Source organism: Gemmatirosa kalamazoonensis, from assembly GCF_000522985.1.
GTDB classification, from domain to species: domain Bacteria; phylum Gemmatimonadota; class Gemmatimonadetes; order Gemmatimonadales; family Gemmatimonadaceae; genus Gemmatirosa; species Gemmatirosa kalamazoonensis.
The window spans coordinates 1603287-2062980 of record NZ_CP007128.1 but is presented as its reverse complement, the minus strand read 5'-3'; the positions used below and the strand labels follow the sequence as shown (position 1 = coordinate 2062980).

390 protein-coding genes, 1 tRNA gene and 6 pseudogenes (2 of these 397 only partly in view) are annotated in these 459694 nt (G+C 73.0%); 203 read left to right on the top strand and 194 right to left on the bottom strand.

Features of this window, described 5'->3' with window-relative positions; translation table 11 throughout:
• Positions 1 to 151: the final stretch of a TonB-dependent receptor gene (locus tag J421_RS08955; RefSeq protein WP_025410839.1), read on the top strand. 2429 nt of this gene lie to the left of the window's left edge; only the last 151 of its 2580 coding nucleotides appear in the window; the start codon falls outside the window, past its left edge; its stop codon occupies positions 149 to 151.
• A gap of 97 nt (positions 152 to 248) precedes the next feature.
• On the opposite strand, the gene J421_RS08950 is transcribed toward J421_RS08955, so the two are convergent.
• Positions 249 to 884 carry an NADPH-dependent F420 reductase gene (locus J421_RS08950; protein WP_025410838.1) on the bottom strand — a complete coding sequence of 212 codons (636 nt, stop codon included), beginning with the start codon at positions 882 to 884 and terminating at the stop codon, positions 249 to 251.
• A gap of 172 nt (positions 885 to 1056) precedes the next feature.
• Here J421_RS08950 and J421_RS32690 point away from each other — a divergent pair, with 172 nt between their 5' ends.
• Positions 1057 to 1548 carry a QcrA and Rieske domain-containing protein gene (locus tag J421_RS32690; protein WP_025410837.1) on the top strand — a complete coding sequence of 164 codons (492 nt, stop codon included), beginning with the start codon at positions 1057 to 1059 and terminating at the stop codon, positions 1546 to 1548.
• A gap of 18 nt (positions 1549 to 1566) precedes the next feature.
• Here J421_RS32690 and J421_RS08940 read toward each other — a convergent pair whose 3' ends face one another.
• The 3 genes from J421_RS08940 to J421_RS08930 form a co-directional block, all read right to left on the bottom strand.
• Positions 1567 to 2106 carry a MarR family winged helix-turn-helix transcriptional regulator gene (locus tag J421_RS08940; RefSeq protein ID WP_025410836.1) on the bottom strand — a complete coding sequence of 180 codons (540 nt, stop codon included), beginning with the start codon at positions 2104 to 2106 and terminating at the stop codon, positions 1567 to 1569.
• 144 nt (positions 2107 to 2250) lie between these two features.
• Positions 2251 to 3090: a formate/nitrite transporter family protein gene (locus J421_RS08935; protein ID WP_201773127.1), complete on the bottom strand. Its 840-nt coding sequence runs from the start codon at positions 3088 to 3090 to the stop codon at positions 2251 to 2253.
• 81 nt (positions 3091 to 3171) lie between these two features.
• Entirely contained in the window at positions 3172 to 3441 is a 270-nt protein-coding gene (locus J421_RS08930) for a hypothetical protein (RefSeq protein WP_025410834.1), read from the bottom strand.
• A 200-nt stretch (positions 3442 to 3641) separates the two neighbouring features.
• On the opposite strand from J421_RS08930, the gene J421_RS08925 reads away from it, so the two are divergent.
• From J421_RS08925 to J421_RS08880, 10 genes are all read left to right on the top strand, one after another.
• Positions 3642 to 5477 (top strand): methanol/ethanol family PQQ-dependent dehydrogenase, encoded by a 1836-nt coding sequence (locus J421_RS08925; protein WP_104022429.1) that lies wholly within the window; start codon positions 3642 to 3644, stop codon positions 5475 to 5477.
• A 100-nt stretch (positions 5478 to 5577) separates the two neighbouring features.
• A complete protein-coding gene (locus tag J421_RS08920; protein ID WP_201773126.1) occupies positions 5578 to 6147 on the top strand; it encodes a c-type cytochrome in 570 nt (189 codons plus the stop codon).
• On the top strand, positions 6144 to 7211 hold the full coding sequence (coxB, locus tag J421_RS08915) for a cytochrome c oxidase subunit II (RefSeq protein ID WP_104022427.1): 1068 nt from the start codon (positions 6144 to 6146) through the stop codon (positions 7209 to 7211). Before J421_RS08920 ends, coxB begins: the two co-directional genes overlap by 4 nt.
• Positions 7208 to 9238 (top strand): cytochrome c oxidase subunit I, encoded by a 2031-nt coding sequence (ctaD, locus tag J421_RS08910; protein WP_025410830.1) that lies wholly within the window; start codon positions 7208 to 7210, stop codon positions 9236 to 9238. Before coxB ends, ctaD begins: the two co-directional genes overlap by 4 nt.
• Complete coding sequence (locus J421_RS08905) at positions 9235 to 9888, top strand: cytochrome c oxidase subunit 3 (protein WP_025410829.1); 654 nt, start codon at positions 9235 to 9237, stop codon at positions 9886 to 9888. The genes ctaD and J421_RS08905 overlap by 4 nt, the downstream gene beginning before the upstream one ends.
• Complete coding sequence (locus tag J421_RS08900; RefSeq protein ID WP_025410828.1) at positions 9885 to 10295, top strand: hypothetical protein; 411 nt, start codon at positions 9885 to 9887, stop codon at positions 10293 to 10295. The genes J421_RS08905 and J421_RS08900 overlap by 4 nt, the downstream gene beginning before the upstream one ends.
• A 26-nt stretch (positions 10296 to 10321) precedes the next feature.
• Positions 10322 to 10681 (top strand): c-type cytochrome, encoded by a 360-nt coding sequence (locus tag J421_RS08895; RefSeq protein WP_201773125.1) that lies wholly within the window; start codon positions 10322 to 10324, stop codon positions 10679 to 10681.
• A complete protein-coding gene (locus tag J421_RS08890; RefSeq protein ID WP_148306225.1) occupies positions 10678 to 11748 on the top strand; it encodes an SMP-30/gluconolactonase/LRE family protein in 1071 nt (356 codons plus the stop codon). The genes J421_RS08895 and J421_RS08890 overlap by 4 nt, the downstream gene beginning before the upstream one ends.
• Before the next feature lie 251 nt (positions 11749 to 11999).
• Positions 12000 to 12332 carry a PadR family transcriptional regulator gene (locus J421_RS08885; RefSeq protein WP_025410825.1) on the top strand — a complete coding sequence of 111 codons (333 nt, stop codon included), beginning with the start codon at positions 12000 to 12002 and terminating at the stop codon, positions 12330 to 12332.
• A 25-nt stretch (positions 12333 to 12357) separates the two neighbouring features.
• Positions 12358 to 15003: an ABC transporter permease gene (locus J421_RS08880; protein WP_025410824.1), complete on the top strand. Its 2646-nt coding sequence runs from the start codon at positions 12358 to 12360 to the stop codon at positions 15001 to 15003.
• Between the two features lie 6 nt (positions 15004 to 15009).
• Here J421_RS08880 and J421_RS08875 read toward each other — a convergent pair whose 3' ends face one another.
• A complete protein-coding gene (locus tag J421_RS08875) occupies positions 15010 to 16083 on the bottom strand; it encodes a helix-turn-helix transcriptional regulator (protein WP_025410823.1) in 1074 nt (357 codons plus the stop codon).
• Positions 16084 to 16271: 188 nt separating this feature from the next.
• On the opposite strand from J421_RS08875, the gene J421_RS08870 reads away from it, so the two are divergent.
• From J421_RS08870 to J421_RS08825, 10 genes are all read left to right on the top strand, one after another.
• Positions 16272 to 17096 carry a cupredoxin domain-containing protein gene (locus J421_RS08870; protein WP_025410822.1) on the top strand — a complete coding sequence of 275 codons (825 nt, stop codon included), beginning with the start codon at positions 16272 to 16274 and terminating at the stop codon, positions 17094 to 17096.
• On the top strand, positions 17096 to 17968 hold the full coding sequence (locus tag J421_RS08865; RefSeq protein ID WP_025410821.1) for a DUF5602 domain-containing protein: 873 nt from the start codon (positions 17096 to 17098) through the stop codon (positions 17966 to 17968). Before J421_RS08870 ends, J421_RS08865 begins: the two co-directional genes overlap by 1 nt.
• Before the next feature lie 97 nt (positions 17969 to 18065).
• Complete coding sequence (locus J421_RS08860) at positions 18066 to 18701, top strand: TetR/AcrR family transcriptional regulator (RefSeq protein ID WP_025410820.1); 636 nt, start codon at positions 18066 to 18068, stop codon at positions 18699 to 18701.
• A 164-nt stretch (positions 18702 to 18865) separates the two neighbouring features.
• Entirely contained in the window at positions 18866 to 20068 is a 1203-nt protein-coding gene (locus J421_RS08855; RefSeq protein ID WP_025410819.1) for a TolC family protein, read from the top strand.
• On the top strand, positions 20068 to 21048 hold the full coding sequence (locus J421_RS08850) for an HlyD family secretion protein (RefSeq protein ID WP_025410818.1): 981 nt from the start codon (positions 20068 to 20070) through the stop codon (positions 21046 to 21048). The genes J421_RS08855 and J421_RS08850 overlap by 1 nt, the downstream gene beginning before the upstream one ends.
• Positions 21045 to 21980, top strand: coding sequence for an ABC transporter ATP-binding protein (locus tag J421_RS08845; protein ID WP_025410817.1), 936 nt, complete (start codon positions 21045 to 21047; stop codon positions 21978 to 21980). The genes J421_RS08850 and J421_RS08845 overlap by 4 nt, the downstream gene beginning before the upstream one ends.
• The gene (locus J421_RS08840; protein ID WP_025410816.1) at positions 21977 to 22717 is read left to right on the top strand and encodes an ABC transporter ATP-binding protein; all 741 of its coding nucleotides are present in this window, start codon (positions 21977 to 21979) and stop codon (positions 22715 to 22717) included. The genes J421_RS08845 and J421_RS08840 overlap by 4 nt, the downstream gene beginning before the upstream one ends.
• A 178-nt stretch (positions 22718 to 22895) precedes the next feature.
• A complete protein-coding gene (locus J421_RS08835; protein ID WP_025410815.1) occupies positions 22896 to 24017 on the top strand; it encodes an ABC transporter permease in 1122 nt (373 codons plus the stop codon).
• Between the two features lies 1 nt (position 24018).
• Entirely contained in the window at positions 24019 to 25158 is a 1140-nt protein-coding gene (locus J421_RS08830; protein WP_158508707.1) for an ABC transporter permease, read from the top strand.
• A 135-nt stretch (positions 25159 to 25293) separates the two neighbouring features.
• The gene (locus J421_RS08825) at positions 25294 to 27063 is read left to right on the top strand and encodes a PAS domain-containing sensor histidine kinase (RefSeq protein WP_025410813.1); all 1770 of its coding nucleotides are present in this window, start codon (positions 25294 to 25296) and stop codon (positions 27061 to 27063) included.
• Between the two features lie 74 nt (positions 27064 to 27137).
• Here the strand turns inward: J421_RS08825 and cls are convergent, their stop codons facing one another.
• Positions 27138 to 28613 carry a cardiolipin synthase gene (gene cls / locus J421_RS08820; protein WP_025410812.1) on the bottom strand — a complete coding sequence of 492 codons (1476 nt, stop codon included), beginning with the start codon at positions 28611 to 28613 and terminating at the stop codon, positions 27138 to 27140.
• A gap of 64 nt (positions 28614 to 28677) precedes the next feature.
• On the opposite strand from cls, the gene J421_RS08815 reads away from it, so the two are divergent.
• Positions 28678 to 29412 (top strand): neutral zinc metallopeptidase, encoded by a 735-nt coding sequence (locus J421_RS08815; RefSeq protein ID WP_025410811.1) that lies wholly within the window; start codon positions 28678 to 28680, stop codon positions 29410 to 29412.
• Between the two features lie 51 nt (positions 29413 to 29463).
• On the opposite strand, the gene J421_RS08810 is transcribed toward J421_RS08815, so the two are convergent.
• The 4 genes and pseudogenes from J421_RS08810 to J421_RS08800 form a co-directional block, all read right to left on the bottom strand.
• On the bottom strand, positions 29464 to 30555 hold the full coding sequence (locus J421_RS08810) for a DASS family sodium-coupled anion symporter (RefSeq protein ID WP_158508705.1): 1092 nt from the start codon (positions 30553 to 30555) through the stop codon (positions 29464 to 29466).
• 50 nt (positions 30556 to 30605) lie between these two features.
• Positions 30606 to 30830 (bottom strand): annotated as a pseudogene (locus J421_RS34335) (anion permease); the annotation flags it as partial.
• 29 nt (positions 30831 to 30859) lie between these two features.
• Positions 30860 to 32731 carry a CocE/NonD family hydrolase gene (locus J421_RS08805; RefSeq protein WP_025410810.1) on the bottom strand — a complete coding sequence of 624 codons (1872 nt, stop codon included), beginning with the start codon at positions 32729 to 32731 and terminating at the stop codon, positions 30860 to 30862.
• A gap of 33 nt (positions 32732 to 32764) precedes the next feature.
• Entirely contained in the window at positions 32765 to 33256 is a 492-nt protein-coding gene (locus J421_RS08800; protein WP_148306224.1) for a hypothetical protein, read from the bottom strand.
• A gap of 473 nt (positions 33257 to 33729) precedes the next feature.
• Here J421_RS08800 and J421_RS08795 point away from each other — a divergent pair, with 473 nt between their 5' ends.
• Positions 33730 to 34575: a trypsin-like serine protease gene (locus tag J421_RS08795; protein WP_025410808.1), complete on the top strand. Its 846-nt coding sequence runs from the start codon at positions 33730 to 33732 to the stop codon at positions 34573 to 34575.
• 60 nt (positions 34576 to 34635) lie between these two features.
• On the opposite strand, the gene J421_RS08790 is transcribed toward J421_RS08795, so the two are convergent.
• The 3 genes from J421_RS08790 to J421_RS08780 form a co-directional block, all read right to left on the bottom strand.
• Complete coding sequence (locus J421_RS08790; protein ID WP_025410807.1) at positions 34636 to 35439, bottom strand: ABC transporter permease; 804 nt, start codon at positions 35437 to 35439, stop codon at positions 34636 to 34638.
• A complete protein-coding gene (locus J421_RS08785) occupies positions 35439 to 36173 on the bottom strand; it encodes an ABC transporter ATP-binding protein (RefSeq protein WP_025410806.1) in 735 nt (244 codons plus the stop codon). Before J421_RS08785 ends, J421_RS08790 begins: the two co-directional genes overlap by 1 nt.
• Positions 36174 to 36265: 92 nt before the next feature.
• The gene (locus J421_RS08780) at positions 36266 to 36787 is read right to left on the bottom strand and encodes a YbhB/YbcL family Raf kinase inhibitor-like protein (protein ID WP_025410805.1); all 522 of its coding nucleotides are present in this window, start codon (positions 36785 to 36787) and stop codon (positions 36266 to 36268) included.
• A gap of 37 nt (positions 36788 to 36824) precedes the next feature.
• On the opposite strand from J421_RS08780, the gene J421_RS08775 reads away from it, so the two are divergent.
• A complete protein-coding gene (locus tag J421_RS08775; RefSeq protein WP_025410804.1) occupies positions 36825 to 38048 on the top strand; it encodes an MFS transporter in 1224 nt (407 codons plus the stop codon).
• A gap of 88 nt (positions 38049 to 38136) precedes the next feature.
• On the opposite strand, the gene J421_RS08770 is transcribed toward J421_RS08775, so the two are convergent.
• The gene (locus tag J421_RS08770; RefSeq protein ID WP_025410803.1) at positions 38137 to 39282 is read right to left on the bottom strand and encodes a metallophosphoesterase family protein; all 1146 of its coding nucleotides are present in this window, start codon (positions 39280 to 39282) and stop codon (positions 38137 to 38139) included.
• A 222-nt stretch (positions 39283 to 39504) separates the two neighbouring features.
• On the opposite strand from J421_RS08770, the gene J421_RS08765 reads away from it, so the two are divergent.
• The 4 genes from J421_RS08765 to J421_RS08755 all read left to right on the top strand — a co-directional run bounded on the left by J421_RS08765 (position 39505) and on the right by J421_RS08755 (position 45485).
• Positions 39505 to 40305, top strand: a complete 801-nt coding sequence (locus tag J421_RS08765) for an SDR family NAD(P)-dependent oxidoreductase (protein ID WP_025410802.1) — start codon at positions 39505 to 39507, stop codon at positions 40303 to 40305.
• A gap of 127 nt (positions 40306 to 40432) precedes the next feature.
• A complete protein-coding gene (locus tag J421_RS08760; protein WP_025410801.1) occupies positions 40433 to 43642 on the top strand; it encodes a serine/threonine-protein kinase in 3210 nt (1069 codons plus the stop codon).
• 24 nt (positions 43643 to 43666) lie between these two features.
• Positions 43667 to 43792, top strand: a complete 126-nt coding sequence (locus J421_RS34330) for a hypothetical protein (protein ID WP_260525846.1) — start codon at positions 43667 to 43669, stop codon at positions 43790 to 43792.
• Positions 43793 to 43802: 10 nt separating this feature from the next.
• Complete coding sequence (locus J421_RS08755; protein WP_025410800.1) at positions 43803 to 45485, top strand: sodium:solute symporter family protein; 1683 nt, start codon at positions 43803 to 43805, stop codon at positions 45483 to 45485.
• An 80-nt stretch (positions 45486 to 45565) separates the two neighbouring features.
• On the opposite strand, the gene J421_RS08750 is transcribed toward J421_RS08755, so the two are convergent.
• Positions 45566 to 46384 carry an aldo/keto reductase gene (locus J421_RS08750; RefSeq protein ID WP_025410799.1) on the bottom strand — a complete coding sequence of 273 codons (819 nt, stop codon included), beginning with the start codon at positions 46382 to 46384 and terminating at the stop codon, positions 45566 to 45568.
• Between the two features lie 88 nt (positions 46385 to 46472).
• On the opposite strand from J421_RS08750, the gene J421_RS08745 reads away from it, so the two are divergent.
• The 3 genes from J421_RS08745 (at position 46473) to J421_RS08735 (ending at position 50140) form a co-directional block, all read left to right on the top strand.
• Entirely contained in the window at positions 46473 to 48035 is a 1563-nt protein-coding gene (locus J421_RS08745; protein WP_025410798.1) for a M20/M25/M40 family metallo-hydrolase, read from the top strand.
• Between the two features lie 148 nt (positions 48036 to 48183).
• Positions 48184 to 48798, top strand: a complete 615-nt coding sequence (locus J421_RS08740) for a hypothetical protein (protein ID WP_025410797.1) — start codon at positions 48184 to 48186, stop codon at positions 48796 to 48798.
• 64 nt (positions 48799 to 48862) lie between these two features.
• Positions 48863 to 50140 carry a threonine/serine exporter family protein gene (locus J421_RS08735; protein WP_025410796.1) on the top strand — a complete coding sequence of 426 codons (1278 nt, stop codon included), beginning with the start codon at positions 48863 to 48865 and terminating at the stop codon, positions 50138 to 50140.
• A gap of 3 nt (positions 50141 to 50143) precedes the next feature.
• On the opposite strand, the gene J421_RS08730 is transcribed toward J421_RS08735, so the two are convergent.
• Positions 50144 to 53806 (bottom strand): CRTAC1 family protein, encoded by a 3663-nt coding sequence (locus J421_RS08730; RefSeq protein ID WP_025410795.1) that lies wholly within the window; start codon positions 53804 to 53806, stop codon positions 50144 to 50146.
• Positions 53807 to 54095: 289 nt separating this feature from the next.
• Here J421_RS08730 and J421_RS08725 point away from each other — a divergent pair, with 289 nt between their 5' ends.
• From J421_RS08725 to J421_RS08715, 3 genes are read left to right on the top strand one after another with little or no spacing between them, the layout of a single operon-like run.
• A complete protein-coding gene (locus J421_RS08725; protein ID WP_158508703.1) occupies positions 54096 to 56024 on the top strand; it encodes a carboxypeptidase regulatory-like domain-containing protein in 1929 nt (642 codons plus the stop codon).
• Positions 56024 to 57370, top strand: coding sequence for a carboxypeptidase regulatory-like domain-containing protein (locus tag J421_RS08720; RefSeq protein WP_025410793.1), 1347 nt, complete (start codon positions 56024 to 56026; stop codon positions 57368 to 57370). Before J421_RS08725 ends, J421_RS08720 begins: the two co-directional genes overlap by 1 nt.
• Positions 57367 to 58773, top strand: a complete 1407-nt coding sequence (locus J421_RS08715; RefSeq protein ID WP_025410792.1) for a glycosyltransferase family 9 protein — start codon at positions 57367 to 57369, stop codon at positions 58771 to 58773. Before J421_RS08720 ends, J421_RS08715 begins: the two co-directional genes overlap by 4 nt.
• Here the strand turns inward: J421_RS08715 and J421_RS08710 are convergent.
• The 9 genes from J421_RS08710 to J421_RS08670 form a co-directional block, all read right to left on the bottom strand.
• Positions 58770 to 59315: a hypothetical protein gene (locus J421_RS08710; RefSeq protein ID WP_025410791.1), complete on the bottom strand. Its 546-nt coding sequence runs from the start codon at positions 59313 to 59315 to the stop codon at positions 58770 to 58772. The genes J421_RS08715 and J421_RS08710 overlap by 4 nt on opposite strands.
• Before the next feature lie 23 nt (positions 59316 to 59338).
• Positions 59339 to 60463, bottom strand: coding sequence for a hypothetical protein (locus J421_RS08705; protein WP_025410790.1), 1125 nt, complete (start codon positions 60461 to 60463; stop codon positions 59339 to 59341).
• A complete protein-coding gene (locus J421_RS08700) occupies positions 60460 to 60939 on the bottom strand; it encodes a hypothetical protein (RefSeq protein ID WP_148306223.1) in 480 nt (159 codons plus the stop codon). Before J421_RS08700 ends, J421_RS08705 begins: the two co-directional genes overlap by 4 nt.
• A 114-nt stretch (positions 60940 to 61053) precedes the next feature.
• On the bottom strand, positions 61054 to 61920 hold the full coding sequence (locus J421_RS08695; protein WP_025410788.1) for a DUF4397 domain-containing protein: 867 nt from the start codon (positions 61918 to 61920) through the stop codon (positions 61054 to 61056).
• 39 nt (positions 61921 to 61959) lie between these two features.
• Positions 61960 to 62433, bottom strand: coding sequence for a hypothetical protein (locus J421_RS08690; protein ID WP_025410787.1), 474 nt, complete (start codon positions 62431 to 62433; stop codon positions 61960 to 61962).
• 3 nt (positions 62434 to 62436) lie between these two features.
• Positions 62437 to 64098, bottom strand: coding sequence for a RagB/SusD family nutrient uptake outer membrane protein (locus J421_RS08685; protein ID WP_025410786.1), 1662 nt, complete (start codon positions 64096 to 64098; stop codon positions 62437 to 62439).
• 13 nt (positions 64099 to 64111) lie between these two features.
• Complete coding sequence (locus J421_RS08680) at positions 64112 to 67528, bottom strand: SusC/RagA family TonB-linked outer membrane protein (RefSeq protein ID WP_104022418.1); 3417 nt, start codon at positions 67526 to 67528, stop codon at positions 64112 to 64114.
• Between the two features lie 611 nt (positions 67529 to 68139).
• Positions 68140 to 70137 (bottom strand): acyltransferase family protein, encoded by a 1998-nt coding sequence (locus J421_RS08675; RefSeq protein WP_025410784.1) that lies wholly within the window; start codon positions 70135 to 70137, stop codon positions 68140 to 68142.
• A 59-nt stretch (positions 70138 to 70196) separates the two neighbouring features.
• Positions 70197 to 70772 carry a hypothetical protein gene (locus J421_RS08670; RefSeq protein WP_025410783.1) on the bottom strand — a complete coding sequence of 192 codons (576 nt, stop codon included), beginning with the start codon at positions 70770 to 70772 and terminating at the stop codon, positions 70197 to 70199.
• A 249-nt stretch (positions 70773 to 71021) separates the two neighbouring features.
• On the opposite strand from J421_RS08670, the gene J421_RS08665 reads away from it, so the two are divergent.
• From J421_RS08665 to J421_RS08650, 4 genes are read left to right on the top strand one after another with little or no spacing between them, the layout of a single operon-like run.
• The gene (locus tag J421_RS08665; protein WP_104022417.1) at positions 71022 to 72578 is read left to right on the top strand and encodes a TonB-dependent receptor; all 1557 of its coding nucleotides are present in this window, start codon (positions 71022 to 71024) and stop codon (positions 72576 to 72578) included.
• Positions 72575 to 73660, top strand: coding sequence for a TonB-dependent receptor domain-containing protein (locus tag J421_RS08660; RefSeq protein WP_104022416.1), 1086 nt, complete (start codon positions 72575 to 72577; stop codon positions 73658 to 73660). Before J421_RS08665 ends, J421_RS08660 begins: the two co-directional genes overlap by 4 nt.
• Positions 73661 to 73704: 44 nt before the next feature.
• Positions 73705 to 74868, top strand: a complete 1164-nt coding sequence (locus tag J421_RS08655) for an FAD-dependent oxidoreductase (protein WP_025410782.1) — start codon at positions 73705 to 73707, stop codon at positions 74866 to 74868.
• 43 nt (positions 74869 to 74911) lie between these two features.
• Positions 74912 to 76126 (top strand): PQQ-dependent sugar dehydrogenase, encoded by a 1215-nt coding sequence (locus tag J421_RS08650; protein ID WP_025410781.1) that lies wholly within the window; start codon positions 74912 to 74914, stop codon positions 76124 to 76126.
• 172 nt (positions 76127 to 76298) lie between these two features.
• Here J421_RS08650 and J421_RS08645 read toward each other — a convergent pair whose 3' ends face one another.
• The 3 genes from J421_RS08645 to J421_RS08635 are packed head-to-tail and all read right to left on the bottom strand — an operon-like array spanning position 76299 to position 79128.
• Positions 76299 to 76787 (bottom strand): hypothetical protein, encoded by a 489-nt coding sequence (locus J421_RS08645; RefSeq protein WP_025410780.1) that lies wholly within the window; start codon positions 76785 to 76787, stop codon positions 76299 to 76301.
• The gene (locus J421_RS08640; RefSeq protein WP_025410779.1) at positions 76784 to 77866 is read right to left on the bottom strand and encodes an amidohydrolase family protein; all 1083 of its coding nucleotides are present in this window, start codon (positions 77864 to 77866) and stop codon (positions 76784 to 76786) included. Before J421_RS08640 ends, J421_RS08645 begins: the two co-directional genes overlap by 4 nt.
• Before the next feature lie 8 nt (positions 77867 to 77874).
• Positions 77875 to 79128 (bottom strand): acyltransferase family protein, encoded by a 1254-nt coding sequence (locus J421_RS08635; RefSeq protein WP_025410778.1) that lies wholly within the window; start codon positions 79126 to 79128, stop codon positions 77875 to 77877.
• A gap of 113 nt (positions 79129 to 79241) precedes the next feature.
• Between J421_RS08635 and J421_RS08630 the strand changes: the two genes are divergently transcribed.
• The 4 genes from J421_RS08630 (at position 79242) to J421_RS08615 (ending at position 86419) form a co-directional block, all read left to right on the top strand.
• Entirely contained in the window at positions 79242 to 80138 is an 897-nt protein-coding gene (locus tag J421_RS08630) for an ABC transporter ATP-binding protein (protein ID WP_025410777.1), read from the top strand.
• Positions 80135 to 83743 (top strand): ABC transporter permease/M1 family aminopeptidase, encoded by a 3609-nt coding sequence (locus J421_RS08625; RefSeq protein ID WP_025410776.1) that lies wholly within the window; start codon positions 80135 to 80137, stop codon positions 83741 to 83743. Before J421_RS08630 ends, J421_RS08625 begins: the two co-directional genes overlap by 4 nt.
• 166 nt (positions 83744 to 83909) lie before the next feature.
• Complete coding sequence (locus J421_RS08620) at positions 83910 to 85832, top strand: sensor histidine kinase (protein WP_236646308.1); 1923 nt, start codon at positions 83910 to 83912, stop codon at positions 85830 to 85832.
• A gap of 11 nt (positions 85833 to 85843) precedes the next feature.
• Positions 85844 to 86419 carry an ECF-type sigma factor gene (locus J421_RS08615; protein ID WP_025410774.1) on the top strand — a complete coding sequence of 192 codons (576 nt, stop codon included), beginning with the start codon at positions 85844 to 85846 and terminating at the stop codon, positions 86417 to 86419.
• On the opposite strand, the gene J421_RS08610 is transcribed toward J421_RS08615, so the two are convergent.
• Positions 86416 to 89070: a protein kinase domain-containing protein gene (locus J421_RS08610; RefSeq protein WP_025410773.1), complete on the bottom strand. Its 2655-nt coding sequence runs from the start codon at positions 89068 to 89070 to the stop codon at positions 86416 to 86418. The two genes, J421_RS08615 and J421_RS08610, sit on opposite strands and share 4 nt — an antisense overlap.
• Before the next feature lie 157 nt (positions 89071 to 89227).
• Between J421_RS08610 and J421_RS08605 the strand changes: the two genes are divergently transcribed.
• The 4 genes from J421_RS08605 (at position 89228) to J421_RS08590 (ending at position 95254) form a co-directional block, all read left to right on the top strand.
• Positions 89228 to 90457: a vanadium-dependent haloperoxidase gene (locus J421_RS08605; protein ID WP_025410772.1), complete on the top strand. Its 1230-nt coding sequence runs from the start codon at positions 89228 to 89230 to the stop codon at positions 90455 to 90457.
• Between the two features lie 141 nt (positions 90458 to 90598).
• Positions 90599 to 92167: a DUF4153 domain-containing protein gene (locus J421_RS08600; protein WP_025410771.1), complete on the top strand. Its 1569-nt coding sequence runs from the start codon at positions 90599 to 90601 to the stop codon at positions 92165 to 92167.
• Complete coding sequence (locus tag J421_RS08595; protein ID WP_148306222.1) at positions 92164 to 92646, top strand: hypothetical protein; 483 nt, start codon at positions 92164 to 92166, stop codon at positions 92644 to 92646. Before J421_RS08600 ends, J421_RS08595 begins: the two co-directional genes overlap by 4 nt.
• A 157-nt stretch (positions 92647 to 92803) precedes the next feature.
• Positions 92804 to 95254: a PAS domain-containing protein gene (locus J421_RS08590; protein ID WP_158508701.1), complete on the top strand. Its 2451-nt coding sequence runs from the start codon at positions 92804 to 92806 to the stop codon at positions 95252 to 95254.
• Between the two features lie 24 nt (positions 95255 to 95278).
• Here the strand turns inward: J421_RS08590 and J421_RS08585 are convergent.
• Both J421_RS08585 and J421_RS08580 read right to left on the bottom strand, forming a co-directional pair.
• Positions 95279 to 95446, bottom strand: a pseudogene (locus tag J421_RS08585) (aldo/keto reductase); the annotation flags it as partial.
• A 138-nt stretch (positions 95447 to 95584) separates the two neighbouring features.
• Complete coding sequence (locus tag J421_RS08580; RefSeq protein WP_025410768.1) at positions 95585 to 96577, bottom strand: aldo/keto reductase; 993 nt, start codon at positions 96575 to 96577, stop codon at positions 95585 to 95587.
• A 115-nt stretch (positions 96578 to 96692) separates the two neighbouring features.
• On the opposite strand from J421_RS08580, the pseudogene J421_RS08575 reads away from it, so the two are divergent.
• Positions 96693 to 97618: pseudogene (locus J421_RS08575) on the top strand (LysR substrate-binding domain-containing protein).
• A 332-nt stretch (positions 97619 to 97950) separates the two neighbouring features.
• Here the strand turns inward: J421_RS08575 and J421_RS08570 are convergent.
• The 3 genes from J421_RS08570 to ettA all read right to left on the bottom strand — a co-directional run bounded on the left by J421_RS08570 (position 97951) and on the right by ettA (position 102768).
• A complete protein-coding gene (locus tag J421_RS08570; protein WP_025410767.1) occupies positions 97951 to 100632 on the bottom strand; it encodes an ABC transporter permease in 2682 nt (893 codons plus the stop codon).
• Positions 100629 to 100976, bottom strand: a complete 348-nt coding sequence (locus J421_RS08565; protein ID WP_201773123.1) for a PadR family transcriptional regulator — start codon at positions 100974 to 100976, stop codon at positions 100629 to 100631. The genes J421_RS08570 and J421_RS08565 overlap by 4 nt, the downstream gene beginning before the upstream one ends.
• Positions 100977 to 101097: 121 nt before the next feature.
• A complete protein-coding gene (ettA, locus tag J421_RS08560; protein ID WP_025410765.1) occupies positions 101098 to 102768 on the bottom strand; it encodes an energy-dependent translational throttle protein EttA in 1671 nt (556 codons plus the stop codon).
• A gap of 320 nt (positions 102769 to 103088) precedes the next feature.
• Here ettA and J421_RS08555 point away from each other — a divergent pair, with 320 nt between their 5' ends.
• From J421_RS08555 to J421_RS08545, 3 genes are read left to right on the top strand one after another with little or no spacing between them, the layout of a single operon-like run.
• A complete protein-coding gene (locus tag J421_RS08555; protein ID WP_025410764.1) occupies positions 103089 to 105542 on the top strand; it encodes a KAP family P-loop NTPase fold protein in 2454 nt (817 codons plus the stop codon).
• 9 nt (positions 105543 to 105551) lie between these two features.
• On the top strand, positions 105552 to 106283 hold the full coding sequence (locus J421_RS08550; protein WP_025410763.1) for a cytochrome c biogenesis protein CcdA: 732 nt from the start codon (positions 105552 to 105554) through the stop codon (positions 106281 to 106283).
• Positions 106284 to 106312: 29 nt separating this feature from the next.
• Positions 106313 to 106804 (top strand): TlpA family protein disulfide reductase, encoded by a 492-nt coding sequence (locus J421_RS08545; RefSeq protein WP_025410762.1) that lies wholly within the window; start codon positions 106313 to 106315, stop codon positions 106802 to 106804.
• A 5-nt stretch (positions 106805 to 106809) separates the two neighbouring features.
• Here the strand turns inward: J421_RS08545 and J421_RS08540 are convergent, their stop codons facing one another.
• A complete protein-coding gene (locus J421_RS08540) occupies positions 106810 to 107076 on the bottom strand; it encodes a hypothetical protein (protein WP_025410761.1) in 267 nt (88 codons plus the stop codon).
• A 234-nt stretch (positions 107077 to 107310) separates the two neighbouring features.
• On the opposite strand from J421_RS08540, the gene J421_RS08535 reads away from it, so the two are divergent.
• Entirely contained in the window at positions 107311 to 108276 is a 966-nt protein-coding gene (locus J421_RS08535) for a PEP-CTERM sorting domain-containing protein (protein ID WP_148306221.1), read from the top strand.
• Positions 108277 to 108293: 17 nt separating this feature from the next.
• Here the strand turns inward: J421_RS08535 and J421_RS08530 are convergent, their stop codons facing one another.
• Positions 108294 to 109490, bottom strand: coding sequence for a TonB family protein (locus J421_RS08530; protein ID WP_158508699.1), 1197 nt, complete (start codon positions 109488 to 109490; stop codon positions 108294 to 108296).
• Between the two features lie 128 nt (positions 109491 to 109618).
• On the opposite strand from J421_RS08530, the gene J421_RS08525 reads away from it, so the two are divergent.
• Together J421_RS08525 and J421_RS08520 are read left to right on the top strand one after the other, a co-directional pair.
• On the top strand, positions 109619 to 110821 hold the full coding sequence (locus tag J421_RS08525; RefSeq protein WP_158508697.1) for a mannose-1-phosphate guanylyltransferase: 1203 nt from the start codon (positions 109619 to 109621) through the stop codon (positions 110819 to 110821).
• 67 nt (positions 110822 to 110888) lie between these two features.
• Positions 110889 to 112283, top strand: coding sequence for a carboxypeptidase-like regulatory domain-containing protein (locus J421_RS08520; RefSeq protein ID WP_104022408.1), 1395 nt, complete (start codon positions 110889 to 110891; stop codon positions 112281 to 112283).
• 11 nt (positions 112284 to 112294) lie between these two features.
• On the opposite strand, the gene J421_RS08515 is transcribed toward J421_RS08520, so the two are convergent.
• Positions 112295 to 113059 carry an enoyl-CoA hydratase/isomerase family protein gene (locus tag J421_RS08515; protein ID WP_025410756.1) on the bottom strand — a complete coding sequence of 255 codons (765 nt, stop codon included), beginning with the start codon at positions 113057 to 113059 and terminating at the stop codon, positions 112295 to 112297.
• A gap of 183 nt (positions 113060 to 113242) precedes the next feature.
• Here J421_RS08515 and J421_RS08510 point away from each other — a divergent pair, with 183 nt between their 5' ends.
• On the top strand, positions 113243 to 113758 hold the full coding sequence (locus tag J421_RS08510) for a hypothetical protein (RefSeq protein ID WP_025410755.1): 516 nt from the start codon (positions 113243 to 113245) through the stop codon (positions 113756 to 113758).
• A gap of 195 nt (positions 113759 to 113953) precedes the next feature.
• The gene (locus tag J421_RS08505; RefSeq protein WP_148306220.1) at positions 113954 to 114589 is read left to right on the top strand and encodes an outer membrane protein; all 636 of its coding nucleotides are present in this window, start codon (positions 113954 to 113956) and stop codon (positions 114587 to 114589) included.
• A 69-nt stretch (positions 114590 to 114658) separates the two neighbouring features.
• On the opposite strand, the gene J421_RS08500 is transcribed toward J421_RS08505, so the two are convergent.
• From J421_RS08500 to J421_RS08480, 4 genes and pseudogenes are all read right to left on the bottom strand, one after another.
• A complete protein-coding gene (locus J421_RS08500; protein ID WP_025410753.1) occupies positions 114659 to 115192 on the bottom strand; it encodes a 2'-5' RNA ligase family protein in 534 nt (177 codons plus the stop codon).
• Positions 115193 to 115210: 18 nt separating this feature from the next.
• Positions 115211 to 117117, bottom strand: a pseudogene (locus J421_RS34590) (DEAD/DEAH box helicase).
• A 170-nt stretch (positions 117118 to 117287) separates the two neighbouring features.
• The gene (locus J421_RS08485) at positions 117288 to 118103 is read right to left on the bottom strand and encodes a phosphatase PAP2 family protein (RefSeq protein ID WP_025410752.1); all 816 of its coding nucleotides are present in this window, start codon (positions 118101 to 118103) and stop codon (positions 117288 to 117290) included.
• 119 nt (positions 118104 to 118222) lie between these two features.
• A complete protein-coding gene (locus J421_RS08480) occupies positions 118223 to 119290 on the bottom strand; it encodes a trypsin-like serine protease (RefSeq protein ID WP_025410751.1) in 1068 nt (355 codons plus the stop codon).
• A gap of 209 nt (positions 119291 to 119499) precedes the next feature.
• On the opposite strand from J421_RS08480, the gene J421_RS08475 reads away from it, so the two are divergent.
• A complete protein-coding gene (locus tag J421_RS08475) occupies positions 119500 to 119892 on the top strand; it encodes a protease complex subunit PrcB family protein (RefSeq protein ID WP_025410750.1) in 393 nt (130 codons plus the stop codon).
• A gap of 4 nt (positions 119893 to 119896) precedes the next feature.
• Here the strand turns inward: J421_RS08475 and J421_RS08470 are convergent, their stop codons facing one another.
• Positions 119897 to 121615, bottom strand: a complete 1719-nt coding sequence (locus J421_RS08470; RefSeq protein ID WP_025410749.1) for an N-acyl-D-amino-acid deacylase family protein — start codon at positions 121613 to 121615, stop codon at positions 119897 to 119899.
• Between the two features lie 158 nt (positions 121616 to 121773).
• Here J421_RS08470 and J421_RS08465 point away from each other — a divergent pair.
• The 3 genes from J421_RS08465 to J421_RS08455 all read left to right on the top strand — a co-directional run bounded on the left by J421_RS08465 (position 121774) and on the right by J421_RS08455 (position 124499).
• Positions 121774 to 121846: transfer RNA gene (locus J421_RS08465), tRNA-Asn, on the top strand.
• Positions 121847 to 122017: 171 nt separating this feature from the next.
• A complete protein-coding gene (locus J421_RS08460; protein ID WP_025410748.1) occupies positions 122018 to 123484 on the top strand; it encodes an MBOAT family O-acyltransferase in 1467 nt (488 codons plus the stop codon).
• 1 nt (position 123485) lies between these two features.
• A complete protein-coding gene (locus J421_RS08455) occupies positions 123486 to 124499 on the top strand; it encodes a hypothetical protein (protein WP_025410747.1) in 1014 nt (337 codons plus the stop codon).
• An 84-nt stretch (positions 124500 to 124583) separates the two neighbouring features.
• Here J421_RS08455 and J421_RS08450 read toward each other — a convergent pair whose 3' ends face one another.
• The gene (locus J421_RS08450; protein ID WP_104022405.1) at positions 124584 to 127418 is read right to left on the bottom strand and encodes a M14 family metallopeptidase; all 2835 of its coding nucleotides are present in this window, start codon (positions 127416 to 127418) and stop codon (positions 124584 to 124586) included.
• Between the two features lie 175 nt (positions 127419 to 127593).
• Between J421_RS08450 and J421_RS08445 the strand changes: the two genes are divergently transcribed.
• The 3 genes from J421_RS08445 (at position 127594) to J421_RS08435 (ending at position 131517) form a co-directional block, all read left to right on the top strand.
• A complete protein-coding gene (locus J421_RS08445; RefSeq protein WP_158508695.1) occupies positions 127594 to 128169 on the top strand; it encodes a PEP-CTERM sorting domain-containing protein in 576 nt (191 codons plus the stop codon).
• A 140-nt stretch (positions 128170 to 128309) separates the two neighbouring features.
• The gene (locus J421_RS08440) at positions 128310 to 129041 is read left to right on the top strand and encodes a M48 family metallopeptidase (protein WP_025410744.1); all 732 of its coding nucleotides are present in this window, start codon (positions 128310 to 128312) and stop codon (positions 129039 to 129041) included.
• A 136-nt stretch (positions 129042 to 129177) separates the two neighbouring features.
• Positions 129178 to 131517 carry a M14 family metallopeptidase gene (locus J421_RS08435; RefSeq protein WP_025410743.1) on the top strand — a complete coding sequence of 780 codons (2340 nt, stop codon included), beginning with the start codon at positions 129178 to 129180 and terminating at the stop codon, positions 131515 to 131517.
• A 154-nt stretch (positions 131518 to 131671) separates the two neighbouring features.
• On the opposite strand, the gene J421_RS08430 is transcribed toward J421_RS08435, so the two are convergent.
• Positions 131672 to 133240, bottom strand: coding sequence for a hypothetical protein (locus J421_RS08430; RefSeq protein ID WP_025410742.1), 1569 nt, complete (start codon positions 133238 to 133240; stop codon positions 131672 to 131674).
• A 137-nt stretch (positions 133241 to 133377) separates the two neighbouring features.
• Here J421_RS08430 and J421_RS08425 point away from each other — a divergent pair, with 137 nt between their 5' ends.
• Positions 133378 to 133581 carry a hypothetical protein gene (locus J421_RS08425; RefSeq protein WP_025410741.1) on the top strand — a complete coding sequence of 68 codons (204 nt, stop codon included), beginning with the start codon at positions 133378 to 133380 and terminating at the stop codon, positions 133579 to 133581.
• A 116-nt stretch (positions 133582 to 133697) separates the two neighbouring features.
• Positions 133698 to 134621, top strand: a complete 924-nt coding sequence (locus tag J421_RS08420) for a phospholipase C/P1 nuclease family protein (protein ID WP_025410740.1) — start codon at positions 133698 to 133700, stop codon at positions 134619 to 134621.
• 244 nt (positions 134622 to 134865) lie between these two features.
• On the opposite strand, the gene J421_RS08415 is transcribed toward J421_RS08420, so the two are convergent.
• Positions 134866 to 137337 carry an AAA family ATPase gene (locus J421_RS08415; RefSeq protein WP_236646305.1) on the bottom strand — a complete coding sequence of 824 codons (2472 nt, stop codon included), beginning with the start codon at positions 137335 to 137337 and terminating at the stop codon, positions 134866 to 134868.
• A 258-nt stretch (positions 137338 to 137595) separates the two neighbouring features.
• Here J421_RS08415 and J421_RS33880 point away from each other — a divergent pair, with 258 nt between their 5' ends.
• Positions 137596 to 137943 (top strand): hypothetical protein, encoded by a 348-nt coding sequence (locus tag J421_RS33880; protein ID WP_236646291.1) that lies wholly within the window; start codon positions 137596 to 137598, stop codon positions 137941 to 137943.
• Between the two features lie 444 nt (positions 137944 to 138387).
• On the top strand, positions 138388 to 139890 hold the full coding sequence (locus J421_RS08410; RefSeq protein WP_148306217.1) for a Kelch repeat-containing protein: 1503 nt from the start codon (positions 138388 to 138390) through the stop codon (positions 139888 to 139890).
• Between the two features lie 44 nt (positions 139891 to 139934).
• Here the strand turns inward: J421_RS08410 and J421_RS08405 are convergent, their stop codons facing one another.
• The 7 genes from J421_RS08405 to J421_RS08375 form a co-directional block, all read right to left on the bottom strand.
• Positions 139935 to 141107, bottom strand: a complete 1173-nt coding sequence (locus tag J421_RS08405) for an acetyltransferase domain-containing protein (protein ID WP_025410737.1) — start codon at positions 141105 to 141107, stop codon at positions 139935 to 139937.
• Positions 141108 to 141290: 183 nt separating this feature from the next.
• Positions 141291 to 144398, bottom strand: a complete 3108-nt coding sequence (locus J421_RS08400; RefSeq protein ID WP_104022403.1) for a cytochrome P450 — start codon at positions 144396 to 144398, stop codon at positions 141291 to 141293.
• The gene (locus tag J421_RS32685) at positions 144395 to 145969 is read right to left on the bottom strand and encodes a Dyp-type peroxidase (protein WP_025410734.1); all 1575 of its coding nucleotides are present in this window, start codon (positions 145967 to 145969) and stop codon (positions 144395 to 144397) included. Before J421_RS32685 ends, J421_RS08400 begins: the two co-directional genes overlap by 4 nt.
• A 48-nt stretch (positions 145970 to 146017) precedes the next feature.
• The gene (locus tag J421_RS08390) at positions 146018 to 146554 is read right to left on the bottom strand and encodes a hypothetical protein (protein ID WP_025410733.1); all 537 of its coding nucleotides are present in this window, start codon (positions 146552 to 146554) and stop codon (positions 146018 to 146020) included.
• 96 nt (positions 146555 to 146650) lie between these two features.
• Positions 146651 to 147718 (bottom strand): patatin-like phospholipase family protein, encoded by a 1068-nt coding sequence (locus J421_RS08385; RefSeq protein WP_025410732.1) that lies wholly within the window; start codon positions 147716 to 147718, stop codon positions 146651 to 146653.
• 28 nt (positions 147719 to 147746) lie between these two features.
• Complete coding sequence (locus J421_RS08380) at positions 147747 to 150056, bottom strand: protein kinase domain-containing protein (protein WP_025410731.1); 2310 nt, start codon at positions 150054 to 150056, stop codon at positions 147747 to 147749.
• Between the two features lie 132 nt (positions 150057 to 150188).
• Positions 150189 to 150815, bottom strand: a complete 627-nt coding sequence (locus J421_RS08375; protein WP_025410730.1) for a PEP-CTERM sorting domain-containing protein — start codon at positions 150813 to 150815, stop codon at positions 150189 to 150191.
• A 124-nt stretch (positions 150816 to 150939) separates the two neighbouring features.
• Between J421_RS08375 and J421_RS34325 the strand changes: the two genes are divergently transcribed.
• From J421_RS34325 to J421_RS08350, 5 genes are all read left to right on the top strand, one after another.
• Entirely contained in the window at positions 150940 to 153822 is a 2883-nt protein-coding gene (locus J421_RS34325; RefSeq protein ID WP_025410729.1) for a BTAD domain-containing putative transcriptional regulator, read from the top strand.
• 311 nt (positions 153823 to 154133) lie between these two features.
• Positions 154134 to 155738 carry a phosphoglycerate dehydrogenase gene (serA, locus tag J421_RS08365; RefSeq protein ID WP_025410728.1) on the top strand — a complete coding sequence of 535 codons (1605 nt, stop codon included), beginning with the start codon at positions 154134 to 154136 and terminating at the stop codon, positions 155736 to 155738.
• Positions 155739 to 155918: 180 nt separating this feature from the next.
• The gene (locus tag J421_RS08360) at positions 155919 to 157316 is read left to right on the top strand and encodes an FAD-binding oxidoreductase (RefSeq protein ID WP_025410727.1); all 1398 of its coding nucleotides are present in this window, start codon (positions 155919 to 155921) and stop codon (positions 157314 to 157316) included.
• Positions 157313 to 157972 carry an HAD-IB family phosphatase gene (locus tag J421_RS08355; protein WP_025410726.1) on the top strand — a complete coding sequence of 220 codons (660 nt, stop codon included), beginning with the start codon at positions 157313 to 157315 and terminating at the stop codon, positions 157970 to 157972. The genes J421_RS08360 and J421_RS08355 overlap by 4 nt, the downstream gene beginning before the upstream one ends.
• The gene (locus J421_RS08350; RefSeq protein ID WP_025410725.1) at positions 157969 to 159096 is read left to right on the top strand and encodes a pyridoxal-phosphate-dependent aminotransferase family protein; all 1128 of its coding nucleotides are present in this window, start codon (positions 157969 to 157971) and stop codon (positions 159094 to 159096) included. The genes J421_RS08355 and J421_RS08350 overlap by 4 nt, the downstream gene beginning before the upstream one ends.
• 95 nt (positions 159097 to 159191) lie before the next feature.
• On the opposite strand, the gene J421_RS08345 is transcribed toward J421_RS08350, so the two are convergent.
• The 7 genes from J421_RS08345 to J421_RS08315 form a co-directional block, all read right to left on the bottom strand.
• The gene (locus J421_RS08345) at positions 159192 to 160547 is read right to left on the bottom strand and encodes a ThuA domain-containing protein (protein ID WP_025410724.1); all 1356 of its coding nucleotides are present in this window, start codon (positions 160545 to 160547) and stop codon (positions 159192 to 159194) included.
• A gap of 10 nt (positions 160548 to 160557) precedes the next feature.
• Positions 160558 to 161652: an esterase gene (locus J421_RS08340; protein WP_025410723.1), complete on the bottom strand. Its 1095-nt coding sequence runs from the start codon at positions 161650 to 161652 to the stop codon at positions 160558 to 160560.
• Entirely contained in the window at positions 161643 to 162275 is a 633-nt protein-coding gene (locus J421_RS08335; protein WP_025410722.1) for a Uma2 family endonuclease, read from the bottom strand. The genes J421_RS08340 and J421_RS08335 overlap by 10 nt, the downstream gene beginning before the upstream one ends.
• A 70-nt stretch (positions 162276 to 162345) precedes the next feature.
• Entirely contained in the window at positions 162346 to 164598 is a 2253-nt protein-coding gene (locus J421_RS08330) for a glycoside hydrolase family 3 N-terminal domain-containing protein (RefSeq protein WP_025410721.1), read from the bottom strand.
• Between the two features lie 150 nt (positions 164599 to 164748).
• A complete protein-coding gene (locus tag J421_RS08325) occupies positions 164749 to 166242 on the bottom strand; it encodes a glucoamylase family protein (RefSeq protein WP_025410720.1) in 1494 nt (497 codons plus the stop codon).
• Positions 166242 to 169178 carry a TonB-dependent receptor gene (locus J421_RS08320; protein ID WP_025410719.1) on the bottom strand — a complete coding sequence of 979 codons (2937 nt, stop codon included), beginning with the start codon at positions 169176 to 169178 and terminating at the stop codon, positions 166242 to 166244. The genes J421_RS08325 and J421_RS08320 overlap by 1 nt, the downstream gene beginning before the upstream one ends.
• A 106-nt stretch (positions 169179 to 169284) precedes the next feature.
• Positions 169285 to 171309 carry an Ig-like domain-containing protein gene (locus tag J421_RS08315; RefSeq protein ID WP_025410718.1) on the bottom strand — a complete coding sequence of 675 codons (2025 nt, stop codon included), beginning with the start codon at positions 171307 to 171309 and terminating at the stop codon, positions 169285 to 169287.
• Between the two features lie 343 nt (positions 171310 to 171652).
• Between J421_RS08315 and J421_RS32040 the strand changes: the two genes are divergently transcribed.
• The 6 genes from J421_RS32040 to J421_RS08290 all read left to right on the top strand — a co-directional run bounded on the left by J421_RS32040 (position 171653) and on the right by J421_RS08290 (position 180296).
• Positions 171653 to 172309, top strand: coding sequence for a DUF4382 domain-containing protein (locus tag J421_RS32040; protein WP_158508694.1), 657 nt, complete (start codon positions 171653 to 171655; stop codon positions 172307 to 172309).
• Positions 172310 to 172401: 92 nt separating this feature from the next.
• Positions 172402 to 173292 carry an enoyl-[acyl-carrier-protein] reductase gene (locus tag J421_RS08310; RefSeq protein WP_104022397.1) on the top strand — a complete coding sequence of 297 codons (891 nt, stop codon included), beginning with the start codon at positions 172402 to 172404 and terminating at the stop codon, positions 173290 to 173292.
• A gap of 324 nt (positions 173293 to 173616) precedes the next feature.
• Entirely contained in the window at positions 173617 to 173946 is a 330-nt protein-coding gene (locus J421_RS08305; RefSeq protein ID WP_025410716.1) for a PadR family transcriptional regulator, read from the top strand.
• Between the two features lie 21 nt (positions 173947 to 173967).
• The gene (locus tag J421_RS08300) at positions 173968 to 176649 is read left to right on the top strand and encodes an ABC transporter permease (RefSeq protein ID WP_025410715.1); all 2682 of its coding nucleotides are present in this window, start codon (positions 173968 to 173970) and stop codon (positions 176647 to 176649) included.
• A gap of 201 nt (positions 176650 to 176850) precedes the next feature.
• Complete coding sequence (locus tag J421_RS08295; protein ID WP_104022396.1) at positions 176851 to 179994, top strand: serine/threonine-protein kinase; 3144 nt, start codon at positions 176851 to 176853, stop codon at positions 179992 to 179994.
• Positions 179943 to 180296 carry a hypothetical protein gene (locus J421_RS08290; protein WP_025410713.1) on the top strand — a complete coding sequence of 118 codons (354 nt, stop codon included), beginning with the start codon at positions 179943 to 179945 and terminating at the stop codon, positions 180294 to 180296. Before J421_RS08295 ends, J421_RS08290 begins: the two co-directional genes overlap by 52 nt.
• A 32-nt stretch (positions 180297 to 180328) precedes the next feature.
• Here J421_RS08290 and J421_RS08285 read toward each other — a convergent pair whose 3' ends face one another.
• Positions 180329 to 181621 (bottom strand): hypothetical protein, encoded by a 1293-nt coding sequence (locus J421_RS08285; RefSeq protein ID WP_025410712.1) that lies wholly within the window; start codon positions 181619 to 181621, stop codon positions 180329 to 180331.
• Between the two features lie 184 nt (positions 181622 to 181805).
• On the bottom strand, positions 181806 to 183017 hold the full coding sequence (locus tag J421_RS08280; RefSeq protein WP_025410711.1) for a P1 family peptidase: 1212 nt from the start codon (positions 183015 to 183017) through the stop codon (positions 181806 to 181808).
• Positions 183018 to 183141: 124 nt separating this feature from the next.
• Here J421_RS08280 and J421_RS08275 point away from each other — a divergent pair, with 124 nt between their 5' ends.
• Positions 183142 to 184086: a hypothetical protein gene (locus J421_RS08275; protein ID WP_025410710.1), complete on the top strand. Its 945-nt coding sequence runs from the start codon at positions 183142 to 183144 to the stop codon at positions 184084 to 184086.
• Positions 184087 to 184221: 135 nt separating this feature from the next.
• Here J421_RS08275 and J421_RS08270 read toward each other — a convergent pair whose 3' ends face one another.
• From J421_RS08270 to J421_RS08260, 4 genes are all read right to left on the bottom strand, one after another.
• Complete coding sequence (locus tag J421_RS08270) at positions 184222 to 185811, bottom strand: MATE family efflux transporter (RefSeq protein ID WP_025410709.1); 1590 nt, start codon at positions 185809 to 185811, stop codon at positions 184222 to 184224.
• 103 nt (positions 185812 to 185914) lie between these two features.
• Positions 185915 to 186046 carry a hypothetical protein gene (locus J421_RS34320; protein WP_260525845.1) on the bottom strand — a complete coding sequence of 44 codons (132 nt, stop codon included), beginning with the start codon at positions 186044 to 186046 and terminating at the stop codon, positions 185915 to 185917.
• 77 nt (positions 186047 to 186123) lie between these two features.
• On the bottom strand, positions 186124 to 187785 hold the full coding sequence (locus J421_RS08265; protein WP_025410708.1) for an acyl-CoA dehydrogenase family protein: 1662 nt from the start codon (positions 187783 to 187785) through the stop codon (positions 186124 to 186126).
• 23 nt (positions 187786 to 187808) lie between these two features.
• The gene (locus tag J421_RS08260; RefSeq protein ID WP_025410707.1) at positions 187809 to 188114 is read right to left on the bottom strand and encodes a hypothetical protein; all 306 of its coding nucleotides are present in this window, start codon (positions 188112 to 188114) and stop codon (positions 187809 to 187811) included.
• Between the two features lie 71 nt (positions 188115 to 188185).
• On the opposite strand from J421_RS08260, the gene J421_RS08255 reads away from it, so the two are divergent.
• From J421_RS08255 to J421_RS08245, 3 genes are all read left to right on the top strand, one after another.
• Positions 188186 to 189559, top strand: a complete 1374-nt coding sequence (locus J421_RS08255) for a sensor histidine kinase (RefSeq protein WP_148306214.1) — start codon at positions 188186 to 188188, stop codon at positions 189557 to 189559.
• Between the two features lie 138 nt (positions 189560 to 189697).
• Positions 189698 to 190153, top strand: coding sequence for an ester cyclase (locus tag J421_RS08250; protein ID WP_025410705.1), 456 nt, complete (start codon positions 189698 to 189700; stop codon positions 190151 to 190153).
• A gap of 153 nt (positions 190154 to 190306) precedes the next feature.
• Positions 190307 to 191251 carry a PEP-CTERM sorting domain-containing protein gene (locus J421_RS08245; RefSeq protein WP_104022395.1) on the top strand — a complete coding sequence of 315 codons (945 nt, stop codon included), beginning with the start codon at positions 190307 to 190309 and terminating at the stop codon, positions 191249 to 191251.
• Here the strand turns inward: J421_RS08245 and J421_RS08240 are convergent.
• The 4 genes from J421_RS08240 to J421_RS08225 are packed head-to-tail and all read right to left on the bottom strand — an operon-like array spanning position 191236 to position 195084.
• On the bottom strand, positions 191236 to 192492 hold the full coding sequence (locus tag J421_RS08240) for an amidohydrolase family protein (protein WP_158508692.1): 1257 nt from the start codon (positions 192490 to 192492) through the stop codon (positions 191236 to 191238). The two genes, J421_RS08245 and J421_RS08240, sit on opposite strands and share 16 nt — an antisense overlap.
• Positions 192489 to 193436: an alpha/beta hydrolase family protein gene (locus J421_RS08235; protein WP_025410702.1), complete on the bottom strand. Its 948-nt coding sequence runs from the start codon at positions 193434 to 193436 to the stop codon at positions 192489 to 192491. The genes J421_RS08240 and J421_RS08235 overlap by 4 nt, the downstream gene beginning before the upstream one ends.
• Entirely contained in the window at positions 193433 to 194641 is a 1209-nt protein-coding gene (locus tag J421_RS08230; RefSeq protein WP_025410701.1) for an AI-2E family transporter, read from the bottom strand. The genes J421_RS08235 and J421_RS08230 overlap by 4 nt, the downstream gene beginning before the upstream one ends.
• Positions 194638 to 195084: a carboxypeptidase regulatory-like domain-containing protein gene (locus J421_RS08225; RefSeq protein ID WP_025410700.1), complete on the bottom strand. Its 447-nt coding sequence runs from the start codon at positions 195082 to 195084 to the stop codon at positions 194638 to 194640. The genes J421_RS08230 and J421_RS08225 overlap by 4 nt, the downstream gene beginning before the upstream one ends.
• A 159-nt stretch (positions 195085 to 195243) precedes the next feature.
• Between J421_RS08225 and J421_RS34765 the strand changes: the two genes are divergently transcribed.
• Genes J421_RS34765 through J421_RS08210 form a run of 3 tightly spaced genes read left to right on the top strand, consistent with a single transcriptional unit; the run spans position 195244 to position 199561 of the window.
• Entirely contained in the window at positions 195244 to 196248 is a 1005-nt protein-coding gene (locus J421_RS34765; RefSeq protein ID WP_025410699.1) for a 2Fe-2S iron-sulfur cluster-binding protein, read from the top strand.
• Between the two features lie 41 nt (positions 196249 to 196289).
• Entirely contained in the window at positions 196290 to 197279 is a 990-nt protein-coding gene (locus J421_RS08215) for an FAD binding domain-containing protein (RefSeq protein ID WP_025410698.1), read from the top strand.
• Positions 197276 to 199561 carry a xanthine dehydrogenase family protein molybdopterin-binding subunit gene (locus tag J421_RS08210; protein ID WP_025410697.1) on the top strand — a complete coding sequence of 762 codons (2286 nt, stop codon included), beginning with the start codon at positions 197276 to 197278 and terminating at the stop codon, positions 199559 to 199561. The genes J421_RS08215 and J421_RS08210 overlap by 4 nt, the downstream gene beginning before the upstream one ends.
• Positions 199562 to 199656: 95 nt before the next feature.
• Here the strand turns inward: J421_RS08210 and J421_RS08205 are convergent, their stop codons facing one another.
• Together J421_RS08205 and J421_RS08200 are read right to left on the bottom strand one after the other, a co-directional pair.
• Entirely contained in the window at positions 199657 to 200022 is a 366-nt protein-coding gene (locus tag J421_RS08205) for a rhodanese-like domain-containing protein (RefSeq protein WP_025410696.1), read from the bottom strand.
• A gap of 94 nt (positions 200023 to 200116) precedes the next feature.
• Positions 200117 to 201526, bottom strand: coding sequence for a protein kinase domain-containing protein (locus tag J421_RS08200; protein WP_025410695.1), 1410 nt, complete (start codon positions 201524 to 201526; stop codon positions 200117 to 200119).
• Between the two features lie 144 nt (positions 201527 to 201670).
• On the opposite strand from J421_RS08200, the gene J421_RS08195 reads away from it, so the two are divergent.
• The gene (locus J421_RS08195; protein ID WP_025410694.1) at positions 201671 to 202186 is read left to right on the top strand and encodes a YIP1 family protein; all 516 of its coding nucleotides are present in this window, start codon (positions 201671 to 201673) and stop codon (positions 202184 to 202186) included.
• Between the two features lie 230 nt (positions 202187 to 202416).
• Entirely contained in the window at positions 202417 to 203235 is an 819-nt protein-coding gene (locus J421_RS08190; RefSeq protein ID WP_158508690.1) for a murein L,D-transpeptidase catalytic domain-containing protein, read from the top strand.
• Between the two features lie 104 nt (positions 203236 to 203339).
• Here the strand turns inward: J421_RS08190 and J421_RS08185 are convergent, their stop codons facing one another.
• The 5 genes from J421_RS08185 to J421_RS08165 form a co-directional block, all read right to left on the bottom strand.
• Positions 203340 to 206678 (bottom strand): WD40/YVTN/BNR-like repeat-containing protein, encoded by a 3339-nt coding sequence (locus J421_RS08185; protein ID WP_025410693.1) that lies wholly within the window; start codon positions 206676 to 206678, stop codon positions 203340 to 203342.
• A 253-nt stretch (positions 206679 to 206931) separates the two neighbouring features.
• Positions 206932 to 207321 carry a type II toxin-antitoxin system VapC family toxin gene (locus J421_RS08180; RefSeq protein WP_025410692.1) on the bottom strand — a complete coding sequence of 130 codons (390 nt, stop codon included), beginning with the start codon at positions 207319 to 207321 and terminating at the stop codon, positions 206932 to 206934.
• On the bottom strand, positions 207318 to 207665 hold the full coding sequence (locus J421_RS08175) for a type II toxin-antitoxin system Phd/YefM family antitoxin (protein WP_104022392.1): 348 nt from the start codon (positions 207663 to 207665) through the stop codon (positions 207318 to 207320). Before J421_RS08175 ends, J421_RS08180 begins: the two co-directional genes overlap by 4 nt.
• Before the next feature lie 54 nt (positions 207666 to 207719).
• Positions 207720 to 209321: an RNA polymerase sigma factor gene (locus tag J421_RS08170; protein ID WP_025410690.1), complete on the bottom strand. Its 1602-nt coding sequence runs from the start codon at positions 209319 to 209321 to the stop codon at positions 207720 to 207722.
• A gap of 214 nt (positions 209322 to 209535) precedes the next feature.
• A complete protein-coding gene (locus J421_RS08165) occupies positions 209536 to 210312 on the bottom strand; it encodes an alpha/beta hydrolase (RefSeq protein ID WP_025410689.1) in 777 nt (258 codons plus the stop codon).
• On the opposite strand from J421_RS08165, the gene J421_RS08160 reads away from it, so the two are divergent.
• Positions 210311 to 210919, top strand: a complete 609-nt coding sequence (locus tag J421_RS08160) for an arsinothricin resistance N-acetyltransferase ArsN1 family B (RefSeq protein ID WP_201773121.1) — start codon at positions 210311 to 210313, stop codon at positions 210917 to 210919. The two genes, J421_RS08165 and J421_RS08160, sit on opposite strands and share 2 nt — an antisense overlap.
• Here the strand turns inward: J421_RS08160 and J421_RS08155 are convergent.
• Positions 210909 to 211172 carry a DUF4242 domain-containing protein gene (locus tag J421_RS08155; protein ID WP_025410687.1) on the bottom strand — a complete coding sequence of 88 codons (264 nt, stop codon included), beginning with the start codon at positions 211170 to 211172 and terminating at the stop codon, positions 210909 to 210911. The genes J421_RS08160 and J421_RS08155 overlap by 11 nt on opposite strands.
• A 146-nt stretch (positions 211173 to 211318) precedes the next feature.
• On the opposite strand from J421_RS08155, the gene J421_RS08150 reads away from it, so the two are divergent.
• Positions 211319 to 211714, top strand: a complete 396-nt coding sequence (locus J421_RS08150; RefSeq protein ID WP_025410686.1) for a DUF3224 domain-containing protein — start codon at positions 211319 to 211321, stop codon at positions 211712 to 211714.
• A 175-nt stretch (positions 211715 to 211889) separates the two neighbouring features.
• On the opposite strand, the gene J421_RS34315 is transcribed toward J421_RS08150, so the two are convergent.
• Positions 211890 to 212015: a hypothetical protein gene (locus tag J421_RS34315; RefSeq protein ID WP_260525844.1), complete on the bottom strand. Its 126-nt coding sequence runs from the start codon at positions 212013 to 212015 to the stop codon at positions 211890 to 211892.
• 3 nt (positions 212016 to 212018) lie between these two features.
• On the opposite strand from J421_RS34315, the gene J421_RS08145 reads away from it, so the two are divergent.
• The 3 genes from J421_RS08145 to J421_RS08135 are packed head-to-tail and all read left to right on the top strand — an operon-like array spanning position 212019 to position 213749.
• Entirely contained in the window at positions 212019 to 212456 is a 438-nt protein-coding gene (locus J421_RS08145) for a hypothetical protein (RefSeq protein ID WP_025410685.1), read from the top strand.
• Positions 212453 to 213526 carry a winged helix DNA-binding domain-containing protein gene (locus J421_RS08140; RefSeq protein WP_025410684.1) on the top strand — a complete coding sequence of 358 codons (1074 nt, stop codon included), beginning with the start codon at positions 212453 to 212455 and terminating at the stop codon, positions 213524 to 213526. The genes J421_RS08145 and J421_RS08140 overlap by 4 nt, the downstream gene beginning before the upstream one ends.
• Before the next feature lie 28 nt (positions 213527 to 213554).
• Entirely contained in the window at positions 213555 to 213749 is a 195-nt protein-coding gene (locus tag J421_RS08135) for a hypothetical protein (protein ID WP_025410683.1), read from the top strand.
• 392 nt (positions 213750 to 214141) lie between these two features.
• Here J421_RS08135 and J421_RS08125 read toward each other — a convergent pair whose 3' ends face one another.
• Complete coding sequence (locus J421_RS08125) at positions 214142 to 214807, bottom strand: phosphatase PAP2 family protein (RefSeq protein WP_025410682.1); 666 nt, start codon at positions 214805 to 214807, stop codon at positions 214142 to 214144.
• A gap of 18 nt (positions 214808 to 214825) precedes the next feature.
• Complete coding sequence (locus J421_RS34310) at positions 214826 to 215224, bottom strand: SemiSWEET family sugar transporter (RefSeq protein ID WP_104023061.1); 399 nt, start codon at positions 215222 to 215224, stop codon at positions 214826 to 214828.
• Here J421_RS34310 and J421_RS33575 point away from each other — a divergent pair.
• From J421_RS33575 to tsaA, 4 genes are all read left to right on the top strand, one after another.
• The gene (locus J421_RS33575) at positions 215223 to 215753 is read left to right on the top strand and encodes a hypothetical protein (RefSeq protein WP_104022389.1); all 531 of its coding nucleotides are present in this window, start codon (positions 215223 to 215225) and stop codon (positions 215751 to 215753) included. The two genes, J421_RS34310 and J421_RS33575, sit on opposite strands and share 2 nt — an antisense overlap.
• On the top strand, positions 215750 to 218329 hold the full coding sequence (locus J421_RS08110) for a M14 family zinc carboxypeptidase (protein WP_104022388.1): 2580 nt from the start codon (positions 215750 to 215752) through the stop codon (positions 218327 to 218329). The genes J421_RS33575 and J421_RS08110 overlap by 4 nt, the downstream gene beginning before the upstream one ends.
• Positions 218330 to 218470: 141 nt before the next feature.
• Complete coding sequence (locus J421_RS08105) at positions 218471 to 218896, top strand: hypothetical protein (RefSeq protein WP_025410680.1); 426 nt, start codon at positions 218471 to 218473, stop codon at positions 218894 to 218896.
• A 1-nt stretch (position 218897) separates the two neighbouring features.
• Positions 218898 to 219365 (top strand): tRNA (N6-threonylcarbamoyladenosine(37)-N6)-methyltransferase TrmO, encoded by a 468-nt coding sequence (gene tsaA / locus J421_RS08100; protein ID WP_025410679.1) that lies wholly within the window; start codon positions 218898 to 218900, stop codon positions 219363 to 219365.
• Here the strand turns inward: tsaA and J421_RS08095 are convergent.
• Together J421_RS08095 and J421_RS08090 are read right to left on the bottom strand one after the other, a co-directional pair.
• A complete protein-coding gene (locus J421_RS08095; protein ID WP_025410678.1) occupies positions 219340 to 220683 on the bottom strand; it encodes an MFS transporter in 1344 nt (447 codons plus the stop codon). The two genes, tsaA and J421_RS08095, sit on opposite strands and share 26 nt — an antisense overlap.
• 46 nt (positions 220684 to 220729) lie before the next feature.
• Positions 220730 to 225007 (bottom strand): non-ribosomal peptide synthetase, encoded by a 4278-nt coding sequence (locus J421_RS08090; protein ID WP_148306211.1) that lies wholly within the window; start codon positions 225005 to 225007, stop codon positions 220730 to 220732.
• Positions 225008 to 225329: 322 nt separating this feature from the next.
• On the opposite strand from J421_RS08090, the gene J421_RS08085 reads away from it, so the two are divergent.
• The 5 genes from J421_RS08085 to J421_RS08065 all read left to right on the top strand — a co-directional run bounded on the left by J421_RS08085 (position 225330) and on the right by J421_RS08065 (position 230240).
• A complete protein-coding gene (locus tag J421_RS08085) occupies positions 225330 to 226670 on the top strand; it encodes a Gfo/Idh/MocA family protein (protein ID WP_201773119.1) in 1341 nt (446 codons plus the stop codon).
• Between the two features lie 153 nt (positions 226671 to 226823).
• Positions 226824 to 227222, top strand: a complete 399-nt coding sequence (locus J421_RS08080; protein ID WP_025410675.1) for a DUF3574 domain-containing protein — start codon at positions 226824 to 226826, stop codon at positions 227220 to 227222.
• Between the two features lie 86 nt (positions 227223 to 227308).
• Positions 227309 to 228388: a M14 family metallopeptidase gene (locus J421_RS08075; protein WP_025410674.1), complete on the top strand. Its 1080-nt coding sequence runs from the start codon at positions 227309 to 227311 to the stop codon at positions 228386 to 228388.
• Positions 228385 to 228885: a DUF6328 family protein gene (locus J421_RS08070; RefSeq protein WP_148306210.1), complete on the top strand. Its 501-nt coding sequence runs from the start codon at positions 228385 to 228387 to the stop codon at positions 228883 to 228885. The genes J421_RS08075 and J421_RS08070 overlap by 4 nt, the downstream gene beginning before the upstream one ends.
• The gene (locus J421_RS08065; RefSeq protein ID WP_025410672.1) at positions 228882 to 230240 is read left to right on the top strand and encodes an alpha-L-fucosidase; all 1359 of its coding nucleotides are present in this window, start codon (positions 228882 to 228884) and stop codon (positions 230238 to 230240) included. The genes J421_RS08070 and J421_RS08065 overlap by 4 nt, the downstream gene beginning before the upstream one ends.
• Positions 230241 to 230486: 246 nt before the next feature.
• On the opposite strand, the gene J421_RS08060 is transcribed toward J421_RS08065, so the two are convergent.
• Positions 230487 to 231101 (bottom strand): hypothetical protein, encoded by a 615-nt coding sequence (locus J421_RS08060; RefSeq protein WP_025410671.1) that lies wholly within the window; start codon positions 231099 to 231101, stop codon positions 230487 to 230489.
• Between the two features lie 112 nt (positions 231102 to 231213).
• On the opposite strand from J421_RS08060, the gene J421_RS08055 reads away from it, so the two are divergent.
• From J421_RS08055 to J421_RS08035, 5 genes are all read left to right on the top strand, one after another.
• Positions 231214 to 232602: a serine hydrolase domain-containing protein gene (locus tag J421_RS08055; protein WP_158508688.1), complete on the top strand. Its 1389-nt coding sequence runs from the start codon at positions 231214 to 231216 to the stop codon at positions 232600 to 232602.
• 196 nt (positions 232603 to 232798) lie between these two features.
• Positions 232799 to 234118 (top strand): PQQ-dependent sugar dehydrogenase, encoded by a 1320-nt coding sequence (locus J421_RS08050; RefSeq protein WP_025410669.1) that lies wholly within the window; start codon positions 232799 to 232801, stop codon positions 234116 to 234118.
• 97 nt (positions 234119 to 234215) lie between these two features.
• Complete coding sequence (locus tag J421_RS08045) at positions 234216 to 236126, top strand: ATP-binding cassette domain-containing protein (protein ID WP_025410668.1); 1911 nt, start codon at positions 234216 to 234218, stop codon at positions 236124 to 236126.
• Positions 236127 to 236310: 184 nt separating this feature from the next.
• Entirely contained in the window at positions 236311 to 236682 is a 372-nt protein-coding gene (locus J421_RS08040; protein ID WP_025410667.1) for a four helix bundle protein, read from the top strand.
• Between the two features lie 175 nt (positions 236683 to 236857).
• Entirely contained in the window at positions 236858 to 237376 is a 519-nt protein-coding gene (locus J421_RS08035; RefSeq protein ID WP_025410666.1) for a DinB family protein, read from the top strand.
• Positions 237377 to 237383: 7 nt separating this feature from the next.
• Here J421_RS08035 and J421_RS08030 read toward each other — a convergent pair whose 3' ends face one another.
• From J421_RS08030 to J421_RS08010, 5 genes are all read right to left on the bottom strand, one after another.
• Positions 237384 to 237740 carry a hypothetical protein gene (locus J421_RS08030; protein ID WP_025410665.1) on the bottom strand — a complete coding sequence of 119 codons (357 nt, stop codon included), beginning with the start codon at positions 237738 to 237740 and terminating at the stop codon, positions 237384 to 237386.
• Complete coding sequence (locus tag J421_RS08025; protein WP_025410664.1) at positions 237740 to 238111, bottom strand: hypothetical protein; 372 nt, start codon at positions 238109 to 238111, stop codon at positions 237740 to 237742. The genes J421_RS08030 and J421_RS08025 overlap by 1 nt, the downstream gene beginning before the upstream one ends.
• A 1-nt stretch (position 238112) precedes the next feature.
• Positions 238113 to 239330: an Nramp family divalent metal transporter gene (locus tag J421_RS08020; RefSeq protein WP_025410663.1), complete on the bottom strand. Its 1218-nt coding sequence runs from the start codon at positions 239328 to 239330 to the stop codon at positions 238113 to 238115.
• Complete coding sequence (locus J421_RS08015; RefSeq protein WP_148306209.1) at positions 239327 to 239623, bottom strand: hypothetical protein; 297 nt, start codon at positions 239621 to 239623, stop codon at positions 239327 to 239329. Before J421_RS08015 ends, J421_RS08020 begins: the two co-directional genes overlap by 4 nt.
• A gap of 205 nt (positions 239624 to 239828) precedes the next feature.
• On the bottom strand, positions 239829 to 241619 hold the full coding sequence (locus tag J421_RS08010) for a sugar-binding domain-containing protein (protein WP_025410661.1): 1791 nt from the start codon (positions 241617 to 241619) through the stop codon (positions 239829 to 239831).
• Positions 241620 to 241832: 213 nt separating this feature from the next.
• Here J421_RS08010 and J421_RS08005 point away from each other — a divergent pair, with 213 nt between their 5' ends.
• The 5 genes from J421_RS08005 to J421_RS07985 all read left to right on the top strand — a co-directional run bounded on the left by J421_RS08005 (position 241833) and on the right by J421_RS07985 (position 246221).
• On the top strand, positions 241833 to 242594 hold the full coding sequence (locus J421_RS08005) for a PEP-CTERM sorting domain-containing protein (RefSeq protein ID WP_025410660.1): 762 nt from the start codon (positions 241833 to 241835) through the stop codon (positions 242592 to 242594).
• A 142-nt stretch (positions 242595 to 242736) separates the two neighbouring features.
• Positions 242737 to 243408: a hypothetical protein gene (locus tag J421_RS08000; protein WP_025410659.1), complete on the top strand. Its 672-nt coding sequence runs from the start codon at positions 242737 to 242739 to the stop codon at positions 243406 to 243408.
• 39 nt (positions 243409 to 243447) lie between these two features.
• Positions 243448 to 244419: an aldo/keto reductase gene (locus J421_RS07995; RefSeq protein WP_025410658.1), complete on the top strand. Its 972-nt coding sequence runs from the start codon at positions 243448 to 243450 to the stop codon at positions 244417 to 244419.
• Positions 244420 to 244608: 189 nt separating this feature from the next.
• The gene (locus J421_RS07990) at positions 244609 to 245082 is read left to right on the top strand and encodes an NUDIX hydrolase (protein WP_025410657.1); all 474 of its coding nucleotides are present in this window, start codon (positions 244609 to 244611) and stop codon (positions 245080 to 245082) included.
• A 77-nt stretch (positions 245083 to 245159) separates the two neighbouring features.
• Positions 245160 to 246221: a lysylphosphatidylglycerol synthase domain-containing protein gene (locus J421_RS07985; protein ID WP_025410656.1), complete on the top strand. Its 1062-nt coding sequence runs from the start codon at positions 245160 to 245162 to the stop codon at positions 246219 to 246221.
• A gap of 185 nt (positions 246222 to 246406) precedes the next feature.
• Here the strand turns inward: J421_RS07985 and J421_RS07980 are convergent, their stop codons facing one another.
• Entirely contained in the window at positions 246407 to 246619 is a 213-nt protein-coding gene (locus J421_RS07980; protein ID WP_025410655.1) for a hypothetical protein, read from the bottom strand.
• Between the two features lie 75 nt (positions 246620 to 246694).
• Between J421_RS07980 and J421_RS07975 the strand changes: the two genes are divergently transcribed.
• Together J421_RS07975 and J421_RS07970 are read left to right on the top strand one after the other, a co-directional pair.
• Positions 246695 to 247414, top strand: coding sequence for a hypothetical protein (locus J421_RS07975; RefSeq protein WP_148306208.1), 720 nt, complete (start codon positions 246695 to 246697; stop codon positions 247412 to 247414).
• A gap of 10 nt (positions 247415 to 247424) precedes the next feature.
• On the top strand, positions 247425 to 247754 hold the full coding sequence (locus tag J421_RS07970) for a TfoX/Sxy family protein (protein WP_025410653.1): 330 nt from the start codon (positions 247425 to 247427) through the stop codon (positions 247752 to 247754).
• A 110-nt stretch (positions 247755 to 247864) separates the two neighbouring features.
• On the opposite strand, the gene J421_RS07965 is transcribed toward J421_RS07970, so the two are convergent.
• The 3 genes from J421_RS07965 to metK form a co-directional block, all read right to left on the bottom strand.
• Positions 247865 to 249088, bottom strand: coding sequence for a S8 family peptidase (locus J421_RS07965; RefSeq protein WP_104022382.1), 1224 nt, complete (start codon positions 249086 to 249088; stop codon positions 247865 to 247867).
• A 269-nt stretch (positions 249089 to 249357) separates the two neighbouring features.
• A complete protein-coding gene (locus J421_RS07960; RefSeq protein ID WP_025410650.1) occupies positions 249358 to 249759 on the bottom strand; it encodes a hypothetical protein in 402 nt (133 codons plus the stop codon).
• Between the two features lie 252 nt (positions 249760 to 250011).
• Positions 250012 to 251157, bottom strand: a complete 1146-nt coding sequence (gene metK, locus J421_RS07955) for a methionine adenosyltransferase (RefSeq protein ID WP_025410649.1) — start codon at positions 251155 to 251157, stop codon at positions 250012 to 250014.
• A gap of 297 nt (positions 251158 to 251454) precedes the next feature.
• On the opposite strand from metK, the gene queD reads away from it, so the two are divergent.
• Positions 251455 to 251814, top strand: a complete 360-nt coding sequence (gene queD, locus J421_RS07950) for a 6-carboxytetrahydropterin synthase QueD (RefSeq protein ID WP_025410648.1) — start codon at positions 251455 to 251457, stop codon at positions 251812 to 251814.
• A 262-nt stretch (positions 251815 to 252076) separates the two neighbouring features.
• On the opposite strand, the gene J421_RS33870 is transcribed toward queD, so the two are convergent.
• From J421_RS33870 to J421_RS07935, 3 genes and pseudogenes are all read right to left on the bottom strand, one after another.
• Positions 252077 to 252547 (bottom strand): NAD(P)-dependent oxidoreductase, encoded by a 471-nt coding sequence (locus tag J421_RS33870; protein WP_425485837.1) that lies wholly within the window; start codon positions 252545 to 252547, stop codon positions 252077 to 252079.
• Positions 252489 to 252698 (bottom strand): annotated as a pseudogene (locus tag J421_RS34760) (NAD(P)H-binding protein); the annotation flags it as partial. The gene J421_RS33870 and the pseudogene J421_RS34760, both read right to left, overlap by 59 nt.
• A gap of 145 nt (positions 252699 to 252843) precedes the next feature.
• Positions 252844 to 253725 carry a GGDEF domain-containing protein gene (locus tag J421_RS07935; protein WP_025410645.1) on the bottom strand — a complete coding sequence of 294 codons (882 nt, stop codon included), beginning with the start codon at positions 253723 to 253725 and terminating at the stop codon, positions 252844 to 252846.
• A gap of 112 nt (positions 253726 to 253837) precedes the next feature.
• Here J421_RS07935 and J421_RS07930 point away from each other — a divergent pair, with 112 nt between their 5' ends.
• The 9 genes from J421_RS07930 to J421_RS07890 all read left to right on the top strand — a co-directional run bounded on the left by J421_RS07930 (position 253838) and on the right by J421_RS07890 (position 263860).
• Complete coding sequence (locus J421_RS07930; RefSeq protein ID WP_025410644.1) at positions 253838 to 254167, top strand: hypothetical protein; 330 nt, start codon at positions 253838 to 253840, stop codon at positions 254165 to 254167.
• An 8-nt stretch (positions 254168 to 254175) separates the two neighbouring features.
• Positions 254176 to 254430, top strand: coding sequence for a hypothetical protein (locus J421_RS07925; RefSeq protein ID WP_025410643.1), 255 nt, complete (start codon positions 254176 to 254178; stop codon positions 254428 to 254430).
• Positions 254431 to 254613: 183 nt separating this feature from the next.
• Entirely contained in the window at positions 254614 to 257187 is a 2574-nt protein-coding gene (locus J421_RS07920; protein WP_025410642.1) for an aspartate kinase, read from the top strand.
• A 198-nt stretch (positions 257188 to 257385) separates the two neighbouring features.
• On the top strand, positions 257386 to 258693 hold the full coding sequence (thrC, locus tag J421_RS07915) for a threonine synthase (protein WP_025410641.1): 1308 nt from the start codon (positions 257386 to 257388) through the stop codon (positions 258691 to 258693).
• Positions 258690 to 259598 carry a homoserine kinase gene (gene thrB, locus J421_RS07910; RefSeq protein ID WP_025410640.1) on the top strand — a complete coding sequence of 303 codons (909 nt, stop codon included), beginning with the start codon at positions 258690 to 258692 and terminating at the stop codon, positions 259596 to 259598. The genes thrC and thrB overlap by 4 nt, the downstream gene beginning before the upstream one ends.
• A 9-nt stretch (positions 259599 to 259607) precedes the next feature.
• Entirely contained in the window at positions 259608 to 260573 is a 966-nt protein-coding gene (locus J421_RS07905; protein WP_025410639.1) for a 2-hydroxyacid dehydrogenase, read from the top strand.
• Positions 260570 to 261280 carry a response regulator transcription factor gene (locus tag J421_RS07900; RefSeq protein WP_025410638.1) on the top strand — a complete coding sequence of 237 codons (711 nt, stop codon included), beginning with the start codon at positions 260570 to 260572 and terminating at the stop codon, positions 261278 to 261280. The genes J421_RS07905 and J421_RS07900 overlap by 4 nt, the downstream gene beginning before the upstream one ends.
• Entirely contained in the window at positions 261280 to 262842 is a 1563-nt protein-coding gene (locus J421_RS07895; RefSeq protein WP_025410637.1) for a sensor histidine kinase, read from the top strand. The genes J421_RS07900 and J421_RS07895 overlap by 1 nt, the downstream gene beginning before the upstream one ends.
• Before the next feature lie 154 nt (positions 262843 to 262996).
• The gene (locus J421_RS07890; RefSeq protein ID WP_158508686.1) at positions 262997 to 263860 is read left to right on the top strand and encodes an Ig-like domain-containing protein; all 864 of its coding nucleotides are present in this window, start codon (positions 262997 to 262999) and stop codon (positions 263858 to 263860) included.
• A 217-nt stretch (positions 263861 to 264077) separates the two neighbouring features.
• Here J421_RS07890 and J421_RS07885 read toward each other — a convergent pair whose 3' ends face one another.
• From J421_RS07885 to J421_RS07865, 5 genes are all read right to left on the bottom strand, one after another.
• Positions 264078 to 265142, bottom strand: coding sequence for a hypothetical protein (locus J421_RS07885; RefSeq protein WP_025410635.1), 1065 nt, complete (start codon positions 265140 to 265142; stop codon positions 264078 to 264080).
• Positions 265139 to 266233, bottom strand: a complete 1095-nt coding sequence (locus J421_RS07880; protein WP_025410634.1) for a hypothetical protein — start codon at positions 266231 to 266233, stop codon at positions 265139 to 265141. Before J421_RS07880 ends, J421_RS07885 begins: the two co-directional genes overlap by 4 nt.
• 23 nt (positions 266234 to 266256) lie before the next feature.
• Positions 266257 to 267471, bottom strand: coding sequence for a phosphodiester glycosidase family protein (locus J421_RS07875; protein ID WP_025410633.1), 1215 nt, complete (start codon positions 267469 to 267471; stop codon positions 266257 to 266259).
• Between the two features lie 74 nt (positions 267472 to 267545).
• The gene (locus tag J421_RS07870) at positions 267546 to 267935 is read right to left on the bottom strand and encodes a DUF4345 domain-containing protein (RefSeq protein WP_025410632.1); all 390 of its coding nucleotides are present in this window, start codon (positions 267933 to 267935) and stop codon (positions 267546 to 267548) included.
• A gap of 33 nt (positions 267936 to 267968) precedes the next feature.
• Positions 267969 to 268937: an InlB B-repeat-containing protein gene (locus tag J421_RS07865; protein ID WP_025410631.1), complete on the bottom strand. Its 969-nt coding sequence runs from the start codon at positions 268935 to 268937 to the stop codon at positions 267969 to 267971.
• 105 nt (positions 268938 to 269042) lie between these two features.
• On the opposite strand from J421_RS07865, the gene J421_RS07860 reads away from it, so the two are divergent.
• Together J421_RS07860 and J421_RS07855 are read left to right on the top strand one after the other, a co-directional pair.
• A complete protein-coding gene (locus J421_RS07860; RefSeq protein WP_025410630.1) occupies positions 269043 to 271856 on the top strand; it encodes a TonB-dependent receptor in 2814 nt (937 codons plus the stop codon).
• 213 nt (positions 271857 to 272069) lie between these two features.
• Positions 272070 to 274427, top strand: coding sequence for a penicillin acylase family protein (locus tag J421_RS07855; RefSeq protein WP_025410629.1), 2358 nt, complete (start codon positions 272070 to 272072; stop codon positions 274425 to 274427).
• 119 nt (positions 274428 to 274546) lie between these two features.
• Here J421_RS07855 and J421_RS07850 read toward each other — a convergent pair whose 3' ends face one another.
• Entirely contained in the window at positions 274547 to 274924 is a 378-nt protein-coding gene (locus J421_RS07850) for a surface-adhesin E family protein (protein ID WP_025410628.1), read from the bottom strand.
• A 103-nt stretch (positions 274925 to 275027) separates the two neighbouring features.
• Positions 275028 to 276248 carry an exo-beta-N-acetylmuramidase NamZ family protein gene (locus J421_RS07845; RefSeq protein WP_025410627.1) on the bottom strand — a complete coding sequence of 407 codons (1221 nt, stop codon included), beginning with the start codon at positions 276246 to 276248 and terminating at the stop codon, positions 275028 to 275030.
• A gap of 90 nt (positions 276249 to 276338) precedes the next feature.
• On the opposite strand from J421_RS07845, the gene J421_RS07840 reads away from it, so the two are divergent.
• The gene (locus J421_RS07840; protein ID WP_025410626.1) at positions 276339 to 277400 is read left to right on the top strand and encodes a WD40/YVTN/BNR-like repeat-containing protein; all 1062 of its coding nucleotides are present in this window, start codon (positions 276339 to 276341) and stop codon (positions 277398 to 277400) included.
• Between the two features lie 182 nt (positions 277401 to 277582).
• Complete coding sequence (locus J421_RS07835) at positions 277583 to 278437, top strand: hypothetical protein (RefSeq protein WP_025410625.1); 855 nt, start codon at positions 277583 to 277585, stop codon at positions 278435 to 278437.
• Positions 278438 to 278523: 86 nt separating this feature from the next.
• On the opposite strand, the gene J421_RS07830 is transcribed toward J421_RS07835, so the two are convergent.
• From J421_RS07830 to mug, 7 genes are all read right to left on the bottom strand, one after another.
• Complete coding sequence (locus J421_RS07830; protein ID WP_025410624.1) at positions 278524 to 283239, bottom strand: diguanylate cyclase; 4716 nt, start codon at positions 283237 to 283239, stop codon at positions 278524 to 278526.
• Between the two features lie 199 nt (positions 283240 to 283438).
• A complete protein-coding gene (locus J421_RS07825; RefSeq protein ID WP_025410623.1) occupies positions 283439 to 284065 on the bottom strand; it encodes a hypothetical protein in 627 nt (208 codons plus the stop codon).
• Positions 284066 to 284120: 55 nt separating this feature from the next.
• Complete coding sequence (locus tag J421_RS07820; protein WP_025410622.1) at positions 284121 to 284762, bottom strand: hypothetical protein; 642 nt, start codon at positions 284760 to 284762, stop codon at positions 284121 to 284123.
• A gap of 179 nt (positions 284763 to 284941) precedes the next feature.
• A complete protein-coding gene (locus tag J421_RS07815) occupies positions 284942 to 285568 on the bottom strand; it encodes a hypothetical protein (protein ID WP_025410621.1) in 627 nt (208 codons plus the stop codon).
• A 58-nt stretch (positions 285569 to 285626) separates the two neighbouring features.
• On the bottom strand, positions 285627 to 286244 hold the full coding sequence (locus J421_RS07810) for a hypothetical protein (RefSeq protein WP_025410620.1): 618 nt from the start codon (positions 286242 to 286244) through the stop codon (positions 285627 to 285629).
• A gap of 145 nt (positions 286245 to 286389) precedes the next feature.
• The gene (gene mscL / locus J421_RS07805) at positions 286390 to 286851 is read right to left on the bottom strand and encodes a large-conductance mechanosensitive channel protein MscL (protein ID WP_025410619.1); all 462 of its coding nucleotides are present in this window, start codon (positions 286849 to 286851) and stop codon (positions 286390 to 286392) included.
• A gap of 17 nt (positions 286852 to 286868) precedes the next feature.
• Entirely contained in the window at positions 286869 to 287375 is a 507-nt protein-coding gene (gene mug, locus J421_RS07800) for a G/U mismatch-specific DNA glycosylase (RefSeq protein ID WP_025410618.1), read from the bottom strand.
• 188 nt (positions 287376 to 287563) lie between these two features.
• On the opposite strand from mug, the gene J421_RS07795 reads away from it, so the two are divergent.
• From J421_RS07795 to J421_RS07765, 7 genes are all read left to right on the top strand, one after another.
• Positions 287564 to 287878 (top strand): hypothetical protein, encoded by a 315-nt coding sequence (locus J421_RS07795; RefSeq protein ID WP_025410617.1) that lies wholly within the window; start codon positions 287564 to 287566, stop codon positions 287876 to 287878.
• Between the two features lie 61 nt (positions 287879 to 287939).
• Complete coding sequence (locus J421_RS07790) at positions 287940 to 288641, top strand: hypothetical protein (protein WP_025410616.1); 702 nt, start codon at positions 287940 to 287942, stop codon at positions 288639 to 288641.
• Positions 288638 to 289834, top strand: a complete 1197-nt coding sequence (locus tag J421_RS07785; RefSeq protein WP_025410615.1) for a sensor histidine kinase — start codon at positions 288638 to 288640, stop codon at positions 289832 to 289834. The genes J421_RS07790 and J421_RS07785 overlap by 4 nt, the downstream gene beginning before the upstream one ends.
• 125 nt (positions 289835 to 289959) lie before the next feature.
• Entirely contained in the window at positions 289960 to 290493 is a 534-nt protein-coding gene (locus J421_RS07780; RefSeq protein WP_025410614.1) for a YfiT family bacillithiol transferase, read from the top strand.
• Between the two features lie 326 nt (positions 290494 to 290819).
• Positions 290820 to 291245, top strand: coding sequence for a hypothetical protein (locus J421_RS07775; protein ID WP_025410613.1), 426 nt, complete (start codon positions 290820 to 290822; stop codon positions 291243 to 291245).
• Between the two features lie 55 nt (positions 291246 to 291300).
• Positions 291301 to 291762 (top strand): GNAT family N-acetyltransferase, encoded by a 462-nt coding sequence (locus J421_RS07770; RefSeq protein ID WP_236646290.1) that lies wholly within the window; start codon positions 291301 to 291303, stop codon positions 291760 to 291762.
• Positions 291759 to 292460: a 3-keto-disaccharide hydrolase gene (locus J421_RS07765; RefSeq protein ID WP_104022379.1), complete on the top strand. Its 702-nt coding sequence runs from the start codon at positions 291759 to 291761 to the stop codon at positions 292458 to 292460. Before J421_RS07770 ends, J421_RS07765 begins: the two co-directional genes overlap by 4 nt.
• Before the next feature lie 24 nt (positions 292461 to 292484).
• Here J421_RS07765 and J421_RS07760 read toward each other — a convergent pair whose 3' ends face one another.
• A complete protein-coding gene (locus J421_RS07760) occupies positions 292485 to 293198 on the bottom strand; it encodes a CAAX prenyl protease-related protein (protein ID WP_025410610.1) in 714 nt (237 codons plus the stop codon).
• A gap of 129 nt (positions 293199 to 293327) precedes the next feature.
• On the opposite strand from J421_RS07760, the gene J421_RS07755 reads away from it, so the two are divergent.
• The gene (locus tag J421_RS07755) at positions 293328 to 294359 is read left to right on the top strand and encodes a hypothetical protein (protein WP_148306207.1); all 1032 of its coding nucleotides are present in this window, start codon (positions 293328 to 293330) and stop codon (positions 294357 to 294359) included.
• Positions 294360 to 294444: 85 nt separating this feature from the next.
• Here the strand turns inward: J421_RS07755 and J421_RS07750 are convergent, their stop codons facing one another.
• Positions 294445 to 295785, bottom strand: coding sequence for an amidohydrolase (locus J421_RS07750; RefSeq protein WP_025410608.1), 1341 nt, complete (start codon positions 295783 to 295785; stop codon positions 294445 to 294447).
• A 192-nt stretch (positions 295786 to 295977) separates the two neighbouring features.
• Here J421_RS07750 and J421_RS32680 point away from each other — a divergent pair, with 192 nt between their 5' ends.
• Genes J421_RS32680 through J421_RS07740 form a run of 3 tightly spaced genes read left to right on the top strand, consistent with a single transcriptional unit; the run spans position 295978 to position 297208 of the window.
• On the top strand, positions 295978 to 296259 hold the full coding sequence (locus J421_RS32680) for a hypothetical protein (protein ID WP_025410607.1): 282 nt from the start codon (positions 295978 to 295980) through the stop codon (positions 296257 to 296259).
• Positions 296253 to 296711 (top strand): deaminase, encoded by a 459-nt coding sequence (locus J421_RS32675; RefSeq protein WP_025410606.1) that lies wholly within the window; start codon positions 296253 to 296255, stop codon positions 296709 to 296711. The genes J421_RS32680 and J421_RS32675 overlap by 7 nt, the downstream gene beginning before the upstream one ends.
• Positions 296708 to 297208: a DinB family protein gene (locus J421_RS07740; protein WP_025410605.1), complete on the top strand. Its 501-nt coding sequence runs from the start codon at positions 296708 to 296710 to the stop codon at positions 297206 to 297208. The genes J421_RS32675 and J421_RS07740 overlap by 4 nt, the downstream gene beginning before the upstream one ends.
• 13 nt (positions 297209 to 297221) lie before the next feature.
• Here the strand turns inward: J421_RS07740 and J421_RS07735 are convergent, their stop codons facing one another.
• Positions 297222 to 298091 carry an oxygenase MpaB family protein gene (locus J421_RS07735; protein ID WP_025410604.1) on the bottom strand — a complete coding sequence of 290 codons (870 nt, stop codon included), beginning with the start codon at positions 298089 to 298091 and terminating at the stop codon, positions 297222 to 297224.
• A 117-nt stretch (positions 298092 to 298208) separates the two neighbouring features.
• Between J421_RS07735 and J421_RS07730 the strand changes: the two genes are divergently transcribed.
• The gene (locus J421_RS07730; RefSeq protein WP_025410603.1) at positions 298209 to 298532 is read left to right on the top strand and encodes a hypothetical protein; all 324 of its coding nucleotides are present in this window, start codon (positions 298209 to 298211) and stop codon (positions 298530 to 298532) included.
• A gap of 10 nt (positions 298533 to 298542) precedes the next feature.
• Here J421_RS07730 and J421_RS32670 read toward each other — a convergent pair whose 3' ends face one another.
• From J421_RS32670 to J421_RS07695, 8 genes are all read right to left on the bottom strand, one after another.
• Positions 298543 to 298683, bottom strand: coding sequence for a hypothetical protein (locus J421_RS32670; RefSeq protein ID WP_158508684.1), 141 nt, complete (start codon positions 298681 to 298683; stop codon positions 298543 to 298545).
• A gap of 58 nt (positions 298684 to 298741) precedes the next feature.
• Positions 298742 to 299014: a hypothetical protein gene (locus J421_RS07725; protein ID WP_025410602.1), complete on the bottom strand. Its 273-nt coding sequence runs from the start codon at positions 299012 to 299014 to the stop codon at positions 298742 to 298744.
• Positions 299015 to 299078: 64 nt separating this feature from the next.
• A complete protein-coding gene (locus J421_RS07720; protein ID WP_104022377.1) occupies positions 299079 to 301073 on the bottom strand; it encodes an alpha-L-arabinofuranosidase C-terminal domain-containing protein in 1995 nt (664 codons plus the stop codon).
• A gap of 1 nt (position 301074) precedes the next feature.
• On the bottom strand, positions 301075 to 302484 hold the full coding sequence (locus tag J421_RS07715) for a M20/M25/M40 family metallo-hydrolase (RefSeq protein WP_025410600.1): 1410 nt from the start codon (positions 302482 to 302484) through the stop codon (positions 301075 to 301077).
• Between the two features lie 324 nt (positions 302485 to 302808).
• On the bottom strand, positions 302809 to 303531 hold the full coding sequence (locus tag J421_RS07710) for a 2OG-Fe(II) oxygenase (RefSeq protein ID WP_025410599.1): 723 nt from the start codon (positions 303529 to 303531) through the stop codon (positions 302809 to 302811).
• A 1-nt stretch (position 303532) separates the two neighbouring features.
• Positions 303533 to 304411, bottom strand: a complete 879-nt coding sequence (locus tag J421_RS07705) for a DNA-3-methyladenine glycosylase family protein (protein ID WP_025410598.1) — start codon at positions 304409 to 304411, stop codon at positions 303533 to 303535.
• Between the two features lie 153 nt (positions 304412 to 304564).
• Positions 304565 to 305674, bottom strand: coding sequence for a bifunctional DNA-binding transcriptional regulator/O6-methylguanine-DNA methyltransferase Ada (gene ada / locus J421_RS07700; protein WP_201773117.1), 1110 nt, complete (start codon positions 305672 to 305674; stop codon positions 304565 to 304567).
• Positions 305675 to 305895: 221 nt separating this feature from the next.
• Positions 305896 to 308568 carry a BTAD domain-containing putative transcriptional regulator gene (locus J421_RS07695; RefSeq protein WP_025410596.1) on the bottom strand — a complete coding sequence of 891 codons (2673 nt, stop codon included), beginning with the start codon at positions 308566 to 308568 and terminating at the stop codon, positions 305896 to 305898.
• 115 nt (positions 308569 to 308683) lie between these two features.
• Between J421_RS07695 and J421_RS07690 the strand changes: the two genes are divergently transcribed.
• The 3 genes from J421_RS07690 to J421_RS07680 all read left to right on the top strand — a co-directional run bounded on the left by J421_RS07690 (position 308684) and on the right by J421_RS07680 (position 310698).
• Positions 308684 to 309931 carry a hypothetical protein gene (locus J421_RS07690; RefSeq protein ID WP_025410595.1) on the top strand — a complete coding sequence of 416 codons (1248 nt, stop codon included), beginning with the start codon at positions 308684 to 308686 and terminating at the stop codon, positions 309929 to 309931.
• A 56-nt stretch (positions 309932 to 309987) separates the two neighbouring features.
• Entirely contained in the window at positions 309988 to 310374 is a 387-nt protein-coding gene (locus J421_RS32030; RefSeq protein WP_148306206.1) for a hypothetical protein, read from the top strand.
• 63 nt (positions 310375 to 310437) lie between these two features.
• On the top strand, positions 310438 to 310698 hold the full coding sequence (locus tag J421_RS07680) for a hypothetical protein (RefSeq protein WP_025410593.1): 261 nt from the start codon (positions 310438 to 310440) through the stop codon (positions 310696 to 310698).
• A gap of 103 nt (positions 310699 to 310801) precedes the next feature.
• Here J421_RS07680 and J421_RS07675 read toward each other — a convergent pair whose 3' ends face one another.
• The 3 genes from J421_RS07675 to J421_RS07665 form a co-directional block, all read right to left on the bottom strand.
• Entirely contained in the window at positions 310802 to 311683 is an 882-nt protein-coding gene (locus tag J421_RS07675) for an NAD(P)-dependent oxidoreductase (protein WP_025410592.1), read from the bottom strand.
• A 280-nt stretch (positions 311684 to 311963) separates the two neighbouring features.
• The gene (locus J421_RS07670) at positions 311964 to 315242 is read right to left on the bottom strand and encodes a S41 family peptidase (protein WP_025410591.1); all 3279 of its coding nucleotides are present in this window, start codon (positions 315240 to 315242) and stop codon (positions 311964 to 311966) included.
• Between the two features lie 244 nt (positions 315243 to 315486).
• On the bottom strand, positions 315487 to 318558 hold the full coding sequence (locus J421_RS07665; protein WP_025410590.1) for a BTAD domain-containing putative transcriptional regulator: 3072 nt from the start codon (positions 318556 to 318558) through the stop codon (positions 315487 to 315489).
• A gap of 71 nt (positions 318559 to 318629) precedes the next feature.
• Between J421_RS07665 and J421_RS07660 the strand changes: the two genes are divergently transcribed.
• Together J421_RS07660 and J421_RS07655 are read left to right on the top strand one after the other, a co-directional pair.
• Positions 318630 to 319496 (top strand): PEP-CTERM sorting domain-containing protein, encoded by an 867-nt coding sequence (locus J421_RS07660; protein WP_148306205.1) that lies wholly within the window; start codon positions 318630 to 318632, stop codon positions 319494 to 319496.
• Positions 319497 to 319545: 49 nt separating this feature from the next.
• The gene (locus tag J421_RS07655) at positions 319546 to 320211 is read left to right on the top strand and encodes a hypothetical protein (RefSeq protein ID WP_025410588.1); all 666 of its coding nucleotides are present in this window, start codon (positions 319546 to 319548) and stop codon (positions 320209 to 320211) included.
• A 122-nt stretch (positions 320212 to 320333) separates the two neighbouring features.
• Here the strand turns inward: J421_RS07655 and J421_RS07650 are convergent, their stop codons facing one another.
• The 3 genes from J421_RS07650 to J421_RS07640 form a co-directional block, all read right to left on the bottom strand.
• Positions 320334 to 321623, bottom strand: a complete 1290-nt coding sequence (locus tag J421_RS07650) for a pyridoxal phosphate-dependent aminotransferase (protein WP_104022375.1) — start codon at positions 321621 to 321623, stop codon at positions 320334 to 320336.
• Between the two features lie 86 nt (positions 321624 to 321709).
• Positions 321710 to 322228 (bottom strand): hypothetical protein, encoded by a 519-nt coding sequence (locus J421_RS07645; RefSeq protein ID WP_025410586.1) that lies wholly within the window; start codon positions 322226 to 322228, stop codon positions 321710 to 321712.
• A 32-nt stretch (positions 322229 to 322260) separates the two neighbouring features.
• Positions 322261 to 322755, bottom strand: a complete 495-nt coding sequence (locus J421_RS07640) for a hypothetical protein (protein WP_025410585.1) — start codon at positions 322753 to 322755, stop codon at positions 322261 to 322263.
• A gap of 219 nt (positions 322756 to 322974) precedes the next feature.
• Between J421_RS07640 and tkt the strand changes: the two genes are divergently transcribed.
• Positions 322975 to 325014, top strand: coding sequence for a transketolase (tkt, locus tag J421_RS07635; RefSeq protein WP_025410584.1), 2040 nt, complete (start codon positions 322975 to 322977; stop codon positions 325012 to 325014).
• Positions 325015 to 325081: 67 nt separating this feature from the next.
• On the opposite strand, the gene J421_RS07630 is transcribed toward tkt, so the two are convergent.
• Positions 325082 to 326098, bottom strand: coding sequence for a class I SAM-dependent methyltransferase (locus J421_RS07630; protein WP_148306204.1), 1017 nt, complete (start codon positions 326096 to 326098; stop codon positions 325082 to 325084).
• Between the two features lie 116 nt (positions 326099 to 326214).
• The gene (locus J421_RS07625; protein ID WP_158508682.1) at positions 326215 to 327357 is read right to left on the bottom strand and encodes a fatty acid desaturase; all 1143 of its coding nucleotides are present in this window, start codon (positions 327355 to 327357) and stop codon (positions 326215 to 326217) included.
• Positions 327358 to 327470: 113 nt separating this feature from the next.
• Between J421_RS07625 and J421_RS07620 the strand changes: the two genes are divergently transcribed.
• The 3 genes from J421_RS07620 to J421_RS07610 are packed head-to-tail and all read left to right on the top strand — an operon-like array spanning position 327471 to position 330452.
• Positions 327471 to 328391 carry a sigma-70 family RNA polymerase sigma factor gene (locus J421_RS07620; protein ID WP_025410581.1) on the top strand — a complete coding sequence of 307 codons (921 nt, stop codon included), beginning with the start codon at positions 327471 to 327473 and terminating at the stop codon, positions 328389 to 328391.
• Positions 328388 to 329359 (top strand): hypothetical protein, encoded by a 972-nt coding sequence (locus J421_RS07615; RefSeq protein WP_025410580.1) that lies wholly within the window; start codon positions 328388 to 328390, stop codon positions 329357 to 329359. The genes J421_RS07620 and J421_RS07615 overlap by 4 nt, the downstream gene beginning before the upstream one ends.
• Before the next feature lie 4 nt (positions 329360 to 329363).
• Positions 329364 to 330452 (top strand): ComEC/Rec2 family competence protein, encoded by a 1089-nt coding sequence (locus tag J421_RS07610; protein ID WP_025410579.1) that lies wholly within the window; start codon positions 329364 to 329366, stop codon positions 330450 to 330452.
• A 156-nt stretch (positions 330453 to 330608) separates the two neighbouring features.
• Here J421_RS07610 and J421_RS07605 read toward each other — a convergent pair whose 3' ends face one another.
• From J421_RS07605 to J421_RS07590, 4 genes are read right to left on the bottom strand one after another with little or no spacing between them, the layout of a single operon-like run.
• On the bottom strand, positions 330609 to 330896 hold the full coding sequence (locus tag J421_RS07605) for a DUF3006 family protein (RefSeq protein WP_025410578.1): 288 nt from the start codon (positions 330894 to 330896) through the stop codon (positions 330609 to 330611).
• Entirely contained in the window at positions 330893 to 331324 is a 432-nt protein-coding gene (locus tag J421_RS07600) for an FKBP-type peptidyl-prolyl cis-trans isomerase (RefSeq protein ID WP_025410577.1), read from the bottom strand. Before J421_RS07600 ends, J421_RS07605 begins: the two co-directional genes overlap by 4 nt.
• A 32-nt stretch (positions 331325 to 331356) precedes the next feature.
• Positions 331357 to 334152 (bottom strand): hypothetical protein, encoded by a 2796-nt coding sequence (locus J421_RS07595; RefSeq protein WP_025410576.1) that lies wholly within the window; start codon positions 334150 to 334152, stop codon positions 331357 to 331359.
• Positions 334145 to 335788 carry a long-chain fatty acid--CoA ligase gene (locus J421_RS07590; RefSeq protein WP_025410575.1) on the bottom strand — a complete coding sequence of 548 codons (1644 nt, stop codon included), beginning with the start codon at positions 335786 to 335788 and terminating at the stop codon, positions 334145 to 334147. The genes J421_RS07595 and J421_RS07590 overlap by 8 nt, the downstream gene beginning before the upstream one ends.
• Before the next feature lie 98 nt (positions 335789 to 335886).
• Here J421_RS07590 and J421_RS07585 point away from each other — a divergent pair, with 98 nt between their 5' ends.
• The 3 genes from J421_RS07585 (at position 335887) to J421_RS07575 (ending at position 338952) form a co-directional block, all read left to right on the top strand.
• Complete coding sequence (locus tag J421_RS07585) at positions 335887 to 336648, top strand: YciE/YciF ferroxidase family protein (RefSeq protein WP_148306203.1); 762 nt, start codon at positions 335887 to 335889, stop codon at positions 336646 to 336648.
• 78 nt (positions 336649 to 336726) lie between these two features.
• Positions 336727 to 337476 carry a cobalamin-binding protein gene (locus tag J421_RS07580; RefSeq protein WP_025410573.1) on the top strand — a complete coding sequence of 250 codons (750 nt, stop codon included), beginning with the start codon at positions 336727 to 336729 and terminating at the stop codon, positions 337474 to 337476.
• A gap of 201 nt (positions 337477 to 337677) precedes the next feature.
• Positions 337678 to 338952 carry a GGDEF domain-containing protein gene (locus J421_RS07575; protein ID WP_025410572.1) on the top strand — a complete coding sequence of 425 codons (1275 nt, stop codon included), beginning with the start codon at positions 337678 to 337680 and terminating at the stop codon, positions 338950 to 338952.
• A gap of 3 nt (positions 338953 to 338955) precedes the next feature.
• Here J421_RS07575 and J421_RS07570 read toward each other — a convergent pair whose 3' ends face one another.
• Positions 338956 to 339603 carry a Uma2 family endonuclease gene (locus J421_RS07570; RefSeq protein ID WP_025410571.1) on the bottom strand — a complete coding sequence of 216 codons (648 nt, stop codon included), beginning with the start codon at positions 339601 to 339603 and terminating at the stop codon, positions 338956 to 338958.
• 96 nt (positions 339604 to 339699) lie between these two features.
• On the opposite strand from J421_RS07570, the gene J421_RS07565 reads away from it, so the two are divergent.
• Both J421_RS07565 and J421_RS07560 read left to right on the top strand, forming a co-directional pair.
• Complete coding sequence (locus tag J421_RS07565) at positions 339700 to 340959, top strand: GIY-YIG nuclease family protein (RefSeq protein WP_025410570.1); 1260 nt, start codon at positions 339700 to 339702, stop codon at positions 340957 to 340959.
• Positions 340960 to 341069: 110 nt separating this feature from the next.
• Complete coding sequence (locus J421_RS07560; RefSeq protein ID WP_025410569.1) at positions 341070 to 342236, top strand: DUF2911 domain-containing protein; 1167 nt, start codon at positions 341070 to 341072, stop codon at positions 342234 to 342236.
• Positions 342237 to 342343: 107 nt separating this feature from the next.
• On the opposite strand, the gene J421_RS07555 is transcribed toward J421_RS07560, so the two are convergent.
• The gene (locus J421_RS07555) at positions 342344 to 343993 is read right to left on the bottom strand and encodes a M20/M25/M40 family metallo-hydrolase (RefSeq protein ID WP_025410568.1); all 1650 of its coding nucleotides are present in this window, start codon (positions 343991 to 343993) and stop codon (positions 342344 to 342346) included.
• 159 nt (positions 343994 to 344152) lie between these two features.
• Here J421_RS07555 and J421_RS07550 point away from each other — a divergent pair, with 159 nt between their 5' ends.
• Both J421_RS07550 and J421_RS07545 read left to right on the top strand, forming a co-directional pair.
• Entirely contained in the window at positions 344153 to 345634 is a 1482-nt protein-coding gene (locus J421_RS07550) for a hypothetical protein (RefSeq protein ID WP_025410567.1), read from the top strand.
• Positions 345635 to 345723: 89 nt separating this feature from the next.
• Entirely contained in the window at positions 345724 to 345969 is a 246-nt protein-coding gene (locus J421_RS07545) for a putative signal transducing protein (protein WP_025410566.1), read from the top strand.
• Between the two features lie 52 nt (positions 345970 to 346021).
• Here J421_RS07545 and J421_RS07540 read toward each other — a convergent pair whose 3' ends face one another.
• The 5 genes from J421_RS07540 to J421_RS07520 form a co-directional block, all read right to left on the bottom strand.
• Positions 346022 to 346837, bottom strand: coding sequence for an outer membrane lipoprotein-sorting protein (locus J421_RS07540; RefSeq protein WP_148306202.1), 816 nt, complete (start codon positions 346835 to 346837; stop codon positions 346022 to 346024).
• Positions 346838 to 346871: 34 nt separating this feature from the next.
• A complete protein-coding gene (locus tag J421_RS07535; protein ID WP_025410564.1) occupies positions 346872 to 348146 on the bottom strand; it encodes an MFS transporter in 1275 nt (424 codons plus the stop codon).
• 133 nt (positions 348147 to 348279) lie between these two features.
• Positions 348280 to 348627 carry a hypothetical protein gene (locus tag J421_RS07530; RefSeq protein WP_025410563.1) on the bottom strand — a complete coding sequence of 116 codons (348 nt, stop codon included), beginning with the start codon at positions 348625 to 348627 and terminating at the stop codon, positions 348280 to 348282.
• Between the two features lie 382 nt (positions 348628 to 349009).
• The gene (locus J421_RS07525; protein ID WP_025410562.1) at positions 349010 to 350644 is read right to left on the bottom strand and encodes an amidase; all 1635 of its coding nucleotides are present in this window, start codon (positions 350642 to 350644) and stop codon (positions 349010 to 349012) included.
• Between the two features lie 2 nt (positions 350645 to 350646).
• Entirely contained in the window at positions 350647 to 351180 is a 534-nt protein-coding gene (locus J421_RS07520) for a GNAT family N-acetyltransferase (RefSeq protein WP_104022372.1), read from the bottom strand.
• 152 nt (positions 351181 to 351332) lie between these two features.
• Between J421_RS07520 and J421_RS07515 the strand changes: the two genes are divergently transcribed.
• Complete coding sequence (locus tag J421_RS07515) at positions 351333 to 351836, top strand: hypothetical protein (RefSeq protein WP_025410560.1); 504 nt, start codon at positions 351333 to 351335, stop codon at positions 351834 to 351836.
• A 3-nt stretch (positions 351837 to 351839) separates the two neighbouring features.
• A complete protein-coding gene (locus J421_RS07510; protein WP_025410559.1) occupies positions 351840 to 352523 on the top strand; it encodes a DUF4397 domain-containing protein in 684 nt (227 codons plus the stop codon).
• 7 nt (positions 352524 to 352530) lie between these two features.
• Here the strand turns inward: J421_RS07510 and J421_RS07505 are convergent, their stop codons facing one another.
• A complete protein-coding gene (locus tag J421_RS07505; protein ID WP_025410558.1) occupies positions 352531 to 352941 on the bottom strand; it encodes a DUF6188 family protein in 411 nt (136 codons plus the stop codon).
• Positions 352942 to 353052: 111 nt separating this feature from the next.
• Here J421_RS07505 and J421_RS32665 point away from each other — a divergent pair, with 111 nt between their 5' ends.
• On the top strand, positions 353053 to 353226 hold the full coding sequence (locus J421_RS32665) for a hypothetical protein (protein ID WP_158508680.1): 174 nt from the start codon (positions 353053 to 353055) through the stop codon (positions 353224 to 353226).
• A gap of 3 nt (positions 353227 to 353229) precedes the next feature.
• Here the strand turns inward: J421_RS32665 and J421_RS07500 are convergent, their stop codons facing one another.
• The 3 genes from J421_RS07500 to J421_RS07490 are packed head-to-tail and all read right to left on the bottom strand — an operon-like array spanning position 353230 to position 356963.
• Complete coding sequence (locus J421_RS07500) at positions 353230 to 353436, bottom strand: hypothetical protein (RefSeq protein ID WP_025410557.1); 207 nt, start codon at positions 353434 to 353436, stop codon at positions 353230 to 353232.
• Positions 353437 to 353484: 48 nt separating this feature from the next.
• Complete coding sequence (locus tag J421_RS07495) at positions 353485 to 354000, bottom strand: DinB family protein (RefSeq protein ID WP_025410556.1); 516 nt, start codon at positions 353998 to 354000, stop codon at positions 353485 to 353487.
• Complete coding sequence (locus J421_RS07490; protein ID WP_025410555.1) at positions 353997 to 356963, bottom strand: WD40/YVTN/BNR-like repeat-containing protein; 2967 nt, start codon at positions 356961 to 356963, stop codon at positions 353997 to 353999. The genes J421_RS07495 and J421_RS07490 overlap by 4 nt, the downstream gene beginning before the upstream one ends.
• A 240-nt stretch (positions 356964 to 357203) precedes the next feature.
• On the opposite strand from J421_RS07490, the gene J421_RS07485 reads away from it, so the two are divergent.
• Entirely contained in the window at positions 357204 to 357821 is a 618-nt protein-coding gene (locus J421_RS07485) for a hypothetical protein (RefSeq protein WP_025410554.1), read from the top strand.
• A gap of 115 nt (positions 357822 to 357936) precedes the next feature.
• Here J421_RS07485 and J421_RS07480 read toward each other — a convergent pair whose 3' ends face one another.
• Entirely contained in the window at positions 357937 to 359034 is a 1098-nt protein-coding gene (locus tag J421_RS07480) for an MFS transporter (RefSeq protein WP_260525850.1), read from the bottom strand.
• Positions 359035 to 359081: 47 nt separating this feature from the next.
• Positions 359082 to 359891, bottom strand: coding sequence for a CsgG/HfaB family protein (locus tag J421_RS07475; protein WP_158508679.1), 810 nt, complete (start codon positions 359889 to 359891; stop codon positions 359082 to 359084).
• A 205-nt stretch (positions 359892 to 360096) separates the two neighbouring features.
• On the opposite strand from J421_RS07475, the gene J421_RS07470 reads away from it, so the two are divergent.
• A complete protein-coding gene (locus tag J421_RS07470; protein ID WP_025410552.1) occupies positions 360097 to 360303 on the top strand; it encodes a hypothetical protein in 207 nt (68 codons plus the stop codon).
• A 71-nt stretch (positions 360304 to 360374) separates the two neighbouring features.
• Here the strand turns inward: J421_RS07470 and sigJ are convergent, their stop codons facing one another.
• Complete coding sequence (gene sigJ, locus J421_RS07465) at positions 360375 to 361238, bottom strand: RNA polymerase sigma factor SigJ (RefSeq protein WP_025410551.1); 864 nt, start codon at positions 361236 to 361238, stop codon at positions 360375 to 360377.
• Between the two features lie 192 nt (positions 361239 to 361430).
• Between sigJ and J421_RS07460 the strand changes: the two genes are divergently transcribed.
• Positions 361431 to 361904, top strand: coding sequence for a carboxymuconolactone decarboxylase family protein (locus tag J421_RS07460; RefSeq protein ID WP_025410550.1), 474 nt, complete (start codon positions 361431 to 361433; stop codon positions 361902 to 361904).
• On the top strand, positions 361901 to 362830 hold the full coding sequence (locus J421_RS07455) for an NAD-dependent epimerase/dehydratase family protein (RefSeq protein ID WP_025410549.1): 930 nt from the start codon (positions 361901 to 361903) through the stop codon (positions 362828 to 362830). The genes J421_RS07460 and J421_RS07455 overlap by 4 nt, the downstream gene beginning before the upstream one ends.
• Positions 362831 to 362973: 143 nt before the next feature.
• Here J421_RS07455 and J421_RS07450 read toward each other — a convergent pair whose 3' ends face one another.
• The 3 genes from J421_RS07450 to J421_RS07440 all read right to left on the bottom strand — a co-directional run bounded on the left by J421_RS07450 (position 362974) and on the right by J421_RS07440 (position 366178).
• Positions 362974 to 365043 carry an Ig-like domain-containing protein gene (locus tag J421_RS07450; RefSeq protein WP_025410548.1) on the bottom strand — a complete coding sequence of 690 codons (2070 nt, stop codon included), beginning with the start codon at positions 365041 to 365043 and terminating at the stop codon, positions 362974 to 362976.
• 95 nt (positions 365044 to 365138) lie between these two features.
• Positions 365139 to 365657, bottom strand: a complete 519-nt coding sequence (locus tag J421_RS07445; RefSeq protein WP_148306201.1) for a hypothetical protein — start codon at positions 365655 to 365657, stop codon at positions 365139 to 365141.
• Positions 365654 to 366178 (bottom strand): hypothetical protein, encoded by a 525-nt coding sequence (locus tag J421_RS07440; protein ID WP_025410546.1) that lies wholly within the window; start codon positions 366176 to 366178, stop codon positions 365654 to 365656. The genes J421_RS07445 and J421_RS07440 overlap by 4 nt, the downstream gene beginning before the upstream one ends.
• Positions 366179 to 366280: 102 nt before the next feature.
• Here J421_RS07440 and J421_RS07435 point away from each other — a divergent pair, with 102 nt between their 5' ends.
• From J421_RS07435 to J421_RS07405, 7 genes are all read left to right on the top strand, one after another.
• Entirely contained in the window at positions 366281 to 368071 is a 1791-nt protein-coding gene (locus J421_RS07435) for an FAD-dependent oxidoreductase (protein ID WP_025410545.1), read from the top strand.
• Complete coding sequence (locus J421_RS07430; RefSeq protein WP_025410544.1) at positions 368068 to 369957, top strand: 2-oxoacid:acceptor oxidoreductase subunit alpha; 1890 nt, start codon at positions 368068 to 368070, stop codon at positions 369955 to 369957. The genes J421_RS07435 and J421_RS07430 overlap by 4 nt, the downstream gene beginning before the upstream one ends.
• Positions 369954 to 371009: a 2-oxoacid:ferredoxin oxidoreductase subunit beta gene (locus J421_RS07425; protein WP_025410543.1), complete on the top strand. Its 1056-nt coding sequence runs from the start codon at positions 369954 to 369956 to the stop codon at positions 371007 to 371009. Before J421_RS07430 ends, J421_RS07425 begins: the two co-directional genes overlap by 4 nt.
• A 73-nt stretch (positions 371010 to 371082) precedes the next feature.
• Positions 371083 to 371799 carry a polysaccharide deacetylase family protein gene (locus J421_RS07420; protein ID WP_025410542.1) on the top strand — a complete coding sequence of 239 codons (717 nt, stop codon included), beginning with the start codon at positions 371083 to 371085 and terminating at the stop codon, positions 371797 to 371799.
• A complete protein-coding gene (locus J421_RS07415; protein WP_158508678.1) occupies positions 371796 to 372485 on the top strand; it encodes a class I SAM-dependent methyltransferase in 690 nt (229 codons plus the stop codon). The genes J421_RS07420 and J421_RS07415 overlap by 4 nt, the downstream gene beginning before the upstream one ends.
• 12 nt (positions 372486 to 372497) lie before the next feature.
• The gene (locus J421_RS07410; RefSeq protein WP_104022367.1) at positions 372498 to 374072 is read left to right on the top strand and encodes a sensor histidine kinase; all 1575 of its coding nucleotides are present in this window, start codon (positions 372498 to 372500) and stop codon (positions 374070 to 374072) included.
• Between the two features lie 210 nt (positions 374073 to 374282).
• Entirely contained in the window at positions 374283 to 374948 is a 666-nt protein-coding gene (locus J421_RS07405; RefSeq protein WP_025410539.1) for a response regulator transcription factor, read from the top strand.
• 185 nt (positions 374949 to 375133) lie between these two features.
• On the opposite strand, the gene J421_RS07400 is transcribed toward J421_RS07405, so the two are convergent.
• Entirely contained in the window at positions 375134 to 377818 is a 2685-nt protein-coding gene (locus J421_RS07400) for an ABC transporter permease (protein WP_025410538.1), read from the bottom strand.
• 136 nt (positions 377819 to 377954) lie between these two features.
• On the bottom strand, positions 377955 to 379733 hold the full coding sequence (locus J421_RS07395) for a M28 family peptidase (RefSeq protein ID WP_025410537.1): 1779 nt from the start codon (positions 379731 to 379733) through the stop codon (positions 377955 to 377957).
• A 79-nt stretch (positions 379734 to 379812) separates the two neighbouring features.
• Here J421_RS07395 and J421_RS07390 point away from each other — a divergent pair, with 79 nt between their 5' ends.
• The 5 genes from J421_RS07390 to J421_RS34305 all read left to right on the top strand — a co-directional run bounded on the left by J421_RS07390 (position 379813) and on the right by J421_RS34305 (position 384851).
• The gene (locus J421_RS07390) at positions 379813 to 380586 is read left to right on the top strand and encodes a hypothetical protein (protein WP_148306200.1); all 774 of its coding nucleotides are present in this window, start codon (positions 379813 to 379815) and stop codon (positions 380584 to 380586) included.
• Complete coding sequence (locus tag J421_RS07385) at positions 380576 to 381556, top strand: site-2 protease family protein (protein WP_025410535.1); 981 nt, start codon at positions 380576 to 380578, stop codon at positions 381554 to 381556. The genes J421_RS07390 and J421_RS07385 overlap by 11 nt, the downstream gene beginning before the upstream one ends.
• Positions 381557 to 381628: 72 nt before the next feature.
• Positions 381629 to 382354, top strand: a complete 726-nt coding sequence (locus J421_RS07380; RefSeq protein WP_025410534.1) for an ABC transporter ATP-binding protein — start codon at positions 381629 to 381631, stop codon at positions 382352 to 382354.
• Positions 382354 to 384702, top strand: coding sequence for an ABC transporter permease (locus J421_RS07375; RefSeq protein ID WP_025410533.1), 2349 nt, complete (start codon positions 382354 to 382356; stop codon positions 384700 to 384702). Before J421_RS07380 ends, J421_RS07375 begins: the two co-directional genes overlap by 1 nt.
• Before the next feature lie 26 nt (positions 384703 to 384728).
• Entirely contained in the window at positions 384729 to 384851 is a 123-nt protein-coding gene (locus J421_RS34305; RefSeq protein ID WP_260525842.1) for a hypothetical protein, read from the top strand.
• Positions 384852 to 385235: 384 nt separating this feature from the next.
• Here J421_RS34305 and J421_RS07370 read toward each other — a convergent pair whose 3' ends face one another.
• The 5 genes from J421_RS07370 to J421_RS07350 all read right to left on the bottom strand — a co-directional run bounded on the left by J421_RS07370 (position 385236) and on the right by J421_RS07350 (position 390331).
• Positions 385236 to 386885: a hypothetical protein gene (locus J421_RS07370; RefSeq protein WP_025410532.1), complete on the bottom strand. Its 1650-nt coding sequence runs from the start codon at positions 386883 to 386885 to the stop codon at positions 385236 to 385238.
• 120 nt (positions 386886 to 387005) lie between these two features.
• The gene (locus J421_RS07365) at positions 387006 to 387992 is read right to left on the bottom strand and encodes an amidohydrolase family protein (RefSeq protein WP_025410531.1); all 987 of its coding nucleotides are present in this window, start codon (positions 387990 to 387992) and stop codon (positions 387006 to 387008) included.
• A 33-nt stretch (positions 387993 to 388025) separates the two neighbouring features.
• Positions 388026 to 389387, bottom strand: coding sequence for an APC family permease (locus J421_RS07360; protein WP_025410530.1), 1362 nt, complete (start codon positions 389385 to 389387; stop codon positions 388026 to 388028).
• Positions 389388 to 389398: 11 nt separating this feature from the next.
• Positions 389399 to 389908 carry a cupin domain-containing protein gene (locus J421_RS07355; RefSeq protein WP_025410529.1) on the bottom strand — a complete coding sequence of 170 codons (510 nt, stop codon included), beginning with the start codon at positions 389906 to 389908 and terminating at the stop codon, positions 389399 to 389401.
• 21 nt (positions 389909 to 389929) lie between these two features.
• The gene (locus tag J421_RS07350) at positions 389930 to 390331 is read right to left on the bottom strand and encodes an ACT domain-containing protein (protein ID WP_104022364.1); all 402 of its coding nucleotides are present in this window, start codon (positions 390329 to 390331) and stop codon (positions 389930 to 389932) included.
• Positions 390332 to 390419: 88 nt separating this feature from the next.
• On the opposite strand from J421_RS07350, the gene J421_RS07345 reads away from it, so the two are divergent.
• Positions 390420 to 390731 carry a hypothetical protein gene (locus tag J421_RS07345; RefSeq protein ID WP_025410527.1) on the top strand — a complete coding sequence of 104 codons (312 nt, stop codon included), beginning with the start codon at positions 390420 to 390422 and terminating at the stop codon, positions 390729 to 390731.
• A gap of 89 nt (positions 390732 to 390820) precedes the next feature.
• Positions 390821 to 391123 carry a hypothetical protein gene (locus tag J421_RS07340; RefSeq protein ID WP_025410526.1) on the top strand — a complete coding sequence of 101 codons (303 nt, stop codon included), beginning with the start codon at positions 390821 to 390823 and terminating at the stop codon, positions 391121 to 391123.
• A 14-nt stretch (positions 391124 to 391137) separates the two neighbouring features.
• Here the strand turns inward: J421_RS07340 and J421_RS07335 are convergent, their stop codons facing one another.
• Positions 391138 to 391884: a pseudouridine synthase gene (locus J421_RS07335; protein ID WP_025410525.1), complete on the bottom strand. Its 747-nt coding sequence runs from the start codon at positions 391882 to 391884 to the stop codon at positions 391138 to 391140.
• Between the two features lie 167 nt (positions 391885 to 392051).
• Here J421_RS07335 and J421_RS07330 point away from each other — a divergent pair, with 167 nt between their 5' ends.
• Entirely contained in the window at positions 392052 to 393314 is a 1263-nt protein-coding gene (locus tag J421_RS07330) for a FecR domain-containing protein (protein WP_148306199.1), read from the top strand.
• Here J421_RS07330 and J421_RS07325 read toward each other — a convergent pair.
• Complete coding sequence (locus J421_RS07325) at positions 393298 to 394425, bottom strand: hypothetical protein (RefSeq protein WP_025410523.1); 1128 nt, start codon at positions 394423 to 394425, stop codon at positions 393298 to 393300. The two genes, J421_RS07330 and J421_RS07325, sit on opposite strands and share 17 nt — an antisense overlap.
• A 91-nt stretch (positions 394426 to 394516) precedes the next feature.
• On the opposite strand from J421_RS07325, the gene J421_RS07320 reads away from it, so the two are divergent.
• Complete coding sequence (locus tag J421_RS07320) at positions 394517 to 395227, top strand: hypothetical protein (protein ID WP_025410522.1); 711 nt, start codon at positions 394517 to 394519, stop codon at positions 395225 to 395227.
• Between the two features lie 101 nt (positions 395228 to 395328).
• Here J421_RS07320 and J421_RS07315 read toward each other — a convergent pair whose 3' ends face one another.
• Entirely contained in the window at positions 395329 to 395736 is a 408-nt protein-coding gene (locus J421_RS07315; protein WP_025410521.1) for a DUF6941 family protein, read from the bottom strand.
• A 364-nt stretch (positions 395737 to 396100) separates the two neighbouring features.
• Here J421_RS07315 and can point away from each other — a divergent pair, with 364 nt between their 5' ends.
• The gene (gene can / locus J421_RS07310) at positions 396101 to 396748 is read left to right on the top strand and encodes a carbonate dehydratase (RefSeq protein ID WP_025410520.1); all 648 of its coding nucleotides are present in this window, start codon (positions 396101 to 396103) and stop codon (positions 396746 to 396748) included.
• Here the strand turns inward: can and pepE are convergent.
• From pepE to J421_RS07280, 6 genes are all read right to left on the bottom strand, one after another.
• Entirely contained in the window at positions 396745 to 397515 is a 771-nt protein-coding gene (pepE, locus tag J421_RS07305; RefSeq protein WP_025410519.1) for a dipeptidase PepE, read from the bottom strand. The two genes, can and pepE, sit on opposite strands and share 4 nt — an antisense overlap.
• Positions 397516 to 397618: 103 nt before the next feature.
• Entirely contained in the window at positions 397619 to 400174 is a 2556-nt protein-coding gene (locus J421_RS07300; protein WP_158508677.1) for a DUF5916 domain-containing protein, read from the bottom strand.
• A gap of 127 nt (positions 400175 to 400301) precedes the next feature.
• Positions 400302 to 401444 (bottom strand): hypothetical protein, encoded by a 1143-nt coding sequence (locus J421_RS07295; protein ID WP_148306198.1) that lies wholly within the window; start codon positions 401442 to 401444, stop codon positions 400302 to 400304.
• Between the two features lie 94 nt (positions 401445 to 401538).
• A complete protein-coding gene (locus J421_RS07290; RefSeq protein ID WP_025410516.1) occupies positions 401539 to 404175 on the bottom strand; it encodes a M56 family metallopeptidase in 2637 nt (878 codons plus the stop codon).
• A 2-nt stretch (positions 404176 to 404177) separates the two neighbouring features.
• Positions 404178 to 404570 (bottom strand): BlaI/MecI/CopY family transcriptional regulator, encoded by a 393-nt coding sequence (locus tag J421_RS07285; RefSeq protein WP_025410515.1) that lies wholly within the window; start codon positions 404568 to 404570, stop codon positions 404178 to 404180.
• 76 nt (positions 404571 to 404646) lie between these two features.
• Positions 404647 to 404961, bottom strand: a complete 315-nt coding sequence (locus tag J421_RS07280) for a helix-turn-helix domain-containing protein (protein WP_025410514.1) — start codon at positions 404959 to 404961, stop codon at positions 404647 to 404649.
• A 118-nt stretch (positions 404962 to 405079) separates the two neighbouring features.
• Between J421_RS07280 and J421_RS07275 the strand changes: the two genes are divergently transcribed.
• Positions 405080 to 405466 (top strand): VOC family protein, encoded by a 387-nt coding sequence (locus J421_RS07275; RefSeq protein WP_104022361.1) that lies wholly within the window; start codon positions 405080 to 405082, stop codon positions 405464 to 405466.
• Positions 405467 to 405578: 112 nt separating this feature from the next.
• Here the strand turns inward: J421_RS07275 and J421_RS07270 are convergent, their stop codons facing one another.
• Positions 405579 to 407495, bottom strand: a complete 1917-nt coding sequence (locus J421_RS07270) for an ABC transporter ATP-binding protein (protein WP_025410512.1) — start codon at positions 407493 to 407495, stop codon at positions 405579 to 405581.
• 209 nt (positions 407496 to 407704) lie between these two features.
• Between J421_RS07270 and J421_RS07265 the strand changes: the two genes are divergently transcribed.
• The 4 genes from J421_RS07265 to J421_RS07250 all read left to right on the top strand — a co-directional run bounded on the left by J421_RS07265 (position 407705) and on the right by J421_RS07250 (position 411170).
• Positions 407705 to 408619 carry a S1C family serine protease gene (locus J421_RS07265; protein ID WP_025410511.1) on the top strand — a complete coding sequence of 305 codons (915 nt, stop codon included), beginning with the start codon at positions 407705 to 407707 and terminating at the stop codon, positions 408617 to 408619.
• A gap of 4 nt (positions 408620 to 408623) precedes the next feature.
• Positions 408624 to 409553: a S1C family serine protease gene (locus tag J421_RS07260; RefSeq protein ID WP_025410510.1), complete on the top strand. Its 930-nt coding sequence runs from the start codon at positions 408624 to 408626 to the stop codon at positions 409551 to 409553.
• A gap of 105 nt (positions 409554 to 409658) precedes the next feature.
• Positions 409659 to 410354: a response regulator transcription factor gene (locus J421_RS07255; RefSeq protein WP_025410509.1), complete on the top strand. Its 696-nt coding sequence runs from the start codon at positions 409659 to 409661 to the stop codon at positions 410352 to 410354.
• Between the two features lie 141 nt (positions 410355 to 410495).
• Positions 410496 to 411170 carry a peptidylprolyl isomerase gene (locus tag J421_RS07250; RefSeq protein WP_025410508.1) on the top strand — a complete coding sequence of 225 codons (675 nt, stop codon included), beginning with the start codon at positions 410496 to 410498 and terminating at the stop codon, positions 411168 to 411170.
• 74 nt (positions 411171 to 411244) lie between these two features.
• Here the strand turns inward: J421_RS07250 and J421_RS07245 are convergent, their stop codons facing one another.
• Entirely contained in the window at positions 411245 to 411724 is a 480-nt protein-coding gene (locus J421_RS07245; protein ID WP_025410507.1) for a hypothetical protein, read from the bottom strand.
• 114 nt (positions 411725 to 411838) lie between these two features.
• Positions 411839 to 413512: an ABC1 kinase family protein gene (locus J421_RS07240; RefSeq protein WP_025410506.1), complete on the bottom strand. Its 1674-nt coding sequence runs from the start codon at positions 413510 to 413512 to the stop codon at positions 411839 to 411841.
• Between the two features lie 135 nt (positions 413513 to 413647).
• Here J421_RS07240 and J421_RS07235 point away from each other — a divergent pair, with 135 nt between their 5' ends.
• The 3 genes from J421_RS07235 to J421_RS32025 all read left to right on the top strand — a co-directional run bounded on the left by J421_RS07235 (position 413648) and on the right by J421_RS32025 (position 416913).
• Complete coding sequence (locus J421_RS07235) at positions 413648 to 414406, top strand: hypothetical protein (RefSeq protein ID WP_025410505.1); 759 nt, start codon at positions 413648 to 413650, stop codon at positions 414404 to 414406.
• A gap of 150 nt (positions 414407 to 414556) precedes the next feature.
• Positions 414557 to 416632, top strand: coding sequence for a copper amine oxidase (locus tag J421_RS07230; protein WP_158508676.1), 2076 nt, complete (start codon positions 414557 to 414559; stop codon positions 416630 to 416632).
• A 110-nt stretch (positions 416633 to 416742) separates the two neighbouring features.
• Complete coding sequence (locus J421_RS32025) at positions 416743 to 416913, top strand: PEP-CTERM sorting domain-containing protein (protein WP_158508675.1); 171 nt, start codon at positions 416743 to 416745, stop codon at positions 416911 to 416913.
• 79 nt (positions 416914 to 416992) lie between these two features.
• Here the strand turns inward: J421_RS32025 and J421_RS07225 are convergent, their stop codons facing one another.
• The 5 genes from J421_RS07225 to J421_RS32660 all read right to left on the bottom strand — a co-directional run bounded on the left by J421_RS07225 (position 416993) and on the right by J421_RS32660 (position 423403).
• A complete protein-coding gene (locus J421_RS07225) occupies positions 416993 to 418630 on the bottom strand; it encodes a peptide chain release factor 3 (RefSeq protein WP_025410504.1) in 1638 nt (545 codons plus the stop codon).
• Positions 418631 to 418727: 97 nt separating this feature from the next.
• Positions 418728 to 419015 carry a hypothetical protein gene (locus J421_RS07220; protein WP_148306196.1) on the bottom strand — a complete coding sequence of 96 codons (288 nt, stop codon included), beginning with the start codon at positions 419013 to 419015 and terminating at the stop codon, positions 418728 to 418730.
• A 208-nt stretch (positions 419016 to 419223) separates the two neighbouring features.
• On the bottom strand, positions 419224 to 421743 hold the full coding sequence (locus tag J421_RS07215; protein ID WP_025410502.1) for a CHAT domain-containing protein: 2520 nt from the start codon (positions 421741 to 421743) through the stop codon (positions 419224 to 419226).
• 23 nt (positions 421744 to 421766) lie between these two features.
• Entirely contained in the window at positions 421767 to 422627 is an 861-nt protein-coding gene (locus J421_RS07210; protein WP_148306195.1) for a hypothetical protein, read from the bottom strand.
• Between the two features lie 5 nt (positions 422628 to 422632).
• Positions 422633 to 423403, bottom strand: coding sequence for an RNA polymerase sigma factor (locus J421_RS32660; RefSeq protein WP_158508674.1), 771 nt, complete (start codon positions 423401 to 423403; stop codon positions 422633 to 422635).
• A gap of 147 nt (positions 423404 to 423550) precedes the next feature.
• Here J421_RS32660 and J421_RS07200 point away from each other — a divergent pair, with 147 nt between their 5' ends.
• From J421_RS07200 to J421_RS07190, 3 genes are all read left to right on the top strand, one after another.
• Positions 423551 to 424324, top strand: a complete 774-nt coding sequence (locus J421_RS07200) for a PEP-CTERM sorting domain-containing protein (RefSeq protein WP_025410499.1) — start codon at positions 423551 to 423553, stop codon at positions 424322 to 424324.
• A 141-nt stretch (positions 424325 to 424465) separates the two neighbouring features.
• Positions 424466 to 425674, top strand: coding sequence for a S8 family peptidase (locus J421_RS07195; protein ID WP_025410498.1), 1209 nt, complete (start codon positions 424466 to 424468; stop codon positions 425672 to 425674).
• 151 nt (positions 425675 to 425825) lie between these two features.
• Complete coding sequence (locus J421_RS07190) at positions 425826 to 426431, top strand: MT-A70 family methyltransferase (RefSeq protein ID WP_025410497.1); 606 nt, start codon at positions 425826 to 425828, stop codon at positions 426429 to 426431.
• A 37-nt stretch (positions 426432 to 426468) separates the two neighbouring features.
• On the opposite strand, the gene J421_RS07185 is transcribed toward J421_RS07190, so the two are convergent.
• The 10 genes from J421_RS07185 to J421_RS32650 all read right to left on the bottom strand — a co-directional run bounded on the left by J421_RS07185 (position 426469) and on the right by J421_RS32650 (position 435969).
• Positions 426469 to 427332: a DUF3667 domain-containing protein gene (locus J421_RS07185; protein WP_104022359.1), complete on the bottom strand. Its 864-nt coding sequence runs from the start codon at positions 427330 to 427332 to the stop codon at positions 426469 to 426471.
• Between the two features lie 58 nt (positions 427333 to 427390).
• The gene (locus tag J421_RS07180) at positions 427391 to 429481 is read right to left on the bottom strand and encodes a serine/threonine-protein kinase (RefSeq protein ID WP_025410495.1); all 2091 of its coding nucleotides are present in this window, start codon (positions 429479 to 429481) and stop codon (positions 427391 to 427393) included.
• Between the two features lie 104 nt (positions 429482 to 429585).
• Entirely contained in the window at positions 429586 to 430290 is a 705-nt protein-coding gene (locus J421_RS32655; RefSeq protein WP_158508673.1) for a carboxypeptidase regulatory-like domain-containing protein, read from the bottom strand.
• A 34-nt stretch (positions 430291 to 430324) separates the two neighbouring features.
• Entirely contained in the window at positions 430325 to 431704 is a 1380-nt protein-coding gene (locus J421_RS07175; RefSeq protein ID WP_148306194.1) for a hypothetical protein, read from the bottom strand.
• A gap of 44 nt (positions 431705 to 431748) precedes the next feature.
• On the bottom strand, positions 431749 to 432636 hold the full coding sequence (locus J421_RS07170) for a zf-HC2 domain-containing protein (protein WP_025410492.1): 888 nt from the start codon (positions 432634 to 432636) through the stop codon (positions 431749 to 431751).
• Complete coding sequence (locus J421_RS07165; RefSeq protein WP_025410491.1) at positions 432633 to 433274, bottom strand: sigma-70 family RNA polymerase sigma factor; 642 nt, start codon at positions 433272 to 433274, stop codon at positions 432633 to 432635. The genes J421_RS07170 and J421_RS07165 overlap by 4 nt, the downstream gene beginning before the upstream one ends.
• 118 nt (positions 433275 to 433392) lie before the next feature.
• Complete coding sequence (locus tag J421_RS07160; RefSeq protein WP_025410490.1) at positions 433393 to 433983, bottom strand: TlpA family protein disulfide reductase; 591 nt, start codon at positions 433981 to 433983, stop codon at positions 433393 to 433395.
• Between the two features lie 163 nt (positions 433984 to 434146).
• Positions 434147 to 434887 carry a histidine phosphatase family protein gene (locus J421_RS07155; protein ID WP_025410489.1) on the bottom strand — a complete coding sequence of 247 codons (741 nt, stop codon included), beginning with the start codon at positions 434885 to 434887 and terminating at the stop codon, positions 434147 to 434149.
• Positions 434888 to 434896: 9 nt separating this feature from the next.
• Positions 434897 to 435733 carry a serine/threonine-protein kinase gene (locus J421_RS07150; RefSeq protein ID WP_025410488.1) on the bottom strand — a complete coding sequence of 279 codons (837 nt, stop codon included), beginning with the start codon at positions 435731 to 435733 and terminating at the stop codon, positions 434897 to 434899.
• Between the two features lie 53 nt (positions 435734 to 435786).
• Positions 435787 to 435969 (bottom strand): hypothetical protein, encoded by a 183-nt coding sequence (locus tag J421_RS32650; protein WP_025410487.1) that lies wholly within the window; start codon positions 435967 to 435969, stop codon positions 435787 to 435789.
• Positions 435970 to 436075: 106 nt separating this feature from the next.
• On the opposite strand from J421_RS32650, the gene J421_RS07145 reads away from it, so the two are divergent.
• From J421_RS07145 to J421_RS07135, 3 genes are all read left to right on the top strand, one after another.
• Positions 436076 to 436483, top strand: coding sequence for a hypothetical protein (locus J421_RS07145; protein WP_025410486.1), 408 nt, complete (start codon positions 436076 to 436078; stop codon positions 436481 to 436483).
• 110 nt (positions 436484 to 436593) lie between these two features.
• Positions 436594 to 438168, top strand: coding sequence for an alkaline phosphatase family protein (locus J421_RS07140; protein ID WP_025410485.1), 1575 nt, complete (start codon positions 436594 to 436596; stop codon positions 438166 to 438168).
• A gap of 4 nt (positions 438169 to 438172) precedes the next feature.
• On the top strand, positions 438173 to 438799 hold the full coding sequence (locus tag J421_RS07135; RefSeq protein ID WP_025410484.1) for a Smr/MutS family protein: 627 nt from the start codon (positions 438173 to 438175) through the stop codon (positions 438797 to 438799).
• Between the two features lie 12 nt (positions 438800 to 438811).
• Here the strand turns inward: J421_RS07135 and J421_RS07130 are convergent, their stop codons facing one another.
• Entirely contained in the window at positions 438812 to 439327 is a 516-nt protein-coding gene (locus tag J421_RS07130) for a hypothetical protein (RefSeq protein ID WP_025410483.1), read from the bottom strand.
• A gap of 101 nt (positions 439328 to 439428) precedes the next feature.
• On the opposite strand from J421_RS07130, the gene J421_RS07125 reads away from it, so the two are divergent.
• The 4 genes and pseudogenes from J421_RS07125 to J421_RS34755 all read left to right on the top strand — a co-directional run bounded on the left by J421_RS07125 (position 439429) and on the right by J421_RS34755 (position 442695).
• On the top strand, positions 439429 to 440205 hold the full coding sequence (locus tag J421_RS07125) for a prolipoprotein diacylglyceryl transferase (protein WP_104022356.1): 777 nt from the start codon (positions 439429 to 439431) through the stop codon (positions 440203 to 440205).
• Positions 440202 to 440558: a hypothetical protein gene (locus tag J421_RS32645; RefSeq protein ID WP_158508672.1), complete on the top strand. Its 357-nt coding sequence runs from the start codon at positions 440202 to 440204 to the stop codon at positions 440556 to 440558. The genes J421_RS07125 and J421_RS32645 overlap by 4 nt, the downstream gene beginning before the upstream one ends.
• A gap of 192 nt (positions 440559 to 440750) precedes the next feature.
• A pseudogene (locus J421_RS07115) lies at positions 440751 to 442441 on the top strand (radical SAM protein).
• A complete protein-coding gene (locus tag J421_RS34755; protein ID WP_025410481.1) occupies positions 442438 to 442695 on the top strand; it encodes a hypothetical protein in 258 nt (85 codons plus the stop codon). The pseudogene J421_RS07115 and the gene J421_RS34755 overlap by 4 nt, the downstream one beginning before the upstream one ends.
• A 25-nt stretch (positions 442696 to 442720) precedes the next feature.
• Here the strand turns inward: J421_RS34755 and J421_RS07105 are convergent, their stop codons facing one another.
• Positions 442721 to 444340 (bottom strand): nucleoside hydrolase-like domain-containing protein, encoded by a 1620-nt coding sequence (locus J421_RS07105; protein ID WP_025410480.1) that lies wholly within the window; start codon positions 444338 to 444340, stop codon positions 442721 to 442723.
• Between the two features lie 429 nt (positions 444341 to 444769).
• Between J421_RS07105 and J421_RS07100 the strand changes: the two genes are divergently transcribed.
• On the top strand, positions 444770 to 445237 hold the full coding sequence (locus J421_RS07100; RefSeq protein WP_025410479.1) for a DUF3592 domain-containing protein: 468 nt from the start codon (positions 444770 to 444772) through the stop codon (positions 445235 to 445237).
• 6 nt (positions 445238 to 445243) lie between these two features.
• Here the strand turns inward: J421_RS07100 and J421_RS32640 are convergent, their stop codons facing one another.
• From J421_RS32640 to J421_RS07070, 5 genes are all read right to left on the bottom strand, one after another.
• Positions 445244 to 446029: a L,D-transpeptidase gene (locus J421_RS32640; protein WP_025410478.1), complete on the bottom strand. Its 786-nt coding sequence runs from the start codon at positions 446027 to 446029 to the stop codon at positions 445244 to 445246.
• Positions 446030 to 446090: 61 nt separating this feature from the next.
• The gene (locus J421_RS07085; RefSeq protein ID WP_025410477.1) at positions 446091 to 447392 is read right to left on the bottom strand and encodes a HEAT repeat domain-containing protein; all 1302 of its coding nucleotides are present in this window, start codon (positions 447390 to 447392) and stop codon (positions 446091 to 446093) included.
• Entirely contained in the window at positions 447389 to 448852 is a 1464-nt protein-coding gene (locus J421_RS07080; RefSeq protein WP_025410476.1) for a HEAT repeat domain-containing protein, read from the bottom strand. The genes J421_RS07085 and J421_RS07080 overlap by 4 nt, the downstream gene beginning before the upstream one ends.
• Positions 448853 to 448863: 11 nt before the next feature.
• Entirely contained in the window at positions 448864 to 449544 is a 681-nt protein-coding gene (locus J421_RS07075; protein ID WP_025410475.1) for a hypothetical protein, read from the bottom strand.
• Positions 449541 to 450086 (bottom strand): RNA polymerase sigma factor, encoded by a 546-nt coding sequence (locus J421_RS07070; protein WP_025410474.1) that lies wholly within the window; start codon positions 450084 to 450086, stop codon positions 449541 to 449543. The genes J421_RS07075 and J421_RS07070 overlap by 4 nt, the downstream gene beginning before the upstream one ends.
• A gap of 264 nt (positions 450087 to 450350) precedes the next feature.
• On the opposite strand from J421_RS07070, the gene J421_RS07060 reads away from it, so the two are divergent.
• The 5 genes from J421_RS07060 (at position 450351) to J421_RS07040 (ending at position 457128) form a co-directional block, all read left to right on the top strand.
• Positions 450351 to 451592 carry an ABC transporter permease gene (locus tag J421_RS07060; protein WP_025410473.1) on the top strand — a complete coding sequence of 414 codons (1242 nt, stop codon included), beginning with the start codon at positions 450351 to 450353 and terminating at the stop codon, positions 451590 to 451592.
• Between the two features lie 80 nt (positions 451593 to 451672).
• Positions 451673 to 452929 carry an ABC transporter permease gene (locus J421_RS07055; protein ID WP_104022351.1) on the top strand — a complete coding sequence of 419 codons (1257 nt, stop codon included), beginning with the start codon at positions 451673 to 451675 and terminating at the stop codon, positions 452927 to 452929.
• A 93-nt stretch (positions 452930 to 453022) separates the two neighbouring features.
• Positions 453023 to 454294 (top strand): glucose-1-phosphate adenylyltransferase, encoded by a 1272-nt coding sequence (locus tag J421_RS07050; RefSeq protein WP_025410471.1) that lies wholly within the window; start codon positions 453023 to 453025, stop codon positions 454292 to 454294.
• A 95-nt stretch (positions 454295 to 454389) separates the two neighbouring features.
• A complete protein-coding gene (gene glgA, locus J421_RS07045) occupies positions 454390 to 455610 on the top strand; it encodes a glycogen synthase (RefSeq protein ID WP_025410470.1) in 1221 nt (406 codons plus the stop codon).
• Between the two features lie 60 nt (positions 455611 to 455670).
• Positions 455671 to 457128 carry a flavin monoamine oxidase family protein gene (locus J421_RS07040; protein WP_025410469.1) on the top strand — a complete coding sequence of 486 codons (1458 nt, stop codon included), beginning with the start codon at positions 455671 to 455673 and terminating at the stop codon, positions 457126 to 457128.
• A 229-nt stretch (positions 457129 to 457357) separates the two neighbouring features.
• Here the strand turns inward: J421_RS07040 and J421_RS07035 are convergent, their stop codons facing one another.
• From J421_RS07035 to J421_RS07020, 4 genes are all read right to left on the bottom strand, one after another.
• Complete coding sequence (locus J421_RS07035) at positions 457358 to 458569, bottom strand: M20 family metallo-hydrolase (RefSeq protein ID WP_025410468.1); 1212 nt, start codon at positions 458567 to 458569, stop codon at positions 457358 to 457360.
• 108 nt (positions 458570 to 458677) lie between these two features.
• Complete coding sequence (locus J421_RS07030) at positions 458678 to 459118, bottom strand: hypothetical protein (RefSeq protein WP_025410467.1); 441 nt, start codon at positions 459116 to 459118, stop codon at positions 458678 to 458680.
• 2 nt (positions 459119 to 459120) lie between these two features.
• Entirely contained in the window at positions 459121 to 459486 is a 366-nt protein-coding gene (locus J421_RS07025) for a hypothetical protein (RefSeq protein WP_025410466.1), read from the bottom strand.
• A protein-coding gene (locus J421_RS07020; RefSeq protein WP_025410465.1) for an RNA polymerase sigma factor crosses the window boundary here: on the bottom strand, positions 459483 to 459694 show its 3' end. It continues 286 nt past the right edge of the window; 212 of the gene's 498 nt are visible here — the last part of the coding sequence; the start codon falls outside the window, past its right edge; it ends in the stop codon at positions 459483 to 459485. The genes J421_RS07025 and J421_RS07020 overlap by 4 nt, the downstream gene beginning before the upstream one ends.

Genomic DNA, 459694 nt, shown 5'->3' with positions numbered 1-459694 from the left:
CCTGCGCGCGAGCGTCGCTCGCGACGTCGTGGCCGGCTTCGGCATCGTCCTCGCCGGCGACAACCTGCTCGACCGCCAGCGCGGCGAGCCGGACGACGCGACCGTGCTGCCGGGGCGGACTTTGTCGTTAGGCGTGCGGGCGAGGTTCTGACGGGACTCGGGACTCGGGACTCGGGACTCGGGACTCGGGACTCGGGACTCGTTAGGCACCGAGTCCCGAGTCCCGAGTCCCGAGTCCCGAGTCCCGATCACCGCCGCACGAGCCGGAACGCGATGTCGCGTCCGAGGCCGCCGAACGCGAGCGAGATCCAGAGCATGGCGAGGTGCTCCAGCTCGCGGCTGCGCGCGAGCGGGCCGGCGTCCACGGCGTCGAAGCCGAGCGCGGCGACGAGCAGGCGCACGGCGGACTTCGCCTCGGGGTCGTCGCCGGCGTAGAACATCACCGTCGGCTCGCCGCCGTACACCGGGTCGGCCATGTTGCTGAAGCCCGTCGTGTTGAACGCCTTCACGACGCGCGCGCGCGGGGCGAGCGCCTGCACGCGCTCCGCGCCCGACTCGCACGCGGGCCCGACGTCGAGCGTGAGCCCCGGGCCGAGCGGGTTCGTGGCGTCGACGAGCACCACGCCGTCGAGCGCGGGGCCGAGCTCGCGCAGCGCGTCGGGCACGGCATCCCACGGCGTGGCGAGCACCACGACGTCGGCGCCGCGCGCCGCCTCCTCGGGCGTGACGACCGACGCGCCGGCCGGGAGCGCATCGCCGCCCTTCACCGCGTCCGCGCCGCGCGACGGATCGCGCACGCCGAACGCCACCTCGTGCCCGCGCTGCGCCCACCGTCGTCCCAGCGTGCCGCCGACGTTCCCCGCTCCGATCACCGCGATGCGCATGGCGCCCCCCGCCCAGAACCGTTAGGCGCCCGGCGCGTGCCGCCGGGTCGCGCCGGCAGCATGTACGGGAACCCCCGCGGCGTCAAGCGCGCCTAACGTGAGGGTCTCGGCCGGTTGACGTGTCGTTACGACAGCGCCCCACTCGCGACCTTCCTCACACGACGTGCTCTCCATGCCGCATCACGCCGCCTCGCCCGACGCCGACCGCTGCGCCGCCGCCTGCCCCCTCGCCAGCGCGGCCGGCGCCGTCGGCGCCCTCGATCGCCGCACGTTCCTCTCGCAGTCGCTGCTCGCCGCCGCGGCGGCGGCGCTCGCGGCGTGCGGCGCGGCGGGCGACACGCTCACGGCGCCGGCGAGCGTGAACTCGTCGATCGACGTCGCGAGCTACCCGGCGCTCGCGAGCACGGGCGGCATCGCGGTGGTGTCGCTGAGCGGCACGCGGCTGGCCATCGTGCGCACCGGCACGTCGTCGTTCGCGGCGCTGTCGCTCGTCTGCCCGCACGAGGGGGGCAGCATCAACCAGAACGGCACCGGCTTCCTGTGCTCGAAGCACGGCGCGCGGTTCACCGCCTCGGGCACGTGGACGGGCGGCGAGCGCACGACGAACATGCGCTCGTATCCGGCGACCTACGACGCGACGACGGGCACGCTCACGATCGGCTGAGAGGGCGGGAGAGCCGCGTCAGTCGGCGGCGCCCTCGGCGTCCGCGTGGGTCGCGTCGTGGGACGCCCCGTCCTCCTCGAACAGCATCACCGACGGCTCGTCCGACAGGCCCATCGACCGGACGAGCCGCGTGAGGCTCACGGCGAGGCGCTGGAGCTGCCGGTCGTCGAGCGTCTCGAGCGCCATCAGCACGCGGCGCGTGGGCGGATGCGGGGCGTGCTCGAGCGTCCCCCGCCCGCTCTCGGTCGGCAGGATCTCGACCCGGCGGCGGTCGACGTCGGAGCGGCGGCGCTCGACGAGGCCGCGCGAGGCGAGCCGGTCCACGACCGCGGCGACCGAGGTACGGTCGGTGAGCGTGCGCTGGGCGAGCTCGCTGAGCGAAGCGCCGGGCGCCGCGGCCACCTGCTCGAGAACGAAGAGCTGTGCGGCGCTCAGCCCGGTGCTCTTCTCGACTCCGCTGTTCGCGAGGCGGAGCGCACGGACGATGCGGCGGAGCGCGTCCAGCGTCGCCGCGGAGGCGGCGGCACGGCCGCGCGGACGCCCGGAGGGGTCACGCATGACAGACGGTCGGGAGATACGGTCGGTGTGCGGCGATGGACCATCGACGTCGACTGCCGACCGCCGCGCGCGGACCTAACGTACGCCGCATCGACGACACCCGACACCCCGGCGCGAACCAGCGGCTCCCGACCCGCCGGCCCGTCACCCGCCCCCGCCCTCGCCCGCCTTCACCTGCCCGTGGTTCAGTAGAGCCACCAGAGTAACGCCGCCGAGCACGTTGCCCAGCAGTGTCGGCACAAAGAAATGTATATAGTCGCCCCACGACGCCTGCGCGCCGAGCACGAGGTAAAACACGTCGACCGAGCCGGCGATGCTGTGCGCGAAGTGCGCGAGCGCGATGAGATAGGTCGGCACGACGATCGCCGCGAGGCGCGCCGACTCGGCGCCGGGAAGCAGCCAGACCATGAGCGCGACGAGCCACCCGGCGTAGATCGCGCGGAGAAAGATGACGGCGGCGCGCGGCGCGACGACCTCGTGCGCCATGGCGCGGAGCTCCGCGTGGACGTCCGCGCCGACGAGCTCCGTGTGGCCGAGCACCCAGGCGAACAGCGCGCCGCCGAGCAGGTTCGCGACGAGCACGATGCCCCACAGGCGGAGCACGTTAGGCAGCTTCGTGACGTCGCGCAGCAGCGGCAGCACGGGGGTCAGCGTGTTCTCGGTGAACAGCTGCTGCCGCCCCATGACGACGAAGATGAAGCCGACGGTGTAGCCGAGCACCGCGACGGCGTGGCGCCACGGGGCGGGCGGGATGGCCGCCTGGAGCAACGCCTGGGCGAGGAACGAGAAGCCCATCGCGAGCCCGGCGGCGAGCCCCGACCAGAACAGCGCCGCCGAGGGCCGCTGGAGCTCCTCCTCCCCCTCGAGCCGGATGGCCTCGTAGACCACGTCGGGGCTCGCCGACTGCCGCTCCATCGCCTCCGACTGCTGCTCGTCGTCTTCCGACGCTCCCGACTGTTGGGACTCCTCGTTCTTCCCGGCCACGTCGTCCTCGCTTGGCGGTGTCGCGCCGCTGCTCGGCATGCTGCGGGCCGCGGCGCGCAGGCTGCGCTCACGCTCGTCGTCTCAGCGATCGCCGGACCAGTCGGTGAGCGCGGCGACGGCGGTGTATGTGCCCGCCAGCGTACCGAACAGGCGACGCGCGGGCGCTGGAAAGCCGAGCGCGAGCGGCGCGGCGGCGACGGCGGCGGAGGTGGTGTAGTCGATCACGCCGTGCGCGAGCGGAGTGATGGGCTTCTTCATCGTGAGCGTCTCGGTGATGAGGGATGCACAGGGATGCGCGCGGAGCGAAAGAGGCGTTCCACCGGATTCGCGGGTGCGCGAGTCGTCGCGCATTAGTGCTGACCGGAACGGTTCCTGCTATTGCATCGGGCCCGATGCAGTGATGCAGTAGCGGGTCGGCACGCGGACTCGTGGGCGGGGTGGCACGGGACTCTCGGGAGTCGCCGCGTGTGGAACGTCATCACGAGGAACTCCGCATGGAACGTCTCCAGAGGCGCGCTGCGCTCCGACACGCACGCACGCTTCGTCGCCTTATGATTGGGATCACACTAGTCAGTGTGATCCCGGCCGCCTGCACGCGCGAGCGGGAACGCGCGCTCACGACGCGGGAGGCGAAGGTCCCCGCACTGCCGCCGGCGAGCGGCCCGCGCGCGAGCGTCACGCTCGAAGCCGACGACGGCCAGTGGACGCGGCCGTCGAAGACGTACGACGGCATCCGCTTCAGCGGGCTCGATCAGATCAACACGACGAACGTGAAGCAGCTGCGGCCCGCGTGGACGTTCTCGACGAGCGTGCTGCGCGGCCACGAGGAGGCGCCGCTCATCGTGAACAACACGATGTACCTGGTGACGCCGTTCCCGAACATCCTGTACGCGCTCGACCTCACGCAGCCGGGCGCGCCGGTGAAGTGGCAGTACGAGCCGAAGCCGGAGAGCGCGGCGCAGGGCGTGGCGTGCTGCGACGTGGTGAACCGCGGCCCGGCGTACGACAACGGCCGCATCTACTACAACACGCTCGACAACCACGTCGTGGCGGTCGACGCGAACACGGGCAAGGAAGTGTGGAAGACGCGCGTCGGCGACATCAACATGGGCGAGACCATGACGATGGCGCCGCTCGTCGTGAAGGGGAAAGTCCTCGTCGGCAACTCGGGCGGCGAGATGGGCGTGCGTGGGTGGCTCAAGGCGCTCGACGCGGGGAGCGGCAAGGTGCTGTGGACCGCGTACACGACGGGGCCCGACGCGGACGTGCTGATCGGGCCGCGCTTCAAGCCGTTCTACGCCGATCACAAGGGCAAGGACCTCGGCGTGTCGACGTGGCCGGGGACGACGTGGAAGATCGGCGGCGGCAGCGTGTGGGGCTGGCTGACGTACGACCCGGCGGCGAACCTCGTGTACTACGGCGCGGCGAACCCGGGCCCGTGGAACCCGGGGCAGCGGCCGGGCGACAACAAGTGGACGTCGACGATCTTCGCGCGCGACCCGGACACGGGCGAGGCGGTGTGGGCGTATCAGATGAGCCCCCACGACCTGCACGACTACGACGGCGTGAACGAGAGCCTGCTCATCGACGTGCCGTGGAAGGGGACCGTTAGGCACGCGCTGCTGCACCCGGATCGCAACGGCTACGTCTATCTCATGGACCGGCTGACGGGCGAGGTGCTCTCCGCCGAGCCGTTCGTGCACATCACGACGACGAAGGGCGTCGACCTGAAGTCGGGGCGGCTGCAGTACATCGAGGGGATGGACGCGGGGATCGGCAAGGTGACGCGCGACATGTGCCCCGCGCCGCCGGGCGGCAAGGACTGGCAGCCGTCGTCGTTCTCGCCGCGCACGGGGCTCGCCTACATCCCGCACCAGAACCTCTGCTACGACGCCGAGGGGCTCGAGGCGAACTACATCGCCGGGACGCCGTACGTCGGCATGAACGTGAAGATGAAGGCGGGGCCCGGCGATCCGGCGAACCACCGCGGCGAGCTGACGGCGTGGGACCCGGTGAACATGCGCCCGGCGTGGAAGATCACCGAGAGCTTCCCGGTGTGGAGCGGCACGCTGGTCACCGCGGGCGACGTCGTGTTCTACGGCACGATGGACGGGTGGTTCAAGGCGGTGGACGCGCGCAACGGCCAGCAGCTCTGGCAGTTCAAGGTGAGCTCGGGGATCATCGGCCAGCCGGTCGCGTACCGCGGACCGGACGGCAAGCAGTACGTCGCCGTCGTCGCCGGCGTCGGCGGGTGGTCGGGCGCGATCGTCGCCGGGGGACTCGACGCGCGGGACTCGACGGCGGCGCTGGGCTTCGTGGCCGCGATGGCCGACCTGCCGCAGAAGACGACCAAGGGAGGGACGCTCTATGTGTTCAGCCTTCCGTGAGGGCAGGAGGGCACGAGGGCACGAGGGCAGGAGAATCGCTCGTGCCCTCCTGCCCTCCTGCGCTCTTGCCCTCCTGTTAGGCACCGCCTGCGACCGCGAGGTGCGCCGCTTCCGCGAGTCGCCGCCGAGCGCGCAGCCGGCGGGTCTCGTGCGCGTGAGCACGCTGCAGCCGGGCCCCGTCCTCGACTCGGCGCACCTCGGCAACATCTATCAGGAGAACGCGTACGCGGTGACGCAGGGGCAGCGGCTGTTCGGCTGGTACAACTGCGCCGGCTGCCATGCGAACGGCGGCGGCGGCATGGGGCCGGCGCTCACCGACGACCAGTGGATCTACGGCAGCGCGCCGGAGCAGATCTACCAGACGATCGCCGAGGGGCGGCCTAACGGGATGCCGTCGTGGGGCGGGCGCATCCCGACGCCGCAGATCTGGATGATCGTCGCGTACGTGCGGTCGCTCTCCGGGCTCACGCCGTCGTGGTCGCGCAGCGCGCGGCAGGACCACCTGATGAACACGCCGGGCTCGCAGTCGCTGCAGCACGCGGAGACGCCGAAGATGTCGACGCCGGGGAGCGGCGCCGAGATGCCGACGACGTCGCCGCAGGCGTCGAAGCCGATGGCACCGGCGGCCGCGAGCACCACGCCCGGAACCACGAAGCCGGCCCGGCCATGAGCGGAACCTCCCAGGGTAGGAGGGCAGGAGCGCACGAGGAGAGGAGAGGGTCTGCTCGTGCCCTGCTGCGCTCGTGCCCTCCTGCCCTGCTGTTAGGCGCGTGCCGCGGCGCGACGTACCAGTCGGTGCTCGAGCCGAAGGGGCCGCAGTCGGCGCGCGTGCACGACCTGTGGCGGTTCGCCCTGATCGTCGCGACGGTGGTGTTCGTGCTCACGGTCCTCGCGACGCTGTGGGCGGCGTGGGCCGGCGCACGGCGGCGGCGTGCCGGACTGCCGCCGGACCTCGTGGACGAGCGCGGGATGACGCGCGGCGTGACCATCGCCACGGTGGCGACGGTCGCCATCCTGATGACGTTCCTCGTCTATGACCTGTCGGTGGGGCGCACGACCACCCGCGCCCCGAGCCGCAACGCGCTGACGATCGAGGTGACCGGACACCAGTGGTGGTGGGAGGTGACGTACGCCGACCCGTCGCCGCGCGGCCGGTTCACGACGGCGAACGAGATTCACATCCCGGTGGGACGGCCGGTGGTGTTCGTGCTGAACGCGTCGGACGTGATCCACTCGTTCTGGGTGCCGAACCTGTCGGGCAAGCGGGATCTCATCCCCGGGCGCACGACGTCGCTGTGGTTCCAGGCCGACACGCCGGGCGTGTACCGCGGGCAGTGCGCGGAGTTCTGCGGCTACCAGCACGCGAAGATGGCGCTGTTCGTCGTCGCCGAGCCGCCGGCGCAGTACGCGGCGTGGGCGCAGGCGGCGATGTCGCAGGCGCCGCCGCCGAGCGACCCGGCAGCGGTGCGCGGCCAGCAGGTGTTCATGAAGAGCTCCTGCGCGCTGTGCCACAACATCGAGGGGACGCCCGCCGGGTCGCACGCCGGCCCGGACCTCACGCACCTCGCGAGCCGCCGCACGATCGCCGCGGGAACGCTGCGCAACACGCGCGGCAACCTCGCGGGGTGGATCGTCGACCCGCAGCGGATCAAGCCGGGGGCGAACATGCCGCCGAACCAGCTCTCGCCCTCGGATCTCGAGGCGCTGTTGACCTATCTCCAGTCGCTCCGATGACGACCGTCGCAATTCCCGACCTTCCGGAACGACGCGGGCGCGACGAGGCCGAGGAGCGGGCCGAGCTCGCGATCACGTGGCGGCCGCGCCCCGGCCTCTGGGGGTGGCTCACGGCCGTCGACCACAAGTCGATCGCGAAGCGCTACGTCGCGACGTGCCTGCTGTGGTTCCTGCTCGCCGGCGTGAACGCGGCGCTGATGCGGCTGCAGCTGTCGCGGCCGGAGAACCATCTGTTAGGCCCCGACACGTACAACCAGGTCTTCACGGTCCACGGCTCGGCGATGATGTTCCTGTTCGCCGTGCCGATCATGACGGCGATGGCGCTCTACCTCGTGCCGCTCATGGTCGGCACGCGCGACCTCGCGTATCCGCGGCTGAACCAGTTCGGCTACTACACGTTCCTCATCGGCGGGCTGCTCCTGTTCGCGTCGTTCTACCTGAACATGGGGCCCGACGCGGGGTGGTTCATGTACACGCCGCTGTCCGGGCCGCAGCAGTCGCCGGGGCACCGCGTCGACGTGTGGGCGCAGATGGTGACGTTCACCGAGATCGCGGGGCTCGTCGCGGCGGTCGAGGTCATCGTCACCGTGTTCAAGCTGCGCGCGCCGGGGATGTCGCTGAACCGCATCCCACTCTACGTGTGGTCGGCGCTCGTCATCTCGTTCATGATCGTGTTCGCGATGCCGAGCGTGGCGATCGCGAGCACGCTGATGCTGGCGATGGACCGGCTGGTGGCGACGCAGTTCTTCAACCACGCCGAGGGGGGCGACCCGCTGCTCTGGCAGCACATGTTCTGGTTCTTCGCCCACCCCGAGGTCTACATCATGTTCATCCCGGGGCTCGGGTTCGTCTCGTCGATCGTGGAGACGTTCACGGGGCGGAAGATCTTCGGCTACCCGGTGATGGTGCTGTCGCTGTTCCTCACCGGCTTCGTCGCGTTCGGGCTGTGGGTGCACCACATGTTCGCGACGTCGATCCCGCAGCTCGGGCAGACGTTCTTCACCGCGGCGAGCGTGCTGATCGCGGTGCCGAGCGGGGTGCAGATCTTCTGCTGGATCGCGACGATCTGGTCGGGGCGGCCGCGATTCACGACGGCGATGATGTTCGCGCTCGGCTTCATCGTCGTGTTCACGATCGGCGGGCTGACGGGCGTGATGGTCGCCTCGGTGCCGTTCGACCTGCAGGTGCACGACACGTACTTCGTCGTCGCGCACTTCCACTACGTCATCATCGGCGGCGTGCTGTTCCCGCTGTTCGGCGCGTTCTACTACTGGTTCCCGAAGATGTTCGGCCGGCTGATGGACGAGCGGCTCGGGAAGTGGCAGTTCTGGCTGTTCTTCATCGGCGTGAACGTGACGTTCTTCCCGATGCACCTGCTGGGGCTCGACGGGATGCCGCGCCGCGTCTACACGTACCTGCCGGAGACGGGGTGGGGCGATCTCAACATGCTCGCCACGGTGGGGTCGTGGATCATCGCGGCGAGCGTGATCGTGTTCCTCGTGAACGTGCTGAAGAGCGTCCGCGGCGGCGCGATCGCGGGGGCGAACCCGTGGGGCGCGGCGTCGCTCGAGTGGGCGACCGAGTCGCCGCCGCCGCCGTGGAACTTCACGCGCCTGCCGGCCGTGGAGAGCCGCACGCCGCTGTGGTCGGCCGAGACGCACGCGGAGCTGCCGGTAGTGACGGGGCTGCGCACCGACCGGCGCGAGTTCCTCGTGACGAGCGCGCTCGACGCGGTGCCGGAGAGCCGGCACGAGCTCCCCGAGGAGTCGATCTGGCCGCTCGTCATGGCGGTAGGGATCGGCGTGACGTTCATCGGCGCCATCTTCCGGTTCTACATGTACGGCGTCGGGTTCGCGTGGTGCATGGCGGCGTTCGCCGGCTGGGCGTGGCCGCGCGGCACGAAGCCGGAGGACGAGCTGGAGTCGAAGAAGCACCGGCGCACCGTCGTCGCCGAGCCTAACGCGCCGGCCGTGACGCCCGTGGCGCTGCGGACGGAGGGGCTGCGGACGGAGGGAGGGACGCGATGAGCGAGACCGCGCCGCTGCCGCCGGAGGAGCGCGTGCTGGTGCCCCGCACGCGGCCGTTCCTCGACGTCGCCGACCTGCCGGACCTCGCGTTCGGGTCGCGCGACATCATGTGGTGGGGGACGCTCGGCTTCGTCGTGATCGAGGGGTTCACGCTGGCGCTGTGCCTGATGGTGTACCTCTACCTGTGGAAGAACTTCAACGAATGGCCGCCCGCCGGCACGGAGCGCCCGACGCTGCTGTGGCCGAGCGTGCAGCTCGTGCTCATGCTCGTGAGCCTGCCGGTGATCCGGCGGCTACAGCGCGCGGCGCGCGCGTTCGACCTCGACGCGACGCGCATGTATCTGGCGATCGCGTCGGCGTTCATCGTCGCGTTCGCCGGGCTGCGGTGGCTCGAGCTGCGCGCGCTGCATGCGAAATGGAGCATGAACGCGTACGCGTCGGCGCAGTGGCTCGTGGTCGGCTCGCACGGGACGCTGATCGCGGTGGAGCTGATCGAGATCGTCGGCATGGCCGGGATCTTCTGGTTCTCGACGGTGGAGAAGAAGCACTGCTCGGACGCGGCGGACGTGGGGTTCTACTGGTACTTCCTCGTGCTGTCGTGGATCCCGTGCTACGTGCTGAACTACCTCGGCCCGTGGGTGATGTCGTGAGCCCCGACCTGCGGACCCCGAGCGGAGCGGAAGGGCGGCTCGCGCACCCGCGCGAGTCGCGCGAGGCGCCGTCGACCGCCGCGCAGGCGGTGGGGCTGCTGCTCGCGCCGGCGGTGTTCTTCGCGCACCTGCAGGGCGCGTACGTGCTCGTGCCGCGCGCGTGCCGCTACCACGCGGACGTGTGGCTGCACGTCGTCGGCATCGCGTCGGTGCTCGCGGCGGCGTACGGCGCGTGGGTGGCGTGGCGCGTGTGGGACGACACCGGCCGCCACGCGACGACGGAGACGGGCGGCCCACTCCCGCGCGCCCGCTTCCTCGGCCTCACGGGGCTCGGCGTCGCCGCGCTGCTCACGCTGATCCTGCTCTGGCAGTGGCTCGCGGCGTTCTTCATCAACCCGTGCCAATGACTGTGCGCTGCGTATTGCGTGGCTGCGTGGCTGCGTCGGCCCTGCTGCTCGCGGCCTGCGAGCTGCCTAACGCCGAAGCGCGGCGCGAGGCGGCGGCGCTGACCGGCGGCGACCCGTCGTACGGACCGCCGCTGATGCGGAAGTACGGGTGCCAGGCGTGCCACACGATTCCCGGCGTGGCCGGCGCGGACGGGCTGGTGGGCCCGCCGCTCTCGGGGATCGCGAGCCGCAGCTACATCGGCGGCGTGCTGCCGAACACGCCGGAGAACATGATGAAGTGGATCATGAACCCGAAGGGCGTGGACTCGCTGACGGCGATGCCGAACACCGGCGTGACCGACTCGGACGTGCGGCACATCGCCGCCTACCTCTACACGCTCCGATGATGCGCCTTCGTCGCTCACAGCGAGCGTCGAGCGTGGAGCGTGGAGCGTGGAGCGCCTCCGCTGCCACGCTCCACGCTCTCCGCTCCACGCTCGGCCTTCTGGTGCTCGTGGCGTGCAACGCGCGCCAGTCGCCGGTGCGCGACGCGTACGCGGACACCGTGGCGACCGGTGCGGACTCGGTGGTGGTCGGCATCTCGTCGTCCGAGGCGAGCTTCGTGGCGAACCTCACCGGGTTCCAGGATCCGGAGTCGGTGCGCTACGACGCGGAGCAGGACGTGTACTTCGTGTCGAACATGACCGGCAACGGGTCGGACAAGGATGGCAACGGGTACATCACGCGCGTCGCGGCGGAGAGCCCGTACGGGGCGGCGCTGTTCGCGGTCGGCGGCAAGGATGGCGTGACGCTGAACGCGCCGAAGGGGATGGCGATCCACGGCGACACGCTGTGGGCGTGCGACATCGACGTGCTGCGCGGCTTCGACCGCCACACCGGTCGGCCGATCGCGACGGTCGACTTCGCGCCGGTGCACGCGGTGCTGCTGAACGACATCGCGGTGGGGCCGGACGGGCACCTGCGGGTGAGCGACACGGGGATCGAGATGACCTTGATGGGCGTCATCCACACGGGCCCCGACCGCATCTTCGACGTCGGGCCGGGGGGCGCGATCACGGAGGTGGCGAACGACCTGCGCCTGCGCCAGCCTAACGGCGTGACGTGGGACTCCTCGGCCGGCCGGTGGGTGACGGTGTCGTTCGACCCGTTCGTTGGCGAGGTGGCGACGATGCCGCGCACCGGCGCGACGCGGCAGGTGATCCACAGCTCGGTGCTCGGCAACTTCGACGGCGTCGAGGCGATGCCGGGGGGCGCGATCCTGTACACGAGCTGGAAGGACTCCAGCGTGCACGTGCTGCGCGGGCGCGACGACCGGCAGCTCGTGCGCGAGGTGCCCGAGCCGGCGGACATCGGCGTCGACACGCGGCGCTGGCGGCTCGCGATCCCGCTCTCGACGCTCGGACGCGTGCAGCTCTGGAAGCTCGACGCGGCGGTGGTGGGCCAGCGGCACTGAGCGCGTCGCGGGGCGGCAGGGCTCCACGTACGTGGTCTGGTAGGACTGAAGAAGGACTAAAGGAGGACTGAAGAAGGACCAACACTTCTTGTTGGTGTTCTCCTTCTTCAGTCCCTCTTCAGTCCTTCTTCAGTCCTACGACAACACGTACGTGGAGTCCGGGTGGGCGCGGCCACCGCTCGTCACGGGATACCTTGACAATCGACAACAGCCGCCGGCACTCTATTGTCGAATGACAAGGTATGAGGCCCATGCCCACCGCGAAGCCCGACCTGCTGCACGGCACGCTCGACCTGCTCATCCTCCGCGCGCTCGCCCTCGGCGCGCTCCACGGATGGGCGGTGTCGAAGCGCATCCAGGAGATGTCGCGCGACGTGCTGCGCGTGAATCAGGGATCGCTCTACCCCGCCCTGTACCGCCTCGAGGACCGCGGGTGGATCACCGGGGACGACGGCACCTCGCCCGAGGGACGGCGCATCAAGCTGTACCGCCTGACGGCCGCCGGCCGGCGCCAGCTCACGCAGGAGGTCGCGGCGTGGCGGCTGTTCTCCGGCGCCGTGGAGAACGTGCTCGGCACCACCTGAGACGCGCTGGAGCGCGGAGGCTCGCATGCAGTGGCTGCGGCGGTGGATGCGCCGAGCGCGCGTGGTGCTCGCGCGCGAGGCGTTCGAGCGGCGCATTGACGACGAGATGCGCCACCACATCGAGTGCGAGACGGCCGAACGCGTCAGGCAGGGACTGTCGCCCGATGCGGCGCGCGCCGCGGCGCTGCGCGACTTCGGGCGCGTGGAGCGGTTCAAGGAGGAGGCGCGCGCCGCGCGCGGGCTGCGGCTCCTCGAGAGCGCGCTCGTCGACGCGCGGTGGGCGACGCGCGTGCTGCGCCGCGCCCCGCTGCTCACGACGGCGACCGCGCTCACGTTCGCGTTAGGCATCGGCGCGGCCACCGCGATCTTCAGCGTCGTGTACGGCGTGCTGCTGCGCCCCCTGCCGTACCGCCACCCCGCGCAGCTGGTGATGGTGTGGGAGCGCGACGCGGCGCGCCGCGGCGGCACGAACGTCGTCTCGGTGAGGAACTTCGAGGCGTGGCGCGTCCGGTCACGCTCGTTCGAGGCCCTCGCGGCGCTCGTGCCGAAGCCGGTCACGCTCCCGGCGTACGACGGCGGCGCCGCGGAGCACGTGCTCGGCGCGGAGGTGTCGGCGGAGTACTTCGCGCTGCTCGGCGCGACGCCGGCGGTGGGACGCGTGTTCGGGCCCCGCGACGTCGCCGCGGGCGCGAGCGACGTGATCGTGCTCAGCGACGCGCTCTGGCGCACGCGCTTCGGCGGCGACCGCGGCATCATCGGCCACGCCGTGCGGATCGAGGACCGCGATTACACGATCGCCGGCGTGATGCCGCCCGGCTTCCAGCCCCCGCGTGTGGGGTGGCTGCAGGAGCAGGCGTTCTGGGTGCCGCTGGTGCCGACGCCGCAGCAGCGCTCGTGGGGCCGGTTCCTGCTCGTGCTCGGGCGATTGCGGCCGGCCGTCACCGCGGCGCAGGCGGCGACGGAGATGGCGGCGGTGAGCGCGCGGCTCGCGCGCGAGGAGCCCGACGACCGCGGCTGGACGGCGACGGTGGTGCCGCTGGCCGAGCAGATGACGGGCGACGTGCGCACGGCGCTCGTCGTGCTGCTCGGCACCGTGGCGCTGCTCGCGGCGATGGCGGTGACGAACGTGGCGATGCTCACGCTCGCGCGCATGCGGCGGCACCGCCACGAGCTCGCGATGCGGCGCGCGTTGGGCGCGTCGCGCGCGCGGCTGATGCGGCAGCTCCTCACGCAGAGCATGCTGCTCGGGGCCGCGGGCGCGGTGGCCGGCGTCGGCGTCGCGCTCGCCGGCGTGCGGCTGCTGGTGCGACTCCTGCCGCCCGACCTGCCCCGCGCGGCCGACATCCGCGTCGACGCGCCGGTGCTGCTGTTCGGGCTCGCGGCGGCCGTCGCGGCGACGCTCGTGTTCGGGTGCGTTGGCGCGCTCGGCGGCTCGGCGGGCGGCACGGCGACACACATCGCGTCGTCGATGCGCGAGCGCACGACGGCGCGCCGCCGGCGCAGCGCCGGACCGCTCGTGGTGACGGAGGTGGCGCTCGGCCTCGTGCTCGCCGCGCTCGCGGCGCTGATGACGCGCAGCTTCGTCGCCCTGCGGCACGTGGACCTCGGGTTCCGCGCCGAGCACGTCGTCACCGCGCGCGTCGCGCTGAGCGGCGAGCGGTACGCGTCGCCGGCGCGGCAGCGCGCGTTCTACGCCGAGCTGCTCGGGCGGGTGCGCGCGCTCCCGGGCGTGCGGGCGGCGGGGCTGACGAACACGCGGCCGTTAGGCGGCCTCGGTCCCGCGACGACGGTGTCCGATGCCGCGCGTCCCAGGTCGCCGGACGCGCCCGTCGCCGACGTGCGGTTCGTGGACCGCGAGTACTTCGCCGCGCTGCGCATCCCGGTCGTCGGCGGCGTGCCGTTCGACGCGCGTGAGCGCCCGGACGGCGTGCCGCGCGTGGTCGTGAACGAGGCGCTGACACGGACGCTGTGGCCCGGCGCGCGTGCGGTCGGCCGGCGCGTGCGTCTGGCGATGTTCGACGGCATCGAGGCCGAGGTGGTCGGCGTCGTGGGCGACGTGCGCCTCATGGATCCGCACGCCTCGCCCCGTCCGACGGCGTATCTCTCGGCGGAGCGGTTCCCCGACGGCACGCGCGACCTCGTGGTGCGCGTGGACGGTGCGCCGGCGACCGCGCTCGCCTCGCTGCGCGCGACGCTCGCCGCGCTGGACCCGACGCTGCCGCTGTACGCGGCGCGCACGCTCGACGAGCTCGTGGACGACGCGGTGGCGCGCGACCGCTTCACGACGCTGCTGCTCGGCGCGTTCGCGACGCTGGCGCTGCTGCTCGCGGCGGTCGGGATCTTCGGCGTGCTGTCGTCGGACGTCGCGGACCGACGGGCCGAGCTGGGCATCCGCTTCGCGCTCGGCGCGCGTCGGTCGGCGGTGCTGCTCGACGTGGTACGGCGGGCGGTGGCGCGCGCGGCGTTGGGCGTCGCGCTCGGCACCGCGGCGGCGCTCGTGCTCGCGCGGTCGATGACGGCGCTGCTGTTCGGCGTCGGCGCGGCGGACGCGGTGTCGTTCGTGACCGTCGGCGCGCTGCTGCTCGCGGTCGCGGCGGCGGCCGCGCTGCTGCCGGCACTGCACGCGGCGCGGGTGTCGCCGGTCACGGCGATGCGGCACGGGCCGGACTGACGCTCGTCAGGCCGACTGCCCCAGCAGTGGGTGGTACCCGTCGAAGAACAGCTTCGCGATCAGCGCCTTGCGCCCGTGCACGCCGATCTTGCCGCACGCCCGGTCGATGTGCTCGAGCACCGTGTGCGGCGAGAGGCCCAACGCGGCGGCGATCTCCTTCGTCGACTCCCCGCGCGCGACCGCCGCGGCGATCTCGCGCTCGCGGGTCGAGAGGCCGTAGAGCCGGGTGAGCAGCGTCGCCACCTCGCGCGGCACGGCCGGCCGCACGACGACGACGATCGCGCACTCGCCGTACGCGTCCGGCTCGGCGAGCGACGCACGCAGCACGTACCACCGGCCGGACCGCCCGCGCAACCGCACGTGCGCGTCGGCCGCCACGTCCGCGCGCACGGCGCGCAGCCGCACGACGAGCGCGTGGACGGCGAGCGGCAGCCCGTCCGGCATGTCGAGGCCGACGTCCGCGAGATCGTCGAGCCACGCCGCGGCGAGTGGCGTGCGCGTGGTGGGCCGGTCGCGCGCGTCGAGCACGAGGATGCCGGGCGCGTGGTCCGCGTCGTCGATTGCCCCGCCCCGCGCCGCGGCGAGGCCATGGTCCACGCGCGCGGCCGCCTGCAGGCCGCGGGTGACGTGTGGGATCAGGCGACGTAGCAGGGCGCGCTCGGCGTCGCGCGGCGGCGGGGCGTCGTCCGCGCGCATCATGCACCAGGTGCCCACCAGTCGTCCCTCGGCGGTGAGCGACACCTGGAGCTGCTCGTCGAAGCCGTGCGCCGCGAGCACGTCGCGCGTCGGAGGCGACAGGTCGAGCATCGAGAACACGGCGACACCGGTGCGCGGCACGTCCATCGTTAGGCACGCACAGTGGTACGGGTACAGCCGCTCGACGTATGCCCGCGCCAGGTCGCTGGTCACGCCGTCGGCGACGGTGTGCGTCATCAGGCCCGTGTCCGGGTCGCACGTGCTGAACGCGTACTTGTCGTACGGCACGGCCGGCGCGACGCGCGCGGCGACCTCGCGACGCAGCGTCACCGAGTCGAACCCGGCGTAGCACGCGCGTCGCACGCTTCGATAGACGGCTTCCATGGACGTCTCCCGTTCGCGGCCGGTCCCCAGAACTGGGGACGGCGGGGCGGGACGCGGTCGGCGATCGTGCGCGGTGAGGAGCTCGCGCCGGGACCGCGCCCCTCATCGCACCCTGATCACCGTGCACGCGACGCACAAGTGGTCGGGCGGGCCCGGTGTCTTAACGTCCTGCGCAGGAGGCATACTCGATGTGGTCGTTCCAGCTCGTCGCCACGCTCGCGGGTGCGGCGCTGCTCGCACCCGGCGCCGTCCGCCGGCCGACGCACGCGCCGCCGACCGTGAACGTGGAGGCGACCGACTATGGCTTCTCGATGCCCGCGACGCTGCCGGCGGGCCCGACGACGTTTCGCCTGGTGAACCGCGGCCGCGAGGCGCATCACCTCATGCTCGTCCGCCTCGCGCCCGGCCACTCGGCCGCGGACTACGTGCATGCGCTGAAGCAGGGCGGACCGCCGCCGTCGTGGGCCGCGGCGGCCGGCGGGCCTAACGCGGTCGATCCCGGCGGTACGTCGCTCGAGACGACGGTACGGCTGGACGCGGGGCGCTACGCGGCGGTGTGCGTGATCCCCGGCCCTGACGGCGTGCCGCACGCGATGAAGGGGATGTACCACGACCTCGTCGTCACGCCGGCCGCGACGGCAGTGGCGCGCGCCGCGGCGCCGGCGGACACGGTGACGCTGTACGACTACGGCTTCCGCACGTCGCGCGCGCCGAGGGCCGGCGTGGAGCGCGTACTGGTGCGCAACGCCGGCACGCAGGCGCACGAGCTGGCGATTGCCCGGCTGCTGCCGGGGAAGACGGCCGGCGACGTGGCGAAGTGGGCCGAGAAGATGGCGGGCCCGCCGCCGGCGCACTTCGTGGGCGGCGTGAGCCCGCTCGCGGCGCACGGCGAGAACGAGCTCACGCTGGCGCTGACGCCGGGGCGGTACGCCCTGCTCTGCTTCGTGCCCGACGCGGCCGACGGCAAGCCGCACGTGGCGCACGGGATGATGCACGAGCTGGAGGTGAGGTGATGCGCGCCACGTCCCGCCTCCCATGCCTAACGGCAGCGGCCGCGCTCCTCGCGCTCGCCGCCGCGTGCTCGTCCGACTCGGCGACGGCGCCCGATCCGTACCGCGCGGCGGACTCCACGCTCGACCGCGCGGGGTACGCCCGGCCCGGCGTGCACGTGCAGCTCGGCGCGCCGCAGCCGCTCGGCCACGGCACGGTGCGCACCTACGTGGCGCTCGACGCGCAGAACGGCAACGCGCCGTTCGAGATCGGGGTCGCGCTGAGCGCCGACGCGCTCGATGGGCTGCCGAGCGACGGCGCGATGCAGATGGTGCTGCTCCCGCTGCCCGAGCACGCACCGGCGCCGTACCAGTTCGCGGAGGTCGACTGGAACCCGCAGGGGCATCCGCCGCCGGGCGTGTACACGGTGCCGCACTTCGACTTCCATTTCTACACCGTACCGCAGGCGGCGCGCGACGCGATCCTGCCGAGCGATCCGCAGTTCGCGGCGAAGGCGAACGACCTGCCCACCGGCGACGTCGTGCCGCCGTTCTACGTGGTGCCGGGCGTGCCGGCCGAGCAGGCGGTGCCGATGATGGGCGTGCACTGGTTCGACACGCGCTCGCCGGAGCTGCAGGGGATGCTCGGCCATCCCGAGGCGTATCACCCGTTCACGAAGACGTTCATCTACGGCTCGTGGAACGGCGCATTCACGTTCCTCGAGCCGATGGTGACGCGCGAGTACCTGCTGACGCACCCGGACGACGTGGCGTCGATCTCGGTGCCGCAGCGGTACGCGCAGCCGGGCGACTATCCGACCGCGTATCGCGTGACGTACGACCCGCAGGTGCGGGAGTATCTCGTGGGTCTCACGTCGCTCGTCGCGCGGCAGTGAGTCGCTAGCCGCCAGCGGTAAGGGCCGCCCGTCGGATCCGCCCTTGCGCGGCCGGCGGGCGCGTCGCATGTTGGAGTTAACCAGATAGTCAAACCAGGTGGCTAACCCGCGCGACCGCGACACCGAGCAGCGCATCCTCGATGCGGCCCACGCGGTGTTCCTCCGCCGCGGCACCGCCGGCGCGCGCACGCAGGAGATCGCCGACGAGGCCGGGGTCAACAAGGCGCTGCTCCACTACTACTTCCGCTCCAAGGACCGCCTGGCCGAGGCGGTGTTCGCGCGCATCATGCGCGGCCTCTTCCCGCCGCTCATCGCGCTGCTCGGCTCCGACATGGAGATCGAGGAGAAGGTCCGCCGGTTCGTCGCGTTCGAGCTCGACGCGCTCGCGAAGAACCCGTACGTGCCGGCGTACCTCATCGCCGAGATGAACCAGCACCCGGACCGCGTGCCGCAGCTCGTGAAGTCGCTCACCGGGCTGGAGCTCGGCGGCGTCGTGCCGAAGGTCCGCGCGACGCTGCAGAAGCAGATCGACGCGCGGGTGGCCGCGCGCACGCTGCGTCCGATCGCGGCCGAGCAGTTCGTGGTGAACCTGATCTCGCTGTGCATCTTCCCGTTCGCGGCGCGGCCGCTGCTGTGCGCCGCGCTGCAGCTCGACGCCGCGGGGTTCCGGCGCCTGATCGAGGAGCGCAAGACCGCGCTCCCCGCCTTCTTCCTCGACGCGCTGCGGCCATGAGACGGCCTTCGCTGAACCGCGGAGGACGCACAGGACGCAGAGGACACCAACGGGATTGGTTCTCCTCTGCGTTCTCTGCGTCCTCTGCGGTTTCATTGTTTTGCCTGTCGTTAGGCGCTCCCCTCGCCGCCCAGCCGGCGGACACGCTTCGCCTTCCGGTCGTGATGCGGGCCGCCCTCGCCGCCGACCCGCGGCGGCGGCAGATCGACATCGCGGCGGAGCAGTCGGCGCTGCGGCTGCGCAACCTCGACGCGGAGCGGCTGCCGCAGCTCGCCGCCGCCGGGCAGGCGCAGTACCAGTCCGACGTGCCGCGCGTGCCACTCGCGCTGCCGAACGTCCGCGTTCCGTCGCCGCCGCACGACACGTATGACGCGCACGCGGAGGCCCAGCTCTCGCTCCTCGATCCCACGCGCGCCGCGCGGCGTGGCGCGGAGCGCGCGCAGCTCGCGGAGACGCAGGCCGGCGTGCGGGCGTCGCTGTTCGCGCTGCGGCAGGAGGTGGTGGAGTCGTTCTTCGCCGCGGCCGCCCTCGACGCCCGCCATGCGACGCTCGCCGCGACGCTCGTCGAGCTGGAGGCGCGGCTGCGCGACGCAGTCGTCCGCGTGCGCGGCGGCGCGGCGCTGCCGAGCGACACGGCGTCGATCGCGGCCACGCTGCTGCAGCGGCGGCAGGATCTCCTGCAGGCCGATGCCGACCGGCGCGCCGCGCTCGCCCGGCTGGCCGAGCTCACCGACGCAGCGCCCGACACGAATGCGCCGCTCGCCCTCCCCGACCTCGCCGCGGCGGCGGCGCGGGCGCGTGCGTCGCTCGACTCGGTGCGCGCGCGACCCGAGTACGCGCAGCTCGAGGCGACGCGCGAGCGGCTCGCGCGACAGGCGGAGCTGCAGACGGCGCGCGAGCGGCCGCAGATCTCGGCGTTCGCGCGCGCCGGCTACGGCCGTCCGGGGCTCAATCCGCTCGCCACCGCGTTCGACACGTACTGGCTCGGCGGCGTGCAGCTCCGGTGGACGCCATGGACGTGGGGCACGGCGGCGCGCGAGCGCGAGGCGATCACGCTCCAGCGCGAGGTGGTCGACGCGAACGAGGCCGCGCTCACGCGTCAGCTGCGCCGCGCCGTGGAGGGCGACCTCGCGACGATCGACCGGGTCGCCGCCACCATGGCGCTCGACGACGGCATCGTCGCGCTGCGCGAGGGCGTCGAGCGCGAGACGCGCGCTCGGCTCGGCGAGGGGGTGGTGACGGCCGCGGAGTACGCGAGCCGCGAGGCGGAGCTGCTCGCCGCCCGGCTCGCGCGCGACGAGCACCGCGTCGCGCTGGCCGCGGCACGGGCGCGCTTCCTCACGACACTCGGGTTGGAGATCCCCTGATGCCTAACGCCGACTACACCGCTGCGTGGCTGCGTGGCTGCGTGAGCGCGCGCGACGCAGCCACGCAGCTACGCAGCCACGCAGCGGGGGTACTCCTCAGGATCGCGCTCGTGAGCGTGGCCGCCTGCGCCCCGAAGGACCAGCCCGACGCCTACGGCACCATGGAGGCCCCCGCCGTCGTCGTCGGCGCGGAAGTCGGCGGGCGGCTCATCGCGTTCGCGCCGGTGGAAGGCGACCGACTCCCCGCCGGCGCGACCGCGGCCGTGGTCGACACGACGCCGCTCGTGCTGCAGCTCCGACAGATCGCCGCCCAGCGTGCCGGCGGCGAGGCGCGCACGAGCGAGGTCACGAAGCAGATCGGGGTGCTGCAGGTGCAGCGCGAGATCGCGCGACGCGCCTACGAGCGGACGCGCCGGCTCTACGATCAGCAGGCGGCCACCGCGCAGCAGCTCGACCAGACGGAGCGCGACTACCGCGTGCTCGGCGAGCAGATCGCCGCCGCGCGGTCGCAGCACACCACCGCCGGCCAGGACGTCGCGTCGACCGACGCGCGCGCGGCGATGCTGCGCGACCAGATCCGCCGCAGTCGCGTCGCCAACCCGGTGAACGGCACCGTGCTCGCCACGTACGCGAAGGCCGGCGAGGTGGTGCAGCCGGGCCAGCCGCTGTACCGCGTCGCGAGCCTCGACACGATGGAGCTGCGCGCCTACGTCGCCGAGTCGCAGCTCGCGCAGGTGCGACTCGGCCGCAGCGCGACGGTGACCGTGGACGCGGCCGGCGGCGCGCGTCGAGCGCTGAGCGGCACCGTGTCGTGGGTCGCGTCGGAGGCCGAGTTCACGCCGACGCCGATCCAGACGCGCGACGAGCGTACGAGCCTCGTGTACGCCGTGAAGATCCGCGTGCCGAACGCCGACGGCGCGCTGAAGATCGGGATGCCCGCCGACGTGCGCTTCGTGCCGCTCGCGACCGCCGCGCGATGAGCGCCGCCGTCGAGGCCGAGCGGGTGACGAAGCGCTTCGGCGACACCGTGGCGGTGAACGCGATGAGCTTCACCGTCGCCGAGGGGGAGCTGTTCGGCTTCATCGGTCCCGACGGCGCCGGCAAGACGACGCTGTTCCGCATCCTGGCGACGCTGCTCGTCCCCGACGACGGCGCGGCGCGCGTGCTCGGCCGCGACGTCGTGCGGGAGCTGTGGACGCTGCGGCGCGAGGTGGGATACATGCCCGGGCGCTTCTCGCTCTACCCCGACCTCAGCGTCGACGAGAACGTGCGCTTCTTCGCGTCGGTGTTCGGCACGACGATGGAAGCGGAGCGCGAGGGGATCGCCCCCATCTACGACCAGCTCGCCCCGTTCCGCGACCGTCGCGCCGCCGCGCTCTCCGGCGGCATGAAGCAGAAGCTCGCGCTCTGCTGCGCGCTCGTGCACCGTCCGCGCATCCTCTTCCTCGACGAGCCGACGACGGGCGTGGACGCGGTGTCGCGGCGCGAGCTGTGGGATCTGTTAGGCACGCTGAAGGCGACGGGGCTCACGATCGTCGTGTCGACGCCCTACATGGACGAGGCGGACCGCTGCGACCGCGTGGCGCTCGTGCAGCGCGGCGTGCTGCTCGCCGTGGACACCCCCGCCGCCGTGACGGCGGCGTACGACCGGCCGCTGCTCGCCGTGCGCGCGGCCGACCGCTTCGCCGCGCTCGCCGCGGCGCGTGCCTACCCGCACGCGCAGGCGGTGTATCCGTTCGGCGAGACGCTGCACGTGGCCGACGCGCGGCGCGACGCGGCGCGGGAGCCGCTGGCGCGGGAGCTCGCCGAGTTCCTGCGGGCGCGCGGCATCGCCGACGCGCGCGTCGAGGCGACAGCGCCGACGATCGAGGACGCGTTCATCGCGCGCATGACCGAGGAGGCGGCGGCATGACGGCCCCGGCGATCGAGGCACGCGGTCTCACGCGGACGTTCGGCGCGTTCACGGCGGTGGATCACATCACGTTCGACGTGTGGCCCGGCGAGGTGTTCGGCTTCCTCGGTGCGAACGGGGCCGGCAAGACGACCGCGATCCGCATGCTCACCGGACTGCTCGCGCCAAGCGGCGGCGAGGCGCGCGTGGCCGGGTTCGACGTGTACACCGAGAGCGAGGCGATCAAGCGCGCCATCGGCTACATGAGCCAGCGCTTCTCGCTGTACGACGACCTCACCGTCGGCGAGAACGTGCAGCTCTACGGCGGCATCTACGACCTCACCGACGCCGAGATCCGCGACCGTGCCGCGGCGATGCTCGAGCGGCTCGGCCTCACCGCACACCGGCGCGCCCGCGTGCGCGACATCCCGCTCGGCTGGAAGCAGAAGCTCGCGTTCTCCGTGGCGCTGCTGCACCGGCCACGCGTCGTCTTCCTCGACGAGCCCACGAGCGGCGTCGACCCGATCGTGCGGCGGCAGTTCTGGGAGATGATCTACGAGGCGGCGCACGCGGGGACGACGGTGTTCGTCACCACGCACTACATGGACGAGGCGGAGTACTGCGATCGGATCTCGATCATGGTCGCGGGGCGCATCGAGGCGTGCGGCGCGCCGGCGGACCTCAAGCGGGAGTTCGGCGTGGAGTCGGTGGACGAGCTGTTCGTGCGGCTGGCGCGCCCCGCGGAGGCGACAGGATGAACTGGATGACGGCGGCCGTTCGTTTTGACAGGATGAGCAGCATGGACAGGATAAGCAGCGACACCAGCAACATTTCTGGTGTTGTCGGGCCTGAAGGTCATCCTGTCCGTCCTGTTCATCCTGTCCGAAAGGACGGCACCCGCGTCCTGCCCATCGTGTCCTTGGATCCTGTCTGCGCATGACCGCGCTCACCGGCCTGCTCCGCAAGGAGGTGTACCACGTGCTGCGCGACCGGCGCACGCTCGCGGTGCTCGTGCTGCTGCCGGTCGTGCAGGTGATCCTGTTCGGCTACTCGATCCGCACCGACGTGAACGACGTGCGGCTCGCCGTCGTCGACCCGGCGCCGGACGTGGCGACGCTGGCGCTGCGCAGCGAGCTGCAGGGAACGCCGTCGCTGCGCGTGGTGCGCACGTTCGGCGCGCTCGACGACGACGGGATCGACTCGCTGTTCCAGCGCGGCGCGGCGCAGGTGGTCGTGTCGTTCGAGCCGAGGCTGGCCGAGCGCCAGGCGCGCGGGCTGGCGGCGCGCGTGCTCGTCGTCGCCGATGCCGCGGAGCCGAACGGCGGCAGCGCGCGGCTCGGCTACGTCGTCGCGGTGCTGCGCGGCGCGATGTCGACGCGACCGTCCGCGGGAGCCGGGCCCGCGCCGCTGCGTATCGTGCCCGAGGTGCGCATGCGCTTCAACCCGACGCGCGAGAGCGCGAACCTGTTCGTGCCCGGGCTCATGGCGATGGTGCTCACGATCACGTCGGCGCTCATGACCGCGCTGTCGCTGACGCGCGAGAAGGAGTCGGGCACGATGGAGGCGCTGCTCGTGTCGCCGCTGCGGCCGTGGCAGATCGTCGTCGGCAAGGTCGCGCCGTATCTGGCGATCGGGTTCGCGAGCGTGCTGCTCGTGCTGCTGGAGGCACGGCTCGTCTTCCACGTGCCGGTGCGCGGCTCCGTCGCGCTGCTGCTCGCGGAGGGGCTGCTGTTCATCCTCGTGTCGCTCGCGCTCGGGATCCTCGTCTCGGCGCGCACCTCGTCGCAGCGTGTGGCGATGATGATCGCGCTCGTCGGGACGATGCTGCCGACGATGATGCTCTCCGGCTTCGTCTTCCCGATCGAGAGCATGCCGCGCGCGCTGCAGATCGTGACGAACATCGTGCCCGCGAAGTGGTTCGTGCTGGTGGCGCGCGGCATCATGCTGAAGGGTGTCGGGCTCGGGTACCTGTGGCGCGAGACGCTCGTCCTGCTCGGGATGGCGGTGGTGCTGCTGGCCGCGAGCGCGCGATCGTTCCGCGTACGGCTGGAGGGTTGACGTGCGCCGCTCCCTTCGCCGAGCCCTGTTCCTCGCCCGCGCGGAAGTCCTGCACATCGTGCGCGACCGCGCGACCGTGGCGCAGATCCTCGTCATGCCGCTCGTGCAGCTCCTCGTGCTGTCGAACGTCGCGACGTTCGCGGTGCGGGCGACGCCGACGTACGTCGTGGACCACGACCACACGTCGGTGTCGCGCGGGCTCGTCACGCGGCTGACGGCGTCCGGGCTGTTCCACGTCGTCGGCGCGTCGGCGTCGCCGGACTCCGCGGAGCGTGCGCTGCTCGCCGGACGCGCGACGGCGGTGGTGACGGTGCCGCGCGGCTTCGAGGAGACGCTCGTGCGCGAGCGCAGCGCCGCGGTGGGTCTGGAGATGAACGCCGAGAAGGGATCGGCCGCGGGGATCGTGCAGACGTACGCGGCGCAGATCGTGGAGGCGTACGCCGCGGAGCTCGACGCGGCGCGTCGGCCGATCCCCGCGGGCCCCGCGCGCGGCGCCGGCCGGCTCGAGCTGCGGCAGCGCGCGTGGTACAACCCGACGCTCGACTACCGGCACTACATGGTGCCGGGCATCCTCGTCGCGCTCGTCACGATGATCGCGACGCTGCTCGCCGCGCAGAACATCGCGCGGGAGAAGGAGGCGGGCACGCTGGAGCAGCTCAACGCGACGCCGATCACGCGGGCCGAGTTCGTGGCGGGCAAGCTGCTGCCGCTGTGGGCGCTCGCGCTGCTCGACCTGTCGTTGGGCCTCGCGGTCGGGCGGCTCGCCTTCGGCGTGCCGATACGCGGCAGCCTGCTGCTGCTGTTCGGCGCGGCGTGCGTGTATCTCGTCGTCGCGCTGGCGATCGGGCTCTGGATCTCGACGCTCGTCGAGACCCAGCAGCAGGCGATGTTCGTGACGTTCTTCGTGCTCATGGTCTACCTGCTCATGAGCGGCCTGTTCACCCCGATCGACAGCATGCCGCGGTGGGTGCAGATCGTGTCGCTGCTCAACCCGGTGCGGCACTTCGTGTCGATCTCGCGCGCCGTGCTCGTGAAGGGCGCCGGGCTCGGCGCGATCCTGGAGCCGCTCGGCGCGCTCGCTGTCTACGCGGCGGCGATGGTGACGATCGCGGTGCGACAGTACTCCAAGCGCGCGGCGTAGGACGAGGGCAGGAGGGCAGGAGGGCGCGCGCGAATCGCGCGAGGGCAGGAGAGTCCGAAGCTCTCCTGCCCTTCTGCCCTCCTGCCCTCCTGCCCTCTCCGTTCGCTGGCAAAGAACTTGACCAGCCCAACGCCCATGCCCGCCCCGCCCACCGCGCCGCTCGACACGCCGGACCCCGACCCATCCGGGAGCGACGCCGGCGCGACCGCGCGCGACCGGTTCGACGCGGTGAGCCGCGCCTCGCCGGTCGGGATCTTTCACGCCGATCTGAACGGAACCGTCACATACGTGAACCCGCGCCTGCAGGCGATCGCGGGGCTCGGCGAGGACGACCTGCGCGGACGGCGGTGGCTCCGCTTCGTGCACCCGGACGACGTGCCGACCCTGCTGCGCGGATGGACCGCGGCGAACGCGGCGCGCCGCGAGTACGAGCACGAGTTCCGCGCGCTGCTCCCCGACGGGCGCGTCCGCTGGCTGCACGGGCGCTCCGCCGTCGTCTGCGACGCCGCGGGGACGCCGGTGCAGACCGTCGGCACGGTGGAGGACGTGACGGCACGGCACGTGGCGGTGGAGAAGATGCGCGGGCTCCTCGCGATCTCCGAGGCGCTCGCCCGCGCGTTAGGCGCCGGGGACGTCGTGCGCGCGGTGGCGGAGCACGCGGTGCCCGTGGTCGGTGCGCGGTCGGCGATCGTCATGCTGCTGAGCGAGGACGCCGAGGCGCTGGAGCTCGTCGGCGAGGAGGGCACGGGCGCCGAGTCCGCGGACTGGCGGCGCGTGCCGCTCACGATGCACGTGCCCGCGGCCGACGCCATGCGCGACGGCGGGCCGGTCACGCTCGCCTCGCCCGACGAGATGGCGGCACGCTACCCGCACGTCGCGCACGTGTGGCAGGCGCTCGGCGCGCGCGCGCTGGCGACGTTCGCGCTCGAGGCGGAGGGACGGCGGTTCGGCGCGATCGCGTTCCGCTTCCCGCACCCGCGCGTGTTCCGCGACTCGGAGCTCGCGTTCCTGCGCGCGGTGGTGAACCAGTGCGCGGTGTCGCTGGAGCGCGCGCGGCTGTTCGACGAGGCCCGCGCGGCGCGCGAGGCGGCGTTCGAGGCGAGCCGCGCGAAGAGCGAGTTCCTCGCCCGCATGAGCCATGAGCTGCGCACGCCACTGAACGCGATCGCCGGCCACCTGCAGCTCATCGAGATGGGACTCCACGGTCCCGTCACGACCGCGCAGCACGACGCGCTCGCCCGCGTCGGCCGCGCACAGCGGCACCTGCTGGGGCTCATCAACGACGTGCTGAACTTCACGCGGCTGGAGTCGGGGCGCGTCGAGTACCAGCTCACGCCGCTCCGCGTCTCCGATGTGCTGCTCGACGTCCAGCCGATGGTGGAGCCGCAGCTCGCCGCGAAGCGGCTCGCGTTCGACGTGCAGCTCCCGGAAGACGACGGATCGCCGCCACTGCTCGTGTGGGGCGACCGCGAGAAGCTCGTGCAGGTGCTCCTCAACCTGCTCACGAACGCGGCGAAGTTCACGCCCGAGGGCGGGAGCGTCGCGCTACGCCTCGGCCCGAGCGACGGCGCGCCCGACCGGGCGACGATCACGGTGCGCGACACCGGCGTCGGGGTGCCGCGCGACCGGCTCGAGGCGATCTTCGACCCGTTCGTGCAGGTGAACGCGTCGCTCACGCGCGAGCATCAGGGCTCGGGGCTCGGCCTCGCGATCAGCCGCGACCTCGCGCGCGGCATGGGCGGCGACATCACCGTCGAGAGCGCGTTAGGCAGCGGCTCGACGTTCACCGTGCACCTGCGCCGCTCCGTCCTCGACGACGGCACGACCACCGACCGCCGCAGCCACAGCACGCGCCGGCACGGGCACGAGCGGCGAAGCGGCGTGGACCGGCGGCAGCAGGACTAGGGCAGGAGGGCAGGAGGGCAGGAGGGCAGGAGCTTTCGCCTCTCGTGCCCTCCTGCCCTCCTGCCCTCCTGCCCTCACTGCAGGGACGCCGTGAGGCGCGCCAGGTTGTCGAACAGCTGCGCGGCGAGCGGGCGGCGGCGCCACGTGTTGAGCTCCACGCGTGTGCTCTCCCGCAGGTACGACTCCTCGACGCGGCGCAGCCCCTCCACCACCTCGGCGTCGTAGCAGAGCAGCGTCACCTCGAGGTTCAGCGTGAGCGAGCGCATGTCGAGGTTGCTGGAGCCGATCACCGCGATGTCGTCGTCGATGCCGATGTGCTTCGCATGGAGGAGCTTCGGCGCGCGGTACTGGTAGACCTTCACGCCCGCGACGAGCAGCTCCTCGTAGAACGAAAGCTTCGCGTGATGCACGAAGAACTGGTCGGCGACCTCGGACGAGAACAGCGTCACGTCCACGCCGCGCTGGGCGGCGGTGGTGATCGCCATCATGAGCGACTCGTCGGGGACGAAGTACGGGCACGCGATCGTCACGCGGCGGCGCGCGGCGTGGATCAGCGCGACGAACACGCGCAGGTTGTTGAACGTCTCGTAGGCCGAGCCGCTCGGCAGCACCTGGCAGAGCGCGCGCCCCGTCATCGGCGGCGTCACGTCCGCGTCCGGATCGCCGTCGGGGTCGAGCATCACGCCCGTCTCGGCGAACCAGTCGGCGACGAACGCGGCGTTCAGCTCGAGCACCACCGGCCCGCTCACGAACGCCACGAGCTCCACGTAGCGCACGCCGAGCCGCCGGTTGCGCCGCACGAGGTAGCTCTCGTCGATGACGTTCATCGAGCCCGTGAAGCCCATGGCGCCGTCGACGACGAGGATCTTGCGGTGGTTGCGCAGGTCGGGGCGGTTCCACTCGTTGCTGAACGGGCGCAGCGGCAGCATGAGGTGCCACGCGATCCCCGACGCGGTGAGCCGCCGCCGCAGCGCGCGATGCCCCGGCCACTTCCGCGCGCCGACGTGGTCGAACAGCACGCGCACCGCGACTCCGCGCCGGTGCGCCCGCTCGAGCGCGGCGACGAACGGCTCGGTCGTCGCGTCGAGCGTCATGATGTAGAACTCGACGTGCACGAAGCGCCGCGCCGAGTCGATCGCGGCGACCATCTGCGCGAGCGCGCCGCCGTAGTCCGGGAGCAGCGTCACCGTGTTGCCGGCGCACGCGGGGAGCCCGCCTAACCGCTCGGCCAGACGCACGATCGGCTCGTGGCGCGCGGACACCGGGGGATCGAAGATCCGCTCCGCGGTCTCGTCGCGGCGCGCCATCTCGCGCGCGATCACGCCGTCGATGGTGCGCTGCTGCGCGCGCCGGCGCCGCGAGAGCTTCGGGCTGCCGATGAGCCAGAACAGCACGAGCCCGACGTACGGCACGAGCAGCACGAGCATCAGCCACGCGGTCGCGGAGCCGGGCCGCCGGTTGCGCGGCACGACGAACAGCGCGGCGACGATGATCAGCCACTCGAGCGCGTAGGCGATCGTCGCGATGACCGTCCAGGGGGTCTGCGTCACGCGCGGTAATCTGTCCGGAAACCCGGCGGCGCGGAGGGGGTACCAATGAGCGGAGGAGACGACCATGACCCGACTCGATTTCCAGCGTTGGGCGCTCACGCTCGGCGCCCTGCTCGTGCCGGCGCTGACCCAGGCCGCGCCGGTCGCCCCGGCCCCCCGCGACGCCACCGGCATCACCGCCGCCGACGTCGCGGCGTCGAACGCGAAGGTGAGCGCGGCGTTCGGCGATCTCGTGACGACGTGGGGCAGCGCGTTCGCCGACATCGGTGCCCGCTTCGCGCAGCCGGACCTCGTGCGCTACCGCGGCGCCGTGCGCACGGCGTGCGGCGTGATGCGCGGCGGCAACGCGGGCTACTGCATTCGCGACAACACCGTGTACTACGATGACGTCTTCGTCGCGTCGCAGGCGAAGGCCGCTGCGCAGCGCCTCGGCACCGACGGCGACATGGCCGCGGTCGGCGTCATCGCGCACGAGATGGGGCACGCGGTCGCGATGCAGCTCGGCCACATGTGGCGCACGTCGTACCGCAACGAGGCGGTCGCCGACTGTCTCGCCGGCGCGTTCGCGCGCTCGGCCGACCAGCGCGGCCTGCTCGAGCGGGGCGACGTGGACGAGGCCTTCTACGGCATGGCCTCGGCCGGCGATCCCACACCGCAGCTCACCGGCGACGACCGCGTCGATCGCGTGATCCTCGTGCGCGCGGCCGCGATGGGCCATGGGACCGAGGAGCAGCGCGTGGGCAACTTCCGCCAGGGGCTGCAGGGGGGAGCGGGAGCGTGTCTGGCGGAGTTCCGATGAAGCGGCGCTGATGCGTGGGCGCTGGTGAAGCGGCGCTGGAACGGCGGCTCTTCACCACCACCCGAGCACCTTCCACCACGCCATCCCGACCCCGAGCCAGATCCCGAGGTTCAGCACCGACACCAGGAACCCCACCTTCCACCACGTCCCCTGCGACAGGTACCCGGCGCCGAAGAACACCGGCGCCGAGCCGGTGCCGTAGTGCGTTAGGCAGGCGTCGAGGTTGGAGAAGTACGCCAGCACGAGCGCGGCGACGAGTGGCGGAGCGCCGACGAGCACCGCGGCGGCGATGAAGCTCGGGTAGAGCGCCGTCACGTGCGCGGTCATGCTCGCGAAGCCGTAGTGCAGGTACAGGTATGCCACGGCGAGCAGCGGGAACGCCGCGAGCCACGGCCAGCCGGCGAGCCCCGCGAAGAACGCCGCCGACAGCACCTTGATCACGCCGGCCTCGTTCAGCGCGTCGGCCATCATGAGCAGCGGCGCGAACCAGATCAGCGCGTCCCACGCGCGCCGCTCCGAGAGCAGGTCGTCCCACGTCAGGACACCGGCGAGGAGCAGCACGCAGACGCCGGTGAGCGCGACCACGGTGTTGTGCAGCCCGTGCAGTGGCGACGTGACCCAGCCGGTCATCACGCCGAGCATCACGATCACGAGCCACCGCTCCGCGCCGCGCACGGGGCCGAGCGCCGCGAGCTCGTCGCGCGCGTGCGCGCGCACCAGCCCGATGTCGGCGATCGTCGGCGTCACGACGCGGCGGATGAGCCGAGGCACGAGCGTGAGCGTGAGCAGCCCCGGCACGATCGAGCCCGCGAGCCAGCGCCCCCACGTCAGCTCCACGTGCGCGCCCTTCGCCGCGAACTCGGCGATGAGCGGGTTCGCCGCCATGCCGGTGAGGAACATCCCCGACGCGGTGTACGTCGCGTGGAAGCTCACGAGCACGAGGAACGCGCCGAGTCGATCCGCCGTCGGGCCCGGCTCCGACCCTGCCGCCTGCGCCACGCTCCGCGTCACCGGGAACATGATGCCGCCCCCGCGCGCCGTGTCGGACGGCACGAACGGCGCGAGCACCACATCCGCCGCGGCGAGCGAGTAGCCGAGCGTGAGCGGGCTGCGGCCGAAGCGGTGGATGAAGTAGTACGCCACGCGCTGCCCGAAGCGCGTGATCGTGACCGCGCGCGCGCGAACAGGAACGCGGCGAACACGAGCCACACCGTGAGGTTCGAGAACCCGGCGAGCACCCGCGCCGGCGGCAGCGTGCGCGTCAGCGCGAGCAGCGTCATCGCGGCGATCGCGCTCACGCCCATCGGCACCGGGTGCGCCACGAGCGCCACGATCGTCGCCACGAAGATCGCGAGCAGGTGCCGCTGCGGATCCGTCAGGCCGAGCATGGGCAGAAACCACAGAGCGATTCCGGGCACCAGCACGATCGCCCACCGTGCGGGCGTCGTCACGGCCGCGCCGGCGCGAGCGGGAGCACGACGTGCGACGGCCGCGCCGCGTCGTGCCAGATCGTGTTGTCCGCCGACTGCACGCGGCGGCTCCGGCCTAACGGCTCGCCGGTGTTCGGGTTCGCGTCGAAGCGCGGGAAGTTGGAGCTCGAGACGTCGATGCGGATGCGGTGTCCCTTCTTGAACACGTTCGCCGTCGGGAACGGCGCGATCGTGAACGGATACACGGTGCCCGGCACGAGCAGCACCGCGTGGTCGCGCGTCGCGCGGTAGCGGCCGCGCATGATCGCGTCCGTGAGGTTGAGATCGAACCCGCCCGGCCAGTCGTCGCTCGGCGGGTACACGTCCACCAGCTTCGCCGTGAAGTCGGTGTCCGTCGCGTTCGTCGACGCGTACAGCGTCACCGTGATCGGGCCGATCACCGTCACGTCCTCGGCGAGCGGCTCGGTCTGGAACACGACGACGTCCGCGCGCGAATTCAGCGGGCGCCAGGGCGCCGTCGACGGCGGGAAGCGAGGATCCTCGCGCTGGTCGTAGCCGCCGTCCTTCAGGCGCGCTGACACCCCGCCGCCGATCGTCGGCACCGGGTGGCGCGGGTCGTAGGTGTACGTCGTGAACGCGCGCGCCTCGCGCGGCCGCGCCGTGGAGAGCGAGCCGTCGGCGTGGAAGTAGTACGGCACGAGCCGCGTCCCCGGGATCGGCCACGCGGTCGCGTCGCGCCAGTAGCCGCCGTGGAACAGCCGCCCGTCGGCGTCCTTGTGCCCGTCGCCCGTGCCCATGACGAACAGGCGCACCGGCGCCTCGCGCTCCACGCCGTTAGGCACGCCCTTCAGCCAGTGGTCGAACCAGCGCAGGTGGAAGTCGCCGTCGAAGTCCGTGATGGCAGCGGCCGGGCCGAACGACACGTCGCCGGCGTACGGCCGCGTGTTGCCGTGGTGCGTCCACGGGCCGACCAGCACGCGCTGCGGCGACTTCTTCGCCTTCGACAGACCGAGGAAGTTCTCGAACGTGCCGGCGAGGAAGATGTCGTACCAGCCGCCGACCTGCAGCATCGGCACGTCGGAGGTCTCGGCGTAGTGCTCCGACCAGTTCACCATCGGGTCCTTCCAGAACGCGTCGTAGTCGGCGTGCTCGAAGAAGTCGAGGTACCACCCCTCGTACTCCGGCGCGACGGAGAGCGCGTTGAGGCCGCGCCGCATCGGCTGCACGGCGTACCAGTCCTCCACCTTCTCGCGCTCGAGCAGCTTCTTCACGGCGGCGTTCGGCGCGTCGGCGGCGAGCTGGCTCCACGCCCACGTGATCTGCCGTCCCATCTCGTACGCGCCGCGATAGCGGACCCCATGGTCCCAGCCGTTCGACAGGCCGCCCATGTTGACGACCATCGTCTTCAGGGCCGGCGGGTGGAGCTGCGCGGCGCCGGCCTGCGTGTGCGCGGCGAACGACGTCCCCCACGTGCCCACCGAGCCGTTCGACCACGGCTGCCGCGCGAGCCACTCGATGGTGTCGTAGCCGTCGGTCGCGTCGGCCGGCTGCACCTTCGAGAACTTTCCCTCGCTGCGGTACCGGCCGCGCACGTCCTGCACGGCGACGACGTAGCCGTGGCGCGCGAAGTAGCGCGCGTCGTCGGCGAGCGTGCCCTTGTCGTACGGCGTGCGGTTCAGCAGCACCGGCAGCCGCTCGTCCACCGCCACGCCGCCGTGCGCGGGGCGGTACACGTCGGTCGCCATGCGCGCGCCGTCGCGCGTCGGGATCATGAGGTCGTGCGCGGCGAGCACGACGTCGTACGGCTGCGCGCCGGCGCGCGCCGCTGCCAGCAGCGACAGCGCCGCCGCGTGCCTAACGAATCGGTGGAGGAGCGGGGGTCTGGTCACGGCGACGATTCTGCGCCGCGACCACCGGCCCGGCTAGGCCGCCGACTCCGACGCGGACGCGGAGAGCGCCCGCCGCAGCGCCTCGTCGTGGGCGGCGCCCGCCCACGCGTAGGCCGCGTCGAGCGCGTCGCGCAGCTGCGCGAACCCCGGATGTCCCACGCCGTCGAGCCCCGCCTGCCGCGCGAGCGCGCCGAGCGACGCGGCGACCACCACGAGGCGCGTGCGGAGCCGCGTGCTGCGCAGCCGCGTCCCCGGCCGCAGGTGCGGCGCGTGCAGATCCCGCACGAGCTCCTCGGCCAGCACGAACCCGCGCTGCCACTCGTCGGCCTGCGCGGTGGTGAGGCCCGCGCGCACGAGGCTGGCGCGCGGCACCCCTTCCTCGAGCACCGCATCGAGCGCAGTGAGCAGCGCGGTGTACACCGCCCGGGCGCCGCGGCGCGGCGCGGCGCGACGGGCTGGAGCGGTCGGCGGCTGCGAGGCATGTCGCGCGGCCCGGGGTGCGGCCGGCGACTTCGAGGTCGTCATGTCGGCTCGTCCGCGCACGTCGCGTACCGGACGCGAGCGCCGCCCGCGGGCACATGGCATGCTGCGTGAACGTGGTCCATACCCCCCTTAGTGTCCCCGGAGGACTGGACCGATGGACCGTGATCCCGAGCTCGACCATCACGACCGAGAGCGCGCTCTCGACCACCGGCTCGATCGTCTCGCTCCGAGCCGGAAGGAGAGCTGGCCCAAGGACGACCGTCGCTCGAGCTCGCGGCTTGCCGACGGCGGTCACATGACCGCCGCGGAGCGTGAGAGCCGCTGGCCGATCGGGTGAATTCTATCGAGTGAACGACGAACCGCCCCCGCGTCGAGCACGGCGCGGGGGCGGTTCGCGTCTCGGGACTGTTAGGCTCGGGCCGTCCTTCCGCGGCGGCGCGCCGAGCCGTATGCTCGCCGTCCGGTTCGGCACATCCCCCGCGTCGAGCCGCTCACCGCGTTCCGAGGTTCCTCCGATGCCGTTGGCCCGATCGCTCGCCCTCCTCTCCGCCGCGTCCGTCGCGCTCGCGGCGTGCGCCGACGCTCCCACCGCCGCCCGATCGCTCGCGCCGCGCGGCGGCCAGCGCATCGTGAACGGCACGCCCACCGGCAGCGGCTCCTACGCCAGCGTCGGCGCGCTCCTGTTCGACATCGACGGTAACGGGAAGCTGAACGGCGACGACGAGTTCTGCACGGGCAGCCTCATCACGCCCACGGTGTTCCTCACCGCCGCGCACTGCGTGGTCACGTCGTACACGCCGCCCGGCTCGCAGTTCTACGTCTCGTTCGCGCCGGATCTCTACGCGAAGGGCATCAAGGTGATCGCCGCCACGAGCTACGTGCGCGATCCGCTGTACGGCCACGATCAGGCGAACCTGCACGACCTCGCGCTCGTCTTCCTGCCCGCCGGATCCACGAAGGGGCTCACGCCGCTGCAGCTCCCGCCCGCGGGCTACCTCGATCAGCTGGCGGCGCAGGGCGCGCTGTCGAAGACGCTGTTCGTGAACGTCGGCTACGGCGTCACCGCGACGCTCACCGGCATCCCCGGCTTCCCGTACGACGGCGTGCGCAAGTCGTCGAAGTCGGAGTTCATGGGGCTGCAGCCGACATGGCTCGGCCTCCTCATGAACTCCAACGCCACGGGACTCGGCGGCGACTGCTACGGCGACTCCGGCGGCCCGAAGTTCCTCGACGGCAACCCGAACATGATCCTCGCCACGGTCACGACCGGCGACTACAACTGCCGCGCGACGACGTGGGACTGGCGGCTGGACACGCCGGAGGCGCGGGGGTTCCTCGGGCAGTATCTCACGCTGCCGTGACGGCGTAGCTGCGTGGCTGCGTGGCTGCGTGAGCGGTTACGCAGCCACGCAGCCACGCACCTACGACACGCTCTCCGCCGAGTACCGCGCGATGAGTCCCGTCCGCACGGCGAGCCGGTGGACCCACGCGAAGAACAGCCACGCGAGCACGAGGTCGAGCAGCGCGAGCGCGGCACCGGTGCCTAACGTGAGCGCGCTCGGCGGCCGCCCCGCGAGCAGCGAGCGCATCCCCTCGAACACGTACGACGCCGGCAGCGCCCGGCCCACCGCCTGCATCCACGCGGGAAGCGTGGCGAGCGGATAGAACACGCCCACGAACGGCGACACGATCGCCGGGATCGGCCACACGAACCACTCGGCCGACGGCCCGAGCCGCAGCACGATCGCCGCCCCCAGCACGCCGAGCGCGATGCCGAACACGAACAGCACGAGCACGAACGGCACCGCGAGCACGCCGTAGCGCGCGAGCGACATCCCGAACGCGGCCCACGCCACGACGAGCATCACGACGAGCCCGATCGCGCTCGTGAGGACGCTCGTGAGCACGAGTCCCCCCACGTACTCGCCGATCGACAGCGGCGTCGCGAACACGTTCAGGAAGTTGCGCGACCACACGTCCTCGAGGAACGTCGTCGTCACGCCCTGCATCGCGCGCGTGAGGAAGTCCCACAGCAGCACCGCGCCGAGCAGCATCGGCACGAACGCCGGGCCGTTCGGCGCCACGACGTCCAGGTAGCGCGTGATGAAGCCCCAGAGCACGATGTCGAGCGTCGCCCACGCGAACAGCGGGATCACGCGCGACGGGCTGCCGCGGTACAGGTAGAGCTGCCGCAGCACGATCGCCGCGGCGCGCGAGAGGCGCATCACGCCACCTCCAGCGACAGCGGCTCGCGCGCCACGGCGATGAACAGCTCCTCGAGCGACGCGCGCCCGTGCTCCGCCGGCAGCGTGCGCGGGTCCCCCTCGAGCAGGATCTTCCCCTTCGACAGGAACAGCACGCGGTCGCAGACCTCCTCGACCTCGTACATGTTGTGCGACGTCCACAGCACGCCGCCGCCGTCGCGGCGCGTGAAGTCGCGGATGCGCGCGCGGATGTCGCGCGCCGTCGCCGGGTCGAGCGACGCGGTGGGCTCGTCGAGCAGCAGGAGGCGCGGGCGGTTCAGCATCGCCTTCGCGAGCGCGACCCGCGTCTGCTCGCCGGACGACAGCACGCCGCAGCGCGTGTCGGCGAAGCGCACGAGGTCGAACTCGTCGAGCAGCTCGGCGATCCGCCGGCCTAACGACGCCACGCCGTAGATCAGGCCGAACACGCGCAGGTTCTGCCGCACGGTGAGGTTGCCGGGCAGCGGCGCGTAGACCGCGGCGAAGTTCGTGCGCTCCAGCGCGCGCGAGTGCTGCCGCGCGAGGTCGATCCCCTCCACGCGCACGGTGCCCGACGTCGGCTCCAGCACGCCGAGCACCATGTTGATCGTCGTCGTCTTCCCCGCCCCGTTGGGCCCGAGCAGCGCGACGATCTCGCCGTGCCGCACGACGAACGAGACGTGGTCCACGGCGGCCGTGCGGTGGTACGTCTTGCACAACGCTTCGACGGCGAGCACGGGCGCGGCGCTCTCACGCGGAGCCGCGGAGGACGCGGAGGGACTGCTCTGCTCCGTGTCCTGCGCGGCTCCGCGTGAGCCTCGAGTGGCCGTCACCGGCCGTAGCGCCCCGTGAGCGTCCCCTGGGCGAGCACGTGGCCGCGCATGTTGAACACGAGCGCCGCGCCGCCCACGTTCGCGTCGATCCCCTCGATCGCCGGCACGTCGAGCGCGTAGACGGTGAAGACGTAGCGGTGCGGCCCGTCGCCCGGCGGCGGACACGGACCGCCGTAGCCGCTCTTGCCGTAGTCGTTGCGGCCGCTCGTGCTCCCCGACGGCGAGGGCTCGCCCGCCGGCACGCTCGTCACCGACGCGGGGACGTTGAACAGCAGCCAGTGCCAGAAGCCGGAGCCGGTCGGCGCGTCGGGATCGAAGCACGTCACGGCGAAGCTCTTCGTCTCCGCCGGCGCGCCGCTCCACGCGAGCTGCGGCGATCGGTTGTCGCCGCCGCACCCGTCGAACGCGCACTCCCGCGGGATCGTCTCCCCGTCGCGGAACGTCTCGCTCGTCACGGTGAGCGACGCGCCGCCGCGCGGTGGATCGGGAATGCGGATCTCTCCGGTCTTGTACGCCATGTCTCCTCCGAGCGTGTTGGTCGAGCAGATTACGCGGATGTCGACGAGCACCGAGGCGCGCATCGTCCGTGGGACGCCCGCCTTCCGCCGCACGAACCTGGCCATGTTCGCCGCCGGGTTCTCGACGTTCGCGCTCGTGTACTGCGTGCAGCCGCTCATGCCGGAGCTCGCCCGCACGTTCCGCGTGAGCGCCGCGACGAGCGCGCTCGCGCTCTCCGTCACGACCGGCGTGCTCGCCGCCGCGCTGCTCGTCGTCGGCGCGCTCGCCGAGTCGTGGGGACGCAAGCCGATCATGGCGGGAGCGCTCATGGCCGCGGCGCTTCTCACGCTGCTCACCGCCGTGGTGCCGAGCTGGCACGCGCTGCTCGCGCTGCGCGCCGTGGAGGGGCTCGCGTTCGCCGGGCTCCCGGCGCTGGCCATGGCGTACCTCGGCGAGGAGATCGATCCGGGCTCGATCGGGCTCGCGATGGGCCTCTACATCGGCGGCTCCGCGCTCGGCGGCATGTCGGGGCGACTGCTCACGTCGGCGCTCGCCGACGTCGCGACGTGGCGCGAGGCGGTCGCCGCGGTCGGCGTGCTCGGCGTCGTCGCCGCGATCGTGTTCGCGCGCAGCCTCCCACCGTCGCGCCACTTCGTCGCGCGGCCGGCCGTGCTGCGCTCGATGCTCGCGGCGTACGGCGACCACCTGCGCGACGCGCGGCTCGTGCGGCTGTTCGCCGAGGCGTTCCTGCTCATGGGGAGCTTCGTCACGTCGTACAACTACCTCGCGTTCCGGCTGCTCGCGCCGCCGTACGCGCTGCGACAGAGCGCCGTCGGCGCGATCTTCCTCGTCTACCTCGTCGGCATCGGCAGCTCGACGTGGGTGGGCGCCATGGCCGGACGACTCGGCCGGCCGGCCGCGCTGCGCTCGAGCATCGCGCTCATGTTAGGCGGCGTCGCGCTCACGGCGGCCCGCCCGCTCGCCGCGGTGATCGCGGGCGTGGTGGTGCTCACGTTCGGCTTCTTCGGCGCGCACTCGACGGCGAGCAGCTGGGTGGGGCTGCAGGCGCGCGGCGCGAAGGCACAGGCGTCGTCGCTGTACCTCTTCTTCTACTACGCCGGCGCGAGCATCGCCGGCTGGGTGGGCGGTCTGTGCTGGTCCACGTGGGGCTGGACCGGCGTCGCCGCCTTCGTCGGCGCCCTGCTGTGCCTCGCGCTCGGCACGGCGTTCGACCTTCGAGGCAGCGGCGCTGAAGCGGCGGCGCTGGTGGGACGGCGCTGAAACGGCGGCGCTGATAACGCGCGGTATCAGCGCCGCCGTTTCAGCGGCAACGCATCAGCGCCGCCCCATCAGCGCCGCCTCACCGCCTTCAAGGCACATCGCCTAACGTCTGCCGCGCGCTGCGGTACGGGCGGAAGTTGCTGCCCCAGTCCACGCCGATCACGTCGAGCCACAGCCGCTCGCCGTCCACGTGCACGACGATGTAGTGGTACGCGTTGTCGCCCGGGTCCAGTCCCGGGCGCGCGAGGTGCTCGACCCGCACCGAGTCGGCGGCCGCCGCGGCGACGTACGCGCGCAGGTCCGGCTCGCCCTGATAGCCGTAGAGCGGTGCGCCCCCGCCGCCGCTCACGAGCTGGTCGATGCGCCGCGCGCGGCCGGTGGAGTCGCGGTAGCGCTCCACCCAATGCTCGAACAGGTGCTCGTGTCCCGTCACGAGGAGCTGCACGTCGTACTTCCGGAACAGCGGCATGTACTTCGCGCGGAGCGCCGCCGTCGGACGCTCCACCGTCGCGCCGCCGTGCGGGCCCGACGAGAACGCCGGGTGATGGAAGAACGCGACGACGTGCCGGTAGCGCCGGCGGTCGAGGCCCACGAGCTGCGAGCGCACCCACGCGAGCTGCGTCGAATCGTCGGCGATGTTCGAGTCGAACGCGAGCACGAACGTGTTGCCGTAGCCGAACGCGTACGCGGGGTATCCCGTTAGGCGGCGCGTCGCGCCGTCGGGCGGGATGAGCTGCGACATCGCGCGCAGGTAGTTCGCGAGCCCCGCCTGTCGTCCGGGGTTCGCGAGGTCGGCGGCCGACGTCACGTCGTGGTTGCCCGGCGCGAGGAAGTACGGTACGCCGCCCTGCGTCGTGAGCCGGTTGATGAGACCGACGAAGCTCACGTTCCACTGCGCCGGATCGCGGCCGTTCACGACCGCGTCGCCGCTCTGCAGGATGAAGCGCACCGGATCGGGGCCGGCGCGCATCCGGTCGATGGTCCGCAGCATCGACTCGACCACGAGCGAGTGCTCGTACTGCACGTCGGCGCCGTCGCGGCGGCCGCGCGTGTCTCCGTAGACGATGAAGGAGAAGCGCGTGACCCCCGCGCTCGCGCCCTCGCTCGGCAGCGGCTCGCGCGGGCGGGTGATGGCGTGCACGCTGTCGACGGCCGGCGGCTGCGCGGCGGCCCCGGCGGCGGTGAGCGACAGGACGAGGAGGGACCGGACGGTGAGGCGCGGGATGGCGGGCATGGGAGTCGGTGCGTTCGTAGGATCCTCGGTGCGTCGGAATGGTACCGCGGCGCCATCGGCGTATAGCACCTTGGGCGAAGGGGGGGGAGCCCCCCCTGGTACCTAGGCGCCGCAGCTGGATTTCCCCGCGTCGCGGGCGTGCGGGCGCCGGTCTTGCCCCTGGAGTCGCCCCGACCCGCGGCCCGCTCCGCGCATCCAGGCACCCGTGCACGCGACTCACACATGGCACAGCAACAGACCGGCCCGCATCCTCTCGCCGTCGTCACCGGCGCCTCCAGCGGCATCGGCCTCGAGCTCGCGCGGGTCTTCGCCGAGCATGGGTACGATCTCGTCATCTGCGCCGAGGACGACGGGATCACCGGCGCGGCGGTGGAGCTGCGCGCGACCGGCGCCCGCGTCGACGCGGTGCGCGCCGACCTCGCCACCGCCTACGGCGTGGACCGCCTCTACGACCGCGTGCGGCAGATCGGCGCCGTCGATGCGCTCGCGATCAACGCCGGCGTCGGCGTCGGCGGCGCGTTCGTCGACAATGACCTCGCCGAGGAGCTCCGGCTCATCGACCTCAACGTCGTCTCGGTCGTGCGGCTCGCGAAGTACATGGTGAAGGACATGGTCGCGCGCGGCGAGGGCCGCATCCTGTTCACGTCGTCCATCGCTGCCGAGATGCCGGCGCCGTTCCTCGCCGTGTACGGGGCCTCGAAGGCGTTCGTGCAGTCGTTCGCCGAGGCGCTGCGCAACGAGGTGAAGGACACGAACGTGGTCATCACCGCGCTGCAGCCCGGGCCGACCGACACGAACTTCTTCGAGCGCGCGCACATGATGGACACGAAGGCCGCTACGGGGAGCAAGTCGGACCCGGCCACCGTCGCGCGCGCCGCGTTCGACGCGCTCATGAAGGGCAAGGACCACGTCGTCGTCGGCGCGAAGAACAAGGTGCAGAGCACGCTCGCGCAGGTGCTGCCGGAGACGGTGACGGCGGAGATGCACCGCAAGCAGACGGAGCCCGGCTCGGCGGATCGTTAGGCGGGCGGCGCACCGCGGCGGCGGCGCCGCGCACGGGCCTTCCCGGCCCCGCCGCGCCGCCGTATCGTGGTCGCATGGGCCACCCCAGCGTCCACCGCCGGCTGAGCACCGACCGCCCCGGCGGCGCATGACCGACGCGCTGCGGCAGGCGTTGCAGTCGTCGTTAGGCACCGGGTTCCTCATCGAGCGAGAGCTCGGCGGCGGCGGGATGTCGCGCGTGTTCGTGGCCCACGACGACACGCTCGGTCGCCGCGTGGTCGTGAAGGTGCTCTCGCCGGAGCTGTCGGCCGCGCTGTCGGGCGCGCTGTCGGTCGAGCGGTTCGAGCGAGAGATCCGCACGGCCGCGCGGCTGCAGCACCCGCACGTGGTCGCGGTCCTCACCGCCGGCGCGACCGCCGAGGGACTCCCCTACTTCACGATGCCGTTCGTCGAGGGGGAGAGCCTCCGCCATCGCCTCGTCCGCGAGGGGCGCCTGCCGGTGGACGACGCGGTCGCCGTGCTGCGCGACGTGGCGAAGGCGCTCGCCTACGCGCACGAGCGCGGCGTCGTGCACCGCGACGTCAAGCCGGACAACGTGCTGCTCTCCGGCGGCGCCGCGGTCGTCACCGACTTCGGCATCGCGAAGGCGCTCTCCGCGGCGGCAGGCAACGGCGCCGCGCAGCCGTCGTCGAGATCCGACGCGCTCACGCAGCTCGGCGTCGCGTTGGGCACCCCGGCGTACATGGCGCCGGAGCAGGCCGCGGGCGATCCCGACGTGGACCACCGCGCGGACCTCTACGCGCTCGGCTGCGTGGCGTTCGAGCTGCTCGCCGGCCGACCGCCGTTCGGCGATCGACCGCCGCGCCGCGCGCTCGCGGCCCACCTGACCGAGCCGGCGCCCGACGTGCGCGGTCCGCGCCCGGACACCCCGCCGGCGCTCGCCGACCTCGTCGCGCGACTGCTCGCGAAGGACGCGGCGGCGCGCCCGCAGTCCGCGGCCGACGTGCTCCGCGCGCTCGACCGCGTCACGCCGGGCGGAGCCGCATCGGACCCGATGCCGTTAGGCACGGCGCTCCGGCGCGCGCTCGCCGTCTACGCCGCGGCGTTCGTCGTCGTCGCGGCGCTCGCCCGGACCGTTGTCGCCACCACCGGCGTGCCGGACTGGGTCTTCCCCGGCGCGCTGCTGCTCGCCGCGCTCGGCCTCCCGGCGCTCCTCGCGACGGCGTACGTGCAGCACGCCGCGCGCCGCGCGCCCGTCTCGACGCCGTCGACGCTCGCGGCCATCGCCGTTCGCGCGGGGCCGCACGTGAGCTGGCGGCGCACGGCGCGGTGGAGCGCGTCGCTGCTCGGCGTGTTCGCCGCGGTGGTCGGCGGCGTCATGGCGCTCCGCGCGATGGGCGTGGGGCCCGCGCGTTCGCTGCTCGCCGCGGGCGCGATCGAGGCCCGCGCCCCGATCGTCGTCACCGACTTCACCGCCGTGGGAGACACGTCGTTAGGCCCGGTGCTCGCCGAGGCGGTGCGGTCGGACCTCGAGCAGTCGAACGCCGTGAGGCTGCTCGGCCCCGACGAGCTGGCCGACGCGCTGCGCCGCATGCAGCGCCCGCCGGGCACGCGCGTCGACCTCGCGCTCGCGCGCGAGCTGGCGCAGCGCGAGGGCTTCGGCGCGATCGTCGACGGCGCGGCGAAGCAGCTCGGCACGACCTACCTGCTCACGCTGCGCCTCGTCAGCGCCGACAGCGGCCGCGAGCTCGCCGCCTACCACGAGACGGCGAGCGACGCCGCGCAGCTGATCCCGACGCTCGGCCGCATGACGCGCCGCCTGCGCGGGCGCATGGGCGAGTCGCTGAAGGCGGTGCGCGAGAGCCAGCCGCTGGAGCAGGCGACGACGACGTCGCTGCCGGCGCTGCGCAAGTACACCGAGGCGATCCGCGAGCGCGGCCGCAATCAGACCGGACGCGCCGTCACCCTGCTGCGCGAGGCGATCGCCCTGGACACGGGGTTCGTCTCGGCGTACGCGCGGCTCGGCGCCTACATCACGTCGGTCAACAGCGACGTCGCGCAGGCCGAGTGGGCGGTGTCGCAGGCGTTCGCCCGGCGCGACCGGCTCCCGGAGGCGGAACGACTGCTCGTGGAGCAGTACTACTACGGGGGCGGCCCGCCCCGCGTCCGCGACGCCGCCAGGGTGCTCCGCGCCGCCGAGGAGGGGCTCGCCCTGCGGCCGCACGACTGGTACGCGGTGCAGTCGGTCGCGATGGCCGCCGCGAACGTCGGCGACCTGCGGCGGGCCGACTCGCTCCTGCGTCGCGCGATCGAGCTGCAGGGGAGCACGCCGAGCCTCGTCGCGTACGGCAACCTGGCGAACGTGATGATCGCGGAGCGCCGGGCGCCGTCGGCGGTCGACTCGATCTACCGCGTGATCATCGCGCGCTTCCCCGACCCGGCGGTCTCGGCCCCCGTCCGCGTCTCCCTCGCGTATCTGCGCGGCGACTATGCCGGCGCCTCCGACGCCGCGCGCGCGCAGTGCGCGGCGCGCATCACCGAGCCGCGCGACCGCGAGTCGTGCGCGGGGTCGACGGCGGCCGAGTACGAGCTCGCGCTGGGGCACGTGCGCGAGTTCGAGCGGGGGCTCGGCCTCGCGTCGACGCGCGCGCGCAACGTGCGCCCACTCGCGGCGATCGTGCAGGCGGCCCGCCTCGGCGCCGCGCGCGCCTGGGTGCTCGGCGACCGCGCCGGCGCGGCCCGCCTCCTCGACTCCGCGCTCGTCGTGAACCCGCTCGACAGTCTCCCCGAGGCGAACCGTCCGTACCCGGCGCTCGCCTGGGCGTACGCGGCCACCGGCCGAGCCGACCGCGCCGCGACGTTCCTCGCCGCGGCCGAACGGCGCTGGGCCGGCGCGACCGACGCGGCGATCGTACGCGACCGCGCGATGGTGCGCGCGGTCGTCGCGTTAGGCGCGGGCCGGGCGCGCGAGGCCATTCCCGCCCTCGCCGCCGCGGCGGCCTCGCCGTGCGGCGCCGCGTGCCGCGGCGGCGCGCCGTTCGGGTTCGGGCAGAACCCGCACGCGCTGCTCGCCTACGCGTACGACCTCGCCGGACGGCCCGACTCGGCGCTCGCGAGCTACGAGCGGTTCATCGAGGTGAGCCACGTCACGGCCGCGGGCTTCAACCTGTTCGCCGCCGGAAGCTGGAAGCGTATCGGCGAGCTGGCGGAGGCGACCGGCGACGTCCCGAAGGCGATCGCCGCCTACGAGCGGTTCGTCACGCTCTGGAAGGATGCCGACCCCGAGCTCCAGCCGAAGGTGCGCGAGGTGCGCGACCGGCTGGCGCGGCTGCGCGCGCGGGAAGCCCGGCGGCGGTGAGCGTACCGCGCGTACATTGACGGCATGACCGATCCCACTCCGGATCCGGGTGCCCGCGCCCGGTTCCGCCAGAACCTCGTGCGCGTGATGACCGTGCAGGTCGTCGCGCTCGTCCTCCTCTGGCTGCTCCAGCAGCGCTACACCCCGTGAGCCGCGCGTCATGCACCCTTTGAACTGGGCGGTCGTGATCGGCTGGCTCGCGTACGTCGCGATCGACGGGCTGCGCCGCGCGCGCGGCACGAAGCACCTCGAGGGATATCTGCTCGCGAGCCGCAGCCTCCCGTGGTGGGCGGTCGGCCTCTCCGTCATGGCGACGCAGCTCTCCGCCATCACGATGATCGGCACGACCGGACAGGGCGCGGTCGACGGCATGCGCTTCGTGCAGTTCTACTTCGGGCTGCCGGTCGCGATGGTGATCCTCGGCGTCACGCTCGTGCCGTTCCTGCACGGCGCGAAGGTGTACACGGCGTACGAGTACCTCGAGCGGCGCTTCGACGCGAAGACGCGCGCGCTCACCGCGTTCCTGTTCCTGCTGTCGCGCGGCATGTCGTGCGGGACGATCCTCGCCGCGCCCGCGGTGGTGTTCTCCGCCGTGTTCGGCTGGCCGCTCGGCTGGTGCGTGGCGTTCATGGGCGTGCCGACGGTGCTCTACACGGTGCTCGGCGGCGTGCAGGCGGTGACGTGGGCCGACGTGAAGCAGATGGCGCTCGTCACCGTGGCGATCGTCGCGGTGGTCACGACGCTGCTCGTCCGCATCCCCGTCTCGCCGAGCGCCGCGCTGCACATCGCCGGTGCGGCGGGACGACTGCAGGCGTTCGACTTCACGCCCAGCCTCACGAACACGTACACGTTCTGGTCGGGGATCATCGGCGGCACGTTCCTCATGCTGTCGTACTTCGGCACCGACCAGAGCCAGGTGCAGCGCTACCTCACGGCGCGCTCGGTCGGCGAGGCGCGCAACTCGCTCCTCATCAGCGCGTACTGGAAGATCCCGCTGCAGGCGATGATCCTGCTCATCGGCGTGCTGGTGTTCGTGTTCTATCAGTTCGAGCCGTCGCCGATGCTGTTCAATCCCGCGCACGCGCACCGCGCGCAGCAGGCCGCGCCCGCGGCGTACGGCGCGCTGCAGGCGCGCTACGATGCCGCGCTCGGGGCGCGCCGAGCCGCCGCCGACGCGCTCGCGCGTGCCGACGACGCGGGCGACCGGGCCGCGAACGCGGCGGCGGTAGCGGCGTTCCGCATGCAGGACTCCGCGGTCGCGTCGGTGCGCGCGCAGGCGCTCGCGCTCGTCGACAGCACGGTGCACGAGCCGTCCAAGGACGTGAACTACATCATCCCGCGCTTCGTGCTCGAGCAGCTGCCGCTGGGCCTCGCGGGGCTGTTCATCGCCGGCGTGATGGCGGCGGCGATGTCGGCGATCGCCGCGGAGCTGAACTCGCTCGCCACCGCGACGGTGATCGACTTCTACCGCCGCTGGGTGCGCCCGGAGGCGCCGGACGCGCACTTCCTGAACGTATCGAAGGCCGCGACGGCGTTCTGGGGGCTGTTCGCCTGCGGCGTCGCGACGTTCGCGGCGACGTTAGGCTCGCTCATCGAGGTCGTGAACCGCTTCGGCTCGTTCTTCTACGGCTCCATCCTCGGCGTCTTCCTGCTCGCCATGATCCGTCAGGCGTCGGCGGCGGGCGCGTTCGTGGGACTCATCGCTGGCATGAGCGCCGTCGCCGCGGTGAACTTCGGCGCGCCGAAGGTCAGCTTCCTCTGGCACAACGTCATCGGCGCGGTCGTCGTGGTGATCGTGGGGATGGTCGTCACGCTGGTCACGGGGACTAGGCGAACGGCATGAAACGCATCATCTCCATGGCGTTACCATCAGTCCCATCCAGCGCTCGATGGAAATGATGGTAACGCGATGGAAATGATGCGTCACCCGAACGTGGCCGGATCCAGCCCCATCCGCCCGTCCCGTCGGTCGAGCCCCTCGATGCGCCGCATGTCGTCTTCGCCGAGCCGGAAGTCGAGCGACGCGAAGTTCTCGCGCAGCCGCTTCGCATGCACGCTCTTCGGGATCACGACGAGCCCCGAGTCGAGGTGCCAGCGGATCACGACCTGCGCCGGCGTGCGGCCGTGCCTGCGCGCGATCTCACCGACGGTCGGGTCGCGCAGCACCCCGCCCTGGCCTAACGGGCTCCACGACTCGGTGGCGATGCCGCGCTGCTCGTGGAACGCACGCAGCGCGCGCTGCTGGAAGCGCGGGTGCAGCTCCACCTGGTTCACCGCCGGCACGACGCCCGTCGCGTCGATGATGCGCTCCAGATGGTCGACGTTGAAGTTCGACACGCCGACCGAGCGCGCGCGCCCGCTCTCGCGCAGCCGCACGAGCGAGCGCCACGCCTCGACGTACCGGTTCTGCCCCGGCGCGGGCCAGTGGATGAGATACAGGTCCACGTAGTCGAGCCCGAGCCGCCGCAGGCTCTCGTCGAACGCGCGCTCGGCGTCGTCGTGCCGGTCCTGCCACAGCTTCGTCGTCACGAACAGCTCGTCGCGCGGCACGCCGCCCTCGCGCACCGCGCGTCCGACGCCCTCCTCGTTGTGGTACAGCGCCGCAGTGTCGATGGAGCGGTAGCCGACGTCGAGCGCGGCGCGCACCACGGCCGTCGTCTCGTCGTTCGGGATCTGCCACACGCCGAGTCCGAGCTGCGGGATCGCGCGGCCGTCGTTCAGGGAGATGGTCGGGCTCTGCATGGCGCGCCACCATGTGCAGAGTGCGCGCCGCGGTGATAGTCTGTGCGGGAGACACGCACCGCCCCGACCCGCTCCGAACAATCGCCGTATGCGCCTCCGACCACTCGCACTCCTCGCCGCGCTCACCGTCGCACGGATCGCCGCGGCCCAGACGCCCGGCGCCCGGGCCCGCGCCGCTGCCGAGACGTATCGCGACGCGCACGAGGGCACGATCCTTCGCGAGTTCTCGGACCTGCTCGCGCTCCCCAACGTCGCGCGCGACTCGGCCGACATCCGGCGCAACGCCGACTTCCTGCTCGCGATGCTCGGTAAGCGCGGGTTCACGAACACGAGGCTGCTCACCGTCCCCGGCGGCCCGCCCGCGGTGTACGGCGAGCTGCCGAGCCCCGGCGCCACGCGCACGCTCGTGCTCTACGCGCACTACGACGGCCAGCCGCTCGACCCGAAGCAGTGGACGTCGCCGCCGTGGCAGCCGGTGCTCCGCGACCGCGAGCCGAAGGACGGCGGCAAGGTCATCGCGCTGCCTAACGATGGGCAGCACGCCGATCCGCAGGCGCGTCTCTACGCCCGCTCGGCCGGCGACGACAAGGCGTCGATCATGGCGATGCTCGCCGCCGTCGACGCGATGCGCGCCGCGGGCACCGCGCCATCGGTGAACCTCAAGGTCTTCTTCGAGGGCGAGGAGGAGGCCGGCTCCGCGCACCTGCGGCAGATCCTCGAGACGTACCGGTCGCAGCTCACCGGCGACGGCTGGCTGTTCTGCGACGGGCCGGTGCATCAGAGCGGCCGTCAGCAGGTGGTGTTCGGGCAGCGCGGCGTCACGGAGGCGGAGCTCACCGTCTACGGCCCCACGCGCGCGCTGCACAGCGGCCACTACGGCAACTGGGCGCCGAACCCCGGCGTCATGCTCGCGAACCTCATCGCGAGCATGCGCGACGACGACGGCCGCATCAAGATCGCCGGCTACTACGACGACGTGCGCCCGATCACGCCCGCCGAGCGCCGCGCGATCGCCGCGCTCCCCGCGTACGACGACACGCTGCGCCGAGCGTTAGGCCTCGGCCGCACCGAGGCGAACGGCGCGCCGCTGGCCGAGCGGCTCATGCTGCCGGCGCTCAACCTGCGCGGCATCCGCGTCGGCGGCGTGCGCGAGACGGGGTCGAACACCATCGCCACCGAGGCGTACGCGTCGTTCGACCTGCGGCTGGTGCCTAACCAGACGCCGGAGCGCGTGCAGCGGCTGTTCGAGGCGCATCTCGCGCGTCAGGGGTGGTTCGTGACGCACGACAGCGCGACGACCGCCGTGCGCCTCGCGCATCCCAAGGTCGTGCGCGTGCAATGGGGGAGCGGCTATCCGGCGAGCCGCGCCCCGATGGACGGCCCGTTCGGCCGCGCGGTGATCGCCGCCCTGCGCGACGGCGCCGCCGAGCCGCCGCTCGTCATCCCCACCACCGGCGGCAGCGGCCCCGCGTACCTGTTCGAGCAGGTGCTGAAGGTCCCGATGATCTCGCTGCCGATCGCGAACTTCGACGACAACCAGCACGCCGCGGACGAGAACCTGAAGCTGAAGAACCTGTGGGACGGCATCGAGACGTACGCGGCGCTGCTCGCGGGGATGGGGAAGACGTGGGGGGCGGCGGTGACGCCGTGATCTTCTGACGGCGGGCCCCTTTGTCACCCTGACAGCCCCCCGCCACCCCGACCGACGCCGTCCGTCATCTTGACCGACTCGGCGGGCACGCGCGATGCCTCGCCGTGGACCGCTCACCTTTCACCACGTCGCATCACCAGGAGGAACCATGCGCAACACTCGCATCGTTCGGCTGGCGGCGCTGGGCGTGATGCTCGGTGCCGTGCCCGTCTCGCGGCTGGCCGGTCAGGACGACTCGTCCGACGCCGCGTTCGTGCGCCCGTCGGTCGACGCGCTGTACACGCGGATCCACTTCGCCGGCGACGACGGGCGCATGGACGCCCCCGGCGTCGGCGCGCGCGTCATGTGGCGCGGCCCGACGCTGTTCGACGCCGCCTCGCGGGTCTCGCACGTCGACCTCGGCCTGTTCGCGAGCTACACGCCCAAGCGCGCGCTCGCGCGGAACCTCGACGCGACCACGTATCACCTGGGCCTCGCCGCCGACGTGCGGCCGTTCGCGACGCCGCTCGGCGCGCGCCTGGACCCGTTCGCGTCGCTCGGGCTTGGCGTGCTGTCGACGCACGTCGCGAACGCGCAGTTCCGCGCGCCGTCGCCGCTGTTCAGGGACTCGCAGAGCGCCTTCACGCTCTCCCCCGGCGTCGGCGCGCGGCTCGCCATCCTGCCGGCGCTCGGCTTCCAGGCCGACGTGCGCGACATCGTGACGTTCATCGACGGTACGCGGCACAACCCGTCGTGGAGCGCGGGGATGCGGGTGAACTTCTGACGCCACGGCGCCGCGTGCGGCGACGGGGGCTCGCTTAGCTTTCGCCGCTGAGCCGCGAGCCCCCGTGACGGAACCCGTCCAGTCCACGTCGTACCCGTTCATCGAACGCCGCCGCAGCGAGCCCGATCCCGCCGCGGTGGCGTTCGTGCTCGGGCTCGCGCGCGCACTGCACGCGCACGGCTACTCCGCCGGCCGGATGGAGGACATCCTCGGCGTCACCTCCGACCGCCTCGGCCTGAAGGGCCACCAGTTCTTCTCCACGCCGACGTCGATCATGGCGTCGTTCGGCGACGACAGGCGGCAGCGCACGTTCCTCGTGCGCGTGGAGCCGGGCGAGGTGAGCCTCGCGAAGCTCGCGGAGCTCGAGCGTGTGTCGGTGGACGTCGCGCGCGGCCGCGTCGCGCCGGCCGACGGCAGCGCGGCGATCGCCCGCATCGTCGCCGCGCGACCGCTCTACGGCCCCGTGCTCACGACGCTGGCGTTCGGCGTCGTGTCCGGCGCGTCGTGCCAGTTCCTCGGCGGCGGCGCGCACGAGATCCTCGTCGCGTCGATCCTCGGCCTCGGGCTCGGCGTCTTCTCGCTCGTCGCGCAGTCGCACCCGCGCGTCGGGCGCGTCTTCGAGCCGCTCGCGTCGTTCCTCGTGAGCCTCGCCGCGATCGGGCTCGCGCATCTCGTCGGGCCGCTCTCCGTGCTCGTGGCGACGATCTCCGGGCTCATCGTGCTCATGCCCGGCCTCACGCTCACCACCGCCATGAGCGAGCTCGCGACGCGGCACCTCGCGTCGGGCACGGCGCGGCTGAGCGGCGCGTTCATCACGTTCCTCTCGATCGTGTTCGGCGTCGCGCTCGGCAACGCGATCGGCGGCGCGGCGTTCGGCGTCCCGGCGGCCGTCGATCCGTGGCACTTTCCGGCGTGGGCGAACCTCGTCGCGCTGGTGCTCGCGCCGATGTGCTTCACCGTGATTCTCCGCGCGGAGCCGCGCGATCTGCCGTGGATCGTCGCCGCGAGCGCGTTAGGCTACGTCGCCGGCCGACTCGGCGCTTCCGCGCTGGGCGCGGAGCTCGGCGCGTTCGCCGGCTCGTTCGCCGTCACGCTCGCGAGCGCGGGCTACGAGCGGTGGCGCCAGCGGCCGGCCGCGGTGGTGCTGGTGCCCGGCATCCTGCTCCTCGTCCCCGGCAGCATCGGCTTCCGCAGCCTGCTGTCGCTCATGGACCGCGAGGCCGTCGTCGGGCTGCAGACCGCGTTCAGCATGACGATGACCGCGGTGGCGCTCGCCGCGGGACTGCTCATCGCGGGCGTCGTCGCGCCGGAGTCGCGCGTGCGCGGGGTCGCTCGGCACTGAGCGTCACGGTTCGCGCCGCACGACGACCTCGCGCGCTCCGTTAGGCACCGGCACCCGCACGTTCACGCCGCCCGGCCACCGGACCTGCACGGCCGTCGGCGTGCCGTCGAGCCCGAACACCTGCGCCGCGCCGTTCTGCGACCAGTAGCCGGAGCCCGCCTGCACCTCGCGTACGGGTCCCATGCGCTCGCCGTACACGACACGGATCTGCGCGCCGACGCCGTCGGGGTTCGTCGCCGGGCCGCGCAGGATCACGCGGAGCCCGGGGCGCGCGCCGCGGTTGTGCAGCAGCACCGTCGCCGCGCCGTTCTGCGACACCACGAGGTCGAGTCGACCGTCGCGGTCGTAGTCGGCGTACGCCGCGCCGCGCTGGTCGCCGTAGATGCGGATCCCCGAGCGCGAGCCGGGCACGGCCGCGAGCCCGCCCTTGCCGTCGCCGAGCAGCAGCAGCCCGCGTCCCGCGTCGTAGCGCGGCAGGCCGACGGCGGTCGGGTAGAAGTTCTGGCTCAGGAACACGTCCTCCTTGCCATCGCCGTCGAAGTCCGCGATCCCCGCGTAGAACGCCGGCGCCATCTGCGCCTCCGTCGGCAGCGCCATCGGCTCGAAGTGGTCGCCCCGATTCAGGAACGCCATGTGATCGAGCGTCACGACCGTGTCGCGGTGCACGCGCGCGGCACGCGGGCCCCCGCCGAGCACGCTGTCCACCGTCGCGTCGGCGTATGCGGCGAAGGTGCCTAACCGGCGCCCGAGGTCGGGGAGCGCGACGCGCAGCCGCGCGTAGCCGTTCAGCGGCGCGAGCCCGTGGAGGCGCGGATCGTCGCGCGCCACGAGCATCTCCTCCTCGCCGCCCGACCCGAACGGCCCGTGCAGCATCACGAGCGGCCGCGCGCGGTCGGCGGGCGTCATCGTGTTGCGCCCCCAGCTCGTCGCCACGATGTCGAGCCGCCCGTCGCCGTCGAGGTCTCCGGTCGCGAGCCCGTTCCACCGGCTTGGCCACCGCTCCAGCCCCCACGCGGCGGCGGTGAAGAAGCGGCCGCCCTGGTTCAGCAGCAGCTCGATCGAGCCCCACTCGCGCGCCAGCAGGAGGTCCGCGTCGCCGTCGCCGTCCACGTCGGCGAACGATGCGGCGGAGACGAGGCCGATGTGGTCGAGCGGCGCGCTGCGCAGCGTATCGAGCACGAACCGCCCGCCCTCGTTGCGCCAGAGCGACGACGACGCCGGCGCCGGATACGCCCCCGGCACCGCGCGCCCGCCGACGAACAGGTCGAGGTCCCCGTCGCCGTCGTAGTCGCCTAACGCGATCGGCCCCGTCGACGACGGCAGTGGCGGCACCACCGTCTGCGGCGTCCCGCCGCGCGCTCCCACGCTCACGACCGACGGCGGCGTCCCCCCCTCCCAGCTCGCCACGCCGGCCAGGATCCGCGTCCCGCTCGCGTCCGCGACGCCGAGCACCGTGGTGAGATCCGACGACGTCGGCGCGCCGGCGCGCATTGGCACGAGCCGCCCGCCGTCGTTGCGGAACACCGCGATCGCCCCACCCTTCCCCGCGCCCACCACGAGATCCTCGTCCCCATCGCGGTCGACGTCGAACCACGCCACCCCCGGCCCGAGCTGCGACAGCGCGTTGGGCAGCAGGAACTGTCGCTCCCAGTCGTCGAACGTGTTCTCCGTGTGCACGTGTCCTCCGAGCTGCGCGCTGCCGTCTTCGAAGAGCGGAGCGAGCGTGGAGCGTGGAGCGTGGAGCGTGGAGTCGTCCGAACGCTCCACGCTCCCCGCTCCACGCTCCACGCTCGCTTCGTCCACTTCGTAGAGCCTGTTCGGCGCCACGTTCTCCACCCGCGTGCGGCGCCCGTCGCGCCACACGATCTCCAGCGTCGCGCGCTGCGACGTCCCCATCGCGAACGACGCCTCGTAGTCGCTGTGCGACAGATAGAGGCCGCCCGCCTGCACCTCGCGCGTCTGCAGCGGCACCGCGCCGCCGCGCAGCGTGATCCGCGCGCCGACCGCCTGCGTGTTCGGCGCCGTGCCGCGCAGGCGCACCGCGATGCGCGGGGCCGCGGCGTCGCTGCGCAGCACGAGCGCCGGCGCGCGCAGACGGTTCACCACCACGTCGAGATCCCCGTCGCCGTCCAGGTCGGCCGCCGCGAGCGCGTGCGACACGTCCGCCTCCGTGCCGAAGTGCCACGCCACGCTCGCGTTCTCGAACGTCAGATCGCCGCGATTGCGGAACGCGACGTTGTGCAGCGCGAGCTTCGGGAACTCCCACCGCTCGCGCTGCCACGTGACGCCGGACACGCGGTTCTGCAGCCGCTCCTGCACGTCGGCGTCCATGATGTCCCACAGGTGGCCGTTCGCCACCAGCAGGTCCGGCCGCCCGTCGAGATCGACGTCGAGGAACATCGTCCCCCACGACCACCCCGTCGCCTGCACGCCGGCGAGTGCCGCGACCTCGGCGAACGTGCCGTCCCCGCGGTTCACGAACAGCGTGTTGCGCTGCTGCTGGAGCTGCGTCGTGACGTCGCCCACGCGCTTCGGCAGCGCGGTGTGCGCCGGCATCTGCGTCTTCAGCCGGCGCGTGTCGTCGCTCAGCATGTCCGTCTCGAACAGATCCGGCAGCCCGTCGCCGTTCACGTCCGCGACGTCCACGCCCATCGCGGAGTTGCTCGTCTGCCGCTGCGCGGTCCAGTCGGCGAGATGGAAGTTGCCGTGGCCGTCGTTGATCCAGAGCTGGTCGGTGTCCTCGAAGTCGTTCGCGACGTACAGCTCCGGCGCGCCGTCGCCGGTGAGATCCACGAGCTTCGCGCTCAGCCCGAAGGACTCGTCGCCGCCGCCTAACGGCACGCGCTCGAACCGGCCGCCGCGATTGAGGTACAGATCGTCCGGCTCCCCGCGCATCGTGACGTTCATGCCGCCCATGTCCGGGCGCATCACGAGCTTGAAGTCCTTCTGTCGCTCCGGCACCACCGCGTACGCGTTCGGCCCCACCTGGTGCACGAGCTGGCTCGGCGCGCGCTCCTGCGGCGCGAGGGTGTCGACGGGGCTGTACGGCTTGTAGTTCGCCACGTACATGTCGAGCCGCCCATCGCCGTCGACGTCGGCCAGCGCCACCGTCGTGCCGCCCTTGCCCGCGGGATCGAGCCCGAGGTCGCGGTGCTCGGTGAAGTGCCCGCGCCCGTCGTTCACGAAGATCGCGTTGGGCCCCGTCGTCGCGAGCAGCACGAGGTCGAGGTCCCCGTCGCCGTCGATGTCGGCGAACGCCGCGCCGCTCGCGTGGCGCCCGCACGCGCCCACGCCCGCGCGCTGCGTGACGTCGTCGAACTTCCAGTCGCCGAGGTTGCGGTACAGCGCGGAGCACCCCGAGCTGCGCGCGAGGAACACGTCCGGCCGCCCGTCGCCGTCCACGTCGCCGAGCGCGACGCCGCCGCCCTGCGCGAGCATGCGGTTGCCTAACAGCACCGAGTCGGGCACGTCGTTCTCGAATCGGATCCCCGTCTCGCGCGCGCTCATCTCGGTGAACCCCGGCTTCCCCCCGTCGTCCACCACCAGCTCGCGCCACCGGTATCCCTGCATCTGGTGCCACGGCCTCGGCGCCGAGTCGCGATGACACGAGGCGACGACGACCGTCGCGAGGACGGCGCTGGCGATGCGGGACGTGCTCCTCTTCAAGCAGACCTCCAAGAGATTTGAATCGCGGATTTCGCGGATTCCGCGGATTTCGCGGATCGCGCCGAGGCTCGCCCCTCGCCCCGACCGCCTATCAAAGAATCCGCGCGATCCGCGCGATCCGCGTCCGACACTCGCCGAAGCCGTGCGCTACGCGGGAGCGGCCACACAGCTTACGCCCGAGCCCACCGTTTCGCGGGCCGAGAGGGGGCCACCGCCCGCGTGGCGCGGCCGCTGGACCGGCTGCAATTTGGACCCTCGCCGACCGCCCCGCTGTCACCGCCGCATGCCGATGCCGCGCTCCCCCCGCCGCCGCTCGCTCGCCGCCGCCGCGCTCCTCCTCCTCCCCGCCGCGGCGCGGGCGCAGGTGGTGCGCGGCACGGTGCTCGACGTCGGCGACCGCGCGGTGCCCGGCGTCGTCGTCACGCTGCTCGACGCGTCGTCCGCCGTCGCGGCGCGCGCACTCAGCGACGAGCGCGGCGCCTACCGGCTGCTCGCGCCGGGGCCAGGCACGTACCGCGTGCACACGCTGCGCATCGGCTTCCGCCCCGTCACCTCGGCGCCCGTGACGCTCGCCGCCGGCGAGGAGCTGACCCGGCGGCTCGTCCTCACCGGCGTCGCGCTCGCGCTCGACACGGTGCGCGTCGCCGACCGCGCGGCGTGCCGCGTCGGCTCCGACACGGCGACGGCGACGTTCGCGCTCTGGGAGCAGGCGCGCGGCGCGCTCACCGCGACCCAGCTCACCGCCGCCACACGCTCGCTCGGCGCCACGATCATCACGTACGACCGCGTGCTCGACCCCGACGGGCGCCGCATGCGCGACCAGTCGCTCGCCGCGAGGTTCGGCTACGTCGTGCAGCCGTGGAAGGAGCTCTCCGCCGACTCGCTCCACCGGCTCGGCTTCGTCGTGTCCGACGCCGATGGCTCGACCACGTACCACGCGCCGGGGCTCGAGGCGCTGCTCTCCGCCACGTTCCTCACCGATCATTGCTTCCGCCTCGCGCGGTCGCGCGATCCGTCGCGCATCGGCATCGCGTTCGAGCCGGTGCCGGCGCGTCGCAAGGCCGACATCCGCGGCACGATCTGGCTCGACCGCAAGACGTCGGAGCTCCGCGACCTCGAGTTCGGCTACGTGAACGTCTCCGAGGTGCAGCGCGATCGCGCCGGCGGCGCCATCCAGTTCGTGCGCATGAAGGACGGCGCCTGGGCCGTGTCGCGGTGGAGCATCGCGATGCCGGAGCTCGAGCCCGCGCTGCCGTACTCGATGCGCGGTGCGGCGCAGCCGCGCGTCGCCGCCATCCGCGTCGCCGGCGGCGAGCTCGCGCTCGCGACGCTCGGCCGCGACACGGTGTGGGCGAGTACGCCGCTCGTCGTCGTCGGCTCCGTGCTCGACTCGGCGACGAACGCGCCGATCGCCGACGCGCGCGTCGCGCTGCTCGGCACGCGACACGAGGCGCGCACGGACACCGCGGGCCGCTTCCGTGTCGAGGGCGTGATCCCCGGCGAGTACACGGTGGAGGTCCACACGCCGGCCCTCGACTCGCTCGTCGCCGCGCAGCGCGTCACCGTCACGCTGGCCGAGGGCGCGCCGCCGGTGCGCGTGCGCGTCGCGAGCCCCGTGCGCGTGCTCGCCATGCTGTGCGGCGCGACGACGCTGCGGCCGTCGGACGGCGTGGTCTTCGGCACCGTCGCCGCCGCCGGCGACACGGCGGTCCCGCGCGGCGTGCGCGTCATCGCGGAGTGGACCGAGCGTGCGGCGGAGGACAGCGCCGCGCGCGTGCGGTGGCGCGAGGCGCCGTCCGACGCGCAGGGCACGTTCCGACTCTGCGGCCTCCCGCGCGCGACGCCGCTCGTGCTGCGCGCCGCGGGCGGCGATCTCGGCGCCGACCCCGTTCCGGTCACCATCGGCGTCGGCGATCGCGTCGCGCGCGCGCGGCTCGTGCTCGACCGGCGCGCCGACCGCGGCGCGATGTTCCGCGGCGTGGTGCTCGACGACGCCACGCTGCGGCCGATCGCCGGCGCCGAGGTCGCGATGCCGGAGATCGCGCGCCGCGTGTCGACCGACGAGCGGGGCGCGTTCCGCATGACGGACGTGCCGGCGGGGGAGCATCGCGTGCTCGTGCGCTTCCCGGGCTTCCGCGCGATCGACGCGCGCCTCCCGTTCGCGCCTAACGGCACGACCGACCGCCGCATCTTCCTCACCCTCGAACCCGCTCGCTGATGCGCTTCCTGCTCGGCACGGTGCTGTACCTCTCGCTCGGCTCGGCGCTCGGCGCGCAGACCGTGGTGACGGTGCGCGGCGTCGCGTTCGACAGCATTCGCGGCGTGCCGCTCGTCGAGGCGTTCGTCGCGCTCGACGGCGACCGCAGCACCATCACCGACGCGCGCGGCCGCTTCCGCTTCGACAGTGTCGCGCCGGGCCGCTACACGCTCACCCTGCAGCACGCCGCGCTCGACGCGGTCGGCATCTTCGGCCTCTCCGCGCCCGCCGTCGTGACCGAGAGCGCGGCCGAGTTCACGCTCGCGTCGCCGTCGTTCGCCACGCTCTGGCGAGGCGTGTGCGGCACCGCCACGCCGCCGAACGACAGCGGGTTCGTGTACGGCAGCGTCGCCGACGCGCGCGGCGCCACGGTCGCGAACGCGACGGTCGACCTGAACTGGCTGCAGCTCGGCGTGGTGGGACGCCGCAAGCTGCAGCAGCGCGAGTGGCGCGGCACCACGCGCTCGAACGCGACCGGTGGCTATCGCGTGTGCGGCGTGCCTACCGACGTCGCGCTGCGCATCCAGGCCATCACCGACTCCGCGTCGAGCGGCGTCATCGATCTGCCGCCCGATCATCCGCGCGTGCTGCGCCGCGACCTGCGCGTGTCGCCGCTCACCGGCGTCGCCGGCACCGCGCGCGGCGAGATCAGCGGCGTCGTCACCGATTCCGCGGGCGTCCCGGTGCTCGGGGCGCGCGTCGCGACGAACGAGGCGACCGAGGAAGCCCGCACCGACAGCGCCGGGCGGTTCACCATCCGCGGCGTGCCGACCGGCACGCGCCAGGTCGAGGTCCTCGCGATCGGCATGTCTCCCGTCACGGCGGTCGTCGACGTCGCCGATGGGGAGAGCGCGTCGGTGCTCGTGCGCATGCACCGCCTCACGACGCTCGAGGTCGTGCGCGTCATCGGCTCGCCCACCGTGCGGCGGCGCGTCGAGCGGCTCGAGGAGCGGCGCAGGCTCGGCGGCGGCTACTTCCGCGACTCCACCGAGATCGGCTCGCACGGCACGATGGCCCGCGTGCTCGGCGACTTCCCCGGCACGTACGTCGAGCCGGCGCGCGGCACGACCGCGAACCGGTTCGTGCTGTCGATGCGCTCCCTCACCGGTGGACGCTGCGTCCCCGCGATCTGGATCGACGACGCGCCCACGGACTCCGAGCACCTCGGCATGCTGCGGCCGGGCGAGGTCGCGTTCGTCGAGGTGTACCCGCGCGCGTTCGGCGTGCCGGTCGAGTTCACGCGCGCGAACGCGGACGCTCGCACCTGCGGCGCCATCGCCGTCTGGACGCGGTTCTACTTCCGGTGAGGCTTCGTCCCCCCGCGCCGACGGCGCCCTCGCCCGACGCGCTCGTCGGCGCCGTGCTCGACGCCGCGCGGCGCGGCGACGCGCGCGCGCTCGATCGACTGGAGCGCGAGGTCCTCGCGCTCGCCGAGCGCGCGCCACGGGGCGACGAGGGCGCGTCGGAGGCCGTGCAGGCGATGCTCCTCGCGCTCACGCGCCGCGGCGACTACGCGCGCGCGCTCGCGTTCACGCGGCGCTCCACCGCGCTGCTCGGTTACGACGCGATCGCGGCGTCCGAGGTCATGCTGCTGATCGCCGGCGGCGCGGTCGACGAGGCGCGCGCCCGCGCCGAGGAGCTCGCGTCGGCGCCGGTCGCGTTAGGCGGGCACGGGCTGCGCGCGATCGTCCGCACGCTGCTCGGCCGCGACGCCGACGCCGCCGCGGACGGCGCGACGTTCCTCGCCGAGTCCGAGGAGGTGGGGCGATCGCTCGCCAGCTGGCGCGCCGTCGCGCGGCGCTACGGCCCGTCGTCGGCGCACGTGCTGTCGCGCTACGCCGCGCTGCACGCCGAGCTCGCGGCCGCGTTCCCGGGATGCCGCGCGTGGGCCGGCGAGCCGCTCGCCGGACGCACGATCGTCCTCCAGCTCCTCGAGGGGCTCGGCGATCAGATCCAGGCGCTGCGCTTCGCCCGTGCCGTGCGCGACGCCGGCGCGCGCGTGATCGTCGGCTGCGACGAGCGGCTGCACGACCTCGTCGCCGCCTGCCGGCTCGCCGACGCGTTCCTCCCGCGTCCCGTGCCGCGTCGCCACGACCTCGGCGCGGCCGACTTCCGACTCGTCATCGGGCCGTGGCTGCACGACTCCGGGCTCCCCGTCGAGCGCTGGCCCGCGGCGCCGTATCTCGACCCGCCGCGGCTCGACGCGCCGGCGCTGCTCGATGGGCTCGAGGGAAAGCGCGTCGGCATCGTATGGGCCGGCAACCCCGACTTCGTGCTCGAGGGCACGCGCGGCCTGCCGTACGGCGCGCTGAAGCGGCTCGTCGCCGCGACGCCCGGCGTGCAGTGGGTCGGGCTGCTGCCGTCGTCGCATCCGCGCGCGCGCGACCTCGGCGCCACGCCCGTCACGCGCCGCGTCGTCGACGCGGGACCGACGCTGCAGTCGCTCGGCGACACGGCGCGGCTGCTGCGCCACCTCGACCTGCTCGTCACCACCGACTCGGCGCCCGCGCACCTCGCGGGCGCGCTCGGCGTGCCGGTGTGGCTGCTGCTCGGACCGACGTTCAACTGGCGCTGGCGCCTCGACGGCGACACCACGCCGCTCTACCCGTCGATGCGCCTCGTGCGCGAGGGCGCCGCGCACGACGGCGCGCGCGGCGACTGGAACGCGGCCGTCGATCGCGTGGCGCGCGACCTCGGCGAGGGTGCCTAACGCTTCGGCTGGGCGAGCGCGGTGCGCAGCTGCGTCGCGATGCGCGTCTCCAGCTCCCCCTTCGACGTGCAGCGCGAGGGCGCCTGCGCGAACTGCACCGGACGCGCCGTCGCTTCCACCGTCGACTCCACCGACGTGTTCCCCGCGTCGGCCGGCTTGAGGTGCGTCGTGACCGACAGGTACACCTCGTAGCTGTCCGCGCTCGGCCCCATCTGCGTGTTGCCGCACTCGACGTAGCGGCTCAGCGCCGTCTTGCCGAGGCGGTTGCGGATCTTGAACCCGTCGTTCGCGATCGTGTGCGTGGCCGGGTCCTGCGTCGTCACCGGGATCGCGAGCGAGTCGTACACCGTGCGCAGCGCGGCCCACGCCTGGTCGATCGGATACGCGAGCGACGTCACCGACGCGGTGGTCGACGCGCCGGCCATGTTCAGCGTGCCGACGCCGTCGATGCGCACGGTCTCGGTGGCGCGGCCGGTCGGCGCACCGCCCGACGAGGCGCAGGCCGCGACGACGAGAGCGACGAGCGGGAGGAGAGCTCGCATGACGGGGAGGGAGAGAGGGTCCGTCAGTGGCGCGCCGAAGCGCGTCGGGAACGTGCGGTCGCCTGCCCGAGCGACGGGGCCGTCGCCACGGGCCTCGGCGCCGGCGCGGTCGGTGAGGGCGCCGGCATGTGCGCGAACAGATCCCTGCGCACCTCGGGGTTGCCGATCTTCCAGATCACCCCGTCGGTGAAGTAGTGGTGGATGTTGATGAACATGAGGATGAGGATCGGCGCCACGCGTCCCGGCTGCTCGCCGAACATGTTGCCCACGATCCCCATCGCCTGTCCCGGCACCACCCGCGCGATGAGCAGGCTCACCGCGAGCAGCCCCACGCCGTACGCCGCCATGTGCGTCGCGAACCGCCCCACCGATCGGGCCGTCGACGCGGTGGTGCGGTTCATCTCCACGCGGATCGGGAACGCGAGGTACTGCAGCGCGTGCGCGATCTGGATCCAGAAGATCGCCTTCGGGTCGCGCGCCATCACCGCGTACCACACGAAGATCGCGAGCCACGCCACGAGCGCGCGCGCCGGCGGCAGCTTGCCCGTGCGCCGCCGCATCTGCCACAGCCCCACCGCGCCTAACGCGAAGGCGACCAGCGTGCCGGCGCTCACCAAGAGGTACGCGGGCCGCAGCCGCGACGGGTCGCGCAGCTGCGTGTACAGGAACCACGTGAGGTGCCACGCCAGCAGGATGCGGAGGCTCGTGCGCACCAGTCGACGCTCGCGCTCCTCGAAGCGCAGGCCGCCGAGGTACGCGTACGACGCCATCATCCCCCACACCTGCCCCGTGTAGTGCCACGCCAGATACGCGCTCGCCGCGGCGACGTAGACGACGACGAGCGCGTTCGTGTATTGCGCGGACCACACGGCCACCGCCGCGTACGCGAGCAGGATGGCCGGCATGTAGATCGACGCCCAGCGGTGCTTCAGGATCATCTCGCGGCTGCGGTAGACGATCCGGTACGAGGCCATGAAGTGCGGCATGTTGATGAGCGCCCCGAGCCATGCCTGCGCTCCGGCGCCGATCAGCACGAGGTCCGTGCGGCCGCTGAGCAGCAGCGGCACGAACACGATCAGCGACAACCCTCCCACGAACAGGAAGTCGACGACGGGCGAGAGGATCGCGGCGGATCGCGACGTGGTCACGGCTGCGGTGTATCGGGGTGCGACGTGTCGTGCGACGTATCGGCGGGAAGGGCCTTCGTGACCTTCGGCGCCTTGTAGAGCTTCACCACCACCGCGCCGCCGGCGCCGATGTTCCCGAACTCGGTGCCCGCGCGCGACGGCTCCATGTACCGTACCTCGTCCACCGTCGACGCGATGACGGAGCGCAGCGTCTCGAGGTCGCCCATCGGCTTGCCGTCGAGCACCACGAGCGTCGGCGGCTGCGTCGAGTTGCCGAGCGTGCGGATCCCCGTCGGCCGCTCGAGGAAGCGCGGACGCAGGCTGCGCAGCGCGTTGAACAGATCGTCGTCGCGCTGCGCCGATTCCATGATCTCGTCGCGCGTCACGAGGTCGCGCTGCGGCTTCCGCTTCTTCTCCTGCGCCGCTGAGGACCGCGGCGTCATGGCGAGACAGAGGCCGATCACCGCGAGCGCGAGGAGGCCGTGTCGAGCTCTCATCGTCGAACCCTCGGGCTGTGGTCGCACTGTGGACGAAGGCACGCGAGGGCCCGCCGGAACGCATCCCGATCGGGCCCTCGCACGACGGTACCGCTTCGCGTCACGCGCTCCGCGTCAGCACAGCGCGCAGGTGCGCGGCGGCCGGCGGTCCCACGTGAACGAGATGGCCGGGGTGCTGAACTGCGCCGCCTTGCTCCCCGCCACCGACCGCGGCCAGATGATCGCCGAGACGGCCGACCCGGGGATCGTCGTGCCCGGGATCGCCTCGAGATCCACCGTGCCCGCGGCGCCGAGCAGCGCCGACGCCTCGGCGAACAGCGTCGAGCCGCCGCCCGCGGGCTGCACGTTGAACCGGATCGTGCCCGGCGCCGAGGTCACGTAGTTCGACATGCCGAGCGCGGGCACGCTCGTCCACGTCGCCGCCGCCGGCAGCGTGCCGGTCGACAGGTACTCGCGCACGTCGACCGGCGTTCCGGTCGTGTTGATGACGCGCAGCGCGACGTTGCTCGCCGGATCCGCCGGCGCGTCCTCGACGAAGGTGAAGCGCATCGCCGGCGACTGACCCGAGCGCGCGTTCCCCCAGAGGATGGCGGTGTAGCGCTTCCCGGCCTCGATCGTGATGGTCGTGTCCTTCAGCACCGTCTGCGCGACCGCCTGCAGCGTGTCGCTGAGGAAGATGCGCAGGTGCCGCTGGCCGGCCTGCGTGTTCTTGTACTCGATGAGCGTCGAGCCGGGGATCCCGTTCGTGGTGACGATGTTGTTCCGGAACGGGATCTTGAAGTGCGAGCTGTTCTCGACGAGGTCGACGAAGCGGAAGTCGAGGCCGGCCGACCCGCCGGTGTCGGGGACGGCGTTGATGAACCGGACGCCGGCCGTCGGCGGCGTCGTGGTCTCCACGACCTCGTCGGGCTTGCACGCGCTCAGCGCGCTCAGCGCGCCCGCGGCAAGGCAGAGCGTCGAGAGGTGGATGATGCGTCGCATGTGATGTCTCGAGAGGAAGGCTGATGCGGGAGCGGCGAGCTAGGGCCGTCGGCCGCGGTAGGTGGTGCCGCTGGTGTCAGGAGGCGTGTGACCCTCGTCCGGGTCACCGCCGGGGTTGACGGAGCGTGTGACGATGTACGCGAGCGCGCCGACGCCGAGAGCGGCCGCCGCGACCGTGCGCCCCTTCGCGAGGCGGCGCTGGTACACGGTGCCGACGTAGCCGGGCTTGAGCCGCACGCTCTCCCCCGACCACGTCTGCGTGTTGCCGGAGATGTACGTCACCCCCGTCACGCCGACGACGAACTCGTCGCCCTCCCGGCGGAGCAGTCGCCCCTCGATGCGCGCGATGGATGGACCCATCGACCCGCCGAGGGCGACCCGCCCCGCGTCCGTCACGTCGAACGCCATTCGCGTCCCTTCGACCGGCGCCGTTCCCGTCACCGGCTGCAGCGCGTAGCAGCCGGTGACGAGGAGCGCGCCGGCGAGTCCGGCGAGCTGCCGAGTGATGCGCACGCGTTACCAGCCGTACGTACCCTTCGCCGCGGACCCCGGGAGCGAACCGCCGCCCTTGCTGTAGATCGCCTTGCCGCGCACCTGGAGATCCTGATAGGGCACCGCCCAGTCCACCGGCGTCCCCGCCGGCAGGTCGCCCCATCCGCGCGAGTCGAGGAACCACGCGCCGATGTGCGTGAATGCGGTCTCCATGCGCTTCTCCCACTTCATCGCCTCCAGCATGTTGCCGCAGGCGATCGTGGTGTAGTTCGGACCGACGGGCACCTTCGGCACGCAGTTGGCCCCGCCCGGCACCGCCGTCGTGTTGTCGAGCGCCGTCAGCGCGGGGAGACCGTTCTTCACGCGCGTCGCGTTGATGAGCGGTGCCGCCGCCGCGAAGTTCCCCTTCCGGATGTAGCCCTCGGCCGCGAGCAGATCCATCTCGGCCTTCACCATGAACGGCAGCTTGCCCGTGCGCGCCGTGCCGCCGTCGCCCTTCGTGCGCCACGAGATGAAGCGCACGTGGTCGTAGTTCGACTGCCCCCAGCTCAAGCCGCCCGAGGGGTCGCCGCCGTTAGGCCGGTTCACGAAGTAGCGCTTGCACACCTGCGACGCGCCCTGGCACGACGTGATCGCGAAGTCCGCCTGCTGCTCCGCACGCGTCGTGCCCTGCGGCCACCGCAGGTCGGGCGTCACCATGAAGAAGCCGGCCGGACGCTGATCGAGCGGCGTCGCGATCCACGTCGCGTACGAGCCCGACACGTCGCCCATGCCGATGATGAACGGCACCATCTGGTGCCACGTGCCGTACGCGTACGACTGGCTCAGCCACGTCTGGAACGGGCCGTTCGTCGCGTCGGTGATGTTGTCGTGGTCCGCCGTGATGCCGTTCGTCGCGTCGGCGATCACGTTGTCCCAGTTCACCGCCGCGCGCTCCGCCGGCGTGCGCGCGTTGCCAGCCGTGAAGCGCGCGCGATAGCTGCGGATCAGCCGCACGAACTCGGGCGCCGTGAACGTCGTCGTCGAGGGGATCCACGTCGCCGGCAGCGGGAAGCCGTTGCCGCCGGTGGCCTGCGCGCTCGCGAGATCGATCGCGTGCTGGAACGCCGCCTTCGCCGAGTCCATGACTTCGACGTACCCCATGAGCGGGCCCGGATCCGCGGGGCCCGTCTTCGCCCCGACGACGGCCGCCGAGTCGTAGAACAGCGCCGCGTACCCGAGCGAGAGGCCGCGCAGGAATTCCGCGAACGACTTCGCGCGGTTGTCCTGCGCCTGCGAGCCGAGCGTCGCGGTGTCGAGCGTCGCGAGGACGCTCGACGCCACGCGCGTCACCTCCTGCATGCGGTTGTACACCGCCTTCTGCTCGGCCTCGCACTGGTTGCCGATCGAGTTGTCGTTCGAGCCGCGCGGGATGGCCGCGCGCTGGTTCATGCAGTTGTTCGCGAGGCTCGAGTAGTTCTCGAGCGCCTGCACCTGCAGCATGCCCCAGATGTTCGTCGTCGTGCCGTACAACCCGCCGTGCCATCGCTTGTAGTACCCGCCGAGGAACGCCTCGAGGTCGGGCCCGTTGGCGAGCACGCGCGTCGTCTCCGGGTTGTTGGGGTTGACCACCTCGAGGTCGCACGCGACCACCGCCCCCAAGAACCCGGCGGCGAGCGCGCCGTACCGGATAAAGCTCCGCATCATGATCGGTCAGCTCCTAGAAGCGCGTCGAGACGGTGAACGTGAACGAGCGGAGCGTCGGGAAGTTGAACGCGTCGACCTGGTTGATCAGGCCCGAGCCCGATCCGTTCGTCCCGCTGCCACCGTTGTTGGCGGACGTCGCGCCGACCTCCGGGTCGAGCCCGGAGTAGCCGGTGAGCGTGAGCAGGTTTCGACCGATCACGCCGAACGTCCAGTCACCCACGCCGCGCACCTTGCCGAGGTGATACGTGAGGCTCACCTCGCGGAGCTTCGCGAACGACGCGTCCTCCACGTTGTAGTTGTTGGGCCCGAGCTGGTCGTAGAACCCGCCCGTGCCGGCGCCGTCGGTGTAGCCCGCGCGCCAGCTGTAGCCCACCGGCTTCGCCGTCTCGACCGTCTTGTTCGCCTGGTCGAACTCCGAGGAGCTGAGGTCGAGCAGCCCCCACGCCTCGCCCTGGTTGTTCACGTCGTGGCCGAACGTGCCGTCGACGAGACCATAGAGCGTGAGCCGCTTCCACTGCACCGTGTTCGAGAACTGGAGGCGGAAGTCCGGCAGCGCGTTGCCGATCACCTGGTTGATGCCGACGCCCTCGTTCGGCTCACCCTTCAGCGGGCGATCGACGATCGGGTGTCCGAAGTACAGCGGCCAGTTCCACGGCGACTGGTCCTTCGGCAGGTACGTCGACCACAGGTTCTTCGTGATGCCGTCGCGCCACGTGTTGCCCTGGCCGACCCACACGATGTAGCCCTGGTCGTTGCGCTGGAACGGCTTGCCGTCGCCGCACTGCCCCTGCACGGACTGCGGCAGGTCGCCGCACGTGCGATAGAACTTGCGCCCCCAGATGTTGCCGAGGCGGTTCTGCGGGAAGCCGTTGCTCTTGGCGCGGTTCGCCGTGACGTGGAACAGGCTCGCCGTGCCCTGCGACGTGCCGGCGTCCATCACGAAGTCGGGCACGAACAGCTCGGTGATGTACGTGCGCGTGCGATCCCACGAGCCGCGCATCGACCAGTTGAACTCCTTCTTCTGGATCACCGGGAGGTTCGCCACCAGCTCCCACGTGATGTTCTGCAGCGTGCCCGCGTTCTGCCACTGCGTCGCGAAGCCGAGCGCCGCGGGCGCGTTCACCGGCAGGATCTGGTTCTTCGTCGTGCCGCGCGCGTGCGTGAGCTCGAGGCCGACCTTGTGCAGCAGCGTGAAATCGAGACCGACCTCCGTCTCCGCCGTCACTTCGGGGCGGAGCTTCGAGTTGCCGGCCTGGCCGAGCGACGGGCCCGTCGCCGCGATGTTGTACGTCTCGTACTGCGCCGAGAAGCGCGGCGGCGTGCCGGCCGTGCCGTACGACGCGCGGACGCGGGCATCGTCGATGAGCCCGATGTGCCAGAACGGCTCCTTCGAGAACTGCCACACGCCGGAGATGCGGCCGTACGGCGCCCACCGGTTGCCCGAGCCGAACAGCGAGCTGCCGTCGTAGCGGAAGTAGCCGTCGACGGTGTAGCGGTCCTTGAAGTCGAGCGACGCGCCGGTCACCCAGCCGACGTTCTTCACCTGCTCGCGGCTGGAGTTGATGTCCTTGTTCGCCGTCGCGTTGTCCGCGCGGTAGATGCCGCTCACCACGAACTGCTCGGCCGAGAGGCCGTTAGTGCGCAGCAGGTAGTCGTCGAACAGGCCGCGGAACGTCAGCTTCCCGAACAGATCGCTCCGCAGCTGCTTGCGCAGCGTGGCGGTGAGCGAGCCGTTCATGGAGCGGTCGTAGCGGTTGTCGAAGCTCAGGTTACCGGCGTTGTTCGCCGCCGAGATGCTCGTCGTGCGATAGCCCTTGATGCGATACGCGCGCTGCACGCGCGAGCGGCTGTCGTACGCGTACGTGCCCTCGACGGTGACCCACTCCGCCGGCGTGTAGCGCGACGTGATGGAGCCGAGGTAGCGGTCGGACGTCTGGTCGGAGATGCGGTTCTCGGTGTCGTAGAGCACCGTCGCGCCGCCGTTCCCCGTCGGGCTGCGGAGGTTCGCGCCGCCCGAGCGCACGAGCAGGCGGCCGAGCGTGTCGCGCGCCTGCATGTCCGTGCCGATCGCGATGCCGCGCAGGATCTGCCCGAAGATCGAGCCGCCGTCGGCGCCGCCGTTCCGGTTGTCGGTCGCGCCGTTGTCGTACAGCGTGCTGACCGAGACGTTGAGGTCGGGGCGGATGTCGTAGTCGACGTTCACGCGCGCGCGGCGCTGCTGCGCCCCGTCGAGCCCGCGGATGGCGCCCTTCTCGTCCTGATACGAGCCGCTGACGTAGAAGCGGACCGCCCCGAGCGTCCCGGTCGCGTCCACCTGGTTCAGCGTGATCGGGTTGCGCTGCAGCGCCTGGGCGAGCGGGTTGAAGTAGCGGCCCGGCCAGATCTGCGACTGGAAGACGTTCGTCAGCTCGCCGCCGCCGACCGTGAGCGCGTTCCACTGGAGCGAGACCGGGGTCCGCGTGGTGTCCGCGTTCACGTTGTTGATGCGCATGATCTCCTTCATCCAGTCGACCGTGCGCGAGCAGGGCGCGACGTTCTGCGAGCCGGCGACGCAGAAGCGGGTGCCCGTCTCGTCGAGCTGGAGCTGGTGGTTCAGCGGCATCCCGTAGCTGATGCTGTTCAGGTCGCTGAAGCCGTACTCGCTCCGCACGCCGAACCGGATGCCCTGGCCGGCGCTCGAGCCGCGCTTCGTCGTGATCGTGATGACGCCGTTCGCCGCGCGCGTGCCGTACAGCGACGCGCCGGCGGCGCCCTTCACGACCTCGACCGACTCGATGTCGAGCCCGCCGAGCTCCGAGAGGCTGCCCACGTTCATGATCGCGCCGTCGACGATGATGAGCGGGCCGTTCGAGCGGCCGGTCGCGTTGATCGACGTCGGGCCGCGCAGCTGGATCTCGGGCTCGGTGCCCGGGCGGCCGCTGCCGGTGTTCGCGACGCGCAGGCCGGCCACCTTGCCGGCGAGCGCCTTCATCGGATCGAGCGCCGGGACCGGCAGGTCGGCCGCGGTGACGCGGCCGACCGAGAACGGCACTTTCGCGCGCTCCGTCCCCTCCGCCACGCCCGTCACGACGACCTCGGAGAGCCGGAGCACGTCGGTCTTCAGCTCGAAGTTCATCGTCTGCGTTCCGCTCCGCACCACGACGGGGCGACTCGTCGGTTGGAAGCCGACCGAGCGCACGCGGAGCTGGACCGTCTGCCCGTTCACGCGGGCACCGGGGATCTGGATGGTAAAGCCGCCTTGCGCGTTCGTGCCCACGGAGATGTTCAGCTCCGTGATGATCACGTTCGCGCCGGGCAACGGCACGCCGGCATCCGACGTGACGCGGCCGTTGATCGTGGCCGGCGCCTGCGCGGCTGCCCTTCCGGCCGAACCGAGCGCCACGAGCACGCCGGCCAACCAGAAGGTGGAGTGGGTACGGAGAAACCTCATGTCACTGCCCCTGGGGGTGAGGAGTTCACGGGCGACTGCGAGCCTTGCGACGGGACGGACCTGCAACCTTGTGAAACTTCGGGGTGTCCGAGGTGGTAGGAGGGGGAGAGAGGCTCGCCTCGAGCGCAGGCCGACTTCGGGGCGAAGGCACGTGGAAACGACGGCACGCGTCGGCGTTGTCCGGCCCTCGATATGGTCGAGGCAGCCTGGACAGTCCGGCGCCAATTGTACGCCTGGTACGACGTCTCGCAATGCGCGACCGCGCACGGCGGCTGCCGTACGCGAACGGTTTTCCGCGTCTAACTGCGCGCCGGCGCGCTGCTACGCGTCCCGAGCATCTGCTCGGCGCGGCGCGCTGCCGACGTGTACGTCGTGTCGTGGTAGGACCGGCGCTCGGGCCGGCTTCGGTGTGGGAGACCCGGATGAGCGGACGGGGGTCACAGTCCCGGTCCACATCCGGTGCGCCACGTTATCCGCGTGTACATCCCGTCGTCAACCGGCGCGCGTGTTGCGCTGATTGTGGCACAGCGATACGAATCGCCCCCGCGTCCTCACGGCTGGACACGGGGGCGACGCGTTTCGCGGCACGGTGTGCCGATGACCGGATGACCTCAGGGCAGGCGCGCGCCGAGCTCTCCGAGCGCCGCCGCCAGCCGCGCGCCGAACACCGGCGCCACCGACCGGCTGAAGCTCGCCGTCAGATGGTTGTCGTCGGTGAACACGATCGCGCCGTTCCGCACGACGCCGCAGCGCGGGGTCGCGCAGATCTGGTCGTTCATGTCCACGATCCGCACGCGGAGCCCGCGCGCCGCCGCCGTCTGCGCCGACGCCGCCACCTCGGACAGCGACGCGGCGCGATCGTACGTGCACTCCCCCGCGAACGGCAGGCTCGCCGCTCGCCGCGACAGACACGCCGGCACGTCGAACCAGGTGCGGGGCGTCCCTCGCACCACCGCGATCGGGATCCCCGCACCGGCCAGCCGCGTGTACGTGCGCCGCAGCCCCTGCTCCCACACGTCCGACGACACCTGCCACGGCGTGGGTCGCCCCTTCATCGGGACGTAATGGTCCCAGCTCGACAGCACCGCCGCGGTCGGCCGCATCGCGATGATGCGCTGGATGGTCGCCTCGCGGTGTCGCGCGCACGCCGACGAGCGCTTGGCGCGCGTGCCGCCCTGCTCCGGCATGTCCGCCACCGGGCACCCACCCATCACCATGAGCGCGATCCGCCACCCGCGCTCGCGCCCCACCCGGTCGAGCGCGCCGAGCCAGTGCTCGGCGTGCGAGTCGCCGAACAGCACCACCGTGGTCCGCGAGCTCGTGTCGCCGAACACGCACGGACCGACCGCCGCCCGGTCCGCGCTCGCCCAGCACTCGTGGCGCATGCGGTCGTCGCGCGCCGCCGCGAACGCCCGCTGATCCGGACGGCTCGCCTGGCGCTCGGCCACCCGGGTCGCGCCGTGCGCGACGAGCGCCGCGCCGACGCTCGCGGCGAGCGCGGCACCCGGCAGCCAGTGCGTGGGGATGCGCGCGAGCTGCCCGTCACGCGCCGACCGCTCGACGAACGTGTACGTCACCCACGCCAGCCCGAGCGCCGCCGCCGACCAGGCCAGCCGTCCGCCGACCCCGAGGTCGGGGTGCAACACCGCGCCGAGCCCGACGAGGGGCCAGTGCCAGAGGTACCAGGCGTACGAGAGCCGCCCGAGCCAGCGCAGCCCCCTCGCCCCGAGCGCGCGCGAGACGACGCTCTCCGGCGCGACGCGGCCGCCGAGCACGAGCGCCACCGCCCCGAGCGCCGGCAGCAGCGCCGCGGTGCCCGGATAGGGCGTGATGCGGTCGTACGTCGCCACCGCGACGCCGATCGCGACGAGACCCGCGACCTGCAGCACGGTGCCGAACGCGTGCGCGCCGGCCCGTCGGTCGATCGTGACCGCGAGCGCGCCGCCGAGCGCGAACTCCCACAGCCGCGTCGCCGTGCCGAAGAACGCCCACGGCTGCGCGGTGCGCGTGAGCCAGATGCAGCCGGCGAGCGACGCCACGCCGAGGACCGCGAAGCCGGCGAGCAGCCCCTTCGCCAGTCCGGCGTCGCGCTCGCCGCCGACCGCCGCGCGGCGCCGCTCGGCGAGCAGCGCCACCACGAGCACGAGCGGCGCCCACACGAGGTAGAACTGCTCCTCCACGCCCAGCGACCAGGTGTGGAGCAGCGGGTTCTCGCGCGAGCCGAAGTAGTCCACCGCGTTGCTCGCGAACGCGACGTTCCCCCACGACAGGGCGACCGCGCGAGCGCTCGACGCGATCTCGGCCCGGTCGATCGGCGCCCACAGCCACATCACCGCGGCGAGTGTGGCGAGCAGCACGAGGAACAGCGGCGGCAGCAGCCGCAGCGCGCGCCGGCCGTAGAATGCGGGAACGTCCACCGTGCCCTCGTTCGCGTACTCGCGGACGAGCAGCCCGGTGATGAAGAAGCCGGAGAGGACGAAGAAGACGTCCACCCCGACGAAGCCACCAGCGAGTCCCGCGACCTCGGCGTGGAACAACACGACGAGGAGGATCGCGAGCCCGCGGAGCCCTTCGAGGTCGGGACGGAAGTCGGCGCGGTCCTGAGGCATGGCGGTCCTACGCAGGCGGACCGCGCCGGGTTGCGACGACCTTCGCCGCCGCGCTCAGGTCAACGCGCGTCGAGCTCCGAGCCCGCGGCCGGCCGCTGCACCCCGCGCATGATCGACGACACGAGCTCCTCCCGCCCGGCGGCTTCGGCCGACCCGTCCTCGGCGAAGCCATAGGCGAGCGCGATGTCGCGCAGCCGCTCGGTGTCGAGCGCACCGAGCTCGCTGAGGAGCACGTCCCGTCCCTGCACGAACGTCGCGAACGGGTCGAGCACCGGCCGCGGACGCAGGCGCGCGGCCGCCGGCAGCGGCTCGGGGATCGCCGACGGGGCGGGCCCCTCGAAACGGGGGCGCACGGGGACCTCGCGCTCGACGCGCACCGAGCCGCCCAGGGCGCGCGACAGCGCGCCCTCCAGGAAGACCTGCGTCAGCCCCTGCGCCCAGTACATCAGGTGGTCACGGTTCGGCTGCACGGTCTCGCGGCCGGTGCGCAGCGCGTCGTCGCCGCCGTCCGCCGGCGCGAACTCGAGCCATCCCACCCAGACGTGACCGTCCTCCCGGCCGCAGGCGCTCGGCACGAAGCGCCGGCCGTCGGGGGCCGTGATCACGGTCTGGAACTGCACGAGCACCTCCGCCATCGCTCCCTCCGAAGTGCGACGCGGCGCTCTCGTGCAAGCGCAGCGCCATGCGCCGCCGAAACCGCGACGCGCGTCACCGCGACCGGCGCCTAACGCGCGAGCGCCGCATCACGACCGGTTCGAGCGCCGGATCCACCGCGAGCTGATGAGCGCGTCACCACCGCACGATTGACAACTCGCCACGGCATGCTGTAGTAGCTGCGCATCGGCACGCGGCACGAGCCCACGATCCCGGCAAGGAGGTCTCCCATGCCCTGGACTCGCAGATGGCGCTGGATCCTCGTGGCAGCGGTCGCCGTCGCAGCAGCAGACAGATCCCACGCGCAGTCGCCGACGAGCCGCATCACCGGCACCGTGCACGACTCGCGTGGCGCGCCACTCGCATCGGTGGTGGTCGCGGCGAGCAACACCGCCACCGGCGCGACCCGCACGGGCACCACGACCGCGACCGGCACGTACAGCGTGTCCGGCCTCGCGCCCGGCGTCTACACCGTGACCGCGTCGCTCATCGGCTATCGACGCGGAAGTCGGGCGGAGGTGCGCGTGCCGAGCGACGCGCCGGTCGACTTCGCGCTCGACGTGCTGCCGCTGCACGAGGTCATCGTCACGGCGACGCTGCGCGAGCAGCAGCTCGCCGACGTGCCGTTCTCCATCGCCGCGCCGACGGCGAGCGTGCTGCGCGAGCGCGGCGCGGAGAACATCGAGGCGATCGCGGCGAACGTCGCGGGGTTCAGCGTGCAGAACCTCGGGCCCGGACAGTCGCAGGTCGCGATCCGCGGCGCGTCGGCCGGACAGATCGCGCGCGACCAGCCCGGCGTGAAGGAGGAGGTGGGCGCGTATCTCGACGAGGTGCCCATCTCGCTGTCGCTGTTCACGCCGGACCTCGACCTGTTCGACGTGTCGCGCGTCGAGGTGCTGCGCGGGCCGCAGGGGACGTTGTTCGGCGCGGGCTCGCTGTCGGGCACCGTACGCTACATCACGAATCAGCCGGAGCTCGGTCTGCGCAGCGCGTTCGGCGAGGTGGGCGCGAACTACGCGGACGGCGGCAACGGCGGCGCGACCGTGAAGCTCGGTGGCAACACGCCGCTCGGCGACCGCGCGGCCGCGCGCGTGGCTGGCTACTTCAATCAGCTCCCCGGCTTCATGCAGGCCGTGCAGCCGGGCAACGCCGTGCAGAAAGCCGTGAACGACGGACGACGCGCGGGCGTGCGCGCGGCGCTGCGGCTCGACCCGGTGGAGCATCTCACGCTCGTGCCGCGCATCGTGTATCAGGACGTGAAGATGAACGGGTGGAACCGGATCGACGCGTTCAACATCCTGGCGAACCCGTATACCACGACGCGCCCCTCGGTCACGCTCGGCGCGCGGCAGCAGTTCACGCAGATCCCCGAGCCGTTCACCGACAAGTTCACGCTCGGCGACCTGAACGCGTCGTACGACGTCGGCGGCACGCGGCTCACATCGGTCACGAGCTGGACGTACCGCGACATCCTCGTCGTGCGCGACGCCGGCGCGCTGACGTCGAGCATCACCGGCGGGAGCATCGGGCTGCCGGCCGCGGTCTACACGCTGAACGCGCCGCTCGACGACAAGACGACGGTGCACGTGTTCACGCAGGAGGTGCGGCTCGCGGGCGGCACGGACCGCGTGCGCTGGCTGCTCGGCGGGTTCTACGCCGGCAACAAGCGCAAGTACGGGCAGAGCCTCATCGTGAACGGGTTCACCGCGCTCTCCGGCGTGCCGTCGAAGGGACTGCGCGCGCGCGCACCGACGAGCTGTTCTACTCCGATCTGTCGTACGACATGAACCAGACGGCGGCGTTCGGCGAGGCGACGCTCCGCGCGACCGATCGCCTGGACGTGACGGGCGGCGTGCGCTGGTATCGCTTCGACGAGGACCGCACGCAGTTCTTCGACGGCATCTTCGGCAACGACGACAACGGCAAGACGCTCGTGTCGAACCCCGGCACGACGAAGGCGAACGGCGTCGCGCCGCGCGTGATCGCGAGCTTCAAGGCGAGCGACGCGCTCACGCTGAACGCGCAGGTGGCGAAGGGATTCCGGCTCGGCGGGATCAACGACCCACTGAACGTGCCGCTGTGCACGCAGACGGACCTCGCCACGTTCAGCGGCCGCAACTCGTGGCAGGACGAGAAGGCGTGGAACTACGAGGTCGGCGCGAAGTCGCGGCTCGCCGACGGCAAGGTGTCGCTGAACGTCTCCGCGTACACGATGGACATCACCGACCTGCAGCTCACGGTGACCGCCGGCTCGTGCTCGTCGCGGCTCGTGTTCAACGTGCCGAAGGCGGTGAGCCGCGGCGCCGAGGTGGAGCTGGACGCGGTGCCCAACGAGCACGTGGCGCTGTCGCTCTCCGGCACGTTCAACGACTCCAAGCTCCGCTCCACGCTGACGTCGACCAACGCGCAGGGAGCGGTGGCCGTGGTGTCCGGCATCTCCAGCGGCAACCGGCTGCCGAGCGTGCCGCGCGTGCAGGGCGCGGCGGCGCTGACGCTGCGACGCCCGATGCTGGCGTCGCAGGGATTCGTCACCGGATCGGTGCAGCACGTCGGCTCGCGCTACACGCAGATCGACGACCTCGCGGCGGGGTTCGGCGCGGTGGACCTGAACTCGTTCGGCAAGAACACGATCGGCGGCCCGCTCACGCAGTCGACGTTCCGCTTCGACCCGCTGCTCCCGGCGTATACGCTCGTCAACCTGCGCGCGGGGCTCACGCGGCCGGCGTGGGATCTCGCCGTGTACGTCAACAACGTCGGCGACACGCGCGCGCTGCTCGCGCTCGACCGGGAGCGGGGCACGCGGGCGCGCGTCGGCTATCTCACGAACCAGGCGCGCACGGTCGGCGTCTCGTTAGGCTTCCGGCGCTGAGCGACGACCTCACTCGGCGCGCGTTCGTCGGGGCGCTGGCGGCCGTGCCGCTGGCCCGCGCGAGCGCCGCCGAGCACGTCGTGGTGGTGGGCGCGGGCGCGTTCGGTGGATGGACGGCGCTCGCGCTCCGCCGCGCGGGGCTGCGCGTGACGCTCGTCGACGCGTGGGGCGCCGGCAACGCGCGCGCGTCGTCCGGCGGCGAGACGCGCGTGATCCGCGCGGTGTACAACGGCCAGGCGGCGTACAGCGCCATGGCGGCGCGCGCGCTCGTGCTGTGGCGCGACGCGGAGCGGGCGTGGGGGCGACGAGTGCTGCACCGCACCGGCGCCTTGTGGCTGTGCGCGTCGGACGACGCCTACGTGCGCCGCTCGATCGAGCCGATGCGCGCCGTGGGGCTTTCCGTGGAGGAGCTGTCGCCGGGCGAGGCGGCGCGCCGGTGGCCGCAGATGGCGTTCGGCGACGCGCGCACCGTGTTCCACGAGCCGGCGGCGGGATTCCTCGCCGCACGGGTGGCGTGCGAGCTGGTACGCGAGACGTTCGTACGCGAGGGCGGCGCGTATCGCCAGGGGTGGGCACGCCCCGGCGCGGCCACCCATGGACGGCTGCCTAACGTGACGCTCGGCGACGGCGGCACGCTCGCCGCCGACCGCTTCGTGTTCGCGTGCGGACCGTGGATGGGCCAGGTCTTCCCCGACGTCGTCGGGCGGCGAATCGTCGCCACGCGGCAGGAGTCGTTCTTCTTCGGCACCCCCGCGGGCGACGCGCGCTACGACGCGGGCGCGCTGCCGGTGTGGGTGCACCTCGGCGAGCGGTTGATCTACGGCGTGGCGTCGCACGATCGGCGCGGGCTCAAGATCGCGGACGACACCGCCGGCGACGAGATCGACCCGACGACCATGGAGCGCGCGCCGAGCGCCGACGGGCTCGCGCGGGCGCGTGCGGCGCTCGCCGCGCGGTTCCCGGCGCTCGCCGGCGCGCCGCTCGTGGAATCGCGGGTGTGCCAGTACGAGGCGTCGAGCGACGGCCACTTCCTCGCCGACCGCCACCCCGAGCTGGAGAACGTGTGGCTGTTAGGCGGCGGCTCGGGGCACGGCTTCAAGATGGGCCCCGCGCTCGGCGAGCACGCCGCGGCGCTCGTGCGCGGCCGCGCATCGGCGCACCCGCTGTTCGCCTATGCGCGACTGCGCGAGCGGCCTGCGGCCCGTTAGGATGATGCGAGACACCACACGCCCTCCGACCGCGAGCGACTTCATGCGACACCTCCGCACCGCCGTTCTCCTCGCCGCCGCCGCGGCTTCGCCGCTCGTCGCCCAGCCGGTCAGCAAGGACTGCACGCCACTCGAGACGCGCGCCGCGAACGCGAGCGGGCAGCAGCCGGCGTTCGCCGCGCAGTACCGCGCGTGCGCCGCCACGTCGAACGTCGCCTACGACGTCACCGTCGTCGCGCGGCGCCTCGAGAAGCCGTGGTCGGTGGAGCCGCTGCCGGACGGGACGTTCCTCGTGACGGAGAAGCCGGGGCGCCTCCGCATCGTGAACGCCGACGGGAAGCTGAACCCACCGATCGCCGGACTGCCCGGCGTGGACGCGCGTGGCCAGGGCGGGCTGCTCGACGTCGCGCTGAGCCCGAGCTTCGCCACCGACCGCACGATCTTCTTCAGCTTCTCGGAGCCGCGCGGCGACGGCAACGGCACGAGCATCGCCCGCGCCGTGCTCTCTCCCGACCGCCGTCGGCTCGACGACCTGCGCGTGATCTTCCGCGTGCAGCCGACGTACGACGGCACGATGCACTTCGGGTCGCGCATCGCGTTCGGGCCCGACGGGATGCTGTACGCGAGCTTCGGCGAGCGCTCCGACATGCCGATGCGCCACTGGGCGCAGCAGCTCGACGCGCACCTCGGCAAGGTGATCCGCATCGCGCCCGACGGCTCGGCACCGCGCGACAACCCGTTCGTCGGCCGACAGGGCGCGCTTCCCGAGATCTGGTCGCTCGGCCACCGCAACGTGCAGGCGCTCACGTTCGGGCCGGACGGCAAGCTGTGGGAGATCGAGCACGGCACGCGCGGCGGCGACGAGGTGAACCTGATCCAGAAGGGGAAGAACTACGGCTGGCCGCTCATCGCGTACGGCATCGAGTACTCCGGCCAGCCGATCCCGAACCAGGGGACGGCGGCCGCGGGGCTCGAGCAGCCGGTGTACTTCTGGGATCCGAACATCGCGCCGTCGGGCGCGCAGGTGTACACGGGGAACCTGTTCCCGGCGTGGAAGGGGAACCTGTTCGTCGGCGGCCTCGCCGGCATGCGGCTCACGCGGCTCGTGCTCGCGAACGACCGCGTCGTCGGTGAGGAGGCGCTGCTCACCGACCGCAACCAGCGCATCCGCGACGTGAAGCAGGGGCCCGACGGCGCGCTCTACGTCGTGACCGACGCGGACAACGGGGAGCTGTGGCGCATCGCGCCGAAGCCGTGAAGCCGTGAGCGCCGCTCACGACTCCACGTACGTCGTCTTGTAGGACTGAAGAGGGACTGAAGGAGGACTGAAGAAGGACTAACAACTCTGCTGGTGTTCTCCTTCTTCAGTCCTCCTTCAGTCCCTCTTCAGTCCTCTGGAAACACGTACGTGGAGTCCCGGACGGGTGCGCCTAACGGCGTCCGGTCGCCGTCTCGATCGCGGTGGTGGCGAGGTACTGCAGCACCGGCACCGAGACCACCACCACGGCGGCGACCCGGCGCTGGCGCGGGGTGGTGCCGCCGTTCCAGCGCACGCCGCTGGCGCGCAGCACGCCGTAGCCGGCCGCGGCGAGCGCCGCGCTCGCGGCGAGCGACATACGCAGGTCGCCGCGGCGGCGGTTCAGCAGGTGCGCGCCGACGGGGATGCCCAACGTGTAGCCGATGGCGGCGCCCGTCGCGATCCCCTCGATCAGCATGCACGTGTCGGAGTTCGCGGGCTCGCCGCACCGGTTGCCGCCGACGAACGCGCCGGCGGTGCCGCCGACGAGCACCCCGGCCGCGCCGCCGAGCAGCGCACCGAGCGCGGGACGCGCCGGCGAGGCGGACTGCGCGACCGCGCGCGGCGGCAGCGCGAGCGCGACGGCGAGCAGCGGCGGGACGACTCGGAGCGCGCCCGTCATGGACGCGCTCCGGCCGCGGGGAGCGCGAGCACGCGCTCGGCGTTCCGGTGCGCGAACTTCTCGAGCACCACACGCGGCAGCGCGAGCCCGCGCACCGTGCGATGCCAGCTCTGTCGACTCCCGAGCGTCACGGTGTCGGCGCTCGCGTAGTAGCGCCAGTGCTGATCGAACGCCGTCTCGAGCCCGGCGCGGCTCACCGAGCCCTCGCCGAAGTCGGTGCCCCACATCACGCGGTCCTGATAGCGGATCATGAACGCGCGCACCTTCTCGCTCGGCTGCATCGCGAGATCGTTGATGCGCGCCGCCGTCTCGACGTAGAGGTTCGGGTACGCGTCCAGCCGCCGCGCGACTTCGTCCACGTCGTACTCCAGACTCGCCAGGTGCATCGCGACCACGGTCAACGTCGGGTTGCGCGCCAGCCATCGATCGCGCGCCGCGATGATCGCTTCGTGCCGCGGGATCTCCGGGTGCGCATACGCGTGATACTGCGGGTTGTGACTGTAGTACCAGAAGTGCGGGCTCGATTCGGTCAGCGGCTGCCACGCGGCGAGCGGTTCGGCGATGTGCGCCATCACCGGGATGCGTCGCGCGGCGAGGAAGTCCCAGATCGGCTGGAATCGGGGGTCGTCGATCTGCACGTAGCGCGCCGATGCGTCCTTCACCTCCATGCCGATGTCCTTCCACACCTTCACGCCCTTCGCGCCGGCGGCGATGTCGGCGCGGAGCTGCGCGACGACGTTCGCCGCGAAGTCCGGCTCGTCGATGCGGAACGGATCGAACGTCGCGACGACGAAGAAGCGATCCGGGTGCGCGCCGCGCAGCGCCTGGAAGTCGGCCCACTTGTGCGCGATCTCGCGCGGCTCGCCGCCGGTGACGTTCACGAGCACCGCCCGCGCGTTCCACGCCTGGAGCGCGGGCACGAGGTCCGGGTGGTCGGTGCGGTAGTGCGCGTGCACGTCGACCTTCGGGAGCGCGCGGACGTCGGCGGGCGGCACGGCGCGCTCCGGCGCCGCCCGCGGGGCGCACGCCGCGGCGCACGCGGCGGCGAGACGGAGCAGCGTTAGGCGGCCGCGGCGCACGTCGGCGCTCAGATGCGGATGAAGATCCGGCGCCGGTACATCCAGAACAGCACGAGCCAGAACACCGCGAGCGTGGCCGCGCCGACGAGGATCGGCCGGTACGGCGCGCCGAGCGCGTCGAAGATCGCCGTGCCGAGGTGGATGCGCAGCGCCTCCGCCGTGTACTTCTCGCCGACGTGCACGAGCACGTACATCGCGATGGAATTCGTGCCCACGACGACGAGCGGGAACGTCCAGCGGGTGTGGCCGCGCACGTCGACGACGTAGTACCATGCCGCCAGGAAGACCGCGGACCAGCCGGCGCTGAACACCGCCCACGACGGCGTCCAGATGCGCTTCACGAGCGGACAGACGCCGAGCGCGTGAAGCGCGGCGCCCAACGCGATGCCCGCGAGGCCGTAGCCGACGAGCCGGCGCGCCTTCGAGTGCGCCGGCTCGGAGCGGCGCAGCAGCCCGCCCGCGAGCAGGCCGAAGATCATCGTGGCGAGTGACGGGACGAAGTTCAGCGTCGTGTAGCCGCCGCGGTTGAACAGGAACGGCCGCTCGCGCGGGAACAGGTTCAGGAACCACTGGTCCACGCGGTTGGCGAGGTTCGTGTTCTTGTCCCAGTGCGCGGCGAACCCCGTGAGGTGGTGCGGCCAGTCCGCCGGCACGCCCAGGGTGGCGGTGTCGAATCCCGCCGGCGGCGTCGGGTAGAGCGCGAACGCCGCCCAGTACGCGACGAGGATGGCCGCCGCCGTCGCCCACTGCGTGCGCGGTCGCGCGTACGCGAGGAGGAACAGCGCGACGTAGCCGAGGCCGATCTGCGTCAGCACGTCCTCGAACGTGAAGTACGTCTGCGGGCGCGTCTGCGAGCGGAGGAAGATGCCCAACGCGATCAGGATCACCGCGCGCCTCACGGCGTGCCGGAGCTGGGCCCCGAACGGCTCGCCCTTCGCGCGCCGGCTCGCCACCGAGAACGGGAGCGCGACGCCCACCATGAACATGAACGCCGGCTGGATCAGGTCCCACGGCACGAAGCCGGTCCACTCCACGTGGTCGAGCAGGCGGCCGACGAGGTGCGCGCCGGCGCCGGGGAGCTTCTCCGTCACCGCGGGGATGCGCAGGATCTCCGACGCCATGAACAGCATCGTGAAGCCGCGGAACGCGTCGAGCGACACCACGCGCCGGGACGGCGGCGGCGTGACGACGGGCGTGTAGACGGGCGTGGCGTGGACGCGCTCGCGCGTCGCGGGCGGTGCCTGCATGAGCTCCATGCTCATCGAATGCGGGACGGTCACGCGTCCCACAAGAGGGCGGCGGTCGCCCGCTTGCCCGGCCGATGCCCTGACTTTACGTTGCAAAGCCCTTTGCCGCCCTCCCCGCGCCCGGACCCATGCAGCTCTCCATCCGCGACCTGTCCAAGACCTATCCCAACGGCACGCACGCGTTGAAGGCCGTCTCGCTCGACGTGTCCCCGGGGATGTTCGGGCTGCTCGGCCGCAACGGCGCCGGCAAGTCGACGCTGATGCGCATCCTCGCCACGCTGCAGGAGCCGGACACGGGGGCCATCGCGTTGGGCGACATCGACGTGATCCGCGACAAGGACCGCGTGCGCGAGACGCTCGGCTACCTGCCGCAGTCGTTCGGCTTCCACCCGCGGGTGAGCGCGGAGCGGCTGCTCGACCACTTCGCCGTGCTGAAGGGGCTCGTCGAGCCGCGCGTCCGGCGCGGCGTCGTGGAGTCGCTGCTCCGGCGCACGAATCTCTGGGACGTGCGGGCTCGGCGCGTCGGCACGTTCTCCGGCGGCATGCGACAGCGGCTCGGCGTCGCCGTCGCGCTGCTCGGCAGCCCGAGGCTGATCATCGTCGACGAGCCGACGGCGGGACTCGACCCGGAAGAGCGCGTCCGCTTCCTGAACCTGTTGAGCGAGATCGGCGAGGGAAGCGTCGTGATCCTGTCGACGCACATCGTCGAGGACGTCGAGGAGCTGTGCAACCGCGTCGCGATCATCGACCGCGGCGAGATCCTGCTCGAGGCGGAGCCGGCGCGCGCGATCGACGACCTGCGAGGCCGCATCTGGCGGCGCTCCGTCGGCCGCGACGAGCTGCCGGCGCTCGAGCAGGAGCTGTCGGTGATCTCCACGAAGCTGCTCGCCGGCCGCACGATCGCGCACGTCTACGCCGAGTCGTCGCCCGGCCCGGAGTTCGATCCGGTCGAGCCGGATCTGAAGGACGTGTACTTCAGCGTCATGGCGCGCCACCACGGCGCCGGCGCCGAGGTCCGGTCGTGAGGCTGCGCACGGTCTTTCGCTACGAGCTCGCGTACCGCCTTCGCAGTCCCTCGACGTGGATCTACGCGGCGTTCCTGCTGTTCATGGGGTTCGTGAGCCTCGGCGCCGCCGCCGAGTCGGGGGGCGGCGACGCGGTGCACGTGAACGCGGCGCCACGGATCGCCCACGGCGTCGTGCTGTTCGGTGGCCTGTTCGGGCTGCTCGTCTCGGCGGCGCTGTTCGGCGACGCGGCCATCCGCGACGTCGCCGACGGCATGGATCCGCTGCTCTACACGACACGGCTCCGGAAGGCCGAGTACCTCGGCGGCCGGTACCTCGCGACGCTGGCGGTGAACGCCATCGTCGTCGTCGCGATCCCGCTCGGGAACGCGGCCGCCACGATGGTGCGCCACTTCGAGCCGGATGCGTTAGGCCCGCTCCGCCTCGCCGCGTACGTGCAGCCGCTGCTGCTGTTCCTGCTGCCGAACCTCGTGCTGGTCGGCGCGATCCTGTTCGCGATCGGCACGCTCACGCGGCAGGCGATCCCGGTGTACCTCGGCGCGGCGGGCTTCTTCATCGGGTACATCGTCGCCGCGAACTACTGGAACGGCATCGAGAGCCCGATGCTGTCGACGCTGTGCGATCCTCTCGGCATCAACGCGCTGCTCGCGCTGACGCGGTACTGGACGCCCGCCGAGCGCAACGCGCGGCTCGTCGGCTTCCCGCCGATGATGCTGTGGAACCGCGTGCTCTGGCTCGCGATCGCGTCGGGCGTGCTCGCCGTGCTGCACCGGCGGTTCCGCTTCGCGCACGCCGGCGGCGAGGGCCGCGGGCGCGCGCGGCGAGCGATCGTGGACGCGCCGCCGGTCGCGCCGTCGGAGCGGCAGTCGCCGCTGACGGTTCCGCGCATCGCGGGCGTGTTCGGGTCGTGGACGCGCGTGCGCCAGATGCTCGCCGTCGCGCGTCAGTCGCTGACCGAGGTGATGTCGGGACGCGCGTTCCCCGTGGCGTTCATCGCGGCCATCGGCCTCGTGCTGCTGTGGGGCTGGAACGTGGGCGACACCGTGTTCGACACGTCCACGTGGCCGGTCACGCACCTCGTGGTGGCCAAGGTCCTGTCGGAGCGAAGCATCATCATCCCGTGGCTCGTCATCGCGCTCTACGCGGGCGAGCTGGTATGGAAGAACCGCGAGGTCGGCGCGGCCGAGATCGCGGATGCCATGCCGGTGCCGACCGGCAACGCGCTGGGCGGCCGCTTCCTGGCGCTCGTCGCGATCATCGTGGCATTCCACGCCGCGTTCATGGTCGGCGGCATCCTGCTCCAGGCGCTGCAGGGCTACTACCGGTTCGAGCTCGGACTGTACGTCCGCGTGCTGTTCGGCCTCAACCTCGTGCACGACGTGCTGCTCGCCGCGCTCGCGATGACGGTGCACGTGCTCGTGAATCAGAAGTACGTCGGGCACATCGTCGCGCTGGTCGGGTGCGTGCTCGGCCTCGCCGCCGGTCCGCTCGGATGGTCGTATCTCGCGGTCTTCGACAGCGGCCCGCGCTGGACGTACACGGACATGAACGGCTTCGGCCCGTTCCTCCGTCCGTGGACGTGGTTCAAGCTGTACTGGGCCGCGTGGGCGCTGCTGCTCGGCGTCGTCGCGGTGCTGTTCTGGGTGCGCGGCCGCGAGCCCGGCGTGGGGCATCGCTTCGCGCTCGCGCGTGCGCGGCTCCGCGGCGCGACGGCCCGCGCGGCCGGGGTGGCGGCGGCGCTGATCGTCGCGTTAGGCGGCTTCGTGTTCTACGACACGCACGTGCTGAACGCGAACTCCGCCGCGGCCGACACGGGACGGCCGCAGGCCGAGTACGAGCGGCTGTACGGGCGGTTCGCGGACGCGCCGCAGCCGAGCATCGCCGCGGTCGATCTGCGCCTCGACGTGTACCCGCATGCGCCGGCCGTCGACGCGCGCGGCTCGTATCGCCTGGTGAACCGCACCGGCGCCGCGATCGACTCCGTGCACGTCGTCCTCGATCCGGACATCGACGCGCGGTCGATGTCGCTCGATCGCGCGTCGACGACGGCGCTCGTGGACGACGCGCACGGCTACCGGATCCTCGCGCTGCAGCGTGCGCTCGCGCCCGGCGACTCGCTGCGCCTCACGTTCGACGTGGCGTATCGGCCGCGCGGCTTCCGGAGCCGGGACATCGCGACGTCGGTGGTCGACAACGGCACGTACTTCGATCGCCGGTGGCTGCCGTTCGTCGGCTATCAGCCGCGGTTCGAGCTGTCCGACGGCGCGGCGCGGAAGCGGTTCGGTCTCCAGCGGCGCGCGGTCATGCCGAATCCCGACGACGTCGGAGCGACGGCCGACGACGACGACGTGCGCAACGAGGATCCGCGCGTGCGCGTCGAGACGGTCGTGAGCACCGCCGCGGACCAGATCGCGGTCGTGCCGGGCGTGCTGCGCAGGAGCTGGAAGCAGGGCGCCCGGCGCTACTTCCATTACGGCACCGACGTGCCCACGCGGTTCGCCACGTCCGTGTTCTCCGCGCGCTACGCCGTGCGCGACGACCGGTGGCACGATGTCGCGCTGCAGATCCTCCATCACCCGGCGCACGGCGCGAGCCTCGACCCGATCGTCCACGGCATGAAGGCGTCGCTCGACTACTACACGACCACGTTCGGGCCGTATCGGTTCCCGGATCTGCGCATCGTCGAGATCCCGCCGTACAGCCTGCGCGGCGGCCGCGCGTTTCCGGGCGCGGTGCTGTTCGCCGAGGACTTCTTCATCACGCGCGCCAGGCAGGGGCAGTTCGACCAGGCGTTCTTCGGCACCGCGCACGAGGTCGCGCACCAGTGGTGGGGCGGCCAGCTGCGAGGCGCGAACGTGCGCGGCCGCGCGTTCCTCTCCGAGACGCTCGCGAACTACAGCGCGATGCTCGTGACCGAGGGGACGTTCGGACCGGACGCCGCGCGCCAGGTCTACGCCTATCAGCTGGACCGCTATCTCCAGCGGCGGGCCGAGTTCTCGCGCGACGTTCCGCTGCTCGACGTCGAGGACCATCCGCACATCGCGTACGGCAAGGGCGCGGTCGCCATGTACACGCTGCGCGACCACCTCGGCGAGGCGACCGTGAACGGCGTGCTGCGACGCTTCCTCGAGCAGCACCGCGATGCCGGGCCGCCCTACCCGACGTCGCGCGACCTGCTCGCCGAGCTCCGCGCCGTGACGCCCGACTCGCTGCGGTACCTGCTCACCGATCTGTTCGAGACGGTGACGCTGTGGGACGTGAAGACGCAGCGTGCGTCCGTGCGGCCGACGGGCACGGGCGCCTACGAGGTGACGCTCGACGTGACGGCGAGGAAGCTGCGCGCCGACAGCGTCGGCCACGAGACCGAGACGCCGATGGACGACGTCGTGGAGATCGGCGTCTTCGCCGCCGACGCGGGCAGCGGCGCGCCGCTCTACCTCAAGCGCCACCGCATCCACGGCGGCAGGCAGACGATCCGCGTGATCGTGCCGCGGCAGCCGACCCGCGCCGGCATCGATCCGTTCCACAAGCTGATCGACCGCGACGGCGCGGACAACGTCGTCGCCGTGCGCGACGCGCCGGCGGACGCGCAGCGCGGGCGCTGAGGCGGCGCCCGGGAGGCGCGCACGCTTGTCCAGTGCACAGGACGCCGCCAGGTTGCGTTCTGCCTCGCCTCTCCGCTGCCCCGTGAGTCCCGCCTCCGCGTCCCCACCCCGCGCACCGTCGCCGCCGCGCCGCTCCCGCTCCCTCGAGTGGCGGCTGCCCGTGCTGATGTCCGGCGTGCTGGCGCTCGTGCTGGCCGCCGCCCTCGGGGTCACGTACGCCACGCTCGCCCGCTCGGCCACCTCGGTCGCCGCCGAGCGACTGCGGCGTGCCTCCAGGGAGATCGCCACCGTCGCCGAGACCAGCATCCGGCTGGGGCGCGCGCGGTACCGCGACGTCGCGGCGGACAGCGCGGTCCGGCGCGCGCTTCGCGAGCGCGCCGTGCGGCCCACGGCGACCGACACCGCGGGGGCCGACTCGGAGGTCCTCGCGGCGCTGCAGCGACTGGTCTCGCCCGCGGACTCGGGGATGCCGGTGGAGCTGTGGACCGCCCACGGCCAGCGCGTCGCCTTCGTCGGCACCGACCTGCGCGCCATGGTTCGCCAGCGAGCCGTCGAGGGCGACTTCGTCGACTCGGCCGACGCGCGCGCGATCCCGGTCCCCCACGAGGGGCTCGACGCGGTCCTCGGCAAGACGGTCCGCCGGGACTCGCTGCTCCTCGGGGCGCTCTATGCCTCGCATGGGCGCGTGCACTACTGGGTGGTGGCGCCGGTGCTCGAGAAGGGCGTCCCGCTGGGCTACCTCGTCCAGCAGCGGCGCATCGCCGCCGCCGGCCGCATCAACCAGACGATCCGCGAGCTCGCCGGCGACTCGGTGACGGCGTACTACCGGAACCGCGATGGCGGCTTCTGGTCGACGCTGGCGGGCGACCCGGCGACGGCCCCGCGGCGCGAGTCGACCGCGCGCGGCGTCGCGCTCACCCGCCCGGACGTCGGTCCGGTCCTCACCGCCGAAGCGGGCGTCACGGCGACCCCGCTCGTCATCGTGTTCGAGCTGGCGCAGCGGCGCGTTCTCGCACGGCCGCGCGCGATCGTCCTCACGCTCGCCGGCGTCAGTCTCGCGCTCCTCGCCCTCGGTGCCGTGATCACGTGGGGGATCAGCCGGCGCATCACCCGGCCCATCGCGTCGCTCACGGCGGCGGCCGAGTCGCTCGCCCGCGGCGACTACGAGGCCCGCGCACGGGCGTCGGGCGACGACGAGATCGCGCGGCTGGCGACGAGCTTCAACCACATGGCGGAGGAGATCTCGGCCATGCGCGCCGCACTCGAGCGGGAGTCGGCGGAGGCCAGCGCGGCCAACGTCGCCCTGGCCCGGTCCAACACGGAGCTGCTGACCGCGCGCGAGGTGGCCGAGACGGCGAGCCGCGCGAAGTCGGCATTCCTGGCGACGATGAGCCACGAGCTCCGCACCCCGCTGAACGCGATCGGCGGCTACGCGGAGCTCATGGAGCTCGGCATCCACGGGCCCGTCACCGACGACCAGCGGCGCGACCTCGACCGGATCCGGGTGAGCCAGCAGCATCTGCTCGGGCTCGTGAGCGCGATCCTCGACCTGAGCCGCATCGAGCGCGGCGACGTCTCGTACCAGCTCGCGCCGGTGGCGATCGATGCGGTGCTCGCGGGGCTCGACGCGCTCGTCGGGCCGCAGGCGTCGGCGAGCGGGCTCGTGATGGAGTACGTGCCCTGCACCACGGGCCTCGCCGCGATGGCGGACGGCGAGAAGCTCCGGCAGATCCTGCTCAACCTGCTGTCGAACGCGATCCGGTACACGCCGGCCGGCGGGTCCGTCGTGATCGGCGCGCGGGCGCTGGACGACGCGAGGATCGAGATCAGCGTGCGCGACACCGGCGTCGGCATCCCCGACGAGAAGCAGGCGCAGATCTTCGAGCCGTTCGTGCAGCTCGATCGGTCGCTCACGAACGTGCGCGAGGGCGTCGGGCTGGGGCTCGCGATCAGCCGCGATCTCGCGCGCGGCATGGGCGGCGATCTCGCGGTGGCGAGCCGCATCGGACGCGGGTCGTGCTTCACGCTCACGCTGCCTCGCGCCACCGTCGACGCACCGGTGCTGGCGCCCGCCATGGCCGGCGACTGACCCTGGGACTCGTGGAGCCCGACCTCGAGGCGCTCATCCGACGCGCCGACCAGTCCGACCGCGAGGCGACCGACCGACTGTTCGCGCTCCTGTATCAGGAGCTGCGTCGGCTCGCCGAGCACAACCTGCGGCGCGGCGGATCGGCGCTCACGCTCGGCACGACGACGCTCCTGCACGAGGCCTACCTCAACATCGCGGGCCGCGGGCACGTCGGCTTCGCCGACCGGTCGCGCTTCCTGGCCTACGCCTCGCGCGCGATGCGCGGGCTGGTGATCGATTACGTGCGACGCCGCCGCGCCCTGAAGCGGGGCCGCCAGTTCGAGATCACGCTCGCCGACGAGGAGCCGCCGGCCGACGCGGCGCCGGAGACCGCGGAGCTGGAGCGACTCGGCGCGGCGCTGGACGAGCTGGCCGAGCTCCAACCGGCGCTCGCCGAGCTGGTGGACCTGCACTTCTTCTGCGGCTTCTCGTTCGCCGAGATCGCGGAGCTCCGCGGGGTCTCGGATCGCACCGTCCAGCGCCACTGGCGCGAGGCGCGTCTGCTCCTGCACGAGACGCTGCTGCAGGACGCTCCGCCGGAGCCCTAGCGCGGACGCCTGTCGATCGGCGAGGTGAAGGCGCGCTCGTCCAACCCGTAGCCCCGCACGACCGCGGCGAAGCGAGCGCTCCGCCGCACCGGGTCGAACGCCGGGTCCACGAGGGTGAGGGCCGGCAGCTCGCCGACGCGCACCGAGGCCTCCAGCGCGGACAGCACCCGCGCCGTGTCGCCGAGCCCGAGGTAGGCGAACGCGAGCGTCCTCGCGACCAGCCATTCGCCCGACGGGCGCGACTCCAGCTCCCGGACGATGGCCGCCGCCCTCGGGCGGTCGCCGGTGGCGCCGAGCACGTACGCGGCGATGCCGTTGGAGGGCATCGGGAGCTTGGCGCGGGCGAGGGCGCGCGCCTCGTCCGGGCGACCGTCGTGCAGCACGGCGACGGCGAGCATCGAGTGCACCACGGCGAGCGACGAGTCGAGCTCGTACGCGCGCCGGCTCTCGGCGAGCGACTCGTCGTATCGGCCCAGCAGCGAGAGACAGTACGCCAGGTTCGTCGAGCCCGTTCCCGAGAGCGGGTCGACGTCCCTGCCGCGCCGATACGGCTCCTCCGCGTCGGCCACGCGGCCGATGCGCATGAGGAAGTACCCGTACTGGAACCAGGCCGGCGCGAACCCGGGGTCGACGGCGACCGCGCGGCGGAACGCCTCGTCCGCCTCCCGCCAGCGGAAGGTGTGCATGTGCATCAGCGCGAGCGCGGTGTACGCCTCGGCGAGCGTGGAGTCGAGGGCGAGCGCGCGGTGCGCGGCCGCGGTCGCCCGGGGATCGACCGCGCGCGGCGGCATGGGGCCGAACGTCGGCATGAGCTCGAGCGCGTACGCGAGCCCCGCCCAGGCACGCGCGAAGGTGCTGTCCTCGGCGATGGCGCGCGTGAAGTACTCCACCGCTCTCGCCACGCCACCGCCGCGGCGCTCCAGCAGGTAGGTGCCGCGCAGGTAGAGGTCGTACGCGTCCGCGTTCGTCGTGCCCGCCGCGGACACCGGGCGACCCGATTGCAGTCTCGCGATCCCGGGGAGTCGAGTGCGCAGCGCGGCGACGATCGCGCGCGCGATGTCGTCCTGCACCTGGAAGACGTCCGTCACGCGTCGCTCGTACTCGTCGCTCCAGAGCGCCAGGCCGTCGCTGACGCTCGTGAGCTGCACCGTTAGGCGCATGCGGTCCCCCGCCCGCCTGACGCGCCCCTCGATCACCGTGCTCACGCCGAGCCGCCGGCCGAGCTCCCGTACGTCCACGTCGTGGCTCGCGCGGAACGCCGCGGCCGACGTGCGCGAGGCGACGCGCAGCCCGCCGACCTTGCTCAGCGCCGTGGAGATCTCGTCGGCGATGCCGTCCCCGAAGTACGCGTTCGCCGTGTCGCCGCCGACGGCCTCGAACGGCAGGACGGCGAGCGACGGCGCCGTCGCCGGTGGCGTCGGTGGTGGCGACGCGGCCGACGGCCGATGGATGCGCGGCGCCACGGCGTAGCCGACGAGCGCGAGCAGGCCGGCACTCGCCAGCGCTGCGGGTACGAGACGCCGTCGTCCCCGCCATCGCGCGGCGATGCTTCGGTCGGGCGGCGTGGCGACCGTCGCGAACGTGTCGAGGATCTCGCGCGCCGAGTGTGGGCGCCGTGCGCGATCCTTCTCCAGGCAGCGCGCGACGAGCGCGGCGAGCGTCGGCGAGAGATCGGGCGCGTGCCGCGAGAGCGGCGCCGGCGTCTCGCTCAGGTGCGCGGCCAGCAGCGCGTGCGACGACGCCGCGTGCGCGAACGGGTGCACGCCGGCGAGCAGCTCGTAGGCGAGCACGCCCCACGCGTACAGGTCGGCGCGGTGATCCACGCTCGGGTCGCCGGCCGCCTGCTCGGGCGCCATGTAGGCCGGCGTGCCGATCGTCGAGCCGACCGCGCTGAGCGTCGGCTCGTGCGGGGCGGGCGACGCGATCACTGCCGACGACGTGATGGCCTTCGCGATGCCGAAGTCGGTCACGACCGCCGCGTCGCCGGCGAGCAGCACGTTCTCGGGCTTCACGTCGCGGTGCACGACGCCCTGCTCGTGCGCGAACGCGAGGGCCCGCGCCACGTCGCGCAGCACGGAGAGCGCCTCGACGCGCGGCAGCCGTCCGTCGCGCGTTAGGCGGGCGCGCAGCGACTCGCCCCGCACGTACGGCATGACGTAGTACGGCAGCCCGCCCGCCTCGCCCGCCGTGAACAGCGGCACGACGTTCGGGTGCTGGAGCGCCGCGAGCACGCGTACCTCGCGCGCGAAGCGCTCGGCCCGGATGCCGGCGGCGAGCAGCGGGAGCACGACCTTCACGACGACGGTGCGGCCGAGGGCGTTCTCGCGCGCGACGAAGACGTGGCCCATGCCGCCGCCGCCGAGCTCGCGCTCGATCGTGTACGCCTCGCCGAGCGCCGCCTGGAGATACGCGCGCAGCTCGGCCCCGGCGCGCGTCGCGTTAGGCAGGTCGGTCTCGAGCGCGCGGTCGAGGAAGCCCTGCCGGTCGGCCGCCGCCTCGCTCGCGAGCAGCGTCGTCAGCTCGGCGGCCAGCTCGGGCGACCGCGCGCGGAGCTCGCCGAGCCACGCGGCTCGCTCGTCGCCCGCGAGCTCGAGCGCCTGGTCGAGCAGCGGCAGCAGCTTCCGCCAGCGCTCACGATCGATGACGGCCATGTCCGGCCTTCTCGCTGAGACGCCCTAGCATAGGACCGCCGGCCCGACTTGGACAGCGCGCGCATCGCTCGTGTCGGGTCTCGACCGCGCTTTTCGATGGCGGGGATGAGGAAGTGCGAACTGCGATCCCTTCGTCCCGGAGCCATGAGGAGGCACGATGAGCGTCACGTCCAGGTCGTCGCGCGCCGCCGCGGTGTGTGCAGCCATCGCCGTCGTGGTGCTGAACGGGTGCACGGAACGGGTGAGCGATCCCGACTCCGCTCGAGCGGCCGAGTCGGCGCTCGGCGCGGCCGCGCCGCGTGGCGACGCGACCGCGAGCCTCAGGTGGAGCGCGATCGCGCGCGACTTCGTCGCCGCGCAGCCGACCGCGACGAAGCCCAACCCGGTCGCCGTGCTCCGCGCGTTCGCGTATCTGTCGCTCGCGCAGTACCGCGCGGTGGCCGCCGCCGACGACGCGCGTGGCCGCTCCGCGCCCGCGTCGCCGCAGGGCGCGGTGGGGGCCGCCTCGGCCACCGTGCTGAGCGCCCTGTTCCCCGGCGACACCGCCACGTTCGCGGCGCAGCTGCGGCAGCAGGAGAGCGAGGCGACCGGCACGCCGGCGGCGCAGAGCGCGTTCGCCGCCGGCGAGGCGTTAGGCCGCACGGTCGGCGCCGCGATCGTCGCGCTCGCGCGCGTCGACGGCTTCGACCTGGCGTGGACCGGCGCCGTGCCTAACGGTCCGGGCTACTGGTCGAGCGACTTCGATCCACCGCGGCCGCCGCAGCTCCCGATGCTCGGCCGGATGCGACCGTTCTTCATGACGTCGGGGGATCAGTTCCGTCCCGGTCCACCGCCCGCGTTCGGTACGCCGCGCTACGTCGCGGCGCTCGAGGAGGTGCGACGCTTCTCCGACCACCGCACCGACGAGCAGCTGCGGATCGCGCAGTTCTGGGCGCTGACGGACGGCAGCTTGGTCGCGGGCTTCTGGAACACCGAGGCATCGAAGCTGATCGCGCACTACCAGCTCGGCGAGGCGCAGGCCGCACGCGCGCTCGCGCTCGTGCACATGGCCGCGATGGACGCGAACATCGCGTGCTACGACGCGAAGTACACGTACTGGTTCATCCGACCATATCGCGCGGACCCGGCGATCACCACGCCGATCGGGCGACCGAACCACCCATCCTATCCGTCGAACCACGGCTGCGTCTCGGGCACCTCGGCGTACGTGCTGGCCGCGCTCTTCCCGGCCGACGCCGCGCGGCTCGCCGCGATGGCCGACGAGGCGGCCGAGTCGCGCCTGTACGCGGGCATTCACTACCGCTTCGACAAGGACGCGTCGCTCGGCATCGCGCGCGCGGTCGCGGCGCTCGCGATGGCGCGCGGCCTCACGGCGTCGATCCGCTGATGCGCGAGCGTCGCCGGCACACGGGCGCGGTCTTCAGCAACCTCACGACGCGCTTCGGCCGGCCGACCACCTTCGAGCGACCGGGTGACGGACGGCGCCCGGCAGCTTGCGCGGTCTGCTTTTCGATGTAAAGTACTCTACATGACCACGCCTTCGCTCGTCACGCCGGACGGCCTGGAGGGGCGCAGTGCCGGGCGGGCCGACCGGGTCGCCGTGATGCTCGCCGGCCACGCCGTCGCCGTCGGCGTCGCCGCCGACCTCCTCCTGCGCGACGGCCCGAGCACCGTCGGCGCCGCGCTCTGGGTGCTCAACGCCGCGCTGCTCGGGGCCGCGCTCGTCGTCCGCACCGATCGCACGCTTCCGCCGGCGGCGACGGCGTGGCTCGCGGTCGCCGTGCTCGTCGCCGGCGGCGCCGCGTGGCGCGACGCCGAGATCCTGCAGTTCGTCGACTTCTGGACGACCGTCGGCGCGCTCGCCGTCGCGGCCGCGCTGATCGCCGCGCCGCGGCCGCTCACCGCGCGCCTGCTCCGCGAGCTGCTCGCGGATCTCGCCCGCGTCGTCGGACACGTCGTCGCCGGCCTCGCGCCGATCGCGGCCGCGCTCGGCCGCGTCGTGGGGCACGGCACGCCGGCGTCGGCCCGCGGACGCGAGGCCGTGCGCGTCGCGCTGCTCGCGGGCGTGCCGCTGCTCGCGTTCGGCGCGCTGCTCGTAGCGGGCGACCCATTGTTCGCCAGCTTCGTGTCGCTCCCCTCCGTGGACCTCGGCCAGGTCGTGTCGCACCTGCTCGTGGTCGGGGTGTTCTCCTGGATGGCGGCGGGATGGATGCGCGCGGCGCTCGACGACGCGCCGCGGCCCACGCTCATGTCGTCGCCGATCGCGCTGCGCTCGCGCGACGTGCTCGCGGTGCTCGGCGCGGTCACGCTGGTGTTCGGCGCGTACCTGGCCTCGCAGCTCGGCTGGCTCGTGGGCGGCGAGCGCTTCCTGCGTGAGCGCACGGGACTGACGGCCGCGGAGTACGCGCGGCGCGGCTTCTTCGAGATGATCGCCGTCACGATGCTCGTCGTGCCGCTCCTTCTCGCGACGCGCGCCGCGCTCGCCGTCGACGACCGCGAGGCGGAGCGGCGCCACACGCGGCTGTCGCTCGCGCTGCTCGCGATGCTCGCGCTGATGCTCGTCTCGGCGGTCGCGCGACTCGCGCTCTACGTCCGGCTGTTCGGCCTGACGACCGACCGCGTGTATCCGGTCGTCTTCCTCGCGTGGCTCGCCGGCGTGCTCGCGTGGCTCGCGGTGACGGTGCTTCGTGGCCGCGCGCGCCCGTTCGTCGCGGGGGCGATGTGGAGCGGCGTGGCGGTGCTGCTCGCGCTGCACGTCGTGCCGGTGGACGCGCTGGTCGCGCGCTGGAACGTGGACCGCGCCGCGCGCGACACTGCGGCGCTCTCGCTCGACGTCCGGCACCTCGCGGAGCTCGGCGGCGTCGCCGCCGAGTCGGCCGTGGCGGCGGTGCTCGCGCCGCCTCCGGCCGCGACGCGCGCCGCCGACTTCACCCGCGCACGCTGCGAGGCGGCGCATCGCCTCCTCGCGCGCTGGGGCACACGGTCGACCGAGGAGCGCGACTGGCGGTCGTGGAACGCGGGCGCGCTGCAGGGGCGTGCCGCGGTGCGCGCGCATCTCCCCGAGATCACGCGCCTCGCGGTGCCGAAGTGCGCATGAGCGCCGGGAGCGCCCGCCGGCTCCTGACCGGCGTGGCGAGGAACGGCGTGCTGTGGGGCATCGCCTGGTTCGCGCTCGCCCTCGTCACGATCATCGCGCTCCGCACGATCGGCGTCGTCGTTCCGGCGACGATCGGGGTGCTCGACGCGATCGGCATGGCGATTCGCGTCGGCGTCGTCGGCGGCATCGCGGGCGGCGTGTTCGCCGCGTTCATCAGCCTGTTCTATCGCGGTCGACGCTTGTCGGAGATCCACCCGGTTCGCTTCGGGCTCGGCGGTGCGATCGTGGCCGAGCTGTTCATGGTCGCGTTCTTCGCGATCACGAACCTGGGGTTCCCGCCGCTCGCGGACGTCCTCTCCGACCTCATCGTGGCGCCGCTGTTCGGCGGCATCGCGGCCGGCGCGTCGATGTGGCTCGCGCAGCGGGCGGAAGCCGTTCCCGGCGAAGACGATGCGCCGGCCGGAGTGGCCGATCGTTAGGCACCGGTGAGTGCGGCGGTCGCCGCCGCGTGCCGCCCCATCGACGCGTTCGCTCTTGCCCTCCCCGATTCGATGGAAGATCATCGGGGTAGCGATGCCGCGCGACGGTCGCCTCGGCGCCGATGCGGACGCGCGGCCTTTCGTGGAGGTGGGTCCCGTGGACACCGAGACGATCCGTCGGTTCGACGGCCATGGCCAGGACGACGCAATCACCGCCTGGATGCGCGCCTCGCTGAATGCGCTCGTCACGCTCATGGAGCGGGTCGCGCCGGGCATGCGAGGGTCGGTGCTGCTGCTGGACGACGACGGCGTGACGCTTCGCAACGGCGCCGCGCCCAATCTGCCCGAGGCGTACTGCCGGGCGATCGACGGCGAGCGCATCGGCCCTGCGGCCGGATCGTGCGGGACCGCGGCGTATCGGCGCGCGCGCGTCATCGTGCGCGACATCGCGACCGACCCGTTGTGGGCCGACTATCGAGCGGTCGCCGAGCCGTTCGGCCTCGCCGCATGCTGGTCGACGCCGATCTTCGACGCCGAGGGACGCATCCTCGGAACGTTCGCGATGTACTACGACGAGCCGCGCGAGCCCACCGCGGCCGACGTCGCGCTCACCGAGACGGCCACGCTGCTCTCGGCCAACATCATCACGCGGGCGCGCGTGGCGAGGGCGCTTCGCGCGCGCACGGAGTCCGCCGAGCAGCTCGCGGCGGCGCTGCGCCAGCGCGAGACGGAGCTTCGCTCCAGCCACGCACGTCTGCGTGCCGCCCTCGACGCCTCGTCCACGAGCACGTGGGAGTGGGACATGCGCACCAACGCGGTTGACTGCGACGAGGGGCTCTTTCGCCTCTTCGGCGTCGATCCCGCCGAGGCATCGGGGTCGTTCGAGTTGTTCGTCTCGCACATCCACGCCGACGATCGCGATCGGGTGATCGCCGCCGCGCAGCGCTGCGCGCGCGACGGCGGCGAGTTCGACGAAGAGTTCCGCACGGTGTGGCCCGACGGCTCCCTGCGCTGGGCCGTCGACAAGGGGAAGGTCGTCCTCGGAGACGACGGGCGGCCGCGGTTCCTCATCGGCGCCTGCGTCGACGTCACCGATCGCCGCGTGCGCGACGCGCAGTTCCGCGCGCTCGCCGAGAGCATCCCGCAGCTCGCGTGGATGGCGGACGCCGACGGCGCGATCTACTGGTACAACGAGCGGTGGTACGAGTACACCGGCACGACGCTGGAGGACGTGCGGGGCTGGGGCTGGACGGCGCTGCAGCACCCCGAGCACGTGGAGCGCGTCGTCGAGCGCATCCGCCGCTCCTTCGACACCGGCGAGCCGTGGGAGGACACGTTCCCGCTCCGCGGTCGCGACGGCCGGTATCGCTGGTTCCTCTCGCGCGCGCAGCCCATCCGCGACGCGAACGCGAGGATCGTGCGGTGGTTCGGCACGAACACGGACATCAACGAGCTTCGCGAGGTCGAGCAGGCCCGCGACCGCGCGTTGGCCGCCGCGCAGTTCGAGCGCCAGCGGCTCTACGAGGTGTTCATGCAGGCACCGGCGGCGATCGCCGTGCTGGAGGGGCCGGCGCACGTGTTCACGGTCGCGAATCCGCGCTACCAGGAGCTGATCGGTGGCCGCGATGTGATCGGCGCACCGGTTCGCGACGCGCTCCCGGAATTGCTCGGTCAGGGATTCTTCGAGCTGCTCGACGACGTCTTCCGGTCGGGCACGGTCCACTCGGAGCGCGAGCGCGTCGTTCGGCTCGACAAGCGCGGCGATGGCGTGCCGGAGGAGGTCTTCGTCGATTTCGTGTATCAACCACTCGAGGACGCGGGCGGGACCACGTTCGGCGTTCTCGTGCACGCGGTCGACGTGACCGGCCAGGTCCGTGCGCGCCAGGAGATCGCCGCCGCGCGCGTGGAAGCCGAGCGGGCGAACAGGGCGAAGAGCGACTTCCTCGCGGCGATGTCGCACGATCTGCGTACGCCGCTGAACGCCATCGGCGGCTACGCCGACCTGACCGCCGAGGGTGTGTACGGTCCGGTCAACGACGCGGAGCGCGGGGCGATGGAGCGCATCCGGAAGGCCAGCGACCACCTGCTCTCGCTCATCAACGACATCCTCGGCTTCGCGAAGGTCGAAGCCGGCCGCATCCATCTCCGGATCGCGGACGTCGCGGTGAACGAGGTCGTCTCGGGTGCCGTCTCGATGGTCGAGCCGCAGGCGGCGGGCAAAGGGCTCTCGTTGCACGCACGCCTCGGTGCAGACGAGATACGGGTTCGCGCCGATCCGGAGCGGTTGACGCAGATCCTGACGAACCTGCTGACCAACGCGGTGAAGTTCACGACGACCGGCGCGATCACGGTCGAATGGCAGGCCGACGAGCACACGGTGCGCATCGCCGTGCGCGATACGGGACGCGGCATCCCGGCCGAGAAGCTGGCGGCGGTGTTCGAGCCCTTCGTCCAGGCGGGCCGGAGCGCCGAGGAGCAGCGCCAGGGTGTGGGACTGGGCCTCGCGATCAGCCGCGAGCTGGCGCGCGCGATGGGCGGCGATCTCACCCTCGAGAGCGCGTTAGGCGCAGGTTCGACGTTCACGCTGCGCCTTCCGCGCGGCGCCTAGTCGGGTCCCTTCGCGCGGACTTCGGCGACGCCTCGTCGCCAGGTCGACGTCGAAGCCGAACTTCGTGGCGACGACCACACGGTCACGGACCGGCGCGAGCGCCTCGCCCACGCCCTCCTCGTTCACGAACGGGCCGTAGACCTCCGCGGTGTCGACGAACGTCACGCCGCGGTCGACCGCGGCGTGAATCAGCGCGACCGCCTGCGTGCGGTCGGTCGCGGGGCCGTAGACGTACGCTGGTGCCGAGCGAACGCCTCGGCATGACTGTCACGCCGTTGAAGATCCCGAGAGATCCCGGACGTTTTTCAGAACGTCGTGTATCGCGCGTGCCTAACGGTCGGAGAACCGGAGGACCGCCTCGGGAAGCCGGGCGCCCGCGACGGGGATGGCGGCGAGCGCCTCGTCGATCTCGCGCAGGTCGTCCGCCGTGAGCGCGACGTCGGCCGCGCCGAGGTTCTCTTCCAGGCGGTGCAGCTTGGTCGTGCCGGGGATCGGCACGACCCACGGCTTCCGCGCGAGCAGCCACGCGAGGGCGAGCTGCGCGGGCGTCGCGGCCTTCCGGGCACCGACGTGCCGGAGCAGATCGACCAGCGCGAGGTTCGCGGCGCGGGCCTCGGGCGTGAAGCGCGGCGAGGCGGTGCGGAAGTCGCCCGGCTCGAACGCGGTCGTCGTGTCGATCTTCCCCGTGAGGAAGCCGGCGCCTAACGGACTCCACGGCACGAAGCCGATGCCGAGCGCCTCGCAGGTCGCCAGCACACCGTTCTCCTCGACGTCGCGCGTCCAGAGCGAGTATTCGCTCTGCACTGCGGCGACGGGCTGCACCGCGTGTGCGCGCCGGATCGTGGCCGCGGCCGCCTCAGAGAGGCCGAAGTGCCGCACCTTCCCCTCGGCGATCAGCTCCTTCACCGCGCCCGCCACGTCCTCGATGGGCACGTCGGGGTCGACGCGGTGCTGGTAGAGGAGGTCGATGGAGCCAGTCGTCAGGCGGCCGAGCATCGCGTCGACGACCCGGCGGATGTGATCGGGCCGGCTGTTCAGGCCACCGCGGCGCTGCCCGGTCTCGGGGTCGATGTCCCAGCCGAACTTCGTCGCGATGACGACCTGGTCGCGCATCGGCGCCAGCGCCTCGCCGACGAGCTCCTCGTTCGTGAACGGGCCGTACGCCTCGGCGGTGTCGAAGAAGGTGACGCCCCGCTCGAAGGCGGCGCGGATCAGCCGGATCGCCTCTGGGCGCGCGGTCGGCTGGCCGTACATGCCGGTCAGCCCCATCGCGCCGTAGCCCAGCGCGGAAACCTCCAGACTGCCGAGCGTGCGGTACTGCATGACTCCTCCGAGGGTCGCTGCCGCGCGTCGTACACGGCGTGCCATCCAATCAACGACCCTCCGGTGGCCTGATCTACTTGACGATGCTTCGCGACCTGTGTAGTCGAACTTCCCAATGAGCGATGAACTGGAGGGCATGGCCACCTTCGTCGCCGTCGCGGAGGCGAGGGGCTTCCGGGCCGCGGCCGAACGGCTCGGTGTCACGGGGTCCGCCGTGAGCCAGGCGATCCGTCGGCTCGAGGAGCGCGTGGGCGTCTCGCTCGTGCGGCGCACGACGCGGAGCGTGCGCCTGACCGAGGCGGGCGAGCGGCTCTACGCCGCCGTGCGGCCTGCGCTCGAGGACGTGCGGACGGCGGTCGCCAGCGTCGGAGAGCTGAGCGCCGAGCCGCGAGGCGTCGTGCGCCTGCTGATGACGCCCGTGGCCGAGAGCTTTCTGAGCGGCGCGCTGCTCGCGGGGTTCCTCGACGCGCATCCACACGTTCAGCTCGACATCGTGCTGAGCGACGAGCCGCGCGACATCGTGGCCGAGGGCTACGACGCCGGCGTCCGGCTCGGCGAGGTGATCGACAGGGACATGATCGCCGTGCCGGTGTCGGGCGACCTGCGGCTCGTCGTGGTCGGCGCGCCGTCGTACTTCTCGAAGCACCCGTCGCCGAGGCACCCGCGCGACCTCGCGGAGCACGCGTGCATCAACTGGCACCCGACCGCCGCGGCGCCACCGTCGCGGCGCCACCGTACCGCTGGGAGTTCACCGACCCCGAGACCGGACGCGACTTCTCGGTGGCGGTGCCGGCACGCGTGCTGACGACCGACCCGGCGCTCAACGTGCGCCTTGCCATAGCGGGGGCAGGACTCACCCTGGCCGACGAGAGCCGGTCGCGCGAGCCGATGGCGCGGGGCGAGCTGGTCGCGGTGCTCGAGGAGTTCTCGACGCCGTTCCCCGGTTTTTATCTGTACTATCCGCAGCGCCGGCACGCCTCGCCCGCGCTCCGCGCGTTCGTCGAGCACCTGCGCCGCGCGAAGCGACCCACCAGGCGATGAGCACGATGACCACGCCGCCCGCCACCGAGCACCCGGCGGGAAGAGTTAGGCGGGCGTTAGGCTGGCGTTAGGCGATCGTTAGGCGGCCGGCAGCGTGCGCGTGCACGCGCTCACGGCACCAGGTGTCGACTGCTCGCGCGCTCGTCCGGTCCCTTTCGTTGTGGCCCGACCGGCAGAGAAAGCCTCGTGGGACAAGGCGCTGCTCGCGAGACCGTGTTGTCGGATCCGGTCACACCCGACGTCTCGTGTCAGGCGGCGTTTGACCCCGATCCACCGTAGCTGCTCATGGCTAAGCATGCAGCCATGCTTCCGGCTACTCTCGTCCGCCTCCCTCAGCTTCTCATGAGTGTCTGCGCCGGATCTCTCCGCGTCGCCCGCCGCGCCGGCACGAGCGTCGCCGCGAGCCCGGCCACGCACAGCACCGCTGCTGCGGCGGCGAGCGACACGGGGTCGCTCGGTCGCACGCCGACGACCGCGGTGCGCAGCAACCGCGTCGCGACGACCGCCATCGCCGCGCCGACGCCGACGCCCACCAGGATCGGCCGCGCGCCCTGCAGCGTCAGCAGCCGCAGCACGTCCGCCGGCGACGCGCCTAACGCCATGCGCAGGCCCATCTCCGTCGCACGCTGCGCGACGAAGTAGCCCACCACCCCGTAGATCCCGACCATCGCGAGCACGAGCCCCGCGGTAGCGAGGAGGCCCAACAGCAGCGTGTTGAACCGCGCCTCCGCCGTCGAGCCGCGAATCAACTCGCGCATCGGGCGAACGCGGTAGACCGGGATCGCGGGGTCCACGCTACGCACCGCGGCGCGGATCGCCGCCGCAACGCCCGCCACGCGCGCCCTGTCCTCGCCGTATGCGCGCGCCACGACGGTCACCGTCCGCCGCGTCCAGTCCCACGCCGCCGCGGGCATCTGGTCGAGCGGGATGTAGAACTCCGGCTGCACCTCCGCGGCCGGCCCGTCCGCGTGCACGTCGCCGACGACGCCGACCACCGTCTTCCAGCGCGGATCGCCCGGGGCGCCGTCGCAGCATCCGAATCGCCTGCCGATCGGGTCCTGGTTCGGCCAGGCGCGCTTCGCGAGCGCCTCGCTCACGATCGCCACGCGCTGCGCGCCCGCGACGTCGGCCGTGGTGAAGTCGCGGCCGCGCACGAGCGGAATGCGCATCGTCGCGAGGTAGCCCGGCATCACGAAGCGCGAGGCGGCTTGCACGAGGTGCTCCTGATCCGCCGGCTGCCCCTCCGGCACGATGCCGTTGGTGAAGTCCCCGCCGACGAGCGGCGCGGTGGAGCCGAGCGACGCCAGCTTCACACCCGGGAGCGCGGCGAGCCGCTCGGCGACGGCGTGGAACGCCTGCAGCGCGCGCGCCGGATCCTTGTACTGCACCTCCGGCAGCGTCACACGCGCCGTGACCACGCCGGCCGGGTCGAAGCCGGGCTTCACCTGCTGCAGGTAGATGGCGCTGCGCACGAGCAGCCCCGCGCCGGCGAGCAGCGTGCACGCGAGCGCCACCTCGGCCGCCACGAGCGCCTGCCTGACGCGGTCCTTCACGGCGCCCGACCCGCGTCCGCCCTCGCGCAGCGTCGACTGCACGTCCTGCTTCGATGCGCGCAGCGACGGCACGAGCCCGAACACCACGCTGCTCGCGAGGGCGACGGCGACGGTGAACGTGAGCACCACCACGTCGACGCGCGTCTCGTTGAGTCGCGGGATGCCTTCCGGCGCCGCGGCGACGAGCACCTCGATCCCCGCGTACGCCAGCCCGAGCCCCGCGACCGCGGCGGCGAGGCCGAGCACGACGCTCTCCGTGAGCAGCTGCCGGACGATGCGCCCGCGCCGCGCGCCCAACGCGGCGCGCACGGCCAGCTCCTTGGCACGTGACGCGCCGCGCGCGAGGAGCAGGTTCGCGACGTTCCCGCACGCGATGAGCAGCACGAACGCGACGGCGCCCAGCGTCACGAACAGCCGCTCGCGGTAGTCGCCGATGACGGCCTCGTCGAACGGGCGTACGCCGACCGTGCCGTCGAAGTTCGCGTTCGGGTAGCGGGCGTCGAGCTCCTTCTGGATCGCCGTGAGCTCCGCCTGCGCGCGGGACGCCGGCACGCCTGGCTTCAGCCGTCCGACGACGATGTTGTGGTGCTGGTCGTGATTCGCCTCGCGCTCCGGGGTGAACGCCTGCGGCACCCACAGCTGCTCGCCCGTGGTGGTCGGGTCGAACGCCGAGGGCATGACGCCGATCACGGTGTACGGTCGCCCGTTGAGCTGCACCTCGCGGCCGACGACGCCAGCTGCCGCGCCGAACCGGGTACGCCACAACGCGTCGGAGAGTACGACGACGCCGTCGTTCCCGGGTTCGTCCTCCTCCGGGCGGAACGTGCGGCCTAACGCCGGCCCGACGCCGAACACGGCGAAGAAGTCCTTCGTCACCTTGCCGCCCGAGAGACGGTCGGCGGAGCTCCGGTCGGCGAGCGTGAATTCGGCGAACTGCTCGGCCGAGAGCTTCTCGAACGTCGTCTGCCGCGCGCGCCAGTCGACGAAGTTGCCGTCGGACACGGAGCCGTTGTTCCCGGGCCACAGCTCGGAGACCATCATCACGCGCTCCGGGTGCGCGAACGGGAACGGCCGCAGCACGACGCTGCGCACCGCGCTGAAGATCGCCGTCGTGGCGCCGATGCCTAACGCGAGCGTCAGCACGGCGATCGCCGTGAACGCCGGCTCGCGCAGGAGCTGCCGGACGGCGTACGTCACGTCCTGCCGCAGCTCGCCCAGCCACTCGCGGCGGTCGCGCTCGCGGTCGTGTGCCTCACCGAGGGTCACGCACTCGGCGGAGACCGCCTGGAGGTCGCCGAACGCGCGCAGCGCTTCGGCGCGCGCCGACTCCGGTGGCGTGCCGCGGTCGATCAGCTCTTGGGCGCGCATGTCGAGGTGGTAGCGGAGCTCGTCGTCGACATCGGCGCGGACGTCGGAGCCGAACAGCCGACGGTAGCGGCGCCACATCGGCAGGCGGCTCATGACTCGGCCGCCCACACCGGGGCACGGGTGCCGTCGAGGACCTGCGCCATCGCGGCGGCGAACCGCGTCCAACTCGACGCCTCGGCATGTAGCTGCCGCATGCCCGCCGGCGTGATACGGTACGATTTCACGCGCCGGTTGGTCTCCGAGAGCCGCCACTCGGACTCGATCCACCCCTTCTGCTCGAGGCGGTGCAGCGCGGGGTAGAGCGCCCCCTCCTCGACGATCAGCGTGCCGCCGGTGGTCTCACGGATCCAGCGCGAGATCGCGTACCCGTGGGCGGGTCCCCACGAGACGGTCTTGAGGATCAGCACGTCGAGCGCCCCCTTCCGGAGCTCGGTCACAGTCCCGTCCACCGCGCACCCCTTGTGGTCTTATGGGTGCAGAAATACTGCCCCACCCATAAGACCGCAAGGGGTTTGCCGACCCCGGGAGGCTGACTGTGCGCACGAAGCGAATGCCTACCTACGCCCGCACGAGCTTCTTGTACGCGATCCGGTGCGGCTGATCGGCGTCGGGGCCTTTGCGCTTGCGCAGGTCCTCGATGTACGACTGGTAGTTCCCCTCGTGCCACACCACCTCGCTGTTCCCCTCGAACGCGAGGATGTGCGTCGCCACGCGGTCCAGGAACCACCGATCGTGCGAGATCACGACGGCGCACCCCGAGAAGTCCAGCAGCGCCTCCTCCAAGGCACGCAGCGTGTCGACGTCGAGATCGTTCGTCGGCTCGTCCAGCAGGAGGAGGTTCGACCCCGTCATCAGCGTCTTCGCGAGGTGCAGCCGATTGCGCTCACCGCCGGAGAGATCGCCGACCTTCTTCTGCTGGTCGGTGCCCTTGAAGTTGAAGCTCGAGAGGTACGCGCGCGTGTTCATCTCGCGCTTGCCGACCATGATCGTGTCCGACCCGCCCGAGACCTCCTGCCACACCGTGTTCGTCGGGTTCAGCGTGCGGTTCTGGTCGACGTAGCCCATCACCACCGTCTCGCCGATCTTCACGTCGCCGTCGTCCGGCGTCTCCTGGCCGGCGATCATCTTGAAGAACGTCGTCTTGCCGGCGCCGTTAGGCCCGATGATCCCGACGATGCCCGCGCGGGGCAGCGAGAACGACAGGTCGTCGATGAGCAGCCGGTCGCCGAAGCCCTTGCGCAGGTCGCGCACGACGACGACCTCGTTGCCGAGTCGCGGCGCCGGCGGGATGACGATCTCGTTCTGCACCACCTTCTCCTGCTGCGCCTCGCTCGCGAGCTGCTCGTACGCCTGCAGGCGCGCCTTGCTCTTCGACTGCCGCGCGCGCGGCGACATGCGCACCCACTCCAGCTCGCGCTCCAGCGTGCGCTGCCGCGCGGAGGCCGACTTCTCCTCCTGCGCGAGACGCTGCCGCTTCTGCTCGAGCCACCCGCTGTAGTTCCCCTCGTACGGCACGCCGCGCCCGCGATCGAGCTCGAGGATCCACTTCGCGACGTTGTCGAGGAAGTAGCGGTCGTGCGTGATCGCGACGACGGTGCCGGGGAACGTCTCGAGATGCTTCTCGAGCCACGCCACCGACTCCGCGTCGAGATGGTTCGTCGGCTCGTCGAGCAGCAGCATGTCCGGCTCCTCGAGCAGCACCTTGCACAGCGCGACGCGTCGCTTCTCGCCGCCCGAAAGCTTCGTGACGTCGGCGTCGCCGGGCGGCAGGCGCAGCGCGTCCATCGCGATCTCGATCTTGTTGTCGAGGTTCCACAGGTCGTGCGTGTCGATGTACTCCTGCACGCGCGCCTGCTCCTCGAGCAGCTTGTCGAAGTCCGCGTCGGGGTCGGCGAACGCGGCGCTGATCTCGTTGAAGCGCGTGAGCTTCCCGCGCTGCTCCTTCAGCGCCTCCTCGACGTTCTCACGCACGGTCTTCGTCGGGTCGAGCTGCGGCTCCTGCGGCAGGAAGCCGATCTTCGTCCCCTTGTGCGGCCACGCCTCGCCCTGGAAGTCCTGGTCGACGCCGGCCATGATGCGCAGCAGCGACGACTTGCCGGCCCCGTTAGGCCCGAGGACGCCGATCTTCGCGCCGGGATAGAACGAGAGCCAGATGTCGTCGAGGATGATCCGGTTCGGCGGGATCACCTTGCGCAGGCCCTTCATGACGTAGATGAACTGTGGTGCCACGGTCGCTGTCGTCTGGGATGGTTCGTCGTGCGTATCCCCGAAAGCTAAAAGGGACGAGGGGCCGGAGCACGGCCGCCACGTCGGTCCACACGATGCCGGCCGACGTCGGCAGCCCGCCGAGCGCCGTCGCGTCGAACGTGAACGTGCTCGTCGCGAAGTTCGCGAACAGCGAGTGGCCGCCCGTGCCGCTCCCATCAAGCGTGGGAACGCTCGCGCGACGTGCGCCGCGCTGGTGTAGGCCGCAAGGCTGGCGCGCCCCTGGACCAGCGGTACGATGGAGGCGAGCGTCGAGGTTCTCACGCCGACCGCGGAGACGATGCATGGCCACGAAGCCGGTGGACGAGCGTGAGCCGCTCGTGCAGTCGAGCGCGTCGAGCGCGTCGAGCGCGTCGAGCACGGACGCGCCGCCGCACCCGGAGCTCGAGAGCGTCGCCCGCTCGCTCACCGACACCGCGCGCCTCGCGTTCGGCGTCGCCGACGCGATCCGGCGGGTCCACGGGCGCGACGCGGTCGCGATGGAGCACCTCGTCCTCGGCCTCCGCACGCCGAACGCCACGTCCGGGCGCTCCACGTTCGACCGCGCGGGGCTCGACGCCGAGCGCCTCACGGCGCGGCTGCGCGAGGCGGGCTTCGACGCACCGGCGGCCGACCGCCTCCCGTACTTCGTGCGCGACGGCGCGGCGTTCGTGTCGCGGAGCGACACGCTGCCGCCGCTGACACCGGAGGTCGTGGCGGCGGTGACGGCGGCGGCGCTCCTCGCCGGCGCGACGGCGGACGGCGCGCGCCCCACGCATCTGCGCCACCTGCTCGCGGGCTTCTTCGCCGTCCGGTCGTCGCCGGTGGTCGCGCTGTTCGACGACGTGCGGCCGGTCGCCGCGGCGGTGCTGCACGAGACGATCGAGCAGGGTGCGCGCGACGACGAGCTGTCCGACGACGAGGCCCGCCGCCAGCTCGCGGAGCTCGAGGACCTGGTGGGCGCCGTACCCGTGCAGCAGCCGGCGCCCGAGCCGCCCCGCATCGGCACCGGCGGCGGCGCCGCGAACGACCGCGCCGAGGGCGAGGACCGGCTCAACTTCACGCACTACGTGCGCGCGTTCGCGGACCTCATCGACTCCCCGGATACGCGGCCGCCGCTCACGATCGGCATCTTCGGCGCGTGGGGCGCCGGGAAGTCGTTCCTCCTCCGCCATCTCATCGACGAGGTCGAGCGCCGCGGCGCCGCGCACCGGCCAAGCCCGGGCGTCACGGCGTCGACGCGGCAGCGCGCCCACGTCTACTGCATCGCGTTCAACGCGTGGGAGTACAACGCCGCGGAGCACATCTGGCCGCGCCTCGTGAGGCGCGTGCTCGACGGCGTGACGCGTGACGTGCGCTGGCACCGCCGGCCTGTCCGCTGGGCGCGGACGGCGTGGCGCAAGCTGCGCCGCAACTTCCTGCGCAAGCTGCGTGGCGACTGGAAGACGCTGCTCGCCTGGATCGGCGTCGGCGCGGGCCTCTGGTGGGGGTTCGCGCATCTCAAGCCGGAGCAGGCGCAGACGTTCGCGCGGCGCGTCTTCGGCGTCGACACGAGCGACGACAAGTTCTCCGTCCCCGCGATCGTCGGCGCCGTCACCGCCGCGGTGATGCTCCTCCGCTCGTCGGTGATCACCCCGTTAGGCGGCTGGGTCACCGCGCTCCTCGACGACGGCCCGGGCTACGGCGGCGAGAGCGACTTCGTGCGCGCCGTGCGCGCGGATCTCGACCTCGTGGACGAGCAGCTCCGCGGCGAGGGAAGCCGCGTCCTCATCACGATCGACGACCTCGATCGCTGCGAGCCGGACAAGGCCGTCGAGGTGCTGCAGGCGATCAACCAGCTCCTCGACCGGCGGAGCTTCGTCGTCTGCCTCGGCATCGACGCGCGCGTCATCACGGCCGCGGTGGAGCAGCACTACGAGGAGCTGCTGGGCCCCGCGGGGATCACCGGCTACGAGTACCTCGACAAGATCGTCCAGATCCCGTTCCGCATCCCGGAGCCGACGAGCGACGAGTTGAAGCGCTTCCTCGGCAAGCAGCTCGGCGACCCGCCCGAGCAGCCAGGGTACGAAGCCACGAGCGGCACGCTGCCGTCGGCCGACCCGCCTAACGCGTCGCCGCCCGCCGTATCGCCGTCCGCAGGGTCGCCGTCCGCAGGGTCGCCGTCCGCCGTGTCGCCGTCGTCCGTGTCGCCGTCGTCCGCACCGCTCGACCCGCTGTCGTTCACGCACGCCGAGCTGCGCGCGTTCGAGGACGTCGCCACGTGCATGCGCCGCAACCCGCGGCACGTGAAGCGGCTCGTCAACGTGTACGCGCTCGTCCGCTCGCTCGCGACGTTGGGCGGCAGCCGCGCCATCCTCGACGACCCGGCGGCGACGGTGCGCTGGCTCACGCTCTGCGCGCAGTGGCCGTACGCGGTGTACGCGATGCTCGACCACCTCGACGCGCACGGGCCGCCGCTCGGCCCCGCGCTCCCCGAGGAGCCGCCGCTGCACTGGCTGTACGAGGCCGTGCGCCCGGCGCTCGACCCGGCGAAACAGGCGCGCTTCGACCACGACGGCGCGTCGCTCGAGCGGCTCGTGCGGGCGAGCGAGGGGCTGTCGTGGAGCGAGCTGCAGGTGCTGCGCGGCTACACGGTGAACTTCAACCCCGCGCTCGACGCGGAGCTTCGCGCCGACGTCGCCACGCGCCGCCGCGGCCGCGCGCCCGCCACGTCGTACGACCGTCGAATGACCCATCTCGACGGCGTCTCGCGTGCTTAGAATGCACACATGGAACCCGGACTGGCCGCGCAACTGTCGGCGAACCCCGTCGCCGCGATCCCCGTGCTGTTCGGCGCGGGCGTGCTGACGAGCCTCACGCCGTGCGTCTACCCGATGATCCCGATCACCGCGGCGATCGTCGGCGGGCAGTCGGTGGCCGGCGGCGACGCGGCGGTCGGCGTGCGCGGCACGCGCTGGCGGCCGGTCGCGCTCACGCTCGTGTACGTGCTCGGCGTCGCCCTCGTGTACTCCGCGCTCGGGCTGTTCGCCGGGATGACCGGGTCGCTGTTCGGCGCCATCAGCACGAACCGGTGGGCGCTGCTCGCGATGGGCAACCTGCTGCTCCTCGCCGCGCTCGCGATGCTCGACGTGCTCCCGGTGCGGGTGCCGGCGTGGCTCATGAACCGCGCGGCGACCGCCGGCGCCGGCGGACGCTTCGTCGGCGCGTTCGTCATGGGCGCCATGTCGGGGCTCGTCGCCGCCCCCTGCTCCGCCCCGGTCATGGCCGCCGTGCTCACCTGGGTCGCCTCGACGCGCAGCGCGGGGATCGGGTTCCTCTACCTGTTCGTCTTCTCGCTCGGCATGTGCACGCTGCTCGTCGCGGTCGGCGTCTCCAGCGGCGCGGTGGCGCGGCTGCCGCGGGCCGGGATGTGGATGGTGTGGGTGAAGCGGGTGTTCGCCGTCGCCATGATCGGTGCTGCGGAGTACTACTTCATCCAGGCCGGCACGGTCTGGCTCTGATCCCGCGACTCCGTTCCCACCGTTTCCCGATGCGACGACTCCTTCTCGCCGCCGTCTCCCTCCTGCTCGCCGCTCCGGTCGCCGCTCGGGCGCAGGACATCGGCCTCGAGATCGGCACCCAGGCCCCGCCGGCCGCCGTCCAGACGCTCGACGGCAAGCCCGCGAACCTCTCCCAGTTCATCGGCCAGGGGCCGGTGCTCATCGAGTTCTGGGCGACGTGGTGCCCGAACTGCCGCGCGCTCGAGCCGCAGATGCAGGCCGTGGCCCGGAAGTACGCGGGCCGGCTGCGCATCGTCGGAGTGGCGGTATCCGTGAACCAGTCGCCCGAGCGGGTGAGGGCGTACGTCGCGAAGCACGCGCTGCCGGGGACGTTCGTCTTCGATACGAAGGGCGCCGCGACGGGCGCCTACGACGTGCCGGCGACCTCCTACATCCTCGTCCTCGACCGCGCCGGAAAGGTCGTCTACACCGGCCAGGGCAGCGAGCAGAATCTCGAGGCGGCGATCAGAAAGGCGCTCTGACGCGGTCAGCTCAGCACCGTCGCGCCGGCCACCTCGTCCACCGACGGGGCCACCGCGACGTGAGGCGCCGCGGCCGCCGATTCGGCCAGCGCACGCCGGAGCTCCGCCGCAGCGAGCGCCGCCTGCCGCGCGGCAAGGATGGCCGCTCGCCACAGCTGCTCGCTCGGCACGCCCTCGACCCGCGGCGCGGCCGGCGGCGTGTCCGCCGCGGGGTCCCCCGTCGCGCCATCGGCGGCGCGACCGTCACTTCGCTGGTACTGCTCCTCCAACATCGCCCACTCCGGCTGTAGAGCGCGGGATGCCGTCCACACCGACGTGGTGGTTTGGCTCCGCCGTGCTTGCGGGCAACGGATGTGCCACGCGGCGGACGCGCGCGGCGCATCACCCGTCGAACCACCAAGCTTTCTTTGTAGACCGCCTTACAAGGAGTTCTTTGTTGTCGGGCTTGCCAGAGCGCCGGGTATCCTCAGCGCACACCGATGGATACCGACTCTCTCGCGACACCCATGTCGACTCTTCGCTCCGCTCTCACGACGTGCCTGCTCGGCGCATCCGTGGCGCTGGCGTTCTCCGCTCCGACCACGCTGCACGCGCAGCCGCTCTGCGCCCCCGGCACCTGGAGCCCGACGGGGCGGCAGCCGTGTACGCCGGCGCCGGCCGGCTACTACGTCCTCACGAAAGGGGCGACGTCACCCACCATCGCCCCGCCGGGCACCTACGTGCCGGCCGCCGGCGCCGTGAAGCCGACGCCGGCCCGCGCCGGCTTCTTCGTGCCGCTCCCCGGCAGCACGGTGCGCTTCCCCGCGGAGCTGGGCTTCTACTCGTCCGGCGAGCGTCCGATCGCCGAGGTGCCAGCCGCTCCGGGCTACTTCGTGCCGACGACGATGGCGACGCACCAGACGCTCTGCGCCGCGCAGACGACGTCGTACGGCCAGGCGCCCGCCTGCCGCTTCATCGGCGGCGCCGGCACGCCGGTCCCGGGCTCGGTCGAGCCGGAGTTCGCGTCGTCGTTCACGCCGGGGTCCACGATCGACCTCGGGCTGCTGGCGCAAGGCTCGACGTTCACGCTGCACTGGTGGATCGCGAACACGTCGACCGCGCTGCAGAGCATCTACGGCGGCATGCCCTCGGCGCCCCAGGTGCTCGAGCTCACGCAGCTCTCGCTGCTCGGCGTGACGGCGTCGCCCGCGCCGCAGGTGCTCACCACGATCCTCGGGCTGCCCGCGGGCACGGTGCTCGGCGAGGGCGGGCTGGAGCCGTTCGACGTCGCGATCACCGGCGTCGCGCGCGGCGCGTTCACGCAGACGCTCTCGTTCCACACCGACGCGACGGCCGGCTTCGGCCAGCCGGGGGCGACGTACGACGTGCAGTTCACCGGCACGGTGACGCCGGAGCCGTCGTCGCTGTCGCTCGTCGCGCTCGGCGCGCTTGGCCTCGGCGCCGCCGTCGTGCGGCGCCGCCGCCGCGCCTGATGCCTAACGCCTGACGCCTAACGCTTCCCGGCCGCCGTCGACTGGAACTGGATCGGCAGCTGCACGATCTGCCGCACCGCGCGGCCGCGAAGCAGGGCGGGAATGAAGCGCGCCGAGAACACCGCCTCGCGGGCGGCGCGCGCGAAGCCGGGGTGCGACGCCTGCACGACGTTGATGGTCTCCGTCTCCACGCGCCCCTCGGTGTCGACCACGAACTCGACGACCGCGACGCCCGACAGCTTGCTCTGCTTCAGCGAGTCCGGGTAGTACGCCTCGACCGGCACCTGCGAGTCGACCACCACCGGTCGGTCCACCTGCTCCGCGGTGTACACGGTCGCCGACGCGAGCAGCGCGTTGATCTCCTCGGCGGTCATCGGCTTGCGCTTGCTCTGTTTGGGCCGACGCTCCGGGAGACGCGACCACACGGCGACGACGCCGCATCGCTCCTCGCCGCGCGGGCCGCGCAGCTCCACCGGCACCTCGCTCACGCCGTTGTAGATCTCGATGCCGCCGAGCGAGTTCGGCGCGAACGCGTCGATGTCGAAGTAGCCGGCGAGCGCCGGCGTGCCGTCGATCCACACGAGCGGGTCGCAGCGGCTCCCGCGCAGGCGCAGCGACGTGCCGCGCAGGCCGTTGAACACCTGCACGCCGGGGACGCCGCGCAGCAGATCCGTCGTCCGGATCGCGTTGCGCGCGTCGATCTGCCCGGCGGTGAGGAAGCGGCCCATGCCGAAGTCGCGGCGGCGGTTGAAGTCGGCGAGCGGCCCCTCGTAGTGTCGACGCCTGTCCTGGATGACGACCGCCGACAGCGTCTGCGACGTCGTCTCGAGCCGCACCGACAGCGGCATCGAGACCGGCAGCTCGGTCTCCACGGTGACGGGCTTGAAGCCGATGCGGCGCACCGAGAGCGTGGCGGGTCCGCGCGGGAGCGGCGGGAACTTGAACGTGCCCGAGTCGTCGCTGTACAGCCGACGCGCGAGCGTCACGGCGGCGCCGTTCGGCCTCGGCGTGATGGTGACCTCGGCGCTCGCGATGGCAAGTCCGTCGGGTCCGCGCACGCGCCCCTCGACGGGAACGAGCGAGTCGGTGGAGGCGGTGGACGCGACGGTCGCCGCCGGTGTCTGCGCCCGCGCCGGAACCGTGCCGACGAGGAACAGTGCCGCCGCACTCAGGGTGGGACGACCGAGGGGCGAGCGAAGTGGTTGGAAGCGCATAAGGTGCCTCCAGGGAAGCCGTACCATGCCTGATGGTGCAGGTGCGGCATACGACGCGCCAGGGTATTCTTCAGCCGCCGATCCCGAAAAGCGGGCGGTTCGTCCCAGGCCAATTTCCTACCCTCGCCATGGTCCCACCGATCCCCGGTTCTATTCCGCCGTTCGGTGGGATCCCCGAGTCGGTCGAGGCAGAGTCGGACGCGGTGGGCACGCTGCCGAGCGAGCAGCCGGAGCCGGAAGACGCGCTGCAGACCGGCCTAACGCTGTGGGCCATCGTGCTCGCCGGCGGCATCGGCTCGCGCTTCTGGCCGCTCTCCACGCCGGAGCGCCCGAAGCAGCTGCTCGCGCTCGTCGGCGAGCGCCCGCTCATCGCCGACACGATCGCGCGGCTCGCGCCCACGGTGCCGGCGGACCGCGTGCTCGTGCTCACGAGCGCCGACATCGCCGATGCGCTGCACGCGGCGATCCCCGAGGTGCCCGACGCGAACATGCTCGTCGAGCCGCGCCCGATGGGCACCGCCGCGGCGATCGCGTGGGGCGCGCAGGAGATCGCGCGCCGCGTCGGCCCACGCACGTTGTTCGTCGCGCTGCACGCCGACCTCGCGGTGGCGTACCCCGACGAGCTGCGCCGACTGCTGAAGCGCGCCGCCGCGATCGCCGCGCGCGACGCGTCGATCGTCGCGTTAGGCGCCGAGCCGACGCGCCCCGAGTCGGGGTTCGGCTACCTCATGCCCGCGGCGCCGCTCGAGGGCGACGACGCGCGGCGCACGGCGCCGTTCCACGTGCGCCGCTTCGTCGAGAAGCCGGGCCCGATCCTGGCCGAGGAGCTCATCGCGGAGCGCGCGTTCTGGCACACCGGGATCCTCGTCGCGCAGGCGGGGACGATGCTCGACGCGCTCGCCGAGCGGACCACGGAGCTGCAGCCGGGGCTCGCCGCGCTCGCCGCCGGCAAGCTCGATCGCTTCGCTGGGCTCATCCAGAGCGTGTCGATCGAGCGCGGCCTGCTCGAGCGGAGCGAGAACGTCGTCGTGCTCCCCGGCGAGTTCGGATGGGACGACGTCGGGACGTGGGCCGCGCTGCGGCGCGTGCGGGAGCTGGACGACACGGGGAACGGCGTATGGGGCGCCGCGCACGTCGTCGACTCGTCGTCGTGCGTCGTCCACGCCGACGGCGGCACGGTGGTGCTGTACGGCGTGTCGGGAATGCTCGTCGTGTCGCGCCCCGGGCTCACGTTCGTGACGACGCTCGACCGCGCGACGGAGCTCAATCCACTGCTCGACCAGCTGCCGGACGGACTCGCGGGGCGCTCGCCGCGTCGACCGGAGATCTGACTGGCGGGGTTTCGGGTCGCGGTCTACCTTCGCCGCCCCGCCGCCCCCGATCCTGGAGCCCTGCCCGATGCGCGCTCGGCGTGACGCCGTGGTCGCCGCCTCCCTCGCCGTCGCCGCGCTCGCAGCCCGCGACGCCGGCGCGCAGCAGCCCGCGCTCGGCGCGGTGTACGGCGTGGTGTACGACTCGCTCGGCCACGGACCGCTCGCACGGGCCTACGTCCAGATCGTGCGCGCGGACGACCTGGACGGGGGCCGGACGGTGGCCGCAGACGCCGCCGGCGCGTTCCGGATCGACTCGCTCGGGCCTGGCCGCTACCTCGTCGGCTTCTTTCACCCGCTGCTCGACCTGTTGCGGGTCGAGGCCACGCCGCGGGTCGTCGACCTCGGGGCCGGGGACGGCGCGGTCCGCGTCGATCTCGGCGTGCCGGACCTCGCGCGCGTGCGGCCGGTCGTGTGCGGGAGCCCGCAGGCGTCGACCGACTCGTCCGGCCTGCTCGCCGGCCGCGTGCGCGACGCGGTCGACGGAGCGCCCGTGCCGAACGCCACGGTCGTCCTCACCTGGTCGGAGGTGTCGGTCGGTGCCCGCGGGCTGCGCACGGAGCACCGCCGCGTACCGATCACCACCGGTCGGGGCGGCAGCTTCGTGCTGTGCGGCGTCCCGTCCGGCGAGGAGCTCGTCGCGTCCGCGGCGGTCCCGGGTCGCGCGAGCGGCGAGGTCGCGCTGGAGCTGCCCCCGCGGGGATTCGTCGTGCGCGACCTCCTCCTCGGCGACACGGCGTCCGCGGCGCGCGGTACCGCGCGTCTCACCGGGACCGTGCGCGATTCGGACGGCCGCCCCGTGCGCGGGGCCCGGGCCTTCGTCTGGGGCGCGGCGGCGTCGGCCACCGTCGACGCGAACGGGGCGTTCACGCTCGGCGGGCTGCCCGCGGGCACGCGCACGCTCGAGCTGCGGGCGATCGGGTTCGCGGCGCGCCGCGTGGCCGTCGATCTCTCCACCGACCGCACCGGCAGCGTGGACGTGCGCATGGAGCGGACGGCGGTGGCCCTCGGCCCGGTGACGGTCTTCGGCACCCCGTCCCGGCAGTCGCCGCTGCTCACCGAGTTCCTCGACCGCCAGCGCCACAATGCCTTCGGCCGGTTCCTGACCGCCGCGGACCTCGATCGCGCGAAACCGACGGTGCTCTCCGCCGCGCTGCGCGACGTACCGGGGCTGCAGATCACGCCCGACGGGCACCTCGGCAACATGATCCTCGGCCGCGGGAAGCTCGGCAGCGGCACCTGCCAGGCGCTCCTGTTCCTGGACGGGATGCCGGTCCCGCCCGGCGACCGGATCGACGACTTCGTCGACCCCCAGCAGGTGGCGGGGATCGAGGTCTACGCCGACCCGGCCTACGCCCCGCCGCAGTACGCGAGCGGCCGGCTGACCAGCTGCAGCATCGTGCTGATCTGGTCCCGCCACTAGCACCCACGGCGTCAGCCCCTGGCGCGGAACTCCGCCATGGCGCGCTGCACCTCGGGAGTCGCCAGGCACGTCTTGATGTGCGCGACCTCGTCGCGCAGGTGCGCGGCGAGCGGCGTGTCGGGACTCCCGGTGAGCAGGCGCTTGGTGAGCGCGAGCGCGACCGGCGACGCGGCGGCGACCCGGGCGGCATACGCGGCGACGTCCTCGGCGAACCGCTCGGCGGGTATCACGAGCGCGAGCCCGATGCGCTCGGCCTCGTCGGCGCTCACGTCGCGGCCGGTGAACAGGATGTCCGCCGCGCGCGCCGAGCCGACGTGGCGCGGCAGGAAGTACGACACGCCGGCGTCCGGGCTGAGGCCGCGCCGCACGTAGCCGGCGGCCATCGTCGCGCCCGCGGCGACGAGCCGCAGGTCGCAGGCGAGCGCGAGGCCGAAGCCGGCACCGACCGCGGGGCCGTTCACGGCGGCGATCACCGGCTTCTCGCAGCCGCGCACCGCGAGCACCCACCGGCCGACCCAGTGCAGCGGGTCGAGCCGTTCGGGGAGCGACCGGTCGCTGCCCATGGCAGGGTCACGCAGATCGAGCCCCGCGCAGAAGCCGCGGCCGGCCCCGGTGACGACGACCACGCGGACCGCGTCGTCGGCCGCCGCGTCGTCGAGGGCGAGCGGGAGCGCGTCGGCGAGCGCGGGGTTCACGGCGTTCAGCCGGTCGGGCCGATCGAGGGTGATCGTGCGAACGCCGTTCGGCTCCGTATCGACCCGGAGAGGGATGGTCATGCGTGATGGTGTCGGGCGGAGAGGCGGGTCTGTGTAGGGACAACTACGGAGTCAAGACTAGGTATTCCGCTCCTTGTTGCCTATACTCTGTGACGAACGTCTCACGCGGACGGCCTCCCGGAGCTCGCTGTTCCCGCCTTCGCTCCATCCCACCGCTCGTCCGCCCCGCCGCACCGTGGTCCCATGCCGAAGCTGAATCCTTTCCGCACGAACGGCACGATCCAGGTCACCCGCGATCGGAAGACCCCCGCTCCACGGGACGTCGCGACGTTCTATCAGCGCGCCGATGCCCTCTACCGTGCGGCGATGGAGTGCTGCCGGCAGCACGAGCGCCTGTCGCGCTTCGTGCGCGATCGCGCGATGGGCGCCGAGCAGCGGGCGGCGCAGGCGCTGGTCACGGTGACCGACCAGGCGTTGGCGGACATGGCGGCGGCCTACGAGGCAGCCGCCACTCGTATTTGTGCCGAGCGGGACAGCGGCTGCTGGCAGGCCGCGAACCAGCTCTGGATGGCGAGCCGCGAGTACGCGCGCCGGCAGCGCATCGCGAGCCGCGCCGTGCGCGACCTGGGCGACGGGAAGCACAGCACCGAGCGGTTGGCCGAGCTCACGGTGGATTACGACCTCGAGGCGTCGGCGCTCCTGCTGCTGAGGCAGGCGACGACGGCCTACGCCCGCATCCGCCCGCAGGCCGCGGCCTGAGCGCCTCGGCGGGCGTCGCCGTCGCGCGACGCCCGCCGTCCCAGCGGGGTGACACGCACCCCGGCGTGAACATGTGAAGCCCTTCCGGCGACGCGACTTACGGCGTGTCGTCGGAGGGCCCGGCGGTTGCCTCGGCAGTCGGTGCCGCGTCCGGCGAAGGTCGGGCGGCGTGCCGTGACCCACACCGGGCTTCCCATGTCTCCTCGCCCCCACCTCGCCGGTGGCCGCGTCGCGTCCATCGCGATCGGCGCCCTCGCCACGCTCCCGCTCCTGGCGCCCCGCGCCCAGGCCCAGCGGCATCCGCCGCAGCCGTGGGAGCGGCGCAGCTCCCCGTTCGTCGCCATCGGCGGCGACGGCGTGTACTCGTCCGTCCGCGCGCGAGCCTCCGACCCGCGGATCGGCGACGGCTACGGCTTCGACGTCCACGCGAGCATCGGCGTCAGCGCGCTCGGCGTCGGCGCCGGCTACCAGCGCACGGAGCACGATCTCGCGGGGTCCACGGACCACGCGATCTACTCGGGCTACTACCTCGAGCCGCGCGTGACGCTGGACCTCGGGGCGGGCAACTTCACGCCGTACCTCGCGGGACGCATCGGCCGCACGAAGGTGTCGTCGCCGACGACGCTGTCGAGCACCGCGACGCCGCTCACCGGCACCACGTACGCGGCGGGCGGCGGGCTGCAGGTGTGGCTCGCCCGGTCGCTCGCCCTCGACCTCGGCGCGCTCTGGTCGCGCCTCGACTACGGCGCCCGCGAATCCTCGGCGCGCGACGTCCTGCGGAACGGGGAGGACGGAGTGCTCGTGCGCGCGGGCGTGCGACTTACGCCGTGATGGCGAGCGTGGAGCGTGGAGCGTGGAGCCTGGAGGGACTGCGGCGCTCCACGCTCCACGCTCCACGCTCTACGCTCCCTCGAACGGCAGCTCCAGCAGCTTCACCGCCGGCTGCGGGTCGCGCGTGTGATACACGGTCATGCGATCCAGCCGCACCGGCTCGTCGAAGCGCATGCCGAGCAGCTCGCGGAACGCATCGCGTGACAGCGTGGGATAGAAGCTGAGCGTCGCGTGCGGCGTGAACGTGAACTTCGCGCGCGCGAACGGCAGCCCGCTGCGCGCGATGCGATCGTGCAGCCGGCGCAGTGGGCCGTGCGGGTCGAGCGGCAGCACCACGATGTTGGTCTGCATGAACCGGTGCGGCCGCTCGAACGGCAGCTCCAGCGCGGGCGTCGTGTCCGCGATCGGCTTCAGCGCGTCTCGGATGCGCTCCACGGGCGTCGACGGCACGATCGGCCCGACGCCCGACGAGCCGACGAGCGTGACGTGCGGCGGCGTCTCCCGCGCGAGCTTCGGGTCGAACCGCCGCTGCACGTCGCGGATCCGCTCGCCCAACGGACCGCCGATCTCGCTGAGGACGAAGATGCCGTTCGCGCCGGGCACGTCGCCGTCAGGCGCGCGTCACGCGCGGTCGCGGCGCACGACGACGCGCTTGCCCTTCACCGTCGTGCCGCGCAGCGCGTCGATCACCGCCTCCACCGCCGATTCGGGGACCTCGACGAGCGAGAACCGGTCGGCGATCTCGATGGCCCCGATGGCGCGCGCGTGCAGCCCCGCCTCGTTCGCGATCGCGCCGACGAGATCCGCCGGGCGGATCCCCGCCTTCCGCCCGGCGCCGACGTAGATGCGCGTCGTGTCGCCGGTGCCGCGGTCGCGACGCGTTCGCGCGTCCCGCCCCGCGTCGTCGGGGTACCGCTCGCTCGACGGGCCGGCGCGACGTTGCTGTCGGGGGGGGCCCCCTCGCGGCCGCCCTCGCGGCCGCCCTCGCGCCCGCCCTCGCGCGCACTCTCGCGCGCGCCTTCGCGGCCCCCCTCGTCGCGCCAGCTCTCGCGGCGCGGGCGCTCGTTCCGCTCGAAGCGGCCGAAGCGTCCCGCCGTGCGCGAGCCACCGCGGTACTCGCCCACGGTCACCGTCGGGATCTCGACGTCGTCCTCCTCGGCGTCGCCGGCGGTCGCCTCGTGCGCGACGCTCACCGCCGCGGCGGCGACGTCCATGAGATCGAACTCGTTCGCGAGCGTCTCCACGACGATGCGGAAGCGGTCGAGCCGCGCCGCGTTCGTCTGTGCCTCCACGAGCGCGTCCTGCACCGCCGCGCGCGTGAGATCGAGGCGGCGCGCGCGCAGGTCGGCGACCGTGGGCACGACGGCGAACTCGATCTTCTGTCCGGTCAGCCGCTCGATGTTGCGCAGCAGCCGATGCTCGCGCGGCTCGGCGATGGTCACCGCCGCGCCCTCGCGGCCCGCCCGCCCGGTGCGGCCGATGCGGTGCACGTACGCCTCGGGCGCGCTCGGCACGTCGTAGTTCACGACGTGCGACACGTGCTCGACGTCGAGGCCGCGCGCGGCGACGTCGGTGGCGACGAGCAGCTCGAGCTGGCCGCCGCGGAAGCGCCGCATGACGCGATCGCGCGCCTCCTGCCCCATGCCGCCGTGCAGCGCTTCGGCGCTCCAGCCGCGGCCGGCAAGCGTCTCGGTGAGCTCGTCGACTTCCGTGCGCGTGCGGCAGAACACGATCGCGCTCGTCGGCGCCTCGATGTCGAGCACGCGGCCGAGCGTCGCGAGCTTGTGCGCGCGCGGCACGACGTACGCCGTCTGCCTAACGCGCGGCACGGTGCCGGCGGCCATCGGCTCGCGCGCGATCTCGACGCGCGCGGGATCGCGCAGATGCGCGCCGGCGATGCGCGCGACCTGCGGCGCCATGGTGGCCGAGAACAGCGCGGTCTGCCGCTCGGTCGGCGTCGCCTCGAGGATCGCGCGCAGCTCGTCCTCGAACCCCATGTCGAGCATCTCGTCGGCCTCGTCGAGCACCACGACGCGCACCGAGTCGAGCCGCAGCGTGCCGCGCCCGAGGTGGTCGAGCGCGCGCCCCGGTGTGGCGACGACGACGTCGACGCCGCGCTCGAGCGCGGAGAGCTGCCGTCCCATCGGCGCGCCGCCGTAGATGGGCACGACCTGGATGCCTAACGGTCGGCCGTACTTGTGCACCGCTTCCGCCACCTGCATCGCGAGCTCGCGCGTCGGCACGAGGACGAGCGCGGCCGGCGACCCGTCGCGGTTCCGCGCGCCCGCGACGCGGTCGAGCAGCGGCAGCGCGAACGCGGCCGTCTTGCCCGTGCCGGTCGCGGCGAGCCCGAGGACGTCGCGCCCCTCGAGCAGCACGGGGATCGCCGCGCGCTGGATGGGCGTGGGCTCCTCGTAGCCGAGCGCGGTGACCGCGGTGAGCAGCTCGGGGCGCAGGCCGAGCGCCGCGAAGCCGCCGTCGTCGGGCGGTACGGTGTCGAGGAGTTCGGGGGAAGTCGGTGCGGACATGATGGCGTGCCATTGGAAAAAGCGTCACGGCCCCGACAGCGCTGTCGAGGCCGTGAGACGGGCTGACGCAGGAGGTGCGCCGCTCCCAGATGCAATATCGCTGGTCGGGCCCACGTCCGGTACCGCGATGAGAGAGCGGCTCTCTTTCTCCCAAGGAAAACGGAACGTGCCTAACGCACGAATGCCATCGGCACGGCGCCGCGCCCGTCGATCGATGCGCCGAGGAACCAGCGGTCCAGACGGTTGCGCGGGCGGGTGTGCTGGTAGCGCACGACGGCGACACCGGCGAGCGTGCCGAACCCGGCGCCGGCGACGACGTCACTCGCCCAGTGCCGGTTGTCGAACATGCGCGACCAGCCGACGAGCGACGCCGCGCCGTACGCGGGCACGCCGACGAGCCACCGCGCGTCCGGGCGGCGGCGCACGGTCTCCGCCGTGAGCGCGGCCGCGGCGGCGAACGCGGTCGTTGCGTGACCCGACGGGAACGACTGGAACTCGCCGCCGCGGGTGATGCCACGCAGGAGCGCCACGTTCGACGGGTCGTGCACGTCGACGGCCGGGCGCGCGCGACCGACGATCGCCTTCACGATCGTGGTGCTCACGAGCGCGACGGCGACGGCCTCGGTCCCGTGCAGCCCGACGTCGGCCATGCCATCCTGCTTCGTCGCGCGACCGACCAGGTACACGACGGGGAGGCCCACGAGGACCCCGGGCTGTGCGGCGAGCCGGAACACCGTCGCGGTGCGCGACAGCGCGCGGCTCCTGCGCACCCCGGGCCGCTGCAGTCGCTCGGCCAGCGTCCGGTCGAGCGCGAAGGCGCCGAGCGTGCCGAGCGCGAAGCCGCCGGCGATCGCGGCGTCGGTGCCGCCGAGCATCGGTGGGGGCGAGGTGGCCGTCGACGACTGCGCGGCGAGCGGGGACGCGCTCGACGCGGCGAGCAGCGCGAGAGCGGCGAGCGTGCGGCGGCTGGGCGCGGGGCGAGGCATACGCCGCCGGTCGATGCAAGGTCGAGCCCACGCGTCCGCGCCTGCCTACCGAAACGCGAGACGCCGCCGACGGGACGCGTCCCGTCGGCGGCGTCCGCGCGCTGCCTAACGCGATCGACTCAGGCGCGCCGGCGACGGCGGGCGACGACGCCGAGCGCGACGAGGCCGGTGCCGAGCAGCACGTACGTCGACGGCTCGGGGACGGCGTTCGACGTGATGAACGCGCGGTTCTGCGTGTCGACCAGGCTCACGTAGCCCCCGATCGCGCCGAACTTCGAGCTGCCGGCGCCCCACGACGTCACGGCGGCGAGCTGGCCGTCGATGAAGTTGCCGCTTCCGGAATCGCCGCGGCCGGTCGTGACCTCACGATCGAGGCCCGGATCGCAGGCGCCGAGGATGAGGCACAGCGTGTTCTTGCCGGCCGTGCCGTTGTCGAAGTCGGTGACGAGCACCGGCGTCGGCGCCGTGGTGAGGCCGATGCACGTCTCCTTGCCGTTCGCGTCGAGGCAGCGATAGCTGTACGCGTCGAACTGGTTCACCCCGGCGAGGCGGTTGCCGCCGCAGCTGAACGAGTCGCCCGTCAGGCCGTTGCCGCAGAGGCCGAAGCCGGCGAACAGGGTGCGCTGGAACAGCGGATCGCCGTAGAACAGCGAGTACCCCGCGGCGAACGACGGCGCCGCGGTGGGCAGCCGGAGCATCGCGAGGTCGTGGTCGTTGTTCACGAACGTCGGATCGTACCCCGACGCGATGACCGCCTGCGACGTGTTGATCGACTGGAACGTGTTGCCCGGCCCGATGAAGAGCACCTGCACGTGGCCGAGCGGCGCGCCGAGGATCGTCGGCGAGACGCAGTGGGCCGCGGTGAGGATGTCGTGACGCCCCCAGAGCAGGGAGCCGGTGCAGCTGCCGAGGAACGTGTTCGTGGGGCTGAACATCTGCAGCAGCGCGACACCGCTCAGGTCGACCCCCTCGCGTACGGCGCCGTAGTTGGCGGCGTAGCTCGTCGGCCCGAAGATGTCGGCGGACACCGCCCCCCCGGTCGTGCCGGTCGCCCGGCCGACGACGATCGTCCGCTCCGGCATCAGGTCGGCGGTCGCGGTGGTCGGGGTCTGCGCCCGAGCGGCTCCCGGCGCGACGGCGAGCACCCCGAGAACGAACGAGAGACGGCGGGACAGGCGTGTGCGCATGAAACCTCCGGGCGGGGGCTGGGGGACGAGAACGGAGGGGGTCGAGGCCGGGAGGGGTTGGCCTCGGCGGGCGGTGGCGCGAATCGGTGGGAGCGTCGGATGTGCGCCACGGGTGCGGCGAGGCAGCCTCTGCCGCGACGCTACTGTTACATCCGCGCGATATCCCGTCAATGCTGTCGCGTCGACGCCACGCCCCTCACCTTCCGTTCATGCTCCCCATCGATCGACTGTTCCGCGCCGCGTCGAGCGATCTGACCGAGCCGGCGGAGCTCGTGGTGCGCGACGCCGCGTCGTGGGAAGGGACGTGGGAGCGGCTGACCGCGGCGACGGTCCCCGCGCCGCACCGGCCCGCGGTGGACTTCTCGCGTGACGTCGTGCTCGTCGTCGCCGCCGGCGAGCGGCCGTCCGGCGGCTGGCGCGTCACGGTCGACGCGGTGAGAGCGGCCGCCGACGGTGGGCTCGACGTGACCTACACCGTGGCTGGTCCGGCGCCGGAGTGCTTCACGGCGCAGGTCATCACCGCGCCGGTGGACGTCGTGCGCGTGCCGCGCCCCGCCGGCACGGTGCGGTTCGCGGCGCGCACGCTGCTCGAGCCGTGCTAGGCGTCTAGCGCCCGGTCCATCCGGGCCCGCGCACCGCTCGGCCCGGGGTCGCCCCGGTGTGGCGGCCGTCGCGCCACACGCCGACACCGTTCACGAACACGTCGCGCACACCGACCGCGAGCTGGTGCGGCTGCGTGTACGTCGCCCGGTCCGCGACGATGGCCGGGTCGAACACGACCACGTCGGCGTAGAACCCCTCGCGCAGCAGCCCGCGGTCGCGCAGGCCGAGGCGGCCGGCCGTGAGCGACGTCATGCGCCGCACGGCGTCCTCGAGCGACAGCACGGAGTCCTCGCGCACGTACTTGCCGAGCACGCGGGCGAAGGTGCCGTAGGCGCGCGGGTGCGTGAGCCCCCTCGCGCTGTCGGGATCGAAGCCGCCCGCGTCGCTGCCGATCATGACCCACGGCCGGCGGAGCTGCATGGCGACGTTCTTCTCGTCCATGCCGAACGTGATCTTCGACAGCCGGTTCCGCTCCGCGATGGTGAGGTCGACGACGGCGTCGGCCCACGACGTGCCTAACGCCTGCGCGATCTCGGGGAGGCGCAGCCCGTTCAGCCTCTGGTACTCGGGGCGCGTGAAGCCGATCGCCATCACCGCGCCGGGCGCGAACTGGCAGAGCTCGAGCGAGCCCCTCGTGGTGTCGGTCATCTCGCGCACGATGCGCGCGCGGGTGGCGGGATCCTTCAGGTTGTCGAGCAGGCGCCCGTTCTCGCTCGCCCACGGCGGGAAGCACGACGCGAGGTTGTTGGACGATGCGGGGTACGGGTACATCGACGCGGTGACGTCCCCACCCGCGCGCCTAACGGAGTCGATCTTCGCGACCATGCCGGGCGCCTTCCACCAGTTGCGGAAGCCGGCCGCCTTGAGGTGATAGACGATCACCGGCACGCCGCCCTCGCGCCCGATGCGAAACGCCTCGTCCATCGCCTCGAACAGCGAGTCCTCCTCGCTGCGCATGTGGGTGATGTAGGTGCCGTGGTACGGCGCCATCGCCTGCGCCTCGGCGATCAGCTCCGCGGTCGTGGCGTAGGATCCCGGCGGGTAGATCAGCGCACTCGACACGCCGAACGCGCCATCCTTCATCGCGTCGGCGACGACGCGGCGCATGGTGTCGAGCTCCGCGGGCGACGCGGGACCGATCGCCTGTCCCTTCGCGTACGCGCGCACGGTGGCGGCGCCGAGGTACGAGCCGACGTTGACGGACTTCGGGTGGCGGTCCATCGCGTCGAGCCACGCGCCAAAGCCGCGCGCACCGCGGAAGCGCTCGTGGAGCGCGTGCTCGGTGGGCGTCGTGGTGCCATCCTCGATGAGCTTCTGGACGGCGTCGTTCACCGGCGCCGGCGTCGTCGCCTCGCCGAGGATCTCCGTCGTGACGCCCTGGGCGACCTTGCCGACGACCCGGCCGTCGCGCCACAGCAGCGCGTCCCACGAGTGGCTCTGGACGTCGATGAACCCCGGCGCGACGACGAGGCCGCGCGCGTCGACGCGGGTGCGCGTGGGCGCGGCGGCGAGCGCGCCGGCGGGGGCGACGCGCACGATGCGGTCGCCGCGGACGCCGACGTCGCCGTACTGCCACGGGTTGCCGGTGCCGTCGACGAGGCGGCCGCCCGTGATGACGAGATCGTACGGCGCGCCGTCGGACGAGCGCGTGGCGCGGGGGGCGCAGGCGGCGAGGGCGAGCAGCAGCGCGAGCGGGAGGCGCGCGGCGCGGATTGAGCGCATCGGGCGGGTGCGGGAGGGGAGCCGGAGCGAGTCCGGCGAGGATAGACGGCGGCACCGTCGACGGCCAGGCCGGGCCGGCGCGGGGCGACCTTCGGGTTGTTGGACGGGCGCCACACCCATTACCATGTGCCGAGGGAGGTCGTCCTCTCCCCTGCCGATGGGGCGTAGCTGAGCTGGCAAAGCGTCCGACTGTTAATCGGAAGATCGGTGGTTCGAATCCACCCGCCCCAGTCGAGAGCCCGGTGCGCACACGTTTGCGCGCCGGGCTTTCTCGTTAACGCCGGTTAATGCCCCATTGACCGCCGGTCCCTTCCGTCGCATCGTCGGTTGCGAGCTACGGGGCGTCCCTCCCAATGCCGCGCTCGCTTCCCCCCTCCGGCCGCCTTCCCGCCGGGCCGCGCGATGCTGTTCAACTCCCTGGCCTTCCTGCTGTTCTTCCCCGTCGTGACGGGGCTGTACTTCGCGCTGCCGCACCGCTGGCGCGCGCCGCTGCTGCTCGCGGCGAGCTGCGTGTTCTACATGGCGTTCGTGCCGGCGTACATCGCGATCCTCGCGTTCACGATCGTCGTGGACTACGTCGCCGGGATCGCGATCGAGCGGGCGGCGGGGCGTGCGCGCCGGTGGGCGCTCGGCGCCAGCATCGTCGCGAACGTCGGCGTGCTCGCGGTCTTCAAGTATTACGGCTTCCTCGCCGCGAACCTCACGTCGTTAGGCCATGCGCTCGGACTCGCGCCGGTGTTCCCGGCGCTGCGCATGCTGCTCCCGATCGGGCTCTCGTTCCACACGTTCCAGGCGATGAGCTACACGATCGAGGTGTACCGCGGCACGCAGCGCGCGGAGCGGAGCCTGCTCACGTACGCGCTGTACGTGATGTTCTACCCGCAGCTCGTCGCGGGCCCCATCGAGCGGCCGCAGAACCTGCTGCACCAGTTCCGCGAGCCGCACGGCTTCGAGTACGCGCGCGTACGCGACGGGCTGCTGCGCATGGCGGTCGGCATGTTCAAGAAGGTGGTGCTCGCGGACACGCTCGCCGCGCAGGTGAACCGCGTGTACGAGCACCCGCACGCGTTCGGCGGTCCGCCGCTGCTCATCGCGACGGTGTTCTTCGCGTTCCAGATCTACTGGGACTTCGCCGGCTACTCCGACATCGCGATCGGCAGCGCGCAGGTGATGGGGTTCCGGCTGATGGAGAACTTCCGCACGCCGTACTTCGCGCGTTCGGTGGGCGAGTTCTGGCGCCGGTGGCACGTCTCGCTGTCGACCTGGTTCAAGGACTACGTCTACATCCCGCTCGGTGGGAGCCGCACGACGACCGTCAGGCACTACGCGAACCTGCTGACGGTGTTCGCGATCAGCGGCCTGTGGCACGGCGCGAGCTGGACGTACGTCGTGTGGGGACTGCTCCACGGCACGTACCTCGTGGTCGGCGATGCGACGCGTCCGCTGCGGAGCGCGGCGCTGCGGCGGCTCGGGCTCGACCGCGACCGCGGCGTCGTCCGCGTCGGCGCCACGCTGACCACGTTCGCGCTCGTGACGATCGCGTGGGTGTTCTTCCGCGCCACGACGTTCGAGCAGGCGAGGTACGTCCTGTCGCACGCGATCGGGCCGAGCGCGGGCGCCGACCGCGCGATGTGGCGGGCGTGGGCGGCGTGTGCGGTGATGATCGCCGGCGCCGTGGCGGCCGAGCGCGCGCTCGCGCGCGCCGGCGAGCCGGCCGAGGCGCTGGAGTCGGCCGAGGGCGTGCCCGCGACGGCGGGCGTGCAGCGGCTGCCGGCGGTGCTCCGCTACGCCGTGTACTACGGGCTGGTCTACGGCTGCATGCTCGCGGCACGCCCCGATGCACCGCAGTTCATCTACTTCCAGTTCTGACGTGACGTCGACACCGCACGCGCTCCGACGGCTCACCGGCCGCCTGGCGATCCTCGCGATCCCGGGCCTGCTGTGGCTCGCGGCGTACGGCGCCCTGGACCCGTTCGGCGTGGTGTGGCGGCACGGCGACTACTGCTGCACGCACGGCGTGCAGTACAACCGCGACTTCGTGTCCACGGAGCGGTACCTCCGTCACCCGCGCCGCGACTCGCTCGACGCGTTCATCTTCGGCAGCTCTCGCTCGGACGTGTACCACGCCTCCGACTGGGCGCCGCACATCCATTCCACGCGGATCTTCCACTTCAACGCCTTCGGCGAGTCGCTGTACGGCGTGCAGACGAAGCTGCGGTGGCTCGATCGCCACGGCGCGCGCCTGCGGCATGTGCTGATCGTCGCCGATACGGGAATGCTCGCGACGGTCGCGGACCAGCCGGGCCACCTGTACATGAAGGACCCGCGCACGAGCGGCGAGAGTGCGCTCGCGTTTCATGGCGCGTTCCTGCACGCGTTCGCGACGCCGAAGTTCCTGCTCGCCTACGCCGACTACCGGCTGTTCCACACGTTCCGCCACTACATGACGGGCTACATCAGCCCGGGCGACGTGGGCTTCGACGCGCGGTCGAACGAGCGATATCAGCTGTCGATGGACCGCGCGATCCGCGACCGGGGCGACGCGTACTTCGTGGAGCTCGCGCACGAGCACCCGCGCCCGCCGACCGCTCCACATCCCGCGCCGCCGGTGATCGGGCCGGTGCAGCGGCGCATGCTGCTCGACATCGCGCGCGTGCTCGCCCGCCAGCACGCCGACTACCGCATCGTCATCAGCGCGCTCTACGACGAGGTGCCGCTGAACCCGGCCGACCTCTCGGCGCTCCGCACGATCTTCGGTCCCGCCAACGTGTTCGACTTCTCCGGCGCGAACCCGATCACGCGCGACGTGCACAACTACTACGAGCAGTCGCACTACCGGCCCGGCGTCGCGCGGGAGATCCTGCGCGCCATCTACGACGGCTGAGGGCAGGAGGGCAAGAGGGCGAGAGGGCAGGAGAGCCTAACGACTCTCCTGCCCTCGTGCCCTCCTGCCCTCCTGCCCTCGCTGTTACATCGCGGCGTTAGGCGCCGTCGGCGTGTAGATGCCGTTGAACAGCCACTTGAACGTGCCGTACGGCTGGGCGCGGAACGTGATCTCGGGGGCGAACAGATACAGCGTCCCCTTCCCCACCTTCGCCTCCGCCGCGGCGACGGCGCCGTTCAGGTAGCTCTGGCCCCACGCCCAGCCGCTGCGCAGCGGCGACGCGGAGGCGAACCACGCGAGCGGCCGCACGCCCTGCGCGGCGGCGTCGGACTTCAGGCGGAACGCGGGGCTGTTGTCGTAGAACACGTCCACCTCGCCGCCCGTGCCGATGCCGTACGACACCGGGCGGGTGGTGTCGACCGCGGCGCGGAGGATGGAGCCCGGGATGTAGAACTTCTCCGCCGGCAGCTCGCGCGTGCCGTTCGCCATCGACTCGACGAGCGCGTTCTCGAGCGGCAGGCCGAGGTGGTAGCCTAACGCCGTCGAGGTGCCGACGGCGACGACGGTGCCGCCGTCCTCGAGGAACTTCCTGATCTGCGGCACGGTCCTCTCCGGCGTGACGCGGCCGAGCCGCGCGCGGAACTCGGCGGGGATGGTCGTCGTGTCCGACTCGCCGCCGAAGCCGCCGCCGCCGCGTCCTCCGCGCCCGCCGCCGACGCCGGGCACGGTGCCCGACGGGAAGACGATCACATCGTACTTCGCCGCGAGGTTGCCGGCGTCGAGGTCCTTCGGGTAGACGAGCTGGAACGGAAAGTCGTACTGCTCGAACAGGTAGCGCGTCCAGCCGGAGGGCATGGAGCCGCCGTACTGGTCGAACAGCGCGATGCGCTTCGGCGTGAGCTTCTGCGCATCGGCGGCCGGGCGCGCGGCCGCGGCGTCGAACGCGACGCCCTGCGAGCGGGCGAGCTCCTGCAGCATCGCGGGCGTGCCGTTCGCCGACGCGATCCAGAACGTGCCGGCGGGATACGTCTTGCCGTTCGCCGAGAGCGGCGAGCGGAGCATGTAGACGTCGGCGCCGGCCTTCAGCGCCTTGTTCACGGCGATGAACGCGTTGTTCATCGCGTGGCTCACGAGGAAGCCCGACGCGTTGGGCGCCGCGGCGACGCGCGCGGCCGGCACGGTGGCGAGCCCCTTCACCTCGACCGCGTTCGGCACGTCGAAGCCGTCGAGGATGCGGTCGAACTGCACGCCCATCTGGTAGGCGAGCGTGTAGCCGGCGTTGTCGTACGGGCGCTTCGGCGGGCCGCCCGGGTACGCGAAGTCGTTCGGGTGGTCCTGCGGCTCGAACATGTCGAGCACGTGCGGCCGGAACGGCTGCGCGGCCTTCACGACGAAGCTGTTCGCCGGGTACTGCTTGCCGTTCACGGTGAACGGCGCGGTGGCCTGCAGCACCGTGACGCCGCCGTAGCGCAGCGCGTTCACGAACCGCACCGCCGTCGGGAAGTCGGGCTGGTCGCTCGGGATGACGTAGCCGCGCGGATCGCGCTTCGCCGGGTCACGGAGGAACTTCGTGAACAGCTCCGTCGGCACCGGACGGCCGCCGCCCAACGCGTCGCCCACCGGACCACCCTGCCGCGGCGGCGCGTTCGCGGCCGCGATCTGCTTCACCGAATCGAGCTCGCTCGGCGTCGTCGTCCACGTGTCCCGGCTGCCGCGCTCGATGGAGTTGCGCGCCATGCGCCAGATGTTGAACAGGAAGTTCTCCTTCTGGCGGCTGGCGAGATCGAGCACCGCGCGGTTCGCCGTGATCGAGTAGTCGATCGACTGGCGGAAGTGCCACGCCTGCGGCGCGATCGGGTACGGCAGATCGGCGCGCGGCAGCTGCTGCTCGGGCACGAACGGGATCGTCTGCGGCGTGGGGTTGCCGATCGTCTCGGTGAGGAGGCCGACCATGTTGTGGAAGTACGGCATGGTGCGGAGCCCGCCGTTCCACCACGTGGAATACGTCGACCCCGAGCGCATCGTGACGCCCGGCTTGCCCTCGGCCTCGAAGCGCGAGTGCATCGCGGAGCCGACCTGGTCGAGCTCCATGACGACGAGCGGATCGTAGTTGTAGTTGAACGGGTCGCGGAACGGCGGCGCGAACATCACCGTGCCGACGGGGCCCGTCTGGTGGTGGTTGTAGACGATCTGCGGGAACCACTCCCAGTACATCACCTTGTTGTCGTTCTGCGTCTCCTTGAGGTTCGCCATGTAGAAGTCGCGGTTGTCGTCGTGCCCCGCGTACTTCTCGTAGAGGCGCGGGATGTTCATGCCGCGCTTCGTGGAGTCGGCGTCCTTCATGTACCAGTTGGAGACGAGCTCCATCCCGTCCGGGTTCACGTGGACGAGGAGGATGATGCAGTCGTTCAGGAACCGCATGGTCTCCGGGTCGGTGCGCGACAGGAGATGGTACGAGGTCTCGATGAGCTGGTGCGCGCCGAGGACCTCGGTGGCGTGGAGGCCGCCGTCGATCCACACGACGGCCTTCCCCTCGCGGGCGAGCGCGCGGGCCTCGCTCGAGTCGCGCGCCAGGCCTAACGCGAGGCGGCGCGAGATCTCCTTGTAGCGGTCGAGGCGCGCGAGGTTCGCCGGGCTCGAGACGATCATCATGAGCTGCGGCCGCCCTTCCTCGGTCTTGCCGATCTCGACGAGCTTCGCGCGGTCGGACTGCGCGGCGATGGTGCGCCAGTACTTCTCGAACTGGGTGTAGGTCGCGAGGCGATAGTCGTCGCCGACGTTGAAGCCGAACGCTTCCTTCGGCGTGGTGATGTGGCGTGCGGCGCTCGGCTGCGCGGTCGCCGCGAGCGGCGTCGCGAGCGGCGCCGCGACGAGGAGCAGGGCGGCGCCGAGGGCGCGGCAGGATCGGGCCTGGAGCATTGGGGGGATGGGCGGCCTGTGGAAACGGGGCGCTCGGGGCGCCGACCGAGTATACGCGCTCGCCCGGGGCGGGCGTTGTCGGCGGCGGACACGTACATTGGGCCCGCCCGCGCTCCCTTCAGGCCGGCATCCCGCCCCGCAGTCCGTAGTCCTCTCCACACGCTCGGAGGATGCGATGCGACGGACCCGACTCCCATTCCTGGCGGCCGCTCTCTCCACGGCGCTCGCCACCGTGCCGGCGCACGCGAAGCCCCCGATCGCGTTCACGGGGAGCTTCACCGGCACCGTCGTCACGGCGACGCCCGGCAGCTGCGGCCCGAACCAGGTCGACGTGAACGCGACCTTCTCGGGTCTGTTCTCGCCGTTCGGCGCGGCGACGGGGACGCAGGCGGCGTGCGTCAACCTCGGCACGTTCGACTTCACGGGCGGCGTCTTCACGCTGGACTTCGGCGGCGGCAACACCCTGTTCGGCACGAGCGCGGGATCGTTCGTGATGACCGCGCCCCAGGTCTTCTCGGGCTCGTCGACGATCGTCATCGGCGGCGGCACCGGCATGTTCACCGAAGCCACCGGGACCGGCACGACGCGCGGCACGCAGAACCTCGCCGCGGGGACCGTCGCGTTCGACGCCACGGGCACGGTCGCCGGACCGCAGCTGAACGCCGTGCCGGAGCCGGCGAGTCTCGCGCTGCTCGCTGGCGGTCTCGGAGCGATGGCGGCGATCGGGCGGCGACGGGGACGGGACGGCTGAGCGGCGCGGAGGGACGAGGCGAGTACTGAATGGGGATCCAACGGCGATGGAACGGATCTCGAGATCCTTTTTCAATCGCTCGTGGATCCCCATTCGGTACTCGCCTCGCACCGTCTCCCGCGACCCGTCCTCTCATCGCAATGCAGATCACGAAGGTCGTGACCGCGGTCGCCCTCCTGATCACCGTGCCGGTCGGCGCCCAGCCGCACCACGCGGCGACCGACGCGCAGGAGATCGCCCTCGGCGCGGCGCTCGCGGACAAGTTCGCGGCCGAGCGTGGGCTCGTGCCGCGGGACGACCAGGACCGGCGCATCGAGGCGTACATCCAGTCGGTCGCCGACTCGCTCGGGCGGCATACGCGCCGTCGGCTGCCGTGGACGATCCACTACGACCCGCACCCCGGGATCCACAGCGGCTTCGCGCTGCCGGGGGGACACATCGTGATCTGGGGCGGCATCCTCTCGTACATGACGACGGAGGACGAGCTGGCGGCGATCGTCGCGCACGAGATCGAGCACATCGACGACGACCAGGTCTCGGGACGCATCGACTCGCTCGTGCGCACGAAGGGGCGCGCCGTCACCGACCCGTCGCAGTGGCGGTGGCAGGAGTTCGGCGCGAGCTACGGCGAGACGAAGGAGAACCTGTGCGACTACGACGGCGCGAAGCTCGCCGTGCAGGCCGACTACGCGCCCGGCGCGTACGAGACGCTGCTCCGCTCGTTCGTCGTGCTCGGCGAGGTGCACGCGCCGGGCACGCCGGCGCCGAAGGCGATCACGGACCGCATCGAGCAGATCCGCGCCGAGATCGCGGAGTACCACTGGGAGGGGCTGACGAAGACGCGGGCGCTCAGGCTGCCGCTGTCCGGGTGAGGGATCGGGACTCGGGACTCGGGACTCGGGACTCGGGACTCGGGACTCGGGACTCCAACTCAACGCTCGGCCGGGGCAGGCGTAGAGTTGGACAGCCGAGTCCCGAGTCCCGAGTCTCGAGTCCCGAGTCCCGCCCATGAACCTCCGACTGCTCGCCGCCCTCGCGGCGCTCCCCACCGCCCTCGCGGCCCAGATCCCGACGCCGGCCAGCGTGATCGGCTGGGATCCCGGCACCGACCGCAAGCTCCCCGAGTGGAAGCAGGTCGTCGCGTACTTCCAGGCGCTCGACGCCGCGTCGCCGCGCATCACCGTGAAGACGCTCGGCAAGACGACGCTCGGCCGGCCGTTCCTCGCCGCGTTCATCGGCGACTCGGCGACGATCGCGAACCTGCCGCGCTACCAGGAGCTGCAGCGCACGCTCTCCGACCCGCGCTTCCACTCGGCCGACGAGATCCGGCGCGCGGCGGCGGACGACAAGGTCGTCGTGCTCGTGACGAGCGGCATCCACTCGACGGAGGTCGGCGGCAACCTGACGCCGATGAAGCTGGCCGAGCGGCTCGTCGGCGGCGAGGACGAGGAGGCGCGCGCGATCCGGCGCAACGCGCTGACCATCCTCGTGCCGAGCCTGAACCCCGACGGCGTGGACATCGTCGGCGACTGGTACCGCAGCTCGTTAGGCACCGCGTGGGAGGGCACGCAGCCGCCGCAGCTCTACCACTACTACACGGGCCACGACGACAACCGCGACTGGTACGCGTTCACGCAGGCCGAGACGCGGATGGTGATCGACTCGCTGTACAACCAGTGGCATCCGCAGATCGTGAACGACATCCACCAGCAGGGCGCGAACGGGACGCGCATCTTCATCCCGCCGTACATGGACCCGATCGAGCCGAACATCGACCCGATCCTCATGGCCGGCGTGGCGCAGATGGGCAAGGCGATGACGTGGCGGCTGACGGCGCAGGGCTTCGTCGGCGTCGCGAACAACACGAGCTACGACGCGTGGACGCCGGCGCGCGCGTACCAGCACTACCACGGCGCGATCCGCATCCTCACCGAGACGGCGAGTGCCGCGCTCGCGTCGCCGATCGACGTGCCGTTCGAGTCGCTGCGTCCCGGCTACAACGTCGACCCGAAGGAGACCGGCGTCGACTTCCTCACGAAGTGGCCAGGCGGCCACTGGACGGTCGGCGACATCGTGCGCTACCAGACCGCGGCGTCGATGGCGCTGCTGGCCGAGGCCGCGGGCGACCGCGACGAGTGGCTCGCGAGCTACGTGCAGGTGCAGAAGAACGCCGTCGCGGGCAACACGGCGGCGGGCCGCACGGACTGGCCGGCCACGATCGTGATCCCCGCGCAGCCGGTGCGCGACACGGCGGTGAACGCCGCGGTGCGCATCCTCCAGCGCGGCCAGGTGGAGGTGCGCCGCGCGCCGGCCGCGTTCAGCGCGGGCGGCCGGAGCTTCCCCGCGGGGAGTCTCGTGATCTACACCGCGCAGCCGTACGGCGCGTTCGCGAAGACGCTGCTCGAGCCGCAGCACTACCCGAACCTGCGCGAGTACCCGGGCGGCCCGCCGAAGCGGCCGTACGACGTGACGGCGCACACGCTGCCGCTGCTCATGGGCTTCGACGTCGCGTTCGTGAAGGACTCCGTGACGGCGCCGACCGCGCTGCTCACCACGCAGAACGCGACGCCGTGGGTGGCGCGCGGCCTGACGGACAACAAGGCCCGCCGCATCGCGGTGTTCGCGAACTACTCGCCGTCGATGGACGAGGGATGGACGCGGTGGCTGCTCGACCAGTACCGCATCCCGTTCACGGTGGTGCACGCGAAGGACCTGCGCGGCGGGAGCCTGAACGCGAAGTTCGACGCGATCATCCTTCCCGAGCAGAACGCGCGGCAGATCGCGAACGGCCCGATGAACCAGTACCCCGACTCGCTGAAGGGCGGCGTCGGCAAGGAGGGCGCGGCGGCGCTGAAGTCGTTCGTCGACGCGGGCGGGACGCTCGTCGCGTTCAACGACGCGAGCGACTACGCGATCGAGGCGCTGGAGCTGCCGGTGAAGAACGTGCTCGACGGGCTGCGCAGCACGGACTTCTACGCGCCGGGCTCCATCTTCCGCGTGGAGCTGGACAGCGCGCACCCGCTCGCGGCGGGGATGACGGCGCCGCAGCCGATGGCGTGGTTCGAGAGCGGGCCGGCGTTCGAGGTCACCGATCCGTCGCGCGCGACGGTCGTCGCGCGCTACCCGGCGCAGGGCGATCCGCTGCTCTCCGGCTGGCTGCTGGGCGGCTCGAAGCTGAACGGCAAGGCGGCGCTGGTGGATGTGCGCCAGGGCAAGGGGCACGTGGTGCTGTTCGGCTTCCGTCCGCAGTATCGCGGGCAGACGATGGCGACGTTCCCGCTGCTGTGGAACGCGCTGAAGCCGATCGGCGGGAGCGGGATCCCGGTGACGAAGGCGGCGACGCGTTAGGCACATCCGGCTCACGCGGAGCTGCGGAGAACGACATTGAACCGCAGAGGACGCGGAGGGCCGCAGAGGACAACAATTGCAGTCCTCTGCGGCCGTCCGCGTCCTCTGCGGTTCGAATACACAGCAGAAGGCTCTCCTACGCCTCCGCGCGACCTCAACGGCCCATGAGCGTCCGGATCTGCGAGGCGTAGCGCGCCGCCGCCGCGCGGTCGCCGGCCGCGAGCGCGGCGCGGCGGGCGCCGTCGAGCGCGCGGTATCGGTTAGGCTCCCTCACCAGTGTAGCGCGGTACTCGGCCAGCGCCTCGCGCGGTCGGCCGAGTGCCGCGAACAGGTCGCCGAGCAGCTCGCGCGCGGGGGCGAGCGGGCCGGGCGTGACGGCGCTCTTCTCCGTGGCGTCCTCGCGCGTCGCGGCCTCGCGCATGAGCGCGAGCGCGTCGTCGCGGCGCCCGCGGGCGAACGCGAGCCAGGCGTCGGCGCCTAACGTCTGGATCGCGACCTGCTCCGCCCAGTACGGCTCGCCGCGCGCCGCGAGCCGGTCGCGGATCGCCGCGAGCCACTCGCCCGCGACGCGCGCCCGTGCAGTGTCGCCGATGTGCGCCGCGCCCAACGCGCGGGCGAAGTACGTCATCGCCTCGGCATACGGGAACGCGCTCGCCACGGGCTCCAGCACCGCCGCCTCCGCCCACGCGCCGCGCTCCAGCGCGTAGCGCGCCGGCATCGCGGCGAGCGCGAACACGCCCGCCGAGCCGGGCGCGGCGCCGGTCACGGCGGTGGGATCGAAGCGCGCGGCGAGCGCGGGGAGCGTGGCCAGCACCGCGCGCGCGGCGGAGTCGCGCCGCATCTGCAGGTACGCGTACACCTGGTAATCCGACGCGTGCAGCACCTCGGCGATCGACGCGTCACGCAGCGCGGCCTCGGCGGAGCGGCGGTTCGCGTCGACCGACGCCTGCCACTGGCCGACGCGCGTGAACGTGTGCGACGGCATGTGCAGCGCATGCGCGGCGGAGGGCGCGATCGCGGCGTAGCGCCGCGCCGCCGCCGCGGCGCGCGGGGCGAGCGCGGGAACGTCGTAGCTGTGGATGATGTAGTGCGCGAGCCCGGGGTGGTCGGGCTGCCTCGCCCACAGCGCCTCGAGCTCCGCGCCCGCGCGCCGCAAGTCGGCGTACGACTTGTCGGTCGGCGGCGCCGCGGCGACGAGCGCGATGGCGTGGAAGATCCTCGCCTCGGTGTCGGCGGGCTCGCGCGCCACGAGGTCGGCCATCGCCCGCTCGTACGCGCGGACGCGTGTCTGCTGGTCGACGTGCTCGTAGTCCGCGTACAGCGCCGCGACGGCGGCGGCGTAGCCCTGCTCGCGCGGCGTCGCGCGCGGTGCGAGGCGCGCCGCGGCGTCGGCGGCGCGTCGTCCCAGCACGAGCGCCGCCGTGGGGCGCTCGCCGGGGGCCACGGGGTTCGTCCACCGCGCGAGCGCGATCCCCCAGTACGCCATCGCACACGTCGAGTCGCCGGCGAGCACGTCCTCGAAGCCGCGGATCGCGGCGCCGAACTCGAACGAGTGCAGCAGCGCCACCGCGCGGTCGAACCGCGGCGCGACCTCCGGACGGCACGACGTCGCGAGGTGCACGGTGCCGAGGCGCTCGGCGTCGTGGTGCGACTGCGCATGGAGCGGGCGCGCGAGCAGTGCGACGACGAGCGCGGCGAACGGCAGGCGGGCGACGCGGGGCATGCGTCCTCGTGGTGTTCGGGTGCCGCCATGCTGCGCGCTCCGAGCGAATGCGGCAAGTCTCGAAACGCGGCCGCACGCCGTCCCTGGCACACCCTCTGCCCCGCCCGGTCGGTCCACGCAGCCCAAGGAGCGACGGCATGAGCGGCAGCAGCGGCAACACGAACTCGAAGAAGGGCGGGCGCGCACCGCGCCACGGCAACGACGACGTCAGCGCCCGCCACAACCAGGGCGGTCCGCAGCAGGTGCAGGGCGGCAGCCCCGAGGAGTCGGCCCGCGGCTCGGTGACTGGCCGCAACGACTCGCGGCTCGCAGACCCGGATCGGCCGACGGACCAGGACTGAGGAGAGGGCAGGAGGGCAGGAGGGCGGGAGGGCAGGAGAGTCTCACGGTCTCCTGCCCTCCCGCCCTCCTGCCCTCCTGCCCTCCTGCCCTCCTGCCCTGGTCGTTATCGTCCGGCGTGTCCAGACATCGCCTGCCTGCCCTGCTCGTCGCCGCGCTCGCCGGCGGGCTGCTCCTGCTCCGGCCCACGACCGGCGACGCGTGGGGCGACTACGGTCACCGGCTGATCGGCGGCGTCGCGGCGGCCGCGCTCCCGCGGGAGATGCCCGCGTTCTTCCGCGACGCGGCGGCCCAGCTCGCGTACCTGAACTCCGAGCCCGACCGGTGGCGCGAGCGCGCCGAGCGGGAGCTCGATCCCGCGCTCGACGGAGCGACCGCGCCGGAGCACTTCATCGACGCGGACATGCTTCCCGCCGACCGGCTGGCGAGCGCGCTCGCCGCGCCGTCGCGCTTCGCGTTCGCCGACTCGGTCCGGGCGCTCGGCCTCGACCCGGCCGTGGTGGGGGTGCTGCCGTTCCGCATCCTCGAGCTCACCCAGCAGCTCCGGTCCGACTTCCGCCGCTGGCGCGTCGCGCCCGACTCGACGAGGCGGTGGATCGAGGCGCGCATCATCGACGACGCCGGCATCCTCGGCCACTACGTCGCGGACGGGTCGAACCCGACGCACGTCAGCAAGCAGTTCAACGGCTGGACGGGCGACAACCCGAACGGCTACACGACCGACCGCACGTTCCACTCGCGGTTCGAGAGCGCGTTCGTGCAGGCGCGGATCACCCCCGCCGCGGTGACGCCCCTCGTGGCGCGCACGCCCCAGGTGATCGAGGACGTGCGCCCCGCCGTGCGCGCGTACCTCGGCCTGACGGCTGCCGAGCTCACGCGCCTCTACGACCTCGAGAAGGCGTCGCCGTTCACCCCGACGAACGCGGACCCCGCGCACGCGCAGTTCGCCGCCGAGCGGCTCGCCGCGGGCGCGACGATGCTGCGCGACCTGTGGTGGAGCGCGTGGGTCACGTCCGGGCTCCCTGTAACGAAGCACCAGTAACCGCACGTCCGCGGTTGCGCTCGGCGCAGCACGTCGACAGAATACCGGGGCTTCCCCCGTACATGACTCCCGGATCGCGACGATGCGACTGCTGGCCACACTGATCGAGGAAGCCCTGATCTATCTGGTGGTCCTCGTCGGGTCGCTGCCGCTGTACGTGATCACGATGCGGCGCATCCGGCGGAAGTCGCGGCGGCCCTGAGGGAGTGCGCTCGACTCAGGCGACCCCCGGGCAACTAAGGGCTCAACGACGCGGTAGCACGTCGATCGTCAGCGTCGTGGCAGGGACGCGGATCCGATGCCGAAGCATGTCGCGCGACCGGATGGGCACTGCGACACCCGTCGCGATCGGTCCGCCGCGACGCTCGAGCATGATGGCGGGCGCCGAGCCGCTCCGGTCCGCCTCGTCGCGCTGGGTCTCGTTCCAGTCGGCGACGTCATTGCCGTCGTGCCAGATGGCGCGGCCGACGGTCCAGTTCGTCCCCGAGAGCAAGTACGCCACGTTCTCCTCGGCCCCGAACGCCACCACCACGTGGTAACGCCCCGTTTCGTTAGGCGCATGTAGGGTCGTCTGCGTGTGGAGCGCGAAGGCGCGCGCCGGCGTGACCAACGAAGCGAGCCGCACGAAGCTCTTCGCCGGGTCGCCCCACGACGGCGCGGCGCCCATCACGACGTTCGCCGCGGGGAACGGACTGGTGTAGCGGAGGTCGAGCACGAGGGCGATGGAGTCGCCGGCCTGCACTCGGGCTACACGCTGGCGCGGCGTGAGGACCTGACCGTTCACGCTGGCACCGACGAGAGTCAGGCTGAGAACGGAGTATTCGGTCCCTCCGCTCACGATGGGCACCACCAGCGGCGGTACGCCGGGATAGGTGAATCGGAGCGACATCTGGCCGGCACCGAGCTGCGCAAGCACGGCACGATCGAACGTGCCCCGTCCACGCACCACCGGCGCCGTGTTCCCCGCGACGATCGCTTGCGCGCCGGTCACGTCCACACGCACGGAGTCTCCGGCCGTCAGGACCGGTTCCCCGGATGCGTCCTGTACCTCCGCGATCGGCACCGGCGTCATGGGGAAGCCGACCTTCCACGTGAACGGTTGGGCGATCAACGCGAGGCGCGTAGGCTTGCGCGCCCGACGTGCCTGGGCGTCGGCCGCGCGCACGGCGACGAGCTGGCCCGCTGCGACGCCCACGGCGACGACCAGCATGGCGGCGAGCATGCCCGCCGCCGCGCGCCGGGACCGGAGGCCGAAGCGGTCCGCGATCGGCCGGGCAGCGAGCAGCGTGTTCACGCGCTGCGCGGACGCCGCGTCGCCGAGTAGCTCGCGCGCGAGATCCGCGTCCGGCCGGCGGTCGCCCTGCCGGCGGCACAGCAGGAGCCAGCGCATGAACACCCTCGCCAGCGGCTCGTCCGCGCCGGCGAGCACGAACGCGGCCGCAGCCCGCGCGAGCGGCGTCGCCGCGTCACCGGCCGCCGCCGCGCACGCCGCGTAGTGCATACCGAGCGACCGGGCCATCGGGCGGACCTCGTCGTCCGGCAGTCGCGCGAGCACCGCGTCCCGGATCTCGTCGTGCGCCGGTTCCCAATGACCGTCGTCCGTTAGGCGCACGAGCCCGCGCCGTGCGAGCGCGACGAGCCTCGCCTCCGCCGTCCCGGCGTCACAACCGACGCCCGCTCCGACGGTCTCCGCGTCGAGCGGTGCCCCGACGACAGCGAGAGCGGCCAGCACACGCAGCGCGCTGGAGTCGAGGCCGGCCACGCGCGCACCAGGTCCCGCGTGCGCCTCCAGTAGCGCGCACGCCGATTCGAGCGGCCGCGAGGCTCGACCGAGCCGCCATCCCTCGTCCGTCAACGCGAGCAGCTCCCGCTCGACCAGCAACGCCAGGAGCTCGAGCAGAACCAGCGGTACACCGCGTGTGGACGAGGCGAGCGACGGGAGCAGCACCTCCGGCCACCCGGCGACGGGTAGCGCACCGATGCTCCGCACAAGCGCGTCGACGTCCGCGATGCCTAACGGAGCGAGCGGCACGTTGTGCACGGCCGGGGCGTCCACGCCTTCGGCCGCGTTCTCGACGGCACGCTCGCCATCGAGATCCGAAGGCGCCCACGCGGCCGCCGTCCCGTCCCGCGCCGTGGTGGCCAGCAGCACACGACACGCGGCGAGCCGCTCGAGGGAGCCGAGTATCACGCGCGACGAGACGTCGTCCGCCCAGTGGACGTCGTCGAGCACGAGCGCGATGGGGCGCTCCTCCGTCACCGCCCGCACGAGTTGCTCGAGTGCCTGGAGCCATCGCCGCTCGGCGTCGGCGCCTAACGCGCCGGTCGCGGAGCCGCCGTCCCCTCTGGGTGCCCCGCGATACGTCTCGGCGAGCGCCGGCGCGAGCTCCACCAGGGACGCGGCGCACGCGGGCGACACGCCGAGCGATCCCGGGAGGTGAGCGAGCGCCGTCACGACGTCGGACAACAGCACGCCCGGGATCCGACGGGAGCCGGGATGACAGCGGACAAGCAGCGCCGTGACGCCGACGGCGCGCCACCGCTGGCGCACCTCGGCGAGGAGACGGCTCTTGCCGATCCCCGGAGGGCCCGTGACGTGAACGCGCACGAGGCCGCGGCGGCGGGCCTCGGTCCACGCGCCGAGTAGTCGCGCGAACTCACGTTCACGGCCGACAAGCTCTGGAGCGAGAAATGCCGCTCCACCACCATCGGGCATGGGGCCCGCCGCGTCCGACAAACCATCGTTCCACTCGCTCCACACCCGACGGAGCAGGCGACGGGTCGTGGGCGCGGGCTCGCGTTCCTCGTCGGCGAGCCACCGCTCGAGGGCCGCGGCTTCGAGCGATGCGTTCAGTCGGTCGCCAGCCGAGAGGAGCACTTCGAGCAGCAGGCGCCACGGTGACTCTCGATCCGGGGCGGTGGTGATGGCGAGGCGCGCAACGTCACGCGCTTCCTGAAAGCGGCCCGCATCGAGGTGTTCGCGCGCCACCAACTCGCGCGCTCGTACGACCGCGACGTCGTAGCGCACGCGCAGGCTCGCCCCCCACTGCTCGAACGTGGCGCCGCCAGGCGTCGCGAACTCGGACAGGAATGGCGCGGCTGCCCAACGGAGCGCCTCGGCGGCATTGCCCGCCATGAATGCGGCGTCGAAGAGCGCCGCGTCGCTGGCGAGCGCGGCACGCAGCAGAACGAAGTCAGCCGCCGTCTCGATGGCGCCCGGCCCGAGGATGCGTCGGAGATGTGTCAGCGCCTGTCGCAGCGACTGCCGGGCGCGATCAGGCTCGACGTGAGACCAGAGAAGGTCGAGCAACTCGTCGCGTGACGCGCGATGTGAGGCCGTGCACGCGAGATATGCGAGAACCGCCGCAGGCTTCCCCGGAGAGAGGAGGATGGGCGACTGCGGATCGCTCGAGGCATGGAGCGCGGGTGGGCCGAACAGGCGGAGAAACACGCGGGCAGCGGGACGGCGGGACTACGGGGAGTGGGAGGGAGCATCCCCTTGGCGGAGGGGCACGTGGCGACGTTACGCAAGGGCCCAGCAGCCGTCCAGGGCGCGATCACGGCCCCGCCGCATCTGCAACCCGATGCCGCAGAGGGGATTGACGGTGGATTCACACACGACCGCGATGGTGACGGCAGTCGTGTCGCCGACCGTCGCCTGGCCCACCCGGGCGCTGGGTCGTCGACGCGGCTCCATCCCCGTCCCTCACCGTGGAGGAGCCAGATGCTGCGAGCACGCTCTAGCGGCGCGGCCGTTCGCTGGCCGATGCTGATTGCTCTGACCGTCGCGTGCGCGGATCCGACCGCGCCTACCCGGCCACACGCGTTTCCCGAGACCGGACCCCGTCACTCGACGGCCACGGCGTCGAGTAGCGCATTCGCCTTCCTGCCGCCGATCTCCCCGGCCGCCACGGCTCCGTCAACGCTCGATTCCGACGCCCGCCCTACGGTGGACGTCTGCGTCGCCGGCACCGACGGAGGCTGCGGCACCGTCGTGGCAAGCTTCACGTTCGGCAGCGGCGAGCGTGACGTGCGTCTCGACGCCGCGAGCCAGCAGTACATCGCGAACTGGAAGACGAAGCAATGCGTGCAGGGCCCCTGCACCCTCAGCACGGATCCGGCTTACCGGATCCGCGTGCGGACGGCGGCGCGAGGCGAGATCGGCTCCATCGACGTGCGACTAATCGATGGAAGCGCGAAGGCGACGGGGGGCGCCGGTGTGGCCACGTTTCAGAATGGCAGCACCGTGCCGATCAAGTTCTGGATCGCGAAGACAACGTCGACGTGGGCTATGCGTGCGGCGAGTCCGGCCAGCGGTGGGCAGCGGGTGTCTGCGGTATACGTCGGCGAGGACAACGCGGTCTTCGCCTTGTACTCCATCCCGTACGAGACGAGTCCGTTCACGGTGTGGCGATTCGACCTGACGACGGACGCCTGGAGGGCGATTCCGGCCGATGGGCTGCCCGATGGCTTACAGACACGGCAGCTCGTCCACGACCCGACGCGCCACGAACTGCTGACGTTCGAGGAGGGTCTCGGACCCGTATGGGCGCTGCCGGAGACGGGCGGGACGTGGCACCGGCTCTCGCCTTGGCCCTGGGCCTCCGCGTACAACGGTCCTGTGGCGTTCTGGCACCCCGGTGTTCAGCGGCTCGCCTTCTTCGGCGGCTATGGCTTCTTCACGTGGCACAATGATCTCTGGTCGTACGACCGCTCCAATGCGACATGGATCCAGCTCGCGCAGAGTTCCCTCCGCCCGATGCCGCGGTTCGGGGACGCGGCGGGGATCGACGAGACGGGTGGGGCCCTATTTCTCGGGGGCGGTCAAGGCTATCCGACCGGTAGCCAGTTCGACGGCGCGCTGACGCCTAACGACCTATGGCGTCTGGACTTCGCGACGAACGCGTGGACACAGGTGCTGCCGAACGACCCGACTCGCGAGGCGACCTTCATCGGCGCCGCGCTCGACGTGGTCCCCGAGGCGAACGCAGTCTACCGGTTCGGCGGGCTCGCCCCGCTCCCACCTAACAGGAACGGCAGCGTGTGGGAGGTGCATCCCGATCTCTCCTCGGCACGCAATGTCCTCGAACGACTCGATCTCGCAACACCGCTGAGCGGGTGGCGTCCCGTGACCGCGCGGGGCGCGGCGCCGTCGGCGCGGTGGTCGGGTGGCCTGTTCTACGACCCGCCGCGTCACCGGTTGCTGGTCGTCGGCGGGTCGACGACCGCGGGGGCGGTCCTCGACGTGTACAGCATCGGACTGCCCTGAGACGCACGTCGCGCGGAGCATGACGCGGCTCGGTGGAGGGCACATCACACATAGCCCGTCCACCAGCCGCGTCGGCGCTCGCGCAGCGCAGCGTACCACCGGCACAGCGGCCACAGCGCGACCACCACGAGCGCCCACACCGCGTACACGCCGGGAAGCGCGATCGGCCACCCGGGCGGCTGCGTGAACGGGAACCGGTCCGGCGTCGGCGACTCGAACGCCCAGTGCACCGCGCCGTAGCGCACCGCGAGCGCGAGCACCACGAGCAGGTGGATCAGCACCACGTGCATCGCGAAGTAGAACATCGGCACGCGCCCCACCACTTCGGCCGGTCGCAGCCAGCGCGGCACGCGTGCGTCCACCGCGCGCAACACGAGCAACGCCACGCCGATCGTCATGAGCAGGAAGAGCAGCGACGGTGGGTACTTCGTGACGTTCAGGAACGACGCGACCGTGTACGCCGCCGAGCGCTGCGCCGACCACGGCGCGGGATCGCCATAGACGTTCGACGCGCGCAGCGCGAGGAACGCGATCGTTAGGCCGATGCCGCTGCGCAGGAGGAACGCGCGCCGCCGCGCCGCGTCCCAGTCGAAGATCTGCCCGAGCGCGTAGCCCGCGGCCGTGACGCCGACCCACGGCACGAGCGGATACGCGACGAGCACGAAGTGCGGCGGTCCGGCGAGCAGGCCGGGGCGATGCAGCACGAGCCACAGCGGCGCCGCCGCGCCGAGCGACGCCGGATCGACGCGGTCGAGCAGGTTGTGGCCGGCGATGACGACGACGCCGAAGATCCCGGCGAGCGCCGGCCGCCGCACGAACGCCGCGAGCGTGATCATCGACCAGCCGAGCGCCCACAGCACGAGCAGCAGCGTGACGCGGAAGTCGACGTTGAACTGCCAGCCGAGGCAGCGCAGGATCACGAGGTCGAGCACGATGAGCCAGAGGCCGCGCGTCACGAGGTGGCGCGCCAACCCCGTGGTGCCGCGCCGGCGCGCCGAGAGATACGCGCTCGTGCCCGTGAGCAGGAAGAACGTCGGCGCGCAGATGTGCGTCACCCACCGCGTGTAGAACAGCGGCAGCGTGGCGGTCGCGAGGTTCGTCGGGCTCGCGGCGGCGTCGCCGAAGTAGTCGCGCACGTGGTCGAGCGCCATGAGCACCATGACGACGCCGCGCAGCACGTCGACCGAGTGCACGCGGGGGACGGTCGGTCGCTTCATGGCGACGGACGCTAGGCGCGGGACCACACGCGCGAAACCACGGAGCGCCGCAGCGGTGCGGCTTCTGTCAGGGTTCTGACAAAGACCGGCGTACGCATCTCACGCGGAGACGCGGAGAACGCGGAGCACACCAAGAGCAGTCGGTGTTCTCCGCGTTCTCCGCGCCTCCGCGTGAGGCGGCCCTTAGATCGCCAGCGGCACGTTCGCCGGCGCGCGCAGGTACGGGTCGGTCTGCCAGGTCACGAGCCCGTCCACCCTCACGTTAGGCAGCTCGCCCACGAGCCGCCCGATCGCGATCGGCGCGACGATGCCGACGAGTGGCGCGCCGATGCACGTGTGGATGCCGGCGCCGAACGGGATCGCGGTCTCGCGCAGGTCGGGCCGCCCGATGTCGAGGCGGTCTGGGTCGGGGAACTTCGTCTCGTCGCGGTTGGCCGAGCCGAGGACGAGCTTCACGACCGTGCCGGCGGGTACGGTGGTGCCGGCGATGGTGACGTCGCGCGACGTCACGCGGTCGACGAGCTGCGCCGGCGCGTCGTAGCGCATCAACTCCTGCACCGCGTTGTCGATGCGCGATGGATCGGCGCGCAGCGCGGCGAGCTGCTCGGGGTTCGCGAGCAGGTTCACGACCGCCGTGCCGATGAGGAACGTCGTCGACAGGTAGCCGGCGACGATGAAGTTGACGACCGACGTCTGCACGTCGGCGGCATCGAGCCCTGCGGCCGTCGCCGCATCGAGCATCTGGCGCAGCACCCACAGCTCGGGGGGCGCGCCGGCGGCGACGCGCAGCACGCCCTGGCAGTAGCCGGAAAGCGCCATGGCGCTCATGCCGCCCATCGTCCGCACGCCGACCGACTGCGTGATGTCGTTCGCCCCGGCGATCGCCGTCACCATGCTGCGCAGCATCGGCCAGTCCGACTGCGGCAGGCCGAGAAGCGTGAACAGGGTGCCCGACGGCACGAGCAGCGCGTAGTCCATCATGAGATCGAGCCGCCGCGTGCCGCTCGCGCGGATGCCGGCGAGGATCTCGTCGACGATGCCGTTCGCCGCCGCCGCGGCGCGGGCGAACGCGCGCCGCATCGGCGGCTCGACGACGCCGCGGATCGCGTCGTGGAACGGCGGGTCGGCCGAGAACACGCCGGCGGGCATCGCGCCCGGCGCCGCGGAGACGGGCGCCTTGCGGAACGTGTCCTGGTCGAGGAGCGCCGCCTTCACGTCGTCGTAGCGCGTCACCCACACGCCGGGATACGGCGCGAGCGCCGCGACCGGCGCGCCCGCCCGCAGCCGCGCGTAGGTCGGGTACGGGTTCGCGAGGTATGCGGGATCGTGCACGTTCACCGTCGACGGGTCGAAGGTCGTCGGGGACGGCGCGGCGGGCGGCGCGTAGGTGACGGCGGGACGGACGGTCGTGGCCATGGCGGCCTCTCTCTCGGGGGTGGGCCTGACGTCGTGCGGCGAGCCGAGTCGATCGAGGATCCACGCCGCCACGGACGGCGTGATGACGCAGTGGTGCTCGTCGCGCTCCGCGCACGCGTAGTCGTGGAACGGCGATGCGCCGCTGGATGGCGGCGGCACCGGTGCGCGCGGGTCCTGGTCGAGCGCGAGCGCGCTCACCGTGGGCACGGAGCAGCAGATCGGCGCGTCGCACGTGACGTCGCCGCTGCCCAGCGCGCGGGCGATGCCGGCGGCGATCGCGGTGTAGTCGTTCGTGCCGCCGGGGACGTCGGCCCACCGTTCGTCGCTCGTGACGGTGAGCGTATCGGGGACCCCGGGCGCGGCGACGGCGCACCGTCCCGCGGCGACGACCGCGTGCTCGCCGGCCGCGGGCTCCAGGTACAACCGCAGCTCGGCGAACGGCGCGCCGTCGAGCGTGAGCGCGGGACCGCTCGCCGTCGCGCGATCGACGACGCCGGCGCCGCTGCCGCTCGACACGGCGAGCCGCCTGACGCCACGCGGCCAGTCGCCGAGCGCCTGCAGCTCGGCGAGCAGCGCGGCGCGGAGCGCGCTCGGCCCGACGCGGTCGCCGTCGACGACGCGCATGACGAACTGCTGGTTGGCCGACGTGGCGAGCGCACCGGCGAGCGTCGCGGCGAGCGGCGACACGGGCGCGAGCCGCAGCGCGAGCCACTGGTCGCCGGCCGCGGTGTACGCGCCGCGGTGCGGCGAGTCGACGGTGAGGAACGTGTGCGCGCCGTGCGCGACGCCATCGGCGTCCATGCGGAGCAGCGCGTAGCGCGACACGAGCCCGCCCATGCTCACGCCGCCGACGAGCTGCGGCGGCGCGCCGCGGCGGTGCAGCTCGCCCACGCACGCCGTCACGACGCGCGCGCTGCGCTGGATCGGATCGGTGCCCGAGGCGTAGTGCACCACGACGAGGTCCCAGCCGCGCGCGCGCAGCGCGTCGGCGAGCCCCGCCTGGTTCAGCATGTCGTACATGTAGTCCGGCGCGTAGCCGCCCGGGAACCCTTCGCCGACGACGATCGGGTAGGTGACACGCGCGTTGCCCGCACCGTGCCACACGCTCGCCGTGCCCGTCACCGGTGCCTCGTTAGGCACCTCGGCCGAGAGCGGCCACGTCTCGTCGGGCACGGGAGCGGCGGGCGGGCCGCCGACCGGGAGCGTGAAGCGTGCGGTGCGGGACTCGGCGCCATAGCGCGCGCGCAGCGTGACCGTCGCCGTGGTCACCCCCTCGGCGTACGTTGCCGCCACCGTGCCGCCTAACGAGACGGCACGCGCGCCCGCGCCGTCGCCGGGGTCCAGCTCGATCGCGTCGGGGCGCGGCATACCGGGGAGCGCGACCCAGAAGCGCTCGTCGAGCACATAGGTGACGTCGCGCCCGCGATAGACGGCGGCGTCGCGCCCCCACTGCTCGTGCAGCAGCGCGGCGGCGAGAAACGCGCGACTCGAGTGGGCGTTGGGCGCGAGCGCGGTCGCGACGTCGGCCGCCGTGGCCGGCGCGCCGTCGAACGCGCGCGCCGCGGCGGCGCGCGCCTCGTCCGCGTCGGCGATCGACACCGGCACGTCGGCCACGGCGACCGGCACGGGCGCGTCGGGACGGATCGCAGCGAGCGGCGCCTCGAGCGCGAACAGCGGCGGGAGCAGCCCCGGCGCGCGCGCCGCGGCGAGCAGGCGCGCGTACGTGGCCTCGAACGCCGCCTGCCCGAGCGGCGCGGCATCGTCCCCGCCGTCGGGGAACGACGTGGCGCCGAACCAGGCGACCAACGCTGGCTCGAGCGTGGGACCGAGCGGCGCGGCGCCTAACGACGCCGCGCCGGCGGAGGGCGCCGTCACGTCGTCGGCTGCGTCAACGCGGCCGTCGGCGACGGGTAGCCCATCGGCTGCGCCGCCTGCTCCCAGCGCCGCTCGCCGAGCCAGCGCAGCCCGCCGATGCCGGGGAGGAAGCAGTACGCCGCCCCGCGCGTGGTGACCCACCGCGGCAGCCCGCCCAACGAGATCGGATCGCGTCCGTCGTCGGTGCGGATGGTGAAGCTGCCGCCGTACGGCGCCGGCGTGCCGACGATCGGGTCCACGGTGCCGCGGATGCAGCTCGTCGAGAAGTCGCGATTGCCCCACGTGGCCTGCAGGAACTCGAACTGCGCCTCGATGTCGCCGCAGACGAAGTAGCCCACGAGCCCGCGCTCCACGCCGTCGTCCGGCGCGGACGGATCGAACGCCGGGCCGTACGGCATGCCGCGCCGGATGATGCGACGCGCGTGCGGCTTGCCCATGACGAGCGCGCCGCGGGGGTTCATGCGCCGCGCGTGCGAGCCGATCGGGCAGCGCAGCCCGTCGGCGTCGTCGTAGCTGTTCGGGTGGTGCGCGGTGGGCGCGTAGTCGAACCGATTGATCTCGGCCTCGCTCACGGGGGTGCTCTCGTCCTCTGGCGCGAGGGCGAGCGGCTTGCCGTTGCGCCAGCGGCCCATGAGCTTCGCGGCGACGAGCTCCTTGCTCATGTTCGCGCGCTGGCCCGCGAGCTCGATGAAGTCCTCGAACGCGCGCACGTCCTGCTTCACCATGCGCAGCGCGCCGTACGTGCCGTTCGCGCCCAGCTCCTCGGGTAGGCCGAGGAGGAAGTTGCCGCCGTACTGGTTGACGTAGCCCTTGCCGAGCAGGAACTCGCCCGGCGTCGACGTCGGCTGCATGTCGCGCCGCACGCGCCCCGGCATCCCGGCGACGCGCGGCTGCGCGATGCCGTCGCGGTAGCCGAAGTGCACGGTGCCGCCCGGAAGCCCCGCCGCGTCGTGCGTCGACGCCACGGTGAGCGCGTGCGCGGCGAACAGCGCGCGCAGCTTCGCGTCGTACTCGTCGAGCGTGCCGCGCGCGTCGTCGGGATCGCAGTAGATGGAGACGACGACGTGCACCGGCGCGGTAGCGGTGCCGCCGAACGCCCATGTCTTGGGGTGACCGGGATCGGTCTCGTCGAGCGTCGTGTGCTTCGGATCCGTGAGGGCCGGACGCACGTCGCCGAGCTCGATCGGCACGGGGATGCCGGAGTTCGCGTTCACGCGCAGCGGGCCGCCGCGGAACGCCTCGGGGAACGCGGCGAGCACGCCCGGCGGCAGGCCGAGGGCGGTGAGCCCGGCGTGCGTGAGGCCGACGTTCATGAAGTACTTCGGCCGCTCGTTCCACTCCCGCGCGGTGGACACGCGCAGGCCGTCGTCGTCCACGCCGTCGCCGTCCGCGTCGTCGGCGTCGGGCGTGAGGCTGAGGATCGCGCGCGACGCCTGCGCCGGATCGCCGATGGTCAGCACGTAGTGGCGGGCGAGGCCGGCGCGCACGCCGCGCAGCACGTTGCCCTGGATGTCCGACAGGTCGGACGGGGTCACGGCGGCCTTCGCGGCCGCGTCGTCGGGGGTGGTCACGTATCGCGCTCCTCGGCCGGGGATGCCTAACGCATGCCTAACGTATGCCTACCGCGCACGGCGCGCGCGCAGGATGTCGATGACCGTCATGTGCGGGTAGGCGCTCCAGACGGGCACGTCGATGTTGTTCCGCTGCACGAAGGCCCAGAACTCCTCGGGGTACCGCTGCACGGGGAGCGGCGGCGCGCCCTTCACGAACTCGAGGATCGCGGTGAAGATGTCGCCGAGCACGGCGACGAAGTCCATCACGTACGACCGCAGGTCGCCGTCGTACTCCGTCACGACGATGAGCGCGGAGCCGTCGGGCGTCGGGACGAAGCGGGCGAAGTGCACGTAGTGCAGCTCGCGCAGCGCCTTCTGCGTCGTCGGCGCGTGCGCGGCGAGCGCGGCGAACAGCGCCGGCATCTGCGCGGGGCTCTTCAGCGGCAGGAACAGGTTCAGCCCCCGCTGCACCTGGCCGTCGACGGCCAGCGAGTGCTCGCCGAAATCGTAGACGGCCGGCGCCGCCGCCTCGGGCGCCGGCGCGGACGGCCCGACGGCGTAGCTGTCCTCGAAGTCGAACTTCGTGGCGGGCGCGGAGTGCATGCGGGGGCCTCCAGAAGGCGAGCGCGCGAAGGGGTGTTGCGGGCGCGCAACAATACGGCTGTGCCTCCAGCCGGGCAACCAGCAGCGACGCGCTGGCTACGCGGGCGTCGTCGCCGGTGGCGTGGCGGGCGCGGACGGGAGGTCTCCCCCGGGCACACCGGGGCTCGCCGTGCTCGCCGTGCTCGCCGTGCTCGCCGTGCTCGCCGCGCGCGCGGCGAGGAACGCCGTCGTCGCGCTGCGCCCGTTCGCGACGAGCGTCGCCGCCTGCTCCGGCGTGAGGTCGAACTGCGTGGTGCGCACGCCGGCGACGTCGATGAACACGCTGCGCGCGAGGTCGCTCGCGTCGAGGTGCAGCAGCGTCGACTCGTTCAGCAGGAAGCTCACGAGCGACGACATGTACGACGCGAAGTCCTGCACCTGCACCGGCGGGAGCTGCCACCCCGAGCGGAGCGCGGCGACCTCGGTCTGCGTGCCCATGCAGAAGCCGATCGTCTCGCCGTCGTCGGTCGCGGCCGGCAGCTGCGCGCTGTCCACGGGTTGGCGGCGCACGCCGTCGAACAGGTCGATCGGGTAGTTCCACGACACCGCGCCGTCGGCCCACCACGTCCCGTCCTGCTCCACCGCCGCGAAGAAGATCGGGATGCTCATCGACATGCGCACGGCGCGCCACACCGGGAGGTCGGGCGTCGTCGCCGCCGAGAGGACGCGCGCGCGCTGGCCGCACAGGTCGGTGGAGATGACGTACAGCTCGCGGAACGGCGCGCCGTGGTCGCCGACGAGCGCGTGCAGCGCGCCGAGCGTGAGGTCGGGACGCGGCGTGCCTAACAGTCGCCCCGTGACGGCGCCGATCTGCTGCTGGAGCCACGTCTCGATCGTCTCGCCCGGGTGGATGCCGAAGCCGCTCTGGAGCAGCCGGTCGGCGTCGCCGAGGATCCCGCCGTGCCCATCGCAGAACGAACTGAACGACGTGTGGGTGAGCGCGTCGGAGAGATCCGCGGCGGTGGCGCCGCACGCGACGAGCGCCGCGGTGATCGCGCCGGCGGACGTGCCGGCGACGCGGGTCACGGTCGCCAGCGCGCCGGCCTCCTCGAGCGCGCCGAGCACGCCGACATAGGCGATCCCTTTGACGCCGCCGCCCTGGAACACGAGGTTGCGCACCGGCATGTGGTCTCCGTGGGCCGACGGCCCGGCTTCAGGTCTCCCGCCTAACGCCAACCGTGCGCACGAGCGCCTCGAACCGCGGATGACCGCGCAGCGCGTCCCAGTAGTACTCGCGGTGCATGAGCATCATGTGCGGATCGCGGGCCGCCACCGAGCGCTCCAACCGCGCGAGCGTCGTCTCGTGATCGTCGAGCTCCACCGACGCGATGGCGAGCAGGTACTCGGCGATGTACTCGCTGGCGCCGCGCGCGGCGAGCCCGTCGCGGATCGCGCGCGCCTCGGCCTCGCGCCCCGCGCGCGCGAGGATGCGCGCGAGCGCCGCGGTGGGCGCGGGACTGCCCGACGCGGCCGCCGCCGCGCGCTCGGCGTGCGGCACCGCCGACGCGGCGTCGCCCAGCGCGTCGAGCTGGTAGGCGACCCACAGGTTCGCGAGGATGTGCCCCGGCTCGCGCCGCACCACGGGGAGCAGCACCTCGAGCGCCTCCGCGTGCCGTCCCGCGTAGCGGAGCGCGTCGCCGAGGTCCGTCTTCGCCGCGTTCGACAGCGGGTCGAGCGACGCGGAGCGTGCGGCCGTGTCGATCGCCGCCTCGTGCTGTCCGCCGGCGACGCGTACGTACGTCATCACCGAGTAGCCCAAGGGCAGCCCCGGGGCGGCGTCGATCGCCTGCTGCGCGACCCGCTCCGCCGCCGCCCAGTCCCACTCGTACCAGAGCGCCATGATCGCGCGCGCCGCGAGCGCGACGGCGTCCTTGTGGTCGAGCGAGAGCGCGCGGTCGGCCGCCTCGCGCACCTTCGCGAACGCGATCGTCGCGGGCGCGATGTACCACAGCCCGAGCCACGTGTAGACGTGCGCGAGCCCCGCGTGCGCGACCGACAGCCCCGGGTCGAGCGCCGCCGCGCGCTCGAAGCTCGCGATCGACGCGCCGAGGTTCGTGCTCCGCTGGTCGAGGTGCAGCCGGCCGCGCAGGTACTCCTCGTACGCCTCCACGCTCGCCGGGCCGGCGGGTCGGCCGCCCGTCACGCGCACCATGGGCAGCGACGCGCCGCGGAGCCGGGTGCCTAACGTGTCGGCGATGGCGCGCGCGATCTCGTCCTGGACCGCGAAGATGTCGACGATCTCCCGGTCGTAGCGCTCGCTCCACAGGTGCAGCCCGTCGGTCGCGCTCACGAGCTGCGTCGACACGCGCACGCGCGGGCCGGCGCGGCGCACGCTCCCCTCCAGCACCGTGCGCACGCCGAGCTGCTCGGCCATCACGCGCAGGTCCACCATGCGTCCCTTGAACGCGAAGCACGACGTGCGCGCGGCCACCCGGAGGCCGCGCACGCGCGCGAGCGCGCTCATGATCTCCTCGCTGATCCCGTCGGCGAAGAACTCGTCCTCGCGGTTCGGGCTCATGTTCGCGAACGGCAGCACCGCGACCGACGGCGCCTCCACGTCGACGCCCGGCAGCTGGAACTCCGCCGACGTCATCGTGCCGGTGATCGACAGGACGTCGAGCGCCTGCACGAGGTCGTCCGCGGCCAGCGGACGCTGCTCGGGCGACTTCTCCAGGCATCGCTCGACGAGACCGGCGAGCGACGGCGGCAGGTCGGGGCGCAGGTCGAGCAGCGGCGGCGGCGGCTCCACGAGGTGTGCGCGAATCAGCTCGTGCATCGTGCGCCGTTCGGCGAACGGGTGGCGCCCGGCCAGCATCTCGTAGGTGAACACGCCCCACGCGTAGATGTCCGACCGGTGGTCGACCGCCGGATCGCCCGCGCACTGCTCGGGGCTCATGTAGGCCGGCGTTCCCACCGACGTGCCGTCGCGGGTGAGCGTGGAGCTCGACCCGAACGCGTTCGTCCGCGCGCGGTCGACGGCCTTCGCGATGCCGAAGTCGGTGACGACCGCGGTGCCGCCGGAGATGAGGATGTTCTCCGGCTTGATGTCGCGGTGCACCACCCCGTGCCGGTGTGCGAACGCGAGCGCGCGGGCGACGTCGCGGGCGATGTTCACCGCCTCGCCGAGCGGCAGCCCGACGCCACCGAGGCGGTCGCGCAGCGTACGTCCCTCGACGTACGGCATGGTGTAGTACGTGAGCCCGTCGGCGCCGCCGGTCGTGAGCAGCGGGACGATGTTCGCCTGCTGCAGCGAGGCGGCGACCCGGATCTCACGCGCGAACCGCTCGGCGGTCATCTCCTCGGCCAGCTCCGGGGCGAGCACCTTCACCACGACCCGACGGCCTAACGCGCGCTCCTCGGCGAGGAAGACGCGCGACATGCCGCCGCCGCCCAGCTCACGCTCGATGGCGTACGCGGGTTCGAGCGCGCGCTGGAGCCGCTCGAGCAGAACGGCACTGGCCATCGGGGGGGATCGGCGCCGGGAGGGGTGACCTGCGAGGTGCCGAAGGTAACCCGGCGCGTCGACGCCCGTCCAGCGCGGCACCCCGGGAGCGTCGCGTGGCGCACCCCGGGATGCCGCCGGTCGTGCGGGCGCCTAACGCCTCGCGACCGCCCTCGCGCCGAGCGCGAGGAGCCCCGTGGCGAGCAGCGCGAGCGTCGCCGGCTCGGGGGTGGTGGTCGGCGGGCCGGCACCGGGTCCGGCCGCGGCGACGCTCAGGTCGTCGATGAAGTTCGAGCCGATGGGGCTGAACCCGTCGATCTCGAACCAGGTGCTCGTCGACGTCGCGGTGCCGTGCACGGTGAACAGCTGCCAGGTGCTGTTCGTGAGCTGCTGATCGAACAGCGTGGTGCCGCCGAAAAGGATGCGCAGGCCGTTCGGGTTGTTCGGGATCGGGCCGTTCGGGCCGAAGTTCATGGCCCAGAACGACACGTCGTAGCTCTGGCCGACCGTCGTCGCGATCGTCTGCCCGAACTGCTGGTAGTTCGGCGGCCCCGGATAGTTGAACGGGTACACCGACGGCATCTCGGCCGCGTAGAGCCCACTGTGCGCGAACGGCGTGAACGAGCGCGGCGGCATGTGGTTGGTCGGGCTCGTCCACCCATCGAGGTTCCCGATCTCGAAGCCGGGGTTGTAGAGCAGGTTCTGCGCGTGGGCGGCGCGCGGCGCGGACAGGGCGACGACGACGGCGGCTACGGCGAAACGTGGCACGGTCGAACGCATGGGACCTCCGGGAATCGTGTGGCGTCGGCGAACGCCGCACGCTCGCGTTGGGCGGTCACCGCGCGGTCACCCGTCGGTCACCGGCGCGATTGCCGCGTTTTCCGGCCGACTGCATGTTGGCCGCGTGGTCCGCATCCAGCTCCTCGGCGGCGCCGCCGTTCACGTGGACGGCCGGCCGGCGACGGGGGCCGCCGCCCAACCGCGGCGGCTCGCCCTGCTCGCCGTCATCGCCTGTGCGGGCGACGCGGGCATCCGCCGCGAGCGGCTCGTCGCGCTGTTCTGGCCCGACGCCGACGAGGAGCACGGCCGCGCCGCGCTGAAGCAGGCGCTCTACGCGCTGCGCCGCGACCTCGGCGACGAGTCGATCCTCGTCGGACAGCAGGTGCTGCGGCTCGACGCCGAGCGCGTGACGAGCGACGTGGCGGAGCTACGTGCGGCGCTCGCCGCGGGACGACCGGAGCGCGCGGCGGAGCTCTACAGCGGCCCTCTGCTCGACGGCTTCCGCGTCCCCGGCGTCCCGGAGTTCGAGCGCTGGCTGGACGACGAGCGGCGCGCGCTGGCTCGCGTGCACGCCGAGGCGCTCGACCGGCTCGCCGCCGAGGCCACCCAGCGCGGCGACGCGGCGGGCGCGGTGCGCTGGTGGCGTGCGCTCGCCGCGCAAGATCCGCTGAGCGCGCGCGCCGCGCTGGGGCTCATGGAATCGCTCGCCGCCGCAGGCGACGTCGGCGCGGCGCTGCGCCACGCGCGCGTGCACGCGACGCTGCTCGCGCAGGAGCTCGACCTCCCGCCCGACCCGCGCGTGCTCGCGCTCGAGACGCGGCTGCGCGCGTCGGCCGCGGAGCCGCGGCGCGATCTGCCGGTGCCGGAGACGGTAGCGGTGCCTAACGGGTCGGCGCCGACCGCGCCGCGCGTGGCACTCGTGGCGCCGGGCTTCGCGGGTCACCGCCGGTGGCGGACGATCGCGGCGGTCGGCGTCGCGCTGCTCGGCACGATCGCGGCGGGGACGCGAGTGCTTCTGCACTCGGCGGGCAGCGCGCCGCCGGTGCTCGCGGTCGGCCGTGTGACGGCGTTCCGCGGCGACTCGGCGACGACCGCCACCGCGGCGCCGCTCGCCGACATGCTCGCCACGAACCTCGCGCGCGCGCCCGGGCTGCGCGTCATCAGCCCCGCGCGCATGTACGCGCTGCTCGACGGCGGCGCGACGAGTCCGGCCGCGCTGTCGGACGCGGCGCGGCGGGCCGGCGCGACGGAGCTCGTGGAGGGCACGCTCACCGCATCGACCGGCGGCACGCTCCGCCTCGACCTGCGGCGCGTCGATCTCGCGAGCGGCCGCATCGTCGCGGCGGGCAGCGTCACGGGGCACGACCCGTTCGCGCTCGTCGACAGCGGTACCGCGCGCATCGTCGGCGCGTACGGGCGCGCGGCGAGCATCGGCTCGGTGGCCGACGCGACGACACGCTCCGTCGTGGCGTACCGGCTCTACGCGGAGGGAGTGAAGCGCGGCTATCACGATGGCGACTTGCCGGGTGCCGCGCACTTGCTCGCCGCCGCCGTGCGCGAGGATTCCACGTTCGCCATGGCGGCGTGGTACGCGGCGTTGCTCTCTCGCGACCCGCCCGCCCAGCGTGCAGCGCTGATCGCCCGCGCGAACCGTCTTGCCGAGCACGCGAGCGAGCGCGAGCGGCTCGTCATTCGCGCGAGCTGGGCGCGGTGGACGGCGTCGCCCACGCTGTACGCGTTCGCCGAGTCGCTGCTCACGCGCTACCCGGACGAGGTGGAGGGGCACTTTTTCATGGGGCTCGCGCTCCGCACGCGCGACGAGTACGCGGCGGCGCTTCCCCACCTGGAGCGCGCGGTAGCGATGGATTCCGCGCACGTGGGCGACACGGAGCATCCCGGCTGCGTCGCGTGCGAGGCGATCCTCGAGATCGCGAACACGCACCTCGTGATGGACTCGCTCGACGCCGCCGAGCGGGCGGTGCGGCGCTGGATCCGGCTCGACCCCCGGTCGGCGCGCGCGTGGCGACACCTCTCGCTGATCCTCGACGCGGAAGGTCAGAGCGAGGGCGCGCTCGAGGCGCGGCGCACGGGCGCCACGCTGGATCCGCCGAGCGCGATGGAGGAGGCGGACTTCCTCGCCGATCACTGGCTGCGGCTGCGCCAGTACACGCGCGCCGACGCGCTGCTCGAGCAGGAGCTGCAGGCCGGCAACGGTCAGCAGGTGGCGTCGGCGCTGTGGTGGCTCGCGATCTCGCAGCGACAGCAGGGGCGCGTGGCCGACGCGCTGCGCACCGCCCGACGACTGCGCGCGACGGCACCGGTGCCTAACGCGGGCGTGCCGGGCGAGGCGCTGCTCGAGGCGCAGCTGCTGCTCGACGCCGGGCGGTATCGCGAGAGCGCGGCCCTGTTCGACTCTGTGGGGCACGTCGCGGGGCCGGCCGGCGCGGCGTCGGAGTACGCGCGCAACCGAGCGTGGATGCTCGCGCACGCCGCCGACGCGCTCGCCGAGGCGGGCGACACCGCGGGCCTCGCGCGGCTGGTCGACTCGGTGGCGGCGTGGGGGCGGCAGAGTCTACTCGGCCGTGACCAGCGCATGCACCACCACGTACGTGGACTGCTGCTCGCGGCGCGCGGCGACGACGCGGGCGCGGTGGCCGAGCTGCGGGCGGCGATGCGGTCGCCGAACCTGGGCTACTCGCGCACGAACTACGCGCTCGCGCGCGCCCTGCTGCGCCTCGGCCGCCCGCTCGACGCGGTGCGCGCGCTGCGGCCGCTGTTCCACGGCCCGGTGGACAACTCCAACGTGTACGTGTCGCGCACGGAGGTGCACGCGCTGCTCGCGCGGGCGTGGTCGGCGGCGGGGAACGCGGACAGCGCGGCGGCGCACCGGCGGATCGTGACGGAGGACTGGGCGCACGCGGACGCGGATTACGTGCGGCGGGTGGAGGGGGGGCGCGATAATACGGCGGGACGCCTCACCGCGGGACGATCGACGGCGGGACGTTAGACCGCGGGACGTTAGACCGCGGGACGTTAGACGGCGGGACATCTACGGCGGGACGTCTACGGCGGGACGTCTACGGCGGGGGCGGGATCGTAGTTACCAGGGGGGGCTCCCCCCCTTCGCCCATAGTCCCACGCTCGCGACCAGGCAGCGGTACCGATCCGACGCACCGCGGATCCCACGCGACGCTGCCGGTCCCCGCCGTGAGGCGTCCCGCCGTGAGGCGTCCCGCCGCGAGGCGTCCCGATTGGCCCCACCCCCCCACCCCGCATATCCTTCCCGGGTCCCTTCTCCGGTCACCCGCGCCCCCCGCAATGCCCTTCCGCGTGCTCGTCACCGACGACGTCGACCGCGACGGCGTCGCGCTCCTCGAGGCCGAACCCCAGCTCAGCGTCGACGAGGTGCCGACGCTCCCGAAGGAGGAGCTGCTCGAGCGCATCGGCGACTACGACGCCATCGTGGGACGGAGCGCCACGAAGATCTCGGCCGAGCTGCTCCGGCGAGCGAAACGGCTCCGTGTGGTGGGGCGGGCCGGCGTCGGCGTCGACAACGTGGCGATGGACGTGGCCACCGAGCTCGGCATCGCCGTCATCAACGCCCCGGCGGGGAACACGATCGCGGTGGCGGAGCTCGTGTTCGGCGTGCTCATCTCGCTCATCCGCCACCTGCCGCGCGCCGTGGAGTCGATGCGCGCCGGCCGGTGGGACCGCTCGTCGCTGCTCGGCACCGAGCTGCTCGGCAAGACGATCGGCATCGTCGGGCTCGGACGCATCGGGAGCGAGGTGGCGGCGCGGGCACACGCGTTCGGGATGCAGGTGCACGCGTTCGACCCGTACGTCGCCGACGCACGATTCACCACGCTGCGTGTGCACCGCGCCGCGACGCTCGACGCGCTGCTCGACGAGGCGGACATCGTCACCGTGCACACGCCGCTCACCGACGAGACGACCGGACTCATCGGCCGGCGCGAGCTCGCGCGGCTGCGCCCGGGCGGCATCGTGGCGAACCTCGCGCGCGGCGGCATCGTCGACGACGGGGCGCTCGCCGCGGCGCTGGAGAGCGGCCACGTGAAGGGCGCCGCGCTCGACGTGTACGTGGCCGAGCCGCTCGCCGCCGACAGCGCGCTGCGCAAGCTGCCCAACGTCATCCTCACGCCGCACATCGGGGCGTCGACGGCGGAGGCGCAGCGCAACGTCGCGGTGGACGCGTGCGCGGCGGTGCGCGACGCGTTGCTCAGCAACGAGCTCGGTCGGTCGATGAACGTCGCGGCGGTGGACGGGCAGTGGCGCGAGCTGCAGCCGGCGATGCTCGTCACGCGGCGCGCCGCGGCGGTGGCGCGCGCGCTGCTCGCCGACATGGGGATGCGCGCGCCGCAGCGCCTCACGCTCCGCTGCGGCGCGTCGCTCGCCGGCGGGCAACAGGCGCTGCTCAGCGCCGCGGCGTTAGGCGCGATCGAAGGGACGGCGGAGGCGGAGCGGCTCAACATGATCAACGCGCGCGCGCTGGCCGAGGCGCGCGGCCTGGAGCTGGTCGTCGGCGAGAGCGCGGCGCTGCCGCCGTTAGGCGTCGAGGTGTCGCTGCGCGGCGCGATGCAGGAGCTGGCGGTCGCGGGGATCACGTCGGCCGAAGGCGCGCCGCGGCTCACGCGCATCGGCGGGTTCCGCGTCGACGTGAACCCGCGCCAGACGCTGATCGTGCTCACGAACCGCGACGTCCCCGGCGTCATCGGCCGCGTCGGCACGCTGCTCGGCGACGCGGGCGTGAACATCGCCGAGTACCACCAGGCGCGGCTGGCGCAGGGGGGCGAGGCGCTCGCCGTCGTCTCGGTCGACGGACGCGTGGACGCCGGCGTGCGACAGCGGCTCTGCGATCTGCCGGACGTGCAGAGCGCGTCGGTGGTGCAGTTCCGGGAAGCGTGACGCCGGTGACAGGATGGACGAGAGGATCGACAGGAACGTCAGCCTCTTCTTTCGACGGGATGCACAGGACGGACAGGATGAACACCAACAACAAGTTCTCTCGTGTTGGTTGTCATCCTGTCCGTCCTGTTCATCCTGTCGAAGAAAACGCACAGCCCCGTTCATCCTGTCGACGCGCCGATGCCTGACACGGATCGTCTCGTCACGACCGACCTCGACGTCCGCACCGCGTTCGCCGCCGACGCCTCCGGGCTCTACCTCGTCCCCGAGGCGGTCGCGCGCCCGACGTCCGCCGCGGAGGTCGTGGAGATCCTGAAGGACGCGTCGAGCACGCGCACGCCAGTGACGCCCGCGGGCGCGCAGACGAGCTACGTCGGCGGGTCGATCACCGATCGCGGCCTCGTGCTCTCGCTGCGCGCGCTCGACCGTGTGCTCGACGTCGACCCGACGGCGCGCGTCGTGCGCGCGGAGCCCGGCGCGCTGCTCGGCGACGTGAAGCGCGCCGCCGCGGCGCACGGGCTGCTCCTCGCGCCCGACCCGACGAGCGAGGAGGAGTCGAGCGTGGGCGGCGCGATCGTGTGTAACTCCTCGGGCGCGCGGTCGTTGAAGTACGGCGCCACGCGGCCGCACGTCGCGGCGCTCACCGTCGCGCTGGCCGACGGGCGCGTGATCGAGGTGCGGCGCCCCGCGCTCGAGAAGAACACCGCCGGCCCGCCGTTCGTGCAGGACCCGGTGGACTGGTTCGTCGGCAGCGAGGGCACGCTGGGCGTCGTGCTCGCCGCCGAGCTGCGCCTGCTCCCGCTGCCGACGACGGTCACCGGGCTCGGCGTGCCGTTCCGCACCGCGAAGGACGCGCTCGCGTTCATCGCCGCGGCGCGCGCGGCGCGCGACCACGGCGACGCCGGCGTGCAGCCGCGGTGCCTCGAGTATCTCGACGCGAAGGCGTTCCGGATCGCGCGCGAGTTCGTCGGCGGCACGTGGGCGCAGGACGCCTCGGCGTACGCGTACGTGGAGGAGGAAGCGTTCGACGACGGCGCGGTGGATCTCGACGCGTGGCTCGCGCTCGCCGAGGGACACGGCGCGCTCGGCGACGACATCCAGGTGTTCGAGGGCGAGCAGAACCTGCGCGAGGCGCGCCGCATGCGCCACGCGGTGCCGGCCACGCTGAACGAGCGCGCCGTGAAGTACCGCGCCGCGGGCGGCCGCAAGGTCTCCACCGACTGGGCGGTGCCGTATCCGCGGCTGCACGAGGCGCTCGTCGCCAGCGACGAGATCGCGGCGGCGCACGGCGTGGAGATCGCCGCCACGTTCGGCCACGCCGGCAACGGCCACCCGCACCAGCACTACCACGCGCGCGACGCCGAGGAGCTGGTGCGCATGGAGCACGCGGTGGAGGCGACGCTCCGCCACGTCGTGACGATGGGCGGCACGGTGTCCGCCGAGCACGGGATCGGCAAGGTGAAGCGACAGTGGCTCGCCATGCAGCTCGGCGACACGCAGCTCGCAGTGATGCGCGCCGTGAAGCGCGAGCTCGATCCGTTAGGCATCCTGTCGCCCGGCAACGTCTTCGCGCCGTGACGCCGCGCTACCGCACGATCATCCTCGACGTCGACTCGACGCTCGCCGCGCTCGAGGGCATCGACTGGCTCGCCGCCCAGCGCGGTCCGGACGTCGTGGCGCGCGTCGCCGCGCTCACCGATCGCGCGATGCAGGGGGAGATCGCGCTGGAGAGCGTCTACGGCGAGCGGCTCGCGCTCGTGCGTCCGGGACGCGCGGAGCTCGCGGCGCTGGCCGACGCGTACGTGGGCGCCGTCGTCCCCGGTGCGGCGGACGCGATCGCGCGGCTGCGCGCCGCCGGCGTGCGCGTCGCGCTCGTGAGCGGTGGAATTCGACAGTCGATCATCCCGCTCGCGCGTAGCTTGGGTCTCGCGCCGCAGGACGTGCACGCCGTGGACGTCGTCGTCGACATGGGCGGCCAGTACTTCGCCTTCGACGCCGGCTCGCCGCTCGCCACGCAGTCCGGCAAGCGCGACGTCGCGACCGCGCTCCTCACCGACGGCGGGCTCCCCCGCCCCGCGCTCGCCGTCGGCGACGGCGCCACCGATCTCGCCATGCGCCCGGCCGTCGACGCGTTCGCCGCGTTCACCGGCGTCGTGCGGCGCGAGCCGGTGGTGCGCGGCGCCGACCTCGAGATCGCGTCCTTCGACCAGCTCCTGGAGACCGTCCTCGCATGACCGCGCCGCCGCCGATGGACTTTCCCGCGCCGGGCACGTTCTTCCTCCCCGGCCCGACGGAGGTGCGCCCCGAGGTGCTCGCCGCGATGACGCGGCCGATGATCTCCCACCGCAGCAAGGTCTTCGAGGGGATGTTCGCGCGCATCCAGGACGGACTGCGCGCCGTGTTCCTCACGGAGCGGCCGGTGTTCGTGAGCACCTCGTCGGCGACGGGGTTCATGGAGGGCGCCGTGCGCTGCGCCCCGGACGGACCGATCCTCGCCGTCGTCGGCGGTGCGTTCGGCGAGCGGTTCGCGCACATCGGCCGCAACTGCGAGCGCGACGTGGACGTGCTCGAGGTGCCGCTGGGGCGCGGCGCCGATCCCGACGACGTGGCCCGAGCGTTAGGCAGGCGCCGCTACGCCGCCGTCACGGTGGTCCACTCCGAGTCGTCCACCGGCGCGCTCACCGACATACGCGCCGTCGCGGCCGCCGCGACCCAGCACGGTGCGCAGTGCCTCGTCGACAGCGTCACGGGCGCCGCCGGCGCGGAGCTGCGCGTGGACGAGTGGGGACTCGGCTTCGCGCTCACCGGCTCGCAGAAGGCGCTCGCGCTCCCGCCGGGCCTCGCGTTCGGCGTCGCGTCGGCGGAGTTCATCGGCCATGCGGCGCACGCGCGCGGCCGCGGCATGTACTTCGACCTCGCGGAGTTCGAGGAGTTCGCGAAGAAGAACCAGACGCCGAACACACCCGCGCTGCCGCTGCTCTACGCGCTCGACGCGCAGCTCGCGCGCGTGCGCGAGGAGACGATCGCGGCGCGGTGGGCGCGCCACCGCGCGATGGCCGAGGCGACCCACCGCTGGGCGGCGTCGCTCGGCGAGCGCCTGCCGGGCGTCGGCATCCTCGCGCCGGAAGGCGAGCGCTCGCCCACCGTGAGCGCGGTCACGCTGCCCGACGGCATCACCGGCGACGACGTCGTGAAGGGCGCGAAGGCGCGCGGCTTCACCGTCGGCGGCGGCTACGGCCCGCTCAAGGGACGCACGTTCCGCGTCGGCCACATGGGCGACCACACCGTCGACGGCGTCCAGCGCTGCCTCGACGCGTGCGCCGAGGTGCTGGCGGAGCGATCGGGGCTGAAGCACTGAACCGCAGAGGACGCAGAGGACGCAGAGGAAAACCAACAAGAAAGAATTGTTGTTGTTCTCCTCTGCGTCCTCTGCGTCCTCTGCGGTTCGAGCTCTTACATGGACCGCCCCGGCGTGAAGTCCGCCGGCACTGTCCCCGCCGCGATGCGCAGCCCTTGCAGCAGGTGCTGCAGGAAATCGGGGCGGTGCCACACGTCGCCGAAGTGGCCGTGCACCGTCGCGAACACGCGCCCCTGGCCGTGCCGTCGCACCCACGACGTGGGGTGGTCGGCGCGCGCCGCGGCGGACGTCGGCGTGATCCGCGCCATGTTGGCCTCGCCGGCCGACGCCTTGTCGAGCGACAACAGCACGTGGCTCGTGGCGCGCGGGCTCGTGTCGAGGACGTAGATCTCGTCGCGGATCCAGAGCGGGTCGGCGAAGTGGCGCGTCGCCCCGTTCGCGCGGTCCTCGACCACGACGTGCACGGGCTCCACCCAGGGGTGCATCTCGAACAGCCCGCCGCCCACCAGCTCGCGGTACGTCGCCGAGCCGTAGCCCGCATCGAGCGCGGAGTGCACGAGGACGAGTCCCTTGCCCCCGCGCACGAACGCGTCGAGCGCCGCCATCTGGTCGGCCGAAAGCGGATCCTTCACGCCCTTCGCGCGCACCGCCGCGAGCGCCGCCGCGGTCGTGTCGGCGGGCGCCGCGCGGAGCGTCGCGTTGTCGAGGAACAGGATGTCGTAGCGCGCGAGGTTCGCGGCGGTGATCGCGCCGGCGGTGTCGGAGAAGTCGAAACGGAACTCCGTCGTGCGCGCGAGCTCCGGCAGCACCTCGCGGGACGCGTCGATCGCCTCGGTGTGCCGGAAGCCGTGCGTCGCGGTGACGACGAGCACGCGCACCGGCTTCGCCGAACCAGGCACCGTGAACGCGTCGCCTAACGTCTCGGGCCCGGCAGCGAGCGACGTCAGGCGCGCATTCCGATACGTCACGGCGGGCGTCGTGTCGGAGCCCTGCAGCCCCACGAGCCCCGCGCGCGCGCGCGTGCCGAAGTAGTCGTTCACCAGCTCCCCGTTCAGGAAGACGCGGTAGCGCTGTCCGGCGACCTCGATGCGATAGTGGTTCCACTCGCCGGCCGGCCGCGTGGCGAGATGCGTGGGCGCGGCGACGCCGTCGATCGCGCCGGTCATGCGCTGGAAGCGCTCGTACGGTCCACCCGGCGGCGCGTCGCGGATCGGCACGCGATAGCCGGCGTCGGGGCGTGCGCTGTCGGCGCGCAGCAGCACGCCCGCACTGGTGGCCGGCGCGTCGACCTTGAAGTCGACGTCGAGCGCGAAGTCGCGCGACGGCGGCGTGAGCCACGACACGCTGCGCCCGGTGAGCCGCATCTCGCTGCGGTCCGTCGCCGTCGCCCCATTGCGCCCCGCGCACGCCGCGACCAGCAGCAGGCTGCCTAACGTCGTCCACCGTTGCATGTCCGGATCCTCAGCGGAAGAGCTGCGGCGCGAACTCGTACAGGTAGGCGCGCCAGTTGGGCCACGTGTGCCCGCCCTCGCTCTCCTTGTACGTGTAGCGCACGTGGTTGCGATCGAACGCGGCGAGCGTCGCCTTCGTCGTCGGCAGGATGAAGTCCTCCTTCCCCGTCGCGAGCCAGAGCAGCTTGAGACGGTTGATGCGCGGGTCGCTCATCGCGCCCTGGTACGCCTTCGCCACGGAATCGGCGCCGCCCGGGCCGAGGAAGCCGGAGCTGAACACGCCGACGTACGCGTACCTGTCGAGGTTCGGCAGCGCGATGGCGAGCGTGTGGCCGCCGCCCATCGACAGTCCGGCGATGGCGCGGGCGTCGCGCCCCGGCAGCACGCGGAAGTTCCGCTCGACGTACGGCACGATCTCCTGCGCGAACGACTCGGGGTACGGATCGCGGGTGCCCGGCGCGCGCGACACGCTGCCGTTCGGCATCACGACGATCATCGGCTTCGCCTTCCCCGCCGCGATGAGGTTGTCGAGGATGAAGTTCGCGCGCCCCGCCATGAGCCACGACCGGTCGTCGTCGCCCGCGCCGTGCAGCAGGTAGAACACCGGGTACCGCGCACCGCTCGTCGCGTAGCCCGGCGGCGTGTAGATCTGCATGCGCCGCGGCATGCCCAACACGGTCGACCGGTACCACACGGTCGCCACCTGCCCGTGCGGCACGTCGCGCTCGGCGAAGAAGTCGCTCGCCGCGCCCGGCACCTCGAGCAGGCTGCGCACGGTGCTCAGGTTGAGGCGCGTGGCGTTGTTGCGCGGGTCGGCGACCGGCACGCCGTCGACGTCGTACCAGTAGATGTAGAGATCCGCCGGCACGGTGTCGGTCGCGCTCCACACGCCCTGCTCGTTCCTCACGAGCTTCTGGTTCGCGAACGGCGCCGGGCCCTCGGTGCGCAGCGAGACCTCCGTCGCCTTCGGCGCGTAGAGCTGGAACGTGACGACGCCGTTCTCGCCGACGACGGGGGACTTCAGCGTGTCGCCGGGGGTGCGCGGGGGACGGGGCTGCGCGAGCGCGGGCGCGGACGCGAGAAGGAGGAGAGCGGTCAGTCGCATGTGGCGTAGTCGGGAGGGATCTCGTACAGCGCGCGCAGGGGCGGACGCGGCGGCACGTCGACGTGCTCGTACACGTCACGCACCGCGAGCGTGCAACCGATGGACGGCAGCTCGACCGACGCCTGGAGATCGTCGACGGCGAGGTACCCCCATTCCGTGCTCGCGTCGGCGCGCCTGAACCGTTCGACGTGTCGATAGTCCTGCGCGATCAGCACGTACTCGCGCATCGAGCGGATGCGCGCGTAATGCTCGAACTTCCGTCCGCGGTCGTAACGCTCCGTCGACGACGAGAGGACCTCCACGATCGTGGACGGGTTCAGCAGGATCGCCGACTTGGCGTCCTTGAACCGGGGCTCGCCGCAGAGCGCCGAGGCATCGGGATACGTGAACAACCCGGTCTCCGACACGAGCACCTTCACGTCCATGTTGAAGACGCGGCACGAACGGCCGCGGAGCTGGTTCGCCAGCAGGACGTGGACGTTCATCGTGATCTGCGCGTGATTCAGGCTCGAGCCCGTCATCGCGTAGATGCGCCCGTCGAAGTACTCGTGCTTCTCCAGCGCCGCGTCCTCCAGCGCCAGGTATTCCTCCGGCGTGTAGTACCGCTCTTCCGGGCTCTCCATCGGGTCTCGTCCCTTCGCGGTGGATGCCCCTAGCATACGCTCGGCTCCGCCCCACCCGCCAGCGACACGCTCAGTGGTACCGCGGCGGCGCCGGCGCGAGGAACACCACGTCGCCGGTGAGCGTGAAGCGCGCCTCGTTCGTCGCCGCCGAGCTCCCGCCCACCCACACGGTGAACGTCCCCGGCTCGACGACGCGTCGCAGATCCACGTCGAGCATCGCCATGGCCTCGCGGTTCAGCACGAAGCGCAGGTGCCGTGTCTCGCCCGGCTGGATCGTGAGCCGCCGGAAGCCGCGCAGCTCGCGCACCGGGCGCGCCGTGGTCGCGACGTCGTCGCGCAGGTACAGCTGTGCGACCTCGTCACCGGCGCGGCGGCCGGTGTTCGTCACGTCGACCTCCACGACGACGCTGTCGCCCGCGCGCACGCTGGTCGCCGAGAGGCGCGGCACGCTGTAGCGGAACGTCGTGTAGCTCAACCCGTGCCCGAACACGAACTGCGGCGTCCACGGGATGTCGAGGTACTTCGACGTGTAGTGGTTGCTCTCCTCCGGCGGCCGCCCGGTGTTCTTGTGGTCGTAGTACATCGGGAGCTGCCCCGTGGCGCGCGGGAAGGTGCTCGGCAGTCGCCCCGCCGGGTTGTAGTCGCCGAACAGCACGTCGGCGAGCGCGTGGCCGTGCTCCACGCCGAGGAACCACGACTCCACGAGCGCGGGCACGCTGTCGGCGAGCCACGGCACGGCGAGCGGACGGCCATTCATGAGCACCGCGACCACCGGCTTGCGCGTGCCGCGCGCCGCGCGCACGACCGCCTTCGCGAGCAGGAGCTGCTCGCCCGGCAGCTCGATCGACGACCGCACCGACGCCTCGCCGGTCATGTCCGCGCGCTCGCCGAGCACGAGGACCACCGCGTCCGCGGCACGCGCGGCGCGAACCGCCGCCGTGATCCCATCCGTGTTCGGCGTGTCGACCGGCACGCCGCGCACGTACGTCACGCGCGACGCGCCCACCACCTCACGGATCGCGGCGAGCGGCGTCACGACGTCCTCGGCCCGGCCCGCGCCGTTCCATGAGCCTAACGGCGCGTTGCGGTCGTCGGCCAGCGGCCCGATGACGGCGACCGTGCCGCGCTTCGCGAGCGGCAGCGCGTCGCGGTCGTTCTTCAGGAGCACGATCGCCTCGCGCCCCACCTCGCGCGCCGCGCGGCGGTTCTCGGCGGTGAGTATCGCCGTGCGCTCGCGCGTCGTGTCGCTGTGCTTGTACGGGTCGGCGAACAGCCCGAACGCGGCCTTCGCGCGCAGCACGCGGTGCGCGGCCGAGTCGACCGCGGCCATCGGCACGGTGCCGGCGCGCACCGCCGCCGCGAGATCCGTCTGGTAGACGTAGTCGGACATGTCGACGTCGACGCCGGCGTTCATCGCGCGCGTGGCCGCCTCCGCCTTCGTGGCCGCGACGCCGTGCGGCATGAGCTGCTCGATGCCCGCCCAGTCGCTCACCACGAGCCCCCGGAACCCCCACTGCCCGCGCAGCACCTCGCTCAGCAGCCAGCGACTCGCGTGCGCGGGTGTGCCGCCGATGTCGTTGAACGACGACATGATCGTCGCCGCGCCGGCCCGCACTGCGGCCTCGTATGGCGGGAGGTACGTCTCCCACAGCGTGCGCTCGGACAGCTCCGCGGTGTCGTAGTCGCGCCCGCCCTCCGCCGCGCCGTACGCCGCGAAGTGCTTCACCGTCGCCAGGAGCGTCGTGTTGGGCGGCCCGTTCTGGAAGCCGCGCACGCGCGCCGCCGCCATCACCGAGCCGAGGAACGGATCCTCCCCCGACCCCTCGACGATGCGCCCCCACCGCGCGTCGCGCGCGATGTCCACCATCGGCGCGAACGTCCAGTGGATGCCGAACGCCGATGCCTCCACGGCGGCGACGCGCGCCGAGCGCTCCACCGCCGTCGGATCCCACGTCGCCGCCTCGCCCAACGGCACGGGAAAGATCGTGCGCCACCCATGGATGACGTCCATCGCGAACAGCAGCGGCACGTGCAGCCGCGACTCGTTCACCGCGATGCGCTGCAGCTTCCGCGTCTCCGCCGCGCCCCACAGGCTGAGGAACGAGCCGATCTTCCCCTCGCGGATCCCCTGCTCGCCGCCGGCGGGCGCCGCGGGGCCGGTCTGGTTCCACTGCCCCGGCGCCTGCACGAGCTGGCCGATCTTCTCGTCGAGCGTCATGAGCTTCAGGACGCTGTCGGCGATGCGCGACGCTCGGTCGGTCGGCTGCGCACCCAGGGTCGTCGTTAGGCAGGCGAGTGCGAGGAAGGTTTTGATCCTGGGCACGGGAGTGGTCCTTTGGCGAGTGTCGACGTGGCGGGCGCGGCTCCACGTACGTGTCCTTGCAGGACTGAAGGAGGACTGAAGAGGGACTGTCCTCCTTCAGTCCTTCTTCAGTCCTATGGAAACTCGTACGTGGAGCCATGTCGAGCGCGCTCAACACCGGCCCGCCAGCCAGCCGCCGGTGAATCCCGCCCGACAGAGCCCGCGCACGATGTACGGGTCCTTCCGCATCAGCCGCCACACGAAATCGGAGCGCCAGTTCTCCACCATCGCGAGGATCGGCCCCTGGTCGATGCCGAGGTGGTCGACGTCGACCCACCCCTTGCCGGGTACGAGCCGCCCCTGCGTGAAGCGCGGCCCCGGCTCGCGCAGCGTCGGGTTGAACGCGTCGACGAAGCCATAGCGGCCGAACACGTCGTCGCCGTAGCGGCGGCGCATCGCGAGCAGCGACGGGATGGTGACCTCCGGCGCGAACGGCACCGCGCCGCCGATCGCCGTCGGCGCGATCGTGCCGTCGTCGTTGATCTCGTCGGCGCCCGCGCCGCGCGCCCAGTACGTGTGGAACGTGCGCGTGCGGCCGTCGAGCATGAACGTCGAGTCGAGTGGCCCGTCGCTCGCCGTGAGCCCCCACACGTCGGCCGAGTAGTCGCGCCAGCCGTTCGGGTTCGCGATCGCGTAGGCACGCTGCGACAGTGCCGCGCGCCGCGAGTTCTCGAAGTAGTCGATGCCCTTGCCGCGCATGTACGCGTCGCGGATGCCGCGGAAATCGATGAACAGCTGCGAGTACTGGTGGCCGAACAGCGGCGCGAACTGCACGAACTCCTGGCCGTGGAACGTGTCCCACCTGTACGTCGCGGTCCACGCGGTCCACGCGCTCGGATCCACGGGATGCGTCGGCGAGCCGAACGCGAGTGCGTAGAGCAGCATCGCCTCCGTGTAGCCGAACCAGTTCGTCCGGATGAAGCCCTGCGCGTCGTGATCGCCGAGCCCCGGCTCCGGATGCCACCCCATGCTCACGAGCGGGCGCCCGTTCTCCGCCCACCGCCAGTCCACGCGCTGGTAGATCGAGTCCGCGAGCGCGCGCACCTCCGACTCGGCCGCGTCGCCGCGGTCGAAGTATTCGCGGCACACGAGGACGCCGCCGAGCAGCAGCGCCGTGTCGATCGTGGAGAGCTCGACGCGCTGGAAGCGCAGGCCGGTCTCCATGTCGAGGAAGTGGTAGAAGAAGCCGCGGTATCCCGTGACACCCGTCGGCGCGTCCCCCTGCGGCGCGGTCCAGAAGAATCGCAGCGTGGTGAGCGCGCGGTCGCGGGCCGCCTCGCGCGTCACCCACCCGCGCTCCACGCCGATGGTGTACGCGGTGAGCGCGAACCCCACCGCGGCGACGCTGGAGAACGACTTCGTCGGCCAGCGATCCGGGGTGAGCCCGTTGCGCGGGTTCGTCGTCTCCCAGAACCAGTCGAACGTCCGCCGCGACAGCGTGTCGAGGAACGACGACTCGGTCGCGTTAGGCACGTACGCGGGTGCCGACGATGTCGCCGACGGTGGCGCCGCCGTCGGCGGAACCGTCGGCGCGCATCCAGCGAGGGCGACGGCGACGAGCGCGAGGCGCGGCGCCGCACGCCACCTCGGCCCGTGGCCGCGCATCAGAAGTCGACCTGGGCGCCCAGCTGCAGCCGGCGGCCGTCGGCGATCACGCAGCCGGGCTTACCGAAGTCCGGATTCGCCTTCCGCGCGCCGTTGTCGTTCGTGAACGCCGTGTCGTTGAAGCAGCCGAAATTGTCGTAGTTGAACGCGTTGAACAGATCCGCCGTGATCCCCACGCGCTGGCCACGGCTGATCAGGTCCTTGCGCAGGCGGAGGTCGACGTTGCGGTAGGCGAACGCGTTCGGGATGAGGAAGCCGAACTTCTCCGGCTCCGCACCACCGCGATTGAACACCGGCTGCGGCCCCGAGAAGTCCTGCGCCGCGAACCGACCGCCGCTGCCGAGCGTGATGAGCGTGCTCGCCTGGATCCCCCACGCCCACGGCACGTCGACGAGGCCGTTCATCACGACGTGGTGCCGCTCGCTGCCCGGGATCTCGTGGCGCCCGAAGCCGAACGCCGACAGCCGCGGGAAGCTGAACAGGTCCACTCCCTCGCTCTCCGCCTTCGCCAGCGTGTACGCGAGACCGGCGCCCCACCCGTACCCCCGCTCGATGCGACGGTACGGACGGTCCACCTGCACGAACAGCGCGTTGTACCACGAGTGCACGGTGTTGTTGGCCACGAGCACGTTGCGGTACGCCGGGATGTTCTTGTTGGTGCAGCAGCCCCCGTCGGGGTTCAACCCGAAGTTGGCCCACTCGAACGACAGCCCGTTGTAGCTGCGCGTGCCGGTGTACGTCAGCGCCGCGTTCACGCTCCCGAAGTCGTGCCGCACGCCCACGTTGAACTGGTTGGAGCGCGGCGGCTTGAGGTCGTTGGGGAGGAGGAACACCTCGGTGGGGGGCGCGTTGCCGCTCTGCAGCGCGGAGAGCAACCCGGCGCGGCTGAAGTACTTCTGGTCCCACGCCAGCACGTGCTGCGCGGGGTTCGCCGTCGCCGCGAACTGGAACTCGTAATTGGGGTGCTGCCGGGTGAACGTCTCGTCGATCAGCGAGTTGAACGTCTGCCGGTCGTAGAACACGCCGACGCCGCCGAACAGGATCGTGCGCTGGCTCTTGTCGACGGCATACGAGAGGCCGAAGCGCGGCTGCACGGCGCCGTAGAAGTTCTTCCGGTCGCTGCCGCCAGTCACGTAGCGCGACACGTCGAACTTCAGCGGCAGCGAGTCGCGGTAGGCGAACAGCGAGTCGCGCACCGGCTGCGGCGTGACGTAGTCGGTGTTGAACATCTTCGTCTCGTAGTCCCAGCGCACGCCGACGTTGAGCGTGAGTCGCGGCGTCGGCGACCAGTCGTCCTGCGCGTAGAGGCCGAGCTGCGCGTTGTTCGTCTTCAGCCGCGGGTCGCCCGCGCCGATCAGCGCACGCACCGGGAATGCGTTGTTGTTCGACGCGCTGAACGTGAACACGGGGTTCTCGTTCAGCTGCTTGTTGATGTCGTACGTCACCCGATCGACGTTCCCGCCGAACTTGAACGCGTGCGAGCCGCCGGACTTGAAGCCCGTGTACGTGAAGTCGTCGCGCAGCGAGAGGCGCCCCTGCCGCAGATCCTGCCGCGTGTCGGCCCCGCCGAGCCGGTTGCCGCCGTCGTACGCCAGACCGACGGTGGTGAAGTCGAGCGGGTCGGGGTTGTAGCGGTACAGCTGGTAGCTGAGCTGCGCCTCGTTCACGTGCTCGGAGCCGTAGAGCGACTGCTTCACCCGCCCGGTGGCGACGGTGTTCTTGAAGTTCTCCCCCGCCGAGTAGGCGCGCTGCACCTCACCGAACTGCCCGCCGAATCGACGCTTGTCCGTCTCGGCGCGCAGATCGCCGGTGAACTCCCACTGCTGCTGCTGCGACGGGCTGTAGGTGAGCTTCGCGAAGCCGAGGTGGGAGCGGAACGGCGACGTGTTGGTCTGTCCGTTCAGCGCGGTCACGCTCGCCGGCAGCTGCGCGGCGTTCCCCTGCGCGCGGAATCGCCCCTGCCGGTTCTGGATGTTCCCCTCGTACGAGCCGAAGAAGAACAGCTTGTCCTCGACGATCGGCCCGCCCGCGCTCAGCCCGAGCAAGTAGCGCGAGTAGTCGGGCCGCGTGTACGTCCCCGCCTTCTGCGCCGTCGCGCGGGCGGCGCGAGAGAACGTGTCGAGCGCCACGAAGCTCTGGTTCTGCACGTTCACGAACGCGTTCCCGCTCCACGTGTTCGTGCCGCTCTTCGTGACCGCGGTGATGATCGCGCTCGACGCCTTCTGGTACTCCGCCTTGAAGTTCGCCGTCGTGATGCGGAACTCCTGCACCGCGTTGCGCGGGAACGGATTGCCCCGGCTCGCATCCTGTCCCGCGACGCCGCCGTTGATGATGTCGTTCTTGTAGCTCGCGCCGTCGATGAAGACGTTGATGTTCTGCGCGGGCAGCGCGCCCGCCTGGAACGTCTTGCCCGCGCCGTCCACGCGGTCGGGGGCGACCGTGACGCCGGGCGCGAGCGCGGCGAGGTCGAGGAAGTTGCGGCTGGGCGTCGGCAGATCGTTGATCTGCTGCTGCGTCACGTTCGTCGCGACCTCGGACGTCTTCCGCTCGGCGGCGGGCGCGGTGGCCGTCACCTGCACGGCGGTGAGCTGCGTCGCCACCTCGCCGAGCGCGAGGTCGATGTCCTGCGTCTGGCCAACGAGCACGCGCACGGCGCGCACCTGCGGCGTGTAGCCGACGCGGCGCGCGGTGAGCTCGTAGGCGCCGGGGCGCAACCCGCCAAGGGTGTACGCGCCGGCGGCGTTGGTGAGCGTGCCGCGGAGCTGGTTCGTCTCCACCTGTCGCGCCGTGACCTGTACCTCGGGCACCGGCGCGCCGGCGGCGGTGCGCACGTAGCCGCGGACCGTGCCCGTGGACGTCTGTGCGCCAACGTACGCGAGCGGCAGAACGGCGAACGCGAGACCGAGCAGCGTCGCGACGACTCTGGTGCGTTGCATGATGCGCTCCGTGCGTCGTGAAGAAGAACGGCGACCGTGACCCTCTCTCTGGGTCACGGTCGCCGCAATGTTCACGCCGTCTGCCGCGAAGACCGCGGCGCGTACGTCACTGCATCCGCTGCGAGCCGGAGGCGCTGAGCTGCCGCCGCGACGTGCCGCGCCGGCTCACCTCGAGCTCCGGAACGAACTGCCGCTCCTCGAGCCGGATGGACCCGTAGCCTAACACGTTCGCCAGCGCCGACGACGCGGTCGTCACGTTCGTCGAGATGATGAACGATCCCCACGGCTCCGCGGCACCCGTGTTCACCTCATAGCCGAGGTCCGAGATCGCCATCAGCGTGAGCAGCGACAGCGGCTGCGCGCCGGAGCCGGCGAAGCCGTTCATCAACTCGTTGCCGTAGACCGACCGTCGCCAGTGGCTTCCCGCGGTGCCGGGGCCGCCGGTGTCCTCGAGCAGCGCGCGGTCGAGCGTCGGGTCGCCGGTCGCGCCGATCGTGAAGTTCGTGAAGCCCATCCCCGCCGACGCGCTCACGGCGCCCGCGCCGGAGTACGTGAAGCCCGACTGCGACAGCGCGACCCCGTTGTTGTACCGCGACGCCCACAGCGTCCCGAAGCCGAGCACGTGCCCCATCTCGTGGGTGATCACGTTCACGAGCTTGTTCTGCGTGATCATCAGCCGCATGTCCGAGCTGTCGAACTGCATCACGCCGACCGACGACATGCGCCGCCCGTTGTCCATCACCTTCAGGAGGCACGGGCCGGCCTGGCCGAGGATGTTCGACGGCCCGTCGATGGAGTCGATCCGCGCGAGGATCATCACGTCGGGGATCGTGTCGGTGTGCGCCTTCACGTCGTCGTCGCAGTCGCCGTCGCGCCACGAGAACACGAGCGTGTCCGTGGACTCGCGGATGATCCGCTCCCACCGCGCCTTCGCCGCCGCGAACGCGTCCTGGACCTCCTGCGCCGGCGTGGGGCCGAGGTACTTGATGGTGATGTGGAACGCCCCGTTCTTCGGCGCGCCGAGCACCTTCACCGGCACTAGGGCCTTGCCGCGGTCGGACGTGATCTGCACCTGCGCCGCGCCGACCGACACGCCCTTCACCTCGCCGTTCGCGTTCACCGTCGCGACCGACGGCGCAAGCGACGTGTAGCTGAGCGTGTGCCCGGCGAGCGACGTCGTGCGGAGCCCGCCGCCGTCGACGAGGATCGGGCGCAGCGTGCTCGTCTCGCCCGGCAGCACGCGCACCGTGTCCGGCGCTGCGATGACCGCGGTGACCGGCGCGCGCACCGCGACGATCTGCTTCGCCGCGACGAGCCGCTCGCCGCTCGCCCGGATGGTCGCCGTGCCGGCGCCGAGGAACTGCACCTTGCCGTACGGGTCCACCTGCACGACGGCCGGGTTGTCGCTCGAGTACGAGATCGGGCGGAACGGCGACGACGCGAGCGCCTGCCCCGCCGAGTCGGTGAACGTCACGAGCGCGCTGTCCTTCAGCCCCGCCCACGTCGTGTCGCCGAGCTTCTTCGGGTCGAGCAGACGGAGCGCGATCTTCGCCGCGAACGTCGGCCGCACCACGATCGTGCGGCGGCGCTGGATCGAGTCGCTCTTCGCCACGACGTCGACGAGTCCCACGGCGAGCCCGGAGAGCTTGCCCGCGTCGAGCGTCGCCTTCGTCGGGTCGGCCAGCGACACGGAGACCTGCCGGCCGAGCAGCACGCGGCCGGCGATGTCGCGCGCTTCCGCGACGAGCTGCGCCGACGTGCCGACGACGAGCGTGTCGCTGGCCACGCCGCCGACGAGGCGGACGCTGACGTCGCGCACCGGCACGGAGACGATGCGGATCGGCAGCGAGGCCGACGCCGCGCCGCTCGCCGCGGTGATCGTCGCGCTGCCGGGGCGCACGCCGGTGACCTCGCCGGCCGTGGACACGACCGCGACGGTCGTGTCGCTCGACGTCCAGGTGGCGCTCTTGACGGTCATGGGCTGGCCCTTCGTGTCGAGCCCGGACAGGGTCAGCGTCCGCGACTCGAGCTCGGACAGCGTGTCGAGCCGCTGCACGATGGCGATGCTCGCGAGCTCGGGGGCCTTGGTCGCGGTCGTCCCGTCACCTCCACCACCGCATGCGGCCAGCATGGCAGCAGCGACGAGGGAGACGGAGACTGCGGGACCCGTACGGAAGGAGAGGAGCGGGCGGATGCGCATGGATGGGCGAGGGCGACCGTCTGGATGCCGTCTAGATGCGTCAACACCCGAGAGGCAGGGGCCCCTCGGCGGCGACAATGTTGAGTATCGAGCATCCGGGGGACTCGCGAAAGGCGGCGGTCCGGGGAGCCTGGGTATTAACCCTGAGGCACCCGTCAGTTCCCCGAAAGTGGCGTCCGGGTGACCCAGGTCACCGGCAGCCTGGGACGTCGATGTGGGGGCAAGCGTCCACAGCCGTGGGAGTCTCATCCCTCCACTCACGCAGAGGATGTCCATGACGCAGATGCTCCGTCGTTGCCTGGCCACGACCGTGGTCGCCACCGTCGCCGTCGTCTCCACCTCGTGCGCCGACGACGCGCTCACCACGAGCGCGCTCGGCGCCAGCAGCGGCCGGGTCGTCGTGCAGCTCACCGACGCACCGTTCCCGGTCGATTCATTGAAGAGTGCCGACCTGTTCATCGTCCGCATCGACGGCAAGCAGGCGGACGCCGATTCGGCCGATGCCGACTCGCACACCGACGACGTGAAGGACGAGGGAAGCGACGACCACGGTGGCTGGAAGACGCTCGCCGAGCCGAACGCGAAGATCGACCTGCTCGCGCTGCGCGACGGCAAGGCCGCGACGCTCGGCGAGAAGGCGCTCACCGCCGGAACCTGGCGCAGCTTCCGCCTCATCCTCGACGCGAAGCAGTCGAGCGTGACGCTGAAGGACGGCACCGTGCTCACGTCGACGTCGAATCCGGGGATTAAATTCCCGAGCGCCGATCGGTCCGGCATCAAGATCCAGTTGAACCGCCCGCTCACCGTCGGCAAGGACTCCACGCAGACGCTGCTCGTCGACTTCGACCTCGGCAGCTCCTTCCAGATGAAGGGGCCGAACATGAAGAACGGGCTCACGCTGAAGCCGGAGATCAGGGGCACGGTGAAGTAAGGGCAGGAGGGCAGGAGCGCAGGAGGGCACGAGAGCCAGTCGCTCTCGTGCCCTCCTGCGCTCCTGCCCTCCTGCCCTTTAGGTTTCCGGCCATGCTCAACATCGATCTCAGTGGCAAGCGCGCGCTCGTCGCCGGCGTGGCGGACGATGCAGGGTACGGGTTCGCGATCGCGAAGGCGCTCGCCGAGGCGGGGGCCACGGTGTCGGTCGCGACGTGGCCGCCGGCGCTGAAGATCTTCCTGAACCTGCTCGAGCGCGGGAAGATGGACGACTCGCGCCGGCTCGCGAGCGGCGGGATGCTCGAGTTCGAGCGCATCTATCCATTGGATGCGGCGTTCGACACGCTGGCCGAGGCGCCCGAGGACATCCGGTCGAACAAGCGTTACACCGAGACCGGCGACTTCTCCATCGTCGGGATGGCGGAGCGGCTCGTCGCCGACTTCGGCGAGCGGCCGCTCGACATCGTGGTGCACTCGCTCGCGAACGGCCCCGAGGTGAAGAAGCCGCTCCTCGAGACGAGCCGCGCCGGCTACCTCGCGGCGGTGAGCGTGAGCGCGTACTCGCTCGTCGCGATGGTGCAGCGACTCGGCCCGCTCATGCGCCCGCGCGGGTCGTTCTGCTCGCTCACGTACATGGCGAGCGAGCGGGTGATCCCCGGCTACGGGGGCGGGATGTCCTCGGCGAAGGCGGCGCTGGAGAGCGACACGCGGCTGCTCGCGTTCGAGGCGGGGCGCAAGTTCGGCGTGCGCGTGAACACCATCTCCGCCGGACCGCTCGCCAGCCGCGCGGCGAGCGCGATCGGGATCATCGAGCGCATGGTCGACTACTGCGCCCAGAACACCCCGCTCCCCGAGCCGGTTCAGCCCACGGAGATCGCCACGGCGGCGGCGTTCCTCGCCTCGGACCTGGCGAGCGGGATCACCGGGTCCACGGTGTACGTGGACAAGGGGTACCACGCGATGGGGATGCCGGCGCAGGTCTGACACCGCGATTCCGAACCGCGGTTCTGGAACGGCGGTTCCCCCACGGCGGTTCTGGGGCGGCGGGAGGGGCTGACACGGCGGGGCGGGTACGGCGGGGCTGGTGCGGCGGGGCTGGTGCGACGGGGAAAGAGGACGAGCCGGTCGCCTTTCCGGCCCCGCGGTGTCCGCCCCGCCGTCTCCGCCCCGCCCGCATCAGCCCCTCCCGCTTCATCAGAACCGCCGTTCCGGAACCGCCGTTCCAGAACCGCTTCCAGGGAGCAAACGGTTTTCGAAACCTAGCTGTCTGAGTGCCCGTACCGACTACGGACCCTCAGCCCTCTAGGTATGCCCCCGAAACGCGACCGCCTGCACGGCACGCTCGACGCGCTCATCCTGAAGACCCTCACCTGGGGGCCGCGCCACGGCTACGCGATCAGCCGCTGGCTGCGCGAGACGAGCGGCGATGCGATCGTCGTCGAGGAGGGGTCGCTGTACCCGGCGCTCTACCGGCTCGAGCGCGAGGGATGGATCGCCGCCGAATGGGGCATCACGGAGCTCGAGCGACGGGCCCGGTTCTACGTGCTGACCCCGGCCGGACGGCGGCAGCTCGCCGACGAGGTCGAGGGGTTCCAGCGCTTCGTCGCCGCGGTCTCGCCGATCCTGCTCGCCAACTGACCCCGCCCCCCGGAGCCGCCGATGTCCGCCGACAAGCCCGTCCGCCGCGCCGCGCCCATCCTGCGGCGCCCCGCCGCGCAGGACGTGTCCGAGGAGCTGGCCTTTCACGTCGAGATGCGCACCCGCGAGCTGATCGCCGAGGGCCGCTCGCCCGAGGCCGCGCGGGCCGAGGCGCTGCGCGCGTTCGGCGACCTGCGCGCGGTCTCCGAGGAGTGCGTGGAGCTGGGCGACGCGCGCGACCGCGAGCGCGACCGCCGCGAGTGGTTCGGCGAGATGCGCCAGGACGTCACGTACGCCATCCGCCAGCTGCTCCGCACCCCGGCGTTCACGGCGATCGCCGTGCTCACGCTCGCGTTGGGCATCGGCGCGACGACGGCGATCTTCAGCGCCGTGCGGAGCGTGGTGCTGCGGCCGTTCCCGTTCGCGCACCCCGAGCGGGTGATGTTCCTGACCGAGAACTGGCAGCAGAACCAGGGGAGCGTCTCCGACGGCAACTTCGTCGACTGGTACGCGCGGCAGAAGTCGTTCGAGAAGCTCGCCGCGCAGCAGTTCATGGGCTTCACGCTCGCCGACCGCAACTCGGCCGACCGGCTCACCGGCACGAAGGTCACGAAGGACTTTTTCGACGTGTTCGGCGTGCGCCCCGCGTTGGGCCGCACGTTCCGCCCCGAGGAGGACGAGCCGGGGAACGACGCCGTCGTCGTGCTGTCGGACGCGCTGTGGCGCACGCGCTTCGGCGCCGACGCGGGCGTCGTCGGCAAGGAAGTGGAGCTGAACGGGCGCAAGTACACCATCATCGGCGTCATGCCCGCGTCGTTCGATCCGACGGCGTCGGGCGAGCAGCTGTGGGTGCCGCAGGCGTTCACGGCGGAGCGCAAGGCGCAGCACGACGAGCACCACAACCTCGTGATGGGGCTCGTGAAGCCCGGCGTCACGATCTCGCGCGCGCAGGCGGAGCTCACCGCGATCCAGAAGGACCTCAACGAGCGCTACCCGAACGCGAACGGCGAGCGCACGGTGGGCGTGCGCACGCTGTCGGAGGTCATCATCGGCGACTACCGCGATCGGCTGTTCGTCACGTTAGGCGCGGTGGGGTTCGTGCTGCTCATCGCGTGCGGCAACGTGGCCAACCTGCTGCTCGCCCGCGGCGCGGCGCGCGCGAAGGAGCTGGCCGTGCGCGCGGCGTTAGGCGCCCGGCGCGCGCGCATCGTGCGGCAGCTGCTCACCGAGAGCGTGGTGCTCGGCGTGGCGAGCGCGCTCGTCGGGCTCGCACTCGCGTACGGCGGCATCCGCGTGCTGCTCGCCGCGGCGCCCGAGGGCATTCCGCGGCTCGGCGAGACGCGCGTGGACCTCGCGGTGCTGTCGTTCGCCATGCTGACGGCGCTCGCGAGCAGCGTGGTGTTCGGCCTCGTGCCGTCGGTGCGCGCGTCGAAGCAGGACGTGCAGTCGACGCTGCGCGAGGGTGGGCGCGGCGCGGGCACGGTGAAGGACCACGTGCGGCAGGCGCTCGTGGTGGCCGAGGTCGCGCTCGCGTGCACGCTGCTCGCCGGCGCGGGGCTGCTCGTGCGCAGCGCCGTCTACCTGCAGCACGTGCAGCCGGGCTTCGACCCGACGGGCATCATCACCGCGCGCGTCGCGCTGCCGGAGCTGCAGTACAAGGATCCGGTCCGCATCCAGCAGACGTACCAGGCGATCAACGAGCGCCTCGCCGCGCTGCCGGGCGTGAAGGCGGCGTCGATCGTGTCGCGCGCGCCGCTCGCCGGCGGCGGCGGGTCGAACGGCCTGGTGCCCGAGGGGAAGACGCTGGAGACGGAGAACATCATCCAGTCGTCGTCGCGCTACACGGTGCCCGGCTACCTCGCGACGATGCGCATCCCGCTGCTGAAGGGGCGCGACTTCACGTCGGCCGACGTCGACGGCGCGCAGCGCGTGATGATCGTGAGCGAGACGCTCGCGAAGCGCGCCTGGCCGAACCAGGATCCGATCGGCAAGCGCATCCGGTGCTGCGAAGGGGACGAGAAGGATCCGCGCTTCAAGACGGTGGTGGGCGTGGTCGCCGACGTGCGCGCCGACGGACCGGCGGCCGACGTGCAGCCCGAGTTCTACCTACCGATCGCGCAGATGCCGCCCGACGCGTGGAACTGGACGCGCCGCACGATGACGGTCGTGGCGCGCGCCACGGGCGACGACGACCAGCACGTCGCCGCCGTCGGAGCCGCGATCCGCACCGCGGTGCGCAACGTCGACCCCAGCGTGCCGGTGTTCCAGGTGCGTCCGATGCGCGAGCTGCTGCACGGGTCGACGGCGGAGGCGCGGTTCAACACGCTGCTGTTAGGCCTGCTCGGCGGCGCGGGGCTCGTGCTCGCGATGGTCGGCATCTACGGCGTGGTGGGCTACTTCGTCACCCAGCGCACGACGGAGATCGGGGTGCGCATGGCGCTCGGCGCGTCGCCCGGCGACGTGCTGCGGCTGCTCACGTTCCAGGGCGCGCGCCCGATCCTGCTCGGCATCGTCGTCGGCCTGGCGCTCGCGTTCGCCGCCATGCGGCTGCTGCGCACGGCGGTGGTCGGCGTGAGCCTGAGCGACCCGACCGCGCTCGCCGGCGCGGCGGCGGTGCTCTGCGTGGCGGGCCTCGCGGCGACGCTCCTGCCGGCGCGGCGGGCGACCCGCGTCGATCCGGCGCGGACGATCATGCGGAGCTGAGGCGGGTATCAGGCGCACGGTCCGGCGACGAGTCGGACCGGCGCCCGCGGCACTTGCCGTTTGGGGGTCCCGGGTGCAAGCATCCCACGGGAACCGCGACGCCGCGCCCGTAGCCCACGGGTCCGCGGCGCGCGGCCCTTCGGAGCTCGAGCGGGGCCCTGGAGTCGCCCCCGAGGTCCATCAGAACCCGAGACCTCAGGCATGCCTACGGCGGTAGGATGCACGCGCTGTGGTTCGACGATCGCGCCCGGCCAGCGCTTCTGCAGCACGTGCGGCATGGCGGCGCCGCTGGAGTGCGCGTCGTGCGGCTCGTCCGTGCCCGCGGAGAGCCGATTCTGCACGCAGTGCGGCACGCCGATGCCGGTTCTCACGGGTCAGGGCACGCCGCCGGAGGGCTCCGCCGACCCGGCCCTCGGCGCCGACACGCCGGGTGGCAGCACGCCGGCCGGCGACACGCCGGGCCAGCGCGGCGACCTGATGCTGATGACGAGCTGGCGGCACGTCGCCCAGCATCTGCAGGCGGTGCTGCGCGGCGAGTTCGTCATCGAGCGCGAGATCGGACGCGGCGGGATGGCCGCGGTGTACCTCGCGCGCGAGCTGCGCCTCAACCGCCGCGTCGCGCTGAAGGTGATGTCGCCGTCGCTGCTCACCGGGCACAGCATGGTCGAGCGGTTCCGCCAGGAAGCCGTGACGGTCGCGAACCTGTCGCACGCGAACATCGTCACCGTGCATTCGGTGCGGGACATCGACGACCTGCACTTCTTCGTGATGAAGTTCGTCGACGGTCGCGCGCTCGACCGCATCGTCGCGGACCAGCGCCGACTGCCGCTCGCCGTCGTCCGGTCGATCCTGTTCCAGGTGGGCAGCGCGCTCTCGTACGCGCACCGGAACGGCGTCGTGCACCGCGACATCAAGCCGGCGAACATCCTCATCGACAAGAACGGCGACGCGATCGTCACCGACTTCGGCATCGCGAAGGTCGCCGAGTCGAGCGCGCACACGCAGACCGGGGTGCTCATCGGGACGCCGACGTACATGAGCCCCGAGCAGTGCGCCGGGCTGCCCGTGTCGGCGGCGTCGGATCAGTACGCGCTCGGGATCGTCGCGTACGAGATGCTCACCGGCAGTCCGCCGTTCAGCGGGCCGGGCCTCTCGGTGCTCCAGGCGCACATCGGGCGGCAGCCCGCGCCGATCGAGGACCTCGCGCCCGACTGCCCCCCCGAGGTCGCGCGGGCCGTCGCGCGCATGCTGGCGAAGGATCCCGCGGACCGCTGGCCGACCATCGGCCAGGCCGTCGCCGCGCTCGGCGGCGGCCCGCTGGCCGAGGACGACCCGTTGCGCGAGACGCTGGGCGAGATGGCCGGCGCCGCTCCGCTGGTGGCGCCCACCCCTCCCCCGCCGCCTCCCCCGCCGGTGCCGGGCGCCGTGCGCGTGACGCTCCCCGAGGGAGACTGGGAGGTCGGCGACGCGCTCCAGGCTACCGCCGCCGTCGCTGCCACCGACGGCACGTCGATGCCCGAGGTGACGGTGCGGTGGGAGTCAGATCCGGTCGACGTCGCGTCGGTCGACGAGTCGGGGCGGCTCGCGCTCCGCGCGCCGGGCACGGTGACCGTGCGCGCCCTGGCCGGCGAGGTGCTGGGCGAGGCGACGCTCGACGTCGCGCCCGCGCGGCCCGCCACGATCGACACCGAGCCGCCGCCGAGCCCGATGCGTGTCGGCGAGAGCTGGCGGCCCGTCGTCACGGTGCGCGATCGCCGCGGCGCCACGCTCGACGTCCCGGTGACGCTCGAGTCGACCGATCCCGCCGTCGTGCGCGTCGCGGACGGGGGCGACGTCGAGCCGCTCGCGGTCGGCACGGCGAGTCTGCGCGTCAGCGTGGACGACCTGTCGAGCGAGCTGCCGTTGGCGGTCATCCGCGCCACGGTGGCGGCGCTCGAGATCACGGCGTCCGAATCGGATCCGGAGCTCGGCGACCGGACGGCGTGGAGCGCGCGCGCCCTGGACCGCAGAGGGCGGCCCGTCGGCGACGCGCCCATCCGGTGGCGGTCGAGCGACCCGCGCGTCGCGACGGTGGACGACCACGGCCGGGTCGAGGCGGTCGGCGTCGGCCACGCGACCATCTCCGCGGCGGTGGACGGGCAGGGCGCGTCGATGCCGGTGCACGTCCGGCGCCCGGCGGTGGCCGGCCTGGAGCTGGACGTGCCGGCGACGGCCCTGCTGGTGGGAGAGCAGGTCCAGCTGCGAGCCGTCGCGCGCGGTCGCCGAGGCGAGCCGCTCGACCGCCCGGTGCGGTGGACGAGTGCCGATCCGTCGGTGCTGGAGGTCTCGGCGACGGGCATCGCGGTGGCCCGCGCGGCCGGCACGGCCTCGGTGACGGCGGAGTGCGAGGCGCAGCGCGAGAGCGCGGATCTGGCCGTCATCACCGCCTCGATCACGGAGCTGTTCCGGCCGGAGCCGACGCCGGTGTCGTCGTTCGAGCCGCCACCGGCCGAGCCGCCACCGGCCGAGCCGGCGCTGGCCGAGCCAGCGCTGGCCGAACCGGCGCTGGCCGAACCGGCGCTGGCCGAGCCGGCGCTGACGACGAGCGAGCTCACGCCGCGGTCCGACCCGACGCCGATCGCGGCCCCGATCCCGGAGCCGGCGATCGAGCCGCCATCGGTCGTCGCGCCGGTCGACTCGCCGCCGGCCGCGCCGTCGCCGGTGGTCGCGGAGGCACCGGCCTACTCGGCGTCCGACGAGATTCACGCCGTACGCGACACGAGGCCGAGCGGCCGTCGCGTTCTCGTCCCCGCCGCGGCGGCGACCGTGCTGCTGCTCGTCGTCGCCTGGTTTGCCACCACGCGGCGATCCGCCCCCACGCCGGCGGAGCGACCCGCGCCGACGGCGCAGACGGCGAAGACGCCGGCCACTCCCGTGGTCCCCGACAGCGCGCCGACGCCGCAGCAATCAGCGCCCGTCGTCGCGCCCCCCCCGCGCCGACGCCCGCGCCGCAGACTCCCGCCCTGCCGCCGGCAGCGGCGACGCAGCGCCCCCGACCGACCACGAGCACGCCGTCCCGCACGCCGACGCGGCCGGCTCCGTCTGCCACGTCGACCGCCAGCAAGTCGTCGCCGACGCGGCCCGTCGAGACGGCGCCGGCTCCCACCCCGCAGCAGGCGGCCGCGAACCCGCCGCGCGACGCGGGTACGACGCCGGCCGGGTCACCCCCCGGAACACCCACCGCGCCCGCGGCCTCGGCGGCGGCGCCACCGGCGGGCGAGTCGCCCAACGCGGCCGCCGAGGCGCGCGCGGGGATGCAGCGCGCGATCGCCGCCTACGCCGCCGGCATCCGCGCGCGCAGCGTGAGCGACATGCAGCGCGCGTTCCCGGCCATGTCGGCGAGCGTGCAGCGCAACTGGAGCGCGCTGTTCTCCGCCGTGCGCGACATCGACGCGCAGACGTCCGACATCGAGCTCACCCCGACGGGCGCTGGCGACGGCGGCGGCGCGACGCTGTCGCTGGCCGTGAGCTTCCCGAACCCCGCGAACCGGCGGCCGTGCACGCAGGTCACGCAGCTGCGCCTGCGTCTCGCCCGCGCGGGCGCCACGTGGCACATCGTCTCGCTCGAGCAGACCGGCAGCACCAGCAGCCCGGGGTGCAACGGGTGACGCGCGGCGGGCCGCGCGTCACGACGCGTCGGTCAGTGGAACGTGCGCTCGAGGCCTAACGTGAAGATGCCGCTGCGCGCCTGCATGCCGCCGTTGCCGAGCGGCAGGATGCCGTTCACCACGAGCATGGCGGGGCCGAGCTGGAACTTCGCGCCGGCGGAGACGTTCACGACGTTGTCGGTCCGCTCGGGGATGTTGGTCGCGGCGAGCGTGCCTGGCTTGCTGCCGGCGAACGTGATGGTCTCGGGGAGCGTGAGCGGGCTGCTGCCGACCTCGAGCTCCGAGATGAGATCGACGGCGATCGTGGCCTTCGGCGCCACGAGCTGATCGAAGCCCGCCGTCAGCAGCACCGCGTCGGTCTGCGTGTCGCCACTCCGGAACGCGTAGCCGCCGTTCACGTGCGGGGAGAAGTTCCCCATCCGCGCCGAGAGGATGCCGAGCGCGCGGATGGCGAGGTGACCGGTGCCGGTGAAGTTGTCCGCGTCGCCGGTCGGCAGGCGGCCGTCGCCCATGATCGAGAAGCCGACCTTGTCGCCCTCCACGACGTTCGCCTTCGCGCGCAGGGCGACGTCGCCGATGCCGGTGTGCGTCCCGTTCACCGACGTGGTGGCGGTGAACTGGGGGTTCGCCGGATCGGTGCCGAAATAGTGCAGCCCGGTCGGGGCGCCGGCCCAGTTCAGGATGGTCGCGTTGCTCGTGCCGCGCAGCGACGAGTAGACGACCGGCACCGCGACGCCGATGTCGAACCGGTCGCTCACGCCGTAGGTCGCGAACACCGCCGTCGACTGCAGGTTGAGCGTGAGCGCCGGCTTCACGTTGATGTAATCGTACTCCGACGCGAAGTCGCCGAGCCCGGGCTGGCCGGCGTCGGCGTGCTTGAAGTTGAAGCTCATCCCTTTCAGGCTCGTCCCGCGCAGCCGGTTGAAGCCGATGCGCGTGGTGTTCACGCCGAGGAGGAGCCCGCCTCGTCCGAGCGTCTGGGCGCGCTCGGCGAAGATCGGCCCGGCCGATGTCGCGGTGCTGACCGGGGCGCCGTTGACGAACCGGAACGTCGCGCCGCTCGTGCTGGCGCTGATCGGGATGCTGCCGAGCGTGGCACCGATGGCGCCGTTCAGGAAGCCGAGCAGGTCGCCGTTCGCCGCGACCGAGGAGCCGATGTAGTGGCCGACGTGGATGTTGGACGGCCCGCTGAGCGAGAGGCACAGCGGCTGGGCGCAGGTGCCGAACTTGAACAGGCTCTGGATGTCCTGACTGAGCGTCTGGGCCGACGACGGCCGAGCGAGGACGAGAGCGAGGGCGAGGACCGGCGGGAGTGCACGACGCATGACCGCTCCTGGAAGGGGACGAACCCACGTCACGACCGCTCTTGCAGCGTATCGTGCGGGCCGGCGCGGGGATGCAGCCTAACGGTCGATGACGCGCGAGCACCGGCGCTGCGCCGCGCCACATTGCACCGGCGTCACGGGGCTGGCAAGGCTCGGCGGCGATGCGAGACGTCAACGGAACACGTCAACGCGGCGCGATGCCGTGGCGCATCAGCACGGCGCGCACCCGATCGAGCGGGATCGCCTCGACGGTGCCGCCGCGCGACGTGACGGTGGTTGCCGCGAAGATCGAGTCGTAGATCGCCTCCTCGGTCGCCTCGGCGGCGGCGGCGAACACGGCAGAGAGGTCGGGGCCGTCGTTGGGCAGTTCCTCGGCGGCGACGCGCGGAGCGGAGGTGTTGCGGCGCACCTTCGGCGAGGTGGAGAACGCGATCACGTAGTCGCCGGAGCCGTTCGACGCGTACGAGCCCGTGCGGCCGAGTCCGAGCAGCGCGCGCGACGCGAGCCGCCTGAGGTTGCGGTCGCCGATCGGCGCGTCCGTCGCGACGACCATGACGATCGAGCCGTCCGCGCCCGCGTCGTCGCCGCCGCGCGTGGTGTCGCCGAGGGCGCGCACGAACGGATGGCGGCCGAGCTCCTTCCCCACCGGCGCGCCGGCGACCTGCAGCACGCCGCCGAAGTTGCTCTGCACCAGCACGCCCACGGTCCAGCCGCCTAACGACGCGGGCAGCTTGCGCGATGAGGTGCCGATGCCGCCCTTCCAGCCGAACGCGATCGTCCCCGCGCCGGCGCCGACCGTGCCCTCCGCCACCGCGCCGCTCGCCGCCGCGTCGAGCGCGGCGCGCACATGCTCGGGGCGGACGGGCCGCGAGCGGATCGCGGCGTTCAGCGTCCCGTCGTTCGTCTCGGCGACGACGGGGTTGATCGAGCGCACGCGGTCCATGCCGGGGCGGGCGAGCAGCCAGTCCACGAGCGCGTCGGCGGCGCGCCAGACGCACAGCGTGCAGGTGAGGAGCACGGGCGTCTCGAGCTCGCCGAGCTCGTTGACCTGCGTGCTGCCTAACAGCTTGCCGAAGCCGTTGCCGACGACGATGGCCGCGGGCACGCGGTCGCGAAACCAGTCGTCGCCCGGCGGCAGGATCGCGGTGACGCCCGTGCGCACGCTGTCGCCTTCGGTCACCGTCGCGTGGCCGACGCGCACGCCGTCGACGTCGGTGATGGCGTTCCAACGGCCGGGCGCGAACACGCCCGGCGCGACGCCGAGGTCGCGGGCACGCGCGCGGCCTGGCGCGACGGGAGTGGAGGACATCGGCTGGGCGGTGAGGGCACGCGCGCCGACGAGGGCGACGACCGTCGCGAGCGCCGCGTGCGTCGCCGGCATGAGGTGGGAGCGCATGCGCGCAAGCTTTCCGCGGTCGCGGCGGGCGTCAACCGGCATCGACGCCGTCGACAAACGATCCCGCGCGCGCGACTGTCCATACTGCACCGGACATGATCCCCGCCTCACCACCGGATCCGCGATGCGCCTTCGCCCTCTCCTCCTCGCGTTCCTCGCCGCACTCGCCGCGGCGCGGCCGTCGCCCGCCCAGCGCAGCCCGACGGGCCACTTCGAGCTCTCGCCGCCGTACGCGGACGAGCAGCGCGTGCACCTCATGCTGAGCGACACCGACGACTGGCGGCGCGGCTCGTCGTCGTTCGACGTCCCGGCGAGCGCGCTGCAGGGCTTCGACCTGCGGCGGCTCTCCGCCGACGGGGAGCCGGTGCGCTTCCGCCTCGTGCGCGACGCGGGCGCGATCGAGTTCACCGGACGCGTGGTCGACCGGCACGTGGTGGGGCGCTACGCCTTCGCGCCCGACGCGCGCTTCGTCGACGCGATGCGCACGCGCGGCTACGAGCGGCCCGACGAGTCGGAGCAGTTCCAGCTCGCGCTCTACGACATCGGCACGGCATTCCTCGACGAGCTGCGGACGGAGCGCTACACGCGGCCGGCGGTGGAGGATCTCGTGCGCATGGGGACGCACGGCGTGACGCTCGACTACGTGCGCGAGCTCGACGCCCTCGGCTACCGCGTCGGCACGGCGGACGCGCTCGTGACGCTGCGCGACCACGGCGTGACGCCTGGCTACGTGCGGGAGCTGAGGGACGCCGGCTACCGGTCGCTCGATGCGGACGAGCTGCGCACGCTGCGCGACCACGGCGTGAGCGCGTCGTTCGCGCGCGAGCTGTCGGCGCTCGGGCTCCCGCGGCTGTCGACCGAGGATCTGCGACGCGCGCGCGACCACGGCGTGACGGTGAACTTCGTGGACGGCATGCGGCGCGCGGGACTGGGCGGCCTGGGCATCGAGGATCTCATCCGCCTGCGCGACCACGGCGTGACGCCCGCGTTCGCGGAGACGGCGCGGCGGAACTACGACGCGCGCACCGTCTCCGAGATCATCAGGCTGCGGGACAGTGGGGTGCGGTAGTGCCGATGAAGCGGCGCTCGCACTTCGGCGCTGTTACTTCGGCGCTCGAACCGCGGCGCGGGTAAAGCGTGGGATCAGCGCCGCGGGTACAGCGCCGCCTCACCGGCGCCGAAGCATCAGCGCCGCTTCATCAAGTTACACCGTCTTCAGTTTCCACCCGCCCCGCTTGAAGAGCACCGCCGAGACGACGGCCATCACCGAGAACGCGACCGCGATCGACACGTACACGCCCGTGGGGCCGAGGCCTAACGGCTTCGCGAGCACCCAGGCCAGCGGGATCTCGAACGCCCAGAAGATCGCGAGGTTGAGCAGCGTCGGCGTGCGCGTGTCGCCGGCGCCGTTGAACGCGGCGACGAGCACCATGCCGAACGCGTAGAACAGGAATCCGCTCGCCACGATCCGCAGACACGACGCGCCGTAGCGCAGCGTCTCCGGCTCGTGCGTGAACAGCGCCACGATCCACGGGGCCGCGACGACGAACAGCACGCCGACCGCGCCGAGGAACGCGAGGTTGTAGAAGCCCGTGCGCCACACCGCCCGCTCCGCGCGCTCGGGATCGCGCGCGCCGAGCGCCTGGCCGACCATCGTCGCCGCGGCGTTCGACAGCCCCCACGACGGCAGCAGCGCGAACAGCACGACGCGGATGCCGATCGTGTACCCCGCGAGCGCCATGCTGCCGAACGTCGATACGATGCGCACGAGCCCGATCCAGCTCGCCGTGCCGATCAGCGACTGGTACACGCCGGAGCGCGCGATCGTCGCGATCTGCCGCATCACCGCGAGGTCGAGCCGGAGGTGCCGCCGCGACACCGCGACGCGGCTGTCGGGGCGCGTGAGGCGCCAGAGGGCGAACAGCGCGCCCGTGCCGCGACCGACCGTCGTCGCGATCGCCGCGCCCGTCACGCCGAGCGCGGGGAACGGTCCGAGCCCGAAGATGAGGCACGGTCCGAGCCCGATGTTGATCGCGTTCGCGAGCCACAGCACGCGCATGGCGATCGCCGCGTCGCCCGCGCCGCGGAAGATGGCATTGACGACGAACAGCGTGATCACCGACACCTCGCCACCGAGCATCACGCGCGCGTACGACGTGCCGATCGCGAGAATCCCCGGCGTCGCGCCCATGAGCGCGAGCAGCCGCGGCGCGAGCAGCACGCCCGCCGTGCCGAGCACGATGGACACGGCGAGCGCGAGGATGATCGCCTGCACCGCGCTGCCCGCCGCGCGCTCCGGATCCTTCTCGCCGATGCGCCGCGCCACGACCGCCGTCGCACCGATGGCGAGTCCCATGGCGAGCGCGTAGACGATTGTGAGCAGCGACTCCGTGAGCCCCACGGTCGCGACCGCGTCGGAGCCGAGACGGCCGACGAAGAACACGTCGCACACGGCGAAGATGCTCTCCATGGCCATCTCGAGCACCATCGGCACCGCGAGCAGCAGGATCGCGCGGCCGATGGAGCCCTGCGTGTAGTCGTGCGGCGCGCCGCGCAGGGCGTCGCGCACGCTCGACCAGAAGCCGGGCTCCTCCGGCTCGTTAGGCTCGTTAGGCTCCGACTCGGGCGCGAGGCGCAGTGGCGGCCGCTCCGACGCCGGGGGCCCCGGAGGCTCGGGTGGAGGCTTCGGTGGCGCGCGCTCGCCGCGCTCCGCCAGACGCGCGTCGCGGTGGAAGAACGTCGTGGGCGCCAGCGCGGGGAACTGCTCGAACGCGTCGAACGTCGCGGAAGACATATGACCGCTCCCTTGTCGTTGAGGAAAACGAGTCGCCCCACCTGGCCCGGATCGGCACAGGTGGGGCGACTCGTCTCGCGGAGAAGGGCGCGGTTGTCGGCGCCTATGTCTCCAGAGTCCCTGTGCGATCGATCATGACGCACGTGACGACGTCCATCCCCCACGCGCACGCCTTCTGCGCCGGCTCGGCGAGCCGGACGGCGAAGTCGGAGGTGTAGGTGGAGATCAGGCGCATCGATCGGACATTGAGGACTCTGACGTGCGCGCTTCGCGGCGCGCGGGGCAGCACAGTACGAGAGACTCGTCGTGCTGTCAATGGGTCACATCGCATTCGCGCAACAACGCGACGATATCGTGATCGGTCGCGTGCGGCCGCGGCGCGAGGTCGCGCGCGCACCATCGGCGCGCGGCAGCGGTCGCGGCCGCGGCGTCGACGTCGCCGACGCGCGTCGCCCACGTCGCGTGCTCGAGGAGCAGCGCGCCGATCACCGTTCGGCCGAGCGACATCGCGAACGCACGCGCCCCACGCTCGGCGTCGTCGCGGTCCGCGGGCCGGGCAGCGGCGAGCGCGTCGACGGCCGCGCCCACGGATGTCGCCGCGTCGGACAGCGCATCGGGAGCGGCCTGCACACGGCGCGTCGCGTCGGCGAGCAGCGCGGCGAGCGACCCGTCGCGCTCGATCGCCCGCAGCACGTCGAGGCTCAGCACGTTCGTCGTTCCCTCCCAGATCGCGAGCACCTGCGCGTCGCGCAGCAGCCGCGGCAGGCCGGTATCCTCGACGTAGCCGGCGCCGCCGAACGCCTCCAGCGTCTCGCTCGCGGCGGCGACGGCCTGCCTGCCCGTGAGCAGCTTCGCGACGGGCGTCAGCAGGCGCAGCACCGCACGCTCGTCGCCGGTCGCGTCGCCGCACTCCTCGCGGCCGAGCAGCGCCGCGACGTGCAGCACGAGCGCGAGCGCGCCGCGGGCCTCCAGCTCGAGATCGGCGAGCGTCGCGGCGTGCAGCGGCTGGTCGATCAGCGGGCGCCCGAACGCCTCGCGCCGCGTCGCATAGTCGCGCGCGAGCATCAGCCCACGGCGCATGCCGGCCGCGGCGCACACCGCGTTGTACACGCGCGTGACGTTCAGCATCTCGGCCACGGTGCGCACGCCGCGCCCGATCTCGCCGACGAGCCGCGCGGGCGCGCCGTCGAGCGTGAGCTCCGCGGTGGGGAGCGCGCGGGTGCCCAGCTTCTCCTTCAGCCGCTCGACGCGGATGCCGCGCAACGCGCCGTCGGCGTCGCGGAGCCGTACCTGGAACAGGCTGAGCCCCGCGTCGGTGCGGCCCAACGCGAGCGCCATCTGCGCCGTCGTCGCCGACGTGAACCACTTCACGCCGTGCAGCCGCCACGTGCCGTCGTCGAGCGACACGGCGACGGTGCTCGTGCGCGAGACGTCGGAGCCGCCAGTGCGCTCGGTCATCCACTGTCCCGACGTCCAGAACCGTGCGGGGTCGCGCGACGTCAGGTGCGCATACGAGTCGGCCAGCTCGGCGTCGTGCGCGCCGTGACGCGCGAGACAGCGCGCGGCGCCGTCGGTCATCGCGAGCGGGCACGAGTACGTCGCGCTCGACGGGTGGAACAGGTACAGCTTCGCGAGCTGGTGGACGCGCGACCAGCTGCCTAACGCGCGCTCGTACGCGATGGCGACGAGCCCCTCCTCCGCGGACACGCGATCGAGCGCGCGCCACGCCTCGCTCGTCTCGATGCGGTCGACGCGCCGGCCCCACGCGTCGTAGGGCACGTGGCGCGGCGGCTCGGCCTCGGCGGCGTCGGCGAGCGCGAGGAGGTCGCCGGCCGCGCGGGCGCCGAAGCGCTCCAGATCCGGCTCGACGCGCTCGTGCACGTCCGCGGGCAGCAGGCGGCGCAGCTGCGACCGCAGCGCGGCGTCGCCCGTGAACGTGTTGCCTAACGACGGTGGAGGCTGGAAGAAGGTCATGTCGGAACCGCCGTGCGCAGGCGCTAGGTCTCCCGGACGAACCACGCTCTCGCCCCGGAGAAGTCGAACACCAGCACCCCACCCTCGCCGAGCGCGAAGTGCGTCGCCACGGCGTGCGGGTGCTCGGGGTTATCGGTGCGGAGCACGTCGCCATCCACGCGATAGATGAGCCGCACCACGTGCTCGTGCCCCTCGACCACGATCGTGTAGAGCAGGCGCCCGCCGGGCCGGAACTCCATGCGCACGCCCGGCGCGAAGTCGAGCGCGGCCTCCGCCCGCAGCAGCCGCCAGCGGCCCAGCAGCCAGGGAGGTGCCTCGTGCGGGTCCATGCGCCAAAGATACAGCGCCGATACGGCCGGGGCCGCATAAGCGCGTGCCGCGTCCGGGACGTGTACTTCCCGTGACTACACGCACACGACCGCTCGCCCGGCCGAGCATCGGCGTCTGGGGGCCGTTCGTGGCCGTGATGATCGTGCTTGGCGCGCTCGCCGTCGCGCCGCTCGTCACGAGCGCGCGCGCACGTCAGCTCCGCGCCCCGCTCAGCGAGGGCGCCGAGCCGGCGCTCGTGCGCGTGAACGACCTGCAGGCGACGCTCGCCGCCGAGCTCTATGCCGCGACCGACTGGAGCCGCGGCGGCGACGGCCCTGCGCTCGGGCGCTACCGCGACGCGGTCGCCGCCGAAGGAACCGATCTCGCGTCGCTCGCCACGCTCGTGGCGCGGATCGACGCGACGAGCGCCGGCGACCTCTCGCGCGTGACCGCGGCGGTGCGGCGGTGGCACGGCCCGTCGTCGACGCAACCGCCGCCGACGACCGACGATCCGCTCGGCCTCGCGGCGCTCGACGCGGCGCAGCGGCTCGAGACCGACCTGCAGCGGTTCGCCGACGGACGGCGGCGCGACCTGCGGAGCGCGATCCAGCTCGACGTGCGCATGGCCGCCGCGCTCGTGCCGATGGCCGTCATCGGGGTCGCGCTGCTCGCGTGGACGAGCTGGCGCATGGCGTCGCTCGCGTACGTGGCCGAGGAGCGGCGCGAGCGGCTCGCCGCCGCGTCGCGCAGCCGCGAGGCGCTGTTCCGCGGCGTGTCGCACGACCTGCGCAACCCGCTCGGCGCGGCGTCGGCGTACCTGCAGCTGCTGTTAGGCACCGAGGTGTACGGCCGGCTCGGCGAGCCGCAGCGCGAGGCGATCGCGCGCGCCGATCGGCTGGTGCGCAGCGCGCTGCAGTCCACGGGCGACCTGCTCGACCTCGCGCGCGCCGACGCCGGACACCTCCCCGTACGCGGCGTGCCCGTGGCGCTCGACGTCCTCGTGCGCGAGGTGGTGGACGACCACGCCGCGGCGGCGGCGCGCGCCGGCCTCGCGCTCTCCGTGGTCGTCGACGACGGGACCGACGTCGAGCGGAAGTGGCTCGAGCTGTCGACCGATCCCGGGCGCGTCCGACAGGTGCTCACGAACCTGCTGTCGAACGCGATCAAGTACACGCCGCGGGGCGGCGCGGTGGAGGTGCGCGTGCTCCGCGCCGAGGCGACGCGCGTCGCGGTCGAGGTGCGCGACACCGGCCCGGGGATCCCGCCGGAGCACCGCGAGGCGGTGTTCGAGGAAGCGATGCGGCTGCCCGGCACGCACGCGGTCGCGCCGGGCGCGGGGATCGGGCTCGCGTCGGCGCGGCGCGTGGCGCGCGCGTTGGGCGGCGAGCTCACGGTGAGCGACGGACCGGCGGGTGGCGCCGCGTTCACGCTGTGGCTGGAGAAGCGAGCGACGACCGACGCGTGACGCGTGACGCGCGCCGCGCGCCGCGCCGCGTGCGACGCAATCCGTTCGCACCGCGTCGGCGTACTCCCCTCGCGCGTGCAGAGCGCGCCCGCCGGCACCGGCTGCCGGCCGGCCCCGGTCCACGAAGGGAGGCATTCCATGTCCAGCACCGCGACGCAGGCCCCGTCCGCCCTGTACGCCACCGCCGACGTCGACGCGACCGTGAGCGAGCTATACACCGTGTTCAACCGGCGCGACTTCGGCGCGCTCCAGCGCCTCGTCCCCGACGACGCGACGCTCACGATCATGCCGACCGGCGAGACCGTGCGCGGAGCGGCGGGCGTCGAGCAGTTCATGCGCGGCTGGGTCGACGCGTTCAGCGACGGCCACATCGAGATCGACACGCTCGCCCAGGGCGGCGACATCGTCGTCTGCGAGTTCCACGGCATCGGCACGCACAGCGGCACGCTGCGGACGCCGGTCGGCGACATCGCCGCGACGGGACGGCCGGTGAACGTGCCGTTCTGCGACGTGATCCAGCTGCGCGACGGGCGCATCGCCGCGATGCGGACCTACTTCGACGCCGCGACGTTCGCGCGGCAGTTGCAGGGCTGAGCGAGCGCGCCTAATGTGGTAGCCCGCCGCGGCTCGGCCGCGGCGGGTCGAGCGTCTCCGGTGTCGTGGTCGGAGCAGCGGCTGTCGTTAGGCATTGTCGCGCCGCGGACGTGGCCGCGGGCCCACTCCCTTCGTAACCCTGGGGGATCGACGATGAGACGACCGCTTCTCGCAGTCACGCTGTTAGGCGTCATGATCGGCGCCTCGCCCGGCGCCGCGCGCGCGCAGCGTCTGTACGGTGCGATCGGCCGTGGATCGACGGCCAATCCCGGCGGGCTGGTGATCGTCGACCAGACGAACGGCACCGAGACGCTGCTCCCCGTCATTCCGCCGCGCAATCCCGGCAACACCGGCCTCGCGTTCGGCCTCGACGGCACGCTGTGGGACACGATCATCACCGGCAACGTGTTCGGCGGCGCGCCGGTGTCGGCGTTGGGCCAGCGCGACCCGACCACCGGCGCGCTGATCGGGACACCGGTGCCGGTGAGGTTCGGCGGGCAGGGCATCGCGATCACCGACCTCGCGGTCCAGCCGGGCACCGGCACGCTCTTCGGCACCAACATCGTCGTCAGCCCGACCGCGCCGCCGGTGTCGAAGCTGTACACGATCGATCCGCTGAGCGGCGCGGCATCGCTCGTCGGCACGTTCTTCGTGCCGGGGGGACCGGCCTTCCCGATCGGCGCGCAGGCCATCGCGTTCGCGCCGGACGGCACGCTGTACCTGACGGAGCTCGTCATCGACCCGACGACCGGTATGCCGGTGGACGCGCGGCTCGACATCGTGAACCCGGCGACGGCGGCGATCCTCACACGGGGTGCCCCACTCGGCATCGGCGAGGACGGGCTGGGAGGGCTCGCCGTTCGCTTCGACGGAGCGATCTTCGCGTCGAGCGGTCCGGAAGGGAACATCTACCGCGTCGACCTGACGAGCGCCACGCTGCTCGGCACCCTCGGACAGAACGCCGGCGTCGGCGGCCCGGGCGACCTCGCGTTCGCGCCCGTGCCCGAGCCGGCGACGCTTCTCCTCCTGGCTGCCGGTCTCGTCCCGATCGCGTGGACCCGGCGTGCGCGGCGCAGCGGACGTCACGGTCGTCTGTAGACGGTCCCTCCGCGCATCACGAACACCACCCGCTGCAGCGCCGTGACGTCGGCGAGCGGATCCCCGTCGACGGCGACGAGGTCCGCGTCGAGCCCCGACGCCACGGCCCCGGCGCGGTCGGCGATGCCTAACGCGCTCGCGGCGAGCGACGCCGCGGAGACGATCGCCTCCATCGGCCCCTGACCGGCGCGCACCCGGCACACCAGCTCGTCCGCGTTGTGCCCGTGTGCGCCGGCCACGGCGTCGGTCGAGAAGATCACGCGCAGGCCCGGCGTGTGGATCGCGCGGCGGAACGTCTCGCGCGCCGTCGGCAGCGCCCGCGCGAGCACATCGAACGCGTCGGGAGAGAACCCGGAGCGCGCGTAGGTCGTGCGGTGATCCAGGTAGTTCTGGAACACCAGGCACACCTGCGGCCCGAACCACGTGCCCCGCTCCGCCATGAGCCGCAGCTCGTCGTCGGTGGCGAGCAGCCCGTGCTCGATCTCGGTGCAGCCGGCGAGCGTCGCCGCGCGCACGCTCACCGCGCTGATCGCGTGCACCACGGTGCGACGGCCCAATGACCGCGCCTCGCCGCAGATCGCCGCGAGCTGCGCGTCGCTCAGCGTCTGTCCACCGCCGCCGCCGAGGCCCTCCGACGCGAAGAGCTTGACGAGGTTCGCGCCCTGGGCGACGCGCGCGCGCACGATGGCGCGCATCGTCTCCGGCGGCGGCGACGGGTCGACGATCGGCTGCAGCGACGTGAGCACGCGCGGTCCCGCGATGCGCCGTGCCTCGATCGAGTCGCGCACCGGCCCGTCCTCGGGGCCGCCGACGCTCTGCACGGTCGTGAACCCGGCGTCGAGCATCGCGCGCGCATTGGCCGCGATCGCGCGGTACGAGTCGGTCGGCGTATCGCCGTCGTCCGGGGCGTGCAGCACGCCGCGGCGATTGAAGTACCAGCCGAGGTGCACGTGCGCATCGATGAGCCCCGGGAGCAGCGTGCGGGCGCCGAGGTCGTACGTCACCGGACCGCGCGTGCGCACGCCCGTGTCGACGCGCGCGATGCGCCCGCCCTCCACCGTCACCACGACGTCGTGCGCCGCGCCGCCGCGACCGTCGAGCAGCGTGGCCGCGCGGATAGTGATGGTCGAGTCGGGAGGGCGCTGGGGGACGGGACGGGTACACCCCCAGGCGCTCGCCGTTAGGCACGCGAGGATCCGACGTGCCGCACGCCGAGCAGTCGCGCCCCGGGCGCGGATCACCGCTCGCCCTCCCCGAGATACCTCTCCAGAAACCGCATCGTCTCCGTCCAGCTCTCCCGCCCCGCCGGCGTCTCGAGCAGCACGCCGAACGAGTGCCCGCCGGGCGGAGCGTGGAACTCGCGGTAGCGATAGAGGCCGCTCCGCACCTTCCCCGCCGCCACCATCGAGTCGCGCAGGATGTGGTTCTCGGCGATCAGCACGTCCTCGTCGTTGTCGGCGACGTGCGACAGCACCGGCGTGGCGAGCTCGCGGGCGTGCGCCGACGGCGACCGCTCCACGTACGGCCGCGGGTTCGCGGCGAGCGTGGCACCGTAGGCCGGCTGCGCGGCGAAGATCGCCTGGTACCAGTCGGGGTGCGTGCGCATGCGCGTCGGCAGGTCGGCGACGGGCACGTGCGCGACGGCGGCGCGGAACAGCCCCGGGTGACGCAGCACGGCGAGCAGCGCGATGTAGCCGCCGTGGCTGTAGCCCATGATCACCGCGCGGTCGAGATCCGCCCACGGCGCGAAGCGCGCGAGCCAGTCGCGCGCGAGCACCACGTCGTCCACCTCGCGCCCGCCGTAGTCGATCGCGGCATAGAAGCGCGGGCCGTATCCCGTGCTCCCGCGGTACTCGGGCGCGATCACCACCCAGCCGCGGCGGACGAGCGCGCGCACCTGCTCGAGATGCACCGCGTTGAAGTCGCCGTGCACGCCGCCATGCACGAACACGATCGTCGGCCGCGGATGCGTCGTGTCGCGCGGCGCGAACAGGTACGCCGGGATCGTGAGGTCGTCCGCGCCCGCGTACGCGACCTTGCGCACGAGCATCTCCCGGCCGAGCGCGGCGACGAACAGCGCGTCGGTCTGCCGCTTCTCCGCCACCTGCGCGTCGAACGGCGGCTGGGCGGCGAGCAGCAGCGCCGCGCTCAGCGCGACGAGCAGCGTCCTCGCGGCGAGTCTCACCCGCGCGCGACCCAGCGCCGCTCGGTCTCGTCGCGCCTCCCGAGGAACTCGCCGACGGCGGCGAGCGGCGCGGCGTGGTCGCAGATCGTCTTCAGCGCAGCGAGCACCGGCACCGCGATGAACGCGCCCGGCACGCCCCACATGAACCACCAGAATGCGAGCCCGACGAAGATCGCCACCGGGTTCAGCGTCAACCGGTGCCCGAGCAGCATCGGCGTCACCGCGTTCGCCTGCAGCAGGTTGATCGTCAGGAACGCGCCCGGCACGAGCAGCGCGTGCCCCACGTTGTCGAACGTCGTGAGCGCGGCGAGCAGCAGCACGAGCGTCATCACCGTCGCGCCGAGGTACGGCACGAACTCCAGCACCATGACGAGCGTGCCCCACAGCAGCGCGTTCGGCATGTCGAGCAGGTACATCGTGCCGGCGACGACCAGCCCCTCCATCAGGTTGATCAGCGTCTGCGTGAGCAGGTACGTCGAGATCGACGACTCGATCGCGCGCGCTACGGTCACCACGTCGCGCTTCGACTCCTCACGCGGTATGACCTTCACGAGCTTCTGGAGGAACAGGTCTCCCGCGGCGAGCAGGAAGTAGAGCAGGAAGATCACCTCGAGCAGCCCGGCGAGCAGCTTCTGCGTCGTGCCGAACACGCGCGACACGACGCTCGGCCCCTTCACCACCACCTCGCGCGCGCCGGTCGGCGGCGCCACGGCGGTCGCGCGCTCCACCTGCTCCGCGGTGCGCGTCACCTGCTGCACCGGACGCGTGAGCTTGCGCACCTTCGCCTGCGCGCTCGCGAGCGTCGACGGCGCCTTCGTCGCCCACCGCTGCACCGGGTCGGACAGCTGATACACGCCGAACCCCACCGCGCCGACGAGCGACAGCACGACGACCGCGGCGCCTAACGGCACCGGGATGCGCAGCCGAGCGAGCGCGCGCACCACGGGGCTCAGCAGGAAGTCGAGCAGCAGCGCGACGGTGATGGGGAGCAGGAAGTCGCGCGCGAAGTAGAGCGTGTACAGCACCGCCAGCACGGTGAGGATCGTGATCCCGGTGGAGCGGCTGCGCGCGCTCGTCAAGGCGCGACCGGTACGCGACAGGTCGGGGCGCGGCGCCACCTCGTCCACCGGCGAGGCGCGCGCCGTCGGATCCACGTCCGGCGTGAGGACCGAGGCGCCGCTCGTCGTGCCGCCGTCGGCGCTCACGGCGTGTCCCGCCGCCGCGGGCGCAGCACCACCGAGCGCACCTGGTCGGCGCGGACGATCACCACCTCGCGCAGCGGGAAGTGGTCGAGGTCGGAGAACGCGAGCGTGTACTCGCCGGGCGCGACGTCGCGCAGCGCGAAGCCGCCGCTGCGGTCGGTGGTGGCGCGCGGCATGTCGGTGCGCGGCCGCGCCGGCCCGGTGCCCAGCACCGAGTCGCGCGTGAAGTACACCGCGGCCCCCACCACGGGATACCCGGTCGCCGAGTCGGCCACCACGCCGATGATGTGCGCACGACCGGTGGGCGGCGGATCGACGTGCGGCACCCCGGTCCCCTGCACCACCGCAGGGAGCGACACCGTCCGGCAGGCGGCCGCCGCGGCGAGCAGGAGCAGACGGCGCGGCACACGGCCGACGCGGCGCGCGGTAAGACGTGCGATGGTCATGACGAACGGCTCGGGAGGCGGGCGGCGAGCGCCCGCACGGAAGATCGCATCCGCTCGCCACACGTTGCCAGCGGCGTGCCCTGCCGGCGCCAAGCACCGGACTTGCAGCCTCACGTTCACCCGTCTTCACGTCTGCCGAACGTCTCCGAGGCGCGACGCATGCCGCTGCTCTCTCCTCCGCTCGGGCGCGACCCGCTGGCCGAGCTCCGTGGGCACCCGGTCGTCATCGTGTTCTGCCCGCCAGGCTGGGATCCGGCGCGCACGACGCTCGTCGACACGTACAACCGGCTCGTCGCCGAGGTCGCGGGCCCGGCCGGCGCGCGGCTGCTCGGCATCGCCGGCGAGGGACCGTGGCGCGAGCTGTCGTTCGGCGACGGCGCCGTCGCGCTGCCGGTGCTCGCGGACGACGGCGCGCTCGCGCATCGCTTCGGCGTCACGAGCGGGACCGCAGTGGTCGTGCTCGACTCGGCGGGCGACGTCCGCTGGCGACACGACGCCGACACGCTCCCGTCCCCGGGCGACGTCGCACGCGCCCTCGCCGCCCTGTCGCCGCCGAGCGTCGAGCGCGGCGGCGTCTCCCGGCGCGACTTCGTGGCCACGGCGCTCGCCGCGAGCGCGGCGCTCCTGCTGCTGCGCGACGCGCGCGCGGCCGAGGCGGCGCCGGTGCGCGCGCCCGGCACGATGCCGGTGGCGCTGCGCGTGAACGGTCGTGCGCTGTCGCTCGAGCTCGAGCCGCGCGTCACGCTGCTCGACGCGCTGCGCGAGCACGCGGGGCTCACCGGCAGCAAGAAGGGGTGCGACCACGGCCAGTGCGGCGCGTGCACCGTGCACGTCGACGGACGCCGCGTGCTGTCGTGCCTCACGCTCGCCGTCATGGCGCAGGGGAAGGCGATCACGACGATCGAGGGGCTCGCCGCGACGGCGGACGGCGACCTGCATCCCATGCAGCGCGCGTTCATCGCGCACGACGGCTTCCAGTGCGGCTACTGCACGCCGGGACAGATCATGTCCGCCGCGGCGATGCTGCGCGAGCCGTGGGGCCCCGCCGACGACGACGTGCGCGAGGCGATGAGCGGCAACCTCTGTCGCTGCGGCGCGTACCCGGGCATCCTCGCCGCCGTGCAGGAAGCGCGGCGGAGCTCGGCCGCGGCTGGACAACATTGAGCCGCAGATTACGACCTTCACGCAGCCAGTGAGCGGTCCCCATGATCCCGTTCGAGTACGCCAGAGCGACGAACGTCGACGAGGCCGTGCGAGCCGGTCGCGAGCCGCGCACCCGGTTCATCGCCGGCGGCACGACGCTCGTCGACCTCATGAAGCTCCACGTCGAGACGCCGGAGCGCGTCGTCGACATCACGGCGCTGCCGGCCGCCGACGCGGCGCTCGCCGCGATCGCCGAGCTGCCTAACGGCGGGCTGCGGCTCGGCGCGCTCGCGCCGATGAGCGACACGGCGTGGGACCCGCGCGTGCGCGAGCGCTATCCGATGGTGAGCCAGTCGCTGCTCCTCGCCGCCTCCGGCCAGCTCCGCAACATGGCCACGCTCGGCGGCAACGTGCTGCAGCGCACGCGATGCTGGTACTTCCGCGACACCGCGTCGCCATGCAACAAGCGGGAGCCGGGCACCGGCTGCTCGGCGCTCCACGGCCCGAACCGCATGCATGCGGTGCTCGGCGGCAGCGCGCACTGCATCGCCACGCATCCGTCCGACTTCGCCGTCGCGCTCGCGGCGCTCGACGCGACCGTGCGGGTGCGCGGCGAGGCGACGCGCACGATCCCGTTCACCGAGCTCCACGTGCTGCCCGGCGCGCACCCGGAGCGCGAGACCGTGCTGCGACCGGGCGAGCTGATCACGGCGATCGACCTGCCGCCGCTGCCGTTCGCGCGCCGCTCGCTCTACCTCAAGGTGCGTGACCGCGCAAGCTACGCGTTCGCCCTCGCGGCCGCGGCGGTCGCGGTGGACGTGCGGAACGGCACGATCCGCGACGCGCGCGTCGCGCTCGGCGGCGTGGGCACGAAGCCGTGGCGCTCGCGCGAGGCGGAGCGCGCGCTCGTCGGACGGCCGCCGACGGAGGCCACGTTCCGCGCCGCGGCGGAGGCGGCGCTGCGCGGCGCCGTGCCGCACGGCGACAACGCGTTCAAGATCGACCTCGCGAAGCGCACCCTCGTGCGCGCGCTGACGGAGGTGACGGCATGACGACGCGCGACGACGCCGTCGGCCGGCCGCTCGAGCGCGTCGACGGGCGACTGAAGGTGACCGGCGCGGCGCGCTACGCCGCGGAGATGCCGGTCGCGGGCGTGGCGCACGCGGTGCTGATCACGAGCACCGTCGCGCGCGCACGCATCCAGGCGATGGACACGAGCGCCGCCGAGCGCGCGCCGGGCGTGCTGAAGGTGCTCACGCCGTTCAACGCGCCGCGGCTGCCCGGCGCGCCGCGCCCCGGGCCGCAGGAGCCGCCCGCGCCGCCCGCGCCGGCGCCCACCGGCACCGGTGCGCAGGGTCCCGCGGCGCGCGGCGCCGTGATGCGCGTGCCGACGCTGCTGCAGGACGAGCACGTGCGCTACAACGGCCAGCCGATCGGCGTCGTAGTCGCGGAGACGTTCGAGCAGGCGCTCGCCGCCACGCATCTGGTGACCGTGCGCTACGCCGCGGAGCGCCCCGTGCTCGACATGGCGTCGGCGCCGAAGAACCCGCCCGAGAAGGTGCACCCGTTAGGCGGCGAGCGCGCGACGCATCGCGGCGACGTGGCACGCGGGCTCGCCGATGCGGTGGTGCACGTCGAGCACACCTACACGACGCCGCTCGAGAACCACAACCCGATGGAGCCGCACAACACCGTCGCGGTGTGGGAGGGCGACGCGCTCACGCTCTACGACTCCACGCAGGGGATCACGAGCGTGCGCAACACGGTGGCGCAGCACTTCGGCGTGCCGCGCGAGAAGGTGCGCGTCGTGTCGCACTTCACCGGCGGCGGCTTCGGGAGCAAGGGCGGGCCGTGGTCGCACCAGAGCCTCGCCGCGATGGCCGCGCGCGAGACGGGACGGCCGGTGAAGCTCGTGCTGACGCGCCGGCAGATGTTCGGCCCCGTCGGTGGACGGCCACGCACGGTGCAGCGGGTGACGTTGGGCGCCGACCGCTCCGGCGCGCTCACCGCGATCCGCCACACGAGCACGTCGAACACGTCGACGCTCGAGGACTGGATCGAGCCCGCGCTGAACCAGACGAAGATCCTCTACGCGTGCCCGAACCTCGAGGCGGTGTACGACGTCGTGCGGCTCAACGTCGGCAGCCCCACGTTCCAGCGCGCGCCCGGCGAGTCCACCGGCACGTTCGCGCTGGAGAGCGCGATGGACGAGCTGGCGATCGCGCTCGAGATGGACCCGATCGAGCTGCGGCTCCGCAACCATGCCGACACGGACCCCGAGACGGGGCACCCGTGGTCGAGCAAGTCGCTCCGCGAGTGCTACCGCGCCGCGGCGGAGCGCTTCGGGTGGTCGAAGCGGACCGCCGCGCCGCGATCGATGCGCGACGGCCGCGCGCTCGTCGGCTGGGGCATGGCGACGGCGACGTATCCGGCGCGCCGCAACCCGGCGTCGTGCACGGCGCGCATGCTCCCCGACGGCCGCGCGTGGGTGCGCGCGGGGACGCAGGAGATCGGCTGCGGCACGTACACGTCGATGACGCAGGTGGCGGCCGACGCGTTAGGCATCGCCCCCGATCGGGTCCGCTTCGAGCTCGGCGAGACGGACATGCCGGAGAACCCGGCGTCGACCGGCTCGGTGACGATGGCGTCGACCGGCACCGCGGTGCACGACGCGGCCTCCGCGCTCCGCCGCCGGCTCGTGCAGCTCGCGGTCACGGACCCCGCGTCGCCGCTGAGTGGTGCAGCGGAGGGCGACGTCGTCGCGCGCGACGGACGACTCTCGCTCGCGTCGGACGCCTCGCGCGGCGAGAGCTACGAGGCGCTCATGGCGCGGCAGAGCGGCCGCGTCGTCGAGGTGACCACGAGCACGCGGGCGGGCCCGGAGGCGCAGCAGTACGCGATGCACTCGTTCGGTGCCGTGTTCGCCGAGGTGCACGTGGACGAGGACCTCGGCACCATCCGCGTGCCGCGCGTCGTCACCGCGCACGGTGTGGGACGCATCGTGAACCCGCAGACGGCGCGCAGCCAGATCGTGGGCGGCGTGGTGTGGGGCGTCGGCATGGCGCTGCTCGAGGAGACGCTCGTCGATCCGCGCACGGGGCGCTACCTGAACGCGGACCTCGCCGAGTACCACGTGCCCGTGAACGCCGACATCGGCACGATCGACACGATCTTCGTCGACGAGAACGACCCGCACGTGAGCGCGATCGGCGCGAAGGGCGCCGGCGAGATCGGCATCACCGGCGTGGCGGCGGCGATCGCGAACGCCGTGCACCACGCGACGGGCGTGCGGGTTCGGGACCTTCCCATCACGCTGGACAAGATTCGGCGCTGATGAGGCGCGCTGATGGTCCGGCGCTGACACTGCGGCGCTGATACGTCGCGTTACCAGCGCCGCCGTTTCAGCGCCGGACCATCAGCGCCGCCTCATCAGCCGCGCACCACCGGAAGTTCCGCCGCCTGCCACGCGCGCCACCCGCCGGCGACGGAGTGCACGTTCGTGTATCCCATCCGCTGCAAGGCGTCGGCGGCGAGGGCGGAACGGTAGCCGCCACCGCACATGAGCAGCAGCTCGGCGCCGGTGTCGGGAACGAGCCGCTCGATGTCGCGCTCGATGACGCCCTTGCCGAGGTGCTCGGCCCCGGCCGGGTGCGACGCGTCCCACTCGCGGTCCTCGCGCACGTCGAAGAAGCGCGCGCCCGCCGACACGCGGCGCGGCACGTCGGTCACGGCGATCTCGTGCACGCGTGCGCGCGCCTCGTCGACGAGGCGCAGGAAGCCGGGGGAGTGGTCCATGAGAGGCGCTCGGAGCGAGCCGTCGGGCGGAACGACGAACGGGATGCGATCACCTTAAGCGGTGACCGCATCCCGTGGAACGCTGCGGCGGGCGTCAGCGAAGGGCCGGGATCGTGTCGGGCTTCGCCGTGCTGTCCGGCTTCGGCTTCGCCGCCTTCCGCGTCGTGTCCGACGTCGAGCTCGGACGCGCCGAGTCGCGCGCCGGAGCCGACGGCGTGGGCAGGCTCGGCACGGTCGGCGCGGCCGCGGGGCGCGGCGCCGCGGCGCTGTCGCGTGCCGCGCGGGCCGAGTCGTCGGCGAGGACGCGCGCGCGCTCGGCCGCCTGGCGGATGCGAGCCGACTCCGCGGCCGCGGCGGCGCGCGCCGACTGCATCTCGGCGTCCGACGGCGGGTACGCGGGCGACGGCGCGGGGGCCGTCGTGGCGGCCGGCGTCGTGGGCATCGTCGACGTCGTCGGCTCGGGCGCCGGTGCCGGCATCGGCGTGGCTGGCAGCGGCGTGTAGTAGCCGTAGCCGGTCGCCGGCGTCGTCGGGATCGGCGGCGGGACCGGGTTCGACCGGACGGCCGCGCTCGACATCGTGGTGTCGGTGGTCACGTCGCCCGCCGACGTGGTGGTCGTCAGCGAGTCGAGCCACGGACCGGTCGCGACCCGTCGGTCCTTGCGGCCGGTGAGCGCGGTGAGCGCGGCGCCGCCGGCCACGAGCACGGCGAGGATGAGCATCACGAGCGCCATCGTCTTGCCGCGCCCCCACTTCCGCGGGCGCTCGGACCACACCGGGAGCACCGGCACCGCCGGCTCGCGGCGCGCCGAGATCGGGCCGAGCTCCACCGGGCGCGCGGTGCCGACGGTCGGCTCCGCGGCGGCCCGATGCGCTGCCGCGGCGGCCGCGGCAGCCGCTGCCGCTGCCGCCGCGCTCGTGGACGCGTCCGCACTCGCGGCGCCCGCCGCCGTCGACGCCGCCGCCTGCCGCCCGGGCGTCTCGGTGACCGTCCCGTCGAGCGCGGCGAGCATCTGCGTCGCGGTCTGCCACCGCTCGTCGGGCGCCTTGCGGAGCGCGCCCTCGATGGCGACGCGGAGCGTGTCGGGCAGCCCGTCGCGGATGCCGGCGAGCGGCGGCAGCTCGCGCTCCTGCTGATGGAGCACGACGTCGCTCAGGCTCTCCCCCGCCCACGGCGTGTGGCCGGTGAGCATCTCCCAGCCAAGCAGACCCAGCGTGTAGACGTCGCTGCGCGGGTCGGCGGGGTCGCCGTCGATCCGCTCGGGAGCGAGGTACGCCGGCGGGAGGAGCGCCGCGGCGGTCGTGTCGGCCGCCGGCGGGCCGAGGTGCGCCGCGCCGCTGGCGTCGATGAAGACGGATTGTGGCGTGATGGCGCCGTGTGCCTGTCCGGTCGAGTGGAGCGGCTCGAGCGATCGGGCGAGGCCGGCGAGCAGCCGGGATGCGTGCTCGAACGACAGTCGTCCGTCGGAGCGCAGCAGATCCCGGAGGGTGCGATCGGAGTCCATGGGTGACATGCCTCCTTCCAATGCCTACGCCATGCCAGAAACCCGGCCGAGGCCGTTCCACTTTGGCGATCTGCGACACACTTTCCGCCGACCCGCGTAGTGTCTCCGACTCCCACTCTTCGGACCCTAGATACAGAGGCAAGCATGGCCGAATTCGGATCGAGTCGCTCGATCGTCGACCGGATGCGCGGGGCCGCCGCGCTCGACGTCGCCACCTACGAGGAGGTGGAAGCGGACGTCAACGCCACCGGGCAAGCGGCCATCGTCGTGGTGATCGCGGCCATCGCGGCCGGGATCGGGGCCTGGCGGTTCGGACCCGGGCACATCATCGGCTCCGTGGTCAGCGAGCTGCTCGGCTGGGCGTCGTGGGCGGCGATCACCTACTGGATCGGGACGCGCTTCTTCGGCGGGACCGCCACCTGGGGCGAGCTCGCCCGCACGCTCGGCTTCGCCCGCTCCCCGGGCGTGCTGTTCGTGCTCGGCATCATCCCGGGGCTCGGGCTGCTCGTGTGGCCGATCGTCGGGATCTGGATCCTCGTCGCCGGGATCATCGCGATCCGTCAGGCGCTGGACATCGACACCGGCAAGGCCGTGCTCGTCGCTCTGTGTGGCTGGGCGGTGAACTTCATCATCCACTGGCTGCTGAGCGGGCTGCGGTAAGCACTGCTCTGTGAGTTGAACCGCCGAGGACGCAGAGGGCCGCAGAGGACTGCACTTGTCTTGGCAGTCCTCTGCGGCCCTCTGCGTCCTCCGCGGTCAATTCACAGAGAGGACTGACGCACCGGTCAGGAAGCGTCGTAAGACGGCATCCGGCAAGGCGTTATCGCGGCGGGAACGCCCTAGATTTCGAGGTGTTCGACCTCCCCGAAGACTCCCGCCTCGAGATGCCCATGCGCCGACCCTCCTCCCGGACGATCGTCAAGCACGCGCTGCTGGCCGCGACCGCCGCGCTCACCGTCGGCGCGCGCTATCTGCCGACGCCGCAGCAGAACGGCCCGGTGCTGACGAAGGCGGTCGAGCTCGTCGGCGGGGCGGCCCCGGCCGCGGTCGCCGCGCTCACGAGCGACCCGTCGAGCGCGGTCGGCGCGGAGACGAAGAACGCGGTCGACGTGCTCGGCGCGACGGTGCGCGGGCTCAGCCACCCGCAGGCGCTCGAGGACGCGTTCCGCAGCTATTTCGCGTTCAAGGCGGCGCACCCCGACGCGGTGAAGAAGCCGCTGCTCTACTTCGTGGACTACGGGCTCTCGAACACGACGCCGCGCGGTTACGTGTTCGACATGGAGAGGCTCGCGGTCGTCGACGGCCCGTTCATGGTGGCGCATGGCCGCGGCTCGTCGGGCGCGTCGAACGGCGTGCCGACGCGCTTCTCGAACGGCTTCGGCGCGGCGACGACGTCGTTGGGCCTGTACGTGGCGCAGGAGCTGTACGGCTTCGTCGGCCACGCGGGCGGCGGCACGTACTCGTCGATCGGCCTGCGCCTCAAGGGCGTCTCGGAGGGCTTCAACGACAACGCCCGCGCCCGCGGTGTCGTGGCGCACGGCGCCCCGTACGTGACGGCGACGCGCGCCGGCCGCAGCGAGGGGTGCCCCGCGGTGGATCAGGCGCGCGCGAAGGAGCTGCTGCCGAAGCTCGCGAACGGCGCGCTGGTGTTCCTGTTCGCGCCGAACGCGGACTGGATGCAGCACGATCCCTGGGTGAACAACGGCTGAGGGCAGGAGGGCAGCAGGGCAGGAGGGCACGCGCGAAACGCGCGAGGGCAGGAGCCTGATGGCTCTCCTGCCCTCGTTTCGTGCCCTCCTGCCCTCCTGCCCTCTCAGTCGTCCATCGAGACGCGCGGGGCGGCGGGCGCCTTCAGCTCGGTCGTCGACGGCACGATCTCCGGCAGGCCTAACCGACGCAGCTCGGCGTTCACCGGCGGCAGCTTGGTCGACAGCGTGTTGCGCAGCGCGCCGAGCTGCACGTCGAGCAGACGCGAGAGCGTGTCGAGCACGACGTAGCTCTGGCGCGTGGGCCGGCCGTCGGCGCTCTGCACGACGCCCATGAGCGCGGCGATGCGGTTGTTCAGCCGGATCGGGAAGTTGAGCGGGTCCTGCGAGCTCTGATTCCGGACCTGGTAGATCTCCTCCTCGGTGGCCGAGAGCGGGTTCGCGAGCGCGGAGGAGAGCGACGTGAAGTTCGTGCGGTCGGACGCCGGCACGCGCGTCGCGCGGTCGGCGAGCTGCGCCTTCACGTTGCGGATGGTGCGCACCGCATTGTTCGCGTCGCTGAGCCGGTCGCGGATCTTCAGCGCGAGCGTCGACTGCGCGGCGTAGTCGGCGGCGGTGGCCTTCGAGCGCGGATCGGCCTTCACGGCGAACGTCTGCGTCTGCGCCGGGCCGTCGCCGACCTTCATCCGCACCGCGTACGTCCCCGGCGGCACGATCGGGCCGGTGGTGCCGCCCGCCCACATGATGAGGTTCTCGAACCGCGCCGCATCGGGATACCGGAGGTCCCACGCGAACTGGTTGAGCCCCGCCTTGTTAGGCACCCGCGGCGCGCGCGGCCCGCGGCGCTGCAGCTCCTCGAAGTCCACCTGCTGCCCCTCGCCGCTCATGCCGCCGGCGGCCTCGGGGTTCGGCGTCGCCGGGACGCCGCCGGCGCGGCGCACGGAGTCGGCGCGCGCGCGGCGCGTGCTGTCGGCGCGCACGGAGTCGGCCAGCCCCGCGCTGTCGAGCCGCGACGTGAAGCTCTTGATCACGGCGCCCTTCGCGTCGAGGAAGTCGAGCGTCACGTCCTGGTTCGCCCGCGCCAGCTTGTAGTAGACGATCGCACCGTTAGGCGGGTTGGCGCCGCTCGGGTGCGCGCCGCGGTCGCCGCCGGCCCCGCCCCCGCCCCAGCTCACGCGGTACGTGTCGCGCGGCTTGTACAGGTGCGTCGCCGCCGTCGCCACCTGCGGCGTGAGCTGCCGCAGCGCGGAGAGGTCGTCGATGATCCAGAACGAGCGGCCGTGCGTCGCGGCGATGAGGTCGCCCTCCTTGATCATGAGATCGTGCACCGGCACGGGCGGGAGGTTGAGCCGCAGCGACTGCCAGTGCCCGCCGTCGTCGAACGACACCCACACGCCGCGCTCGGTGGCGGCGTAGAGCAGCCCGCGCCTAACTGGATCCTCGCGGATGGCGCGCGTGAACTCCTCCGGCGGGATGCCGTCGACGATGCGCGTCCACGTCTTCCCGTAGTCGGCGGTCTTGTAGAGGATCGGCCGCAGGTCGCCGAGCCCGTACCGGTTCGCCGCGACGTACGCGACGGCCGGATCGTGCGGCGACGCCTCGACGAGCGAGATGCGCGTGAAGTCGCCGATGTCCTTCGGCGTGACGTTCGTCCACGTGCCGCCGTTGTCGCGCGTGACGTAGATGTAGCCGTCGTCCGACCCGGTCCAGATCACGCCCTTCAGCTTCGGCGACTCGGCGATGGTGAAGATCGTCGCGTACGTCTCGACGCCCGTCTGGTCCTTCGTGATCGGGCCGCCGGAGGGGCCCATCGTCTTCGGGTCGTGGCGCGTGAGGTCAGGGCTGATGATGTCCCAGCTCTGCCCGTTGTTCGTCGTCCGGAAGACGCGCTCGCCGCCGGCGTAGATCACCGTCGGGTCGTGCGGCGAGTAGACGATCGGGTACGTCCACTGGAAGCGGTGCAGCAGGTCCTCCGCGGAATGGCCCATCGGGTTGTCGGGCCACGGATTGACCTGCGTCTCCTGCTCGGTGCGCATGTTCTTGCGCGTGAGCAGGCCGCCGTAGCTGCCGGCGAACGCGATGTCGGGGTTCAGCGGATCCACGGCGATGTAGCCGCTCTCGCCGCCGCCGGCGTCCTTCCACATGGAGATGTCGATGCCGCCCGGCCACCGGCTCGGCCCGCACAGCGTGGAGTTGTCCTGCTGCGCGCCGCAGATGCGGTACGGGAACTCGTTCGTCGTCGTGACGTGGTAGAACTGCGCCGTCGCGAAGTCCTGCTCGCTCCAGCTCTGCCCGCCGTTGAACGACACGTTCGAGCCGCCGTCGTTCGCCTCGATCATGCGCTTCGGGTCGTTCGACGCGATCCACAGATCGTGGTTGTCGCCGTGCGGCACCGGGATGGCGCGGAACGTCTTGCCGCCGTCGGTCGAGCGGTAGAAGCCCGTGTTCAGCGCGTACATGGTGTTCGCGTCCTTCGGGTCGGCGAAGATGCGCGAGTAGTACCAGGCGCGCTGCCGCATGCGCCGGTCCTCGTTCATCTTCGTCCACGTGCCGCCGCCGTCGTCGGAGCGAAACAGGCCGCCCGAGTCGGCCTCGATCTGCGCCCACACGCGCTGCGGGTTCGCGGGCGAGACCGTTAGGCCGATGTTGCCCCACGGCCCGCGCGGGAGCCCGGTGGTGCCGGTGAGCTCCGTCCACGTCTCACCGCCGTCGACGGACTTGAAGATGCCGCTCCCTCTGCCGCCGGAGCTCATCGTCCACGAGTTGCGGTACGCCTGCCAGAGCGCGGCGTAGAGCACGTTCGGGTTCGTCGGATCGACGACGAGTTCGCTCGCGCCGGTGGAGTCGTTGCGGAACAGCGTGCGCCGCCACGACTTGCCGCCGTCGGTGCTCTTGAAGACGCCGCGCTCGGGGTTCGGCCCCCAGAACGCGCCCTGCGCGGCGACCCACACGATGTCGGGGTTCGTCGGGTGCACGCGGACGCGCGAGATCTGTCGCGTCTCCTTCAGCCCCATGAACGTCCACGTCTTGCCGGCGTCGGTGGACTTCCACACGCCCTCGCCGTGCGAGACGTTGCCGCGGATCGGGTACTCGCCGGTGCCGACGTAGACGATGTCGGGATTCGACTCGGCGACGCCGATGTAGCCGATCGGGCCGCCGAAGTATTTGTCGGTGATCGGGCTCCACGTGATGCCGCCGTCGGTGGTCTTGAACACGCCGCCGCCGGTGGTGCCCATGTAGTACTCGTAGGGGCGCGCGGCGCTGCCGGCGACGGCGACGGAGCGCCCACCGCGGTACGGCCCGATCTCACGCCACTTCAGGCCGGCCCAGAGCGTGGAGTCGTAGCGCGCCTGCGCCGGGGCGATCGACGGCAGGGCGAGGAGCGCGAAGGAGAGCGCCGAGCGCAGACGGCGGCGCCACGGGGCTGGGGGGAGGAAGCTGGACACGCGGACATCTCCTGAGGACGGACGACGCGATGCGTTTCGCGCCGGAGAGTCTATTCGCGTGGCACGGCCGGCGGGAGGACTGCTTGGCTGTGCGAGTCGACCGCAGAGCACGCGGAGGGCCGCAGAGAACATCAACAGCAAATACCTGGGGATGAAAGGATCCCAGGATCCCCGAGGATCCTTTCATCCCCAGATCTTTTTGCCGTTCGAAGAGGCAGTCCTCCGCGGCCCTCTGCGTCCTCTGCGGTTCAACTCAGGTCCACCGCACCGGCAGCGCGTAGGGCGCGAACGACCGGTCGTGCGTCACGAGCGTGAGCCCCTCGTGCAGCGCCTGCGCGGCGAGCATGCGGTCGAACGGATCGCGGTGGTGGTGCGGGAGGTTCGCGACGCGCTCGACGTGGTCGAGCGAGACCGGCAGCACCGTGAAGTGGTTCACCGTGACTGCGTATCGCAGCGACACGCCGACGCGGAGCTTCCCGATCGACGCCTTGATCGCCAGCTCCCACAGCGACGCCATGCTGACGTAGACCTCGGGGGCGTCGAGGATGGCGCGACGCGTGCCGGAGCGGACGCGCTCATCTCCCATCGACCACCAGAGGAATACGTGGCTGTCGAGCAGCAGCCGCTCCGCGGTGGCCGTCACGGCGGCATCTCCTCGTCGACGTCGGGCGGGAAGATCACCGGGTCGTCGAAGAACTTCTGGATGTCCGGAGGCAGCGGGTCGTCGAAGTCGTCGGCGACCCAGATCTGCTCCTTCAAGAGTCCGGGCGTGCGCTTCGGCGGCGCCGGCGGCATCGGCACCAGTCGCGCCATCGGAGTCCCCGCCTTGGCGATGACGATCTCCTCCCCGTCCGCCGCGCGGTCGACGAGCTCCGACAGGCGGGTCTTGGCCTCGTAGAGATTGACCGTGTGCGGCTCGCTCACGCGCGACGGGCGCGACTTCGCGCTCGCGGCGTGCTTCGTGGCCGCTGGCCTGCGCTTCTTCATGGCGCGCCTCCTCCCGCGACAATCTGGAGGGGCGGCCGGGTTTGGTCAAATTGGTCAACCCGAGGCGATCACCCGCCCCGACTGCGGATCCCACCGCCACGCCACGTCGTGCCCAACGAGATGCACGCCGCCCCACCACACGTCGATCCCGTGCAGCGCGACCGCGTCGACGCGACCCGCGAGCACCGCACGTCCGTCGTCGGTGAGCTCCGCGGTGCCGCCGTCGAACCAGCGCGGCGTGCCTAACGTCAGCCGGATCAGCGGATGCGGCTCGGCGGCGAGCGCGCGCAGCCGATCGAGGAACGACCAGTCGCCGATGTAGAAGTTCGTCTCTATCGCGTGCAACCGCCGGAACAGCGGGCCCAACGACGTGACGCCGGCGTCGAGCAGCGCGAGGATCTGGCGGTCGGTGCGCGCGAGCCCGTCGCGCGTGCTCGGGAGCTCCGCGAGGTTGCGGCGCAGCGCGGCGGCGAGGAACGGGAGCGACGACGTGTTCTCCTCGTCGACGAAGCGCTCGACGGCGCGCGGGTCGGCGCCCGTGAACGCGCGCCACGCGCGGCGGCCGAGCGCGAGCTGGCGCTGCGTGACGGGCTGCCGGGTGCCTAACAGCGACGCCAGCTCCGCCGGTCCGAGCTCGCCGAGCCCTTTGAAGTCCGGCATCCCCGGCCACGCGCCGATGCAGATGAGCTGCAGGTCCACCGGCGGCGCGTCGGCCGGCCGCTCGTAGAACCACGCGAGGTGACGGATCAGCAGCAGCTGGTCGAACAGGTCGTGCTCCAGCCAGATCACGGTCTCGTCGTACTCCGGCGCCGTCGCGAGCGCGGCGTCCCACCGCTCGCCCATGCCGAGCGCCTCGTCGCGGGTGATGCCGTTCTCGCCGGCCGCGTGGAAGTCGACGCGGATCTCCCGCCACCGCGCCTCACCGACGTCGAACGGCGGCACGGGCCCGTCGTGCAGCACGTGGGCCCACACCGCGAGCGTGCCGGGAACGTCGGACTCCTCGAGCGTCATGCGCACGGAGTCGCCGTTCAGGACGTGGAGGAAGCGCGGCGCGGGGCGCTCGGCGAACGGGTCGTCGGTCGCGGTGAGCGGGGCGAGGGTGGCGCGCAGCCGCTCGCGCGCGCGCGCGACGAGCGAGCGCGCGGTACCGGCCGGCATGCCTAACGAATCGGCGACCCGCGCGAGGCTGACGCCGTCGAGGTGGTAGAGCGAGAGCGGCACGCGGTAGCGCGCGGGAAGCGCATGCACCGCGGCGAGCACACGGGCCGCGAGGTCGTCGCGCTCGAGCCGCTCGTGCGGCCCCGGCGCGAGGTCGGGTACGGCGTCGAGCGGCGCGTCCGGCACGACCAGCCGCCTTTCCAGGCGCGCCGCGCGCAGCCGGTCGACGGCGACGCCGAACACGATCCGCGACAGCCACGCGCCGAAGCGCGCGGGATCGGCGAGCAGGTCGAGGTTCCGGTGGGCGCGCACGAGGGCGTCCTGCGTCGCCTCCTCGGCGTCGTGCGCGTCGCCGACGAGCGACCGGGCGACGGCGCGCGCCGCGCGCTCGTGCCGGCGCACGAGGGTGCCGAACGCCGCGTCGTCGCCGGCGCGCGCACGCTCGACGAGCAGGGCGTCGGTCGGCTCGTGGATCGTGGGAGCGGACGGATTCGACATGGGGTACTGATACGTCGAGATCCGCGGTCGCGGTGCTGCATGCGATGCGGGCCTTCTCGAAACAATGAACCGCAGAGGACGCAGAGGGCCGGAGAGGGCTGCCCCTTCGAACAGCAAAGATCTGGAGATGAAAGGATCCTCAGGATCCAACGATCCGTTCATCCCCGGTGCTTTGCCGTTGATGTTCTCCGCCGCCCTCTGCGGTTCATCGTCGTCAGGCCACGCGCCGCTCGACGCCGAGCGCGGTGCGCAGCCACTCGGCCGCGTCGTCGATGGCGGCGTCGGGGAGGTAGTGGCCGGCGTCCCACCAGCGGAGCGTCTTCGGCTCGGCAGCGGCGTCGAACAGGCGCTGGGCCTGGGCAGGAGTGACGGTGCGGTCGCGCTTTCCGTGGACCATGAGCAGCGGCCGGCCGTCCAGCTTGCGCACGGCGCGCAGCGGGTCGGCGAGCGTGCGCACGAGCTTCTCGAACGGCGTGCCGTCGGGGAGATCGCCGCCGGCGGCGAGCACCAGCGCGCGCACCTTCGACTCCGCCGCGGCGACGAGCACGCCGAGGAACGATCCCATCGAGTAGCCGACGATCGCGAGGCAGCCGGCGTCGATCTCCGGCCGCGCGCCGAGGTAGCCGAGGGCGAGGCGGGCGTCGGCCTGCGCGCTGCGCCATGCCGAGGCGAGCGCCATCGGGTTGCGCATGGCCTGCATCTCCATGCCGCCGCGCCGCTCGCCGTGCAGCGGCAGGTCGATGGCGAGCGAGGCGATCCCGTGGCGGAGCAGCACGCGGCCGATGGAGTCGGCCATCTGCTCCTTGTGCGACGAGTAGCCGTGGAGGAGGAGCACGCCCGGCGCGCGCCGCTCGGCGCTCGCCGCGGGAAGCGACAGGATCGCGGGCACGCGCTCGTCGCGCCGCTCGAGGCCGAAGGCGAGGGTGAGGCGGCGTCCGGCATCGGGGAGGGCGCGCTCGGACCGGACCGACTGTACAATCCGCTGAGCCATGCCGTCGACCGAGGAAAGAAACGCGCCCGCGCTCGTCGTGCCGACGATCCGGCTAGCCGTGCAATCCGACGCCGCACAGATCGCCGCGATCTATCGCCCGGCGGTGACCGACTCGTCCATCTCGTTCGAGGTCGAGCCGCCGGATGGCGCGGAGATGGCGCGGCGGATCGCGCGGACGCTCGCGCGCACGCCGTGGCTCGTGTGCGAGCGCGGCGGCGCGATCGCGGGCTACGCGTACGCGAGCGCGCACCGCGAGCGGGCGGCGTACCGGTGGTCGGTGGACGTGTCCGCGTACGTGCATGCGGACGCGCGGCGCGTGGGGATCGGGCGCGCGCTGTACGCGTCGCTGCTCGCGGTGCTCATGCGGCAGGGGTTCCGCAACGCGTACGCGGGCGTCACGCTGCCTAACGACGCGAGCGTGGCGCTGCACCGCGCGGTGGGATTCACGCCGGTCGGCGTGTACCGCGGCGTGGGCTACAAGCGCGGCGCGTGGCACGACGTGGCGTGGTTCGAGCGGGCGCTCGCGCCGCGCGTGGCCGAACCGTCGGAGCCGGTGCCCCTGCCCGTGCTCGACGCGGACGCGCTGCGGGACGCGCTCAGGGCGTGAGATCCATCGCCTCGACGATGCGCGTGAATGGGATCCCCGCGCGCTCGTTCACGTCGCGCACCGCCTCGGCGTTCGACGCCTCGAACAGACACGTGACGTGCGCCTCGCTCGGGATGTACATGGAGCGGATGTAGCGCACCGGCCGCCCCTCCGCGGTCGATCGCTCGCTCGTCTCGATCGCGGCGCGCTGCGCGCCCGCCAGCTGGTCCATCGTGATCGCGGGCAGGTCGCGTTCGGCAGCGTAGACGGGCATGGAGCACCTCCGTGTGACGGTCGTGTGGTCGCGGCGAGCGAGACACGATGCGCGCGGCGGCTGTGGGTCGCAAGCCGCCGTGGCGACGCGGCTCCGGCCGCGTACGTTCCGGCCTACCACAGATGCGCACCCTTCCGGAGAGGATCGTGACGACACGCGCGACGGGAACGTTCGAGGTGAAGCTCACGCCACAGTCGAGCGACGAGGAGCCGCAGGGCTCGACGCTCGCCCGACTGTCGATCGACAAGCAGTTCCGCGGCGACCTGGAGGCGACGAGCAAGGGCGAGATGCTGAGCGCGGGGACGCGGGTGCAGGGCTCCGCCGGCTACGTCGCGATCGAGCGCGTGACGGGCACGCTGCACGGACGGCGCGGGTCGTTCGTGCTGCAGCACTCGGGCACGATGACGCGCGGCGCGCCGCAGCTCACGGTGCGGGTGGTGCCCGACTCCGGGACGGGCGAGCTCACGGGGATCGCGGGCAGCATGACGATCATCGTCGAGCCGGGGCGGCACGCGTACGAGATGGAGTACACGCTCATTTGACCTCGCACTACGGCGCCCTGCTCGGCGGCTACGCGACGGCGCTCGTCGTCTGGCTCGCGGCGCAGCGCGCAGCGCCCGCGCTCTGGCCGCGGCGCGCCGCGACGTTCGCGCATCCGTGGCGCGAGGCGGCGTGGGCGCTCGCGGCGGCGGTCGCCGTCGTCGCGATCGGGCAGCTCTACGTGCGTGGCGTGCGCCTCCGCGCGTCCGGCGCGCTCGCGCCACTCGGCGAGTCGCTGAACCAGCTCGCGATCTTCTCGCCGATGCTGGCGCTGCTCGCCGCGCGGCGCCAGCCGCTCGCCACGGCGTGGCTGCGGACGATCGGATCCCGGCGCGCACCGCGGTCGGACTGGTGCTCGCCCTGCTCGCGATCGCGGCGTTCACGACCGCGCGACCGATCGGCGGCGCGTGGGGCGCGGTGGTGTCGCGCGTCTACCGGCCGGCGAACCTCGCGATCCTCGCGCAGGTGCTGCTCGAGGACGTGTCGATCGCGATCCTGTTCGTGCGACTGCGCGCCGCGCTCGGCCTGCGCACGACGGTCGCCCTCGTCGCGGTGCTGTTCGCGGCGGGGCACGTGCCGACGCTGCTCGCCACGGGCGCGGCGGCCTCGGAGGTCGCGCGGCTCGCGCTCGACGCGGCGCTCGGCGTCGGCGTGGTGTCGGTGCTCCAGCGCTCGGCCGATGTGTGGTGGTTCTGGCAGGTGCACTTCGCGATGGACATGATGCAGTTCGTGGGGCGCGCGTGACCGCCGACGACGTCGCACGGCGCCGGCTCGCCGCACAGCACCTCGCGCGGCCGCGCCTCGCCGACCCCGCAGCCGTCGTCGCCGCGTTAGGCGCGGTGCAGGCGCAGGACTACCCCGCGGCGAAGTGGGCGCTCGGCCAGCGCACGACGGGCGCGACCGACGCGGACGTGGAGCGCGCGTTCGCCGACGGCGCGATCCTCCGCACGCACGTGCTGCGACCCACGTGGCACTTCGTGGCGCCGACCGACATCCGATGGATGCTCGCGCTCACGGGACCGCGCGTGCACCAGGCGAATGCGGGACGGTACCGCGAGCTGGAGCTCGACGACGCGACGCGCCGCCGAGCGGACGCGGTGCTCGGACGCGCGCTCGCGGACGGGGCACACCGCACGCGCACCGAGCTCGCGGCCGCGCTGCGGCGCGCGCGGATCGATCCGGCGGGCCAGCGCATGGCACACCTGCTGATGCACGCGGAGCTGAACGCCGTGATCTGCAGCGGCGCGCGGCGCGGCAAGCAGTTCACCTACGCGCTGCTCGACACGCGCGCTCCGGGCGCGGCGCGGGCACTCGACCGCGATGAGGCGCTCGCGCGGCTCGCGACGCTGTACTTCGGTGCGCGCGGGCCGGCGACGGCGCACGACTTCGCGTGGTGGTCGGGCCTAACGATCGCCGACGCGCGGCGGGGGGCCGGCGCGGCCGGTCTCGCGGCAGAGCTCATCGACGGCCGCACGCACTGGATGTCGGACGCGCCGATGACGCGCGCGACGCGACGCCCCACGGCGCACCTGCTCCCGAACTACGACGAGCTCTTCGTCGGCTTCCGCGACCGCAGCGCGGCGCTGGACCGCGTCGCGTCCGTCGCGCGCGCGGCGGCGACGACCTCGGTGATGCGGCACGTGGTGGAGATCGGCGGGGAGATCGTCGGCGGGTGGACGCGCACGCTCGGCCGATCGGCGGTCGTCGTCGCGCTGGACCTGCTCGCGCCGCTCACGGACGCGGAGCGCGGCGCGGTGGAGGCGGCGGTGCGGCGCTACGGCACGTTCCTCGGCCAGCGGGCGGTCGTCGCGTAGGCCCGGCGTCGCGCTCATATTGCGCGCGATGAGCGAGCAACCGGATCTCGACGCGTTCGACGCGCAGGCGGCGCGTCTGGCAGCGCACATCGCGGCCGCGGAGGCGGCGGGCGAGGCGGTGCCGGAGGAAGCGCGGGCGATGCTGGCATCGCTGCAGGAGCTGGCGCGCGCGGTGGAGGGGCTGCGGCAGAGTCTGGGCGAGGAACAGCGGAAGGATGCCTAACAGCTGACGGCGGGACGATGCCTAATACCTGACGGCGGGACGATCGACGGCGGGACGACCGACGGCGGGACGATCATCTGCGGGACGATCAACCGCGGGACGTTCAACCGTGGGACGATCCACCGTGGGACGATCCACCGTGGGACGATCAACCGCGGGCGCGGTCCCTAGGTCCTAGGGGGGCTCCCCCCCTTCGCCCAAGGTGCTATTCGCCGAACAAGCGGCGGTACCAATCCGACGCCGACCGGGTCCCTCTGAACGCGCCGGGTTCCCGCCGTAGATCGTCCCGCCGTGGGTCGTCCCGCCGTAGATCGTCCCGCAGATGATCGTCCCGCCGTCGATCGTCCCGCCCTCGATCGTCCCGCCGTCAGGTTTTAGGCATCGTCCCGCCGTCAGCCCTTCCGCCGCTCGTCGTACCAGATCGCCCCGGCCGCCGCCGCGGCCACGCCGAGCCCGAGCCCGCCCACCACGTCCGTCGTCCAGTGCCGCCCCCGCTTCACGCGGGCGAGCCCCGCCGCGGCGGCGAGCCCGATCGCGACCGGATACGTCACCGCGCCCGGCGCGACCCGATCGCGCGCCGCGACGTGGGCGAGTGTGCCGAACAGCGCCGCGGCGCGCGCGGCGTGGCCGCTCGGGAAGCTCGGCGTGCGCTTGCCGGCGAGCCGCGCGAGGAGCGGCCGTGGGCGGTCGACGGCGAGACGGAGCGCGCGGTGCGCCGCGTGCACGCCGAACGTGCTCGCGACGAGCGCGAGCGCCGCGGCGCCGTGCCGACGCCCGAGGAGGAGCGCGACGGCGGCGGCCACGGCGAGGCTCTCCTCGCGGCCCGCGAGCGCGTCGAGCAGCCGCTCCACCGGCGACGGGCGTCCGCGCGGGCGCCCGCCACGCAGGCGTCGGCCGAGCGGCACGTCGAGCGCGCGGCCGTCGTCGCCACGCAGCACGGTGAGCGCGCCGGTCGCTGCCACCGTCGCGAGGCCCGCGCCGAGCGCGCCGAGCAGCGCGCGCGAGATGCGCGGCGGGAGGTATTCGATGTCGGAGAGCGCGGCGGTGCTGAGCGGCATGGTGGCGTTAGGCAGTCGTCAGCGGAAGCGGATCTTGGCCGCGAGGATCGCGACGTTGAGGACCCCGCACCCCACGTTCGTCGCGATCACGGGCCACTGCGACGAGAGCGCGCCGTAGGTGATCCACAGCGCGGCCGCGGTCACGAGCAATCCGAACATGCCGTACGAGAGGTCCTTCGTCTCCTTCGTCCTCCACGTACGGACGACCTGTGGCACGTACGACGCGACGGTCAGGAAGCCGGCGGCGTATCCGACGTAGGCAGCGAGGATGGTGGACCTCCGGAGTGTGGTTAGGCGCTGGGGCGGGCCGGGACAGTGCAACCGGCGGGCCCCGGGCGACGAGCGCCCAGCGGAACCCGCGCGGCCCGCGTTGTACCTTTCGGACGCCTCCGTCTCCCCCTTCCCGTCCCCATCCATGCCGCGCACCGCCGCCCCGCTCGGCCTCCTGCTCGCCCTGCCCCTGTCCCTCGCGGCACAGGGCCCGTCGTCCGCCGCCGAGCGGCGCGACGTCCCGCTCGCGACCACCGTCAGCACGTCGCCGACGAAGCCGGGCCGCGCCGCGGACCAGCCGATCGACACGCTCTACACGCGGAAGATCCGCGAGTACACGACCGAGTCGTTCTTCCTCTCGCCGCTCGTCGACTACCTCCCCGCGTCGCCAACGGTGCCGACGCCGATGGCGGTCCTCGGCGACATCGCCGGCGCGCGCAACAACCTCCCGTACTCGAAGGAGGTGTACGCGTACATGCGGCTGCTGGCGAGCAAGAGCCCGCGCGTGAAGGTGTTCTCCATCGGCACCACCGAGGAGGGGCGCGAGATGATCGCCGTCGCCGTCGCCTCCGAGGAGCTGATGGCGAAGCTCGACGAGAACCGCGCCAAGCTCGCACAGCTCGCCGACCCGCGCACGTTAGGCATGGACGACGCGCGCGCGCCGAGCGGATCGTGAGCGACGTGGCGCCGGTGTACTACGTCACCGGCACCATCCACTCCACCGAGAGCGGCGCGCCGACCGCGCTCATGGAGCTCGCGTACCGGCTCGCCGTGGACGAGAGCCCGTACGTGAAGAACATCCGCGACCACGTCGTCACGCTCATCACGCCGATCGTCGAGGTGGACGGGCGCGACCGCATGGTGGACCTGTTCCGCTGGCACATGGCCCACCCGAACGATACGTGGCCGAACCTGCTGTACTGGGGCCACTACGTCGCGCACGACAACAACCGCGACGCGATGGCGATGACGCTCAAGCTGTCGCAGAACGTGATGAACACGTTCGTCGGGTGGAAGGCGCAGGTGCTGCACGACCTCCACGAGTCGGGCTCGTTCCTCTACGACAACACCGTCGGCGACGGCCCGTACAACGCGTGGCTCGACCCGCTGCTCACGAACGAGTGGCAGATGCTCGGCTGGAACAACGTGCAGGAGATGACCCGGCTCGGCATGCCCGGCGTCTACACGCACGGCAACTTCGACACGTGGTCGCCGGGCTACCTCATGTTCATGGCGGCGACGCACAACGGCATCAGCCGCCTGTACGAGACGTTCGGCAACGGCGGCACCGCGGAGACGGTGGAGCGCACGCTGTCGCCCGACGAGACGGCGCGCACGTGGTTCCGCCAGAACCCGCCGCTGCCGCACGTCATGTGGTCGCTCCGCAACAACAACAACTACGAGCAGACCGGCCTCCTCGTCTCGCTCTCCTACTTCGCGAACAATCGGCAGCAGTTCCTGCAGAACTTCTGGGAGAAGAGCAAGCGCTCGATCGCGAAGGCGCGCACCGAGGGGCCAGCGGCGTACGTCCTGCCGGCCGACGAGCGGCGCCCCGGCGCGCAGGCCGAGCTCCTTCGCGTGATGCAGAAGCAGCACGTCGAGATCACGCGCGCGACGGCGCCGTTCACTGTGGCCGTACCGACAAGGCGTGCCGCACGCGGAGCGGGGAGCGTGGAGCGGGGAGCTGGGAGCGACAGCGGTCGCTCCGCGCTCTCCGCTCCACGCTCCGCGCTCGCTCGATCGACGGAGACGCGTGAGTTTCCCGCGGGGAGCTACATCATTCGGATGGACCAGCCGTACAGCCGCATCGCCGACGCGCTGCTCGACTACCAGTACTGGAGCCCGAACGACCCGCAGAAGACGCCGTACGACGACACCGGGTGGACGTTCCCGGAGGGGTTCGCCGTCGCAACGGTGCGGGTGACCGATCCCAGGGTGCTCGACGTGCCGGCGACGCCGGTGACCGACACGGTGCGCGCGACGGGTGGCGTGACGGGCGCCGGCCCCGTGGTGGCGATCGACGCGAACGGCGACGTCGCGCTCGCGACACTGCGCTACAAGCTCAAGGGCGCTGACATCCAGGCGGCCGAGGAGCCGTTCGAGAGCGGCGGCAAGCGGTTCGCGCGCGGGGCGTTCCTGGTGCGCAACGTGGCGGGCGCGGATCTCGACCGCGCGCTGCAGACGTTAGGCCTCCGCGGCACGGCGCTCGCCTCCGCGCCCGACGTCAAGACGCACGCGGTGCGCGCGGCGCGCGTGGCGATCCTGCACACGTGGATCTCGACGCAGACCGAAGGGTGGTGGCGGCAGGCGTTCGACGCGCACGAGATCCCGTACGACTACATCTCGACGCAGGAGATCGCGAAGACGCCGAACCTCGCCGCGAAGTACGACGTGATCCTGTTCCCGCCGGCCGGCGGCAGCGGGCAGCAGATCATCGACGGGCTCCCGATGTGGCGCAACCCGATGCCGTGGAAGGTCACGCCGGAGACGCCGAACCTCACCGCGTTCGCGCAGACCGACGACATCCGCCCGGGGCTCGGCTGGCAGGGGATGGCGAACCTGCAGACGTTCGTGCAGAACGGCGGCGTGCTCGTGACGTCGGTGAACACGGCCGACTTCGCGACGCAGTACGGCCTCGCGCAGGGCGTGACGATGAACCACCCGCGTCGCGGCACGGTCACGGGCAGCCTGCTGCGCACGCGGCTCGTCGACGACGCGAGCCCGATCACGTACGGCGTCGCCGACGGCCTGGCGGTGTACAGCGACGCCGGCGAGAGCTTCACGGTGTCGAACGGGCGCGGTGGACGCGGCGGCCGGTTCGCGGGGCTGGGTGGCCAGCGCGAGACGGGCCGCGGCACCGCCGACGATCCGGACGTGCCGCAGGGGCGTCCGACGCTCGACGCGCGCAACGCGGCGCCGACGCCGGAGCGTACGGAGCCGTGGCAGGGCGGCACGGTGACGGGCGACATGCTCCGCAACCCGACGTACCTCATCCCGCCCGACCAGCGCCCGCGCGTCGCGCTCCGCTTCAGCGAGCAGCGCGACCTGCTCGCCTCCGGCCTGCTCGACGGCGGCAGCGACATCGCGCAGCGGCCGGCGGTCGTCGACGTGCCGGTGCGGAAGGGGCACGTGGTGCTGTTCGCGAACAACCCCGTCTACCGCGGCGAGACGATCGGCAGCTACCCGCTCGTGCTGAACGCGATGCTGCACTGGGACAACCTGAACGCGGGGCGGAAGCTGGATCCGCGCTGACAGGAACGAACGACACCTCTGAGGTTTTGACAGGATGAACAGAATGAACAGGATGAAAGCCGACTCCGCGACTCTTGTTGGTGTTCATCCTGTTCATTCCGTTCATCCTGTCGAAGCAGAACAGCGACAGGTCCTGTCGACGTGACCACGCAGCCCGGGCGCTACCGCCAGCTCGATGCGTCCGAGATCGACGCCACGCTGCGACGGCTCCGCGACCGCGTCGCCGAGCGCTTCCCGGACTCCGAGCTCGGTGAGGTGAGCGCGGAGCTCGTCGCGCTCGCGGAGGAGGTGGGGGTGGCGCGCGAGGACACCGCCGCGTCGCCGGTGCGCACCATGACGCCGCCGGAGCTCGGACGCTACCTCGACTACTGCAGCGAGCTGCTGTCGCTCACGAGCAAGCTCGCCGCGCTGTTCGTGCAGCACTTCACGGACCCGGTCGTGTTGGGCGCGGTGAACGAGATCGAGACGCTCGTCACCGGTCTCTCGGGAAAGATCTGGCAGAAGATCGAGATGCTCGAGCGCGTCGTCGCGCGCGAGGCCGGGCGGCCCGCCGGCGCGGAGGCCTGAGGTGGATCCGGTCGCGCTTCGGCCGATCGGCACGGTCCGCAGCCCCTACACGGACACGTCGCAGATCCCCAAGGGCCCCGGCGCGAAGCACGACGCGGTGGGTGTGCTGGAGATCCTGCCGGAGTTCGCGGCGGGCCTCCTGGACATCGAGGGCTTCTCCCACCTCTACGTGCTCTGGATCTTCCACCGTGCCGAGGGCTACGACCTCGTCGGGCGGCCGCCGGTGGACGACCGCGAGCATGGTGTGTTCGCGACCCGCTCTCCGCGGCGACCGAATCCGTTAGGCCTCACGGTCGTCGAGCTGCTCGGCCGCGACGGCGACCGGCTCCGCGTGCGCGGCGTGGACATGCTCGACGGCACGCCGGTCGTCGACATCAAGCCGTACCTGAGCAGCGTGCCGGCGGCGCAGCTCCGCCGCGGTTGGCTGGCCGAGGTGGAGGGGCCTAACGCTCGGCGGCCGACGTCCTGAACCGCCGCCGCAGCACGAGGCACAGCGCCGCCGCGACGAGCGACGGGACCGCCAGGAGGAGGAACGCCGCGGTCGTGCCGCCCGTCGCGTCCTTGAACCGGCCGATGAGGTAGGGCCCGACGAGCCCGCCGAGGTTGCCGAACGAGTTGATGAACGCGATCGCCGCCGCGGCCGCGCTGCCGCGCAGGATCGTGCTCGGCAGGCACCAGAACACGACGACGAACGTCTGGTCGCCGATCAGCACGAGCGCGAGCGACGCCACGCGCGCCGCGGGCCACGGCAGCAGCGCGGCGCCGAGGTAGCCGAGCCCCATCACGCTCAGCGACCCGATCATGTGCCGCCAGCGGTCGCCGGTGCGATCGGAGCTCGCGCCGACGGCGAGGATCGCGAGCGCCGCCGCACACCCCATCGCGCCGGTGATGAGCCCCGTCGCGACCGGGCTGGCGTGCAGCGCGTCGCGCACGACGAGCGGCGACCAGTACAGGTAGCCCCAGAACCCGACCGCGGGGAGGAAGTACATCACCGCCGCGAGCAGCACCGTCGGCTGCGCGAGCGCGCGGAGCGGGGCGCCGTGCTCGGTGCCGCGCGGCGCGGCGCTCGCGTCCTCGTCGCGCCGGATGCGCGCCGCGAGCCAGTCGCGCTGCCCGGCGGAGAGCCACCGCGCGTCCGCGGGCCGGTCGGTGAGGAGGCGCAGCGTGGCGAGGCCGAGTCCCACCGACGCGATCCCCTCGAGCAGGAAGAGCCACTGCCACCCGCGCAGCCCCAGCACGCGATCGAAGCCGAGCAGCCAGCCGCCTAACGGGTTGCCGACGAGCGCGGCGATCGGCACGGCGACGATGAAGCGCGAGTACGACCGCGCGCGCAGCGACGCCGGGTACCACAGGCTCAGGTAGTAGATGATCCCCGGGAAGAACCCCGCCTCGGCGGCGCCGAGCAGGAAGCGGAGCGCGGCGAACTGCGTCCCCGTGCGCACGAACGCGAGCGCCGCCGCGACGAGCCCCCACGTGATGACGATGCGCGCGATCCACCGGCGCGCGCCGAATCGCGCGAGCGCGAGGTTGCTCGGCACCTCGAACAGCGCGTAGCCGACGAAGAAGATCCCCGCGCCGAAGCCGTACGCGCTCGCGCTGAGCCCGAGGTCGCCGTTCATCTGCAGCGCCGCGATGCCGATGTTCGCGCGGTCGACGTAGTTGCAGACGAACAGCACGAGCAGGAACGGCAGGATCCGCATGCTGACGCGCCGCATGGTCGCGCGGGCGAGCGCGGTGTCGTCGTGGAGCACGACGACGTCGGCCGGTGTGGGGATCGTCGTGCTCACGACGCGCGCCCACGCGAACGCCGATGCCCCGCCGCCGGCTCGAACGTCACGCCGCGTCGTCTCTCGCCCGCCGCGCCTCGTCCCGCGCGAGCGCCGCGAGGAACTCCCGCGCGGTGCCGGTCACGAGCGGCGGCTTGAGCCCCGACGTGTGCCCTCCGGGCACGTCGATCACCTCCAGCGCCGCGGCCATCCCGCCCCACCCGTTCGCCGCATCCTCGACGATGCCCGCGGGACGGATCGCCGCGCGGAAGTACGTGAGCTTTCCGGGATAGAAGCGCGGCGCGTAGTCGCGGAAGATGCGCCGCGTGGCGAGCCGGAACCGCGTGAGGTTCACGGGCATCTTGAAGTCGCGCGGCGGGCTGCGGTGCTCCCACCGCCAGTACAGGTAATTGCGGCGCGTGTTGAGGTACCAGAAGTGCGCCGTGTCGCGGATCTTCCACAGGAGGACGCGGGCCGCGCGGAAGCGCGTCCGCTCCTGCCCCGGCGCCGGCGGGTCCACGACAAGCATGCGGCGCAGCCGGGTCAGCTGGATGCCGCCGTGCTCGAGGAGGAAGCTCACGACGCGCCCGTACCGCGTGTAGTTCGGGTAGCCCGGTCCGTAGGTGTCGTACATCGCGAGCATGCGCACCTCCTCGCCGAGCGCCAGCATGCGCTGCGCGATCTCGAGCGCGATGACACCGCCGAGCGACACGCCGAAGAAGATGTACGGGCCGTGGGGTCGCACCTTCCGGATCTCGTCGACGTAGTAGTCGATCATCTCGTCGACGCTCTCCTGCACTTCCTGGTCGCCCCAGTTGCCTAACGCCTGGATCCCGTACACCGGGTGGCGGTCGCCGACGAGCTTCGCGAAGTACTGGTAGAACAGCGCGTGCCCGGAGTGCGGGTGCGCGCAGAAGATCGGCACACCGGTGCCGGGCGTGTTGAACGAGACGATGCACTGCCACGCGTCGACTCGCGCCGACTCGCGCAGCAGCGCCGCGTGCTGCGCCACCGTGTCGTGGGTCAGCATCGCCGCCAGCTGGATCGGCCGACCGAACTCCTTGCCGATGCGCGTGAAGACCTTGAGCGCGGCGAGCGAGTGGCCGCCCACCTCGTTGAAGTGGTCGGTCACGCCGATGTCGCGCGCGCCCAACACGTCCTTCCAGATCGCGAGCACGCGCGCCTCGGTCTCGTCGCGCGGGGCCACCGGTCCGCCGCGCGACGCCTCGCGCCGCGGCGCGGGGAGCGCCTTGCGATCGAGCTTCCCCGACGGCGTGAGCGGCAGCGCGTCGAGCGCGACGAACACCGGCGGCACCATGTACGCCGGCAGCGACCGCTCGAGGTGCGCACGCAGCTCCGCGGCCGTCGGCGCGTCGCCCTCGACGGGGACGTAGTACGCCACGAGCCGCGGGTCGACGCCCGGATCGGTGCGCAGCATCACCGCGCCGTCGCGCACCCGTCCGCTCGCCATGAGCGCCGCCTCGATCTCGCCGAGCTCGATGCGGAACCCGCGCAGCTTCACCTGGAAGTCGAGCCGCCCGAGGTAGTCGATCGTCCCGTCGGCGAGCCAGCGGGCGCGGTCGCCGGTGCGATACAGTCGCGGGCCCTCCACGCTCGACGCTCCACGCTCCACGCTCGCTCCGATGGACGCGGAAGCGAGCGTGGAGCGTGGAGCGTGGAGCGTGGAAGACGCGAAGGGGTCGTGCACGAACCGCTCCGCCGTCAGCTCCGGCCGGTTGTGATACCCGGCGCCGACCTGCACGCCGCCGATGTACAGCTCCCCCGGCACGCCGATCGGCACCGGCCGCATCCGCGCGTCGAGCACGTAGATGCGCGTGTTCGCGAGCGGGCGGCCGACCGGCACCATGCGCCGCGGATCGGCGCGCACGCAGTCCCAGTACGTCGCCTCCACCGCGCACTCCGTGGGGCCGTACAGGTTGTAGAGGTGCGCGTGCGGGTGCTGCGCGAAGAACCGCTCCTGCAGATCGTACGGCAGCGCCTCGCCGGAGCACGTCACGTTGCGCAGCGACGTCGCCGCCGCCGCCGCGTCGCTCTCCAGGAACGCGCGCAGCATCGAGGGCACGATGTACATCACCGTGACGCGCTGCTCGCCGATCAGCCGCGCGAGGTACGACGGATCCTTGTGCCCGCCAGGCTCCGCGAGCACCAGCCGCGCGCCAGCCAAGAGCGGCACGTACAGCTCCGGCACCGACAGGTCGAAGCTCACCGGCGTCTTCTGGATCACCGCGTCGTCGGCCGAGAGCGCGTACTCGCGCTGCATCCAGTCGAGGAAGTTGACGACACCGCGATTGCGGTTCATCGCCCCCTTCGGCCGGCCGGTGGATCCCGACGTGTAGATCATGTACGCCAGGTCGTCGGGCCCCGGCGGCGTGGGCGCCGGCGCGCGCTCGGCCTCGGCCACGATCGCGTCCCAGTCGCGGTCGACGCACAGCACGGCGGCGGCGCCGGTACCGTTAGGCAGCGCGGCGAGCGTGTCGTCGGCGACGCGCGCCTGCGCGAGCAGCACGGGGCACGCCGAGTCCTCGATCATGAACGCGAGGCGCTCGGCGGGATACTCGGGGTCGAGCGGGACGTACGCGCCGCCCGACTTCAGCACGCCGAGGAACGCCACCATGAGATCGATCGAGCGCTCCATGCACACGCCCACCATCACGCCCCGCCTCACGCCGCGCGCGGCGAGGGCGCGGGCGAGCGTCGCGGCGCGCGCGTCGAGCTCCGCGTACGTCATGGTGCGGTCGCCGGCGACGAGCGCCACGGCGTCCGGCGTGCGCGCGGCCTGCGCCGCGAGCCGCTCGGCGAGCACCGGCGCCGCCGCGGGCGCCGCGACGTCCGTGCGATTCCACGCGACGACGAGCTCCTCGCGCTCGGCGGGCGTCATCATCTCCAGCTCGGCGAGCGGCCGGTCGCCCTTCGCCACCATCTCGCGCAGCAGCGTCGCGAGGTGGCCGAGCATCCGCTCGATCGCCGCGTCGGCGAACCGCGCCCGGTAGTACTCGATCCGCAGCAGCAGCGCCGCCTCCCCGTAGCCGCGCACGCTGAGCGGGAACGTCGTCTGCTCGCGGAAGTAGAAGCCCCGGCACCGCGCCGGGTCCAGCCGCTCGAAGCTCGTCGTCTGCCGCTCGTTCTCGTAGACCAGGATCGTGTCGAACAGCGGCGTGCTGCTCGGCACCGCGCTCGCCGCCTGCACCGCGGGGAGCGGCGTGTGCTCCGCCACGCGCACCGCCACCTGCGACGCCCGGATGCCGCGCAGCCACGCGACCACGGGCTGCTCGGCGGGGATGCGCACGCGCACGGGCAGCGTGTTGATGAACAGCCCCACCATGTCGCGCACCGCCGGGTCGCCGTCGAGCGGCGTGCGGCGGCAGGCGCGCGTCGCGCCGAAGACGACGTCCTCGGCCCCCGTGTAGCGCGCCAGCAGCAGCGCCCACGCGCCCTGCACCAGCGTGTTCAGCGTCAGCTCGTGCCGCGCGGCGAACGCCTTCAGCGCGTCCGTATCCTCGACCGACAGCGCGAGCGCGCGGTCGGTGTACGCCGGCGCCTCGGCGTCGGGGTCGGGCGCCGGCGCCGGGAGGTCGGGGAAGACCGGCTCCGCATAGCCGCGCAGCGCCTCCGCCCAGTACGCGGCCGCCGGCGCGGGGTCCTGCCGGTCGAGCCAGTCGATGAACTCGCGGTATGCGCGCGGCGCGGGCGGCGCGGGCGGCGCGGGCGGCGCGGGTGCTGTGGGCGGCGCGGGCTCCTCGCCGGCTTCCAGCGCGTGGTAGGTCGCGAGGACCTCGCGCAGCACGATGATGAAGCTGCGCCCGTCGAGGATGATGTGCGGGAAGCTCCACACGAACTCGTGCCGATCGGCCGCGCTGCGGAAGAGCGCGAGCCGGAACAGCGGCAGCGCGTCGAGCCGGAAGCCCGCGCGGCGGTCGGCCGCGAGGTACGCCGCCACGCGCCGGCGCTGCGCGGCGGCGTCGAGCGCGCGCACGTCCTCCACGTGCACGGCGAGCGGCGCCGCGTCGACGCCGTCCACGCCGTCGACGCCGTCGACGACCTCCTGCCGCGGGGCGTCGACGTCCTCCCAGCGGAAGCGCGTGCGGAGCGCGGCGTGGCGCGCCGTGACCCGCTCCCACGCGCGGAGGAACCGCGCCACGTCCACGCCGTGCAGCGTGCAGCCGATCTGCTCGAGGTCGACCCCCGCCTCCGGTGCCCGCAGCCAGTGGTACAGCATCCCCTGCTGCAGCGGCGACAGCCCGTACGCGTCCACGACGCGCCCGACGTGCCCGTGCAGGGTGCGCCCGTCCGGCGCGCTCGACTCGACGGTCTCGGTGCTCGACACGGTCACTCCTTCGGGCTGACGGACCGCGCGCGCTGGACGCTCCGGATCGCGGTGGCCGGGCGCGCGGCATCGGCGCCGACGGTCGGGACGTGGGTCATCGCGGAAGAGAGGGGGCGCGGCCGGTGAGCGCACGGCGGCGCGGGCTCGGCGCGGCGCTCGGCCGCGGCGGCAGGTACGGGTGCGGCGGAGGCAGTATGCCGCCCCCGGGCAGTCTTGGCAACGCGGACGGCGGGGGTGTGGCGCACTCGCCACGTCGCCGAGCCGGGTGCGGGGGGCCCGCGTGCGTCGTACATTCGCCCCCGGCGAAACCAGCGAGGAGCCCGTGGACGCGAATGGCAGCGGGAGTGCGATCGATCGACGCGACTTCGTCCGGACGACGGCCGCCGCGGGGCTCGGCGCGCTCGGCGCGATGGGCGCCCCCGGCCTGCTGTTAGGCGGCTCCCCCGGCGAGAAGGTCGTCGTCGCGGTGATCGGCGTGAACGGCCGCGGCACCGTGCACGCGCAGAACTTCTCCACGCTCCCGAACTCCGAGGTCGCCTACGTGTGCGACGTCGACGCGGGCGTCGTCGCGAAGGGGCTCGCCGCGGCGAAGGCCCAGGCGACGCCGCCGAAGGTCGTGGGCGACTTCCGGCGCGTGCTCGACGACCGGCGCGTCGACGCGATCTCCATCGCCGCGCCCGACCACTGGCACGCGCCGATGACGCTCCTCGCGCTCGATGCGGGCAAGCACGTGTACGTGGAGAAGCCGAGCGGCCACGATCCGCGCGAGGACGAGCTGCTGATCGCCGCCGCCGCGCGCACGAAGTCGCTCGTGCAGTTAGGCACCCAGCGCCGCTCCGGCCCGCACTTCTTCGACGCGCTGGCCGCGCTGCGCGACGGATTGATCGGCATGCCGTACCTCGCGCGCACCTGGTACGCGAACACGCGCGGCGGCATCGGCAAGGGCAAGGTGGCGGCGCCGCCGTCGGGGCTGAACTGGGAGCTGTGGCAGGGCCCCGCGCCGCGCACGGCGTACCGCGACAACGTCGTGCACTACAACTGGCACTGGTTCACGCGCTGGGGCACGGGCGAGATCTGCAACAACGGCACGCACGAGATGGACGTCGCGCGCTGGCTGCTCGGCGTCGACTATCCGACGTCGGTGGTGTCGAGCGGCACGCGCTGGCACTTCGACGACGACTGGGAGTTCCCCGACACGCAGGAGGCGACGTACGAGTTCGCGGGGGGCAGGTCGATCGTCTGGCACGGGCAGAGCTGCAACGGGCTGCCGATGTACGGCCGCGCGCGCGGCACCGCGATCCTCGGCACCGCGGGCAGCCTCGTGATCGACCAGGACGGCTACGTGTTCGCCGATCCGAAGGACAAGGTGCTGCGGCAGTCGTCCGCGGGACCGAAGGGCGACGCGCTGAACGTCACCGGCGACGACGCGCTCACGCGGGTGCACATGCGCAACTTCCTCGACGCGATCCGCACCGGCGCGAAGCTCAACGCGCCGATCGCCGACGGTGCGAAGACGGGACTGCTCTGCCACCTCGGAACCATCGCGCAGCAGACCGGCCGCAAGCTGCGCATCGACCCGAACACGGGACGCATCCTCGGCGACGACGACGCGATGACCCGCTGGTCGCGCGAGTACGCGCCCGGTTGGGCGCCGGCGGTCTGACAGGAGCTCTGCTGCGTTTTGGACAGGATGAACAGGACGGACAGGATGAGCACCGACACCAAAGGCACTGTCGTTGGTGTTGGTCTTCATCCTGTCCGTCCTGTTCCTCCTGTCGGAGACGACGAGCACAGGTATTCCGTTCCTCCTGTCCGCGTGCGACGCGCGTGGGCGATCGGCATCGTCATCCTGTCGCTCACCGCGTGCGCGGGCCACACGCGCCCCGCGGGGCTCAAGCGCGCGCACGTCGAGCGGTTGTACTTCGGCCGCAACATCGGCGACACGGCGACGGTGAGCGACTCGGCGTGGACCCGATTCGTGCACGAGGTGATCACGACGAACTTCCCCGAGGGCGCGACGATCTGGGACGCTGCGGGACAGTGGCGCGACCCGAGCGGCGCGACGGTGCGCGAGCGGAGCTTCGTCGTGGAGCTCGTGCACCTCGTGACCCCCGACGTGGAGTCGCGCGTGACGCGCGTGATGGACGAGTACAAGCGCCGCTTCGCGCAGCAGTCGGTGCTGCGGCTCGTCGCGGAGGCCTGGGCGAGCTTCTGATCGCGCCCGCCGCTCGCGCCGCCGTGGTCCCGGCGTAGAATCGACGGACGATGCCACTCCACGCCCACGCTTCCCGGTCGCGCGCGATGCTCCGCCTCCTCTCCACCGCCGCCCTCGTCGCCCTGGCGGCGTCGACCGCTGCCGCGCAGGACACGTTCACCGTCGGCACGGCGACCGCCGCGCGCGGCGCGATCGCCTACGGCACCCTCGTCGTGCCGCCGGGCCCCGACTCGGGGCTTCGGATTCCCGTCGTCGTCGTGCACGGCGCGCACCCGGGCAGGGTCGTCGCGTTCGTCGCCGGCAGCCATGGCACCGAGTACACGTCGATCGTCGCCATGCAGCGCCTGGCGCCGCGCATCGACGCGGCGCGGCTCGCCGGCACGGTCGTCGTCGTGCCGCTCATCAACGTCGCGTCGATCGAGGGGATGACGCCGCACCTCAATCCGGTCGACCGCAAGAGCATGAACGGCAACTACCCCGGCGACACGGCGGGCACGCAGACGCAGCGCGCGCTCGCCGCGGTCGCGCGCGCCGTCGTCGATCCGGCCGACGTCGTCGTGGACCTGCACGGCGGGGATCTCGACGAGGATCTCCGCCCGTACAGCTACTGGTTCCGCGGCGGGAACGCGGCGCAGGACTCGGCGGGTCGCGCGCTCGCGCTCGCGTTCGGGCTCGACCACGTCATCGTCACCGACGTCGACCCCGCGTCGCCCACCGCCGGCCGGTCGCTGTCCGGCTACGCGCTCACGAAGGGGAAGACGGTGCTCGTCGCCGAAGCGGGACGCTCGGGCGTCGTGGCGCCGGCCGACCTCGCGGCGCTCGTGGACGGATCGCTGAACGTGCTCGGCGCGTTAGGCATGCTGCCGCGCGCGGTGCGTCCCGTCGCGCATCCGGTGTGGCTCGGCGGCAACGCGAGCGCGCGCCTCGCGGCCGACTCGGGCGGGATGTTCTTCGCGGCCGTGGCGCGCGACACGCGCGTGCGGAAGGGCGACGTCGTCGGCCGCACGACGGACTACCACGGGCGGCCCACCGGCGAGGTGCGCGCGCCGATCGACGGCGTGGTGACGTTCGTGCGCGGCGTGCCGTCGATGTGGCCGCGCGCCACGCTCGTGAACGTGGCGCCGGTGCTCGCGTCGCCCGCCCCGTGGGCGCGGCCCACGCCGTGACCGGTCGCGCGCCCGGCCTCGACGTCGAGCGGCTGTCGCTCGACACGGCGGCGTCGCACCTGCTCGAGGAGTGCCGCACGATCGTGCCCGGCGTGCAGGCGGTGTTCGGCTTCCAGCTCGTCGCCGTCTTCAGCCAGGGCTTCGATCGCCATCTCTCCGCGGGTGAGCAGCGGCTGCACCTCGGCGCGCTCGCGCTCGTCGTGGTCGCGATGGCGCTCGTCATGGCGCCGGCGGCGCTGCACCGGCAGGCGGAGCCGCGCACGGTGTCCGGCCGCTTCCTGCGCGTGGCGTCGCGGATGCTGCTCCTCAGCCTCGCGCCGCTCGCCCTCGGCATCTGCCTCGACGTGTACCTCGTGGCGCGCGTGATCCTCGGCGCGAGCGGGTGGGCGGCGGCGCTCGCCACGGCGCTGTGCGCGGCGTTAGGCACCTTCTGGTACGCGCTGCCGCGCCACCTCCGGCGCCGCTGGGCGATCCTCGAGCACGGGGGGGAACCGTGAATCGCCGCGACTTCGTGCGGGCCACTGCCGCGTCGCTCGCCGCGGGTTGCGCGCGGCCGCGCCCGACCGACGCGGCCGGACGTCCGACGCCGTCGCCCGCGCAGCTCGCGTGGCAGCGCGACGAGCTGGCGATGTTCCTCCACTTCGGCGTGAACACGTTCACCGACCGCGAGTGGGGCGACGGCACGGAGGACCCGGCGATCTTCGCCCCGTCGCGGCTCGACGCCCGCGCGTGGGCGCGCGCCGCGCGCGACGCGGGCTTCCGCGCGATGATCCTCACCGCGAAGCACCACGACGGCTTCTGCCTGTGGCCGAGCGCCACGACGCAGCACACCGTGGCGCGGAGCCCGTGGCGCGGCGGCGCGGGCGACGTGGTGCGCGAGTTCACCGACGCGTGCCGCGCCGAGGGGCTGCGTGCCGGGCTCTATCTCTCGCCGTGGGACCGCAACAACCCCGCGTACGGCGACTCGCCGCGCTACAACGACCTGTACTGCGACCAGCTCACCGAGCTGCTCACGCGCTACGGCCCCGTCTCCGAGGTCTGGTTCGACGGCGCGAACGGCGAGGGGCCTAACGGGAAGAAGCAGGTCTACGACTGGCCTCGCTTCTGGGGACTCGTGAAGCGCCTGCAGCCCCAGGCCGTGATCTTCTCCGACGCGGGCCCCGACGTGCGCTGGTGCGGCAACGAGCGCGGCACCGCGGGCGACCCGAACTGGTCGACCGTGGATCCCGCCGTGGTCCCCTACCCCGGCGCCGACGGCCCCGGCATCATCGCCGCGCTGCAGCACGGCGACCCAGCAGGCCCGGTCTGGCGTCCCGCGGAGGTGGACGTCTCGATCCGCCCCGGCTGGTTCAACCATCCGGCCGAGGACGCGCGCGTGCGCGACGTCGAGAATCTGTTGGGCCTCTACGCCACGTCGGTGGGACGCAACGGCAAGCTGCTGCTGAACGTGCCGCCGACGCGCGACGGCGTGCTGCACCCGACCGACGTCGCGCGCCTGACGGAGTTCCGCGTGCGACGTGACGCGCTGTTCGCCGAGGACCTCGCCGCGGGTGCACGGTCGACATGGCGCGCCACGGGTCCGCGGTCGGCCGAGGTGCAGCTCGACCTGCGCCGCGCCGCGACGGTATCGATCGCGCGGCTCGGCGAATCGATCGAGCAGGGACAGCGCGTGGCGCGCTACACGCTCTCCGGCGCGGACGAGGGCGGCGCGTGGCGCGAGCTGTCGCGCGGCACGACGATCGGGTACGCGAAGCTCGACCGGTTCGCGCCGGCGCGGGTGCAGCGCGTGCGGCTCACGGTCGACGACGCCGTCGCCGCGCCGGTGCCGGTCGCAGTGCGGCTCTTCGCGTGACGGCCTCTTCGAATCGAACCGCAGAGGGCCGCAGAGGGCTGCAGAGGACTGCCCTGTTGAGTTGAACCACAGAGGACACGGAGGACACGGAGGAAACCAACAAAAGTGGTTCTCCTCCGTGTCCTCTGTGTCCTCTGTGGTGAAAAGAAGAGAGATGGTGTTCTCTGCGGCCCTCTGCGTCCTCTGCGGTTCATTCACACAGCGGAGGCAGTTCGCCGCGTCCTCCGCGGCTCCGCGTGAGCCGAATCAGCCCACGACGTTCACCTGCACCGACTGGAAGCTCCACCCGGCGTCGTCCTGCACCGAGTTGCGCTGCTGGATCGACGCGCCGAGTTGGAGCGCGCCGGAGATCTGATCCACCGGCGGCGCGATCGCGGTGATGATCGTGTTCGGCTTCGGTCCCTGGATCGTGACGTCCTGGAAGTCGCCGAGCGGAAACGTGAACACGCGGAACTTGTACGCGACGTTCGAGTTCAGCGACACGTAGAACTCGACGAGGTGATTCTTCCCCTTCTTCACGCGCGGGAACGCCACCTGGACGCCCTGATCGACGACGCCGGGGTAGCCGGAGCTGAACAGCGCCTGCCCGACGCCCGTCGGCCACGTCGGGTCCACCATGATCGAGGAGAAGATCAGGATGTACTGGTCCGTTCCCTTGATCGGCTTCGCGGGGCTCAGCACGATCGGCGTGCGAACCGCGGTGAGCGTCCCGGCGCTGACGCCGAGCAGCCTCGCGCGCTGCGCGTCGCTGATCGCCTTCACCTTCGTGTTGCGCAGCTGACGGACGGTGGTGCCGAGCCTGGTCGCGACGTCGGCGAGCTGCACGTCGGCGGCGGAGACGGCGGGAGTCGCGCGGGCCATGGTGGGTGGGGTTGGAGTGAGCGCGAAGATACGGCCGCCGGCCCTGCCGTCCAGCCGCGACGCGTCTCATGTTGGCTCACGAGCCGTTCGACCGTTCCCGTGGAGACCGACGATGCGCCCGCTCGCTGCCGCCGCTCTTGTCATCGCCTGCGCCACGTCCGCCGCGACCGCTGCCGCGCAGATGCCGCCCAACCCCGCCGTGGATCCCATCTTCGCCGAGTGGGACCGCGGGGACTCGCCGGGGTGCGCGGTCGGCGCCGCACGCAACGGCCGCTTCGTGTACGAGCGCGGCTACGGCATGGCGAACCTCGACTATGACGTGCCTAACGGGCCGGACATCGTGTACTACGTCGGCTCCGACTCGAAGCAGTTCACCGCCGCCGCCATCGCGCTGCTCGCGCTCGACGGCAAGCTGTCGCTCGACGACGACGTGCGGAAGTTCCTCCCCGAGATGCGCGACTACGGCACCCCGGTCACGGTGCGCAATCTCATCCACCATACGAGCGGCGTGCGCGACGTGTACGCGCTCATGAGCCTGCGCGGCGACCGCATGGAGGACGTCTTCCCCGATTCCGCGGCGCTCGACCTCATCTTCCGCCAGAAGGGGCTCGGCTTCGCGCCCGGCAGCGCGTACTCGTACAGCAACTCCGGCTACTACCTGCTCGCCCAGATCGTGAAGCGCGTCACCGGGCAGTCGCTGCGCGAGTTCGCCGACGCGCGCATCTTCGCGCCGTTGGGCATGACGCACACGCACTTCCACGACGACCCGGGACACCCGATGAAGTGGCGCGCGATGAGCTACGAGCGCGACGGCGCCGGTGCCTACCGGATCTCGTACCTGCAGAACTTCGACAAGACCGGCGCCGGTGGGCTGTACACGACGCTCGGCGATCTGCTGAAGTGGGACGAGAACTACTACACGCACCAGGTGGGCGGCGACGCGCTGCGGCGGCTCATCCACACGCGCGGCGTGCTGACGACCGGTGACACGCTGCCGTACGCGTTCGGCAACGAGGAGCGCACGTACCGCGGGCTGCGCACCACGGAGCACGGCGGCTCGCTCATGGGCTACAAGGCGTACGTGCTCCGCTTCCCCGACGCGCACTTCAGCGTGTTCGTGACGTGCAACCTCGGCACGATCGACCCCGGCCCGCTCGCGCACCGCGTGGCGGAGGTCTACCTCGGCGACCGCATGACCGCGCCGGCGGCCGCGACGACGTCGGTGCGCGCATCGAGCACGGCGAGCGACGAGCCGGCGCGCCCGGCGACCGACACGACGCTCGTCGGCACGTACTACAGCGACGACCTCGACGCGACGTGGCGCATCGTGCGCGCGCCCGACGGCAGCCTCGCGCTGCAGCTCCCGCGCGTCCGCGCGACGCCGCTCGTCGTGCGCGGCAGCGGCTACCGCGCCGGAACGATGGGCATTCGCTTCGAGCCCGGCGGGGTGATGGTCGCCACGGTGTCGCGCATCGGGGAGCTGCGATTGACAAGGCGTTGACGCGCCGTCTCGGGTCTCCGTGTCAGAGAAGACTTCTCGAGGTTCGGTGCGCGGATCGACGGATTCGCGAATCCGTTGATCCGCTATCCAAACACGAGGAGCTTTTCCTAGGTGAGGAGTCGTGAGACGGCGCCCTGAGGAATAGCGGCCCGACGCGTGCCGTCTGAGAGCGCGACGCACACCGCAGGACACGCACATGCGCTCCAGTTTGCTTCGAAGGATCGTCGTCGCCGCCGCGTTAGGCACCACCGGCTGCGGATCGGCCGCCCGGCTTCCGCTCGCCGAGGGCATCGGCCCGCGTCCCGCGCTGCCGCCGCCGGAGACGTCGCTCATCCCCGTCGTGAAGATCGCGCCGGCGAGGGGATGGGCGGCCGGCGAGCGTCCCACTGCGGGTGACGGGCTCGCCGTCGCGCCGTTCGCGACGGGCCTCGATCACCCGCGCTGGCTGTACGTGCTGCCGAACGGCGACGTGCTCGTGGCGGAGACGAACGGCCCGAAGCGCCCCGACGACAACAGGGGGCTGAAGGGGTGGTTCTTCAAGCGGTTCCAGAAGAAGGCCGGGTCCGCGGTACCGAGCGCGAACCGCATCACGCTGCTGCGCGACGCGGACGGCGACGGCGTCGCGGAAACCCGTTCGGTGCTGCTCGACAGCCTGTACTCGCCGTTCGGCATGGCGCTCATCGGCGACCGGCTCTACGTGGCGAACAGCGACGCGCTCGTGCGCGTGCCGTACGCCGCGGGTGAGACGCGCATCGCGGCGCGGCCGGAAACCGTGACCGTGCTCCCCGGCGGGAAGCTGAACCACCACTGGACGAAGAGTCTGCTCGCGAGCCCCGACGGATCGCGCCTCTACGTCGGCGTCGGCTCGAACAGCAACGTCGCGGAGAACGGGATCGACAAGGAGACGGATCGCGCCGCGGTGTGGGAGATCGACCCGCGCACCGGAGCGCACCGCGTGCTCGCGTCGGGGCTGCGCAACCCGGTGGGGCTCGCGTGGGATCCGGACCGCGGCGCGCTGTGGGCCGCGGTGAACGAGCGCGACGAGTTAGGCAGCGACCTCGTGCCCGACTACATGACGGCGGTGAAGGACGGTGGCTTCTACGGCTGGCCGTACAGCTACTGGGGACAGCACGTCGACACGCGCGTGCGCCGGCCCCGCCCCGACCTCGTGGCCCGCGCGCTCGTTCCCGACTATGGGCTCGGCGCGCACACCGGATCGCTCGGCCTCGCGTCGTCGCGCGGCACGACGCTGCCCGAGCGCTACCGCGGCGGCATGTTCGTCGGCCAGCACGGCTCGTGGAACCGCAAGCCGCTCGCCGGCTACCGCGTGATCTTCGTCCGCTTCGCCGACGGGATGCCGGCGGGCGATCCGGTGGAGATCCTCACCGGCTTCGTCGGCGCCGACGGCAAGGCGCGTGGCCGCCCCGTCGGCGTGGCGATCGACGGCCGGGGCGCGCTGCTCGTGGCGGACGACGTCGGGAACACCGTGTGGCGGGTGACGGGGGCGAGGCCGTAGGCGATATCATCCGCAGATTACGCAGATTGCGCAGAGCCCCTGCAAACGGCTCTGCGTGATCTGCGCAATCCGCGGATCATCGCCTCGCCCGAGCACCATGGCACTGTTAGGCCTGAAAGACGTCTCCATTGCGTTCGGCGGCCCGCCGCTGCTGGATCACGCGAACCTCGCGGTCGAGCGCGGCGAGCGCGTGTGCCTGCTCGGACGCAACGGGGCCGGCAAGAGCACGCTGATGAAGATCCTCGACGGCACGCAGCCGCCGGACGAAGGGGAGGTCGTGCGGCAGAGCGGCGCGACGGTCGCACGGCTCGAGCAGGACGTGCCGCACGACGTCGGCGGCACGATCTACGACGTCGTCGCGTCCGGGCTCGGCGACGTCGGCCGGCTGCTCGCGCGCTACCACGAGGCGAGCCACGCGGTCGCGGTGGCGTCGGCCGAATCGGCGCGCGACGCGGCGCTGCGGGAGATGGATCGGCTGCACCATCAGCTCGACGCGGCGAACGCGTGGCAGATCCAGACGCGGGTCGAGACGGTGATCGAGCACCTGGGTCTCGACGCCGACCTGCCGTTCGCGAGCGCGTCGGGCGGACGCAAGCGGCAGACGCTGCTCGCGCGCGCGCTCGTCAGCGAGCCCGACGTGCTGCTGCTCGACGAGCCGACGAACCACCTCGACGTCGACGCGATCGAGTGGATGGAGCGGTTCCTCGTCGAGCGCGGGCTCACGCTGCTGTTCGTGACGCACGACCGCGCGTTCCTCCGCCGCCTCGCGACGCGCGTCGTGGAGCTCGACCGCGGGCAGCTCGTGAGCTGGGCCGGCGACTACGACACGTACCTCGATCGCAAGGCGGCCGCGCTCGAGAGCGAGACGCGGGCGAACGAGGAGCTGGACAAGCGCATCGCGCGCGAGGCCGTACGTCTCCGCTCGTCGATCACCGCGCGCCGCACGCTGAACGAGGGGCGTGCCCGGCTGCTCGACCAGCTCCGCGCCGACCGCGCGGCGCGCCGCGACCGCGAGGGGAGCGTGCGGCTCCAGACGCTGGAGGCGGAGCGCTCCGGGAAGCTCGTCATCGAGGCGAAGGGCGTCAGCTTCGCGCGCGGCGCACGGCCGATCGTGCGCGACCTCACCACGACGATCCTGCGCGGCGACCGCGTGGGGATCATCGGGCCTAACGGCTCCGGCAAGACGACGCTGCTGCGCCTCCTCCTCGGCGAGCTCCCGCCCGATGCCGGCACGATCCGGCTCGGCACGGGCCTGGAAGTCGCGTACTTCGACCAGCTCCGCGAGCAGCTCGACGCCGAGCGCGCGGTGTTCGACACGATCGCCGACGGCGCCGACTGGATCACCCTTGGCGGCGCGCGGAAGCACGTGCTGTCGTACCTGCAGGACTTCCTGTTCTCCCCCGAGCGCGCGCGCACGCCGGTCCGCGCGCTCTCCGGCGGGGAGCGCAACCGGCTCATGCTCGCGCGGCTGTTCACGCGCCCGTTCAACCTGCTGGTGATGGACGAGCCGACGAACGACCTCGATCTCGAGACGCTCGACCTGCTCGAGGAGCGCCTCCAGGAGTTCGGTGGCACGCTCCTGCTCGTGAGCCACGACCGCGAGTTCCTCGACGACGTCGTCACGAGCACGCTCGTGCTGGAGGGGGGCGGCGTCGTCGGCGAGTACGTCGGCGGCTACACCGACTGGGTGCGGCAGCGCGCGCCGACCGCGGTGCCTAACGCCGCGCCGAAGCGCCCCGCCCCACCCGCGCCGCCGCCGCCGCGGGAGCGCGACCGCAAGCGCAAGCTCACGTTCAAGGAGACGCACGAGCTGGCGGCGCTGCCCGAACGGATCGACGCGCTGGAGCGGGAGCGCGACACGCTGTATGCCTCGATGGCCGACCCCGCGTTCCTGCGCGACGGCGGCGCGGTCGCGTCGGCGAAGGCGCGGCTCGACGCGATCGACGGGGAGCTGGCGGACGCGCTGGCGCGGTGGGAGGAGTTGGAGACGATCGCGGCGCAGCACTGAACTGCGGTTCTGAAGCCGCGGTTTCGGAACTGCGGTTCCGGTGGGGCGGGAGGGGCGGGTACGGCGGGGCTGTGCTGCGGTGCCGATGGACGGGGCCATGACGCCGACCGGCGCTGCGTTGCGGAGGACCCGGGTGCGTTCCCGGAGCGCGGTATCCGCGCTCGGGTGATCCTAGGTTGGCTGCATGGCAGAAGGGGACTCGTTCCGCGATCTGCGCGTGTGGCAGGAGGCGCAGATGCTCGCCCGCGACGTCAACCGCGTCGTCCGCGCGTTCCCGCCCACCCACGCTGACCTCGCCGACCAGATGCGGAGGGCCGCCCGGTCGGTGCATGCGAACATCGCCGAGGGCAACGGCAAGTCGTCGCGGCGAGACTACGTGCGCCTGCTGTACGACTCGCGCGCCTCGCTGCAGGAAGTGGAGAGTGACGTCGAAGCGCTTCGCGACACCGACCTCGCGACTGCGGCGGACGTCGCCCAGATGCACACCCGCGCGCGCCACGTCGGCGTCCTTCTGAACGCGCTGATTCGTTCCCTCAAGCCGCCGCCTAACAGCTGACCCGCCGCACCGCCCCGGCGTATCGACCCCGCTGTATCGACCCCGCCGTACCCGCCCCTCCCGCCCCACCGGAACCGCAGTTCCGAAACCGCGGCTTCAGAACCGCAGTTCCGCCGTTGACGCGCCCCCAACCCAGCCTCATATACGCACGATCCCCTTCCCCGAGCCCCGCCCCATGACGCGCATCGTCGCCGCCGTCGTCCTCGCCCTCCCCTCCCTCGCCGCCGCCCAAGCCAGCCCCGGCGTGACCGCGGCCCGCGAGGCCTGGCGGCAGATGACCACCTACATCACGCGCGCCGCCGAGCAGATGCCGGAGGCCGACTACGCGTACCGTCCCATTGCCACCGTGCGCACGTTCGGTCAGATGATCGGCCACGTCGCCGGCGCGCAGCGCGTCTTCTGCGCCGCCGCGCTCGGCGACCCCGAGCCGCGCGAGGACGCGATCGAGAAGAGCGCGACGACGAAGGCCGCGCTCGTCCAGGCGCTGAAGGCGTCCACCACGTACTGCGAGCGCGCCTACGCGCTCACCGACGCCCAGGCGGCCGGGCGCGCGAGCTCCATGGGCGACGCCGGCACGAAGCTGACCTTCCTCGCCGAGAACGCGACGCACAACGCGGAGCACTACGGCAACATCGTGACGTACATGCGCATGAAGGGCATGGTGCCGCCGTCGAGCCAGCCGCGATCGCAGTGACCGGGGCCTAACGCCCCGTCGGAACGCCTCCCGCGCTGCGTTCGCGCTCCGCCGTGAGCCGCCGCACCTCGTCGCGGCGGAGCGTGCACCGCGGCCGCGCGGGATCGGAGAGATCCATCGCGTCCCACGGCACGATCGTCTCCTCCACGCCGCGCCCGCCGGACAGCAGCCTCGCGAGCGCGCGCACGAGCGGCCCGCCGCCGAACCGCTCCGCGAACGCGTGATGGCCGACGAGGAACGCGCGCACGACGAGCGCGTCGCCCTCGTGCTCCGCCACGACCTCGTGCAGCCGGCCGAGCGACTCGCCGGCGGCGTCGTGGACCCGGGTGCCTAACAGGTGCTCGAGGGCGATCTCGCGCGCCATCACTCGCCCCCACCCTTGAGCGGCGCGCGCGCCACGACGTGCGTGCGCAGCCACAGCTCCCACGCGAGTGCCGGCGTGTCACGGCCGTCGATGTCGTCCACCTTCCAGCTCTCGCCGTCGCGCGAGAGCTGCGCGACGGCGATGCGCGTCGGCGTCGGCTCGCCGCCGCGGACACGCCGGTGCAGCGCCGCCGCGAGCCGCGCCGCCCACCCGCCGAGGCGCGAGGCGAGCACCGTGCCGCCCAGCACCACGTCCGTGACGCGCGGCGGCTCGCCGTCACGCAGCTCGAGCGCGACGCCGTCCACGCGCCCGATGGGCTGGCGGTGCTTGTCGCGCAGCAGCTTGTCGAGCAGGTCGTGCACGAGCAGCACGTCAGCCTCCGCCGAGGATCTGGAGCGGGATCGTCACCACGAGCAGCACGAGCGACATCACGGCGATCGCGCCGATCGCGAGGTTGCCGAGCCAGCCGTTGCGGTGCTTGTGGAGGAGCCGCGGGTCGTTCATGAGCACGAGCAGCGGCAGCACCGTCACCGGCAGGCTCGCCGCGGTGAGCGCCATCGAGAAGTTCGTGAGCTTCAGCACGTCGACGCCGAGCGCGATCGGCACCGCGGCGAGCACGATGGCGACCGTGTACGTGACGCTGAAGCGCGCGTGCTCGCGCGGCTTCGCGTCCTCCGACCACTCCCAGCCGAGCGCCTGCGCGAGCAGGTAGGCGCAGGCGAGCGCGATCTCCACGGTCGCGCCGAAGCAGTTCACGCCGATCGCGCCGACCATGCACACGAACCCCACGCGCCCGAGCGCCGGCGTGAGCATGACACCGAGCTGCTGGATCGCGTCGACGTGGATCCCGCGCGGGCTGAACACGAGCACCGCGACGACGAGCACCGCCCCGGCGAGCGCGCCGCCGAGCGTGTTGCCTAACGCGGCCGTGATGCGGTTCGTGTTCAGGAAGCTGAGATCCCACTTCTCCTCGATCACCCCCGCCGAGTAGAAGTAGTAGAGGTAGGGGCTGATCGACGCGCCGACGATGCTGACGGCGAGGAACCAGTAGTGCGCGCGCTCGTGGCGCGGCGCCGTCGGCACGAGCCCGGCGCCCACGGCGCCCCAGTCGGGGTGCAGCTTTTTCGCCGCGACCGCGATGGCGATCGACACGAGGCCGAGGAGCGCCGTCCCCTTCTCCAGCTTCCCGAACGTTCCCTTCCACAGCAGCGCCCAGCCGACGAGCGCCACCGGCAGCGCCCACCAGCGGAACGGGATCCCGGTGACCATCTCCACCGCGAGCGCGACGCCGCCGAGCTCCGACGCGAGCACGAGCAGGCTCACCGCGAGCCCGATGACGAGCGGTACGATGAAGTAGTTGATGCCGAACCGCTCGCGGATCGCGTCGGCGAGCGGGCGCTGGCTCACGAGCGCGAGCCGTCCCGACATCTCGAGCAGGACGATGAGCGAGAGCGTTCCGAGCGCGACGGCCCACAGCAGCGTGTAGCCGAAGTCCGCGCCCGCCTGCGCCGCGGTGGCGATCGACCCGGCCTCGAGGAAGCCCCCGATGCCGGTGACCATGCCGAGGGCGACCTCCATCAGTCGCTTCATCGCGACTCCGTCGCGGCGAGCGCGAGGTCGATGATGCGCCGCACCGAGTCGGCGTGCGCGCGGACCGTGGCCGGCGACTTCGCGTCGGCGGCGTCCTTCTTCATCTCGTCGCGCAGCACGCGCAGCGTGGCGCGCGCGTACCGCTGCGAGACGTGGCGCGCCTCGAGCGCGCTCGACACGAGCGCCGTCGTCGCCGCGGCGGAATCGATCTTCTGGAGCGTCTGCTTCGGATCGGAGCCGCCGCACGCCGCGAGGAGCGCGGCCGCCGCTCCGAGGGGAGGAGGCACTCGCATGCGAGCGGTATCCGAGAGATCCGTGCCGTCGCGACCGGTGTGGCCGGCTGGACTCCACGTACGTGTGGTGGTCGGACTGAAGAAGGACTGAAGGAGGACTGAAGAAGGACCAACGACAAAGACGTTGTGGTTGGTCCTCCTTCAGTCCCTCTTCAGTCCTTCTTCAGTCCCCCGAGAACTCGTACGTGGAGCCGTGCCAGCCACCTCATTCGCCGCGCGTCGCGTGCCACACCACGTCGAGCGGCAGCTTCGGCTGCCGGTCCATCGTGAGCAGGCCGTTCGCCTCCTGGTACGTGTCGGTGAACTGCGTGTAGCAGAAGCCCGCGAACAGCCCCACGCGATTCACCACGTCGAGCAAGGCGCGGTAGCGCTGCTCGAGCTCCTCGGTCGTCTCGGTGCGCGAGTAGCCCCACGTGCGGTCGGGATCCGGGTGGTACGCGATGCCACCGAACTCCGTGAGCATCACCGGGATGCTCGTGTGCTCCGTGTGGCCCTCGACGACGAGCCGCCGGCCGCCCGGCCGCTCGCGCTCCAGGATGCGCGGCAGGTCCTCGTCCGAGTGGTAGCGCTTCGCGATCCGGTCGGGACGGTGGTCGTAGTCGTGGATCGCCATGATGTCCGTCGCCACGCTCTCCCAGCCGTCGTTGCCGACCACGGGCCGCGACGTGTCGAGCGTGTTCGTGAGATGGTACAGCGACGCCACCCAGTGCCGCTGCTCCGGCATCGTCGGCAGATCCGGCACGCCCCAGCTCTCGTTGAACGGCACCCACGCGACGATGCACGGGTGGCTCGTGTCGCGCGACATCGCCTCCATCCACTGCCGCGTGAGCCGCTCGATCGAGCGACGCGTGAAGCGGTACGCGCTCGGCATCTCCTCCCACACGAGGAGCCCGAGCTTGTCCGCCCAGTACAGGAAGCGCGGGTCCTCGATCTTCTGGTGCTTGCGCACGCCGTTGAAGCCGAGCGACTTCGCGAGCACGACGTCGCGTCGCAGCGCCGCGTCGCTCGGCGCCGTCAGGCCCGTCTCGCGCCAGTAGCCCTGGTCGAGCACGAGGCGCAGGTAGTACGGCCGCGCGTTCAGCAGGAAGCGGTCGCCCTGCACGCCCACCTGGCGTATGGCGCAGTAGCTCTCCACGAGATCGAGCCGCTCGCCGCGCCCGCCCCACAGCTGCAGCTCGGCGTCGATCAGCGTGGGACGGTCGGGGCTCCACAGCAGCTCGTTGCGGTAGTCGTCGATCCCCGGGTCGGAGAGCGCGATGCGGCGGTGCACCTCGCCGCCGAGGAGCTCGTACGTGTCGTCGGCGATGACGCGGCCGTTCGCGGTGAGTCGCACCTTCACCCGCAGGCCGTCGCGCCGCTCGCCGGCGACGAGCAGATCGAGCCCGATCTCCCAGTGCTCGAGGCTCGACGACCACCGCAGGTCGGCGATGTGCGTCGCCGGGACCTTCTCCAGCCACACCGTCTGCCAGATGCCCGACGTCCGCGGGTACCAGATGGAGTGCGGCTCGAGCTGCCAGTCCTGCTTGCCGCGCGGCTTCGCGAGGTCGTGCGGGTCGTCCTCCGCCCGCACGACGACGACCTGCGGGCCGTCGCGCAGCGCGTCGGTGATGTCGGCGTGGAACGGCGAGTAGCCCCCCTCGTGCCGCGCGACGAGCACGCCGTTCACCCACACCGTGGCGATGTAGTCGAGCGCGCCGAAGTGCAGGTGCAGCCGCTCGCCGGCGGCGAGGCGTGGCGCCTCGAACGTGCGCCGGTACCAGCAGGCGACGAAGAAGCCGGTGAAGCCGACGCCGCTCGCCGGCGTCTCGGGGGCGAACGGGACGACGATCTCGCGGTCGAAGGTGACCTGCTCCGGCGCGCCCCACGCCGCGTCGGGGTCGAGGGCGAACTCCCAGCGGCCGTTCAAGGACCACCAATCGGAGCGGGCGAGTTGCGGGCGCGGATAACCGTGCGCGGCCGGGTCGGGGTGCAGCGCGTCGGGCGTGGGCTCGGGCATGTCGGACAGGGGCTCGCGGCGTTCGGGGTCGAGCCCCGCGTCGGACGCACGTCGCGGACCGTCAGGCCGCCCGGAGGCCATGCCGGTGTTCACCGCCGAGCCTGTCGGCGCCGCTCGGGGGTGAGAACGATCGCGACGGCGCCTCGTGTCACGAGCGACTCGCGCCGAGTCGCCCGCCTCCCTCATGTCCCTTCTCACCCGGAGGGCAGCCCGATGCTGCCGCACACCCGCCACATCCTCCTCGCGATCGCCGCCGCCGTCGTGGTGCCTAACGCTCACGCCCAGCTCGTGAAGCTCGGGCCCGGCGCGTTCACGCCGCTCGCCACCGCCATCACGTTCGACGAGGCCGGCCGTCACATCTCCGACGTCAACCCGGTGTACGACTTCACCGGGGTGCCGGGGATCGGGAACGTCACCGTCAGCTTCGCCGGCGCGTTCACCGGTCAGAGCGTCGTCGGAAGTCCCGTGCGGACCCTCGCCGGCAACCCCAGCGGACCGCTCTCGCTGAACACGGCGACGATCACGTACATCTCTGGCGACCCGGACGTGCCGTCGGCGCCGGTCCTGAGCGGCAGCCCGCAGTACAACGGGCCGATCGTCATGCTGTTCAGCCACCCCGTGGCGGCCGTGGGGCTCCAGGGCGGCTACTTCAACGCGGTCGGCGGGACGTCGATCACCGCGTACGACGCGAACGGCAACCCGCTCGGCACGCTGGCGAACTCGCAGACGGGCCTCGAGTTCTTCGGGCTCGCCGACGCGAGCGGCAACAACGTCATCTCGGGGCTCGCCTTCTACATCACGGGCAGCGAGCCGTTCGGCTTCGACATCGACGACGTCACGTTCGGATCGCGGGCCGCCGTCAACCTCCCGGCCTCGCCGGTCCCCGAGCCGTCGACCGTCGCGCTGCTGGCGACGGGGCTGGCCGTGGTCGGCGTCGCGGTGCGTCGCCGCCCGGCCATGCGCCGCCGCGCGTGATCGAAATCACACCGCCCTGGCGTATCTCACCGTGAGCGGAACACGAACGCTCCCGGTCGCAGTAGCCGACGAGGCGCGATCCGTTAGGCAGACGCGGCCGCCGGCATCGGCGGCGAGACGGTGGGAACGGAGGGCCAGGACCATGGCCGATCTATTCGCGAAAGCCGGACTCGCGTGCCTCATCGCCGCGATCATCGGCGGCGGGCTCAAGGCGTTCAGCATCGAGTTCCCGCTCCTGAAGTCGGGATTCCGCCAGGTGGTCCTCGCCATCACCGGCATCGCGCTCATGACCGTCGGCTGGACGAACGCCGGCGCGAGCACGGTGTCCGACGACGACACCCGCCCGGCGCCCGTGAGCCCGGCCCCCGACTCGGCGGCGCCCCGTCGGCCCGCCGCCACGCCGACCCCCGCGCCGGTCTCCGAGCCGGCCGAGGAGGACAGCGGGCTGGATCGCGAGAGCGCGATGCTCGACCGCATGATGGGCACCTGGGCCAACGCCGACGAGGACCTGCTCCTCTCCGCGGCCGAGCTGCGGGTGGCGCGCACCGGGAGCGGCGCGACGGGCCGGATGACGCTCTCCTTCCGCCTCGGCGGCCAGCTCGAGGAGCGCGTCGTCGGCGAGCTCACGCCGAGCGGTGAGCTCGCGCTCCGCATCACGGCCGCGCGGGTCGTGGGGAACGAGCAGCTCTCGTGGCCGCTCGAGGGGCAGAGCCTCGTGCTCAGCTACGATGCCGAGCGCGACATGCTGGACGGCACCTACCGGAACCTGGCGAACGGCATGACGTCGGTCTTCCGCATGCGGCGCGTGCGGTAGCTCCGCTAGCTTGCACGCTCCCTTTGATGGAGCGATCCGATGCACTACCGCCGCTTCGGCCGGCTCGGGTGGGACGTCTCGGAGGTCGGCTGCGGGATGTGGGGGATGGTGGCCTGGAGCGGGGCCGACGACACGCGGGCGTCGGACGCGCTGGACGAGGCCGTGCGGCTCGGCTGCAACTTCTTCGACACGGCGTGGGCGTACGCGGCCGGCCGCAGCGAGCGGCTGCTCGGCCGGCTCGTTAGGCGGCACCCCGGCAAGCAGCTCTACACGGCGAGCAAGATCCCGCCGAAGAACGAGCAGTGGCCCGCGCGGCCCGGCGTGCCGCTCGACGACGTGTTCCCGCCCGACCACATCCGCGCGTACGCCGAGAAGACGCTCGAGAACCTCGGCCTGCCACGCGTCGATCTGCTCCAGTTCCACGTGTGGGACGACGCGTGGGCGCGCGATGATCGGTGGCAGCGCGCGATGGACGACCTGAAGCGCGAGCGGCTGATCGGCGGCGTCGGCGTGAGCGTGAACCGGTGGGAGCCGACGAACGTCGTCGAGACGCTGCGCACGGGGCTCGTCGACGCGGTGCAGGTGATCTACAACGTCTTCGACCAGGCGCCGGAGGACGAGCTGTTCCCGCTGTGCGCGGAGCTCGACGTCGCGGTGATCGCGCGCGTGCCGTTCGACGAGGGGTCGCTCACCGGCACGCTGACGAAGGAGTCGCGGTGGCCCGAAGGCGACTGGCGCAACCTGTACTTCGTCCCCGAGAACCTCCACCCGACGGTGGACCGCGTGGAGGCGCTGCGCCCGCTCGTGCCGAAGGGGATGACGATGCCGGAGATGGCGCTGCGGTTCATCCTCTCCGAGCCGCGCGTCGCGACCATCATCCCCGGCATGAGCAACCCGCGCCACGTGCGCGCGAACATCGCGGCGAGCGACGGCCGCGGGCTGCCTAACGGAGTGCGCGACGCGCTGCGGTCGCACCGGTGGGACCGGACCCCGACCGCGTGGTCGCATTGACGGTGGGGCGGTTCTGATACGGCGGTTCCGACGCTACGGTTCTGGTACGGCGGTTCCGGTGAGGCGGCAGCTCCGGTGAGGCGGGGTGACGCACCCCTTCCCGCCGTCCCGGAACCGTCGTATCAGAGCCGCCGTACCAGAGCCGCCGTACCAGAGCCGCCGTACCGGAACCGCCCCATCGAGCCCCGCGTGTCCCGCACCACGATCAGCGCAGGTCTGCTGCTGTTTCGCCGCCTTCACGGCCGGCTCGAGCTGTTCCTCGCGCATCCCGGCGGGCCGTTCTGGCGCGACCGCGACGACGGGGCGTGGACGATCCCGAAGGGCGGCGTGGACACGGGTGAGGAGCTGCTCGCCGCGGCGTGCCGCGAGTTCGAGGAGGAGACCGGCGTGCGCCCGGTACCGCCGTTCCTTCCGTTAGGCGAGGTGCGGCAGAAGGCGGGCAAGCGGATCCACGCCTGGGCGTGGGAGGGCGACGCCGACCCGGCGACGGTGACGAGCAACGTGATGCGCACCGAGCACCCGCGCGGCTCGGGGCGATTCCTCACGTTCCCCGAGGTGGATCGCTGCGCGTGGTTCGACCCCGACACCGCGCGCGCGAAGCTCAACCCTGCGCAGGCGGAGCTGGTGGGGCGGCTGGAGGCGCTGCTGGACGGGAGCGAGTAGCTGCGTGGCTGCGCGGCTGCGTGGGCCTCCGACGCGCCACGCAGCCGCGTAGCCACGCAGCGATTAGGTTCCCCCCGGTGTCGCGCACCCGCTGGTTCATCACACTGATCTCCTTCGCCGCCGCCCTCGGAGCGTCGGCGTTCATCGTCTGGAGAACGTGGCCCGAGGAAGGGGCCACCGTCACGCTCCCGCCGCTCGCGCACCTGCTCGGCGCCGGCGCGCTCGTCGCCGAGGTGCTGTTCCGGTCGTGGAAGATCCAGCTCAGCGCGCACGCGCTGCGCATCCCGCTCCGCTTCGGCGCCGCGGTGCGCGTGTCGCTCGGCGGCGACTTCGCGGCCTCGATCACGCCGTCGCGCTCGGGGGCCGAGCCGGCGCGCTACCTCGTGCTCGCGGAGTCGCGCGTCGACCCGCTCGGCCGGCTGCTGATCCTGTTCACCGAGATCCTGCTCGAGATGTTCTCGCTCGGGATCGTGGCGATCGCGCTCGCGCTCACGTTCCGCGGCATGGGTACCGCGCTCGCCGGCCTGCTGGCGCTCGTGGGCGGCTACTCGGCGCTCGTCATCGGCGTCGGCGCGCTCGGGCTCGCGCTCTCGCGCCGCAACGCGCACGGCCCGCCGCCGCCGTGGGCCGCCTCCATCGGGCTGCACGCGGGCCGATGGCGCGGCGTGCAGCGGTCATTGCGTCAGCTGCGCGGAAGCGTCGATGCGGTGCGGCGCGCGCGACTCGGCGCGATGACCGCCGCGCTCGTGATGTCGGTGCTGCACGTCGTCGCGCGCATGTGCGTGCTGCCGGGGCTCGTCTTCGGCGCGCACACCGACATGCCACTCACGCTCGCGTCGCTCGCGCCGCTCGTCGTGTGGCCGCTCGCGCTGCAGTACGGCGCGGGCGTCGCGCCGGCGCCCGGCGGCGGCGGCGTCGTGGAAGCGGCGTTCGGCGCGACGCTGCGTCACGCGATCCCGGGTCGGATCTTCGGCGCGTCGCTCATCTGGTGGCGCTTCTACACGTTCTACGCGTACCTGCCGCTCGGTGCGCTCGCCGCGGGCCGCACCGTGCTGCGCGCGCTGCGCGACCGTCACGAGCGCAAGCACGGCCGCCGGCACGAGATCGTCGCGACGGGGGAGCACCGAGTGCCGGCGTGAGCGCGGGCTGGTGCCTGTCGGATCGAACCGCGGAGGACGCAGAGGGCCGCAGAGAACATCGACAGCAAATACCTGGGGATGAAAGGATCCCAGGATCCCTAAGGATCCTCTCATCCCCAGATCTCTTGCCGTTCGAAGAGGCAGTCCTCTGCGGCCCTCTGCGTCCTCTGCGGTTCAAGTGCCGTTCACGACGCGCCCTTGTCCCGACAGCGCACGCAGATCGCCGCGCCTCCGAGCTCGTGGCGCAGACGACGCAGCCACGATCCGTGCAGATGGCGCGCGCAGAGGATGCGCTGGCAGCGCTCGCACACGCCGCCGCTCACGAGATCGATCCGCACCCCGCACGCGTCGCACTCGGTGCCGAGGTCGGTCTGACGGAACATGCGCACTCGCGTCATGCGCGGAATCTAGTCGCGGCGTCGCGGCGCGCGGTGTGCCTGTCGTCGACGGATCACCGTCTCCCGCCCATGCGCATGGCTCGACTTCCTTTGCTGCTGCTCGCGCTCGTCGCGCTCGACGCGTGCGGCGGCGCCTCCGATCGCGGCACGCCGGCGCGGCACGACACCACCGCCGCGCCGGCGCCCGATCGACCGGCCACGCTCGGTCCGTGCGCGACGCCGGCCGGCGGCGACTCGCTTTGCTTCGTCGGCTCGCGGTCGCACGACTTCGCCGGCGACGGACGGCCGTTCCGCATCGAGATCGACGCGCGCGGCCCGGCGCCCGACTCGCTGCGCGTCGCGCTGCGCATCGTGCGCAACGACAGCGTGTACCACCGCGCCGACTGGTCGACCGCGCTGTACGGCCGCTACGACGACGGCCCGGTGTCGCGCGACTCGACGCGCCGGCGCGCGGCGGCGCACCTCGCGCGGCTGCTGGGCGACTCGGCGTTCGTGCCGGTGCGCGCACTGCTCGGCGGCGCGCCCGCACCTGACGCCATGTTGCGCGAAGCGATCGCGTTCGACGTGCAGGTCGCCGAGGAGCGCCGGCGGCGCGGGCTCGCGCCGGGTGACACGCTGCCCATCGCGGCGCGCGAATCGCCGGCGCCGGTCGCCGACTCCGCGCGGGTGCGCGCGCTCGCGGCCGAGCTGCGCGGCGCGACGGCGTACCGCTACTATGCCGGTGGCGAGGCGACCTACGCCGTCGCGTGGAGCCGCGCCGAGCGTCGGTTCGTCACCGTGTTCTCCTGCTGCTGATCCTCTCGCAATGGCCTACGATCCCGGTCTCGCCGAGCGCGTCGCCGCGACGTTCGCGTCGCTCGGCCTCGCGCACGCGCGGCAGAAGAACGTCTTCGGCGGCCGCGGCTTCATGCTCGGCAAGTCGACGGGAGTGATCGTGTGGGGCGACGGTCTGCTCGTGAAGGCGCCGCCTAACGAGTACGCCGACGCGCTGCGTGAGCCCGGCACCACGCCGTTCGCCCCCGACGGCGAGCGCCCGATGAGCACCTGGGTCGTCGTCCCCGCCGACGCGGTCGCCGACGACCCGCAGCTGGAGGAGTGGGTGCGGCGCGGGGTGCGCGCCGTGCGGCGTGCGTGAACTGCGGCGCTGAAACCCGTGGCGCTGATGGGGCGGCTCGGACACTGCGGCGCTGAACGCGCGCGGCATCAGAGCCGCCGTATCAGCGCCGCCGCATCAGCGCCGAAGCATCAGAGGGCCGCCTTATAGAGCAGGCGGTTCGGCGTCCCGACCGGGTTGCCGATGATGACGTTCGCGGTGGCGTTGTTGACGATCCAGCTCGTGATCGTCGCCGCGGCCGCGTTGCCGAAGGTCGCCTTGTAGAGCGCCGCGACGCCGGTCGCGTGCGGCGTGGCCATCGACGTGCCGCTGATGGTGTTGATGCCGCCGCCCAGCCAGTCCGACGTGATGCTCGAGCCCGGGGCGTAGATCTCGACGCAGCTCCCGTAGTTCGAGTACGACGCCTTCGCGTCGGTCTTGGTCGACGCGGCGACGGTGAGCACGCCGGCGGCGCTCGCGGGCGAGTAGTTGCACGCGTTCGCGTTGCTGTTCCCCGCCGCGACGGCGAGGTAGACGCCCGAGTTCACGAGGTTCGTCGACGCCGTGTTCAGCGACGACGAGAAGCCGCCGCCGAGCGACATGTTGGCGACGGCGGGATTCACGTGGTGCGTCGCGAGCCAGTTCAGCGCGCTGATGATCCCCGCGACCGAGCCGCTGCCGTTGCAGTTCAGCACGCGCAGCGCGCGCAGGTGCACGAGCTTCGCGACGCCGTACGTCCGGCCCCCGACCGTACCGGCGACGTGCGTGCCGTGGCCGTTGCAGTCCTGGCCGTTGCCGCCGAACGCATCGTAGACGGCGGCGGCACGTCCGCCGAAGTCCGGATGGCTCGTCTGGATCCCGGTATCGATGATGTACGCGTAGACGTTGCTCGCCGTCGTGTTGTACGTGTACGAGTTCGACAGCGGCAGCGGGTGCTGGTCGATGCGGTCGAGGCCCCACGACGGCGTCGGGGACTGCGTGGCGTCGGCGGTCATGACCTGGTCCTGCTCGACGTACGCGACGTTCGGGTTGCGCGCGATCGCGCTCGCCGCGGCGGCGTTCATGTGCGCGGAGAAGCCGTGGAGGACGGCGTCGTAGGTCTCGTGCGTGGTGGCGCCGTGCGCGGCGGCGAGCCGTGCGGCCTCGCCACCGACGTCGCTCACCTCGTCCTTCAACACGACGATGTACTCGTCGGCGATGTACATCGGCTGGGTCGACGGGCCCATGGTGGGCGGGAGCGTCGGGGCCGCGGCGAGCTGCGGATCGGTGGGCGCCGGGCGGGACGACGCGTCGGGGGCGGCGGGATCGGTGCAGGCAGCGACGACGGCGGCGACGACGGCGACGGGGAGGGCGACGAGCGCGGTGAGTCTCTTCATGGTGACCGGCCTCGGGTAGGTGGCTGCGGCAGGGAGAAGGGCCCAGTCGACGCGGGCGGCGGAACGGAGCCGTTCCGTCCGGTGCGTGGCGGCGGGAGGATCGCGCGGGCCCGGGGGTGCCGCGAGGAGGCGGTGGCAGTCGCCGATCCGCGTCTCCGTACGCGAGCGGGCGGCGAAGTCGATCACCGTGGGTCACTGACGCGCCGCGACGGCGACAGCCCGGATTGGGCCGCCGCCGTCGCGTGCCGCCGGCCGAAGCCGGCGCGAGCTCAGGGCTTCTTCGGCGCGACCGAGTCGGGCTTCGCCGCCGGCTTCGCGTCGGCGGGCTTGGCGTCCGCCGGCTTCGCATCGGTCGGCTTCGCGTCCGCGGTCGGCGCGTTAGGCGCGTTAGGCGTCGCGGCGTTAGGCGCGGCGGCCTTCGCCGTGGAGTCGGCCGCCGCCGAGTCGGGCTTCGCGGCCGGCTTCGCCGGCACGACCTCGCCGGTGCTCGTGGACGTCGCGGCCGGCGCGGCCGTCGCCGGCGCGGCCGGCGTGGTGATGGCGGGCGGGATGATGGACTTCTTCGGCGCGGGAGACGCGGCCGGCGCGGGCGTCGGAGCGGGCGCGGGCGTCTGCGCACTCGCGAGAGCCGGCGCGAGCAGCAGCGCGGCGGCGAAGGCGACCTTGATCATGCGATTCCTCCACATACGGCGTGAGTACACCGCGCGGCCCGAGCGACACGGCGCCACCCGCGCCGCCCACGAGGGCGGCCGCGCGTGCCGCGAGGGCCCGCAGATGCGGCGCCAACGCCGGAAGAATCGCGTGACCGCAGTCACCGGAGAGGGCAAGAGGGCAAAAGGGCAGGAGGGCAAGAGGGCAGGAGGGCAGGAGAGTCCGAAGCTCTCCTGCCCTCCTGCCCTCCTGCCCTCCTGCCCTCGAAACGATCAGGCCTCCCAGGGCAGCCCGGTGCGGCCGAAGTGACCGTAGTTCGTCGTCGTGCGGTAGATCGGCCGGCGCAGGCCCAGGCGCTCGATGATCGCGTTAGGCCGGAAGTCGAAGTTCTGGCGCACGTACGCCTCGGCGGCGCGCGCGTCGCCGGTCCCGAACGTGTCCACGCGCACCGACACCGGCTCGGCGCGGCCGATCGCGTACGCGACCTGCACCTCCGCCTTGCGCGCCAGCCCCGCCTTCACGAGCTGCCGCGCGACGAAGCGGCCGAAGTACGCGCCCGAGCGGTCGACCTTCGACGGATCCTTGCCGCTGAACGCGCCGCCGCCGTGACGGCCCGCGCCGCCGTACGTGTCGACGATGATCTTGCGGCCGGTCACGCCGGCGTCGGCCGACGGGCCGCCGATCGCGAAGATGCCCGTCGGGTTGACGAGGATCTCGATGTCGTCGCGATACCAGGTGCCTAACGCACGCGGCACGAGGTCGGTCGCCACGTACGCCTTGATCTCCTCCTGCGACACGTCCTCGGCGTGCTGCGTGGAGACGAGCACCGTGCGCACGGCGACGGGCGTGTTCCCCTCGTACTCCACCGACACCTGCGTCTTCGCGTCGGGACGCAGCCACGCCTTGCGGCCGGCCTTGCGGTCCTCGGCGATGAGCCGCGACAGGCGGTGCGAGAGCAGGATCGGGAGCGGCATGAGCTCCTCGGTCTCGTCGGTCGCGTAGCCGAACATGATCCCCTGGTCGCCGGCGCCGCCCGTGTCCACGCCCTGCGCGATGTGACCCGACTGCTGCGAGAGCAGCACGGTGACCTTCACGCCGGCGGCGTGGAACGCCTCGTTCGCGTCGACGTAGCCGATCTCCTCGATCGCGCGGCGGACGATCGCCTCGTAGTCGACGTCCTTCGCCTCGGAGGTGATCTCGCCGGCGAGGACGACGTTGCCATCCTTCACGAGCACCTCGCACGCCACGCGGGCGCGGGGATCCTGCGCGAGGTGCGCGTCGAGGATCGAGTCGGCGATGAAGTCGCAGACCTTGTCCGGGTGCCCCTCGGTCACGCTCTCCGACGAGAAGATGTAGGTGGCCGGGAGGGCGTCGAGCGCGACGTCGTACTGCTGGTCGGGACGGGCGGTGGCAGACATCGAGAGATGGGCGCTGTGGTGACGCCACGCGCCGCTCGAACGACGAGCGGCCCGCGACGGTGGGTCGCGGGCCGCAGGGTGCCGCGACTTAGACGGAATCCGGACGGGGGAGCACGTCCCCCGGCGGCGCGGTCCGTCAAATCGGGGAAATCGCCGCGCCGGGGACCATTCTAAGGCGCGGACGCGGTCGGGCCAAGTGTGGCGCCTCACCGACAGGGCAGGAGGGCGAGAGGGCAGGAGAATCCGAAGATCTCCTGCCCTCCTGCGCTCCTGCCCTCCTGCCCTAGCTTCTCACCCATGGAGATCTGGAAGGAATTCACGTTCGAGGCCGCGCACCGGCTGCCGAACGTGCCGCCGGGGCACAAGTGCGCGCGGCTGCACGGGCACTCGTTCCGGGTCGAGGTGCACGTCGCCGGGGCCGTGCGGGAGCCGGAGGGGTGGGTGATGGACTTCGGCGACCTGAAGACGGCCTGGCAGCCGCTCGACGAGGCGCTCGACCACCGCTACCTGAACGAGATCGCGGGGCTCGAGAACCCGACGAGCGAGGTCCTCGCGCGGTGGATCTGGGACCGCCTGCTGCCCTGGCTGCCGGGGCTGTCGGCGATCGTCGTGCGGGAGACGTGTACGACCGGATGCGTGTATCGCGGGGAGCGCTGAGCGGGTGAACGGCGCCGCGGCTCAGCGCGCTGCGGCGCTGCTCGAGCCGTGCCGCGTCGGGCGTGATCGAACCGCAGCGAGGTGACAGGCGAGTACCCTGGGGATCCAAGTGCGATCGAAAAGATCTCGAGATCCTTTTCATCGCCGTTCGATCCCCAGTTGTACTCGCCTGTCACCTCGAACCTGTGGTTCAATTCGAAGAGGCAGTCCCCTGCGGCCCTCTGCGTCCTCCGCGGTTCAATGCCGTTCGATGTCGCTCGAGTCAGCCGCTGCCGACCATCACGGCTCGGCTGCCTAACGACGGCGACTCCGCCGCGGCGAGCATGAACGCGGCGACGTCGGCGCGGCGCACGACGGAGAACAGGCCGTAGCGCTCGACCGGCCGCGCGCGTCCGGTCGGCTCGCCGTCGACGAGCGTGACGGGGCGCACGACGCACCAATCGAGGTCGCTCGCAGCGAGCGTGGCCTCCATCGCCGCGAGGTCGCGGTACGCGACGCCGAGGTTCGCCGTCGCGACCATGCGCCGCACGGCCCACGAGCAGCGATCGAGGCTCTCCCCCACGCCACCCGCGCTCACGGCGACGAGCCGGCGCACGCCGTGGCGCGCCATCGCCGGCACGAGCGCGCGCGTGACGCGCGTCGTGAGGTCCGCTGGCGAGCGGAGCGGCGCCCAGGCCGAGGCACGACAGCACCGCGTCGTGGCCGGGGAGCACGTCGTCGAGCACCGCGGGATCGACGACGTCGCCGCGTCGCACGTCGACGTCAGGCAGCGGCGCGACCTCGGCGCCGGGGCGCACGAGCGCGGTGACGCGATGCCGCTCGGCCGCGAGCCGCGTGAGCCACCGGCCGCAGCCGCCGCTCGCGCCGAGGATGAGGAGACGCATGAGCAGATGGGTGAAGACGCGGCGCCGATGGGGCGGGGCTGTTGCGGCGGCTCCGGTACGGCGGCGCTGAACGCGCGCGGTATCAGCACCGCCACATCAGAGCCGCCGTTTCAGCGCCGATTCTTCAGCGCCGCCTCATCAGCCGTCAAACGTTCGCCAGCTCCTCGATCTCCGCGCCGCGCGCGTCGCGCATGCGCTCCACGACGCGCACCGGCACGCGCCGGCGGGCCGCGCGGTCGACGAGCGTGTCGATCCCCTCGTCGCCGTCGCGCACCGCCCAGCCTAACGAGAACGCGGTGGGCGCGGTGCGGAGCGCGGTGAGCTGCAGGCGGCGCGCGACGCGCTCGGTGCGCTGGTCGGTGGCGCCGCGGAGGATCACCACGAACTCGTCGTTGCCGAGTCGCACCACGGGCTCGTCGGCGCGCACGTGGCGCATGAGGAAGCGCGCCATGCGCACGAGGACCGCGTCGCCGGCCTCCTGGCCGTAGCGCACGTTGTAGGCGCCGAACGCCTCGACGTCGACGTACAGGCATCCCCATCCGCCGCCCGCGTCGGGCTCCATCTCGCGCCCGATGGCGTCGAGCTGGCGGCGGTTGAACGCGCCGGTGAGCGCATCGCGCGTGGCGCTCTCGCGCAGCCGTGCCTCGAGCGCGCGATGCGGCGTGACGTCGAGCAGGATGCCGTGCAGGAACACGCGTCCCGCGTCGTCGCGCCGCTGGAAGACGGTGTCGAGCACGGTGCGCTGCTCGCCGTCGGCGCGCAGCAGCGTGAGCTCGAGCTCGCGCACCGTGGCGTCGATGGCCCCGATCGCCGCGCGGCGTCGCCCCGGGTCGGCGAGGAATTCGTCGAACACGCGTCCGGCGACGTCGCCCACCGTGGCCGCTCCGACGATCTCGAGGAAGGCCGGACTCGCGTCGAGCAGGCGCCCGTCGGCGTCGGTCACGTACAGGCCCTCGCGCAGGTAGCGGGTGAGCTCGCGGAGGGTATCGGGGTCGTCGAGCGACTGGAGGTGGGGGGTCTGAGACATGGGGAGAATGTGCAGAGCGTGTACGAAGTCCGGCAATGGTGCGCGCGCGACACACGCCGCGCCCTCCCTGGCATGCCCGTTGCCCCCTCCCCCCGCACACCAGGAGGCGCGCATGGGCGATCGCAAATACACGGAGACCGGCAACCGCGGCGAGGATCCCCGTCACGGGTTCGGCGACGACATGGGAACGCGGGTCGGACGCCCCGACGGCGCGCGCGAGGCGCCGCGCGACGCGAATCCCGGCCAGCAGCCCGGTCAGCCGGGCACGAACGACGAGGCCGTCGCCGACGGCCTCGAGGGCTCCATCATGGAAGGCGAGGGACGCGGCCAGCGCGACGTGCGCGACGCGACCCGCGCCGACGCGAGTCGCGCCGACGCGAGTCGCGGCGACGTCAATCCGGACCCGGAGTCCGGCGACGAGCGCGAGATCTACGACCTCTGAGAGGGCCGATGGCGAGCGACGACGGGAAGTCCGGCGGCGAGCAGTCCGGCGCCGGTACGCAGAGCCTCGGCGCGGGCGCGGAGGCCGCGGCCGGCGTCCACGCGCAGCACGGCACCAGCGGGGGCGGCGCGCAGCAGGCCGAGAACGCCGACGCGCGCCCGGCGAGCGGACAGGGCACGGACCGCAGCGGCTCCGAGCCGCTCGACCGCACGCACGAGCACAAGGGCGGGTACGGGGGCGAAGGCGGGAAACCGAGGGAGTAAGACAGGGCAGGAGGGCAGGAGCGCAGGAGGGCAGGAGATCTTCGGATTCTCCTGCCCTCCCGCGCTCCTGCCCTCCTGCCCTCTCACTTGACGGCGGCTCCCGGTCCTGGCATCCATCGGACTCGCGCGACCTCCCGAACCCGGGTGGCCGCGCTTCGTGTCCCTCCCCGTCAGGACAGGCCGATGTCCCTCGTCGTCCACAAGGTCGGCGGCTCCATCCTCGCCGACGCCGAGGCCGTGCGGCGCGCCGCGCGCGTCGTCATGTCCGCGGGGGGCGGCACACCCGTGGTCGTCGTCTCCGCGCTCCGCGGCGCGACCGACGCGCTGCTGGACGTCGCGCGGCGCGCCGCCGCCGGGGACGGCGAGGGAGCGAGCCGCGGCGCCACCGCGCTCTCGCTGCGCCACCACGAGGTCGCGCGCGCGTTCGGCGACGAGGCGCTCGAGCACACGGTGGAGGAGGCGTTCGACGAGCTGTCGCGCGTCGTCGTCGGGCTCACCGCGCTGCGCCAGCTCTCGCCCGCGATCACCGACGTCGTCGTGTCGCGCGGCGAGCGGCTCGCCGCCTGGTGCATGGTCGCCGCGCTCGCCGAGGCGGGCGTGCGCGCGAAGTACGTCGACGCGGTGGACGTCATCGCGACCGACGGGCGCGCGGGTAACGCGTTCCCCGACCTCGCGCGCACGACCGAGGCCGCGCGCCGCGTGCTGCTGCCGCTCGTCCGCGCCGGCGTCGTCCCAGTGCTCCCCGGCTTCATCGGCTCGGCGCCGGACGATCCGGCCGATCCGACACACCACGCGCCGGCGCTCGTCACGCTCGGCCGCGGCGGCTCCGATCTCACGGCGACGACGCTCGGCCGCGCGCTCGGCGCGCGCGAGGTGATCCTGTGGAAGGATGTGCCGGGGCTGCTGACCGCCGATCCGCGCGTCGTGCCCGGTGCGCGCGTGATCCCCGCGCTGCACGCGCGCGAGGCCGGCGAGCTCGCCTACCACGGCGCGAAGGTGCTGCACCCGCGCGCGCTGATCCCGCTCGCGATGCCCGCCGCGCCTAACGGCGGCGCCGCTGCCGGCGGCACGCAGCTCTGGCTGCGGCCGTTCGACGATCCGGCGGGCGAGGGGACGCGCATCGTCGTCGGGCCGGAGCGGCGCGGGCCGCGCGCGGGGCGCGAGCATCCGGTGAAGGCGGTCTCCGCGCTCCCCGCGCAGGCGCTCGTCACGGTGCGCGGCACCGGCATGGCCGGCGTGCCGGGCATCGCGGCGCGCGCGTTCGCGGCGCTCGAGCGCACCGGCGTGTCGGTCTCGCTCATCTCGCAGGCGTCGTCGGAGCAGTCGATCTGCCTTGGCATCCCGTCGGCGACGGCGCACGTCGCGCTCGCCGCGCTGCGCGAGACGTTCGCGCTGGAGCTGGCGCGCGGCGAGATCGAGTCGCTCGACCTCGCGCCGTCGGTGGCGACGGTGGCGGTGGTCGGCAGCGGCATGGCGGGCACGCCGGGCATCGCCGCGCGCTTGTTCGGCGCGCTGGCGGAGGCGGGCGTGAACGTGATCGCGATCGCGCAGGGCTCGTCGGAGCTCAACATCAGCGTCGTCGTGGCCGCCGAGGACGCGCCGGCCGCGCAGCGCGCCGCGCACGACGCGTTCCGCCTCGATCGCATCGGCGGGGGGCGCGCCGCGACGCCGGCGCACGCCGACGTCATTCTGTTAGGCTTCGGCCGCGTGGGACGCGAGCTCGCGGCGCAGATCGCGCGGCAGCCGGAGCCCAACGACGGCGCACCGGTGCGCGTCGTCGCGGTGCTCGACCGGACGGGCTTCGTGTTCGACCCCGACGGCTTCTCGCCGCGGCGGCTGCAGCGGCTCGCCGCGCACAAGGCGAAGGGCGGCGCGCTCGCCGACGCGCCGAAGGGTTCGCGTGCGGGCCCGGCGGAGGCGGTGGAGCGCGTCGCCGCGCACGCGCTCTCGCGCCCGATCCTCGTCGACGTCACCGCCGGCGACACGAGCGCGCTGCTCGCCGCCGCCGCGCGGCACGGCATGGACCTCGTGCTCGCGAACAAGCGCCCGATCGCCGAAGCGCCCGACGTGTCGAACGAGGGGATCCTCGCGGAGGCCGCGGCGTTAGGCCGACGCGTCAGACACGAGGCGACGGTCGGCGCCGGGCTTCCCGTCATCGACACGATCCGCAAGCTCGCCGAGAGCGGCGACACGATCGTGCGCATCGACGGCTGTCCGTCGGGGACGCTCGGGTTCCTGTTCGCCGAGCTGCGCGCGGGGCGTCGCTTCTCCGAGGCGCTGCGCGACGCGATGGCGCGCGGGTACACCGAGCCCGACCCGCGCGACGACCTCTCGGGCCAGGATGTCGCGCGCAAGGCGGTGATCCTCGCGCGTCTCGTCGGCTGGCGCGGCGCGCTCGCCGACCTGCCGGTGGAGTCGCTCGTGCCGGCGGGGCTGCGCGACGTCGCGCTCGACGACTTCCTCGCGCGCCTCGAGGAGCTCGACGAGCCGTGGGCGCGCCGCGTGGAATCGGCGCGCGAGCGCGGCACGGTGCTGCGCTACCACGCGTCGGTGACGCCGCAGTCGGCGCGCGTCGGCATCGCCGAGATCGACGCGGCGAGTCCGCTCGCGGGGCTCGCGGGGACGGACAACCAGTTCGTGTTCACGACGAAGCGCTACCACGAGCGGCCGCTCGTCATCACCGGGCCCGGCGCGGGTCCCGCGGTCACCGCGGCGGGCGTGCTGAACGACGTGCTCGCGCTGGCCGCCGCGCGATGAACGGGCCGTTCGTCTCACGCGGAGCCGCGGAGGACGCGGAGGACCGCCTGCGTTGCAACGACCACTGGGGATCCACGGGCGATTGCAGGGATCGCGCGATCCCTTCCATCGCCGCTGGATTCCCAGTGTTCGTTGTCGTGTCTTCGAGAGCCGGGGCTCCGCGTTCTCCGCGCCTCCGCGTGAGCCACCAAGAGTGAAATGACGACCGTCCAAGTCTGCGACGCCTGCGGCACGACGTTAGGCGAGCTGGATCCGCGACTCGCCTGCCCGAGCTGCGGCGGCCTGCTCTCGCTGCGGCACGACGCGCCCGCCGTGCGCGGCGCGGATCTGCGCCGGCTGTTCGACGCGCGGCTCGACGATGCGCGCCCCGCGTACGTCGCCGGCGGCGGCACCGCGGCGCGGGCGAGCGGCGTGTGGCGGTTCCGTGAGATCGTGCTGCCCGACGTCGGCGACGACGCGATCGTCAGCCAGCCGGAAGGCAACACGCCGCTGTTCCGGCGCGAGTCGGTCGCGCAGTGGGCGGGCGCGTCGTCGCTGCTGCTGAAGCACGACGGGCACAATCCCAGCGGCTCGTTCAAGGACCGCGGCATGACGGTCGCCCTCACGCAGGCGCGGCGCATCGGCGCGCGCGCGGTGGCGTGCGCGTCGACCGGCAACACGTCCGCGTCGCTCGCGATGTACGCGTCGCTCGCCGGCATCCCCGCGCTCGTCTTCGTTCCCGCGGCGCAGGTGGCGCTCGGCAAGCTCGCGCAGACGCTCGGCTACGGCGCGCGCACGCTGCTCGTGCGCGGCGACTTCGACGACTGCCTGCGCCTCGTGCGCGACGGCGCCGAACGGCTCGGGATCTATCTCGTGAACTCGGTGAACCCGTTCCGCATCGCCGGGCAGCAGAGCTGCGTGCTGGAGATCCTGCAGCAGCTCGCGTGGAACCCGCCGGACTGGATCGCGCTCCCGGCGGGGAACCTCGGCAACACGTCGGCGTTCGGCGCGGCGCTGCGCGCGGCGAAGGCGTTGGGCGTCGTCGACCGCGTGCCGCGGCTGCTCGCCGTGCAGGCCGCCGGCGCGGCACCGTTCGCGCGCGGCTTCCGCGAGGGGTTCGCCGAGCGGCGGCGCGTGAAGGCGGAGACGGTGGCGACGGCGATCAAGATCGGCGACCCGGCGAGCTGGGACCGCGCGCGACGCGTCATCGAGGAGACCGACGGCATCGTGACCGACGTGAGCGACGCGGACATCCTCGAGGCGAAGGCGGCGATCGACGCGGCGGGCGTGGGATGCGAGCCGGCGAGCGCGGCGAGCGTCGCGGGCGTGCGGCGCATGGTGGCCGAGGGCGTCATCGCGCCCGACGCGCGCGTCGTCGCGCTGCTCACCGGCCACGTGCTGAAGGATCCCGGCGCCCTCGTCGACTACCACGCGCCCGGAAGCACGCGGCCGCTCGCGAACGCGCCGGTGGAGGTGGACGCGTCGCTCGACGCGATCGCGCGCGTCGTGGACGCCGTGGGTCGATGAGCGACGCGCGGGTGCGGGTCCCCTGCTCCACGAGCAACCTCGGCGCGGGGTTCGACTGCGTGGGCGTGGCGCTCGACCGCTGGCTCGACGCGTCGGTGCGCGTGACCGACGGGAGCACCATCACCATCGCGCATGCGGGGACGGGCGCGGCGCTCCGCGTCGACCCGGAGCGTGACCACCTGCTCACCGGCTTCCGGCTGGCGTGTGCGATGGCCGGCGCGCAGCCACCCCAGGGTCTGGCGTTCGAGGTGCACTCGGCGATCCCCGTCGCGCGCGGGCTCGGCTCGTCGGCGGCGGCGCTCGTCGCCGGCGCGCTGCTCGCGGATGCGGCGTTAGGCCTGTCGCTCGCCGCCGCGAACGTCGTGGGGCTCGTCGCGGCGCTCGAGGGACATCCGGACAACGCGGCGCCGATCGTGCTCGGCGGCGCGGTGCTCGCCGTGCCGGATCCGGGCGCCGGCTACTCGCTCATTCCGCTCGAGATGCACCCGGCGCTCGGCATCGCGCTCGCCATTCCCGACTTCGAGACGGCGACGCGCGACATGCGCGCCGCGCTCCCGGCCGACGTGCCGCACCGCGACGCCGTCGTCGCGGCGGGGAAGGCGGCGGCGCTCGTACGCGGCCTCGCGATGGGGGACCCCGCGCTGCTCGCCTACGCGCTCGACGACGTGCTGCACGTTCCGTATCGCCGCGCGCTCGTGCGCGGCTACGACGAGGTCGTGGCGGCCGCGCGCGAGGCGGGCGCGTTCGGCGCGACGCTGAGCGGATCGGGCTCCACGGTGCTCGCGCTCGCCCCCGTCGACCGCGTCCCCGCCGTGGCCGACGCGATGCGCGCGGCGTGGGAGGCGTTAGGCATCGCCGCCGAGGGGAGCGTCGCCCGCGTGGCCGGGCCGGCGCAGGTCGTTTAGGCTTCCGGCATGCGCCCCCTCGTGCACGTCACGCGTCGGCTCCCCGAGGTCGTCGAGCGGCAGCTCGCCGCGCACTTCGACGTCGTGCTGAACGAGACCGACGCGCCGCTCGACGCGCGCGCGCTCGCCGACGCGCTCGCCGGCGCCGACGCGCTGCTCTGCACCGTGACCGACCGCCTCGACGGCGCGGTGCTGCGCGGCGCCGCGCCGCTGCGGGCGCGCATCCTCGTGAACTTCGGCGTCGGCTACAACCACATCGACGTCGGCGCGGCGCGCGAGCGCGGGCTCGTGGTGACGAACACGCCCGGCGTGCTGACCGACGACACGGCCGACGTCGCGCTCGCCCTCATGCTCATGACCGCCCGCCGGCTCGGCGAGGGAGAGCGGTGCGTGCGCGCCGGCGCGTGGACGGGGTGGACGCCGACGCAGCTGTTAGGCATGTCGCTCTCCGGCAAGACGCTCGGCATCGTCGGCTTCGGGCGCATCGGACGGGCGATGGCGCGGCGGGCGCACTTCGGGCTCGGCATGCGCGTGCGCTACCTGAGCCGCACCGTGCGCCCGGACGCGATCGAGGTCGGCGCGACGCCGTCGCCGTCGCTGGAGGCGTTGCTCGCCGAGAGCGACGTCGTCTCCATACATGTGCCCGCGACGCCGGAGACGCGCCATCTCGTCGACGCCGACGCGCTCGCCCACATGCGCCCGCACGCGATCCTCGTGAACACGAGCCGCGGCGATCTCGTGGACGAGGCGGCGCTCGTCGCGGCGCTGCGCGCCGGCACCATCGCCGGCGCGGGGCTCGACGTCTACGAGGGCGAGCCCCGCATCCACCCGGAGCTGTCAGGCATGGAGAACGTCGTCCTGCTGCCCCACCTCGGCAGCGCCACGCGCGAGACGCGGCGCGCCATGGGCGAGCGCGCGCTCGCGAACCTCGTCGCGTTCTTCGACGGACGCGAGCCGCCCGACCGCGTCGCGTGACCGCGCCGAACACCGCACCGCCCACCGTCCTCGTCGTCGAGGACCAGGACGAGATCCGCGGCGCGCTCCGCCGCGTGCTCGAGGAGCTCGGCGCGCGCGTGATCGAGGCGTCGACCGGCGAGCAGGGGATCGCGCTCGCCGCCGGCGAGAGCCCCGACCTTGTGGTCCTCGACCTCGGTCTCCCCGACGTGCAGGGGGACGAGGTGTGCCGCGCGGTGCGGTCGACGTCGCACGTGCCGATCGTCGTCGTGTCGGCGCGGCACTCGGAGGAGGAGAAGGTGCGGCTGCTCGACGCCGGCGCCGACGACTATCTCACGAAGCCGTTCGGGCCGGCGGAGCTCGCGGCCCGCGTGCGCGCGCACCTGCGGCGTGCCCAACGCGCCGACACGCCGGCCGCGCCGCGCGCGCTCCGGCTCGGCGACCTGGAGCTCGACGTCGTGAACCGCGTCGCGACGCGCGCGGGGATGCCGGTGCACCTCACGCCGATCGAGTGGGGGCTGCTGCGCGCGCTCGCCGCGGAGCCGGGGCGCACGCTCACGCATCAGCAGCTGTTCGACGCGGTGTGGCGGCGCGAGTACGGCAACGCCGCGCAGTACCTGCGCGTCCACGTCACCAACCTGCGTCGCAAGGTGGAGCCGAACCCGTCGCTCCCCGTGTACATCGTGACCGAGCCCGGCGTCGGCTACCGGCTCGAGCTCTCGGGGTGATGCCGCGCCGCCTGCTGCACGTCAGCGGCGTGCGCGCGTGGGTGGTCTCGTTCGGGCTGCTCTTCGCCATCAGCGCGCTGTTCATCGCGAACCGCGCGCTGCTGAACCAGCGGCAGGCACCGGTCGCGCTCACGCTGCTCATGGTGGTGCTGTTCGGCAGCGTGCTGGGCGGACGCGCGCTCGGCCTCGCGATCGCGCTCGGCGGCTTCCTCATCATCAACTACTTCTTCCAGTTCCCGTACTTCGACATCGCGGTGCACGACCCGGCCGACTGGCTCGTGCTCGTGACGTTCGTCGTCACCGCCGACGTCGCGTCGCGGCTGCTCGCCCGCGCGCAGCGGCAGACCGCCGCGGCGCAGCGGCGCGCCGCGGAGGTGCAGCGGCTCGCCGACCTCGGCGCGGAGACGCTCGCCGCGGGGACGTCGGTGCAGGCGCTGCAGGCCGTCGCGGACGTCGTCGCGACCACGCTGCATCTCGACTGGTGCGAGCTGTGGGACGTGGCGGCCGACGGCGCGGCGCGGCGCGTCGCCGCGAGCCCGCCGGCACCGGCCGCGGAATCGACGGCCGTGGACCCGGCGCTGCTCGCGCGGCTGCGCGAGAGCGCGTCGACGGCGGCCCGGCAGGGGGCCGACGAGCGCGCGCGCGCGTTCGATGAGATCCTCGCGGCCGCGCCGACCGACGCGCTCGTGCCGCTGAGCGCCCACGACCGCGCGGTCGGCGCGCTGCGGCTGCGGCGCTCGCGCCCGCTCGCGCTCGACGAGTCGGAGCGCACGTTCCTGCAGGCGCTCGCACACTACGCCGCGTTAGGCGTCGAGCGCGCGCGGCTCGCCGCCGACGTGCGGCGCGCGGAGCTGGAGCGCGAGGCCGAGCGCGCGCGCGACTTCCTGTTCGCCACCGTCTCGCACGACCTGCGCACGCCGCTGACCACGATCAAGGCGCTCGCCCACGAGCGCGCGCGCGACGGCGACGCGAGCGCGCTCGTCATCGAGGAGCAGGCGGACCGCCTGACGCGCATGGTCACCGACCTGCTCGACCTGTCGCGCGCGCGGGCCGGCGCGCTGCCACTCGCGCCGGAGCTGAACACCGCGGAAGACGTCGTCGGCGCGACGCTGCGTCACGCCGCGGGCGCGCTGCGCGGGCGCGCGGTGGAGACGCGGCTGGACGACGCGGGGGGCGCGCTCGTCGGCCACTTCGACTTCGTGGCGACGCTGCGCATCCTCGGCAACCTGATCGAGAACGCGGCGAAGTACTCGCCCGCGACGGAGCCGATCCGCCTCGAGGTGGTGCGCGACGGCGGGGCGCTCGTCTTCACCGTCGCCGACCGTGGGCCCGGCATCCCGGCCGAGGAGCGCGAGCGGGTGTTCGTGCCGTTCCACCGCGCCCCGGGGGCGGCCCCCGACGTCGGCGGCACGGGGCTCGGCCTCGCCGTCGCACGCGCGCTCGCCGAGGCACAGCGCGGCACGGTCACCTACACACCGGCGGAGGGCGGCAGCGTGTTCACGCTCCGACTTCCCGCGTCGGACGACGCGCTCGCGCTGGAGATCATCGCCGGGGCGAGTTGAGAACGACGAAACGCCCGAACGCGGGTCACGGCCGCGTCGGGCGCCTCGACGTCGGACGCGTCCCGGGAGAGCCGCGCCGATCCTACGCGAAGATGAATGCCTCGGCAGGCTCGACGGCGCCAATCAAGAATTCTTTGCACCTATCTTGATGCCGATGCGCCCCCCGCTCCTCGCCGCCGCTCTCGCCGCGATCGCGTGCCGCGATGGCACGACCGCGGACGCGGGTGCGCTGCGCGTCGACCCGGCGGCGGTGACGTGCGTGGCCGGCGATCGCGTGGAGCTGCGGGCCACCGAAGCCGGCCGACCGACGGCGGCGACGTTCACGGTCGAGGGGGATCCCGCATGGCTGGCGAGCGTGCGCCGCGACCGCGGCGCGGCGACGCTCGTCTGCGAGGCCGCGGGACGCGGCGGCATCGCGGTGGAGCGTGGCACGACGCGCGTCGTGGTGCCCGTCGTCGTGGATCCGCCGCCGGACGGCACGCTGCGCGTCACGCTCGCCCCCGAGACGCTGACGCTCGTCAACGGCACCTCCGCGCCGGTGCACGCGCTCGTGTCGTCGGCGCGCACGGGCGTCAGCACCGACGCCCGCTTCACGACGTCGGACACCGCGGTCGCGACGGTGGACTCGCTGCTCGGTCTCGTGACCGCGACCGGACCGGGCACGACGACGATCGTCGCGGCGGCGCGCGCCGACCGCCGCGTGCGCGCGACGGCGCGCGTGACGGTGACGCGCGCATCCGCGCTCGCCGTCGCGCTGACGACCTCCCCCGGCTCGGTCGCGGTGCTGATCGGCGACTCGGCGCGCGTGAGCGCGACCGTGCAGCTCGCGGACACCGCGCCGCCGGGGACGTCGCGCGCGGTGCGCTACAGCTCCGAGAACACCGCGGTGGCCGAGGTGTCGCCGTCGGGCGTGGTGCGCGGCATCGCGGCCGGCGGCACCACGATCGTCGCGACGGCGGTGGTCGCGCCGGGGTTGAAGTCGCGCATCCCGGTCACGGTGTTCGTGCCGGCGCCGTGACGGTGCGGAGAGCTGCTTCCGCTGTGTGAATGGAACCGCAGAGGGCCGCAGAGGGCCGCAGAGGACTGCCCTCTTGAGTTGAACCACAGAGGACACGGAGGACACGGAGGAGAACCACTTCTTGTTGGTTTCCTCTGTGTCCTCCGTGTCCTCTGTGGTTAAGAAAGCAGTTGCCGTTCTCTGCGGCCCTCTGCGGCCCTCTGCGGTTCGAATGCCGTCACCGCGGCACCACCGCCGCGATGCACGCCTGCGCGTTCGCGCGGCACGTGCGCTCGGCGTCGGCCTTGAACGCCTTCCACTGCTCGGCCACGCCGACGAGCCGGCCGTAGAGGTCGAGCGTGAGCAGCACGCCGGAGCGGCGGCGTCCGGTGCTGTCGCGCGGGGTGAGGATCCACGCGGCGCGCCCGAAGCGGCTCGCGTGCAGCATCACGCCGACGCCGACGCCGCCGGTGCGCGGGAACGTCACCACCGACGACGCGCCGGCGTACCATGCGTGGTTGCCGCCGTAGCGCAGGATGCCTAACGGCTCGACGGCGAGCACGTCGTCGCGACGGAGACGGTTCCACGTCGGCCCCGACATCTGCTCGCCGGCGCTCACGTGGCCGAGGACGAGCTGCACCGGTGGCGGCTGCAGCGTGGGACGCGGGAGCTTGCCGTTGACCCACAGCTCGAGCGGCAGCATGGAGTAGCCGCGTCGCATGAAGTTGTCCCAGCTCGAGTCCACGCGCGCGAACGCGGCGGCGAGGCGCGCGAGCCCCGGCTCGCGCGCGGCGCCGACGAGGTCCGCCGCGGCGTACGCGAGACGGCACACGGTACGCCGCGCGGCCGACGGCGTCGCGTCGGTGAGCACCACGGGCGACGCGACGCGGCCGTCGAACAGCGTGTAGCGCGGCGCCGGGTCGTCGTCGAACGCGAGCGTGAACCGCTGCGCGACGAGCCCGCGCGCGAGCCGCGTCGGGTCGGCCTCGATCGCGCGCAGCTCGTCGGCGAGCGAGTCGAGCTGCAGCGCGATCGTGCGTCGGTCGGCGGTCGGGAGCGCGTCGAGGTTGGCCGGCGGCGTGGCGAACACCGTGACCAGCTCGGCCGCCGCCCGCGACCAACGCAGCGAGTCGACGAACGGCGCGAGACGCGCACGCACGCTGTCGGGGCGGAGCGCGCGCCACGCGACGGCCGTGTCGCCGGTGACGAGCGCCGGCGTGCAGTCGGCGCCGATGCCGCGCTGCGCGACGGCCGACCGCGCGAGCAGCGCGATCGCGAGACAGACGATGACGCGCCGCGTCACGGGATCCCTCCGGAAAGGCCGAGGCACGTCTCGCCCGCGCTGCGCGCGAGCGCGAGGAACTCCGACAGCCGCGGGACGAATCGCTCCAGATCGTCGCCGGCGCCGGCGAACGAGAGCGCCTTCGACCGGATCTGCGCGATCTGCGCCGCGCACTCGGGCGACGTGACGTCGGCGAACGCGCCGCGCGCCGCGGCCGACTCCGCGGCGTCGATCATCGGCCCGCCGAGCGCCTGGTTGACGATCGGCACGTGCACGGCGGGATGCTCGAGGTAATGCGCGAACGCGTGCACGTTCGCCTGCCGGAAGTGGCCTAACGGCCCGATCGTGCGGTATCCCTTCCCCCACCCGTCGGGGCGGAACGGCTTCGTGACGGCGACCGGGTCGACGGCGTGCCACACCTCGAAGAACCGCTGGCAGTACCCCGGGCGCCCGCCACCCACGGGCCGGCACGGCGAGTCGAGGTAGTCGATGTCGTGCGCGAACGCCGGACCGAGCAGGCACGCGTCGGCGACCATGAAGATGCTCGACGCCGTCCAGTTGTCGGGCGAGAGCATGCTCGCGTCGCCGACCGCGGGCGGCGTCTGCCCGGTGCCGAGCAGGTGCAGCACGTCGTGCAGGACCGCCGTGCCGAGGCTGTGCGCGACGATGGTGACGTTCGCGCCCTGCGGCCCCGCGTCGCGCAGCACGTGCACGAGGCGCGACATCACGCGCTCGCGCACGCGGTCGCGCACGAGCGCGAAGCCGCGGTAGAGCAGCGCGTGCAGCGCCGTCGACCAGAAGAACGCCTTCGCCGCCGCCTCGCTCGGCGGGAGCGGCGCGTCGAGCCAGCGCACGATCCCCGGCAGCGGCCGGCCGCTCGCGCGCGCCCACGCCGCGAGCTGCGCCGAGTCCTGCTGCCACGCGTTCACGACGTCGTCGAAGCAGTCCGTGTACGTGATCTCCTCGATCTTGAGCCGCGCGCTGAACGGCGGGCCGTCGCGGAATGCGTCGAACTTCGCGGCCGCCGCGTCGAGCGTGGCGACGGCGTCGGCGGACCATCCCGTCGGATGGGGGCCGACGCCGTGCAGGAGGACCAGCAGTTGGTCGGGCATGCGCGGGCGCGAAGGGGGGGTGCCTAACGGGGGCAGTCGGCGCGCCGTTCGCGGCGCACGACGAGGAGCGCGTTGCCGACGGTGCGCTCGCCGGCGCTGTCGGACGGGACGTTGACGAGTCGCCGGCGAACGATCATCGCCGCCGAGCCGCCGCCGTCGAGGTTCATCGCGTTCCACGCACCGAGCGCGCGGACCGCGTCGGCCAGCTCGGCGAGCGTCATGCCCACGCTCGTCGCGCGCCGGCCGTCCACCGTGACGAGGAACAGCGTCGTCGAGTCGCGCGAGAAGCCGACGACCGTGCGCGGGTGGCGGTTGTGCGAGAACCGCTCGAGGATGGACTCCGCCGTGTCGGCGCGCGCGGCGACCGGCGCTCCATCGGCGACGAGCCGCCCCCACCCGCCGACGAGCGTGCGCAGCGGCCCGCGGTCGGGTTTGAAGCCGAGCACCGCCGTGAGCTCGCGCGCACGGACGGCGCGCGCCGCCTCCGCCGAGTCGGCGACGGAGAGCACGACGCCGTTAGGCGGGATGGAGGTTCCGCCTCCGGCGCGCGCCGCCGCCACGCGACGCAGCGTCAGCGTGTCGCCGCGGCGCATGGCGATCGTGTACGCCGCCTCGTGCCGCGCCCCGCGCGCCGCGTCGGCCGCCGAGTCGCGCGGTGTCGTCGCACCCGCGGCGCGCGTGTAGAGCACGGCCGCGCCGCCACGCCGCGCGTTCACGCCGTCGAGCCGCAGCACGCTCTCGTCGGCGACGAGGCGGCCGTCGAACGCGAACCGCTCGAGCAGCGGTCGCCCGTGCGTGTCGACGGCGAACTGCACGTGCGCGTTGTCCACCTTGTCGAACGGCGAGTCGGTCGTGGGCATCGCCTTCAGCACCGTGCCGGCGACGACCTGATTCCCCTCGTTCTCCCCCGTCTTCAGGTCGAACAGGTCGCCGTTCACCGCGGCGAGGACGCGGCGCCCCGAACCACACCACGCGGAGTCGAGCGCACGCGCGATGTCGCTCGTGCGGCGTCGCCCGACGAGCCGCCCCGTCGCGTGCGCGGCCTCGATCGACAGGTCCGGACGACGGAGATCGACCTCCACGACGTGCAGCTCCCACGGCCCCGTCGCCGCGCCGAACGCGGTGCGCCACAGATGCCGGTGCACCACCCCCGGCGCGAGCGTGTCGACGCGGGCCGAGTCCTGCGCGCGCAGCGAGCTCGCGACGAGCGCCGCGGCGAGGAGCGGGAGGTGTCGCATGCGCGCAACGGTAGTGCGCGAACGACGCGCGCGCAAAGCGCGTCGCGCAAAGCGCGTCGCGCATGGACACACGTTTAGCGCGGGCGCTCGCTCCGCATCGCGTGGAGCGCGACGATCGCGAGCAGCGCACCCGCGAGCTCCACCGCCCAGAACCCGAGCGCGATCGGGCGCGGCACGCCGTCCACGGCGAGGCTGACGACACGGCCCGTCACCACGCCGCCCATGGCGAGCGCCTGCGCCGCGAGTCCCGCGCGGCGCCACTCGGCGCGTCGCGCGCAGAGCACGAGGAACACACCGACGCCGAGCTCCATGCCGCCGTAGACCGCGCGCACGTCGCTCCGCGCCGTGGCGGTCGCCGCCGTGACGTCGATCACCGCGAGCAGGCCGGGCGCGGCCAGCACGGTGACGCCGAACGCGAGGAAGCCGAGCGCGCCGAGCGTGAGCGCGAGGACCGGGAAGCGCATGCCCGGGAGCTTAGCCCCGTGCCTAACGCGCCGTCAGTGCCCGGTCGTCTGCACGGTGAACGACCGGCGCGACCGGTCCATGGTGAGCCGGCACACCGGGACGCGCAGCGTGGTGCCGCAGTCGCCACCCCAGTTCAGGAAGACGGTCCCGGGATCGGGCTCGTACGTGAGCGTGACCGCGGTGCCGGGCGCGATGTCGGCGCCGCACGTGCCGGACAGCCCTTCGGGCGCGACGCGGCACGCGATGCCGCCGACGTCGGAGCGCACCCACCCCCGACCCGTGGACGTGCTCGCGGCGAGCGACGCGTTCAGGATCGTGCGGTACAGCGCGACCTTCAGCTCCGCGCGCGACTGCGTCAGCGCGCCGCTGCAGATGAACTGCAGGAAGAGCGGCGTGCCCGTGCTGAACGTGCACAGCTGCCCCCACGCCCGGCCGTTCGTCGACGCGACGACGCCCGCCTCGTCGGGCGCGTGCTCCACGACGACGGTCACCGGCTCGCCGGGAAACGTCTCCGTCTCACACGGCCCGGCGATCGCGTTGTCGACGATCGCACAGCGCACGTCGCCCGGCGCGATGGTCACCGTGCCGCTGCCGTGTCCGCCCTGCCCCCAGAGCACCGTCGTGAGTTCCGTCGCGACGACCGCGATGCGCGGCCCCCGCAGCACGGCCGTCACCGAGTCCATGCGCGACGCGCCGAGCGCGCAGTCGCTCGTGCCCGCGCACGCGCCCTGCCAGCCGGCGAACTCGCTCAGGCTGTCGGCGGCCGCGTGCAGCGTCACGGCGACGTCGGCGTCGAAGCGCGCGCTGCACGCGCCGGTGAGCACGCCGCGCTCGACGCGGCACGCGATGCCGATCGGCTGCGACGACACGAAGCCGGCGCCCCTCCCCGATGCTGCGACGGTGACCGTGCGCGATGCGGGTCGCGTCGGATCGGCGGCGCGACAACCGGCGAGGAGGAACGCGAACGCGAGTACGACGACAGCGGGGATGCGGTGCGACATGACAGGAAGACGGGTCGTCCCCGCGCTCGGTCACGCGCCCTTGCCATGCCTCGCGCTGCGGGGCACGATATTCCGCACCACACCCCCCTTGGCGACGGAGTCGTCATGCGTCACGCATTCCTTCGCGCCGCCGGCCTGCTGGCCGGCCTCGCCGCCGCGATCGTTCCCGCGCGCCCGGCGGCCGCGCAAGTCACCATCACGCTCGAGGGCACGGTCGTCGGCGAGAAGGGACAGCCGCTCGCGAACGCCGCCGTCCTCGCCGAGAACCTCGACACGCCGGAGTCGCGGCGCGCGATGACGAACGCCGCGGGCACGTACCGCGTGCTCGGCCTCTCGCCCGGCCGCTACGGCGTGACGGTGCGCGCGATCGGCTATCGACCGACGATGGAGAAGGTGCAGCTCATCATCGGGCAGCGCGCGCAGGTGAACTTCGCGCTCGAGCAGGCGACGCGCGAGCTGCAGAGCGTCACCGTCGTCGGCACCACGGTGAAGCAGGTGGAGGTCCAGCGGCTCTCCATCTCGGCGCCCGTCGTGCGCGAGGAGATCGAGAACCTTCCGCTGAACCAGCGCGGCATCCTCAACCTCGCGTCGATCGCACCGGGGATCAAATCCTACGCGCCGCAGCAGGGTCGCACGCTGCCGTCGGCGGGCGCGGCGCCCGACCTCCGCTACATCAACCTGTATCTCGACGGCGTCGAGATGAAGTCGATGTTCAACGGCAACATCGTGGGACTCGGCCAGACGGGCAGCCCGGTGCCGCAGGAAGGGCTCGAGGAGTTCCGCGTGTTCCTCAACCCGTACGACGCCGAGTACTCGCACGCCGGATCGTACGTCATCAGCGCCGTGACGCGCCGCGGGACGAACGACTGGAAGGGATCCGCGTTCGGCTTCTTCCAGAACAAGAACGCGGTCGGGCGCACGTTCATCCAGCGCGAGGCCGCGGTGCCGGTGCCCAACTTCGGGCGCCAGCAGGCGGGGCTCAACGTGAGCGGGCCGCTGCGGAAGGACAAGCTGTTCCTCGCGGCGAGCTACGAGCTCACGAACACGAACTTCTACCTCGACGTCGTGCCGGGGCGCCCCGCGATCGCGCCGACGGTGTGGGACCGCTACCGCGGCTCGTTCCTCGCGCCGAACAAGAACCACGCGGGCGTCGCGCGCATCACGTGGGTGCCGTCGGACAAGCACACCGTCGACGGCACGTGGTCGACGCGGTGGCTGCAGGGCGAGGGAAACTTCGGCGCCACGGCGGCCCGCGATGCGGGGATCAGCCAGAAGTACTTCGTGAACGTCGCGCAGATCCGCGACAAGTGGCTGCCGACGAGCCGCATGGTGAACGAGGCGAGCGTGCAGCTCGTGAGCTGGTACCACAACGAGCAGCCCCTGCTCGACGGGCCCGTGCGCGTGTATCCGAGCGTCACGATCGGCACCGGCGGCTTCCCGCTCGTGCTGCGCGAGACGCACTGGCGCCTCGTCGACCGCATGCAGCTCACGCTCGGCGACCACCTGCTGAAGACCGGCGTCGAGGCGTCGCGCGTGAACGCGAGCGAGTTCCTGCCGCAGAACCAGTACGGCTCGTTCAGCTTCCCCACCGACACCAGCACGCTGCCCAACTCGGCCACCGTCGGCGTCGGCTTCTTCGACCCGAGCTCCACCGCCGACGCGAAGGCCGCGCTCTCCGGCACCATCCTCGGCCTGTACGTGAACGACGAATGGCGGCCGGTGTCGAACCTCGCGTTGAACGCGGGCGTGCGCTGGGACGCGGAGCTGAACACGCTGAACAACGACTTCACCGTGCCGTGGGCGAGCGACGCGGCGCTCGTGACGGCGCTCACGAGCGCGGGCTACGGGCGGTTCGTGAACCGCGGCGACCGGAAGAACGATCTGAACAACGTCGGGCCGCGCGTGTCGTTCTCGTGGGACCCACTGCGCGACAACACCACGTTCCTGCGCGGCGGGTTCGGCATCATCTACGACCGCGCGACGAGCATGATCGGCTTCGGCGAGCGGCTCAACGCGGCGTGGCGCCAGTACAACTTCACGAACCCGGGCACCACCGACTTCAACGTGCTGCGGCAGCGCGTCGTCTCGGGCACCGTGGCGGTGACGCCGGGGCTCGTGCTCGCGAAGGACAAGATGAACACGCCGAAGAACGTGCAGTGGTCGCTCGGCGTGGGCCGGCAGTTCACGCGCACGCTGGGCGTGAACGTCGACTACATCGACCAGCGGATGAGCGACATCTACGTGCGCGTGAACCCGAACTACTTCAACACGCAGACGCGCGCCCGACAGCTCACGCCGCGCTACGGCGACATCTCGCTGTGGGACGACTTCGGCAAGGCGACGTTCCGCGGGATCCTGAGCCAGACGACGTACCAGAGCGGCGCCATGCGCGTGAACCTCGCGTACACGCTCGGCTGGTACAAGGCGACGTTCGACGGCAACATCGCGAGCGCGTTCCCGTTCGTGGCGAGCTACACCATGCAGCCGACGTCGGGGGACGAGCGGCACCGCATCGTGCTGAGCGAGACGGGGAAGATCCCGTTCGGCTTCACGCTGTCGACGATCACGACGCTGGCGAGCCCGCGCCCCATCGCCGTGACCGACGGCCGGGATCTCAACAGCGACAACGTGTTCTTCGACGACTTCCCGAACGGCGGCGCGCGCACCGTCGCGCTGCCGAACCGGTGGAAGAACTGGTACCGTACGGTGGACGTGCGCCTCGCCCGCCCGCTGTTCGCGCAGGGGCCGCGCAAGCTGAGCCTCTCCGTGGAGGTGTTCAACCTGTTCAACACGGACAACGTCTCCGGCTTCGGCACGCGGCAGCTCGACGCGGCCGGGCGGCCCATCACGAACTACCTGCTGCCGACGTCGGCGTTCGCGGCGCGTCAGACGCAGGTCGGGGTGCGGGCGGAGTTCTGACGGTGCCGTTGGTTTGAACCGCGGAGGACGCAGAGGGCCGCAGAGCCTTTTCCTTTGAACCACAGAGGGCACAGAGGACACAGAGGAAACCAATTCTCTTGAAAAGGTCGTCCTCCGTGTCCTCCGTGTCCTCCGTGGTTCAATTCAAGAGGGCAGTCCTCTGCGGCCCTCTGCGTCCTCTGCGGTTCAATTGTCTTTGCAGCAGCTCCCATCATGCCTAACATCCTCCCGTTCGCCTTCCTCGCCAGCGTGCTCGCGTCGCCCGGGGACTCGCTGCGCGCCCCCGGCCTGCACTTCCCCGTCGAGATCCTGCGCGACTCGAGCGGCATCGCACACATCCGCGCGCGCGACGAGCACGACCTGTTCTTCGCGCAGGGATGGAACGCGGCGCGCGACCGGCTGTTCCAGCTGGAGCTGTGGCGCCGGCAGGCGACGGGAACGATGGCCGAGGCGCTCGGCCCGCGGTGGGCGGCGCGCGACCGCGCGGCGCGGCTGTTCGCGTTCCGCGGCGACATGACGCGCGAGCTCGCGAGCTACCACCCGCACGGTGCGGCGATCGTGCAGGCGTTCGTCGACGGGGTGAACGCGCGCGTCGCGCAGGTCGAGCGCGACCCGTCGCTCCTCCCGCCGGAGCTGCGCCGACTCGGCGTGCGCCCCGGGCGGTGGACGAGCGCCGTCGTCGTGTCGCGCCACAACGCGCTCGCGTCGAACGCGGAGCAGGAGATCGACCTCGCGCGCGCCGTGCGCGCGATGGGCGTCGACGCCGTGCGCGCGGTCGGCACGTTCGAGCCCGACCCGGTGGTGCTCGCGCCCGACAGCGCCATCGACGTCGACGCGCTCTCCGATTCCGTGCTCGCGCCGTACCGGCTGTGGCGCGCGCCGGTGTCGTTCGTCGCCGGGGAGCTGGTGGCCGCGGCCCCGGTGCCCGACGAGCAGCGCGACGGGTCGAACAACTGGGTCGTGGCGGGGACGCGCACGGCGAGCGGCAAGCCGCTGCTCGCGAACGATCCGCACCGCACGATCCAGGTGCCGTCGCTCCGCTACTGGGTGCACCTCACCGCGCCCGGGTGGGACGTCGTGGGCGCGGGCGAGCCGGCGCTGCCCGGCGTGTCGGTGGGCCACAACCGAGCGGGCGCGTGGGGGCTCACGATCTTCGGGCTCGACATGGAGGACGTGTACGTCTACCGCACCGACCCGACCGATGCGCGGCGCTACCGCTACCGCACCGGGTGGGAGCGGATGCGCGAGATCCGCGACACGATCCGCGTGCGCGGCGCGGCGCCGCAGGTCGTCGTGCTGCGCTTCACGCGCCACGGGCCCGTCGTCATGGAGGATCCGGCGCGGCATCTCGCGTACGCGCTGCGCGCCGCGTGGCTCGAGCCGGGCACCGCGCCGTACCTCGCGAGCCTGCGCCTCGATCAGGCGCGGACGTGGGCCGAGTTCCACGCCGGCGCGGTGCGGCACCTCATGCCGGCGGAGAACCTCATCTGGGCCGACACCGGCGGCACGATCGCATGGCAGGCGGCCGGCATCGCGCCGGTGCGGCACGGCTGGACGGGCCTCGTGCCCGTGCCCGGTGATGGCCGCTACGAGTGGAGCGGCTTCCTGCCGATCGCGGAGCTGCCGCACGTCGTGAACCCGCCTAACGGCTTCGTCGCGACGGCGAACGAGAACAACGTCCCGGCCGGCTATGCCCGCGTCGACGCCGTGGGGCGCGGCGGATGGGCCGACCCGTGGCGCGTGGACCGCGTGCGCGAGGTGCTGGACACGACGCGCCACGCGACCGCGGTCGCGATGGCCGCGCTGCAGCACGACGAGCTCGCGCTGCCGGCGCGCGCGCTGGTGCCGCTACTGCGCGCGCTCGCCCCGTCCGATCCCACGGCGCGGTGGGCGCGCGACACGCTGCTCGCATGGGACCGCGTGCTCGCGGCGTCGAGCGTTCCCGCGGCGGTGTACGTGGCGTGGGAGCGGCAGCTCCTGCGTCGGCTGCACGAGCGCGCGGTGCCGGCGGCGGCGCGCTCGTATCTGCGCGCCGTGCCGGTCTCGCGCGCCGTCGGGTGGCTCACGCGCCCCGCGTCGGCGCCGACCGGCGTGTTCGGCGGCGGTGCCGGCCTGACGGCGGCGCGCGACTCGCTGCTCGCCGCCGCGCTGACGGCCGCGTTAGGCGACCTGCGTACGCGACTGGGCCCCGACCCGCAGCGGTGGCGCTACGGCCAGCCCGCGTACCATCACGCGCTCATCCGGCACCCGCTGAGCGGCGCGCTGGACGAGGAGTCGCGCGGCGCGCTCGACGTCGGCCCGGCGCCGCGCGGCGGCTACGCGAGCACCGTGAACGCGACCGGCAACACCGACAACCAGACGCACGGCGCGAGCTTCCGCCTCGTCGCCGATCTCGCCGACTGGGACGCGTCGTTAGGCACGAACACCCCCGGCCAGAGCGGCGACCCGCGCGACCCGCACTATCGCGACCTGTTCGGCGCGTGGGCCGTGGGGCACTACTTCCACGTGCCGTACACGAGCGGCGCCGTGGAGCGCGCGGCGGAGTCGCGGACGGTGCTCGCGCCGAAGTGAGAGGGCAGGAGGGCAGGAGGGCAGGAGGGCAGGAGGGCAGGAGGGCAGGAGGGCAGGAGGGCAGGAAAGTCGTTAGGCCCGCCTGCCCTCCTGCCCTCCTGCCCTCCCGCCCTCCTGCCCTACCTCTTGCACAGCTCGTCGTACGCCACCTTCGTCATCGACCCGCCCATGACGGGCGCGAAGCCGGGCGTCTGCGCGACCTGGTGCTGGAAGATCTTTCGCGTCTTCTCGTCGAAGTAGTACGTGTACTCCTTGATCGCGACGGTCTCCTTCGCGCAGTCGAACGTGACCTTCGTGATCGAGCTCGTGACGTTCCCGCCCGCCATCTTCTTCGGCTTCAGGAACGGCACGCGCACCGTCGCGTCGACGGTGGTGCCCTTGCGCTTCACGCTCTTCGGGTCGACCTGCACCGGGTTGCCGTCGCCGGTGTGGCCGACGGTCTTCCACGCCGGCGGCGCGGCGACGAGGAGTGTCAGAAGAAGGGTCGCTCGATGCATGGGGACTCTGCTGCTGGGTGTGTCTCACGCGGAGGCGCGGAGGACGCGGAGAGCTACCGAGCACGTTGGCGTTCTCCGCGTGCTCCGCGCCTCCGCGTGAGGTCTACTTGTAGATCCAGTATCTGCGGGTCTCGTCCTGGAAGCGGCGCGACTCGGCGGCCCACGCGGCGAGCAGCGCGTCCACTGTGTCGTTCTCCACGGCCTCGCGCACGCGCGTGCCGCCGGCGAGGCGGTCGATCGACGGGCGCCACTGGAAGTCGGGCTTGTGGCGCGCGTAGATCGCGCGAAGCATGCGCAGCCCGACCTCGGGCGCGTTCACGCGGTCGCGATCGGTCACCGAGACGTGGAGCATCGGGATCGTCTGGCCGGGGAACTTGAAGCCGGGCTCCATGGTGCGCGACACCGAGTCGAAGCGCACGCCCGGGATCCGCATCGCGTTCAGCTCCGCGGCGATCGCACCGGCGTCCGTGAGCCACGACGCGCCGACGAGGCGGAACGGCTGGTCGGTGCCGCGCCCCTCGCTCACGTTCGTCCCCTCGAAGAACACCGTGCCCGTGTACACGATCGTCGCGTCGAGGTCGCGCAGGTTCGGCGACGGGTTCACCCACGCGAGCTTCGTGTCGTCGTACCACATCGCGCGACGGTAGCCGGCCATCGGCACCACCTTCACGTCGGCGTGGATCTGCCCCGTGCCGTTCAGATAGCGGAGAAGCTCCCCGGGCGTGAGCCCGTAGCGCAGCGCCACCGGATACGCGCCGACGTACGAGCGGAACTTCGGATCGAGCACGCCGCCCTGCACCAGATCGGCGCGCACCGGGTCGGGCCGGTCGAGCACGATGAACGGCTTGTCGGCCGAGTCGGCGGCGATCGCCATCCCCCACTGGTACGTGTAGACGCGCGCGCCGACGTCCTGGATGTCGTACAGGATGACGTCGACGTCGCGCAGCATCTCCGCCGTCGGCACGTGCGACGCGCCGTACAGCGAGTAGATCGGGACGCCGGTGGCCGAGTCGCGCGTCGACGACACGTTCCCGCCGGCCTCGATCGCGCCGCGGATGCCGTGCTCCAGCGCGAACAGCGCGGTGAGCGTCACGCCGGGCGTGTGGGCGAGCCGGTCGATCGTGCTCGTGCCGCTCCGGTCGCGCCCCGAGTGGTTCGTGACGAGCCCCACGCGCTTGCCGCGCACGAGGTGCAGCGAGTCGCGGAGGAGTACCTCGATCCCCGGCACGACCCCGTCGGACGCCGCGTCCTTCCGCACGGGCTGCGAGTGGAGTGGGGCCGCGACGAGCGTGGCGAGCAGCGTGACGGTGCGCAGACGTGGCATCGTTGACGAGGGAGGAGGCTCGACGGAAGATAGCCGCGCGCGACGGCATGCGCCCACCGTGAACCATCCGCCCTTCGAGTACTTTCCATCATGCCTAACACCGCCCGCCCGCTCGCCGCGCTCGTCCTCCTCGCCGCCTGCACGCGCGTGAACGCGCCGCTCTCCCCGGCCGCGGGCTGGGACGAGCAGTCGAGCGGCGTGACCACGTCGCTGCGCGGCGTGAGCGCGGTGAGCGCGCGCGTGGCATGGGCGAGCGGGGCGCGCAACACGGTGCTGCGCACGCTCGACGGCGGCGCGACGTGGGAGCGGCGTCCGGTCCCCGGCGCGGACTCGCTCGACTTCCGCTCCATCCGCGCGACCGACGAGCGCACCGCGTTCGTCGCGAGCGCCGGCGACGGCGCGGCGGGGCAGGCGCGCATCTATCGCACGACCGACGGCGGCGCGACGTGGACGCTCGTCCTTGCCGACACGACGAGGGGCGCGTTCTTCGACGCGCTCGCGCTCTGGGCGGGGGACGCCGCGCACGCCCTCGCGCTGAGCGACCCGGTCGGCGGCCGGATGCACGTCGTGGCGACCGACGACGGGGGCCGGACGTGGCGCCGCGCCGTCGAGGTCCCGGCGGCGCGGGAGGGCGAGGGCGCGTACGCCGCCGGCGGCGCGGCGCTCACCGCGGGTCCGCGCGGCGCGGCGTGGTTCGTGACCGGCGGCCCCGGCGGCGCACGCGTGTACCGCACCACGGACGGGGGCCGCACGTGGGCCGCGGTCGACGCGCCGTTAGGCGTGCGCGGCGCGTCGTCGGGGCTGTTCGCCGTCGCGTTCCGCGATGCCCGCACCGGGGTCGCCGTCGGCGGCGACTACACGAAGCCGCACGACCCCGCGCAGCACGTGCTCCGCTCCACCGACGGCGGCGCGACCTGGACGCCCGCCCCGCCGTCCCCCGCCGCGACCGGCTTCTGGTCGGGGCTCGCGTACGTCGGCGGCCGTCCGAGCGCCGTGGTCGCCGTGGGCGGCGCCGGCACGACCGTATCGCTCGACGACGGCGCGACGTGGACGCGCGTGGACACGACGGAGCTGAACGCCGTGAGCTTCGCCCGCAGCGGCGACGGCTGGGCGGTGGGGCCCCGGGGGCGGATCGTCCGCTGGAATCGATGACGCGGCGCTGAAGTGGCGGCGCTGGTGAGGCGGCGCTGATACGGCGGCGCTGCGAACGCGTGGTATCCGCGCCGAGGGTCCAGCGCCGCGGTAATAGCGCCGCCGTATCAGCGCCGCCTCACCAGCCGTCAGGGCACCTTCGATGACCGGCCGGTGTCCAAGAGGGTCCACGTGAACATCGCATGGACCTGACCCGCTCGTACTCCATCCGCTCCACGCACGGCCCCCACGGCCCGAGCTTCGCGCTCGCGGTCGCTGCGACGGGCGCGATGCTGGCCGCGGCGTTCCTCGCGGGCACGTCCGTGTCGCATCGCTGGTGGGATCGTGACGTGACGAAGCCGCAGGAAGAGCGCGTCACGTACGTCGCGCCGCCGGTGCCGGTGCGGCCGGCCACGCCGGCGGTGCCCCGCACGCCCGTCGCGCCGACCGCGCCGGGACGCGCCGACGCCCGGCCGGCCGCGCCCACCGCCGCGCCGGCGGGCGGGACGCAGGTCGTCGCGCCGACCGTCACCGCGCCGCAGGTCGCGCCGTTCCCCGCGCCGGCGGCGCCGGGCGATACGGGCGTCGCCGGCCGTCGCGGCGCCGGTCAGGCCGGGGCCGCGGCCGCCGCGCCCGCGCGCGGTCCGACCGCGTCGCCGTCGCCGCTGCGCATCGGCGCGGAGCTGCCCGCGCCGCCGCCGCTCAGCCGCGCGCAGAAGGACTCCCTGCTCCGCACGCTCGCCAACAGCATGGCCACCGCCATGGCCGCCGCCGCCGCGGACGCGCGGGACGCGAAGGCGCGCAGCGACGACGCGCAGCGCCGTCAGGAGGCCCGCACCGCCGGCGGCCCGCCGGGGCTGCGCTTCACGCTCCTGAGCATCCCGTTCGGCGGCAAGAGCCCGGCGGAGCGCAAGCGCGACTCGATCGTCGACGCCGACACGCGCGCCCGCCTCGCCCACGCCGGCGAGCAGCGCGCCCGCCAGCGCGCCGACTCGGTCCGCCGCGACTCGGTGCGCGCGTTGCTCGACAGCGCGCACTTCCGCCGGCCCGACGACTAGGGCAGGAGGGCAGGAGCGCAGGAGGGCAGGAGCTATCGCGGCTCCTGCCCTCCTGCCCTCCTGCGCTCCTGCCCTCCTGCCCTGTGTCAGGCCGGCTTCGAGGCCGCTTCCAGCCGCCGCAGCAGCGGCGCGTACCCGCGCTTGCGCGCCTGCGCGGCGTGCTTCTGCAGCAGCTGCTGCACGCCGTCGCGCTCCTCGCGCAGCCCCGCCGCGCACTCGGCCGCGAGCCACACCGCGGCGTACTGGTCGTGCCGCTCCGCCTCGCCGAGCGCGGTGCACAGCCGCTCCACCGCCACCGCGCGCCGGCCGCGCACGAGCTCCAGGCGGATGCCTAACGCCTCGAGCACCTCGCGGCACTGGAACCACGCGTCCTCGCGCCCCGCGAGCAGCTCCGACGCTTCCGCGAAGTGCGCGCCGGCCGCGGCGTTCTGGCCGAGCGCGAGCTCCGCGAGCCCCACGCCGCAGATCGCGCCGACGTGCACGTCGAGCTGGCCGAGCCGCTCGGCGAGCGCCTTCGCCGCGCCGTAGAGCTCCGTCGCGCCGGCGGCGTCGCCGCGCTCGCGCGCGAGGTGCGCGAGGTTGTAGAGCGTCGTCAGGCGGTACGGCTCGTTGTTCGTCGACGTGTACAGCCGCAGCGCCTCCTCGTAGCGCGCCTTCGCCTCGGCGAAACGGCCCGTCTTCATCAGCAGCACGCCGAGGTTCGTCGACGCGAGCGCGGTGAGATCCGCGGCCTTCACCTCGCGGCCGACGTCGAGCGCGGTCGCGTACGACAGCTCGGCCGCCGAGTGGTCGCCGGAGCGATCGTGCGCCACGCCGATGTTGATGTGACAGCCGCCCTGGCTGCGCCGATCCTCGACGTGCGTGAACCCGTCGAGCGCGATCGTGTAGTGCGGGATCGCGTCGGCCGGCGACGCGAGCAGCAGCGCGGAGCCGAGTCGCATGTGCGCCTCCGCCACGAGCCGCGGCTCGCCGCTGCGCTCCGCCTCGGCGATCGCCTCGTGCGCGCCACGCACCGCCGCCGCGCCGTCGCCGAGCCGGCCGTGCAGCTGCGCGATCATGAGCAGCAGCGGCACCGCCTCGCTGCGGTCGCCCGAGGTGCGCGCCGCGTCGAGCAGCATCGTGCACGTGCGCAGCACGTCGGTGAACGGCGCGCCGCGCGCCATGCGCAGTCGCTCGCGCATGCGCTTCGCGGCGCTCAGCAGACCGAGCTCGCTCGCGCCCGCCGCGTACGACGACAGCACGAGGTTGCACTTCTCCTCCGCCTCGGCGATGCGGCCCGTGATCTCGTCGAGACCGGCGAGGCGCCACTGCACGTCCGCGTGCTCGGCGAGCGACCGCGCGTGGCGATACGCCATCTCGTAGCACGCCGTCGCCGCGTCGTACGCGTACACCGCCTCCGCCCGCTCGCCGGCCTTCAGCGCGTGGCGCAGCGCGTCCGCGCTGCAGCCGGCGCGGTCGAAGTGCGCGGCGATCTCCGCCACCGCCTCCGGCGTGTGCGTCTCGAGGATGCGCGCCACGCGCTCGTGCACGCGCCGCAGCCGCAGCGGGCTCCCCGCGCGCCGCAGCACGTCGGCGAGCAGCCCGTGCGTGAACCCGTACGCGCTCGGGCCGCGCCCGTCGACGGGCGTGAGCACCGTCGCGGCGACGCCCTCCTCGATCGCGTCGAAGACGACGTTCTCGTCGCGCCCGCTCGCGCCGACGAGGAGATCCGCGTCGAAGCGCGCGCCGAACACCGCGGCGACGGTGAGGATCTCGCGCGTCGCGTCCGTGAGCCGGCCGATGCGGCGCGCGAGCAGGTCGCGCACCGCGGTCGGGAGCGCGCCGTCGGGCGCCGGCGTGTAGCGCCATGCACCGTCGTCGAAGCGCAGCCCGCCGTCCTCGGCCAGCATGCGCAGCGTCTGCACGGCGAACAGCGGATTGCCCTCGGTGTGCGCCGCGAGGTGCTCGACGAGCGCCGCCTCCGGCGCCTGGCCGCCGAGCACCGCGCGCAGCCACTGCTCGAGCTCCTCCCGCGACAGCCGGCCTAACGCAATCTCCGCGTAGCACTCGTGGCGCGACAGCCGCATGCGCCGCTGCTCGCCCTCGCCCGGCAGATCCTCCGAGCGGATGGTGAGGCAGACGAGCAGCCGCTGGTGGTCGAGCCGCGGCACGAGGAACTCCAGCGCGTCCCACGTCTCCGCGTCCGCCCACTGCACGTCGTCGAGGATGACGACGAGCGGGCGCGCCGCGGCGGCCGCGGTGAGGAACTCCTCGAGCTCGTGCAGCAGCGCGTACTTCGCGTTCGGCGACGGCGCGCCGGCCGGCGCGGTCGGGTCGCCCAGCGCGGGGACGAGGCGCCCCAGCTCCTGCCACGTGCGCGGCGGCACCAGCCCCGTCGCGTGGATCGCGGCGACGACATCGGCCCACGGGCCGTACGGCGGCCGCACGTCCGCCTCGAGACAGCGGCCGACGAGCAGCGAGCCGGCGCGCACGCCGACTTCGGGCGCGAGCTGGCGCAGCAGCGTCGACTTGCCGACGCCGGCCTCGCCGACGACGGCCACCGCGCCGGGCACGCCGCGCGCGCTCGCGTCCAGCATGCGCGTGAGGCGCTGACGCTCGCCGGCACGGCCGACGAACGTGTCGAGCAGCAGCGTCGCGTCGCGCGCGCTGCCCGAGCCGCTCGCGGCGCTGACCGCGTTGCGGCCGCGCCGCTTCGACGAGTACAGCGCGCCGTCGGCGGCGGCGAACAGCGCGTCGAGCGTGTCGCCGTGCAGCGGCGCCGTCGCGGCGCCGATCGACAGCGTGACGCGCACCGGCTCGTCGGTGCCGTCGCGCCGCGGGCAGCGCATCTGCTCCACGCTCGCGCGCAGCCGCTCGCCGACGACGATCGCGTCCTCGATCTTCGTGCCCGGCAGCAGCGCGACGAACTCGTCGCCCGCGTACCGCGCCACGAAGTCGCTCGGCCCCGTCTGCACGCGGATCACGTCGGCCACCATGCGCAGCAGGTCGTCGCCCTGCAGGTGGCCGAACGTGTCGTTCACGAGCTTGAAGTGGTCGATGTCGATGACGAGCAGCGACACCGCACGCTCCGTCGTGCGCCGCGCCTCGAGCACGCGCTCCGCCGTCTCCCGGAACGCGCGGCGCAGCGGCATGCGCGTGAGGTCGTCCGTGTCGATGGCGGCGGGGCCGGCCACCGAATCGGGCTCGCGCGGCACCTCGGCGTCGTCGGACGACGACGCGACGCGCGTGCGCTCGGGCCACCCCTGCGCCACGCGCTCGAACCAGGTGAACACCGCCGGGTCGAACATCGTCCCGACGTCCTGGCGCATGACGTCCATCGCCTCGTCGTGCGACAGCGCGCGCTTGTACGAGCGCATCGACGTCAGCGCGTCGTACACGTCGGCCACGCACAGGATGCGCGCGACGAGCGGGATGCCGTCGCCCTTCAGCCCGTGCGGATAGCCCTTGCCGTCCCACCGCTCGTGGTGCGACAGCACGATCGGCCGCACGTCCCACGGGAACTCGATGTCCGCCAGCATCTCGGCGCCCGCCGTGGTGTGGGAGCGCATGAGCGCCCACTCCTCGTCGGAGAGCTTGCCCGGCTTGTTCAGCACCTCTTCCGGGATCACGAGCTTGCCGACGTCGTGCAGCAGCGCGCCGATGCGGAACCAGAACAGCGAGCGCTCGTCGAACCCCGCCTCCGCCGCGATGGCGCAGGAGAGGTCGGCGACGCGCTTGCAGTGACCCTGCGTGTACCGGTCCTTCGCTTCGATCGACTCACCCCAGCGCCGCGCGACCTGGAGGAACTCGTCCTCGAGCCGGCCGGTGCGGCGGTCGATGTCGGCGAGATCGCGGCGGGCGCTGAGCTGCGTGAACAGCTTGTGCGCGCGGTTGAGGTGCTGCAGCACCTGACGGCTGCGCCCCTGCCGCCGCGCGAGATCCGCCTCCTCGCGCGCCACCTCGGCCTCGAGCAGCAGGTCCTGCCGCGCGACCGCGATCTCCGCGGCGCGGCGGAACTGCTCGTCGGCATCCACCAGGTCGCCCGTGTCGCGGGCGATGATGCCTAACAGCTTGGTGGCCTGGCCGATCGACGCGCTGTCGCCGGTGCGCGACGCGAACTCCATCGCGTGGCGCACCGACTGCTGCGCGCGCGCGTACTCGCCGCGCCCCACCCACATCTCGGCGAGGTTCACGTCGAGCGAGATGCGCGCCGAGTAGTCGCCGATCAGATCGGTGATCTGCACCGCCTCGCTGAACGCGCGCTCGGCGGCGTCCCACTGGCGCTGGTGCGTGTGGAGGAGGCCGAGGTTGTTCAGCGCGACGCAGACGTCCTTCGTGAGGCCGAGCGCGCGGTACTCGTTGAGGCTCGCCTCGTACCGCTTGCGCGCCTCGTCGAAGTCGCCGCGGATGTTCGCGATGACGCCGAGGTTCTGCGCCGTCATGGCGGCGAGCTTCGCGTCGGCCGCGCGCAGCGCGCGCGCGCGCGCGACGAGGTAGAGCCGCTCCGCCTCGTCGAGGTCGCCCTGCTGCCAGCGGACGACGGCCTCGATGTTGATCGCGTGCCCCGCGGCCGCCTCGTCGCCCCACGCCTCGGCGACGGCGATGGCGGCGGCGATGCAGTCGAGCGCCGAGTCCATGTCGGCGTCGACCTGGTAGGTGCGCGCGATCCAGCGGAGCACCGCGGAGGCCCGGTGGCCGTCGGCCTCCGTGCCCAGGTGGTGCAGCGCCAGCTCGTAGCGCTCGCGCGCCTGCGCGCGCTGGCCACGCCGCTCGGCCGCCTGCCCTTCCTCCACGAGCTGGTCGAACGACTTCCCCTGGTCCACCGAATGGAGGACCAGGTTCGATCGCCGGAGCGCGCTCGAGGACAGAGGAGATGGAGACACGGGCCAGAAACGCAGCGGGAAGCCGGGCTCACGCCGGGGCTCGAGTGGCCCGGCGCGAGATCATTGCCGTGAGTAGACGCGCGAGCGGGGAGAACGCCACGGATCCGTCATGGCGCCCTCCCCTCCGGTCACGCGGCGATCAGTAGCCGTACGAGGTCGTGCTGTCGCCGTCGAAGCCCCACGTCGACGTGTAGCCGCTGAAGTGCTTCACGCGGCGCGACAGGAAGCCGTTCGTGCCGAGCGTCGCCGCCACCGACGGGTCCGCGGACGCCTCGTCGTAGCACTTGTCGGAGCCCGTCGGGCACCACGCCACGGCCGCCGTCGCCGAGGTGAAGCTGCCCTTCCACAGGTACAGCGTGTTGATCTTGTCCGGCGCGAAGCGCAGGTCCGGCGAGAACTGCACGATCGACTTGCCGCTCGCCGTCGTCCACGACTTCGCCGTGATCGCGATCGGCGCGACGAGCGTGGTGCACGGCTGGTCCCACTCGGTCGGGCCGTAGGTCGAGACCGCGGGATCACAGATCGAGCCGGCGGTCATCTTCAGCTTGAAGACGCCGGCCTCGACGTACGTGTCGCTCTTCAGCGGATCGATCGTGAACGTCGTGAGCGTCGTGTCGCCGATCTGGACGGAGACGCCGCTGGCGAGCCGCGGCGCGCTCGGACGGGGCGTGCTCGACGCGGACGTCGGGCCGTCGGCGCAGGCTGCGGCGAGGACGGTCAGGGCGACGGCGGAGAGTGCGGTGAACGTGCTGGTCAGCTTTCGCATGAGACGATGAAGTAGGTGCAGGTGAATGAAGTCGGATCGAAGACGGCGGCGGTGATTACCAGCCGCCCCAGCCGAAGCAGCGGCCGGTCGAGACCATGTAGCCGGAGAAGTGCGTCACGGTGAACGTGAGCTTGGAGCCCCTCACGTCGACGTCCGTCGGACGCATCTCGTCGCCGGCCGCAGAGCCGTTCGCTCGATCGATGGACGACAGGTCGCGCACGTACGCGGCGGCGATCTCGCTCGCGGCGTGCTTGTTCCAGCTCGTCCCCTTCAGGTCCTGCTTCACCGTCAGCGCCACGGGGAACGTGCCCGAGGGGCCGAAGTCGTAGGCCAGCGCGCTGCCCGCCAGCGCGGTCGCGGTGAACACGGTCGGCGCCGACACGGCGCCCGCCGGGACTTCGAGCTTCAATCCCGCTTCCTTGATCTGCAGCACCCCACCCTCGGGGCCGATCGTCTCCTGCACGGTGATGTCCTGCGCGAGCGGCTCGTCGCGGACCACGCCGACCAGCGCGGTCGACTCGGTGTTGGCGCCGCTCTTCGCGAGCTGCGCGGCCTGCGGCGCGGACCGCGTCGCCGGGGCCGACGGACCGTCGGCACACGCCGCGAGCACGCCGGCGGTGAGGAGGGTCAGGCACAGCGAGCCGGCCGCGGCGAACCGACGACGAGCCCGGTAGGAGGTGTTGCGCGAAGTCGACATGCGGGTCCTTCGGGGTGCAGGTAACGAGTGAGGTTCCCCGGCACCGTGGCGCGACTGGCCGCGGTGCCGCATTCGCAGGTATCGGCACCGCCGGCGGCGAACTTGAGGGGCGGCGCGAAAAAAGAGGGGGCGCCAGCGCATCGCGCTGGCGCCCCCCCCCTTTCGTGGCGCGTGCCGGCTTACTGCCCGTACGAGGTCGAGCCGTCGCCGTCGAAGCCCCACGTCGACGTGTAGCCGCTGAAGTGCTTCACGCGGCGCGACAGGAAGCCGTTCGTGCCGAGCGTCGCCGCCACCGACGGGTCTGCGGACGCCTCGTCGTAGCACTTGTCGGAGCCCGTCGGGCACCACGCCACGGCCGCCGTCGCCGAGGTGAAGCTGCCCTTCCACAGGTACAGCGTGTTGATCTTGTCCGGCGCGAAGCGCAGGTCCGGCGAGAACTGCACGATCGACTTGCCGCTCGCCGTCGTCCACGACTTCGCCGTGATCGCGATCGGCGCGACGAGCGTGGTGCACGGCTGGTCCCACTCGGTCGGGCCGTAGGTCGAGACCGCGGGATCACAGATCGAGCCGGCGGTCATCTTCAGCTTGAAGACGCCGGCCTCGACGTACGTGTCGCTCTTCAGCGGATCGATCGTGAACGTCGTGAGCGTCGTGTCGCCGATCTGGACGGAGACGCCGCTGGCGAGCCGCGGCGCGCTCGGACGGGGCGTGCTGCTGGCGGACGTGGGCCCATCGGCGCACGCCGCGGCGAGACTCAGCAGCGCGACGGCGGAGAGGGCGTTGAGACTGAAGGTTCGGATTCGCATGAGCTGATTCGTCAGGTGCAGGTTGATGAGGACGTGTCGTCGATGTCGAGTGGCGTGGTCACCAGCCGAAGCTGCGGCCGGTCGAGACCATGTAGCCGGAGAAGTGGGTCACCGTGAACTTGAGCTTCGACGGGCTCCCACGATCCGGGGTCGTCTCTCGCGGCTCGCTGCCCTTCGCCGTTCCCGTCGCGCGGTTCACCGTGCTGATGTCCGGCACGTAGGCGGCGATGAGGGCGTCGACGGGCTGCTTGTCGAAGTTCGTCCCCTTCAGGTCCTGCTTGACGGTCAGCGCCACGGGGAAGCTCCCGGACGGACCGAAGTCGTACGCGATCGCGCTGCCGGCGAGCGCCGTCGCCCGGAACACCGTCGGCGCCTGCACCGCACCGGCGGGCACCTCCAGCTTCATCCCCGCTTCGGGGATCTGGAGCTCACCGCCCGCGGGGCCGATGACGGCGAAGGCGGTGATGTCGCGCGCGAGCGGCGTGCTGCGCAGCAGGCTGCTCGGCACCGTGCTCGGCGAGTTGTGCGCGGGCACGCCGCCGCGGTCGAGCTGCGCGGACTGGGCGGCGAGGCCGTTGGCCGGTGCCGCGGGGCCGTCGGCGCACGCGGAGAGCGTGACCGCCGCGACGAGCGACAGGGCAAGGGTGGCGAATGAGGCGATCCGTCGATTGAGCATGTGCGTCCCGTGTGGGTGCAGGTAAAGAAAGGACGTGCCCTGGCACCGGCGGACGCACCACGCGCCCACAGTGCCGCATACGCTGGTATCGGCACGGTGGGCGCGGGACTTTAACGGAATCTTGAAGCCCGGCGGGGAACGGCCGTCAGGCCGGCAGCGCCTTCGTCAGCTCCGAGGTGCAGTGGGGGCAGCGGCTCGCCTGCAGCGACACGGTCATCGTGCAGTAGGGGCACGGCTTCGAGTCGGGCGTCGGCGGGGCCGGCTGCTGGTAGAGGCGATTCACGAGCCGCACGATCATGAAGATCGCCAGGGCGACGATGAGGAACGTGAGCACGTTGTTCAGGAACGCGCCGTAGTTCAGCGTCACCGCCCCCGCGTCGTGGGCCGCGGCGGGGGTGGCGTACGGCGGCGGCGCCTTCGCGCCCGCCTTCAGGAGGACGAACTGATTGCTGAAGTCGAGCCCACCGGTCATGAGGCCGATCGGTGGCATGATGATGTCGTCGACGAGCGATTTGACGATGGCGCCGAACGCGGCGCCGATGATGACGCCGACGGCGAGGTCCATCACGTTGCCGCGCATCACGAACGCCTTGAAGTCGTTCCACATGGGAGGCCGCCTCGAGTTCAGGGTGTGCCTGCGTGGACGTAACGGTGCAGCGCCCGGAACAGCTCCGCCAGCGCGTCGAGCTGGAAATGCGCGTTCAACCCGCTCGGGTTCGGCAACACCCAGAGCGCCGTGTCGCCGATGCGCTCCGGCTGCAGGCCGAGCGTCGCGCGCGGCCGGTCGAACGCGGCGCGGTAGGCGGTGACGCCGAGGACCGCGAGCACCCGCGGGCGGTAGCGCTGCACCTTCGCCACGAGCACCCTGCCGCCAGCCGCGAGCTCCTCGGGCGCCAGCTCCGCGGCAGTCGCCGTCGTGCGCTCCACCACGTTCGTGATCCCGTAGCCCGACGGCAGGAGGAGCCGCTCCTCCCACGGCTGCAGCACGCGGTCGGTGAAGCCGCCGGCGTGGAGCGCGGGCCAGAACCGGTTGCCGGGGCGCGCGAAGTGGTGCCCCGTCGCGGCGGTGTAGAGCCCGGGGTTGATGCCGCAGAACAGCACCGCGAGCCCGGGCGCGATGACGTCGTCCACCGTCCGGTTCACGGCGGCGAGCAGCTCGGCCCGGGTCGGGCGGGGCGGCGGGGTGGGCGCGGGATGCGACATGCGGAGTTGCGGGGGGATCCTTGCGGTTGTCCGAGGCCGACTCGACAATAGCGACACCGCGCGCCGGCCGCGAAGCCGCGACGCCGCCGCCGCGCCCGCACCTGACGCAGCCACCGATGCCCAGACCGATCCCCCCGTCGGACCACGCGATCTCGCTCGAGGACGCCATCGACATCCGCAAGCGCCACGAGGGCGAGGAGAAGCCGAAACGATGGCCGGTGATGACCTTCCACCGGCACGCCTACGAGCGCATCTTGGGTCAACCCGGTTGCGCCGCCATACGGATCTATCCCGCCCGACATCCGGATGGCCGCCTGACCGTCGTCATGGTCGGCGTGGATGAGCAGGGGGCCGACATGACGCAGGGAGCGCTGGCGCAGGAGCCGTTTCTGTGCCCTCCCTACTGCGACGAGGACAGTCCGCTCGCCTGAGGCGCGGGGGCGGGTCCTCGTCCACCGGGCCCGCCCCACCGCAGCACCGCAGGTCAGCCGCATGCCGTCATCGCCGCTCTCGCCCGCCTTTCTCGCTCCGACGCTCGCGACCGTCGCCGCGTTCGCCCCACCGGCCGCCGCGGGATGGGCACGGCGGTCCTTCCTCGGAGACCCGGCGGGACAGGTCGCGACGTGCTGGCTGGTGACCGCGCTCGTGGGCCTCGCGAACTTCGTCGCGTACTTCTATCACTGGCTCCCCCGGAGCTTCCCGCTCTTCCCGTTCGCGTTCGGGGTGATGCCGCTGCTGCTCGCGCCGCCGCTGCTCACGTGGATCGGTCGGGACGCGGCGCGGTGGCGGTGGGCGTTCGTCGCGGCGTGGCTCGCGATCACCGCGGCGCTGCTCGCCGCGCTCGGCACCGGCCGCGAGTTCGTCGTGGTGATGGACCCGCTGATGTCCGCGCTGCTGGCGGCGCTGAGCCTGTGGGCGCTCGCCGCACAGGTGCGCCGCGCCCCGGCGTCGATCGCGCGGCACGACTGGTTCTGGATCCTCGTCGGCCAGGTGACGTACTTCGCGACGAACATGATCCGCGTGCCGCTCGTGGAGACGCTGGTGGCGCGCCACTGGGCGGCGGCGATCGCCGTGAGCAACGGGATCATGCTGCTCTACTGCGTGTCGTACGTGGTGATCGCGCGGGGGATGCTCGTGCGCGACCCGGAGCCGCGGGCGGTGCGCCTCGCGGCGCCGTCGATGGGGGCGGCGTGACCGTGCTGGCGCCGATCGCTCCCCTGCCGTACGCCCCGCACGCACTGACGGCGGTCGTCTTCGTGGGGGGCGCGCTCGTCGGCGTGGCGGCGACGGCCGCCGCGCGGTGGGGCGCGCGCCAGGCGCGCACGGCGCGCGCGGTGGCCGAGGCGGCCGGCCAGCTCGTCGTCGTGCGGCCGATCGACGGCGGGCCGTGCACGCCGATCTGCGTACCGCCGGCCCTCGCCTCGCTGCTCGCGCCGGGCGACCACTCGGCCGACGTGCTGCCGCCGTGGCGTCCGGAGGTGGCGGCGGCGGTCGAGGCGCTGCGCGCGCGCGTGGCGGCCTCGCCGTCGCAGTCGGCGACGCTCGACTGGCCGCTCTCCGATCGACGGCTGCGCCTCGTCGGCGCGCGCATCGGCGACGGCGCGCAGCTGCTCGTGTCGCTGGCCGAGGCGGGACCCGATGCCGCGCGGTACAACCAGCTGGAATCGGCCGCGCTGCTGTCGAGCGGCGTCGCGCACGACCTCATGAACGTGCTGAACCGCCTCGTGATGCACGCGGAGCTCGGCGCCGACCGGGCACGGGTGCCGGAGGTGCGGACGCACTTCGGGCACATCCACTCGGGGAGCGTCCGGGCGTCGGAGCTGGTGACGCTCATGCGCCGCTACCTGCGCGGCGAGCGGACGGCGGCGGCGGAGCGCGTGCCGGTGGCGCCGGCGGCGATCGTCGAGGAGGTGGTGGAGCTGCTGCGGCCGTCGATGCCGCGCGGCATCAGCCTGTCGCTCGCGCTCGACCCGTCGTGCGTGGTGCTGGCCGAGCCGGTGCACGTGCACCAGATCGTGCTGAACGTCGTGACGAACGCCGCGCAGGCACTCGAGGGCCATCCGGCGCCACGCGTGACGATCACCGTCGCGCCGGTCGGCGGCGCGGTCGAGCTGGTCGTGTCGGACAACGGGCCCGGGCTGCCCGCGGCGGTGCGCGAGCGGCTGTTCGAGCCGTACGTGACGTCGCGCGCGGCGCGGGGCGGCACGGGGCTCGGCCTCGCCGTGGTGCGGACGATCGTGACCGACGTGCTGGGCGGCGCGGTGGAGGCGGGGGACGCGCCGGGCGGAGGGGGCGGGGCGCGGTTCGTGATCCGGCTGCCGTCGGCGACGACGATGGCGACCGCCGCGCGGCGCGACGCGCTGGAGGCGGCGACGGCAGGAAGGTGATAGCCGCCGGCGGTCGCGGCACCTAGGTACCAGGGGGGCTCCCCCCCCTTCGCCCAAGGTTCGCTGCGACCGCGCGCGGTGCGGTACCGAAGCGACGCGCGCCTAACGATTCCGACGCGACGCCCATGACCACCGACCTGCGCTACCCGATCGGCAGGTTCACGCCCCCCGACGCGGCGACGGCGACCGCCGCGACGTACGCGCGGCTCATCGACGAGATCGAGCGCGCCCCGCGCGAGCTCCGCGCCGCGCTGGAGGGGCTCACCGACGCGCAGCTCGACACGCCGTACCGCGACGGCGGGTGGACCGTGCGCCAGGTCGCGCACCACGTCCCCGACAGCCACCTGAACGCGTACGTGCGCTTCAAGCTCGCGCTCACCGAGGACGAGCCGCGCATCAAGCCGTACGAGGAGGCGCAGTGGGCCGAGCTCCGCGACTCGCGCCTCCCGATCGCCCCGTCGCTCGCCCTGCTCGACGCGCTGCACGTGCGCTGGGTGACGGTGCTGCGCGCGATCCCGGTCGAGGACTTCGAGCGGCGCGCGTACGATCATCCCGAGACGGGGCGCGTGCCGCTGCGCGCGGCGTTAGGCCTGTACGCGTGGCACGGGAGGCACCACACGGCGCACATCCTGGGGTTGAGAGAGCGGATGGGGTGGTGACCGACGGCGCCGTGTACTGCGCCGGCGATGCTGCGCGGGCGATGACGCGCCGTGAAGCGCACGAAGCGCTCACGTCGCTCGACGGCGCCGTACCGCGCGGTTCGAGCGTCGTGAGGCGCCGCTAGCGCTTCATCGCGCCGTACCGTCCGCGCCGTATCGCGACCGCCGTGAAGGGCGCGGTACGTCGCCGTGTACGGGCCGTGACGCCGCCGCGAGGGCGCTCGTCCCCGGTCGAAAGCCCCGCTCGCTCGCATCCGTCGCGGCGGCGGGGCAGATTCCACCGGCACGCGCGCGAGGGCGCGGCGACACCGACGAGCGATCGAGTGATGACGAAGCGAGCAGAGTTCGTGGAAGGGCGGCGCACGCGCGCCGCGGCGGGACAGTTCTTCGTGAACATCGAAGTGCGCGCGCAGCCGAACGCGAGCGAGGCGAAGCTGCTGCGCGCCCTGGTCGATCCGGAGGGGCGCTACTCGTGGGTCCCGGCCGCCGCGCTCGAGGACCTCGGCATCATGCGCCGTCAGCCGATCTGGTTCACCACGCCGGACGGCGAGCGCGTCTCGCGGCTCGCCGGCTACGCGTTCTTCACCACCGAGGGCGCGCAGACGGTCGACACGGTCATCTTCGCCGAGCAGGGCGACCCGACGATCCTCGGCGGGCACGCGCTCGCGGCGATGAACCTCGTGCCCGACGCGCAGTCCAAGCGGCTCGTCGCCGGCCAGCCGCTGCAGCTCCCCACCAGCGCGGCGCCGTAGTCCGGTGCGCGCCGCGAGCGCTGCGCCGCGCATCCGTCCTGCGACGGAAGCGGACGTGCCGCTCATCGTGCGCTTCATCCGCGGGCTCGCCGAATACGAGCGGCTGCTGCACGAGTGCGAGGCGACGGAGGAGAAGATCCGCGCCTCGCTGTTCGGCCCGCGCCCCGATGCCGAGGTCGTGATCGCCGAAGTCGACGGCGAGCCGGCGGGGTTCGCGCTGTTCTTCCACAACTACTCCACGTTCCTCGCACAGCGCGGGCTGTACCTCGAGGATCTGTTCGTGCTTCCCGACCACCGCGGCCGCGGCGTGGGACACGCGCTGCTCGAGCACCTCGCGCGGCTCGCCGTGGCGCGCGAGTGCGGGCGGCTGGAGTGGTGGGTGCTCGACTGGAACGAGCCCGCGATCCGCTTCTACCGCTCGATCGGCGCGGTGCCGATGGACCAGTGGACGGTGCAGCGCGTATCCGGCGACGCGCTGCATCGACTCGCGGCCGGCGACCCGACTCCCGTCCCATGAGACACCTGCGGCGCGCACGTCTCCTCGTCGTCCTGTTAGGCACCTCGGCGTGCGCGTCGCACACCGCGCGGCTGTCGCCCGCGCGCAGCCTGTTCGACGGCCGCACGCTCACCGGCTGGCACGTCGACGTCCCGGCGGCCGACACGAGCCCGCGCCTCCGCAGCCCGTTCCTCGTGCGCGACGGCAACCTCGTCACGCTCGGCGAGCCGCGCGGACACCTCATCACCGACGCGGTGTACCGCGACTACCGGCTGGAGGTGGAGTACCGCTTCCCCGGCGCGCCGGGGAACGCCGGAGTGCTCGTGCACGCGTCCACGCCGCGCGCGCTCTACGGCATGTTCCCGAAGTCGATCGAGGTGCAGATGGAGAGCGGGAACGCGGGCGACTTCTGGTGCATCGTGGAGGACATCCGCGTCCCCGACATGGTGCAGCGGCGCGGCCCGCCGGAGACGTGGGGGATCACGGAGGGCAAGGCGCGCCGCATCGTGAACCTCACCGACGGCTCCGAGAAACCGTTAGGCGCCTGGAACCGCATGGTGATCGAGGCGGTCGGCCGCGAGATCACGGTGTGGGTGAACGGGGACCTCGTGAACCACGGCACCGACGCGACGGCCGACCACGGGCAGATCGCGCTGCAGTCGGAGGGCGCGGAGGTGGAGTTCCGGAAGATCGTGCTGACGCCGCTGCGGCGGCCGTGATGCCGCGAGCCGCCAGCCGCCAGGTCACATCCAGAACCGCCAATCGCGACTCGCGACGACGTACAGCGAGAGGACGAGATTGGTGACGGCGTGCGCGAGCACGAGATCGCCTAACGATCGCGTGCGCCGCATCCACCAGTTGTACACGACGCCGGCGACGAGCCCCACCTCCCAGAACGGGCCGTGCTCCGCGGCGAACAGCGCCGCGGTCGCCCAGAACGCGAACGGCGTGTAGCGGCCCATCGGCACGCGCTCCGTGCGCGTGTCCTGCAGCCAGCGTGGGAGCCATCCGCGCCAGAACAGCTCCTCGATCACCGGCACGAGCAGCGCCGCGCGCGTCGTGCGCAGCACGAGCATGAGCGGCGTGAGCTCCGTCGGTGGGATGGACGTGGTGATGCGACCGGTGATCGCGTTCTGCAGCAGCCAGTGCGAGCGCCACTGCGGCACCAGCACGTCGGGCAGCACCCACAGCGCGAACACGGCGAGTCCCACGCCGATGCTCGCGAGCCAGTACGGCGCGCGCGTCGGCAGCACGCGGCGCGAGAAGCCGACGATCGCCGCGACCAGCACGACGTCGCGCACGACCTCCTTCGTCGGATTCGCGAGCGGCAGCAGACGATCCACGGCGAGCCACGCCATGAACACCGCGAACGGGCCGACCCACGCGAGCGGATGCTCGCGCGGTGGCGGCGGCGCGGACGGCGCGCGGACTTCTTCTGCGGGCGACACGTGATGCATGCGAGGCGCGGGGCGACGGTGCGGAGGTGACGGTGTGGCAAAACGTGTGGCGAAAGTCCTACACGGTTGTTTTGTAGCGTCGGTACTATACTGTGGGCGCCCACCTCGCGGATTCCCCACCGTTCCGCCGTGCCCGCCCAGCAGCCCTCCTATCCACTACTCGAACGTCTGCTCGTGGAGATCGACGCGCCGATCCAGCGTGTCGTGTTCTCCCGCGGTGTCGACGCGTGGCGCATTCCGGACGACGGATGGAGCGTGATCCCTGCGCGCCCACGCGGCCCAACGCCGGCCGACGCGACGCTCGCCGCGCTCGGACTGCGCCCGGTGGACGCGGCGCGCGCGGCGTCCGGGCCGACGGCCGAGGAGCATGCGCGCGAGGGGCTCGAGGGCGACGTGGATCCGGTGGCGGTCGCCGCGACGCACGGTCTCGCGCCGCGGCTGCTCGTCGCCGCCGCGGGCACCACGCACCTCGTGTCGGCGGCCGGAGCGCTCGGCTGGCGCGCGCCGCTCGAGCGGCTGTTCGACGACCCGGGGCTCGGCACGCGCGCCCAGCGCCTTCGCTTCCTGCTCGACGCGATGGAGCATCACGCGGCGCGCGCGGCGGAGTCGTACGCGGCGGCGGCCGCGGCGGCGCGGCGCACGGCGGCGCTGTTCGGCACGCGCGAGCTGACGACGCTCGCCGGCCAGACCGCGCTCTTCGTGGAGCTCGACGCGCTGCTCTCCGCGGTGCAGCGCACGTACCTCGGCGCGGGACGGCTGCTCGCCGCCGCGTACCCGGAGCGGCGCCGCACGGTGCCGGGGGCCGCGGTCTCGTTCGACGCGCTCGTGCTCGGGACGCGCGGCGCGTCGGCGGACCTGCGTGAGACGCTGCTCGCGGCGTGGGATGCGCACGGCGTGTACGCGGCCGCCTATCGCCGCGCGCTCCGCGCCCGCGACGCCGCGGCGCTCGGCCACGCACCGGTGCGTCTCACACGACTCGCATGCGGCATCTGGACGGTGAGCGTGCCCGTCCCCACACCCGGGCGCGCGAGCGAGGCCCCGCGCCCGGCCCGCGGCTCGCGCGCCCAACCTCAGGCCGACGCCCTCGACCGCGCATGGACGCTCGCGACGGACGCGATGCGGGTGGTGTCGCACGTGGTGTACGCGGCGGCACAGCGATAGAGCGCTGCGTGGCTGCGTAGCTGCGTAGCTGCGTAGCTGCGTAAGTGCCGTTACGCAGCCACGCAGCTACGCAGCCACGCAGCGATCACGGCGTCGCAGGTGCCAGGTAGTCCGTCGCCAGCGCGACGAGCGTGCGCACCCCGGTCGGCAGCGCGGATTCGTCGGCGAAGAACTTCGGCGAGTGGTTCGACACGAACGCCGAGAGCGGGCTCCCCTTCGGACGCACGCCGAGGAACACGAACATCGCGGGCACCTGCTCGGCGTAGAAGCCGAAGTCCTCGGCACCGGTCACCGGCTGCCCCTCGATCACGTTCGACGCGCCGGCCACGCGGCGCAGGGTGCCTAACATCCGCCCCGTGAGCGCGGCATCGTTCGCCGTCACGGGCGTCATGCGCTGGATCGTCACGTCCGCGGTGGCGCCCTGGCTCTCGGCGATCAGCTTCGCCGTGCGCTCGAGGCGCTTGCCGATGTCGTCGCGCATGCCGGGATCGAACGTGCGCACGGTGCCGATCATCACCGCACTGTCGGGGATGATGTTGTTGCGCACGCCCGCGTTCAGCGCGCCGACGGTGACGACCGCGGGCGCGAGCACGAGCTTCGCCTGACGGCTCACGATCGTCTGCAGCCCGTTCACGATCGCCGCCGCGGCGACCACCGGGTCCACGCCGTCCCACGGCGTCGCGCCGTGCGTCTGCCGGCCGTGCACGACGATGCGGAAGAAGTCCGACGCCGCCATGAAGCCGTTAGGCCGCGTCGTGAGCTGCCCCGCGTCGGCCGGCGTGATGCCGACGTGCAGGCCGAAGATCGCGTCCGGCTTCGTGCCGGCGAACAGGCCGTCGTCGAGCATCGCCTTCGCGCCCTGCGGCTTGCCCGCCTCCCCTTCCTCGTCGGGCTGGAAGACGAACATCACGGTGCCGGGGATCTGCGCCTTCATCCCCGCGAGCACCTCCGCGGCGCCCATCAGCATGGCGACGTGCATGTCGTGGCCGCACGCGTGCATGACGCCGACGTCCTGGCCGTTGTACGTCGCGCGCACCTTCGACTTGAACGGCAGGTCGACGAGCTCCTCGACGGGGAGCGCGTCCATGTCGGCGCGCAGCGCGACCACCTTGCCGGGGCGCCCGCCGCGCAGCAGCCCCACGACGCCCGTGCCCCCGACGCCGGTGCGCACCTCGAGGCCCAGCGCCTTCAGGTGCTGCGCGACGATCCCCGACGTGCGCACCTCCTGGTTCGACAGCTCCGGATGCTCGTGGAAGTCGCGCCGCCACGCGACGACCTTCGGCATGACGGCCGCCACGCGGCGCGCGACGTCGGCGTCGCCCTGGGCGCCCTGGGCGCCCTGGGCGCCCTGGGCGTGGAGGGCGGTCGCGAGGCTGAGCGGGAGCGCGGCGAGGGCGCCGGCGGCGAGACGGAGGCGGCGAGACACGGCGGGTGCGAGCGGCTGGGACTGGAACGATTGAGGCGGGAGACCCTGAGGATAGGGCGCGTCCCGGAGCGGTACCAGTGTGCCACCGCCCGGCGCCGTGGCTCGCCGCCAGTCTCGCCGTCCACGACGAGGTGCTGGAGAGGCGGCGGCGGGCTAGATTCACGGCCCCGCTCCACTTCCGGCCGCCGTCGCATGCCGTCTCGCCGCACCCGTCTCGCCGCCCCCGAGTTCAGCGCGCCACGGCACCGCGTCGGGAGCACGCTCGACCCGGCGGTCGGCGGGACGCTCGAGGTGGGCGTCGTCATGGACGACCCGCACACGATCGGTCTCGTGGCCACGACGGCGCGCCGCCGCCGCTCGCTCGGCCGGCACACGAGCGCGGACGGCGCCGCGGGGGTGATGGCGTCGAACGACGGCCGCGGACGCACGGGACGACGTGGTCGTCCCGCCGCCGCGTTAGGCACCGCGTGCTGACCGACGTCGACCTGACGGAGCTGCGCGCCACGGTGGCGCTCGCGCTCGAGGCGCGGCAGCGCGGCGACGACCCGTTCGGCGCGCGCGTCGTCGCCGCCGACGGGCGGCTGCTCGCGGAGGGCGGGAACCTCGTGCGCACGACGGCGGACGTCACGGCGCACGCGGAGATCGTCGCGCTGCGCGCGCTCGGCGCCGTGGCGGGAGCGCCGGAGCTGGCCGCGGCCACGATGTACACGAGCGCCGAGCCCTGCGCGATGTGCGCGGCGGCGATCGCGTGGGCGGGCGTGGGGCGGGTGGTGTTCGTGGTCGACGCCGCGCGCGTGAAGACGCTGGACGCGCCCGCGCCGACGTGGCCGGGCGTGCCGGGGCGCGAGGTGCTGGAGCGGTCGGGGCGGCACGTGGAGCATGCGGCGATGCTGGCGCGCGAGGCGGAGGCTATACTCTGGCCATGAGCGCCCTCGACGACGTCCGCACGCTGTTCGCGTTCAACCGTTGGGCGAACGAGCGCACGCTGGATGCGGTCGCGGCGCTCACGCCGGAGCAGTACGCGCGCCCGTTAGGCGGCTCGTTCCCGTCGCTGCGCGCGACGCTGGAGCACATGCTCGGCGCGGAGATCACGTGGCTCGCGCGCTGGCACGGTGAGGTCGCGGGGCGCGTCACCGACTTCTCCGACTGCGCGGACCTCGCGTCGCTGCGCGCGCGGTGGGACGCGACGTGGGGCGAGCAGCGGCGTTATCTCGACGCGCTCACCGAGGGCGCGCTCGCCGCGCCGCTCGCGTTCCGCTTCCGCAGCGGCGTCGAGGGCGCCTCGCCGCTCGTCGAGGTGCTGCGCCACGTCGTGAACCACGGCACGTACCACCGCGGCCAGGTCGCGACGCTCGTGCGCCAGCTCGGCGGCACGCCGGCCGGCACCGACTACATCACGTACTGCCTGACCCGGTCTCCGTAGAGGCGGCGGGCGCCTAACGCGCCGCCCCCTCGCGCGCGTGCAGCAGCGGCGGCGGGCCAAGGTCGGTCAGCTCGTAACCGTCGGGCCACGAGCGCTGCGGCGTGCCGGTGATGAAGCCCTTGCGGCGGCGCGGCGGGAAGAAGCGGAGCGCCCAGCCGCGCATACGCAGCGCGCCGGCGACGAGCGACCGCACGGGGCGCGGCGCGGCGCGGAAGCCGAACGACGCCAGCATCGTGTCGTCGAGCAGGGCGTGGATGCCGACGCGCACGAGCGGGCGCAGCGGACGCGGGAACCAGCCGGCGAACAGCTCGCGCGTCGACGTCGCGATGCGGCGGTTCGCCTCGTCGAACGCGAAGTGCGTGCGCTCGAACGCCACGCTCCACCGCTCGAACGCTTCCGGCGTCGGCGGGATGTCGCGGATGTTCATGCGGCGCCCGACCTCGCGCCAGAAGTGGTAGCTCGCGCGCTTCTCGTGCGCGGTGAGCCGCCGCCACCCGTAACGATCCATCCACCGGATCGGTTCGAGGTGGAACGTCGTGAGGACGTAGAGGAAGTCCTCGTTCGCGATGTCGTAGTGGCGGTGGAACCGGTTCGTCCGCCGCAGCGCCTCGCGCCCGCGGTCGCTGTCGTAGCCCCACTCCATGATCTCCGCCATGAGCAGCGCGGTGTCGTCGTAGCGACGCTGCGGGCGGTCGTGGAACTCGCGCGTGTGGTCGAGCAGCCGCGACGTGCGGGGATTGCAGAACGTGCGATAGAGCGCCATCTCGAGCGCGCGCACCCAGTCCCACGGGAACTCCCACCCGACGAGGTAGTGCACGATCTCGACGTGGTCGCGCTCGGGGTCGAGGCGCGCGATGTGGCGGGCGATGTCGTAGCGTCGCATGGGCGGTCGGCGGGTTCGCCGATTCTACGCCGCGCGTCGCGGACCGGATGCCCCGCATCGGAAACCACCTCGCGGACCGCCTCGTAGGCGACGACGGACCCAGGCACCGAGGTCGACATGAGCGGCAACGACATCATCCAGATCATCACCGTCACCACCGTGAGCGGGATCGCGCTGCTCGTCACGAGCCATCTCGGCCGCGCGTTCCAGCGGTGGATGGAGACGCGTCGCCAGCCGCCGCCGATCGACGAGTCGCGGCTGGTCGCCACGCTGGAGGAGCTGCGTGACCGGATGGCACAGCTCGAGCGGACGGTGGACGCCTCGGCCGTGGAGCTGGAGCGGATCGGCGAGGCGGACCGCTACATGGCGAAGCTGCTCGCCGAGCGCGTCCCCGCCGCGGTGCCGGCGCCCCGCAGCGAGCGGGTCATCACGCCGCACTGAGCCGCGGCGGCTACTGGATCGGCAGCTTCTTCGTCGGCGGCTCGTCCTCGGGCGGGGTGGGCGCCGGCGGCCACGGCTCCCGGTCCGGGGTCGGCTGCGGGTCGGGGAGCGGCAGCGGATCGGGCGACGGCACGGGGACGGGCACGCTCATGCGGGGCTCCAGACGGGTGAGGCCCGCGAGCCCTTGCATGGATCGGGCGCAGCGCCCGTCAGCTGGTGCCGCTGGGGCGGTAGCCGCCGAGCTGCAGCGCCTGGCTCACCATGTCGCTCGTCGTGAGCGCGACGTGGATCGACGCGAGGAACGCGAAGCGGGCGACGGCCATCTGCACCATCGCGTCGCTCAGCGCGCTCGTGCCGCCGACGTCCATCGTGTCCGGATTGGCCAGCGTCTCGGTGGCGGCCGAGACTCGGCTGGCCGCGACGTCGAACCGCGCCGCGGCGGCCGAGACGCCGCCGAACGAGCTGGAGATCCCTGCGATCATGCCGTCTCCCCCGGTGTGGGTCCCGGGAGAGTGTCGGCAAGGACGCCGGCGAACTTGAGCGCCGTCAGCCGCCGCGCACGCGCAGCGTCAAGGCCGACACCGAGCGCGCCGGGACGTCGACGACGAACGCGCTCCCGGCGCGCAGCGGCCGGCGGCGCGGGGCGATCGCGTCGGGCGTCGCGAAGCCGTTGGACCCGCGACGTCCGTCGGGCTCCGCGAGCAGCTCCCACGTCGCGTCGCTCTGCACGCTGCCGCCCCGTACCTCGACGCGCACGCGCACGTCGCGCGCGGGGTCGGTGTTCACGAGCATGACGTACAACAGGCTGTCGGCGCGCGTGGCGACGACGTCGAGGGCCGGCGTCGGCGCGCCCGACGAGTCCACGCCGAACGTCGGCGCGCCCGTGAGCGCGACGCCGACGCGCTCGCGGCCGAGGTGCGTCGCGTAGAGCCGGTTCGCATGGTAGAGCGGCGTGACGAACAGCGCGTGGCGGCTCGCCTGGACGATGCCGCCGGGCCAGCCGTTCACGAGGTCCGATACCGCGCTCATGGCGACGACCGGCGTGCGCTCGAACACGTTCATGAGCCGCGCGCCGTAGAGCGCCGCGTCCATGCCGTGCTGCCGCGCCTCGGGGAGCGCGAGCCCCCACTCGTCGATCGTGAGCGCGACCGCGTGGCCGGGCACCTCGTCGCGGATGAGCCGCGCGACGTCGGCGTAGAAGCGCTCGTAGCCCAACGGCCGCGCCATGAGGTGGCGCAGGTCGCGCTGCGTGGAGTCGAAGCCGTAGTAGTGGTGGATCGCGAGGTAGTCGACGTACAGCCCGACCGCGCGCAGCACGATGCGGTTCCACGCCATGTCGTTGTCGCCGACGGCGATGAAGCGGATGGTGGAGTCGACGGCGCGCATCGCGTCGCGGTAGCGGCGGAAGTTGCCCGCGTAGGTGGCGGCGTCCGTATGGCCGCGGACCCAGTCGCCCCAGATCTCGTTGCCGACCTCCCACAGCGTGACGCCGTACGGCGCGGGATGGCCGTTCGCCGCGCGCACGGCGCCCCACCGCGACGTCGCGGGGCCGTTGCAGTACTCCACCCACGCCGCGGCCTCCTCCGGCGTCGCGCCGCGCCCGTCCACGTTGACCGTGAGCGACGGCTCCGCGCCTAACGATCGCGCGAACGCGATGAACTCGTCGGTGCCGAAGTCCGATGGCTCGGGCTCGCGCTTCCACGACAGGTTGACCCACGTCGGCCGCTCGTCGCGCGGGCCGACGCCCCACCGCCAGTGGTAGTCCTGCGCCACGTTGCCGCCCGGCCAGCGGATGAACGCGGGGCGCAGCGCGCGCACGCGCTCGTACACGTCGCGCCGGACGCCGCCGGGCGCGGTGTCCGCGGGCATGAGCGACGCCTGGTCGAGCCACACGCGACCGCGCCCGGGAAAGAGCACGACGAATCGGGCGAGCGGATCGCTCCGCATCGGGTGCAGCACGACGGCGTAGCGGCGCCACGCGCCCGGCGCGACGTCGACGCGCCACTCGGCGTACACGCGTCCGCCGCTCGCGTCCTCCTCGAGCGCGAGGACGACCGGGCCCGTGTAGTCGGCGGCGCGGAGCCAGATCTGCGCGGTGTACGGGACGCCGCCGCGCACCGGCACGCGCGGCTGGTAGATGCCGTGGCGCGCGATGACGCCGTCGCCGGCGTCGACGCGCAGCGCGTGCGATGGCCCGGTGCCCGTGAGCGAGTCGGCGCGCACGGCGAACGCCACCGAGTCGTCCCACCGGAAGTCGAGCGCGTAGTCGTCGTTGCGGTCGTCCGGGTAGCGCTCCCACGGGCGCGGCAGCCCGATCGCGTCGGGCGCCTCCTCGAACCCGCGCCCGCGCAGCAGCTCCGCGTGCAGCCCGCCCTTGATGCCCTCGTACATGAACTCGAGGAACTGCCCGAACAGCAACGGGCTCACGGGCCCCTCGCGTCGCGCGACGTCGATCACGACGCGGGCCTGGGAGTGCGCGGGCGTCGCGGTCAGCGCCAGGGCCGACAGCAGCAGCCGCAGATTACGACCTGGCCGAGCCACGTCAGGCTCCCGGCGCGCCGGCGATCTGCCGCAACAGCCGGTCGGTGAACGCGAGCCCGTCGTAGAACGAGCGCACGCGCAGCTTCTCGTCGAGGCCGTGCATCCGCTCCTCGCCCGGCACGGTGAACAGCCCGTTCACGCCGTAGGTCGGGATCCCCGCGTCGCGCAGGAGGCGGCCGTCGGTGGTCCACGTCGACATGAGCGGGATGATCGGGACGTCGCCCCACAGCGCGCGCGTCGTCGCCGTCGTCGCGGCGAGCAGCTGCGGGTCGATCGGATCCACCGTCATCGCCCACGTCGCGCCCGCGCCGACGGGCGACACGCGCACGCCGGTGTCGGCGATCACGCGCACGAGCGCCTCGCGCGCCTCCGCCGCGCTCGACGTCGGCACGATGCGGCAGTTCACGGTCGCCGTGGCGCGCTGCGGCAGCGCGTTGTTCGCGTGCCCGCCGGCGAGGCGCGTCGCGACGCACGTCGTGCGCAGCATCGACGCCCACGTCGGGTCGCGCGACAGTCGCGCGGCGGCCGCGGCATCGGACGGGTTCGCGACGATCGCACGCATGGCCGCGGCGACGTCGGGCGGGACCACGCGCGCGGTCTGCGTGAAGTACGCGCGCGACACGTCGTTCAGCGCGACGGGAAACGTGTACGACTCGATCCGCTCGAGCGCGTGCGCGAGCTGATAGATGGCGTTGTCGGGGCGTGGGATGCTGGAGTGGCCACCCGGGTTCGTCACGGTGAGCGTGAAGTTCGCCGAGCGCTTCTCGGTGGCCTGGAAGCCGAGGTACAGCGGGCGGTCGCCGGCGAGCGCGCCGAACGCGCCCTCGTTCAGCGCGTACGCCGCGTCGACGAGCTCGCGGTGGTTCGCGAGCAGCCACTGCACGCCGTTCGAGCCGCCGCCTTCCTCGTCGGCGGTGAGCGCGAGGATGACGTCGCGCCGTGGCGCCCACCCGTCGCGCTTCCATTTCAGCAGCGTGGCGACGAACAGCGCGGCGTGGCCCTTGTCGTCCGCCACGCCGCGCGCGACGAAGAAGCCGTTCTCCTCGCGCAGCACGAACGGGTCGGACGCCCAGTCGGCGCGGTTCGCGGCGACGACGTCGAGGTGCGCGACGAGCAGGACGGGCCGCTCGCCGTTAGGCACCCGCGTGCGGTAGCGCACGACGAGGTTCCCCTTCGTCGGCTGCCCGTCGGGGACGAGGAGGCGCACGTCCTCGGCCGGGAAGCCGGCATCGCGGAACCGGCGCGCCATGGCCTCGGCGGCGGCGGTCACGCTGCCCACGGAGTCGGCGGTGTTGATCTCGACGAGCTCGCGCAGGACGTCGCGCGCGAGCTGCTGGTCCGCCGAGAGCCTCGGCTGCGCGCCTAACGGTGCGACGACGAGGAGCAGGGCGGCGGCGAGGGGACGGAGCATGACGGAGATGGTACGGCGGGACGAACGACGGCGGGACGGCCTACAGCGGGACGATATACGGCGGGACGATATACGGCGGGACGACGAACGGCGGGAGCGGGCGCCCGGATCGTAGTTACCAGGGGGGGCTCCCCCCCCTTCGCCCATAGTTCGGCCGCGCTCGATCGACGTCGGTACCATTCCGACGCCGACCGGATCCCTCCGAACGCACGCCATCCCGCCGTATCCGTCCCGCGGTAAGACGTCCCGCCGTTCGACGTCCCGCGGTAAGACGTCCCGCCGTTCGACGTCCCGCCGTCGATCGTCCCGCCGTTTCCATCAGCCCTACGCCGCGTCGTGAAAGATCACCCCCAGCGTCTCCCGCCGCCCGCTCCGCACCGGGCTCACGCCGTGCCGCATCTGTACGCGGTAGTGCCCGCGCGCGCCGGCCACCGGACGCGTGCGCGTCGTGAACAGCACGATCGCGCCGCGCGCCGGCCGCAGCGCCGTCCCCGCCGACTGCGCGCGCGGCCGCTGCTCGACGAGCAGGAACTCGCCGCCGGTGAAGTCGCGCTCCGGCTCGCGCAGCATCGCCATCGCCTGGAACGGGAACGCCACCGCGCCATACAGGTCCTGATGCAGGCAGTTGTAGCCGCCGGCCTCGTAGCGGAGCAGGAGCGGCGTCGGCCGCGTCTGCCCCGCCGCGGCGCACCGGGCACGGAACGCGTCGAGCGTGTCGGGGAAGTCGGCCTCGCCGCCTAACAGCGCGGCCCACCGGTTCGCGACCGCGGCGAGCGGTGGATAGAGCGCCTGCCGCAGCGCAGCTACCTCGGCCGGCAGCGGCTCGGCGAAGTACTTGTAGCGTCCCTCGCCGAAGCGATGACGAGCCATGTCGACGCGCGCGCGGAACCGTGCGTCGTCGTCGAACAGCGCGGCGAGCCGGTCGCACTCGGCGGCCGACAGCAGCGGCGGCGTCTCAGCCCAGCCGCGCGCGTCGAGATCGCGCGCGAGGGCGGACCAGTCGAGCGCCGCGACGCGCGCCGCGATGGAGGTCGTGTCCGTCGTCATGTCACACCGGGTCGGAGAGGGAGGTCCACAGGAACACCGTCGCGTACGCGCGCCACGGCCGCCACCGCTCGGCCGCGCGCTCCGCGTCGGCGGGCGCGACGCCGAGCCGCGCGAGCGCCTTCACGACGCCGAGGTCCGCCGCCGGGAACGCGTCGCGGTCGCCGAGCGCGCGCATGCGCACGTACGACGCGGTCCACGGCCCCACGCCCGGGAGGTCGTCGAGCGCGCGCTGCGCCTCGTCGGCCGGCATCGCGCGCACGGCGTCCCAGCGCAGCCGTCCGTCGCGCACCGCCGCCGCGCACGCGCGCAGTGCGGCGGCGCGCGTGCGCGGGACGCCTAACGATCGCAGCGTGTCGACCGACGCGTCGGCGACCGCGTCGGCGCTCGGGAACGCCACCGACGGCTCGTCGCCGCCCAACGGCTCGCCGAGCAGCCGGACGAGCCGATCGGCGATGGTGCTCGCCGCACGCACGCTCACCTGCTGCCCGAGCAGCCCGCGCACGAGCCCCTCGAACGGGTCGAGCAGCTGCGGCAGCCGCACGGCGGTGTGTCGCGCGACGATCGGGCCTAACGCGCGGTCCCTCGCCACGTGGGCGCGGAAGCGCGTGACGTCCTCGCCGAGGTCCAGCATGCGGGTGACGATGCCGCGGAGCACGGCGGGCGCCAGCGCGGGGTCCGACGCCGCGCGGAGGGCCGCGCCGTTCGCGCGCACGGTGACGCGCACCGGCCCGTGCACCGGCAGCCGCACCACGCGCACGTACGCGTGGTCCGTGACGCGCTCGATCGACGGCACCGCACGCGGCGCGAGGAAGCCGGTGATCCAGCGGAAGTCGAAGCCGTCCGGCGCGGCGAGGTGCAGGGGCCGAGACGTTGCGGTCACGGTGGGGTCGGGGTCGGTCGCGTTCTTCGAGCCGCAGAGGGCCGCAGAGGGCCGCGGAGGACGGCCTCTTTGGATCGAACCACAGAGGACACGGAGGAAACCAAGAGTGGTTCTTCTCTGTGTCCTCCGTGTCCTCTGTGGTTCAAACGGCGCCTAACGCGCCGCGCGCTCCGCGTCGAGCAGCCGCTGCTTGCGCTCGGTGCCCCACCGGTAGCCGGCGAGCGCGCCGCCCTCGCGCACCACGCGGTGACACGGGATGACGAGCGCCACCCGGTTGCTCGCGCACGCGGCGGCGACCGCCCGCGCCGCGCGCGGGGCGCCCAACGCCGCCGCCACCTCGCCGTACGAGCGTGTCTCGCCGGCGGGGATCGTGCGGAGCGCGTCCCACACGCGGCGCTGGAACGGCGTCGCAGGGACGTCCACGGGCGCCGCCGGCGGCGCGCCGCGCGCGTCGAGGTACGCGACCACCGCGTCCACCCACGCGGCGAGCGGGTCGCCGCCGCCTAACGGTCCGGCGGGCTCGATCGTCGCCGCGGGATACTCCGCGCGCAGCTCGCGCTCGAGCGCCGCGCCGTCGTCGCCGAGCGACACCGCGCAGAGACCGCGCTCGGTGCCCGCGACGAGCACCGTGCCCAGCGCGCACGGCACCACGGCGAAGCGGATCGTCATGCCGCGGCCGCCGCGTCGGTAGCTCGCCGGCGTCATCCCGAGCTGCGCCGACGCGTCGGCGTACGCGCGACTGCTCGAGCCGTAGCCCGCGCCGTACGTCGCGCGGCTCACCGTCTCGCCGCCGCGCAGCTCCGCCTTGAATCGCTCCGCGCGCCGCACGCGAACGTACTCCGCCGGCGACACGCCGAGCCGCGCCTTGAACGAGCGCTGGAGGTGGAACGGGCTCATGCCGACCGCCTCGGCCAGTCGGTCGAGCGTCGGGCGCTCGCCGCCGGACGCGACGTGCGCGTCGAGCAGATCGCGCACGGCGGCGACGCACGCCTCCGCGTTCGTCACCCCGTTCGGGTGGCAGCGGCGGCAGGCGCGGAAGCCGGCGCGCTCCGCGTCGGCCGGCGCGGCGAAGAAGCGCACGTTCTCCCGACGCGGCCGACGCGACGGGCACGAGGGGCGGCAGTAGACGCCGGTGGTGACGACGGCATACACGAGATGGCCGTCCCACGACGCGTCGCGCGCCTCGACCGCGCGCCATTCGGCGTCGGTGTCGGGAACGCGGGTGGTCGTGGGAAGCAGGGCCATCGGCGCGGCGTGGGACATGGCTGGGTCTCCGGGACGTGGACGCCGGAGCGGGTCGCGTGCTCCGGTGCCCTCAGTCTCGCGGCGACCGCGGTGGGGAGATACCCGAGCCTTGCGGTCGAACTGCGGGGTGCTGCGTTCGAATGATACCCGTCTGCTTCGAAGACGTAGCACCCCGGGCGAAAGCGGGGGCGGGACACGAGTCGACGCGCGGCGGATCGTCGCCGCGCGGTGATCGCGCGTCACCCCTTCGGCGCGAGCAGCCGCTGGAACGCGGGGTCCGCGCGCAGCGCGTCGAACGCGGGGTCCGCGTGCACGAGCGTCTCCGCGTAGTCGAACTCCGACGCGTCGCCGGGCATCACGGCGATCCCCTGCACCATCGGGTAGCCCTCGTCGAGCGCCTGCTCGAGCAGCGCCACCGCGCGGCCGCCGTCGCCCGACAGCGCCGCGATCCGCGCGCGCCACAGTGTGTGCCGGCCGAGCAGGTACGGCGTGGGGAGCGCGGCGAGCAGGCTGTCCGCGCGTCGTGCCGCCGCGAGGTCGCCGCCGCGCGCCGCGACGGTGCCTAACACGCCGAGCCCGGTGACGCGACGCGGGTCGCGCGCGAGCAGTCGCTCGGCCGCGGCGCGGGCCTCCGTCAGGCGCCCCCCTTCGGCGAGCAGCACCGCGCGGGCCTCGAGCAGCGCGAGCGACGTGTCGCGCCCCGCGCGGCGGGCGATCGCATCGAACTCGGCGAGCGCGGAGTCGAGCAGCGGCGCCCCGTCGCCGGGCCGGCCGTGCGCGCGCAGCTCGCGGCTGCCTTCCACCAGCATCCGCCGACGCACCGCCGCGCCGTCCCACCGCTCGGTGCGCGCGTGCAGCGCCAGCGAGTGGATCTCGCGCGCCGCGTCGGGCGCACCGCTCGCCGCGACCGCGCGCACGACGTTGAACGCGGCCGCGTTGCGGAACGGGTGCTGGTGGTGGCCGCGGTGCGCCGCGTCGAGCTCGCGACGGTGGTCGCCGAGCTCGTGGAGCGCCGCCGTCTTCCAGTTCCAGTAGAACGGGATGGACAGCAGCACGCCGCGCGTGGGATCGAGCCGGTCGAGCGTGGCGAGCGCGAGGCGCGGGCGGTTGGCGAACACCGCGATGTGCGCGACGTGCACCACCATCTCGGCCGACCCCGGCGAGGCGCTCGACAGCTCCTGCGCCGCGCGCAGCTCCGCCTCCAGATCGCCGCGCACGTCGGCACGCACCATCTCCAGCGACGCGCGCTCCAGCCGCGATGGCGGCGTCGGCACGGACTCGGCCGCGCGCAGCAGCGAGTCGGCGGTCGCCCACCCGCGTAGCTCGGTGTGGAAGTACGCGGCCATCACGCGCGGCAGCACGTACGTCGAGTCGAGCCGCGCGGCGCGCGTGGCGTGGACGAGCGCCTGCCGCAGATCGGACTGGTAGTAGCGGCCCCACGCGGCGAGCGTCTCGCGGTACGCGTCGTACGACGGCGGCGGCGCGAGGCGGATCCCGATCGCCACCGCCGACGTGTCCACCGCCGACGCGAACAGCGCCGCCGCGCGCCGGCTCACGGGGACGACGAGCGCCTCCGGCTCGCTCGCGCTGCCGCTCGACACGCCCAACGATCGGACGACGCGCCCCGTCGCCGCGTCCGTGAGCTGCACGTACACGCGCAGCGAGTCGTGGTCGCGGTAGTAGCCGCCCCGCACGACCATGCCCGCGCCGATCTCGCGCGCGAGCGCCACCGCGCGGTCGCCGGTGCGCAGCAGCCGCGGGAACTTGTCGACGACGCGCGCCGTGACGAGCGCCGAGCGCGCGTCCACGACCTCGTACTCGCCGATGCCCGAGAGCGCGGCCGTCGTCCATTCGGCGGCGAGCTCCCCGAAGTCGGCGAGCCGCGGGTCGCGCGTCTGGTCGTCGAGCGGCGCGACGACGACGCGGCGCGGGTCGAGCGTGACCGGGGCACGGGTGAGGAGCGTCATCGCCGTCACGCGCTGCGGCTCCGGCACGAGCACCGCCGCCCACGTCGCGCCGCCGACGAGCAGGATCGTCGCCGCCGCCGTGGCGACCCACGCGAGCCGAACGAGCCGCCGACGCCTGTGCGGTGGCGCGGACACCGGAGGCGCGATGGGCTCGGGCGGCGCGGGCTCCGGCGCGGGCTCCGGCGCGCGCTCCGGCACGGGTGTCGGGGAGGCGCTCGCGGCGGGTGCGGGTCGCGCGGCCGAGCGCCGCAGCCGCTCGGCGAGCGCTTCCACGTCCGCGTCCGCGGGCAGGTCCAGCTGCTCGCGCAGCACCGCCGCGTGCACCCGCGCATGAGCCAGCGCGCCGGAGCGGTCGCCGGCGCGGTCGAGCGCCTCCATGAGCCCGCGCGCCACACGCGCGTTCGTCGGATCGTCCGCCGCGAGCCGGCGCCAGACGGCGACGGCTCCCGCGGCGTCGCCGGCGGCGAGCCGCGTGCGCGCCACCTGCTCGGCGGCGACGCGCCAGTGCGACGCCAGCTCGCGCCGCTGCTCGTCGGACCACCGCTCGAACTCCCCCGCCCCGGTCAGGTGGAAGCCGTCGAGGAACGGCCCGTCGTACACAGCGACCGCCGCCTCGAGGTCGCCGCGGGCGAGCGCCTGGCGGAACGTCGCCACGTCGCTCGGCAGGATGGCCGGGTCGAGGCGCAGCTCGTCGGTGCCGGGGAGCGCGTTCGGCGGCAGATCCTTGCGGAGCAGGAAGAGCCACTGCGACAGCGCGTGGCGCGCCTTCGCCTCCTCGCTCTCGGGCCACAGCCACCCCACGAGCTTGTCGCGGCTCACCGCGCGGTCCCCGGCCGCCGCGAGCACGGCGAGGAGCGCGAGGCGTCGGCGCTGCGTCATCGGACCGCTCACCGGGTGGCCGTCATCGAGCAGCGCGAGGCCGCCGAACGTGCGCAACCGCAGCATCGATCGCGATTTGACGCTGGTGTGAAAGCGACGTGACAGAGCCGCGAGAGGCTGACGCTACGACCGGCGACCACCACCGGCAAGAGCCGTCACCGTCACCTCCAGGAGGCTCACCATGCGTCCGATCCACCTGTCCCTGATCGCCGCCACCGCCGTCGCGGGTGCCTGCACGGACGCGCCGTCCGCGCCGCATCTCCCGGCCACCGCCGTGAAGCCGGACCTCGTCTCCGAGGGCCGCGGCGTGTTCCAGCGGTACGTCGCCATCGGCACGAGCGTGAGCATGGGCTGGCGCTCCGACGGCGTCACCGCGCAATCCCAGAGCACGAGCTGGCCCGCGCAGCTCGCGCGTCTCGCGGGCCGCGAGCTGAGCGTGCCGTCCATCGACGCGCCGGGATGCGGCGCGCCACTCGCCGCGCCGCTCGCCGGCGGGCTCCGCGTGAGCGGCGAGCCGGCGGCCGCTCCGTTCCTGTCGCGCATCTGCGCGCCTAACGTGCCGGGCGTCACGCTCCCCGCCGGCAACGTCGCCATCAACGCGGCGCGCACGATCCACGCGCTCACCGCCACGCCGGAGAACCCCGACCCCGCGTACGCGCCGCTGTACGCGCGCGTCCTGCCGCCGGGCATGTCGCAGGTGACGGCGATGATGGCGCAGAACCCGAAGATCGTCTCCGTGGAGCTGGGCGCGAACGAGCTGCTCGGCGCGCGCAACGGCGTCTACCTGCCCGGCGTCAGCGTCGTGCCCGTTTCCATTTGGGAGCCGCAGTACCTCGCGGTGCTCGACAGCGTGGAGAAGACGACGAAGCACGCGCTGCTCGTGGAGCTCATCGACGACGCGCGCAGCTTCCCGAGCTTCCGCACCGGCGCGGAGCTGTGGAACGCGCGCGCGACGTTCGCGCCGCTCAACGTGAGCGTGTCGTCGGACTGCCAGGAGAGCGAGAACGTGCTGTTCGTCGCCGTGCGCGTGCCCGTCGCGGCGGCCGCCGGTGCCCAACGCGCGCAGCAGGGCCTCGGTCCGGCGACGTTGAGCTGCGCGAACGCGCCGTCGTCGACCGGCATCCAGGACTACGTGCTCGACCCGACGGACGTCGCGGCGTTGAACGCGCAGCTCGCGTCGATGAACGCCGTCATCCGGCGCGAGGCGGAGCGCCGCGGCTGGGCGCACTTCGCGCTCTCGGCGCTGTACGAGCGCGCGGTGGTGAAGCCGCCGTTCGACGCGGTGGCGCTGCTGACGACGGCGGAGCCCTACGGCCCGCTCGTGAGCCTCGACGGCTTCCACCCGTCGGCCGCCGGCTCGGCGGTGCTCGCGGAGGCCGCGGCGCACGCGCTGAACGACCGGTACGGCTTCGGGATCCCGCTGCCCTGATCGACGGGCGACTGGAAGGCTACGCTCACTTCGACCACGCTACCGCGAGGTGCCCCATGCGCGCACGCCTAACGATTCTCGCCGTCGCCATCGCCGCTGCTCCAGCTGCCGCCCAGACCGCCGCGACGAGTCTTGCCCCGCGCGTGCCGCCGAGCGGGCTGCGTGCGAAGTCACCGGTCGTTGCCACGGGCCTGAGCATGCTGCTGCCCGGAGCCGGGCAGATGTACGTGGGCGACAGGCGCCGAGGTAGGGAGATGACGATCATCGCGATCGCCGGCGGCGCGGTGGGCTTCCTCGGGCTCGCGAATGGGATCAGCGACGGCGACTCCAAGACGGCACCCGTGCTGCTCATCGGCGGTCTCGGTACCTACGTCGTCACGTGGGTCTGCTCGGTGGTCGACGCGCCGTTCGCGGCGCGTCGCCACAACGCCCGGCTCCGCTGACGATGGAACCCGCGGCCCGGGGCGCGCGTACGGACAAGCGTCTCTCTCGCGCCCCGCGCCGCCATGCCCTGTCTTCTCGTCGTCCTCGCGCTCGCCGTCCCGCGGCTGGTCTGCGTCCTGCTGTTCCTGCTCACGGACTGGTTCGCGCACATCGTGCAGCCGCCGGTGCTCGGCATCCTCGCGTTCCTGTTCCTGCCGACGACGCTGCTCTGCTACGCCGCGGTCCAGCACTTCTACGGCGGCGTGTGGGGGCCCTGGCAGATCGCGGGGATCGTGCTCGCGGTGCTCATCGACGTCGGGCCGCTGCGGCGCAAGCGGAGTTAGACGCGTACCGCTGCACTGTACGATTGAACCGCAGAGGACGCAGAGGGTCGCAGAGGACATCATGTGCAGTCCTCTGCGACCCTCTGCGTCCTCTGCGGTTCAATTACGCCAGCGGCAGCGACGTCACGTCGGCGTCGCCGAGTCCCGCGGCCGTCGCGTCGTCGAGCCCGGCGCGCACGGTCTCGGCGACTCGCAGCGACGCGCCCGCGGCCCGCGCGGCCTCCGCGGCGAGCGTGACGTCCTTGCGCGCGAGCCGCACGCTGAAGCCCGGATCGTTAGGCGCGTGCGACGACAGCGCGCGCGCGACGCCCGTCGCGTAGTTCTTGATCATGGGGCTCGCGAACAGCGTGTCGCCGTACAGCGCCGCGAGCGTTGCCGGGTCGATGTCGTAGGCGGCGGCGAGCGACAGCGCGTCGGTGAGCGCCGCGTTCGCGGCGAGGATGAGCAGGTTGCCACCGAGCTTCACCACGCTCGCCGCGGCGGGGTCGTCGCCGAGGTCGGTGCGGCCACGCGTCAGGACATCCAGCAGCGGCGCCACGCGGGCGCGCGCCGCCGCGGCGCCCGACATGACGCCCCACAGCTTCCCCTGCGCCGCGACGTCTGGACGCCCGAACACGGGAGCCGACACGTACGCGCCGCCCCGTCGCGCCTGCTCCACCGCGAGCAGCCGCGCCGTCGCCGGTCCGACGGTGCTCATCGAGAGGTGCACGCCGTCGCCGAGCGCGTCCGCGATGCCGTCGGGGCCGAGCGTCAGGCCGTCGAGCGCCGCGTCGTCGCTCACCATCGTGATCGCGATGCCGCCGCGCGTCACCGCATCGCCCGGCCGCTCCGCCACGCGCGCTCCGCGTTCGGCCAGCGGGCGCGCCTTCTCGGCGGTGCGGTTGTACACGTGCAGCGAGTAGCCCGCGTCGAGCAGCCGATTCGCGAGCGCGAGCCCCATGTGGCCGAGGCCGAGGAGCGCGAGTGGAACGGAGGTCGTCGTCATGAGGTAGTCCGCAGATGCCGCAGAAGGCGCGGAGAGTCAGTCGGTATAATCTGCGCGATCTGCGGACGACCGGAGACGTGGAGCACGCGGAGAACACCATCGAACCGCAGAGGACGCGGAGGGCCGCAGAGGACTGCCTCGTGCTGCTCTTCTTGTATTGAACCACAGAGGACACGGAGGACACGGAGGAAACCAATTGAACTGGTTCTCCTCTGTGTCCTCCGTGTCCTCTGTGGTTCAAATGAAAGGCTCTGCGGCCCTTTGCGTCCTCGTCCCGCCGTCACCTGATCTTCTTCATCAGCTCCGCCACCGCCGCGTCCAGCTGCGAGTCCTTCCCCGCATAGCTCTCCCCCACCGGGCGCACCACCAGCACGTCCACCGGCCGCGGGTGCAGCTCCATGTCCTTCCCCTCGTGGTCCGTGATGCGCGCGCGCGGCAGCCGGAGCACGGTGCCGTCCATCAGCGTCTGGTTCCACGTGAAGATGATCCACCCCGCCGTCGGCTCGCCCACCACGGGGCCGAGGCCGAGCGTGCGCCAGCCCTCGGTGAAGTCCTCGGCGTCGGAGAGCGAGTGCTGGTTCGTCACGAGCACCGTCGGCAGCTCGAGCGCGCGCTGACCGAGGTTCGCGCGCGCCGGCTGCGGGCCGAAGCCGCGCGTCTGCATCGTGAGGTACGGACGGCGGCCGAACACGTCGAGCGCGTACGCGTTCACGAAGCCGCCGTTGTTGTTCCGCACGTCGACCACCACGCCCTGCTTCGACTGGTTCTCCACGTCGAGGTCGAGGTAGAGCTGCGCGAGCGACTCGGCGCTCATGTCGAGCATGTGCACGTAGCCGAGCTTTCCGCCGCTCGCCTTGTCGACGTAGGCGCGTCGCGACTCCACCCACGCGCGATAGAGCAGCCCCTTCTCCGTGTTCAGGTTCACGGGGCGCAGCGCGACGTCGCGTCGCGTGCCGTCGGCGCCGACGAGGCCGAGCGTCACGCGGCGATCGATCTTGAACGCGAGGAGGTCGTCCAGGTTCGTGTCGCGCGTGACCGCGCGCCCGTCCACCGACGCGATCGCGTCGCCCACGCGCACGCCGGCGATTGCCGCCGGGCCTAACGGCAGCACTTCGGCCACGCGCGGCACGCCGTCGCGCTCCGAGGCGATGCGGTCGAAGCGCAATCCCAGCCGCCCCGTGTTCGGCGGCTGCGACTGTCCCGCCCCGGGGTTCACGCCGAGGTGCGACGCGTTCAGCTCCCCGACCATGAGGTTGAGCAGTCGGCGCAGCTCGGGCAGCGTGTGCGCGCCGGCCACCTGGGGCGCCCACCGCTCGCGCACCGCGTTCCAGTCGGCGCCGTGATACGTCTCGTCGTAGAACTGGTCGCGCAGGTAGCTCCATGCCTCGGCGAACAGCTCGCCCTTCTCCTGCGCGAAGTCGACGTCCATCTCGGCCGTCGCGGCGACCGGGCGCGCGACGCGCGTGTCGACGTTCACGGCCATGATGCGGCCGCTCTCGCGGTAGAACAGCTCCTTGCCGTCGGGCGCCCACTGCACGTCGGCCTTGAACCCGCCGCTCGTCGTGAGCTGGCGCGCGACGGCGTCGGTCGCGAGGTCGTCGACCGGATAGACGTACACGTTCGGCTGCCCGGCGACGGCGGCGGTGATCGCGAGCTGCTTCCCGTCGGGGCTCAGCGCGATCGCGTTCACGTCGAGCCCCACCGGAAGCAGCGAGAGCCGGCGGCGGATGTCCTCGAACACGATGCGCGTGGCGCGACGCGACGAATCAGCGCAGAGCGCGGAGCGCGGAGCGCAGAGGGTGTCCGCGGCGACCGCCCGCTCCGCGCTCTGCACTCTGCGCTCCGCGCTCACGGTGTCCCGCGTTCTGTTAGGCGGCGCCGGGTTCGAGAACAGGTCGCGGAACCGGTCCTCGCGGAAGCGCGGCGTGCGCGGCACGAGGTCCACGCGCGCGACCTGCGTCGCCTCCGTGCGCTGGCTCGTGAGGAAGAGCAGGTACGAGCCATCGGCGCCCCACGCCACCTCGCCGGTGTTCGCGTTCGCGACGAAGCTCACGGGACGCGGCGTCCCACCCTGCGACTCCACGACGTACACGTTCGTGAACCCCTTCGCGCCGGCGGGCTGCGCGAACGCGAGCCAGCGGCCGTCGGGGCTCCATCGTACGTCGCCGGCGCCGGTGAACGGCGGCCGCTCGAACGCGCCCGCGGCGACGAGCCGCTCGCGCCCGCTCGCGACGTCCACCGCGCGCAGCTCGCGGCCGCCGCGCGTGAACGCGATCTCCTTCCCGTCCGGCGACCAGCGCGGCGACACGTCGCCCGCGAGCGGACCGGCCGCGCCCGCCGTCAGCGCGCGCTCCTGCCGAGTCGCGAAGTCGTAGAGCCACAGCCGCCAGCGGCCGTCGCGGTCCGACGCGTACACGAGCTGCCGGCTGTCGGGGCTCCACGCGAGCTCCTCCTCGAGGGCCGCGCTGTTCGTGACGCGGAACGCCGCCTCCGGGCCGCCCGCCTGCGCGTCCGGCCGAGCGGCGGCGGCGAACACCTCGCCGCGCACGGTGAACGCGACCTTCCTGCCGTCCGGCGACAGCGCGAGCTCCTGCACGCCGCCGCTCTGCGCCACGTGCTCCGTCGCGCCGCCCGCCGGCGCGCCGCGCAGCGTGATCGGCACCGCGCGCGCGGCGTTGCCGGCGACGTCGTAGCGCCACACGCCGAAGTCGCGCTCGAACACGATCGTCCGCCGGTCGGCGCTCGCGCTCGGCCACAGCACGCGGCCGTCGCGGAACGCGGTGAGCTTGCGCGGCGCGCCGTTAGGCCGCAGCCCGTCCATCGGCTGCGCCCACAGGTTCTCGGCGCCGTCGCGGTCGCTCATGAAGTACAGCGTGCGCGCGTCCGGCGCCCACATCGCCCACGCGCTCTTCGCGCCGCCGGTCGTCACCTGGGTGTACGTCGGCGCCTTTGCGTCGAGATCCGAGACGAGCCAGATCTCGCTCTCGTCGAGATGGCTGCGGCCGTGGCGCCACCACTGCCCGCTCACCGTGCCGCGCGCCGTGATCGCGAGCGCCTGCCCGTTCGGCGACGGCGCCGCCCAGTACTCGCTCGCGTAGCGGTCCGCCGCGACCGGCATCGGCGTGCCGCCCTCGGGGCTCACGCGATACACGTCGTTCATCCCCGCGATGTCGCGCGACGACGACGAGACGTACAGCCACCGCCCGTCGCGGCTCCACGCATCGAGCGTCTCCGCCGCGTCGTCGAACGTCACGCGCCGCACGGCGCCGCTCGCGAGGTCGAGCACGTACACGTCACCGTTGCCGGTGCGCGCGGAGACGAACGCGACGCGCCGCCCGTCGGGCGAGAACAGCGGCCGGCTCTCCAGCGCCGGATCGGCGACGAGCAGCCGTGCCTCGCCGCCGTCGGCGGGCGCGCTCCACACGTCGCCGCCGGAGGTGAACACGACCTCGCGCCCGTCCGGCGAGAGCGAGGGCTCGGCGAGCGACGGGCGAGCGGCCCCCTGGGCGTCCAGCTCGGCGGCGAACAGCAGGGAGGCGAACGACAGAACGAAGCGCACGGGAACGACGGTGAGGTTTGCGGTTGACACGGCGCCGCTGACGGCGCGGGCGATACTGCGCTTACGATACGGCGCGGTGGGGCGCCAGCGACGCGAACACCGCTCGACGGCGCCGTACCGCGTGCTCCAGCGGGGTGCGCGTCGTTCGCGCAACGTCGCGAAGCATCGGCGCCGTATCGCCCGCGCAGTATCGCGCAGTGTCACCCGCGCTGTCGAGCGCCGTCCGACACACGGCGCCCGCCCTCTACGGTTCCGCGGGCAGCTCCGCGAGCCGCGCTCGAATCTCCGGATCCGCGTGCGCCCACGCCGCCCGCACGTAGCCGGCGTACGTTCGCGCGCTGTCGCGCGTGCCCGCCGCGGCGAACGCGCGCGCCATGAGCAGGTCCAGCTCCGTGCGCGTCTCGTAGCGCCCCATCGCGTCGAGCGGCGCGGCACAGGCCCAGCGCAGCACGCGCAGCGCGTCGGCCGGCCTGCCTAACGCGAGGTAGGCGCGTGCGAGCTCCGCATTCGTGCGCGTCCATCCCGCGCGGCCGTACATCGCGCGCTCGAAGTCGCGCGCCGCCTCGTCCCAGCGTCCCGCGCGCTCGGCGAGGAGCCCACGCACGTGGTCGTGCAGCCCCCAGTCGCGCGCGTAGTACGACAGCCGTCCCACCCGCTCCAGCGAGTCGGCCACCGCGCGCAGCCCCACCGTGTCGCCCGACTCGGCGCGCGCGTCGGCGTCGAGCGCGAGCCACCACGCCCACGCCCGCGCTTCCGGGCCCACCAGCGGACGCATCACCAATGCGGGCGGCATCGGAGGTGTCAGGCGGCGCTGAAGCCGCGCGAGCCCCGCCGCGTCGTGCAGCCGCGCGTACGCGCCGAGCTCCATCACGCCGATGGTGCCGTGCGCGCGCGCCACCGCCTCGTCCACCGACCGCAGCGACGCGCGGAACTGCCCGCGCTCGCGCTCCAGCAGCGCGCGCACGTCGTACGGCTCGGCGCGGCCCGGCGTCGCCGCGAGCAGCGCGCGCACCACGGTGTCCGCGTCGTCGAATCGCCGAGCGACGAGGAGCGTGCGCACCGTCATCGCGCGGGCGAACACCGTATCGCCCTTCATCGCGAGCGTGTGGCGCCACGCCTCGAGCGCGTCGTCGGCGCGGCCGGCGCGCGTGTACGCGTCGGCGAGCGACTCCCACGCCGACGCCATCGTCGGGTGGCGCGCCGCGAGCTCCGCTGCCGTCGCCGCCGCCCCCGCGGCGTCGCCCGCCGCGAGCTGCGTCTCGCGCAGCTGCAGATAGCTCTCGCACGACAGGCACGGCGCGCCGGGAGGCTCCGCGCCGGCCATCGCGATGACGCGCCGCAGCACGCGCTCCGCCTCGTCGAACTTCCCGTGCTCCGACAGCGCGCGCGCGAGCAGCGTGTAGCTCCGCGGATCGTCGGGGTACGCGTCGACCGCCGCGCGGAACTGCGCCTCGCTCACCGCGGGGCGCGCGCCCATGTGTGCATCGAATGCGAGCACCATGCGGCGATCGCGCTCGCTCGCGCGGTCGAGCACGCGCAGCATCCGGTCGTGCAGCCGCGCCGCGGTCGCGGGGTCCGTCTGCAGATACGCGGCGAGGTACCGGTCGAACAGCGCGCTCACGAAGTTCGAGTCGATCGCGATCGCACGGTCGAGCTCCTGCACCCAGCCGTCCTGCAGCGCCGCCTTCAGCGTCGCCGCGCGCACGTAGTGCTCGTACGCTTCCGCGCTCGCCGTCTCCAGCTCGGCGAAGTGCAGCCCCGGCCCGCGGGCGCCCGCCGCGGCGAGGATGCGCGCCGCCGTGCGATCGGCGAGCCCGAAGCTGGTCGAGTCGACGATCACCGTCGACACGCTCACGCGCCCGCCCGCGCCCACGTCGTGCACGCGCAGCGCGAGCACCATCCCGTCCGGCTCGCGGCGCAGGATGCCCCGCGCCACGAGCGTCGCGCCGAGCCGCGCGCCGAGCGCCGCGGCGGTCTCCGCGGTCGAGTCGGAAGAGGGCCACACCCCGCGCGCCCGCTCCGGCGGCAGCACCGTGAGGTCGGTCGCGCGCGACAGCTCGTCGTCCACGGAGCGCAGCAGCGCGTCGGCCGCCCAGCGGAGCGACGAGTCGGCCGCCGCGTCGCCCTCGGCGTCGACGACGAGCGCGACGACCGGCCGCGCCGCCGCCGCGGCGCCGCCCCCGTCGGTCGACGCGGCCGCCCGCCGCCGCGCCGCCCAGCTGTCACCGACATTCCACGCGGCCCCCGCCAGCGCCACGATCGCCATGCCGGTCAGCGCCTGGCCCAGCCTGCGACGCGCGCGTGCGGGTCCGCGCGGCGGGAGCGGCGGGGTCGGAGTCGATCGACCGCTCGCGTCGACTCCGCCCGCATCGTCCGTCCCATCGATCGCGCCCAGCGGCTCCAGCGCGAACTCCGCCGTGTCCCCGATCGGCGGCGTGGTCCACACCGGCGCGGCGACCGGCGGCGCGGCCACCGGCGGCGCGGCCTCCCGCTCCACGTCGGACAGCACCGCCGGCGTCCCCGTGGCGAGCCGCTCACGCACGCCGGCCGCCAACCGCTGCACCTCGTCCCCCGGGTCCACGTCGAGCGAGGCGCGCAGCGACTCGGCGAGCTGCTCGTAGGCCACGAGCGCCGCGCGGCGTCCGGCCGCGGTGCCGCCGGCGTCGAGGGCGCGGATGAGCGCCGCGACGGCCGCCTCGTCGAGCGGGTCCGCGTCGACCCACCGCCGGGCGACGGCGGCGCACTCCGTCCACTCGCCGCGCCGGCCGAGCTCCGCGCACGCCGCGCTCGAGCTGCGCACGAACAGCGCCGCGAGCCGCTCCTCCTCACCATCGCGCCACCGGTCGAACGCCACGGAGCCCGGCACCGACACGCCGGCGAGGAACGGTCCCGCGTACAGCCGCGCCGCCGCGACGTGATGCCCCCACCGGGCCTCCTGCGCGAGCTCCACGCAATCGACGGCCAGCACGGCGTCCGTGCTCAGCGCGACCTCCTCCTGCCGCGCCGTCACCGCGTCGCGGCCGAGCACCCGGCGGAAGTGGGAGAGCGCGTCGTAGAGCGAGTGGCGCGCCCGCTCCTCGTCGGCGTCGCCCCAGAACATCTCCACCAGCCGCTCGCGCGGGACCGGCCGGCCGGCCGTCGCCAGGAACGCGAGGAGGGCGAGCTTTCGCCGCCGCCGCGACAGCGTCGGCTCCTCGGCTCCGGCCGGGTCGAGGAGCGCCAGCCGGCCCAGCGTGACGAGGCGGAAACCCTGCTGCGACAACGTGTTGAGGTCGGTCGAGGTGGCGGTGAGGTGGCGGCGTAGGGTGGCGGGCATCGCATGCCGCACCGCGAACGGTGCAGCCTCGACCGCACGCTGCCAAGCCCCACCCCACCTCCGTGACCGCCATGCGCCTCGCCCGATCCGCCGCCGCCGTCGTCGCCGTCGTCGCTCTCGCCGCCCCGCGTCCCGCCGCGGCGCAGATCCGCCGCATCCCACCCTTCACCGCCTACACCCAGATCTACACCGGACCCGATTTCATCCAGAACGACCCGTGGACCGCGACGACCCAGGCGGTCGAGTCGGCGAGCCTCGACATCCCCGGCGGCTGCATCCCGTCCGGGGCCACCTGCTGGACCGCGTCGACGATGAGCGCCGCGGGCTACGCCGACATGACGACCGGGCTGGCCGGTGCCGTCGCCGCCGCCGAGGGGCCGAACGGCTATGCCCGCGCGACCGTCGGCTACCGGGTGGGCGTGCCGTTCTACAACTACGCGCCCACCGGCTCGTACAGCTTCGCGACGTTCATGGTCGACGGCTTCGCGACCGGCAACACGAGCGGCGGACTCACTGTCTACCTCGACTCGAACGGCCCGACGCCGATGATGTTCAACCTCGGCCTGCGCGTCGGGCAGCTCATGACGGTCCCGCTCTGGTGCGACCCCGCGTTCGCCGCCGGCCCGTCGGTCTGCGTCCACACGATGGACGTCTCGATGGGCGTCTCCGCGTCGGGCGTGGGGGTGACGGGTCAGTCGATCGAGGACTTCTCGCACACGCTGCACGTCGGGCTGCAGCTCGCCCCGGGGATCGAGTACATCAGCCAGCCCGGCGGCTTCCTGAGCGACGCGCCGGGGATGATCACGCGCATCGTCCCCACGACCACCACGCCGGAGCCCGCGACGCTCCCGCTGCTCGGCGGCGGCCTCGCGGCGTTCGGCGGGCTCACGGGGCTCCTCCGCCGTGGCGTCCGCGCCACGAAACCCGCCGATCGTTAGGCCCGTTAGTCGGACTTCCACCCACGAATCCTTCCGGAGAATCCTCCCGATGTCCACGCGCTTCCGTCTCGCCGCCCTCACGCTCGTCGCCGCCGTTCCCGTCGCGCGCGCCGCCGCGCAGTCGCCCATGCGCTCGCCCGCGAGCGAGCGTCCGCTCCGCCTCGGCATCGCCGGCGGCGTCGTGATCCCGCGCACCGGCAACACGGCGCGCGCGCTCGAGACCGGCCTGCACGGGCAGGCGTTCGCGCTGCTCAAGCTCCCCGGCGGCCTGCCGGCGCTGCGCCTGAACGTCGACTACGCGCACATGCAGTTCGCGAAGCCGACCACGGGCACCACGGGCACCACCGCGTCGAGCGTCGGCGCGCTCGACGGCGCGCGCACGCTGCTCGACGGCGTCGCCGGCATGCGCCTCAACCTGCTGCACGGGCCCGTGCGCCCGTACGTGCTCGCCGGCGTCGGCGCGTTCAACGTGCGCGACGCGCTGCAGGCCTCGGCGACGAGCGTCGCCACCGGCGGCACGACCGCCGCGGCGCTCGACAAGACGCTCACCAGCACGAACTTCGGCGTCGACGGCGGCGCGGGGATCGCGTTCAAGCTCGGCCCCATCGACGGGTTCGTGGAGACGCGCCTGCAGAACGTCTACACGCGGGGCAAGGGGTTCGTGGACACGAAGTCCATCCAGTCGTTCCCGGTGGCGTTCGGGCTGACGTTCTGACACGCCGATGAGTGACGGCGGTGCGAGACGAGGACGAATGGGGATCCAGAGGCGATTCGAACGGATCTCGAGATCTTCGACATCGCCTCCGGATCCCCGGAAGTACTCGCCTCGAGCCGCCGTCAGCCTATCGCGCGAATCGCCGTTTCGAGCCTCGGCAGCACGGCCGCGATCTCGCCTAACGACACGGCGCCCACCGACAGCCGGAACCACCCGTCGTCGCGCGCGACGCCGAACGCCTGGAACGGCACGAGCGCGAGCCCCGCCGCGCCTAACAGATAGCGGCGGATGTCCTCGTTCGACCCGAGCGTCGCGCCCTCCGGGGTGCGGCGGCCGTTGAGCATGAAGCGCGCGCTCAGGTAGATCGCCCCCATCGGCCGGCTCGCCTCCACCGGCAGCCCGCGCGCGCCTAACGCGGCGAGCCCGTCGTGCAGCGCGTCGAGCCGCGCCTCCACGCCGGCGCGGATCTCGGCCGCGAACGCGTCGAGCTCCGCCGGCGCGCGGAGGAAGTCGGCCACCGCCACCTGCTCCGCCCGCGGCGCCCACGCGCCGACGTGGCCGAGGAAGTCGGAGAACTTCCCGGCGAGGTCCGCCGGCGGCACCACCCAGCCCACGCGCAGCCCCGTCGCCGCGAGCGCCTTCGACACGCCGTCGACGAAGATCGTGTAGCGCGCCATCTCCGGCCGCAGTCCCACCGGGCTCACGTGCCGGAGCCCGCCGAACGTCAGCATCCAGTACACCTGGTCGTACATCACGTACAGCGGCCGTTCCCCCGACGCGGCGCGCCGCGCGTTCTCCTCCAGCACCAGGTCGCAGATGTCGCCTAACGATTCCGCGTCGAACGCCGTGCCCGCGGGATTGAGCGGCGAGTTGAGCGCGAGCAGTCGCGCGCCGCGTACCGCGCGCTCCAGCGTGGCGCGCGTCGGCAGGAAGGCCGTCGACGCGTCGCAGTCCACCACCTCGCCGTCGGCGTCGGCGAGGATCACGTACGCGTCGTTGTTCCACGACGGCGTCGGATACACCACCTTGTCGCCCGGATCGACCACGCAGCGGTACGCCGCGTAGATCGCCGGCCGCGACCCGCCGCACACGACCACGCTCGCCGGGTCCACCGCGAGGCCCAGGCGCTCGCGGTAGAGCGTGGACACCGCCTCGCGCAGCGCCGGCATCCCGTTCGACGGCGGGTAGTTCGTCTCGCCGCGCGCCAGCGCGTCCGTGATGCGCCGCTCGAGCCCCTTCGGGATGCGGAACTCGGCCGGCGCGAAGTCGCCGACGGTGAGATTGCAGACCGACGCTCCCGCCGCGACCATGGCGCGGATCTCGGCGGCGATGCCGAGGATCTGCGAGCCGTACAATCGGTCGGCGACGCGGGAGAGACGGGGAGCGGTCGGGAGCGCGTCAACTAGAGTCATCGGGGCCTCGGAGTCGGGAATCCGAGTCGAAATCTAGTTGGCGGCACCGCGCCCCGGCTGTCACGCGATGGCTCGCCGGGCGCCCCTCACGTCAGCGGCGTGTAGCCGGCCTGGATCAGCGCGTCGTGGCATTCCTTCTTTCCGTTCGACCCGATGCCGATGCAGTACACATGCTTCCCGCTGCCGACGATCAGCCAGAACGGATTGAACCGCCACGCTTCGCTCGGCGTGTACGACGCGAAGCGTGCGATTCCCGCACGGTGGCCGCGCCGCTCGACCCGCGCGCCCGTGCGCGCGAGAGCCGCGACGACGACCTGCACGCCCTGCAGTTGGGTGGCCGCTCCCACGATCGACGCGGCGCTCGCGAAGTCGCGGCGCGTGAGCGCGGCGTCGAGCCGCTTCGTGAACGCGGCGTCGGCCGTGAACTCCGTGCGGAGCCGCGCGATCACTGCCTGCACCTGCGGGCTCTCCGACGGCGTGGCGAACGAATGCAGCACCTGGAAGCTCGGTGCCGCGGGTGGCGCCTTCGGCACGGGCTGCGCGCCGAGCGCGCCGGCCGCGCCGAGCAGCGCGGCACAGAGTGACCCTCGAATTCGAGCCAGCATGGATGCCTCCGGGTGGAGTGGTGGTCGAGCGGTCACACGTTCGGCTCGTAGCCGGCCTTCCGAATCGCGTCGATGCACGTGGCCGAGAGCCCGAAGCAGATCGCGTGGTTCTCCGTCGTGATCAGGATGTAGAACGGGTTGAACGCCGCGGCCGCGGCGTGCTCGTACGAGGCGAAGCGCACGAGCCCTCGCCTCTCGCGACGCGCCCCGGACCGCGTCGGCACGCCGATGACGATCTGCGTGTCGGGCAGCTGCGCGACGGTGGCGACGAGCTTGCGCGCGCCGGCGAAATCGCGACGCGCGATCGCGTCGTTGACGCGCCGCGAGAACGCGGCGTCGCTCGTGAAGCGCGCGCGCACCCGCGCGAGGATGCCCTGCACGGCAGGCGACTCCTGCGTGGTGGCCTGCGTGGAGAGCACCCGGAACGTCGGGCCGACCGGCGGCTGCGCCTTCTGCACCGGCTGCGCGCCGACGGTCGTGCCGGTGGCGAGCAGCAGCGCCGCGAGTGGGATCGTGAGTCGTGTCATCGTGCGCTCCGGGTTCGAGGGGTCACCAGATGCGCCCTCGGGTGCGGGGCACGGGGCGCTCCAGGTTGAGGCCGCGAGAAGAGGGCGTCCGAGAAACGCGCCGGGGGCCCGCCGATTCTCACGACCCCCGCGCCGGGCGCATTAACTTTGGACCGTTCCGCCCCCGCGCCGCGCGGGGCGTCGCGCTCCCCGTGGGAGATCCCCGAACCCGATACGCCCGTGGCCACCGCCACCACGCCCCAGACGCCGACGACCGACGCCGCGCTCGAGCAGCTCTGCATCAACACCATCCGCACGCTCGCGATGGATGCCGTGCAGAAGGCCGAGTCGGGGCACCCCGGCACGCCGATGGCCCTCGCGCCGCTCGCCTACGTGCTGTGGACGCGCCACCTGCGGCACAACCCGGTCGATCCGGGATGGCCCGACCGCGACCGCTTCGTGCTGTCGTGCGGCCATGCGTCGATGCTGCTCTACTCGCTGCTCTATCTCAGCGGCTACGACCTCACGCTCGACGACCTGAAGCAGTTCCGGCAGTGGGAGAGCAAGACGCCGGGCCATCCCGAGTACTCCTACACGCCGGGCGTCGAGACGACGACGGGTCCGTTAGGCCAGGGCGTCGCGAACGCGGTCGGCTTCGCGGTCGCGGAGGCGCATCTCGCCGCCGTGTTCAACCGCGACGACGCGCGGCTCGTCGACCACCACACGTACTTCATCTGCAGCGACGGCGATCTCATGGAGGGGATCTCCCACGAGGCGTCGTCGTTCGCGGGGCACAACCGGCTCGGGAAGCTCATCGGCTTCTACGACGACAACAAGATCACGATCGACGGCTCGACCGACCTCGCGTACAGCGACGACGCCGGCAAGCGCTTCGAGGCGTACGGCTGGCACGTGCAGCACATCGACGACGTGAACGACCTCGACGCCGTCGACCGCGCGATCCACGCGGCGAAGGGAGAGCCCGACCGCCCGTCGATGATCGTGTGCAAGACCGTCATCGGCTACGGCAGCCCGCACAAGGCCGGCACGGCGAAGGCGCACGGCGAGGCGCTCGGCGAGGAGGAGGTCAAGCTCACGAAGCAGAACCTCGGCTGGCCGTCGACGGAGCCGTTCTTCGTTCCCGACGAGGCGCTCGCCGAGTGGCGCAAGGCGATCCCGCGCGGCGCCGAGCTGCAGGCGGAGTGGGAGCGGAAGCGCAACGCGTACGCCGCCGCGCATCCGGATCTCATCGCGGAGTTCGACCGGCGCTGGCGCGGCGAGCTCCCCGCCGGCTGGCAGGACGCGATCCCGAGCTTCACCGCGGAGAACGGCAACGTCGCCAGCCGCGCCGCGAGCGGCATCGTGCTGAACGCGATCGCCGCGAAGGTCCCGGAGCTGATCGGCGGCAGCGCCGACCTCGCGCCGTCGACGAACACGCTGCTGAAGGGCTCCGGCGCGTTCGGGCCTAACGACCACGCGGGGCGGAACTTCCACTGGGGCATCCGCGAGCACGGCATGGGCGGCATCATGAACGGCATGGCGCTGCACGGCGGGATCATCCCGTACGGCGCGACGTTCCTCATCTTCTCCGACTACATGAAGCCGTCGGTGCGCCTCGCCGCGTTCATGCACCGGCACCTCGTCTACGTCTACACGCACGACTCCATCGGGCTCGGCGAGGACGGGCCCACGCACCAGCCGATCGAGCAGCTCGTGTCGCTCCGCTCGATCCCGAACATGACCGTCATCCGGCCCGCCGACGCGAACGAGACGGCGGAGGCGTGGCGCTTCGCGCTGAAGCACACGGACGGCCCGGTCGCGCTCGTGCTGACGCGTCAGAAGCTCGGCTTCATCGACCGCGCGAAGTACGCGAGCGCCGCGGGGCTCGACCGCGGCGCCTACGTGCTCGGTGACAGCGAAGGAGGGGCGCCCGAGGTCGTGCTGATCTCGAGCGGCTCGGAGGTCGCGCTCGTCCTCGAGGCGCGCGAGAAGCTCGCCGCCCAGGGGATCCGCGCCCGCGCCGTGAGCGCGCCGTCGCTCGAGGTCTTCGGCCGCCAGGGCGCCGCGTACATCGCCGAGGTGCTGCCGGCCGGCGTGCCGCGCGTCGCCATCGAGGCCGCGCACCCGATGGCGTGGTACCGGTGGATCGGCGACGACGGCGTGGTCCTCGGCCTCACCCGCTTCGGCGCCTCGGCGCCCTACCAGACCGTGTACAAGGAGCTCGGCATCACGGTGGACAAGCTGGTCGAGACCGCCGCGTCCCTCGCACGGAAAGCGTGAGCGACCACTGCGTGGGTGCGTGGCTGCGTTAGGCCGTCACGCAGCCACGCACCCACGCAGCGATCACTCACGCCTTCTCGATCTCCAGGTACACCACGTTCCCCCCGCCGTCACGGAACGTGCGCTGCCGCGCGATCTCCGCGCCCGGCACCGCCGCCGCGATCTCGCCCATCTCCGCTTCGTCGCGGTAGATCAGGCGCCACGCCATGTACGACTCCATCACGCCGATGTCGCGCAGCTCGGGGCAGAAGTTCGCCACGAGCAGCCGGCCGCCCGGCGCGAGCATCTCGAACAGCCGCGCGGTGAGGCTCGCCGCGACCGGCGTCGGCAGGTAGTCGTAGAGCCCCGCCGCGTACGCGAGCGTGAGCCCCGTGTACGCCACGCGCCGCGTCAGCACGTCGCGCACCGAGCCGAGCACCGGCGTCACGCCTAACGCGGCGTGCTCGCGCTGCAGCAGCCCGATCGAGATCGGGTCCTGGTCGAGCGCGTGGAACGAGGCGACGCCGCCGCCGAGCACCGCGGACGCGCGCTGGGCCTCGCGCAGGTGGCCGCACGCCACCGACAGCACGCGCGCGCCGCGCCCCCCGGCCCGCGCCGCCGCCTCGTCGATCGCGTCGACGAGGAGGTCGCACCGCTCGCGCACGCTCGTCGCCGACGGCGACCGCATCGTCACGGCGTTGAGCGCGGCGCCGAGCGGCGTCGTCCCCTCGGGCAGCGGCACCGCGCCGTAGATCAGGTCGAGCATCCCCGCGTCGCCCGGATAGCCGCGCGGCTTCTCGAACGCGCGCCACAGGAACGGATCCTGGTGCATGACGCCCGCGAGCGGGTGACCCAGGCACACGTCCTCGGCGAACGCGCGCCACGTCTCCGTCGGCAGCGTGTCGTACACCCGACGCAGGCCGCCGGCGAGCGCGTCGATCCCGTGGACCAGCGCGCCGTCGAGCAGCCGGTCGTGCGTGTCGTCGAGCAGACGCTCGGCTTCGGCCAGCGTGCCTAACACGGTGCGCGTCTCGGCGGTCGTCGCGCCGGTCGGCGGCACGTAGGGGAACACCGCGGGCGCGCGGCGCATCTGTGGAGCGGTCATGGCGGGTCTCCGGGGGCTGATCGGGCGGGGTCGGGCGCGGCGTCGCCACGCGGCGACGCCGCGCGGCGTCACGAGATTGGTGGGACGCGTGCGCCGGTTTTCTCACTCGGCCATCGTTAGGCCGACGCGCGCGCCTCCTCGTCCAGCCGTCGCTCGGCTGTCGTCGGCACACCGTCGAACGTCAGCCAGCGGTGCGCGCGGTAGTCGTACAGCTGGCACGTGCGGAACGTCCGCCGCGTGCCGGCGAGCGTGAACCGCTCCGTGATCACGTTCGCCTCGCCGAACGCCGCCTCCACCGCGCGCTGCGCGTCCTTCAACCGGTACAGCGGCACCCGCGTGTCGACGTGGTGCGCGGTGTGGTCCATGATGTGGTGCAGCAGCGCGTCGGCCCACGCCGGGAACTCCACGTGCACCGTGCCCTGCACCTGCGACCGGAAGTAGCTCCATTCGCGCTCGTCGTCGTACCACAGCACGCGCGGGTGCGTGTGGTGCTGGAACGTCGCGAACCCCATGAGCCACGCGAACGCGGCGAACGGCACCACGAGGCCGAGCACCGCGATGCCGCACGCCGCGCCGAGCGGCGCGCCGCCCCACCGCGCGAGCGCCGCGAGCGCCGCCGCGTGCAGCGCCACGAACGCCAGCACGAGCGCGCGGTCGGCCGCGAACGAGCCGCGGCGGTCGATGTGCGCGCGGTGCTCGGCGCTCGGCCGCATCTCCAGCGGCCACCAGATCTCGAGGACGTACAGCAGTCCCACGCCGTACCACGACCGGTACGCGCGCTCCAGCGTGCGGCGCCACGGGCCCAGCGCGCGGTACTCCTCCAGCGTGAGCGGCGCGTACACCGGGTCCTTGCCGCGCAGGTTCGTCCAGCCGTGGTGCAGCGCGTTGTGCGAGTGCGCCCACGCCACGAACGGGTGGAGGCTCGGCAGGAACGCCGCGCGGCCGAGCCACGCGTTGAGCCGCGCGTTAGGCGTGAGGCTGCCGTGGCACGCGTCGTGGCCGACGACGAACAGCACCCCCGCGGCGAGTCCGTTCGCCACCGCGAGCAGGACGCGCATCCACCACGTCGGCGCGAGCGCCATCCACGCCGCCGTCGCCATCCACCCGAGCGCGCTCACCACGAAGCACGCGACGCCGGCCGCCGCCGAGCGCTCGCGCGCGTCGTGCGGCAGCGTGTCGCGCACCTGCTTCACGGAGTGATCGGGGCGCGTCGGTCGGTGGCGCGCGGCAGGGCGTTCGGGCGAGAGGATTGCGGACATGGCTCGCGGGGCGGGAGGTCGAACGGCGCGGGACTCTTCGTTGGAAGGACGCGAGCCCCGCCTTTCCCACCGCCGTATCCGTTTGCGTCCCCACGGCGTACCTTCCCTGCGCAATGACGGAGCGCGACGACTACGAGGCGCTGTTCCTCTCCCACTTGCCGTTCCTCGAGCGCGCGCTCGACGCCGTCGCCCGCGTGCTCGGGATGCGCGACGGTGACGCCGAGGAGTTCGCATCGTGGGCGAAGGAGCGCCTCTGGGAGGGCGACTACCGCATCCTCCGCAAGTGGCGCGGCGAGAGCCGGCTCACGACGTACCTCACGACCGTCGTCACGACGCTCGGCCGCGAGTTCCGCGTCAAGCAGTGGGGACGCTGGCGTCCCTCCGCCGCGGCGCAGCACAACGGACCGCTCGCCGTGCGCCTCGAGACGCTCGTCTACCGTGACGGACTGCGGCTCGAGGAAGCCGCGGAGCTGCTGCGCACCCGCGGCGAGACCGAGGCCTCCGACCACGACCTCGCCGTGCTGCTCGCGCGCTTGCCCGCGCGCGCACGACCGCGTCGCGGCGACGAGCGCGACGTGTCGCTCGACGGCCTCCCCGCGTCGACCGTCGCCGACGACCGGGTCGACTCGGCGGAGAGCCTCGCCGAGCGGCGCACGGCGTACGAGGCGATGTACGAGGCGATCCGCCGGCTCGAGCCGCTGGAGCAGGTCGTCATCCGCATGCACTTTCTCGAAGGACGCAGTCTCGCCGACGTGGCGCGTGCGCTCGACGTGCCGCAGAAGCCGTTGTACCGCATGAAGGACCGCGCGCTGGCGACGCTGGCGCACCACCTGACCACGGCCGGCATCACGCGCGAGCAGGTGCGCGACCTGCTCGGCGGCTCGCTCCCCGCCGACGCGCCGGAGACGGACGCGGGTCGCGGGAACTCGCTCGGGTCGTGGCCCTCTAAGCGTTCATGCGACTCGAGCCCGGAGACCGAGGGGAGTGGCTCGTCCACGTCCTCGTCCGATCGGTCGGGAGGTCGGCATCCATGAGTGAACCGGTCGACGCCGAGCGGCTCGCGGCATTTCTCGACGGCCGACTGAACGTCCGCGAGCGCGAGGCGCTGCTCGCGGAGCTCGCCGAGTCCGACGACGCGCGCGACGCGCTCGGCGACGTGGCGGCCGTGCTGCGCGACCTCGAGCAGTCGGGCGTGGTGAAGCAGACCGACCTCGACACGCTCGGCACGATGCCGCCCGAGCCCCCGCCGACGGTCCGCGACCCGACGACCGCCATCGACGCCTCCGCGCCGCCCGGCGCGGATCGCGCGACCGGCGACGTGCGCGACATCGGTTCGGCACGCGTTAGGCGCACGCCGTGGTGGGGCGCGCTCGCCGCCGCGGTCCTCGTCGCCGCGGTCGGGCTGTCGCTGTACGCGCGCGCCGGCCGCGCCGACGACCCCGCGGCGCTCGTCGCGGCGCTCGGCGACGCGCGGCCGTCGGCCGGCGAGCCGACATGGTCGGCCACGCGCGGCGCCGGTCCCGCGCTCGCGCCGCGCGCGCGTGCGGTGCGCTTCGGCGCGCTCGCCGCGGCGCTGCAGCTCGCGGCACGCACGCGCGACACGTCGGCCGCGTCGCTCGCGCGCCGGGCCGCGGCGCTGCTCGACGACGTCTCGGGTGCCGCGCCCGCCGCCCAGATCTACCGCGCCATCGCCGCGCGGCCCGCCGCGCCGGCCGATTCGCTGGACGCGCTGCTGCGCGACGGGTGGGAGACCGGCGCGTCGGTCGTCGGCGCGGACGACGCGTGGCTCGGCGCGTGGCTCGCCACCGCGCGCGAGGCCGCGGCGCGGCGTGACACCACCTTCTTCCGGCACCGCGCCACGCGCCGCGCGCTCGACGTCCTCTCCGCCACGACGGACCAGGCGCCCGCGGCGGCGCACGTCGCGCGCGCCGCCGACGGCGCCCCCGACTGGGGCACGCTGCCCGCCGACCTCTCGGCGCTCCTCGAGTCGCTCGGGAGCTGACGCGGTGCGACGCTCCCCACTCGTCATCGCCGCGGTGCTCGCCGCCGTGGTCATCGTCGGCGTCGTGCTCGCCCGCCGCGCGTCGCATCGCACCGCGGTCGTGACGACCGGCCCCGGCGGCGGCACGTCGTTAGGCGGCCCGACCGCGCCGGGCGACCTCGTGATCCGCATGCTCGACGTCGGTCAGGGCGACGCCACGCTGATCACGAACGGCGGCAGCGTCGCCCTCGTCGACGGTGGTCCGGACCAGAACGCGCTCGGCGCGCGCCTGGACGCGCTCGGCCTCGGCCACGACACGACGATCGACGTCGTCGTCCTGTCGCACGCGCACGCCGATCACTACATGGGGCTGCGCGAGCTGTTCGCGTCCAGGCGGCGGCTGAAGGTCCGCTACGTGTTCGAGAACCGCGACGCGTCGACGAACCGCACGCTCGCCACGCTGCGCGACTCCATCATCGCCCGCGCGCGCCGCGGCGAGCTGACCTACCGCGACAGCGACGACCCGTGCGGCGATGGGCGGCCGGTGTGCACGATCACCATGCGGGGGGGCGCGCGTCTCGAGGTCGTGCGCCCCGACCCGTCGTCGAAGGACCCGAACGATCGCTCCACCGCGGTGAAGATCGTCGCCGCCGACTCGTCGCGGTTCACGATGTGGCTCGCCGGCGACGCCGAGCGCGAGGAGCTCGCGTGGTTCGACCAGGTCGGCTATCCCACGCAGCCCGGCATGCGCGCGGACGTGCTGAAGGCCGACCACCACGGCAGCTGCAACGGCGTCACCGCGCACTACCTGGCCGAGGTGCATCCGCGCCGCGTGCTCGTGTCGGTGGGCGCGGAGAACGACTACGGGCACATGCACGAGCAGGCGAAGGCCGCCTACCGCGCCGCCGGCGTGCCCTGGTACCGCACCGATCGCAACGGCACCATCACCGTGCGCGTGCCCGCCGCGGGCGGCGCGTTCACCGTGACGCCCGAGCACCCCGGCGAGAGCCTCGACGGCCAGTCGGACCGCGCGTCGACGAGCGGGGAGTGCCGCTCCATGACCGGCGACGAGGCGCCTAACGCTCAGCGGCCGCGACGGCGGCGGCGTCCATGACTCCACGTACGAGTTCTTGCAGGACTGAAGAAGGACTGAAGGAGGACTGAAGAAGGACCACCAACACTCTTTGTGTTTGGTCCTTCTTCAGTCCCCCTTCAGTCCTTCTTCAGTCCCACGAACACACGTACGTGGAGCCCTGAACGGCACGCCCCGTCACAGCTTCACGTCGCCGCCCTTCTTGTCGACCGGCGCGTCGCGCATCTGCTTCTCCGAGGCGGCGAGCGCCTCGCGGGTGGCTGCGGGGTCGGTCTTCACGACGATGGACACGCGGTCCGGCCCGCGCGACCGCTCCACCGCGAGCACGTCCCCCTCGTGCGCGTCGACCGGGATCAGCCACCGCGGCACCTTCTCGATCGCGTCGCCGTCGACCTCGACCGACGCGACCGACGGGCCTAACGAGGTCACGACCCACCGCTCCCCGTCCGACCCGCGCGCGCTCACGCCGCCGGCTCGCAACCGACGAGCTCCAGCGCGAACGTGAGGTCCTCCCCGGCCAGCGGGTGGTTCGCGTCGAGCACTACGTGCTCCGGGGTCACCTCGCGCACCGTGACGTTCACCGCCTCGCCGCCGCGTCCCACCTGGAGCTGCTGGCCCACGTGCGGGCTCACGTTCGGCGGCACCTGCGCGCGCGGGATGCGCAGCAGCATCGCGTCGTTCCGGTCGCCGTACGCGTCGGACGAGGGGATCGTCACCGTGCGCGTCTCGCCCACCTCCATCCCGGTGACCGCGGCGTCGAAGCCGGCGATCACGTGCCCCCCGCCTAACGTGAACTCGAGCGGCTCGCGGCCGCGCGACGAGTCGAACTGCGTGCCGTCCTTCAGCGTGCCCGTGTAGTGCACGCGCACCGTGTCCCCGCGCTTCGCCGGCATCCTCTCCGTCCTCCGATGAAATCTCGCCAAAGCTAACCGCGCATACCCGCTGCCGCCGTGACGACCACCGCGTCGAGGTAGGCGGCTACGTCCGGAGCGGTGTCGTCCCAGTAGTGCGTGTGCGCGCCGGCGCCGATGCACCAGTCCGCGCGCCCCTCGGCGTCGAGCGCAGCGGGGCCGCCGGTGCGGTCGTACACCGCGAGGTCCGCGCGCCCCAGCCACAGGTTGCGCCCCACGTAGTCCCCCGAGCGGTACGCGTTCACCCACGTCGCCACGCCGAGCGGCGCCGCCGACGGACGGTCCGACGCGAGCGCCGAGTCGTCGGGACGCGTCCAGCCGTAGAGGTGCGGGAAGTGCCGGCCGAAGAGCTGGCGCAGCGGGCTCCCCATCGTCACGAGGTGCACCGCCACGTCTTCCGTCGCGTCGTCCGCCGAGTCGCGCGTGAGCCCGAGCCGATCGAGCGGCGACGGCGTCACGCGGTCGTCGCTCTCCCGCAGGTAGCGCAGCAGGTCGGCCGTGATCACCGTGCCGAGCGAGTGCGACACGATCACGACGTGCGAGTACCCGCGGCCCGCCGCGTCGCGCCAGTCCGCGAGGTGTCGCAGCAGCGACGCGTACCGCTCGGCGATGCGCGCCCGCGGCGTGCGGTCGCGCGGCGACGTGCGCATGTAGTTGTCGACGTCGAGCAGCACGTCGAGCGTCGCCGTGAGGTCCGAGAACACGTTGCTGAACATCACCACCGCGATCCCCGCCACGCCGCCGCCGACGAACAGCGCGCCCGCCGAGTCGAGCACCGAGCGCGTGCCGGGGCCCACGAGATCGAGGAAGCGGACCGCGTCCGCCGGCTTGGCGCCGTACACCTCGGCGAGGAGCAGCGCCAGCACCGCGGTCGGCACGCCGAACGCGCCGCCCCACAGCCCCCACGAAAGTGCGCCGATGCACGCCCGTCCGCGATCGAGCCACGCGCCGTACGTGCGCGACGTCGCGTTCGCGCGCGTGCGGTCGGCGTCGCTCATCGCGTCGAATGGCGCGTCGCGGGGCTGCGCCACCTCCGACGCGAGCGACGGTGCCGCGACCGTGAGGTAGAACACGAGGCACGCCGCCGACACGCCGAGCATCGCGACGAAGCCCACGCCGGCCTGCGTGAACAGCAGCCCGTGGAGGTACGTGAGCGCCACGTCGCGGCCTGTGTCGTAGCGCGCCCGTTCGTCCGCGCTCGCCTCGTCGCGCAGCAGCCGCCTGACGGCGCCGGCGTCGCGCCATGTCGTCTGGTCCATGAGCGCGATCACCACGTGCGGCGGCGCGGCGAGCCAGTCGACGAACGGCCGCGCCCCCGTGGCGGTCTCCACCACGCGCATGTCGACGCCGCGGTACAGCGTATCGGCGCGGTTCAGCACCTCGAACACGCCGCTCCAGAGCACCATCGTCACCGAGAGGAAGCCGATGAACGGGATCGACAGCGTTAGGCGCGCGGTGGCGCACGCGTCCGCCGCGCGGGCCCGCCGCGCACGCTCGGCCGGCGTCCTGCGCGGCAGGAGCCGCACGCCGACCCACGCCGCGGCGGCCGACACGATCGCGCCCAGACCGGTCACGACGAGCGACGCGCCGAGCGTGGCGAACGTGAGCCGCGTCGTCCAGAGGGCCGCGTACTCCACCGCGTGGGCGCGCGTCGGTGCGTGCGCGGCGAACGTCCCCAGGAACGCGACGAACGCGGCGAACGCCACGCCGTACGCCGCGGCGCCGACGAGCTTCGCGCCCGGACGGACGCGCTCGTAGCCCGCGACGAGCGCCAGGAACGGCACCGCGCAGGCGAGCCACCACACGATGGCGAGCGCGCCGTCGTCGCCTAACGGCGTGGCGGCGAGCGCCAGCTCCGCCGCCACCGCGATCGCGCAGCCGACCGGCGGCGCGATCACCCACGCCCGCTGCGACGGCGCGCGCCACTCGAGGCGCGCGGCGTTCCGCGCGCGGGCGACGCGCCAGAGCGCGTACGCGGCCCCCGCCGTCCCCACCAGCCCCGCGGCGGCAGCGAGCAGCACGTCGTCCAGCGCCGTGGGGATCAGCGCGCGCGGCACGACCGCGAGCACCGCGACGAGCGCCACGAGGTTGAGCAGCGCGATCGGCAGCGAGAGCAGCCGCACGGCCGCCGTGTACGCGCGGCTGCTCCACCGCCACGTCCCACCGCCGTTCTCGAGGTACGTAAAGTCGAGCACCTGCTGCCCGAGGTGCCCGAGGTGGAACAGCAGCTGGTAGAGCGCGCCGATCGTCTGCAGCACCCCCGACTGCAGCCGCGACAGGTCGGCCCAGTACGACTCGTAGACGTGCACCCCCACCGGCGGCGCGCCCGGCGTGCGGCGGCGCGCGACGAGCCGGCGCGTCTCGTGGACCGAATCGCGCGGCTCGTACGCCTCGAGCTGCGACGCCATGAACGCGTTCGAGAACCGCCCCGTGTGTCCGTCGACGTCGTCCCCGTCGGTGTCGTCGCGCGGCCGGATGCGGTGCTTGCGCGCCGCGCTGACGTACGACGACCGCTCGTCGAGCGCGCGCGCCAGTCGCGAGCGGTGCGCCTTCGGCGTCGCGCTTCCCGGCGGCGCGCCCGCCGGCTGCAGCGCGACGCGCACCGACTCGGCGACGAACGGGCCGTAGCCGTCCGCCGCGTCCGGCGCCGCGTGCGCGAGCATCGACGCGATCGCCTCCACCGACTCGAACGGCTTCTGGTCGGCGACACCGTGCACGGCGACCACCGCCACGTACGCGCCGACCTCCGCCGCGCCGTCGGCCGACATGCCGTACGACGCGGCGGGACGGGTGCCTAACAGCTCAGACATGGGCGGCGGCCGGCACGGCGGAATCGGCGAACCGTTCGCGCAGGGCGGACTTCAGGAACTTCCCGACCGACGTGCGCGGGATCGCGTCGACGAACTCGAACCGCTCCGGCAGCCACCACGACGCGAACTGCGGCGCGAGATGCGCGCGCAGCTCGTCGGGTGTCGCCGTCGCGCCGGGCTTCAGCACCACGGCCGCGAGAGGGCGCTCCTGCCACCGCGGGTCGGGTACGGCGATCACCGCCGCCTCCGCCACCGCGGGATGCCCCATGAGCGCGTTCTCGAGCGCGACGGAGCTGATCCACTCGCCGCCGCTCTTGATGAGATCCTTCGACCGGTCCGCGACCTCGATCGTGCCGTCGGGCCAGATCGCGACCACGTCGCCCGTGCGGAACCAGCCGTCGTCGGTGAAGCGCGACGCGCCCTCGTCGCTCTCGTAGTACGACGCCGCGACCCACGGGCCGCGCACCTCCAGCTCGCCTAACGTGCTGCCGTCCCACGGCACGAGCCCGTCCTCGCCGCGCGCGCGGATCTCGACGAACGGGATCGGGCGCCCCTGCTTCGCGCGGTAGGCCAGCTGCGCCTCGCGCGGCGCGTCGTGCAGCGTGTGCGGCACCGCGGCGATGCTCCCCACCGGCGACAGCTCGGTCATCCCCCAGCCGTGGCACATGTCGATGCCGTGCCGCTGGGCGAAGCCGTTGATCATCGCCGGCGGCGGCGCCGCGCCGCCCACGATGAGACCGCGCAGCGCCGAGAGGTCGTAGCGCCCCGGCGCCGCGTCGAGCGCCGCGAGGAGGCCGAGCCAGATCGTCGGCACGCCCGCGGCCCACGTCACCCGCTCGGTCACCATCAGCTCGAGCAGGCTCGCCGGATCGAGATGCGGGCCCGGGAAGACGAGCGACGCGCCCGTCAGCGCCGCCGTGTACGGGAACCCCCACGCGTTCGCGTGGAACATCGGCACCACCGGCAGGATCACGTCCGACTCGCGGCACCCGAAGCCGTCGCCCATCGCGCCCGCCATCGTGTGCAGCACGAGCGCGCGATGCGAGTACAGCACCGCCTTCGGCCGGCCCGTCGTCCCCGACGTGTAGCACATCGCCGCCGCGTCGTGCTCGTCGAGCGCGGGGAACGCGAACGAATCCGGGGCCGCGTCGAGCAGCGTGTCGTAGTCGTGCGCGCCCTCCGGGAGCGGAGAGCCGTTGGGCCCATCCTCCTGCACGACGATCACGTGCTGCACGCGCACCTGCGGCGCCACGCGGTGCCACAGCGGCAGCAGCGACGCGTCCACGATCACCACGCGGTCGTCGGCGTGGTTCACGATGTACGCCAGCTCGTCCGCGTGCAGCCGCAGGTTGAGCGTGTGCAGCACGGCGCCCATGCGCGGCACGGCGAGGTACGCCTCGTAGTGGCGGCGGTGGTTCCAGCACAGCGTCGCCACGCGGTCGCCGCGTCGCACGCCGAGTGCATGGAGCGCGGCGGCGAGCCGCCGACCGCGCGTCAGCACCTCGGCGTACGTCGACCGCTCCACCTGCCGGTCGCACCGCCGACTGACGATCGCGCGCCGGCCGAACAGCGTCTCGGCGCGGCGCGCGATGGCGTCGATCGTCAGCTGGTAGTCGTCCATCATCAGGCCGCGCATGTGCTCCTCCCCGGTCGGTGCGGTCGCGCGAATGTACGGCGCCCCGCCGCGCCCGCTAGGCGGCGGGTCGACGACCACGGAACGTCGCCGTCGCCCGCGTGCGTGACGCCGTCGCCGAAGAACGTGCGCGTCGCGCGGCACACTCCCTGCCCACCCACGGGCGACCCCATGACCGGAGCGTTTGCATGTCCGTACAGAGCCTGCCGGAGCTGTTGATCCACGATCTCGGTGACATCCTGTTCGCCGAGCGCACCATTCTGAAGGCGCTGCCGAAGATGATCCGCGAGGTGTCCGGCGCCGAGATGCGCGCGCGCCTCGAGCAGCACTACGAGGAGACGCAGCAGCAGGTCGGCAACCTCGAGCTCGCGTTCGCGGCGTTAGGCGAGCGCGCGCAGGCGCAGCGGTGCCCCGGCATCCTCGGCATCATCCAGGAGCACGACGAGTTCAAGTCCGAGGAGGAGCCGTCGAAGCCGATCATGGAAGCGTTCGACCTCGGTGCCGGCCTGCGCGTCGAGCACTACGAGATCGCCGCCTACCGCTCGGCCATCGCCATCGCGCGCAACCTCGGCATCCCGGAGGTCATCGACCTGCTGCAGCGCAATCTCGACCAGGAGCTCGCGATGGCGTCGTTCATCGAGAGCAACGCCGCGATGGCGCTCGAGACCGCGCGCGCGAACGCCGAAGCGGCCGCCGCGAAAAGCGCCTCGCGCGGCGGCGCGAAGAAGGGCGGCGCGCGCAAGGGCGGCGCGAAGAAGGGCGCCGTCAAGCGCGGCGCGGCGAAGAAGGGCGGCGCGTCGAAGCGCGGCGGCGCGAAGAAGGCGACCGCGAAGAGGGGCAGCACCAAGCGCGCACGGCGATGAGCTAGCGCAGAGCGCAGAGCGCAGAGACCGGTCGCTCACTCTGCGCTCTGCGCTCCACGCTCTGCGCTAGCTTCCAGCATGCGCGTCGTCTCCCTCTGCCCCAGCCTCACGGAGCTCGTCTTCGACCTCGGCCGCGGCGACACGCTCGTCGGGCGCACGAAGTTCTGCGTGCACCCGGCGGACGCGGTCGCCGCGGTGCCGTCGGTGGGCGGCACGAAGAACCCCAAGATCGATCGCGTCGTCGCGCTCGGCCCCGACCTCGTGCTTCTGAACGAGGAGGAGAACCGCCGCGAGGACGCCGAGGCGCTGCGCGCCGCCGGCGTCGCGTGCCACGTGTCGTTTCCGAAGACCGTGCCGGACACCGCCGTGATGGTCCGCTCCATCGCCGCTGCGCTCGACGCGCGCGACGCCGGCGAGCGCATCGCCGCCGACATCGAGACGCGGCTCGCGCGCGTGCGCGCCGAGCGTGCCGACCGGCCCTCCGTGCGTTGGGCGTATCTCATCTGGCGGAATCCGTGGATGACGGTCGGCGGCGACACGTTCGTCAGCGCGCTGCTCGATGCGGCCGGCGGGGAGAACGTCTTCGCCACCCGCACGCCCCGCTACCCGGAGATCGAGCCCGCCGAGCTCGCGGCCGCGGACCCGGCGCTCGTGCTTCTCGCCTCGGAGCCGTTCCCGTTCGACGACCGGCACGTCGACGAGCTCGCGGCCGCCACCGCCCTCCCCCGCGACCGGTTCCGCCTCGTGGATGGGGAGCTGCTGTCGTGGCACGGGTCCCGGACCGCCCGCGGAATCGACTACGCCGCGGAACTGCTGCACGCTAGATGACGCTGGTGTGCGCGGTTCACCCCGGGAACGTATCCTGGGCGCGCGTGCGGTCGTCCTAGCCAAAGCGGTCACGGCGGTAGAGCTTACCGCCGACGCTCGGGCGGCGCGGCCCGCGCAAACCGCGGTTGCTCTCGCAGCAGTCGCTGTGTCTCTCCGCGCCGCAGGGCGGGGCGCGGGCCCCCGAACGCTCACGGTCTCTCGATGGCGCTCGCGTCGATCGGGTCGGTCGTCTCGTCCATGCTCGCCCTGCAGCTCGCGCAGGCCCTCCTCACGGCGGGCGTGCTGTGGGTATTCCAGCGCCGGTTCGGGTATCCGGTGCTCGCGTACTGGACGTACGGCTGGGTGGCGATGGCGGGCCAGCTCGTGGGCGTCGTGGGGTTCGGTCTCCTCGAGGGCCACGCCCCGCCGACCGGGTTCGCGCTCACCGCGATCGCCGTCTTCACGCTGCTTTGCGAGTACCTGCGGGTGGCGTGGCTCGTCCTCGGCGCGTTCGCGATCGCCGAGCACCGCGATGTGCCCGACCGGCCGGAGCGGTGGATCGTGTACGCCGCGGCGGGGATGGCCGTCGTCACCGCGGCGCCGTTCGCGACTACGCCGGGCGCCACGTTCGGGCGCTTCGTCGCTCGCGTCGGTGTGATGGCGGTGCTCACCGGCGTCGGACAGCTCGCCGCCGGCGTCGACCTGTGGACGCGCACGCTGCGCCGCTACCGCCGCGGCGCCGACCCGCGGTGGACGACCCTGCACGATCCGCCCGCGCTCGGCCAGCGGCTCGTCGCCGCGGCGTTCGTCGCGCTCGGCGCGCTGGCCCTCGTCGCCCTCGCCGAGCAGCTCGCGGCGCCGCCGCCCATCGACGTGCCGCCGGTGGTGCTGCCGGTGGCCGAGGCGCAGCTGCTGCTGAACTTCGCGCTCGGCTTGGGCCTCGTGATCTGGCTGCTCGAGGGCGAGCAGCGCCGCACGCTGGAGGCGGCGCACCGCGCCGAGCACATGGCGTATCACGACGCGCTCACCGGGCTGCCGAACCGGCTGCTGCTGATGGACCGGCTCAAGTTCCTCGTCGCCCACGCGAAGCGCACGCGCCAGCCGTTCGCCGTGTTCTTCCTCGACGTCGATCATTTCAAGTCGATCAACGACACGTTCGGCCACGCCGCGGGCGACCGGCTGCTGCAGCAGGTCGGCGCGCGCCTCACCGCGCAGCTGCGCGAGGCGGACACCGTCGCGCGGCTCGGCGGCGACGAGTTCGTGGTCCTCACGCCCGACCTGCGCAGCGGCACCGACGTCGCCGCGGTCGGCGAGAAGCTGCTGGAGGCGGCGCGCGCGCCGGTCGTGCTCGAGGACCGCGAAGTGCGCGTCACCGTGAGCATCGGCGTGAGCCTCTTCCCCGACGACGGCGAGGACGCCGACGTGCTGCTGCGGCGCTCGGACAGCGCGCTCTATCAGGCCAAGGAGTCGGGGCGCGACGCCGTGCGGCTCGCCTGACGCCTAACGGTACTGGGCCGGCACCTCTTCGCGGACGCGCAGCGCCTCGTCGGGCGGCGGCAGCGTCACGCCCTCGTAGATCTCGTCGAGCGTCAGCGTGATCGCGGGACACGACAGCGCGATCGCGCCCTCGTCGACGAGTGTGTCGCGCTGCCAGTGCCCGGCCGCGTCGCGGCGGTAGTGGTCGACGAGCCGGCGCCGCTGCTCGACGAGGAGATACGTGCCTAACGAGGGGATCGTCGTGTACGCCGCGAGCTTCTCGCGCTGATCGGTGCGCCGCGTGGAGCGGGAGAGCACCTCGACGAGCAGACAGGGCGCCTCCTCGCAGTACTCGTCGTCCAGCTCCGGTCCGCAGGCGACCATGACATCGGGATAGTAGACGCGGTCGCGCAGCCGCAGCTTGATGCCGCTCATGAACGCGCGGCACGGCCCCTCTCGCGACGCTTCCAGGCAGCGCGCGAGGATGTTCCCGGCGACCCGGCTGTGACGCTTCGACTCGCCGACCATCGCGAACGCCTCACCGGCCACGAACTCGTGCCGGATCGGGCTCCCGTGCTCGAACACCCAGTACTCCTCCATCGTCATGAGACGTGGGGAGCGGCGCTCGTCCTCGTCGTCGCGCGGCTCGTCGTGCCGGACGGGGTAGGCCATGCGCCGAGCATACGCCGCCTCGGCGCCGAGTGAAAGACCGTGCGAACGCGCACCGGCCCGTGGGCACGTTCACGGTGTTTGGGTATTCTTCGGTCGATGTCCCCCTCCCCCCGCCGCTCCCGCCCGCCGCAGCTCCGCGCGCCCGTCGCGTCCGACGACCTGCGACACGTCGCCTACGGCCCCGCGCCGGTCGCCGTCCGTCGCCAGCTGCGCGCGCGGGTCGCCGCCGAAGCGGAGAATCGGCCCGGCGTGTACCGGATGCTCGGCGCCACGGGGCTCGTGCTCTACGTCGGGAAGTCGAGCCGTCTGCGCACGCGGCTGCTGAGCTACTTCCAGAGTGCGCGCAAGCGGCGGCGCCGCGACCGGCAGTCGCGCATCGTCCGCATGGCGCACGCGATCGAGTGGGAGTACTGCCACGACGAGTTCGCGGCGCTCCTCCGCGAGCTGCGGCTCATCAAGCAGCACCGGCCGCGGTTCAACATCGCGATGAACGTGGACGAGATCCGCCGGGGGTGGCTCGGTCTGACGTCGGGCCCCGTGCCGGGGCTGCGGCTCGTGCTCCGCTCCGACGACCCCGAGGCCGCGGTGCTCTACGGCCCGTTCCGGCGGCTCTCGATGCTCGGCGACGCGATGCGCGCGCTGGCCGAGGCGACGGGCATCCGGGACTGCGACCTGTCGACCGGCGGGCTCGCGTTCGCGGACGCGCCGGCGAAGCGTCGGAGGGGTACGGCGCGCGTCGTTCCGGTACCGACGATGACCGCGGCGGGTGGAACCTTGGGCGAAGGGGGGGGAGCCCCCCTGGTACCTAGTCCCCGCTCGCCGGGATGTCTCCGCTACGAGCTCGGAGGCTGCCTGGGCCCCTGCGTCGGTGCGCCGCTGGCCGCGGCGTACGCGGAGCGCGTGCAGGAGGCGCGCGACTTCCTCGCCGGCCGCACCCGCCGCCCGATCGAGACGCTGCGCGGCGCCATGCTCGCCGCGGCGGAAGCGTGGCACTTCGAGCGCGCGGGCTCGCTGAAGACGAAGCTCGAGGCGCTGGAGTGGCTTGCCGAGCGGCTCGCGCGCTTCCACGCCGGCGCCGACCGGTTGTCGTTCGTGCACCGCGCGCGCGGTCACGACGGCTCCGAGCGGCTCTATCTCGTCCGGCGCGGCACCGTGCGCGCCGAGCGGCCGGCGCCGACGACGTCGACCGAGGAGCGCGAGCTCGCGGCGCTCGTGCAGCGGGTGTACGAGGGCCCCGATCCGAGCGGCGCGGACATCCCGACGCACGACCTCGAGGAGTTCTACCTCGTCGCGAGCTGGTTCCGGAAGCACCCGCCGCAGCGGGTGCGCGTGGCCGGCGCGCGCGCGGGATCGTAGTTCCCAGGGGGGCTCCCCCCCTTCGCCCAGGGTACCGCGCGTGGGTCGCCCGCGCGGTACCATTCGAGCGCGCGCCGGACCATTCCGACGCGTCACCCGGACTCCCATCCATGCGACTCGCTCTCCTCCCCGCCCTCGCACTCGTCGCCGGGCCGCTCGCCGCGCAGCAGCGCGTCTCCAAGGACGCTTCCGCCGCCGGCGGCGCGTTCGTCGTGCGCCTCGGATCCGACACCGTCGCCGTCGAGCGCTACGCGCGCATCGGCAACCGCGTCGAAGGCGACGTCGTGAACCGCGCGCCCACCGTGCGCGTCACGCACTACGTCGTCGAGCTCGACCCCGCGGGACGTGTGACGCGCGCGCAGTTCGCGTCGCGCCGCCCCGACGGCTCGCTGGTGCCTAACACCGCGAAGTCGGCGACGATCTCGTTCCGCGGCGACTCCGCGTACAGCGAGATCCTCACCGCCGCCGACACCACCGTGCGCCTCGCCGCGCGCGTGCCGGCGGGGACCGTGCCGGGGCTCGCGAACTCGTACGCGATGCAGGAGCTCGCGCTGATGCAGCTCCGCGCGTCGCGCGCGCCGAGCGGATCGCTCTCGCAGTACTCCGCCGGCGCGCAGGGCGTGAACCCGCTGAAGGTCACGATCGCCGGCAACCGCGCGACGCTCGACTACTTCGGCGACCCGATCGTCATGACCACCGACGCGGCCGGCCGACTGCTCGCCGTCGACGGCACCGCGTCGACGAACAAGATCGTCGTCGAGCGCGTCGCGACGGTCGACGTTCCGACACTCGCGACCGCGTTCGCCGCGCGCGGCAACATGGGCCAGACGTCGCCGCGCGACACCGTGCGCGCCGCCGCGGCCGGCGCGCAGCTCTGGATCGACTACGGCCGCCCCTCGGTGCGCGGCCGCACGGTGTGGGGCGGGCTGCTCGTGCCGTACAACGCCGTGTGGCGCACCGGCGCGAACGCGGCGACGCAGCTCTCCACGTCGGCCGACCTCATGATCGGCGGCGCGACGGTGCCCGCGGGGAAGTACACGCTGTGGACGTATGCCGCGCCCGACGGCTACCAGCTCGTCGTCAACAAGCAGACGGGCCAGTGGGGCACCGAGTACAAGGCCGACCAGGACCTCGTCCGCATCCCGCTCACCGCCGCCCCGCTCGCGTCGCCCGTCGAGCAGTTCACGTTCGCGATCGACCCCACGCCTGACGGCGGCACGATCCGCATGCTGTGGGGGGACAAGCAGCTGTCGGTGCCGTTCGTGGTGAAGAAGTGACGCGGCGTGGCTGCGTGGCTGCGTGGCTGCGTGCCTGCCGTTACGCAGCCACGCAGCCACGCAGCCACGCAGCCACGCAGCCACGCAGCCACGCAGCCACGCAGCGATCACTGGTTCGAGCGCGCCGGCGTGGAGCCCTTCCTCGGCACCTGCGCGTCCCGGTTCGCCGCCTGCATGACGAACGACGCGACCACCACCGCGTTCCACTTCATGTCGTCCGGCTGCAGCCGCTCGTAGAGATCCATGTTCGAGTGGTGCGTGCGCGTGCCGTACTCCACCTCGTCCTGGATGAACTGGAAGCCCGGCAGCCCCACCGCGTCGAACGAGAGGTGATCGGTGCCGCCCGTGTTCGCGAGCGTCAGCGTCTTCATGCCGCGGCTCTTGAACGGCGACATCCACGCGTCGAACAGCGGCGCGATCGCGTCGTTCCCCTGCAGGTACACGCCGCGGATCTTGCCCGTGCCGTTGTCGACGTTGAAGTACACGTCGAACTTCGCGTGCTCCGGCGAGTGCGTCGCCGTGTCGCCGAAGTGCTGCCGGACGTAGGCGCGGGAGCCTAACAGTCCCTCCTCCTCGCCCGTCCACAGGCCGATGCGCACCGTGCGACGCAGCGGCACGCCCGACGCCTTCAGGATGCGCAGCGCCTCCATCATGATCGCGCTCCCCGCCGCGTTGTCCGTCGCGCCCGTGCCGGCGTGCCACGAGTCGAAGTGCGCGCCCACCATCACCACCTCGTCCTTCAGACGACGGTCGGTACCCGGGATCTCGGCCACCACGTTGAACGCGTTGCGGTCGGCGTCGTACCACCGGTTCTGCGCGTTCAGCTCGAGCGTCACCGGTACGCCCTTCGCCAGCGTCCGCGCGATGCGGCCGTAGTGCTCCGCGGCGAGCACCGCCGTCGGCACGAGCGGCGCGTTGGGCGCCGTGTCGCGCGACCCGCCGGTGCTCGACACGAACACCGTGCCGTCGTCCCCCTGCCCCTGCAGCAGCACCGCCGCGGCCCCCTCCTCGGCCGCCGCGCGGATCAGCCGCGGCACGAGCTGCTGCCGCTGGAAGCGCAGGCGCTGCTCGGGAGTCATCTGCGATGGATCGAACGCGCCGCGCCGCTGGGCGCTGGGCTGCGGCATCGGCGCTGCGGCCATCTCCGCGAGATCCGCGTCGGTGCGACGCGACCCCTGCGGCGTGAACCGCGCCGGCACGTCGCGCGGCGCCCCGACCAGGACGAACTTCCCGCGCAGCTGCCCGCGATACTTCGCGAGGTCCGCCTCGCTGTCCGCCTGCACGAGGATCGCCTGCCCGGTCACCGCGCCGCTCGTTCCGGGCGTCCACGCGCTCGGGTACGCGATCGCCTCCCACTTCTGCGGCTCGAGCACCTGCAGCGAGAACCGCTCGTTCGACCAGCCGCGCCCGAACGGCCCCCACGGCTCGAGGTGCACGTTCGACAGCCCCCAGCCGGTCATGGTCTTCATCGCCCAGTCGGCCGCCTGTCGGATCGTCGGCCCGCCGGTCAGCCGGGGGCCGTAGACGTCGGTCAGCCAGCTCGCCACGTCCATCACCTGCGACCGGTTGAACCCCTCGTCCTCGATGCGCGCCACGGCCGCCGAATCGACGCGCTCGACGCGCGCGGCCGGCGCGTCCTTCGTGACGGGCGCCTGGGCACGGAGCGGTGCACCCGTCCACGCGAGTGCGGCGAGCGATCCCGCGAGCGCCGCGGTCCGGCCCGCGCGGCGCGGCAGGCGAGCGATGTGAGCGTGCACGGAGATCTCCTGTTCGGGTCGGGGCCGCGACGCGACGAACGACGCGCGTGTGGCACTCCGAGTACGCGTCCCGCGGCCACGACGCTGGCCGCAACGCCGCGCCGGACGCAGGGTAGCACACCAGCCATGTCGTCTCGACCGTGCCGCCGGCCGCCCTGCATGCGCTTTCTCGCCGCGTCGATCGCGCTCGCGGCATGCGCACCGTCGCGCCCCGCGCCGGGCGACACGACGGCACTCGGGCGGGCGCTCGGCGCCCTCCGGCGCTCCGTCGTCGGCGAACGGTCGGCCCCCGAGACGATGACCGTCGCGATGCGGCGCGACTCGCTGCGTCTAGGTACTAGGGGGGGCTCCCCCCCCTTCGCCCATGGTGCTACGCGCGATTCCTCGCCCCCGTACCATTCGAGCGCCGACCGGATCCCGACGACGGCGGACAGCGCCTACGGCGACCCCGCCGACTGGCCGACGCGCGTCATCCCGTTCACCAGCACGACCGCCCCCGCCATCACGATCTGGCTCGGGGACACGCTGCGGCTCGACGCCCCGCCCGTTCCCGACGGCACCCCGCCGTCCATCGCGCGCGACCTTCGCTGGACGTCGATGGAGCCGTCGGTCGCGACGGTGGCCGCCGGCACCGTCACGCCGCGGGCGCCGGGTACCGCCTCCATCGTCGCCTGGCGCCGGGTCGGTGAGACCGTCACCCCACTCGTCGTGCGGCCCGCCATCCGCGGCCGGGTCGTCGCGGCCGACGATTCGCCCGTTCGCGCGCGCGTCGTGGCGCGCGTCGGACGCTGGACCGACAGCGCGTGGACCGGGCCGGGTGGCTGGTTCGTACTCCGTCCCGACCGGCCGCTCGACGGCGCCGCCACCGTCCGCGTCGTCCCCGACGACCCGGCCATCCACGCCGCCGCGCTCGACGACACCCCGCTCGACCGGCTCGCCGACGTCGACGTCGTGCTGCTGCCGACACGGTGGCGCATTGCCGCCGGCACCTATGCGGGAACCACGGTCCCCATCCGGCCATCGATCGCCAGCTCCCGTCTCCGCGACGCGCTGCGGCTCTGGCACCTCGCGCGCGTCGGCCGCGGCGGCGCGCCGGACGCCGGCGAGGCGGTCGGGTGGGCGGCCGAGCGTCTGCCGCTGAAGCTCGCGTTCGACCACGATGCGCGCGGGGGACCGATCGCCCGCGCCGATTCGGTGGCGTTCTGGCGCGCCGCCGAGCAGCTCCAGCGCGACCTCGGGATGTCGGTGTTCGTTCCCGCCACCGTCCCCGCCGGCGACGCCGACTTCGCGGGGATCGTCGTCACGCTCGACCCGCGCATCCGCGCCGAAGGGCTCACGACCGCCGGCTGGAACGGCGACGGCGATCTCTACGACGCCGTGGTCGCCATGCGCACGCGCGCGCTGCTCGCCGACCCCGGCGTGGTGACCCACGAGCTGCTCCACGCGCTCGGCGTCGGCCACGCGCCGTACGGGCTGCCGTCCGTCATGCACCCCGTCGGCGACGCCTCCACGACGCGCGCGACGGCAGAAGACGTGGCCTACGCCCAGTTGCTCTACGCCGTGCGGGCCCGCAGCCGCACCGGCCGCACGCTCGTCGGCATCGAGAGCGCCGACGAGTCCGCGCCCGCTCGGCGGCCATGACGCCCCGCAGCGTGGCACGCCGTGTGGACAGGCAGTAGCATCCGATCGAGCCGCACGATGCCCTTTCCGCAACCGGACGACGCCCCGAGATGTCTGCGCCCGTCGTGATCGCCAGCTTCGCGAACGAGTACGAGGCGCACGTCGCGCAGGCCGTCCTCGACGCGCACGAGATCCCGTCGATGCTGTTGCGCGACGACGCCGGCGGGATGCAGGTCGCCCTCAGCTGGCTCCGCGGCGTCCGCCTCGCCGTCCGCCACGAGGACGCCGTGCGGGCGCTCTATCTCCTCGAGCACGACGCCGCGCCGGACGACGACGACGAGGAGAAGACCGCATAGCTGCGTGGCTGCGTGGGCCGTTACGCAGCGACGCAGCGACGCGGCGACGCAGCTACTTGCTCTTCGCCCAGTGCGGCGCCGCGTTCCACTTCCGCGGGTCGAACATCGTCTCGCTCACCGGCGGATCGACGCGGATGTCGCTGTACTCCTCGACGAGCGTGCGCTGGTCTCCGACGTACGCCTCCACGCGCGCCGCCACCCAGCCGTTCCCCGCCGGGCGGTAGTCGGTGAAGCGGATGTCGCTCGTCTTCGTCGTGTCGCCCACGAACGGCTGCAGCAGCCGCACGAACACGAGGCGCTCCTTGTCCACCCAGATCTGCGGCGAGTGCAGGTCCGTCGCGCCGCTGCCGCCGACGATCCACACGGGCCGCCCCTCCCACACCCCGTCGCGCACCGGCGACATCGGGAAGCCGAGATCCTTGAGGATCGCCGCCGTGCGCGTCGCCGGCTGCCCGTAGACGTCGAAGCCGAGCACGAGCAGTGGGTTGCGACCGGCGAAGCTCCGGCGCAGCGCGTTGTTCAGGATGAGATACGTGCTGTCGTTCGCGTACAGCGTCCCGCCGCCGCGCTCGAGATCCGTGTCGATGCGCAGCCGTCCGGGCAGCATCATCGTCTCGTACCACGTGCTCTTCCGCTCCGCGCCTCCCTGGGGCGGCACCTGCGTGGTCGTCTGCCGGAACGTCATCGTGCGATACCACTTGCCGGCGTAGCGGTCGTGCATCGCGCCGAGCAGCTGCTCGCCCGATGTGATGCGGACCTCGGCGGGCGCCGGGGTCGGACGGGCGCGGGCGCAGGCGCCGGAGGCGACCGCCGCGAAGGCGAGTCCCATCGCGAGACGTCGGCCGGGGAGGAGACGCGGGGAAGGCATGGAGAGGTCTCGGGAGTGTGACGGATTCCTAACGTTAAGCGGTCGCCGCCGCGGTCGGGGGGGGCTCGATCCCGCGCAGCCGCCGCAGTGTCGGTACGCCCCACCCGATCGCGGCGACGACGACGAGCGTCGCGGCGCCGCCGAACACCACCGACGGCGCGGCGCCGAGCAGCTTCGCCGCCACGCCGCTCTCGAAGGCGCCGATCTCGTTCGACGAGCCGATGAAGATCTGGTTCACCGACGACACGCGGCCGAGCAGCTGCTCGGGCGTGAAGACCTGCAGCAGTGTCGAGCGGATGACGACGCTCACCATGTCCACGATGCCGCTGAAGAACAGCAGCGCGACCGACAGCGCGAAGCTGCGCGACAGCCCGAACCCGACCATCGAGCACCCGAACAGCGCGACGGCGACGAGCAGCGCGCGACCGGCGCGTCGGAACGGCGGCCGGTGCGCGAGGGCGAGCGACATGAGCACCGCTCCCGCCGCGGGCGCCGCGCGCAGCACGCCCAAGCCCTTCGGTCCGACGTGGAGGATCTGATCGGCGAACACTGGGAGCAGCGCGGTCGCGCCGCCGAACAGCACCGAGAACAGGTCGAGCGTCATCGCGCCGAGTATCACCGGCTGCGCCTTCAGGAAGCGGAGCCCGACGCCCAGGCTCTCGGCGATCGGCACCGCCGCATGCTCGCGCGCCGGCGAGCGGTGGCGCATGAGCCAGAACGCGCCGCACGCGAGCACCATCAGCACGACGCAGATGACGTATGCCGGCGTCGCACCGGCGAAGCCGTACAGCAGCCCGCCTAACGCCGGCCCCCCGACGGCGGCGATCTGCCACGTCACGCTGCGCCACGTCACCGCGTTCGGCAGCGTCTCGCGCGGCACGAGCTCCGAGCTCAATGCCACGCGCGCCGGCTGCAGGAACGAGCGCCCGATGCCGGAGACGAAGATGATCGCGTAGACCAGCCGCACGAACGTGCGCGGCGGCAGTGGGAACAACGCGAGCGCCAGCAGCGCCACCGCGCACCCGAGCAGCACCGCGGTCGAGAGGAGCGCGAGCCGCCGGCGGTCGATGTGGTCGGCGACGTGCCCGGCGACGAGCGCCACCGCGATGAACGGCAGCGCCTCGGCCAGCCCGATCAGGCCGAGCGAGAGCGGATCGTGCGTGACGTCGTAGACCTGCCAGGAGACGACGAGCTCCTGCACCTGCCCCGAGAGCGTCAGCGCCAGCGCGCCGAGCGTGTACCACCGGAAGTTCGGGATGCGCAGCGCCGCATACGGATCGTGCGCGCCGCGGATCGAGACGGACGACATGCGGGGAACCTAACGGCAGGGCAAGAGGGCAGGAGGGCAGGAGGGCAGGAGGGCACGCACGAAACGAGGGCAGGAGGCCTGATGGCTCTCCTGCCCTCGTTTCGTGCCCTCCTGCCCTCTTGCCCTGTCCCGGTCAGTACCGCCCGACGTACTCGCCCGACCGTTCGCGCTGCGGGTAGTCGTCCGCCGTGTCGTCCGGGGCACCGACGATGGACGTCGGGGTGCGGCCGAGTGCGCGCATGACCAGCGCCCAGACCGCGGCGATCCCGGCGATGCTGCCGGACACGCCGATGCAGAAGCTCAGCACGTCGAGGAGCAGCGAGCCGCCAAGGTGCCAACCCCAGTACCGGGCCAGCAGGCGGAAGCCGCCCACGTACGCGAGCCGGCCCCAGATCGCGAAGGCCAGGAGCGCGACGACCGCTTCGATCGTCCGACGCTGCCAGGTGGCCCAGCTGCGACGTGTCGCGCGAGGGGATGCCATCAGCGGCGGGAGAGAAACGTCCCGAATCACGTGGTCACTCGTGGGAAGAAGGCCGAGTGGGTTGCGTGCTCTCGCCCGGCAGATCCAGACACTGCCTCGCAGTCAGCGTACAGCGACGATCCGTGCACAACAACCCGCGATCCGCTGTCCCATGTCGGTCCCGTCACAACGGACGAGCGACGCATGTTCCAGCACTTACGCCCCCCACCCTCGATTTGTTGAGACTCGCGACAAATCCGAGGGACCCAACCCATCCGTCGTGCGGGCATCCCGACACACGTTTCGTGGGACCCCACGACACCGCATTCGTTCCGCGCCGGAAATCTGCATCATTCACACCCGGTAGCCAACCTCCGGCGACCCACCGCACATTACGTATCCGTCATTCGGCGAGATTCGCCGACGCCAGAAACCTCGGCGCCCGGCGGTGCTTCGTGGCCTGCTCGAACGCGTACGCCAGCCGCAGCAGCGTGGGCTCGCTCCACGCACCCGCGAAGAACGATAGCCCCACCGGCAGCCCGTGCACCATGCCCGCGGGCACCGTGACGTGTGCGTACCCCGCCACCGCCGACGCCGACGAGTAGCCCCCGGTGAAGTGATCGCCGTTCAGCAGGTCGATCGTCCACGCCGGCTGTCCCGTCGGCGCGACGAGCGCGTCGAGTCGGTGCGCCCGTAACGCCGCATCGATCCCCTCGGTTCCCGCCAGCCGTTTGCTCTTCGCGAGCGCGCTCCGGTACGCCGGCGTCGTCAGCGGCCCCTTTGCCTGCGACTGCTCGAACAGCTCCTGGCCGAAGTACGGCATCTCGCGGTCGGCGTGCCGCGCGTTCCAGTCGATCAGCGACTGCAGCGTCGCCGGCGCGCCGTCGAGCCTAACGCCGCGCGCGGCGAGGTACGCGTTCAGGTCCGCCTTGAACTCGTAGCGCAGCACCTCCCCCTCCGCCGCGTCGAACTGCCCGTCGGTCGGGAGGTTCGCCGGATCCACGATCGTCGCGCCGGCGCGCTTCATCACGTCGAGCGCGTCCTCCACGAGCCGGTCGACGTCGCGGCTGAAGCCCATCGACTTGCGCGACACGCCGATGCGCGCGCCCTTCAGCCCGTTCGCGTCGAGATGGCGCGTGTAGTCGCGCTCCGCGTGCCCGCGCGACGACGCGGTGAGCGGATCGCGCGGGTCCGCGCCCGCGAGCACGCCGAGCAGGATCGCCGCGTCGCGCACGGTGCGCGTCATCGGCCCGGCGGTGTCCTGGCTGTGCGCGATGGGCACGATGCCGGCGCGGCTCACGAGGCCCAACGTCGGCTTGATCCCCACGAGCCCGTTCGTCGACGACGGACACACCACCGAGCCGTCGGTCTCCGTGCCGACGGCGACGGCGCAGAAGCTCGCCGATGCGGCCGCGCCCGAGCCGGAGCTCGAGCCGCACGGGTTGCGGTCGAGCGCGTACGGGTTGCGCGTCTGTCCGCCGCGGCCGCTCCACCCGCTCACCGAGTGCGTGGATCGGAAGTTCGCCCACTCGCTGAGGTTCGTCTTGCCGAGCAATACCGCGCCCGCCGCGCGCAGCCGCTCCGCGACGAACGCGTCCTTCGGCTTCGCCGCGCCGACGAGGGCGAGCGACCCCGCCGTCGTCTCCATGCGGTCCGCGGTGTCGATGTTGTCCTTCACGAGCACCGGCACGCCGTGCAGCGGCCCGCGCACGCGCCCCGCCTTCCGCTCGGCGTCCATCGCGTCGGCGATCTGCAGCGCATCGGGATTGAGCTCGATCACCGAGTTCACGCCGGGCCGATCGCCGTCGGCGCGGTCGAGCGTCGCGATGCGGTCGAGGTAGAGCTGCGTGATGGAGCGCGACGTGTGGCGGCCCGACGCCATCATCCCCTGCAGGTCGTCGAGCGTCGCTTCTTCGAGCTCGGGACCGGGGACTCGGGACTCGGGACTCGGGACTCGGGACTCGGGGGGCGCGAGTCCCGAGTCCCGAGTCCCGAGTCCCGATATCGCCACTGCGGCGACGAAGGCGCGACGGTCCATGGTCACGGTCGATTCGGTTGAAGGGCCAGGATGCAATCGTCCTGCACGTCGCCGCCCATCCGGAACGTCGAGCGCCCGACGGGCACGAAGCCGCACTTCGCGTAGAACGCCCGCGCCCGACGGTTGTGCTCGTACACGCCGAGCCACAGGGGGTCGGCGTCGCCCGCGGCGCGGATGCACTCGCGCATGAGCTGCGCGGCGAGCCCGCGCCCCTGCCACGGCCGGTCCACGTAGAAGCGCGCGACCTCGCACGGCCGCGGACCCGGCGCGGCCGGCGACGCCGACCCGAGCCGCAGCTGCCCGTACCCGGCCAGCTCACCGTCGCAGTCGGCGAGGATGGTCCGCATCGCCGGGTCGGCGAGCTCGGCCTGCTGAACCTCCGGACCGAAGTACTCGGCGATGTATTCCTCGACGTCGGCCGGCCGGCAGATGCCGAAGTGGTCGGAGCTGTACGTCTCGCGGAACGTTCTGACCATGAGCCCGATGAGCTGCTCCGCGTCGGCGGGCTCGGCCACGCGGAAACGGGGCGCGGACATCGGCGAAGAAATGGGACGCGTAGAGGGGGAAAAGGGGCAAACGGATGGTCGCTTGTGCCCGGGTCTTGCCTACTCGAGACCCACCGGAGCCGCCGCGGCTCAGCCGCCGCCGGGCGCTCGGCACCCAAACATAGAGAACCGGGAGTCACCCGATGCTTCGTTGCCTTCGAATTCTCGCCACCGCCTCCGCCTTCGCCGCCGTCGCGGCGACCGCCGGGGCGCAGGACAAGCCGGACAAGCCGGTCACGCTGAAGCAGGTCGGCAAGAACATCCGCAGCGAGGTGCATCGCGCCGGCGCGCGCACCCAGGACGCGGTCCGGAAGGCCGGCAACCAGACGGAGAAGCAGGCGCAGCGCACCGGCAAGTCGGCCGCGCGCCTCGTCAGCCGCGACGCGCGCACCGGCGACTACAACAAGTTCAACGGCGACGCGCCGCTCACCTCGGGCGCCCAGCCGCTGCCGAAGCCGTCGGTGGACAGCGACAAGCCGCTGACGCCGGAGCAGGTCGGCAAGAACGTGCGCAGCGAGACGCACCGCACGGGGAACAATGTGCGCGATGCGGCCCATAAGGCTGGCAGCCAGACCGAGGCCCAGGCGCACCGCACGGGCAAGTCACTGCAGAAGCTCGTGAGCCGCAAGGCTCGCAAGGGGTCCTGACCGATGACCGACGCGCACCGCTCCGCCGCACTCGCGCTGCTTCTCGTCGCCGCGGCCGTCGGATGCTCCGACGCGCCGTCGGCGGCCGGACCGGGGCACGCGGAGCTGCGCGTCGTGAACGGCGCCACCACGCCCGTCGAGGTCTGGGCGGACGGGATGGCGCTGCTCGGCCGGCTCGAGCCGGCGACGATCTCGCCGGTGCTCCCGCTGGCGCCGGGATCGCGACGCCTCGAGCTGCGCCCGATCGGCGGCGGCACTGCCGCCACGACGCAGCTCGAGGCGTCGACCGCGGCGCCGCTGCTCGTCGCGGCCCTCGGCACGACGACCGGCTCGGTCTCCGCGGTCGCCCTCGCCGACACCGGCGCGATCCCGGCGCCGGGAACGGCGAAGCTCCAGGCCGTGCACCTCGCGGCGAAGGCGCCGGCGATCTACGTGTGGCGCAAGCAGGCCGATTTCCCGACGCCGGTGACGTTCATGTTCCCGCACCCGTACGGCGCGAGCACGTCGTACATCCAGGCACCACCCGGGACGTGGGAGGTCTACGTCACCCCCGCCGGCGCGACCAGCGTGACGGCGTCGAACACGCTCGCCCACATCGCGATCCCGATCGCCGCGAACCAGGCTCGCCGCGTCGCGGTGCTCGACTCGGCGAACACGGTGCGCATCGTCCCGCTAGATACGCCGTAACGCCCTATCACCAGGGCGTGCCGCCGCCCGGCCGCCCCACGTACGCCAGCCCCTCGAGCGCGCCGCCGCCCTGCACCTGCCACGCCTCGTAGCGTGGGTCGGCCGCGATGCGCAGCTCGGTGCCGTCGCTGAACGCGAGGACGAGCGCCCCGTCGGCGGTCGCGGTGAGCGTCTCGAGCCACCGCCCGACGAGCGTGAGCAGCGGAGCGAGCTGCTCCGGCTCGTCGGGATCGGCCGGGCGGTCGTCGCCGTCGGCCTGCCGCACCACGAACGGCACGCCGAGCCGGACGTCGAGCGAGGCGTGCAGCGTCCACGTCACCAGCCGCGCCGCGCCCAGCTCGACGACGAGCTGCGTCACCCGGTGATCGTGCAGCGTCCAGACGTGCCGGTCGGAATGCTCCTCGAAGGTGGCGCTCATGGTCGCGCGGCTGATGCGTGGAGTCCCCGGGATGCGAGCGCCGGGCCACCCGCTCTTGCGGCCGCCGGTGACCGGAGGGATGATGAGGATACATCCACGGAGGCGTGCACCATGCTGACGCGACAGACCCTCGGGCTCCCCGGTCTTCTTGGCGCGATCCTGCTGATCGCCTGGGCCTTCGGCTTCATCGTCCTCGGCATGCACGGGCTCTTCCACCTGCTCGTCCCGCTCTCGGCGCTCCTGATCATCGGTCAGGGCGTGCGGCGGCTGAACACGGAAGACTAGCCCTCAGTCGGCGCGCTCCGGTCGGCGCGCCCGCGCGATCTCGTCGGCCACCTGATGCAGCGCGCCGGCTGCCTCCGCGAGCTGCTCCCAGGCGTCGCCGAGTCGCAGGAGCGCGTCGCGGAGCACCAGCATGTCGGCGGCGGTGGAGCGTGGGTCGGGGCGCAGCAGCGCGTCGACCTGGTGCGGGGACAGCGGCTCGGGGGTCGGCATGGCCCCAACCTACGATGCCGGTCGCGTGCCGTCGACGTGGCGCGCGCGCTACGCCCCGCCGCTCGCCACGCGCGCCGTGACGAGCGCCTGACCGACGTGCCGCTGCGCGTGCTCCGCCGCGTGGAAGAGGAGTCCTCCCACGGTGGTCGGGATCTTCAGCCGGCCGAGCTCGCGCGGCTCGACGAGCGTCGCCGGATCGGTCGCGCGCAGCTGATCGAGCGCGCGGTCGACGGCGCGCGCGAGCGCGTCGAGCAGCGCCGCAGCGTCGCGCGGCGGGTCACCGGGCTCGGGCTCGGCGCCTAACGCCACGCGCTGCTCGCGCGACAGCGACTCGCCGCGCGCGTACGTGAGCAGCCGGTCGAGCACGCCCGCCACGTGCGCGACGTGGAACCCCACCGCCGCGACGCCGGCCGGACGCGCCCACAGCTGCTCCGTGGTGAGCCCGCGCGCGATCGCCTCGAGCTCCTCGCGCGCCTGCAGCATCGCGTGCGCCGCCGGCTGCAGCAGCGCCGGCACGCCGGCCACCGGCCCGCGCTGCCACACCTCGAGCTTCGGCGCGGTCATCGAGCACCTCCCGAGGTGGGACGCCCGAGCATCACGTCGAGCGCGCGGAGGCGCGCGTCGATCGCGGCAGCGGTCTGCGACGCGGGCGCGACGTCGGCGCCCTGCACGATCTCGTACAGCGCGAGCAGGTCGTCGGCCGCGCGTGCGAGCGAGTCGGCGCGGGTCGCCGCGCTTCCGGCCGCGCGGCGCGCGACGGCGGCGCGGTGCATCCCGTCGGCGAGCCGGCGGGCGAGCGCGTGCCGCGCGGCGAGCGCCGCGCTCGGCGTGGCGACGCGTGGATCCATGCGGACGTCGAGCGGCTGCGTGAAGACGCGCGCCGAGTCGCCGCGCGCGACGGTGAGCCGCACGGTGTACCGGCCGGGCATCGCCCACGGCCCGCGCGGCTCGCGCGGCGTGTTGCGGAGCACGGCGGAGATCGGGTACTCGAAGCGCGGCGCGTCGGGCGTCGTCTCGTGGAGGTCCCACACCCAGCGGTGCATCCCGGCGCCGTTAGGCAGCGGCTGCGACGGCCGGATCCACCAGTCGGGGATGTTGCGCCCCTCGACGAGCGGCTCCGGCGCGTCGTCGCTCGCGACGCGCCGCACGACGGTGCCCGCGGCGTCGACGATCTCCAGCGACACCCGGGACGCGTCGTCGGGGAGCCAGTAGTCGATCGGCGCGCCATCGGGGGGATTCTCGGCCTGCGGCTCGTCGATCGGGAGCGGCGTGTCGGGCCACGTGTTCCAGCGCACGCGCGTGGCGCGGGCCGGCCGCAGCAGCGTAGCGGCGGGGCGTGCTCCGTTAGGCGCGATCTGCCGCAGCGGCGTCATGTCGTCCATGATCCAGAAGCCGCGGCCGTGGGTGCCGATCACGAGGTCGTCGTCCTTGATCACGAGGTCGCGCACCGACGTCGCCGGCATATCGCGCCGCAGCGACTGCCAGTGGTCGCCGTCGTCGAACGAGACGTAGACCGCTTGCTCGGTGCCGGCATACAGGAGTCCGCGCCGCCCGGGATCCTCGCGCACCACGTTCACCGCGCCGCCGTCGGGGATGCCGTCGTGGATCTCGGTCCACGTGCGGCCGCCGTCGCGGGTGCGGAGGATGTGCGGCCGCAGGTCGTCGAGTCGGAACGTGTTGATGGCGGCGTAGGCGACGTTCGCGTCGAAGTGCGACGCGTCGAGGATCGACACCTTCGCCCACGGCACGAGCTGCGGCGGCGTGACGTTCGTCCAGGTGCGGCCGCCGTCGCGCGTGAGCTGGATCAGGCCGTCGTCGGTGCCGGCCCACAGCACGCTCGTCGAGCGCGGCGACGGGGCGAGCGCGTACACGACGCCGGGGTGTCGCGCGCGCGCCTGCGGCAGCGCGGCGTAGCTGCCGACGTTGGGCGGCACGACCGAGTCGCGACGCGTGAGATCGGGGCTGATGCGCGTCCAGCTCCTGCCGCCGTCGAGCGTCTTCCACACGACGTTCGTCGCGTAGTAGAGCGTCGTGGAGTCGGCCGGCGAGAACGCCACGGGCATCGTGCGCACCGCGCGACAGTAGTCGCCGGCGCGCACGGGGCAGGGCGAGATCTGCTGCGTCTGGCCGGTGCGCCGGTCGTAGCGCGACAGCTTGCCGCCGTAGACGATGTCCGGGTTCTTCGGGTCGGCGACGACGTAGCCGTACTCCTCCGCGCCTACCGGATGCCAGTCGCGGAACGTGATCGCGCCGTCGTTGCTGCGGCTCGCCACGCACGCCGAGCCGCTCTCCTGCTGGCCGCTGCAGACGCGGTACGGGAACGCGTTGTCGGCGGAGACGTGGTACATCTGCGCCGTCGGCTGGTTGTACCACGAGCTCCACGTGCGCCCGCCGTTCACCGTGATCACGGCGCCCTGGTCGCCGGCGAGGAGCATGACGTCGGGCGCCGTCGGGTGGATCCAGAAGCGGTGGTAGTCGTCGCCGCCGGGCGCGCCCTTGAGTGGAGCGAACGTGCGGCCGCCGTCGACCGACTTCCATGCGACGACGCTCGCCGTGTACACGACGTCGTGGTTCGTCGGATCGACCTTCACCTCGGCGAAGTCGCTGCCACGCTCGGTGACGCGCGGGTCGGAGTTCACCAGCGTCCATGTCGCGCCGGCGTCGTCGGAGCGATAGAGCCCGCCCCGGCGACGCGACTCCACCGTCGCGAACAGGCGCCGCGGGTCGTTAGGCGCCACGGTGATGCCGATGCGTCCGAGCCCGTCGTCGACGTAGTTGGGCAGGCCGCTGGTCAGCTGCGTCCAGTGGTCGCCGCCGTCGGTGGACTTCCACAGCCCGCTCCCCGGCCCGTTGAACACACCGTTCTCCCACGGCGCCTGGCGCGACTCCCACGTCACCGCGTACACGGTGCTCGGGTCGCGCGGGTCGAGCACGACGTCGACGACGCCGGTGTTCTCGTCGCGATAGAGGACTTTCTGATACGTCCGCCCGCCGTCGGTGGAGCGGAACAGCCCGCGCTCGGCGTTAGGCCCGTACGGGTGCCCCATCGCGGCGACGAACAGCCGGTCGGGATCTCGCGGATCGACGACGATCTGCGGGATCTGCTGCGCGTCGCGCAGGCCGAGGTGCGTCCACGTGCGGCCCGCGTCGGTGGACTTGTAGACGCCGTCGCCGGCGGCGAGATCGGGACGCTGCAATCCCTCGCCGCTGCCGACGTAGATCACGTCGGGGTTCGACGGCGACACGGCGATGGCGCCGACGGAACCGTTAGGCGCCTGGTCGAATATCGGGCTCCACGTGCGCCCGTAGTCGTCGGTCTTCCACACGCCGCCGTTCACGACACCGGCATAGAACGTCCCCGGGCGACTCGGTACGCCGGCGGACGCCTTCGTACGTCCCCCGCGGAACGGCCCGATCATGCGCCAGCGGAGCGGCGCGAGCAGCGCCGTGTCGACCTGGGCGGCGGCGGGGGCCGCGACGAGCAGCGGGCCGAGCGCCGCGAGTAGTCGGAGGTGGGAAGCGCGCATCGCGTGGGCGAACGGGAAGCGGGAGGACCGACGCCGCGGGGTACACGGCGCGGCGGCAAGGTACCGCGGGCGCAGGGGCCCAGGTACTGGGGCGTCCGCGAGTCCCCCGACGCGGTGTCGCCTGTCGTCCGACTGACGTGCCGACTCGGGCGCCGCATCCTCTTCCCGAAGCTCGGCGCGACGCCGCCGGCGCGACGGCCGCGGCGCCCATGCGTCGGGCCGATTCCGAGGAGGACTTCCATGCGGACCCGGAGACTGGCGTCGGTCGCCTTTTCCTATGTCGCGCTGCTCGCCGCCGCCGCTCCGACGCGCGCGCAGCCCACCTACTCGGCGGACTTCCCCGCCGTCCGTCGTCTCGTCGTCGATCACGACGCCGGGCACGCCGCCTACACGCTGAGTCTCGCGTCCGCCTACGTCCGCCAGGAGATGGGGCGGAGCCGCGACGAGAACGTCGGCCTGCGGCTCATGGACGCCGAGAGCCTGCTCGACAAGCTCGTCGCGCGCCTGCGGGCGAAGGCCGACGTCGCGCTCCCGACGCTCGACAGCGCGTTCGCGCAGACCGACCGGCTGCTCGCCGAGCATCACTGGCGGCAGGCTGCGTGGGGGCTGAAGGTGCCGAAGGATATCGCCCGCCGCACGGTCGGCGAGGACATCGGCGCGTCGGCGAAGTTCTTCGCGCGGAGCTTCCGGTTCGCGGGGACGGAGCCCGACGCGGGCACCGCGCTCGCCATCGAGGACGCCCGTCGCGTGGCCGATGCGATCCTGTCGACCGACGTGCTGCCGAAGGACACGCGCGAGGTCCTGGACGCGTTGGGCAAGAAGATCGTCCCGCCGACGGTGATGGCGACGCTGCCGTGAACGGCGCCGCACGCCGGCCGCCGGCGCGGGTGGCGGCCTGACGGCCGTCGTCACATGGAGCGTCATCGCGCCTGGAAGACTCCACGTACGTGGAGTCGTGATGAGCACGCCCTGATCACGTCTCGCGCGACACGACGCCGGCCCCCGCGGCGATCGCCAGCGCGAACAGCGCCACCACCACGAGCGCGATCGGCAGGCTGCCGAGCAGCTGTGACAGGCCGCCGATGACCGGTGGGCCGACGACGAATCCGGCGTAGCCCACCGTCGACACGGCGGCGATGCCGGCGTGGCCGGCGCGTCGGCCGCTCGCGCTGAACAGGATCGGGACGAGGTTCGCGTAGCCGAGCCCCACGATCGCGCAGCCGGCGACCGCGGCGGCGTACGGGGCGACGAGGGCGAGCGTGAGTCCCGCGGCGGCGAGCACGCCGCTCGCGCGCAGCGTCCGCGCGCGACCGACCGCGGCGATCACCGCGTCGCCGGTCGCGCGGCCGAGCGTCATCGCGACCGAGAACGCCGCGTAGCCGAGCGCCGCGGCGGCCGGCGCGGCGCCGGTGGTGCGCTCGAGCAGGAGCGCGCTCCAGTCGGCCATCGCGCCCTCCCCGAACATGCCGCAGAACGCGAGCGCGCCGAGGGCCACGAGCGCCCCGTCGCGCAGCAGCGTCCCGAGCGAGAGGTGCGCATGATCGTCCGGCGCGTCGGGGTGTGGCGTGTCGCGCAGGAGATGGCGGCTGACGAGCGCCGAGACGACCGCGCACCCCGCGCCGACGCCGGCGAGCGTGGCGGCCGCGGGGGAGCCCGCGCGCAGGAGCAGCGCGGCGATGCCCGCCCCGGCGAAGCCGCCGAGGCTGAAGCACGCGTGGAACGTCGACATGCGCGGCGCGCCGACGCGCAGCTCGTACAGCGTCGCCTGCGCGTTCATCGGCACCTCGGTGGCGCCCCGCGTGAAGCCGAGCAGCGCGGTCGCGGCGACGAGCGCGGCGAGCGACGGCGCGAGCGCGGGGAGCGCGAGCGTGAGGCACGCGGCGACCGACGCGACGCGCGTCATGCGGCGGCTGCCGAAGCGCGTGGCGAGCGCGCCGGCCATCGGCTGCGCGACGAACGCGCCGGCGACGAGCCCCGCGAGCGCGGCGGAGAACGCGAGATCGGAGAGGCGCAGCCCGCTCTTCACGAGCGGCAGGTGCGCGACCCAGACGCCGAACGTGAGCCCGTCGATCAGGAAGACGGTCGCGACGGCGACGCGCGCCGCATCCCAGCGCGCGCTCAGGGCCGCTTCAGCAGACCGCGGAGACCGGACCTCACCTTGTCCTTCGCCGACTGCTTCGCCGAGGCGCTCGCGCGCTTCTTGGCCTCGTCGTACGCGAGCTGCACGACGAGCGCGTCGTGGGAGCGCGTGAGCGCGGGAGCGAGCTTCTCGACCGCGCCGACGTAGTCGCGGTTGTCGAGGCGCACGAGCCCCGCCGCGAAGTCGACGATGACGCGCGCGTCGTCGATGCGGTTGCGCTGCTGCTGCTTCTGCAGCGAGTCGAGCGAGGCCGGCGACAGGGCGATGGGGAGCGCGCTCACGAGCTCGTGGGCGAGCTTCTGCTGCAGCTTGAAGAAGTCGTCCGCGTTGCCCTGCACCTTCGCCGTGCGCACGATCTCGCCGGTCTCGACGCGGATGACGCGCGTGTCGATGCGCATCTGCGGGTCGACGGCGGAGAACGCGCCGGTGAGCAGGTATTCGGCGCCGAGCAGCTTGCCGGCCCGCACCGCGGTCGCCGGATCGAACATGGAGAGCTGCTGGAGCTGCTGCTCGGCGAGCACGTTCTGGAGGCGCTCGCGCTCGACGAGGCGGATCTGCGGCACGGCCGAGAGATCCGTGATGAGCATGGCGGAGATGCCGCGGCCGAGCGGGTCGTAGTCGGTGCGGCCGGAGTTGTTGTCGAAGTACAGCACGGCGACGGTCCGCACGCGCCCGCTGTCGGCGGGCTGCGCCTTCGTCACGGGCTGCCCGGCGAGCACGGCGGGCGCGGCGAGGGCGAGCGCGAGGGTGATTCGGCGGGACCAGCGGAACATCGGGGACGGGCGCATCGCGACGACTCCGGCGGCGAGAGAGTGCGGCCCGCGCGGCACGCAGCGGGCTGCAGAGTAACGTGTGGGGCGGTGCGGAGCGTCGCAATGCGCCCCGCGGGTTCCGTGCACGACGGCGCGCGGTGCCCGGATGTTGCACTCTCCGGCGGTGCAGCCGGCGCGCTCGACCGCGCGGCGACCGACCCGACGATCAGCGGAGGTGTGCATGCAATCGGTACATGATGGACAGTGCGGGCTCTGCGCCCACTTCGGCGAGCACCACCAGGGCGACGGCCAGCTCACGCAGATCCGCCAGCGCCGCCAGGCGCCGGAGACGCTCACGGACGAGTGCGGCCACCCCCGCCACGCCTCGCTGCACCTCGTGGTGACGCCGATCAGCGGGTGCGACGGCTTCGAGCCGGCCCGGCGGTGAGCTGCGCGGCTGCGTCGCTGCGTGGCTGCGTAACGGCACCGCCACGCAGCCACGCAGCCACGCAGCCAGCCTCACTCCACGTACCGCAGCTTCTCCGGATTCAATACGCGGTAGACGGCCGAGATCCGATCACCGTCCATGTCGATGGCGGTGACGCAGTAGAGGTGGCCGAACGCGTAGCTCGCGATGGCGGGCTCGCCGTTGAGCGAGCGCACCTCGTGCGTGATCGGGAGGCGGTACTTCCGCTGGATGCCGAGCAGGAAGCGCGTGATGCGGTCGGGGCCGCGGAGGACGTTGCGCGCGGCGGGGACGCGGCCGCCGCCGTCGCTCGTGAACGTCGCGTCGGGCGCGAACACGGCGAGCAGCGCGTCGCGGTCCTCGGCCTCGAGCGCGGCGAGGAAGCGGCCTAACAGTCGCTCGCGTGCGTCGGGCGGCGCGGCGAAGCGCGAGCGGCCGCCGCGCACCCGCTCACGGGCGCGGTGCACCATCTGCCGCACCGCGGGGACGCTCGCCTCGAGCACGCGCGCGATCTCGTCGTAGTCGGCCTCGAACACCTCGCGGAGCAGGAACGCCGCGCGCTCCTCCGCGCCGAGCCGCTCGAGCAGCACGAGCAGCGCGAGCGACAGGTCCGACGCGAGCTCCTCGTTGTCGGCGACGCGCTCGGTCGCGATCGGCTCGGGGAGCCACGGACCGGCGTACGCGCGCCGCTCGGTCTCGAGCCGCCGCAGCCGGTCGATGGCGAGCCGCGTGACGACGGCGACGAGCCAGCCTTCCGGTGCGCGCACGTCGGTGCGGTCGGCCTGCTGCCACCGCAGATACGCTTCCTGCACGATGTCCTCGGCCTCGGCCGCGTCGCCGAGCATGCGATAGGCGACGCCGAAGAGGCGCGGGCGGTAGTGCTCGAGATCGTCGGTCGAGTGCTGGAGCTGCTCCATGCCTGAAAAGACGCGACCCGGCCGGGGATGTGACAAGGGGCTCGACGGGCTCACGCGGAGGCGCGGAGAACGCGGAGAACAACAACACAGCGAGTTGGCCTTCTCCGCGTTCTCCGCGCCTCCGCGTGAGAGAAGCTGTCACACGCCGCGCCCGTCCCCGTCTTTCGGGGTGAACGTCCAACGGAGCGAGAGATGACGAGACGAATCGATCATGCGCGCGTGGCACCCGAGGCGGTGCGCGCGATGTCGGGGCTGGAGTCGTACGTGCGGCGGTCGGGGCTGGAGCCGGAGCTGGTGGAGCTGGTGAAGCTGCGCGCATCGTACATGAACGGCTGCTCGTACTGCGTCGACATGCACACGAAGGACGCGCGGCTCGCCGGCGAGACCGAGCAGCGGCTGTACGCGGTGCCGGTGTGGCGCGAGACGCCGTTCTTCACGCCGCGCGAGCGGGCCGCGCTGGCGTGGACGGAGTCGGTCACCGCGCTCGCCGTCACGGGCGTGCCCGACGAGGCGTACGACGAGGTGCGCGCGCACTTCTCCGAGGAGGAGATCGTCGCGCTCACGATGGCGATCGTCGCCATCAACGGATGGAACCGGCTCGCGGTGAGCTTCCGCGCGGAGCCGGGCACGTACCAGCCGCGCGAGCGCGTCGCGGCGCACGCGTGAGCGGTACGCGCATCTTCGTGACCGGCGCGACGGGCGTGGTCGGGCGGCGCGTGGTGCCGCTGCTCGTCGCCGCCGGCCACGCGGTCACCGCGGTGGGACGCTCGCCGGAGAAGCGTTCGGCGCTCGAGCGCCAGGGCGCCGCCGCGGTGGACGTGGATCTGCTCGACGCGGCCGCGCTGCGGCGCGCGCTGCACGGGCACGACGCGGTGCTGAACCTCGCGACGCACATGCCGCGCTCGACGAACCGCATGCTGCTCCCCAGCGCGTGGCGCGAGAACGATCGCGTGCGGCGCGACGGCTCCGCGGCGCTCGTCGACGCGATGCTCGCGGCGGGCGTGCCGCGACTCGTGCAGGAGTCGTTCGCGCCGATCTACGAGGACGGTGGCGACGCGTGGATCGACGAGTCGTGGCCCGTGCGGCCCGCACCGTACAACGAATCGGTGCTCGACGCGGAGCGCTCGGAGGCGCGGTTCACCGAACGCGGCGGGACCGGCGTGGTGCTGCGCTTCGCGCTGTTCTACGGCCCCGACTCGACGTTCCTGCACGACGCGATGCCGATCGCGCGCCGGGGGTGGCTCGCGCTGCCCGGCGACGCGAGCGCATTCGTGTCGTCGGTGTCGCACGACGACGCGGCGACGGCGGCGGTCGCCGCGCTCGGCGTGCCCGCCGGGATCTACAACGTCACCGACGACGAGCCGCTGACGCGCGGCGCGTGGGGCACGGCGCTCGCCGCCGCGTTAGGCGCCCCGCCCCCGCGCCCGCTCCCGCGCTGGCTCACCCGACTCGGCGGGAGCACGCTCGAGCTGCTGTCGCGGTCGCAGCGGATGTCGAACCGCAAGCTGCGAGCGGCGGCCGGGTGGGCGCCGCGGTATACCAGCGTGCGTGAGGGATTCGCCGCCGTCGAGAGGCGCATACTGCGCAGTTGACGGCGGCGGCGATACGGCGCTGACGGTGAAGCGCGATGAGGCGCAAGCGACGTCTCACATCGCGACACGGCGCCGTGCCGCGTGGTGCCGCGATGTGAGCGTCGCTAGCGCAGCATCGCGCCGTATCGACCGCGCCGTACCGCCTAACGAAGTCGCACCAGGGTCACGAGCACGTCCTGCGGCAGCGCGTTCCACGACAGCGCGCCGGCCTTCCCGGCACCCACGGTGAAGCGGAGGTACGCCCCCGTGCCGCCGGGGAGGCCCAGCGCGATCGGCGTGCCGCTGGCCACGGGCGTGGTGCGCAGCGGGTACGAGCCGTCCACGTTCGGCATGGCGAACACCGAGCGCAGGTTCCAGCTCTGCATCTGGTAGCGCGCGTCCGCGCCCGGCACGTCGTCGAGCGCGAGCATGACGCCCCAGTCGCGGAACAGCGCGGCCGGATCGGTGCCGAGCGACTGCCGGAGGTTCGTGAGGCCGACGGCGTTCGAGTTCACGATCTTCTGCCAGAGCGTCTCCTGCGCCGCCGGCTGCACGCGGTCGGCGGCGTAGCGGAGGAACGACCAGGCCGCGCCGCGCGTCTCGAGCGAGTCGTTGTCGGCGTACGGCGAGTTGCGCACGGTGTTCTGCAGGTACAGCCCGAACCGGTCGAAGTTCTCGATGCCGTCGTCGCCGAACGCGTTCGTGATGGTCGTCGACGAGCGCAGCGTCGGCGCGTCGATGTCGCGGCCGGGGCCGAGTCCCGCGCGCGCGTAGAACAGCAGCTCCTCCGCGATGTGCGCCAGCCCCTCGTCGAGCCACGGCTCCTCGAACCCGACCGACTGCGTGTTCACGTAGAGCCGCCGCGACGAGTTGATGAGGTGCTGGTACTCGTGCGCGACGGTGGCGATGGTGACGCGCGTGATGAACGATTTCGTGAAGCGGTTGCCGTTCACCATCCCCGTCGGGTCGGGGACGAGCAGGTAGAACATCTCGCCGACGTTGCTCGTCGCGCACGCCGGCAGGTCGCGCGTGGCACGCGTCGGGAACAGGTCGCGCGAGTCGAAGAAGCCGCCGACGTACGCGTCGGAGTTGCGCGGCGTGAGCGCGTTCACGGCGCTCGTGAAGAACATGATGACGTGCCCGTTGCCGTCGATGTCGGTCGGCTGGCCGAAGTTGCGCGTGTCGATCGCGTCGACGAGCGTGTCGAACGTGGTGGCGATCGACTGGTAGTCGGCCGTGGTGAAGCCGCCCGTGGGGTTCAGCGTGTCGGCGACGACGATCGCCCTGCCGCTCACCGCCACCACGACGCCGCCGCGGTAGTCGGGGTTGGAGCACGGCAGGTCGCTGTTCGCGTTCAGCCGCACGACGGTGCCCACGCTCACGTTCCCCGGGATCACCGAGCGCCGGAGCGTGGAGCTCGTGCGCGCCGCGTACCAGCCGCGCGCGGCGGAGATCATCGGCGTCAGCTCGGCGATGCGCCGCAGGCGGAGTCGCGCCTCGAACGCGTCGCGGAACGCGGGGGCGCCGACCACGTCGGGCACGACGTCCGACGAGACGCCCGGCACCGGCGCGCGGCTCGCGAGCACGCCCGTCACCGGATCGACGCCGCTGGCCTGCACGGTGACCGCCGCGCGCGCGCCCGGATCGGACGCGGTGTTGAACGGCTCGAGCACGAACTCCGACCCTGCCGCGCCGGCCACGCACACCGAGCTGCCCGAGACGGTCGTCGCCTGGCCCGGCGCGAGCGACTGCGCGCCCGCCGGAGCGCACGTGACGGTGGGCGGCATGACGGTCGACCCGCTGGCTGAGAGCGTCGTGCTGATCGTCGTCCCCTGCACCGTGGCCGTGACCTGCACCGCGCCGGCGTTCGCGCCGAGCGTGAGCTGGGTGCTCGCCTGGCCGCTCGCGTCGGTGACGGCGCTCGACGGCGACACGGTGCCGGTGCCGGAGGTGACCTGGAAGACGACGGTCGCGCCGGGGACCGCGCTGCCGTTGGCGGTCGTGACCTTCACGACGAGCGGCGCGGGGAGCGCGGCACCCGCCGCCGCGGTCTGGCCGCTGCCGCTCACCACGCTCACCGCCGCCGCGGCGAGCGCCGGGCTGGTGCTGCTGCTCGGCCCCGTCGCCCGGGCCCCGCCGTCGCCGCCGCACGCGGCGCCGAACGCGAGGAGGAGCCCCCACGCCGCGCGGTGGGCGCGGCGCTCACGATCGTTCGACGCTGCGGAGTGCGACATGGGGCACCTGCTTCGGCTGCGACGGCGGCCCGCTGCTGCCGGGCCGGTGGACGGCAGGGCTCTAAAGCATCCTGCGAGCCACGTAACGCGTCCGGCTACGGGCAGTCCTGCGCGCCCACGGTGGCGCCGACGATCGAGCCGGCGGGCACGGTGAGCAGCGCGATCCAGTTCTCCTTCGGCAGGAGGCCCAGGAGTCCCACACCCGTCCCGATGGCCGAGACGGCGAGCGCGTGACGGAAGCGGCGGGTGCGTCCGCACTTGCTCTCCAGGCGGGGGACGGCCGCGCCGTAGGCAGCGCCGATCATCCCGCCGATACCCGCGCCGACCAGGCCGGCCGCGTGGTGCTCGCCCCCGCGGCTCGGCCGACTCAACCCCTCGCCGGCCGCGACGCCCACGTACGCGCCGATCGCGTAGCCGACCATCGCGCCGATGACGCGCCCCGACGGAACCGCGGAACCGCCGCCCATCGGCGGCGGGCGTGGCTGCGACAGGTGGGCCTCGGCTCCCACTCGGAGCGCGTCGCCACGCTGGGCCGCGGCGACGGAGGGTGCGAGGACGACGGCGACGGCGGCGAGTCGGCTGGCGCGGAGCACGCCGGGTCGCTTGCAGGTCACGAGCCGGCTGGCCGGCAGCCGTGCGCCCCGGCCGTCGCCCCAACGACGGAGCCGATGGGAACGGTGAGCAGCGCGGGCCACCCCCCGAAGCCGAGGCCGACGAGCCCGGCCGCCCCGCCGAGCGCCGCGCCGCCGATCGCACGGCCGAACCGCCGTCCAGTCTCGCAGCGGCTCCCGAGCTCGGGGAGCGCGGCACCCGCCGCCGCGCCGACCACTCCGCCCGCCATCGCGCCGAGAAGCGCCTCGCCGAAGCCTTCGAAGTCGCCGCCGGTGTGCTTCCGGAAGCCGTAGCCGACGTACGCCCCGGTGTACGCGCCGCCGGCCCAGCCGAGGATCGCGCCACCGGTGCGGAGCACCGCGGCGCCGGGCGGCGGGGCGCGATGCGGCGGCTGGCTGTCGACGGCCGGACCGGGCGGACGGGCGCCGACGCGCAGACGCTCGGCGTGCTGAGCGCCGGCGTGCTGCGCGGTCGTGACGAGGGCGGCGGCGGCGAGGCCGGCGGCGAGTGCGGTACGAGGCATGCCGCGATTCGTACACGGCGCCGCGCGGCCGGTTTCGCGCCTTGCGGTGGTCGTGCACCGTCGGCACAATCGGGCCACCCGCCCCCCGGAGACACGGTTCCCGTGAAGCCCACCGACGTAACGCGCCCCGAGTACTACCACCGCGTGGTGGACTGTCAGTGGGCGTGCCCCGCCCACACGGACGTGCCGAAGTACCTGCGGCTCATCGGCCAGGGGCGGTACACCGAGGCGTACCTCGTCAACCGCGAGTCGAACGTCTTCCCGGGCATCCTGGGGCGCACCTGCGACCGGCCGTGCGAGCCGGCGTGCCGGCGCGGGCGGGTGGACGGCAAGCCGGTCGCGATCTGCCGCCTGAAGCGCGTCGCGGCCGACCTGCGCGACGACGTGCGCGACTTCCTGCCGACGGCGCCCGACGTGAAGAACGGCAAGCGCGTCGCGCTCGTCGGCGCGGGCCCGGCGTCGCTCACGGTCGCGAACGACCTCGTGCCGCTCGGCTACCAGTGCACGATCTTCGAGCAGCACGACCGCGCGGGTGGACTCATGCGGATCAACATCCCGTCGTTCCGCCTCCCCGCCGAGGTGCTCGACGAGGAGACGCAGTCGATCATCGACATGGGCGTCGAGGTGCGCTACGGGACGCCGGTCACGAGCCTCACGGCGCTGCTCGACGAGGGCTGGGACGCGGTGTTCGTCGGCTCCGGCGCGCCGAAGGGGAAGGAGCTCGAGCTGCCCGGCCGCCACGACGCGCCGGCGAACGTCCACATCGGCATCGAGTGGCTCGCGAACGTGCACTTCGGGCACGTCGACCGCATCGGCGAGCGCGTGCTCATCATCGGCGTCGGCAACACGGCCATGGACTGCTGCCGCACGGCGCGGCGGCTGGGCGGCAAGGACATCTCGGTGATCGCGCGCCGGTCGCGCCAGTACTTCAAGGCGTCGCCGTGGGAGCTGGAGGACGCCGAGGAGGAAGGGGTGCACATCGTCGAGAACCACTCGCCGAAGCGCTTCGTCATCGACGGCGGGCGGCTGGTCGGCCTGGAGTTCGAGGCGCCCAACGGAACGGTCGTGCTGCCGTGCGACGACGTGATCCTCGCGATCGGCCAGGAGAACGCGTTCCCGTGGATCGAGCGCGACGCCGGCGTCGCGTTCGCCGACGGGATGCCGGTGGTCGACAAGGTGACGTTCCAGAGCACGCGTCCCGGGGTGTTCTTCGGCGGCGACGCGGCGTGGGGACCGCAGAACATCATCTGGGCCGTCGCGCACGGGCACCAGGCGGCGATCAGCATCCACAACCACTGCCGCGGCGTCTCCGTCGACGAGCGCCCGCCGGAGGGGATGACGCTCGTCAGCGCCAAGGTCGGGATGCACGCGTGGGCGTACAGCAACGACTACAACGCCGCGACGCGCCAGAAGATGACGCACGCGGACCTCGAGGAGCGGTTCAGCCGCCTGTCGATGGAGGTGGAGCTGGGCTTCACGCCCGAGCAGGCGGCGACCGAGGTGGAGCGGTGCCTCAACTGCGACATCGAGACGCACTTCACGTCGAGCACGTGCATCGAGTGCGACGCGTGCGTGGACGTGTGCCCGGTGAGCTGCCTGTCCATCGTGCCTAACGCGGAGGACCCCGCGACGCTGCTCGCGAGCCTCGTCGCCCCGCCGGTGAACCCGACGCAGCCGCTCTACGTGTCCGACGCGCTGCCGCAGACGGCGCGCGTGATGGTGAAGGACGAGGACGTGTGCGTGCACTGCGGCCTGTGCGCCGAGCGGTGCCCGACGGCGGCGTGGGACATGCGCACGTTCGAGCTACAGCTGCCGTACGCCGGCCGGCCGGCGACCGACCACCGCGCGCTGCCGATGTACGCGGCGCCGCGCACGCTGCAGGTGGCGCGATGAGCGGCATCAACGATTTCGCGTTCAGGATCGGCACGGTCAACGGCACGGGCTCGGCGAGCGCGAACGGCCTGCTCATGCAGGCCATCTTCCGCATGGGCATCCCGGTGTCGGGGAAGAACCTGTTCCCGTCGAACATCCAGGGGCTGCCGACGTGGTACGAGATCCGGGTGAGCGGCGACGGCTGGATCGCGCGGCCGTCGGACGTCGACCTCGTCGTCGCGCTGAACCCGGCGACGTACGCGAAGGACGTCGCGGCGGTGCGCACCGGCGGCTACCTGCTCTACGACTCGTCGTGGCCGCTCGACGCGGCGCTCGCGCGCGACGACGTCCACGTGCTCGGCGTCCCGTTCGGCGCGCTGTGCACCGAGGCGTTCACGGGCGACCGCGAGCGCACGCTGCTCCGCAACATCGCCTACGCCGGCGCGCTGTCGGCGCTGCTCGACATCGACACCGCGGTGCTCGACGCGCTCGTGAAGGAGCGCTACGGCAAGAAGCCGAAGCTGCTCGACGCGAACGCGAAGGCGCTCGCGCTCGGCGCGGAGTACGCGCGCACGCAGTACGGGTGCCCGCTGCCGTTCCACCTGGAGCCGATGGACGCCACGCGCGACCACGTGCTGCTGGATGGGAACACCGCCGCGGGGCTGGGCGCGCTCTACGCCGGCGCGACGGTCGGCGCGTGGTACCCCATCACGCCGAGCACGTCGCTCATGGAGGCGTTCACCGAGTTCTGCGCGCGGTGGCGCGTGGACCCGGCGACGAAGCAGAAGCGCTACTGCATCCTGCAGGCGGAGGACGAGCTATCCGCGGCGGGGATGGTCGTCGGCGCGGGATGGGCGGGCGCACGCGCGTTCACGTGCACGGCGGGCCCCGGCATCTCGCTCATGCAGGAGTTCATCGGCCTCGCGTACTACGCGGAGATCCCCGGCGTGTTCTTCGACGTGCAGCGCGCGGGCCCCAGCACGGGGATGCCGACGCGCACGCAGCAGGCGGACCTCTTCTCGCTGGCCTACGCGTCGCACGGCGACACGAAGCACATCGTGCTGTTCCCGGCGAGCCCCGAGGAATGCTTCACGATGGCCGCCGCCGCGTTCGACCTCGCGGAGCGGTACCAGACGCCGGTGTTCGTGGCGAGCGATCTCGACATCGGCATGAACGACTGGATGTGCCGACGGTTCACGTGGGACGACGCATACCGCCCCGACCGCGGCAAGGTGCTCGGCAAGGCGGAGCTGGACCGCATCGCGAAGTTCGCGCGCTACCGCGACGTCGACGGCGACGGCATCGCCGCGCGCACGCTGCCCGGCGTCGACCCGCGCGGCGCGTACTTCACGCGCGGCTCCGGACACGACGCGAACGCCGCGTACACCGAGGACTCCGCGGAGTACCGCGAGGTGGTGGACCGGCTCGCGCGCAAGATCGCCGGCGCCGCCGACACCGCCCCGCAGCCGGTGATCGACGCGGTGCCTAACGGCTCCGACGGCGAGCCGGCGGTCGGCGTCGTGTCGCTCGGCGGGTGCGACGGTGCGGTGCGCGAGGCGACGGCGACGCTGCGCGCGCTCGGCGTGGCGGTGGACTACCTGCGCGTGCGGGCGTTCCCGTTCGCGGCGAGCGTGCGCGAGTTCCTGGAGTCGCATCCGCGGCTGTTCGTCGTGGAGCAGAACCGCGACGCGCAGCTCCGATCGCTGCTCGCGATCGAGACCGGCGTGGCGCGCGACCGCATGACCGCGGTGCTCGACTACGGCGGACTGCCGCTCACCGCGCGCGTGGTCGTGGATGCCGTGTTGTCGGGACTCGGGACTCGGGACTCGGGACTCGGAAGCCCGCTGGCTGCGAGTCCCGAGTCCCGAGTCCCGAGTCCCGCCCCCCGAGTCCCAACCGTCGTATGACGAGCATCGCGAAGCCCCCCGTCCGACACCGCGCGCTGCCGACCAATGCGCTCGGCCTCACGAAGCGCGACTACGAAGGGGCGATGTCCACGCTGTGCGCGGGGTGCGGGCACGACTCCGTGACGGCGGCGATCGTGCAGGCGTGCTTCGAGCTCGACATCGCGCCGCACACGCTGGCGAAGCTCTCCGGCATCGGCTGCTCGTCGAAGACCACCGCGTACTTCGTGCGGCAGGCGCACGGCTTCAACTCGGTGCACGGGCGCATGCCGTCGGTGGCCACGGGCGCGCAGGCCGCGAACCGCCACCTGGTGTGCGTCGGCGTCTCCGGCGACGGCGACTCGCTGTCGATCGGGCTCGGGCAGCTCTGCCACGCCGTCGGCCGCAACGTGCGCCTCACCTACGTGCTGGAGAACAACGGCGTCTACGGCCTCACGAAGGGGCAGTTCTCGGCCTCCGCGGACGTCGGCTCGACGTCCAAGCGCGGGCAGAAGAACGTGCAGCCGCCGATCGACCCGGTGCTGCTCGCGCTCACCCTCGGCGCCACGTTCGTCGCGCGGTCGTTCTCCGGCGACAAGAAGCAGCTCGTGCCGATCCTCAAGGCGGCCCTCGTGCACGACGGCTTCGCGCTCGTCGACGTGATCTCGCCGTGCGTGAGCTTCAACGACCACGAGGGCTCGACGAAGAGCTACCGGTTCACGCGCGAGCACGCGACCGACGTCACCGAGATCGACCTCGTGCCGCTGCGCCGCGAGATCGCCGCCGAGGGCGACGCCGGCGCGGCGCTCGACGTGCCGATGCACGACGGCACCGTGCTGCGCTTCCGGGCCGTCGACGCCGGCTACGACCCGACCGACCGCGCGGCCGCCTACGCGCACGTGCGCGCCCTGCGCGAGCGCAACGAGATCGCGACGGGCCTCCTGTTCGTCGACCCGAACGGCTCCTCGCTGCACGAGGTGCAGGGCACGGTGGAGGCGCCGCTCGCCACCCTGCCGTTCGAGTCGCTGTGCCCCGGGCGCACGGCGCTCGATGCATACATGGACGAGCTGCGCTAGGCTCCTCGTAGTCGGCGCAGTCGACGCTGCCGAAGTCCCCCTCTTCCCGCCCCGCCGCCGAGCGCGCGACGCCGTGCCTCCGGTCCCGATGCTGATGTATCACCGTGTGTCGGAGTGCCCGGCGGGATCGCGGCACCCCGAGATCACGGTCGCGCCGCAGCGATTCGCCGAGCAGCTCGCGATGCTGCGCGCGCTCGACTGCACCCTCGTGCCGCTGTCGACCTACCTCGCGTACCGCCGCGGCGAGGGGGCGCTGCCGCCGCGCGCCGTCGTCGTGACGTTCGACGACGGGTACCTCGACAACTACGCGACCGCGTTCCCGATCCTCCGGGAGTTCGGCGCCGGCGCGACGATCTTCCTCGTCTCGTCGCTCCTCGGGGGCACCAACGTGTGGGATCCCGACGAGCCGCAGACGCCGCTCATGGGCACGTGCCACGTGCGCGAGATGCAGCGCGCCGGCATCGACTTCCAGTCGCACACCGCGACGCACGCGCGGCTCACCGCGCTCGCGCCGGCGTGCGCGCTCCGCGAGCTCGCCGAGTCGCGCGACGCGCTCGCCCAGCTCCTCGGCGCGCCGGTGCGCGCGGTCGCGTACCCGTGGGGCGCGCACGACGAGACGGTGCAGCGCCTGGCCGAGGACGCGGGCTACGAGGCGGCGACGATCGTGCGCCGGCGCGTGAACTTCGACGACACGCCGCCGTTCGCGCTGCGCCGCATCGGCGTGTGGCGCAGCACCACGGTGGCGCGGCTCGCGTGGGACATCCTCCGGCTGCGGTGGCGGGGCGCGTGACGCACGACGCGCTGCGCCACTTCGAGGGTCTGTACCGGGCGGAGGACGAGCCGTGGTCGTTCAGCGAGCGCGGGGTGGAGACGCTGCGCCACGAGCGCGTCGCGCGCATCGTCGCCGAGCTCGCGCCGCGACGCACGCTGGACCTCGGCTGCAGCCTCGGGCAGCTCACCCGACGACTCGCCGAGCTGCCCACGGAGCTGCACGCGATCGATCTCTCGCCGACCGCGGTGCGGCGCGCGCGCACGCTGCTCCCCGGGCCGGCGTACGCGTGCGGCAGCGCGACCGAGCTGCCGTTCGCGCCCGCGGCGTTCGACGCGATCGTCGCGTCGGACGGGTTGTACAGCTGGCAGCTCGGCCCCGCGGAGTGCGCGACGACGCTGTGCGAGATCCACGACGCGCTCGTACCGGGCGGGCACGCGGTGCTCACGGAGCACATGCGCCCGTCCCGCTTCCACGAGTTCGTGGGGATGATCGAGGCGAGCCCGCTGCGCGTCGTGTCGGTGCGCCACTTCCACGACCGGCCGTGCTACCAGTTCGAGGGGTGGCTGAAGGCGGTGCGGCACACGCGCGGGGCGCGCGCGCTGCGCGGGAGCCGCACGGTCGCACGGGCGCTCTGCGCGCTCGGCCGACCGTTCGGCGCGGCGGGGTCGCGGCACATCTGCGTCGTGGCGAGGCGCGAGGGCTGAGCCGAGGACGTCATGCCGTCCTCCTCTCGCGCATCGTCGGTGCTGTGGGTGGCCGCCGCGCTGCTCGGCGCCGCGATGCTCGCCGCGTCGATGGCGGTCGTCCACGACCGGACGCGCAACCGCGCGGCGGCGCGCGCCGTGATGCTCGCCGTCGCCGACCAGACCGCCGCGCGCGCCTCGGCGCGGCTCACCGCGCTCGCCGCCGAGATGCTCGCGCCGGCGGCGACGAGCGCGGTGCCTAACGCGACCGCGGTCGGCATGCTGGCGCGCGCGCAGCGCGAGGGCGAGCGGTGCCGGTGCCGCGCGGTGCTGCCGGCCAGCGCGTTCTTCCGCCTCGACGCCGCCACCGGCGCGCTCGACGCGGCGACGCTCGCCGGCCCCGTGGCGCCGCCGGCGGTGCTCGTCGAGCTCGCGCGGGCCGAGGCACACCGCGCGCGCGAGCCGCTCGGGCCCACCGTGCACCTCGTGTCCGACCCGCGGCTCGGCGACGATGTGCTCGTGACCCTCATCTGGCACGAAGCGCCCGACGCGGCGCGCGGCGTCGTGGGGCTCGTGGCCGACGCGCGGCGCACCACGGCGCTGCTGTTCGGGCACGACGTCCTGCGCCCGCTGCTCGTCGATCCCGCGTCGGCGCTCGCCACGCTCGACTCGTCGTCGCTCGCCGTGACGGGCGCCGGCGGCGCGCGGCTGTTCGGCGCGATCGACGCCACGCGCGGCATCCGCGCCACCGTGCACCCACGCGGCGCGCTCGACGCGCTCACGATCGCGGTGGCGCTGCACGCCGGTCAGGTCGCGGTGCCGCTCGGGCCGCCCGTGCCCGTCGCGCAGCTCTGGCAGCTCGGCGCGCTGCAGCTCGGCACGGTCGTCGTCATCGTGCTCGCGGTGAGCGCGTCGCGGCGCGAGACGGCGCTCGAGCGCGAGCGCGCCGACTTCGTCGCCGGCGTGTCGCACGACCTGCGCATGCCGCTCGCGCAGATCCTGCTCGCCGGCGAGACGCTCGCGATGGATCGTGCGCGCGACGCGGCCGAGCGTGGACGCCTCGCGAGCTCGGTGGTGCGCGAGGGGCGCCGCCTGCTCGCGCTGGTGGAGAACGTGCTGCTGTTCTCGCGCGCCGGCGCCGTGGGGCTGCGGCCGCGACGTGTCACGGTGCCCGTGCGCGCGCTGCTCGACGACGTCGCCGAGGACGTGCGACTCGCCGCCGACGACGCGGGACGCACGCTCGTCGTGGACGCCGACGCGTCGCTGGCCGCGCACGGCGACCGCGACCTGCTCCGCCAGGCGCTCGTGAACCTCGTCGACAACGCGCTGAAGTACGGCGGCGCGGGACCGGTGACGCTCGGCGCATCGGCCGACGGCGACCGCGTGCGATTCCACGTCGACGACGCCGGCGCGGGCGTGCCGCGCGCGGAGCGCATGCGCGTGTTCGAGCCGTACGAGCGCCTGTCGCGCGACCGCGCCTCGGAGCGCGCCGGCACGGGCCTCGGTCTCGCGGTCGTCCGCAACATCGCCCAGTCGCACGGCGGCCGCGTGTGGCTCGACGACGCTCCCGGGGGCGGCACACGCGCCGTGATCGAGCTGCCGGCATGAGCTCACGAGGGGGACGTGCGGAGCACCTTTGAACCGCAGAGGACGCGGAGGGCCGCAGAGGACTGCCTCTTTGATTTGAACCACAGAGGACACGGAGGGCACAGAGAACACCAACTTTCTTGAAGGGGTTCTCCTCTGTGTCCTCTGCGGTTCAAGAACGAGAGGGTACTTCTCCGCGTCCTCCGCGGCTCCGCGTGAGACCGAATGGCCATGCCTAACATCCTGATCGTCGAGGACAATCGCGACTACGCGGCGACGCTGCGGACGAACCTCGAGCACGAGGGATACGCGGTGACCGTCGCCGCGAACGGGGCGGACGGGCTCGCGGCGGCGCGGGCCGGCGCATTCGATCTCGTGCTGCTCGACCTCATGCTGCCGGCGATGGGGGGCTTCACCGTGCTGCAGCGGCTGCGCGACGAGGGGATCGCTGCACCGGTGCTCCTGCTGACCGCGCTCGGCACCGAGGAGGAGAAGCTGCGAGGCTTCGGGCTCGGCGCCGACGACTACGTCGTGAAGCCGGTGGGGCTGCGCGAGCTGCTCGCGCGCGTGCGCGCCCTGCTCCGCCGCGCCGGCACTGCGGCGACGCCCAACGCCGCGCGTGTCGGTGACCTCGCGATCGACCTCGCCGCACGCACGGTGAAGCGCGGCGACGAGGAGCTCGTGCTGCGTCCGAAGGAGTTCGACCTGCTGGCCGCACTCGTGCGCCACCGCGGCCGCGTCGTGTCGCGCGCCGAGCTGCTGCGCGAGGTGTGGGGCTACGCGCCGGGCGCCGAGTCGCGCACCGTGGAGACGCACCTCGCCGCGCTGCGGCAGCGGTTGGGCGGGGCGGATTACGTCGTCACGGTGCGCGGCGCGGGGTACCGGCTCGCGGATTGACGGCGCCGGTGACGGCGGCTGCGATACGGCGCTGACGGTGAAGCGCCGTGATGCGCGAACGACGTCTCACACCGCGGCACCGCGCCGTACTGCGTGGTTCAGCGGTGCGAGACGGTGCGAGCGCAGCATCGCGCCTCACCGTCAGCGCAGCATCGCCCGCGCCGTTCGAAGCGCACCCGGTTCCCTCAGTCGTCGCGCAGCGTCCGACCGGGGTCCGTGCGCGCCGCGCGGCGGCCCGGAAGTACCGACGACGCGAGCGTCACCGCGAGCACCACGCTCACCACGGCGAGCATCGTCAGCGGGTCGGCCGGCGTCACGCCGTAGAGCAGTCCGGCGAGGAAGCGGCCGCCGGCCACCGCGAGCGCGACGCCGATCGCCGCGCCGCCGAGCGCGAGGCCGAGCGCTTCGCGCACCACCGGGCGCAGCACGTCGGAGGGACGGGCGCCTAACGCGAGGCGGACGCCGAACTCGCGGCGCCGGCGCTGCACGGTGTACGACAGGATGCCGTAGATGCCGACCGCGGCGAGCAACAGCGCGACCGCGGCGAACGCGACCATCAGCAGCATGACGAGCCGCGGCGGATCCACCGACGCGGCGAGCACGCGGTCGAGGCTCCGCGCGCGGCCCAGCGTGAGCGACGGGTCGAGGCGGCGCACCTCGTCGCGCACGACCGCGGCGAGCGTCGCCGAGCCGCCGGCGCCGCGCAGCACGACGTACAGCTTGCGGAACGGGAACTGACGCGCCGACGAGTACATCGCCGGCTCGGGCGCTTCGGTGAGCGCGGTGTTCTTGACGTCCGACACGACGCCGACGATCTCCGCCTCCGCCGACTCGCGGATGCGGTGGCCAAGCGGCCCGATGTTGCGCGACGTGAGCGCGACGCGGCGACCGACCGGGTTCTCGTCGGGCCAGAACCGGCGCGCCATCGTCTCGTTGATGACGACCACGCCCGGCGCGTCGGCGTCGTCGCGCGCCTCGAACGTGCGTCCTCGCAGGAGCCGCACGCCGAGCGCGTGGAAGTAGCCCTCGTCGACCGACACGTACTGCGTCGTGCGCTCGCCCTGCGGGTCGTCACTCGGCGCGTCGACGATGCGGAACGGGATGCGCCAGCCGGCGTCGAGCGGGAGGAAGTTCGTCGCGCCCGCGGCCGTGACGCCGGCATGCGTGCGCACGCCGGTCATGAGCGACGCGTAGAAGCTCGCGACGCGCGTCCAGTCCTGATAGCGCGCGTCGGGGAGCTGCACGTCGACCGCCACGGCGCTCTCGGGGGCCGCGACGCCGGTGTGCTGGCGGAGCAGCGTCGACACGGTGCGCACGAGGAGTCCGGCACCGCACAGCAGCGCGACGGCGAACGCGACCTCGGCGACGACGAGCGCGCTGCGCTGGCGGCGCGCGACGCGTCCGCCGGACATCCCGCGTCCGTGATCGCGCAGCGTCGACTGGAGCGAGTCGCGCGTCGCCGCGAGCGCCGGGGCGAGCCCGAACGCGAGCGTGGTCGCGAGCGCGAGCACGGCGGCGAACGCGAGCACCGGTGCATGCATCCCCACCTCCGCCGCACGCGGCACGTCGACCGGCGTCCAGGCGAGGAAGCCGCGCACCGCCGCCCACGCCACGAGCAGCCCGAGCGCGGTGCCTGCCGTGCCGAGCACGAGGCTCTCGGCCAGGAGCTGGCGCACGAGGCGCGCGCGCGTGGCGCCGAGCGCGGTGCGGACCGCCGTCTCCGCACGGCGCGTCGTGGCGCGGGCGAGCAGCAGGTTCGCGACGTTGATGCACGCGACGAGCAGGAGCAGGCCCGAGGCACCGAACAGCGCGAGGAGCCCCGGTCGGAACACGCCGGCCACGTCGTCGCGCAGCGGCACCGCCTCGGCCGCCCAGCCGGCGTTCGTCGCGGTGTGCTCCGCGCCGAGTCGCGCGCCTAACGCAGCGAGGTCGCGGGTCGCGCGCTCGGGGGCGACCCCCGGCGCGAGGCGCGCGACGGCGCCCATGAAGTGCGCGCCGCGGCTGTGCTGCGTCATGTCCCACTGCAGCCGCTGCCAGACGTCGGTCTCGCCCGGGAACTGGAAGCCGGGCGGCATGACGCCGACGACGGTGAACACCGCGCCGTTGAGGCGCACCGTGCGACCGACGGTCGACGGCGCGGCGCCGAAGCGCGTGCGCCACAGCCGGTCGCTGATGACGGCCTCCGCCTCCGTGCCGTAGAGGCGCGGCGTGATCGGGAACGCGCGGCCGATCTGCGGCGCGACGCCGAGCACGCGGAACAGGTTCTCGCTCGCCTCCACGGTCGGGACGCGGATCGGCTCTCCGACGTCGTCGACGAGATCGACCTCCGGGCGCCACCACGCCGCGACGTCGTCGAAGTCGCGGCCGAGCGCGCGGTAGTCCATGAGGTTCACCGGCGAGAGCGGCTGGCGCGCGAGCCCTTTCGCGGTGTTCCCCTCGAACAGCATGACGAGCCGGTCGGGGTGCGCGTACGGGAGCGGCCGCAACACCACGCCGTCGACGAGGCTGAAGACCGCGGTGGCGGCGCCGACGCCGAGGCCGAGCGTGAGCAGCGCGGCGAGCGCGAACACCGGGCGCGAGCGGAGCGCGCGCGCGGCGAGGGCGAGGTCGCGCCACACGCCGGCGAGCCGTGCGCCGTCGGCGCGGCCTAACGGCACCGGCTCTCGGCGCGGCCGCCGGGCGCGTCCCAGGAGCGCGGCGTCGGGCATCTCCTCGAGGACGCGTCGGCGTGCCTCGTCGTCGGACAGCCCGCGCAGGCGCAGCTCGGCGAATCGCGCCTCGGCGTGCTGCGCGAGCTCCTCGACGACGTCGGCGTCCTCCACGGACAGCCGGTCGCGGACGACCCGGCCCCATTCGCGCGCGTCGGACATGGCGGCTCCCTATATGTGTCAGTGCCATATATAGGGGTGCGGCCGCGGGCGTCAATGGGCGTTCGTCACCACGCGTGGCTGCGTGGGTGCGTGGCTGCGTCACCTCTCACGCAGCCACGCAGCCACGCAGCGGCCGTCACTGCATCGCGGCGACCGGCTTCGCCGGCTTCGAGCCGTTCATCCGCGGACGCGGCCCGTTCCCCACGTCGACGACGATGTCCTTGATGTAGCTCGCGATCCGCTGGTAGTGCGGATAGTCGATCCACTCCGGCTCGTCGGTGCGCTGGTGGTAGTCGCCGTGCAGACCCGTGAAGAAGAACGCGATCGGCACGCCCTGCAGCGCGTAGTTGTAGTGGTCCGAGCGCCCGTAGATGTTGTTGTACCCCGACCACGTCAGCGTCGTGTCGTACTTGTAGTCGAGCTGCAGCGGGCGCCCCTGCTTCTTGTTCACGCGCGCCACCGTCTCCCCGAGGTCCTTCGAGTCGAAGAAGGAGCCGACGACGCCGAGGTAGTCGGGACCACCGCCGGGGAGATCCTCGGCGCGGCCGCGGCCGATCATGTCGATGTTGATCTGCGCGACGACGGAGTCCATCGGCACCGTCGGGTTCGTGGTGAAGAAGCGCGAGCCCACGAGGCCGCCCTCCTCGCCGGTGTGCCACACGAACAGCACCGAGCGCTTCGGCTTCACCGGCATCGCCTGGATCGCCTCCGCGATCTCCAGCACGCCCATCGACCCCGAGCCGTCGTCGTCGGCGCCGTTGTTGATCGAGTCGAGCCGCGCCTTCGGGTAGAGCCGGCGGATGCTGTCCATGTTGACGCGGATCGACGCGAGCTGCTCCTGCTTCAGCGCGATCATGTCGTTCGCGATCAGCATGCGGTTGCGCGCGTCGTTGAACGCCTTCAGCGAGTCCTTGTCGACCGGCGTCGAGATGCCGATGTGGTCGTTGTGCGCGCCGATCGCGACGTACTCGTGGCGGAGCGCCGGGTCGCTGCCGGGGATGATCGCCACGACGTTGCGCGCCCAGTCGGTCGGGAGCTCGAGGAAGTCGAGCGATGCCGTCACCGTGCCGCCGGCGTCGCCCGCCGAGAGCGACGACACCTCGCGTCCGCGGAACAGCCGCGCTGCCGCGGCGCGCGTGAGGCGCACGGTGGCGGCGGGCGAGAGCTGCGCGATCTGCTGCTTGAGGAGCGTCACCGAGTCGGTCGGCGCGGCCGCCACGCCGCCGCGTCCACCCCGTCCGCCGACCGCGTTCGACGACGCGACCTGCGGCGTGGCGAGCGCCGCGCGCTGCGCGGCCGGCACGGCGTCGAGATCGACCGTCGCGACGGCGGCCGCATCGGCGAATCGGTTAGGCGCCGCGCCGAACCCGCCGCGTCCCGCGAACGCCGGCTGCGGCGTCGGCTTCGCGGCGAGCAGCACGACGAACTTGCCCGCCGCCTGCGCGGCAGAGATCTGCGTCGTCGTATCGCCGGCCGTGCCGCCGAAGACCACCGGCACCGCGCTCACCGCGCGCGGCGCGCGCGCGCCGGGGATCGCGACCCAGTCGGCGAGCCACGTCATCGGGTTCCCGTCGACGGTGAGGCGCGAGTGGTCCGTGAACGTGTGCAGGTGGTACGGCAGCACCTGGAAGTACGTGCCGTTGTCGCCCGCCGGCACGAGGCCGAGCCGCTTCACCTCCGCGGCGATGTAGTCGGTGCCCTTCTTGTTGCCGACCCGCCCGACCTGGCGGCCCTGCATCGAGTCGTCGGCGAACTGGTAGAGCCGGACCTGGAGGTCGCGGACCGTGATCGCCGGCGTGGTGGGGGCCGGCGCGACGTGCGCGGGGTTGCCGAAGCGGTTCGTCGGCCCCTGGCCGTGCGCGGCGAGCGGCGCGACGAGCAGCAGGGATAGCGGGACGTAGCGTGCGCTGTGCATCCTGACTCCGTAGAGGAAAATGGGACTTTCCCTATACGCGCTCGTGACCCCCGGCGCTGGCCGGCCGTCGTCCTGTGACATGACCTCCGAGTCTCCTGGCCCTTCCCCGTCGGACGACCTGCGGTTCGACCGCGTGGTGCGCGACGCGCCCGGCCCCGACACGACGGCGGCCCAACCGACCGTCGCGTGCGCGGGGTGCGGCCGCGCGATCGAGACCGAGTACTGGCACCTGAACGGCAAGAGCGTATGCGCCGACTGCCGGCGTCTGGTGGAGGCGGCGGCGGTGCCGGCGCGCGGTGCGGGCACGTGGGGCCGCGCGGTGCTGTACGGCCTCGGCGCGGCGATCGCCGGCGCGGTCGTCTACTACGCCGTCGTCGCCATCACCGACTTCGAGATCGGCATCGTCGCGATCCTCATCGGCTACATGGTCGGCTGGGCGGTGCGGAAGGCGACGGGCGGACGCGGCGCGCGCGGCTTCCAGATCCTCGCCGCGGTGCTGACCTACTGCGCCGTCGGGCTCGCGTACACGCCGCTCGCGTTCAAGGGCTCGCAGAGCGCCACGAGCGCGGCCGCCGACTCGGCGCGCCGGGCGCCTAACGATTCGGCCAGCACGGATTCGCGTACGCCGGTGCATGCACCGTCGCGTACGCCGTCGCATGCGCCGTCGCTGGCCAAGGCGCTCGTCGTGGTGTTCGCGTTCGCGTTCGCGCTGCCGGTCATCGCCGTCGTCGGCTCGCTGCCATCGGGGCTCCTGAGCGGGGCGATCATCTTCTTCGGACTGCGGCAGGCGTGGCACATGACGGGCGCCCCGCGCGTCGTCGTCACCGGACCGTACCGCGTCGGTGCCGGCTGACCGCTGCGCGAGCTGCGGCACCGAGCTCGCACCGCACGCGCTCGCGTGCCCGGCGTGCGACGCGCTCGTGCACGGCCCGCGCCTGCAGCGTCTGGCCGAGGAGGCGGACGCGGCGACGGCGGCGGGCGACGTCACGACGGCGCGCGCGCGATGGGAGGCGGCGCTGCGGCTGCTGCCCGAGGACTCGCGGCAGCACGCGCTCGTGCGCGCCCGCGTCGCGAGCCTCGACGCGAGCCCCGACGCGAGCCCCGACGCGCCGACGCCGCGCGCGGACGAGACGCCGTGGTGGCGCCGCGGCGCGGGCGGCCTCCTCGCGCTCGTCCTGCTGCTGCTCGGGAAGCTGAAGTTCCTGCTGCTCGGCCTCACGAAGGCGAGCACGTTCCTGTCGATGTTCGGCTTCTTCGCGCTGTACTGGTCGCTCTACGGGTGGCCGCTGGCATTGGGCCTCGTCGTCTCGATCTACATCCACGAGATGGGGCACGTCGCGATGCTGCGGCGGCTCGGCATCGCGGCCGGCGCGCCGCTGTTCATCCCCGGCGTCGGCGCGCTGGTGCTGCTGAAGCAGCGCGTGGACGACCCGGTGCAGGACGCGCAGATCGGCCTCGCCGGCCCGGTCTGGGGGCTCGGCGCGGGGCTCGCGGCGCTCGCGGTGTACGGCACCACGCACACGCCGGTGTGGCTCGCGATCGCGCAGCTCACGGGGTTCCTGAACCTGTTCAACCTGATCCCGTTCTGGCAGCTCGACGGGTCGCGCGGGTTCCACGCGCTGTCGCGCTCGGAGCGGTGGATCGTCGTCGCGGCGATCGCGATCGCGCTGCTGTGGACGGAGCAGCGCATCCTGTTCCTCGTCGGCGGCGTGGCGGTGTGGCGCGCGATGCAGCGCGAGGCCGGGCCCGGCGACCGGCGGGTGCTGGCGACGTTCGTCGTGCTCGTGATGGCGCTGGCGTGGCTCGCGCGCACGGTGCGGTGAGCGCTTCGCCGCACCCCGCGGTTCTTATCGTCCTCTGACATTCGCGCCGACGAGGCGCCGTAGACTCGTCGTGTGACCATCTCCACGACGACTCCGGGCCCGCTCGTGCGCCTGCGCGACGTCTCGCGCGACTACGACGCGGGCGGTCGGCGCTTCGCCGCGCTGCGCGGCGTGCACCTCGACGTGCGGCGCGGCGAATCGGTCGCCGTGGTCGGACGCTCCGGCAGCGGCAAGAGCACGCTGCTCAACCTCCTCACCGGCATCGACCGCCCCACCACCGGCACGATCGACGTCGGCGGCGCGGCGCTGCACGCGATGTCCGAGGGAGCGCTGACCGCGTGGCGCGGGCGACACGTCGGCATCGTGTTCCAGCAGTTCCACCTGCTGCCGACGCTGAGCGTGGCGGACAACGTGCTGCTCGCGATGGACTTCGTGGGCGTGATCCCGGCGCGCGAGCGGCGTACGCGTGCGCTGCACCTGCTCGACCGCGTGGGGCTCGCCGACCACGCCGCGAAGCCGCCCGGCGCGCTGTCCGGCGGCGAGCAGCAGCGCGCGGCCGTCGCCCGCGCGCTCGCGAACGACCCCTCGCTCCTCGTCGCCGACGAGCCGACGGGCAACCTGGACTCGCGCACGAGCGACGCGATCGTGGCGCTGCTGCTGGAGCAGGTCGCCGGCGGCCGCACGCTGCTCGTCGTCACGCACGACGCGGCGATCGCGTCGCGACTCGGCCGCACGGTCACGCTCGACGACGGCCGCGTGGCGCGCGACACGGTGCCCAACGTCCTCCACGCGTCCTGATGCGCGTCGCCCGCAAGACCGTGGCGGATCTGTGGGCGGCACGCGGCCGCGCCGGGCTCGTCGTGCTCGCGATGACGACGGGGCTCGCGGCCGTCGTCTGCGTCGCGGCGACGAACGCGATCCTCGCTCGCGAGATGCGCCGCGGCTTCGCGGCGATCACGCCCGCGTCGGCGATCCTGCGCACGGCGTCGTTCGACACGTCGCTGCTCGCCGCCGTGCGCCGAGTGCCCGGCGTCGCGCTCGCCGACGCGGGGCGCACCCTCGTCGCGCGCACCGGCGCCGACGGCGATCCGCGCACCGTGCTGCTCTACGCCGCGGCCGACTGGCGCCGCCAGCGCGTGAACCGCGTGCGCGCGCAGACCGGCGCGTGGCCGCCACCGCCCGGCGCGGTGCTGCTCGAGCGCGCCGCGGTGCGCGTGGCCGCGTTAGGCACCGGGGCGCCGCTGGTGGTACGCGTCGGCACGCGCGCGCCGGTGCCGCTCGCCGTCGCCGGCACGGTGCACGACTTCAGCCAGGCGCCGGCGTGGCAGGAAGGCGTCGTGTACGGCTACGTCGACGCCGGGACGATGGCGCGCCTCGCCGACACGACGGGCCTGAACGAGTTGCGCATCGTCGCCGACCGGCCCGCGGATCCGTCGCGCATCCGCGACGTCGCAACCCGCATCGCGGCACTGCTCGCCGAGCGCGGCGTCCGCGTGCGCGACGTGCAGATCCCGACGCCCGGAGCACACCCGCACCAGGGGCAGATGGACGCGCTGCTCGGCATCCAGCAGGCGTTCGCCGCGGTCGCGCTGCTCCTCGCCGGCGCGCTCGTCGTGGTGCTGCTCGGCGCGATGCTCGTCCAGCATCGTCCGCAGATCGGCGCCATGAAGGCCGTCGGCGCGAGCCGCCGCGCGATCGCCGGGATGTACGCGCTCTGGATCCTCGTCCTCGCCGGCTGCGCCGAGTCGGTCGCGCTGCCGTTGGGGGTGACGGCGGGGCGGGCGTACGCGCGGTTCATCGCGGAGATGCTGAACTTCGACGTGACCGACGCCCGCGTGCCCGCGCCGCTGCTCGCCGCGCTCGTGCTCGCGGGCGTCGCGCTGCCGCTGCTCGTGTCCGTCGTGCCGATCGTGCGCGCGGCGTCGATCACCACGCGCGAGGCGCTGAGCGACGTCGCGATCGCTCGTGTCACGCCCGGCACGCCCACGCGCGCCGGCGGGCCGCGGCTCGTGGCGTTGGGCGTGGCGAACGCGATGCGGGTGCGCGGCCGCTTCGCGCTCGTCGCCGGCACGGTGGCCCTCGGCGCCGCGATGTGTCTCGCCGCGCTCGACCTCGGCCGCTCGTTCCAGGGCACGGTCGCCGTCACCGTCGCGTCGCTCGGCTACGACGTCGCGTTCGCGGTGAGCGAGGCGCGGTCACCGGAGGAGATCGCCGCGCTCGTGCACGCGCTCCCGGGCGTGGCGTCGGCGGACGCGGTGCCGCGCGTGCGCGCGCTCGCCGCCGACGCGCGCGACGCACAGCCCAACGCGTTCACCGTGCAGGCGGCGATGGGCCGCACGCCGACGTCGCTCGTCGTACAGGGCGGCCGCTGGCTCTCCGACGCCGACGGACGCGACGTCGTCGCGAACCATGCGTGGCTGCACGACCATCCCGGCTACACGGTCGGCGACTCGATCGGCCTGCGCATCGGCGGCGACTCCACGCGGTGGCGGCTCGTCGGCGAGGTGCGCGAGGTGATGGCCGGCGCCACGCTCTACGCGCCGCGCGCCGCGCTCGATGCCGCGACGGCGGGAGCGGCACGCACGACGATCGTGCGCGTCGTCGCCGCTCGACACGACAGCGCCGCCGTGCGCGCGCTGATGGCCGCGATCGGCCGCACGCTCGACGCACGCGGGATCGTGGCGCGCGGCATCGTGAGCCTGCGCGACACCGAGCGGCACCGCGTGGACCACGTGCTCGTCATCACGCGCTTCCTCGTCGCGCTCTCCGGCGCCTGCATCGTCGTCGGCGGGCTGGGACTCGGCACGCTGCTCAGCGTCGGAGTGCTCGAGCGCTCCCGCGAGCTCGGCGTGCTGCGCGCCCTCGGCGCGTCGCGCGCGCACCTCGTGGTGCTCGTCGTCGCCGAGGGAGCGTGGGTGGCGCTCGTGGGGTGGGCGTGCGGCGTCGTGCTGTCGGTGCCGGCGGCGGCGCTGCTCGCGCGCGCGTTCGGCCGCACGATGCTCGGCACGCCGCTCGACCTGCATCTCAGCGCGGGCTCGGTACCGGCGCTCGCCGCGGTCACCGCGGTGGTGGCGCTGCTCGCGAGCGCGCTGCCCGCGTGGCGTGCCGCCACGCTGCCGCCGCGCGCGCTGCTCGCCGCCGCCTAACGATTCTTCTTCCAGGGATCGCTCACATGAACCGCTCGGTCGCTCGCGTCGTGGTCGTGCTCGTGCTGGTCGTGGTGCTCGTCGCGGTGGTGCGGTACGCGGGGGCGGACGTGATGGGGACGCTGCGGAGGATGCACGGGATGCGGTGAACGGCGGGACGCCTGACGGCGGGACGCCTGACGGCGGGACGCCTGACGGCGGGACGCCTGACGGCGGGACGCCTGACGGCGGGACGCCTGACGGCGGGACGCCTGACGGCGGGATGATTCACTGCGGGACGTTCGAGGGCGGGATGGCGGTGCGTTCGGAGGGATCCGGTCCGCGTTCAATTGGTATGGCGGCCGTTCGCGCGCATAGCACCTTGGGCGAAGGGGGGGGAGCCCCCCTGGCACCTAGGTACGCGCCGTTCAATCCCGCCGTGGATCGTCCCGCAGTGGATCGTCCCGCAGTGGATCGTCCCGCCGTGGATCGTCCCGCCGTCGATCGTCCCGCAGCTAATTCATCCCGCCGTACGTCATCCCGCCGTAGATCGCTCACCGCACCTTCACGATCCGTATCACCTCCTCCGTCCGCAGCCCCCCCGCCTGGTCCAGCAGGATCGACCGCCCGTCCGGCAGGAACTCGGGAAACGTCATCGCGCGCAGCGGCCGGTTGGCCGAGAGGCTCACCAGCCGCCCCGTCTTGCGGTACAGCAGCAGCGCGTCCTTGTAGAACATCTCGCTCGGCTTCAGCAGCGCACCCTCCGCATCCACGTCCACGCGCGACGTCGCGAACGCGATCGTCCCGCCGTCGTGGCTGAACGCGAGCTTGCCCGACGCGAAGCCGAGGTCCAGCACGTCGGTGCACCGGCCGTCGTCGGAGACGACGACGATGCGGTTCGTTCCGGCATGCAGGTCGTACACGCCCACCTCGCGGCTGCCGCGCGCGCTGATCGGCAGCGTGAACTGCCGCTCGGGGCACGGCACCGTCGCCGGGCTCGCCGGGCGCACCGCCTCGGGAGCGCCGGTGCGGCCTAACGACACGTCGTAATCGCGCAGGCGGAGCCCGACGCGCCAGCCCGTGACCACGCGGTAGCGGAGCGCGCGCTTCGACTGCGCGAGGATGCTGATCGACTGGTACTCGTCGGGCAGCTCGGGATCGACGAACAGTGGCGTCTCGTCGCCGGCCGCGAGCGCGGGCACCGGATGGAACACGAGCCCCGGCCGCGTGATGAACCGTCCGTCGGGCGTCGGCACCGGATCGACGTTCCCCGGAATCCGCCGCTCCTCGCGGGTCTTCAGGTCGAAGATGTACGACTCGCCGCCGCCGCCCATCGCGCCCGGCAACGGCGCGGTGTACGAGATGAGATCCGTCCCCGGCACGGGCTTGAAGAAGAACCCCACGTGCCGCACCGTCGGCACCGTCGCGAGCGTCGTCACCTGCGCCTTGCGGTCGAGCCACAGCGCGGGCGTGGGACCCGGCGGCGGCGGTGCGTGCGCGACGCCGGCGAACCGCCCGCGCGCGAGCGCCTCGTACGTGTCGCGCGACTTGTAGCCGGGGATCGCGGTGCCTAACGGCTTGCCGTCGGCGTAGAGGAGCGCCGTCGGGTAGTGGATCGTCGCGTCGCGGTACACGAGCTCCAGCGCGTCCATGGTGCGCGCGTCCACGGGATCGTGGCGCACGATCTCCAGCTCGCCGGGGCGCGCGTCCGCGACGACCGCGGTGAAGCCCACGCCGAGCGCCGACGCCGCAGCGCGCGCCTCGGCCAGCCCGCGTACGGAGAGCGGCATCCCAGGCGACCACACGTAGACCATTCCGCGCCGGTGCACACGCATCGTCGCGCGCAGCGAGTCGTCGGTGAACGCGCCGGCCATCGCCGCCGCGTCGTACGTGCGCGCGTGCGCCGTCGTGCGCATCACGCATCCCTCGCCGGTCACGTCGGCGACCCGCGTCTCGCGCGCGCTCACCCGCCGCAGCTCCACGCGGCCGTCGTCGAGCGTCCACCGCTCGAGCCACACGCCCACCGAGTCCGTCGGCGACGCCTCGCGCGCGACCGGATACGGCGCGAGCCGCCGCCACTCGCCGGTCCCGCCCCATCGCCGCTCCACCGACGCGAGCGCGGCCCGACATCCATCCGACGGCCGTGCGTGGCCCGCCGCGAGCACGAGCGCCGCACCGAGCGGCACGATCGCGAGTCGCATCATGAGTGCGTCCGTTGCGTTGTGAGTCTCACGCGGAGCCGCGGAGAACGCGGAGAACACCACCGACATGGTTTCCTCCGCGTCCTCCGCGTCTCCGCGTGAGACACGATGGCACCGTATCCCTCAAGCCTCGAGCCCGAGCAGCCGCGCGGCGTTCCCGCCGAAGATGGCGGCCCGCTCCTCGTCCGACACGCGTAGCGACGAGAGGGCTTCCTTCATCGCCGGGATGCTCCCGATCTGGTGCGGATAGTCGCTCCCCGCCAGCACGTGGTCGGCCCCGGCGAACTTCACCGCCAGCTCCAGCGCGTCGCGGTCGAAGTTCACCGTGTCGTAGTACCACGTCTTCAGGTACTCGCTCGGCGGCCGCGAGATGTGCGCGCGGCAGGCGGGAAACGCGTGGAAGCCCCGGTCCAGCCGCTCGGCGAGGTACGGGATCGCGCCGCCGAGGTGCGACAGCACCCAGCGCAGACGCGGGAACCGCTCCGGCACACCGGCGAACACGAGGTGCGCCGCCGCCACCGTGGTGTCGAACAGGAACCCGACGAGCGGCATGAGCCAGTACTCGCGCATCGCCTCCACGCTGATCGGGTTCGTCGGATGGATGTGCAGCACCGCGCCTAACGATTCCGCCGCCTCGTACAGCGGCCAGTAGCGCGCGTCGGCGAGCGCCACGCCGTTGACGTTGCTGAAGAGCATCGCGCCCCGGAACCCGAGCTGCTCCACGGCGCGCCGCAGCTCCGCCACGCTCGCCGCGGGATCGTTCAGCGGCAGCGTCGCATATGCGGCGAAACGACCGCCGTGGTCGCGCACGATGCCGGCGAACGCGTCGTTCACCAGGCTCGCGTAGCGCGCCGCGCGGGCCGGCGTCTCCACGTGCGTGCCCGGCGTCGTGAGGCTGATCACCTGCGTCGTGACCCCGTCGCGCTCGAGCACCTCGGCGCGGTGGTCGATGTCGCGGTGGCCGGGAACGAGCACGTTGTAGTCGCCCGGGTAGTGCACCTCGGGGTTGCCGGCGGCGTCCACGCGCACCGTGATCGCGCTCTCGCCCTTGCGCAGCGCGTCGACGTAGGCGGGGGGATAGAAGTGGTTGTGGACGTCGACGATTCTCACTCACGATCTCCTGTTCGTGTCAGGCGCGCCGGCTCACGGTCCCTCATCGACGAGGACTGCTCGAGGTGACGTCTCGGTAGAGGAGTCGTGAGACGGCGCGCGTCCCCGGATCCAGTACACCGGCAACCCGACGAGCACCAGCAGCAGTCCGATCGCGCCGTCGCGCGGCTGATCGACCAGCTGCATCGCGACGATCACGAGGCTCGCCGCCGCGAACACGACCGGCGTCGCCGCGCCGCCCCACGCCCGGAACACCGGTCGGTAGTCCGGCCGCCGGCGGAGCCAGAGGAGCGACGCGGCCATGAGCCCGAAGAAGATCCACTCGGTGTAGACGACGCGCGTGAACAGCGCGCGGTAGCTCCCCGTCGCCACGAGCACCGACGACCACACCGCCTGCGCCACGAGCGCGACGTGCGGCGTGCGGAACCGCGCGTGCACCGTGCCGAGCCGGCGGAACAGCAGCCCGTCGCGCGCCATCGCGAGGTAGACGCGCGGCCCGGCGAGGATCACGCCGTTCATCGCGCCGAGCGCGGAGAGCACGACGAGCGCCGCCATGATCTGCGCGCCCGCGCCGCCGAGCGTCGCGTCGGCGAAGTCGGCGACGACGCGCGTCGAGCCGCGCAGCGTGCCGAGCGGCAGCACGCGCAGGTACGCCGCGTTCACGCCGACGTAGAGCGCCGTCACGGCGACCGTGCCCACGAGCAGCGCCCGCGGTATCGTGCGGGCCGCGTCCACCGTCTCCTCCGCCGCGTACGACACCATGTGCCACCCGCCGTACGCGAACAGCCCCGCCACGAGCGCGGCGACGAACGCCGACGGCGTCGCCGATCCGTCAGGCGCGTTCGCCGGCGCGGCGCGCGGGTGCGCGATGAATCCCACCGCGACGATCAGCACCACCGCGAGCACCTTCACGCACGTGAGCGCGGCCTGCACCGCGCTCCCCTGGCGCACGCCGAGCACGTTCACGCCGGTGAGCGCGCCGATCGCCGCGATCGCGACGGCGCGCGTGCCGGCGTCGCCGAGCGGGATCCACGTGCCGACGTACCGCGCGGCGACCACCGCGATGGCGGCGACGATGCCGGAGTGCATGCTCCAGAACATCGCCCACCCCCACAGGAAGCCGAGCGCGGGCGAGTAGCCGTCGCGCAGGAACACGTACACGCCGCCCGAGCGCGGCCACGCCGACGCGAGCTCCGCGGTGACGAGCGAGCCGAGGAGCGTGAGCGCCCCCGCCACGCACCACACGAGCAGCGCGCCCCCCGCCGTCGGCATGCGCGCCGTGACCACCGACGGCTGCACGAAGATCGACGCGCCGACGATGATCCCGACAACCATCGCCGTCGCGCGCGGCAGACCGATCGCGCGCCGCAGCGCCGGAGGCGGAGCGTCAGGCACCTGGCGTGGGGTCAGGCGAGCGCGAGCCCGTGCCGGCCGATCAGCTCGTACAGGCTCCCCATGTCCACCTCCACGCCATGCCGCACCGACGCGTCCAGCACCCCGGCCATGTCGGGGCCGCGGCCGGCGCCCGGCGGCGGAACGTGCGCCGCCACCGCCTCGAAGTAGCGCTCCATGCCACCCGGCGCGAACACCGCGAGCGCGCGCGCCGCGCTCGGCGCGTCCGGGCTCACCCAGAACGTGTGCGCCGCTCCGGCCGGGATGACGACGCTGGCCCCCGCGGGGGCGTCCAGCTCCGCGCCGTCGAGCCACAGCACGAGCGCGCCGTCGAGCACGTGCAGCACCTCGGTCGCGCCGGGGTGCCGGTGCACCGGCATCGCCACGCATCCCGGCTGCAGCGTGTGCTCGAGCACGGACGCCGCGCCGCCGCTCGCCTCGGCGCGCACGCGCACGGTCGTGTGGAAGCGGCGGATGGGCGCGGCGGTGCCGGCGCCAGGGGCGGCGAGGAGGGCGGGAATCATGGCCCAGGATATAGCCCGCGGTCAGCCTCGGCGCACGACGTGTCCGGCCCGCTCGAGCGCCGCGCACGCCCGGTCCGCATCGGCCTCGCGCACGAGGATCCAGTCGGTGTCGTACGTCGCGATCGGAAACACGCTCACCCCCGCCTCGGCCAGCGGCGCGGCGAGCGCGGCCAGCACGCCGACGAGGGCGAGGTCGAGCGGGCCGTCGACGCGGAGCGCGCGCCACGGGCGCGAGGTGAGCGCGCCGGCGGGGACGCCGTCCGCGGCGCACACGACGGAGAGCTCGTCCGGGGTGCGGGTCACGGAGGAGAACGGCGGCCCGAGCGCCCACGACGGCACCGGTGCGTCCGCCGGCAAGCGGCAGACGGCGAGCGGGACGGCCACGAGGGTGAGCGCGAGCGTCGGCGATTGAGACGGGGGCATGCACGCGGCGAAGGTGGTTGGGTAACTTTCGCTTCCCCGCGCCACGCCCGAGAAGTCCAGGTCCTTCGCGCCTGTCCCCGTTTCGCCGATGCCGCACCGTCGTCCCACCGTGCATCCTGTCACGCCGCCGATCGAGACGGTGCGTGCGCTGATCGCCGAGCGTACGCCTCGCGCGGACGCCGTCGCCCGGGTGCAGGTGAGCGCGCCGCACGCGCGCAGCGCGTACCTCGCGTACACGCGCATCGCCGGCCCGCGCGACGACGTGTTGGACTACACCGCGTACCTGTTCGCGACCGACACGAACACGGGCGCGGCCCGGCTCGATCTCGACGCCGTGGAGCGGGATGCCGACGGCGAGTTGACGCTGCTGCTGTCACGGTCGCTGTACTCCGAGCCCTGAGACGCCGTTAGGCACGGCCGGGCCGTCGATCGCGTCGTCGTCGCTGCGTGGGACATCGTCGGTTCGTCACACCGCACGCGGAGCGCACCATGCTGGACGCACACTTCACCGCCGCACCCGAAGCGCCTCGCACGCGCCACGGCCTGGGCGAGCAGATCCGCCACCGCAGCCCGCGCCCGGGCGCCGTCGCGCACATCGCCGTCTCCTCGCCCCCGTCGCGCCTGCGCTTCCTCGACTACACGCGCCTCAGCGGCCCGCGCGACGACGTCCTCGACTACGCGGCGTTCCTGTTCGCCACGGACACCGGGTGGGGCGACACCGCGCTGGAGCTGGTCTCGGTCGAGGAGGAGGACGGAGAGAACCTGACGGTGCTGCTGGCGAAGCCGCTCTGAAGCCGGAAGCCGCGCTACCGGCCCTCGAGCGCATCCACCTCCTGCGCCGTGAGCCGCCGCCACGCACCCTTGCCTAACGATCCGAGGGTGAGCGGCCCGATCGACACGCGCACGAGCCGACGGACCTCGACGCCGAGCACGGCGAGCAGTCGTCGAATGTGGCGGTTGCGCCCCTCGTCGAGCGTCACGACGAGCCAGCCGGTGCGCGTGCCGGCGCGCAGCACCTGGGCGTCCTTCGCCGCCAGCCGCTCGCCCGCGTCGTCGACGCCGTCCGTTAGGCACCGGAGCAGCGCGTCGTCGGGCAGGCGGTCGATCTGCACGTGGTAGACCTTGTCGACGTGGGACGCCGGGTCGAGCAGCCGCGCCGCCCAGCGGGTGTCGTTCGTGAACAGCAGCAGCCCCTCGCTCGCGCGATCGAGCCGCCCGACCGGCGCGAGGAACGGGAGCGCGGGGTCGTCGAGGCAGTCGTAGACGGTCGGGCGCCCCTGCGGGTCGTGTCGCGTCGTGACGAGGCCGCGCGGCTTGTTCAGCGCGAGGTACACCGTGCGGCGCCCGCCGACCGGGCGGCCGTCCACCTCGATCGCCGCGCGGCCCGGGTCGACCCGGAACGACGGCTCCCGTCGCACCACGCCGTCGACCCGCACGCGGCCCGCCGTGACGAGCGCCTCGCCCTCGCTGCGCGAGCAGACGCCGAGCTTCGAGAGGGCGCGGGCGAGGCTGACGGGCGGGACGCGGCGCGGTTTGGGACGGTGATTCGGCATCAGTGAAGCGAACAGAGGCGGTGGCGCGGCGCCGAATATGCGGGCTCGGCAGGTCGTCGATTAAGAGTTGATGAAATTTTTCGCGTTCGGGCTTCTTGCGTCTGGCGAAACGCGATGCAACGTGGTGCGAGGAGGCACGCCGTCCGTTTACCCTCCAGGAGGTGCTCATGCCCGGTATGCAGCCGATCGATCGTGACGTGCTCACCGGATTCCGACTCGGCGACGAGCGGGCACTCGAACAGGTCTTCCGCGCGCGCTACGAGCCTCTCACGGAGCAGGCCAGCGCGGCGCTCGGCGAGGACGGGGCCGCGGCGCCGAAGGTCGTCGAGGGCGCGTTCGTGCGAGTGTGGGGCGAGCGCGGGGCGATCGATACGCCCGAAGCGCTCGAGGAGTTCCTGTTCGACGCCGTGAAGACCGGTGCCGCGCGCGAGCGGAGCCGCCGTGCGGCCGCCCACCGGTTCGGGGGGGGCGCGAACAACGGGCACCACGCGACCACCCACAGCAGCGCCGCGCCGGTGACGCTCGACGATGCGTGGCAGCACGTCAGCACCGCGCTGCACGCGACCCATGCGCCGTCCGCGAGGGTGCAGGACGAGCTGCACGACGTGCTCCGCCACGACGCCGCGACGCACGTCGCCGCGCTCGCGAAGCGTCCCGCGTGGCAGCTCCCGACGGCCATCGCCGTCATCCTCGCCGTCGCCATCTTCGGCGCGTTCCGCTGGATGGACCGCGCGAGCGCCGACCAGGCGGTGACGAGCGCGCTCGCCTCGCCCGACGGCCGCAACGTCAGCACGCTCGCCGCGCAGAGCGGGCGCACGACGCTGAACGACGGCAGCAAGGTCACCATCGGGGCCGACACGAAGATCCGCATCCCACCCAACTTCGGGCCGCGCATGCGCGCCGTCCGCCTCGACGGCTCCGCGTCGTTCGACGCCGTGGCCGCCGAGAGCCCGCAGCACCCGCTCATCGTGCGCGCCGGTGACGCGTCGATCGCCGCCACCGCCGCGTCGAGCTTCGACGTGCGCAGCTACCCCGGCGATCAGGCGACCACGGTGCGCGTGCGCTCGGGCAGCGTGGACGTGAAGTCGCTCTCCACCGGCGCCACCCAGACCGCGGCCGCGGGCCAGGCCGTCGCCGTCACGAAGGACGGGCAGGTCTCCACGCCGTCGGCCGCCGATCTGAGCGAGGCGTTCGGGTGGGCGGATAAGAAGTTCGTCGTGAACAACCGCCAGCTCAGCGCGGTGCTGCCGCAGCTCGTGCGGTGGTACGGCCTCGAGTTCAAGACGCCCGATCAGTCGATCCTCGCGCGCCCGGTCACGATGACGGCGTCGCTCGAGTCGTCGCGCGAGGCGATCGCCGCGCTCGAGAAGGCCGCGAACGTGCAGTTCGGGTGGGAGGGCAAGACGATGACGCTCACGCCGAAGAAGTAAGTCGGCGCACCGCACGTCTCCACAGCAGTTCGACGTCGTCGGGCCGCACGCCCAACACCTGGGCGGCGGCCCGTCGCACGTCCGCGGGCGAGTCGGCCGGCGTCGCGACGAGCGCGCGCACGGCATCGAGGCCGCCACGCTCGAACGCGAGCCGCACGAGCACCGCGGCGCCGGTCGCCGACGCGCTGTCGCGCCACGCGTGCGGCGCGACGAGGCTGTCCAGCGTGCGAGCGGGGTTGCGCGCGAGATCCGCGTCGAGCTCGCGCACGAGGCGCGCGAAGTCCTTGCCGCTCCGGCCGCCGAGCCACGTCGCGGCACCCTCGCTCCACCACCGCCCCGTCGGTCCGGCGACGGCGCCGAGCACCACGTGCGCGAGATCGTGCGGGTTCCACTCGCTCGCCGTCGGCGAGCCCGCGACGACGAGCGCGTTCTCGGGATACACGCGGCCGGTGTTCGTCAGCACCGCGAGCTCGGCGCCGAGCACGCGCGCCATCTCGCGCGGCGACGGCGCGAAGTAGACCTCCACGTGTCTCGTGGGGCGCGCGCCGGTCGCCGCCGCCGCGGAGTCCACGAAGCGCGCGGCGCGGCGCGCGGCGGCGGAGTCGTAGCGGTGCGACGATGGATGGACGAACGTCACCTGTCCGACGTCCACACGCGTCCAGTCGCGCGTGAGACGCGGCAGCGCGTTCGCGAGCGCCCACCGCGCGCCGTCGCGCACCGCGTACACGCGCACGAGCGCCACGGGCACCGCGTCGCGCGTGAACAGCGTGCGCACGACGTACGTCGTCGTGTCACCGGGCACCTCGGGCCCGAGGTCGACGATCGTCGCGGCGAGGCGGTCGGGCCACGCGCTCCCCGCCGGCGCCACCCACGGCGTCGCGAGGTCCGGAGCGGGCCAGCGCGCGCGCTCGTCGGCCGTCCAGTACGCGTTCGCGCGCGCCGTGTCGGCGTGGTCGCGCAGGTAGTTGCGCCAGCGCGCGAACACATCGTGGCTCGCGCGCGCGACGGTATCGACGCCCGCGCCGACGGCGAGCGGCAGCGACTGCGCCGCTGCTGCACGACCGGTGAGCGCGGCGAGCGCGACGAGCGCGAGGTGTGATGCGCGACGCATGCGTGCGGCGGTGGAGGTGACGGCGGGTGACAGGCCCGCGTCCCGATCCTAACTTGCGGGCGTCGACCGCGCTTCCCCATGCCGTTGCCGAGTGCCTAACGACGAGATCCCCGAGAGCGAGCTGGCGGTGGCGCGCGCGATCGCGCGCCGGCTGGGGCGCACGGTATTCGGCGTCGTGGAGCCGCCCGGGGGCGGCCGGCGGCTCGCGACCGAGCGTCCGGACGATCCGGCGACGCTCGCCTTCAGCGTGGAGCGCGGCGGCGCGGTGCGGCTCGGTCCCGCGGGACGTCGCTCGGCCGGCGCGCCGTCGGCGCTCGTGCACGACGCATCGACGATCCCCGCGGTGGAGCTGGAGGCGATGCGCGACCACGCGCTGCTCACCGGCCGCACGATCTTCGTGGCCGAGGATCTCGAGGACCCCGACGCGTGGGCGCTGTACGACGAGGCGCCCGGCGACGGGACGCTGCGCTACGCCGTGCGTCCCACCGGCGAGGTGATCGTCGGCGCGGCGGCGACCGCGGAGCCGGCGGCGGCGGCGCGCGACACCGGGTGGACGGCGCGCGTCGGTGCCGCGCTGCGCGCGCTCCGCCGGCTCCGCGAGCGCGCCGACGAGCTGATCCCGCTGTCGCACGTGACGCCGCGCGACTGGTCGCGCGTGGAGCGTCTCGTCCCAGACGGCGAGCGGCGCGCGCTGCACCCCGCCGCGCTGGTGGGCCTTCCCGGCCCCGTGGTGGCGGACGCCGTTAGGCGCGCGGCGGAGCGCGAGGTGGAACGGCTGCGGCGCGGCTGGCGGCCGGCCTAACGGCTGCTGCGTGGCTGCGTGGCTGCGTGAACACGCCGACGCTACGCAGCCACGCAGCCACGCAGCCACGCAGCTACGCAGCTACCCAGCCACGCAGCGACTCACTGAATGGCGGGCGCCTGCCGCACCGCGACCTGCACGCCCGCGGTCGGCTTGCCGTCGACGGTGAGCATGAACGTGTAGCGGCCGTAGTCGGGGAGGCCGAACATGTCGAACAGCATCGGCAGGTCGGCGGCGAGCGAGTCGATGCCGATCGGCGCCTGCGGGACGCTGATCTCGCCGCCCGGCCGCGCGATCTCGTTGCCCTTCGGATCGGTGATGACGACCTCGATCTTGTAAGTCTTCCCCGCCTCGTCGGCGGTGAACAGGAGACGCGCCGCGAACGCGAGCCGCGGGAGCGTGACGGGCACCTGCGGCGCCTGGATGTCGCTGAAGACCCCGATGAGCGACGGCTTGCCGTCGGCCCCGACGAGGACGTGGTCGCAGACGGCGACGTACTGGACGTGCATCTGGAATGCGGTTCGGCGTGGATTCCCTTTCCCGGGCACCCCGGACGGGGCCGGAAATCTAGTCGCACCCTGCATCTCGGTGGGGCGGTTCCGATGGGGCGGTTCCGATGGGGCGGTTCCCCTGATACGGTTCCGATGCAGCGGGAGGGGTCGGTGCTGCGGGCCGAGGTGCGGGTGCCATGCTGCGGGGCCGATGCTGCGTGGTCGGCAGCACACAGTGTCGCCATCACGGCCCCGCTTCATCGGCCCCCGCCGGTTCGCCCCGGTGCACCGGCCCCTCCCGCTGCACCAGAACCGCCGTATCGGAACCGCCGTATCGGAACCGCCGCACCGGCACCCCGTCGGAACCGCCTCATCGAGCCCGATGCCAGTCCCGACCGACCTGTTCGACAACAACCGCGCCTGGGCCGCCCGCGTCACCGCGCGCGACCCCGAGTTCTTCGCGCGCCTCGCCGCGCAGCAGGCGCCGCGCTACCTGTGGATCGGCTGCTCCGACAGCCGCGTGCCGGCGAACGAGATCGTCGACCTGCTCCCCGGCGAGCTGTTCGTGCACCGCAACGTCGCGAACGTCGTCGTGCACACGGACCTCAACTGTCTCTCCGTGCTGCAGTTCGCCGTCGACGTGCTGAAGGTCCGGCACATCATGGTCGTCGGCCACTACGGCTGCGGCGGCGTGCGGGCCGCGCTCGAGTCGACGAAGCTCGGCCTCATCGAGAACTGGCTCCGCCACATCCAGGACGTGCACCAGAAGCACCGCGCGCTCGTCGACGCCACGCCGGACGACGCGCGCCACGACCGGCTGTGCGAGCTGAACGTGCTGGAGCAGGCGTACAACGTGTGCGAGACGACGGTCGTGCGGGACGCGTGGGAGCGCGGGCAGGAGCTTTCGGTGCACGCGTGGATCTACGGCCTGCGCGACGGCATCATCCACGATCTCTGCTTCGACGTCGACGCCGCCGCGGAGACGCCGGCGGTGCACCGGTCGGCCGTCCGGCGGCTCGCCGAGCGTTAGGCACCGCGCAGCCGCGCGAGCAGCCCGCGCGGGCGCGGCACCGAGGGCGTCGTCGCCACGGTGCCCGCGAGCACGCGGTCCACGCGCACGCCGCTCGGCAGCGCGGCCGCCGGCTCGCCGTCGCGGAACAGCACGGCCTCGTGCGGCCCCTCGAGCGTCACGGCGTCGCCGTCGACGCGGAGCCAGTCCCCCTCGGGCAGGCCGACGACCGCGAGCGTCGGATTCGCCACGAGGAACTCGGCGAGCCGCTCGCGGCGCGTCTCCCCCTGGAAGCCGCGCGGGTGCAGGTCGGTGAAGTGCGCGTTGATCTGGAACGGCACGAGCCCGAGCGCGCCGAGGCCGTTAGGCGGCTCGACGATCGGCATGTCGTTCGTCGTGCGGATGGTGGGCCCGGCGATGACCGCGCCGGCGCTCCACCCGAAGTACGGCACGCCGGCGAGCGCTCGCTCGCGCAGCGCGTCGAGCGCCCCCGACTCCTGCAGGTGCTGGAGCAGGTGGAACGTGTTCCCGCCCCCGACCGCGATCGCCTCCGCATCGCGGATCGCCTGCGCCGCGTACTCGGCGCGGTGCACGCCGTCGACGCCGACGCCGATCGGCGCGAGCGCGTCGCGCAGCTTCGCCATGTAGTCGTCCCACGGCGCGACGACGCTCGCGTACGGCACGAACGTGACGCGCTTCACCCCCTTCAGCAGCTCGGCCAGTACGTCGCGACAGTGATGGAGATAGCGACCCTGCGGATCGCGGGAGTTCGAGAGGAGGATGAGCATCGGGCGCGGGCTCGATGAAACGACAATCCGCAGATTGCGCGGATCACGCAGAAGAACAATCTGCGCGATCTGCGCAATCTGCGGACTGGAGCGGCCGAGCGCCCTACCGCCCGATCCAGTACGCCAGCTTCACCGCGAGCGTGTTGTCCGGCCGAGCCCCGAACAGGTTGCGGTAGTCACGCGCGGCCTCGAACGAGCCGGGGTCGCGGTCGAGCTGCTCGCGGCCCTGCGACCAGACGACGAACAGCGTGGAGCCCGGGCGGTACTCCCAGCGCAGCACGGCGGTGGAGTTGAACTGCTTGGAGTTGAAGCCCTCCGTCGTCCTCGGGAACGGCGTGAAGCGGTCGTCGTAGCGGCGCGCCCGCGGGTCGGCGAGGGTGCGCACGTCGTCGTACTTTCCGGCGCTCACGAACGGCTCCGCGTAGAGCTGCAGCGACAGCGTCGGTGTCGCGGTCACGTCGAGCGTGCCGAGGAAGCTGAGGAGGTGCTGGTCGAGCCGCGCGAACAGCCAGCGCGGCGTGCCGCCCGACGTGACGTTCGCGTACCACTGCGTCGCGTCGCGGTTGCGCTGATAGCGCGCGCCGATCTGCGCGTTCACGTTGCTCGCCGGCCGCAGCGTGACGAGCGGGCGCACGCGCCAGAGCGTCGAGCGGCCGCCGTCGCCGACGGTGTAGATCGCGGCGAAGTACGGCACCACGCGCTTGCGGTCGTCGCGCGAGACGTTGATGAGCAGCGACGTCGCCGGGGAGAGCCGCAGCGCGGGGCCACCGCGCGCGCAGCGATCGCAGTACACGGCGCCCGCGTTGTCCGTCCACAGATCGGCGCTGAGATACGCGCCGCTCGCGAACTGGGCGTAGCCCGCGAGCTCCACCGTGCTGGCGATCGGCGTGCCGCGCGCCGTGTACTGCGTCACGACGTCGAACGACGCGTTCGCGTTGCGCCAGAACGCGCGCGGTCGCGACGACACCGCGCGCACGCCGGCGGACGCGGTCTGCATGTCGGCGCGCGACAGGAACCCGAGATCGTTCGTCTCGAAGCCGGCCGAGAGCCGCGAGTACGACGCGTCGAACCGCCACGTCCCCGCGACCTCCGACGCCGAGAGATCGAGCGCGGTGCCGCCGAGCGCCGTGCGCGTGGAGTCGTAGGTGAGGCCCGCGTCGGGCCGCTGGTAGTAGTGCACCGCCGAGCGCTGGGTGCGCGCGATCGACTGCGCGGAGCCGCGCACGACGCTGCCGGCGAGCGACGCGGCGAGCCGGTAGCGTCCGCCGAACGGGCCGGCGAAGCGGTGCCGCAGGTCGACGCCGCCGGCGTACGCCTCGTCGCGCAGGTACGGCGCGTCCGCGGCGTCGAGCGACCGGCGCACGCCGGTGAACATCGCGCCGATGCCGCTCTCGCCGCCGCGCAGGTCCTGCTGCACGCGCGCCGCGCTGTACGCGGCGGCCGGCTCCACGGTCGCGCCGCCGGCGCGCTCCCGTCCCGTCGCCGCGCCTAACGCACCGACCGACAGGCCGTTGCCGACGCGGCCGGTGAGCTTCCCCGCGCCGAGGATCGTCGTCGCGCCCGGGACGTCGGCGTCGGTCGGCGCGAGGGCGGCGAGCTGCGGCGCGCGTCCGATGCGGCGCGAGTAGAACAGCCGCGTGGCGTCGGCGCCGAACGAGAAGATCCCCGTTCCTTCCTGGAAGAACGGGCGCCGCTCGTCGAAGAACGTCTCGAACGCGGTGAGGTTCACCGTCGCCGGGTCGGCCTCCACCTGGCCGAAGTCGGGGTTCACCGTCGCGTCGAGCGTGAGGTTCGACCCGAGCCCCACCTTGAGATCGGCGCCGAGGTCCTGACGCTGCGTGCGCGCGAAGCCGTCGGGGCGGGTGGCGCTGCGGTTCGTCGCCACGACGTGCGGCATCGCCTCCAGCCGCCCCGACGCGCCGAGCCCCTCGAAGCCGGCGACGTCCGCGAACTGCGACGGGAGGCCCGGGCGCGAGCGGCGGTACACGGGCCAGCTGTATCGCTCGTTCGTGCGCGCGACGTCGCGCGTGACCATGACGCCGAACGTGTGGGCGCCGGCGCGCGGGAATCGGAGCTGCGACAGCGGGATGCGGAACTCCGCCGTCCAGCCCAACGAGTCGACGCGCGTCGCGACGTCCCACACGGCGTCCCACGTCACGTCCTCCACACCGTCGTCGTACGCGTAGTAGTCGCGCTTCACGCCGGCGGGGTTGACGGCGAACTCGTACGCGGTGCGCCGGTCGTGGTAGCTGTCGAGCATCACCTTGATCTGGTCGCTCGGCGTGCGCACGTCGCGGCGCGAGAGACGCGACACGATGCTGTCGGGGTGCGGGTCGAACGCGCGCACGAACACGTAGACGTGCCGCGCGTCGAACGCGAGGCGCGCCTCGGTGCGCAGCGTCGGCTCGCCGTCCTCGGTGGGGTCGAACACGCGGAACGCGCCTAACGGCATCGCCGCGCGCCACACCGCGTCGCGGTCGTCGCCGTCGATCACCGGCGCCCGCTCCGCCCGCTCCGCCCGCACCGCCCGCGCCGGCGACCGCACCGGCGCCGCTTCCCTCGCCGAGTCGCCGACCTGCGCGCCCGCCGCCCCGCCGCGGCCGAGCGTCGTGAGCAGGATGGATCCGGCGAATGCTAGTTTCTTAGCATCAATGGACACGACGACAGCCTCGTTGGGTCGGGGATGGATCTTACGCGAAGACGCGGAGAACGCGGAGAACTGCAGGACGATGTGCTGGCTTTCTCCGCGTTCTCCGCGCCGCCGCGTGAGGACGCCGAGCATCGGCTCACCGCGCGAGCGCGCCGGCGACGCGGCGGTACTCGGCGTCCGAGCCGATCGACTTCAGCGCGGCGTCGAACGCGGCGCGCACGCCGGGGTCGCGGAGCCGATCGGGGTGCCACGCGAGCGCGAGCAGCACCGCGGCCTTCTCGTGGTCGGAGCCGATCCGCGCCGCCGAGGCGAGCAGCGCGTGCGCGGTCGCGGTGCCTAACGAGTCGCGGCCGGCGAGCGACTCCAGCACGCGCCGCCGCTCGTGGTCCGAGCCCACACCGTCCACCGTGCGGAAGAACGACGCGCGCACCGTCGGCGCCGTCGGCTCGGCGCGGTCGAGCGCCGTCGCCAGCACGTTCGCGCGCTCGTGGTCGGATCCCATCTCCGCCGCGGCGTCGAGCGCGCGCGCGACCACCGCGTCGTCGGAGCAGACGCGCTCCAGCACCCGGCGCAGCAGCTCGGCGCGCTCGTGGTCGGAGCCGATCGTCCCCGCGCCGCGCACCGCGGCGTCGGCCACCTCGCGGTCGTCGCCGCGCAGGTCGACCGCGGCGCGCAGCACCATCCCCTTCGCGTGGTCCGACGACAGATCGTCGCTCGCGGCGCGCGTCACGCGGCGCACCTCGTCGACGGTCAGGCCGCTCGAGGCGAGCACCGTCTCGAGGTAGATCTGCCGCACGTGGTCGGAGTGGATCCGTCGCACCTCGTCGAGCACCGCGCCCACGCCGCCCTGCCGGCGGATGCGCGCCACGCGCTCCGGCGCGCCGTAGCCCGCCTCGCGCACGAGGTCGAGCACCACGCCGCGGAACCACGCCGTGCTCTCGGCCACCGGCCGCACCTCGCCGTTCACGCGGTACGCGCGGTCGATCGCGCCGCTGCGCTCGACGAGCGTGAGGGCGCGCGTACCGCCGCCGCGCGACTCGGTCGCGACGAGCGTGCTCCCGGGATCCATCGTCTTCACGTCGGCGTCCGCGTCGTCGAACGTGACGCGTCCCGTCAGGCGCACCTCGAGGCAGTGCTCGCGGTCGCTCACCACCATCGTCGTCCGCGCGCCGTCGCTGTTCGTCATGTGGCCGAGCACCTGGCTGCACACCGCGGGCGGCTGCGCGAGCGGCTCCGCGGTGCCTAACATCGTCGCGAGCGCGAGGAGCGGGACGGGCATCATGGGCGGATCCTCTGCTAAGTTCTTAGCACTTCGGGGGAAAGCCGACGGCGCGAGGGACGCGCCGTGAGCCTGACGAGCGCCTAACGATCGACTAACGCGTGACGAGCTCCATCACGCGCCGGTACTCCTCGCCCGACGACACCGTCTTCAGCGCGGCGAAGAACGCGGTGCGCGTGCCCGCATCCTCGAGCGCGCGCGGCCGCGCGGCGACGGCGCTCAGCACGCGCGCCTTGTCGCCGTCGGACGCGATGTGCGAGGCCGAGCGCAGCAGGTCGGGGAGCGCGGCCGGCGACAGGTCGGGGCGGCGCAGCGCGGCGAGCAGCACCTCGGCGTGGTCCCCGTCCGACGCGATGTTGTCGGCCGTCGTGAAGAACGCCTCGCGCGCGCGCGTCGTCGCGAGCGTCGTGCGCGTGAGCGCCGCGGTGAGCACGATGCGCCGATCGCCGTCCGACGCGATGGCGTGCGCCGAACGGAGCACGTTGACGAGCGTCGCCTCGTCGGTCGGCGCGCCGAGCACGGCGACGAGCACGCCGGAGCGGTCGCCGTCGCTCGCGAGCGTCGTCGAGGCGTCGATCACGGCATTGCGCACCTCCGGCAGGTCCGTCGCGCGCGAGATGATCAGCCGGAGCACCGCCGACTTGTCGCCGTCGGACGCCATCTCCTTCGCCGCCTGGGTCGCCTGGCCGAGCACCTCGCCCGTCGCGGGCGCGCCGGCGACGCGCGTGAGCACGGCGCGGCGGTCGCCGTCGGAGGCGATCGTGTGCGCGGCGGCGACGATCGCCATCGCCACGGCGGGATCGCCGTTCGCGCGGTCGGCGATCGCCTTCAGCGACGCCGCCTTGTCGCCGTCGGAGGCGATGGAGCGCGTCGCGAGCGCCATCTGCCGCAGCTCGTCGACCGACGGCTGCCCGTCCTGCAGCAGCGCCGTGAACCACGCGCGCTTCACGCCGTCGCTCGCGATCTGGCGCAGGTCGTCGAGCACGCCGGCGACGCCGCGCTGCCGGCGGATGCGCGCCACGCGTCCCTGCACGCCGATCGTGCTCTCGCGGGCGAGCACGGGGATGATGCCGCGCAGCCACTGTTCCCCTTCCACGGGGTCGAGCGCCGCGCCGTTCACGGTGTACGACCGCTCGAGCTGCCCGCCGCGCTCGCGCAGCAGCACCGCGCGCGTGGTGCCGCCACGGGTCTCGGCGATCTCCATCATGCCGCCGGACGACAGGCGCTCCACGTCGGTGTCGTCGTCCGAGAAGTCGACCTTGCCGGTGAGCTGCACCTCGAGGCACCGCTCGCCGTTGACGATCGTCGTCGACGAGTGCGCGCCGTCGTCGTGGACGGACACGACGTGCTGTCCCGCGCGCGGCCGGCAGCCGGCGAGCGCGGTGACCTTGCCGGAGAGCTGTGCGCGCGCCATGCCGAGCGCGGCGAGCGTCGACGGCGTGCCGCGGACCGGCGCCGCTGGCGCGTGCGCCTGCGTCGGCCCGTGCTCGACGATGTACGACGGCAGCGCGGACTCGCCCGCCGGGCGGGGCGCGTGCGCGGCCTGGCGAGCGGGCGTCGCGGCCGCGGTGGCGCGCGCACCGGCGAGCGGCACGAGCGCGACGGCGGCGACCGCGCACGCCACCGCGGCGGCGCGGCGCGTCGTGCGGATGCGCGGCAGCGCCGGGTCGAGGATCGCGAGCAGTCGTCCCTCGAACTCCGATCGGCGCGCCATCGCGAGCGCCGCGGCGGCGGGGCTCGCCTCGCCCAGCGTCTGCACGAGCTCCAGCAGGTCGCCCGCGTACGCCGTGGGCCTCGTGCCGACCGCGAGCACGAGATCGTCGCACGCGCGCTCACGCTCCGCGCGCAGCCGGCGCGCCGCGAGCACGACGAGCGGATGGAACCAGAACACGGCGAGCGCGAGCTGCGACAGCACGTGGGTGAGCGCGTCGAACCGCTCGACGTGCGCGAGCTCGTGGAGCAGCACCGCGCGGCGGCGCTCCTCGGTCCACGCGTCGGCGTCGGCCGGCAGGAGCACGAGCGGGTAGACGACGCCCCACGTCACCGGCACCGTGCCCGTGCGTCCGACGAGCAGCGTGACGGGGCGGCGGATGCCGAGCTGGCGGGCGAGCCGCTGGAGGAGCATCACCCACGCGGCATCGTCCGCCGGCGCGGCGCGGCGCACGAGCCGGGCGAGGCCGAACGTGCCGAGCGTGAGTCGCAGCAGGACGACGACCGCGCCGGCGGCCCACACGATCGCCAGCCAGCCGAGCACGGACGGACCGGAAGAAGCGGGCGCTCCCCATTCGCTCGGCGTGACCGTGGAGATCGGCACGGCGACCGGCGGGGCGACCACGACCTCGGCGGGGACGGCGACGGCGGGCGCGGGGGCGACCTCCACCGGTCCGGCGATCGGCCCGGCGATCGGCCCGGCGATCGGCCCGGCGATCGGCCCGGCGACCGGTCCGGCGACCGGTCCGGCGAGCGACGCCGGGGCGAACGACGCGGGCGCGATCGGGAGGCTCCAGCGCGGCGCCACGAGCTCCAGCAGCGGCAGCACGAGCACGCCCACGACCGCGGTGCTCCACACGAGGTGCCGAGTCGCGGCGGCGGCGCGGCGCATCAGCGTCGTCGCGCCGGCCGCCGCGGCGAGGATGATCGTCCCCTTGATCGCGCTGCCGGCGACCAGGGGGAGGGCGCGGGCGGCGAGATCGCCGCCGCGCGACAGGAGATCGGCGAGAAGGGGCGTCATGGTCAGCGGCCCTCCCGGCGACGCTCCTCGATGAGCGACGAGAGGCGGTCGACCTCGTCGCGCGACAGGCGGCGGTCGGTCGCGTCGAGCAGCGCGGTCATCGCCGCCTCGACCGATCCGTCGAAGAACGTCCGCAGCATGTGCGAGATGGCCGTCTTCTGCGCGGTGTCGCGCGCGACGACCGGGCGGTACACGTAGCGCGGCCCGTCCTCGTGATGCCGCACGTGCCCCTTGTCCTCGAGGATGCGCAGCATCGCGCGGACGGCCGAGTAGCTCGGCGCCTCCGGCAGCCGCTCCTGGACCTCGGCGGCAGTCGCCTCCTCCATCTGGAAGAGCACGTCCATGATCTGCCGCTCGCGGCGGCTGAGATGGCGGTCGATCGGCTGCTCGGGCATCGCGCGGGCTCTCGGAGACTGGTGTGCTAAACTTCTAGCATCGTGCTAGAAAATTAGCAATAGCGGGTTTTCGGCCTCACCCTCCCCGCCGCGCCCACGGCTTCAGCACCGCATAGCGGGGAATCGCCGTCGGCGTCTCGCGCTGGAGCCCGACGAGCTTCCGTCGCAGCAGCGAGTTCACCGCCGTCTGTACCGCCCGCTTCGAGAGTCCCGTCGCCTCGGCGAGCTCGCGCAGGCTGAGCGCCGCGGCGGCCCGCCCGCCCTCGGTGCGGCGCCACAGCACGAGGTAGACGAGGAACGCCGACGGTCGCCGGTCGTGGCCGACGAGGTCGGGGAGCAGCGTGTCGACCACGTACGGGTCGACGGCGATCGGATCCGCTGGGCGTGGCATCCCCGACTATGGCAACCGGTGCCATGGCACACAATGCCATGGCAGGGGCTTCGCGACTGGACCGCGTTCGCGAGACCGCCAAGATTGCGCGCCGCCACCCACCCATCCCGAGAGTCGCATGCCCCACACCGACACCGCCGCCGTGCGCGGAATCAAGTTCGTCAGCATCCCCACGCGCGATCAGGACCGCGCGCTCGCGTTCTGGACGGAGAAGCTCGGCCTCACGGTCGCCACGGATCAGCAGTTCGACGACAAGCAGCGCTGGATCGAGCTGCGCATCCCGGGCGCCGACACGCGGCTCGTGCTGTTCACCACGAACGGCTCCGAGGCGCTGATCGGCCAGTTCGCGCCGATGAGCTTCTGGAGCGACGACGTCGACGCGACGTACCAGCAGCTCGTCGACGCCGGCGTCGAGGTGCTCGGCCCACCGAAGAAGGCGGAGTGGGGATCGTCGCTGCTGTTCAAGGATCCCGACGGCACGACGTTCCACATCGGCAGCCGGTAGGCCTCCACGTACGCGTGTTCGTCGGACCAAGATGGACTGACGGAGGACTGAAGCAGGACAACAACAAAGACGTTGTCGTTGGTCCCTCTTCAGTCCTCCTTCAGTCCTTCACTCAGGCCTTCGCCGTCTCGACGTCCTCGGCCGCGGTGAGCTCCTCGCCGGGGTTGATGAACCGGTTCTGCTCCCACTGGTACTGCCGGTCGTGCAGCGTGCGATAGCGGCCGCCGAGCGCCATCAGCTCGGCGTGCGAGCCGCGCTCCACGATCTCGCCATGCTCGAGGACCAGGATCTGGTCGGCGCTGCGGATCGTGGAGAGGCGGTGCGCGATGACGAACGTCGTGCGCCCGCCGCGCAGCCGGCCTAACGCTTCCTGGATCAGCGACTCGCTCTCCGAGTCGAGGCTCGACGTCGCCTCGTCGAGGATCAGGATGCGTGGATCGGCGAGCAGCGCGCGCGCGATCGCGATGCGCTGCCGCTGGCCGCCGGAGAGCCGCACGCCGCGCTCGCCAACCACCGTGTCGTACCCCTTCGGGAAGCCGCGCACGAACTCGTCGCAGTTCGCGAGCCGCGCGACGTGCTCGATCTCCTCGCGCGGTGCGCTCGGCCGCGAGAACGCGATGTTCTCCGCCACCGTGCCGTCGAACAGGAAGTTGTCCTGCAGCACCACGCCGAGGTGCGAGCGATAGTCGACGAGGCGCACGTCGTCGAGGTCGCGGCCGTCGACGAGCACGCGTCCCACCGTCGGCCGGTTGAACGCCATCACGAGCGACACGAGCGTGCTCTTGCCCGACCCGCTCGACCCGACCAGCGCCGTGGTGGATCCGCTCGCCGCGTCGAACGTGACGTCCTTCAGCACCGGCTGCCCCGGGTTGTACTCGAAGCTCACGTGGTCGAACCGGATGTCGCCGCGGATCACCGGCAGCCTGTCGCGCCGCGCGTCCTCGTCGATCTCCGTCGGCAGCTCGAGGATCTCGCGGATGCGGTCGAGCCCCGCGATCGCCTCGGAGATCTGCGTGCCGATCGACGCGATGCTCACCACCGGCGCGGACAGGATGCCGACGAACGCCGTGTACGACATGAGCTGGCCCAACGTCATGTCGCCGCGGACCACCGCGGGGCCGCCGATGGCGAAGATCACGAAGCCGACCAGCCCCACCACCACCGTCGATCCCGACGTCGTCGCCGACACGCCCGTGATCGAGCTCGCGATGTTGCGGAAGAGGCGGTGCACGCCCTTCGCGAACACCACTTGCTCGCGCCGCTCGGTGCCGTACGCCTTCACCACGCGGATCCCGTTCAGCGTCTCGTTCAGCCGCCCGGTGATCTCGGCGTTGATCTTCCCGCGCTCGCGGAAGATCGGCCGCAGCTTCTTGAACGCCGTCGTCATCCCCCCGCCGAACGCCACGAGGAGGACGAGGATGGCGCACGTCATCACCCAGTTCAGGTAGAACAGCACGCCCAACGCGACCACGGCGGTGAACACGCCGCCGACGAGCTGCACGACGCCGGTGCCGACGAGGTTCCGGATCCCCTCGGCGTCGCTCATCACGCGCGAGATGAGCACGCCCGTCTGGTGCTCGTCGAAGAAGCGCACGGGAAGCCGCGTGACCTTGTTCAGCACGCGGCGGCGCATGTCGCTGATCGCCTTCTGCGCGGCGACGCTGATGACCTGCGACAGCGCGAAGCCAGTGATCGCCTGCACGACCGTCGCGCCGGCGACCGCGAACGCGATCGGCCACAGCAGGTCGTGGCGGTTCTTCCCGATCACGTCGTCGATGAGCCACTTCGTCGACGCGGGGAGCAGCAGCCCGGCGAGCCGGCTGACGAGCATGAGCACGAGGCCGATCGACAGCGACCGGCGGTGCTGCATCATCAGCTTCCGCGCCTCGCGCCACGCGGCCTTCGTGTCCACCTTCTTCTTCGCGTTAGGCAGGCCGGTCTTCAGGTCGTCGCTCGACGACGCCCGCGACACCGCGCGCCCGGGCCGCTCGGCCTTGCCACTCAGGTTTCCGTTCCCCCGTCCGATCACTCGAGCCTCCTCTGCTCTCCACGCTCCACGCTCCCCGCTTCCTCCGCCGTCCGGTCGAGCGAGCGTGGAGCGTGGAGCGTGGAGCGCGGGGAATCCCGTCGGAAGATATTACCACCCGAACACCCGACCCACGCATCGCCTGTTCGGGCGATGGTGACCCGCGCGTCACACGGCGAACGTGCGTCCGGCTCTCACACCGGACCAACCGCATGTCCTCGACGCTCGAAGCACTCTCCAACGACCTCGCCGGCGCCGTCGAGCGCGCGGGCCGCAGCGTCGTCGCGATCCACGCCCGCCGCCGCATCCCGTCGAGCGGGGTGCTCTGGCGGCCCGGCCTCGTCGTCGCCGCCGACCACACGGTGCACAAGGACGACGACGTCCGCGTGACGCTCCCCGACGGCACCGACGCCCGCGCCACAGTCGCCGGCCGAGATCCCACGACCGACGTCTGCGTGTTGAAGCTTCCCGACGGCGCGGGCGAGGCGGCCACCGTCGCCCGCACCCCGCTCCGCGTCGGCCAGCTCGTGCTCGCGCTCGGCCGCCCCGGTCCGTCGGTCACGGCGAGCCTGGGGATCGTCTCCGCGGTCGGCCCGGAGTGGCGCACCTGGCGCGGCGGCCGAGTCGACCAGTTCGTGCGGCTGGATCTCGCGATCTACGACGGCTTCTCCGGCGGCCCGCTCGTCGACGCCGCGGGACGCGTCCTCGGCCTCGGCACCTCCGGCCTCGCGCGCGCGGCGGCGGTCGCCATCCCGGCGTCGACCGTGGACCGCGTCGCCGACCAGCTCCTCGCCGGCGGCCGCATCCGACCCGGGTACCTCGGCATCGGCACCCAGCCGGTGAAGCTCACCGAGGCGATGCGTGGGCACCTCCGGGGCGCCGGCGACCGCGCGCCGGAGTGGGGTCTCATGGTCGTCGCCGTGGAGCCGAACGCGCCCGCCGACCGCGCCGGCATGCTCCTCGGCGACGTGCTCGTCGTGCTCGACGGCCAGCCGACGGCCGACCCGCGCGACGTCCTCGCCGCCCTCGGACCGGACACGATCGGCCGCTCGATCGAGGCCACGGTCCTCCGCGCCGGCACCCCCGCCACGCTCTCCATCACCGTCGGCGAGCACCCGAGCCGCTGATCCCATGTCGATCCTCTCGACGGCAGAGATCCAGCAGGATCTCGCCACCATCGGAGCAGCCCTGCGCGACGTCACCGTCGTCGTGCGCGGCGGCCATCCCCGGCGCTCCCGGTCGCCCGACGCGCAGGGCTCCGGCATCGTCTGGGAGCCGGGGCTCGTCGTGACGAACGCCCACGTCGCGACCGAGACGACCCTGTCGGTCGAGCTGCCCGACCGCGCCGCGGTCCCGGCCACGCTCGTCGCCCGCGACCCCCGACGCGATCTCGCGGTCCTCCGCGTCGACCCCGGGGAGCTCGGCGCCCGCCACACGGCCACGATCGGCGACCCGGATCGGCTCCGACCGGGCGAGCTGGTGGTCGCACTCGGCCACCCCCTCGGTGTCCCGCACTCACTGGCGCTCGGCGTCGTGCATACTGTCGGCAAGGCGTCGTGGCAGGGGGAGCGAGCGACCACGCCGGCGCTCATCCACACGGACATCCGGCTCGCCCCGGGCAACTCGGGCGGCCCGCTCGCCGACGTGCGCGGACGCGTGCTCGGGGTGAACGCGATGATCGCCGGCGGCCTCGGCGTCGCGATCTCGGCCACCGAGGTGCGGCATCTCCTGCTCGCCGCGGAGCCGCGGCCGAGGCTCGGCGCGACGCTGCGCGAGGTCACCGTGCGCGTGGGGGCGCGCGGCGAGCGGGACGAGCGGCTCGGGCTCCTCGTGATGGAGACGTCCGCGGGCGGCACGGCGGCGCGCGCAGGGCTGGTCCAGGGTGACGTGCTGCTCGGCCACGCGGGACGGCCGTTCCGGAGCCCCGACGACCTGCTCGCCCTGCTCCACGACGCGGGGCCCGGCGGGACGCTGCGCCTCGACGTCGGGCGGGGCGGCGCGCGGCTCAGCCTGGAGGTGACGCTCGGCGCCGCGGTCGGCGCGGAGCGCCGCGCGGCGTGACCCGCGTTCGCGTGGTACCGGCGGCGATGGATCGGTTCGGCGCCGCCGGTCGCGCGGTGGAACCATGGGCGAAGGGGGGGAGCCCCCCCTGGTACCTAGGCGCCGGTGACGAGGGTCGCCGTCGTCGCCGCGTCGCCGGTGCTGCGCGCCGGCCTCGAGTCGCTGCTCGGCGCGGCGCCGTCGCTGGTCGTCGTCGGCACGGTGTCCGAGCGGCGCGACGGCGACGACGACGCGCCGTCGCTGGCCGAGCTCGTGGCGCCGCTGGCCCCCGACGTCGTGGTGCTCGTGGCCGACGGGGAGCCACCGCGTCTCGCCGACGAGGGCGTCGACGGCAGCGCGCGCGGGCGGTGGCGGGAGGGACGGTCGGGGGCGGGGCGCCCGGCCGTCGTGCTCCTCGCCGACCTCGCGGACCCGCGCGCCGTCGTGCGGGCGATCCGCGCCGGCGTGCGCGGCGTGCTCCCGCGCGAGGCCGGCGCCGACGAGATCATCGCCGCGGTGGAGGCGGTCGCGGCGGGGCTGCTCGCCCTCCCGGCGGACGTCGCCGACGAGCTGCTCGCCGGCATGGCGCCCGAGCCGGTGGGCGCCGTCGCGTCCGCGCCGGCCGTGACGCTCACGCCGCGCGAGCGGGAGGTGCTCGCACTGCTCGCCCAGGGGCTCGCGAACAAGGCGATCGCGCCGCGGCTCCGCATCAGCGAGCACACCGTGAAGGCGCACGTCGCGTCGATCTTCGAGAAGCTCGGCGCGGGCACGCGCGCGGAAGCGGTGGTGACCGCGGCACGCCTGGGGATTCTGATGCTGTGACTGGTCAGGCGGCGCTGATGGGGCGGCGCTGACGGGGCGGCGCTGGAACGGCGGCTCCGAGAACACGGGGCATCAGCGCCGCGGTCTCAGTCACGCCGTATCAGCGCCGCCCCACCAGCGCCGCCTCTTAGATTCCCCCGCATGCGACCCCCGGCCCTTCTCACACGCGTCGCGGCGGCGGCCGCGCTCGCGTTCGCCGCGGCGTGCGCCGGCACGTCGCCCCTGCTGAAGCCGAACGCGCGCGCCGAACGGCTCGCGGCGCCCGACACGTTCGTGGTGCGCTTCACGACGACGCGCGGACCGTTCGACGTGCAGTTCATCCGCGCGTGGGCCCCGCACGGCGCCGACCGCGTGTACTACCTCGTGCGCAACCGCTACTACGACGGCGTGCGCTTCTTCCGCGTGCTCCCCGGCTTCGTCGCGCAGTTCGGCGAGAGCGGCGACCCACGCGTCGCGAAGCTCTGGGACGTGCGCACGATCCCCGACGACCCGGTGCGACAGAGCAACACGCGCGGCATGGTGACGTTCGCCACCGCGGGTCCGAACACGCGCACGACGCAGCTCTTCGTCAACTACTCGTCGAACAACACGCGCCTCGACAAGCTCGGCTTCGCGCCGTTAGGCCGCGTGATGGACGGCGGCATGCGCGTGGTGGACTCGCTCTACGCCGGATACGGCGAGGGCCCTCCCAAGGGGAAGGGCCCGGACCAGGACCGCATGGCCGCCGAGGGCGACCGCTATCTGCAGCGCAACTACCCGAAGCTCGACTGGATCCGCAGCGCCCGCGTCGTGCACGAGGGACGGAGGCGGCGATAACACTCGGGACTGGGGACTCGGGACTCGGAACTCGGGGGGGAACGAGTCCCGAGTCCCGAGTCCCCAGTCCCGCATCATTTCTTGTCGAAGACCAGCTTCAGCGTCAGCGCGCCCGCCGGCGACGCGATCTGCTGATCGATCGTCAGCGACTTGCCGTCGGGCGCGAGCGTCCAGCGGCTCTGCTGGCTCTGGTCGGTGCCCTGCAGCTTCGCGACGATGAGCACCGCGCCGCCGTCCATCTTCGCCGTGCGCAGGACGGTCTGGCCCGTGGGCGCCGTCTCGCTGACCTCCTTGCCGTCGAGCGTGACCGACTGCGACATGGTCTGATCGCCCTGCGACGTGCTGACCGCCTGCGTGTACTTCAGCGCCGGCGCCTTGTGATCGACCGTGAGCGTGATCTTGGTGAGCATGCCGGCCATCGGGCCGAGGTCGCTCTTCGCCGTGTTCAGCTCCCACTGCCCGCTGAAGTCGGGGGCGGTGGTCTGCGCCGCCGCGGCGCCGGCGGTGAGAGTGACGACCGCGAAGGCGGCGAGGGTGCGCTTGAGCAGCTTCATGAGACTCGGTGGAAGTGGCGTGGGTCGAACGGCGGCGCGGCCGCGCTGCCGCAGTCTACAGGACGCCGGTGGACGGAACCAGTTTCTGCGTCACACGCAAGGAATTCGTAAGCGTCACCGCTCCGCCCCATCGCCGTTCCGCCGCGGCGCGACGAGCGGCCCCACGATCCCGGCGATGAGGTCGACGATCTCCCGCCCCGCCGCGTACACCGCGCCCGCGATCTCGCCGATCACGTCCCCGACGGCGCCCCCCATCGCGCCGCCGAGCGCCGAGGTGAGCACCGCGCCCACGACGTCGAACTCGCCGCCGAGCCACGCCAGCTCCGATTCGCCCGGCTCGCGCAGCGCGGCGCTGATCTCGCGCCGCAGCCGGAGCGCGACGGGCGATGCGAACGTGACGCCGTTGAACCGCGTGTCGTAGCGCGCGCCGAGTCCCTCGATCAGCGCGGCCGTGCGCGCGAAGTACACGAGGTCACCCGGCAGCGTGACGGGGAAGTCGTAGAGCGTCGACATGACGCGGTCGGCGAGCAGCTCGATCCGGTCGCGCGCGGTCGTCCCCTTCGTGTACGCGACGTCGAGCAGCGCGTCGACGAGCGCGCGCATCGTCGCCCGGTCGGCGCGCGGGTCGGCGACGCCGAGCGCGTAGAACCCGTCGACCAGTCCGTCGGCGTCGCGCCGGATGCCGGCGAACGCGGCGCGCGCGAGGCGGCGGCGCAGCTCGCGCGACACCGGCACCACCATGCCGAAGTCGAGGACGACGATCGTCCCGAACCCCGTCGCCCCCTCCGGCGGCTCCTGGTAGTACAGGTTCCCCGGGTGCGGATCGGCGTGGAAGAAGCCGTCGATCAGCATCATGCGCATGTACAGCTCGATCACGCGCCTAACGAGCTCCTCGGCGTCGAGCCGTCCCGACGCGACGAGATGCTGCAGCCGATCGATGCGCGTGCCGGGCATGTACTCCATGACGAGCACGCGACGTCGCACGAGCGAGGGCTCGACGCGGGGCACGGCGACGCCCGCGCGGCCGGCGAAGTTCGCGCGCATCGCGGCGGCGTTCGCGGCCTCGTGGCGGAAGTCGAGCTCCTCCCACACGCGCACGCCGAACTCGCGCACCGCGTTGCGCACGCCGCGCAGATGCGGGTTCGGGAACCACCGCTCGGCGAGCGCGAGCAGCCGCTCCGCCGCCCGCACGTCGGCGGCGACGAGGCGCTCGACGCCGGGGCGCAGCACCTTCACCGCGACCTCGTGGCCGCGCCAGCGCGCACGGTGCACCTGGCCGAGCGACGCGGCGGCGAGCGGCGCCGGATCGAACCACTCGAAGATCTCGTCCGCGGGGGTGCCGTACTCGCGCGCGATCGTGCGCCGCACGGCGGCGAGCGGCACGAGCGGGGCCTGGTCGGAGAGCGTGCCGAGCGCCGCGAGGTACGGCTCCGGCACGAGGTCCGCGCGCGCGCCGAGCAGCTGCGCGAGCTTCACGAACGTCGGTCCGAGCCGGCCTAACGTCTCCACGAGGCGCGCCGCGCGCCGCGCGTGGAACGCGGGGCTGCGCGGCACCCGATCGCCGCGCACGATGCGGCTGCGGTGGTCCCGCACGAACGAGAGCACGAGCGGCAGCGCGCGCGCGGCGACGACGACCGTGCGCCACCAGACCATGACCGGATGGACGACCGTCGCCGGCGCCGCGAGCGGGAGCACGGGCATCCCGTCGCGTTCCGGCGTGCGGACCGGCACCAGGGAAGTGCCCGGCGGCGCGGTGCCGCGTGGATTCGACCCGTTGTGCGTCGTCACGATCCCAATGCTACGCCGGGGACGGGCCAAAGTGTCGTCGGAGGATCCTTGTCGCGCCCCGATCGCCGAGCGTACGCTCCCGGCATGGCCGCCCGTTGCTCCAGCCCGCCGGCGGTTCTGCCGAAACTCCGCGGCATGACCCGCCCGCGGCCCCACCCACTCGCGCACGCCGTCGCCGCCGCGCTGCTGCTCTCGTGCGGGGGCGCCGCGCCGTCCACCGCGCCCTCGACGCCGACGGCACCGGCGGCACCGACCACGCCGACGCCGCCCGCACCGACGCGCATCGACACGTCGTGGGACGTGAGCATGCTCGGCGTGCCGCCCGTGATCCAGGCGCACTACATCGACCTGGCGCGCATCGCGGCGATCTCGCGCTTCCGCTCCGGCATCGGCCACGACTACTCGGACGACGTGGAGCGGTGTCGCAGCATGAAGCACTATTTCCGACCGGCGGGCACCGACTGGGCGAGCGTGCGGATCGTCTCGCCGGTGACCGGACGCGTCACTCGCATCATCGAGGAGTGGGCGGGCACCCAGATCCAGATCCGGCCGAGCGCGTGGCCGGCGTTCGGGGTCGTGCTGTTCCACGTCGCGACGGCGCGACCGATCGCGGTCGGCGACTCGCTCACCGCGGGAGAGCCGATCGGCACGCACGTCGGCACGCAGACGACGTCCGACGTGGCCGTGTGGGTGACGCTCCCGGGCCAGAAGCGCGCGCTCGTGAGCTACGTCGACGCGCTCCCCGATTCGCTGCGCGCGCCGCTCGTGGCGCGCGGGGCGCCGCGCGACTCGCTGGTGCTCACGCGTGCCCAACGCGACGCGGCACCGCTCGCGTGCGACGGCGAGACGTTCGTGGGGCAGGATCCGCTGCCGGGATGGGTCGCGCTGCGGTGAGCGTGGACGCGATGGACAGGATGCGGTCCTCGCTCATTCTTTGACAGGATGACGGGACGGACAGGATGGGAACCGACGACGATGGGCAGTCCACGTGTCGTCGGTTCGCATCCTCTCCGTCCTGTTCGTCCCGTCGAAGACGAAGCGCACATGGTCCTGTCGATGAAGATCACCGACTCCGCGCCCGTGAACGCGGCGTTAGGCACCGGTGGGCGATTCCGCGCACCCCGGCGGGCCGCGGCAGGCGCACCTCGGGTCCATCGGCCCGGCGCGCGTGGAGCGTCGGTGAGCGCGCGGGCGCGAGGCGTGCGGCTCGCGTGCGCGGCCGCGTGGAGCGTGCTGGTGCTCGGCTGTCGTGGCCACGAGCCCGTCGCCGTCACGCACCCGCTCGACCCGCTCGACGCGCGCGAGATGGACGTCGCGCGCGAGGTGCTCCTCGCCGCGGGCCGGCTCGGCGGCCCGCGGCGCGTGTCGCTGCTCGACGTGCACGAGCCGCCGAAAGCCGACGTCGTCGCGGGGCGCCCGACGCGGCGCGAGGCGTTCGCCGTCGTCTACGACGCGCGACGCAACGAGACCGCGGAGGCGGTCGTGGATCTCGCGGCGCGCCGCCTCGCGTCGTGGCGCCTCGTGCCGGGCGCGCAGCCGCCGCTCGATCCGTCCGACGCCGCGCTCGCCGACTCGCTCGTGCGAGCCTCCGCCGCGTGGCGCGCCGCGGTCGCACGCCGCGGGGTGCGCGATCTGTCGACCGTCGAGGTCGCGCCGTGGAGCGCCGGCTACTTCGGCAGCGACGCGCCGGCCACCGCGCGCGTGGTGCGCGTCGACACGTACGTGCGCGCGCGCCGGCCTAACGACATGGCACGTCCGATCGACGGTGTCGGCGTCGTCGTGGATCTCACGCGGCGCCTGGTGCGCGTGGAGGACGCGGCCGCCGCCTACCCACCGCCCGATGCGGCGAACGAGGACGCCGCGTGGCGCCCGCTTCCGCCGCCCACGACCGACGCGCCATCGGTCACCGGCGGCGGCGCCTCCGCGGCGGCGGTTCGAGTGGACGGGTCGCTCGTGCGGTGGCGCCGGTGGCGACTGCGCGTCGCGATGCGTCCGCGCGAGGGGCTCGTGCTGTACGCGGTCGGCTTCGACGACGGCGCGCGCGTGCGCAGCGTGCTGCACCGCGCGTCGCTCTCCGAGATGGTCGTGCCGTACGGCGATCCGGGCCCCGGCTGGTACTTCCGCAACAGCTTCGACGCCGGGGAGATCGGCATGGGCGTCGGCGTCGCGGCGCTGCGCCCCGGCGTCGACGCGCCGGCGGGGGCGACGTTCGTCGACGCCGTACTGGCCGACGTGCACGGCGTGCCGCACCGCCGCCCGCGCGCCATCGCGGTCTACGAGCGCGACGGCGGGCTCGCGTGGACGCACGCCGGCACGGGCCGACGCGCGCGCGAGCTCGTGGTCTTCGCGCTGTGCAACCTCGGCAACTACGACTACGGCTTCGAGTGGACGCTGCGCGAGGACGGCACCATCGCGCACCGCGTGCTGCTCACCGGCGCGATGGCGGCGCGCGGCGTGCCTAACGCAACGGCCGGCGCGCACGACTCGCTCGCGCACCCGGTGACGGGCGGGGTCGCGGCGGTGCACCACCAGCACTTCTTCAGCTACCGGCTCGACCTCGACGTCGACGGGGCGTCACCGAACCGGGTGGACGAGATCGAGACGCGCGCGCTCGACGCGGGGCCCGCGAACCCGTACGGCGGCGGCTTCGCGGCGCACGAGCGCACGCTCGCCACCGAGCGCGCGGCGCGCCGGCCGCTCGACCTCGCGTCGGCCCGCCGGTGGATCGTGCTGAACCCCGCGGCGCGCAACGCGCTCGGCCGGCCGACCGGCTACCTGCTGGAGCCGGAGGCGAGCGCGGAGCCGTTCGCGCGGCCGGGGTCGTGGGTGCGGCGGCGCGCCGGCTTCCTCGACGCGGCGGTGTGGGCGACGCCGTTCCGCGACGACGAACGGTACGCGGCGGGCGACTACCCCTACCAGTCGCCAGGCGGGGACGGGCTCGCGCGGTGGACCGCGGCCGACCGCCCGATCGACGGCACCGACGTGGTGCTCTGGTACACCCTGGGCGTCACCCACAACCCGCGCCCGGAGGACTGGCCGATCATGCCCGTGCAGGCGGCCGGCTTCCGACTGGTCCCGGTCGGGTTCTTCGACCGGAACCCGACGATCGGCGACCGGTGACCGGACGCCGGCGGGCGTGGACGGGCGAATTGCGGTCGGGCTCGGCGAATCGCATCTTGGCGCCAGCCGCACTTCCGCGGCCGAGCCCAACCCGCTCCAGGGAGATGGCCATGAAGCGCTCGCTGCAGCTCGTCGCCTTGATGTTGCTGTCCGCAGGTGCCGCCCACGCCGCCGGCCGGCTGCCGCCGGTCACCACCACGCCCGAACCGATGACGCTCGGCCTCGTCGCCGGCGGGGTAGCGATCGTCGGCGTCGGCGCGTGGCTGCGGCGGAAGCGCTGATCAGGTCAGCGTAGAGCGCAGAGCGTAGAGCGCAGAGCGCAGAGAGTGGATGTCACTCTGCGCTCTGCGCTCTACGCTCTCACGGGGCGCTGTCGCGGAACTCGATCGCCGTCTCGCGATCCAGCGTCGACCGCATCGCCCACCGATCCGCGAACAGGATGAGCGGGTTGCCCTTCACGTCGTAGACGAGCAGCCGGCCGTGCCCCGAGCCCACGCGCTCGATGTCGGCCTTCGGCCCCACCACCCACCGCGGGTGGCCGTAGCCTAACGATTCCAGCTTCGCCGGCGCGCCGTACTCGCTCTCCAGCCGGAAGAGCATCACGTCGAACTGGAGCTGTCCCACCGCGCCGACGATCGGCGACGGACCGCTGCCGAGCTTCGCGTCGGGCTCCGTGAAGAACACCTGGGCCGCGCCCTCCTCGGAGAGCTGCTTGAGCCCCGTGTCGAGCTGCTTGCGGCGCATCGGGTCGGTCGCGAGCACGCGCGAGAAGTGCTCCGGCGGGAAGCGCGGGATGTCGCCGAACACCACGTCGCGCTCCTCGGCCAGCGTGTCGCCGATGCGCAGCGTGCCCTTGTCGACGATCCCGACGACGTCGCCCGGGAACGCCTCGTCGACGGCCGAGCGCTCGCGCGCCATGACGCTCTGCGGCGCAGCGAGGCGCAGCGTCTTCCCCGTGCGCACGAGCTTCACCTCCATGCCCGCGGCGTAGCGCCCGCTGCACACGCGCACGAACGCCATGCGGTCGCGGTGCTTCGGGTCCATGTTCGCCTGGATCTTGAACACGAAGCCGGTGAACCGCGGATCGTTAGGCTCCACCAGGTCGTCGGTCGCCGGACGCGGCGCGGGCGCCGGCGCGAGCTGCACGAACTCGCGCAGGAACGGCTCGACGCCGAAGTTCGTGAGCGCGGAGCCGAAGAACGTCGGCGAGAGCTGCCCCGCCACGAACGCGTCGCGGTCGAAGTCGCCGAGTCCCACGTCGAGGAGCTCGAGCTCCTCGCGCAGGTGGGCGAGCGCGCCCTCGCTCGCGTGCGACAGGATCTCCGGCGAGTCGAGCCCGCCTTCGATCGTCGCGACCTCCTCCGCGCCATGATGCTCGCCGCGCTCGAACAGCAGCACGTGCTTCGTGAGCCGATCGTACACGCCGACGAAGCGGTCCATGTCGAAGATCGGCCACGTCACCGGCCACAACGAGATCCCGAGGTCGCGCTCCACGTCGTCGAGGAGCTGCAGCGGATCCATCCCCGGCCGGTCGCACTTGTTGACGAACGTGAAAATCGGCGTGCGCCGCTTGTGACACACCTCGAACAGCTGGCGCGTGCGCTCCTCGACGCCGCGCCGGTTGTCGAGCAGCATCACCGCGCTGTCGGCGGCGATGAGCGTGCGGTACGTGTCCTCGGAGAAGTCGGCGTGCCCCGGCGTGTCGAGCAGGTTCACCTTGAACCCCTCGTAGTCGAACTGCAGCACGGAGCTCGTCACCGAGATGCCGCGCTCCTGCTCGAGCTTCATCCAGTCCGACGTCGCGTGCCGCGCCGCGCGCCGCGCCTTCACGCTGCCCGCGAGGTGGATGGCGCCGCCGTACAGCAGGAGCTTCTCCGTCAGCGTCGTCTTTCCCGCGTCCGGGTGCGAGATGATGGCGAACGTGCGGCGACGGGCGCCTTCGGTCCCCACGCGCTCGGCGAGGACGGCAGGGGCGAGAAGCTCGGTGGGTGCGGTCATGCGGATGCTGGGGGCAGACGCGCGGCGGGCGGGTCGGCGACCCGCGCCAGACCCGCCCGCCGTCGGGCTTAAGTATAACCGCGAACGGAACTTGGGTTCAGCCCCGCGGCTGCCGGGCGTCGGCCCGCGCGGGCGCCGGCGTGCGCGAGCGCATGACGGGCTCCGGCCGCGCCACGGCGCACAGCTCGTCGAGCTCCTGCGGGCTCATCGCGTGCCACCGCGCGGGATACGGCGCCAGCCGCCGGCGCTGGGTCGCCGACTCGAAGCACAGCCACGGTGCCTCGGTCGACCGCGTCTTCGGTGGGGCATCCGCCAGCGTCCGCCGCACCCCGACCTCCCAGACCTCCCATTCCGTGCCACGTGCGTCGACAAAGCGTCTCGCCATCATCGCCTCCTGGGCTGCTCCGGTGACACGCCGCGTGGTCCGAGCCCGCGGCGCCAGGAGGTCACAACGCATGTTTGCCGCCACTGTCGCATCCCGTGAACGTCCACGAAAGTCATTGCCGTTGAACGAGTTATGAAATGCCGCCGGCGATCGGGCGGCGGCTCTGTCCCTCCGTAAAGACACTGGTCTGTGGTACGACACAGACGACTCAGTTCCCGCCGCCGACGAGCTGGAACGCCGCCCAGTAGCGGGGGTGCGCGAACCCCGGCGTCCGCCGCACGTCCCCCTGCGCCCGACGCAGCGCCTCCGCCTTGCTCGGCCCGTCCGCGTCGCCGAGCCAGTGGCCGTAGAAGCGTCGCATGAGGAGCTCGGTCGCCTCGTCGGACACGCTCCACAGGCTCACGAGGACGCTGCGCGCGCCCTTCGCGAGGAACGCCCGCGCGAGCCCCACGGTCCCCTCGGCCTGCGTCAGGTTGCCGAGCCCGGTCTCGCAGGCCGACAGCACGACCAGGTCGGCCGAGAGCGTGAGCGCCGGATCGTCGAGCACCTCGCCGACGGTGAGCAGCCCGTCGTTCGCCGAGTCGGGGGCCAGCGCGACGAACGAGTCGCGGACGCGCCCGTCCGCCGTGAACGCGTACCCGTGCGTCGCGAAGTGGACGAGCGCCGCGCCCGGCAGCCGGGCGAGCACCGCGGACTCGGTCGCGGCAGACCCGGTGAGCGGCTGGACGCCGAGGTACGTGCCGAGCCACCGCGCCTCGCGCGCGGCCGCGGGGAGCGGCTCCAGCCGCCCACCCGGGATCGGCGGCATGGTGGGGTTGCCGACCACGAGCGCGTCGGCGATCGGCGCCCGCGTCCGCTCGCGGGAGACCGCGCGCACCACGGGCCGATCCGCGTCGCGCTCGGCGCGGGGCGTCGGCACCAGCGTCGCGAGCGAGGGCGCGTAGTGCACCGCCCAGCGGGCACCCAACGGTGCGTCGCCCGCCGGGAGCGCACCGAACGGCAGCACGGCGAGCGCGCCGTTGGGCACGATCACGAGATCGCGCCCCGCCGCGAGCCGCGCGCCCAACGATTCGGGCAGCAGCAGCCCGGCGAGCCGCGCCGCGGTGGCCGGGTCGCGCCGCCGTGCGTGCTCCACGTCGTCGCGCCACCGCGCGACGAGCGCCTCCAGCGAGTCGCGCGCGACCGCCACGCGGCTCACCTCCACCGCGCCGTCAGGAAGCACGAGCCACCGGACGAGCGTGTCGCGGGTGACGAGGTAGCTCAGCGCCGCCGTGCCCGCGCGGCGCAGGGGCGCGACGAGCGAGTCCGTCTCCGCGACGAGGTCGGCGCCGGCGTTAGGCATGGCGTCGTCGCGCCGTGCGCCGCGCCGCAGGTCGAGCAGCGCCTGCGCCCGCCCGCGCTCGGCGACGGCCAGCGCGCCGCGCGCGCTCGCCGCGGCTCCCAGCTCGGCACCGCGCGCGAGCCACGCCATGGTCCACACCGTGAACAGCTCGCGGTTGTCCTCGGCGAAGCTGATGGCGTTCGCGTCGGCGCCGGCGTGGCGGCGGATCCCGGCGTACACCGCGGCGGCGGAGTCGAGGTACGCGACGCCGCGCGCGGGGTCGCGCTGCTCGGCGGCGCGGCGCTCGACGTACAGCCGACCGACGTTCGTGAGCGTGCGCCCCTCGCCGCGCCGGTCGCCGGCCGCGCGCCTAACGGCGAGCGCCCGCCCGTAATAGCCCAGCGCCGAGTCGCCCTGGTCGAGGTCCGCGTAGATCGCGCCGACGTTGTTCAGCGTCGTTCCCTCGCCCGTCGCGTCGCCGACGTCGTGCTGCAGCGCGAGCGCGAGCCGGTAGTAGCTCAGCGCGGAGTCCGGGCGCGCGAGGTCCTGGAACGAGCGCCCCACGTTCGCGAGCGTGGCGCCCTCCGCCGAGCGATCGCCCACCTGCTGCGTGATGGGAAGCGCCGCGCGGTAGTACGCGAGCGCCGAGTCGGGGCGTCCCGCGTCGGCCCAGAACGCGCCGACGTTCGCGAGCGCCGAGCCTTCGGCGGGCCGATCGCGCGCCTCGCGCGCGATGGGAAGCGCGCGGCGGTAGTAGCTCACCGCGGAGTCGAGTCTTCCGAGCACGCGGTAGACCGTGCCGAGGTTGATGAGCGTGCGTCCCTCGCCCTGCTTGTTGCCGGCCTCGCGCTGGATCGGGAGCGCCTGCCGGTAGTAGCGGAGCGCGGAGTCGGGGAGCGCGAGCCCTTCGTACAGCCGGCCGACGTTGGCGAGCGTCGTGGCCTCCGCCGGACGGTCGCGCGTCTCGCGCTGGACGACGAGCGCCTGCCGGTAGTAGCTCAGCGCCGAGTCGGCGCGGCGGAGGCGCTGGTACGCGGTGCCGAGCGCGCCCAACGTCGCGCCCTCGCCGCGCCGGTCGCCCGCCGCGCGGCGCGCGTCGAGCGCCCGCTGGAAGTAGAGCAGCGCGGAGTCGGGGCGCCCCAGGTTGCCGAGGGTGCGCCCCACGTTGTGGAGCATCTGTCCTTCGTCGGCGCGCCGACCGGCGACGAGATACAGCGCCGCCGCGCGGTCCCAGAGCGCGATCGCGTCGCGCAGCCCGGCTTCGGTCTGGCGCCGCGCGGCGCTGTCGGCGCGCGCGGCGAGCGTCTCCGCGCCCTCGGGCGCGGGCTGCGCGACGTCAGGCGCAACGTTAGGCGCGCGGAGGGAGAGCGCGCCGCCGAGCAGGACGAACGTCGCGAGGGCTGACATTGGGGGTGTCCTCCGCCGGCTGCCTAACGCGTGCGGGTCACCACCTCGATCGGGCCGCGCGTCGCCGGCACGCGCACGGCACGGATGCGCTCCTCGGCCACACCGGCCGCGAGCAGGCGGTCCTTCGCGAGCTGCAGCAGCCTCCACGACGACGACGTGCGACGGAACGATGGATCCGTGTATCGGATCTCGACGCGCAGCGCATCGTCGCCCCGCAGCGCGCGCGCGATGGAGTCGACGAGCTGCGTCTCCGTCGAGTCGAGCGCGACGGCGACGGTGGACGAGTCGGCGGCGGCCGAGTCGACGGGCAGCGTGACGGCGCGGGAGCGGGCCGGACGCGGGACGACGGACGGCGGGACGATCGACGGCGGGACGACGGACGGCGGGACGATCGACGGCGGGACGTTCGACTTCGGGATGCCTGACGGCGGGAGGCTCGGGGACGCCACGTCGGCCCGACGCTGCTGCGCGGCGGACCGGTCGATGGCGGGGTCGCGGGCGACGCGTACCGTGAGCAGCGCGACCGCGGCGACGCCGAGCGGGCCGGCGATCCAGCGCCAGCGGCGGCGCGGCGCGGGCACCGTGGGCAGCAGCACGCGCTCGCCCGCGGCACGGCGCGCGGCGGCGCGCCCGAGCACGTCGTCCGGCGGGCGGCTCATGAGGCTGAGCGCCGCGCGCAGGTGCGCATCGGCCGGCGTCTCGGTCTCGTCGTCGACGACGGGCAGTTCCACCTGGTCGCCGGCCCGTCGACGCGCCTGGATGCGCGCCAGCAGATCCGCGGGCGGCCGGCTCGCGAGCGACAGCGCGGCATCGACGCGGGTCGGCGTCTCGTCGTCGGGCATCGGGTGCGAATCGCCGGTGGACGGGGGGAGCCGGTCGGGCATCTGCATCACTCCGCGGTCAGCGGCTGGGCGAGGAACTTCCGGATCTGGCACAGCCAGTTGCGGACGGTGCCGTCGGAGAGGCCGAGCCGCGCGCCGATCTCCTGGAAGCTGCAGCCGTCCACGTACAGCGCGATGAACTCCGCCCACCGGCGCTTCGTCGGCTCGGGGCTGGCGCGCAGGAGCTCCAGGCGGCGCTCGAGCTCCATCAGCTCCTCGGGCTCCACGGCGTCCAGCTCCTGCACGACCTCGTCGGCCGCGTCGTCGAGCGACACGGAGCGGCGGCCGGCGGCGTCGGACGCCCATCGCCCGGTGAGCGCGGCCTTGCGTCGCAGCGCCGTGCGCACCGCGACCTGCTTCAGCCACCACTCGGCGCGCCCCTGCTCGCGGTAGTGCCGCGCCGCGTCGGGCAGGCCGACGAACACGTCGCTCGCCACGTCGGCCGCCACCTCGCGCGGCTCGGGGAGCCACGAGATGGAGCGGATGACGTAGAACACGCGCGTCCACACGACCTCGTGATAGCGCCGGTAGCACTCCGCCCACGCCGCCTCGCGCATCGCCGCGCGCGTCGACTGCATCAGCAGGAGCAGCTCGCCGAGCGGCCGCCCGCGCACGTGGCGCGCGGCGTCCGCGTCGGCGACCGCGTCGGCGACCGCGTCGGCGACCGGGTCGGCGGCGGGCGCAGGGCGCTCGGGACCGGCGAGGCGCGGCCAGGTCGGTCGCGCGCTCTCCTCGATCGCGCCGTCGGGCGGCAGGTGCTCCATGGATGGGAGGCTCACAGTCCCGGAAAGACGGTGAGGCGCCGATTCGTCATCGCGCGTGGCCAATGATGGCGCGGCCGTCACGGAGTGCAAGCGCGCGGGCATTGACCTGCACGACGGGGAGCGGAACATTGGGCGCCCCGGCCCCATCCATGGGAGGCGGCCATGACTCGTCCGCGCCTCACGCTCGGCACGACGCTGCTGCTCGCCGCCGCCGCCGGCGGCGCCTCGATCCCACGCACGGCGCACGCGATCGTCGGCGGCGGCTTCGGGGTCCCGACGAACTCGGGGAAGTTCCTCTACGACGTGTGCGACCCGCTCGGCGGCACGCTGTACAGCTGCTACCGCACGGTGATCCGCGCCGACCCGAAGGGCGACGTGACGCACATCGGGATGACGCTGGACTACGACTTCAGCGGACCCGGGTTCGTGTTCAACGCGGCGCTGAGCGGGCTGCTCGGTCCGTTCGCGGTCGGAGGCAGCGAGCCGCCGGCGACGCCGGGCGCGGGCGTGCAGCCGCTGCCGATCTTCACGTCGCTGCCCGACGTGCCGGGGACGCCGAACCCGGGGTGGGCGCTCACCGTGACCGACGACGGGCTCGCGGTGACGATGGACTACCGCAACGTGAGCGGGCTGCCGGTGCGGCCGGGGCGCGAGACGAACTTCTTCGTGTTCGTCTTCGACCTCGTGCATCCGGTGGTGATCGACGCGTCGCGCAGCACGGTGACGTACTCCACGACGCTGGTGCCGGGGGCGACGTTCGCGGAGCTGAGCTTCACGTGCGAGTCGGGCGACCCGTCGTTCCCGACGTGCGGCAGCACGGTGCCGTCGGCCGCGATCACGCTCGATCTCGCGGCGGTGCCGGAGCCGCGGAGCGTGCTGCTGGTCGCGTCGGGACTCCTGGCGCTGGCCGGCGTGGCGGTGCGGCGACGCCGTTAGGCATCACGCGCGTTAGGCGGGTCGATCGTTAGGCGGCGGCGGGCGGATGACGATTCCGCTCGCCGCCGCCTTTCGTTCGCAGCGGCCCTCCGCTCGACGCTCGCGCGCTCGGCCGCTCACCCCCGCTGCCGGAGCGTGCCCATGCCTCGCCTCAGCGCCCCTCACGCGCTCACCGCGCTCACCGCGCTCGCCGCCATCCTCGCCTGCGCCGACCCGCCGAGCGCGCCCGGCGCGCGCCCGACACCCGCGCCCAACGCGTCGACCGCGCTGGCGCCGGACCCGACGAGCCAGCCGATTCCCGACGAGTACCTCGTGGTGCTGAAGGACGACGTCGCACCGTCCGACGTGCGCGCGATCGCCACGCGGCTCACCGCCGCGCAGGGCGCGACGCTCGGCTTCGTGTACGAGCACGCGCTGCGCGGCTTCTCCGCGCACATGACCGCCGCCGCGGCGGACGCGATCGCGCACGACCCGATCGTCGACTTCGTGGAGCAGGACCAGGAGGTGATCGCGTCCGACGTGCAGAACGGCGCGACGTGGGGGCTCGACCGCATCGACGACCGGTTCCTGCCGCTCGACGCGCTGTACCACTACCACGGCAACGGCCAGGGCGCGGGCGTGTACGCGTACATCATCGACAGCGGGATCCAGACCGCGCATCCCGACTTCGGCGGACGCGCGACCGCGGTGTTCGACGCGTTCGGCGGCAACGGCCAGGACTGCAACGGCCACGGCACGCACGTCGCCGGGACCGTCGGCGGCACGACCTACGGCGTGGCGAAGCAGGTGCGCCTGCGCGCGGTGCGCGTCCTGAGCTGCACCGGACGCGGCACGTACGCGGGCATCGTCGCCGGCATCAACTGGGTGACGGCGAACCACCAGTCGCCCGCGGTGGCGAACATGTCGCTCGGCGGTCGCTTCTCCGCGGCGGTGAACCGCGCGACGACGAACCTCGTGAAGTCGGGCGTGTTCACCGCGGTCGCGGCCGGCAACGATCGCATGAACGCGTGCAACGTGTCGCCGGCGAGCGCGCCGGGCGCCACGACGGTGGCGGCGTCGGACCGCGACGACGCGCGGGCCGCGTTCTCCAACTGGGGGCCGTGCGTGCACATCTACGCGCCGGGCGCCGGCATCACGTCGGACTATCCGGTCAACGGCACGAAGGTGTTGAGCGGCACGTCGATGGCCTCGCCGCACGTCGCGGGCGTGGCGGCGCTGTTCTTCAGCCTGAACCCGCAGGGGACGGCGACGGCGGCGCGCACGTGGATCCTCACGCGCGCGGTGCTGAACGCGATCCAGAACAACATCGCGGGGACGCCTAACAAGCTGCTGTTCAAGGAAGGGCTCTGAGTCGCCGCAGGGGGCGACCGCCGGCGGGCGTGCGCGCGAGGTCTCCGGACCGAGCGGGCCGCCCGTCGCGCGCGCCCGTCGCGCGCGCCCGTCGCGCGCGGCCGTCGCGCATGCCCGTTGCGCGCCGTGCGCCGGCACGAGAGAATGCCGCATGCCCGTGCCCCCCGCGCCGGATCCCGCCGCCGAGCTGCTCGCGCTCGGCGAGCACCGCTTCACCACCGTGCTCGCCGATCCGCCGTGGCGCTTCGCGAACCGCACGGGCAAGATGGCGCCCGAGCACCGTCGGCTGTCGCGCTACGGCACCATGGATCTCGACGAGATCCTCGCGCTCCCCGTCGCCCGCGTCGCGCAGCCGCGCGCGCACCTGTACCTGTGGGTGCCCAACGCGCTCATCGTCGAGGGACTCGCGGTGATGCGCGCGTGGGGGTTCGCGTACAAGACGAACCTCGTGTGGTACAAGACGCGGAAGGACGGCGGCCCCGACGGACGCGGCGTGGGGTTCTACTTCCGCAACGTCACCGAGCTGCTGCTGTTCGGGGTGCGGGGCACGCTGCGCACGCGCGACGCGGGACGACGGCAGACGAACATCATCGTCTCGCAGAAGCGCGAGCACTCGCGCAAGCCCGACGAGCAGTACGAGATCGTGGAGCGGTGCAGCGGGGGCCCGTACCTCGAGCTGTTCGCGCGCCACCACCGCGCGGGATGGACGCAGTGGGGCAACGAGGCGCCGGAGGATTCGTGCTCGGCACGTGCCTGACTTCGATCGTTCTGCACGCAGGAAGCCGAGGGCCCGCCTAACGCGGCACCGTGAGCTCGATGTAGGCGATCGCCGCGACCCCGTAGACGGCGAAGAAGATCCCGAACGCGATGCCGAGCGCGACGAGCATGCGCACCGCGTTGCCCGTGCGGCGGCCGAAGAAGCCGAGCCCCGCGTGCACCGTGGCGAGCGCGTAGACCGTGAACGTGCCGAAGCTGCGCAGCGTGGCGGCCACCGGCGAGGCGGGGCCGAGGAACCAGACGAGCGGCACGATCGGCAGGTAGAGCAGGCACGCGTCGGCGAACGCGAACAGCGACACGACGCCCATCTCGGCGAGGTTCACGCCGGCGCGTCGAAAGAGGCGCCGCGCGACGAGCGCGAACGGGATCGCGATGAGCACCGACAGGAGCAGCTCCTGCTGCGCCATGTCGTGCATGAGCTGCGCGTACGCCTCGGCCTGACGCGGCGTGAACAGCGGGTGCGGTCCGGCCGTCGCCGCGCGCGCGGACGTGCGGATGCGGTCGATGTCGGCGAAGTTGATCGCCTGCAGCGCGAGCAGCAGCAGCGCCGCGGCGAACGACAGGAAGCCGATCGGGCCGACGTACCGCCGTCGGCGCCCGTCCAGCCACTCGCGCGCGACGCCGCCCGGGCTGCGCAGCACGGCGAGCCCGGTGAACCAGAGCCCACGGTCGAGGGCGAGGAACTGCCCCGCGAAGTCCGCGGCGAGGCTCGCCACGGTGAGCCGCTCGGTGACGGCGCGCTGGCCGTAGTCGGCGCAGTAGCGGCCGGCGAGCGCGGTCCCGCAGTTCAGGCAGCACGGCGCCGCAGGCGCCGGCACGGCAGCGGGGAGGGGAGCGGGGGGCGCGTACGAGACGGCGGGAACGGCGACGTCGACAGACATGGCAGCGGGGGGAAAGGCTCGGCCACGCTAGGACCGTGCCCCGAACGGCGCAAGGCGCCTAACCGATCCGCAGCAGCATGGCGTACACGGCGCGCGCCGACGCGGGGCGCCCGGCCGGGTCGGCGGCGGTCATCTGCGCGACGAGCGCGCCGAGGGCGGCGGCGATGCCGCGCGGCGCGGCGAGCGTGGGCCCCTGCGGGATCGGCGTGCCGCGCGCGGGCGTCTCGTCGAGCTTGTGCGCGAAGAACGCCACCGGCGTGTCCGCGTTGAACGGCGTCTCGCCCGTGAGGCACTCGTGCAGCACGACGCCCGCCGCGTAGATGTCGGCGCGCACGTCCGGTGCGCTGCCCAACAGCAGCTCGGGCGCCATGTACTCCGGCGTGCCGACGACCGCGCCGGCGATGCGCGCCGCGTCGGGGCCCACGGGCCCGCGCACGAGCCGCGCGACGCCGAAGTCGGTGACCTTCACGACGCCGCCCGGCGCGACGAGCAGGTTGGCGGGCTTCAGGTCGCCGTGCACGACGCCCTGCGTGTGCGCGACGTCGAGCGCGCGCACGAGCTGCTTCGCGACGGCGAGCACCGCGCGCGGCTCGAGCGCGCCACGCGCGTGCAGCAGCGCGTCGAGCGACGGGCCATCGACGAACTCCATCGTGAGGAACGGCACGCCGTCGTTCTCCGCGATGTCGTGGATGCGCACGACGTGGCGGTGCGAGATGCGGCGCGCGAGCCGGATCTCGTGCGTGAGCCGCTCACGCGCGAGCGGGTCGGCGGCGAGCAGCTCGGGGCGCAGCATCTTCACGGCGACGATCTCGCCGAGCGCGTCGTCGAGCGCCTTGTAGACGATGCCGGTGCCACCCGCGCCGACGACCGCCTGCAGCTCGTACCGCTCGGCGAGGCGCGCGGGCCGCGCGGGCGAGGCAAGCCGGAGGACGCGGACACCGGAGACGGCGGACGCGCCCCTCGCGTCGGTCGGGGCGGCGACGGCGGCGGATGCGGCGGCGGGCTCGTTAGGCACGCGCGCACCGAGCGCGGTGAGCGCCTCGCGGTCGCGCAGCTCGGCGATCATCGCGCGGAACGCGGCGCCGAGGGCGGCGATCTCGTCGCTCGCCTCGCCGTCGAGGTCCGCGGCGCCGACGACCGCCTCGACGCCATCGCGCGTCGGATCGTAGTCGCCCTCCACGGCGCGGTGCGCGAGCGTGGCGAGGGCGCGGATGGGGCGCGTGACCTGGCGCGCCGCGAGCCACGCCGCGAGCAGCGCGAGCGCGAGCCCGACGACGGCGACCGCGGCGACCGTCGCGCGCATGCCGGCGACCTCGGACGCTTCGGCGCCGTGCGCGCGCAGCACCGTCCACCCGCCGACCGCCTCGCCGCCGGCCGTCGTCGCGCGCGCGCCCTGCACGTGGAAGTCCTCGGCGCCGACGCGCAGCAGCCCGCCGCCCGGGCGCCGCCCGGCGGAGAGCGCGCCGAGCGCGCTGTCGAGCGCCGTCGTGCGAGCGACCGACGATGCGGCGATGTGCGGGCGGCCGTCGACGCCGAGCGCGTAGAACAGGACGTCGCTCCCCGTCGTCGCGCGCACGTCGCGCACGACCTCCTCGCCGATGACGTTCGTCGCGACGAGCACGCCGACCGGCGTCCCGTTAGGCACCGCGATCGGCATCGCGATGACCTGGAACAGCAGCGAGTCGCGCGACACGCCGAACCCCGACATCACCTGCCCGCGCAGCGCGCCGGCGATGAGCGCGACGCCGCCCATGTCGGTCCCGGCGGCGCCCGGCTCGTCGCTCTTCGCGAGCAGGCGGCCGCGCGCGTCGGTGATGAAGACCCAGCTCGCGTCGAGCAGGTCCTCGGCCTCCATCGCCTGGTCGAGCAGCTCGTCGTGCAGCGGGCGCTGCGACGCGACGAGGCCGCGGAAGTACGGCCCCTGCGCGAACACGCGCGCGCCGCCGGCGAGGCTGCGCTCGCGCCCCGCGAGCAGGTGCGCGACGAACTCCGCGTCCTGCTCCAGCCGCCGCCGCGCCGCGCGCTCGTCGGCGCGCCGCATCGTCGCCGTCGTCGCGCCGAGCGATGCGACGAGGACGGCGAGCGCGATCAGCGCGGTACCGACGAAGACCCGGCCGGCGAGGCCCCTGAAAGGCGGTGTTAGGCGCAAGGCGAAGTGGCTGCGTGCTGCGTGGCTGCGTGGCTGCGTGGCTGCGTGGCTGCGTGGACGTGCCGTTACGCAGCCACGCAGCCACGCAGCCACGCAGCATCCGCTCAGTATCGGTCGGCGCGCGTGGCCGTGTACGGAAGCCCGAACTTGTTGAGGTGCGGCGCGGCGATGTAGGCACGCGCGTCGAGCGTGAGCTGCACGGCGACGGGCGCGTCGGCGCGGACCTCGATGCCCTGGTGCACCTCGCCGGTGCGCTCGTGCCACGCGTGCAGCACGTACGTGCCGGGCGGCACGTCGCGCAGCGCGAAGTGGCCGGCGTCGTCCGGCGTGGTCGCCCACGGCGTCGGCACGGCGACGACGAAGCTCACCATACGGTGGTGGATGTTGCAGTAGATCGGGTACACGCCGGGCCGCTCGAACGGCGCCGAGCGCGACGTACCGCTGCGGTACAGCCCGAGGTCGAAGCCGCCGAACGTCGTGTTCGAGAAGACGTTGTGGCTGTACGGGTCGTCGTTCGGGAACGCCACCGAGCCGCCGGCGCGCACCACGCGCACGTGCGGGATGAACTCGCGGCCGCGCATCACGATCGTGCCCGACGCGAGCGCCGCGCTCGACGACGCCGGGAACGCGACGCGTCGCGGCGCCTCGAGCCATACGACCGCGTCGCCGAGGTCGTGCGTCGCCTCCCCCGGCCGGTCGACGACATGCAGCGTGCCCGCGACGATGCCGTCCTGGGCGTGCGCGGCCGACGCGACGATGCCGAACACGAAGGCCGACCGCAGAGCGTGGAGCGTGGAGCGTAGAGCCATCCGCGCTCCACCCGCCATGCTCCACGCTCCACGCTCAGATCTCGAAGCCGAGCGCCAGGTTGATGTGATGCGCATGGTACAACCCCGTCGAGTAAAGCGTCTGATGCCTGCGGTACTCCAGGCCGAGCAGCACCGGCTGCACCGGGGTCCAGCGCAGATGCGCCGCACACACGGTGTTCTGCCGGCGGTCCGGCCGGTCCTCGTCGCGCACGCGGTCGATGCCACACCCCACGCCCGCGAGCCACTGCTCGGTGGGACGCACGTTGAGCTGCGCCCAGCCGGCGACGTCGTGCAGCGGCGTGCCCACCGTGCCGGCGGGCGCCCCGGCCGGCGGACGCCCGAAGTTCTGCCCGATCGCGCCGCCGCCGAGGCCCAGCAGCAGCCGGCCGCGGTACGCCTCACCGCGCAGCTCCACGTGCGGCGCGAGCACGATGCGCGCGTCGAGCGACACGGCGCCGCTCGTGAACTGGTGGTCGTCGTCGACCTCCACCCACCCGCGGTGCACGCCGATGCCGATCTCGCTCGGACCCTCGCCCGTCACCGCGTCGCGCACGTCGCTCATCGGCGCGTCGGGATCCTCGGGGCCCCACCGGACGCGCAGTCGCGACTCGAGGTACGGCTTCCCCGAGCGCTCGCCGGCGTCGCCGCCCCCTGGCCGGACGGGGTCGTAGAGCGCGCTCGTGAACGGCTCCAGCACCGCCCCCGTCACCGCCCATCGCAGCGTCTTGCCGCCCAGCGCGCGCGTGACGCGCACCTGCGGCAGCCAGTTCCAGAGGTCACCCGCCGCGGAGAACTCGGTGATGCCGATCGCCGCGAGGCTGAGCGGATCGAGGTCGGAGATGAGCGGCGTCTCGGCGCCCACCATGACCGACGTGCGCGCCCACCGGAGCGTGCCGCGCACCGTGCGGAAGCGCGGCTCGGGAAAGAGCGGACGGTTGCCGTTCGCGTCGCGGCCGCCGCCGAAGAAGTCGAGGTCCGCGTCGCCGTCGAACGTTCCGCCGAGCACGTCACGCACGGTGACGGCGGCGCCGACCCGCGTCTGGCGGAGCGAGATGCCGAGCACCTGGCCGTAGTCGGCGTTCGCGATCGCGATCTGCGGCACGCCGGGGTCGTTCGTCGGTCCTCGGGTGAGGGCGATGTTCGTCAGCACGCGCGCCGAGAGGTCGAGCGCGACCCGGCTGCGGGTGCGCACCGCGCTCTCCGACTCGGTGGCGAGCTGCTGGCGCAGGAGCGCGATCGCCGCCTCGGCCCGCTCCAGCCGCGCGGCGAGGGAGTCCACCGAGACCCGCGTGCTGTCGGCGCGCGGCGGCGCCGAGTCGGGCCGCGTCTGCGCTCCGAGCGCCGCGGGGACGGCCAGGAGCACGTGCGCGCCAAGGCGGCGCAGCGCCGCGAGCGAAGAGCGGGGGGAGGGCACGGCGGGGGATGAGGGGCGAGCGGGCGGAGCCGCTCAGCGCGCACTCACCGCGCCAGCGCTCCCGACAGCCGCTCCGGCGAACCCTCTCCCACGAGCACCGACCCCGCGGCCGCGAGCGGCCAGGCGACGAGGCCGACGGTGCCGTCGACTGCGCCGAGCCGCCGATGTGAGGCGACGGCCGCGCGCACCGCGGGATGCCGGAAGAACAGCTGCTCCGGCACAATGTACTGCACGACCAGCCGATCGTCCCAACGATACGCGAGCACCGCCGCCGGCTCTCCGGCGAGCGTCGTGGTCCACGCCCCGATCAGCCGGACGCCCGGTCGCGTGATCGGCTCGATCGGCACGCCGACCGCCGCGCGCACCGCTTCCAGGTCGCGGGCCGGCCCCGGGAGGTCGGCCGACGCCACGCGGCGGAAGTCGGCCGCCGCCGAGGCGAGGAGCGGGACGCTCGTCGTCGGCGTGGCGAGCAGCGTCACGCGGCTCCCCCCGGGGCCGCCGAGCGCGCGCCACGCGAGGACGGCCCCGAGCAGCACGATCGCGGCGACGAGCCACAGCGCGAGCCGGCGGCCCGTCGAGCGGCGGGGGACGGCGGCGTCCTCGACGTGGAAGTCGATCGGCGCCGGCGGCGCCACGGTCGGCTGCGGGAGCGCCGTGGTCGCGGCGAGGATGCGATCGCGGAGCGCCGGGCGCGCCGGGGCGACCGGCGTGGTGCCGAGCGAGTCGCGCACCGCGAGCTGGAGCTGGACCTCGCGCCGGCAGCGCGCGCAGCCCACGAGGTGGGCGTCGAGCTGCGAGGCGGTCTCCGGCGGCAGCTCCTCGTCGACGTAGGCCCCGAGGAGGTCGATGAGCAGCTCGTGCTGCGCCCGGCGCTCCGCCTCCTGCGCCGGGTCGTTCCACCGCCAGGCCCGCTGACCCTGCTGCTCGCTCATGAAGTCACCCCACCATCGAATCCGCCGGCGCGGGCCGCGCGCCGGGCTTCGGCCTGCCGCTCACCCTTCCCGTCGTCCCTGAGCCATGCCCGCTGATTCGAGGCCACGGCGCCGGCGAGCAGCCGGCGGCCGCGCGAGATGCGGCTCATCACGGTGCCGATCGGGATCCCGAGGATGTCGGCGATCTCCTGGTACTTGAAGCCGTCGATGTCGTGCATCTCGACGGCGGTGGCGAAATCTTCCGGGATGTCGGCGAGCGCCGCCCGGATCACCTCGCCCGTGAGCCGCCCCTCCACCTCCACCAGCACCGCGTCGTCGTCGCCGCCGACGAGGGCCTCGTGCTCGTCCTCGAGCCGCGTGATGGACACGAGCCGCTGCCGCCGGCCGTCGCGCTCGCAGTTGTCGGCGAGCACCGCGCGCAGGATGCAGTAGAGCCACGGCCGCACCTTCGCCGGGTCGCGGAGCCCCGCGAATCCGAGCCACGCGCGCACGCAGGCCTCCTGCACCGCGTCCTCGGCCTCGGCGACGGAGCGCGTGCGGCGCGACGCGAAGCCGAGGAGCCGGTCCAGGTGCGGCATGACGAGCGCCTGGAACTGGGCTTGGACCTGCTCGAGGTCCTGGTCGGAGGCGGGGATCATGACTCTCGGACGGGACTACCGGGGCGGTTATTCCTGTCGTGCACGGCGCTGCTTACGGCGCGGGCGATAGGGCGCCGGCGGTGAAGCGCTTCACCGCCCGCGCCGTAATCGGCGCTTCTCATTCCGGCCTCCCCCGCTCGCCGAGCATCACCCCGACCCACCCTCGAAACGCCTCGGCTCCCGGGTAGCCGACGAGCGTCCCCGTGACCCGTCCCCTGGCATCCAGCGCGACGAACGTCGGCGTGCCGCGGATCTGGAGGGCGAGCATCGACTCGGCCGACGGCGACACCGGGCCGGCGAGCGTGGCGCCGTCGACGTTCGCGGCCTGGACCATGGGCACGCCGGCCGCGGCGCCCTCCAGCGTGACGAGCCGCAGGCCGTGCAGCGGCCGGCCGGCGGCGACGCGGCCCATCTCGCGGAGCGCGGCCTTGCAGTACTGGCACGTCTCCGAGCTCACCATGACGACCGTCGGCTCGGCCACCTTCGCGAGCGGGAGCACCGTGCCGTCGAGCGTGCGGGCGCGGAACGCGACGAGGCCCGCCTCCGCGCCGCCGGCGAGCGTCGCCGCGCGGGCCGCCGCGGCGTCGGCGGCGCGGTCGGCGGCGGCGCCGGGCGTGCGGGCCCCGAGCCACGCGCCGACGCCGACGATCGCCGCCAGGAGGGCGGCGCCGGCAGGCGAGAGACGCGATCGGAGGCGAGGCGTGGTCATGGTGTGCTCTTCAGGGCTCCACGTACGAGTTTCACTATGACTGAAGAAGGACTGAAGAAGGACTGAAGGAGGACAACAACAACGGCGTTGTGCTTGTCCTTCTTCAGTCCTCCTTCAATCCTCCTTCAGTCCCACCGAACAACGTACGTGGAGTCATGCACGGCTACCCGACGCGTGCGGACACGTTCGGCTCCGCGGTCACCGGGGCGCCCTCGACCTCGAGCGGCACGGTGAAGTTGAACCGGTCGAGCCGCAGCCCGTCGGGCGTGCCGCGGTACGACGTCACCGAGCAGTTCGCGACGTCGTGCGTGCGCGCGACGTGCACGATGTCGCGCTCGGTCATGCGCTCGATCACGTAGCGGGCGCACAGGACGACGACCTGGTGGCAGACGACGAGCACACGCTCGCCGGCGTGGTCGCGGCAGATGTCGTGGAGCGCACCGCGGAGCCGGAGCGCGACGTCGGCCCAGCTCTCCCCGCCCGGGGGACGGAACCAGAAGCGGCCGAGCTGGACGCGGAGCGCCCACTGGTCGGGGTAGCGCGCCTCGATGCCGGCGCGGGTGAGCCGGTAGAACAGGCCGAGCTCCTTCTCGCGCACCCGCTCGTCGAACGTGATGTCCGACGGGGCGCCGCCGGCCGCCGCGATGCGCTCGGCCGTGGCGGCGGCGCGCACGTACGGGGACGCGACGACGACGGTCGGACGCTCCGACGCCGGGAGCTCGGCGAACCACCGTCCGAGCGCGCTCGCCTGCCGCTCGCCGCGCGCGCTCAGCGGGACGTCGACGTCGCGGTGGGTGAGGTCGACCTCGTGCACGTCGCGCCCGAACGCCTCGGTGCGGACCTGATTGGCGATGCTCTCGCCGTGGCGGACGAACCAGAGCGTGGCGGGGTGAGACTTCGGCATGCCTGCAACCTACGCGAGCGCGTCGAGCAGGGCGCGGGCGGACGGCGGGCGGCGGGCGGGGAGACGCTCGAGGCACCGCGCGACGAGGGCGGAGAGCGCGGGCGGGGCGTCGGCGATGGAAGCGGCGCCGGCGGGTCGCGCGCCGGTCAGCAGCTCGTGGGCGAGCACGCCCCACGCGTACAGGTCCACCCGATGGTCGAGCGACGGGTCGGCGGCGGCCTGCTCGGGGGCCATGTAGCCGGGCGTGCCGACGGCGTGGGCGACGCGCGTGAGGGCCGTGTCGCACGCCGCGACGAGCGCGTCGGGAGGCGCGCCGTCGCGCGTCGCGTGGTCGACGGCCTTCGCGACGCCGAAGTCGATCACCACCGCGCCGCCCGCGGAGAGCAGCACGTGCTCCGGCTTCAGGTCGCGGTGCACGATGCCCGTGTCGTGCGCGTGGTCGAGCGCGCGGGCGACGTCGCGGAGGATCGGCACGGCCTCGTCGAGCGGCACGCCGCCCGGCGCGGCGCGCAGCCGCTCGCGCGCCGACGCGCCGTCGACGAACGGCACGATCCAGTACGGCACACCGTGGTGCGACGCGCCCGCATCGGGCACCACACCGGCATCGAGCACCGGCGCGACGTTCGGGTGGCGCAGCCGGCGCGCGGCGACGACCTCCCGCGCGAAGCGCTCCGCGCTGAGGTCCGCGACGATGTGCGCGGGAAGCGTGCGCACGACGACGGGAGTGCCTAACGCGGCGTCGCGGGCGAGAAACGCGTGCGCCGCCGCATCGCGCGCGCTGCCGGCGAGCGCGCGCTGCACGCGGTACGCGTCGCCGAGCGCGGATTGGAGACGCTCCGGAGTCACGCCCGCACGTCGCGCAGGAACCGCACCGTGAATCCGAGCCCGCCGTCGTCGCCTCACCGATCGCGGCGCCGCCAGACGCGCGAGATGGCGAGGAAGAGGATCGCGAGGTACAGCATCGTGCGGTTGATGCCCTGCCCCTGGAGCTTCGGCACGAGCGCGGCGACGAGGAACATGACGGCCGCGAGGAGCGCGATCCACGTGCGGGCGCGGCGGCGGGCGGCGAGGTCGAGGGCCATGGCTCGGGCGGTGCGGGTGGCGGATTACTTACCGGTGCTAACGATCGGCCGATCGCGGCGTCTCCCCTGGTGTATCACCACGAAGCAACCGAAAGGAGAGGCAGCGATGCTCCCGTTTCTCATGATTCCACTCGCGCTGGCCCTCGGCATGGCCACGCATCATCCGGCGACGCCCGCGGAGCGGGCCACGACGGACTCGGCGGCAGTCGCGAACCGCGACGCGCCGGTCACGATCCAGTTCGACAACCAGGCCTGGGACATGGCCACGGTATACGCGGTGCCGCAGAACGGTGTGGCGGTGCGGCTCGGCCAGGTGAACGCGGGCTCGACGGCGCGACTCGTCGTGCCGCGCAACGTGGTCTCCAGCTCGGGTCTCATCAACATCGTCGCGGTGCCGTTCGCGCGCCGCTTCTCGACCGGCAGCGGCCCGGTGGCCGTGATGCCCGGCGACGCGCTGAAGGCGACGCTCTCGCCGACGGAGAACGGCGTCTGGGTGGTGCCCGCCGCGCGCTGAGCGCGCGAGGGCAGGAGGGCAGGAGCGCACGAGGGCAGGAGCCTCAGAACCGCTCCTGCCCTCGTGCGCTCTTGCCCTCCTGCCCTCCTGCCCTCGTTGTACAATTCGGCATGAGACATCGACTCCTCGCGGCGGCGCTCGGCGTCGCGCTCGGCGCCGCACCGCTCGGCGCCCAACGGCCCACGCAACGGCCCACGCTCGTCGTCTTCTTCACGATCGACCAGGGGACGCCGGTCTACTTCACGCGCTTCGGGTCGCAGCTCACGGGCGGCCTGAAGCGGCTGTGGGACGGCGGCGCGGTGTTCACCGACGCGAACCAGGACCACGGCACGACCGAGACCGCGCCGGGACACGCGAGCGTGATGAGCGGCCGCTTCCCGTCGCACACCGGCATCGTGCGCAACAACGCCGGCGTGCAGGACCCGCAGGCGCCGGTCATCGGCGCGCCGAAGGCGGATCCGGTGTCGCCGTTCCGATTCCGCGGCACCGTGCTCACCGACTGGATGCGCACCGCCGACCCGCGCACGCGCGCGCTCAGCGTGTCGCGCAAGGACCGCGGCGCGATCCTGCCGATGGGGCGCGCGCACCAGACGGTGCTCTGGTACGGCGGCAACGGCACGTTCACGACGAGCACGTACTACGCGGACACGCTGCCGACGTGGGTGCGGCAGTTCAACGCACGCGGCGGCGGCCCGCTGAAGCGGTTCGCCGGACAGACGTGGGACCTGCTGCTGCCGGCGAGCCAGTACGGGGAACCGGACAGCGTGGCGCTCGAGAACGGCGGCAAGGCGTACACGTTCCCGCACGTGTTCCCGACGGATTCGGCCGCCGAGGCGGGTGAGCTGACGAACTATCCGTGGATGGACCAGCTCACGCTCGACCTCGCACTCGAGGGGCTGCAGCAGCTGAAGTTAGGCACCGGCCCGGCGCCCGACGTGCTCGCGGTGTCGCTCTCCACCACGGACGCGGTGGGGCATCGCTACGGGATGGACTCGCGCGAGATGCACGACCACATCCTGCGCCTCGACCGCGCGCTCGGCGCGTTCCTCGACTCGCTGTACAAGCTCCGCGACTCGTCGCGCGTGATCATCGCGCTGACGGCGGACCACGGCATGGCGCCGTACCCGGAGCTGCACTTCGCGGCGAACCCGTCGCAGGGGCGCGCCGACGTGGCGCCGGTGCTGCAGCGCGTGAAGCAGGCGCTCGACGACCGCCACGTGCCGCGCGACGCGTTCGACTTCGAGAGCGGCGTCGTGCTGCTCGACAAGCCGGCAGTGACGCGCGCCGGCGTGAACGCCGACTCGGTGGTGCGCGCGCTCGTCGCCGACCTGTCGAAGGTGAAGGGCGTCATGCGGGTCTACCGCCGCGAGGAGCTCGCGTCGCTCGCGTCGCGCGACAAGTACGCGCGCCGCTGGCTGCACATGACGCCCGACGACCTCGATGCGGTCGCGTACGTGACGCTGGAGCCGTACGTGTACTACGCGCAGACGCAGTACGCGACGCACGGCTCGCCGCACGACTACGACACGCGCGTGTCGCTGATCTTCTACGGCCCGCCGTTCAAGCCGGGGAAATACGGTGCGTTCGTGCGCACGGTGGACATCGCACCGACGCTCGCCGCGGTGCTCGGTGTGCCGCCCACCGAGCCGATCGACGGCGTGGTGCTGAGGGCGGCGCTGAAGTGACCCGGTGAGCCGCGCGCGGAAGGAGGGCGGCGCGCGGCGCGTCGGCGTCGAGCGGGCGTTCGACGAGCTCGCGTTCGGCGACGGCCGCACGCTGAACCTGCGCGCGCATCTGCCGACGCGCGGCGAGGCGGTCGCGCGCACGGAGGCGTGGCTGCGCGAGCGGCAGGCGACGCTGCAGACGGGCGCCGAGGTGCTCGTCATCACCGGGCGCGGCAACGCGAGCGCGGACCGCGTCTCGGTGGTGCGCGCGGGCGTCTCCGAGCTGCTCGCGTCGCTCCGGCGGCGGCACGTCGTCGCCACGTACCGCGAGCACACGGCGGGCTCGTTCGTCGTGGAGCTCGCGCCGGCCGCCGCGGCGCACGCACCGCGACGCGCCCTGCCTAACGACGCCCCCGCGGCGCCGAGTCCGAGCACGCTCGCCGGGCTGCACGCCGACACGCGCAAGCTGCTCCGCGACCTCGCCCGCATCGGGCTCCAGCACCTCGGCGTGCATTCGCCGACGCGCCGCATCGTGGAGGACGAGATGCTGCGGCAGTTCACGGCGCTGGCGGAGCGGCTGCCGGACGACGCGGACCGCGAGGCGGCGCTGCGCGAGGAGATCGAGCGGGCGATCCACGCGCTCGAGGCCTGACCGCCCGCGCGTTCAGGGCGCTGTGTATATCCCGACGCCGGCGATGACGGCCATGCTGCCCGCCGCCCTGAGAACGAAGTTCACGGTGCGCGGCGCGCCCGGGGGAATGCCGGGGAACTCGGACAGCGCATAGAGGCTGTCGGAGGACACGAGCGTGTAGGCGCGCGCTCCCGACACGGTGCGCGTCGCGACCTCGTCGGCGGTCCCGTCGCGCACGCCGAGCACGAGGATCTCAACGTACGTGCCTCTCGGCAGCGCCGCCGATCCGCTCGGCGTGAAGACGAGCGTGTCTCCGAGCAGGCGCACGCGCCGCTGCCCGTCGTCGGAGAGCACCACCGGCGGCAGCTGACCGGTCGCGCTCTGTACCAGCCGGTAGCGCGGGGCGAGCACCCGTGGCACCTCGGTGACCGGCGGGCAGTTGCCGCTGCACGAGAGCCCCGCCGCGATGAACGCGGAGACGACGAGCGGCACGACGCGTCGCCGTTCCGCGTGGGCGAGATCCCCGTCGTGCTCGATGCGTACCGGCATGCACGCCTCCGGGCGGCGGACGTCGGCCTCGCGACGCCCGCGGACGGACGTTACCCTAGCGCGTCGCTGCGGCAAGAACCGCGCACCTCGACTCGACGCGCATGCGGCCCATCCTGATCCAGTTCGGCGCCGTCACCGTGCCCACGCACGACACGCTCGTCCTCCTCGGCGTGGTCGTCGCCGCGCTCGTGTTCCGCCACGAGGCGCGGCGCCTCGGCGCGTGGGGGGACGAGCGCGTGCTGTGGATCGTCGTCGGCACGCTCGCCGGAGGGGCCGTGGGCGCGAAGCTCGCCACGGTGTGGCGCTACGTCGCGGCGACGGGCGACGCGTCGGCGGTGGGGATCCTCGTGCGCGGTGGGCGCAGCGTTCTCGGCGGGCTCGCCGGCGCGTACGTCGGCGCGGTGCTCACGAAGGGCGTCGTCGGCTACCGGCGGCGCACGGGCGATCTGTTCGCGCCCGCGGTGGCGCTCGGGATGGCGGTCGGACGCGTGGGGTGCCTGCTGACCGAGCCGCCAGGGACGCCGACGACGCTGCCGTGGGGCATGCGCCTAACGCCCGGCGAGGCGGCGGCGATCGCGGGGTGCCCGGCGTGGTGCGTCGGCAGCGCGCTGCACCCGTCGTTCGCGTACGAGATCCTGTTCCACCTCGCGGCGTTCGCGGCGCTGTGGTGGTGGCTCCGTCCGCGGCCGCACGTGGAGGGGGATCTGTTCAAGCAGTATCTGCTCGCCTATGCCGTGTTCCGCTTCGGCGTGGAGTTCGTGCGCGGCAACGAGGTGGTGTGGCTCGGACTCACGCGCTCGCAGCTCTTCCTGATCCCGAGCGGGGCACTGCTCGCCGCCTACTTCGCGCGCCGGCGCGCGCTCCCGGTGACCGCATGACGACGCCCGAAGATCCGCTCCCACCGCCGGTGCCGCCGGTGCCGCCGGTGCCGCCGGTGCCGCCCGCCGCGTCCCCGGCACCGCCGATCAGCGGCGGGCGGAGCGTCGCGTTAGGCTGCGGCGGGTTCCTGCTGTTCTGGGTCGCGTTCGCGGTCCTCGGCTCGGCGTTCGCGTCGAACGTGCCCTTCGGCGCCGCGCTGCTGATCGCGGCGGTCGTCGCCGTCGTCGCGCTCGTGCGCGGCGGCGACGCACGGCAGCGCGCGGTCATGGCGCGGCTCGCGATCGGCTTCACGGTGGCGGCGGTGATCTTCGGCGGCTGCATCGTCGCCATCTCGGGCACGAACTTTCACTGAAACGGCGCCGTGACCGACGCGGGCGATACGGCGCGGACGATACGGCGCGATGATGCGCGAACGACGTCTCACACCGCTGAACGGCGCCGTGCTGCGCCGTCGAGCGGTGTGAAACGGTGCTCGCGCCGCGTCGCGCCGTATCGTCCGCGCGTATCGCCCGCGCCGTAATCAAGGAGACCATCCATGCCCGGCATGGGATTGAGGGGCGATCGCATCCTCCGCTACGTCGCCGCGTTCTGCCCGCAGTGTCACGCCGAGGAGCCCGGGCGGCCGCTCGCCGAGGTGCCGCGGCTCGGCGGCTACCTCGCGGAGCGCGACGGACGCGTGTGGCTCGAGCGCGGGTGCGCGCGCCACGGCCGGATCACCACGCTCTACGACGAGGACCCCGAGATCCTCGCGTACCTCGAGCAGTGGACGGCGCCGACGAAGACGCACACGCCGGACGTGGCGGGGAACTTCGACCCGGTGCCGTCGGCGTACCTGCGCGGGCTCGGCGAGATGCAGACGCAGCACACGTGCATCCTGCTGGAGGACGTCGCGGCGACGTGCAACCTCACCTGCCCCACCTGCTTCGCCGGCTCGTCGCCGCACACGCACGGCTTCGTGCCCGTGGCGGAGGTGCTCGACAACGTCGACCAGCGGCTCGCGCGCGAGAACGGGCGCATCGACGTCCTCATGCTCTCGGGCGGCGAACCGACGCTGCACCCCGAGCTCGCTCGCCTGCTCGACGCGCTCGTCGAGCGCGACGTGGTGCGGATCCTCCTCAACACGAACGGCGTGAAGATCGCCACGAGCGACGCGACGCTGCGGCTGCTCGAGCGGCACAACACGCGCGTCGAGGTCTACCTGCAGCACGACGGGTTCCGGCGCGAGACGCACCTCGCGCATCGCGGCGCGGATCTGCGCCGCATCAAGGCAGACGCGGTGCGCCGGTTGAGCGATGCGGGCGTGTTCACGACGCTGACGATGACCGCCGCGTCGGGCGTGAACGACGACGAGATCGGCAGCGTCATCGCGCTGGCGCTCGACACGCCGTTCGTCGGCGGCGTCTCGATCCAGCCGCAGTTCGGCTCCGGCCGCTCGACGCCGATCGACCCGACGCGGCGGCTGACGCACGGCGGCGTGCTGCGCCGACTGGGTCCGCAGACCGGCGGCATGGTGACGTGGCGCGACCTCACCGCGCTGCCGTGCTCGCACCCGCACTGCTGCAGCGTGGGCTACATGATCCGCACCGACGGCGGCGCGTGGAAGTCGCTCGTCGGCATGATCGGCCACGACCGCCTGAAGCAGCACCTCGGACTCGTCGCGAACCGCATCAACGACCCGGAGCTGTCCGCGGATCTGCGCGCGCTGCTGCAGCACTCGCTGCTCAACCTGCTGAGCGAGCAGAGCTCCCTCACGCATCCCACGGTCGCGCAGCTCTTCCGCGACGTCTGCGAGAGCTGCGATCTGGGGCTCAGCACGCTCCTGCGCCTCGCCGGCGAGTCGCTGCTCGGCCGCCGCGCGGCGTTCCGCCGACTCGTGAGCGAGCGGGTGAAGCGGATCACCGTGAAGCCGTTCATGGACGTGCACACGATGCTCGAGGAGCGGCTGCTGCAGTGCTGCGTGCACGTCGGGACAGTCGGGACAGTCGGGACTCGGGACTCGGGACTCGGGACTCGTCCCCCCCGAGTCCCGCGTCCCGAGTCCCGACTGTCCCGACTGTCCCGAGTCCCGTGCATCAATGCGCGCCGTTCTGCGCGGTGCAGGCATGGCCGGCGCTCGGCGCGCAGAAGCTCTCGGAGCGGGCACGGGCCGTGGCGGCGTACGGCTCATCACATCGTACGACTCCGAGTGGTTTGGGTACCGACGCTCGAGGAGCTCTCCTCGGTGAGGAGTCGTGAGCGCGCCGCGGCCGGCGGGGGTGCCGGATCCGGTGCGCTTCTGCGTCATGACGACCGTGGCGCTGCTCGCGTGGGCGTTAGGCCCACCGGCCGTGGTGATCGCGATGAGCGCCCTCGGACTGTGGGCGTACCGGCGCGCGATCCGCGCGGGGCTCACGGAAACGCGGTGCAAGCTGAAGCGGCCGGGGCTCGTGCTCGGCTACCTCGCGCTGGCACTCGCGTTGGGCGTCGCGGGACTCGCGCGACGGTGGTGAGCGCGGCGGCCGGCTTGTTCGCGGCTCAGCGCGTCACCGTCACGACGACCCGCCGATAGCTCGTCAGCGGGGGCGTCCCGTCGTCGGTCGCCTGGAGCACGAGCTGGATCGTCTGGCCCGGCAGCGCGTCGTCGGGCACCCGGAGATGCGTGACGGGCGCGGTGGGCTCCGCGGGGCTCGCGTCGCCGGGGTAGGTGTCGACGTCCTTCCATCGCCACCACCGCACGGCGACCGCGTTGCGATCGGGGTCCGACACCGTGGCCGCGAGGCGCACCGTCTCGCCGGGGCGCGCGGAGACGTGCGCGCTTCCTTGCAGCGTCACCGTCGGCTCGTGGTTCGCGTCCGCGTACCGCGGCGTCACCGACCACTGCACGCGCGCGGCGAAGTCGTTCTGCGCGGCGGGCGTGAAGTTCGGCTGCGGCGACGGTGGACGCGTCGCCGGACCCTCCGGCCCGATTCCTTCGAGGCTGCGCATGAAGCTGTCGATCGACGTCGCGGCGCCGCCCGGCGCGCGCGGCGCCGCGCTCCGCGACGCCGGGTTCACGGTGACGTGCCCCGCCCACCCGCCGGGCGTGTCGTCGTGGTACGCGTCGAGCCCGTTGGCGACGAGGTTGAAGAACGTGAACGTGTCGCCCTCGCCGAGGAACTCGCCCTTCGGCCGCGGCGGCAGCCACACGACGTAGCCTTTCGCGCGCAGCTCGGCGGCGGTCTGGCCGGAGATGCCGAAGTAGTCGAAGCGGTCGCCCGGCACCATCTGCTTGCCGTCGCCCCACACGCGGTAGTGCGCGCCTAACGGCCCGCGGCTCGAGACGTTCGCGCGCGTCCACTCGACGCTGAAGTACGGCGCGTTCTCCGCGGACGCGAACACGAACGCGCCGTACGCGACGTTGACGCCGCCCTGGCCGGCGGCGAGCGACCGGATGTCGGGCCAGTTGGGGTGGATGTAGGTGGCGTACGTGTCGTCCTGGTCGCCGGACAGCGAGAGGATCGCCTTGCGCGAGACCTTCGCGCGGACCGCGTCCCACGCGGCGGTGCCCTCGGTGCGCTCCTGGATCGACTTCAGCGCGCGCGCGATGGTGCTCGCACCGCCCCACGCCAGCAGGTAGACCGGCTCGGGATCGTCGTCGAGCAGGAGGTCGCGGATGAGATCGGAGCCCGGCGTGTCCTTCGAGATGTCGCCGTCGAACTCCACGTTCCCCCATCGGACCTTCGAGCGCAGCGTGGCCGGCGTGGGATAGTCCGCGCGGTGGACGCGCAGGTTCGGATACACACGCTCGTAGACGTCGACGGCGTCGTCGATGAATCGCTCGCCGGGCGCCCACCGCCACGACTCGCAGGGACACAGGTTCAACCCGAACCGCGTGTACTCACGATTGGGGACGAACCATTTCTTTCCCGTGCCGTCGCCCTTCCAGTGGAACTGGCTGCTGGCGTAGACGAGTCCCTCGGTCCGGAAGTCGGTGCTGTAGAGCAGGTACCGGAGCAGCGAGTTCGAGTCGTCGAGCTCCGGATCGGTGGTCACGACGACGCGCGGCTTCGCCGTCGCGACGTTCGACGGAGCGCTCGTCGGGTGGGCCCGGCTCGTCGCGCAGCCGGGGAGCGCCGCACCGAGCAGCGCGAGCGTGAAGCGGCGAACGTACGCCATCGCTGGAACTCTCCGGTGCCGAGTGCGGTCGCGCGAGCGTGTGCGCTGACCCTACGACTCGCCCTGGGGAGTCGCAAGGCGAGCCCCGTCGCGAGGCGCGGGGTGCACGGAGAACCGCTTTGCCGTGTCGTTGAACCGCAGAGGACGCGGAGGGCCGCAGAGGACTGCCTCTATCTGGTTCGAACCACAGAGGGCACAGAGGACACAGAGGACCCCAACTGAAGGGATCTCCTCCGTGTCCTCCGTGTCCTCTGTGGTTCAGATGAAAGGCTCTGCGTCCTCTGCGTCCTCCGCGGTTCGTTCACACAGGAGCAGCGCTCCGCGCACCCGTGGTGGCGGGTCCCCATCCGCGAGGTTACCGTAGCCGTTCACTCAGCGAGGAGCGGGGCGTGGTGACGACGATGCGCGCACGGCCCCAGTCGCCCTGACGTGTCGGGCGCGATCCGACTCACCGGGCTGGCGCTGCTCGCCGCGCGGCTCGGCTTCTCGGCGGCGTTCGGCCTCATGGGGCTGTACCTGCTGAGCGTCGAGCGGTGGCTGTTCGCGCGCCGGCTCGCGTTCGTGCGCCGCGGCGTGGTGGTGGACGGGCGCATCGTCGGCTTCAAGACGAAGACGTCGACGAGCACGAACCTGGGCGGCCCGCTGTTCGCCCCCGTCGTCGAGTTCATCACGCACGACGGCCAGCCCGTGCGCGTCGCGTCGTCGACGTACAACCGCCCGAACCCGTACAGCATCGGCCAGACGGTGCGCGTGCGCTACGTGCCAGGCGACGCGCGGTCGGCGGAGCTGGACGCGGAGGCGCGCGGGTGGTGGGTGATCGTCGTCGTCGGCGTGCTGCTGCTCACGGCGCTCGTCGTCGCGTCGCTCCCGTGGCTGCTCGGACCGCCGACCTCCTGACGAGGCTCACCGCACGACGATCGGCACCGGGTGCGGCAGGTCGACGGCCTGGCGCGTGTGCGGGTTCGCCAGCGCGCGGTCGACCCACGCGGCGTCCCTGGTCGAGCCGGACGCGGCGAGGACGGCCTTCGCGAGACGCACGATCGACGCGTTCGTCATGCGGATCGACCCGTGCGACGTCGCCGTGCCGATCGACTTCGGCTTGTCGGTACCGTGGATGGTGCGCGGCGGGTCGTAGACGAGCTGCGCGCGGCCTAACGGATTGTCCGGCGCGCCAGGAGCCTTCGGCTCGCTCTCGTCGGCCCACGACTGGTCGGGCGGGACCCAGGCGGGGTTGATGATCACCTGCTTGATCGTCCACGTGCCGCGCTCCGTGGGCCACTGCGTCGACCCGACGGCGACCGGGTACGTCGCGGTCTCGCGCTCACCCTGGAAGACGTGCAGCCGGCGCGCGGCGACGTCGACCTCCAGGTGCATGACCGAGTCCGATACGGCGGGAGCGTCCCTCGCTTCACTCGGGATGACCGGCGGTGCGGAGTCCGTCGCTTCGCCCGGCGTGACGGGGGGGGCGGGCGCGGCGGCGGATGCGGCGGAATCCGAGGCGCCGGAGTCGGGGGCGCCGACGACGCGCTGCGTCCCGGGGATCGTGGTCACGGTGCCGGCGACGGTGTCGGTGTGGCGCGCGGCCGCGGTGGAGTCCGCGGCGGGCACGGTCCGCACCTCGCAGCCGGTGATCCACGTCACGGCCGTCAGCACCAGCATGCGGCTCACGCCGCCGAATCTCGCCTGCATCGACCACTGCCTCGGAGACGGGGTTGATGCCGTCTCCGGGGCAAGAGCCGTGCGACGCGCGTCAGCGCACGACGATGTCCTTCAGCGCTTCCTTCGCGCGCGGATCGTCGGAGTTCGCGAGCGCCGAGATCGCGCGGCGGCGCACGTTGACGTTCGTCTCGCCGGTGACGATCGCGATGAGCTTGTCCATCGCGGGCCGCTCGCCGCTGCGCGCGAACGCCGAGACGAGCGATTCCTTCAGGCCGTTGTCGCTCACCGCGTCGTAAAGCTTCACGAGGTCGCCCACCGGCGCGCCGGCGCGCACCGCGGCCTCGAGCGCCTTGCGCCGCTGCGCGGACAGCTCGCTCTCGTTGCGCGCGAGGTCGAGCAGCCAGCGCACGTTGTCGGCACCGCCCACCTCGGCGATCGCGGCGAACGCGGCGTCGCGCGTGCGCTCGGAGCGCAGCTTGGGATACACGGAGCGCAGGAGCGCCGCGTCCGCCGGCGTGGCGTACTGCTGCCCGAGAGCGCGCACGGCGACGGCGAGCGCCTCGTCGGTGAGATCGTCGCGCCGCACGGCGGCGCGCAGGTACTCGCGGGCGCGCGGGTCGCCGGAGCCGGCGAGCGCCGACATCCCTTCCTTCGCGAGCCACGCGCTCGCGTTCTGCCCGGCGAGCGTGACGAGCGCGGGGACGCCGGCGCCGTGCGGCAGGCCGCCTAACGCGCGCACCGCCGAGCGCCGCACCTCGATGTTGTCCGACTCGTCGCGCGCCACGGCGACGATCGCGTCCACGACGCGCGGCGGGATCGTCGCCAGCCGTTCGCCGCCGCGTCCCGCCGACGACAGCGCGCGGGTGCGCGTGTCGCGCGGCAGCGCCGTGTTGCGCGCGATCGCGATGAGCGGCTCGATGGTCGTCGCGCTGTCGGCGAGCGTGGCGGGGAAGATCGCGTCGCGCCCGACGCGCCCGTCGGCCTTCGCGGCGAGGCCGAGCAGGTAGTCCGCCGCCTGCTGTGCCGGCACGGCGCCGAGGTCCGTGACGCCGACCGTCTCGGGAACCGGGCCGACGTACGTCTGCACCGCGATCACCTGGCGGTCGGCGCGGTCGAGCAGCACGCGCACGGGGCCCGGCGTGCACGGCTCGATGCGCAGCGTCTCGTCGATCGACGTGGTGAACGTGCCGTTGAAGCTCCCCGGCGAGGTCTGGATGTACGACCGGCCGTTGCCGCAGACGCCGGGGCGCGCGGCGAAGTTGAACTGCACGGCACCGGGCGCGGCCGCGTCGACGCGGGCGGCCAGCGGCTGGGCGCCTAACGGCACGGTGCCTAACGGCACGGCGCCTAACGGCACGGCGCCCAACAGGACGGCGAGAGCGACGCGCTTCACGACTCACCTCCGAGGATGTCGGCAAGCGCCTTGCGAACTTTCGGGTCGTCGCGGCGGGCCGGCTGGCCCAGGTAGCGGATCGCGGAGGCGCGCACCTCGGGATCGGTGCCGCGCTTCGCGATGTCGATCAGCCGGTCCGTCGCCTCGGGCTCCTTGCGCGACCCGAGCCCGGCGACGATCGACTGCCGGATGCCGCGCGAGTCGGCGGCCTCGAACAGCTTGTACAGGTCGGCCACCGGCGCGAGCTGCCGCACGCGGGCGAGCGCGAGCTCGCGCACCGACGGCGGCTCGTTCGCGCCGCGCGCGATGCCGAGCAGGAACTGCATCCCGTCGTCGCTGTTGCGGTTCACCGCGTTCACCACCGCGCGCCGCAGCTCGTCGCTCTCCACCTTGCCGTAGAGCGAGCGCCAGTACTCGGTGGGCAGCGGCGTGCCGCCGCCGTTCATCCCCTGCTGGGCGAGCGAGTTGATGACGGAGATGCGGAGCCGCTCGCTGACGTCCTTGCGCTCGGCGAGCGCGCGCACCGAGGCCTGCGCGCGCGGGCTGTCGCTGCGCGTCATGGCGCGGGCGGCGGCCGTCTGCAGCCGCTCGTCGGTCGACGTACGGAGCAGATCCTCGATCGCCGAGTACGCGGCGTCGTTCGCGATGCGCGTGAGCGCGTCGACCGCGGCGGCCTGCGTGTCGAAGTCCGGGTCGCTGCGCGCGGCGCGGGCGAGCAGCGCCACCGCGCTCGCGTCGGACGTGCGGGCGACGAGGCCGAGCGCCTCGCGCCGCACCGGCGCGTAGCACTCGTCGCGGTTGTCGAGCACCTTCGCGAGGATCGCTTTCGCGCCCTCGGGATCCATCTGCGCGAGCGCGGACAGCGCCTGGATCTTCACGTTGCGCTCCTCGCGGTCGCAGACGCGGCGTCCCTGGCTCGCCGCGCGCCGCACGCGCTCGGTGGCGTCGCCGTCGCCGAGCCGCGCGAGCACGCCGTCGACGCGCGCCGCGAGCTCGGGGACGTCCTCGGAGCGCGACGCGTCGGCGCAGCGGCTGCCCATGCCGTCGAGCACGCGGTACGCGGTGCGCAGGTCGTTCGGGGTGCCCAGGCGGTAGCGCGCGAACGCCTCGTAGTACGCGGCGTCACAGAAGTAGCGCGTGGTCGGGTACTTCGTGCGCACCTCGGCGAACCGGTCGGCGGCGGTGCGGTACTCCTGGCGCGAGAACAGCGCGTACGCGGCCCGGTACGCCGAATCGGCGGCGTCGCCCTGGTACCAGCGCATGCCCTTCATCATCGGGTCGACGTCCGTGCTCCACACGAACTTGTCGGCCGACGGGGGGGGCGCGGCGACCGTGAACTTCGGGTTCGACCACGTCGACTCGATTGTGCGCGGCGCGATCTTGTCGACCATGTCGGGGGACTGCGCGGCGAGGGCGCCTAACGGCAGCGCGAGGCCGCCGGCGAGGGTGCGGAGGTTCATGGGAAGGGGTCTCAGTCGGCGGCGTTGTCGGCGACGGCGTCGCGCAGGCGGGGGAGGACGTCGCGCTGCTCGAGCGACTGCTGCAGCAGCTCGACGCGCGTCGGGTCGCGGTCGGCGCGCAGGCGCACGACCTGCGCGAGCACGACCTCGAGATCGTCGAACAGCGAGCGGAGCGCGGGGTCGGAGGCGGCGGGCGAGTCGAGCAGGAGCCGCGTCTGCAGGAGCAGCGCGTCGGCCTGCGAGTGGTACGCGGGGTCGGCGCGGCGCGCGTGCAGCTCGGCGGGGAGCGCGGCGAGCAGCGCCTCGGTGCGGCCGAGGTACTCGGTCGTCGCCACGCGGTCGGCGTCGGTGCGGTCCGCCGCGGCCGCGGCGTCGCGCTCGCCGGTCGACACGCTCGCCACGCTCGGCACGGCGGCCGGCCCGCCGAAGCCTCCAGCGCGCGCCGAGAGGCGACCGATCGCGACGCCGAACAGCAGCACCGCGGCGGTGCGCAGCCACGGGTTCGCGAGCCACGAGCGGCGCCGCGGCTCGGCGCGCACCACGGTGAGGCGCGGACGCTCCATCCCGACCGGGCCGGTGGGGAGCGCCCCGTCGATCGCCGCCCACAGCGACTCGGTCTCCGGGAGGTCGGGCGGGCGGTGGTACGTCTGCGCCGCGTCCTTCAGCAGCGCGTCCAGCTGGTCGTCGGTCATCCGTGTATCTCTCCTTCCAGATCGCGCAGCGCGGCGCGCAGTTGGGCCCGGGCGATGAACAGCCGGCTCTTGCAGGTGCCGACGGCGACGCCGAGCGCCTCCGCGATCTCGATGTGCGAGTAGCCTTCCAGCTCGTGCATGATGAGCGTCGTGCGGTAGATCTCGGGGAGCGCGTCGATCGCCCGGTGCAGCCGCTCCCGGACCACCGGATCCACCCCGCCCTCTCCCTCGCCGGACAGCACCTCCGCGTCCTCGATCGGCGCCTCCCGGCCGCGCTGCCGCTTCACCTTCTTCATCGCGTTCAGCGCCACGGTGACGGTGATGCGGTGCAGCCAGGTGGAGAACGCCGAGTCGCCGCGGAACTGGTCGAGCCGGGAGAGCGCCTTCACGAACGCGTCCTGCGTGACCTCGCGAGCGAGGTGCGCATCGCCGGTGATCCGGTGGGCGAGCCGGAGCACGCGCCCGACGTGCGCGTCGTACAGCGCGCGCGCGGCGAGTCGGTCTCCGGCGCGAACCCGAGCGATGAGGTCGGGTTCGGGCACCGGGGGGGGGTCGTTGGCGAGGAGGACGAGGGCGGGTTGGGTCACTTCGGCTGGTTAGATGCCGGGTCGGGGGAAAGCGTTCGGTCGTCGGGACTCGGGACTCGGGACTCGGGACTCGGGATTCGGGACTCGGGACTCGGGACTCGGGACTCGGGACTCGGGGCGATTTGCTCCATCGTCGGCCCGGGTGCGAAGTTGGGGAAGGACGCTCCCGCCGTCCGGGGCCTGGCTCCGAGTCCCGAGTCCCGAGTCCCGAGTCCCGACATGCGCCTCGTCGACGTCCTCCTCACGGCGCTCGTACAGATCCGCGCCAACAAGCTCCGCTCGTTCTTCACGCTCCTCGGCATCATCGTGAGCGTGGGGTTCCTCGTCGCGGTGCTCGCCGTGATCCAGGGGATGAATGCGTACGTGAAGGAGAACATCGCCGACGCGATGGTGGGCTCCAACGCGTTCCAGGTGCGGCGCACGCCGATCAACTTCGCGCTGATCGAGGACGAGGCGTGGCGGCGCATCCAGCGGCGGCCGAAGATCTCGCGCGGCGACGCCGAGATCGTGCGCGCGGCGCTGCCGACGGCCGAGGCGGTCGGCGTCACGTCCGGCTGGCCGACGCCGCAGAGCGACGTCGTGTGGGGCGACCGCACGCTCGGCGACGTGCTGATCTTCGGCGTCACGCCCGAGTACCAGGTGGTGCAGGACTACCGCTTCGCGCGCGGCGAGGCGCTGGCGGAGCCGGACGTGCGCGGGCGCCGGCCGCTGATCGTGATCGGGGCCGACGTCGCCGACAAGCTGTTCGAGGGCATCGACCCGGTCGGCCGGCAGGTACGCATCCGCGGCGCGCAGTTCACCGTCGTCGGCGTCATCGCGCCGAAAGGGCGGGTCCTGGGCCAGTCGTTCGACGGCTTCGTGATGATGCCGATCACGACGTTCGAGACGCTCTACGGCCGCCGCCAGACGACGAGCGTGGCGGTGAAGATGCGCACCGCCGACGAGGTGGCCGACGGCATGGCGCGGGCGCGCGAGGCGATGCGCCTCGCCCACCACCTGCGGCCGACCGTGGACGACGACTTCTCCGTGGAGACGGCAGACGCGCTCGTCGACTTCTGGAAGCAGCTCACGCGGGTTCTGTTCTCGGTGATCCCGGCGATGGTCGCGATCGGCATCGTCGTCGGCGGCATCGTGATCATGAACATCATGCTGATGACGGTGCGCGAGCGCACGCACGAGATCGGGATCCGCAAGTCGTTAGGCGCGACGCGGCGCGACATCGCGCGGCAGTTCCTCGCCGAGTCGACGACGCTCGCCACGCTCGGCGGCGCGATCGGCGCCGGCAGCGGATGGGGGCTCGCGCTGCTCGTCGCGCTCGCCTCGCCGCTGCCGGCGCGCGTGACGACGTGGTCCGTGGTGCTCGCGCTCGCCCTCGGCGCGGTCGTCGGCGTGCTGTTCGGCGTCTACCCGGCGATGCGGGCGGCGCGGCTGGATCCGATCCGAGCCATGCGGGCCGAATGAATGCTGCGTGGCTGCGTGGCTGCGTAACTACCTGACGCCCACGCAGCTACGCAGCCACGCAGCTACGCAGCCACTACACCATGCCCTCATCCCTCACCCGTTTGCAGTCGTTAGGCGAGAACGTCGCCGCCGCGGTCGAGTCGATGCGGCAGGCGAAGGGGCGGAGCGCGCTCACGGTGCTCGGCGTCGTCATCGGCGTGTCGACGGTGATGGCGATGGCGGCGATCGTGCGCGGCGTGCAGCAGCAGATCGTGCACACGATCGAGATCGCGGGGCCGACGACGTTCTACGTCATGAAGGTGTTCTCGCAGACGCCGCTCAACCCCGACAACCTGCCGGCGTGGGTGCGCATCCGCCCCGACCTGCGCGAGGAGGAGGCCCAGCGCATCGCCGCGCTCCCCGAGATCCGCTACGCGGCCATCTGGGGGCAGATCCTGAACCGCGTCGAGTACGCCGGCGTGCGCACGAACGTCGGCGTCGTCATGGGCGCCGACGACGGCTACCCCGAGATCTACGGCGGCGAGCTGACGAGCGGGCGCTGGTTCACGGCGGCCGAGCTGCGGAGCGGCGAGGGGGTCGTCGTGCTCGACGCCGACGCGGCGGCGAAGCTGTTCGGCGCCGTGCAGCCGATCGACAAGTGGGTGCGCGTCGGCGGCCGCTCGGCGCGCGTCATCGGCGTCTACCAGGCGGCGAAGAACATCTTCGAGCCGCCGGGCCAGAAGGTGCACGCGATCGTGTCGTACCGCATGCTCGACCGCCAGTTCGCGATCGACAAGACGAACGCGCTGTTCATCCCCGTGAAGCCCCGGCCCGGCGTGACCGTGGCCGACGCGCAGGGCGCGGTGACGGTGGCGCTGCGCGAGCTGCGGCGGCTGCACCCGGCGGACAGGAGCACGTTCGACTTCATCACCCAGGAGCAGATCCTCGACACGTTCAACAAGATCACCGGCGTGTTCTTCCTCGTGATGATCGTGCTGTCGAGCGTGGGGCTCATGGTGGGCGGCATCGGCGTGATGGCGGTGATGATGATCAGCGTCACCGACCGCACGCGCGAGATCGGCATCCGCAAGGCGTGCGGCGCGACGCGCGGCGACATCATGCTGCAGTTCCTCACCGAGGCGTCGACGCTCACCGGGATCGGCGGCGCGATCGGGATCGTGGTGGGGCTGCTCGTGGGACGCGTCGCCAATTCGGCCATGAAGATCCAGGCATCACCCCCGGTGAACCTCACGCTGCTGGCGGTCGGCGTGTCGGTGGGGATCGGGCTGGTGTTCGGGCTCCTGCCGGCGCGACGGGCGGCCCGGCTGGATCCGATCGAGGCGCTGCGGTACGAGTAGGGCCCGGGCCTCTAGCGCTCGGGGCGATGGAGCGGAATATGCGGCTGGGGCCAACCCTCTCCTGCGGCTCGAACTCTCTACCCAGATCGATCGATGAACCGGGTGATCGCGCTCATCCTCGGCGGCGGTGCCGGCACGCGGCTGTTTCCGCTCACGCGCCACCGCGCGAAACCGGCCGTCCCCCTCGCCGGCAAGTACCGGCTGATCGACGTGCCGATCTCCAACTGCATCAACTCGGGGCTCGACCGGATCTTCGTCCTCACGCAGTTCAATTCGGCGAGCCTCAACAACCACATCGCACGGTCGTACGTGTTCGACCGGTTCCGTGGCGGGTTCGTGACGATCCTCGCCGCCGAGCAGACGCCGTCGTCGGAGAAGTGGTTCCAGGGCACGGCCGACGCCGTGCGCCAGTCGCTGCTGCACATCGTCGGCTACCCGCACGACCACGTCATCATCCTGTCCGGCGATCAGCTGTACACGATGGACTATCAGGTGATGCTCGACCACCACAAGCAGACGGGGGCCGACATCACGATCGCCGCGACGCCGGTGACGGCCGAGGAAGTGCCGGGCTTCGGCATCCTGAAGACCGACGGCGAGGGGCGCATCACGGAGTTCTACGAGAAGCCGCCGCTGTCGCAGATCGGCGGGAAGGACAGCCCGGTGCCGCCGGACATGGAGCGCGCGGGCCGCCGCTACCTCGCGTCGATGGGCATCTACGTGTTCGGCTCGGACGTGCTGCGCAACGCGCTCGACGCGCACCCCGACCAGCACGACTTCGGCAAGGAGATCATCCCCGGCGCGATCACCGAGCGGCGCGTCGTGGCGTACCCGTTCACCGGCTACTGGAACGACATCGGGACGGTGCGCTCGTTCTTCGAGACGCACATCATGCTCGGCCAGCCGCACCCCGAGTTCAACCTGTACGACGCGCGCATGCCGCTGTACACGAACGCGCGCATGCTGCCGCCGGCGAAGCTCACCCGGTCGCGCGTCTCCGACAGCATCATCGGCGAGGGATCGGTGATCATCGACGCCGACGTCTCCAACTCGGTCGTCGGCATCCGCTCCTACCTCGCGCACCAAACGAAGCTGCACCGCGTGATCTTCATGGGCGCGGACTACTACGGGTGGGCGGGACCGGAGGCGACGGGACGCGTGCAGGACGCGCCGTCGTACCCCGGCGTGGGCGAGGGCTCGCGCATCGAGAACGCGATCGTCGACAAGAACGTCTCGATCGGCCGCAACTGCGTCATCACGAACACGCGCGGCGTCCAGGAAGGCGAGGGCCCCGGCTTCTACATCCGCGACGGCATCGTCGTCATCCTGAAGAACGCGACGATCGCGGACGGGACCATCATCTAACGACCGCTGCGTGGCTGCGTGGCTGCGTATGCGCTCGGGCCGTTACGCAGCCACGCAACCACGCAGCCACGCAGCCACGCAGCCCTCCCTCACGCATGCGGATCGCCCTCTTCACCAACGAGTACCCGCCCAACGTGTACGGCGGCGCCGGCGTGCACGTGGAGTACATGGCGCGCGAGCTGGCGCGCGTCGACGGCGGCGCGCACGACGTGCAGGTGCTGTCGTTCGGCACGCAGCGCGAGGAGCGCGGCAACCTGCACGTCACCGGCGTCGCACCGACGGCGAGCCTCCCGGTGCAGGACCCGCGGCACGCGCGGCTGCTCGACGCGCTGCTGCGCGACCTCGCCATGGTCGGCGCGGTGAAGGCGCCCGACATCGTGCACTGCCACACGTGGTACGCGCAGCTCGCCGGCTGCCTCGCGCGGCCGCTCACCGGCGCGAAGCTCGTGCTCACCACCCACTCGCTCGAGCCGCACCGGCCGTGGAAGGTGGAGCAGCTCGGCACCGGCTACAACGCCACGGTGTGGATCGAGCAGACGGCGTACGGCAACGCCGACGGAGTCGTCGCGGTGAGCCAGTCGATGAAGCGCGACGTGCAGGAGCTCTACGGCGTCGCGCCGGACAAGGTGCGCGTCATCCACAACGGCATCGACCCCGACGAGTACGCGCCGCGCACCGACCCGGCAACGCTCCGCCGACTCGGCGTCGACCCCGACGTGCCGATCGTGCTGTTCGTCGGGCGCATCACGCGGCAGAAGGGGATCCTGCATCTCGTGCGCGCGATCCCGAAGCTGCATCCCGGCGTGCAGGTCGTGCTGTGCGCCGGCGCGCCCGACACGCCGCAGATCGGCGCCGAGATGACGGCGCTCGTCGACGAGACCCGCCACGCGACGACGACGCCGGTGGTGTGGATCCCGGAGATGCTGCCGAAGCAGGACGTCATCGCGCTCTACGCGCACGCCGCGGTGTTCGTGTGCCCGTCGGTGTACGAGCCGTTCGGCATCATCAACCTCGAGGCGATGGCGTGCGAGACGCCGGTCGTCGCGTCGGCCGTCGGCGGCATCCCGGAGATCGTCGTGCCGGGGGAGACGGGGCTGCTCGTGCCGCTCGACGCGGAGGGCGACGGCTCCGCGGAGCCGAAGGACCCTGCGGCATTCTCGCAGGCGCTCGCCGACGCGGTGAACGAGCTGATCGACGATCCCGCGCGTCGCGAGCGGATGGGACGCGCGGCGCGCGAGCGCGTGCTCGCGGAGTTCAGCTGGCGGGCGATCGCGGAGCAGACGGTGCGGTTCTATCAGGAGCTGTTAGGCAGCTGACGCTGGGGTAGGTTCCGGCCCACGTCGTCCGTGGACGAGCGCCCTTCGAAGAGCGGCCACATGACCGACGACATCTCCCGCCGCGCGTTCCTCCAGCGCGCCGCGTTCGGCGCGGCCGCGCTCGGCCTACGGTGGCGCGCCGCGCCGCAGAAGATCGTCGTCGTCGGCGCGGGCATGGCGGGGCTCGCGGCGGCGTACGAGCTGCTCGCGGCCGGCCACGACGTCACGGTGCTGGAAGCGCGCACGCGACCGGGCGGCCGCGTGCTCACGCTGCGCGAGCCGTTCGCCGACGGGCTGTACGCCGAGGCGGGGGCGATGCAGCTGTTCGACTCGCACGCGCGCGCGCTGCGCTACGCGAGGCTGCTCGGCCTCGAGCTCGACCCGATCGCGCCGCCGCGCGGCCACGCGCTGCTGCACGTCCTCGGCGCGCGCATCGAGGTCGTGCCGGGCGAGCGCGTGACGTGGCCCGCGGGGCTCACGGAGGCGGAGCGCCCGCTCGACAGCCGGCTGCTGTGGGACCGCTACGTCGCGCCGCACGTACAGGCGGTGCTCGATGCGGAGACGCGCGGCACCGTGCGCGACGTCATCGGCCGCTACGACGGCGTCACGTTCAACGAGCTGCTGCGCACGCAGGGCGCGTCGCCGGCCGCGCTGACGATCATCGGCGTCGGGCTGCCGAGTGGGCTCGGCGACGGCCCCGACGCCGTGTCCGCGCTCGACCTGCTGCGCGAGGCCGCGCACCGCACGCTGCGCAAGCAGTCGTTCACGATCCGCGGCGGCACCGACACGCTCCCGCGGGCGCTCGCCGCGAAGCTCGCCGACCGCGTGCACTACGGCACGCCGGTGGTGCGCATCGAGCAGGACGAGCGCGAGGTGCGTGCGATCGCGACGCCGGCCGGTGGGCCCAACGCGACGCCGCGCACGTTCGCCGCCGACCGGCTGGTGTGCGCGATCCCCTTCTCGGTGCTGCGGCGCATGCAGGTGAGCCCCGCGTTCTCCGCCGCGAAGCGCGGCGCCGTGAGCCGCCTGGAGTACACGTCGGTGGCGCGCACGTACGTGCAGACGTGGACGCGCTTCTGGCAGGACGACGGCCTGTCGGGGAACGCGTCGACCGACCTGCCGGTGATGGGCGTCTACGAGCGCACGATCAACCAGCGCGGCACGCGCGGCATCCTGGAGTCGTACCAGACGGGCGCGAACGCGCGGCGCACCATGACGCTCGGCGAGCGCGAGCGGCAGGCCGCGGCGCTCGCCGGCATGGCGACGCTGTTCCCGCGCGTCGCCGAGCAGTACGAGGGCGGCACGTCGAAGTGCTGGGACGAGGACGAGTGGTCGCGCGGCGCGTACGCGTGGTTCCGGCCGGGCCAGATGTCGACGCTGGTGCCATTCATCGCGAGCGCCGAGGGGCGCGTGCACTTCGCCGGCGAGCACGCGTCGTCGCAGCCGGGGTGGATGGAGGGAGCGCTGGAATCCGCGGAGCGCGTCGTCGCCGAGATCGGCGCGACGGCGGCGCGTTAGGCATGGCCCGCTGAGTGAATGAACCGCAGGAGGACGCAGCGCGCCGCAGAGGGCTGTCCTCTTCGATCGAAGCACGGGTTCGAGGCGCTGGGCGAGTACGACTCGGGATCCACCGGCGATGAAGAGGATCTCGAGATCCTTTCAATCGCACTTGGATGCCCGGGGTACTCGCCTGCCACCTCGCCCCATCGATGTTCGCTGCGGCCGTCTGCGTCCGCTGCGGTTCAACTCAAAGAGCGTCGATCCGCAGCACCGTCTCCAGCAGCACGTTCGCGCCGTTCTCGACGTCCTTCGGGCGCGAGAACTCCTTCGGCGCGTGGCTGATGCCGCCCACGCTCGGGATGAAGATCATCCCCGTGGGCGCGATGCGGGCGAGGTCCTGCGCGTCGTGCCCGGCGCCGCTCGGGAGCGATCTCGTGGAGAGGCCTAACGCCTTCGCGGCGTCGGCGATGATCGCGCGGACGCGCGGGTCGGTGGGTGCGGGGACGTTCTCCACCGTCGGACGGAACGTGAAGGTCACGTCGGCGTCGCGCGCGATCGCGTCGGCCTCGTCGTGGATGCGCGTGTAGAGCGCGCGGATCTTCGCGGCGTCGAGGTCGCGCAGCTCGAGCGAGAGGACCACCTTGCCGGGGATGACGTTGGGCGCGCCGGGAAAGGCCTGCATGCGCCCCACCGTCCCGACCTGCCGCCCGGGGACGCTGCGCACCACGCGGTTCACCGCCTCCACGAACCGCGCCGCGGCGAGCAGCGCGTCGCGCCGCTGGTCCATCGGCGTGGTGCCCGCGTGGTTCGCGAACCCCTCGACCGTCACCTCCCACTGATCGATGCCGACGATCCCCTCGACGACGCCGATGTCGACGTGCTCGCGGTCGAGCGTTCCGCCCTGCTCGATGTGCAGCTCGACGTATGCCGCATACGCGCCCTTCGCGATGCGCGCGCTCGCGAGGTCGTCGGGGTTGCCGCCGAGGAAGCGGATCCCGTCGCCGACCGTCTTGCCGCTGTTGCTCGTGAGCGCGAGCTCGCGCGGCTGCAGCTCGCCGAGCGCGGCGCGCGAGCCGTACAGGCCACCCTCCTCGTTCGACCAGATCACGACGTCGAGCGGATGGCGCAGCGTGGTGCGCGACTCGGCGAGCGTCTGCGCGACCTCGATCGCGCCGAGCGACCCGACGTCGCCGTCGTAGTTGCCGCCCTCGGGCACGGAGTCGACGTGCGATCCGATGAGGATCGGCCGGAGCGACGGGTCGCGTCCCGCGCGCCGGCCGAAGATGTTCGCCGCGGCGTCGACGCGCACGTCGAGCCCCGCGTCGCGCATGAGCCGCGTCACGTACTCGCGCCCCTGCCGATCCGCCTCGCTGTACGCCACACGGCTCACACCGCCCTGCGGGTTGCGGCCGAACGCGGAGAGCTCGGCGAGGTGCGCGTTCAGGCGCGTGCCGTTCACCCTCGGTGCGGCGCGTGAGGCGCGAGGGGCGACGCGCGGGACCAGGGCGACGGCGAGGAGCGAGCGGGTGAAGTCGCGTCTATGCATGACGCATCATAACGAGCCGTCCTAGCCTCCACGCCGGAGCGCCGCGAGCTTCGCCTGCTGCTGCGTCGTGAGCACGTTCTTGATGCGGATGAGGAGCGCGACCTGCGCGCGCTTGATCTCGCGCTCCACGGCGAGCGTGCGGTCGATCTGCTCCAGCGCCTGCGCCTCGTTCACCGTCGTCGGCTGCAGCAGCTTCGCGAGGCGCTCGGCCTCCGCGCTCATGCGCCACTGCAGCTCGACGAACTTCGCCTGCGCCTGCTGCAGCTCCGTCATGATCGTCGCGCGCTGGGTCTCCTGCAGCGCGAGCTCCGCCTGGTGCGACATGATGAGCTCCGGCGGGAAGAAGCTCTCTCCGAGCGGGTCGGGCGGCTGCGGCCGGCCGGGTGGGCCCGCCGTCGGCTGGGCGGCGAGCGTGGTCGTGGCGCTCAGCGCGAGCGCGCCGATCAGGAGGACGAGTCGCATGGTCAGGCTCCGGGTCCATGGGTCACGAGCGAGTCGAGCGGCGCCGCGCGCAGCAGCGAGGAGCGCAGCGTCGGCACGGTGCGGAGCAGCTCCTCGCCCGGCGTGCGCAGCAGCGACGCGGTGGGCGAGCGCCACGCGACGATCGACGGCGGTGGCCGCCTAACGTCCTCCGTTCGCCGCGCGGCCAGCCGGATGCCGAGCAGCGCGACGAGCAGCACGGCGGCGGCGGCGAGCGCGGCCCGCGTCGCGAGGCGGCGCCGCACCCGTGGGCGCACGAGCAGCGCATCGAGCGGCGGAGCGGCGCCGAGCTCCGCGCGCCGCAGCGTGGCGAACCGCGCGCGCAGGTCGTCGTCGTCGGGGCGCGTCATCGGGCGGACCCCAGGCGCGCGCGGAGCCGCGCCTTGCCGCGCTCGTAGTGCGTGCGCGCCGTGCCGACCGACACGCGCATCACCGCCGCCGCTTCCTCGATCGTCAGCTCCTCGTAGAACACGAGGTGCAGCACCTCCCGCTGCCGAGGCGCGAGCGCGCCGAGCGCGGCGAGGAGCTCCGCGCGCGCCCGCGCGTCGGCATCGGCGT

Excerpts from the sequence above, each read along its gene's own strand:
- J421_RS08950 (WP_025410838.1), bottom strand. The coding sequence starts at position 884 with ATGCGCATCGCGGTGATCGGAGCGGGGAACGTCGGCGGCACGCTGGGA.
- J421_RS32690 (WP_025410837.1), top strand. The coding sequence starts at position 1,057 with ATGCCGCATCACGCCGCCTCGCCCGACGCCGACCGCTGCGCCGCCGCC.
- J421_RS08940 (WP_025410836.1), bottom strand. The coding sequence starts at position 2,106 with ATGCGTGACCCCTCCGGGCGTCCGCGCGGCCGTGCCGCCGCCTCCGCG.
- J421_RS08930 (WP_025410834.1), bottom strand. The coding sequence starts at position 3,441 with ATGCGCGACGACTCGCGCACCCGCGAATCCGGTGGAACGCCTCTTTCG.
- J421_RS08925 (WP_104022429.1), top strand. The coding sequence starts at position 3,642 with ATGATTGGGATCACACTAGTCAGTGTGATCCCGGCCGCCTGCACGCGC.
- coxB (WP_104022427.1), top strand. The coding sequence starts at position 6,144 with ATGAGCGGAACCTCCCAGGGTAGGAGGGCAGGAGCGCACGAGGAGAGG.
- ctaD (WP_025410830.1), top strand. The coding sequence starts at position 7,208 with ATGACGACCGTCGCAATTCCCGACCTTCCGGAACGACGCGGGCGCGAC.
- J421_RS08905 (WP_025410829.1), top strand. The coding sequence starts at position 9,235 with ATGAGCGAGACCGCGCCGCTGCCGCCGGAGGAGCGCGTGCTGGTGCCC.
- J421_RS08890 (WP_148306225.1), top strand. The coding sequence starts at position 10,678 with ATGATGCGCCTTCGTCGCTCACAGCGAGCGTCGAGCGTGGAGCGTGGA.
- J421_RS08885 (WP_025410825.1), top strand. The coding sequence starts at position 12,000 with ATGCCCACCGCGAAGCCCGACCTGCTGCACGGCACGCTCGACCTGCTC.
- J421_RS08880 (WP_025410824.1), top strand. The coding sequence starts at position 12,358 with ATGCAGTGGCTGCGGCGGTGGATGCGCCGAGCGCGCGTGGTGCTCGCG.
- J421_RS08875 (WP_025410823.1), bottom strand. The coding sequence starts at position 16,083 with ATGGAAGCCGTCTATCGAAGCGTGCGACGCGCGTGCTACGCCGGGTTC.
- J421_RS08870 (WP_025410822.1), top strand. The coding sequence starts at position 16,272 with ATGTGGTCGTTCCAGCTCGTCGCCACGCTCGCGGGTGCGGCGCTGCTC.
- J421_RS08865 (WP_025410821.1), top strand. The coding sequence starts at position 17,096 with ATGCGCGCCACGTCCCGCCTCCCATGCCTAACGGCAGCGGCCGCGCTC.
- J421_RS08855 (WP_025410819.1), top strand. The coding sequence starts at position 18,866 with ATGCGGGCCGCCCTCGCCGCCGACCCGCGGCGGCGGCAGATCGACATC.
- J421_RS08850 (WP_025410818.1), top strand. The coding sequence starts at position 20,068 with ATGCCTAACGCCGACTACACCGCTGCGTGGCTGCGTGGCTGCGTGAGC.
- J421_RS08845 (WP_025410817.1), top strand. The coding sequence starts at position 21,045 with ATGAGCGCCGCCGTCGAGGCCGAGCGGGTGACGAAGCGCTTCGGCGAC.
- J421_RS08840 (WP_025410816.1), top strand. The coding sequence starts at position 21,977 with ATGACGGCCCCGGCGATCGAGGCACGCGGTCTCACGCGGACGTTCGGC.
- J421_RS08835 (WP_025410815.1), top strand. The coding sequence starts at position 22,896 with ATGACCGCGCTCACCGGCCTGCTCCGCAAGGAGGTGTACCACGTGCTG.
- J421_RS08825 (WP_025410813.1), top strand. The coding sequence starts at position 25,294 with ATGCCCGCCCCGCCCACCGCGCCGCTCGACACGCCGGACCCCGACCCA.
- J421_RS08815 (WP_025410811.1), top strand. The coding sequence starts at position 28,678 with ATGACCCGACTCGATTTCCAGCGTTGGGCGCTCACGCTCGGCGCCCTG.
- J421_RS08800 (WP_148306224.1), bottom strand. The coding sequence starts at position 33,256 with ATGACGACCTCGAAGTCGCCGGCCGCACCCCGGGCCGCGCGACATGCC.
- J421_RS08795 (WP_025410808.1), top strand. The coding sequence starts at position 33,730 with ATGCCGTTGGCCCGATCGCTCGCCCTCCTCTCCGCCGCGTCCGTCGCG.
- J421_RS08790 (WP_025410807.1), bottom strand. The coding sequence starts at position 35,439 with ATGCGCCTCTCGCGCGCCGCGGCGATCGTGCTGCGGCAGCTCTACCTG.
- J421_RS08780 (WP_025410805.1), bottom strand. The coding sequence starts at position 36,787 with ATGGCGTACAAGACCGGAGAGATCCGCATTCCCGATCCACCGCGCGGC.
- J421_RS08775 (WP_025410804.1), top strand. The coding sequence starts at position 36,825 with ATGTCGACGAGCACCGAGGCGCGCATCGTCCGTGGGACGCCCGCCTTC.
- J421_RS08770 (WP_025410803.1), bottom strand. The coding sequence starts at position 39,282 with ATGCCCGCCATCCCGCGCCTCACCGTCCGGTCCCTCCTCGTCCTGTCG.
- J421_RS08765 (WP_025410802.1), top strand. The coding sequence starts at position 39,505 with ATGGCACAGCAACAGACCGGCCCGCATCCTCTCGCCGTCGTCACCGGC.
- J421_RS08760 (WP_025410801.1), top strand. The coding sequence starts at position 40,433 with ATGACCGACGCGCTGCGGCAGGCGTTGCAGTCGTCGTTAGGCACCGGG.
- J421_RS34330 (WP_260525846.1), top strand. The coding sequence starts at position 43,667 with ATGACCGATCCCACTCCGGATCCGGGTGCCCGCGCCCGGTTCCGCCAG.
- J421_RS08755 (WP_025410800.1), top strand. The coding sequence starts at position 43,803 with ATGCACCCTTTGAACTGGGCGGTCGTGATCGGCTGGCTCGCGTACGTC.
- J421_RS08750 (WP_025410799.1), bottom strand. The coding sequence starts at position 46,384 with ATGCAGAGCCCGACCATCTCCCTGAACGACGGCCGCGCGATCCCGCAG.
- J421_RS08745 (WP_025410798.1), top strand. The coding sequence starts at position 46,473 with ATGCGCCTCCGACCACTCGCACTCCTCGCCGCGCTCACCGTCGCACGG.
- J421_RS08740 (WP_025410797.1), top strand. The coding sequence starts at position 48,184 with ATGCGCAACACTCGCATCGTTCGGCTGGCGGCGCTGGGCGTGATGCTC.
- J421_RS08725 (WP_158508703.1), top strand. The coding sequence starts at position 54,096 with ATGCCGCGCTCCCCCCGCCGCCGCTCGCTCGCCGCCGCCGCGCTCCTC.
- J421_RS08720 (WP_025410793.1), top strand. The coding sequence starts at position 56,024 with ATGCGCTTCCTGCTCGGCACGGTGCTGTACCTCTCGCTCGGCTCGGCG.
- J421_RS08710 (WP_025410791.1), bottom strand. The coding sequence starts at position 59,315 with ATGCGAGCTCTCCTCCCGCTCGTCGCTCTCGTCGTCGCGGCCTGCGCC.
- J421_RS08700 (WP_148306223.1), bottom strand. The coding sequence starts at position 60,939 with ATGAGAGCTCGACACGGCCTCCTCGCGCTCGCGGTGATCGGCCTCTGT.
- J421_RS08695 (WP_025410788.1), bottom strand. The coding sequence starts at position 61,920 with ATGCGACGCATCATCCACCTCTCGACGCTCTGCCTTGCCGCGGGCGCG.
- J421_RS08685 (WP_025410786.1), bottom strand. The coding sequence starts at position 64,098 with ATGATGCGGAGCTTTATCCGGTACGGCGCGCTCGCCGCCGGGTTCTTG.
- J421_RS08680 (WP_104022418.1), bottom strand. The coding sequence starts at position 67,528 with ATGAGGTTTCTCCGTACCCACTCCACCTTCTGGTTGGCCGGCGTGCTC.
- J421_RS08675 (WP_025410784.1), bottom strand. The coding sequence starts at position 70,137 with ATGCCTCAGGACCGCGCCGACTTCCGTCCCGACCTCGAAGGGCTCCGC.
- J421_RS08670 (WP_025410783.1), bottom strand. The coding sequence starts at position 70,772 with ATGGCGGAGGTGCTCGTGCAGTTCCAGACCGTGATCACGGCCCCCGAC.
- J421_RS08665 (WP_104022417.1), top strand. The coding sequence starts at position 71,022 with ATGCCCTGGACTCGCAGATGGCGCTGGATCCTCGTGGCAGCGGTCGCC.
- J421_RS08660 (WP_104022416.1), top strand. The coding sequence starts at position 72,575 with ATGAACCAGACGGCGGCGTTCGGCGAGGCGACGCTCCGCGCGACCGAT.
- J421_RS08650 (WP_025410781.1), top strand. The coding sequence starts at position 74,912 with ATGCGACACCTCCGCACCGCCGTTCTCCTCGCCGCCGCCGCGGCTTCG.
- J421_RS08645 (WP_025410780.1), bottom strand. The coding sequence starts at position 76,787 with ATGACGGGCGCGCTCCGAGTCGTCCCGCCGCTGCTCGCCGTCGCGCTC.
- J421_RS08635 (WP_025410778.1), bottom strand. The coding sequence starts at position 79,128 with ATGAGCATGGAGCTCATGCAGGCACCGCCCGCGACGCGCGAGCGCGTC.
- J421_RS08630 (WP_025410777.1), top strand. The coding sequence starts at position 79,242 with ATGCAGCTCTCCATCCGCGACCTGTCCAAGACCTATCCCAACGGCACG.
- J421_RS08620 (WP_236646308.1), top strand. The coding sequence starts at position 83,910 with ATGTCCGGCGTGCTGGCGCTCGTGCTGGCCGCCGCCCTCGGGGTCACG.
- J421_RS08610 (WP_025410773.1), bottom strand. The coding sequence starts at position 89,070 with ATGGCCGTCATCGATCGTGAGCGCTGGCGGAAGCTGCTGCCGCTGCTC.
- J421_RS08605 (WP_025410772.1), top strand. The coding sequence starts at position 89,228 with ATGAGCGTCACGTCCAGGTCGTCGCGCGCCGCCGCGGTGTGTGCAGCC.
- J421_RS08600 (WP_025410771.1), top strand. The coding sequence starts at position 90,599 with ATGACCACGCCTTCGCTCGTCACGCCGGACGGCCTGGAGGGGCGCAGT.
- J421_RS08595 (WP_148306222.1), top strand. The coding sequence starts at position 92,164 with ATGAGCGCCGGGAGCGCCCGCCGGCTCCTGACCGGCGTGGCGAGGAAC.
- J421_RS08580 (WP_025410768.1), bottom strand. The coding sequence starts at position 96,577 with ATGCAGTACCGCACGCTCGGCAGTCTGGAGGTTTCCGCGCTGGGCTAC.
- J421_RS08570 (WP_025410767.1), bottom strand. The coding sequence starts at position 100,632 with ATGAGCCGCCTGCCGATGTGGCGCCGCTACCGTCGGCTGTTCGGCTCC.
- J421_RS08555 (WP_025410764.1), top strand. The coding sequence starts at position 103,089 with ATGGCCACGAAGCCGGTGGACGAGCGTGAGCCGCTCGTGCAGTCGAGC.
- J421_RS08550 (WP_025410763.1), top strand. The coding sequence starts at position 105,552 with ATGGAACCCGGACTGGCCGCGCAACTGTCGGCGAACCCCGTCGCCGCG.
- J421_RS08545 (WP_025410762.1), top strand. The coding sequence starts at position 106,313 with ATGCGACGACTCCTTCTCGCCGCCGTCTCCCTCCTGCTCGCCGCTCCG.
- J421_RS08540 (WP_025410761.1), bottom strand. The coding sequence starts at position 107,076 with ATGTTGGAGGAGCAGTACCAGCGAAGTGACGGTCGCGCCGCCGATGGC.
- J421_RS08535 (WP_148306221.1), top strand. The coding sequence starts at position 107,311 with ATGTCGACTCTTCGCTCCGCTCTCACGACGTGCCTGCTCGGCGCATCC.
- J421_RS08530 (WP_158508699.1), bottom strand. The coding sequence starts at position 109,490 with ATGCGCTTCCAACCACTTCGCTCGCCCCTCGGTCGTCCCACCCTGAGT.
- J421_RS08525 (WP_158508697.1), top strand. The coding sequence starts at position 109,619 with ATGGTCCCACCGATCCCCGGTTCTATTCCGCCGTTCGGTGGGATCCCC.
- J421_RS08520 (WP_104022408.1), top strand. The coding sequence starts at position 110,889 with ATGCGCGCTCGGCGTGACGCCGTGGTCGCCGCCTCCCTCGCCGTCGCC.
- J421_RS08515 (WP_025410756.1), bottom strand. The coding sequence starts at position 113,059 with ATGACCATCCCTCTCCGGGTCGATACGGAGCCGAACGGCGTTCGCACG.
- J421_RS08510 (WP_025410755.1), top strand. The coding sequence starts at position 113,243 with ATGCCGAAGCTGAATCCTTTCCGCACGAACGGCACGATCCAGGTCACC.
- J421_RS08505 (WP_148306220.1), top strand. The coding sequence starts at position 113,954 with ATGTCTCCTCGCCCCCACCTCGCCGGTGGCCGCGTCGCGTCCATCGCG.
- J421_RS08485 (WP_025410752.1), bottom strand. The coding sequence starts at position 118,103 with ATGCCTCGCCCCGCGCCCAGCCGCCGCACGCTCGCCGCTCTCGCGCTG.
- J421_RS08480 (WP_025410751.1), bottom strand. The coding sequence starts at position 119,290 with ATGCGCACACGCCTGTCCCGCCGTCTCTCGTTCGTTCTCGGGGTGCTC.
- J421_RS08475 (WP_025410750.1), top strand. The coding sequence starts at position 119,500 with ATGCTCCCCATCGATCGACTGTTCCGCGCCGCGTCGAGCGATCTGACC.
- J421_RS08470 (WP_025410749.1), bottom strand. The coding sequence starts at position 121,615 with ATGCGCTCAATCCGCGCCGCGCGCCTCCCGCTCGCGCTGCTGCTCGCC.
- J421_RS08460 (WP_025410748.1), top strand. The coding sequence starts at position 122,018 with ATGCTGTTCAACTCCCTGGCCTTCCTGCTGTTCTTCCCCGTCGTGACG.
- J421_RS08450 (WP_104022405.1), bottom strand. The coding sequence starts at position 127,418 with ATGCTCCAGGCCCGATCCTGCCGCGCCCTCGGCGCCGCCCTGCTCCTC.
- J421_RS08445 (WP_158508695.1), top strand. The coding sequence starts at position 127,594 with ATGCGACGGACCCGACTCCCATTCCTGGCGGCCGCTCTCTCCACGGCG.
- J421_RS08440 (WP_025410744.1), top strand. The coding sequence starts at position 128,310 with ATGCAGATCACGAAGGTCGTGACCGCGGTCGCCCTCCTGATCACCGTG.
- J421_RS08435 (WP_025410743.1), top strand. The coding sequence starts at position 129,178 with ATGAACCTCCGACTGCTCGCCGCCCTCGCGGCGCTCCCCACCGCCCTC.
- J421_RS08430 (WP_025410742.1), bottom strand. The coding sequence starts at position 133,240 with ATGCCCCGCGTCGCCCGCCTGCCGTTCGCCGCGCTCGTCGTCGCACTG.
- J421_RS08425 (WP_025410741.1), top strand. The coding sequence starts at position 133,378 with ATGAGCGGCAGCAGCGGCAACACGAACTCGAAGAAGGGCGGGCGCGCA.
- J421_RS08415 (WP_236646305.1), bottom strand. The coding sequence starts at position 137,337 with ATGCCCGATGGTGGTGGAGCGGCATTTCTCGCTCCAGAGCTTGTCGGC.
- J421_RS08410 (WP_148306217.1), top strand. The coding sequence starts at position 138,388 with ATGCTGATTGCTCTGACCGTCGCGTGCGCGGATCCGACCGCGCCTACC.
- J421_RS08405 (WP_025410737.1), bottom strand. The coding sequence starts at position 141,107 with ATGAAGCGACCGACCGTCCCCCGCGTGCACTCGGTCGACGTGCTGCGC.
- J421_RS08390 (WP_025410733.1), bottom strand. The coding sequence starts at position 146,554 with ATGCACTCCGCGCCCGCCACGAAGTTCGACTTCGAGGACAGCTACGCC.
- J421_RS08385 (WP_025410732.1), bottom strand. The coding sequence starts at position 147,718 with ATGCCGGTGCGCAACCTCGTGTTCCAGGGCGGCGGCGTCAAAGGGATC.
- J421_RS08380 (WP_025410731.1), bottom strand. The coding sequence starts at position 150,056 with ATGGCCAGTGCCGTTCTGCTCGAGCGGCTCCAGCGCGCGCTCGAACCC.
- J421_RS08375 (WP_025410730.1), bottom strand. The coding sequence starts at position 150,815 with ATGCGTTCGACCGTGCCACGTTTCGCCGTAGCCGCCGTCGTCGTCGCC.
- serA (WP_025410728.1), top strand. The coding sequence starts at position 154,134 with ATGCCCTTCCGCGTGCTCGTCACCGACGACGTCGACCGCGACGGCGTC.
- J421_RS08360 (WP_025410727.1), top strand. The coding sequence starts at position 155,919 with ATGCCTGACACGGATCGTCTCGTCACGACCGACCTCGACGTCCGCACC.
- J421_RS08350 (WP_025410725.1), top strand. The coding sequence starts at position 157,969 with ATGACCGCGCCGCCGCCGATGGACTTTCCCGCGCCGGGCACGTTCTTC.
- J421_RS08345 (WP_025410724.1), bottom strand. The coding sequence starts at position 160,547 with ATGCAACGGTGGACGACGTTAGGCAGCCTGCTGCTGGTCGCGGCGTGC.
- J421_RS08340 (WP_025410723.1), bottom strand. The coding sequence starts at position 161,652 with ATGCGACTGACCGCTCTCCTCCTTCTCGCGTCCGCGCCCGCGCTCGCG.
- J421_RS08335 (WP_025410722.1), bottom strand. The coding sequence starts at position 162,275 with ATGGAGAGCCCGGAAGAGCGGTACTACACGCCGGAGGAATACCTGGCG.
- J421_RS08325 (WP_025410720.1), bottom strand. The coding sequence starts at position 166,242 with ATGCGCGGCCACGGGCCGAGGTGGCGTGCGGCGCCGCGCCTCGCGCTC.
- J421_RS08320 (WP_025410719.1), bottom strand. The coding sequence starts at position 169,178 with ATGCAACGCACCAGAGTCGTCGCGACGCTGCTCGGTCTCGCGTTCGCC.
- J421_RS08315 (WP_025410718.1), bottom strand. The coding sequence starts at position 171,309 with ATGCTGGCCGCATGCGGTGGTGGAGGTGACGGGACGACCGCGACCAAG.
- J421_RS32040 (WP_158508694.1), top strand. The coding sequence starts at position 171,653 with ATGACGCAGATGCTCCGTCGTTGCCTGGCCACGACCGTGGTCGCCACC.
- J421_RS08310 (WP_104022397.1), top strand. The coding sequence starts at position 172,402 with ATGCTCAACATCGATCTCAGTGGCAAGCGCGCGCTCGTCGCCGGCGTG.
- J421_RS08305 (WP_025410716.1), top strand. The coding sequence starts at position 173,617 with ATGCCCCCGAAACGCGACCGCCTGCACGGCACGCTCGACGCGCTCATC.
- J421_RS08300 (WP_025410715.1), top strand. The coding sequence starts at position 173,968 with ATGTCCGCCGACAAGCCCGTCCGCCGCGCCGCGCCCATCCTGCGGCGC.
- J421_RS08295 (WP_104022396.1), top strand. The coding sequence starts at position 176,851 with ATGCCTACGGCGGTAGGATGCACGCGCTGTGGTTCGACGATCGCGCCC.
- J421_RS08290 (WP_025410713.1), top strand. The coding sequence starts at position 179,943 with ATGCAGCGCGCGATCGCCGCCTACGCCGCCGGCATCCGCGCGCGCAGC.
- J421_RS08285 (WP_025410712.1), bottom strand. The coding sequence starts at position 181,621 with ATGCGTCGTGCACTCCCGCCGGTCCTCGCCCTCGCTCTCGTCCTCGCT.
- J421_RS08280 (WP_025410711.1), bottom strand. The coding sequence starts at position 183,017 with ATGCGCTCCCACCTCATGCCGGCGACGCACGCGGCGCTCGCGACGGTC.
- J421_RS08275 (WP_025410710.1), top strand. The coding sequence starts at position 183,142 with ATGCGCCTTCGCCCTCTCCTCCTCGCGTTCCTCGCCGCACTCGCCGCG.
- J421_RS08270 (WP_025410709.1), bottom strand. The coding sequence starts at position 185,811 with ATGTCTTCCGCGACGTTCGACGCGTTCGAGCAGTTCCCCGCGCTGGCG.
- J421_RS34320 (WP_260525845.1), bottom strand. The coding sequence starts at position 186,046 with ATGCGCCTGATCTCCACCTACACCTCCGACTTCGCCGTCCGGCTCGCC.
- J421_RS08265 (WP_025410708.1), bottom strand. The coding sequence starts at position 187,785 with ATGACCTTCTTCCAGCCTCCACCGTCGTTAGGCAACACGTTCACGGGC.
- J421_RS08260 (WP_025410707.1), bottom strand. The coding sequence starts at position 188,114 with ATGGACCCGCACGAGGCACCTCCCTGGCTGCTGGGCCGCTGGCGGCTG.
- J421_RS08250 (WP_025410705.1), top strand. The coding sequence starts at position 189,698 with ATGTCCAGCACCGCGACGCAGGCCCCGTCCGCCCTGTACGCCACCGCC.
- J421_RS08245 (WP_104022395.1), top strand. The coding sequence starts at position 190,307 with ATGAGACGACCGCTTCTCGCAGTCACGCTGTTAGGCGTCATGATCGGC.
- J421_RS08225 (WP_025410700.1), bottom strand. The coding sequence starts at position 195,084 with ATGACCATCGCACGTCTTACCGCGCGCCGCGTCGGCCGTGTGCCGCGC.
- J421_RS34765 (WP_025410699.1), top strand. The coding sequence starts at position 195,244 with ATGCCGCTGCTCTCTCCTCCGCTCGGGCGCGACCCGCTGGCCGAGCTC.
- J421_RS08215 (WP_025410698.1), top strand. The coding sequence starts at position 196,290 with ATGATCCCGTTCGAGTACGCCAGAGCGACGAACGTCGACGAGGCCGTG.
- J421_RS08210 (WP_025410697.1), top strand. The coding sequence starts at position 197,276 with ATGACGACGCGCGACGACGCCGTCGGCCGGCCGCTCGAGCGCGTCGAC.
- J421_RS08205 (WP_025410696.1), bottom strand. The coding sequence starts at position 200,022 with ATGGACCACTCCCCCGGCTTCCTGCGCCTCGTCGACGAGGCGCGCGCA.
- J421_RS08200 (WP_025410695.1), bottom strand. The coding sequence starts at position 201,526 with ATGGACTCCGATCGCACCCTCCGGGATCTGCTGCGCTCCGACGGACGA.
- J421_RS08195 (WP_025410694.1), top strand. The coding sequence starts at position 201,671 with ATGGCCGAATTCGGATCGAGTCGCTCGATCGTCGACCGGATGCGCGGG.
- J421_RS08190 (WP_158508690.1), top strand. The coding sequence starts at position 202,417 with ATGCGCCGACCCTCCTCCCGGACGATCGTCAAGCACGCGCTGCTGGCC.
- J421_RS08175 (WP_104022392.1), bottom strand. The coding sequence starts at position 207,665 with ATGAAGAAGCGCAGGCCAGCGGCCACGAAGCACGCCGCGAGCGCGAAG.
- J421_RS08170 (WP_025410690.1), bottom strand. The coding sequence starts at position 209,321 with ATGTCGAATCCGTCCGCTCCCACGATCCACGAGCCGACCGACGCCCTG.
- J421_RS08160 (WP_201773121.1), top strand. The coding sequence starts at position 210,311 with ATGCCGTCGACCGAGGAAAGAAACGCGCCCGCGCTCGTCGTGCCGACG.
- J421_RS08165 (WP_025410689.1), bottom strand. The coding sequence starts at position 210,312 with ATGGCTCAGCGGATTGTACAGTCGGTCCGGTCCGAGCGCGCCCTCCCC.
- J421_RS08155 (WP_025410687.1), bottom strand. The coding sequence starts at position 211,172 with ATGCCCGTCTACGCTGCCGAACGCGACCTGCCCGCGATCACGATGGAC.
- J421_RS08135 (WP_025410683.1), top strand. The coding sequence starts at position 213,555 with ATGAGCGAGCAACCGGATCTCGACGCGTTCGACGCGCAGGCGGCGCGT.
- J421_RS08125 (WP_025410682.1), bottom strand. The coding sequence starts at position 214,807 with ATGCCGCTCAGCACCGCCGCGCTCTCCGACATCGAATACCTCCCGCCG.
- J421_RS33575 (WP_104022389.1), top strand. The coding sequence starts at position 215,223 with ATGCCGCGCACCGCCGCCCCGCTCGGCCTCCTGCTCGCCCTGCCCCTG.
- J421_RS34310 (WP_104023061.1), bottom strand. The coding sequence starts at position 215,224 with ATGGATGGGGACGGGAAGGGGGAGACGGAGGCGTCCGAAAGGTACAAC.
- J421_RS08075 (WP_025410674.1), top strand. The coding sequence starts at position 227,309 with ATGCTCCGCCTCCTCTCCACCGCCGCCCTCGTCGCCCTGGCGGCGTCG.
- J421_RS08060 (WP_025410671.1), bottom strand. The coding sequence starts at position 231,101 with ATGGCCCGCGCGACTCCCGCCGTCTCCGCCGCCGACGTGCAGCTCGCC.
- J421_RS08055 (WP_158508688.1), top strand. The coding sequence starts at position 231,214 with ATGCGCCCGCTCGCTGCCGCCGCTCTTGTCATCGCCTGCGCCACGTCC.
- J421_RS08050 (WP_025410669.1), top strand. The coding sequence starts at position 232,799 with ATGCGCTCCAGTTTGCTTCGAAGGATCGTCGTCGCCGCCGCGTTAGGC.
- J421_RS08045 (WP_025410668.1), top strand. The coding sequence starts at position 234,216 with ATGGCACTGTTAGGCCTGAAAGACGTCTCCATTGCGTTCGGCGGCCCG.
- J421_RS08040 (WP_025410667.1), top strand. The coding sequence starts at position 236,311 with ATGGCAGAAGGGGACTCGTTCCGCGATCTGCGCGTGTGGCAGGAGGCG.
- J421_RS08035 (WP_025410666.1), top strand. The coding sequence starts at position 236,858 with ATGACGCGCATCGTCGCCGCCGTCGTCCTCGCCCTCCCCTCCCTCGCC.
- J421_RS08030 (WP_025410665.1), bottom strand. The coding sequence starts at position 237,740 with ATGGCGCGCGAGATCGCCCTCGAGCACCTGTTAGGCACCCGGGTCCAC.
- J421_RS08020 (WP_025410663.1), bottom strand. The coding sequence starts at position 239,330 with ATGAAGCGACTGATGGAGGTCGCCCTCGGCATGGTCACCGGCATCGGG.
- J421_RS08015 (WP_148306209.1), bottom strand. The coding sequence starts at position 239,623 with ATGCGAGTGCCTCCTCCCCTCGGAGCGGCGGCCGCGCTCCTCGCGGCG.
- J421_RS08010 (WP_025410661.1), bottom strand. The coding sequence starts at position 241,619 with ATGCCCGAGCCCACGCCCGACGCGCTGCACCCCGACCCGGCCGCGCAC.
- J421_RS08005 (WP_025410660.1), top strand. The coding sequence starts at position 241,833 with ATGCTGCCGCACACCCGCCACATCCTCCTCGCGATCGCCGCCGCCGTC.
- J421_RS08000 (WP_025410659.1), top strand. The coding sequence starts at position 242,737 with ATGGCCGATCTATTCGCGAAAGCCGGACTCGCGTGCCTCATCGCCGCG.
- J421_RS07995 (WP_025410658.1), top strand. The coding sequence starts at position 243,448 with ATGCACTACCGCCGCTTCGGCCGGCTCGGGTGGGACGTCTCGGAGGTC.
- J421_RS07980 (WP_025410655.1), bottom strand. The coding sequence starts at position 246,619 with ATGACGCGAGTGCGCATGTTCCGTCAGACCGACCTCGGCACCGAGTGC.
- J421_RS07975 (WP_148306208.1), top strand. The coding sequence starts at position 246,695 with ATGGCTCGACTTCCTTTGCTGCTGCTCGCGCTCGTCGCGCTCGACGCG.
- J421_RS07970 (WP_025410653.1), top strand. The coding sequence starts at position 247,425 with ATGGCCTACGATCCCGGTCTCGCCGAGCGCGTCGCCGCGACGTTCGCG.
- J421_RS07965 (WP_104022382.1), bottom strand. The coding sequence starts at position 249,088 with ATGAAGAGACTCACCGCGCTCGTCGCCCTCCCCGTCGCCGTCGTCGCC.
- J421_RS07960 (WP_025410650.1), bottom strand. The coding sequence starts at position 249,759 with ATGATCAAGGTCGCCTTCGCCGCCGCGCTGCTGCTCGCGCCGGCTCTC.
- metK (WP_025410649.1), bottom strand. The coding sequence starts at position 251,157 with ATGTCTGCCACCGCCCGTCCCGACCAGCAGTACGACGTCGCGCTCGAC.
- queD (WP_025410648.1), top strand. The coding sequence starts at position 251,455 with ATGGAGATCTGGAAGGAATTCACGTTCGAGGCCGCGCACCGGCTGCCG.
- J421_RS07935 (WP_025410645.1), bottom strand. The coding sequence starts at position 253,725 with ATGTCTCAGACCCCCCACCTCCAGTCGCTCGACGACCCCGATACCCTC.
- J421_RS07930 (WP_025410644.1), top strand. The coding sequence starts at position 253,838 with ATGGGCGATCGCAAATACACGGAGACCGGCAACCGCGGCGAGGATCCC.
- J421_RS07925 (WP_025410643.1), top strand. The coding sequence starts at position 254,176 with ATGGCGAGCGACGACGGGAAGTCCGGCGGCGAGCAGTCCGGCGCCGGT.
- J421_RS07920 (WP_025410642.1), top strand. The coding sequence starts at position 254,614 with ATGTCCCTCGTCGTCCACAAGGTCGGCGGCTCCATCCTCGCCGACGCC.
- thrC (WP_025410641.1), top strand. The coding sequence starts at position 257,386 with ATGACGACCGTCCAAGTCTGCGACGCCTGCGGCACGACGTTAGGCGAG.
- thrB (WP_025410640.1), top strand. The coding sequence starts at position 258,690 with ATGAGCGACGCGCGGGTGCGGGTCCCCTGCTCCACGAGCAACCTCGGC.
- J421_RS07905 (WP_025410639.1), top strand. The coding sequence starts at position 259,608 with ATGCGCCCCCTCGTGCACGTCACGCGTCGGCTCCCCGAGGTCGTCGAG.
- J421_RS07895 (WP_025410637.1), top strand. The coding sequence starts at position 261,280 with ATGCCGCGCCGCCTGCTGCACGTCAGCGGCGTGCGCGCGTGGGTGGTC.
- J421_RS07890 (WP_158508686.1), top strand. The coding sequence starts at position 262,997 with ATGCGCCCCCCGCTCCTCGCCGCCGCTCTCGCCGCGATCGCGTGCCGC.
- J421_RS07880 (WP_025410634.1), bottom strand. The coding sequence starts at position 266,233 with ATGCCCGACCAACTGCTGGTCCTCCTGCACGGCGTCGGCCCCCATCCG.
- J421_RS07875 (WP_025410633.1), bottom strand. The coding sequence starts at position 267,471 with ATGCGACACCTCCCGCTCCTCGCCGCGGCGCTCGTCGCGAGCTCGCTG.
- J421_RS07870 (WP_025410632.1), bottom strand. The coding sequence starts at position 267,935 with ATGCGCTTCCCGGTCCTCGCGCTCACGCTCGGCGCGCTCGGCTTCCTC.
- J421_RS07865 (WP_025410631.1), bottom strand. The coding sequence starts at position 268,937 with ATGTCGCACCGCATCCCCGCTGTCGTCGTACTCGCGTTCGCGTTCCTC.
- J421_RS07860 (WP_025410630.1), top strand. The coding sequence starts at position 269,043 with ATGCGTCACGCATTCCTTCGCGCCGCCGGCCTGCTGGCCGGCCTCGCC.
- J421_RS07855 (WP_025410629.1), top strand. The coding sequence starts at position 272,070 with ATGCCTAACATCCTCCCGTTCGCCTTCCTCGCCAGCGTGCTCGCGTCG.
- J421_RS07850 (WP_025410628.1), bottom strand. The coding sequence starts at position 274,924 with ATGCATCGAGCGACCCTTCTTCTGACACTCCTCGTCGCCGCGCCGCCG.
- J421_RS07845 (WP_025410627.1), bottom strand. The coding sequence starts at position 276,248 with ATGCCACGTCTGCGCACCGTCACGCTGCTCGCCACGCTCGTCGCGGCC.
- J421_RS07840 (WP_025410626.1), top strand. The coding sequence starts at position 276,339 with ATGCCTAACACCGCCCGCCCGCTCGCCGCGCTCGTCCTCCTCGCCGCC.
- J421_RS07835 (WP_025410625.1), top strand. The coding sequence starts at position 277,583 with ATGGACCTGACCCGCTCGTACTCCATCCGCTCCACGCACGGCCCCCAC.
- J421_RS07825 (WP_025410623.1), bottom strand. The coding sequence starts at position 284,065 with ATGCGAAAGCTGACCAGCACGTTCACCGCACTCTCCGCCGTCGCCCTG.
- J421_RS07820 (WP_025410622.1), bottom strand. The coding sequence starts at position 284,762 with ATGTCGACTTCGCGCAACACCTCCTACCGGGCTCGTCGTCGGTTCGCC.
- J421_RS07815 (WP_025410621.1), bottom strand. The coding sequence starts at position 285,568 with ATGCGAATCCGAACCTTCAGTCTCAACGCCCTCTCCGCCGTCGCGCTG.
- J421_RS07810 (WP_025410620.1), bottom strand. The coding sequence starts at position 286,244 with ATGCTCAATCGACGGATCGCCTCATTCGCCACCCTTGCCCTGTCGCTC.
- mscL (WP_025410619.1), bottom strand. The coding sequence starts at position 286,851 with ATGTGGAACGACTTCAAGGCGTTCGTGATGCGCGGCAACGTGATGGAC.
- J421_RS07795 (WP_025410617.1), top strand. The coding sequence starts at position 287,564 with ATGCCCAGACCGATCCCCCCGTCGGACCACGCGATCTCGCTCGAGGAC.
- J421_RS07790 (WP_025410616.1), top strand. The coding sequence starts at position 287,940 with ATGCCGTCATCGCCGCTCTCGCCCGCCTTTCTCGCTCCGACGCTCGCG.
- J421_RS07780 (WP_025410614.1), top strand. The coding sequence starts at position 289,960 with ATGACCACCGACCTGCGCTACCCGATCGGCAGGTTCACGCCCCCCGAC.
- J421_RS07775 (WP_025410613.1), top strand. The coding sequence starts at position 290,820 with ATGACGAAGCGAGCAGAGTTCGTGGAAGGGCGGCGCACGCGCGCCGCG.
- J421_RS07765 (WP_104022379.1), top strand. The coding sequence starts at position 291,759 with ATGAGACACCTGCGGCGCGCACGTCTCCTCGTCGTCCTGTTAGGCACC.
- J421_RS07760 (WP_025410610.1), bottom strand. The coding sequence starts at position 293,198 with ATGCATCACGTGTCGCCCGCAGAAGAAGTCCGCGCGCCGTCCGCGCCG.
- J421_RS32680 (WP_025410607.1), top strand. The coding sequence starts at position 295,978 with ATGCCGTCTCGCCGCACCCGTCTCGCCGCCCCCGAGTTCAGCGCGCCA.
- J421_RS07740 (WP_025410605.1), top strand. The coding sequence starts at position 296,708 with ATGAGCGCCCTCGACGACGTCCGCACGCTGTTCGCGTTCAACCGTTGG.
- J421_RS07735 (WP_025410604.1), bottom strand. The coding sequence starts at position 298,091 with ATGCGACGCTACGACATCGCCCGCCACATCGCGCGCCTCGACCCCGAG.
- J421_RS07730 (WP_025410603.1), top strand. The coding sequence starts at position 298,209 with ATGAGCGGCAACGACATCATCCAGATCATCACCGTCACCACCGTGAGC.
- J421_RS32670 (WP_158508684.1), bottom strand. The coding sequence starts at position 298,683 with ATGAGCGTGCCCGTCCCCGTGCCGTCGCCCGATCCGCTGCCGCTCCCC.
- J421_RS07725 (WP_025410602.1), bottom strand. The coding sequence starts at position 299,014 with ATGATCGCAGGGATCTCCAGCTCGTTCGGCGGCGTCTCGGCCGCCGCG.
- J421_RS07715 (WP_025410600.1), bottom strand. The coding sequence starts at position 302,484 with ATGCTCCGTCCCCTCGCCGCCGCCCTGCTCCTCGTCGTCGCACCGTTA.
- J421_RS07710 (WP_025410599.1), bottom strand. The coding sequence starts at position 303,531 with ATGACGACGGACACGACCTCCATCGCGGCGCGCGTCGCGGCGCTCGAC.
- ada (WP_201773117.1), bottom strand. The coding sequence starts at position 305,674 with ATGTCCCACGCCGCGCCGATGGCCCTGCTTCCCACGACCACCCGCGTT.
- J421_RS07695 (WP_025410596.1), bottom strand. The coding sequence starts at position 308,568 with ATGCTGCGGTTGCGCACGTTCGGCGGCCTCGCGCTGCTCGATGACGGC.
- J421_RS07690 (WP_025410595.1), top strand. The coding sequence starts at position 308,684 with ATGCGTCCGATCCACCTGTCCCTGATCGCCGCCACCGCCGTCGCGGGT.
- J421_RS32030 (WP_148306206.1), top strand. The coding sequence starts at position 309,988 with ATGCGCGCACGCCTAACGATTCTCGCCGTCGCCATCGCCGCTGCTCCA.
- J421_RS07680 (WP_025410593.1), top strand. The coding sequence starts at position 310,438 with ATGCCCTGTCTTCTCGTCGTCCTCGCGCTCGCCGTCCCGCGGCTGGTC.
- J421_RS07675 (WP_025410592.1), bottom strand. The coding sequence starts at position 311,683 with ATGACGACGACCTCCGTTCCACTCGCGCTCCTCGGCCTCGGCCACATG.
- J421_RS07665 (WP_025410590.1), bottom strand. The coding sequence starts at position 318,558 with ATGCCCGCCACCCTACGCCGCCACCTCACCGCCACCTCGACCGACCTC.
- J421_RS07660 (WP_148306205.1), top strand. The coding sequence starts at position 318,630 with ATGCGCCTCGCCCGATCCGCCGCCGCCGTCGTCGCCGTCGTCGCTCTC.
- J421_RS07655 (WP_025410588.1), top strand. The coding sequence starts at position 319,546 with ATGTCCACGCGCTTCCGTCTCGCCGCCCTCACGCTCGTCGCCGCCGTT.
- J421_RS07650 (WP_104022375.1), bottom strand. The coding sequence starts at position 321,623 with ATGACTCTAGTTGACGCGCTCCCGACCGCTCCCCGTCTCTCCCGCGTC.
- J421_RS07645 (WP_025410586.1), bottom strand. The coding sequence starts at position 322,228 with ATGCTGGCTCGAATTCGAGGGTCACTCTGTGCCGCGCTGCTCGGCGCG.
- J421_RS07640 (WP_025410585.1), bottom strand. The coding sequence starts at position 322,755 with ATGACACGACTCACGATCCCACTCGCGGCGCTGCTGCTCGCCACCGGC.
- J421_RS07630 (WP_148306204.1), bottom strand. The coding sequence starts at position 326,098 with ATGACCGCTCCACAGATGCGCCGCGCGCCCGCGGTGTTCCCCTACGTG.
- J421_RS07625 (WP_158508682.1), bottom strand. The coding sequence starts at position 327,357 with ATGTCCGCAATCCTCTCGCCCGAACGCCCTGCCGCGCGCCACCGACCG.
- J421_RS07620 (WP_025410581.1), top strand. The coding sequence starts at position 327,471 with ATGACGGAGCGCGACGACTACGAGGCGCTGTTCCTCTCCCACTTGCCG.
- J421_RS07615 (WP_025410580.1), top strand. The coding sequence starts at position 328,388 with ATGAGTGAACCGGTCGACGCCGAGCGGCTCGCGGCATTTCTCGACGGC.
- J421_RS07600 (WP_025410577.1), bottom strand. The coding sequence starts at position 331,324 with ATGCCGGCGAAGCGCGGGGACACGGTGCGCGTGCACTACACGGGCACG.
- J421_RS07595 (WP_025410576.1), bottom strand. The coding sequence starts at position 334,152 with ATGTCTGAGCTGTTAGGCACCCGTCCCGCCGCGTCGTACGGCATGTCG.
- J421_RS07590 (WP_025410575.1), bottom strand. The coding sequence starts at position 335,788 with ATGCGCGGCCTGATGATGGACGACTACCAGCTGACGATCGACGCCATC.
- J421_RS07580 (WP_025410573.1), top strand. The coding sequence starts at position 336,727 with ATGCGCGTCGTCTCCCTCTGCCCCAGCCTCACGGAGCTCGTCTTCGAC.
- J421_RS07575 (WP_025410572.1), top strand. The coding sequence starts at position 337,678 with ATGGCGCTCGCGTCGATCGGGTCGGTCGTCTCGTCCATGCTCGCCCTG.
- J421_RS07570 (WP_025410571.1), bottom strand. The coding sequence starts at position 339,603 with ATGGCCTACCCCGTCCGGCACGACGAGCCGCGCGACGACGAGGACGAG.
- J421_RS07565 (WP_025410570.1), top strand. The coding sequence starts at position 339,700 with ATGTCCCCCTCCCCCCGCCGCTCCCGCCCGCCGCAGCTCCGCGCGCCC.
- J421_RS07560 (WP_025410569.1), top strand. The coding sequence starts at position 341,070 with ATGCGACTCGCTCTCCTCCCCGCCCTCGCACTCGTCGCCGGGCCGCTC.
- J421_RS07550 (WP_025410567.1), top strand. The coding sequence starts at position 344,153 with ATGCGCTTTCTCGCCGCGTCGATCGCGCTCGCGGCATGCGCACCGTCG.
- J421_RS07545 (WP_025410566.1), top strand. The coding sequence starts at position 345,724 with ATGTCTGCGCCCGTCGTGATCGCCAGCTTCGCGAACGAGTACGAGGCG.
- J421_RS07540 (WP_148306202.1), bottom strand. The coding sequence starts at position 346,837 with ATGCCTTCCCCGCGTCTCCTCCCCGGCCGACGTCTCGCGATGGGACTC.
- J421_RS07535 (WP_025410564.1), bottom strand. The coding sequence starts at position 348,146 with ATGTCGTCCGTCTCGATCCGCGGCGCGCACGATCCGTATGCGGCGCTG.
- J421_RS07530 (WP_025410563.1), bottom strand. The coding sequence starts at position 348,627 with ATGGCATCCCCTCGCGCGACACGTCGCAGCTGGGCCACCTGGCAGCGT.
- J421_RS07525 (WP_025410562.1), bottom strand. The coding sequence starts at position 350,644 with ATGGACCGTCGCGCCTTCGTCGCCGCAGTGGCGATATCGGGACTCGGG.
- J421_RS07520 (WP_104022372.1), bottom strand. The coding sequence starts at position 351,180 with ATGTCCGCGCCCCGTTTCCGCGTGGCCGAGCCCGCCGACGCGGAGCAG.
- J421_RS07515 (WP_025410560.1), top strand. The coding sequence starts at position 351,333 with ATGCTTCGTTGCCTTCGAATTCTCGCCACCGCCTCCGCCTTCGCCGCC.
- J421_RS07510 (WP_025410559.1), top strand. The coding sequence starts at position 351,840 with ATGACCGACGCGCACCGCTCCGCCGCACTCGCGCTGCTTCTCGTCGCC.
- J421_RS07505 (WP_025410558.1), bottom strand. The coding sequence starts at position 352,941 with ATGAGCGCCACCTTCGAGGAGCATTCCGACCGGCACGTCTGGACGCTG.
- J421_RS32665 (WP_158508680.1), top strand. The coding sequence starts at position 353,053 with ATGCTGACGCGACAGACCCTCGGGCTCCCCGGTCTTCTTGGCGCGATC.
- J421_RS07500 (WP_025410557.1), bottom strand. The coding sequence starts at position 353,436 with ATGCCGACCCCCGAGCCGCTGTCCCCGCACCAGGTCGACGCGCTGCTG.
- J421_RS07495 (WP_025410556.1), bottom strand. The coding sequence starts at position 354,000 with ATGACCGCGCCGAAGCTCGAGGTGTGGCAGCGCGGGCCGGTGGCCGGC.
- J421_RS07490 (WP_025410555.1), bottom strand. The coding sequence starts at position 356,963 with ATGCGCGCTTCCCACCTCCGACTACTCGCGGCGCTCGGCCCGCTGCTC.
- J421_RS07485 (WP_025410554.1), top strand. The coding sequence starts at position 357,204 with ATGCGGACCCGGAGACTGGCGTCGGTCGCCTTTTCCTATGTCGCGCTG.
- J421_RS07475 (WP_158508679.1), bottom strand. The coding sequence starts at position 359,891 with ATGCGCCCGTCCCCGATGTTCCGCTGGTCCCGCCGAATCACCCTCGCG.
- J421_RS07470 (WP_025410552.1), top strand. The coding sequence starts at position 360,097 with ATGCAATCGGTACATGATGGACAGTGCGGGCTCTGCGCCCACTTCGGC.
- sigJ (WP_025410551.1), bottom strand. The coding sequence starts at position 361,238 with ATGGAGCAGCTCCAGCACTCGACCGACGATCTCGAGCACTACCGCCCG.
- J421_RS07460 (WP_025410550.1), top strand. The coding sequence starts at position 361,431 with ATGACGAGACGAATCGATCATGCGCGCGTGGCACCCGAGGCGGTGCGC.
- J421_RS07450 (WP_025410548.1), bottom strand. The coding sequence starts at position 365,043 with ATGTCGCACTCCGCAGCGTCGAACGATCGTGAGCGCCGCGCCCACCGC.
- J421_RS07440 (WP_025410546.1), bottom strand. The coding sequence starts at position 366,178 with ATGCCTCGTACCGCACTCGCCGCCGGCCTCGCCGCCGCCGCCCTCGTC.
- J421_RS07430 (WP_025410544.1), top strand. The coding sequence starts at position 368,068 with ATGAGCGGCATCAACGATTTCGCGTTCAGGATCGGCACGGTCAACGGC.
- J421_RS07425 (WP_025410543.1), top strand. The coding sequence starts at position 369,954 with ATGACGAGCATCGCGAAGCCCCCCGTCCGACACCGCGCGCTGCCGACC.
- J421_RS07410 (WP_104022367.1), top strand. The coding sequence starts at position 372,498 with ATGCCGTCCTCCTCTCGCGCATCGTCGGTGCTGTGGGTGGCCGCCGCG.
- J421_RS07405 (WP_025410539.1), top strand. The coding sequence starts at position 374,283 with ATGCCTAACATCCTGATCGTCGAGGACAATCGCGACTACGCGGCGACG.
- J421_RS07400 (WP_025410538.1), bottom strand. The coding sequence starts at position 377,818 with ATGTCCGACGCGCGCGAATGGGGCCGGGTCGTCCGCGACCGGCTGTCC.
- J421_RS07395 (WP_025410537.1), bottom strand. The coding sequence starts at position 379,733 with ATGCACAGCGCACGCTACGTCCCGCTATCCCTGCTGCTCGTCGCGCCG.
- J421_RS07390 (WP_148306200.1), top strand. The coding sequence starts at position 379,813 with ATGACCTCCGAGTCTCCTGGCCCTTCCCCGTCGGACGACCTGCGGTTC.
- J421_RS07375 (WP_025410533.1), top strand. The coding sequence starts at position 382,354 with ATGCGCGTCGCCCGCAAGACCGTGGCGGATCTGTGGGCGGCACGCGGC.
- J421_RS34305 (WP_260525842.1), top strand. The coding sequence starts at position 384,729 with ATGAACCGCTCGGTCGCTCGCGTCGTGGTCGTGCTCGTGCTGGTCGTG.
- J421_RS07370 (WP_025410532.1), bottom strand. The coding sequence starts at position 386,885 with ATGATGCGACTCGCGATCGTGCCGCTCGGTGCGGCGCTCGTGCTCGCG.
- J421_RS07355 (WP_025410529.1), bottom strand. The coding sequence starts at position 389,908 with ATGATTCCCGCCCTCCTCGCCGCCCCTGGCGCCGGCACCGCCGCGCCC.
- J421_RS07350 (WP_104022364.1), bottom strand. The coding sequence starts at position 390,331 with ATGCCCCCGTCTCAATCGCCGACGCTCGCGCTCACCCTCGTGGCCGTC.
- J421_RS07345 (WP_025410527.1), top strand. The coding sequence starts at position 390,420 with ATGCCGCACCGTCGTCCCACCGTGCATCCTGTCACGCCGCCGATCGAG.
- J421_RS07340 (WP_025410526.1), top strand. The coding sequence starts at position 390,821 with ATGCTGGACGCACACTTCACCGCCGCACCCGAAGCGCCTCGCACGCGC.
- J421_RS07335 (WP_025410525.1), bottom strand. The coding sequence starts at position 391,884 with ATGCCGAATCACCGTCCCAAACCGCGCCGCGTCCCGCCCGTCAGCCTC.
- J421_RS07330 (WP_148306199.1), top strand. The coding sequence starts at position 392,052 with ATGCCCGGTATGCAGCCGATCGATCGTGACGTGCTCACCGGATTCCGA.
- J421_RS07325 (WP_025410523.1), bottom strand. The coding sequence starts at position 394,425 with ATGCGTCGCGCATCACACCTCGCGCTCGTCGCGCTCGCCGCGCTCACC.
- J421_RS07315 (WP_025410521.1), bottom strand. The coding sequence starts at position 395,736 with ATGCACGTCCAGTACGTCGCCGTCTGCGACCACGTCCTCGTCGGGGCC.
- can (WP_025410520.1), top strand. The coding sequence starts at position 396,101 with ATGCCAGTCCCGACCGACCTGTTCGACAACAACCGCGCCTGGGCCGCC.
- pepE (WP_025410519.1), bottom strand. The coding sequence starts at position 397,515 with ATGCTCATCCTCCTCTCGAACTCCCGCGATCCGCAGGGTCGCTATCTC.
- J421_RS07295 (WP_148306198.1), bottom strand. The coding sequence starts at position 401,444 with ATGCCCGTCCCGCTCCTCGCGCTCGCGACGATGTTAGGCACCGCGGAG.
- J421_RS07290 (WP_025410516.1), bottom strand. The coding sequence starts at position 404,175 with ATGACGCCCCTTCTCGCCGATCTCCTGTCGCGCGGCGGCGATCTCGCC.
- J421_RS07285 (WP_025410515.1), bottom strand. The coding sequence starts at position 404,570 with ATGCCCGAGCAGCCGATCGACCGCCATCTCAGCCGCCGCGAGCGGCAG.
- J421_RS07280 (WP_025410514.1), bottom strand. The coding sequence starts at position 404,961 with ATGCCACGCCCAGCGGATCCGATCGCCGTCGACCCGTACGTGGTCGAC.
- J421_RS07275 (WP_104022361.1), top strand. The coding sequence starts at position 405,080 with ATGCCCCACACCGACACCGCCGCCGTGCGCGGAATCAAGTTCGTCAGC.
- J421_RS07265 (WP_025410511.1), top strand. The coding sequence starts at position 407,705 with ATGTCCTCGACGCTCGAAGCACTCTCCAACGACCTCGCCGGCGCCGTC.
- J421_RS07260 (WP_025410510.1), top strand. The coding sequence starts at position 408,624 with ATGTCGATCCTCTCGACGGCAGAGATCCAGCAGGATCTCGCCACCATC.
- J421_RS07250 (WP_025410508.1), top strand. The coding sequence starts at position 410,496 with ATGCGACCCCCGGCCCTTCTCACACGCGTCGCGGCGGCGGCCGCGCTC.
- J421_RS07245 (WP_025410507.1), bottom strand. The coding sequence starts at position 411,724 with ATGAAGCTGCTCAAGCGCACCCTCGCCGCCTTCGCGGTCGTCACTCTC.
- J421_RS07235 (WP_025410505.1), top strand. The coding sequence starts at position 413,648 with ATGACCCGCCCGCGGCCCCACCCACTCGCGCACGCCGTCGCCGCCGCG.
- J421_RS07230 (WP_158508676.1), top strand. The coding sequence starts at position 414,557 with ATGGTCCTGTCGATGAAGATCACCGACTCCGCGCCCGTGAACGCGGCG.
- J421_RS32025 (WP_158508675.1), top strand. The coding sequence starts at position 416,743 with ATGAAGCGCTCGCTGCAGCTCGTCGCCTTGATGTTGCTGTCCGCAGGT.
- J421_RS07225 (WP_025410504.1), bottom strand. The coding sequence starts at position 418,630 with ATGACCGCACCCACCGAGCTTCTCGCCCCTGCCGTCCTCGCCGAGCGC.
- J421_RS07220 (WP_148306196.1), bottom strand. The coding sequence starts at position 419,015 with ATGGCGAGACGCTTTGTCGACGCACGTGGCACGGAATGGGAGGTCTGG.
- J421_RS07215 (WP_025410502.1), bottom strand. The coding sequence starts at position 421,743 with ATGTCAGCCCTCGCGACGTTCGTCCTGCTCGGCGGCGCGCTCTCCCTC.
- J421_RS07210 (WP_148306195.1), bottom strand. The coding sequence starts at position 422,627 with ATGCCCGACCGGCTCCCCCCGTCCACCGGCGATTCGCACCCGATGCCC.
- J421_RS07200 (WP_025410499.1), top strand. The coding sequence starts at position 423,551 with ATGACTCGTCCGCGCCTCACGCTCGGCACGACGCTGCTGCTCGCCGCC.
- J421_RS07195 (WP_025410498.1), top strand. The coding sequence starts at position 424,466 with ATGCCTCGCCTCAGCGCCCCTCACGCGCTCACCGCGCTCACCGCGCTC.
- J421_RS07190 (WP_025410497.1), top strand. The coding sequence starts at position 425,826 with ATGCCCGTGCCCCCCGCGCCGGATCCCGCCGCCGAGCTGCTCGCGCTC.
- J421_RS07185 (WP_104022359.1), bottom strand. The coding sequence starts at position 427,332 with ATGTCTGTCGACGTCGCCGTTCCCGCCGTCTCGTACGCGCCCCCCGCT.
- J421_RS32655 (WP_158508673.1), bottom strand. The coding sequence starts at position 430,290 with ATGGCTCTACGCTCCACGCTCCACGCTCTGCGGTCGGCCTTCGTGTTC.
- J421_RS07170 (WP_025410492.1), bottom strand. The coding sequence starts at position 432,636 with ATGAGCGAGCAGCAGGGTCAGCGGGCCTGGCGGTGGAACGACCCGGCG.
- J421_RS07165 (WP_025410491.1), bottom strand. The coding sequence starts at position 433,274 with ATGATCCCCGCCTCCGACCAGGACCTCGAGCAGGTCCAAGCCCAGTTC.
- J421_RS07160 (WP_025410490.1), bottom strand. The coding sequence starts at position 433,983 with ATGACCACGCCTCGCCTCCGATCGCGTCTCTCGCCTGCCGGCGCCGCC.
- J421_RS07155 (WP_025410489.1), bottom strand. The coding sequence starts at position 434,887 with ATGCCGAAGTCTCACCCCGCCACGCTCTGGTTCGTCCGCCACGGCGAG.
- J421_RS32650 (WP_025410487.1), bottom strand. The coding sequence starts at position 435,969 with ATGGCCCTCGACCTCGCCGCCCGCCGCCGCGCCCGCACGTGGATCGCG.
- J421_RS07145 (WP_025410486.1), top strand. The coding sequence starts at position 436,076 with ATGCTCCCGTTTCTCATGATTCCACTCGCGCTGGCCCTCGGCATGGCC.
- J421_RS07140 (WP_025410485.1), top strand. The coding sequence starts at position 436,594 with ATGAGACATCGACTCCTCGCGGCGGCGCTCGGCGTCGCGCTCGGCGCC.
- J421_RS07130 (WP_025410483.1), bottom strand. The coding sequence starts at position 439,327 with ATGCCGGTACGCATCGAGCACGACGGGGATCTCGCCCACGCGGAACGG.
- J421_RS07125 (WP_104022356.1), top strand. The coding sequence starts at position 439,429 with ATGCGGCCCATCCTGATCCAGTTCGGCGCCGTCACCGTGCCCACGCAC.
- J421_RS32645 (WP_158508672.1), top strand. The coding sequence starts at position 440,202 with ATGACGACGCCCGAAGATCCGCTCCCACCGCCGGTGCCGCCGGTGCCG.
- J421_RS07105 (WP_025410480.1), bottom strand. The coding sequence starts at position 444,340 with ATGGCGTACGTTCGCCGCTTCACGCTCGCGCTGCTCGGTGCGGCGCTC.
- J421_RS32640 (WP_025410478.1), bottom strand. The coding sequence starts at position 446,029 with ATGCAGGCGAGATTCGGCGGCGTGAGCCGCATGCTGGTGCTGACGGCC.
- J421_RS07080 (WP_025410476.1), bottom strand. The coding sequence starts at position 448,852 with ATGAACCTCCGCACCCTCGCCGGCGGCCTCGCGCTGCCGTTAGGCGCC.
- J421_RS07075 (WP_025410475.1), bottom strand. The coding sequence starts at position 449,544 with ATGACCGACGACCAGCTGGACGCGCTGCTGAAGGACGCGGCGCAGACG.
- J421_RS07060 (WP_025410473.1), top strand. The coding sequence starts at position 450,351 with ATGCGCCTCGTCGACGTCCTCCTCACGGCGCTCGTACAGATCCGCGCC.
- J421_RS07055 (WP_104022351.1), top strand. The coding sequence starts at position 451,673 with ATGCCCTCATCCCTCACCCGTTTGCAGTCGTTAGGCGAGAACGTCGCC.
- J421_RS07050 (WP_025410471.1), top strand. The coding sequence starts at position 453,023 with ATGAACCGGGTGATCGCGCTCATCCTCGGCGGCGGTGCCGGCACGCGG.
- glgA (WP_025410470.1), top strand. The coding sequence starts at position 454,390 with ATGCGGATCGCCCTCTTCACCAACGAGTACCCGCCCAACGTGTACGGC.
- J421_RS07040 (WP_025410469.1), top strand. The coding sequence starts at position 455,671 with ATGACCGACGACATCTCCCGCCGCGCGTTCCTCCAGCGCGCCGCGTTC.
- J421_RS07030 (WP_025410467.1), bottom strand. The coding sequence starts at position 459,118 with ATGCGACTCGTCCTCCTGATCGGCGCGCTCGCGCTGAGCGCCACGACC.
- J421_RS07025 (WP_025410466.1), bottom strand. The coding sequence starts at position 459,486 with ATGACGCGCCCCGACGACGACGACCTGCGCGCGCGGTTCGCCACGCTG.